Source organism: Bordetella petrii (assembly GCF_017356245.1).
In the GTDB taxonomy this organism is placed as follows: Bacteria; Pseudomonadota; Gammaproteobacteria; order Burkholderiales; family Burkholderiaceae_B; genus Bordetella_A; species Bordetella_A petrii_D.
Window position 1 is genome coordinate 1954092 of sequence record NZ_JAFMZZ010000001.1, and the last position, 449298, is coordinate 2403389.

The following is a 449298-nucleotide window of genomic DNA, read 5'->3' on the forward strand; positions in this document are numbered from 1 at the left end:
CGGTCCGTCGACTGCGCTCTAAGATTGATGACCCATTCGATGCGAAGTTGCTGCACACGATTCGTGGAATGGGCTATTTGATCGAGTACCGGCCCGATTGAATGCCCAGAAGGCATTTTCTGAACGGTTCCCCGTGCGCCCAGCCACGCACCGATCTTGCCAATTTCGACGGAAGCGCTTGCCTGGCTCGAAAGCCCAATCTGGCCTCCGAAGCTCATGATCGCGGCTAAGAACCATGGCGAGAAAATTGGCCGGAGGAAGCTCATAATTGCTTCGCCCCGGCCATTGAAGGGAGCGGCGTGCTGTACTCCTCACCGCTCCACTTGACCTTAGAATACGTGTCGCAAACCGATAATCGCTTCAGTTGCTTTAGCGTCGCTTTGGAACGCGAAATTCTTCGTATACGACCCGGCTGCGTATATGTTAGTCCGCTTTGACAACTTGTAGGAATAGCCCAATGCAAACGTATTGCTCGTCGAATCCCCGCCGGTCAGATCACTATTGTTCGGATCAACACGCTGCCACGAGCCGAACATGCTGCTGGCCCCGCCCAGCGGAACCGCAACACCGAGCAGGTACGAGTTCGTACTGAATCCATCAACGAAGGCATTCGATGGTGTTCCTTGGAAGCCATTGATGTTTGCGCCGGACGGGAGCCCCTTTCCGGCGAACCAACCGTCTGTTGCGCGTTCATAGGCAGCGATTAACTTCAAGACTTCAAAATCATATGCTGCGCCGACAGTAAATGAGCGTGGCGTGGCACTTGTCTGTGCATTGCTGAGTTTGTTGGAGGCATTCAGCTGTTCGTATGCAATAAATGCAAGAAGGGGGCCATTGTTGTAGCTCAAACCGCTGGTGATGGCTCGAGTATTGTCTGCCGTAGCAAAGCCAGATTGAGCCGCCGAAAGATCGTTGGCATTGAAGGAGTACCCTGCCGATAGGCGAAAACCGCCAAACGACGGGCTTTCATACAACGCCAGGTTGTCATAACGAACCCAATTCGATCCACTGAAACCAAGACCAGCTCCGGTATTCAATTGAGTGAATCCGCCGAATTGATTACCGAATAGGCTACCCATCATGCGGCTGGCGACGTTGTATTGGCGGCCGAGGCGCACTTCTCCCCAATCGGCGCTTCCCAGACCTACAGTGGCTTCACGACCGAACAGGCGACCGCCTTGGCTAGATTCGCCGTTGGTCGAATCGAAGCCAGACTCGAGTCGAAACGTAGCATAAAGCCCATCCCCCAGGTCCTCTTTGCCACGCAAGCCCCAACGCGAACCCGCAGTCTGGCCAGTTGTGGCACCGATCCTGCTTGCGTTCACATCAGCCTTGGCGCCCGTATTGGGATTCGTATAGGAACCGTCGACCTTGGCATATCCGATACCAGTGTCGATGAGGCCATAAAGGGTTACCGATGTCTCGGCGTGCACGGCGGCAGCCGAGAAGGTAGCTGCGGAAGCAGCCAAGAGAATAGTTTTTTTCACAATTGCTCCTTATGTGGAATCGAACTGCATGCCAGGCCGACAGAAGAAGCGATCAATAAGGGGCTTGTGCGTAGTTCACGACGAGGTTGCCCGATCTGCCGACGTTAGCTATCGCCAGTTTGGATAGCGGCAATCGACAAATAGCGAACTAAAAAATTACATGTTTGTTCTTATGTGGTTATGTCCGTGGAGTCGGCATTTGAAGCAACTACGTAAGTCTTTGTTTTGCATGAGCAACATCACACCATGTCAATTGACGTGTCGCCGAAACATCGGCCTCCACGCATTCTGGTTGAGATGTTCCTTTGTCGCAATTCCACCACGATGTGGTTATTCGGTTTTGGTCGGTGCACTGGAATAGCTAGTATCCGTCTAGATATGACTAGCGCTAGTCGTTCATTGCATGAAGCTCTGGTTAGCCATGAAGCATGCCCGACGTATATGACAAAAAAGTAATCCTATCGTTGGGCTTTTGGCGGTGGGCGATAGGTAGACTTTCCATCATGCACTGTCATTCGCATGCATTGGATGGCGGTGATGAGTAATGGAATGAACCTACCTAGAGGAATGCCGTATGAAAAACTCTTTGAATATTCTTTTTGTGATGTTGACGATTGCCGTTGGCCCACAGGCGATTGCGCAGGTGAATCCGTCGACCAACGCTCGAACACCAGTCAATGTATCCTCCGAGCATGATCTGACGCGCGCAGAAGTCAAAGCTGACTTGGCCGTCTGGAAGCGCGCCGGAATGGATCGCTTCTGGAACAAATCGGTCACTCCTGACATTTACAGTCGTGAGTACAAAATGGCACAAGCAGAGTACTTGCGAATGCGCAATGGCCCAGAGTATCAAGAAGAGCTGCAACGACTGCAACAGTAAGGCTGCCGGCACGCCAGCGATAGTTATAGTTAGTTCGCTCAATGTCAATGGAAGCATGCCGATTCCACGGCGTGCTCCCTTACTTTGGCCTCCTGGCATGGCTCTAAGTCCGAATCGTGGTGCTAACTCGCATGTAAGGATATTGCCAAGCTGAATAACGCGAATGCACAGTGTCCTCGCTCCAATAAGACGACGACCGTTTTTAGCTGCATTCGGCTACTAGGGTTGCCATAGTCGCGGCGAAGCCGGCAATGTGCATTAATGCATGCAACATCCGACATCGGGGCTCGACACCTTCTATCATGGAGGCGCGGCACCATCGTCGTGCTCGGTGGAATAGATGCGGGCCCTGCTGAGGAGATTTCAGACAATGAGAACGAAATACCTCAAATGCTTTCTGGTGCTGGCCGAGGAACAACACTATCACCGGGCGGCCGAACGATTGAACGTGGCCCAGCCGTTGCTGTCGCTGGCGATCAAACGCCTGGAGGCCGAACTGGGTTTGCAACTATTTATCCGCACGCAACGCAGCACGCAGATTACTGAAGCCGGACGCCGACTGGTGCCTGATGCGCGCCGGGTGTTGGATACGTACGCCGAGTTGCAACGCAACGCTTCCAGCGTCACGCAGGCCGTGCAGCGTCGTATCCGCTTGGGGCTGTCCGGCATGACGCTCGGCCTGGCGCATCCCCGGCTCGATGCCTTGCTGGCTCACATGCGCATGAGGCTTGCCGATATTGATCTCTACGTGACTGAGCATCAATATGGCCCGCTGATTCGGGGTTTGCGCGACGGCACGCTTGATGCGGGCATAGTAATGGGCAGCGTGCGTGTTGAGGATCTGGTAATCCAACACCTATGGTACGACCCGATGTGGGCGGTGGTACCGGCCACGCATCCCCTGGCTCAGACCGAGATCGTTACGCGCAAGGCGCTGAAGTCATGCAGCCTGATTGTCTGTCATCCCGAGAATGATGATGGGGCGAGTGACCAATTGCGCGCGGTCATTGCCCAAGCCATCGCGGAGCCGCATATCGCGCAATACGCATCGAGTATTCCGGGCATGCTGTCGATGGTGGCAGCGGGCTTTGGCATCAGCTTTATCGCACAATCCCAGATCGCACGTAATCCGCGCAAGGACGTGCGTTACCTGCCGATCGAACAGTGCGAGGCGACGTTTTGTACCTCGGCGCTGTATCACGCCGGTGGTTTGCGTCCGGAAGACCGGCGCTTCTTTGAAGCGGTGCGTGACTTTCTTGGTACAACTGCTGACGGCGACGCATTGGCCGATACGCACTGAAAACGCTTGATCGTATGGTGGGTTATCACTCATAGGCCCGATTGTTATTTGATCTATCACGAAACCGTCATCATGATGGTTCTCAACGTGCAGCGCTTTGCCGGACCTTTCTGTATTTTGCGGCGATGCGCGATACCGCGACGCGGCAGCAAATACATCAAGCATATGCCTTTGTGAGCCGTGCTGTGGCGCGCTCGCCCTTTATCCCATTGCCTGCGCTGGACTACGCCCATACGGGTGTGTGTTCCAGCGCCTCTATACCAAACTAGTCCCGTGTTGGTACGGCACGCGTTCGCGTGCCATGCGCGGCACCGGATCAGGGGAGGATTGGCATGGCGGACAAAGCAGCGGCAGCGCATACGGGCGTGTTATTCGGGCAGATCGTGGTGGTATGCACGGTAGCCGGTGCATGCGTCTGGGCCGGCACGCAATACACGGCCGCCGCGCTCGGCTATTCGCCGCGCCTGGGCCCGCCGGCTGGGTACATAGGCAGCCTGCCGGTCTACTACCCCTGGCAGCTCTTTATGTGGTGGTATGCCTACGAGGCTTATGCGCCGGACGTGTTCATACGCGGCGGCGTGATCGCGTCAATGGGCGGCGTACTGGGTGCTGGCACCGCTGTGATGATGTCGGTGCACCGCGCGCGTCAGGCCAAGCGCGTGACCACGTATGGTTCGGCGCGCTGGGCCGAGCGCGACGATATAGAGAAGGCCGGGCTGCTTAAACCTGCTGGCGTGTTTCTGGGCAGGCTCGGCGGCGATGCGCCGACCTATCTGCGCCACGATGGCCCGGAGCACATCATGGCGATCGCACCGACCCGTTCCGGTAAAGGGGTGGGCCTGGTCGTGCCCACCTTGCTGACGTGGCGCGGATCGTGCGTGGTGCACGACATCAAGGGCGAGAACTGGACGCTCACTGCGGGTTGGCGTGCACACTTCTCGCATTGTTTGTACTTCAACCCCACCAGTCCGAAATCGGCCGCGTACAACCCGTTGCTCGAAGTGCGCCAGGGCATCCATGAAGTGCGCGATGTGCAGAACATCGCCGATATTCTGGTTGATCCCGAGGGCATGCTGGAGCGCCGTAGCCATTGGGAAAAAACGTCTCATTCACTACTGGTCGGCACCATTCTGCACGTGCTGTACGCCGAGCGCGACAAGACGCTGCGCGGTGTGGCGGCATTCTTGTCGGACCCGGCGCGTCCCTTCGAGATAACCTTACGCGCCATGCTGAGCACGCGGCATCTGGACGATGGCCCGCATCCGGTGGTGGCATCGGCAGCACGCGAAGTGCTCAACAAATCGGAGAACGAACGGTCGGGCGTGTTGAGTACCGCTATGTCGTTCCTCGGACTGTATCGCGACCCCACGGTGGCGACCGTGACCGAGCGATGCGACTGGCGCATCGCCGATCTCATCAGCGCTCAACATCCGGTATCGCTTTATTTGGTCGTGCCGCCGTCGGACATTTCGCGCACCAAACCGCTGGTCAGGCTCTTGCTCAATCAGATTGGCCGCCGTCTGACCGAGTCGCTGGATGGCTCCGATGGCATTGCGCGCCTGCGCGACCTGCTGCTGATGCTGGACGAGTTCGCCGCGCTGGGCCGGTTGGACTTTTTCGAGTCGGCGCTGGCCTATATGGCGGGCTATCGGCTGCGCGCGTACCTGATTGCGCAAAGCCTGAACCAGATCGAAAAAGCGTATGGCCCCAACAACTCGATTCTGGATAACTGCCACGTGCGCGTCGTGTTTTCATCGAACGATGAGCGCACCGCCAAGCGCGTGTCCGATTCGTTGGGCACGGCGACTGAGCTGCGCGCTCAGCGCAACTATGCGGGCCACCGGCTCGCGCCGTGGCTGGGACATTTGATGGTGTCGCGGCAGGAAACGGCCCGACCGCTGCGCACACCCGGCGAGATCATGCAGTTGCCGGACACGGACCAGATTGTGATGCTGTCCGGCCAGCCGCCCATCCAGGCCAAGAAGCTGCGCTACTACGAAGACGGCAATTTCACACGACGGGTATTGCGTTCCCCCGTGTTACGCGAGAACGGTTATGCCGACAAGCCCGCCGCCCGTCCCGACGATTGGAGTGGGCGCGCACTGCCGCCCGTGCTACCCGTATCGTCTGACACCGATACCTCGGGCCTGAACGAGGACGGTGGTTTGCAGATCCGCCCGGAACTGGACATGCTGCCGACTGCCGCGCCGCTGGAGCTCGAACCTGATCTGGCGTCGATGGAAGAAGATGACGGTCCGCCGTTGCCCGTAGAACCCGATCGGCGGCTGCAACGCTCGGCACGACTGGCGGCGCTGGACCCAGACGACGGGATACCGCTATGACCACGCGCACGCGACTGAACCTCTTCATCGAACCCAGCCACGCCCGGCGGCTGGACGATCTGGCCGCGCATCGCGGCGTCTCCAAGTCCTCGCTGGTAGCAGCCGCCTTGGCCTCGTTCCTGTCGCCGGATGGCGCTGATCAGCGCGAAGCGGCGCTGGCGCGGCGTTTGGACAAACTCTCGCGCCAGTTCGACAAGCTCGACCGCGACCAGAACATCCTGATCGAGACCGTGGCGATCTATGTGCGTGTCTTTCTGACCATCTCGACGCCCGTGCCAGCCACCCATCAGGACGCCGCCCGCGCCCAGGGCAAGCTGCGCTACGGACAGTTCATCGACCAGCTTGCCCGCCACTTGCAACGCGGCCGCAGTCTGGTGCACGAGGTTCATGAAGAAATCTATCCCGATCTGGATGGCCTGGCACCGGGCCCGGACGACAGCCTGGCCGCACAGGCCGATTCGCCGGTCGGTCCGCTTGCCGAGGGAGCTGATGATGCGTGACACCGACGCCAGCAAAGCCGCCGCGCGCGAGCGTAGTGTGCAGATGCTGCGCACGGCGTTCGGCCCGGCCATCATCGAAGCCCTGGATGATCCAGACATCGGCGAAGTCATGCTCAATCCGGATGGCCGTATTTGGGTGGATAGGCTGCGTAGCGGCCGCGAGCCGACGGGTGTGTCGCTCTCGCCGGCCGATGCCGAACGCATCATCCGATTAGTTGCCGCATGCGTACAGGCCGAGGTCCACCGTGAACGGCCGCTCCTGTCGGCGCGCTTGCCGCTACACGGCGAACGGTTCGAGGGGGTGTTGCCGCCGGTGGTCTACGCGCCGTCCTTCAGCATCCGCAAGCATGCGGTGGGGGTGTTCACGTTGGACGACTACGTGCGTGACGATATTTTGCAGACCGGACACGCGGTCTTCTTGCGCGGGGCCGTGCGCGATCGCTTGAACATCGTCATCGCCGGTGGCACCAGCTCGGGCAAGACTACATTTGCCAACGCGTTGCTCGACGAAATCGCCGATGGCGGCGACCGCATCCTGATTCTCGAAGATACCGTGGAATTGCAATGCCGCAACGAGGACCGCGTGCAGCTTTGTACGTTGCCGGGCGCGGCATCAATGGCCGATCTGGTGCGCTCGACGCTACGCCAGCGGCCCGATCGCATCATCGTGGGCGAAGTGCGCGGTGCTGAAGCGCTGGATCTGCTCAAAGCCTGGGGCACCGGCCATCCGGGCGGCATCGCCACGCTGCACGCCAATTCCGCCTACGGCGCGCTGCTGCGCCTGGAACAGCTCACGCTCGAAGCCTCCAGCCAGCCGCCGCGCGCGCTGATTGCCGAGGCCGTCAACGTCATCGTTTTCCTGGATGGCCGGGGCGCCGCCCGGCGCGTGCGCGAGATCGCGCGCGTAACGGGTCTGGAGGGCGAGCGCTACGTACTCGATCCCATCCCGCTTACTTTCGGAGAATCCCCATGAAGTCGGTCTCGTCACCAACTTATGTACCCGCATTCCGCGACCAGGCTTTGGCTTTTGCGCATCGCTTTGGCGGGCTGTTGTTGCTCTTTGCCGTGGGCGCGCTGCACGCGGCCGGTTCCAGCATGCCGTGGGAAGCCCCGCTGCAATCCATTCTGGAATCGGTGCAGGGGCCGGTGGCGCGCATCGTCGCGGTCATCATCATTATCGTGACCGGGCTCACGCTGGCGTTTGGCGATACGAACGGCGGATTTCGTCGGCTGATTCAGATCGTGTTCGGCCTGTCCATTGCCTTTGCGGCCTCGTCGTTCTTTCTGTCGTTCTTCTCCTTCTCGGGCGGCGCGCTGATATGACTGCAATGGCCAATCTACCCGAAGGCTTCGAAGCGCCGTTGCACCGGGCGTTGACCGAGCCGATTTTGCTGGGCGGTGCGCCGCGTACGGTGGCGATCGCCAACGGTACGCTGGCCGCCGCTATCGGTCTGGGCCTGCAACTGTGGTTGCCCGGCCTGGCCTGCTGGTTCGTCGGCCATATGCTGGCGGTGTGGGGCGCGCGCGCGGACGTGCAATTCATGCAGGTCTTCACACGCCATGTGAAGCATCCGACGCTCTTGGACGTATAGGAGACGGCGATGCTCAATCTGACCGAGTACCGCAAGCGTCCCGCGCAACTGGCGGACTGGCTGCCGTGGGCCGCGCTGATCGCCGATGGGGTGGTGCTCAATAAAGATGGCGCGTTTCAGCGCACCATGAGGTTTCGCGGACCGGACTTGGATAGCGCCACCGAATCCGAGCTGGTCGCGGTGACGGCACGCCTGAACAACGCGCTCAAGCGCTTCGGCTCGGGCTGGGCCTTGTTCGTCGAGGCCGACCGGCGCGAAGCGGGCAACTATCCCATTGCCACCTTTCCCGACAAACTGTCGTGGCTGATCGATGAGGAGCGGCGCGCCGCGTTCGAGGAAGCGGGTTCGCACTTCGAGAGCGCTTATCACGCTACCGTGTTGTGGCAGCCCCCCGAGGACGCACGTGCGCGGGCCGGACGGATGCTGTACGAGAATCCGGCGCGCCAGGGCGTTGACTGGCGCGAGCGCCTGACCGGTTTTATGGCCGAAACCCAGCGTTTTGCTGGGTTGCTCGATGGCGTCATGCCCGAGGTACGCTGGCTCGACAGCGCGCAAACGCTGTCGTATTTGCACGGCACCGTTTCCACTCGGCCGCATCCGGTGGGCGTGCCCGAAGTGCCCTGCTATCTGGATGCGTTGCTGGCCGATAGCGCCCTGGTGGGCGGTGTGGCGCCCATGCTGGGTGACGAACACGTGCGAGTATTGTCCGTGCGCGGGTTTCCGACACGCACCTGGCCTGGCTTGCTGGATGATCTGAACCGTCTCGGATTCGCCTATCGCTGGGTCACGCGTTTTATTTGTCTGGACAAGCACGAAGCCGAGGCCGAGCTGACACGACTGCGCCGGCACTGGTTCGCCAAACGCAAGAGCGTGCTGGTGCTGCTGCGCGAGACGCTTTCTCAACAGGAAAGCCCGTTGGTCGATAGCGATGCCGACAACAAATCGGCCGATGCCGATGCCGCCTTGCAAGAGCTGGGGTCGGACGATGTGGCATACGGATACGTGACCGCCACCGTGGTCGTGCGTGACAAGAATGCGGCCGTGGCCGACGAGAAGCTACGCCTGGCCGCGCGCGCCATCGAATCGCGGGGCTTTGTCGTCGTGCCCGAGACGCTGAACGCGGTCGAGGCGTGGCTGTCGTCGCTGCCGGGTCACGTCTACGCCAACGTGCGCCAGTGGCTGGTATCGACACTGAATCTGGCTCACCTCATGCCGGCATCGGCGGTCTGGGCAGGCCAGGAACGCAATGCTCACCTGGATGGTCCGCCACTTGTCGTCACACGCACCGATGGCGCCACGCCGTTTCGGCTCGTGACGCATATCGGCGACGTGGGCCACACGGTGGTGGTCGGCCCGACTGGCGCTGGCAAATCGGTGCTCTTGGCCATGCTGGTCGCGCAGTTTCGTCGCTATGCCGGTTCGCGTGTTTTTGTGTTCGAGATGGGACGCTCGTTACGCGCAACGCTTCTGGGGCTGGGCGGCGAGTATCACGATCTGGGTCTGGAAGGCGAAGCCGCTTTCCAACCGCTGGCACGTGTAGACGACCCTGCGTACCGCAGCCAGGCGGCCGAATGGGTGGAGGGCCGCCTGGCGATGGAAGGTGTCGTGGTCGGCCCCGAAGAAAAAGCCGCCGTGTGGTCGGCGCTGGGCAGTCTGGCCAGCGCACCCGTCGCGCAGCGCACCATGACCGGGCTCTCGGCACTCCTGCAGTCGAACCGGTTGCGCCAAGCGCTCGCCCCCTATGTGCTGGGTGGCGCGCACGGACGACTGCTCGATGCGGATCACGACCGGCTGGGGACGGCCGATGTGCAAGGTTTTGAGATGGAAGACCTGATGCCGGCCAAGGCCGCCGCCAATGCCGTCATCCGTCATCTTTTTGCTCGGCTGGAGGAACGCTTCGACGGCGCGCCCACGTTGCTCGTGCTGGATGAGGCCTGGTTGTTTCTGGACGACCCGGTGTTTGCTGCGCGATTGCGCGAATGGCTTAAGACCTTGCGCAAGAAAAACGTGTCGGTGATCTTCGCCACACAATCGCTGGCCGACATCCGCGATTCGAGCATTGCGCCGGCCATCATCGAAAGCTGTGCCAGCCGAATTTTTCTCGCGAATCCGCAAGCGGTCGAACCGCAGATTCGCACGATCTACGAAGGTTTCGGCCTGAACGCCCGCCAGATTCAGCTCGTCGCTCACGCACAGCCCAAGCAGGACTACTACTACCAGTCCCGTTTGGGCCACCGTATGTTCGACCTGGGCTTGGGGCCGGTATCGCTGGCCTTTGCTGGGGCGGCCTCGCCTGAAGATCAGCGAGACATCGACGCCGTGCTGGCCGGGAACGGGCGCGACGGCTTTGCTGCGGCATGGCTGCGCCATCGTAGCCTGGACTGGGCGGCCGAACTGATCGATCCCATGTCCGCACCGGCCGCTGCCGCCCCCATTTCTCCCGTTGTCGACTTATCGGAGGTTTCATCATGAAAACGTCCATCCTTGTCGTACTCGCCACCGCGCTGGCAGCGGCCACGCCTGCCGCATATGCCTGGCGCACCGTCTTCGATCCGTCCAACTACACACAGAATGTCATGACGGCCGCTCGCGCGCTTGAGCAAATCAACAACCAGATCCAGCAGTTGCAGAATGAAGGACAGATGCTGGTCAACCAGGGACGCAATCTCGCCACGCTCAACTTCGACAGCATCAATCGGCTACGCTCGACGCTGGCTGCGACGACTCGCCTGGTCGATGAGGCGCGGGGCCTGACCTTCGATGTGTCGCGCATGGATGCGGATTTTTCTCGGCTCTATCCCGAGCAGTACGGCACCGCCGTCACCCGAGATCAGATGGTGCAGGACGCACGCGAACGCTGGACGCAATCGCTCGAATCGCTGCGCACCACCATGCGCGTGCAAGCGCAGGCCGTACAGAGCCTGCGCGACGACGAAGGCGTGCTCACCGACATCGTCGCGCAGAGCCAATCGGCCGTGGGCGCGTTGCAGGCGCAGCAGGCGACCAATCAATTGCTGGCCTTGCAGGCCAAGCAGGCCATCCAGCAGCAGCAATTGCAAATTGCCCAGGATCGCGCCATCGCACTTGATGAAGCGCAAACCGCCGCCGACGAGGCCCAGGCGCGCGAGATCCGGCGTCGCTTCAGGGGCAATGGCCAAGGCCAGTACACCCCGCAATCCGTGACGTTCTACCCCTGACAGGAGCTTTGCCATGATCAAGACGACGATGGCCGTAGTGGCCGTGACCGCACTTGCTGCCGCGTGCGGCGACAAGCAGGATGCGCCGACGCACCCAGACGCGCCAGCCGTCGCGCCCAGCGCCGACGATGCCCGGGTCCAGCGCGCAGCCGAAGAAACCCGCAAGCGCTTTATGGGCGACGGCAAGAGCCAGTACACGCCGCAGCGCGTCGACGGGTTTTAGGGGCGGGAGCCATCCTCATGAACGATCTGGCCATTATCGACCGCTTCACCAACATTTTCTCCCGCTACATTGATTCGGGCTTTGGCCTGGTCAATGGCGAGGTGGCGTTCCTGTCGGCCACGCTGGTGGTCATCGACATGACGCTGGCGGGCTTGTGGTGGGCGATGGATCATGGTCAGAACGACGTGCTGGCACGACTCATCAAAAAAGTGCTGTACGTCGGCGTGTTCGCCTTCATTCTGGGTAACTTCAACTGGTTGTCGGGCATTGTGTTCCGTTCGCTGTCCGGTTTAGGACTCATGGCCTCCGGTTCATCACTGACGATCGCCGAGTTCTTGCAACCGGGCCGGCTTGCGCAGGTGGGCGTCGATACCGCCGCGCCGCTCCTGGAGCGCGTGGGTGACCTGTCGGGCTTTACCTCGGTCTTTGCCAATTTAGACACCATCGTGGTGCTGTTGCTGGCCTGGCTTGTCGTGATCCTGAGTTTTTTTGTGCTGGCGATTCAGCTTTTCGTGACGTTGATCGAATTCAAGTTGACCACTTTGGCCGGCTTCGTACTGGTGCCGTTTGCGTTGTGGGGCAAGACCGCCTTTTTGGCCGAGAAGGTGTTGGGCAATGTCATTTCCGCGGGCATCAAGGTATTGGTGCTCGCGGTCATTGTCGGCATCAGTACGCTCGTCTTTAACGATTTTCGTACCGCGATGGGCCCTGAGCCGACATTGGATGATGCCGCTGCCGTGATGCTGGCCTCGCTGGCCATGCTGGGTCTGGGGATTTTCGGGCCAAGCATCGCGACGGGTCTGGTTTCCGGTGCGCCGCAACTGGGCGCGGGTGCGGTGGCCGGCACCGCGCTGGGCACAGCCGGTGTGGCGACAGCCGGTGCCGTTGCGGGTGCCACGGTGGCGGGCGGTGCGGCTCGGATGGCTGGCGGCGGTGTACGGGCGGCCACGTCGATGGCCAGCGGCGCGCGCAAGGCCTATGTGGAAGGGGCGAGCTTTTCGGGCAAGACCGGCTGGCGAGCCACTGCGGCGGGACTGAAAGATGTCGCCCGCGCCGGCGCCTCGGCGGCGGGCCGTGGCGTGAAGTCCCGTGTCATGGGGGCCGGACGCGCCAGTCCTGCGGGTGGATCCACCGTCGCACCATCCGCACCGCCCGCCTGGGCCAAACGCGCGCAGGCCCGCCAGCGCGCTACCCAAGGCGCGACGATGGCCGCGCACGCCGTGCGCTCGGGCGATGCCGGCGGCAATGGCCTGATTCCCAGCCTACGTGACGATTCCTGAAGGAGATGACGATGCGTTTTCGACGCCCCTCGGTCAAGTATGCGGCCACGCCCGAGCCCGCGACGCCTTTTCAGAAGGCAGGCCAAGCCTGGGACGACCGCGTGGGCGGTGCCCGTGTGCAGGCCAGGAACTGGCGCTTGATGGCGTTCGGCTGCCTACTGCTGGCGGCCGTGTCCACGGGCGACCGCATCATGCGCCACGCCGAAGGCAATGCCGCCGTTCCATACCTTGTCGAACTCTCCTGTGGCGAGGTCCAATCCGTGAGCCAGGCCATGCCGCTCGGCGATCCCGGAGACCAGGACATCGCCAATCAACTGGCGCGCTTTATCGAGAGCGTACGTTCGCTGTCCACTGATCCCGTGGTGGTTCGTAAGAATTGGCTCAGCATCTACGACTACACCACCGACCGGGGTGCGGCGTTCCTGAACGAGTACGCGCGTGAACATGAACCCCTGAAAGACGTTGGTAAGCGCTCGGTCATGGTCGATATCGTCAGCGTGGTTCGCGCCAGCGAACATTCGTTCCAAATCCAGTGGGATGAGAAAACCTACGTCAATGGTGCCGCCGGTGGCACCGAGCGGTGGACCGCCATTCTGACTATCGTGCAGCAACGCTCGCGTATCGCAGAAAAGTTGCGCGCCAATCCCTGGGGCATCTACGTCGATGGCATCAGTTGGAGCCGCCAGTTCTCCGCAAACCCTACGCCTGGAGGCACATCGTGATGACGCATACTTTGTCTGGCTGCAGAGATTCATCCATAAGAAGGACGTTGGCCCCAGCGGCTGGCCAAAGCGCTCGCATGCCGTGGCGACGCCGTATGGTGCAGGACGGCCGATGGCGACACGGCCGGTCCGCGCGTAGGCCGATGCCGGGCGGTCGCCACGCCGCCTGGGTCGGCGCATATCGGCCATGTCCGTGCGGTCTGGCCTTGACAGTGCTCGTCGCGGCGCTGGCCGGTTGCGCCACACGCGGCACGCCGCCGCCCGAGATCGCGCTGGACGATCCTGTCGTGGCGGTCAGTTCGCCGGTCCAAGTGCCTGAACCTCCTACGCCAGTGGAAATCGTGCCGATGCCACAGCCTTTGCCGCTGCCGGGGCAGTTGAAGGCACTCAAAGACAAACCCGCACCCGAGCAGACCAGCCCGACGGCACAGGTCAATCGCGCCAACAGCGAGGCACGCATGGCGCCTACGCGCGATGGGTTCATTAACGCGATACAGGTCTGGCCCTACAGCGAAGGCGCGCTGTACCAGGTCTACGCCAGTCCCGGGCGCGTAACGCTGGTGCAACTGCAAGTAGGTGAACGGCTGATCGACGTGTCCGCAGGCGATACGGTGCGCTGGATTGTCGGAGACTCATCAAGCGGCACGGGCGCTACGGCTCGGCCCAATCTGCAGATCAAGCCGATACGCGCCGGTTTGAAAACGAATCTGGTGGTCACGACCGATCGACGCATTTACTTGTTGGAACTGGCTTCCACCCAGTCGGCCTGGATGGCTTCGGTGTCGTGGGACTATCCGCAGGACAGGCTGGCCGCATTAAAGCGGCGCAACGAAGCGGCAGCGCAAGCCATGCCGCTGGGCGCAGGCGTATCGGTAGACCAGTTGCGATTCCGTTATGCCATCACGGGCGACACACCGCCGTGGCGGCCGCTACGCGCCTTTGATGACGGCCAGAAGGTCTACATCCAGTTACCGCCCGGCATCATACAAGGGGAACTGCCGCCTTTGTTCCTCGTTGGATCGGACGGCGATCTGCAATTGTTGAACTACCAGTACCGTGCGCCGTACTACGTGGTGGATCGGCTCTTTGGTGCGGTGGAGTTGCGCTTGGGCGCAGACGACGCCCAGATCGTGCGCATCGAGCGCAACGACGGCAAAACGGTGCGAGGTGGCACATGAACGAAGCCGCTGATACGGACGATTCTGCGGTGCCGCCCAAGCTGCCGCCGGAAACCGTTGAACTGCGCGCCGCACCTCAACGCGTAACGCGCTTGAACCGGCGCACGCTGACTGTCGGCATCGGCGCGGTATCGCTGGCCGTCCTGGGAGTCACGCTCTGGTCATTGCAGCCACGCTCGCGTGGCAATCAAGAAAATCAGGAGCTGTACAACGTCGATCGCATCACCCGCGCCGAAGGCTTGGAGTCGCTGCCCAAGGATTACAGCCAGGTGCCGCAGCCCGCACCGCCGCCGGTGCTGGGCGATCCGTTGCCGGGGGATCTGGGCCGGCCGGTGCTACGTGCCGAACGCGAAGCCGGCTTGCAACCTCACGGCGGACCCGACGCGGCAGAAGCTGAACGGTTGGCGCGGCTCAAAGAAGCCGAGGAAGCAGCCCGGTCTGCGCTTTTCTACAAATCCAGCAGCCGAAGCGGTACATCGGATGCGAATGCAGCGCCCGCGCCCGGCGGCATGCCAGCGGAGACGCTCGCCGATGCGCCTACCGACGCGGGCGGCACGGTAGACCCGATGCAAACGCAAAACATGCAGGACAACAAGACGGCATTCGCCAGCCAGGGGCGCACGGCCACGCAAAGCGCGCATCGTCTGCAGGCGCCGCGTGGTCCCGACACGGTGATGGCCGGCACCGTCATCGCCGCCGCACTCGTCACTGGCATCAAGTCGGATATGCCAGGCGACATCATCGCCACCGTGACCGAGCCCGTCTACGACAGCGCTACGCATCGCAACGTGCTCATTCCGCAGGGCGCGCGCCTGATGGGTCGCTACAACAGCCAGGTCGCCTACGGACAAAGCCGTTTACAGGCCGTATGGGAGCGCATCATTATGCCAGACACGTCTTCTATCGTGCTCGATAACCTAGCGGCTGCCGACCCGGCTGGCTACGCGGGTCTGGAAGACGCGGTGGACTGGCATTGGGATCGGATACTGAAGGGTGCTGTGCTGACCACGCTATTGGGTGTAGGCGCGGAATTAGCCGCACCACAGAACCAAGGCGGCCGCGATGGCCCGGTGGTGATCGCGACGCGCGACGGTGTGCAGGACACCGTGAACCAAGTCGGACAGGAAATCACCCGGCGCAATCTCAACATTCAACCCACGCTCACGATCCGGCCAGGCATGCCGGTGCGGATCGTGGTGAATCGAGACATCACGCTTCGGCCATACCGGCCGCTTTTTATCAACAGGTAATGCAATGGCAACGAAACTACGCTTAGGCCCGCTTCCAAAACAAGAGTCCGTCAAGCTGACGGTCAGCCTGCCAACGACGCTAAAAGCCGACTTGGATCGGTACGCCGCCATGCACAGTCAAGCCTATGGCGAACAGGTGGATGCGGCTACGCTCGTGCCGCATATGCTGGCGTGGTTTCTCAAGAATGACCGAGGGTTTCGTCATCTTAATAATTAAGAAGAATCATTGACGACGTTCGACAGCAACACGTCTACTACAATGGACAGACCTGAAGGTCGCGCGCAAAGAGCCAATTATCAGCGGTGGCCACAGATAATCTGTTGCACGCCTGGACATCGTCGAGCGTCAGCGTACCATCTTGATATCCGCCGAGAAACGCAGCGGTCGGCGAAATGGGCATATACAAATGTCCCCCATGATTGTCAGCACAAAGAAGCTCTCCAGCGCGGCAATGTACTAACCCCCAACGAGTGCCACGTAATCTCTCCATCTCACGATCGTGGAATAGATAAAAGCGTGCTCCATATATGAATCTAGTGCTCATCGTCGCATCCTCATTCATGTAGATGATACCCCTCGACTCTAGCAATTCACGAGAATTTATATCGAGCTCACGCTCTGGAACAACTCCATTTATCGTCAACGGCGTCCGATCAGCGGTCGCCGCAAGAAATCGGAAATGCCATAACAGGTAATATGCGCTGATCGCCTCGTGATTTCGGGATTCAAAAGTACTTGGATTGGTCAGAACGTTGAAATAGGCCCTTTCAAAGCCAGCCATGCGTGATTTTTCTGTCACATCGTCCCACGCCCGCTTCGTGCAAAATACCTTTGCTTCCGGTTTGGCTCTTGTTACTTTGTCAGTAGCCATTTCACGTACATCGACCAGCCCGTCTTTTCCACAAAACTGCTTGATGCAGTGCTTGGAATGGATGTGTTGATTAATGGTTATGTGATGCGGATTACCCTTCTGAGTTCGCTCGAATATGGGTTGATTCATGTCAAGACATTCTTAGTCGGCAACAGGTGAAAAGGTGATGGTTCCTGCTTCATAGGCCGCTTTTTCTGCGGTGACCTTTGCAACTTGCTCTCGCAGCGTTTTCTCCCTATCCCAATTCCCTAACACAGGCTGGTCGACTGGCAGATTCGCATGCTGTCGCAATCGACGTGCGAGCTTAGATATCTCTAGTCCAAGTTCAGCATACCCAAGCTGTCGTGCCCAGAACGTTCTATCGAAGTCAGGAGGGTCGTCGTATTCCGCTATGCTTGAAATGTAGCCTGCCAGTTGCTCTGCTCTATATGGCAGATTCAATATCTCGTACATCAAATCGGCTGGAAGTACTTTCCAATCTACCGTCAAGACGAGAGGATCAAACGACGGCACTGTGACGGTAGCTGCACAAACACCATCCTCGCCCGCTGGGCGGCCCTCGCTCATCCCGTTATCAAACGAGACTTGCACACATCCATCTATAAATCTGTCCAAATGAGCGACGACAAGGATCACGAGATAGTTGGATTCTCTCTTTATGCGATCAGCCTCCCGTCTTGCTTCACGTTTGAATGTGAGCTGTCCGCCTAACCACACGCCACACAGTCCAGACACAGCAGACACAAGGCTGGGCATTACTACATTCCAATCTAACGGCATCGTGTCTCCGTTTTCGTGAAGGAGGATCTTGGTACCCACGTTGGCAGACTCTCCGTCGACGCGGGCTAAGGCCTATAGCGATTTTAAGTCGATTTTCTCAAAAAAGAACATTATGTAACTATAATTCGCATGCTGAAGGCGGGCCATTGCCAAACGCCTACCCGACGCTGAACTTGATATTTCCTTTGGAGGATAAGGGTATGGCGACTGAAGCTGAAGCGCTGGCAAGTATTCTCGCGTGGTCTGCTGACAGCCCTAATTGGCAACGAGATGCACTACGTCGCCTTATCGTACAAATGCCTCCATTGGAGTCAGACGAAATCGACGAGTTGATTGCTATCTGCAAAGGAGAAAAACCGCCAGCGCCTCTGGAGGCAGTGCATCTTCTCGATCCCAACCACACCCATGGCGAAGTTTTCCTACGTCAAGTCCATAGCGTGCAATACGTCAATGCATTAGCGTCTGACCAACGGCTGACATTTCACCGCATTGGTTTAACCATCATCTATGGAGACAACGGATCGGGTAAATCCGGCTACGCGCGTATTCTGAAGAAAGCTTGTCGGGCACGCCTTCCCAACCGTGGCGACGAAATCATGCCTGACATATACGACGCGGAGCCAGGTATACCAAGCGCCACGATCGAATATGTAATCGGAGGACAGAACAGGACATGTACATGGCAGCATGGACAGGCAAGCGATAGTGCACTGTCTACTGTAAGTGTTTTCGATTCCCGCACGGCCAACATCCACGTCAATGAGACGAACGACGTGGCGTATACACCTTTCCCACTCAAACTGCTTGGCACTCTGGCTCAGTTATGTCAGTCAGTCAAAGGAAAATTGAATGATGAAATCAGTCAGATAGAGGCCCAGACGCCACAAGTAATCCATACACCGGCTTGGAGCCAGAACACCGCTGTTGGAAAATTGATGAATCAGCTTGGCGCTAAAAGCGACCCGGCTGCAGTCGAAACGCTTGCCACACTTACGCGAGCAGATCAAGATCGACTAACTCAGATCACAGCAGACCTCGCTGACGATCCTACTCGCGCGGCTCGGCAGTTATCTACCTTAAAAACGAAGGTTGAGGGATATGTCACTAGTCTCAATCTGTTATTTTCCGCTGTCAGCGACGATAACGTAGCCAATTTGCGTTCCCTCGCAGCTGGCGCCGAAGCTGCACGTCGAGCCGCAGAAACCGCCTCCAGCGCACTTTTCCGCAATGAACCCCTTCCTCAAATCGGATCGGAGGTATGGCAGGCGCTATGGGAAAGCGCACGCGCCTTTTCCGATGAAGAGGCCTACGTTGGCCAGCAGTTTCCGGTCACGGCTGCAAGCAGTGTCTGTGTTCTTTGTCAGCAGGAGCTAACACCTATTGCCGCTGACCGCCTCAACCGATTTGAGAACTTTGTCCGAGACGATAGCCAGCAGCGTGCCGACGCAACGCGTCAAGCTTACGATGCAGCACTGGCAACGTTCAAAAATCAGACACTGTCGTTGGGTCACTTGAAGAACATCGTAGAAACCGTCCGTGATGAGCTCCGGCAAGATGCACTGGCTGCGCAGATCAGAGATGCGACTCTCCGGACCCTGTGGCGCCACCGTCAAATCAAGCGGCTGCACGCGAATCTTGAAGCCACAATTAGCTCACCCGTCGGCATCTATCCCGGACAGGCTCTGGTCGAACAGATTGCAAGTATCGAAGCGCGGGCAACAGCTCTTGCTGCTGAAGCAGGTTCCCCCGCCAGAGCCGCACTCCTGGCCGAAAAAGCGGAGCTCGCTGATCGTCAACGGTTGACTGGAATTAAGGCCGATGTGGTGGCCGAGATTGAACGGCGAAAGCGTATCGCTCAACTTGAAGTGGCTCAACGAGACACATCTACCAAACGCATCACCACGAAGAGTACAGAAATAGCTCAAGCATTGGTCACTGACGCACTCCGAACACAGTTCGCGCAAGAGATCGCCAATTTTGACATTGCAGGCCTCGCAGTGGAGTTGAAACAGCAAACTAGTGCGCAAGGGGTCCCCCGTTTCAAGGTTGCACTCACTAGGAAACCCGACGCTCCGGTGGGACAAGTTCTGAGCGAAGGAGAGCATCGTTGTGTTGCCTTGGCGGCATTCATGGCGGAACTTGCAACGCTTGGGAACAAATCTGGCATCGTTTTCGATGATCCAATGTCATCCCTTGACCACATGCATCGAGAAGCCGTAGCCCAGCGCCTTGTTGCAGAGGCAGCGCACCGCCAGGTCATCGTTTTCACTCATGATCTTGCCTTTTTATTCGAACTGGAACGGGCTGCGGCCGAACTTCAACCCAAGCCCCACGTAGCGATTAGCTCGATCAACCGAGGTGCGGATAAAGCCGGCTTTTGCCGTAACGAGGCGCCCTTCAAAGCCCGCCGTGTCAATGACATCGCGGCAAGTCTTACCAGACAGTTGGAGAATGAACGCTTTCATTTCGAGCAGGGTGATCCTGACGAATGGCGTAAAACAGTCAAATCTATTGGTAGTTCCTTACGCGACACCTGGGAAATTGCGGTGGAGGAAGCGGTGGCGCATGTGATCCGTCGTCTTTCCAACAAGGTGGAAACGCCGGGCCTAGTGAAGCTAACTGCCATTACCGTTGCCGATTGCGAAGCAATGAGAGATAGCTACGGTCGCTGTTCGGAGCTGCTACACAGCGCAGCGCGAGACTTGAATCGCCCATTGCCACGACCGGAGACGCTATCAACTGAAATTGCTGCATTGGCTGCGTGGGCCCAAGATCTTCGTGACCGACAAAATGCAGCGAAACTGCAATAATTAACGACGGCTGTTAGTCGACCTTTTGTGGCATTTAAACAACGACATAGTCGAGGGTCCCCTAAAGGGTCCCCTGGAGCTTAATGAATCGCTGAGAGCCAGAAAAGACGCGGCTTTCCGATGATTGTTTGATTCAGCCCCAGCCACCAAGGATTCGATGCCCAGCCCTGAAAGCTGGGCATTTTCATTTGTGCATCAGGGACTTAGGCGAGAAATCGCACCCATAATGTCCCAAGTCGTGCCGTTACATCCCACGTTTGCCCGTACCCCGAGCCGTACCCTAGAGTGATCTCGTGATAAACGCCCCTTGGGGGTACGGGTAGATCATCATGGGACAGCTAACCGAGACGCAAATCAGGGCCGCCAAGCCTGGCCCGAAAGAGTATTTCCTCAACGACGGCGACAACCTGTTCCTGCGGGTACGCGATACGGGAAAAACCTGGGTCTATCGGTACGAGCGCAACGGCAAGCCCGCGAAGCTCGGCATGGGGCCCTATCCGGAAGTCACGCTCGCGCAAGCACGCGCCAAGGCATACGAAGCGAACAGCCTGCGCGCCAACGGCCAAGATCCGAAGGAAGCCCGCGAGCGCCAGGAAGAACAGGCGCGCATCGCACAGCTCAACACCTTCGAGCGGCTGGCCCGCGCCTGGCACGCCAGCGCCAAGAAAGACCGGGAGTGGTCGGAGAGCTATGCGGAAAAGGTCATCCGCCACCTGGAAATCCACGTTTTCCCCTGGGTGGGCCACAAGCCGATCGAAACCATCCTGCCCACTGAGATCGTCGGCTGACCGAACAGCAAGGCCGCCAGTTCTCCAACAGCAGACGATGGGAAACGGGTCATGACGCCACGACGTACAATTTCGGCATGAGACGCGAAGGCGTGACCTACACGCTCCACCATATCGGCATCCCTACCGATATCCCGCAGGCTGGCGAACGCTACGCGGCCAAGATCGGCATGTACACCGCCGACGACCTGACAGGCCCGGTGCCCATTCAGTGGCATCGGTTCGAGCCTGCGTCGCCCTTGCATCCGCTCCTGCGCACGCAGCCGCATGTCGCTTACAAGGTCGACAACCTGGCGGCAGCGGTCGTGGGCCATACGGTGATTCTTGGTCCGTATGAGCCCATCGACGACTACCGCGTGGCCGTGATCGAAAATGCAGGCGTGCCGGTGGAGTTGATCGAAACCACCCTATCCGACGACGAGCTTTTTGGGCCGGGTAAGAACGGGCCGAAAAGCCGCGTTATACCGTTGAGAACATCGTGGGCAAGCGCAGCGCGCAGGCGTCAGCGATGCGCAAGGCGGGCGGCGCCCGTCCCGCCGGGGATGAGCGTCTAGCGAATCTGGAAAACCGCGGCCCGGTTAGACAGGGAGATGCGATGAAAATCTAGTACGACTATTCCTAAAACAAATCTTCTAGAGCGTCGTCGCGAACACCATAGACATGCTTTTCCAACACCCAACCAGCAATGCTTGCCGGCGCATTCAGCATGGCATTTTCAGACAGATTCCCGAGGTGATGGGCGAGTGCGTTGGCGACGAAATCCGCCAACAACACTAGCGGTTGTGCCTTGCCAAGCACACTAATTGATCCAATACGCTCAATTGACAAGGGTAGGTTACTGTGCGGAGCGTTAGCGGAAATTTCTATCTTTCCCTTGACATGCTCGCGGGTAGCCTTGTTGAAGCCCTTCACGACATCGGATGAATGCGCCAGTTCTTCCAGACCCTTCTTGACCTCGTTGACGGTGCGTTCCAGTTTCTGGTCCATTTCATCGAAAGCAAGATCCACACGCTCGCGGTGGTGGTCTATTGCCCAACAATCCAATTTCAGAAGCAGCCCTTCAGAAAGGTGGCCCTCCATCGTCTCGTCACTAAGACGCCTAAGCTCGGGAATGTCCACGTCGCTGCGACGGGCAGCAGCCAAAGGCTTGAGAAAGGACTGCTGCAATTCATGACGACTGCGCGACAGCGCAGCACGCCGAGCGTCATACACCACGCACAGATTGAATTGAGCGACGATGCGCCACGCCTCCTCACGTGCCGATTTTGCGGCTTCGCCCCAGGCTTCATAGCCAGGCTTGAAAGCGTCCGTGATGTGCCATTTCTCGCCTTCCGGTGCCCCGGCAACAAAACGCTCGAAAGCTGGCCGGAAGGCGCTCTCCACCTGATCTTTCAATTCAGTGGGCACTACCACAGCGCACAGAACGCCAAACTGCTCGTCCCGATCCTCGGTCAAATTACGGACATAGCCAGCTTTGCTCGGGCCAGATTCATCGACATAGGCAATGGCCGTCCGGCTCTGCCACGCAGCGCGGGCGGCGTCCTCCCCCTCAGCGGTGACGTTCAACAGATTTTCCGCAACGACACCCAGCCGCAGATCAGCGACGCGCTGACCTGTCTCGTCGAAAATACGAGCCGTGGGGGGAGTTCCATCTTTGCTGGCGATGCCGCCCACTCTGTACCGTTGACCAGCTTGCAGTAAGAGGGTACGCGCCGCGTCTTTATTGCGGATAGTGGTCAAGGCAAGCAGTACGTCGTCAGAGCAGACCTTGTAAGGATCCAGCATGTGATGTTTCCCAAATCAGTAGGCGGACCATCATGTCGTCTGGGGTGCATCCGCTGCGACTAAGGCACCAGCGTCTCCACCACCCCAGACACAAACCAAGCAGTAATAATTTTATTATTTCCGGCGCCGCATCACCGGACGCCGAGGGAAAAAAAAAGCGCCGCCTGCAGCCAGCGGGCGGCGCCCGGTCGCGTCAGTCCGACGCCGGCGCGACCATCGCTTGTAGGTGATCGAGCACGCCCGGCTCGACAAAGACGCAAGGTTGCTTGTCCGCGATGGGCACGTTGAACACCTTGCCGGACACCTCGCGCCGCAGATGGGCCAGCTTGCCCGTGCGATACGCCTGCTCGGGTTTCAGGTTGCCCGAGGGTGAACCGCTGCGCTACGGATCGCATTCGACCAGGGCGACGAAGCCCTCATCGAACAGCCGCTGATGGTCGGGGCACAAGCCCCAGCCCGTGGTCGTGTAGTGCTCCATGCTCGGTCGCAGGCGCTTGTCGAGCAGGATTGCGCCGGTATCGAAGGCGCTGCCGCACACCAGGCAGACGTGCCGTTCGAGCGAGACGTGGGATTTGTCGTGCATGATCTTCTCCGGTCATTGGGCGGAATTGCCCGGAACCGGAGGGCCGCGGCACAGCGCAAGCCGTCACAGGGTCGTAGACGGCCGTCAGGCCGCAAGCGCCAGCGGCGCGCAGCCCTTTTGACGGCGAGCACGTCGTGGCACGATGGGGGATCAGCAAGGCCGCCAGCTTTCCAGCAGCAGATGGTTCAATGGTTACTGTGCTGTGGTGGAAGTGATTCGCCACGGCTAACCGCACCCGCTCGTTGATGGATTGGTGCGGCATTCCGTTGCGAAGAAATAGCGTCCGGTTACCATCATCGAAAGAACGATCACGTTAGATCAGACTGAGAAACTCATGCCCATCATTGACCACCTCGCTCTGTTCCCACTCCAGGGAGTTGCTTTACCGGCGCGTCTTCACGCTCTACTTAGTCCGGTAGGACTCGATCCTCTCGAACGGGTTGAAGTTACCAGTAATCTTGAGTTTGACGATGATGGTCCTAACGCTGAATACGTGCATATGCTCATGGCGGTGGTCCCCGAAACCGTCGAAAGCCCCGTGCCTATCTTTGACGAAACTGGGGATGGTGTTGTCTCGTTTTCAGTACCAGTGTTAGGCGACAAAGGTTCATCCGAACCGTTTTCGCCCAGCGTGTCGGGCTACGACTACATTGTTGCCTCGTGGGGGAATGGTTCCTACTACACATACAACCTTGCTGAGAAAGTGTGGATGGCTCTTGGACTCTCGCCCAGATGCTTAGGCAACGAACAGCAACGCATTGTCTACGATGACTTGGGGATTCCAGAGTTCGCTATCGCCGAAGGTGAGGTCGCAAGCGAATACTATTTCAACTCTTCCCGAAATGTCACTTGGCGAATGTCTAACGCCCACTTGCGAAAATATCTTTGGCTGCGAGGCGCGAGGGGCGTGCGAACTTTCTTTTATCAGGCAAGACTCCCGGACGCCCCTGAGCTTCGACAACTCATGAACGGGGATGAGCACATCGAAATCGAATCAGATTTGAACTGGTACAAGCTCGACCTCCGTGAGGACGATGGATTTCTTCTCCTACAGGTATGGGCATCCGTTGACGCGGTTTCATGTGAGCTGTGTCCAGAGCGGTCAGCCGATAACATCACTTGGCCAGGCGTCGAAGGACCTGTTACCCACGCCAGCGCCAATGCAGATATAAGAGGCCACCACGTCATACATTTGGACGACCGATTCCTGGATCGATATGAAAAAAGTGGCTTCTACGACACAACCCCAGTGTTTTCCCACGGCCAATGGCTTTGCAGCCCATCATATCGGGGGCAATGGAGCTTTACTGACTGCAAACGCATCGGACGAAACTTGGTTCGCGTTTCGCTAAGGGAGCTGTATAAGCCCAAGCCGGAACAAGAAATACTCCATGCACATGCGTTTGCACTAGATCCTGCCGTGGCAACTCAGTTTGACCAAAACGAGGAGCACATCGCGTCTAAGACTCAACGGCTTCTGAATGAGCTTCTGGCGTTAGGCGACAAACTTTCCCGACTTGGAAATGTTATTGGACAGGAAAGATCTGCTGAAGAACTTATCGGATTTTCAGCCGATGATGTCAGAAATAACGGCTGGCTTCACTACCCACAGTTGAGCCGTCTAGCTCAGGTTGCTCCTCTATCAATGTCGGAGCAGGACTTCCTCGCTCGGTGCAAGAGTCTTCACGAAGTTTGGCAAAAAATCCCGGATGGATTCTTGAAGCGTATCCTCGAAGCCGCTGGCTGTCCAAAGGCAGAGATCGGTAAGTTAAGAAGCATGAAATTGCTCCAGGCCCTTCTCAATATTGTGGAACGACTGGATGCTCACGATGAAAATGTAAGTGCATTCTCCAGTGCAGATGAACCAGAGGGGTGGCGCGAGCCTAATGACAGGCTGGCTGCCTTGTTTGTGGCCCATGATTTGCGTATTGCCGACGCTCACGAAGCTTTCGCAAATGCATTGCCACGTCTTCAAGACCTCGGCTTTGACACTGCAAGCCTTCAGCAAGGGCATGGACGTGCAATTGACTTCGTAATGGACGGAGTTATTGAGGCTTTCGCAAACATCAATCAGCCACTAAGTCGCATTCTTGCCCGTAATTTGTAAGGATAAAGTGCGGAGAGACGGTACTGCCGTCTGGATCTGACTACCCTGATTCATTTCCTGCTTGCAGTCATCAAACAGCGAGCGCCGTTGAGCCGCAACTTAGCGTGCACCTCGATCAAGGGAATCACCATTCGGCCCCACGTCGCCATCTGAAATAGCTTCCTCAAGGCGCCAGTCAAAGTCCCAGACTACTACGTTGGTATCGTCACTATGGAGCAACTGCGACTTTTCAAGGAGCGATGGCTGGTGTGCCGCGCCCACAAGCAAGACTCCCTTCTTAAAGGACGTATGATTCGCAAATGCCTCGACTCGACTGATCATTTCCAGTTCGCGCAAATCATTTGTGCGCGTCCAAAGTGCGTGTAGCTCAGTAAGCTTGGAGTCTCCAACGGCCTCGACCGAAGCTCGCATCTCTCTTTGTATTTCGGACTCTAGTTGGGCGTTGAGTGGGCTGTTTAGGTACGCGAATCCCCCCTCTGCGGTGTATTGGCAGTTCGTCGAATCCAACTGACAGTACCGCAGGCTCTCCACCTCGATTCTATCGAGCATCTCGTCGACCCCCAGCTTAAGAAGCTTAGCGTCCGGAAGGTGCAAATCTACCGGAACCAATATCACTTCATTATGCCTGCGATAATGCATGACGACCGCTGATTCGAGCGTGCCATAAGAACCATCCAGAAATGCAGGAAAATCAGCCTGGGAGCACTCAAGAAAAAGTACGTTCGGTCGGAGACGGTTAAGAAGCCAGTACAACTCTCTGGCAGTGGCTTTGCCGATTTCTTGGTGGACGCTACGGACGACCAACACACGCTTCATGCCTTCCATATCGGCATAGCCTTATAGCGAATTTAGGATGTCCTTGGCTATTTTCGTAGCCAGGCCATACGCCTTGGGGCTTTTATTGGATGCCGCGAAGTAAAGTGCGAATAGCGGCGAACCGCTGGGAGTTTTGGAATCGCCATCTTGGTAAAGCACCTTGGGGTCCGTCACTGCAGGAAACAATCCCTTCAAGCGCGTAGATACGTATTCCAGCATTTGCGGGTGCTCGACATGCCGTTCGTCTCCCTCACTACCGTCGCCAAACAAATCGGATTGTCGTTTGGGTTCGTAAAAAGATTTACGCCACTCGTCTGTTCCCAAGATTCGATTCAATGCGGCCACCTTGGAATCATCCAGGGCATCAGAGTTTTTTGCAGCTTGTCGATACAGACCGGCGTATGGGAATAGGTACCAAACATCAATCGCTTCGGTCTTAGCGATGACCTCCAGAGTGGCCCATTCAACATCCATGCCGTAGGGGTCTAAGAACAAGACTGCTCGCGAATCTTTCCACTGGTAGGCTGTGCACAAGGACTTCAATGCCACATTCGCGTCGCCCTGGATAATTTCGATGGATTTTTCAGGGTGTTTATTTTTTAGAGCATTGAGGGCAGCGATTTTTACGGCACCACGTTCAATGAAGACAAATTTGTTAAAGGAGGGTGACGTACTTAGTGCCCTAAGAGCCGAGCCTTCGATGCTGTGTCGTTCACCATCTACTTTCACATCACAACGGCCTGTGCCCGCAAAAGCATCAATGTAGGTGCGAGTGAAAGTTTGTTTCGACAGAGCCCTATTGAATGCACCGAGATATTTTCCCAATGCTTCCAGCTTGATGATGGTCCAAGCTCCGCCAAAGTTGTGCTCGTTGTCTGCCTTGTCAAGTTCATTATTGAGCTGCATGTCTTTTTCCGATGTTGAGCCCTGCCACCCTTAAAGCGTCACCGTTGGGATATGGATCGTCATCCTGAACAAGTACAAACGCTATGTCTATGAGCGAGCAGAAAAGACTATTTGGAACTGGGGATTGCGTTCAATAACATCGGTATCTCGCATATAGCGCGCGTGTCGGCGCCGCTTTCCATCGGCAGATACAACGATGATGCCCTTCTCGCCGACTAGATGCTCAAGAGCCTTGTTATACATATGCGCCGTCGCGGGCGTGGTGTTGCAGGTAGTCGCGAACAACTCACCGATTTGCAGGGGCTGCCCGTGGCGATAGATAACCTGACCAAGTTGGTCAATCAGCGCGGTATCGGACTGATGGCGCGCCACATCATCAAACCGAAATCCGCCAGTGAATGCTTGGTTGAAGCCCATCGTTTGGGGCGCAAGCATGTCCAATCCGGCACCGCCGTAGTGGACAAAGTGGTTTTGGTGCACCCAATGGACCTGCTTCATAACATCTTGCGCCCGCGGATGCTGAGACAGATGAACCAGCCAGTATTCACCGTGACCACTTCCCACGCCACGGATAAAGAAAGGCGTGAAGAACTGAGCAGAACAGTCCGTCACCAGACCTTTATATAACGCGGCCTGGATAAACCGGCGCCAATCCGCCTCGTTGTTCTTTATTTCCTCGATAGACCTATTGCCCAATGCGGAACGCAGGTCGATGTCGAGCGTATCGGAGATCTTCTCCACCAAAACATCGTTCGCATACGTCCCAAACGCAGAGACATGAAACGTCAGGACGATTTCGCTCTTGTCCAGTTCCTTGAGGATATTTCGGATCAGACTCCCTGGGACATCGGTATAGCCATACTGGTCCAGAAAGAACAAGGCTCGTGGCGTCCTCGGCATGTGTCCACGAATAAGCTGCATCACGGAAGGGGCTGCTTTGACAAAATCGGAACACATGATGTGGATCGATTTGTCGATTTCCCCGCCGTAGCCGCGCTCGTCAAGTACCTTGCGCAAATGCGCAATGGCTTGACTGTCCTCATCAACGAAGATGTATTGGACCTCCAGTTCGAGGGGCTTGAGCCGATCCTGGTTGATTGCTTCCTGTGCCTCACGCACACAGTCCAGCATTCGCAATGGCGAACCGAGTGCTTCCTGCCCTGTAGATCGGACGGTGTACAACCCACCACCACAAAATCCATCAACCAGTGTCAAACGCAGGCGTTCTTGCCCTCGACCGTTGAGTGTGCGTCGCTCAAAATAGCGGCGCAAATACCCCACCAGTACCTCGTGCTTGGTCAGGCTATGTTCTTCGATTTCTGCTGGTCCGACTGACCAATCGTAATGGGATTTCGCCACGCACGAGCCCTTACAAACCAGGCCCGTGATTGTGAGGGCCTATATCGGAAACTGATCCCAAAGCTTGCCGGCGAGAGATCGGCCAGCTTTACCCTTACCTACCGCGGCTAATTTTACTTCTGTTCCATCCCGTTTTACGACATGGATGGGAGTGCTTTTATTGATTGCGTCGGCGGCCTGGTCAAGCGGCGCCCAATGCCCCCATTGCTTAAAATGAAAGGCAACCTTGGCCGTGCTGCATTGTTTACGCAAGTCGTCTGGCCACGCAGGGTCCATGGGACGGGCGCCAGGCCCGGACTCGCCTCCGGCGATCACCCAATCCACGCGCATTCCGTTCTCACCTCGACGGAGGTACTTACGCAGATCAACGGGGCCGAGCAACGGTTCACACGACAAGAAGCGCACGGAGGGCGTCGTGAACTCTAAAAGATACTTCAACCGCTTTTCGACGGCATCCTGATTTTCCACCGTCGCGCCAAGCCACACATTGGCAGGGAATTCGTACCCTTTGGGGAGTTGTTTGCGAACCAGATGGATACGCTTGGTCAGCAAGAGCCAATCCAATTGGGGCGTCGCAGCAATCAGTTCCAGCAATCGGACACGGTGTGGGATGAGATCTTTCCTGTTCTCAAAAACATCCGCCATCGAAGCGCAAAACACACGCCGGCGAACGCCTTGCGCCTCCGCCTCACGGTTCCATTTCAGCGGCTCCTTCCAATGAGCGTCGCTAAAGAACCGGCGATCGGTTTTTGGTCCCCAGACGTTTTCGCCCAACCGCTTGGCCCAGGTTTCCGCATAACAATGATCACACGCATCTGACACACGCACGCAACCCCACCACGGGTTAAACGTGTGGTGTGTCCATTCGATGCGTGTATCTTTTCCCATGATTGCCTTAGCCGCAGCCACATGATTACTGTATATTTATACAGTAAAATAGGCTTGGAGAGCACCAAACCCCGCCGCTTTAGTGGGTCATTTCCCAAGAAACAACGATGTTGTTTCACAAGAGCTAAATGTCGTATTGTCGCCGATTCACCGCCTATGGTCATCTGACCTCGGCGAATACGAGCGCAGCGTGTTCGCCGCCTGCTGCAACGCCCCGACGTGGCAACCTGGCAGACTACCAGCGCGTTAGCGCACGACCGCGTGCGACATGCTCGGCTGTTCTTCGGTAGTATGGCCCTCAGCCTCGGCACGGCAGCACACAGCACCTTCACCTTGACACCACCACAGCCTATGCGCGAGGCGCTCGCGGGTGACTTCATAACAACGAGCGGGATGATCTTTGGATCAGCTTCAGTGCGACGGAGCACTCTCTAATCTGCTGTCAGCCCCGGTAATGGGATCGAACCACAGCCCGCTTCCGTAGCTTTTTTGCACTCGTACCCTAGCCCGTACCCCGACTTTTTTGTAACGGCGGACATTGGCTTAAATACTAGCTCTCCGGCCAGTTTTCGATTCCGCCCCAGGCCACCACGAATTCGATGCCCAGCTTCCGAGCTGGGCATTTTCTTTTTTGCATCAGGGAATTAGGCGAGAAAGAGTATTTCCTCAACGATGGCGACAACCTGTTCCTGCGCATACACAGCACAGGTAAAGCTTGGGTGTACCGCTACGAGATGGCAAGCCCATTAAGCTCGGCATGGGGCCATAATCCGGGTAGCAAGTGCCTGCAAGGCGCGCACATGGCTCTCACTGCCCACGCTAACCAGAGCAAGGGGCGACACCATTCGCTTAGGACTGAAACGGCAGTCCCGGGCCAGGCATGGTCATTCCGCCGAGACCGCCGCGGGCTCGCGCAGCGGCGCCGTCGTGTCAGCCTTTCGGATGGACCAGATGCTATCGGCGAGGCCGTTCCTGATCCGGCGGGTGGTGGCGACCGCCATCCATGCGAAGCAGAGCGCGCCAAAGAAGGCGACGGCATCGACGCCGATGGTCGCGCCGCTGTCGTGCGCCCACATGCCCAGCGCCGGGAACAGCAGCGCGGCCAATGTGGTCAACGGGATCGCCATCGTCGCGGCGGCGCACAACCACAGCAGATGCACGGCCGAGCGCGCCGCGCCCCGGGCGAACGCCCAGGCGACCGAGGAGAGGAACGCAACGTAATAGATGTATTCATGCCAATGATTGAGATCCGCGACACGGCCATGCAGCCACTTGGCGGCAACGATGGTAAGCGAAAGGCCAGCCACGCAGCCGAGGCAAACGCCTACCGTCGCACTACCCAACAGGCGCGTCGAGCGCGACTGCCCGGCTTCGCCGCCCTTGCGAGCCTTCTTGCGGCGTGTCTCGATCCAAAGCAGATTGCCGCTATAAAACAGCCATGCGCCGGAGAGGCCCAGGAAGAAGTATGCCCACGTAATCGTCGCCCCTTCATACTGCCCGGCGTGCAGGCCATAGAGCGTCTCTGACGCTCGACGATCCGGATCCTGGCGCGATGGACGTGTGCGGTCTTTGAGCAATTCGCCGGTTACGGCGCTGAGCATGACGCCCCCAAGATGGTAATCGCCGACATAGCCACGCTCGGCTCCAGGGACTCTCACCGACGCGGCCTTGTCTCCAAAATTCTTGAAGATCATGACGCGGGGCTCGAAATCGGGCGCCTGCACTTTGAGTTGCTGAATCAATTGTGCGGGAGTCATCATTGCGCCGGCCTCGCCGATCGGCATTGGCGGCCTGAATGGCTCATTATCGAGTTCGTTCAGGATTTCTTGCTTGCCGCCGAAGATTACGCTCTCTTGCGCAGACCAGAGCGAGCCGCTCAAGCTCAACGCGGTCGCAGTTATCGCCATTGCAATATGAAATGGCAGTGCGGTAATTCCGACGACATTGTGGGCATCCAGCCACATGCGCTTGAGGTTCTTGCCGATACGCAGCGCGAAAAAATCCTTGACGAGCGACGGCAGCAGCACGATCACGCCGGCGATCAGCGCCACACCGTAGAGCAGCGAGACCACCCCCATCAAATAGGATCCCCACGGTTCGGGAATCCCGACGCGCATGTGGATGTGGTTGATAAACTCCGCCAATTCGGACGGTTCCTCCTCCCTGGCCAGCAGCGTGCCGTCAGGCCTGAGGGTCGCCCACCAATGAACGTGCCCATGCGGCTGGCCTTCTTGATGCGGCGCATCTTGTTCCCACGTCACCCGCGCAGGCTCGTTCTCGTTTCCCCGCAGATGCAGCATGATGCCGTGCTCGCGCGCTTCGGGATGCGCGGCGGCAACCAATTCGAGAAGGCGGGGCGCATCGTCCAAAGGAACCGCTGCCACACCTACGGCAGGCGGCGACGCCCAGCGTGCTATGGGCTCCTGAAACATGGTGAGCGCGCCCGCATAGAAGGCGATGAACAGCGCGAAACCACAGGTGATACCAGTCCAGGTGTGGGCGGTCTTGTAGACTTTGATGATGTCGGCGCGGATCATGCTGCTCTCATGCAAAGAAATAGAAGCGGCAGCCAAACAGCGCCGCGAAGGCAATCAGGTTCGCCGCGCCCAGCCACGCCCAGGCCGCGCGGCCGCTGCGGAACAGAAAACAGAAGCCGAACACCACGATCCAGACCAACGCTTCCAGATAGCGCATCAGCGAGTAGCGCCCACCCGGCGCATCTATGCCCCCCGGCCCCAGATAGGCGTAAAGGCCGACCAGCGAGAGCGCCAGGCCCAGGCCGAGGATGGCCCCGGCGCTGGCCTTTCCCCACCAGTCAGTGCGAATCTTGCCCGCCATGTCAGCTCCTCCGCCGTGTTGCGCGAAGCGCAGCGATGTAGGGAAAGGCGAACAGGCATACCATCGCGACATGCAGGGTAACGAAGAAGCCGGACAAGGGCCGCAATGCCGCGATCCATGCGGCAAGGCCGCCTGCCAGCAGCAGGCTACTGGCGCCCCAAAGCGGCGTTCGCGGGAAAGGCCGCGAACGCCATTTTTGATTCGGGCTGGCGAGGTAAAGGCACGCACAACCGAGAATGGTCAGCGTCAGCGCAAGAACTTTGATCATGGCTCAGAAAGCAAATGTCGCTGAAAGGCGATAGGTTCTCGGCTGACCTCGGTACACGAAGCCCGATGCATAAGTACCAGCCCAGTAGTCTTTGTCGAAGACATTATCGACATTGAAACGGACAGTAATAGGCTTGCTGTTCCACGGAGAACGGAAGGCATAGCGTGCGCCAAGGTCCACTGTGGTCCACGAAGGAATAGTGACGCCGGATGAGGTCGAGACAACCGCATTGCCAGTATGGGTCAGCCGACCCGTGAGCGTCAGCCCTTGCACGAAGGGCGTGTCCCATTCCGCTCCAATCACTGCGCGGACTTTCGGAGCGGTATCGTTCCTCTTGCCGTCCAGAGTGCCGCCTTCGGTCTTGGTCAGGCGAGGGTCGAGCAGGGTAACCCCGCCCATCAACCGAACGCCGCGCATGAGTTCGCCATAGGCGTTCAGCTCAATACCGCGAGTGCGCTCTTCGCCGTTCTGCGTCAATGTCGGGTCCCCGCCCGCGGGATCGTCTACCGCAATTGAACTGGGCTTGGCGATCTGGAATACCGCCAACGTCGTCATCACCTGTCCCCAGTCAGCCTTGACACCGGCCTCGTACTGCTTGGTGGTATAAGGCGGGAATACCTCTCCGGCATTCGCGTATGTCGTGCCAACAATGGTTCCTGGTCTCAGATCCTCGATATAGTTGGCATAGAGCGAGACGTTTTCCCAGGGCTTAACAACCAGCCCGAACGCGGGAGTCCAGGCATCGGAGTCATACTTCGAGGATAGCCGTCCCGTCTTAGCATCGAAGTTCTTGATACCCACGTCCTGATAGCGAACGCCGGCCATGAATTGGATACGCTCATCCAATATGGACAAGGTATCTGCAACGCCAATGCTGGACGCCGTCGTCTCGGAACTCTTCTCGGGATCGCCGGGATCAGCAGCGTAGGACGCGGGCGGAAATACAGGGTCGTACATGGAATCTATTATTGAAGCGGTTCCTTCAGACTCCGCGCGCTTGAACGTAAGTTCTGACCGAGACAGGTTCAGGCTCAAAGCGTGGTTAACTGGGCCGGTATTCGCTGTAGCCCGAATGCCGCCCTGCATAGACAGGATGTCCCGCGAATAGTGTTGGATTTCTCGCGCAATACTGTATCGGCCGGTGCTATCGAGCAGCTTGGCCTTTTCGTAGCCATCCAAGTCGACGTCGGAACGCTGCTTTCCTATGGCGGCATAGGCTGTGACGTTGTCAAATATGTCGACTTCGCCTCGTATCAAGCCCAGGGTGGATTTGGTTTTATATTCCGAGCCGCGAGGAACGAGGCTTACTGTCGAGCTTGGTGCGCGGGGAAAGGATGAAAGCGAGTCGGCGACAGATCGAGCCTGGATGTATACCCCATTCGGATCCAGCTTCTGGGATTGATGCGCAAAGTCCGCTGACAGGCGGACACGGTCGCCGGCGTAGTCCAGGTTGAGCGCCGCGCTACCGAGTCTCGAGTGTTGCGTGTCGATTGGCGTATGACCGCCGTCGATAGATCCGTTGAATCGAATGCCGAACTCGTTGCTTGCCCCGAAACGACGGCCGACGTCAAGGTGTGTACCAATTTGGGATTTGGACACATAGCGCGCGGTCACCGCCGTGATCGGCTCATCCGTTGCACGCTTCGTCACTAGATTGACCGAGCCGCCAAGAGCGCCGGTGACCGCTGCGGACGCAAGCGTCATACCGTTCAGAAGCGCGCTTGGGCCTTTGAGAATCTCCACGCGTTCAATGTAGTCGGCCGATGGGAAATACAGAGGTGCCATACCGGCCACGCCGTTCAAGGTGCGGGTGCCGTCAATCCCGTAACCCCCAAATCCCCGGATCACTTGGTAATCATGGGGGGTGCCACTCGAACTGCTCGCGACAACAGAGGGATCGTTGTTCAATACTTCCTCAACTGTCCGCGCCTGTTGGTTCTGGATGGTCTTGTTGGTGTAGCTGACCAGACTAAACGGCGTATCCATTACATCCTTGTTGCCAAGCATCCCGACCTGACCGCCGCGTGCGACCTGGCCGCCTGCATAAGCCGGCATTGGCGTCATCGTCGAATTCGGATTGATTGCCGTACCTGTCACGGTCACGGGCGCCAGATTGATGGCGCCGCTGTCGTCCGCCGTCATCTGGCGCAGTGAATAACGGCGGGCGCCCATGTCCACCAACTCGTAGCCACTGCCTGCGAGCAGGCGCGCGAAGCCTTCGCGTACGCCGTAACGGCCCTGCAAACCACTGCTGCGCAGGCCGGTCAGGATTTTCGGATCGAATATCAGCTGCACGCCCGATGCCGCGGCGAACTCCGCCAGCACGTCGCTCAGCCGCCCAGCGGAGAGGGCGTATTCCCGGCTGGCCGAGCCGGTAGCGGACTCGGCGGCCAGCGCAGGGCTGGGCGCGAGCGCGGCTGCACCAGCCAAGGCGCAGCCGATGGCAAATACAAACTCCTTGGCCTTGAACGCCGGTAGAGCGTCGTCGCGTAAACGGATAGTGGAAAATGCAGCGAGACCCACCCCGCTGGCCAGTCGCCGCGAACGAGGACGCCTGAAGACCATGTCAGTACCTTTCGTCGATGTTTTGGTGTTCGTTCTGGCGCGCCAAAAGACGCGCTTTCACCAGACACACCGGACGAGGCGGAAAAAGTGATCACCTCTCGACATGTTTTTTTGCCAGGCTGTCGCACGTCAACACGCAGGCGGCGCCGACGATCAGCGGATCAGAGACGGGGCATGACCGTGACCCAGTAACGCGTGCGGTGCTCGATGCGCAACGGCAGCGTGCTGGACAACAGGGCCAGAGCAGCATCGGTGTCGGTCAGCGAGAGAGCGCCGGATGTGAGCATATCGGCCACTGCCGGGTCACAGCGCAGCACGCCGGGACGGTAGCGGGCCAGTTCGGCGATCACGTCGCCAAGGCGCATATCCTTGGCTAGGAGCATGCCGCGTTTCCACAGGATGGCGTTATCGTCGGCCGGCTGCACGGCTTGCAGCGCGCCGGCCGTGAACGCCATCTGTTCGCCAGCATGCACAATGGTTGCCTGGGTTGAGGCGGCCGGGCGCACTTCGACCGCGCCCTCGAACACGGTGACGCGGGTACTGCCGTCGAGACGGCGCACGTTGAAGCGGGTGCCAAGTGGCCGCAGGCTGCCCTGGACGGTGCGCACGATGAAAGGGCGCGGCGTGGGCGACGGGTCTTGCTCGGTGGTAATGAAGATTTCGCCGGCGACCAGGGCGAGGCGCCGTTCGGTGGCGGTGAAAGCCACATCCACGGCCGTCGCGGTGTTGAGCACCAGCCGCGTGCCATCGGCCAGGGTGACGCTCTTCTGCTCGCCGGTGGCGGCGCGCAGGTCGGCTGTCCATTCCTGCCAAGGTGTGTGGCGCCAAGCCAGCCAGCCGGCCGGCGCAGCCAGCAGCACCAAGCCAAGCATGCGTAGGGCCCGCCGCCGGCCGTGGCAGTGCTCCAACCTCTTGAGCGCATCCTTGCCGATGTTGGCGGGCATCTGCTCGAATGTACGAAAAACGGCTTGCGCGCGAGTCCAGGCGGCCTCGTGCGCTGGACTCAGCCGGCGCCAACGGTCGAACGCCTGGCGCTCGGCGTCGGTTGGCGTGTCGTAGTGGAGGGTCACGGCCCAGTCGGCGGCCTCCCTGAGCAAGTCGGTGTCGATAGCGGATGGCATCGCGGAATGCCCCGACCGTGTCAGGCGACGGCCATGCAGGCCATCAGCGCCTTGTGGATATGCCGACGCACGGTGATCACCGGAATGCGCGTGCGCTCGGCGATCTGGTGTAGCGTCAGTCCGTCGAGCTGAGCCAGCAGGAACACTTCGCGCGTGCGCGCTGGCAGACTGGTCAACATGGCGTCGATGCGCATCAACGCCTCAATGATGAGCAGGCGCGTCTCCGGGGACGGCACTTCCGGTTCCGGCAAATAGGCCACCGCTTCGAGGTAGGCGCGTTCCACATCCTGCCGGCGCCAGTGGTCAATGACCAGGCCCTTGGCGATGTGAGTGAGCAACGCCCGGGGCTCTTCGCCCAGTTGCGCCGGCAGCCGGCGGGAAACCATGACCCGCACGAAAGTGTCGTGCGCCAGGTCCGCCGCGTCGCAGGCGTTGCCGAGCTTGCGGCGCAGCCAGCCGTACAGCCAACCATGATGATTGGTGTACAGGGTGTGAACCTGCTGCGTTGCACGATCGGCCGCCGACACGACGCCCTCCTTAATGCTGGTCTAGCACGTATGCGGACCGATAACTAATGATAAGCATTCTCATTTTATAACGTAACAGGCGAATGCAGCAAGAAAGATATGGAAAAGCCAACTAAACGGCCATCAGGCGCCGACGGTAGACCCGAGCTGCTTGCCGCACTGCCGATTTGGTCTTGCGATGGTGTGGAATTCCGCGCATGGCGTGAATACGAGCTTTCCGACGATTTTGGGGAACAGCTCCAGCCACCAGAATCCTGAAGTCCCCGCCACGGCGGGGATTTTTCATGCCTGGCTCAGGCGCAATACTATTCTCGCACCACGCTCCTGAATGCTGCCGCCAGAGCATCCAGCGCATCGCGTGACCGGCCCGCGCGGGTTCGGGTATGCAGCAGTACCGGCAAACGTGGCAGCTCGGGAAGCCTGAGCCTGCGGCCTACATCTTCTGCGCCGAACGGCAGCATGCGCGGCGCCAGCGCGGCCACGCCCAGGCCTGCCATGACCGCGGCAGCGACAGCCGCTACACCGCCGCCGACGAATACCTCTGTCCACGGCACGCCTGCCGAGTCCAGCGCCTGTTCAGCCATCGCACGCACGCCGCAAGGCTCGGCCATCGTGGCCAATGGCAGCGGCTCGTCCGTGCGGTGCTGCCAGCCCGGTGCGGCGAACCAGCAGAAAGGTTCGTCTGTCAGTAATTCTCCATCGTTCCGGCCCGTATCCAGGCGCACGATGGCGGCATCCAGCTCGCGCCGATCAAAGCGCTGCAACAGATCCCCCGACGAGGCAATGCGGATTTCGATCAGCAATTGAGGATCTTGCGCGTTCATGCGAGCGATCAACGCAGGCAGTTCCGGCCCCGCCACGTGATCACTGATGCCCAGCGCCAGACGCTGCCTTTCCCCGCCGCACAAGCTCAGTGCGCGATCGTGCACTTCCAGTAAGCCTCGTGCCTGTTCCAGGAAGACCACGCCATGTGCAGAAAGCTGGACGTGCCGGGGGGTGCGCTCGATGAGCCGCGCGCCTAGCCGCTTTTCCAGCCGCTTGAGCTTCAGGCTGACAGCGGACTGCGTGGTGCGCATGCTATCGGCCGCGTGCGTGAAGCTGCCGAATTCAGCGATGCGCACAAAGGCCCGGACGGCATCGATGTCGAGAGGGCGATCATCCATTTCAAACGGTTATCCCTGTTATCTTCATTGATATCTTGTTGAAATGAATGATAGACCATAAGGTTCTATCGACATTCACACGACAGGAATCGTTATGCCATTTGTCCATATTTCCCTGCGCGCCGGAAAGCCTCCCGCCTATCGGCAGGCAATTTGCGACGGCGTTTATGAAGCGATGCGCGAAACGTTCAACGTACCGGAGGACGACCAGTTCATGACCGTCTCTGGACACGAGGCTGCCGACTTTCGCTACGGCGCGTCATACCTGAACGTGGCGCGCAGTGACGACCTGGTGTTCATTCAAATCACCGCAAACGCCACTCGCAGCGTGGAACAGAAGAAAGCGTTGTACCAGTGCATCGCACAGCGGCTCGGCGAAAGCCCCGGCGTGCGCGCCGAAGACGTGTTCGTGAACATTGTCGAGGTTGCTCCGGAAAATTGGTCTATAGGCCATGGGTTGGCCCAGTACGCGTAAAGCAAGATATGATCGGCCATGGCCGGCACAGCCCGGCCGGCCATGCTTTCTGGCCGAAGAACGCTTAACGGAGCATGAAATCAGATGACGACGAATTTCGTTGACACCTTCATCACCGCCTCTCCTGACAGCACGGCCACCACGGGCCAGGCACCGAAGAAGGCCGGCTCCATCGCACAGATCCAGCACCAGCTCTTGTCCGAACGGCCTTACCACTTCACCAGCGACGATCTGCTGTTCGAGGTTTACGCCATTCGCAACGGGATTGCCCCGGAAGATCGCGCTCAGGCGCGCGACATATTCTTCGCCAAACCCCAGGCTTGCCTGCGCACCTCGCCACTGGTCAAGCAATACGGCTGGGGCATCCACCACGACGCCGGCGCGAAAGTCGCCGCCTACGGCGTCGACACCGATGCGTACCGTGAGTTCAGTACCCGCAAGAGCCTGAAAATCGTGGCCGGTGTGCGCAGCCATCGGGCCAAATAAAGAGAAAGTCCCGGCGCCGCGCATGCAACAAGGGTACGCCGAAGGGGCGATCCGGCACCGCCGACGAAGTCGCGCAGGCGGTGCTATGGCTGGCTTCCCCCGACGCCTCTTATGTGCAAGTTGCCAAAACGACCCAATTCAATCAATAATTGATATTGGTTCTCATTACAATCCCGGCGCCGCGGCGGCTGCCGGAAGTCCGATCCATGTCCGAGCAGGCAGCGTCTGCCAATATCGAAAGCCTCTATTGCGACCACCACGGCTGGTTGCAGGCATGGCTGCGCCGCCGCCTGGGCAACTCGTCCGATGCGGCTGACCTGGCGCACGATACTTTCTTGCGCATATTGGGCCGTGGCCTGCGCGAACAGATATGGGAGCCGCGCGCGTATCTGGCCACCATTGCCAATGGCCTAGTGATCAGCCACTGGCGCCGCCGCGAGCTGGAACGCGCCTGGCTCGAAACCCTGGCCGCCCAGCCGGACGCGGCCAGCCCATCACCGGAAGAGCGGGCGTTGATCCTGGAAACGCTCGAACAGATCGCCTGCATGCTGGAAGGCCTGCCCGCGCGCAGCCGCGAGATTTTCCTGCTGTCGCAGATTGAAGGGCTGACGTATCCGCAGATATCCGCACAACTGAAAGTCAGCGTGAACGTGGTGCAAAAGGCCATGACGCGTGCCGTCGGGCATTGCTTCCGGATACTCGCGGCAAACAGCTAGCGGAGAAAGCCATGGTATATCCGCTACCGCCTCGGGTAGAGGCAGACGGCGTCGGAAATTCGGACTCGCCGGTTGCCGGGCGCCTCGGGCCGATACCGGACCAAGTCGCGCAACAGGCCATCGCCTGGTATGTGCGGCTGGCATCGGGCATGCAGACTGCCCGGGAACAGGAGACCTTCAGCCGCTGGCTTGCGTCGCATGACGAGCATGCCCGCGCCTGGCAGCAACTTCAGGTCATGGAAGGCCGGCTGCGCGACGGCGCCACGCGCCTGCCACCGGCCGTTGCGCGCACCGCCCTGGAACGCGCGGCGATGGCAGGCGGCCGCCGCCGTGCGCTCAAGACCTTCATGTGGCTGGGCGTGGGAAGCGCCACCCTGTATCTGGCCCAGGACCAGCTTCCTTGGCGCGCTTCGCTGACGGGCGCATTGGCCGATGTGCGCACCGCCACGGGCGAACAGCGCAGGGTGGTGCTTGAAGACGGCACGCAGATAATGTTGAACACCGCGAGCGCCATCGACGTGCGCTTCACTGCGCGGGAACGCCGTATCGTCCTGCGCGCTGGCGAGATCATGCTGGCCAGCGGCCGCGACCGCGCGGGCCGGCCTATGATGGTAACCACGGCGGAAGGCACGCTGACACCGGTGGGCACGCGGTTCTCTGTGCGGCACGAGGCAACTGGCGAAAGCGGATCCTGGACCCGCGTGGCGGTGACCGAAGGCGCCGTCGAAGCGCGGCTGCTGGACGAGGCCGCCGCGCCTGTCCTGGTGCGGGCCGGAGAACAGCTGCGCTTTACCCGGCAGGCCATCACTGCCCCCACGTCGCTAGACGAAGGCAGCCAGGCCTGGACAGAAGGCGTCTTCACCTCGGCGGGCATGCGGCTGGATGACTTCCTGACAGAATTGGGCCGCTATCGCCCCGGTGTGCTGGGCTGGGGGCCGGAGGTGGCCAGCCTGCGCATCACCGGCGCCTGGCCTTTACGCGGCGCAGACGCCACGGACCGCATTCTCGACTCGCTGGCGCGGCGGCTGCCCGTGAAGGTAAGCCGCTTTACCCGCTACTGGGCGCGAGTCGGCGCGCGCTGAGCCTGGCGCGCCGCAGCGCTGTAGATTTGCGGATTCCAGTTTTTTTTACAAATTCCCCGGCAGTTTTTCCGATTTCGTGCGGCCTACAGGGAAAGCACGAAGAACGATCCACGCGGATCCAGGGTGCTTCGATTCAACCATGACAAGCATCGGCATAGGAAACTGCATATGGCTGCTCTTCCCACTCCCCCCCGCCCGCCCCGGCCTTCCGTGCACAAGCGCCGCGCACCAGCGCCGTGCCGCGGACCGGCAACGCTGGCGCGCGCGCTGCTTTGGGCGGCGACGGGCTTGGCGCTGACGGTGCCCGTGTCGTTTGTGCGGGCCCAGGAGACCGCCGCGTCCGAGACGCGCCATCGCTTCAGTATTCCGCAAGGCCCGCTGGACCAGGCCTTGGGCAGCTTCGGACGCCAGTCGGGCGCGATTATCTCAGTCAACGCGGCCATGACGGCGGGACTGCGCAGCCCAGGGCTGGCAGGCAGCTATACCGCGCAGCAGGCGCTGGAACGCCTGCTGGCAGGCACCGGCCTGGAAGCCATCAAGGAAAGCAACGGCGAATTCACACTGCGCAAGCAGGCGCCGCAGGCAGGCGTGGCTGCCCTGCCCGCCATCACCGTGGTCGGCAGCGGCAACCTGTCGAACGCGTTGCCAGTAGCCTACGCCGGTGGCCAGACCGCGCGCGGCGGCCGCGCCGGCATGCTGGGCAACCAGGACATCATGGAACTGCCGTTCAGCCTGACCAGCTACACCGAGAGTTTTCTACGCCACCAGAACGCCATCACGATAGCGGATGCGCTGGCGTATGACCCGTCGGTGGCGGTCAGCCAGACTGGCGGCATGGTCGATTCTTACTCCATACGCGGCTTTCCCATCGCAGAAGGCAACGTCGGCGAAGTCGCTTTCAATGGCGTGTATGGCGTCGCGCCCAACTACCGGGCGTTCACGCCCTACATTGAACGCGTCGAAGTCCTGAAGGGCGCGACCGGCCTGTTGTATGGCATGTCGCCCGACGGCGGCGTGGGCGGGGTCATCAACGTGGTGCCCAAGCGCGCGCAAGACCAGCCGATTACCCGCCTGACCGCCAATTACGGGCAGCGCTCGGTGGGCGGGGCGCAGGTGGATATCGGCCGCCGCTTCGGCGAACAGCAGCAATGGGGCGTGCGAATCAACGGCAGCCATGAGCAGGGCGATACGGAAGTGGACCATCAGCACCGCAAGATTTCCGTCGGCGCGCTGGGACTCGACTATCGCGGCGAAAAACTTTCCGCCAGCCTGGACTTGGTGCTGCAGGACGAAGACTGGAATGCGCCGTCGCGCGTCTATTCCGTGGCCAGCGGCGTGAGCGTGCCAGACGCGCCGGATGGCAGCACCAACCCGGCCCAGACCTGGGGATGGTCCAAGCTGGAAGACCGGTCGGCCTTGCTGGATGTGCAGTATCAGGTCAATGACCGGCTGACGCTGTTCGGCAACGCGGGACGCGGCTATTCCAGGGTAGACCGTCTGTTTGACCAGCAGATGGTCTTTGTGGACGATGCGGGGGATTTCACCAGCACGCCGCGCTACGGCATTTTCAAGGTGAAGCGCGACACGGCATCGGCCGGCGCCCGGCTGGGCTTTGATACCGGGCCATTGCGGCATGACGCCACCCTGCAGGCCACGGTGCTGGAAGTCACCAACTACCAGAACAGCACCGATGGCACTCCGCTGGCGTCGAACCTGTACGACCCCGTGCGCTATCCGGCCCAGGATGTGCCCAAGCCCGACAGCCTGCCGCGCGTGGCGCGCTCGCGGCTGAATAGCCTGGCGCTGTCGGACACGCTATCGATACTGGAAGAGCGCGTACAAGTAATTGCCGGCGCGCGGTATCAGCAGATCGACTCGGACAACTGGGACCGCGTCAGCGGCGCGCTTACCAGCCAGTACCGCGACCATGCCTGGACGCCGGCGGTGGGGGTGATTTTCCGGCCAACCGCTTCCACCATGGTGTACGGCAGCTATATAGAAGGGCTGTCACGGGGCGATGTCGCGCCCCAGACGGCCAGCAATGCCGGCGAGATGATGGCGCCCTACAAGTCCAGGCAGTATGAACTGGGGTTCAAGGCGGATTTCGATACCGTACTGGCCACGCTCAGCCTGTTCCAGATCACCAAGCCCAGCGGCTATCTCGACAACGGCGTGTTCGGCGTCAATGGCAAACAACGCAACCGCGGCGTGGAACTGAGCCTGCAGGGCGAGCCCGCGAGGGGCGTGCGCCTGCTGGGGGGCATCACCTGGCTGGACGCCGAACTCACCCAGACGGCCGATCCCGCTCTGCGGGGCAACCAGCCCATCGGCGTGCCGCGCTGGCATGCCACGCTGGGGGCCGAGTGGGATCTGCCCTGGGTGCCTGGCCTGACGCTCACTTCCGGCGTGCTTCACTCCGCCAAGCAGTACGTAAACCAGCAAAACAGCGCGTATCTGCCCGCCTGGACGCGCGTCGACGTCGGGGCCCGGTATGCTACGGCCATCCAGGGCAAGGAAGTGACTTTCCAGCTCAACCTGCGCAACGCCTTCAACCAGGAATACTGGTCCGGCGTATCGCAGTGGGGCGCCTTCGCGCTGGGTTCGCCGCGCACGGTTACCCTGTCGGCAAGCGTGGCGTTCTGATTGCCAGCCTGCTCCAGCTTCGCTCGCGCCGCGTTATGCCTCTTCATCCGGCCGCCGGCGGCATTGCCATCTTGTCGGTGAATACCCGGCGGACTCGGCCACGGCTTCGGTTGCCTGCCGGGCCCGGGCCCGGGCCTGCCATTTGCTGACTTCACTGGCTGCGCAAACCGTCTGTACAACGACTTCTATCTTCAGGCTGCCATGTAAGCACCCTGCCCCACGCGGTCGCCCGCGACCGACTCCCCGTTCCGCGAAGAACCGTTTAAAGTGGACAGGGAAGACGCCTGGCCGATGCGCCAGCACCCATTTGTGCGGCTGCGCATTCATACTTGTTGATGAGCTCTCGTAAAGGATCACTGCCATGCATAGCAACGGCCCATACAGGAGTACGCCCCAGATTATCGGCTGGGTGATTTTGCTGCTCGTTGCCCTCTATTCCCTGATAGGCGGCATCTGGCTGGCGGCGCTGGGGGGCTCTTGGTATTACGTGGTGCTGGGCGTCGTGCTGCTGGCCAGCCTGGGGTTTCTGTGGCGGCGCAGCGAGACGGGGCTGTGGCTGTACGCGCTGGTGCTGGCCGCCACGCTGGTGTGGGGGATATGGGAAGCCGGCGCCGATTTCTGGGCGCTGGCGCCGCGCTATGGCCTGCTTTTCCTGCTTGGCCTGTGGCTATTGCTGCCGCCGGCCACACGCGGCTTTGCCGCGCCGCGCCCCACCAAGATCGCCATCGGCGCCGCCATGCTGGCCATGCTGGCGGTGCTGGGCTACGGCATATTCAACGATCCGCAGGAAATCAACGGCACGCTCGCCCGCGCACAGCCTGCCCAGGCGCAACCCGTGCCGGGCGTGGCCGCCGAAGACTGGCCGTCTTACGGGCGCACCGAGGGCGGGGTGCGCTATTCGCCGCTGGCGCAGATCAACGACCAGAACGTGAACACTCTGCAGGTGGCCTGGACCTATCGCACGGGAGATTTTCGTACCGACAACGATTCCGGCGAGACCACCAACGAGGTCACGCCCATCAAGATCGGCGACAAGCTGTTCCTGTGCACGCCGCACCAGTTTCTTGACGCGCTGGACGCCGCCACCGGCAAACGCCTGTGGCGCTACGACCCGAAGCTGAAGGCGGACAAGACCTTCCAGCACCTGACCTGCCGCGGGGTGTCTTACCACGACGCCGGCAATACCGAGCGGTTTCCGGCCAGCCTGGCCAAGGCCGGCAGCAACGCGCCGCCTGAGTGCCCGCGCAAGTTGCTGCTGCCCGCCAACGATGGCCGCCTGATCGCGGTGAACGCCGACAACGGCCAGAAATGCACCGATTTCGGCGACGACGGCGAAATCGACCTGCAGAAAAGCATGCCGCATGCCTACCCCGGTGGCTACAACCCGACCTCGCCGCCGGTGGTCACCGCGACCACCATCGTCATCGGCGGCTCGGTGACGGACAACTTCTCCAACAAAGAACCTTCTGGCGTGATTCGCGGCTACGACGTGTACACCGGAGCGCTGAAATGGGTGTTCGACACCGGCGCACAAAACCCGAACGCCATGCCGGGCGAATCCACGCCGTTTGTGCACAATTCACCCAATGCCTGGGCGCCGCTTGCCTACGACGCGCAGACCGATGTCGTCTACGTCCCCACCGGCGTGGGCACGCCCGACATCTGGGGGGGCGACCGCGGCCCGCTGAAAGAGCGTTACGCCAATGCCATCCTGGCGCTGGACGCCAGCACCGGCCGCCTGATCTGGCATTTCCAGACCACGCACCACGACCTGTGGGACATGGACGTGCCGGCGCAGCCCTCGCTGATGGACGTCAAGCTGGCGGACGGCCAGACCGTGCCGGCGATCTATGTGCTGACCAAGACCGGCAATGTATTCGTGCTTGACCGCCGCAACGGCCAGCCCATCGTGCCTGTAGAAGAACGGGCGGTGCCGCAAAGCGTGGCGCGCGGGCCGCAGACCCAGGGCGAGCATTATTCGCCCACGCAGCCGTTCTCGGCGCTGAATCTGGCGCCGCAGGAAAAGCTGACCGACAAGGATATGTGGGGCGCCACGATGCTGGACCAGCTGATGTGCCGCATCATATTCAAGCGCCTGAATTACGACGGCATCTACACCCCGCCTTCCGAGAACGGTACGCTGGTGTTCCCCGGCAACCTGGGCGTGTTCGAATGGGGCGGCATGTCGGTAAACCAGGACCGCCAGGTGGCGCTGATGAACCCGATCGGCCTGCCCTTTGTTTCCAAGCTTATCCCCGAAGACGCGAACCGCCCGGTTCGCGAAAAAGGCGCGGGCACGGAAAGCGGCGTGCAGCCGATGTACGGCGTGCCTTATGGCGTGGAGCTGAATCCTTTTCTTTCGCCGCTGGGCCTGCCGTGCAAGGCGCCCGCGTGGGGGTATGTCGCCGGCGTGGACCTGCAGACCCACCAGGTGGTGTGGAAGAAGCGTATTGGCACCATTCGCGACAGCCTGCCGCAGCTATTCCAGCTGCCGCCGCTGAAGATCGGCGTGCCGGGCCTGGGCGGCCCCATCTCGACGGCCGGCAATCTGATGTTCGTGGCGGCCACGCAGGACAACTACTTGCGCGCGTTCGACGTCGACAACGGCGAGCTGCTGTGGGAAGGCCGCCTGCCCGCCGGGGGCCAGGCCACGCCGATGACCTATGCGGTCAATGGCAAGCAGTATGTGGTCATCATGGCCGGCGGACATGGCTCGTTCGGCACGCAGATGGGGGATTATCTGGTGGCCTATGCCTTGCCGGATTGAAGCGCGGATGGCGCCCCGTTTTTTGTGCGCCCCGGGGCCGGGGCCGGCCTAGAACGCGTACGACGCGGTCAGCCCGGCGCTCCAGTTTCGGCCGGCGGCGGGCTCGAAGTAGCGGTCGTTGCCTTCGTTGACGATGACGGACCCGACGTACTCGCGATTGAACAGGTTGTCGACGCGGGCATAGGCGTCCCAGGTCCAGGCTTGGCGCCGCCACCGGTATCCGGCCGACACCGCGGCCACAAAATAGCTGGCGGCGGCATCGCTGTTGGCGTCGTTCACATATACCTTGTCCAGATAGCGCCCTTCCAGGCCGGCCCGCCACCCTTGTTCGGGCGCCCATGCCAGGGCGCCGTACAGCATCTGGCGCGCGACGCCGGGAATGCGGTTGCCGGCGCGGATATCCGAGCCGGCGATGTCGTCGCGATAGCGGGCGTTTATCCACGTATAGGCCAGGTCCGCCCGCCAGTTCGACGCCAGGCGGCCGCTCCAGCCCGCCTCGATGCCGTCGCGGCGGGTGCGGCCGGCATTGCGATAAGAGGTGCGGCCGTTGGCGCTGCCCGCCGCCACGATTTCGTTGCGGGTGTCGGTGTGGAACACGGCCACGGAAAACAGGCCGTCGCCCCATTCGGACTTGAATCCCAGTTCGTAATTGTTGCTGACGGCAGGCTGCAGGCCCAGGTTCAGCCCGGCCCTGCCGTCGGGCCGATACGAGACCTCGTTGGTGGTGGGTGTTTCGAAGCCCTGGCCATACGACGCATAGATGGCGCTCGACGGGCTGGGCGCGTAGCTTAGCGAGGCGACGGGCAAGGCCCTGCGATAGCGCGCGGATCCGCTGTCGTCGTCGTTGCCGGCCGCGATGTAGTGGTCGTCGGAATCGAAGTCGACGGTGCTGTAGCGCAGCCCGGCATCCAGCGTCCAGCGGGGCGCGAAACGCCACGATGCCTGTACGTAAGGGTCGATGTTATAGACCCGGTTGGTTTCGTCGCGGCGCAGTTGCCCCTTGACGCCGAGTTCGGTGGGGGCGTAGACCGGGCCGGCGTAGTTCTCGTAGCCCTTGCGGTCTTCGCGCAGGCTGTCGTAAGCCAGCCCGCCCACCAGCGTAAGGGGCCGGCCGGCCAATTTCATGCGGGAAGTCCAGCGCAGGTCGACGCCGCCGTACTCGCGTTTCAGGCCGATGACGCCGCCGGCCTGCCCGGGGTTCAGCTGGACCACGGGCGGGATCGACAGATACTGCGTCATGTCGCGCTGCCCGTAGTACACCATGGCCCGCAGTTCATTGTCGGCGTCGATCTGCCGTTCGTACAGCAGGCCGCCCTGGGTCTGGCGCACCGTCTTGCGGGTGTTGTACTGGCTGGCCTGCGGCGTGGCCTGGCGCGGGTCCTGCTCGTACTGCTGGCGCGTCAGGCCCAGCGGATCCTGGGCGTTCAGATCCACGCTGTTGACCACCACGGTAAGGCGGCTGTCGTCGTCGAGCTGCAGCCCCAGCTTGGCATTGCCCAGGTTCTTGCGCGCGGCGCTGTGGTCGCGGTAGCCGCGGGTGGTGAAGCGGTTGGCGCTCAGCACGTAGTCCATGGCATCGCCAGCGCCGCTGGCCTTGATGCCATAGTGATAGGTGTCGTAGCTGCCCGCCGAGAACCCCGCCTGCAGGCGGGGCGGGCTTGCGCCGTCTTCGGTGAATACCTGCACGACACCGCCCGACGAATTGCCATACAGCGCCGAAAAAGGGCCGCGCAAAACCTCTATGCGGTCCGCCGAGGCCAGGTCGATGTTCGAGGTCTGCCCCTGGCCGTCGGGCATGGTGGCGGGAATGCCGTCTACATACAGGCGCACGCCGCGCACGCCGAATGTCGAGCGCGCGCCGAAGCCGCGCACCGATACCTGCAGATCCTGCGCATAGTTCTGGCGATTCTGGATTTGCAGGCCGGGCACGCCGCCCAGGCTTTCGGACAAATTTATGCCGGGCGTATCGAAGCGCAGGCGATCGCCATCGACCACATTGACGGACGCCGGCGTATCCAGCACCGAGGCGCTGTAGTGGATGCTGGTGGTGACGACCACCGGCTCCAGCGTGGGGGTATCGGGGGATGGCTGGGCGCGGACGGCGTTGCCCGCCAGGGGCGCAAGCGCGCCGCAAAAGACGAGCACGGCCCGGGACGAACGCGGCGGGAAGGAACCATTCATCAAGAAACCAGCGGCCCGGCTGTGAACGGACTATTCGTTCTGCGCAGGCCGGGAGGATTCGGCGGGCCGCGCTGGCGCGGCCGGTTGAGACGATTGTGCGGGCTGCTTCGGTATTATGCGCCAGATCGTGTTTGAAAGATCGTCAGCCACGATGAGCGCGCCGCGCGGGTCTACCGTTACCCCCACCGGGCGGCCGCGGGTCGTGCCGTCACTATCGCGGAACCCGGCAACGAAGTCCACGGGCGGCCCCGCCGGCCGGCCGTCGCTGAATGGCACGAACACCACCTTGTAGCCGGCGGGGTCGCTGCGGTTCCAGCTGCCGTGTTCGCCGACGAAAACGCCGTTGGCGTAGCGGCCCCCCATGGCATCGGCAGAAAAATCGACGCCCAGCGCCGCGACGTGCGACCCCAGGGCGTAGTCGGGCTTGATCGCCGCGGCGACCTTTTGCGGATCTTGCGGCCGGACGCGGTCGTCCACATTTTGCCCCCAATAGCTGTACGGCCAGCCATAGAAGGCGCCCTGGCGGACGGCAGTCAGGTAGTCGGGAACCAGGTTCGAACCGAGCTCATCGCGTTCGTTCACGACCGCCCACAATTGGCCGGTATCGGGCTGGATGGTCAGCGCGGTGGGATTGCGCAGCCCGGTGGCGTATGCCTTGTGTTCGCCGGTGGCGGCATTGACCCGCCAGATGCGGGCACGGTCGGCCTCGGCCGTCATGCCGCGTTCGGTGATGTTGCTGTTGGAACCGATGCCCACGTACAGATATTGTCCGTCCGCGCTGGCGGCCAGGGCCTTGGTCCAGTGGTGGTTGATTTCCGACGGCAACGGCGTGACGGTTTCGGGCGGGCCGCTGGCCTTGGTCTGCCCGGGCTGGTAGTCGAACCGCACCAGGGCATCCTGGTTGGCGACATAAAGATCGTTGCCTACCAGTGCCAGGCCGTACGGCGCGTTGAGGCCTTCGGCGAAAGTCGTGCTTTCGTAGGTACCGTCGCCTTCGGCGTCGCGCAGCAGGGTCAGGCGGTTGCCGCCCTTTACCGGGCTGGTGCCCCTGGCCTTGATCATGCCGGCGATCACGTCTTTCGGCTTGAGTTTGGCGGCGCTGCCGCCCCGCCCCTCGGCCACCAGGATGTCGCCATTGGGCAATACCAGCGTCTGGCGCGGGATTTTAAGGCCGGTGGCGATGGCGGTAATCGTATAGCCGTCGGGCACCGTCGGCATTCTGTCGCCCCATGGAGCGGGTTTCGCGATCACCATGTCGGGCAGCAGCCCGCGTTCGGGCTTGGGCAGTTCGGGCGCGGGCCCGGTCTGTGCCGGGCCGGCCTGGCCGCTGCATACGCCCATTACCGCGGACAGCGGGACGGCGGCAAGCAAGCTGCGGTATTTCATACGGCGCCTCTGATGTGCGGGGGGCGAAAACCCAGCCATGCGGCCACGCAGGCCAGCACTACCGTGATGACCGACAGGATCAGGCCGGTCGGCATGCTGGCCCACGCGTCGCGGGCATGTATCAGCGCATTCAAAAAGCCCACGATCCAGGCCGCCAGTAATATCACGGCATAGGGAACGATGCCCCGCGCGCGCTGGCGAGGCCGGAACAGGCCGATGACGGCGAACACCAGCGCAATGGCGCCAAACAACAGGCCGCCGACCAGCAGCCAGGAGGCGAAATTATTCCACTGGATGTCAAAAGACTTCGCATAAGCGGCGTCGGCAAGCGCAACGCAGAGAAACAGGGCAAGGGCTCCGCCCAGAAACACGGCATGCAGGGGGTGCACGGTCAAGGTGTACCGGGGTTGGACAATCTGGGTCACGGGATCGCCTCCTTGATCGACGGCTGGGCCACGATATTCGGGCAGCGATGCAGCAAATCACGTGCCCGCCCCTTAATACATATTCCGCTTGTAGTCCTGCTGCAGGCCCTTGCGCATCAACCCCGGAATCGACACCATGCCGCGCGCGATGGCCGCGCCCAGGCCGCGGGTCTTGTTCAGCCTGACGTGCGCGGCGAAGATGGCGGCCGGGTCGATATCGGCCGGCGGCGGGACCGCTGCCCAGGGGCGGGCCCGCGCCAGCGCGGCGCTGTCGCGCAGGTCGATGGCCGGCGAGACCAGGCTGGTGACCAGTTTGGGCGTCTTGTCCTGCACCGTGAATGACTGGCGCAGTCCAGGGTCGGCGCTGATCTGCGCGGCGCCCTGCAGCTCCGCCACGCGGGCGCAGCCGGGCACGATCAGCAAGGCCGCCGCCTGCGGCCGCTGCAGCAGGTTGCGCAGGCTGTCGGTGCGGCGGTTGCCGGGCCGGTCGGCATAGCGGATGCCGCCGTCGTAACACTGCGCCAGTCGGCCCGCGGGGTCGCCCTTGGGGCTCAGGTCGGTGTGCAGCGCGGCATCGGCGGTGGCCAGGGCCATGAAGCGGCTGGCCGCCACGAAGGCGGCGGCGTCGTCCGGCGGCGCGGCGTCGTCGGGCCGCCAGAAATCCGAGCGCAACAAGGCCTTGGCGCAGTGCGCATAGCATTCCTGCACGTCGATCACGATGTCGGGGCCTGCCGCGTTCGCCACCACGCCATTGATGCGCAGGGTCTCGCCCAGGCCGGGAATCAGGAACAGCAGGCCGGCGCCCCGCCCGGCCTGCGCCTGCCGCGGGTCGTCCAGCGCCGCGCGCGGCACGCGCAGCTGGCCGGGCCTGGCGGCTGCCGCGAAACCTGGCGCGCCGCCGGCCACGGTTACCTCGACCCGTACGGCATCGCTGAAGCCGGCAAACGCCAGCGGCGACGCGGCCAGCCAGCGCTGGGCGTGCGGGTCCAGGTGGTCGATGACCTTCAGGTTGACCGCGTCGGGGCGCGTGCCTATGCGGGCTTCCAGGGCCTGGACCGTATCGATCATGCTGTCCATCCACGCCTCCAGGGTCGGTGAACAGCCATTTTATAAATGAGAATTATTTCTGTCCATGTATATTCTGATGCCGTCCTGCCGGATCGCGCAATGACCGGGCGGGCGGCGCGTCGGCGAACAGGGTGCCGACGCGCACCACGTCGTCCTGGCTGAGCACGCCCGCCTGCCAACGCAGGGTCAGCCAGGCCAGCAGGTAGTCATAGCGCGCACGGGCCAGGTCGCGCAGCGATTCATACTGCTGGCGTTGCGCATCCAGCACGTCCAGGCTGGTGCGCTCGCCGCCTTCGACGCTGCGCCGCGTGGCATGGACGCGCTCGGCCGCGGCCTCGGCCGCCTGGCGATAGGCGGCGATGCGCCGCCGGCTGCTGGATACCGTGTAGTACTGGCGCTCGAGGTCGTCCAGCATGGCCCAGGTCGAGGCCTGCAATTCATGCGCGGCCTCTTCCTGCTGGGCCAGGGCCTGGGCGCTGGCCGCCGAGGTGTGTCCGCCCGAATAAAGCGGGATGCTCAATTCAATGCCCACCGTGCTGGTGTCGTAGCGCTGCCCGATCTGGTTCTCGGCATTCGAGTCGGTAAGCTGCTGCCGGGCGTACAGGCGTACTGTGGGGTAGTGGCCGGCGCGCGCGGCGCGATAGCGCTGGCGGCTGGCCTCTACCAGTTGGCGCTGCGCCGCCAGCTCGGGATTCCTGGTCAGCGCCAGGGCGCGCCAGGCCGCCAGATCGCGCGCATCATCTCGCAGCACGTCCAGGCCGGCCGCATGCAGCGGCGCCAGCGGCGCGCCGCCCATGGCCGGGCCGGCGATGGCGCGCAACGCATTGCGGGCATCGCGCGCCAGGTCCTGCGCTTCGATGGTTTGCGCCTGCACGATGCGCGCGCGGGCTTCGACTTCAACTTGATCGGTGCGCGTGCCCTCGCCGCCGGCCACAAAACGCGCGGCGCGGCGCGCATCTTCGTGCAGCGCCCGTTCCTGCGCGCGCGCCAGGGCCAGCGCATCGTCGGCATACAGCACATCGGTATAAGCCTGCAGCACGCGCACGGCCAGCGCCTGGTGCGCACGCTCCAGTGTCAGCCCGGCCGCATCGGCGCGCGCCTGGCCTTCCCGGTACTGGGCGAAGGCGGCCGCGTCGAACAACGGCTGGCTGAGGGTGAAGCCGGATGCGTAGCTGGAATAGCGGTAGTCCTGCGTGCTGGTGCCCAGCACCGTCTGCTGGCGCGCCTGGGACCAGTTGCGTGCGCGCGTGTAGCGATAACTGAGGTTGGGCAGCAGGCCGCTGCGGCCCAGGCTCCGCTCTTCGCTGTCGGCGCGTTCGCGCGCCTGCGCGGCCAGCCAGGTGGGGTCGGCGGCGGCGGCCATGTCGTACACCTGGCGGAAACCCAGCGCTTGCGCCCGCGCGCCGTCGGGCCAGGCGCAGGCCCCGGCCAATGCCAGCACCCGCATCGCCCGCCACCACGCGCTTGCAGCGGCGCGCCCCCTCATGCGTCGCCCCACGCCGAATGGGTGCGGTCCAGCAAAGGCTTGAACAGATAATTCAGCAGCGAGCGCTCGCCGGTGCGCACGAATACTTCCACTGGCATGCCGGCCCGCAATGATGCAGCGCCGCCGATGCGCAGCAACTGGCCGGGCGGCACTTCAACCCTCAGGCGGTAGTACGGCTGGCCACTGCGTTCGTCTTCATAACGGTCGGCCGACAGCAGCGCGACCGTGCCTGCCAGGCGCGGCGTGCGGCTGGTGTCGAACGCCGTGAACATCAGTTCCACCGGCAGGCCCACCTGCACCTTGTCGACCGAGTCCACCGGCAGGCGGCCCTCGACGATCAGCGGCGCATCGGCAGGCACGATTTCCATCAGGCGCGCGCCCGGCTGCACCACCCCGCCCACCGTATGCGCGGCCAGGCCCACCACGGTGCCGCTGGCCGGCGCGCGGATCTCGGTGTGGGCCAGGTCGAACTCGGCGGCCGTCAGCTGCTGGGCCAGCTGTTCGCGCCGGACGCGCGTTTCGGCCAGATCGGCGCGCACCTCCTGCTGGAATGCGTCGCGGCGCTGGCCTGCGCGCAAAGTCAGCTCGGCGACCTGCTGGCGGGCCTGGCCCAGCGATCCCAGATCGGCGGCGATCTCGCTGCCCAGCTGGGCCCGCATGCGTTCCAGTTCCAGCAACCGGTTGCGCGGCACATAGCCTTCGCGCGCCAGGCCGCGCAGGTTGCCCAGCTGTTCTTGCAGCATGCCGCGCTGGGCGCGCTGGTAGGCCAGCGACGATTCCAGGCCGGCGGCCAGCGCACGGTTGCCTTGCAGGGTGGCCTGGATGCCGGCCAGCTCGCCCTCCAGCGCGGCGCGGCGGCTGGCGAACAACTGGCGTTCCAGCGCCAGCGCGCCCGCGGCTTCGGCATGGACGGCGGCATCTGCCGGCAAGGTCACCACGGACAGCCCGTCGCGTTCGGCCAGCAGCCGGGCCTCGCGCGCCCGCGCGGCAGCCAGCTGGGCGCGCAGGCTTTGTGCTTCGCTGTGGGCGCGTGTGCTGTCCAGCCGCACCACGATCTGGCCGGCCCGCACGGTTTCCCCTTCGCCGACCAGCAACGCGCCCACCACGCCGCCGCCCAGGCTGTCCACGGCTTGCCGCTCGCCAGTCACCACTACGGTGCCCGGCATGGACACGCCATTGTCCAGCGGCGCCAGCGCCGCCCAGGCCAGGAATCCGCCGAACCCCAGTGCCAGCACCCACCAGCCGAAACGCGCGGCGCGCGCGGAAGCCGCGGAGTCATCGGTATCGGGCCGCCCGTGTTCGAGCCCGGGATCGGCGAGGCCGGGCTGCGCGTCCGTGGCGGCGGGCCGCAGGGGCACGACACGGCCGGTACGATGCGGGACGCTCATGCGCAGGCTCCCGGCAACGGCGCGGCTCCGGCGGTGCCTGTGCCGGCGGCGGCCGGCGGCGCCGGACGCACCAGTACGTTGCGCGTGGCTTCGAAGCGCTGCGCCCGGCCGTCGCGCAGCAGCAGCATGTGAGTCGTGGCGGCCAGCACCTTGGGGCGATGCGTGATCACCACCACTGTGGCGCCGCGCTCGCGCAGCCGGCCCAGCGCCTCCAGCAGCGCCTGTTCGCCGGCATCGTCCAGGCTGGCGTTGGGTTCGTCCAGCACCACCAGCGTGGGCGGACCGAATAGCGCGCGCGCCAGGCCCACGCGCTGGCGCTGTCCGCCGGACAACCCCTGCCCGCCGATGCCCAGCGGTGTGTCGTAGCCCCTGGGCAGCGCCAGGATCATCTCGTGCGCACCGGCCAGCCGCGCCGCGTCGATCACGCGCGCGGCCAGCGCCTCGCGGTCGTCGCCCGGGTCGGCAAAGCGCGCGATGTTCTCGGCAACCGTGCCGGTGAACAGTTCCACATCCTGCGACAGGTAGCCCAGCGATTCTCCCAGGCGGCTGCGATCCCATAGCCGCAGATCCGCGCCATCCAGGCGCACCACGCCCGCGCGCGCCGGCCAGATGCCGGCCAGCAGGCGCGCCAGGCTGGACTTGCCCGAGCCCGACGGCCCGACCACGCCCAGCACCTGCCCCGGCTCCAGCGCCAGCGACACGTTCACCAGCGACGGCGCGGCCGCGCCCGGCGGCACCACACTGGCGCCTTCGACACGCAGGGAACCGGCAGGCCGCGGCAAGGGCAGCGGCGGCTGCCGCGCGGGATAGGCATCGAGCAGCGCCTGCAGGCGCTTCCAGGCCAGCCGCGTGCCGCTCCACTGGCGCCACGCGGAGATGACCTGGTCGATGGGGCTGAGCACGCGCCCCATCAGGATCGACCCCGCGATCATCACGCCGGGGCTGACGTGGTTCTGCAGCACCAGCCAGGCGCCCAGCCCCAGCACCAGCGACTGCAGCGCGATGCGCACGCTTTTGGACACCGCCGCGATGCGGGCGGAGCGCCGGCTGGCCAGCCCCTGCTGTCCCACATAGCCGCGATGCAGGCGCTGCCAGCGCCGGCGCAGAGCGGCCAGCATGCCCATGGCCTGTATGGTCTCGGCGTTGCGCAACTGTCCTTCCGCCTCGAGACCGGCGCGCACCGACAGTCCGCCGGCCTGGGCCAGCGGCCCGCGCGACAGGCGCTCGTTCAGCCAGGCCAGGCCGATCAGCAGCAGCGCGCCGGCCAGCGCCAATGCGCCGATCCATGGGTGGAACAGGAACATCACCAGCAGGAACAAGGGAAACCATGGCGCGTCGAAGAACGCGAATACCGAGCTGCCCGTCAGGAACTGGCGCAACGCATTCAAGTCGCCCAGCGCCTGGCCCGCGTTGGCGGGCGCGCCGGCCAGCCCGCGCTGGAACGCGGCCTCGTGGACACGCGGCCCCAGCGCCGCGTCCAGGCGCGCGCCGACCTGGATGATGATCGCGCTGCGCGCGTAGTCCAGCGCCCCCATCAGCGCCAGCAGGCCGACAATCATCAGGCTGAGCATCAGCAGCGTGAACGCGTTGCCCGACGCCAGTACGCGGTCGTAGACCTGCAGCATGTACAGAGACGGCGCCAGCATCAGCAGATTGATGGCCGCGCTGAACGCGGCCACACTGCCCCACGCCGCGCGGCACTGCGCCAGGGCGGCCCTGAGCTCGGACACGGGCTGCCCGTGCGCGGCAGCGCCCACGCGCGCCGGATCTTGCTGCATTGCAGTTCCTTGGAATGATTCGTCAATCGGCACGCATGGCGGCGCGCGCCGGCCCGCGGGCCGGGCGGCCGCCACGGCACCCGCCGCCAGGCGGATGCATCAGGCCGCCATTACGCGGCCAGCGCCAGCTCGGTTTCGGTAGCGGCCGAGCTGCCGACCAGGTCGGCGAAGGCCTGGTCCACGTCCAGGCCGTTGTCTTCCAGCGCGGCGATCAGGCCGCCCTGGCTGATCGTGCCCGCGCTATCGGACGCGCCGGTCACCGAACCGTTCATCAGGCCCCAGATGATGTCGTGCACGACGTTGGTGCGCCCGTCGGCGATGTCGCCGTACAAGGGATCATCGAAGGTGAACGTGACGAACGGGTCGACCACGGCGCCGCTGGAGGTGATGCCCGAGCCCAGGGTGATGGACTCCAGCGTGCCCCACAGCGTGTGCGCGGTGGGGCCGTCGCCCACGCTGCCGTTGAACGGCGGGAAGTAGTAATGCAGGTCGCCCGTGGCCAGGAACGCGTAGCCGTCGACCGTGGTGCTGGTAAAGCCGTAGCTGGTTCCGTTGAAGGCGTTGCCGCCGAAGAAACCGCCTTCGTTCGGGCCGCCGGTGTGTTCGCCGGCCACGCCGCTGTTCTGGAACTCGAGCAGCACGTCGCGCACCGAATCGTCAGCCGAATACCCGAACGGGAAGTTGTCTTCGTCGTAGGCGCTGATGGTTGCACTCATATCAGTACTCCTGGATTGCCTGTCATCATCGATGCCGGGACCATGCCCGGCGCGGACGGCGCCGTCCATGGACAGGCGCCGTACATGCGAAAGGGCTTCGCATGTTTCTTGCGGCGGGCCGCGCGGCCCGCCGAGTTCGTCGCTAATATCGGATTTCCATGCCCACCAGCACGGTGCGGCCCGGCGCATAGGTGCGCGCCAGCGCATCGGAATAGCCGTCGCGGTACATGCGGTCGGTCAGGTTCTCGATCGACGCCATCAGCTTGACGTTGTCGGTGGCCTGGTAGCTGGCGTACCAGTCCAGCGTGAAGTATTTGTTCCAGACCTGCGAGCCGCCGGTGTCGCGGTTGTACCAGCCGTCGCCGCTGTAGGTCAGGCGCACGCCGGTGTCCAGCTTGCGCTCCAGCAGCCGTACGCCCACCAGCGCCATGCCCTTGTCCACCGGCTTGGCGATGGCGCTGTTGTAGACAAAGTTGCTGCACACGACCTGGTCATCGGCCCAGGCCTGCCACGACTTGTAGCCCTGCGCCACGGCCATCTGGTGCTCGGGCGTGTAGCTGCCGTCTTCGTTGCGCTGATCGTAGACGCTGCTGCCGGATCCGGCGAAGTACAGGTCCTGGCAGAATTCGTTGGGCCCGCCGATGTAGTGCGTGTAGCTCAGCCCGCCATAGATCCAGCCCGCGTCGTAGCGGCCTTCGAATTCCAGGCCCCGAAAGCGCGTGGTGGCGCGGTTGTTGACGAACGCGACCTTGCCGAAACCCATCAGCTGGTTCATGTTCAGGCCGGGCGTGTTGTTGTTCAGCGACGAGAACAAGTAGTTCTGCGCCTTGGTATCGAAGTAGCCCAGCTTCAACGCCAGCCGGTCGCTGTCGGCCAGCACGTTCTGGAAGATGGTGTTGGCGCCCACTTCCCAGGTGCGCGAGGTCTCGGGCTCGGCATCCGGGTTGGGATACATGAAGGCGAAGCTGTCGCCCGGGTGCGCGCCCACCATCAGCGACTCGTTGATGGCCGGCGGGCGCCACGCCTTGCCCCAGCTGGCATAAAGCTCCAGCCAGCTGGCCGGGCGGATGGCGGCCGACAGCGAGGGCAGCAGCTTGCCCTCCGAGCGATCCACCTCGCGTTCGTACAGGCCGTTGACCTGTTCCCAGCTGGGTGTGAAGTTCTTGCCGCTGCGATAGTACCCGCGGGGGTCGTGGTCGTTCGCCCATGGAATCAGCGCGCTTTCACCGCCGGCCCGGGCCACGCCGCAGCCTTCTTTCCTTATCGCGCTGCTACCCGTGCAGAGGTAGCTCTTCCACATGTCGAACCGGGTCCGGTATTCGTTGTGGGTGCCCGGCACCTGGGTGTCGCCCTTGAGCCAGTAACGCTCGTAGCGCAGCCCGGCCGACACGGTGTAGAAGTCGTCTTCCAGCGTCAGGTTGGTGAAGATGCTGCCCATGCTGCGGCGGCCGTGCGGGTTCAGCGGATCGCCCTTGCCATAAGGGTTGTACTGATCCACGGCGCGGCCGTTGTGGTCGAGCTGCACGTTCGACGTGGCCCGGTCGGAGAAATACTCGATGCCGTAGTTGGCGCTGAGCACGGTCTGCTCGCCCAGCGTGAAGCGCGAGGTGTTGTCCAGCTGCGCGCCGTAGGTCTTGGTGCGAATGCGGTTGTCGACGCCCAGGCCATAGCTGCAGCGCGCCTTGTAGTCGTCGACGATCGTGGCGCCCTCGCAATTGCCGCGGTTCCAGGCGCCATCGACCCATTCCCGGATCAGGCCCGGGTCGGTCAGATTGTCCAGGCTGCGCGGATAGCTGGGATCGGTGTAATTGCGATTGCTCGTGTCGACGCCATACAGCTTCAGGTTCAAATCCAGCCAGTTATTGCCGGCCGGCCGCAGCTTGTAGTCGAGCGCATAGCTGTCGGACTCCACGCCCGAGGTGCCCAGGCTGCGCCAGGGCGTGCCGTCGCTCAGCGACTGGCCGGCGTCGGTGACGTTGGAATAGCTGACGCGCGTGCCGATGTAGGTGAACTGCAGCGACTGGGCCGGGTCCAGCTGCCAGCGCGCCTTGAACAGGTTCGAGTTCTGCCGCTGGCTGGCGAACTTCACGTCGTTGAATTGTTCCAGGCCGCCATCGACCCAGCCGATATTGTCGTCATCGCCATGCGTGCCGATTTTGTAGTCGCCGATGGAACGCCGCGAATAGGCGGCAAGCAGCTCCAGGTTCTCGCCCACGCGCGCCGCGCCCGCGGCGCTGCCCAGGAAGTTGACCCCGTTGCCTTCGCCGCCCAGGCCGGTGTTGCCGCGCAGCCGCACGCCCACGTCGTGGCCGTCGCGCAGAATGTCGGCGAAATCCAGGCTGCGAAAGTCCACCGACCCGGCCAGCGCCCCCGTACTGTGCACATCGGCGCGCACGCCGCGCTCGATCACCACTTCCGACAGCAGTTCCGAATCGATGTACATCTCACCGTTGCGCTGCATGTGGCCGTTCTGCACGAAATTCTGCCGCATGCCGTCGATCATCATGTTGACGCGGCCGAAGTCCTGCATGCCGCGGATGTTCACCGACAGGCCCGGATTCTGGCGGCTGACGGCGCTGGTTACGCCCGGCGTGTCCTGCAGCAGGTCGGCGGCATGCAGCGCCGGCGTACGATCCATGTCCTGCCGGGTGATCACGCTGACCGCCCGCGGCGTTTCATAGACCCATTGCTCGGGCGCATCGCCCACCACCACCACGGCGCCCAGCGCGTGCACCGCCCCGCTGCCGCCGGCGGCCGGACGGTTGTACAGCTGCACGTTCAGGCGATTGCCGCCTTCTTCCAGCCGGTAGCGATAGCCAATGGGCGCGTCGCCCAGCAGCTGGGTCAACCCGGCCGTGATGCTGTAGCTGCCCTGCAGGGCAACGCTGGTGCGGGCCGCGAGGCTGGCCTGGCCGATATACAGGTCGATGCCGGCCTGCCGCGCGAAGTCCAGCACGGCCTGCGCCAGGGGTTGCGCGGGAATATTGAAGCGGCGCACCTGGCGGCCGGCTTCTCCGGCGGGTACGGCGGGCGCCTGTGCACCCGGCGCCGCCCTGGACGGCGCCGGCTGCGGCCAGGCCGCCGGGGCAGCCGACAGCGCCAGGGCGCCTGCCATCAGTATTCTCCCCGGCAGCTTTGGATTTATCGGTCTTGTGATCACTGTTCCATCTCGGTCTTAATGCGAACGCGCATCATTACCGTTGACGGATGGGAATCGAAAGACAGTAAAAAAAAAATCGGCCAGCGCGGTGCTCAAGCGTCAATACAGCACGGTCATGCCCGGCAGCTGCAGGGCCTTGAGCTGCAATTGCGCACAGAGCGTGGCGATGGCGCCGTCGAGGTTGTCCAGGTGAAACAAGGCGTGCACCGGCTGGCGGGCGGCCTGGCGGTCCAGCAGCATCAGCAGCCCGGGCCGGAAGTCGGCCAGCCGCCGCAGCACCTGGTCCAGCGGCTGGCCGCGGAACACCAGATAGCCCTCGGCCCAATCAGCGGCCTGCCGGGGATCGGCATCGGTGGCCACAATGCCCTGCCCGGCGCTGTATTCGGCACCCCTGCCGGCCGGCAGCGTCAACCGTGCCGCGCCGCGCCGCGGCGGCTGGTCCAGCGCCACCGCCACGCTGTGTTCCAGCACCCCCACCCAGGCGCGGTCGGCGGCTTCGCGCTGCACCACAAAGCGGGTGCCCAGCGCCGTGGCGCGCCCGCCAGCGGCTTCGACCACGAATGCGCGAGGCTCGCCGGCCCCGCGCGGCGCCGGCGCAAAGACGGCCTCGCCGCGCACCAGGCGCACGCGCCGTTCGTCGCGTCCGTAGTACAGGTCCAGCGCACTGTCGCTGCCCAGCAGCACCTGGCTGCCATCGGGCAGGGCCAGCGGCCGGATCTCGCCGGCGGCCGTGCGGTAGTCGGCCAGCCAGGGCGCCGCGGCTTCGCCGCCGCCGCCGAACCACATCACGGCCAGCACCAGGCAGGCCGCCAGGCCTGCCAGCCGCCATCGCGCGCCCGGCCCTGCGCCGGCCTCGCGCAGCCGGTCGCGCCATGTGCGGCGCCGCGGCACCGGCTGCGCAAACAACGGCAGCCCGCGGCATTCGCCGGCCAGCGCCCAAACCATCTCGGCGTCGGCCAGGGCCGCCGCATGGCGCGGATCAGCCGCCAGCCAGCGTTCGAGCTGGCGCTGCCCGCGCGTATCGAGCGCCTGCATGCCCAGGCGCATGGCCCAGGCGCTGGCCTGTTCCCGCACCCGGCGCTCGCTCGTACAGTTCATTGCGCACATGATCGACTCTTCATTACCGGTTAGGACGGATGACACCGCGAAGACAGTAAAAAAAGCCTGCCCGCCAGGCGGCCCGCCTCATGGTCTGTCTCCCAGCCGCTCGCGCAGGAACTCCAGCGCCATGGCCAGGTGCTTCTGCACCGAACTGGTGGAAATGCCCAGGTGCCGCGCCGCGTCCTGGTAGCTCATGCCCTCGAAGCGGCACAGCTGGAATATCTGGCGCGTGCGCAGCGGCAGCTCGGCCAGCCCTTCCTGCAGGCGCGCCAGCTGCCGGCGCGCCTCGGCCTGCATGTCGGGGCCGCCGGCGGGGTCATGCAGGCTGGCCATTTCGCTGTCGGGCATCGCATCGGTGCGCGCCTGATGGTGATTGCGCCGATGGTCGATCAGCAGGTGGGTCGCCATCGCATATAGATACGACTGGACATTCTCGGGCGACGGCTGGTCGCTGCGCGCCAACAGTCGGGCGAAGCATTCTTGCGCCAGGTCGGCGCTGAGATCCGGCTCGCCGGTTTTCAGGAACAGGTAGCGGCGCAGCCGAGCGGAATATTCCGCATACAGTTGCGCGACGTCAGGTTTGGACGACACGTGACCCTAGCCGTGATAGCCTTTTAATGATTATGATAATCATTTACAAATTGAGCATATCACGGAATGCGCGGGCGCCGCGTGGCGCCCGGGGGCAGCATCAGGCCGCGGCCGCCGCGCCGGCAAATGCAATCACACGGGCAAATGCCTGCCGCGCGCCCTCGAGCGCCTGCGCTTCGTCTTGCGCCGCCACCGGCGCGGCATCAAGCTGGGCCACGAACTGGTGCCAGTGCGGCGCCCGGCCATCAGCATGCGGCGCCAGGTGGCGCGCGCCGAATTCGGCGCTCAACCCCAGCAGCAACGCGCGCTTGTACAAGAATGCGGCGCCCAGGTTGGAGCCTTCGATGACGTACAACCATCCCACCGCCGCGGCGCGGTCGGTTGCGCTGCGCGGCGCGGGCAGCGCCGTTACGCGCAGTGCGGCCGTGTCCACGCCCAGGTCGCGGCAGTCCTGCTCTACCGCGCCCAGGCGGTTGCGCCCGGCCAGGCCCGGAAACCATTGGTTGAGGGTCTCGTCCTGGAAGAAGGCCGGCGTCAACTGATGAAAGCGGTATTGCGTGGCCAGGAAGCGCGCATAACGCCCGCGGTCGTCCAGGGGCTGGCCTGCCATTACGGCCGCGTCCACTTGCGCATGCAGTGCGGCGGTGGCCTGGCGCAATGCGGCGGCTCGGCCAGGCGACTGTGCGGTATTGTCTTGGGCAACGGCGGCGTTGCTGGCGGTCATGCGGGCTCCTTGTCATCATCCTTGCGGCACTCGCGGGCTTGTTGCGCGCGCCTGTCAGGGATAAAGACGGATGACAGGGGAAATGCAGTAATTCCGGCGTGGCCTCTGGTTGCACACGCGTCGGTATTGAGTACCATGAACGCACCCTGACAGCATCTCACGGAGCCCGCCGCCATGCCCTCATCCTCCACCGACGCCTGCGCGGCCTTCCACGCCCTGCATGAACAGGGCTGCTTCATCCTGCCCAATCCCTGGGACGTGGGCAGCGCCCGCTTCCTGCAAAGCCTGGGGTTCAAGGCGCTGGCCACCACCAGTTCGGGCATGGCGTGGTCGCAGGGCTGGCGCGACGGCGCCGCCACGCTGGAATCGGTGCTGGCGCACTTGCGCACCATGGTGGCCGCCACCAGCCTGCCGTTGAACGCCGATTTCGAAAACGGCTATGCCGCCGACGCCGAAGGCGTGGCGCGCAATGTGCGCCTGGCGGTGGATACCGGCGTGGCCGGGCTGTCGATCGAAGACGCCACCGGCAACCCGCAGGATCCGCTGTTTCCCATCGACGTTGCGGCAGACCGGCTGCGCGCCGCGCGGCGCGCCATCGACGCGGCCGGCACCGGCACGCTGCTGGTAGGCCGCGCCGAGAATTTCTTCGTCGGCCGGCCCGACCTGGACGACGCCATTGCCCGCCTGCGAGCTTATGCCGACGCCGGCGCCGACTGCCTGTACGCGCCGGGCATCCGCACCCGCGAGCAGATCGCGGCGGTGGTGGCGGCCGTGGCGCCCAAGCCGGTGAACCTGCTGGTGGGGTCGACCAGCGAGCTCAGCCTGCAGGACATCGCCGCTTTAGGCGTGCGCCGAATCAGCGTGGGCGGCGCGCTGGCCCGCACGGCCTGGGGCGGGTTCATGCAGGCCGCCCAGGCCCTGGCGCAGGGGCGCTTCGATACCGCCTTTGCCCATGCGGCCGCCGGCGATACGCTCAACGCGCTGTTCACGCCGCGCCCATGAACGAAAGGCGGCGGAAAATCGACGGCAAGAATGCGAGTGCCGGCGGCCGGCGCGCGCCCTAGACTGGAACCCTGCAAAAGCGGCATGGCGCCGCGCGCAAAGGAACCTGACATGACCTACGCATACAAGACCATGGCCTCGCCTGTGGGCCAGTTGAAACTGGTGGCCAGGCAGTCCGGCCTGGTCGCCATTCTCTGGGAAAACGACAAGCCCAACCGCGTCCGCCTGGGCCCCATGCAAGAAGACCCGCAACATCCCGTGTTGCGGGAAGCCGAGCGGCAGCTGGACGAATATTTCGCCGGCAAGCGCGATCGCTTCGACCTGCCCCTGGACTTCAACGGCACCGAATTCCAGAAGCAGGTATGGGCCGCCTTGCTGACGATTCCGTACGGCCAGACGCGCAGCTATCGCGACATCGCCATGCAGATCGGCCGCGACAAGGCCGTGCGCGCGGTGGGCGCCGCCAACGGGCGCAACCCGATCTCCATCGTGGCGCCCTGCCACCGCGTGGTGGGCGCTTCGGGCGACCTGACCGGCTTCGCCGGCGGGCTGCGCGCCAAGGCCCTGCTGCTGGCCCTGGAAAGCGGCCAGAGCCAGCTGGCATGAACGACGTCATCATCGGCGCGGACGGTCTTGCGCGGCCCCCCTGGGCCGCGCAAGATCCGCTGCTGCGCCAGTACTACGATACCGAATGGGGCATGCCGGTGCGCGACGAGCATGGCCTGTTCGAACGGTTGAGCCTCGAATGCTTCCAGTCGGGGCTGTCGTGGGCCACCATCCTGCGCAAGCGCGAAGCCTTCCGGGCGGCGTTCCGCCGCTTCGACCCCGATGTCGTGGCGGCTTTCACGTCCGCCGACACCGAACGCCTGCTGGCCGACAGCGGCATCGTGCGCAACCGCGCCAAGATCCTGGCCACCATCAACAATGCGGCCGCCACGATCGCCCTGCGGCGTGACGGCGGGCTGGCGGATTTCATCTGGTCGTTCCAGCCGGCGGCCACGCCCGCGCCGCGCACGCTGGCGGAAATCCCCACGGTGTCCGAGGCATCCACCGCCCTGAGCAAGGCCCTGCGCCAGCGCGGCTTCTCGTTCGTGGGGCCGACCACCATGCATGCCCTGATGGAAGCCACCGGCATCATCGACACGCACCTGGTCGACAGCCATCGCCGCGGCAGCTCGGGCGTGTGGCCGCGGCCCTGATGCAAAAATGTAAATATCGACAAGCTTCGCAAAGCGCCCCGCCGCGCCGGCCCGCGCGGCGGCTATTCGCGCCATAATCAAGTGTTTCGGCCCTTGGGGCATTCACGCAAAGGCGCGATCATGAAACACTCGATATCCCGATTCTTCCTGGCCGGCGCCCTGGGGCTGCTGGCTGCCTGCGCCATGAACAACGACCGCACGCCCGCAGCCGCCACGCCGGCCACCGCCACCCTGTCGGCCTACCACTGGGACCTGACCCAGGCGCGCAACGCCAACGGCGCCGCGCAAACGCGCTGGGTGCCGCCCACCACGCGCAACGGCGCGCCGCTGCGCCTCAGCTTCGCCGACAATCGCCTGTCAGTGTCGGGGCTGTGCAACCGCCTGGGCGCCGGCTACGAAGTACATGGCAACCAATTGAAAATCTCGCAGGTGGCCGGCACCATGATGGCCTGCGGCGAGCCCGGCCTGATGCAATACGAACAGGCGTTCAGCCGGCAGCTGCCGCGGGCCGCCACCTGGCGCATCGACCAGGCGCCGGGCAACCCCACGTTGACGCTGGGCTTCAGCGACGGCACGCAATGGACCCTGGCGGGCACGCCCACCGATGAAACCCGCTACGGCTCGGCCGGGCAGCTCATGTTCCTGGAAGTGGCGGCGCAGCGCGTGCCCTGCTCGCACCCGCTCATTCCCAACAAGCAATGCTTGCAGGTGCGCGAAATCCAATACGATGCCAACGGCCTGAAAACCGGCCATGGCGAATGGCAGGCCTTCTACAGCGACATCGAAGGCTATACGCACCAGCCCGGCGTACGCAACGTGCTGCGCCTCAAGCGCTATGAACGCCAGCAAGTGCCGGCCGACGCCTCGCGCTACGCCTACGTGCTGGATATGGTGGTGGAAAGCGCCCAGGAAGGCAGCTAGCATCGTGTCCGGCTGCCGCGGGCCGGGCGGCGCGGGGGTTGATTCCCGTCATTGGCCTGGCCGGCCGGCAGGGTGAACATCGGCCTTCCCTCTCAACCCGGTAGTCCGCGCCATGGCTTATCCCATCCTGCTGATCCTGCACCTGTTCGCCGCGCTGGCTTTTGCCGGCACGGTGTTCTTCGAGGTCGTCATGCTCGAAGGGGTCCGCAAACACGTGCCGCGCGAGGCCATGCGCTTGCTCGAATCGGCTATCGGCACGCGGGCGCGCCGCGTGGTGCCCTGGATACTGCTGGTGCTGTATGGCGCGGGGCTGGGGCTGGCCTGGCAGCACCGCGCCGCGCTGGCGCAGCCCCTGGCCAGCAGCTTCGGGCTGCTGCTGGGCCTGAAAATCATCCTGGCCCTCAGCGTGTTCGGCCACTTTGTCACGGCCATGGCGCTGCAGCGCCGCGGCCGGCTGAACACGCGCAATTCGCGCCGCATTCATATCAGCGTGTTCTGCCACGTGGTGCTGATCGTGCTGCTGGCCAAGGCCATGTTCTACCTGCACTGGTAGCGGCTCCGCAGGGGCCGCGCCGGCTACCGCGGGTTGGCGTTCGGAAAGAACAGCTGCTGGCCGTTCACCTTGTAGCTGGCAATGGTGTCCTGGCCCGCCTTCGATATCACCCAATCGACGAACTGCTGCGCCGGCCTGGCCTTCACGTGCGGGAACTTGGCCGGGTTCACCACCATCACGCCGTACTGGTTGAACAGGCGCTTGTCGCCTTCCACCAGCACTTTCAGGTCGCCGGGGTTCTTGAAGCTGAGCCAGGTGCCCCGGTCGGACAGCACATAGGCGTTCATCGACGAGGCCATGTTCAGCGCCGGCCCCATGCCGCAGCCGCAGGCCTTGTAGCCCTTGCCGTGGTCGTCCAGGCCGGCGGCCTTCCAGAAGCGCAGTTCGGCCGCGTGCGTGCCGCTCTTGTCGCCGCGCGATACGAACGGCGCGTCGGCCTTGGCCAGCTTGCCCAGGGCCTGCACGATGTCATGGCCTTTGACGCCGGCGGGGTCGGCGGCCGGGCCGATCAGCACGAAGTCGTTGTACATGACCGGGTAGCGCTTGGTGGCATAGCCCTCGGCCACGAATTTCTCTTCGGCTACCTGGTCGTGCACGAACAGCACGTCGGCGTCGCCGCGGCGGGCCATGTCCAGCGCCTGCCCGGTGCCCTGCGCCACAACCTTGATGTCGATACCGGTAGCTTTCTTGAAGGCGGGCAGCAGGTGCGAAAACAGGCCCGACTGCTCGGTCGACGTGGTGGAAGCCATGACGATGGTCTCGGCGCCCGCCGCCGGGGCGGCCAGGGCCGCGGCCGCCAGCAGGGCCGGTGCGGCGCTGCGCCGCAATAGCACGGACAGTTTCATGGTATGCGTTCTCCTTTGACGAACAGGCTGGCTGCTTCGGGCAGCGGACCGTAGAAAAAATCGTCAACCGGCAGGTCGGCCACGATGCTGCCGCGCTCTAGGTAGACCACGCGCCGCGCCAGCCGCTTTACCTGGCCCAGGTTGTGGCTGCTGAATATCATGGCGGGCGCGCCGGCGCCGGGCTGGGTGAAGTCGGACATCATCTGCTCGACCTCGCGCTTGGCGTGCGGGTCCAGGCTGGCGGTGGGCTCGTCCAGCAGCAGCACCTCGGGCGCCAGCGCCCAGGCGCGCACCATGGCCAGCCGCTGCTGCTGGCCCCCGGACAGGGTCTTGGCATTGCGCCCCGCCAGGTCCGCCATGCCGGCCTGCCGCAGCGCCAGGCCGGCCTGCGCGCGGGCCGCGCGCCAGCGCATGCCGCGCAGCCACAGGCCCAGCGACACGTTGTTCAGCGCCGAGGTGCGCAGCATGTACGGCTGCTGGAACAGCATCGCCTGGCGCCGGCGCGCCGCGCAATGCGCCTGGCCGCGCGTGGGCTGGACCAGGCAGTGCAGCAGCCGCAGCAGCGTGCTTTTGCCGCTGCCGTTGGCGCCCACCAGGGCCACGCATTCGCCGGCATGGATGGTCAGCGATACGCCGCGCAGGGCCCGCACGGCGCCGTAGTCGACATCGACATCGCGCAGGTCGAACAATGGCGCGGCCGCATCGCGGGCCACACCGCGGCTGGCGGCGCCGGCGCCCGGCCCGGTTTCGCTGTCCGGGCGTTTCATGGCAGCGCCCCGGCATGGCCGAACAGGCCCGACAATCCGGCGTCGCGCCGCTCGCGCCAGCGCCGCACCAGCGCAGCCAGCACGTTCAGCAGCAGCACCACGAACAGCAGCAACAGGCCCAGCGCCAGGGCCAGCGGCAGGTCGCCCTTGCTGGTTTCCAGGGCGATGGCCGTGGTCATGACGCGTGTGTAGCCTTCGATATTGCCGCCCACCACCATCACGGCCCCCACTTCGGAAATGGCCCGGCCGAACCCGGTGATGACGATGGTCAGCAAGGTGAAGCGCTCGTCCCAGACCAGCAGCAGGCTGCGCACCAGCGTGCGCGCGCGCAGCGAGCGCAACTGCTCGCCATGATGGCGCTCGGCGTCTTCGACGGTCTGGCGCACCAGCGCCGTAACTACCGGACAGACCAGCAGCGCCTGCGCCAGCACCATGGCCTGGAACGAGAACAGCCAGCCCAGGAAGCCCAGCGGGCCGGAATGCGACAACAGCAGGTAGACCACCAGGCCCACCACCACGGAAGGCAGGGCCAGCGAGGTGTTGAGCAGGGTCAGCACGATGCCGCGGCCGCGAAAGCGCGCCACCGCCAGCCAGGAACCGGCCACCATGCCGACGCTGCAGGCCAGCAGGCAGGCGCAGGCGCTTACCGCCAGCGAACGGGCCACGATGGACAGCAGCACCGGATCGGCCCCGACGATCAACTGCAATGCAGTCAGTACGCTTTCGGACAGAGTATTCATTGTTGGCACACGCGAGACCTGCACAGAGGGTAGCCCAGCGGTATCATGCGGACCATATGAACAAGATTTCATAGGCTGGCGCATCCGCCCCGCCACCGGCATTTGGTGCATACTCGCGAACGTGCATCGTATCGACCTTTCCTACCAGCTGGGCGGCGCCGACGCCGCCCCGGCCACCATCGGCAATGCGCTGATGGACCTGCTGTTCGCCGTGCGGCAGCAGGGCTCGATCTCGGCCGCCGCCAAGTCGCTGGGCCTGTCGTACCGCCATGTGTGGGGCGAGCTCAAGCGCTGGGAACAGACCCTGGGGCGCACCCTCATCGTGTGGGACAAGGGCCAGCCGGCGCGCCTGAACGAGTTCGGCGAAAAGCTGCTGTGGGCCGAGCGCCAGGCCCAGGCGCGGCTGGGGCCGCAAATCAATGCCCTGCGCGCCGATCTCGAACGCGCCTTTGCCATGGCGTTCGACGATGCCGCACATGTGGTGCCGCTGTATGCCAGCCACGACGACGCGCTGGGCGCGCTGCGCGAGCACGCGGTGGCCAGCGCCAAGCTGTACCTGGACATCCGCTACACCGGCAGCGTGGACGCGATCCGCGGCCTGAACGAAGGGCGCTGCGTGATCGCCGGCTTCCATACCCGGCACGACCCGGTGCCCGGCTCGCTGACCGAACGCATCTACAAGCCGCTGCTCAAGCCCGGGCTGCACAAGATCATCGGTTTCGCGCAGCGCAGCCAGGGCCTGATCGTGGCGCGCGGCAATCCGTTGCGCCTGGGCGCGCTGCCCGACCTGCGCCGGCCCGGCGTGCGCTATGTGAACCGGGCGCTGGGCACCGGCACGCGCGTGCTGTTCGACGAACTGCTCGAACAGGCCGGCCTGCCCGCCGCGGCCATTGCCGGCTATGCGCGCACCGAACCCTCGCACGCCGCCGTGGCCCATGCCATTGCCGCCGGCAGCGCCGACGCCGGGCTGGGTATTGAACCGGCGGCGCATCACCACGGCCTGGATTTCGTGCCGCTGGTGCAGGAAAACTATTTTCTGGTGTGCCTGAAGTCGACGCTGGACCACCCGTCCACCCAGGCCCTGCTGGCGATCCTGCGCAGCGCGCCGTGGCAGGCGGCCCTGTCGCGCATGCCGGGCTACGCGCCGGCGCAAAGCGGCCAGGTACTGTCGATGCGGCGGGTGCTGCCGTGGTGGAGCTTTCCTACCCGGAAACCGCCGCGCCGGGCCCGCTAGGGCGCGGTGGCGCGCGCGGCCGCCAGCTCGGGCTGGGGCACCAGCCGCTCGGGCGCGGTGTAGCACACGAAATGCCGGTTCACCGCGCGGCCGATGGCGCACAGCCCCAGGCCCCGGGCGATTTCGTAGCCCATCTGGGTCATGCCGCTGCGCGACACCACGATGGGCACGCCCATCTGGGCCGACTTCATGATCATTTCGCTGGTCAGGCGGCCGGTGGTGTAGAAGATCTTGTCCGCGCCGCCCTGCTCGGCCGGCGGCTGCATCCACATCCAGCCCGCCAGCGTGTCGATGGCGTTGTGGCGGCCGACGTCTTCCACGAACATCAGCATGGTCTCGCCGCGGAACAGCGCACAGCCATGCACCGAACCCGCCGACTTGTAGGTGGTTTCCTGCAGCCGGATGGCGTTGAGCAGGCCGTACAACTGCGCCTGGGTCACGCGGGCCTGCGGGGCCAGGCGGATGTAGTCCAGTTCTTCCATCAGCCCGCCGAACACGCTGCCCTGCCCGCATCCGGTGGTGACCACGCGCTGGGCCGTGCGGGATTCGATATCGGCGATGCCTTCGCGCGTAACCACCGAGGCGGCGTTGACTTCCCAGTCGACCATGATCGACAGCACATCGCTCACATCATGGATCAGGCGCTGATTGCGCAGGTAGCCCAGCACCAGCAGTTCGGGCATGGCGCCCAGCGTCATCAGCGTGACCAGTTCGCGCCGGTCGACGTAGATGGTCAGGGGCCGTTCGGCGGGAATGGAAACGGTTTCGGACCCGCCGTGTTCATTGACCACGGAGACTTCCCGCGTCAGCGGGGCGCGCGCCTGGGTCAGCCGCGGCAGGGACAGGCTGGAAGCGGTCACTTGGCGGTCTTGCCGTCGGCCTCGGGCTGCGGCGAACTGGGCGGCTGGCTGGCGGTTTCGGCGGGCGAATGCGCGCCCGAGCCCTCGCGCGGCTGCACCGGCGCCGGCGCGTATACGAACGGACCGGGGTCTTTGCATTCGGGCGTGGGCACGGCCGGTGCGGGGTTCTTGCCCGCCGCCCGGGCGCTTGCAAAAAACCGCTCGGCCACGGCATCCTGCACCCGGCACAGCTTGTAGGCGGCGACGTTGGCGCTCCAGGCCGCCTTGGCCTTGGTTTCGGCAGCCTTGGCCTGGGCCTCGGGGCTGGGTGCAGGCAGGGTTGCGTGGGCGGCGGCGGCAGCCAGGGCCAGCGGCAGCGCGGCAAGCAGTTTCATGGCGTGCTCCTTTGCAGGTCAGGCGCCGGCCGGACGGGCGCGGCGCCGCTTGGCGGCCTTGTCGGCCGTGCGCTGGGCCGGGACCTTGCCCGACTGGATGTCGTCGTACCAGACGTCGTGGTGTTCGCGCGCCCAGGCCTCGTCGACATAACCGGTTTTCATGGCCTTGTAGGCGCCCTTCATGCCGATGGTGCCCAGGTAGATATGGCCCATCAGCATGCACATCATCAGGATGACCGACACGGCGTGGACCATGTGGGCGATCTGCATGTTGCCGCGCGTGTACACCATGGCGCCCGGCACCACCCGGTCGAGGAACAGCCCCGATCCGACGGCAAGCACGCCCAGCAACAGCATGCCGATCCAGAACATGACTTTTTCGCCGGCATTGAAGCGGCCCGACGGCACATGGGTGACGCGCAGCAGCCCGCCGCCCTTGCGCAGCCAGGTCAGGTCGTAACGCTTGAAGAGATTGTCTTTGGCGAAAGTGGCCAGAACCACCAGCAGCGACACCGCGAAGACCGGGCCCACGAAATTGTGGGTGGTCTTGAGCACCCAGGTCAGCCAGCCGAAGACGGCGCTGCCCACCAGGGGCAACAGGAAGAACTTGCCGAAGGCCATCACGATGCCCGACAGGGCCAGGATGACGAAGGCCGTGGCGTTGACCCAGTGGGCCGCGCGCTCGAAATAGGTAAAGCGCTCGATCTTGCGGCCGGTTTCGACGCCATGCACCTTGATGGGCCCTTTGGCCAGGTAGAACAGCAGGATGGCCACCAGCACGATCAGCAGCAGTCCGCCCCCGTACGGAACCAGCCAGTGGTTGCGCACCTGGCGCCAGGCTTCGCCGGCGGTGGTGTACGCGGACCCGGGGTACTGCACGAAGCGCTGGATCAGTACGCCGGCCTCGGGCGCCTGGCTGGCCGGCAGGCTGGTAAAGCCCGGCTGGCCGGAATTGACCTGGCGCCACATCGGCGCGTTGTTGCCGGGCTGGACCTTGGCGCGCTGCGCATTGGTCTGTTCCGCGTAGCCGGGCAGTTCATTGGCATCCGGCCTGACTTCGAAGATGTTGGCGTTCTTGATGCCGCCCAGGCCGCCGTCGTCCGGCGCGGTATTCTGCGCCGCCGCCGGCGCCGCCAGCAAGGCGCCCATCAAGAGTGCCGCGAAGAATGACCGTACCATGGCTGCCTCCGGTCTACATTCTGGTGTAGTCGTTCTGGCCGTGCTGGGTGCGCACGGTAAGCTGGCGCACCCAGCTGGCCCGGTCGCCCGGCGTCCAGCCGGGCGCGACAAAATTGCTGCCCGTGCCCATATAGGCGGGCGTGCCGGTGTTGCGGCCCGAATGCAGCTCTTGCGAAGGCTCGGAACACGCCGCCAGGGCCAGCACCAGTGCCGCCGCGAAACCGATGCGCGCGATCATGATTTTTCCTTTGTGCCGGCCGGCTTCTGCGGTGGCTGCCCGGCCTGCTGCGACCCGTAGGCCGTGCCCCAGCCCCAGACTTCGGCACCCTTGCCGCGGTGCACCACCCGCGTACGGAAGATGTCGGCCACCACGTCGCCGTCGCCGGCCAGCAGCGCCTTGGTCGAGCACATTTCGGCACAGGCGGGCAGCTTGCCCTCGGCCAGGCGGTTGCGGCCGTACTTTTCGAATTCGGCCTCGCTGCCGTGCTCTTCGGGGCCGCCGGCACAGAAGGTGCATTTGTCCATCTTGCCGCGCACGCCGAAGGTGCCCTGCGAGGGGAATTGCGGCGCGCCGAACGGACAGGCGTACGAGCAATACCCGCAGCCGATACAGGTATCTTTGTTGTGCAGCACCACGCCTTCATCGGTGCGGTAGAAGCAGTTCACCGGGCACACGGCCATGCAGGGCGCGTCGCTGCAATGCATGCAGGCCACCGAAATGGATTTTTCGCCCGGCACGCCGTCGTTCAGCGTGACCACGCGGCGGCGGTTCACGCCCCAGGGAATCTCGTGCTCGTTCTTGCAGGCGGTGACGCAGCTGTTGCACTCGATACAACGCTCTGCATCACAGACGAATTTCATTCTTGCCATGGCGGTCTCCTAGGCTTTCGCGATGTTGCAGATCGTGGTTTTGGTTTCCTGCATCATCGTGACGGAGTCGTAGCCGTACGTCGTGCCGGTATTGACTGCCTCGCCGCGCACGATGGGCGCCGCGCCTTCCGGGTAGCTGGACAGCAGGTCGGCCCCCTGCCAGCGCCCCGCGAAGTGAAACGGAATGAATGCCGTGTCGGGCCCCACCCGCTCGGTGACCAGCGCCTGCACATTCAGGCGCGCGCCGGTAGGCGTGGACACCCACACCCGGTCGCCGTTGCTGATGCCGCGATCGGCGGCCGCCTTGGGGTTGATCTCGACGAAGCATTCTTGCTGCAGTTCGGCCAGCCAGGGGTTCGAGCGGGTTTCGTCGCCCCCGCCCTCGTATTCGACCAGCCGCCCCGAGGTGAGAATGATGGGGAATTTCTCGTACAGCTTGTCGGCCACGTTCTTTTGCTGCAGCGACTTGTACAGCGTGGGCAGGCGCCAGAAGTTTTTCAGGTCGTCGTGCGAGGGGTACTTGGCGACCAGGTCGGGACGGGTGCCGTAGATGGGCTCGCGATGCTGGGGAATGGGATCCGGGAAGTTCCACACCAGCGCGCGCGCCTTGGCATTGCCGAACGGATAGCAGCCGTGGTTCTGCATGACCACCCGGATGATGCCGCCCGAGGAATCGGTTTTCCAGTTCTTGCCTTCGGCCGCGGCCTTTTCGGTGTCGGTCAGCTCGTTCCACCAGCCCAGCTTCTTGAGCAGTATGTGGTCGAACTCGGGATAGCCGGTGGTAAGGGCGGCCCCCTTGGAATGCGAGCCGTCTTCGGCCAGCAGGTTCACGCCATCGCGCTCGACGCCGAAATTGGCGCGGAAGTTCCCGCCGCCATCCATGACGTGCAGGCTGGTGTCGTACAAATTGGCCGTGCCCGGGTGCTTGAGTTCGGGCGTGCCCCAACAGGGCCACGGCAGGCCGAAGTAGTCGCCGGTGAGGTCGTAGCCGGTTTCGGCGTCTTTGCCGCCCTTGGCGCGCAAGGTCTTGATGTCGAACACATGCATGTTGCGCATGTGGGCCTTCAGGCGCTCGGGGCTTTGCCCGGTGTAACCGATGGTCCAGCAGCAGGCGTTGATTTCACGCAGCACGTCTTCGATGACGGGCTCATCCATGCCCTTGACCTTCTGCAGCTTGTAGTTCTTGACGAACTCTTTGCCGAAGCCCAGCTTGTCGGCCAGCTGGTACATGATCATGTGGTCGGTGCGGCTTTCCCACAGCGGGTCGATGACCTTGTCGCGCCACTGCAGCGAGCGGTTGGACGCCGTACAGGACCCGCTGGTCTCGAATTGCGTGGCCGCCGGCAGCAGGTAGACCGCCCGCTTGGGGTTGAGGTCTTCGGCCTTGCCCGGCATGGCGGCCATGGCCGCCGTGGCCGACGGATAGGGATCGACCACCACGAGCAGGTCGAGCTTGTCCATGGCGCGCTTCATTTCGAGCCCGCGCGTCTGCGAGTTGGGCGCATGGCCCCAATAGATGACGGCCCGCAGGTTGGTGGGCTGGTCGATGACGTCGGGGTCTTCGAGCACCCCGTCGATCCAGCGCGACACGGTGATGCCGGGCTTGCTCATGAGATCGGGCGAGGTGTAGCGGCCCTTGATCCATTCGTAGTCGACGCCCCACGCCTTGGCGAAGTGCTTCCACGAACCTTCGGTCAGGCCGTAATAGCCCGGCAGCGAATCGGGGTTGGGGCCGATGTCGGTGGCGCCCTGCACGTTGTCGTGGCCGCGGAAGATGTTGGCGCCGCCGCCGGAAACCCCGATGTTGCCCAGCGCCAGCTGCACGATACAGGAGGCGCGCACCATGGCGTTGCCGATGGAGTGCTGCGTCTGGCCCATGCACCACACCAGCGTGCCGGGGCGGTTTTCATGCAGGGTCTTGGCCACGCCGTACATGGTGGCCTCGTCGACGCCGCAGGCGTCGTGCACCTTGTCGGGCGTCCATTTGGCCAGCACGTCGGCCTTGACCTTGTCCATGCCGTAGACGCGCGCGTCGATGAAGGCCTGGTCTTCCCAGCCGTTCTTGAAGATGTGGTACAGCAGGCCGAACAGGAACGGGATGTCGGTGCCGGAACGGATGCGGACGTGCTGGTCGGCCTTGGCGGCGGTGCGGGTAAAGCGCGGATCGACCACGATCATCTTGCAGCCGGTTTCCTTGGCATGCAGCATGTGCAGCATCGAAACCGGATGGGCCTCGGCGGCGTTCGACCCGATGTACAACGCGACCTTGGAATTCTGCATGTCGTTGTACGAGTTGGTCATGGCGCCGTAGCCCCACGTGTTGGCCACGCCGGCCACCGTGGTGGAATGGCAGATGCGCGCCTGGTGGTCGCAGTTGTTGCTGCCCCAGTAGCTGACAAACTTGCGCATCAGGTAAGACTGTTCGTTGCTGTGCTTGGACGAGCCGATCCAGTAGACGGAATCGGGCCCGGTTTCCTTGCGCAGCTGCATCAGGTGGGCGCTGATCTCGTTCAGGGCGGTGTCCCAGCTGATGCGCTGGTACTTGCCGTCGACCAGCTTCATGGGGTAGCGCAGGCGATGTTCGCCGTGGCCGTGCTCGCGCACCGCGGCGCCCTTGGCGCAGTGCGACCCCAGGTTGATGGGCGAGTCGAACACCGGTTCCTGGCGCACCCAGACGCCGTTCTCGACCACGGCGTCGATGGCGCAGCCCACCGAACAGTGCGTACAGACCGTACGGTGGGTGGTGGTCTTGGTCTTGCCGATGAGCGCCTGGCGGTCGTCGGCGGCCTGGGCCTGCCTGACCAGCGCCAGCGGCGCGGCCGCCAGGCCGGCCCCCACGCCGATGCCGGAACGGCGCAGAAAGGCGCGGCGGTCCATGGTGGGCAGCGCCTGCGACATGCCGCGGCGCAGGCTTTGCACGAAGCTCGACTCGGCCGCGGCATCGCGCGCGGCATCGGTTTTTTTGGTTAGCAGCATGCCGGGCTCCGTCAGACGAGAGTGGTCTTGTAGTAACGCTTGACGTGTTCGCTGAGGCGATAGCCGCCGCCCCGCTCGGGCGCGGAAGGCGGCACGGCGGCGGAGGATTGCGGCTGCGCCGCGGCCCCGGGCAAGGCGGCCGCGCCGGCCGCCGCGGCGCCCGCGGTGGCCGCGCCTGCCAGGAATACCCGGCGTGAAAGTCGGGGATGGGTCTTGGACATGTCCGTCTCCTCCGGGGCAACCAGATATGAAATGCTTTGCATACTGTACCCCTACACTACGCCCGCGGCAATGTCCCCGCAGACAGCAGGGTGAATGGCGGCTAGGCCAGCATGTCGAAGCCCTGCGCCTCGACCTGGAAGAAATCGCGCGTGAAACCGGCCGCGCGGGCGTAGAACCGCGCAGCCGGCTGGGCCGCGACCGCATCGCACAGGTCGCCGGCCCAGGGCTGGATATGCGCGGCGAAGAACGTGCTTTGCCGCGCCAGGTTGGCCACCGCGGCGTCGGGGCCGGTGATCAGCAGCCGCATGACTTCGCACAGACAGGCGATGTGGTCTTCGGTTTCGGGCATGGCCGGATCGCGCGCCAGGCCCAGGGCGGACAGGTCGTCGCGCAGCCGCACCAGCGGCTTTTCGTTCAGGAAGCCCGCCAGGTAGTGCGAGCCGAACAGGTAGACCTCGGGCTTGCCGACGCCGCCGAACAGGGCGTCGTACTCGGCCGCCACCGCCGCGGTGGAAAGTTCGCGCGCGCCGGCGGCCAGGGCGTTCCAGGACGCTTCCAGCAGGCTGCCGGGCGCGGCGGCCGGCGCCTGGCGCAATTGCGCCAGCAATGGGTCGGGCGGCGGCGCGTAGAACAAGTGCGCCAGCAAGCCGTAGATCTCGGCGCGCGCGGCGTCTTCGTCGAGGCCGGCGGGGGCGATGGCGGCGGGCGGGACGGTAGCGTTCATAGGTCGGTAATGCGGGTTTCGTCAGGCGAGGAATACAGGTCGATGACACGGCAGTCGCCGCACATTTTCAGGCGTTCGAGCGCCGCCCCCTGGAACATGGCGTGGCCGCCCAGCCGCTGCAGCATGGCGTCGATGCCCTTCTGGGTGCCGAAGGCCTTGCCGCAGCGCACGCAATGGAAAGGCTGGGTTTCATTGAGCACCACGGCCTCTTTGCGGCGTTCGGACAGCAGCAGGCGCGGCACCAGCTGGATGGCATCTTCGGGGCAGGTTTTTTCGCACAGCCCGCATTGCACGCAATTCTTTTCGATGAAACGCAGCTGCGGAAGTTGCGGATTGTCTTGCAGCGCCTGGGCCGGGCAGGCGCTGACACAGCTCATGCACAGCGTACAGGCCTGGGTATCGACCGCCACCGCGCCAAACGGCGCGCCGGCCCCGGGCGCGCCCGCCGGCAGGGCGATGGCCGGCGGCAGCGGCCCGGGCGCCTGGGCCGTCAGGTGGTCCAGGGCCAGGGCCAGGGTGGCGCGCTTCTCGGGCGCCGCCGCGAAGCGCGCCGGCCGGGCCGGCACACGCGGAGACTGCGCCGCGATGTTCTGCAGGTGGGTGTCCAGGGCGTCGGCGGTATCGGCGCGCAGGATGTGCAGATGCGTGCCGGCATAGCCCAGTCCGTTCAGGATGGCCTGCGCGGTTTCCATCTGGGCGGCCAGCGCATCCAGGTACTGCGGCGCCTCTTCGCCGGTGACCAGCACGGCCACCTGCGCGGCGCCGAAGGCCACGCACGACAGCCACAGGTCGGCGCCCAGGCTGGCCACGTGCCACAGGGCCACCGGAATCACATTGGCCGGCACGCCGTGCGCCAGCTTGAGCTGCGCGGCGCGGCCCAGTGTTTCCACCAGGCGCTGGCCGCCCTGCTGGCTGTGCAGCAGCAGCACCGCGTCGCGCCCGCCGGCCTGGGCGTAGGTGGACAACAGCGTGCGCAGCTTATGGCCCTGGTCGGGGTTGCGCGGATACGTATAGGCCATGGCCCCGGACGGGCACACGGTGGTGCAGGCCCCGCACCCGGCGCACAAGTGCGGATCGACCACGATCTGCTGGCGATGCGCGTCGCTGCGGATGGCCTCGGCCGAACAGACATCGACACAGGCGTTGCAGCCGATGGTTTCGTTGCGGCTGTGCGCGCACAGCGACTGCTTGTAGTCGAAGAACCGGGGCTTTTCGAATTCGCCCACCATGTCGCGCAGCTTGAGCAGCGTGCCGGGGTCGCGGCCGTCCCAGGTGAAATAGCCCTGCGGCGGTTCGTGGCGGCGGATCTGCGGGGTGGCGCCCAGGTCGAGCACCAGGTCGTACTGTTCGGTTAGCTGGCGGGGCGGGCGCTGGAAATCGATGGCGCCCGCCACCGTACAGGACGCCACGCAGTCGCGATGCGAGGTACATCGTTCGCGGTCGACCTGGTAGTCGAAGCCGATGGCGCCTTCGGGACAGGCGGCCAGGCAGGCATTGCAGCGGGTGCACAGGTCGAGGTCGATGGGGTTGTCTTGCGACCAGGCCAGCTCGAACGCGCCGAGCCGCCCCCGCAGGCGTTCCAGCCGGCCGGCCAGCACCGGATGGCGGCGCGCCTGGGCGCCGCCATCGCGGCCTTCGCCCTGCACGAACAGCGTCACCTGCAGCACATCGTCGAGCAAGGCGGCGGCCTGCTCGGCGCGGTCGAGCGGGCCGATGATCAGCAGGCGGCCCGCGCTGCGGTACGTAACCGTGGCGACCGGGTCGGGGTCGGGCAGGTGCGCCGCCGCCAGCAGGGCGGCCAGCTTGGGCATGGCCTGGGCGGCGTCGCGGCTCCAGCCGCCGGTTTCACGGATATTGACGAAGCGCACCGGCGCCACGGCGCCTTCGGTGGCGCGGCCCAGTTCGCCGAACAGGCGCTGTTCTTGCGTACAGGCCACCACCACCGGCCCGGTGCCGCGAATGGCCTGCTGGAAATCGCCGGCCTGGCTGCGGCACAGCAGGGAATGCGGCGCCAGCGGCTCGCCCAGCGCGCGGCCCAGTTCGTCGGGGGCCAGCGGCATGGTGCGGTTGCAGTCGCAGATCAGCGTGGTCATGGGTGGGGTCGCATAAAAGGAAGCCTAGCCTTGCCGGCGCGCTGCGGCCTGGCCTGGCGCCGCGGCGGCGGAATCGGATTCGCGGCCGGGTTCGGCGTCGGCGGCGGGATCGGGAACAGGCGCGTCCGCCGACTGGGCCGTGGCCGTGGGCGGATCGGACGGAACTTGCGTTTGCGGCGGCACGGCGGCCCGGCCGTCCGGCGCATCGTCGGGGGATTCAAGCATCGCCAGCGCCTGCGCGCTGGCCAGGCGGCGCAGCATCGGCGCCGGCAGCGCTTCCATGCGCGAGTAGTCGTCGATGTAGGTGTCCAGCCCGTCCATCACGTTGTAGTGCGGATCGGCAAACAGCTTTTTCAGGGCGGCGTTCTTGACATCGGGCGCCACCTGCCGCGCCACGAAAGGCGCGAAATCGGATTCCGGGGTCAGCGCCCGCACGTCGTCGAGCGTAAGAGGCGGCGGTTCGTCGGGCGTCTGGCCAGGCGCCGCGGCGGCCCCGGCATCGGCGGGCGCGGCTGCCGGGGTATCGGGCGGCGCCGCATCGTCGGGCGCCTGCCCGGTGCGGGCCCGCACCTTGCGGCGCGACCAGCGGCGCAGGAAGCCGTCGTCGTGCTCGGGGGCTGTCATGACGACCCTTCGCCACCGAATTTCTTCAGGGTGGACACCGATGCCGGATTGCCGAAGCGGTCTTGCAGCGACTGGAAGCTGGCCGGGCGCTTGCGGCGCTTGGGCTCGGGCACGTAGTGCGCGGCAATGAACGCATTCAGCCAATCGATGATCACGGGCGGCGCCGGCACCTGCTCGACGGTTTCCTGGGCGTCGAGCCAGCGGCCGGCGTCGTGATAGCTGAGCGTGACGATGGCGGGCCGCGCGCGCGGCTCGCCGCCGTCTTCGGGTTCGTGCATGCGCCACAGCACGAACCAGCACGGCGCCGGCGTAGTGGCATTGAGCACGTAGCCTTCGGCGTCGTCTTTGAACAGCCGCACGGTGTAGCCCGGATGCAGCCAGCGTTCTTGCGACTCGTCTTTATAAAGCAGGCGCTCGGCCGTGCCGAACGCGGCCTCGTTGGTGACGACGTCGTCGAGCACCCAGCGCCATTCCTGCCAGCGCCGCATCGGCCCGGTGATGCGCTCTTTGCGCATCACCACGGCAACGTCCAGGCTGATGGGCAGGGATTCGCTCATGGCATGCTGCCCGGCTAGGTGGTCCGGCTGATGGAAATGGCGGACAGCTTGGCGGAATGGTCGCGGGCCATGGCCGCCACCGACACCGCCACCTGGCGGGCCACGGCCTTGTACAGGCCGGCCACCTCGCCGTCGGGGTCGGCCACCACCGAGGGCTGGCCGCTGTCGGCCTGCAGGCGGATGTTGATGTCGAGCGGCAGCGCGCCCAGATAGGCCAGGTTGTAGTCCGCCGCCATTTTCTTGCCTCCGCCCGCGCCGAATATGTGTTCGGCGTGACCGCACTGGCTACAGACATGCACCGCCATGTTTTCGACCACGCCCAGGATCGGTACCCCGACCTTTTCGAACATTTTGACCCCCTTTCGCGCATCCAGCAAGGCGATGTCCTGGGGCGTGGTGACGATGACCGCGCCGGTGACGGGCACCTTCTGGCTGAGCGACAGGTGGATGTCGCCCGTGCCGGGCGGCATGTCGACCACCAGGTAGTCGAGGTCTTTCCAGTTGGTCTGGCGCAGCAGCTGTTCGAGCGCCTGCACCGCCATGGGACCGCGCCAGATCATGGCTTCGTCGGAATCGACCAGGAACCCGATGGACATGACCTGCACGCCGTAGTTTTCGAGCGGTTCCATGGTGTTGCCGTCTTCGCTTTGCGGGCGCGCGTCGATACCCATCATGAGCGACTGGCTGGGGCCGTAGATGTCGGCATCGAGCAGGCCCACCCGCGCGCCTTCGGCGGCCAGCGCCAGCGCCAGGTTGACGGCGGTGGTGCTCTTGCCCACCCCGCCCTTGCCCGAGGCCACGGCGATCACGTTCTTGATATTGGGCAGCAGGGCCACGCCGCGCTGCGCCGAGTGCGGCACGATGACCGAGCGCAGGTTGACCGAGACATTGCCCACGCCGGGCACGCCGCGGGCGGCGGCGATCAGGGCGGTGCGCAGGGCCGGAATCTGGCTTTTGGCGGGATAGCCGAGTTCGACGTCGAAGGCGACGTCGCCGCCGTCGATCTGGAGATTCTTGACCGCCTTGGGGCCGGCCAGGGGCTTGCCCGTGTTGGGATCGATGACGGCCTGCAAGGCCTGCAGCAAGAGTTCGGAAGCGACCATGGGGTCTTGTGCGTGGAAGTCGGAAAAAGGAAAAATGGCCGCCGCGGCGGCCGTCCGATCCATCTTAGCAGAGCGCTTTGCGCTGCCGCAGAAGGCCCGCCGTGCGCCCGCGGAACTGCCGCCGGGCTGGTCTATACTGGCCGCCATACCACGCTGTTTAACGCGGCTTTCCCATCGCATCCCATGATCGACAAAACCGACATCACGGGCCTGATTCTCGCGGGCGGGCGCGGCAGCCGCATGGGCGGCGTCGACAAGGGCCTGCAGAACTACCAGGGCATTCCCATGGCCATGCATGCCTTGCTGCGGCTGTCGCCGCAGGTGGGCCAGGCTATGATCAACGCCAACCGCAACCTGGGCGCCTACGAAGCCATGGGCGTGCCGGTATGGCCCGACACCCTGCCCGATTTCGCCGGCCCCCTGGCCGGGCTGGCGGCGGGCCTGGAACGCTGCGAAACCCGCTATCTGGCCACCGTGCCCTGCGACAGCCCGCGCTTTCCGCTCGACCTGGTCGAGCGCCTGGCCGGCGAACTGGCCGGGCACGACGCCGACATCGCCATGGCCGCCACGCTGCAGAACGGCCAGCTGCGCACCCAGCCGGTGTTCTGCCTGATGAAGACCTCGCTGCTGCCCAGCCTGCTGGCCTTCCTGCAAAGCGGGCAGCGCAAGATCGACGCCTGGACGGCCATGCACCGCTGCGTCGAGGTGCGCTTCGACGATGCGCCGGCCTTCGCCGGCGCCAACACGCTGGCCGAACTGCAACAGCTATGACCCGCCCCCTGCCTCCCAGCCTCGCTTCCATCGCCTCGTGCATCAGCGGCTACGACCCGGCCGCCCTGCCGGTGGCCCAGGCCCGCGCCTTCATCGACCAGCTCGTGCCGCGCGTGCGCGCCGCCGAAATGCTGCCGCTGCGCTCGGCCCTGGGCCGCGTGCTGGCCAGCGACGTGGTCTCGCACCTGAATGTGCCCGCGCACGACAATTCCGCCATGGACGGCTACGCCTTCGCCGGGCGCGACCTGGCCGGCGATGCCGACACGGTGCTGCAGGTGGCCGGCAGCGGGCTGGCCGGCACGCCGTTCAGCGGCCAGGCGGGCGCGGGCCAATGCGTGCGCATCATGACCGGCGCGGTCATGCCCGCCGGGCTGGACACCGTCATCCCGCAAGAATTCGTGCGCCAGGACGGCGACCGCATCGTCATTCCCGCCGGCGCCGTGCGCGCCGGCGACAACCGCCGCCTGGCCGGCGAAGACCTGGCCATGGGCGATGCCGCCCTGGCCGCCGGCCGGATACTGCGGCCCGCCGACATCGGCATGCTGGCCTCGCTGGGGCGCGCCGAAGTCCCGGTGCTGCGGCGCCTGCGCGTGGCGTTCTTTTCCACCGGCAACGAACTGCGCTCCATCGGCGAGCCGCTCGACGAAGGCAGCGTGTACGACAGCAATCGCTACACCCTGCATTGCATGCTGCAGCGCCTGGGCGTGGACATCATCGACCTGGGCGTGGTGCGCGACGACCCGCAGGCGCTGGCCGAGGCCTTCGCCACGGCCGCCGCCAATGCCGACGCGGTCATTACTTCGGGCGGGGTCAGCGTAGGCGAGGCCGACCACACCAAGACCGTCATGGCGCAGCTGGGCGACGTGCTGTTCTGGCGCATCGCCATGCGGCCGGGCCGGCCCATGGCCATTGGCCGCATCCACGCCGAACACGGCGACGCCATCCTGTTCGGCCTGCCAGGCAACCCGGTGGCCGTGATGGTCACGTTCTACGCACTGGTGCGCGACGCCCTTCTGGCCATGGCCGGCGCCACGCCGCAGCCGCTGCCGCTGTTGCGCTGCGCCGCCGCGCGCCCCATCCGCAAGAAGCCCGGCCGCACCGAGTACCAGCGCGCCATCGTCACGCCGGCGCCCGACGGCGGCTGGCAGGCCAGCACCACCGGGTCGCAGGGTTCGGGTATCTTGCGCAGCATGAGCCAGGCCAACGGCCTGATGGTGCTGCACCACGAACAGGGCGATGTCGCGGCGGGGCAGCTGGTCGATGTCCTGCCCTTCGAAGGCCTGATCTGAACGCCTGTTACGAGCCCCGAATGACAAGAATCATAGGCTTTGCCGGATGGAGCGGCGCGGGCAAGACCTCGCTGCTGACCAAGCTGATCCCCTGCCTGAAAGCGCGCGGCTACAGCGTGTCGACCCTGAAACACGCCCACCATGCGTTCGACATCGACACGCCGGGCAAAGACTCCCACCGGCACCGGGAATCGGGCGCCACCGAAGTGCTGGTGGCCTCGTCGGCGCGCTGGGCGCTGATGCACGAGCTGCGCGGCGCCACCGAGCCCGAACTGGGCGAACTGCTGGGCGCCATGAGCCCGGTGGATTTCATCCTGGTCGAAGGCTTCAAGCGCAACGCCCACATCAAGATCGAAGTCCACCGGCAGGCCAATGATAAGCCCTGGCTGTACCCCGATGACCCCAGCATCGGCGCCATCGCCAGCGACGTCGCGCCCGACGGCGCGCCGCTGCCGCGCGTGCTGCTCGATGACACCGAAGCGGTAGCCGACCTGGTCGAGGTGCTGGCCTGGCCGCTGGATGTGGCGGTGGCGCGGCTGGCCGAACCCGCCGGCAAGTAATATCTGACTTCCCTGTCCAAAAGTGGCAGTAAAGTACCTGCTGCGACAATCGCCTTCAGCAAATATCCCCGCGCGAGGAAGCCCCTTGAACTTCATTTTCCGTGGCAACGAACTGCTGGTGCACGAGGCCGGACTGGATCTGCCTGACGCCGCCACCTGCGCCGTCCTGGGACTTCAGCCCGAGACCCTGCAGCAGGTATGGCTGGACAATCCGCAGATCCGCACGGTGCACGTGTCCGCCACGGCCGAAGCCCCGCCAGGCTATGCGTTCCGCAAGCTGCGCGCCCTGCTGGCCGACCTGGGCGAGCGCGCCGCGCTGGCCGGACGGGCCTTCCAGATTGCCGAATGGGCCCGCACCCACCGCTATTGCGGGGTGTGCGCCACGCCCATGCAGCCGGTGGGCCACGAATTCTGCATGCGCTGCCCGTCCTGCGGCATGTCGGCCTACCCGCGCATTTCGCCGGCCATGATGGTGCTGGTGCGCAAGGGCGACAGCATCCTGCTGGCGCGCCACGCCACCTATGCCACGGCCCGCCATACCGCCCTGGCGGGCTTCGTGGAAGCCGGCGAAAGCATCGAAGACGCCATCCACCGCGAAGTCATGGAAGAAGTCGGCCTGCGGGTCGACAGGCTGCAGTACTTCGGCAGCCAGTCGTGGCCGTTCCCGCATTCGCTGATGATCGCCTTCACCGCCGAATATGCCGGCGGCGAGATCCGCCTGCAGGCCGATGAAATCGCCGAAGCGCGCTGGTACGGGCCGGGCGACACCCTGCCCGAGATCCCCATGCGCGAATCCATCGCGGGCAGCCTGGTGCGCGCCAACCTGCCGGCCGGCATCCGTTCCTGACCCAGCTGCGCCGCCCCGGCGCCTGGCGCCGGAGGCGGGGCCGAAGACTATGCGACATTCGACCCTACTGTTCATTATCGCGGCCTATGTGCTGCTGACCGCCAGCCGCCTGGCGCTGGCCGCCTGGCAATGGCGCCGCGTGCAGAATGCGGGCGGCCTGAAGCCCATTCTGCTGGGTGGCCTGCGCATCGACACCAACCAGATCGCCGTGCTGGTGGCCTGGCCCGCCGTGCTGTCGCCCTGGCTGGGGCACCTGCCGGGCGCCGCCACGGTCACCGGCATCTGGCTGCAAGTGTGCTGGGTGCTGCTGGGCTTCCTGGAAGTGGCCACCCCGGCCTTCATCACGGAATACGACACCCGGCCCAACCGGCTGTTCGTCGAATACCTGAAGCATCCGCGCGAAGTCTCGGGCATGCTGTGGCGCGGCTACAAACTGGAACTGGCCGGCGCGCTGGTGTCTCTGGTAGTGCTGGTGGCCATTGGCCATGCGCTGTTCGGCAACGCCGAGGCGGGCGCGCGCTGGGACTGGTGGCAAATGGCCCTGGGCAGCCTGGCCATCCTGGCCGCGGTGATCCTGGCCATACGGGGCACCCTGGGGCACCGCCCCATCAATCCGTCTACTGTGGCCTACAGCAACGACGGCATGCTGAACACCCTGGCGCTGAACTCGCTGTACAACGTGCTGTACGCGATCTACAGCATGAAGTACGAAAAATCGGCTGCCGCCGTCTACGGCCGCATGCCGGAAGAACGCATGCACGAAGTGGTGCTGTCGTGCGCCGGCCTGCCCCGCCCGCCGGCCGTGGCCACACACCCCAGCGTGCACCGCCAGGCGCCCACGCGCACCCGCGAGCGCCCGGCCAAGATCGTGATCATCCTGCAGGAAAGCCTGGGCGCGCAGTACAGCGCCGCGCTGGGCGGCGCCAACCTGACGCCGCAGCTGGATGCGCTGGCGCGCGAGGGCTGGGCCTTCACGCGCGCCTACGCCACCGGCACGCGCTCGGTGCGCGGGCTGGAAGCCGTGACGGCCGGCTTTCTGCCCACCCCCGCCCAGGCGGTGCTGAAGCTGCCCGCCGCGCAGCGCGGCTTTTTCACGCTGGCCGACGTGCTGGGCCGCCACGGCTACCACTCGCGCTTCATCTATGGCGGCGAATCGCACTTCGACAACATGAAGGCGTTCTTCCTGGGCAACGGCTTCGACGAAATCGTCGACCGCCCGGATTTCACCGACCCGGCCTTCGTGGGCACCTGGGGCGCGTCGGACGAAGACATGTTCACGCAGCTGGACGCCCGCCTGCGCGCCGACGGCGACCAGCCCTCATTCACCCTGGCCTTCACCGTATCGAACCATTCGCCCTGGGAATATCCGGCCGGGCGCATCGTGGTGGACGGCAACCCCGCCACGGTCGAGAACACGGTGCGCTATGCCGACTGGGCGCTGGGCCAGTTTTTCGAGCGCGCACGGCAGGCGCCCTACTGGGACGACACCGTGTTCCTGGTGGTGGCCGACCACGATTCGCGCGTGTTCGGCGACACCCTGGTGCCGGTGCGCCACTTCCACATTCCGGCGGTCATCCTGGGCGGCGGCATCGAGCCGCGGCGCGACGACAGCATCATCAGCCAGATCGACCTGCCGCCCACCCTGCTGTCGCTGGCCGGCGTGGCGTGCACGCACCCCATGGTGGGCCGTGACCTGACCCGCGCCGCCCCCAACCGCGCCATCATGCAATACGAGAACCACTACGGCTACCTGAAGGGCGAAGACCTGCTGGTGCTGCTGCCGGGCAAGGCGCCGGTGCAGTTCCGCTATGCCATGCCCGAAACCTTCGAACCCGCCGCCACCGACCCGGCGCTGGCCGAAGAGGCCCTGGCGCACGCGCTGTGGCCCAGCTGGGCGTACCGGGAAGAGCGGTATTGCGTGCCGGGTGATGTTCACGCCTGACGGCTCGCCGCCCTGCGCGGCCCAGATAGCCATTCATGCCGGGTGTCAGGCTCCGCAGGTGCCTGACACCGCTGTGTGCCATCGCTGCCTCAGTCGTACGGTGTCTGGCACCCTGCGGGAGCCAGACACCTAACAGCCCGTGGCGATGACGCGGCCTTCCTATACTGCGGTTTTCATATGGGCCGCTTCCCCGGTTCAAGTGCGATACGACGGATCGCGCCGGTTCAGCAAGCGCAGCATCGCCGGCCATTCCAGGATGCCGTGCGGCCGCCTGACCTCGGGCTTGTACAGGTGCTCGGTCTTGGCCACCACCGCGGCGTCCGGAATGTTCAGCTCGGTGTTGCAGGCCATGGCGTCCACCTGCGCGCGGCAGGCCATTTCCAGCCAGTAGATCGTATTGAAGGCCTGCGGGATATCGGCGCCGGTGACCAGCAGGCCGTGGTTGCGCAGCACCATCGCATCGCCCTTGCCCAGGTCGCGCAGCAGGCGCTCGCGCTCTTGCAGATCGATGGCCGGCCCCTCGAAGTCGTGATAGGCAATGCTGGCGAAGCGCATGGCCGTCTGGGTCAGCGGCAGCAGCCCGCACTTCAGCGCCGACACCGCCATGCCGGCGCGGCTGTGGGTATGGATGACACACTGCGCATCGTGGCGCGCGCCGTGCACGGCGCTGTGGATGACGTAGCCCGCGGGGTTCACGCCGTAGTCCTGGTGCGGGTTGAGCAGCACATTGCCGGCCACGTCGATGGTGATCAGGCTGGACGCCGTGATCTCTTCATACAGGTAGCCGTACGGATTGATCAGCAGCCGGTCGGCTTCACCCGGAATGCGCGCCGTGATGTGGTTGTAGATCAGGTCGCTCATGCCGTACATCGGCATCAACCGGTAGCAGGCGGCCAGTTCGACGCGGGTTTCCCATTCTTGCGCCGACACGGCCGACTTCACGTCCATGGTCAGGTCTTCGTTCATGCAACGCCTCCTTTGCGGCAACAGGCCAGAACTCGCGCGGCGCGAAATGCGCACGGCGCCTGACCATCGATGCTAGGGAGGCCCGCGGGCGCCCACAAGACCAGCCCCGGCGCGCGCGCCCGCTTTTTTTCATGAGACGAAATTACCGGTGCCCGGCGGCACGCCAGGCGCCCCGCACGCTCAGGTTCCGGCAATATGCGTGGGCGCGCGGAAGCACTGCAGCGCATCCGATTCGATGTCCGCCGCCGCCTCGACCATCTGCGCGTGGTACGTGTCGATGATGCCGGCGTGCAGCGTGGCATTGCTGCCGGTCAGTGTCAGCCCTGCAAACGGCCGCCCGGCCGCATCTCGGATCGCCACCCCCATGGCGGAAATGCCCGGCGCCAGGTCGCTGGTAGTGAACCCGAAGCCCGCCTGCGCGCTGCTGTCGCGCATGTGCTCCAGGGCCGGCAGCCGGTGGGTACCGCGCGTGCGGATCTCGCGCTGCGTGTTCTCTTCAATGATGCGGGCCCGCTCGGCGGCCGGCAGCAACTGCAATATGGCCAGGCCGGCCACGGCGGCGAACAGCGGGCGGCGCGACCCCACGCGGATCAGCATGCCGGGCAGGTCGGCGCTGCCGCGATTCTGGAAGACGCACACGATGTCGTTGCCGCTGCGCAGGCTCAGGCTGGCGATGCAGCCGGTGCCGGCGCCGACCTGCTCCAGGCGCGGCGCGGTCAGGTCCTGGAAATGGGCATAGCCCGGCAGGGCCAGGCCCATCTCGAACAGCAGCTGGCCGGGGTAATACTTGACGTCATGCGGATAGCGCTGGGCATACCCTTCCTTGACCAGGCAGGCCAGCATGCGATGACAAGTGGCGCGATCCAGCCCGGCCTGCTCGGCCAGGTCGGACAGGCGCCAACCGAACTCGCCCCGCGTGCTCAGCGCCTTCAGCAGCCACAGGGTGCGTTCGACGCAGCGCGCGCCCACTGGCGCCTTGGTGCCCGGCGTGCCGGAATCGCCCCGCGGCAACAGCGGCGCGGCATCCATCGACAGGCCCAGGGGAATGTCCCGTCCACCCATGTCTCTCTCCTTTCCGGTCACAAGCGCCGCGCAGGAGTATTTTTTAGTGTCCGGCGGCATCACCCATTCTAGAAGCGCGGTTTCGCGCGGCGCGGCCCGGGGAATGGAAGTTTCACCATATGAACTTTCCGGCCGGCTGGCAGCGGCGGCCCGGCACGGGCTGCGCCATAGTGGCGGCTCTACAGGCAACCGACCCGGCCATGGCCATGACCACACCAGACCCGTCCACATCGCCATTCGACCTGGCCGGCAAGACCGCCCTGGTCACGGGCTCGAACAGCGGCATCGGCCTGGAAATCGCCCGGGGCCTGCTGCGGCTGGGCGCGCGCGTGGCCATTCATGGCCGCGACGCCGCCCGCGCCCGCCAGCTTGCCGCACAACTGGGGCCCCAGGCGTGCTGGTGCGCCTTCGACCTGGCCGACGCGGCACAGCGCGAGCAGGGCTTGGCCGCGGCGCGGCAGTCGCTGGGCGAAATCGACATCCTGGTCAACAATGCCGGCGCGCGGCATCGACGGCCGCTGGCCGACCTGTCGCTGGACGATATCCGGCAGGTGTTCGAAGTGAACCTGTTCGGCGCGATCGAGCTGTGCCGCGCCGTGCTGCCGGCCATGTGCCGCTCCGGCTTCGGACGGATCGTGAACGTGTCGTCGGTCAGCGGACACCTGTCGCGCGAAGGCGACTTCGCCTACCCCATCAGCAAGCAGGCCCTCGAAGCCATGACGCGCGGCCTGGCGGTGGAATACGGCCGCCACGGCGTCACCTGCAACGCCGTCGCGCCGGCCACCATCGCCACCGAGTTCAACCGCGAACTGCTTTCCCAGGAAGCCAACCAGGCGCGCATCCGCGCCCGCAGCCCCCTGATGCGCTGTGGCGAGCCGTCCGAAGTGGTGGGCGCCGTGCTGTTCTTCGCTTCGCCCGCGGCCTCGTACGTGAACGGGCAGACGCTGCGGGTGGATGGGGGATATAGCGTCAAGTTCTAGGGGCGGATTTGGAATCGGTGGCCTGGCATCTTGCAACACTCGACCAGCCTGGGACAGATTCGTCCACTTGTTTCCCCGCCTATGTCAGCGTACGATGGTATATCCCAATTGTATATGGCAAGGAGAGCGATGTGAATCAGGGAGCCGTTTTCAAAATCAACCGCAGTCAGGCGGTACGCCTGCCCAAGGCGGTCGCGTTGCCCGCCGATGTCACTCGGGTCGATGTTCTGGTAGTTGGCCGAGCCCGGATCCTGGTGCCCGCAGGCGAGTCGTGGGATACCTGGTTCGCTGGCGACTCCGTGACCGGCGATTTCGCCGAGCGAGAGCAGCCGGACGACCAAACCCGCGAGGGATTCTGATGCTGAAGTTCATGCTCGATACGAACATCTGCATCTTCACGATCAGGAACAAACCGGAGGCCGTGCGCCTGGCGCTCAATCATCACCAAGGCCAGTTGTGTGTCAGCATGGTGACCGCGATGGAGCTCGTCTATGGCGCGGAAAAATCTGCAGTGCCGGCGCGCAATCAACCCGTGATCGAAGGATTTCTCGCACGGCTTGAAGTACTGGATTATGACCGGGCGGCCGCCGCCAATACCGGTCAATTGCGAGCAGAACTGGCACGCGTCGGCACTCCCATCGGCCCGTACGACGCAATGATTGCGGGACATGCCCGATCACAAGGCCTGGTGCTGGTCACCAACAACACGCGCGAGTTTTCCCGTGTGCCTGGATTGCGAATCGAGGACTGGTCCCAGGCCGCGGCATGATCGCCGCTGGCGCCGTGGTCAACGCCAACGTCATCTCGCCCGCAGCATCCAGAAAGAACGCACCACACGCAAAAAAGCCGGCACCGCTTGCGCGATACCGGCCTATGCAGTGGCGTGGGAAGCGCCACCAGGAATTCGACCAAATCAATGGTCGGGGCGAGAGGATTCGAACCTCCGACTCCTGCGTCCCGAACGCAGTACTCTACCAGGCTGAGCTACGCCCCGGCGTACCCCGCGGTTTTCGCCACGGGTTTTCAACAACCGCTTTCAACGATCACGATTGACCGCGAAAGCGCAGAATTCTAGCAGGGATTTCTGATAAACGGAAATGGGAAAGCCGGCCAGCGCCTGACGCGCGGCTTCGGCTTCGGCTTCGGCCGCCTGGCGGGCGTGTTCCAGCGCGTCGGTGGCCTGGATGGCCCGGGCCACGGCGGCGAAGTCGGCGTCGCCCGTCTTGATGGCGTTGCGGATCAGTTCGCGCTGCGCCGGCGTGCCGGTTTCCATGACGCGGATCAGCGGCAGCGTGGGCTTGCCCTCGCGCAGATCGTCGCCCACGTTCTTGCCCAGGGCCTGGGCATCGCCGCTGTAGTCGAGCACGTCGTCAACTAGCTGGAAGGCCGTGCCGATGTGCCGGCCATAGGCGGCGGCGGCCTCTTCCTGTTCGGGCGACGCGCCGGCCAGCACCGCGCCCACCTGGGCGGCGGCCTCGAACAGCTTGGCGGTCTTGTAGCGCACCACCTGCAGGTAGCGGCTCTGGGACACGTCGGGGTCGTGCACGTTCAGCAGCTGCAGCACCTCGCCCTCGGCGATGATGGTGGTGGCTTCGGACAGGATCTGCATGATGCGCATCGAGCCGGCCTCGACCATCATTTCGAACGAGCGCGAATACAGGTAGTCGCCCACCAGCACGCTGGCGGCGTTGCCGAACATGGCATTGGCGGTTTCGCGGCCGCGGCGCAGGTCGGATTCGTCGACCACGTCGTCGTGCAGCAGAGTGGCGGTGTGGATGAACTCGACCACGGCGGCCAGCAGGCGATGGTGCTCGCCTTGGTAGCCCAGCGCGCGCGCCACCATCAGCACCATGGCCGGCCGCATGCGCTTGCCGCCGGCGCCGATGATGTAGTCGGCGATCGTCCGGATGAGTACGACTTCCGAATCCAGGCGTGCGCGGATAACCGCGTCGACGGCCTTCATGTCATCGGCAATGGGGGCGATCAGCTCAGGGAGATTCAAGACGTATCCGGCACATTACAAGTCGAGCCGACCCGTGGCTCGGTGGTCCGCCGGCGCGGGCCTGCCGCGCCGGAACCCGGGGTCTGGCGAATTATACGGGGTATGCGTCCCCGTTCGCGGCGCCGGCGGCCGCGCCCGCCGCGCTACAGCCCGCGGCGGCGCAGATTGGCGTAAAGCGCGCGCACGCCGAAAGTCCAGGGCGCGATGCCATTGCACAGGCCCACGCGGTTGACCAGCGCGCCCAGGCGCGGCGTGGCGATGCGCACGACGTCGCCGGGCCGGTGTGTAAAGCCGCTGCCCTGCCCGCCGCGGTCTTGGGTGGGCGAGAACATGGTGCCCAGAAACAGCATGAAGCCATCGGGATACTGATGGTATTCGCAGGCCTGGCGCACCAGGTCGAGAGGGTCGCGGCTGATTTCGCGCATGTGGCTGACCCCGTCGAGCACGAAGCCGTCTTCGCCCTCGATGCGCAGCGACACGTCGTCCTGGCGCAGGTCGTCGAGCGTGTAGTGCTCGTCGAACAGGCGCACGAACGGGCCGATGGCGCACGATCCATTATTGTCCTTGGCCTTGGTCAGCAGCAAGGCGCTGCGCCCTTCCACGTCGCGCAGGTTGACGTCGTTGCCCAGCGCGGCGCCGACGGCCTGGCCGCCGCTGTCGACCGCCAGCACCACTTCGGGCTCGGGGTTGTTCCATTCGGACTGCGGCAGCAGCCCCACCCAGGCCCCGGTGCCCACCGACGCCATCGGCGGCGCCTTGGAGAACACCTCGGCATCGGGGCCGATGCCCACTTCCAGATACTGCGACCACTGCCCGCGCGCCTGCAGCTCGGCCTTCAGGGCCATGGCCTGCGGCGAGCCGGGCCGCAGCTGCGACAAGTCGGAGCCGATCAGCGCGTGGATGCGCGCGCGTACGGCTTCGGCCTGGCCGGCGTCGCCGCCGGCCTGCTCTTCGATCAGGCGTTCCAGCAAGCTGACCGCGAAGGTGACGCCGGCGGCCTTGACCGGCTGCAGGTCGCACGGCGCCAGCAGCACCGGCCCGGCGGCGGCATCGCCCGCCAGGCTGCGCGCCAGCAAATCGGCCACCGGCCCCAGGTCTTCGCCCCGGCCGTCGCGCGCGATGGCCAGCCGGTCGGGGTGGTCGAGCAGGTCGGCCAGGGTGGGCGCCAGGGCGGTCAGGTCTACCACCCGCCCCTGGCGCACCGCCACCACGCTGGGGCCGTCGATGGGGGCGGGACGCCAGGCGCGGCCCACCAGCAGGGCGCGGTCGAGGTCTACGGGCAAATCGTTCAAGGCGGTCATGCGGGCTCCGGTGGCGGGGCGCGGGCCGCCCCATCTCGTGCCGCCAGTCTAGGAAAGCGGCTTGCGGATGTCCAATATAATGACTTTGAATCCAATATATTGGACAACTATGCCCGCCCCCGATTACGACGTGCCGGCCATCCGCCGCGCCCACGACATCCTGCGCGCGCTGGCCGGCCAGCGCGGGCCGCTGCGCGCGGCCGATCTGGCGCGCGCCTGCGCCATGCCGCGCAGCTCGCTGTACCTGCTGCTGGATTCGCTGGTGCGGCGGCGCTGGATCGACCGGGCCGGCGACGGCTATGTCATCGGCCTGGAGCTGATGGCGCTGGGCGCGGCCTACCTGCGGCACGACGGCCTGCAGGCGGCGTTTCGCGCGGCCGCCAGCGAGTTCGTCGAACGCCACAACGAAGTCATGCAGCTGGCGGCGCTGGACGGCGCCGAGGTGGTGTACCTGGCCCGCGAAGACGCGCGCCGCCCGGTGCGGCTGGTGTCCGAGCTGGGCTCGCGCCTGCCTGCGCACGCCTGCGCGCTGGGCAAGGCGCTGCTGGCGGGCCTGCCCGAGGCGGCCCTGGCCGGGATACTGCCGCCGGTGCTGGCGCAGGTCAGCGAGCGCACCCAGACCGACCGTACCGCCCTGCTGCGTGAGCTGGCCCGGGCGCGGGCCGACGGCCTGGCGCAGGAACACGAAGAAGTGGCCGCCGGCCTGCACTGCTACGCCGCGTATGTGGGCGAAACCGCCCTGGGCAAGCGGGTGGCGGTCAGCACGTCGATTCCGGGCGACCGCCTGGAAGCCGCCCATGTGCGGGCCGTGGCGCAGGGCGTGCAGCGGGCCGCGCGGGCCATCGCCGCGCGCGTGGCGCTGGCGCCGGATGCCCGCTAAGCGCCCGGCCTGTAAGGGGTTTTTGACTTTTCCACAGGGGCACGCTAGAATCTACGGTTCGGTCAATACCGAAATTCATTCGTAGTACTCCCATTAAGGAACACCCCATGTACGCGGTCGTAAAAACCGGTGGCAAGCAGTATCGCGTTGCCGCTGGCGAAAAACTCAAGGTAGAACAGATACCTGCTGACATTGGGCAAGAAATCACCCTGGACCAGGTCCTGTCGGTGGGCGAAGGCGACCAACTGAAAGTTGGTACTCCTCTCGTCGCTGGCGCCGTGGTCAAGGCAACGGTTCTTGCGCATGGCCGGCACGACAAGGTCAAGATCTTCAAGATGCGCCGTCGCAAGCACTACCAGAAGCATCAGGGCCACCGTCAGAACTACACCGAAATCCGCATCGAAGCCATCACGGCTTGATGACCCGATCCGGTATTGATTAGCAGGAGCTATCAACATGGCACAGAAGAAGGGCGGCGGCTCTACGCGTAACGGTCGCGACTCAGAATCGAAGCGACTGGGCGTCAAGGTTTTTGGCGGCCAACAAATTCCGGCTGGCTCGATCATCGTGCGCCAGCGCGGCACCCGTTTCCACCCCGGCACCAACGTCGGCATCGGCAAGGACCACACCTTGTTCGCGCTGATCGACGGCAAGGTTCAATTCGGCTTCAAGGGCGCATTGAACAAGCAGGTCGTGTCGGTCGTGGCGGCCGAGTAACGGCAACCCGTTACCCGAACGGCAAAAGCCCTGTCGCATGCGGCAGGGCTTTTTTGCTTAACGGGCCGGCTAAATCAGGCAGAATACTTTCATGAAATTCGTAGACGAAGCCACCATTGAAGTCGTCGCCGGCAAAGGCGGCAATGGCGTGGCGAGCTTTCGCCGCGAAAAATTCATTCCCAAGGGCGGCCCCGACGGCGGCGATGGCGGACGCGGCGGCAGCATCTTTGCCGTGGCCGACCGCAATATCAACACGCTGATCGACTTCCGCTACGCCCGCCTGCACCGGGCCAAGAACGGCGAGAACGGCCGCGGCTCCGACCAATACGGCGCCGCCGCGCCCGACATCACCCTGCGCGTGCCGGTAGGCACCGTGGTGCACGATGCCGACACCGGCGACCTGCTGTTCGACCTGAATCGCCACGGCGAAAAGGTCACGCTGGCCGCCGGCGGCCAGGGCGGCCTGGGCAACCTGCACTTCAAGTCCAGCACCAACCGCGCGCCGCGCCAATGGACGCCCGGCAAAGAAGGCGAGCAGCGCCGCCTGCGGCTCGAACTGAAAGTACTGGCCGACGTGGGCCTGCTGGGCCTGCCCAATGCCGGCAAGTCCACCCTGATCAGCCGTATTTCCAATGCGCGCCCCAAGGTGGCCGACTACCCGTTCACCACCCTGCACCCCAACCTGGGCGTGGTGCGCACCTCGGCTTCGCGCAGCTTCGTGGTGGCCGACATCCCGGGCCTGATCGAAGGCGCCTCTGAAGGCGCCGGCCTGGGGCACCTGTTCCTGCGCCACCTGGCGCGCACCCGCGTGCTGCTGCACCTGGTCGACATCTCGTCGGCCGATCCCGACACCGACCCCATCGAGCAGGCCGTGGCCGATGCGCGCGCCATTGTCGAAGAACTGCGCCGCTACGACCCCGAACTGGCGGCCAAGCCGCGCTGGCTGGTGCTGAACAAGCAGGACATGGTGCCCGACCCCGAGGCCGCGCGTCAGCGCTTCATCGAACTGTTCGATTGGCAGGGCCCGGCGTTCGGCATTTCGGGCCTGAGCGGCGACGGCACCCAGGAACTGATCTGGGCGCTGCAAGACTACCTTGACGCCGAACAGCGCAAAGACCACGTGGCGCAAGACCAGGCACAGGGCACCTACGTGGCCGAAGACCCGCGCTTCGACGCCACCCGCGGCGACGCGGCCCCGCCCGGGGCGCCGCGTGGCGGTGACGAATAAGCCATAATCGCATTCTCGTCTACCGCCGGCCGCCCCCGCGGCCTTTCATCACCGCAACACCCCGGTCATCGCCATGACTGCCGACACTACCGCTGTTTCCGTTATTGCCTCTGCCACCCGGCTGGTGGCCAAGGTCGGATCTTCCCTGGTCACCAATGAAGGGCGTGGCCTGGACCGCGCCGCCGTGGCGCACTGGGCCGCCCAGATCGCCGCCCTGCGCCAGCAAGGCAAGCAGGTGGTGCTGGTGTCCAGCGGCGCCATCGCCGAAGGCATGGCGCGCCTGGGCTGGCGCAAGCGGCCGTCGGTCATGCACGAACTGCAGGCCGCCGCCGCCGTGGGCCAGATGGGCCTGTGCCAGGCCTACGAAGCCGCGTTCGCCGAACACGGGCTGCGCACGGCGCAGATCCTGCTTACCCACGAAGACCTGGCCGACCGGCACCGCTACCTGAATGCGCGCAGCACCCTGTTCGCCCTGCTGCGCCTGGGCGTGGTGCCCATCGTCAATGAAAACGACACGGTGGTCACCGATGAAATCCGCCTGGGCGACAACGACACCCTGGGCGCCCTGGTCACCAACCTGATCGAAGCCGATGCGCTGATCATCCTGACCGACCAGCGCGGCCTGTACGACTCGGACCCGCGCAAGAACCCGGCGGCGGTATTCGTGTCGCACGCCCAGGCGGGCGACCCGGCGCTGGAAGCCATGGCCGGCGGCGCCGGCTCGGGCATCGGCACCGGGGGCATGCTGACCAAGATACTGGCGGCCAAGCGGGCGGCGCACAGCGGCGCGCACACGGTCATCGCGTCGGGCCGCGAACGCCACGTATTGACCCGCCTGGCGCAGGGCGAGTGCATCGGCTCGGAATTGCGGGCCGTGCTGCCGGTGTGGTCGGCGCGCAAGCAGTGGCTGGCCGACCACCTGCGCCTGCGCGGCCGGGTGGTGCTGGACGCCGGCGCGGTGCGCGCCCTGCTGCACGAAGGCAAGAGCCTGCTGCCGATCGGGGTGACCGACGTGCAGGGCGAATTCGAACGCGGCGACGTGGTGGCCTGCGTCGACCCGCAGGGCGCCGAGTGCGCCCGCGGCCTGATCAACTATTCATCGGCCGACACGCGGCGCATTCTGCGCCAGCCGTCGTCGCAGATTGCGCGCATCCTGGGCAGCATGACCGACCCCGAGCTGATGCACCGCGACAACCTGGTGGTGATCTAGGGCGACCTAGGCGCCCGGCTGGCCGGGCGCGTGGGCGATGGCCGACGCATCGACATTGCCGGTGGGATTGTCGGCCAGGAAAATGTACCCCCACTGCCGCACCGCCAGCAGCGGCAATTCGACCCCCAGCCGCTGCGCCTTGGCGCGCAGGCGCGACACCATGACATCGACACTGCGCGCCGAACGTGCCTGATTCGGGCCCGACGGCGACGCCAGCAGCTGCGCGCGCGGCAGGCGATAGCCTGGCGCGGCGAGCAGGCGCCGGAAAAATGCGCTTTCGGTGAAAGTCAGCGGCAGGCGCTGGCCGCGCGGGCCGGCCAGTACCCGACCGCCGCTGGCCAGGCACCATCGGGATGCCTCGGACGGCGATTCGCCGCTGCGCAGCAGGGCCTGGGCGCGGCCCAGGGCGGCCAGCTCGCGCACTTCGACGTGCAATGAGCAGGTGGCGTCGGCGCCGGCGGCCAGTGCCACGATGCGCGATTCGACCTCGGCATCGTCGGCCAGCACGATCACGGCGGCCCGTGGCACGGTAAAGCGCGCGATGCCGGTCAGGGTGCACAAGGCATGGGCGGGCCCTTCCAGCACCAGCACCTGCGGCGCGCGGGCTTCGGCCAGCTCGCCCAGGCGGCCAATGGCGGCGCAGTCGCGCACGGACCAGCCCGTGGCGGCCAGGGCATCGGACAAATGTGGACGGCGCGGCACGCCGCCCCGGATGACAATGGCTTCAATGACCGCTTGCATGGATTCTCCGGCGAATATGACAAAAGTAATAATAGTGATCGCCAAAGTAATCTGATGGCACGGTTCAATCGGCCGGTGAAGACATTTTCGGACCGACTGAAGCACGCCAGATTGCTGCGCCACCACACGCAGAAATCGCTGGCGCGCGCCTGCGGGTTGTCACAAAGCACAATGTCGGGCTATGAAAGCGGCTTGCGCCGCTCCAGCCGTTCGCTGCGCAAGATCGCCCAGGTGCTGCGGGTCGAGCTGGATTGGCTGGATACCGGCAAGGGCCCGATGGAAAAGCGCGACGCCTACAGCCTGCCGGATACCGCGGACACACACACGCTGATGGAACCCGGCAGCGCGGGCGGCAAGGCGCCGCCGGCGCCCTGGCCGTTTCCCAGCGTGCCGCCGGCACAGATCAACGCCCTGACGGCCAGCGACAGGCGCGAAGTCGACAAATTGCTGCGCATGCTCGTGGACGGCTATCTGCGCTCGTACAGCGAGGGCAAGGGGCGCAAGCGGCGCGGCTGAGCCCCCATCATGCGGCAAGGCGCCCGCGGGCGCCTTGCGATGGGTTGCTTGCCGGGGCCTGGCCGGCCCCGGGTACGCACAAGGCCTTACTGCGCCTTGGGAGCCTGCGATGCCGGCGCAGCGGGATCGGCCGGCGACGGCGGCGTGGCGCTGCCGCCATTGGCGGCGGGCTGGTCGCCACGGATCTTGGCGGCGATTTCAGAGGCCGCCTGGGCCGACGACACGCTGAAGGCCAGCACGCCGCGGTTGAGCGGCTCGGCGATGCGCGGGGCGGCGACCAGTTCGCGGTCGATGACCAGGGCCAGCATGTTGCCGATGTTCTGGCTGCTGACGTCGTTGAGCTTGCGGGCGCCTTCTTCGGTAAAGCGCAGGCCCACGAAATTCTGCCCCTTGCGGTCGACCAGGGCGGCGGCTTCGGTAAGGTCGCCGCGGGTCAGCACGGGCTGGCGCTGCATGAACAGCGAACCGTCGGGGATTTTCACTTCCATCAGGCCGGGCCCGGTCTGGGACTGGGCCACATAGAACTCGACCACGGCGGCCGTGGCGGGCTGGGTGGCCTGGGGCTTGGCAGCCGCCTCGGCGGCGTCTTTCTGGGGCGCGGTCTTGCAGCCCGCGAGCACGAGCGTCAGGACTGCGAGAGCCGGGGCCAGTTTACGTAGGGAGGGTTGCATATCGGGTTCCTTCTTCAATGACTGGGGGCTGGCATGCCAGGCTACGTGCATCCCGGCGTTACAAAAAAGTGTACAGGTCTGGCGCGCAGACCGATAGCCCCAAGCGTATACAGATGTAAAGCGGTAATACGGCCTATACTGCGGGTTCACGCAGGGGTACTCGCTGGCCGCAAGCGGCTGGCGTGTTGAGAGAGTCCCTTCGTACCAGTACGGATAATGCCGATGCTGGGAGCGTATTCCGCGCCGCCCGCCAGGGTCCCACGCCCGCCCGGCCCGGAATCCATCCCGATTCGGCTCCAAACTCACCATTGGAGCTTTCCATGAACGCCAACCCGAAGTTCCTTGCCGCCACGGCCGAAGTCGATGCCGCCGCCGTCGCGCCGCTGCCCAAGTCCCGCAAAGTGTATGAAACCGGCTCGCGCCCGGACATCCGCGTGCCGTTCCGCGAAATCTCGCAAGACGACACGCCCACCATGTTCGGCGGCGAAAGCAACCCGCCCCTGACGGTATACGACACCAGCGGCCCCTACACCGACCCCGACGTGCGCATCGACATCCGCCGCGGGCTGCCGGCGCTGCGCAAGGCCTGGATCGAAGAACGCGGCGATACCGAGCTGCTGGCCGGCCCCACCAGCGAATACGGCCAGGCGCGCCTGACCGACCCCAAGCTGACGGCCATGCGCTTCGACCTGCAGCGGCCGCCGCGCCGCGCCAAGGCGGGCGCCAACGTGTCGCAGATGCACTATGCGCGCCGCGGCATCGTCACCCCGGAAATGGAATTCGTGGCCATCCGCGAAAACCTGCGCCGCGAACAGTACCTGGAAACCCTGCGCGCCAGCGGCCCGGACGGCGAAAAGCTGGCCCGCCGCCTGCAGCGCCAGCATCCGGGCCAATCGTTCGGCGCCGCCATTCCCGCCGTGATCACCCCCGAATTCGTGCGCGACGAAGTAGCGCGCGGCCGCGCCATCATTCCGGCCAACATCAACCACCCCGAAGTCGAACCGATGGCCATCGGCCGCAACTTCCTGGTGAAGATCAATGCCAATATCGGCAATTCCGCGGTCAGCTCGGGCATCGGCGAAGAAGTCGAGAAAATGACCTGGGCGATCCGCTGGGGCGGCGACACGGTCATGGACCTGTCCACCGGCAAGCACATCCACGAAACCCGCGAATGGATCGTGCGCAACTCGCCGGTGCCCATCGGCACGGTGCCGATCTACCAGGCGCTGGAAAAAGTGGACGGCAAGGCCGAAGACCTGACCTGGGAAATCTTCCGCGACACGCTGATCGAACAGGCCGAACAGGGCGTGGACTATTTCACGATTCACGCGGGCGTGCGCCTGCCGTTCATTCCCATGACGGCCGACCGCATGACCGGCATCGTGTCGCGCGGCGGCTCGATCATGGCCAAGTGGTGCCTGGCGCACCACAAAGAAAGCTTCCTGTACGAGCGGTTCGAGGAAATCTGCGAAATCATGAAGGCCTACGACGTCAGCTTCTCGCTGGGCGACGGCCTGCGCCCGGGCTCGGCCTACGACGCGAACGACGAGGCGCAGTTCGCCGAACTGAAGACCCTGGGCGAGCTGACGCAGGTGGCCTGGAAGCACGACGTGCAGGTCATGATCGAAGGCCCGGGCCACGTGCCCATGCAGATGATCAAGGAAAACATGGACCTGCAGCTGGAACACTGCCACGAGGCGCCGTTCTACACGCTGGGCCCCCTGACCACCGACATCGCGCCGGGCTACGACCACATCACCTCGGGCATCGGCGCCGCGCTGATCGGCTGGTACGGCACGGCCATGCTCTGTTATGTAACGCCCAAAGAGCACCTGGGCCTGCCCAACAAGAAAGACGTGAAGGACGGCATCATCACGTACAAGATCGCCGCCCACGCGGCCGACCTGGCCAAGGGCCACCCCGGCGCGGCGATTCGCGACAACGCGCTGTCGAAAGCGCGCTTCGAGTTCCGCTGGGACGACCAGTTCAACCTGGGCCTGGACCCCGACACGGCCAAGGAATTCCACGACGAGACCCTGCCCAAGGACTCGATGAAAGTGGCGCACTTCTGCTCGATGTGCGGGCCGCATTTCTGCAGCATGAAAATCACGCAGGACGTGCGTGACTATGCCGCGTCGCAGGGCGTGGCCGAAAAAGACGCCCTGCAAAAAGGCATGCAGGAGAAGGCAGTGGAGTTTGTGAAGAAGGGGGCGGAGATTTATCACCAGGCTTGAAGGTGGTGGTGGCTTTCTGTTGGCGTCGAGGCCGTGCCTGGGGGCGGGGGCGGGCTTCACGGGGCCGGTCGGCCGCCTTCGCGGCCGACATCGCGTTGTCAACCTCGTCAGCCTGCGGCTTCCTTCGGTTTCCCTCGCTCGGCCCCGAGGCGCCCGCCCCCGCCCCCAGGCACGCCCTCGACTCGCAACGGATGATCATCGCCGCATTGCTGGGGAGAATCGCGTTCTTTTGCTTCGTGGGGGGCCACCGGCCAGGAAAAGAAAATCGTGCGGGGCCGCCATGGCACGCCGCCCTGCGCGGCGCGCCATGGCATTCGGATGGCGGCCGGCTTGAGGGCTGATGCTGATTGGATTGCCAGGTGTCAGGCTCCCGAAGGGTGCCTGACACCGTGCTGTTGAGATAGCTGCTGCACACATCGGTGTCAGGCACCCTTCGGGAGCCTGACACCTGGCAACGACGTCAATAGAACGCCAACCTGACGCGCCCCGGGGCAAACGGCTTAGGCCGCGGTGTAAGCCGTCTTGACGCTGGTGTAGAACTCTGCCGCGTAGCGCCCCTGCTCGCGCGGGCCGTAGCTGGAGCCCTTGCGGCCGCCGAACGGCACATGGTAGTCGACGCCCGCCGTGGGGCAGTTGACCATCACCATGCCGGCCTGGGAATCGCGCTTGAACTGCGTGGCGTACTTCAGCGACGTGGTGCAGATGCCGGACGACAGGCCGAATTCAGTGTCGTTGGCCAGTTCCAGCGCATGCTCGAACGAATCGGCCGGGATCACCGCGGCCACGGGGCCGAAGATTTCTTCGCGGCTGATGCGCAGGTCGTTGCTGCAATCGACGAACAGCGCCGGCGTCATGTAGAAGCCGTCGGTGGCGCGCTTGACGCGTTCGCCGCCATAGGCCAGCTTGGCGCCCTCTTCGCGGCCGATGCCGACGTATTGTTCGTTTTGCGCCAGCTGGCTTTCATCGACCACCGGGCCGATGTCGGTGCCGGCCAGCAAGGCGTCGTCGATTTTCAGGCCCTGCAGGCGCTCTTGCATGGCGGCGACAAAACGCGGGTAGATGCCCTTTTGCACGATCAGGCGGCTGGATGCCGTGCAACGCTGGCCGGTGGAAAAGAACGCGCCATTGACGCAGCTTTCCACCGCCACTTTCAGATCGGCGTCGTCCAGCACCACCATGGGGTTCTTGCCGCCCATTTCCAGCTGCACCTTGGCCAGGCGCGTCATCGCGGCCTGCGCCACGCGGCGGCCAGTGGCCACCGAGCCGGTGAAGCTGATGGCGTCGACGCGCTTGTCGTCCAGGATGGCCTGGCCGACGATGCCGCCGCGGCCCATGACCAGGTTGAACACGCCCGGCGGCAGGCCGGCGCGGCTGAGGATCTCGGCCAGCGCCCAGGCGCTGCCCGGCACCAGGTCGGCCGGCTTGAACACCACCGTATTGCCGTAGGCCAGGGCGGGCGCGATCTTCCAGGCCGGGATCGCAATGGGGAAATTCCAGGGCGCGATGATGCCGACCACGCCCACCGGCTCGCGGGTGACGTCGGCTTCGACGCCGGGGCGCGTCATGGGCAGTTTCTCGCCCTGAATGCGCAGCGCCTCGCCGGCGAAGAACTTGAAGATGTAGCCGGCGCGGCTGGCTTCGCCGATGCCCTCGGGCAAGGTCTTGCCTTCTTCGCGCGACAGCAGGCGGCCCAGCTCTTCTTTGCGCGCCAGGATCTCGGTGCCCACGGCGTCCAGGATGTCGGCGCGGCGCTGGCCGGTGGTGCGGGCCCAGTCATACGCGGCGGCGCGCGCGGCCGCAATGGCCTGGGCGGTCTGGGCGGCGTCGGCCTGGGCATATTCGCCCACGATGTCGGCCAGGTTCGAGGGATTGATGTTGTTGCGCGTGTCGACGCCGTCGACCCAGGCCCCGTTTATGTAATTCGCATGCATGTGTCTCTTCCCGTAGGGTGGATGAATGAAATGCCTCCGCGCCGCAGCGTTGGCAAGCCCGTCCGGAAGCGGCGGGCCCGCCGCTGCGCGGCTGGCGGCGCAGAAAACTACAGCAGCTTGCCAGGATTCAGAATGCCGGCCGGATCGAGCAGCCGCTTGATGTCGCGCATCAGCCGAAGTTCCAGCGGATCTTTGCTGTGCAGGAAATGGTCGCGCTTGAGCTGGCCGATGCCGTGCTCGGCGCTGATGCTGCCGCCATAGCGGTTGACCTCGTCGAGCACGATGTCGGTAATGGCCGCGCCATGCTGCGCCGCCCAGTCGCGCGGCGCGCCGGCCGGGCGCGACAGGTTGTAGTGCAGGTTGCCGTCGCCGAAATGGCCGAAGATGAACGGCCGGATATCGGCATGGGCGCCGCGCAGCCGCTGTTCGGCCGACTGCATGAAATCGGGGATGCGCTCGATGGGCAGGGAAATATCGTGCTTCAGGTGCGGGCCGTCGGCGCGCTGGGCCTCGGAGATTTCTTCGCGCAGCTTCCACAACGCCTGCAGCTGCGCCAGCGACGCGGACACCGCGGCATCCAGGCACAGCTCGCGCTCGAGCGCGGCGCCGATCACGTTTTCCAGCAGCGTGTTCAGGGCGGCTTCGTCGGCCGTGTCGGCCAGTTCCATCAGCACGTAGCCGGGATAGCGCTGCGCGAAAGGCTCTTGCACGCCCTGCGCATGGGCCAGCACCAGGTCGACGCACTGGCCGGTGAAGAATTCATAGGCCTGCAGGCGCGAACCGCATTGTTCGTAGACCAGCTCGAACAATTGCAGCGCCTGGGCGGGCGACTGTACCGCCGCCAGCACCACCGAGCGCACGCTGGTGCGCGGGAACAGGCGCAGCGCCACCGCGGTGATCACGCCCAGCGTGCCTTCGGCGCCGATCAGCAGCTGCTTCAGGTCATAGCCGGTGTTGTCTTTGCGCAGGGTGCGCAGGCCATGGAAGATTTCGCCGGTGGGCAGCACCGCCTCGATGCCCAGCACCAGTTCGCGCGTCATGCCGTAACGCACCACATTCACGCCGCCGGCGTTGGTGGACACGTTGCCGCCGATCTGGCACGAGTCTTCGGCCGCCAGGCTGAGCGGCAGCAGGCGCCCGGCCTCGTCGGCCGCGCGGCGCAGGTTGCCCAGAATGCAACCCGCTTCGGCCACCATGGTGTTGGCGATGGTGTCGATGGAGCGCACGGCGTTCATGCGGTCGAGCGCCAGCACCACATTGGCCGGCTGCGCGTCGGGCGTGGCGCCGCCGCACATGCCGGTATTGCCGCCGCGCGGCACCACCGGCACGCCGGCCTGCTGGCACAGCGCCAGGCACTGGGCCACGTCTTCCGTGCGGCGCGGCCGCACCACCGCCTGGGCCTGGCCGTTGTACAGGCCGCGCCAATCGGACAGCCAGGGGGCGATGTCGTCGGGCGCGGTCAGGACGGTATCGGGGCCCAGCGCCTGCACCAGGCGCTGTGAGAAATCTGACGGGTTCATGGCGTAGGCTTGGAATCGAACGAAGAGAAATCGAGCCGCAGGCGGGCGGCGGCGCGCTGCAGGTGCAGCACGGCGGCGGCGCGGGCGCGCTGCGGGTCGCGCGCGGCAATGGCCTGGTACAGGGCGACGTGTTCCTGGTGCACGTCGACCACCAAATCGGCCTGATGCTGCTGGGTATTTTCCCGCGCAATGCGCACGGCCGCACGCACTTGCAGATTCAGATACTGCAGCAACTGCTGGTAGTAAGTGTTGTGGGTGGCCACGGCGATGGCGCCATGGAAGCCGATGTCCTGCTCGACGCCCTGGTCGTCGGCGTGGCTGAGGGGGTTTTCCAGCGCCGCCAGGCAGGCGGCCATGCAGGCCAGGTCGGCCTCGCTGCGCCGGGCGGCGGCCAGGGCCGCGGCCCCGCCTTCGAGTTCCATGCGCAGTTCGTACACGCTGGCCAGTTGGGCCCGGTCGAGCGTGGCGCGGCCGGGCACCTGGAAACCCGGGCTGGCGGTGCGCGACACCACCGTGCAGCCGGCGCCCTGGCGGCTTTCTACCAGCCCCTGGGCCCGCAGGCGCTCGGTGGCCTCGCGGATGACCGCCGCGCTGACGCCGTACAGCTGCGCCAGGGCCTTGCCGGTGGGCAGCTTGCCGCCCACCGGATACACGCCGGCGGTAATGTCGGAAGCCAGCTTGCCGGCGACCTGCTCGGTCAGGGTGAGCGACTTGGTTAGCATCCGGGTATTGTACGGTGGTTTTCAGGTTATATGAAAACTTTCACGGCGAGCCTGTCCCCAGGTGCCCTCCGGTGGCCCTAGGCCAGCAGCGACAGGGCCTCGGCCAGCGACAGCACCGTCGTGCGCGACTCGAATGCGGTCGAGAACAGATGCTCGTGCACCACCGGGTCCGGGTCGTAGCAGCAATCCTTGACGGTCAACAGGCGGAAATCCGCGTCGCTGGCATACGCCACCGACGACAGCACCACCCCGGTCGAGGCAATGCCCGCCATGATCAGCGTATCGATTCCCCGCGCGGCAAGCTGCGGCATCAGGTCGGTGCCGAAGAACACACTGGCCCGGTGCGCCATGACAATCGGCTCGTCGGGCCGCCGGCCCAGCTGCGGCGACACCTGGTCATTAACGAAAAGCCCCAGCTGCTTCATGCCCTGGCCGTTCTTGTTGCGCGGGCTGACTTCCGGGTAGCCGGGGCTGAAGTGAATCTTGGCGAAATAGACCCCGACGCCCTTGCCGCGCGCCGCGTCGCACAGCTGGCGGGTATTGGCGAGCAACGCGGGGGCGACCGACGGGAAGAGATTCAGGATGTCGGTTTGATAATGCATGACCAGCAAGGCGGTCTGGCAAGGGGTGATGGCCAGGGGAGTGTGGGTCACGGATGTACCTTTTCGTGTCGTTCCAGCATTTGCACGAACTGTGAAATTCGCTTGGCGCGCGTTTCGGCCTTCTTGGCAGTTTGTATTCTGAACAGAACGGCGTATCGATTCCGACCGTCGAGCGTTCCGAAGAAGTCCTTCGCTCGCGCATTGCCGTCTAGCGCCGACTGAAAATCACCGGGTACCGTTGCCTTGCTGGCCGAATCATATGCAGCATCCCAGCGCCCGTCGGCCTTTGCGCGCTCAATTTCTCTGAGCCCGGCTGGTTTCATGGCGCCTGCTTTGACCAGGGCTAGCGCTTTTTCCTTATTGATTTTGGACCAAATGCTTTTGTCTGAGCGTCGAGTAAATTTCTGGAGCCAGAATTGCTCGCTGTGAGCTTGCTTTTGTCCATCTATCCATCCAAAGCAAAGGGCAATCTCAACGGCTTCGTTGTATGAAACCGACTGGACATCGGCGCTTTTTTTTGCAAATTTCAGCCACACGCCAGACGATGTGTCGTGATTTTCTATCAGCCAGGCAGCCCAGTCTTGTTGCTGCTCAAAGTGACAAACCGGCAGGGCGGTAGACGACTTAGGTGGAGATTTCATCCTGGACTCATCTTCGGGCACGACGCGTGCCATAGGTGTACACGAATAACAAACCCGATGAAAGCGCCAATCCTCCGATTCAGGCAAGTGGCATGTACCTGGACACCCGCCCCCAACCCTATTGATAATCACAACATCGCCCTCTCACCCCCAATCTCCATGTTCTCCCACATCTTCGTCGGCATTACCGACTTCGACCGCGCCCTGCGCTTCTACGAACGCCTGTTCGAAGTCCTGGGCCTGGAACAGCGCTTCTTCGACGCCGACATCCCCTGGGCAGGCTGGCAGTCCAAGGGAGCCGACCGCCCGTTGTTCGCGATCGCCAGGCCCTTTGACGGCAACCCCCACGAGCCGGGCAACGGCCAGATGACAGCCTTTCTGGCCGTGACACGCGAGCAAGTACGCCAAGCGCATGCCGCAGCGCTGCAGGCGGGCGGAACTTGCGAAGGACAACCGGGCCTGCGGCCGCAATACCATCCGCATTACTACGGGGCCTACTTCCGCGACCCGGACGGCAATAAGTTGTGCGTGGTCTGCCATCATCCGGAACAGGCCGACACCGCCACCTGACCCTTCCCCAATGAACCAGCCCTTCGTTCCCCCCGGCTACGACAACGCTCCCGACGCCACCTGGGCCACCGATCACGCCGTCCTCGTCCGCATAGCGTACTGGCCCGCCGGCACACAGAGCTGCGCGCCGGCTGAGGCCGCGAATTTCAGCCGGTGTGGCGTGCCTGCAGTTCGGCGAACGACACCAGTTCGCCAGCCAGCGCGCTGGCCACGACGGTAGGCGGGCTGGCCAGCCAGACCTTTCCGGGGCCCGACCGGCCGGGGAAATTGCGATTGATCGCGCTGACAGTAACTTGCCCGGCATCGGTGGACGAGCCCGGCCCGCAGTTGGCGCAGGCGCCGCACGACGGCTGCAGGATGCGCGCGCCCACTGCCGCGAAGGTGCGGTCATAGCCGCGGGCAATGCAGTAATCGCGCACGGCGGTGGTGCCGTATTGCAGGTACAGGGAAACGCCCGGCGCGATGCGCAAGCCACGCTCCACCGCCCAGGCCAGCACGGCATGGTAGTGGTCGAAGTCTTCCCGCTTGCCGGCGGTGCACGAGCCGCCGTAGGCGATGTCGACGCGGGGCCGCTCGCGCAGGGCGGCCAGCGCGGTGCCATTGCCCGGGTCGCCGGGCGCCGCGACCCAGGGCGATAGCGATGCGCAATCCACGCGCAGTTCGGCGGCGTACGCGGCGCCGGGGTCGCTGCGCATCCAGGGCTCGAGTTCGAATGCGATGCCTCGCCGCGCCTGCAGGAAACACAGGGTTTGCGCATCGGGCGCGACGATGCCGGTCAGCCCGCCCAGTTCGGCGGTCATGTTGGTCAGGGTGGCGCGTTCATCGATCGACAGCCGGGCCACGGCCGGGCCGGTGAATTCGAAGACTTTGCCCACGCCGGCGCCGGCGCGGATCTGCGGCAGGGCCAGCAGATGCAGCACGATGTCCTTGGCGGTGACACCGTCCGGCAGAGCGCCGTCCAGCTGCACTTTCAGGCATTGCGGCAGGGTCATCCGCACGGCGCCCGTGACGAAGGCGTTAGCCATGTCGGTGGTGCCGACGCCGAAGGCGACGCAGCCCAGCGCGCCGCTGTGCGGAGTGTGCGAATCGGTGCCCACCACGACCTGGCCGGGCAAGGCGTAGTGCTCGGCCATCATGGCGTGGGAAATACCGGCCACGTTGCCCCCCGCATCGCGCGCCGCCTCGGCCTCGGTCAGCGTGCGATGCTGGTGCAGGCCATAGGCTTGCACAAAGTCGCGCTGGGCCTGGCACATGGCGCGCACGTTGGGCACGATGCCGGCGCGCACGTGGTTGGGGCTGTCGTCCACGTACGAGGTGTGGTCTTCGAACACGACGATGCTGCCGGGTTCCACCAGGCGCAGCGGCCGGCCGAACTGGGCATGCAGCATGTTCGCGGCCATGCCCGTGTAGTACTCGTGGATGAAGCGCCAGTCGGCGCGCACGAACATGCCTTCGCCCGGCATCGGGCAGGCGGGCGTGGCGGGCGTGGCCAGCAGATGGCGCCGCACGATTTTCTCGAACAGGGTCTGGGGCGCGCCAGCCCCGCCTTGCCGGCCGGCCGGCGCGGGCCGGCTTTGGGCCAGGTGCGCCTGCCCGAACGCCAGCAGGCCGCCCGCCTTCAGAATGGCGGCGGCCAGGGCGTCGCGGCCGGCGACGAGTTCGTCCACGGTGATGGCTTCGCCGCGCTGCAGGCGTTCGACCAGGCCCAGGTCGGTGCTGGTGTACAGGCCGATGTTGTCGGCGTTCTGCCGGTAGATGCGCTCGAAACTTTCCGCGATGACCAGGCGGATGCCGGCCAGTTTTTCCGCCATGGGGCTGTGCTCGCGCGACGAGCCCTTGCCGTAGCGTTTGCCGGCCACCACCACGTTGAATGCCGACTGCTGGACCGCGCCGGCCGCGATGGGCCGCTGTTCGCCTGCGGTCAGGCCGGTGTACGGATAGCGGCCCAGCTTCTGGTCGAAGTGGGTCAGGATGGGAACGGGCGTGATCTCGTCGGTAGACACGTCGTCGCGCAGCGGCAGCGCGTCGGCCAGGGACACCGCCGCCCCATCGAGCTGGGCGGCGATGCAGGCCGGCTTGCTGGACAGGAACAGCAGCCGCGCGGGGGCATCGGACAAGAAAGCGTCGGGCATGTGGCGGGCGGCGTTACTCGGGGGACAGCCCGGCCGCGGATACCAGCATGCGGGTGCGCGAGATCTCGTCGGTCAGGGTGCGGGCAGCCTGTTCGCTGGTGCCGCCGTCAGAGACGAAGCCTTGCGGCGACAGCGCATTCAGCACTTGCTTGTCGCGCATGGCCTGCTGGGTGGCCTGCTGCAGTTTGGCGACGATGGCGGGCGGCAGGCCGGCCGGGCCGATCAGGGCGATCCAGGCATCGTAGGCGTAGCCTTTGACGCCGGCTTCGTCCAGGGTGGGCACGTCGGGCAGCACGGCCAGCCGCTTGGGCGTGCTGACGGCCAGGGCGCGCAGCTTGCCCGCCTGGATCTGTGCCAGCACCGAGGGCACGGCCAGGAAGGCGGTTTGCACCTGGCCGGACATGACGTCGGTGATCAGCGCGTTGCCGCCGCGGTAGGGGATGTGCATCATGTCGATGCCGGCCCTGGATTTCAGCAGCTCGCCCGCCAGGTGCAGCACGCTGCCGGTGCCGGACGACCCGTAGTTGATCTTGCCGGGCTGGGCTTTGGCGGCCTTGAGCAGTGCGCCGATAGAGGTGTAGGGCGACGAGTCGGAGACGACGACGACCAGCGGCGTGGTGCCGATGATAGAAATGGGCGTGATGTCGCGCACGGAATCGTACGGAATGGTCTTGTACAGGCTGGGGTTGATGGCGTGGTTGGACGATATGATCGCCAGGGTGTAGCCGTCGGGCTTGGCGGCCACCAGTTGCCGGGTGCCGGGAATGCCGGCGGCGCCCGCCAGGTTTTCGACGATGAGCGACTGCGCCAGGGTCTGGCCGAGTTTGTCGGCAACGACGCGCGCCACGACGTCGGCGGTCGAGCCGGGCGACGTGGGAACGATCAGGCGTATGGGGCGGTCGGGGTAGCCGTCGGCCAGGGCGGAGGCGGCCTGGCACAGCATGGCCAGGCCCAGCGCACAGGCGGCCAGCGGTTTGGCGATGTTCATGTTTGTCTCCTTTGTCGAGAGGACGGAGTCTGCGCCCCGCCTCGATGCGAAATGCGCCTTGACTATAAGGAGATGCGGCGGCGTGGCGAAGCGACATCTCGGCATGCCCGCCATCGCAAAACGAGATGCCTCAGGGCTGCTGCGCCAGGAACCTGACCAGCGCCGCCGCTGTCGCGGAAAGCTGGCCTTCGCCGGGAAATACGATGCAGATCTCCCGCTGCGCCCAGGGGTCGGACAAGGGCCGGACCACCACGTCGAGCGCCTGCAGGTACAGCTCGGCCACCTGTTGCGGCAGGATGGCGATGCCCAGCCCGGCATGGGCCATGCGGCACAGCGCGTCCAGGCTGGCGACGCGTATTTTCACGGCCGGCGCGGCGCCCAGCGCCTGGGCCTGGGCCGCCAGCAGCTGGGTCAGCGCGCTGTTCTCGCGCAGGCCCACGAAAGTTTCGTCGGCCAGGTCCCGGAAATGAAAGTGGCGCGCCGCCGCCTTGGGATGTCCGGCCGGCAGCATCACGGCCAACCGGTCGCGGCGGTAAGGCTTGACCTCCAGGCCCTGCACGCCGGCGATGCGGTTGCAGATGCCGAAGTCGGCCGCGCGCTCGCGCACCAGGCGCAAGACATCGGGGCTGTGCTGCTCTTCCAGGTCGATGTCCACGTCGGGAAACAGCCGCTGGAAGGCGGCCACGTCTTCGGGCAGGAACTGCACGATGGCCGACAGGTTCGCCACCACGCGGACGTGGCCTTTCACGCCGCTATACATGCGCGACAGTTCCGCGCCCATGGCCTCGACGTCGCCGATGATCTGGCGCGCATGGCGCAGGATGGTCTGCCCCGCGGGCGTGACCGTGATGCCGCGGGCGTGGCGCCGCATCAGCGGCAGGCCGACCAGCGATTCCATTTCGGCGATGCGCCGGCTGACGGCCGAGGGCGCGATGAATTCGCGCTCGGCCGCCCGGGCGATGCTGTTTTCCTGGCATACGGCCACGAACAGCCGCAGCGTGGTGAAGTCCAGCTTGCGGAGTAGGTTTTCCATGGTGCGCCCCCGCCCTTTCAAGAGGGTGGGCGATGATGGTACTACAGCCGCTGCCCGCCTATGCCGCCTTGCCGACGGGCAGCGCGGCGCGATACTGCCGCAGCAGCGTGTCGCGCTGGCGCAGGGCCTGTTGTACGCTGCGCGCCTTGACGTGCCCATAGCCGCGGATGGCGTCGGGCAGTTCGGCCAGCGCCAGCGCCGCCTCGCGGTTGTCCGGGTCCAGGGTGCGCGCGAATTCGGCGGCCAGGTCCAGATAGTCCTGCGCCAGCCCGCGCTCCATGCGGCGTTCGGCGGTCTTGCCGAATACGTCCCAGGCGGTGCCGCGCAGGCGTTTCATGGGCGCCAGCGCGCGGAACACCCATTCAACCCACGGCCCGAAAGCCCGCTTGCGGGGGCGGCCCTGCGCATCGCGCAGCGCCAGGACCGGCGGCGCCAGGTGATAGCGCAGGCGGTAGTCCTTGCCGGGCTCGCCCGCGAACTGCGCGCGCAGGCGGTTCTTGAAATCGGGATGCGTATGCAGGCGCGCCACTTCGTATTCGTCTTTGTAGCTCATCAGCCTGGCCAGGTTGCGCGCCACGGCGCGGGTCAGTTCCAGCCGCTGGCCTTGCGGCAAAGCGGCTTCGCGCGCGCGCAGCGCCTCGACGGCGGCGAGGTAGCGCCGGGCGTAGCCGTCGCTCTGGTAGTCGCGCAGATGGTCCGCCAGGCGGCGGACCATGGCATCCAGCGATTCGGGCAGGTGCGCCACCCGCTGCGCCGGGGCGGGGCGCAGCGCCTGCACGCCGTGATGGGCGGCCTGGCGGCCCAGTTCGAACGCGGCCAGGTTCTTGTCCACCGCCACGCCATTGCGCGTGATCGCGTCGCGCAGGCTCTGCCGGGCGAGCGGCAGCCGGCCCTGCTGCCAGGCATAGCCCAGCAGCAGCGGATTGGCATAGATGGCGTCGCCCAGCAGCGCTTCTGAAAGCGCCCCGGCATCCAGCACATCGCACTGGCCGGACGTCGCCTGCTGCAGTGCCTGTTCGGCCCGCCCGGCCGGAAAACGCCAGCCGGGGTTGGACAGGAACGCGGCCGTGGGCGCCGCGGCGCTGTTGACCACGGCGCGGCCCCGCTGCGGCTTGAGCCGCGACAGCACATCGGGCGACGCCGCCACCAGCGCGTCGCAGCCGATGACCAGGTCGGCCTCGCCCAGCGCCACCCGGGTCGATTGCAGGCCGTCCGGGCTCGCGGCCAGCTGCACGTGGCTGAGCACCGCGCCGCCCTTCTGGGCCAGGCCGGCCATGTCCAGCACCGTAACGCCCTTGCCTTCGATATGCGCGGCGGCGCCCAGCAGCGCGCCGACCGTCACCACACCGGTGCCGCCCACGCCCGCGACCACGATGCGATAGGCCTGGCCGGCGGGAATGGCCGCCGGCGCAGCGGGCGGCGGCTCGGCCAGCACGGCGCGCGCGGCCGGTTCGGGCTTGCGCGGCACGGCGCCTTCGGCGGTGACGAAGCTGGGGCAGAAGCCCTCGACACAGGAGAAATCCTTGTTGCAGGACGACTGGTTGATGCGCCGCTTGGTGCCCATGGGCGTGTCCAGCGGCTCGACCGACAGGCAGTTGGATTGCACCGAGCAATCGCCGCAGCCTTCGCACACAGCTTCGTTGATGAACGCGCGCCGCGCCGGATCGGGATACGCGCCGCGCTTGCGGCGGCGGCGTTTTTCGGTGGCGCAGGTCTGGTCGTAGATCAGCACGGTGGCGCCGGGCACTTCGCGCAGTTCGCGCTGCACCGCATCCAGTTCCCGGCGGTGGTGCACGGCCACGCCGGACGGCAGCGTGCCGGCCGGGTATTTGTGCGGCTCGTCGGTCACGACCACGGCGCGCGCCACGCCTTCGGCCAGCACCTGCGCCGCGATCCGCGGCACGGTAAGCACGCCGTCCACCGGCTGGCCGCCGGTCATGGCCACGGCATCGTTGAACAGGATCTTGTACGTGATGCCGGCCTTGGCCGCGACAGCGGCGCGAATGGCCAGCAGGCCGGAATGAAAGTACGTGCCGTCGCCCAGGTTGGCGAAGATATGCCGCTCGCTGGTGAAATCCTTCTGTCCCAGCCAGGCCACGCCTTCGCCGCCCATCTGGCTGAAGGTGTCGGTATTGCGGTCCATCCACATCGCCATGTAGTGGCAGCCGATGCCGGCCACGGCGCGCGAGCCTTCGGGCACGCGCGTGGACGTGTTGTGCGGGCAGCCCGAACAGAACCACGGCTTGCGCTCTTCGACCAGGATGGGGCGCGACGCCTCGCGTTCCTTGGCGTCGATCACGGCCAGCCGCGCGGCAATGCGCGCGCGCAGGCCGTCGGGCAATTGCGCCTTTTCCAGGCGGGCGGCGATGGCACGCGCGATCAGCGCGGGCGACAATTCATAGCGGGCCGGCAACAGCCAGCCGCCGCGCGGCACCGACCATTCGCCGCCGCCATTGCTGCGCTCGTCGAATTTGCCGTAGATGCGCGGGCGCACGTCGTCGCGCCAGTTGTACAGCTCTTCCTTCAATGCATATTCGAGGATCTGCCGCTTTTCCTCGACCACCAGGATTTCATGCAGGCCGGTTGCGAATGCCCGCGCGTCCTGCGCGTCCAGCGGCCAGATGCATCCGACTTTCATCAGGCGTATGCCCACGGCGCGGCAGGCCTCGTCGTCCAGCCCCAGGTCGCACAGCGCCTGCCGCACATCCAGATAGGCCTTGCCTGCGGCCATGATGCCGAAGCGGGCCTGCGGGCCATCGATCACCACGCGGTTCAGCCGATTGGCGCGCACGTATTCCAGCGCCGCGTACCATTTGTGGTCCAGCAGGCGGGCTTCCTGCGCCAGCGGCGTATCGGGCCAGCGGATATTCAGGCCGCCTTCGGGCAACGGACCGGCCGGCAGCACCACCCGCAGCCGCGCGGGGTCGACCTGCACCGAGGCGCTGGACTCCACCACGTCGGTCACGCACTTCATCGCCACCCACAGGCCGGTATAGCGGCTCATGGCCCAGCCGTGCAGGCCATAGTCCAGGTATTCCTGCACATTGGCGGGGTACAGCACCGGAATGCCGCTGGCGATCAGCACGTGCTCGGACTGGTGCGCCACCGACGAGGATTTGGCCGCGTGGTCGTCGCCGGCCAGCAGCAGCACGCCGCCGTGCGCGGCCGTGCCCGCCGAGTTGGCATGCTTGAGCACGTCGATGGAACGATCCACTCCCGGCCCCTTGCCGTACCACATACCGAATACACCGTCGCGCGCCGCGCCGGGAAACAGGTTCAGCTGCTGGGATCCCCACACCGCCGTGGCGGCCAGGTCTTCGTTCAGGCCCGGCTGGAAGACCACGTCGTGCGCCTGCAGCTGCGCCCTGGATTTCCACAGCGCCAGATCCAGGCCGCCCAGCGGCGACCCCCGGTAGCCCGACACGTAGCCGGCGGTGTTCAGCCCGGCCTGCCGGTCGCGGATTTTCTGCAGCAGGGGCAATTGCGCCAGCGCCTGGGTGCCGCTCAGGTAGGCGCGGCCGGTGTCGAACCCAGGCGGCGCGTCGAGGGCCGGCGCGGCGGCCGAAAGCGGGGTATCCATGGCAGTTGTCTCCTGTGTGCCGGCATATTTCCGCGCAGTGTAGGAACAGACATGGTTATCGTATATTCATATATTCTGGTATCAGGTATCTGAAAAACACATGCCTAAAGACATCACCCTGCGCCAGCTGCGCTATTTTTCCGCGGCGGCCCGCAGCGGCCGGCTTTCCATGGCGGCCACCGACGAACACGTATCGCAGTCCGCCATTACCAACGCCGTGCTGGCGCTGGAAGCGCAATTGGGCGTGCGCCTGTTCGACCGCCATCCGCACGGGGTTACGCTGACGCCCGAAGGGCACCGTTTTCACCTGCGCGCGCGCGAAGTGCTGGACACCCTGGAGGACGCGCTGCGCGAGCCCGGCTTCCAGCGCTATGCGCTGCGCGGGTCGGTGCGCATCGCGGCGTCGTACACGGTGCTGGGGTATTTTCTGCCCGACCTGCTGGCGCGCTTCCGCAAACGCTACCCGGACGTGGTGCTGGAACTGGTCGACATGGACCGGCCCGCCATCGAAGCCGCCGTCGCCAGCGGCGAAATGGAACTGGGCGTGGCGCTGCTTTCCAACATGGAAAAGCGCCAACGCTTCGGCCACCATGTGCTGGTCAAATCGCGCCGCCAGCTGTGGACGGCAGCGGGACACCCCCTGCTGGAACGCCCCGCGCCCACGCTGGCCGATATTGCCGGGCACCCGTACATCCTGCTGGAAATGGACGAAGGCGAGCAGTCGACGCTGGGCTACTGGCAGGCCCACGGCCTGCGGCCCGACATCGCCTTCCGGACGCGCTCGATGGAGGCCCTGCGCGGACTGGTGGCGCACGGCTTCGGGGTCACCATGCTGTCGGACATGGTGTACCGGCCATGGTCGCTGGAGGGCCGCAAGATAGAGGCAGTACCCATTGCCGACGCCGTGCCGGCCATGGAAGCGGGGCTGCTGTGGCACCCCCGCGCAGCCCTGGCCAGGCCGGCCGAGGCGTTCCGGCAGTTCATGATCTATGCCTGCGGCACCTGATCGTCCGCCCCGGCGCCCAGGCTGCGCAGATAAGCGCAGAACATGTCGGACATGGCCTGGGCGTAGGCCTCGATTTCCTGCTCGGTGCGGGGGCTTTCCGAGAACTGCTTGCCCGCGGCGCTGAGCGTCGTGGTGATCAGGTTGGCCGCCGATAAGCAGGCCGCGTCCGAAGCGCCGGGCAGGGCCTGCCGCATGAAAGCCTGCACGGTGCGATGCCCCTCTGCCTTGGCCTCTTTGGCCTGCGGCGCGGCGCGATAAAGCGGCGCGGCATCGCTGAGCGCCACGCGCATGGCGGCCTCGTCGCATTCCGAGCGGATGAAGGCGTGCACCAGCGCGCGCACCCGGTCCAGCGGCGGCCGGCGCGCATCTTCGAGAATATTGCGCAGCAGCGCCGAGGTCTGCCGCCATTCATCGCTTTGCAGCCGGAAAAGAATCGCGGCCTTGTTGGGAAAGTACTGGTACAGCGACCCGATGCTGACCCCGGCCTGCTCGGCCACCCGCGCGGTGGTGAAGCGCCGCGCGCCCTCTTTGGCCAAAACCTGAGCCGCGGCCTGCAGAACCGCGGCGACCAGGCTTGCCGAACGCGCCTGCCTGGGCTGTTTGCGCGAGGAAATCTGCGGGTCTGCGTGGCGAGTCATGGCGGCTGGCGGGAATGCGAATAGAAAACCTGAATGTTTCGTCGCATTATAGATGCGCCTACTCCACACACAGGATCTCGTCCATGACTACCCTTGCCCACCCCACCGTCGCGTCGCTGCTGGACCGCCTGTTCGCCGAAGCGGATGCCCTGGCGCCCGCCGCCGGCGCCGTCTTCGCCGGCCTTTCCGAGACCGAGCAGGACCGCCTGATGCGCAGCAGGACCGATTACCGCGACCTTTATGGCCGCCTGAAAGACGCGCCGCTGCCCGTATCGCGCGAGACAGGCACGCTGCTTTACATGCTGGCGCGCGGCGGCAAGGCGCGAAGCATCGTCGAATTCGGCACCTCGTTCGGTATTTCGACGCTGCACCTGGCCGCCGCCCTGCGCGACAACGGCGGAGGCCGCCTGATCACCAGCGAGTTCGAGCCGTCGAAAGTGGCACGGGCCCAGGCCAATCTGGCGGCTGGCGGCCTGGCCGACCTGGTGGAGTTCCGCGCGGGCGACGCGCTGCAGACCTTGCGCGACGACCTGCCGCCGGCCATCGACCTGGTGCTGCTGGACGGCGCCAAGGCGCTCTACCCCGACATCCTGGCGCTACTGGAAAGCCGCCTGCGGCCCGGCGCGTACATCGTCGCGGACAATGCCGACTACAGCCCCGACTATCTGGCATACGTACGGTCGCCGGCGCACGGCTATCTGTCCACGCCGTTCGGCGGCGACGTCGAGCTTTCCATCCGCCTGGGCTGAAGGCATGCCGGCCGCGGCGGCCGGCGGGGTCATCGCCTGTGGGCCGGGCCGCACACCGCGCATTCCGGGTCGCGCTGCACATTGACGCTGCGCCACTGCATGGTGCGCACGTCCAGCCACAGCAGCCGGCCCGACAGGCTTTCGCCGATGCCGGCCAGCAGCTTCAGGGCTTCGGCCGCCTGCATGGCGCCGATAATGCCCACCAGCGGCGCGAACACGCCCATGGTGGCGCAATTGGCCTCTTCGACCTCGTCGGCTTCGGGAAACAGGCAGTGATAGCAGGGGGCGTCGTCGCGGCGCAGGTCGTACACGCTGACCTGGCCGTCGAAGCGGATGGCCGCCCCGGACACCAGCGGCTTGCGGTGATGCACGCAGGCGCGGTTGATGGCGTGCCGCGTGGTGAAGTTGTCGGTGCAGTCCAGCACCAGGTCGGCCGCCGCCACGGCGTCGTCCAGGCGCTGACCGTCCAGGCGCTCGACGCGCGGCGTGACGCGGGTTTCGGGGTTGTAGGCAGCCAGCGTGTCGCGCCCCGATTCGGCCTTGGGCCGGCCGACGCTGGCGTCGACGTGCAATATCTGGCGCTGCAGGTTGCTGAGCTCGACGATGTCGTCATCGGCCAGGGTGATGTCGCCCACCCCCGCGGTGGCCAGGTACAGCGCCGCGGGCGACCCCAGGCCGCCCGCACCAACGATCAGGACCTTGCCGGCCAGGAATTTTTCCTGGCCTTCGATGCCCAGCTCGTCGAGCAGGATGTGCCGGGCATAGCGCAGCAACTGCTGGTCGTTCATTTTTCCTTGGCGGGCTGGACTCCGGACGGCGTGATGGTCAGGCGCTCGGGCGTGCCGACGCCCGGCTTGGCCGAGGCCTTGGCCTGCGCGCGCGCGCTGCCCTTCTGCACCGGCTTGCCGGCCAGCAGGTTCAGGGCCTGCTGCAGTTGGAAATCGTCTTTGCCGCCGAACTCGAACATCTTGACCGGCGCGGGCGTGTCGGGGGCGTCGGGCGAAGACTTGACCTCGTCGCTCTGGTTGTTGGCCAGGTGGCGCTGCAGGTCGGCTTCGCGCGGCAGGCGGAACAGGTCGCCTTCGGCGGTGTCGGCCACCACGTAGTCGGGCTCGATGCCGGTGGCCTGGATGGAACGGCCGCTGGGCGTGAAATAGCGCGACGTGGTGAGCTTGACGCCGGTGTCCTGGGAAAGCGGCAGGATGATCTGCACCGAGCCCTTGCCGAACGTGCGGTTGCCCAGCACCTTGGCGCGCTTGTGGTCTTGCAGGGCGCCCGCCACGATTTCAGAGGCCGAGGCCGAGCCCACGTTGACCAGCACCACCATGGGCACCTTCTTGACCCATGCGGGCAGGCCCGACAGGTAGTTGCCTTCGCCGCGCGCATACTCGGCCGGCGTGGCCAGGTACTTGTGGCGCGAATCGGGCGTGCGGCCGTCGGTGGACACCACCAGCACGTCGGGCGGCAGGAACGCCGCGGCCACGCCGATGGCGCTGGTAAGCAGGCCGCCCGGGTCGTTGCGCAGGTCGAGCACCAGGCTCTTGGGTTCGGCCTTGGCGCCCAGTTCTTTCAGCTGGCGGGCCAGGTCGGCGCCGGTTTTTTCCTGGAACTGCGCGATGCGCACGTAGGCCACGCCGTTGTCGAGCATCTTGCTGCGCACGCTGCGCACCTTGATGATGTCGCGCACGATGTGCACCACCACCGGCTGCGGGTTGTCGGCGCGCATGATGGTCAGCGTGATGGGCGTCTTGGGGGCGCCGCGCATGAGCTTGACCGCTTCGCTCAGCGACATGCCCTTGGTGGGCGTGTCGTCGATCTTGATGATGAGGTCGCCGGCCAGCACGCCGGCGCGCGCGGCCGGCGTGTCTTCGATGGGCGAGATGACCTTGACGAAGCCGTCTTCGGCGCCGACCTCGATGCCCAGGCCGCCGAATTCGCCCTGCGTGGTGGTCTGCATTTCGCGGAACGCGTCGGCATCCAGGTAGGCGGAATGGGGGTCCAGGTTGGACACCATGCCCGAAATGGCATTGTCGATCAGGGTCTTGTCGTCGACCGCCTCGACGTAGTTGTTCTTGATGGCGGCGAACACGTTGCTGAGCTGCCTGAGTTCATCGAGCGGCAGCGGGCTGCCGCGCTGCGCCAGTGCCGTGACACCTACGCTGAGCAAGATGCCCGCCACCACGCCGATGGCAACCAAACCGAAACCGCGAAACTTGCGAGTGCCCATGCACACTTCCTGATTTTGATACCGGGTTATAGGGCCAGCCATTGGGCCGGATCCACCGGAGCGCCACGATAGCGAATCTCAAAGTATAGGCCCGATTCCACCTGCCCGCCGGTGGCGCCCACCGTGGCGATGGCGTCACCCGCGGCGACCGGGTCTCCGACCTGCTTGAGCAGGCTCTGGTTGTAAGCGTACACGGTCAGGTACTGCTTGCCGTGGTCGACGATGATCAGGTTGCCGAAGCCCCGCAGCCAATTGGCATAAACCACCGTGCCCGGCGCCACGGCCTTGACCGGCGTGCCGGCGGCCGCGCGCAGCACGATGCCGCGCCAGACGCCGCCGTCGGGCCGGTCGACCCCGAAACGCCCCTGTACCGTACCACGCACCGGCACCGGCAGGCCGTGGTGCAGGCCGTTGCCGCCCCCGGGCGGCGGAGCGGCCGCCCGGCGGGGGGCCGGGCGGCGGGCGGCTTCGTCGTCGGGCGTGTCGCCGGCGGCATCGTCGGGCCGGGCGGCGGGGCGCGCATCCGATGGCGGCGCGACCCGCCCCGAGCCGGAGCCGGCCGGCTTCAGCCCGGCGGCGTCGGGATCGGCCAGCGCCACGGGGCCGCGCTCGCGCTCGCGCGCGGCGGCGGCCTCGACCTGCTCGCGCGCCCGCGCCGCGTCGCGCGCCTCTTCGCTGCGGCGCGCCTGGCGCGCGGCTTCGGCGCGGCGCTCGGCTTCGGCCTTGCGGCGGGCCTCTTCGGCCAGGCGGGCTTCCTGGGCGCGCCGCACGGCCTCGGCGCGGCGGCGGGCCTCTTCGGCGCGGCGCGCGGCTTCCGCCTGCTCGGCGATGGCGGTTTCCAGATCGCCGATCAGGCGCGACAGGCGGTTGTCGTCGCGGCCCAGCTGGCGGGCCTCGGCGCGCTGCGCGGCAATCTGCCCTTCCAGGCGCGCCAGCAGCGTGGCGCGTTCTTTCTGCTGGGCCACCAGTTCGGTTTTCTGTTCGGCGGCCTCGGCCGCCATGGCCTGGATGTCGGCCCGGCGCGCATCGGCCTGGCCCTGCAGCTGCGCCAGGCGGTCGATGTCCTGCCGCAGCGCGTGCACCGCCTGGGCGCGGGCCCGCGACACATAGCCCAGGTAGCCCAGGTTGCGCCCCAGCTGCTGGGGGTCGTCGCCCGACAGCAGCGCGGTCCAGGGCGACAGGCCGCTGGTGTACTGCGTGCGCAGTTGTTCGGCCAGCTGGGCGCGGCGCTGTTGCAGGGCTTGCTGCTGCTCGCCGATCTGGCGGTTCAGGCCGGCCAGCTCGGCCTCGGCGCGGCGATTGTCGTCGGCCAGCTCGCGCAGGCGGCGATTGATGCGCGAAATGGCCGACTCGGATTCTTTCAGGGCATCGGCCGCCTCTTTGCGGGCGGCCTCGCGGCCGTCGATTTCTTTTTGCAGCGAACCGATGCGGTCGCGCAGCGCGGCTTGCTGCTTTTCGGCCTCGGACTGGCGGTCGGCCAGCTCAGAAGACGCCGCCATGGCCGGCCACGGCGCCGCCGCCACCGCCGCCATCAACAGCAAACCCGCCGCAAACCGCATGAATCAGTCCTTTTTTGCCTTGCCCTGGGCCGCGACCGCCGCCATGGCGGCTTCGATTTCAGCGGCATCGCCCAGATAATAATGGCGGATCGGGCGCAGCGCGTCGTCAAGTTCATATACCAGCGGCTGGCCGGTGGGAATATTCAGGCCCACGATGTCGTCGTCCGAGATATTGTCCAGGTGCTTGATCAGGGCGCGCAGGCTGTTGCCGTGCGCGGCCACCAGCACCCGGCGGCCGGCGCGGATGGCCGGGGCGATCGAATCGTTCCAGAACGGCAGCACCCGCGCCACCGTGTCTTGCAGGCATTCGGTGGCCGGCAGCTGGTCGGCCGGGATCTTGGCGTAGCGGCCATCGAAGCGCGGATGGCGCTCGTCGTCCAGCGGCAGCGGCTCGGGCGCGATGGCGTAGGCGCGGCGCCAGATCAGCACTTGCTCGTCGCCGTACTTGGCGGCCGTCTCGGCCTTGTTCAGGCCCTGCAAATTGCCATAATGGCGCTCGTTCAGGCGCCAGCTGATGCCCACCGGGGTGTACATGGCGTCCATGGCGTCCAGCGCGATCCAGAGGGTGCGGATGGCGCGCTTCAGTACCGAGGTATAGGCCAGGTCGAATTCGTAGCCTTCTTTCTTGAGCAGCTCGCCGGCCTTGCGGGCCTGTTCGCGGCCGGTATCGGTCAGGTCCACGTCAGTCCAGCCCGTGAAGCGGTTTTCCAGGTTCCACTGGCTTTCGCCGTGACGCATCAGAACGAGTTTGTGCATGGTTTTCAGCCGCGCGCGGGCGGGTTTGAAGTTAAAGAATGGGCTCATTTTATAATTGAGCGATTTTGCCCCTGGTTTTCACCCCGGCAGGCGGTTGGCGCCGCCCGCCGGCCCAGGCCGGGCCGCCGTTTCCAGGCGGGCTGCGCACCCCTTGCAGGCCCGCCGCACTTTCAGTTCAGGAACCTCCGTGGATCTTCTGCAATTTTTGGTAGACAAAAACAACATCTTCATCGTCGCCGTGGCCGTGGTTTCGGGCGTCATGCTGGCCGTGCCGGCCCTGCGCAAGGGCCGCAGCGGCTCGGGCATCAGCACCTCGGAAGCCATCCAGATGATCAACCAGCGCCAGGCCGTATGGGTCGACGTGCGCCCGGCCGAGCAGTTCCGCGCCGGCCACATCGCCCAGGCACGCAATATGCCGGCAGCCGAAGTCGAGCAGAAGGCCGGTTCGCTGCCCAAGAACAAGCCCCTGGTGCTGGTGTGCGAAACCGGCCGCGATGCCGGCCGCGTGGCCAGCCGCCTGCGCTCGCAGGGGTTTGCCGAGGTGGCCGTCATGGAAGGCGGCATGCGCGCCTGGTCGTCGGCCAACCTGCCTGTCACCCAGAAATCCTGATCCGGAGCCCGACATGGACAAAGTTGTCATGTATTCGAAGGATTATTGTCCCTTCTGCGCGCGCGCCCAGGCCCTGCTGAAGCAGCGCGGCGTCACCGACCTGGAAATCATCCGCATCGACCAGGACCCGGCCCAGCGCGACATCATGATCGAACGCACCGGCCGGCGCACCGTGCCGCAGATTTTCATCGGCGACAGGCACATCGGCGGCTGCGACGACCTGATGGCGCTGGACCGTGCCGGCGGCCTGGCCCCGCTGCTCAACGGCTGAGCGCCGCGCAACCTTATTTCTTTTGCCCACCCCAACCCGGAAATTGTCATGGCTGAACAGGATCAAAACACCCAGCAAGCAGGCGGCGACGCGCCGTCGTTCAATCTGCAGCGCGTCTACCTGAAAGACCTGTCGCTGGAAATGCCCAATGCGCCGCACGTGTTCCTGGAACAAGAGCAGCCGCAAGTCGAGGTCAGCATCAACGTGGGCGGCCAGCGCCTGGCCGAGACGGTGTTCGAATCCACGGTTACCGCCACCGTCACGACCCGCATCAACGACAAGGTGCTGTACCTGGTCGAAGGCACGCAGGCCGGTATTTTCGAACTGGCCAACATCCCGCCCGAGCAAATGGACGCGCTGCTGGGCATCGTGTGCCCCACCATGCTGTACCCCTACCTGCGCGCCAACGTGGCCGACGCCATCACCCGCACCTCGCTGCCGGCGCTGCACCTGGCCGAAGTAAACTTCCAGGCCCTGTACGAGCAGCGCCTGGCCGAAATGGCCCAGCAGCAAGGCGGCAACAACGGCTCCGATTCGGGCATCATCCTGCCGCCCGGCACCACCCGCCAATAAGCCCGCCAGCCGCCATGAACCAAGCGCCCGCCCCCTTGAGCGTCGCCGTTCTGGGCGCGGGCAGCTGGGGCACCGCGCTGGCCGCCGTGGCCAGCCGCCGCCATCGCACCGTCTTGTGGGCGCGCGACGCCGCCCAGGCGGACGCCATGGCCGACACCCGCGAAAACGCCCGCTACCTGCCGGGCACCCGCCTGCCCGACGCCCTGGCCGTCACCAGCGACCTGTCGGCGGCCCTGGCGCCGCTGGCGGCCGCGCCCGAGCGCGCCCTGTTCATCCTGGGCGTGCCGGTGGCCGGCCTGCATGCCACCTGCCTGGAGCTGGCCGCGCGCCTGCCGGGCCTGGGGCTGGCGCAGGCGCCCATCGTCTGGACCTGCAAGGGCTTCGAGGCCGACAGCGCCCGCCTGCCGCACGAAATCGTGGCCGATGCCCTGTCCGGCATTCCCGACGCCCGCGGCGGCGTGCTGTCGGGTCCGTCGTTCGCCCGCGAAGTGGCTCAGGGCCTGCCGGTGGCGCTGACCATCGCCAGCGGCCATGACTCGGTGCGCGAGGCCGCCACCCGCGCCCTGCACGGCGGCGCGGTGCGCGTCTACGCCAGCACCGACGTCGCCGGCGTGGAAGTCGGCGGGGCGCTGAAGAATGTCATCGCCGTGGCCTGCGGCATTGCCGACGGGCTGGCCCTGGGCACCAATGCCCGGGCGGCGCTGATCACCCGCGGCCTGGCCGAAATGCGCCGCTTCGGCGTCGCGCTGGGCGCGCAGGCCGAAACCTTCGCGGGCCTGACCGGCCTGGGCGACCTGGTTCTGACGGCCACTGGCGAACTGTCGCGCAATCGCCGCGTGGGCCTGGAAATCGGCGCCGGCCGCAAGCTCGGCGACATCCTGGCCAGCGGCATCACCGCCGAAGGCGTGCGCTGCGCCCGCGCGGCCCTGCAGCGCGCCCGCGCCCTGAACGTCGAGCTGCCCATCACCGAGGCCGTCTGCGCGGTGCTGTTCGACGGCGTGGCTCCCATGACCGCGGTATCGGCGCTGCTGGCGCGCGAGGCCCGCCTTGAAATCTGATTCCCGACGATAAGCCACCTATAACGGCCCGTTCATTCTCAAAACAACCAAAGGAGCTTCCGCCATGTTTCCCGTCCGCCCCCTGCGGGCCGGCGCGCTGCTGCGCCGCCTTGCCCTGGCGCTGGCCGCCGCCGCCGTGCTGCCGGCCGCCGCTCATGCCGAATGGCCTGAACGTCCCATTCACATGGTGGTGCCGTTCCCGCCCGGCTCGTCGCCCGACTTGCTGGCGCGCACGATCGCCGAGCCGCTGGCCCAGGCCCTGGGCCAGCCGGTGGTGATCGACAACAAGCCGGGGGCCGGCGGCAACATCGGCACGCGCATCGTGGCCAAGAGCGCGCCCGACGGCTACACCCTGGTCTACACCATCAACGGCCCGCTGGTAACCGCGCCGACGCTGTACAAGAAGACCCTGGGCTACGACCCGCTGAAAGACCTGGCGCCCATCACCCTGGTGGCCACCAGCCCCAACGTGCTGACGGTGCCCGCCGGCCTGCCGGTGGCCAGCGTCGCCGATTTCGTCAAGCTGGCGCGCGAGCGCAAGGGCGCCCTGAACTACGGTTCGGTGGGCCCGGGCAGCTCGGCCCACCTGGCCATGGAAATGTTCAAGAACGAAGCCGGCATCGACCTGGCGCACATTCCGTATTCCGGCTTCCCGCAGGTGATCAGCGCCATCATCGCCGGCGACGTGCAGGCCGGGTTCATGGTGCCGGCCATCGCCATGCCGCAGGTGCGCAACGGCAAGGCCAAGGCGCTGGCCATCACCAGCCTGGAACCCAGCGAATCGCTGGCGGGCATTCCCACCATGGACAAGCAGGGCTACCCGGGCTTCGAGGCGATTTCCTGGAACGCCATCCTGGCCCCGGCCGGCACGCCCGCCCCCATCATCGACCGCCTGAACCGCGAGTTGGCCGGCATCATCAACAGCGAAGCCGTGCGCAAGCAGCTGGCGCAGCAATACTTCACGGCCGCGCCGTCCACCCCGCAGGGCCTGACCGACCGCGTCAAGAAAGACAAGGCCCGCTGGGACGAAGTCATCAAGCGGCTGGGGCTGTCGCTGGATTGAGCGGCCGGCTGTCAAGCCAGGTGTCTGATCAACCGCATCTGGTACTGTCACAGACACGCCGTTCGCCGTGGAGCCTGTGCATGAAAGTCCTGATTGCCCGCCTGAACCACGAAACCAATACGTTTTCGCCCGTGCCCACACCTTTATCGGCCTTCGGCGAGAACGGGCCGCAGTATGACGGCGATGCGTACCACGCCAACCGCGGCCAGCGCACCGCCATGGCCGCCTTCATCGACCTGGCCGAGGCGCGCGGCGCCGAACTGGTGACGCCGGTATCGGGCTGGGCCTATCCCAGCGGGCCCGTGGCGGCCGATGCGTACGACGAGATGTGCGCGCGTATCGTCGCCGCCGCCCCCGGCTGCGGCGCCATCCTGCTGGATCTGCACGGCGCCATGGTGGCCGAGCACCGCGACGACGGCGAGGGCGACCTGCTGCGGCGCGTGCGCGCCGCGGCGCCCGGCGTGCCCATCGGCGTGGCGCTGGACCTGCACGGCAATGTCACACAAGCCATGATCGACCACGCCGACGTGATCGTCGGCTTCAAGACGTACCCGCACATCGACATGTACGAAACCGGCGAGCACGCCGGCCGGCTGCTGTTCGGCATGCTGGACGGCCGCTGCCGGCCCGCCCTGGCCTGGCGCCAGTTGCCGCTGATGACCCACACCCTGCGCTCGGCCACCGACCAGGGCGCCATGCGGGCGGCGGTCGAGGCGGCGCGGCAGCTGGAAGCGCAGGGCCTGCTGGCCGTGTCGGTGCTGGCCGGCTTCAGCCTGGCCGACATCGAGCGGCCCTGCATCAGCGTGGTGGCCGTTGCCGATGGCGACGCGGCGGCCGCCGACCGGGCCGCCGCCCAGGTGGCGGCGCAGATCTGGCGCGAACGCGACGGCTTCGTGTACCGCAGCGAGCCGCTGAACGACTCGCTGGCGCGCGCGCGCGACATGGCGCGCGGCCAGAGCCGCCCCGTACTGCTGCTGGATCACGGCGACAACTGCAATTCCGGCGGCACCTGCGACACGACCGCCGTGCTGGAAGCCGCGCTGGCCCAAGGCATGGACGGCATCCTGGCCGGCCCCCTGTGCGACCCCGAAGCCGTGGCCCAATTGATCGCGGCCGGCCAGGGCGCACGCGTGTCGGTGGCGGTGGGCAACAAGCGCCCGCTGGCGCACCTGGGCATCGCCGCCCGGCCGTTCGTGCTGGACGGCGTGGTGCGCGCCGTCACCGACGGCCAGTACCGCATCAGCGGCCCCACCTACACCGGCATGCTGTGCCACATGGGGCGCACGGCCGTGCTCGATGCCGGCGCGGTATGCCTCGTGCTGTGCGAACGCCCCCACGAGCCCTGGGACCTGGGCGTGTTCGAAAGCGTGGGGCAAGACCCGCGCCGCGCCCGCTATCTGCTGCTGAAGTCGCGCATGTACTGCCGCCCGGTGTTCGTGCCGATCTCGGCCAGCCTGGTGGAATGCGACAGCCCGGGCGCCACGACGTCGGACTATGGCGTCTTTCCGTACCGCAAGCGCGCCCGGCCGCTGTACCCGCTGGAGCCCACCCAATACGACGACGGCCGCTGACGCGGCCCGCTACACCCCGCCGGCATAGCCCTGCTGGCGCCACGCCTCGAACACCGTGACGGCCACCGCATTCGACAGGTTCAGGCTGCGCTGGCCCGCGCGCATGGGCAGGCGCAGGCACTGCTGGGGCGCGAACAGCGCCATGTGCTGGTCGGACAGGCCCGCGGTCTCGCGGCCGAACACGAACACGTCGCCCGGGCTGAACGCCACGTCGGCCACGTTGCGCTGCGCGCGGGTGGTCAGGGCATAAATATGCGCGGCCGGGGCTGCGGTGGCCGCCAGCGCCTGCGCCAGGGTGTCGTGCACCTGCACCGGCTGCCATTCGTGATAGTCGAGCCCGGCGCGGCGCAGGCGCGCGTCGTCGAGTTCGAAGCCCAGCGGGCGCACCAGGTGCAGCTGCGCGCCGGTATTGGCGCACAGGCGGATGGCATTGCCGGTGTTGGGCGGAATTTCGGGGCAGACGAGTACGACGTGGAACATGGTTTCATCCTGGCGCGCCGCGGGGCCGCGGCGCGCGACGACCGCTATTGTGCCAGGGCGGCGGGCGGGCTTATGCAGCCGCAAACCCGTCCTTTCAGAAAAGCGAAGCGCAATCGGGCAGGCAATCGTACGCGCGGCCGGGGCATTGCGCCACAATAGGCAGCTTCAGTGCAGGCCCCGCACCTGGACGGCAAAACCATAACGGAGGCAATCTTGAAGCGTTACCAGCTCTACATCGACGGCAAATATGTCGACCCCGCTTCGGGCGAGTGGTTCGAATCCGACAATCCCTGCGACGGCAAGCCCTGGGCCAGCATCCCCAAGGGCAATGCCGAAGACGTCGACCGCGCCGTGCAGGCGGCCTACCGCGCCGGCCGCGAAGGCCCGTGGGCCACGTACACGCCCAGCCAGCGCGGGCAATTGCTGCACCGCCTGGGCGACCTGATCGCCCGCGACGCCGAGGCGCTGGCCCGCACCGAAGTGCGCGACAACGGCAAGCTGTACGCAGAAATGGCCGGCCAGCTGAAATATGTACCGCAATGGTTTTATTACTACGGCGGCCTGGCCGACAAGATCGAAGGCACTGTCCCGCCCATCGACAAACCCGGCCACTTCGGCTACACCCGCCGCGAACCGCTGGGCGTGGTGGCCGCCATCACGCCCTGGAATTCGCCGCTGCTGCTCACCGCCTGGAAAATCGCGCCGGCGCTGGCCGCGGGCTGCACGCTGGTGCTCAAGCCGTCGGAATTCACCTCGGCCTCCACCCTGGAATTCGTCAAGCTGTTCGAAGAAGCCGGCTTCCCGCCCGGCGTGGTCAATGCCGTTACCGGCTTTGGCGCCGAAGTGGGCACGCCGCTGGTCACGCACCCGCAAGTGCGCAAAATCACCTTCACCGGCTCTGACGCCACCGGCCGGCTCATCAACGAGCAGGCCTCGCGCGACTTCAAGCACGTCAGCCTCGAGCTGGGCGGCAAATCGCCCAACATCGTGTTCGACGACGCCAACCTCGACGACGCCGTCAACGGCGCGGTGTCCGGCATTTTCGCCGCCACCGGCCAGACCTGCATCGCCGGCTCGCGCCTGCTGCTGCAAGACAGCATCTACGACACCTTCGTCGAAAAGCTGCTGGCGCTGGCGCGCACCGCCAGGATGGGCGATCCGATGCAGGCCGACACCCAAGTGGGCCCCATCACCACGCCGCCGCAGTACCGCAAGGTGCTCGAATACATCGACATCGCCCGCAACGAAGGCGCGCGGCTGCTGCTGGGCGGCGACCCGGTGCGCGAAGGCCCCTGGAAAGACGGCCGCTTCATCCAGCCCACCATCTTCGGCGACGTCGACAACGCCATGCGCATCGCGCAAGAAGAAGTCTTCGGGCCGGTGCTGTCCATCATCCGCTTCAAGGATGAAGACGAGGCCGTCAGGCTGGGCAACGACGTGCGCTTCGGCCTGGGTGCGGGCGTCTGGACGCGCGACATCGGCCGCGCGCTGCGCATGGCCGAACGGATCCAGTCGGGCACGGTGTGGGTCAATACGTATCGCCTGGTCAGCTACCTGATGCCGTTCGGCGGCTACAAGGATTCGGGCCTGGGCCGGGAAAGCGGCATCGACGCCATGCGCGAATACCAGCAGGTGAAAAGCGTGGTCATCAACGCCGGCGCGCCGGTGGGCAATCCGTTCGTGATGCGCTAGCGTACGGGTTGCGCGACCCGCCGCGCAGCCCGTACTTTCAGGTCGCGACCTGAATGTCTCGCCCGCCATAAGTCGTACTCGGCCTGCATCTGCAACCACATGATGGCCGTGGGGGCGGGCACCCATTGGGCAAGGCGTATCGCCAACTCTGGCGACACGCCGGCATGCCCATGCACAAAACGCGACAGCTGCACACGCGACACGCCCAACTGCGCAGCCGCGTCGGTAAGGCTGAGGCCCAACTCGGGCAGGATGTCGTCCCGCAGGATGCTGCCGGGATGAGGCGGATCATGCATAAGCATGGCGAGTTCCTAATGGTAATCCTGGTAATCAACCTGCAGCGCGTCGTGCCCCTCGAAGGCAAATGTCAGGCGCCAATTACCGCTGACCCACACTGACCAATGTCCGTCCAAGTCATATCCCAACGGATGCAGGCGCCATCCGGGTATTGCCATATCTTTCGGCACAGCAGCGTGATGAAGAGCCAGCAATTGACGTTTGAGCCTGGCGGCATGGGCGGCCTGTATTTTCGCGGTCGAGCCCGTGCGAAAAAACAATTCAAGCACTTTATGTCGAAAGTGTTTGATCATTTGATTGTATCTTGTATCTATACACGATACAAACCTAAGCTGTCCTGCCGGCCGTCTTCCCTATCCCGAATCGGCGTGCGGGCGGCCACCAGTACGGTGACATCGGCGGCGCCTGCCCGCAGCAGGGCACGGGCGGCGGCGTCGACGGTGCTGCCGGTGGTCATCACGTCATCGACCAGCCCCACCGGACGCCCGTGCCATGGCTGGCCGCAGTGGAACAGGCCGTGCGCGCCCTGGCGCCGGGCGCGGCGATTGCCGGCCGCCTGCCGGGGCCCTTCGCGCAGGCGGCGCAGGGCGCCGCGCCGCAGCGGCAGGCGCAGCTGCCCGGCCAGGCTGGCGGCCAGTTCGGCGGCGGGATTGAAGCCGCGCCGCCGCAACGACGCCTGGCTGGACGGAATGGGCACCAGCACCGTGTCCCGGTGCAGGGGCACGGCCTGGCGCGCCACTGCGTCGGCCAGCAATTGCGCCAGCGCCGTGGCCAGCCCGTAGCGCCGCTCGCCTTTGTAGCGGCCGATCAGGCTGTCGTAGGGCGGCTCGTAATCGAAGGCCGCGATGGCGCGCGCGAACGCCGGCGCGGCCCGCGCGCAGTCGGGGCAGTGATGGCGGGCCTGCGCATCCAAGCGCAGAGCGCAGCGCGCGCAACGCGGGCTGCCGCCGCGCATGCTGTGCGCGATATCGCCGGCGCAGCCCGGGCACAGCCGCCCGCCCGCGGCGGTTTCGCCGCACAGCGGGCAGTCCGAGGGCAAGCCGGCCAGCAGGCGCCGGGCGGCATGCAGCGGGAACGAAAGCAGCGAATGGGCAATAATGGGTGGCATGGCGGCAGGTACGGAACCGGGCCGCCCATCACATCACGCTTTTGCAGCGCCGCGCTCCGGCGGCGCGCCCTTCATGTCACAGTCTTCGCCCGAATCCCCGCCCACCCTGCCCCTGGTGCCCGCCCACGTCATCCGGCAATTCGCGCGCCGCGGCGACTTGTCCGATGCGCAATTCCTGTATGGCGAGATCGCCCGCCGCATGCTGGGCCGGCTGCAATACATCCGCCTGCAACCGGCCGCCCTGCTGGATGCCGGCTGCGGCGCCGGCGACAATCTGCCGCTGCTGCGCGAACGCTATCCCGACGCCGCCTACCTGGGCCTGGACGCCAGCGAGGCGCTGCTGGCGCACGCCCGCCAGCGCCATGCCGGCGGCGGGGTAGCCCACTGGCTGGGCAAGCTGGTGGGCCGGCAGGGCCACGGCCCGCGCTTCGTGCGCGCCGACCTGGCCGACACCGGCCTGGCCGCCGAATCCCTGGACCTGGTGTGGTCCAACCTGGCGCTGCACTGGCATCCCGCGCCGCACGCGGTGCTGGCTGAATGGCGGCGCGTACTCAAGGTGGGCGGGCTGGCGATGTTTTCCTGTCTGGGGCCGGGCACGCTGCGCGAATTGCGCCAGGCGCTGGACGACGCCGGCCTGCGCACCGCCACGCCCTCGTTCGTGGACATGCACGACTTCGGCGACCTGCTGGTGGAAAGCGGCTTCACCGACCCCGTAATGGACCAGGAAACCCTGACGCTGACCTACCGCAGCCCGCAACGCCTGCTGGAAGACGTACGCGCGCTGGGCGGCAACCCGGCCCGCGACCGCCGCCGCGGCCTGGCCGGACGCGGCTGGCGCGACCGCCTGTGCGCCGCGCTGGAAGCGCAGCGCAATGCCGAAGGGGTCATTCCGCTGACCATCGAGGCGGCCTACGGCCACGCATGGCGCGCCGCGGCGCGCCACAGCGCGCCGGGCGAAACCCGGTTGTCGGTCAGTGCAATAGGCGGACGCCGCGCGGGCGGCTGAGCGCGGCAAGGCATTCGGATATCTGACTTCCGCAGGGTGTCGGATATCGTTCTATTGGGACGATCTCGCCACACTTCGGTGTCTGACACCCTGCGGGAGTCAGACACCTTGTATCTTGGCGCCTCAGTGCAGGCGGTCGGGGCGCCAGCCGGGCGTGACGCCCGCTTCGGGCGTGGCCAGGGCCTGCACCCCGTGCACCGGCTCGGACGTGGCGCGGATCCGGCGCCGCGGCACGTCGGCCGCCGGGCCGGTTTCGCGTTCGCCGCGCCAGGTGCGCGTCATCGATTCGACCACCAGCGGCAGGTCGCGCAGCCGGTGGAACTGGCTGCGCAGCCAGCGGGCATCGTTGCCGTTGCGGATGGACTCATCGCGCAGCGCCGCCAGCATATCGCCGGTGCCCAGCTCGTCGGCAATCGGCATCAGGCGCTGGAACAGGCCGCGCAGATGATCGATCAGGCGCAGGCGCTGGCCGTCGGGCGTAACGTAGCTGCCCTGCAGGCCGAAGCGGCACGCCTGGAAATGATTGCTGCGGTACGCCAGCCAGGCGGCCGGCGCGGGTTCGGGCTCGCGCGAGACCAGCACCGCCAGCGCCTGCGCGAAGGCGGCCAGCTGGCAGGCCCGTTCGACCGTCAGGGGCGTATCGCACACGCGGATCTCGACCGTGCCGAACTCGGGCTTGGGCCGGATGTCCCAGTACAGGTCTTTGATGCTTTCGGCCAGGCCGCTGGTGCGCAGCTGCGCCATGTGGGCCTCGAACCGGTACCAGTCGGTAACGTCGGCCGGCAGGTGGCCGGCCAGCGGAAAGCTGCTGACCGCATTCAGGCGGCAGCACGAAAACAGGGTGTCCACGCCCTCGTAGTAGGGCGACGAGGCCGACAGGGCGATGAAATGCGGCACATAGGGCGACAGCCCGCGCACCATGCGCACCGCCGCGTCGCCCGAGGGCACGCCCAGGTGGATGTGCTGGCCGAACACCGTGAACTGGCGGGCCAGGTAGCCGTACATCTCGGCCAGGTACTGGAACCGGGGCGAATCGGAAATGGCGCGTTCCTGCCAGCGCATGAAGGGGTGCGCGCCGCCACCGGCCACGGATACGCCGACGGCATCGGCCGCGTCGCACAGGGCATCGCGCATTTCGCGCATTTCGGCCAGCAGGCCCATGGGGTGCTCGTGCACCGAGGAATTCAGTTCGATCATGGACCGGGTGATTTCGGGCTTGACCCGGTCTGCAATGGGGTGGTTGGCCATCTGGGCCAGCAGTTCGTCGGCAGCGGCGGCCAGGTCGAAGCTGCGCTGATTGATGAGTTGCAACTCGAGCTCGATGCCGAGTGTGTTGGGGGCGGACGAAATGAACGGGATCTGTTCCATCTCCGACTCCTTCAGATATGTTGGTGGGGGCGCATCGTTCGGCCTTGAAGCCCGGCAGCTTCCCGGGGGGCTCTTGACGACGTCTTATGTCTGCATGATAGCCGCAACTTTATGTCGGGAAGATTCGAAATCGTGACAATTGTGCGCAACTTGGAGATGCATTGCGTTTTTGTCTGTGACGACAATGTGAGTAAACGCTTACAGCCCAATATTGGCGCGGCTGCCAGCCCGATACCCGGCGCAATCGCGCCAAAAATGTGGGTATTTGGGTGTGGGCGGGATAACCCTATATCGGGTAATCCCCTATATTTTGCGGCCGGCAGCTGACCAGATCGTGACAGGATCCCGCCCGCCGCCCAGCCGCTATTTGAAAGCCGCCGCGGGGTCGCCCGAACCGCCGCCGTAGACGCTGCTGCCGTAGGTGGTTTCGATCTCGATCTTGACGGTGCTGGGGTCGACGGTGGACATGCCGGCCTTGTAGTGCATGACGATGCCGGGGAAGACCATAACGGCGATCACCATGGCCAGCTGGATCACGATGAACGGCACCGAGCCCCAGTAGATCTGGCCGGTGGTCACCGGCTCGNCGTCCGGGCGGGTGGGGGCGGCGCACGTGCGTCGGGCTCGGGCGCATGCAGGCGCCCTCGGCCTGCTGCGCAGGCTGCCCCGCCGCCCAACGCGCCACCCCCACCCGCCCGGACGCCGCGGGACTGCGACAGCCTCAGATGTCAGGCTCCGCCAGGTGCCTGACACCGAAGTACGCCGCAGCCGTCTCAGTCGTACGGTGTCCGACACCCTGCGGGAGTCAGCCTTCTGGCAACGAAGCGAGGCCGATCGGGGACGTCGCGCAGCCGGCTTTGCCGGTGCGTCAGCGTCGCCCCCTTGAGGGGGAAGCGCGTCAGCGCTTCGGGGGTGGGTCTTTACCTCAGGCACGATAATTGCAGTGTGTCCGCGTCGGCCGGCCTGGAGCAGGGCGGCCCGTATATCGGCAGAGGTGACTCATGGCGACTCGAACAATCTGGAAAGGGGCGATCTCGTTCGGCCTGGTTCATATTCCGGTCGGCCTGCATACGGCCACCACGGACTCGGGCGTGGATTTCGACTGGCTGGACAAGCGGACCATGGATCCGGTGGGCTACAAGCGCATCAACAAGCGCACCGGCAAGGAAATCGACCGCGACAACATCGTCAAGGGCGTGGAGTACGCGGATGGCGAGTACGTGATTATTTCCCCGGACGAAATTGCCGATGCCTATCCCCGCACGACCCAGACCATCGAGATCCAGCGCTTCGTGGAGGCCGCCGAGGTGTCGTTCGTATATCTGGAACGGCCGTACTACATCGAGCCCATCAACCGGGGCCACAGGGTGTATGCGCTGCTGCGCGACACGCTGGCCAAGGCCGGCAAGATAGGCATCGCCAAGGTCGTCATCCAGACCAAGCAGCACCTGGCGGCGCTGATTCCCTCGGGCGATGCGCTGGTGCTGAACCTGATGCGCTGGGGCGAAGAGGTCAAGTCGATGAAGGGCCTGGACCTGCCTTCATCGAAGGCCAGGAACATGGCGCCCAGCGCCACCGAACTGAAAATGGCGAAGATGCTGGTGGAAGACATGTCGGGTCCGTGGGACCCCGATGATTTCCAGGATGAGTTCCGGCAAACCATCATGGACCTGGTGGAAAAGAAGGCGCGCGCCGGCAAGACCAAGACGGTGATCGAGCCGCAGGAAGAGGCCCCCGCCTATGGCGACAATGTCATCGACCTGACCGAGCTGCTGCAGCGCAGCCTGAAGGGCGGCAAGAAGGGCGGCCAGGGCGCCCGCAAGGCGGGCGCCAAATCTGCCGGGCGCGCCGCGCCGCGCAAGCGGGCCGCCCGGAAAACCGCGGGCAAGGCGGCCAAGGCGAGCGGTAATGCACGCAAGGCGGCATGACCATGGCCGATACCCTGAAGCGGTACCGCGAGAAACGCGATTTCAAGCGCACCCCCGAGCCCGCCGCCGGCGGCAGGCGCAACGAGCAGGCGCGGGCTTTTGTCGTACAGAAGCACTGGGCCAGCCGGCTGCACTACGACTTCCGGCTGGAACTGGACGGCGCCATGAAGAGCTGGGCGGTGCCCAAGGGGCCCAGCTACGATCCGTCGGTCAAGCGCATGGCGGTGCAGGTGGAAGACCACCCCATTGCCTACAACCAGTTCGAGGGCCGGATTCCCAAGGGCCAGTATGGCGCGGGCAAGGTGATCATCTGGGACGAAGGCGTCTGGACGCCGGTGGGCGATCCGCGCCAGGGCTACCGCGACGGGCATCTGAAGTTCGACTTGCGAGGCGCCAAGCTGCGGGGGCGCTGGGCCCTGATACGCATGAAAGGCAAAGAAAACGAAAAGCAGCCGCCCTGGCTGCTTATCAAGGACCGCGACGACCAGGCTCGCGACGAAGGCGAGTTTTCCGTGGTGGACGAAATGCCCGACAGCGTCGTGCCTTTGCGCAAGCAGGGCGGGCGGGGGCCCGGCCGGGGCGCCCCGCAAAAGCAGGCAGCGGTCTCGTCCGCCCCGCCGGATACCGGCGAAAAAGTGCCCGGCAAGCCGGCCGAGCTGCCCACGGAGCTCAAGCCGCAGCTCGCTACTCTGGTCGACGGTCCGCCGCGCGGCGGCGACTGGCTGTACGAGGTAAAGTACGACGGCTACCGCATTCTGGCGCGCCTGGAAGACGGGCAGGCGCGGTTGTGCACCCGCAATGGCCACGACTGGAGCGCGCGCCTGCCGCACCTGGCGCGGGCCATCGGCAAGCTGCAGGTGCCGTCGGCCTGGATCGACGGCGAGATCGTGGTGCTGGCCGACAATGGCGCGCCCAGCTTCCAGGCCTTGCAGAACGCCTTCGACCGCGACCGTCCGGGCGCCATCGTGTATTACGTGTTCGACATGCCGTATGTGGCCGGGCGGGACGTGCGGGCCGAGCCGCTGCATGCGCGGCGCGCCTGGCTGCGGCAGCTGGTCGACGCCAATTCGGACGCTCTGCAAGACATGGTGCGCTTCAGCGAAACCCTGGATGCCACGCCCGCGCAGCTGGTGGCGTCGGCCTGCAAGATGGGGTTGGAAGGCATTATCGGCAAGCGGCGCGATGCCTCGTACGTATCGCGCCGCAGCGATACCTGGGTCAAGCTGAAATGCGCCCAGCGCCAGGAATTCGTGATCGTGGGGTACACCTCGCCGCAAGGATCGCGCACGGGTTTCGGCGCGCTGCTGCTGGCGGTGCATGGCTCCGACGGCAAGCTGCGCTATGCGGGCAAGGTGGGCACCGGCTTCGATACGCAGGGGCTGCAGTCGTTGGCAGAGCAATTGCAGGGGCTGGCCACGGCCGACAGCCCGCTGGCCAGCACGGCCAAGGTGCCGCGCGGCGCGCATTGGGTCAAGCCGCGGCTGATCGCCGAAGTGTCGTTCGCCGAATGGACGGCGTCGGGGCATGTGCGCCAGGCGTCGTTCCGCGGGCTGCGCAGCGACAAGCCGCCGCGGGCCATCGGCCGCGAGACTCCGGTGCCGGCGCGCGAGGTCGAGGCGGGCAAGCCTGATGCGCGGCCGCGCCGGCAGCGCGCCGCCGCGGCCGAATCCGGCAAGGCGCGGGCCGCCGGCAAGACGGCCCAGGCCCGGGGAACGGTGCGCGCGTCGCGGCTGACCCATCCCGAGCGCGTCATCGATGCCAGCACCGGCCTGACCAAGCTGGACCTGGCGCGCTACTACGGCCTGGTGGCGCCTTTGCTGCTGCAGCACCTGCGCGGCCGGCCGGTTTCGTTCCTGCGGGCGCCGGCCGGCATCGAAGGCGAACTGTTTTTCCAGAAGCACCCCGATACCGGCAGCATGCCGGGCGTGCGGCTGCTGCCGCGCAGCCTGGACCCCGGCCATCCCGCGCTGGCCGAAGTGGCTACCCTGCAGGGCATCATGTCGGCCGCGCAGATGAATGTGGTGGAGTTCCACACCTGGAACGCCGTCAAGACCGCGATCGGCAAGCCCGACCGCATGCTGTTCGACCTGGACCCGGGCCAGGGGGTGAAGTGGCCCGCCGTGCGGCAGGCCGCGGAATTGGTGCACGTGCTGCTGCGCGAGCTCGGCCTGCGCGCCTGGCTGAAAACCAGCGGCGGCAAGGGCCTGCATGTGGTGGTGCCACTGCGCAGGCAATACGGCTGGGACGTGGTGAAGGATTTTTCGCAGGCCATCGTGCAGCACCTGGCCAGGACGGTGCCGCAGCTGTTCGTGGCCAAGAGCGGGCCGCGCAACCGCGTCGGCAAGATCTTTGCCGATTACCTGCGCAACGGCTTCGGCGCCACCACGGTGGCCGCCTGGTCGGCGCGCGCGCGGCCCGGCATGGGCATTTCGGTGCCGCTGGCCTGGAGCGAACTGGACCAGCTCGACCGCAGCGACCAGTGGACGGTGGCCAATATCCACACGCGGCTGGACGTGGGCAATGCGCCCTGGGACGACTACAAGCCGCAGGCGCTGGGCGCGGCCATGAAGGCGCTGGGCTATCGGCCGCAATAGGCGCGGCGCAGCCCGGCCGCCCGACCGCGGCCGCTGCCGTTCAACGCGACACGACCGCCAGCGAGAAGCCGTCCCAGCCCTTGCTGCCCACGGTCTGGATCGCGGTGGCGGTCAGGCGCAGGTCGCGGCCCATGGCTTGCAGGAAATCCCGCGCGCCGCGCACGTCGGGCTGGCCGGCCGCGGCCGGATCGGCAATGCGCCCGCCGCGAATGATGTTGTCGCCCACGATCGCGGTGCCGTCGCGCGCCAGCGCCAGCGCCGCGGCCAGGTATTGCGGATTGTCGGCCTTGTCGGCGTCCAGGAAGATCAGGTCAAAGGGCGGTGCGCCTTCGGCCGCCAGTTGCCGCAGCGTATGGTGCGCATCGCCTTCGATGACCTCGGCGCAGGCGTCCAGGCCGGCCGCCGCCAGGTTCCGGCGGGCCACCCGGGCGCAGGCCGGGTCGCGTTCCAGCGACAGCAGGCGCCCGCCGGGCGGCAGGGCCCGCGCCAGCCAGATGGTGCTGTAGCCGCCCAGCGTGCCGATTTCCAGAATGCGCTGGGCCCGCGCCATTTGTGCAAAAATTTGCAGCAGCCGGCCCTGGTTGGGGGCCACTTCGTGGGGCGGCAGGCCGGCTTCGCGCGCGCGCGCCAGGGCGTGTTGCAGGGCCGGATCGTTCAGGTGCAGGGCCTCTTCAAAGTAGTTGTCTACGGCGGTCCATCGGGCTGTTTCCCTGTGCATGCCAGTGTCCAGAACAAAGTTGCGATGGCATGCATGCTACGCAATGCCGGCCGGACGCGATATCGAGTTATTCTGGCTACTGTGTCAAGTTTTCTAACGAATCTGCTCTATGCGATCCCTGCCGCCGCTGTCCGCCCTGAAGACCTTCGAAGCAATTGCGCGCACGGGTTCCGTGACGGCGGCGGCCCAGGAGCTGCATCGCACGCACGGCGCCGTCAGCCGGCAGCTGCGCCTGCTGCAGGAGCACGCCGGCACGCCGCTGTTCGACAAGCAGGGCACCGGCCTGCGCCTGAACGAACACGGCGCCGCGCTGCACGCCCTGACGCGGCCGCTGTTCGACCAGCTCGAGGCCGGCTATGCCGGCATAGTGCAGCGGGCCCGCCATCCCGGCCTGCATGTGGCGTGCAGCGCAAGCTTTGCGATGCGCTGCCTGGTGCCGCGCCTGGGCGACTTCTATCGCCAGCGGCCCGACATCCGCATCCGCCTGTCCATGACTTCGGCGCGCGAGCTGCGCGGCGAAGGCGCCGACCTGCTCATCGCCTGGGACCTGGCCACTTACCCGCAGGCCGACCGGGCCGCCGCGATACCGCTGGCGCCGGTGGCGTTCGGCCCCGTGCACGCGCCGCGCTACCGCGCCAGGGGCGCGGCCCGCGTGCGGATCGCGCATGATTTCACCACCAGCGCATGGACCCAGTGGCAGGCCTTGTCGGGCATCGACCTGAAGCTGGGCCGCGAACTGGCCTTTCCGCACACCCATCTGTGTGTCGAGGCCGCGGTGTCGGGCCTGGGCGTGGCGCTGGCCGAGCAGCGGCTGGTGCGCAAAGAGCTGGACGACGGCACACTGGTCGCGCCGCACGGATTCACCCGCTTTCCGGGCGGGCTGATGGCGCTGCCCGGTGCAAGAGGGGCCGATGGCCCGCAGGCGCAGGCGTTCATTGCCTGGCTGCGGCAGGCGCTGGGCGGCGGGTAGGGGCCGGGGCAATTTGCCGGCCTGGCCAATAAGATGTTATAGTCTTTGTCTTTACAGCGCCCGTAGCTCAGTTGGATAGAGTACTTGGCTACGAACCAAGGGGTCGTGGGTTCGAATCCTGCCGGGCGCGCCAAATTTAAAAGGGTCTCGCACTGCGAGGCCCTTTTTCTTTGCGCCGCTGGCGGCGCGTGCCTTGGGGCCTAGAACCCTTCCACCACGATCTTGCCTCTGGCCGCGCCGGTTTCCACGCGCCGGTGCGCCTCGCGCATGTTGGCGGCGTTGATCGGCGCCAGCACTTCGGCCAGCGTGGTGCGGATGCGGCCCGCGTCGATTTCATCGGCCACGAACGACAGCAGGCGGTGCTGCTCGATCATGTCGGGAGTCTGGTGCATGGCGCGGGCGAACATGAATTCCCAGTGGAAGCTGGCCGACTTGGTCTTCATGCCGGCCATGGGCATGGGCAGGTCGGTGTTGTCGATCGATACGATGGCCCCTTGGGGGCGCACCAGTTCCACCGCGGCGTTCCAGTGGCGCATGTCGTTGAAAATGGCCACATAATCCACGTGCGCGAAACCCGCCGCGCGCACTTGCGGCGCCAGGTCCTGGCGGTGGTTCACGACGTGGTCGGCCCCCAGTTCCTTGACCCATGCGATGGTTTCGGGACGGGATGCGGTGGCGATGACTGTCAGTCCGGCGCGCTTGGCGAGCTGGATGCCGATGGACCCGACGCCGCCCGCGCCGCCCACGATCAGGATGGATCGGCCCGGGTCGGCGCCGTCGCGGTCGATGCGCAGCCGGTCGAAGAAGGCTTCGTAGGCGGTAATGGTGGTGAGCGGCAGCGCGGCGGCCTCCGTGTGCGACAGCGTGCGGGGTTTGCGGCCGACGATGCGTTCGTCGACCAGGTGGAATTCCTGGTTGGTGCCGGCGCGGGTGATGTCGCCGGCGTAATAGACCTCATCGCCCGTCTTGAACAGCGTCGCCTGCGGCCCCACTGCCTCGACAACGCCGCTGGCGTCGTAGCCGATGACGCGCGGGGCGGCTTCCACCTTGTCTTTGGGGGCGCGCACCTTCACATCCACCGGGTTGACGGCCACGGCCTTCACGGCCACCAGGATGTCGCGGCCCTGCGGCGCCGGCTTGGGCAGGTCGACGTCCAGGAAGGCGTCGGGGTCGGACACCGGCAGGTAGCGGGTCAGGGCAACGGCTTTCATGATTTAGTCCTTTAAAAAAGAGAGCGGGCGGCCTGGCGGCAGGCCGGCTGTATATGCCTGCCAATGTAGTGTTTGCGGTTCTTCTTGATAATTACCTAGAATTAAAAATCTTATTTCGGAATAACCGAATAATGGTCCTGGAAAACCTGGCGCTGTTCCTGCGCATTGCCGAAAAGGGCGGCATGGCGGCGGCCGGCCGCGAACTGGGCCTGTCGCCCGCTTCGGTTTCCGAGCGCCTGGCCGCCCTGGAAAAATACTACGGCGCCACCTTGCTGGCACGCACCACGCGCGCCATCAGCCTGACCGAGGCCGGGCGGCAACTGGCCGAGGGCGCGCGCCGCCTGCTGGCCGAGGCCGACGAACTGGAAGCCCGCGTCAAACTGGGCGCGCAGACGATTTCCGGCCCAATCCGCTTCAGCGCGCCCGAAGACCTGGGCCGGCGCCGCATTGTGCCCGTCGTCGATGCTTTCCTGGACGAACATGCGGGGGTCAGCATCGATTTGAACCTGACCGACGGCAATGTCGACTTGGTGGCACAGGGGTTGGACTTCGCTATACGCCACGGCACGCTGGCCGACAGTTCGCTGCGAGCCCGGCCACTGGGCAGCAACCGGCGCGTGGTGTGCGCCTCGCCCGCCTATCTGGCCAGGCATGGCGCGCCGCGGCATCCCGACGAGCTGGCGGACCACGATTGCATCGTCATGCGCTTTGGCCAGGACCTGGACCGCGAATGGCTGTTTCAGGTGGATGGCCGGCCGCACAAGGTGCTGGTGCGCGGCCGGCGCGTGGCCAACGATGGCGGTCTGGTGCGGCAATGGGCCTGCCAGGGGCGCGGCATTGCGCTGAAATCGATCCGCGACATCGACGCCGACCTGGCCTCGGGCGCGCTGGCCGAGGTGCTGCGCGACTATTCCATCGGCGCCACGGCGCTGCAGATCGTCTATCCACCCAGCACGGTACAGCCGCGGCGCGTGCGCATGCTGATGGACCGCATCGCGGCGGCACTGGCTTAGAGGCTATTCATTCTGCGGCGCGCAGGCCTCGCCGCGCTCCAGCATGGCCTGGATGCGGGCGTCGTCGTAGCCGAGTTCGCGCAGAATGCCGCGCGTCTGTTCGCCGATGCGCGGGGCATGATGGCGCAGCGCGGGGGCGTAGCCTGTCATCGACACTGGCACATTGATGTGCCTGACCGTGCCTTGCGTCGGGTGCCGCACTTGCTGCACCAGGCCTACCGCGCCCACGTGCGGGTCGTCGAGCAGGCTGTCGATGGTGTGGCAGGGCATGGCGGGGATGTCGTGGCGGGCCAGCACGGCCTGCCAGTGGGCGGTGTCGCGCCGGGCGATTTCATCGGCGCGGATCTGGAAGAACTCGGCGATATGGTCGATGCGGCTGACCGCCGTATTGAAGCGGCTGTCGGCCTTCAGTTCGGGCCGGCCCAGGGCGTCGAACAGGGCCATGACCTGGGCGTCGGTATTGGTGGTGATGCAGATATAGCCGTCGAGCGTCTTTACCGGCCGCGCGTTGGGGTCGAGCAGGCGCCGGTCGCCGCTGCCGCCGATGGGCGGCTCGAAGGTCGCGCCGTACATATGTTCGCTGAGCAGCAGCGCCGCGTAGCTTTCGAACATGGGCACTTCGATCTGGCGCGCCTGGCGCCGGCGGCCCTGCGCGAGCAGGGCCACCAGGATGGCGTTGGCCACCATCAGGGCGGCGCTGCGGTCCACCACGACATACGGCACATAGCGCGGGGCGCCTTCGGTGGCGGCGAACAGGCTGGCCAGGCCGGTGCCGCCCTGCAGGATCGAGTCGTAGGCAGGCCGGTCGGCATAGGGGCCGGCCGAGCCGAAGCCGACGATATTGCAGTAGACGATGTGCGGGTTCACGGCGCGCAGGTCGTCGAAGCCGAGCCCCAGTTTGCGGATGGCCGCCGAACGCATGTTGTGCACGAACACATCGCAGCGCCGCGCCAGTTCCAGCGCGGCTTCGCGGGCCGCGGCCGTCTTCAGGTCGAGCGCGATGCTGCGTTTGTTGCGGTTCATGTGCATGAACTTGCCCGACATGCCGGGCGTGGGCGAACGGCCCGAGATCCAGCGGATGATGTCGCCGGACGGCTGTTCCAGCTTGGTGACGTCGGCGCCATAGTCGGCCAGCACCTGGGTCGCGTACGGGCCGACCACGGCCGAGCTCAGGTCCAGGATGCGCCAGCCGGCCAGGGGCAGGGTAGCGGCGGGGTCAGTGGAGCGGGTCATGGGGCAGGCGGCGGAATCAGTCCAGGCGGACGCCGGTGGCATCGATCAGCGCCTTGTACTGCCGGGTTTCCCGCGCGACCAGCGCGGCCAGGTCAGCCGGCGAGCCGCCCAGCGCGATGTTGCCGCTCTGGCGGAAGCTGTCGAGCAGCTCGGGGTCTTGCAGGGCCTGCGCCATGGCGGTGTTCAGCCGGCGCACGATGGCCGGGTCGAGCTGGCGCGGGCCGAACACGGCGAACCAGTTGCTGGCCTCGAAACCCGGCATGCCGGCCTCGGCGAAGGTGGGCACCTGGGGCAGCATGGCTTCGCGGCGCGCGCCGGTGGTGCCGAAGCTGGCCGCCTTGCGGGTCTTGACCTGCTGCATCACGGTGGGCACCGAATCGAACAGCAAATCAATGGTGCCGCCCAGCAGGTCGTTCAGCGCGCCGGCGGTACCCTTATAGGGCACGTGACGCAGCTCGATGCCGCTGCGCGACAGGAACGACAGGGCCACCAGGTGCGTGTTCGAGCCGACGCCGGCCGATCCGATGGTCAGCTGGCCGGGGTGCGATTTGGCGTAGGAGACAAGGTCCTGCAGGGTGGCCACGGGCAGGCCGGGGCGCCCCAGCAGCACATAATCGAAGCGCGAGACCGCGCCGATGGGCGTGAAATCGTTGACCGGGTCGTAGCCCACGTCGCGGCGCAGGTACGGGTTGATGACAAAGGCCGCCGCGCTGCCCAGCAGCAGCGTATAGCCGTCGGCCGGCTCGGCCGCCACGGCGCGGGTGGCGATCATGCCGCCCGCGCCCGGGCGGTTCTCGACCACCACCGTCTGCCCCAGCTGCTTGCCCAGCGCGCGCGCCAGGATGCGCGCCACCAGGTCGCTGCCGCCGCCGGGCGAGAAGCCCACCATCAGCCGCACCGGGCGGTCGGGGTAGGCCTGGGCGTGGGCATATGGCAGCACGGCGGCTTGAATGCAGAGCGCGACGAGCGCGCGGCGCAGCAGTTTCATGGCGGCTTGGGGCAGGGGTGGGCAATTGATTGATATCATCAACTAAAAAGTTGATTTATGCAACTTTGTGACGTCGAATCGTCATGCGGGAATATAGTAGATTTAATCAACTAATTACCGTATAGTGATGTTCAGCAATTCCGCCATTGCAGGAGCCTGAATGAGCGCGGTATACGAAACCCTTGCCCTGGACATCGACTCGCATGTCGCCACCCTGACGCTGAACCGGCCCGACAGCCGCAATGCGCTGAGCCTGCGCATGTGCCACGAGCTGGTGTCCGTGCTGTCGGCGCTGGCCGCCGACGAACGCGCGCACGTAGTCGTGGTGCGCGGCGCCGGCCCGGTGTTCTGCGCCGGTGCCGACCTGAAAGAACGAAAGACCATGTCCGACCAGGACATGACGGCGCGCCGCGTGGCGGGCTTCGCCGCTTATGCCGCCATCGAGCGGCTGCCGCAGCCCGCGATTGCCGTGGTGCATGGCGCGGCCTTCGGCTCGGGCTGCGAGATCGCCGGCGCCTGCGATTTCATCCTGGCCGCCGAAGGCACGCAGTTCTGCTACCCCGAAGTGGGCTGGGGCACCATCGGCGCCACCCAGCGGTTGCCCCGCGCGGTGGGTCCGCGCATGGCCAAGGAACTGCTGTTCACCGGACGCAAGTTCGATGCGCGCGAGGCGCGCGAAATCGGCCTGGTGAATCATGTGTATGCGGCCGCGGAGCTCGATGCCCAGGCCGCCGCGATGGCGGCGCGCATCGCACAGGCCACGCCGCTGACGGTGCGGCTGACCAAGCGCAGCGTCGACCAGGGCCTGGCCACCACGCGCGAAGGCGCCATGGCGGTGGAGCTGCTGGCTATCGACGAAAACCTGCGCGGCACCGACTGGAAGGGCGCGCTGTCCGGCTTCGGCGGCGCACGCGCGGAGGCCCGGGATGCTGGCTGAGCCCACCACCCTGCCGCGCCGGCTGGCGCGCACCGTGGCCGAACGCGGGCCGCGGGAAGCCTTCGTGGGGCCCGACGGCCGCTATAGCTGGCAAGACCTGGCCGGCCAGGCGCGTGCCATCGCCGCCGCCCTGCATGCGCAAGGGGTGCGGCGCGGCGACCATGTCGGCGTCATGCTGGGCAACAGCGCGCTGTGGATCCAGGTGTTCTATGCGTGCGCCAGCCTGGGCGCGGTCACGGTACCCGTCAATACGCGCTTCAAAAGCGAAGAACTGCGCTTCTGCCTGAAGCAGGCCGACATCAGCCTGCTGATCATGGCCGACGAATTCCTGGGCATCGATTTCATCGGCCTGCTGCGGCAGGTCGAGCCGGCCATCGACGCGGGGCTGCCGGGCGCCGAACTGCCTAAGCTGCGGCAGGTTGTGGTGGCCGGGCGCCAGGTGCCCGGCGGGGCCCTGGGCTACGACAGCTTCATCAGCCAGGGCGCGTCGGTGCGCGGCGCCGAACTGGATGGCCTGGCCGCCCAAGTGGCGCCCGACGACGTGCTGCTGATTCAGTACACCTCGGGCACGACCTCGTTTCCCAAGGGCGTGATGCTGACCCACGCCAATATGCTGACCAATGCCTGGGCCGCGGCGCAGCGCATCGGCGTGACGCCCGCCGACCGCTATTTCAGCATCCGGCCGTATTTCCATGTGGCCGGCACCACGCTGTCCATTCTGGTCAGTCTGGTCACCGGCTGCTGCCTGTTGACGCTGCCGCGCTTCGACGTGGCCGAAGCCCTGCGCATCCTGGACACTGAACGCTGCACGCTGACCTCGGGCAACGACACCATCTTCCTGATGCTGATGGGCCATCCCGATTTCGACCCGGCGCGGCTGCATCTGCGCGGCGGCTGGGCGGCGGCGGGGCCCGAAGTCATGCAGAAAATCCGCGACGTGATGGGCGTGCCGTCCATCTGCAATGCCTATGGCCAGTCCGAGGCCTCGCCCAATGTGATCATGTCGGCCCATGACGATGATTTCGCCTTGCGCGCCATGGGCTGGGCCCTGCCGCATCCCGGCATGCAGGTGCGCATCATCGACCCGGCCACCGGCGCGCCGCTGCCGCCGGGCCGGCGCGGCGAAATCCAGGCCAAGGGCTGGAGCATCATGAAGGGCTACTACAACATGCCCGACGCCACCGCGCGCGCGCTCAGCGCCGACGGCTGGCTCAGCACCGGCGACCTGGGCGAAATGGACGGCGACGGCCGCCTGCGCATGGTGGGGCGCCTGAAAGACATGTTTCGGGTCGGCGGCGAGAACGTCGCGCCGCTGGAAATCGAAGAAGTGCTGCACGCCCATCCCGCCGTGCAGCTGGCCCAGGTGGTGGGCGTGCCCGACGCGCGGCTGGGCGAGGTGCCGGCCGCCTTCGTGCTGCTGAAAGAAGGGCATGCCGCCGGGCCCGACGAGCTGCTTGCGTGGTGCAAGGCGCGCTGCGCCAATTTCAAGGTGCCGCGCTACCTCGACGTGGTCGATACGTTCGAGCACATCGGCATGACCGGCAGTTCCAAGGTGCAGAAGAACAAGCTGCGCGACTATGCCCTGCGGCGGTTCGCCCTGGAGCAGCAACCATGATGCGCGACGTGATTCTGTGCGAATGCTTCGCGCGCGACGGCCTGCAGCACGAAGCGCGGTTCATCGCCACGCCGGCCAAGGCCGGCCTGATACAGCGCTTCGCCGAACTGGGATTCGAGCGGATCGAGGCGACGTCGTATTCGAATCCCAGCGTGGTGCCGCAGTTCGCCGACGCCAGCGAGCTGCTGGCCGGCCTGCCGCGGCGCGAAGGCGTCTGGTACAAGGCCACCTGCGCCAACGTGCGCGCGGTAGAGCGGGCGCTGCACGACCTGGAGGCCGGTTTCGGGGCCAACGAGATCAGCCTGCTGGTCTCGGCCAGCGAGGCGCATTCACAGCGCAACCTGAAGCGTTCCCGGCGCGACCAGTGGGACAACATCGCCGCCATGGCGCGGCGGGCCGCCGGCCGGTTCCGCATGGTGGGCACGATTTCGGTGGCGTTCGGCTGCCCCTTCGAAGGGGCGGTGGACGCCGCCGGCGTGCTGGACGATGCCCGCCGCTTTGCCGAGCTGGGCGTCGAGATCGTGACGCTGGGCGACACCACCGGCATGGCGGCGCCGCCGGCGGTGCGCGACCTGTACCGCGCGCTGCAGCGGGAATTCCCGCAACTGGCGCTGGTGGCGCACTTTCACGATACGCGCGGCACCGGGCTGGTCAATTACGTGGCCGCACTGGAAGCGGGCGTGCGCTATTTCGACAGCGCCTTCGGCGGCGTGGGCGGGCATCCCGACAAGGTCAAGTACGGCGGCGGGCACACCGGCAATGTCGCCACCGAAGACCTGGTCAGCCTGTTCGAGTCGATGGGGGTGCGCACCGGGCTGGACCTGGCCGCGCTGCCGGCGGTGTCGCGGCTGTGCCAGGACACCCTGGGCCGCGAGCTGCACAGCCGCGTGGCGGCCGCCGGCCTGAATCCGCTGGCCGGCGGGGGCGGGGCGCCATGAGCCGGCCCGTGCCGGTTGTATATCATGTGCGCGTTGGCGCGCGGCTGGTCCGCCGCGCGCGCTTTCAGTCCGGAAACTAGACACTATGGCCACTCGACCCGCACGCAAGACTGCCACCGCCGCCGCCACGCGCGCCGCGCCGGGCGAACTGAAAGACCTGTTTTCGTACCGGCTCAACCGGCTGGCGCACGTGTCCAGCCGCATTGCCGCCGGCCTGAACGAAAGCCGCTATGGCGTGGGCCCGCGCGAATGGCGCATTGTGGCCTTGCTGGGCGCGGCGGCGCCGATGTCGCTGAACGCCCTGGCGCGCGAATCCAACATCGACAAAAGCCAGGCCAGCCGCACCGTGTCGGAACTGATCGACAAGAAACTGATCCGCCGCAGCGCCGACGCGGAAGACGGGCGCGGCATCAGCCTGGACCTGACCGCGGCCGGCCGGCGCCTGTACCAGGAGATGTTCCCGGCGGCGGTGGCCCGCAACGAATCGCTGCTGCAAGTGCTGACCGCGGCCGAGCGCGACACGCTGGAGCGTGCGCTGGACAAGCTGACCGTGCGCGCGCTCGATATGTTCCACGACCTGAAGAGCGAAATACCGACCCGGCGCGGCCGCAACGCGGGCCCGCGCTAGGGGCGGCGCGCCCTGGCGGCACGGGCGCGCCCATATAGTTGATTTAGACAATTACTTGGCGTCCGCGCGCGGGCGCCGCAACAAGGAAGCGCCATGACCGAACTGCAGATCGAAGACCTGGATACTGTGCGCGTGTTGCGCATGAACCGCCCCGACAAGCACAATGCGCTGAACACCACATTGACGCAGGCCCTGCTGGACGCCCTGCACGACGCCGACCGCGACAGCGCGGTACGCGCCATGGTGCTGGCAGGCAACGGCAAGTCGTTCTGCGCCGGCGCGGACACCAGGGAATTCGCCGGCCTTACGGCGCAACATGCCGACGCGGTGCTGCAGCGCGCGGAACTGACCACGGCGCTGCACCTGGCGTTCTCGCGCATCGGCAAGCCGGTGGTGTCGGCCGTGCAGGGCAATGCGCTGGGCGGCGGCGCAGGCCTGGCGCTGGCCTGCGACATGGCCGTCATGGCCGAAGACGTGCGCTTCGGCTACCCCGAGCTGCGCCACGGCATCGTGGCGGCGGTGGTGATGGCCAACCTGGTGCGCCAAGTGGGACGCAAGCAGGCTTTCGAGCTGGTGGCCATGGCCGAGCCCATCGACGGCGCGCGCGCCCTGGCGCTGGGGCTGGCCAATCGCGTGGCGCCGGCCGGCCAGGTGCTGGACACAGCACTGGAGCTGGCCCGGCGCATGGCCGGCTGGGAGCCGGCCGCCATGAAGCTGACCAAGCGTTCGTTCCACCGGTCGGCCGACCTGGCGCTGGCCGAGGCGCTGGCGGTGGGCCGCGACGCCAACGCCATCATGCGCAGCTTTGGCGGCGGAGGCGGGCAATGAGACCCCTGGACGGCGTCACCATCCTGGACCTGTCGCGTGTGCTGGCCTGCCCGTTCGCCTCGATGATCCTGGCCGAGCTGGGCGCCACTGTGATCAAGGTCGAGCAGCCCGGCGGCGGCGACGAGACGCGCGGCTTCGAGCCGCGCGTGCAGGGGCCGCACGGCACCGAATCGGCCTACTACCTGGCTTTCAACCGCAGCAAGCAATCCATCACGGCCAACTTCCGGCATCCCGAAGGGCAGGCCCTGATCCGCCGCCTGGCCGAGCAGGCCGACGTGGTGGTCGAGAATTTTCCGGTGGGCACGCTGCAAAAGTACGGGCTCGACCGCGAGCACATCGCGCCGGGCAACCCCGACCTGGTGTATTGCTCGTGCACCGGCTTCGGGCTGACCGGGCCTTATTCGGGGCGCAAGGGCTACGACACGGTGTTCCAGGCCATGGGCGGCATCATGAGCCTGACCGGCGAGCGCGGCGGCGGCCCGGTCAAGCCCGGCCTGCCGGTGGCCGACCTGACATCGGGGTTGTGGGTGGCCATCGGCATCCTGGCCGCGTTGATGGGGCGCGAACGCAGCGGCCGCGGATGCCATCTGGATTTCTCGATGCTCGACGGCCAGGTGGGGTTGCTGTCGCTGGCCGCCGCGCGCTATTTCGCCCTGGGCGAGGTGCCGCCGCGCCTGGGCACCGAACATCCCGGGCGGGTGCCGTCGGCGGCGTTCGAGTGCCGCGACGGCAAATGGGTGCAGATCACCGGCAGCGACCAGCACTGGAAACCCTTGTGCGAACTGCTGCAACTGCCCGCCTGGCGCGACGATCCGGCGCTGGCGCGCAATGCCGAGCGCGTGGCGCGCCGCGACGAAATCATGCGGGGGCTGCAGGCGGCCATCCGCCGGTTCGACCGCGATGACCTGTGCGCGCGCTGCGACGCGGCCGGCGTGCCGGCCGGGCCGATATTGTCGGTGGACGAGATCCTGGCCGATGCCCACGTGCGCGCGCGGGGCATGGTCGGCGAATACGAGCATCCCCAGCTGGGGCGGTTCGGGGCCGTGCCGGTGCCGTTCAAGTTCGACGGCTACGACGACCCCAGCCTGGGCCGGCCGCCGCTGCTGGGAGAGCACACGCGGCAAGTGCTGGTTGAACGCCTGGGGCTGGATGACCAGGCGATAGCCGCCCTGCGCGAACAAGGCGCGATATGACCGTACGCCCCGGGGCCGCCGGCCCCGGGGCGGCGCATTTCAGCAAAACACACCAGGAGACAAGACATGCAAGCGATCCGGAAGTTCATGGTGGGCGCCGCGGCGGCCACGCTGTGCGCCACCGCCCTGGCGGCGCAGCCGTATCCGTCCCGGCCGATTACGCTGGTCAACCCCTATGCCGCGGGCGGTCCGGCCGATACGCTGGGCCGCGCCCTGGCGCGCGAACTGGAAAAGCAGCTGGGCCAGCCCGTGGTGGTGGAAAACAAGGCCGGCGGCGGCGCATCCATCGGCACGCAGATCGTGGCGCGCGCCCAGCCCGACGGCTACACGCTGCTGCTGGGCACCGCGGCCGCCCATATCGTCACGCCCCTGATGCAGCACACGCAGTATGACGGCGTCAAGGATTTCCGCTTTATCGGCATCGTGGGCAACCAGCCCAACATGCTGGTGGTGAATCCCAAGCTGGGCGTGAAATCGGTGGGCGAGCTGATCGCGCTGGCGCGCAAAGAGCCCGGCAAGCTGAACTATGGATCGGCGGGGCCGGGCAGTTCGCCGCACCTGGGCGCCGAGCTGTTCCGCCAGCGCGCCGGTATCGAGCTGGTGCACATTCCGTACAAGGGCGCCGCGCCGGCCATCAACGACCTGGTGGGCGGGCAGGTGGATATGGCCGTGCTGAACCTGGCGGCCAGCCTGCAGTTCATCAAGGACGGCCGCCTGGTGGCGTTGGCCTATGCCGCCAAAGACCGCTCGCCGCTGCTGCCCGACGTGCCCACGCTGGCGCAGGCCGGCATCAAGGGGGCCGAGTCGGCCTCGTGGTACAGCCTGGCGGCGCCGGCCGGCACGCCGGACGCGCTTGTCGACCGCTTGAACAAGGCCGTCAATGCGGTGAACCAGGATCCGGCCTACCGCAAGCAGATGGCCTCTCAGGGGGTGGAGCTGTGGAGCATGACGCCGCAGCAGGCGGCTGATTTCGTGCGCAAAGACCAGCAGGTGCTGACCGGGCTGGTGAAGGGCGCGGGGCTGGTCAAGCAGTAATGCGAGCGGGCCGGCGCGCGGCCGGCCCCGGGGCCATCAGGCCGCCAGCAGGTCCGAGCCGCGCGCCAGGGCCTGGCGCGCGTCGCGCACCAGCTCGGCCACCACGTCGCCGGCCGGCTGCAGGGCATCGATCAGGCCGGCGCTCTGGCCGGCTTCGACCTTGCCCTGTTCAACGTCGCCATCTTTGGCGGATTGCTTGAGCGACCGTGCGGCGAACAGGGCGTCGAGTTCGGCGTCGGCCGCGCCGGCGCGTTCGGCGGCGGCGTATTCGCGGGCGTAGGCATTGCGCAGCATGCGTACCGGCGAGCGGCCCCGCCCGACCAGGGTGGTGTCGGCCACGCCGGCCGCCAGCACGGCTTGCTTGTAGGCGGCGTGCAGGCCGGATTCGGGGGTAAGCAGGAAGCGCGTGCCCAGCTGTGCGCCGTCGGCCCCCAGGCACAATGCCGCGGCCACACCCGCGCCGTCGGCAATGCCGCCGGCCACGGCGAACGGAATCTCGATGGCGCGGGCCACCGCGCGGGCCAGCACCAGCGTGCCGATTTCGTCGGGCCCGGGATGTCCGCCGGCCTCCAGGCCGACGGCGATGACCGCGTCCACGCCGGTCGCCTGCGCCTTGCGGGCGTGCATCGGGCTGGCCACCACCTGCAGCCACTTGATGCCCGCGTCGCGCGCGCGGCCCAGGTGTTTTTGCGGGCCGCCCTGCGAAGCGATGATGACGGGCACGCGCTCGGCCACGGCGATGTCCATGTGTTCTTGCGCCCGCTTGTTGTACAGCGGGATGTTGACTGCGAACGGCGCGTCGGTGCCGGCCCGCACGGCCTGGATGGCCGCCAGCAGGTCTTGCGGGTACATGGGGCCGGATGCGATGGTGCCCAGCCCGCCGGCGCGCGATACCGCCAGGGCCAGCGCGGCATTCGACGAGGCCCAGCTCATGCCGCCCTGGATGATGGGGTAGCGCAGGCCGAGCAGGCGGGTCAGGCGGGTCTGGAGCATGGCGGGACGTGTATCCGATGAACGATCGAGGCTGCCATTCTTGCCGATATCGTTGATTTTAGCAACTATATTGGCGAGCGGCCGCGCGCCGTGTCCGCCTTGTCAGATGTCTGACTCCGCAGGTGTCAGATATCGAAATGTGCCACGATGGAGCCGGCTTTGGGGGGCTGAGGTTTGCGTTCCTGGCCCGTCCCGCGTCGTCCGGTCGGGCGGTGTCGGCGCACGTGCGTCGGGCTCGGGCGCATGCAGGCGCCCTCGGCCTGCTGCGCAGGCTGCCCCGCCGCCCAACGCGCCGACACCGCCCGACCGGACGCCGCGGGACTCGATCAGTGAATTCGAACCGCCGCATAGCGCCCATCCCGCAGGAGGGGGGAGGGCCAGCAGCCAGGTGTCTGACTCCGCAGGTGTCAGACACCGAAGCGGGCAGCGATTGTCTCAATAGCACGGTGTCTGGCACCCGAGGAGCCAGACACCTGGGCATGCCAATAGCACGGTGTCCGGCACCTGCGGAGCCGGATACCTGGGCTTCACTTCAGGATCAGGCCAGCGCCGGATAGTCGATATAACCCTGCGCGCCGCCGCCGTAGAACGTGGCCTTGTCGGGTTCGTTCAGCGGCGCCTGTTCGCGCAGGCGGCGCACCAGGTCGGGGTTGGCGATGAACGGCTTGCCGAAGGCGATCAGGTCGGCCTGGCCGGTTTCGACGGCGCGTTCGGCCAGGCTGGCGTCGTAGTCGTTATTGGCCATCCAGGCGCCTTTGCCGCCGGCCTGGTGGTAGGCGTCGCGCAGGGCGGCGTAGTCGAACGGCTGCTCGCCCTGCTGGAAGTCGCGCGGGCCGCCGGTGGCGCCTTCGATGACGTGCACGTAGGCCAGGCCGTAGCCGGCCAGCTTGCGCACCGCGTAGTCGAACAGCGGCTGGGGCTGCGGATCGCTGGCGTCGTTGGCGGGCGTGACGGGCGAGATGCGGATGCCGGTGCGGCCTGCGCCGATTTCGCCGGTGACCGCGTCCATGACCTGCACCAGCAGGCGGGCGCGGTTTTCGATGCTGCCGCCGTAGGCGTCGGTGCGCTGGTTGCTGCCCGAGCGCAGGAACTGGTCGATCAGGTAGCCGTTGGCGGCATGGACTTCCACGCCGTCGAAGCCGACTTCGATGGCGGCGCGCGCGGCGCGGCGATAGTCTTCGACGATGCCGGGCAGTTCGTCCAGCCGCAGCGCGCGCGGTTCGGACGTGGGCACGAATTCGCCGGTGCCGTCGGCATGTACCAGATAGGTCTTGGAATTGGCGCGCAGCGCCGAGGGCGCCACCGGCGCGCCGTTATCGGGCTGCAGCGTCGTATGCGAAATGCGGCCCACATGCCACAGCTGCACCACGATCTTGCCGCCGGCCGCGTGCACGGCGTCGACGACGCGCTTCCAGCCCGCCAGTTGCTCGGCCGAATACAGGCCGGGCACCTGGGCATAGCCCTGGCCCTGGTGGGTGATGGCGGTGGCCTCGGTGATGATCAGGCCGGCGCTGGCGCGCTGCGTGTAGTACGTGGCCATCATTTCAGTGGGCACGGCGCCGGGCGCGCGGTTGCGGGTAAGCGGCGCCATGACGACGCGATTGGACAGTTGCAGGTCGCCGGCGGCGATGGGGTCGAATATCGTGGGCATGATGAAGGCGGAGGTGGGGAAGGAAAAGGACAAGGCGCCCGGCTAGAGATCCTGGCCGAGCGTGCGCAGGAATGCCGCGATGGTGTCTTCGTTGCGCTTGTAGAAGATCCATTGGCCGATGCGGCGCGTGGTGACGAGCCCGGCGCGCTGCAGCACGGCCAGGTGCGTGGACATGGTCGATTGCGACAGGCCGCAGCGTTCGAACTGGCCGGCGCATACGCCGACTTCCAGCGGGTGTTCCTGGGTAGAGAAGTGCTTCTCGGGCTCTTTGAGCCATTGCAGGATGTCGCGGCGCACCGGGTTGGCCAGTGCCTTGATGATGAGATCGATGTCCATGCGGGCAGGTTCTTGAATCGGGTTTTCTCGAATTATATATCTATTAATCTAGATATATCAATATTCGGTTTTGCCAGCCTGCCATGCAGGGCAAGGCGGGGCGCGTCGCGCCTGCCTAGCTGTCGTGCAGATACGCCTGCGGCGGCGAGCCCAGCGCGCGGCGGAACATCGCGCTGAACGCGCTGGGGCTGCGGTAGCCCAGTTCCGCCGCCACCCGCGCCACCGGCTGCCCCAGCGACAGGCGGTGCAGCGCATCGGCCAGCCGCACCTGCTGTACCCATTGCCGGTAGTTCAGGCCCAGTTCGGCCTGGAACAGGCGGATCAGGGTGCGGCCGCTGGCGCCCACCTCGTCGCCCCAGTCGTCCACGGTGCGCGCCAGGCCGGGCTGGGCCAGAATGGCCCGGCAGACCGTCTGCAGGCGGCGGTCGTGCGGCCACGGAATCTGTATGGGAACGACCGGCGCCGCCCGCAGCTCGGTAAGCAGCAGCGCGGCGATCTGCCCGCCGCGGCCGTCCAGCGCGTACTCGATGGGTTCGGCCGCCAGCGCCAGGATCAGTTCGCGCAGCAGGCCCGACACCTCGACCACCTGGCAGCGGTCCCACAGCGTATCCGCCGCGTTGGCGTGCACATACAGGGTGCGCATCGACACCTTGCCCACCATCTGGATGCCGTGGATGGTGCCGGGCGGCACCCACAGCGCGCGCAGCGAGGGCAGGGTCCAGAAGCCGTCGGGCGTGCTGACGCGCATCACGCCTTCTATGGCGTACACCAGCTGGCCGCGCGGGTGGCTGTGCGGGCCGGTGGTGTCGCTGGGCACGAAATCCTTGGCCATGGCCGTGACCAGGCGCGGCACGTGCTGGTAGTCGTCGGCAAGGCGGCTGCGGGCGGGGTCGGCGGGCGGGATCGGTCGGCGGGGCATGGCGGCGGTTATGTCATTTTGGCGACGAAAGTTGGCACTTCCGCGCATCCAGGACTTTATACACTGATTGCTTCGCGCGCCGCGGCCCGCGCCTGGTTCGGGTGCCGCCTTTGATATCCGCTGCTACGCCATGACTTCCACGCCTTCCGCCGGCGCCGTGCCGGCTTCCGGATCCGCCACCGCTTTCAAAGTACTGGGCGCCATCAGCGTGGCCCACATGATGAACGACATGATCCAGTCGATCCTGTTGGCCATCTATCCCATGCTGAAGGATTCGTTCAATCTCAGCTTCGCCCAGATCGGCCTAATCACGCTGACCTACCAGATTGCCGCGTCGCTGCTGCAACCCTGCATCGGCCTGTATACCGACAAGCGGCCCACCACGTATTCGCTGCCCATAGGCATGGGCTTTACCCTGGTGGGCCTGCTGCTGCTGGCTTTCGCCCCTTCGCTGCCGTACTTGCTGGTGGCCGCGGCGCTGGTGGGCACCGGGTCGTCGGTGTTCCACCCGGAATCGTCGCGCGTGGCCCGCATGGCCTCGGGCGGGCGCCACGGCCTGGCGCAGTCGCTGTTCCAGGTGGGCGGCAATGTCGGGTCGGCGCTGGGGCCGCTGCTGGCGGCGCTGTTCATCATTCCGCACGGGCAGGCCAGCGTGGCCTGGTTCTCGCTGGCCGCCCTGTTTGGCATCGTGGTCCTGGTGGGCATCGGCCGCTGGTACGGCGCCAACCGGGCGCTGCTCAAGCCCAAGGCCCGCGTGGCGGGCGACGCCGATGCGCCGGGCCGCGCCAAGGTGATGTGGGCGCTGGGCATCCTGGGCGTGCTGATTTTCTCCAAGTATTTCTACCTGGCCAGCCTGAACAGTTATTTCACCTTCTACCTGATGGACAAGTTCGACCTGTCGGTGCGTTCGGCGCAACTGTATCTGTTCCTGTTCCTGGCGGCGGTGGCGTTCGGCACCGTGGCGGGCGGGCCGGTCGGCGACCGTGTCGGGCGCAAGATCGTGATCTGGGTGTCCATCCTGGGCGTGGCGCCGTTCACGCTGCTGCTGCCGCATGCCAACCTGTTCTGGACCGGCGTGCTGGTGGTGGTGATCGGGGTGGTGCTGGCGTCGGCGTTTTCGGCCATCGTGGTGTATGCCCAGGAACTGGTGCCTGGCAAGGTGGGCATGATCGCCGGCCTGTTCTTCGGCTTTGCCTTCGGCATGGGCGGCCTGGGCGCGGCGGCGCTGGGCAAGCTGGCCGACATGACCAGCATCGCCTATGTGTACCAGGTGTGCGCCTACCTGCCGCTGCTGGGCATCGTGGCGTTCCTGCTGCCCGACATCGAACGCAAGAAACCCCAGGCCGCCGGGCTGGTGCTGAGCCCGCAGATGGGCGGCACCGAAACCAGGCTGGACAAATAGGAATTTTCCGCTATAATTTCGCCTCTTTACCAGCGCCCGTAGCTCAGTTGGATAGAGTACTTGGCTACGAACCAAGGGGTCGTGGGTTCGAATCCTGCCGGGCGCGCCAAATTCAAAAAGGGTCTCCATTGCGAGGCCCTTTTTCTTTTTGCGGCGCGCATGGGGCATAGGGGTCGGGCTCCCGCAGGGTGCCTGACCCCGAAGTGTGCGGCGATTGTCTCAATCTAGGTGGGCGGCGACTGTCTCAATCGTATGGTGTCAGGCACCCTGCGGGAGCCTGACACCTGGGCGCCCCGTGCGGGCGGACCGCCGGCGCCGGATCGCATCGCCCTCCGTTTTCGTATAATCGTATACAATTATACGAACGATATCTGGAGCCGACTTGATGGACTGGCTGTTCAACCCCGTGGCCGATGGCGAATTCGAAGAAATCAAGAACACTTCGCTGGGCAAGCTGGTGCGCGACCAGTTGCTGGGCCAGATCCTGTCGGGCGCGGTCGCGCCCGGGCAGGCGTTGCGCGAATCCGAACTGGTCGAACGCCTGAAGGTCTCGCGCGTGCCGGTGCGCGAGGCGCTGCGCGAGCTGGAAAGCTCGGGGCTGGTGGTGTCGCGCAAGCATTCGGGCGTGTACGTGCGCCAGCTCAGCGACGACGAAGTGCGCGACCTGTACCAGTTCCGCGCCTTGCTCGACAGCCATGCCGGGCGCGTCGCCTCGCGCCTGCCCGCCGAACGGCGGCAGGCCTTGGTGCGGGAGCTGGAAGGCTGCACCGAAGCCATGGACGGCGCCATCCATGCCAGCAACCCGCAGGCCTATTACCGCGAGAACCTGCGGTTTCACTGGTTGTTCATCGATTACGCCGGCAACAAGGAAATCGCAAAGTCGTACCGCGAGGTCATCCAGAAGCTGCACCTGGCGCGCTTGAAGAACCTGTCCACCGATTCCCACCGCCAGCAGTCCAACGCCGAACACAAGCAGATCGTGAAGGCGCTGCGCGACTCGACCACCATGGCGCATTCCGACTACTGCGCCGAACTGCTCGACCATCACGTCACCCACGCCCACGAGCGGCTGTCGGGCCTGGCGGAATAAGCCGGCAAGTTTTTTACCGCGGCTGCCGGCCGCGGCTTTCATCACATCCGTTCATCGGAGGAGACAATCATGCATCGCCGTTCATTCCTGCTGGGGGCGGGCGCAGCCGCCGTCGCCCTGCCTTGCGTGTCCCTGGCCCGTTCGGGCTATCCGCAGCGCCCCGTCACGTACATCGTGCCCGTGGCGCCGGGCGGCGGCAGCGACTACGTGGGCCGCACCGTCACCAATGCCTGGGCCGATGTGCTGGGCACGACTTTCATTGTCGAGAACCAGGGCGGCGGCGGGGGCGTGATTGCCTGCCAGCGCGCCATGCGCGCCGACGCCGACGGCTATACCCTGATGCAGGGCTATGTGGCCACGCTGGCCACCAGCCCGGCCACGCGCAAGGTGCCCTACGATCCGGTGCGCGACTTCACGCAGGTGGGCATGATCGGCGGCACGCCCAACGCGCTGGTGGTGAACGCCAAGCTGCCGGTGAAGACCTTCAAGGAATTCGTCGCCTATGCCAAGCAGCGCGGCGACGCGATGAACTATGGCTCGGCCGGCGCCGGGTCGCTGACCCACCTGCTGATGGAACTGATGCAGCAGCACGTGGGCACGAAGATGGTGCACATTGCCTACAAGGGCATTTCGCCCGCGTTCACCGACCTGATCGCCCAGCAGACGCAGGCCATGTTCCCGGGCCTGGCCGCCGCCGTGCCGCACTTGCGCTCGGGCACCGTGCGGGCCCTGGCGCTGACCGGCGAACACCGCAATCCGCGCTTCCCGGATGTGCCCACCTTCAAGGAGCTGGGCATCGACGGCTTCGACGACGTGCTGCAGTGGTATGGCGTGTCGGGCCCGGCCGGCATCGACGCCGGCGTGGTGCAGGCCCTGAACGACAGCCTGAACAAGACGCTGGCGCGCCCTGAACTGGGCAAGCAGCTCGACATCGAGGCCATCGATCCCATGCCCATGAGCCCGGCCCAGTTTGCCGACTACGCCAAGCGCGACTTTGAACGTTGGGCCCGCCTGGCCAAAGAGCAGAACATCCGCCTGGATGCCTGATTCCTTTTCTTTCTTTTCGGATACGCAGAAACTCCCATGGCTCTGAACACCCAGGTCGATGCCGACCGCAATGCACCGCCCGTTACCCGCATCCTGGCCGAACACGCCATCAACCATCCGTCGCGCGGCTGGAGCGACGAGGTCGAGCACGAGGCCCATCGCACCTTCATGAACTGGCTGGGCTGCGCCGTGGGCGCGGCGCGACACGAAGCGGCCGAGGCCGCGCTGCAGGCCGTGCAGGTGCTGCAGCCGGCCGCCCAGGCCACGGTGCTGGGCCGCGCCGAGCGCGTGGACATCGGCAGCGCGGCGCTGGTCAACGGCATTACGTCGCACACGTTCGACTTCGACGACACCCACCTGAAAACCATCATCCATCCGGCCGGCCCGGTATGTTCGGCCGTGCTGGCGCTGGCCGAGCACACCGGCGCCAGCGGCCGCCAGATCATCGACGCCATCGTGCTGGGCGTCGATGTTTCTTGCCGCGTGGGCAACATGGTCTACCCGCATCACTACGACCGCGGCTGGCACATTACCGGCACCACCGGCGGGCTGGGCGCGGCGGCCGCCTGCGCGCGGCTGCTGGGCCTGGACGTGGAGCAGGCCACCATGGCGCTGGGCATCGCGGCATCGCAGCCCGTCGGCCTGCGCGAGCAGTTCGGCACCATGACCAAGCCGTTCCACCCCGGCGCGGCGGCCCAGGCCGGCCTGATGGCGGCCCTGATGGCGCAGGCCGGCTTTACCGCCAGCCCGCGCGCCATCGAGGCGCCGCGCGGCTTTGCGCAAGTGGTCTCGACCAAATTCGACTGGAACGAAATTACCGACGAACTGGGCAAGCGTTTCGAGATCTCGTTCAACGCCTACAAGCCGTTCGCCTGCGGCATCGTCATCCATCCCAGCATTGACGCGTGCGTGCAACTGCGCCAGCAGGGCGTCACGCCGCAGAACCTTCAGCGCATCGACCTGAAGGTGCACTCGCTGGTGCTGGAGCTGACCGGCAAGAAGGAACCGGCCGACGGCCTGCAGGGCAAGTTCAGCGTCTACCACGGTTGCGCCGCCGGGCTGATCTTCGGGCGCGCTTCCGAAGACGAATACGCCGACGAAATCGTCAACCGGCCGGACGTGGTCGAGGTGCGCCGCAAAGTGCAGGCCATTGTCGACGACAGCATCGGCGAAGCCAGCGTGATCGCCGAAGCCACGCTGACCGATGGCCGAACTGTGCGCGTGCACGTCGAGCACGCCATCGGCTCGCTGCAGCGTCCCATGACCGACGCCGATCTGGAAGCCAAGTTCCGCGGCATGGCCGACGCCATCCTGGGGGCCGGGCAGGCCAGCGAGCTGATCGCGGCCTGCTGGAAGCTGGCCCAGGCCGCCGACGCCGGGCAGCTTGTCCGCCTGGCGCGCGCCGGAGCCGCGGCATGAGCGGCAAGCCGCGCATCGTGGTGCTGGACGATTGGGAAAACGGCCTGCGCTCGCTGGTGGACTGGACCGCCATCGGCCGGCAGGCCGACGTCGACATCCATGCCGGGCCGCTGGCCGGGGCCGGCCTGCTGGCGGCGCTGCGCAACGTCGCCTGCGTGGTGCTGATGCGCGACCGCACGCCCATGACGGGTGAGTTGATGCGGCAGTTGCCCGGGCTGCGCCATATCGTGTTCACCGGCACCCGCAACAGGACGCTCGACCTGCAGGCGGCCGCCGACCTGGGCATCCAGGTCAGCCATACCGATTGGGGCCCGTCCAAGGCCAGCACCTGCGAGATGACCTGGGCCTTGATCCTGGCGGCGGTGCGCCGCCTGCCGTCGATTGCGCTGACGCCGGCGCGCGCGGTGTGGCGCGATGCCGGCGGCGCGCCGCTGTTGCCGGCCGTGCTGCACGGCGAACGGCTGGGCCTGGTCGGCCTGGGCCAGATCGGCGCGCGGGTGGCCGCGGCGGGCCGGGCGCTGGGCATGGACGTCGTGGCCTGGAGCCCGCACATGACGCCCGAGCGCGCCGCCGGGCATGGCGCGCAGGCAGTGGACCTGGATACGCTGTTGTCGACCTCGCGCGTGGTCAGCCTGCACCTGGTGCCGGCCGACGGCACGCGTGGCCTGCTTAACCGAGAGCGCCTGGCATTGATGCGGACCGACAGCCTGCTGGTAAACACCTCGCGGGCCGAACTCGTCGACACGGAGGCCCTGGTGCAGGCGTTGCGGGCGGGGCGCCCCGGCTTCGGCGCTTTCGATGTGTACGATACCGAGCCGCTGCCGGCGGCGCACCCCTTGCTGGCGCTGCCGAACGTGCTGCTTACGCCGCACTACGGCTTTGTCAGCGAGCCGGTGTACCGCGAGTTCGCCGCCGGCGTGCAGCGCAATTTGCTGGCCTGGCTGGCCGGCCAGGCCGTGCCGAACACTCTGGCGGCCTGAGCGCGCCCGGGGCGCGACGCCCTCGGCGGCGCTCAGCGCTCGATGACGGTGTCGATCACGGTGCGCACCGAGTTGGCGATGAAGCACTGCTGGTGCGCTGCGTGGTGCAGCGCCTGCTCGGCGGCCTCGTCCGGCGCCGCGCCGCGGTAAGCCACGCGCGGATGCAGCGTGACACGGCTGATGAACAGCTGCCCCTGCGGGTTCTTTTCCATGACGCCCGCCGCGCGGTCCTGGTAGCTGTCTACTACGTAGCCGCGCTTGGCCGCAATGGCCAGGTACACCAGCATGTGGCAGCTCGACAGCGACGCGACGTAGGCTTCTTCCGGATCGACATGGGCGGCCGCTGAATAAGGCAGCGGCACGATGTGGGGCGACGACGAGGCCGCCACTTCCGCGCCGCCGTCGAAGCGCCAGGTGTGCGCGCGGCTGTAGCGCTGGTCGGAAAAAGCCTCGTGCGGCTGGCGCGACCAGGAAACGGTGGCCTCGATATCGATCATGGGGTCCTCATGGTTTGCTGCGGGTGTAGATCTCGGAATAGCCCAGCTTGATGACTTCGGTGATCTGGTCCTGGCGGCGGGCGATGTGCGATTCCAGCAATGCCACCAGCGCGGTTTCGTCGCGCGATTTCAGGGCCTCGATAATGCCGACGTGCTCGGCCTGGGTGTAGGGCCGTCTGCCGTTGCGCATGTCGATCCAGCGCACGTACTGGATACGCGCGTTGACATTGGCCAGCGCGCGCACGAATTCTTCGTTGCGGGTCAGGCGGGCCAGCCCCATGTGGAAGTCTTCGTCCAGGGCCAGCAGTTCGGCGGAATCCGAATCGTCGGGAATCGAGTTGTCGCGCATGGTGGCCGCGGCCAGCTCGTCGATCCCGGCGTCGGTGGCGCGCTTGCAGGCCAGGCGCGCGATGGCGGTTTCGATGCCCAGCCGGTATTCGTACAGGTCGAAGACCTGCTTGGCGTCCAGCGGCCGGCTGGTGAAGCCTTTGTTGGCGGTGCGTTCCAGGAAGCCTTCGACCATGAGCTGGTTCAGGACTTCACGCAGCGGCGTGCGGCTGACCTCCAGGCGCTTGGACAGCTCGATCTCGTTGATGCGCTCGCCCGGCTTGAATTCATACGTGGCGGCCATGTTCTTGATGCGTTCGTAGATCGCCGAGGAACTGAGCGAGGTGCGTTTGCGCGGCGCCGGTGCGCCGTCATCGAGCGGGCCGCGGGTACCTGCCTGGGTCATGGTGAGTCCGATAATGTGTATACCGAACTGTATTATATCCAGGCCCTGCCGGGCCCCGCGGCCAGGGCCGCGCCGCGGGGGCCGGCAGCCGATCATCTGTCGAGTTTCCAGCCGCGGGTTTCGGGCAGCAGGAAGGCCGCGACCAGAATGGAAATGACGGCCACGACGATGGGGTAGTACAGGCCGGCGTAGATGTTGCCGGTGGTGGTGGAGATCAGCGTCGCGAAATACAGGGCGAAGCCGCCGAAATAGCCGGTGCCGATATGATAGGCCATCGACATGCTGGAATAGCGCACCCGCGTGGGAAACAGTTCGACCAGGTAGGCGCCGTTGGGCCCGTACACCACGCATCCGATCACTACCAGCAGCCAGATCAGCGCCACCACCATGGGGCGGTTGATCTCGGCGTCGTCCGCCTTGACCGGGTAGCCCGCCTCGCGCAGGGCGCGCGCGATGGCGGCCGGGTCGGCGCCGTCGACGCTGGCGCCGGCCACCTGGACAGTGGCGCCCGGCGCCGGCGCCGCAACCAGCGTATAAGGCACGCCTGCCGTGTTCAGCTGTTCGCGAGCCCGCTCGCAGGCATTGCCGGGCGCCGAGAACATGCGCAGACGGCATTCGGACGAAGCAAGGGTGACGGGGGCGGCGGCGATGGCGCGGTCCAGCGCGGGGTTGGCGAAATGCGTCAGGCCCTTGAAGATGGGGATCACGGTCAGCACGCCCACGATGAAGCCGCAGATGATCACGCGCTTGCGGCCCCAGCGATCGGACAGCCAGCCGGCCACCACGAAGAACGGCGCGCCCAGCACCAGGGCCAGCGACACCAGCGTATAGGCCGTGGTGGGCTCGACCTTCAGCCATTTCATCAGGAAGATGAGCGCGAAGAACTGCCCCGTGTACCACAGCACCGTGACGCCCGCGACGGTGCCGAACAGGGCCAGCAACACGTATTTCAGGTTGGTCCAGTTGCCGAAGGCATCGCGGATCGGCTGCCGCGAGGTCTTGCCTTCGGCCTTCATCTGCAGGAACACCGGAGATTCGTTCAACCGGGCGCGGATGTAGATCGAGATACCCAGCAGAAACACCGAGAACAAGAAGGGGATGCGCCAGCCCCAGGCGTTGAACTGTTCGGGCGTGGTGGCGTAGCGGGTTGCCGTCACCACCAGCAAAGACAACAGGAAGCCCGCGGTCGCGGTGAGCTGGATCCAGCTGGTGTACGTGCCGCGCTTGCTGTCTTCGGCATGTTCGGCCACGTAGGTGGCCGCGCCGCCGTATTCGCCGCCCAGCGCCAGGCCCTGTACGCAGCGCAGCACCACCAGCAGGGCCGGGGCCCAGGCGCCGACGCTGGCATAGGTGGGCAGCAGGCCCACGCCGATGGTAGAGATGCCCATCATCACGATGGTGATCAGGAAGGTGTACTTGCGGCCCACCAGGTCGCCCAGCCGGCCGAACACCAGCGAACCGAACGGCCGCAGCACCAGCCCGACCCCGAAGGTGGCCAGGCTGGCCAGGAAGGCCGCCGTCTGGCCCATGCCGGGCGGGAAGAACAGCGGCGCCAGCACCGCCGCCAGCGCGCCATAGACGAAGAAGTCGTACCACTCGAAGGCGGTGCCCAGCGATGCGCCCCAAATGACTTTGCGCATCTCTCTGGCGCGGGTGCCCACAGCGGGCCGGTTTTCCAGACTGCCTGCCAGCGTTTCCATGTTTTCCCCTAATTATGGTCGTGACGCGCCGTCAGGCCGACAGCAGGCCGCGCGCGTAGTCGGCCAGGCTGTTGTCGTCGATTTCCTGCAGCACGTAGGGCGCCGGGTTCATGATGTAGGCGTTTTTGTGCTGCCGGGTGGCTTTGCCGGTGGGGCGGTTGCCGTCGCGGCTATAGGCGAAGTAAAGATTGCGCCGCCCCTGCTGCGAGTGGTTTTCTTTCGAGCTGTGCACCAGGTTGCCGCAGAACAGCACCACGGTTCCCGCCGGGAACGTGCATTCGTACACGGGCGTCTGCGCGAAGTGCTCGGCCATGTATTCATCCGGCACGATGTGCAGCGGGTAGCTGGTGGTGGTGGTGTCGTAGAAGGCCCGGATCAGCCCGTGCTTGTGCGAGCCGGGCACGAAGCGCAGCGGCCCGTTGTCGGGCGTGGAATCGTCCAGGGTGATCAGCACCGTCAGCATGTCGCGGTGCCCGCCATGGGGCAGCCCGTCGTGGATCCAGCTGGCGTAATCCTGGTGCCATTGGAAAATGTCGCCCTTGCCGGCCGCCTTGTAGTTCAGGCGCGACTGGTGCAAGTAGGACGGGCCCAGCAGTTGCTGGATGGCGCCCAGCAGGCGGGGCAGCCGGTAGGCGCGCGCGCAGGCCTCGGAATCGAGCTCGACGGCCCAGGCCGCGCGCACCGTGGTGCCGTCTTTCTCCAGCACGTTGGCATCGGGGTGGCCGCGCTGGTCGCTGCGCAGGACCAGCGCGTCTTCCTGCAGGGCCCGCAATTCGTTGGGCGTGAACAGGTCGCGCAGCACCAGAAAGCCGTTCTCGTCGTAGAAGTGGATTTGCTCAGCGGTCAACATGACAAGCGTCCTTGAAAAGTAAGTGAAAAAGCGCCTTGGCCGCGCCGGGATCCGGCGGGCTACAGGGCTCCGATGGTGATCTGCTTGGTTTCCAGGAATTCATCGATGCCGTGGTGCGCGCCCTCGCGCCCGATGCCCGACTGTTTTACGCCGCCGATGGGCACGGCTTCGGAGGAGATGACGGCCTCGTTGATGCCCACCGCGCCGAGCTCCAGGCGTTCGGCCATGCGCAGCGCGCGCGCCAGGTCGCGCGTATAAAAATATCCGGCCAGCCCATAGCTGGAATCATTGGCCAGCGCCAGGGCCTCTTCTTCGGTGTCGAAAGCCAGCAGCGGCGCCACCGGGCCGAAGGTTTCTTCGTGGCAGATGCGCATCTGCGGCGTGACGTGCAACAGTACGGTGGGCTGAAAGAACAGGCCGCCGCGCGCGTCGGGGGCGCCGCCGATGGCCGCGCGCGCGCCCTTGTCGAGGGCGTCGGCCACGTGCAGCAGCACTTTGTCGATGGCCTTGCTGTTGATCAGCGGGCCTTGCGTCACGCCGGCCTGCAGGCCCGGCCCGACTTGCAGGCCGCGTACCCGCTCGACCAGCCTGGCCGCGAACGCCTCATAGACGCCGCGCTGCACCAGGATGCGATTGGCGCAGGTGCAGGTCTGGCCCATGTTGCGGAACTTGCTGGCCAGGGCGCCGTCGGCGGCCCGGTCCAGGTCGGCATCGTCGAACACGATCAATGGCGCATTGCCGCCCAGTTCCAGGCTGACCTTGAGCACGTTGTCGGCGGCCAGCCGCATCAGGTGCTTGCCGGTGGCGGTAGAGCCGGTGAACGACAGCTTGCGCACGCGGCTGTCGGCCAGCAGGGCGCGTCCTGTCTCGGCCACATTGTCGCGGGTGCACAGCACCAGGTTGATGACTCCGTCCGGGATGCCGGCCCGCTGGGCGAGCACGCACAGGGCAATCGCCGAGAGGGGGGTTTCTTCGGAGGGCTTGAGCACGATGGTGCAACCGGCCGCCAGCGCCGGGGCGCACTTGCGCGTGATCATGGCGCTGGGAAAGTTCCACGGCGTGATGGCGACCACCACCCCCACCGGCTGGCGCAGCGTCAGCACGCGCCGGTCGGCGCTGTAGGTCTGCAGGACTTCGCCGTGGATGCGCTTGGCTTCTTCCGCGTACCAGGCCACGAAGCTGGCGCCGAACAGCACTTCGCCGCGCGCTTCGGCCAGCGGTTTGCCCTGCTCGCGGGTCATCAGCAGGGCTAGATCATCCACATGGGCCAGGATCTGGGCATGCCAGGCCATCAGGCGCGCTGCCCGCTCTTTGGCGGGCAGCGCGGCCCAGGCCGGCTGCGCCTGGTGGGCCGCCTGCAGCGCCTGCCGCGCACCCGCCACGCCGGTGGCGGCCACGCTGGCCAGCTGTTCGCCGGTAGCGGGGTCGAGCACGTGCAGGGCCGGGCCCGCGCCGGCGGACTGCCATAGTCCGCCGACGCAGCCGCCGGCGCGCAGCAATTGCGGGTCTTGCAACTGCTGGCTCAGCGGCGATCGCGCCAGGTCGGGAAGAGGGGTGTGCAGGGTGCTCATTGAATCCAGGCTCCGTTCAAAAGTGCATCATGTATTGAATAATATTCTGTGTACAGTTTGGCTCAATCCAGGAAAACCCTATATCGGGCGGCGCGCGAGCGCGCGCGCCGGCCTGCGCCGCAGGGGGCGTGCAGGCTTGCGGGATAAGGGATGGAAAGTAGGGCGGGCCGGCGTGGCGCCGGCCGGTGGTCAGTCGGCGGCCGGCCCGGCCAGCTCGGTCATGACGTTGCGCCCGGTGCGCTCGAGGTGGCGGGTAAGAATCTGCGCGGCGCGCTCGGCGTCGCGCGCCATGGCGGCTTCAAAGATGGCCTGGTGCTCGGCCGGTACGTTGGCATCGGGCGCATGGCGCGCCAGGAACAGGCGGCGGTAGCGGTCGCTGAGGTCGTGCAGGCTGCCGCAGAAGCGCAGCAGCAGCGGCATGCCGCAGGCCGCGAACAAGGTCAGGTGAAAGGCCCGGTGGGCTTTTTCCCAGCCCTCGGCGCGCTGCCCGTCGCTTTCCAGGCGATGCAGCCGGTGGTAGGCCGCCGCCAGGGCGTCTTCCCAGGCATCGTCGCCGCGCCGCAGCGATTCTTTCAGCGCGGTGGTCTCGAGCTGGGTGCGCAGCACCGTGACTTCGCGCAGGTTCTCGGCCGACACCGGCGTGACCTGATAGCCGCGCTGGTCGGTGATCTGCACCAGGTCTTCGGCGGCCAGGCGCGTCAGCGCCTCGCGCAGCGGGCTCAGGCTGACGTCGTATTCGCGGCGCAACTCGTCCAGCCGCAGGCGCGCGCCGGGCGGGTAGGCGCCGTCCAGGATGGCGGCCCGGATCTGGATGGCGACCGAGGCGGTCAGCGACGGGCTGGCCGCGGGCTTGGGCGCGGCGGAAGAGGCCGGGGCGGTTTTCATGCCGCGTATTGTAGCGCCCTGGATGAATAATCGATTTGAATTAATAAAATCGATTTTTTATTGACATCGCCGCCCGCTTCGTCAACCATATGCCTGCCGTGCGGCATTTCGCCGGCGCGGCGCGACTCGAAGAAGGAATCCCGCATGTCCGCATCCCGCATCGATGCCGGCGTTACCGCCCAGGCCATGGGCGCGCCGCGCGACGCCGCCGCCCTGCAGCGCCAGGCCGACAGTTACCGCCAGCTGCTGGGCTACCTGCCGCCGCGGGTCGAGGCCCGCCTGCTGGTCACCGGCGCGCTCGACCCCGCGCTGGTGGAAATGCAGGAACAGGTGCGCGCCCATGCCATGAACCCGGCGTGCTTCGATGCCAAGACGGCGCAACTGATGATCTTCGGCATGCTCATGGTCGAACTCAGCGATGCCGCCGTCATCCACGGCATTGCCGCGCGCCGCGCCGGCGCCAGCTGGGAAGAGATGCAGGCGGTGGTCAGCATGGCATACCTGTTCCGCGGTGTGTCGGCGGCGAACCGCGGCGCCGACGTGCTGGCCCGCATCGCCGAACGCGAAGCCCAGGCGAGCTAGGCCATGCACGCCTGCCCCGGCCCCGACCGCCATACCAGGCAGCCAGCTTTTCGCATGCCTGCCGGCGCCCGCGACTGCCATGCGCATATCTTCGGCCCGCAAGCGCGGTTTCCTTATTCGCCCCAGCGCAGCTACACGCCTGAAGACTGCACGGTGGACGACTACGTGCGGCTGCTTGCCGCGCTGGGCATCGACCGCGCCGTCATCGTGCATGGCGGCGCCCATGGCACCGACAATGCCGCCACGCTGGATGCGCTGCAACGCATGGGCGCGCGGGCGCGCGGCGTGGCGGTGATGCCGCCGGGGCATACGCTGGCCGAGCGCCGGCGCATGCACGCCCTGGGCATGCGCGGCTATCGCCTGTCTACCGTGGTGGGCGGCGGCGTGGGCTTCGACCAGCTCGAGGCGCTGGCCGCCGAGGCGCAAGAGCTGGGCTGGCACCTGGTGCTGCATTTCAAGCACGCCAACGAACTGGTAGCGCTGCTGCCGCGCCTGCTGGCGCTGCGCGTGGATATCGTGCTGGACCACATGGCGCGCATCCGCGGCGACGAAGGCGTGGACAGCCCGGCGTTCGCGGCGCTGGCCCGGCTGATGGACACGGGCCGCGCCTGGACCAAGCTGGCCAGCCTGTACCGGCTGTCGTCGCAGCCCTATCCGCATGCCGACATGCTGCCCATGATCCACCGTGTGGCCGCCGGCTGGCCCGACCGCATCATCTGGGGCAGCAACTGGCCGCACCCGATTTGCGATGTGCCCATGCCCAATGACGGCGACCTGGTCGACCTGATCCCCTTGTGGGTGCCCGAGCCGGCGGCGCAGCACAAGCTGCTGGTCGACAACCCGGCATTGCTGTACGGATTCTAAGGCGGCCCGCCCCGGCAGGCCGCGCCATAACAAGACCACAACCAAGAACCACGGAGACAACCATGTTCAAGAAAACCCTGCGCGCGCTGGCCGGCGCCGCGCTGGCGGGCCTGCTGCCCGCCGCGGCGGCGCAGGCCGCCGCCTATCCCGAGCGCGCCGTGACCATCGTGGTGCCATTTCCGGCGGGCGGCACGACCGATGTGGTGGCCCGCGTGCTGGCGGACAAGCTGTCGGGCATATTCAAGCAGTCGGTCATCGTCGAGAACCGGCAGGGGGCGGGGGGCAACATCGGCGCGGCCTATGTGGCGCGCGCCAAGCCCGATGGCTATACCCTGCTGGTGTCCAGCGCCGGCCCGCTCAGCATCAACCAGCAGTTGTACGCCAACCCCGGCTACGACCCGGCCCGGGATTTCGCGCCCGTGTCGCTGCTGGCGTCGGTGCCCATCATGCTGGCGGCCAATCCCAAGGCGCCCTATACGTCGGTGGCCGAACTGATCGCGTATGCCAAACAGCATCCGGGCGGCATCGCGTACGGCTCGCAGGGCAGCGGTACCACCAGCCACCTGACCATGGAACTGCTCAAGCTGGAAGCCGGCATCGATCTGCAGCACATTCCCTATCGCGGCAGCGCGCCGGCCGCCACCGACCTGATCGGCGGCCAGATCCAGGTGATGTTCGACAACTCGCCCACCACGTATCCGCAAGTACAGGCGGGCACCATGCGCGCCCTGGGCGTGGCGTCGGCCCAGCGCGTGGCCAGCATGAAACAGATTCCCGCCATCGCCGAGACCGTGCCCGGCTTCGAGTCGGAAGCGTGGTTCGGCCTGGTGGCGCCGGCCGGCACGCCCGATGGGGTGGTGCGCGACTTGAACGCCGCGGTGCGGCAGGTGCTGGCCGACCCCGCGGTGATCAAGCGTTTCGATGAAGTGGGCGTGCGCCTGGTGGGCGACACGCCGCAGGCCTTCGGCCAGTTCATCCAGGCCGAAATGGCGAAGTGGGGCAAGATCATCAAGGCCACGGGCCTGCGGCTGGGTTAGCGCCGCGGCCCGCGGCCGCGCCTGGTCAGAACCGGTACGCCGCGCTCAGCGTCACGGTGCGGCGCTGCCCGTAGAAGCAGTCGCCGCGCCGCAGGCACGTAACCTCGTAGGTCTTGTCGGCGATGTTGTTGACGTTCAGCGCGTAGCGCCAGGTGCCGCTGTCGTAGGCCAGCATGGCGTCGAACAGCGTGACCGAGGGCGTCTCGGGGGCGCCGCCGTCGGTGAAGGCGCCCAGGTAGCGCACCCCGGCGCCGGCCGAGAAGCCCGACATCCCGGCCAGGGCGAAGCGGTACTTGGTCCACAGCGACGCCATGTGCTTGGGCACGCCTTCCAGCGCGGGGTCGATGTCGGTGTAGATGTAGTTGGCGATCACGTCCATCTGCTTGGTCACGCGGCCGCGCAGCTCCAGTTCCACGCCCTTGGTCTTGGTCTTGCCGGCCTGGACCTGGTTGTTGGGGTTGGACGGGTCGGGCACCTGGCGGTTTTTCTCGCGCAGGTCATAAACGGCGGCCGTGGCTTCCAGGTCGCTGTCGGGCGGCATGTACTTCAGGCCCAGTTCCCACTGCTTGCCGCGCATGGGCTTCCAGCGGTTGCTGTACACATCGGTGCCCGCGATGGGGGTGAACGACTCGCTGTAGCTGATGTAGGGCGACAGGCCGTTGTCGGCGGCGTACAGCAGGCCGAAGCGCTTGGTGGTGGCATTGTCGGTTTCGCGGTCGCTGCCTTCCACGTCCGTCTGGGCGCGGTCGTGGCGAATGCCGGCCAGGAAGATCCAGTTGCGGTAGCGGATCTGGTCCTGGGCGTAAAAACCCAATTGCTGCTGCGTGGTCTTTGGGGTGTCGGCGGTTTCGTAGTCGGGAATATTGCCGTACACCGGATGGTAGACGTTCAGCGGGCTGCCCATGCCGGAGCCTTCCTCGCCGGTTTCGCGGTAGCGGCTGTAATCGGCGCCGAACAGCACCGTGTGCTCGGTGGCGCCCCAGTTCAGCCTGCCTTCCAGGTTCTGGTCGGCCAGCAGCGTGCGCATGCGCGGCTTGTGAACGTACCAGTAGCGGTTGAGCGTGGTCTGTTCGGGATCGATATACGGGTCTTCGGTATTCGAGTACGCGTCCGGGTACATCGACTTGTAGTCGACCTTGCTGATGGTGTTGCGGAAGTTCTGGCGCACCGTCCAGCGGTCGTTGAACTTGTGCTCGAACAGCCAGCCCACGCTGAACTGCTCGGTGTCGTAGGCATCGAAGCCCGGCTCGCTGACGAAGCGGCGCGTGGGAACCTGGCCGTTGGGGTTGTAGCTGACCGAACCGTTCCACGGCAGGAACGACTGGGTGGTGCCGGCCTTGTCTTTCTGGAAATAGCCCTGCAGGGTCAGCGACGTGGCGGCGCTGGGCTGCCAGGTCAGCGAAGGCGCCAGCAGCAGGCGGTCGTCGGGCGCGTACTGCACCTGCGTGCCGCTGTCGCGCGCCACGGCCACCACGCGGTACAGCCACTGGCCGTCTTCGGTCAACGGCCCGGTCAGGTCGGCCTGCACTTCCTGGCGGTCGTGGTTGCCCACGATGACGCCGATTTCATGCTGCGCTTCGGGCTGCGGACGCTTGCTGACCAGGTTCAGCACGCCGCCGGTGCTGCCCTGGCCATACAGCATGGAAGAGGGGCCGCGCAGCACTTCGACGCGTTCCAGCGCGTAGATCTCGGTGCGCGGGTTGTTGTAGCTGAAGAACTGGCGCAGGCCGTCCAGGTATTGCACCGGCTCCACGCCGCGCACGCGCACGTAGTCGGCACGGTTGTCCACGCCGTAGGCGTTGGGGCGTACCCCCGCCGCATAGTTCAGGGCGTCTTGCACGTTCTGCGCGCCCTGGTCGACGATCTGTTCGCGCGGGATCACCGTGATGGCCTGCGGCGTTTCGCGCAGCGGCGTGTCGGTCTTGGTGCCGATGGCGCTGCGCCGCGCCACGTAGCCCGTAACCGGGCCGGTGGCGGTTTCTTCGCTGCCGGTAACGCGCACGGCGGGCAGAGTGGCGGCGGTGTCGGCAGAGGTTTCCTGCGCCTGGACGCTGGAAGCGGCCAGGCCGGCGGCCAGCATGGCCAGGGTCAAGGCCGGCGCCTTGCGGGCGGGCGGTGTGCGCAAACGAGCTTTCAAGTGGATCCCCGGAAGATAAAAGAAGTAGATAAATTTTTGATATCAAGAATAATAATGATTCTTGATAAGATTGTGGATTATAAGAGATGGGCCGGCGCCGCGACATACTGTTGCGTAATTGCCTTGCCGCCTGCTCAGCCTGCGCCCGGGGGGCGGGCTCCGAAGGTGCCTGACACCGCTGTGTGCCGCGGGTGGCTCAACAGCACGGTGTCTGACACCCTGCGGGAGTCAGACACCTGGCTTGGCCGGCGGGCGGCGCGTGCCGCCCTGGCGGCGGCTGGCCTTGTCGGCCACGACATTCTCGGTGGCCATGCGCGCGCCGCGCTGCGCCACCACCTGCAGCAGGCGCAGCAGCTGGCGCGCTTCATCCGGGCTCAGGTCGGCCATCAGCAGGTCGTTCAGGCGGGCGACCTCGGGCAGCATGGCCTGGTACAGCGCCTGCCCGGATTCGGTCGCCATGACGTTGGTGATGCGCCTGTCGTGCGTATCCCGCACCCGGGCGGCCCAGCCTTTTTCGCACAGCGTGCCCAGGGCGCGCGACGTGCGCACCAGGTCCAGCCGGGCCGTGGCCGCCAGTTCGGCCGAGGTCAGCGGGCCGTATTCCACCGCCGCGGCCAGCAGGCGCCATTCGCGCCGGGTAATGCCGAACCGGCCTTCGCACAGCCGCACGAACACCGGGCTGGCCTGCGACCAGGCCTGGTACAGGCAGTACATGGGCATTTCCGCCAGATGGACGGGAAGCTGCGCGGGCGCGGAAGGCATTGAAGAGTCTCCTACCTGGGTTTTGTACGTTTATTTATGCCGATATTGGATTAGATCAAGAAACCCCTGCGTTGCTACAGTCTTTTACCTTACCGACAACTCATCAAAAGACGGCAGGACAGGAGAGCAGACATGATCAAACGGATGATATGGGCCGCCCTGGCGGCATGCGCGCTGGCCACCGGCCCGGCCTGGGCGGCCGCGCCATTGAGCGGCCCCCTGACCATTGTGGTGGGCTATCCGCCCGGCGGCAGTTCGGACCGCATCGCCCGGCTGGTGGCCGAGCGGCTGAAAGACCGGGTGGGCGTTTCTGTCATCGTCGAGAACAAGACCGGCGCGGGCGGCCGCATTTCGGCGCAACTGGTGCGCAATGCCGACGCGAACCAGAACGTGCTGCTGCTGGGCAACCCTGCCGTGATGGTAGTGGCCCCGCTGGTCTATGCCGACCCCGGCTACGATGCGCAGCGCGATTTCAAGCCGGTGTCACTGGTCAGCAGCTACAAATTCGCGCTGGCGGTGTCGGCCGATTCGCCCATGAAAGACATGAAGGCGCTGCGGGCGTGGCTGAAAGAACATCCCGACCGCTTCACTGTGGGCGTGCCCGCCACCGGCAGCCTGCCGCACTTTTTCGCGCTGATGCTGGGCGGCGAGATCGGCCAGCAGGCCGAAGTGGTGGGGTATCGCGGCTCGGCGCCGCTGATCAGCGAACTGGTGGGCGGCATCCTGCCGCAGGCGATCGACACGCTGGACACCCTGCTGCCGCAGCACCAGGGCGGGCGCGTGCGCATCCTGGCCACCTCGGGCACCGAGCGCGAAGCAGGCCTGGCGGATGTGCCGACCTTCCGCGAGGCCGGTATCGACCTGGCGGCCGACGGCTGGAACGCTTTCTTCGCCCCGGCCGCCATGCCGCAGGACAAGGTCGAGCGCCTGGCGCGCGACATCGCCGCGGTCATGCGCGATCCGGCCATGCAGAAGGCCGTGCACGCCGTCAACCTGGAGCCCGTGTCGGCCGACGCGGCGCAGACCGCGCAGGCGCTGGCGGCCTATCGCAAGCAATGGGAGCCGGTGGTGCGCGAATCCGGTTTCAAGGCAACCCAGTAGCAAGGGCGGGCATTTCATGAGCAAGATCCAGAACGTGCTGTTCATCATGGCCGACCAGCTGCGCGCCGACCATCTGGGCAGCTACGGGCATCCGTACCTGCGCACGCCCAATCTGGATGCGCTGGCGGCGCGCGGCGTGCGCTTCGAGCAGGCGTTCGTGAATTCGGGGGTCTGCGGGCCGTCGCGCATGAGCTATTACACCGGGCGCTATCCGTCCAGCCACGGCACGATGTGGAACCGCGTGCCGCTGTCGGTGGGCGAGGTCACGCTAGGCGAATACCTGGCCGGCCGCGAGCGCGACCTGGTGCTGATCGGCAAAAGCCACGTCATCCCCGACCAGGCCGGCATGCAGCGGCTGGCCATCGACGGCGGCTCGGAACTGGGCGCCTTGCTGGCGCGCGGCAGTTTCCGCGAGGCCGACCGCTACGACGGCCACCACGAGCCGGGCGATGAAAGCGGCTACCCGGCATTCCTGCGCCGCCATGGCTACGATTCGCCCGACCCGTGGTCGGACTACGTGATTTCCGCCGTGGACGCGGGCGGGCAGGTGGTCAGCGGCTGGCACATGCGCAATACGCATCTGCCGGCGCGGGTCAGCGAGCCGCATTCCGAAACCGCCTACACCACCGACTGCGCCCTGGACTTCATGCGCAAGCGCGGCTCGCAGCCCTGGACCCTGCACCTGAGCTATGTGAAGCCGCACTGGCCCTACATGGCGCCCGATCCCTACCATCGCATGTACCGCAGCGACCAGTGCCTGCCGGTGGTGCGCAACCAGCAGGAACTGGCCGGCGCGCATCCGGTGCTGCAGGCCTACCGCCAGCATGAAGAAAGCCAGAGCTTCGCGCGCGAAGAATGCGTGCGTACCGTGCGGCCGGCCTACCAGGGGCTGATCACGCAGCTGGATACCCACCTGGGCCGGCTGTTCGACTACATGGAAGGCGCGGGGCTGATGCGCAACACGCTGGTGGTGTTCACCTCCGACCATGGCGATTTTCTGGGCGACCACTGGCTGGGCGAAAAAGAACTGTTCTACGACACCGTGCAGCGGGTGCCGCTGATCATCATGGACCCGACTGCCGCGGCCGACGGCACGCGCGGCCAGGCAAGCCGGCAGCTGGTGGAAAGCGTGGACATCGCGCCGACCATCCTGCAGGCGCTGGACGTGCCGCAGGCCAGCCACCGGCTCGAAGGGCGGGCCCTGCAGCCGCTGCTGCACGGCGGGCCGCAAGACACGCCGTGGCGCGATGCGGCCGTGTCCGAGCTGGACTACAGCTTCCGCCAGGCGCGCTTGACGCTGGGCAAGACGCCGCAGCAGTGCCGCGCCTGGTCGGTGCGCACCGACCGGTGGCGCTACGTGTACTGGCGCGACGAACCCGAGCAGTTGTTCGACCTGCAGCGCGACCCCAGCGAGTTCGAAGACCTGGGCGCCAGCCAGTCCCACGCCGCGGTGCGTGCGGAGCTGAGGCAGCACCTGCTGGACTGGTCGCTGCGCGGCAAGCGGCGTACCACCATGTCCGACGAAGCGGTGGAACGGTCTACCAATGCCCACAAGCGGGCGGGCGTGTATTTCGGGCAGTGGTGAGGGTGCGCCCAGGAGTCTGACTCCCCGCAGGGGTGTCAGGCACCTGGCGGAGCCTGACACCTGGTATGACCTGGCATACGCGCGCTAGCGCGCGATCACCACGCCGTCGGTGGCTTTCACGCCTTGTCCCGCCGGCAGCACGAACAGCGGATTGATCTCGGCTTCGGCCAGGCTGGCGTCCAGCGTGGCGGCCATGGCCGCGAAGGCCAGGATGGCGTCGACCAGCGCGGCTACGTCGGCATGCGGCCGTCCGCGATAGCCGTCGAGCAGCGGCCAGGTCTTCAGGCTGCGCACCATGTCTTCGGCGTCGCGGCGCGTCAACGGCAGCAGGCGCAGCACCGTGTCATTGAACAGTTCCGCGGCCACGCCGCCCATGCCCAGCAGCACCGACGGCCCCAGCTGCGGGTCGCGGTGAAAGCCCAGGATCATTTCTGTGCCGCCGGCCACCATTTCCTGCACCAGCAGGCCTTCGAGCGGCGCATCAGTGGCGGCCTGCACGGTCTGCAGCATGGCCTGGCCCCGCGCGGCCACGTCGGCGGCCGGCACGCCGACCGCCACGCCGCCGATATCGCTTTTGTGCGCCAGGTGCCGCGACAGCACCTTCAGCACGACCTTGCCGCCCAGCGTTGCCGCGGCCGCGCCGGCGGCCTGGGGCGTGGCCGCCACGGCCTCGCGCACCGACGGGATGCCGAACGACGCGAACAGCGCCTTGCTGTCGGCCTCGTTCAGGGGGCCGGGCGGCAAAGCCCGCGCCGCGCCGGGCGCGGAGGCCGCCGCGCCTGCCTGCGGCTGGCCCGCATCTGTTTGCGCCAGCATGGCCGAGAACGCCGCCGCGCAGCTCTCGGGCGCGGCGAAGGCGGGAATGCCCTGGCGGTTCAGGTCGGCCAGGATGTGCGGCGCGTGCGGACTGACGTACACCAGCACCGGCTTGTCGCTTTTCTTCAGGCAGTCGCTGACCGCGGCCGATACCAGCGTGGGGTGCTGCAGCGACGATGAGCCGGCGATGACTACGGCGCCGTCGTACGACGGGCTGGCCAGCAGCGTGTCGATGGCGCCGCGCAGCAGGTCGGGCTTCAGGCCCGCCAGGGTCAGGTCGATGGGGTTGCGGCTGAGCACGGCTTCGTCGCCGCTTTGCAAGGCATCCAGGCGCGCGGCCGTGCCGGCGTCCGGCGCGGGCGTGTCCAGCCCGGCCAGGCCGCAGCTGTCGGCCACCAGGGTGCCCGCGCCGCCGGTCGAGGTCAGGATGGCGATGCGCTTGCCTGCCAGCCGCCGGCCCGTGCACAGCGCGGCCGGAATGTCGAGCAGGTCGGCGAAAGTCTGCGCGCGGATGACGCCGCACTGGGCAAACAGCGCGTCGTACAGCCGGTCGGCGCCCGCCAGCGCGCCGGTGTGCGATACCGCCGAACGGGCGCCCGATTCGGACCGGCCTACCTTGAAAGCCACCAGCGGCTTGCCCAGCCGGGCAGCGCGCTGCGCCGCGGCGCGGAAGGCAGCCGGTTTGCGCAGGCCTTCGATGTACAGCGCAATGACAGAAGTGGCCGGATCGTCGAGCAGGGTCTCGATGAAGTCCGCCACGTCCAGGTCGGCTTCATTGCCGGTGGACACCAGCTTCGAGAAGCCGATGCCGCGGCTGGCGGCGCGCGAGAGCATGGCGCCCAGCACGCCGCCGCTTTGCGAGACCACCGCGATCGAGCCGGTGTGCAGGTCGTTCATTTCCAGCGCGCCCGTGGCCGACAGGGTGATGCCGTCGGTCAGATTGACCAGGCCGATGGTATTGGGCCCCAGCAGCGGCATGCCGCCGGCGGCCTCGCGCAGGGCCTGCTGGCGGCCGGCGCCCTCGGCGCCGGTTTCCTGGAAACCGCTGGCCAGCACGATGGCCGCGCCGGCGCCGCGCCGCGCCAGCTCATCCACCGCCTGCACGGCGCGGCTGGCGCCCAGCAGCACCAGGCCCACGTCGGGCGCGTCGGGCAGCGATGCAATGTCGGGATAGCAGGGCAGCCCGGCAATGGTGTCGTTGCGCGGGTTGACCGGATAAATGCGGCCGCCGTAGCCGTGCTTCTGCAGGTAGGCGATGGGGCGGCCGGCCGTCTTGGCGGCATCCGAAGAGGCGCCGATGACGGCGACGCTGCGCGGTCGCAGCAGGCGATCGAGCTGGGCCATGGCCTTATCCTTTGGACGCGGTCTTGGCCAGGAACGCCGCTACCGAGGCCCGGTGCTCGGCCGTGGTGTAGCACACGGCCTGCGCCTGGCTGCTCATGGCGAACGACTGTTCGGCGCCGAGTTCGAAGGCCTGGTTCAATTGCGTCTTGGACAGGGCCAGCGCCGTGGCCGAGCCATGCGACAGCTCCGCGGCCCAGCCGCATGCCTGCGCCAGCAGCGCATCGGGCTCGGCGATGCGGTCGATCATGCCGATGGCCAGCGCTTCGGCGGCCGCGACGCGGCGCCCGGAAAAAATCAGTTCCTTGGCGCGCGCCAGGCCGACGCGGCGCGGCAGGAAATACATGCCGCCGCCATCCGGAATCAGTCCGCGGTGGATATAGGTCATGCACAGCTGCGCGGTGTCGGCGGCGATCACGAAATCGCACGACAGCGCCATGTCGCAGCCCAGGCCCGCCGCCGCGCCGTTGACCGCGGCGATGGTGGGCTTGGGCAGTCTGAACAGCGCGCTCACCGCGTGGTGCGTGCGCTGCTGGCGCGTCCAGCCGTTGAACGCCACCTCGCCGGCCGGCGCGTCCAGCCGCGCCTTCATGCCCTTGATATCGCCGCCGGCGCAAAAGGCCGTGCCCGCGCCGGTGACCACCAGGGCGCGGATGGCTGGATCGCGCGCCGCGCGGTCCAGCGCGTCGAGCAGCTGGGTGCGCATGGCGTCGTCGATGGCGTTGCGTACCGCCGGGCGGTTCAGGGTCAGCACGCCGATGCCGTCCTGCACATCGAGCAGGATGGCGGCGGGCGCGGGGGAAGTATCAGTCGAGGTCATGGTCGATGGCGGGTGCGGGTCGCAATGGAATAAAAAGGGGTTCAGTTCTGCTGCAGGTGGGCGTCGCGCACGACCTGGCTCCAGCGTTTTTCTTCGGCTTCGACGTATTTCGCCAGCTGGTCGGGCGCGCCCACGTTGACCATCAGGCCTTCGTCGGTGACGCGCTGCTGGAACGCCGGCGATTGCACGGCCTTGGCCACCGAGGCGTTCAGGCGCTTGATCACCGCGTCGGGCGTGTTGGCCGGCGCGTACAGGCCGTACCAGCTTTCGGCCTGGTAGCCGGGCACGCCGGCTTCGGCCAGGGTGGGCAGGTCGGGAAACGCGGGCGAGCGCTCGGCCGACGTGACCGCCAGCGCGCGCAGGGTGCCGCTCTTGATGTGCGACGCCACGCTGGCCACCGTGGTGAACATCAGGTCGATCTGGCCGCCGATCAGGTCGTTCAGCGCGGGCGCGCTGCCCTTGTAGGGCACGTGCACCAGGTCGACCTTGGCCAGGCTCTTGAACAGTTCGCCGGCCAGGTGCGCAGACGTGCCGTTGCCGAACGAACCGTAGTTCAGCTTGCCCGGATGGGCGCGGGCGTAGTCGAGCAATTGCTGCACACTCTTGAAGGGCTCTTTGGGATTGACGACCAGCACGTTGGGCGAATGCGCCACCAGGGCCACGGGCGCAAAGGCGTGCCGGGTGTCGTACGGCAGGGTCTTGTACAGCGACGGGTTGACCGCGTGCGCGAAGGTGGCCATGACCAGCGTATAGCCGTCGGCCTCGCTGCGCGCCACGAATTGCGTGCCGATCACGGTGCCGGCGCCCGGCTTGTTCTCGACAATGACGGTCTGGCCCAGGTCTTTGCCCATGCCTTCGGCCAGGGTGCGGGCGATGGTGTCGGTGCCGCCGCCGGGCGCGAACGGCACCACCAGCGTGACCGGATGATCAGGAAAGGCGGCCAGGGCGGGGGCCGTGCCCAGGGCCAGGGTGGCGGCCAGCGCCAGCGCCAGCCGGCTGCATGCGGCCCGGGTGGGCGCCAGAATAGATAAAGCGGACATGACGGCTGTCTCCTTGTTCGTCGGGTTCCATCGAAAGAGTGGAACTGCAGCGAAATTGTGGGACAGCGCGGGCGGGGCGGACAATCAACAATTTGTCCACCCTAGGCCAACTTATTGTTGGGCTTCGGCGGGCGGGCGGAACAGCGCGTCGAGCAGCCAGGCGCGAAAGATGCGCAGTGCCGGCGACTCGCTGCGCCCTTTGGGGCGCACCAGGTAATAGCCGCCAGGCAGGGTGTGGGTCAGCGAGAACGGCGCCACCAGGGCGCCCGACGCCAAGTAGCGTTCCACCAGCGCGCGGATGCCGATCGCGCAGCCCACGCCCTGGATGGCGGCTTCGTAGGCCATGGCGGAATTCTCGAATTTCAGCACCCGCAGGCCGGCGGCGTTGCCGTACCCGGCGGCGCGCAGCCAGGCGGCCCAATCGTCGGGCCGCGCCAGCGAATGCAGCAGGGTTACCTGGCGCAGATCGCCGGCGTCGCGCAGGCCGCCCACGGCTTTCAGCAGGCGCGGGCTGGCCACCGGCAGCAGTTCGATGGGAGCCAGGAAATCGCTTTCGTAGTCGGGCCACTGGCCGGTGCCCGAGCGGATGGCCGCGTCCAGGTCCTGGTGGGCGAAATCGACGGCCTGGGTCGAGGCCGACAGGCGCACTTCGATGCCGGGATATTTTTCGTGGAAGTGCGACAGCAGCGGAATCAGGCCGTGCTGCGCGAAGGTGGTGTAGGCCTGGATGGCCAGCACGTCGGGGCGGTTGCGCCGGCTGACCAGCGCGGCGGCGTGCGAGATTTCGTCGAACGCGCGGCCCACCGACGGATACAGGCGGGCGCCCGCGTCGGTCAGCTGGATCGAGCGCGGCCCGCGCGTGAACAGTTCGACGCCCAGGTAGTTTTCCAGCACGCGCACCTGGCGGCTGATGGCAACCTGGGTAACGCTGAGTTCCTCGGCCGCCAGCGTGAAGCTGAGCAGCCGGGCCGAGGCCTCGAAGGCGCGCAGCGGGTTCAGGGGGACGGGGACGCGTTTCATGGTGTCCCACATAGTAATGGTAATGGTGGCCTGGCCCGCCAGGTGTGGGCAACCAGGTGTCTGGTACCTCAGGGCGCCGTCGGCGTCCTGAGTTCGCGCCGCAGGATCTTGCCGACCGGGCTGCGGGGCAGGTCGTCGCGGAATTCCACCTGGCGGGGCACTTTGTAGCCGGTCAGGTGCTGGCGGCAGTGGGCGATCAGGGTGGCGGCGTCCAGGGCCTGGTCGCGCCGGATGACGAACAGCTTCACGGCCTCGCCCGAGCGCTCGTCGGGCACGCCGATGGCCGCCACTTCGCGCACGCCCGGATGCAGGGCGGCGGCGTCTTCGACTTCGTTGGGGTAGACATTGAAGCCGGACACCAGGATCAGATCTTTCTTGCGGTCCACCAGGAACACATAGCCGTGTTCGTCGACATAGCCCATGTCGCCGGTGCGCAGGAAGCCGTCGGGATGGAAGACCAGGGCCGTTTCGTCGGGCCGCTTCCAGTAGCCCGACATGACCTGCGGGCCGCGCACGCAGAGTTCGCCGGTTTCGCCCAGCGGCAGTTCGCGGCCGTCGTCGTCTCGCACGGACAGGTCGGTAGAGGGCACGGGCAGGCCGATCGAGCCGGTGAAGGTTTCGACGTCCAGCGGGTTGATGGTGACCGCCGGCGAGGTTTCGGTCAGGCCATAAGCTTGCGCCAGCGCCACGCCGGTGACTTCGCGCCAGCGCTGGGCGATGGCGCGCTGCACCGCCATGCCGCCGCCCAGCGTCAGGCGCAGCCGGGAAAAATCCAGGCCGGCGAAATCCGGGTGATTGAGCAGGCCGCAGAACAGTGTATTGACGCCCGTAATGGCGCTGAAAGGCGTCTTGCGCAAGGTCCGGATGAATGTCGCCAGGTCGCGCGGATCGACGATCAGCAGGTTGCGCGCGCCCAGTTTCAGGAAGGTCAGGCAGTTGGCGGTCAGGGCGAACACGTGATAAAGCGGCAGCGCCGTCACCACGCATTCTTCGCCCTCGCGCACCAGGCCGCGCACCCAGGCGTGCGCCTGGCACAGGTTGGCCAGCATGTTGCCGTGCGTCAGCACGGCGGCCTTGGCCACGCCGGTGGTGCCGCCGGTGTATTGCAGGAACGCGGGGTCGGCCCGCGTCAGCGATGGCGCCTGCAGCGGCAGGCCGTGGCCCGCGCGCAGCGCCCGGCGCAGCGGCGTGGCGCCGGGCAGCGACCAGGCCGGCACCTTGCGCTTGACATGGCGCACCGCGAAATCGATGGCGCGGCCTTTCAGCGGGCCCAGCAATTCGCCCACCGAGGTCACCACTACGCGGCGCAGCGCCGTGCGCGGCAGGGCCTGCTGCAGCGTGTGGGCGAAGTTCTCGGCGATGACAATGGCCTGCGCGCCGGAATCGGCCAGCTGGTGGGCCAGTTCGTGCGCGGTATACAGCGGATTGCAGCTGACCACGGCGCAGCCCGCGCGCAGGGCGCCGAACAGGCACACCGGATACTGCAGCAGGTTGGGCAGCATCAGCGCCACCCGGTCGCCCTGGCGCAGCCCGCGCGATTGCAGCCACGCTGCGAAATCGCGCGACAGGCGGTCGAGCTGCGCATAGGTGATGGTGACGCCCATGCTGGTGTATGCCGGCCGGCCGGCAAAGCGCCGGCAGCTGTCGTCCAGGATGTCCAGCAGCGACTGGTAAGGCGAAATGTCGATCTCGGCGGGGACGCCGGGGGGATAGCTGTCGAGCCAGATGCGTTCCATAGCGTCGTCCGGGGGCCGCTCAGGCGCCGGGCGCTGCGCCGCCGCCGCGGGCATCGTCCGGCGCGCCGGCGCGGGCCTTGGTTTTGTAGAACTGCTTGTCGGCGATATACACGGTGCGTTCGACCACGGCATACACCACGCCGTGCTCGTCTTTGAGTTCCACCACGTATACGCGGGTGGTCTCGTGCCGGCTGGCCAGTTCGGCACGGATGGCGGCGATATCGGCGCGGTCGATGCGGAAATCGGCGTACAGCGTCTGGTAGGCCGGCTTGCGGTAGCGAATGGTGGCCGCCTTGTCCCAGACGATGGCGTCGGACCCCAGCGCGGACATCAGCAGCGTGGGGTGGGCGCCATCGGTGATGGCGAACAGCGATCCGCCGTACATCGACCCGACGATGTTGCGCGTGCGCCGGACCAGCGGCAGCCGCACGCGCAGGTGCAGGAAGTCGGGGGAAATGTGCGTGACCCGCCCGCCGGTGGCCCGGAAGGCGGGGTGCAGGTTGAACCCCGCCCGCATCAGCCGGGCCCGCCATGCCGGCGGCAACTGCTTGAACCAGTACGGCTTCACGGGCGCGGGCGCTACAGCGCCTCGAAGATGCCGGCCGCGCCCATGCCGGTGCCCACGCACATGGTCACCATGCCGTACTTGCCGCCGGTGCGGCGCAGGCCGTGCACCAGCGTGGCCGTGCGGATGGCGCCGGTGGCGCCCAGCGGATGGCCCAGCGCAATGGCGCCGCCCAGCGGATTGACCTTGGAGGCATCCAGGTCCAGGTCGCGGATTACGGCCAGCGACTGGGCCGCGAAGGCTTCGTTCAGCTCGATCCAGTCGAGGTCTTGCTGGGCGATGCCGGTGCCGGCCAGAGCTTTGGGAATGGCCATCTTGGGGCCGATGCCCATGATTTCCGGCGGCACGCCGGCCACCGAAAAGCCCACGAAGCGGGCCAGCGGGGCCAGGTTCAGTTCGCGCAGCACGCGCTCGGACACCAGGATGACGGCGGCCGCGCCGTCGGACATCTGCGAGCTGTTGCCGGCGGTGACCGAGCCGCGCGCCGCGAACACCGGCCGCAGCCGCGCCAGCGCTTCGGCGCTGGTGTCCGGGCGCGGGCCCTCGTCGTGTTCGGCCAGGCGTTCGGCGGTGCGCACCGCGCCGGCTTCGCCCGGCAGGTGGCTGACCACCTGATACGGCGTGATCTCGGCATCGAAGTGCCCGGCCGCGATGGCGGCGCAGGCCTTCTGGTGCGAGGCCAGCGCGAAGGCGTCCTGGTCTTCGCGCGATACCTTCCACTGCGCGGCGACTTTCTCGCCGGTCAGGCCCATGCCGTATGCCATGCCCAGGTTTTCTTCGTGCGCGAAGATCTCGGGGTTGATGGCCACCTTGTTGCCCATGATCTGGGGCATGGCGCTCATGGACTCGGTGCCGGCGGCGATCATGATGTCGGCCGCGCCCAGGCGGATGCGCATGGCCGCGTCGGCCACCGCCTGCAGGCCCGAAGCGCAGAAGCGGTTTACGGTAACGCCCGGCACGCCGTCGGGCAGGCCGGCCAGCAGCAGGCTCATGCGCGCCACGTTCATGCCCTGTTCGGCCTCGGGCATGGCGCAGCCGGCGATCACGTCTTCCACGCGGGCCGGGTCCAGCGCCGGCACTTGCGCCAGCGCGGCGCGCAGGGCGGCGGCCAGCATGTCGTCGGGCCGCGTGGTGGCGTAGATGCCGTTGCGCTTGCCCACCGGCAGGCGGGTGGCGGCCACGATGTAGGCGTCCTGTATCTGTTTGCTCATCATGCTTCCTTCGTGTCTAGTTGCGCAGCGGCTTGCCGGTTTCAAGCGTGTGGCGGATGCGCGCCTGGGTTTCCGGCGTGCGCAGCAGGGCCACGAATTCGCGGCGCTCTACCGCCAGCAGCCATTCTTCGTCGACCCGGGTGCCGGCTTCGACTTCGCCGCCGCACAGCGCCACGGCGGCGCTGCGCGCCACTTTGTAGTCGTGCGCGCTGATCATGCCGCCTTCGCGCATATTGACCAGCACCATTTCGAAATTGGCGATGCCGGTGCGGCCGGCCACCGGGATGCCCTGCGGCCGGGCCGGCGGAACATGGCCGATGTCGGCGGCCGCGCGGGCCTGCCGCAGCGCCACCCACAGCAGTTCGTCGGGATGGAACACCACCGTGTCGCCGGCCTGGGCGTAGCCCATGTCGATGGCATGCAGCGCGCTCTTGGCGACCTGCGCGGTGGCGATGTTCTGGAACACCGGCTGCAGGTACGGGAAGACTTCGGCGGGCGTGGCGGTGGCGGCCGCCAGGGCGGCGGCGCGCACCGCCAGCGTCTTGCTGCCGCCGCCGGCCGGCACCAGGCCGACGCCCGCCTCGACCAGGCCGATATAGCTTTCCAGGGCCAGCACGCGGTGGCTGCAATGCATCAGGAATTCGCAGCCACCGCCCAGCGCCATGCCCTGCACCGCGGCCACGGTGGGCACGCGCGCGTAGTGCAGCGCCAGCGAGGCGCGCTGGAATTTTTCCACGGTGGCTTCCAGCAGGTCGAACTGGCCCGCGGCGCAGGCCTGCGCCACCTGCGCCAGGTTGGCGCCCACGGCAAAGGGCGGTTCGTGCCACAGCACCAGCGCGTCGAGCGCCTGTTCGCTGTGTTGCACCGCCTGCAAGACGCCGTCGAGCACTTCGCTGCCGATGGCGTGCATTTTCGAGGTGAACGACAGAATGCCGATGCCGGCATCGATCTCGGGCAGGTGCCACAGCCGCACGCCTTCGTTTTCCCACAAGGTGGCGCCGCGCGCGGCCGGCGGCTCGCCCGCCAGGCGCTCGGGGAACAGCTGGCGCGCGTAGACGGGCAGTGCCGAGCGCGGCTGCTGGCCCTGGCTGCGCGCGGAATACGAGCCCTGCGCGTCGTGCACGCCGGCGCGGCCGCTATCGAGCGCCCAGGCGGGCAGCGGCGCGCGGCTCATGGCGTGGCCGGCGGCGATGTCTTCGGCTACGGCGGCGGCGATGGCCTGCCAGCCCGCGGCCTGCCAGGTTTCGAACGGGCCTTGCGCCCAGCCGAACCCCCAGCGCATGGCCAGGTCGGCGTCGCGGGCATTGTCGGCAATGTGCTCGAGCTGGAACGCGCTGTAGTGGAAGATGTCGCGGAACAGGCTCCACAGGAACTGCGCCTGCGGATGCTGGCTGGCGCGCAGCGCGGCAAAGCGCTGCGCCGGGTCGCGCTGCTTCAGGATGGCGTCGACCTCGTCGGCCACCTGGCCGGCCGACGGGCGGTAATCGCCGGCGGCCGGATCCAGCACCAGGATGTCTTTACCCACTTTGCGGTACACGCCCGCGCCGCTTTTCTGGCCCAGCGCGCCCTTGTCGATCAGGGCGGCCAGCCAGGCGGGCAGCTGGAAATGCGGGTGCCACGGATCGTCGGGCAGCTTGTCGCGCATGGTGCCGACCACGTGGGCCAGCGTATCCAGGCCCACCACGTCGGCGGTGCGATAGGTGGCGCTTTTGGGCCGGCCGATTTTCGGGCCGGTCAGGGCGTCGACCTCGTCGAATCCCAGGCCCAGCCGCTGCGTGTGGTGCAGGGCCGCCAGGATGGAAAACACGCCGATGCGGTTGGCGATGAAGTTGGGCGTGTCCAGCGCGCGGATGACGCCCTTGCCCAGCCGCGTGGTCAGCCAGGCTTCAAGGTGGTCGAGCACTTCGGGCTGGGTGTGGCGCGTGGCGATCAGTTCCACCAGCCGCATGTAGCGCGGCGGGTTGAAGAAGTGCACGCCGCAGAAGCGCGCGCGCAGCGCCTGGGGCAGCGCGTCGGCCAGCTCGCCGATCGACAGCCCCGAGGTGTTCGAGGCCAGGATGGCGCCGGGCGCCACGTGCGGCGCGATGCGTTCGTACAGCGCGGTTTTCCAGTCCATGCGCTCGGCGATGGCTTCGATGACCAGGTCGCAGCCGGCCAGGCGATCGAGGTGGTCGTCGTAGTTGGCCGGGGTGATCAGCGCCAGGCGCGACGGGCTGGCCAGCGGGGCCGGTTCGAGTTTTTTCAGGCCGGCCAGCGCCTTGTTGGCGATGCCGTTGCGATCGCCTTCCTTGGCGGTCAGGTCGAACAGGATCACCGGCACGCCGGCATTGGCCAGGTGCGCCGCGATCTGCGCGCCCATGACGCCGGCGCCCAGGACGGCGGCGTGTTTGACGATGAACTTGCTGCTCAAAGCGATCTCCTGTGTGGGCGGCGCGGCCCGCCGCCCGGGGTGGGGCGGCGGGCGGGCGCTGCGGGTATGGCGCTGCGGCCGTCAGAAGCGGGTGGACACCTGGATGCCCAGGATGTTGCCCTTGCTGCTGTAGTCGCCGGCCACGCGTCCGCGGGTCAAGGCATTGCCCGAATCGTTGTCGATGTCGGCATCGCGCAGGTACAGATACGTATAGCCGACGTCGATGCGGGTGTCTTTGGTTGCCTGATACTGTACTCCGGTAGAGAACCACCAGCGGTCGGTATCGGGCAGCGAGGTGGGGCGGTCGGCCGGGTTGTGCACGGGGGACTGGTCCCAGGCGACGCCGAAGCGCCATTTCCATTTGGGCGCGAATTGGTAGTTGGCGCCCAGCGCCACGCGCCATGAATCGCGGAAATCCAGCGGCAGGGTGTCGGTGGGCCCGCCGTCGTTGTGGATTTTCAGTTCCGGCAGGCTGCTCCAGCCCGTCCAGGACACATCGGCCAGCAGTTCCCAGCGTTCGTTCAGGCGGTGCATGGCGCTCAGGATGAGCGTGTCGGGCAGGGTGACCGAAGCCTTGGCGTCGTACGACAGCGACTGGCCGGGCGCATAGCCGTCGATCTTGGTGTCGCCGCGGGCAGTGTGCTTGATCTTCGAGCGGTACGACAGGCCGATGCGGGTGTCTTCGGTGGGCTGCAGCATGAAGCCCGCGTTCCAGCCCCAGGCGTCGCCGTCCAGGTTCAGGTCGGCGTCGCCCGGCAGGAACGGCCCCGTCGGCATGACCGGCACCACCACCTTCTTGGTGTACTGTGCGTCGATGTACTGCCAGTTCACGCCGAAGCCCATCGAGAACTGGTCGTTGACCTTGTAGGCGATGGACGGGTTGAGGTTGACGGTCTTGATGTCGAACTTGGTGGAATGGTATTGGCCGACCCAGTTGTCGTCGTATTCGGTCATCAGGCCGAACGGAGCCCCCACGCCCAGGCCGACGAACCACTTTTCGTCGAGTTGCCACGAAAAGTAGGCATTGGGCACCACGCCAAGGTTGCCCGCGTCGCCGCCATTGCCGCCGGTGGGGGCGCCGCCGCCCAGGGCGACGGGATTGCGGCTGTTGCCGTTGTCGTGGAACTTGAACGACGGCAGGATCGCATTGACGCCGGCCGATACGTTGAAGCCCGGCAGGTAGGTCATGCCGGCGGGGTTGTAGTAGATGGTGCTGGCGTTTTCCGCTACCGCGGCCGAACCCGCATAGGCGTTGCCCAGGCCGCTGGCGTTCTGCTCCAGCAGTTGGAATCCCGCCGCGTGTACCGTGCCCGCGACGCCGGCCGCCAGGGCGGCCGATAGCGTGGTCAATGCCAACGATGCTTGTTTCATGTGTGTCTCCTCCAGAGGCGGGATAAAACCGATTCGCTGCGATGTGTGGCGTTGTTATGGGGTATGCGGGGCCGGAGCAGCGTGGGCGGCTGCGGTCGGCGGGCTGGCGGTGGCCTGGTAGTGCAGCGGTCCGCCGGTGAACGGCGCGAAGCCGGTACCGAAGATCACGCCGGCGTCGGCCAGGTCGGCGTCGGCCACGACGCCGTCGTCTGCCTGCTTGCGGGCGCGGTCTATCAGCGGCTGCGCCAGGCGCCGCGCCAGGCCCGCCGGCGGCGCGCCGGCGCTGTTCTTGCGCGCCTTGCCGTCCTGCCAGGCATAAAAGCCGCGGCCGGTCTTGCGGCCCAGGTCGCCGCGCGCGATGCGGTCGGCCAGGCAGCGCGGCGGTTCATCCTGTGCGGCCAGCTGGCGGCCCGCCGCCATGGCGATGTCCAGGCCGACTGTGTCGGCCAGTTCGAGCGGGCCCATGGGCATGCCGAAATCGGTCATGGCGCGGTCGATGGTTTCCGGCGCCAGGCCGGCATCGACGCAGCGCATGGCCTCGAGCAGGTAGGGCGCCAGCACTGCGTTCACCAGGAACCCCGGCGCGTCGCGCACCGGCAGGGGCAGCTTGCCCAGCTGGCCCACGAACGCGCAGGCGCGCGCCTGCGCGCCGTGTTCGTCGGGGCCGGCCTGCACCACTTCGACCAGCGGCATTTTGGCCACCGGATTGAAGAAGTGGATGCCGATCAACTGCCCGGGCCGCGCCAGCCCGTCGCGCAGGGCCGCCAGCGACAGGCTGGACGTGTTGGTGGCCAGCAGCGCATCGGGTTTCATGCGCGGCTGCAGCGCCCGGTACAGCGCCTGCTTGGCCTCGGCCTGCTCGGTGATGGCTTCGATGACCACGTCGGCGCGCGCCGCGCCGGCGCCGTCCGGATCGGGAATAAGGCGGTCGGACGCGGCCCGCGCGGCGCGCGGGTCTTTCAGTTTGCGCGCGTACAGACCGGCGGCGCGGCCGATGGCCGGCGCAATGCGGGCGGCATCCTGGTCTTGCAGGGTGACCGTGATGCCTTTCAGGGCGCACCACGCGGCGATGTCGCCGCCCATGGTGCCGGCGCCCACCACGTGCACGTGGCCGATCGGCCGCGCGCCGTCGGCCGGCTTGCCGTAGGCCTTCAGGCGCTCTTGCAGGCGGAACACGCGCAGCAGGTTGCGCGCGGTGTCGGAAGTGAGAATGCGCTGCACCACGTCGGGCGCGCGCAGCGCATTGCCGCCGTGCCGCGACCACAGCGTGACGATGGCCGGCGCCGCCGGATAATGCCCTTGCGGATCCTTGGCGGCGATCTGCCGGTGCGCGCGCCGCGCCACCAGCAGCTTGAGCGGCCAGCGGCCCAGCCAGCCCGCCACGCCGCGGGCCCGGCGCGGCGGCTTGCCGCTGCGCACGTGCTGGCCGGCCGCGGCCTGGGCCAGGCGCGCCGGCACGCGCGCGTCGACCAGGCCCAGCGCGGCGGCGCGGCGGGCGTCGGCCGGGCGGCCGGTGAGCATCATGTCGAGGGCCGCGGGTGCGCCGATCACGGCAGGCAGCCGGCGCATGCCGCCCCAGCCGGGAAAAATGCCCAGCATGACTTCGGGCAGCGCCAGCGAGGTGCCGGGCTGGTCGATGGCCAGCCGGTAGCGGCAGGCCAGCGCCAGTTCCAGGCCGCCGCCCAGGCAGTGGCCGTGAATGAGCGCCAGGGTGGGATAAGGTACGGCGGCCAGCCGGTTGAACAGGTGCCAGCCGCGCTCGACCAGCGCCTGCGCCTGCTGCGGCGTGTCCAGTCCGGCGAATTCGTCGACGTCGGCGCCGGCGATGAAGCCGGCGGCCTTGCCCGAGCGGATGACCAGGCCCGCGGGCGGATCGGCCTGCAGGGCGTCGAGCACGGCGGCCAGTTCGGCCATGACCTCGGCCGACAGGGCGTTGACGGCGGCCCCGGCCCGGTCGAGGGTCAGCCAGGCCAGCCCGTCGGTGCGGCGTTCAAGCTGCCAATGGCGCCAGCCGTGCGGCATTGCGGTATTCATGGGTTGGCCTCCGTTTCGACCAGCATCGCGCCGCCCTGGCCACCGCCGATGCAGATGGCCGCCATGCCGCGCCGCAGGCCGCGCGCCCGCAATGCCTGCAGCAAATGCAGCACGATGCGCGCGCCGGACGCGCCCACCGGATGCCCCAGCGCGATGGCGCCGCCGTCGACGTTGAGCCGGTCCGGGTTGAGCGGGCCCAGCGCACCGGTGCCCAGGTGCTCGCGGCAATAAGATTCATCTTCCCATGCGGCCAGGCAGCCCAGCACCTGCGCGGCAAAGGCCTCGTTGATTTCCCATAAATCCAGGTCGTTCAGCGCCAGGCCGTGCCGCTGCAGGATGGGCGTGGCGGCGTGCACCGGGCCCAGGCCCATCTGGGCCGGATCCAGGCCGGCCCATTGCGAATCGATGATGCGCCCCAGCGGCCGCAGGTTCCAGCGCCGCACCGCGTCTTCGGACGCGAGCACCAGCAGGGCGGCGCCGTCGGTAACCTGCGAACTGTTGCCGGCCGTGATGTTGCCCCAGGGCTTGTCGAACACGGGCCGCAGCCTGGCCAGGCGCTCGGGGGTGGAGTCGTCGCGCACGCCGTCGTCGACGGGGTACAGCGTGCCGCGCGCGTCGATCAGCGGCGCGATCTCGCTGAATGCGCCCGCCGCGCGGCCCGCCAGCGCGCGCGCGTGGCTGCGCGCGGCATAGGCGTCCATGGCGGCGCGGTCGATGCCGAAGCGGGTGGCCAGGTTCTCGGCCGTTTGTCCCATGGACAGGCCCGCTACCGGATCGGTCAGCCCCTTCACCAGCCCGATGACGGGCGCCAGGCCGCGCCAGGGAAAGGCGCGCAGCGCCGCCAGGCGGGCGCCCGCGCCGCGCGCCGCGGCCCAGCGCGCCAGCCAGCGGGTCATGTCGTCGGATACCAGCAGCGGCGCGCGCGACAGGGCATCCACCCCGCCGGCTAGCACCAGCGACGAGCGGCCGGTGTGGATGTTGGCGATGGCGGAATCCAGCGCCTGCATGCCGGACGCGCAGTTGCGCATGACGGTCCAGCCCGGCACGCGGTTGCCGCAGCCCAGCCGCAGGGCGATCACCCGGCCGATGTTGACTTCGTCGGGCGAGGGCGCGGCGCAGCCGATGATGACTTCGTCCAGGTCGCCGGGCGCGAAGGGCTGGCGCAGCAGCAGCGCGCGTCCGGCCTGTACCGCCAGGTCGGCCGCCGCGAACGGGCCGGGCGCGTTGCGCGCCTTCAGGAAGGGGCTGCGCGCACCGTCCACGACATAGATGGGGGCATGTGCCATGGCGATTCCTTTACCGGCCCCGGGCCCTAGGCGGCTTCGCGCTGCGCGCCACGCTGGGCGGCGCCGGCGATGCCGAAATCGAACGGAAAGTCGTCGACCCGGATGACTTGGTCGCGCAGCGCATCGCGGCGCTTGATCTGTTCGTAATCTTGGGGATCCAGCCCGCCCGCGGCGTAGGCGGCATCGGGCAGGTCGCGCACATTGGCGTGCGGGTCGGCGGCCAGGGCGCCGGTTTTTTCGTAAGCGCGCAGACGGGCGTCGGCGGCTTCGGCTGCCAGGGTGGCGGCCAGGGCGGCTTCCAGCGCGCCGACGGGTTCGTCGACCGTGGCGGGCAGATGGCAACTGGCGGTAAGCCGGTCGCGCGCGGTGCCAGGCTCGGTGAGCAGCCGGGCGACTTGCTGGCCAAGCAGATCTGCTGGTGCATGTTGCAGCGAGCCCCAAGGGAAAAGCAGACGGCGTAGCGCCCAGCCTACAGAACGTGAGGGCAGGTTGTCCAGCACGCCGTTGAAGGCTTCCTGCAGGCGCTGCAGCGCGTCTTGCAGCGCCCAGTGCGCCAGCGGCGCATCGGCGGCCTGCCGGCCTTCGTCTTCGAACCGCTTGAGCACGGCCGAGGCCAGGTACATCTGCGACAGGATATCGCCCAGCCGCGCCGAGATGCGCTCGCGGCGCTTCAGGCTGCCGCCCAGCAGCGCCATCGAGGCATCGGCCAGCAGCGCGAAGCCGCACGCGTAGCGCGTCAGCTGCCGGTAGTAACGATGCATTTCAGGAGCCGCGCCGGCCGGGGCCCGCGCCAGCCGCGCGCCGGTCAGCGCATGGCCCAGCGCACGGGCGCCGTTGCCCGTGACAAACGCCACGTGGCGCCAGAACGCGCGGTCGAAGGCTTGCAGGCCGCGCTGCGCGTCAGGGTCGGCGGCGGCCTGCATTTCGGCCAGCACGTAGGGATGGCAGCGGATCGCGCCCTGGCCGAAGATGATCAGGCTGCGCGTCAGGATATTGGCGCCTTCCACGGTGATGCCCACCGGCACCTGCTGGTAGGCGCGCCCCAGGAAATTGGACGGGCCCAGGCAGATGCCCTTGCCGCCGATCACGTCCATGCCGTCGTTGACCACCTGGCGCGCGCGTTCGGTAACGTGATATTTCACGATGGCCGACACCACCGAAGGTTTTTCGCCCAGGTCGATGGCGCCCGCGGTCATGACGCGCGCCGCATCCATCAGGTAGGTGTGGCCGCCGATGCGCGCCAATGCTTCTTCCACGCCCTCGAAGCGGCCCACCGGCGTACGGAACTGGCTGCGCACGCGCGCATACGCGCCCACCGCGCGCGCCGTCAGCTGCGACATGCCGGTGTTGGACGCCGGCAGCGAGATCGAACGGCCCGCGGCCAGGCATTCCATCAGCATGCGCCAGCCCTGGCCGGCCATGGCGGGGCCGCCGATGATGAAGTCCAGCGGCATGAAGACGTCGGCGCCGCGCGTGGGGCCGTTCATGAACATGGCGTTCAGCGGGAAATGGCGCCGCCCCGTTTCCACGCCGGGGTGGTCGTGCGGCACCAGGGCGCAGGTGATGCCCACGTCGGCCGCGCCGCCCAGCAGGCCGTCCGGGTCATACAGGCGGAATGCCAGGCCCAGCAGCGTGCACACCGGCGCCAGCGTGATGTAGCGCTTGTCCCAGGTGACCCGCATGCCCAGCACTTCGCGGCCGCGCCACATGCCTTTGCAGACGATGCCGCGGTCGGGAATGGCGGCCGCGTCGGAGCCGGCCCACGGGCTGGTCAGGGCGAAGGCGGGCACGTCTTCGCCGCGCGCCAGGCGCGGCAGATAATGGTTTTTCTGCTCATCCGTGCCGTAGTGCAAAAGCAGTTCGGCCGGGCCCAGCGAGTTGGGCACCATGACCGACACAGCCAGCGCCGACGAGCGCGTCGACAGGCGGGTGACGACCTGCGAATGGGCATAGGCCGAGAACCCCAGCCCGCCGTATTCGCGCGGAATGATCATGCCCAGAAAGCCGTTGCGTTTCAGGTAGTTCCAGGTTTCGGCGGACAGGTCGTAGCGCTTGTGGGTGACATCCCAGTCGTCGACCAGGCTGCAGGCCTGCCGGACCTGGTTATCCAGGAAGTGCTGCTCGTCGTCGGTCAGGCGCGGGCGGGGCAGGGCCAGCAGCCTGGCCCAGTCGGGGCGGCCGCGGAACAGTTCGCCTTCCCACCACACCGTGCCGGCCTCGAGCGCGTCGCGCTCGGTATCGGACATTTGCGGCAGCACCTTGCGGTAGGCATTGAACAGCGGCCGCGACAGCAGCGCCCGCCGCACCGGACGCACGCCGAGCAGGACGGCGATCAGGGCCGCCGCGATGGCCGCGGTAAGCAACAAGCCGCTCATGATGTTGGGTCTCCGTGGTGGGGAAGGGGTCAGGATGCCGGGTGCTGGGGCAGGGGGGCCCGCAGGCCGCCGAGCAGGAAGCTCATCAGGCGCGGCAGCAGCCGTTCGGGGTCGTGCGCCTGGTCGGGGTCGTCCAGGCTCCAGCCTATGCACAGCCGCAGCACTTCGGTGCCGACGATGGCGTACGAGGTGGCGCCCAGCATGAACTGAAAACGCCAGATGACTTCGGCGCGCGGCACGTCGGGCAGGGCCTTGAACAGCGCGGCCTGGTAGCGTTCCATGACGTCGGCGTATTCCTCGGCCACCACGGCGCGGATGAAGCCGGTGGGGTCGGTCATGGTGCGTTCGAGCAGCGGCAGGAAATTCTTGCCGGCGTGGTCGGGGCTGGCCGCCAGCCGCAGCAGCGTGCCGAAGAAGGCATCGACGATCTGCGAGGGCTTGAGCGGCTGGCCGTCCGCTTGGGCTTCGAGCTGGTCGAGCAGCCGCAGGCGTTCCTGGTTCAGGATGGCCAGCCGGCGCTTGAGCACGGCCTGCACCAGGGCTTCTTTCGAGCCGAAGTGGTAGTTCACCGCCGCCAGGTTGACGCCCGCTTCGCTGGTGATCTGCCGCATCGAGGTGCCGTCGTGGCCCTGGCGGGCGAACAGGGCCTCGGCCGTGTCCAGAATGATTTCGCGCGTGGAAGGTGAGCTGAGTTCGTTCATGGCTAAATTCATTCAAACGTTCGTTTGAACAAAATTATAGGCAGCTGCCCGGAAAGCGCGAGTCAGCATTAACCCCAATAGGTCAACCTGCATCAAGCCGCGTTCAAAACCCCAATGCAAGGCGGGTCGCGCGCGGCAAACGGCGCGCAAGCGGTTACAGTTCAGGGATATTGCGCTGCGGCGAAACGCGGCGCAGGCTTTGCAAAGGTCTTGCCCATGTCTGTATACATTGCCGCGCCCGCGGCCCCGGGGTTGCTGCCATGAACGATTCTTCCCATCTGCCGTCGGCGCACTGGAACCTGGATAACATCGTGTCGGGGCTGCGGTCGGCCCGCGTCGACTGGCGCGGCCCGCGCGGCCGCCTGCGCGACGACGCCGGCGACCGTGAATTCCCCTCGCAGGAAAGCCTGCGCGTGATCGTGCGGCAGCTGTGCGGGGCGCTGTTTCCCATGCGCCTGGGGCCCATCGACCTGCGCGAAGAAGTCGAAGACTTCTACGTGGGGCACACCATCGGCGCGGCGCTCGACGCCCTGCTGCACCAGGTCTGCCTGGAACTGCACCACATGGGCCGCAATGCGCCCGAACCCGAGCCCGAGGCCAGCCTGCGCGCGCGCGGCGTGCAGATCGTGCGGCAGTTCGGCGCGGCTTTGCCGCAGGTGCGGCGCGCGCTCGACCTGGACGTGACCGCCGCCTACCAGGGCGACCCGGCCGCGCACAGCGTCGACGAAGTGCTGCTGTGCTATCCCGGCGTCAGCGCCATGATCCACCACCGCCTGGCCAGCGTGATGTACAAGCTGGGCGTGCCCATGCTGGCGCGCATCGTGGCCGAGATCGCCCACGCCGACACGGGCATCGACATCCACCCGGGCGCCACCATCGGCAAGAGTTTTTTCATCGACCACGGCACCGGCGTGGTCATCGGCGAAACCGCCATCATCGGCGACCGCGTGCGGCTCTACCAGATGGTGACGCTGGGCGCCAAGCGCTTCCCGCCCGGCGAGAACGGCGAACTGAAGAAGGGCCTGCCGCGCCACCCCATCATCGAAGACGATGTGGTGATCTACGCCGGCGCCACCATTCTGGGGCGCGTCACCATCGGCCATGGCTCCACCATCGGCGGCAATGTCTGGCTGACGCGCAGCGTGCCGCCGGGCAGCAACGTCACGCAGGCCAGCCTGGTCAGCGACATGCCCGATTGCGGCCTCGGCGGCGCGTAGCGCGGCGCTCGCCGGCATGGACGCATCGGCCAGCGCATCCGCCGCGCCCGCGGCCCCGGCGCCAGGCGCCGCGGACTTGCAGGCGCTGGGCGAATTCATCGGCCGCCACGCGCGCCTGTTCATCCTGACGGGCGCGGGCTGCAGCACGGGCTCGGGCATTCCCGATTACCGCGATGCCGATGGCCAGTGGAAGCGCAGCCCGCCCATCGATTTCCAGGCTTTCATGGGGCATGCCCATATGCGCGCGCGCTATTGGGCGCGCAGCGCCGTGGGCTGGCGCCGCTTCGGCAACGTGCGCCCCAATGCCGCCCATCTGGCGCTGGCCCGGCTTGAAGCGCAGGGCCGCGTCGCCTTGCTGGTCACGCAGAATGTGGACGGCCTGCACCAGGCCGCCGGCAGCCGCAATGTGCTGGACCTGCACGGCCGGCTGGATGAAGTGCGCTGCATGCGCTGCGACTGGCGCGGGCCGCGCGCGGCCTGGCAGGCCGAGCTGGATGGCCGCAATCCCGCATGGGCCGCGCTCGATGCCGCCGACGCGCCGGACGGCGATGCCGACCTGGAAGGCGTGGATTTTTCCAGCTTCGTGGTGCCGGCCTGTCCGCGCTGTGGCGGCATCGTCAAGCCCGACGTGGTGTTCTTCGGCGAAAGCATCCCGCCCGAACGCGGCGTGCGCGCGCGCGCCGCGCTGGCCAGGGCCGATGCGGTGCTGGTGGTGGGGTCGTCGCTGATGGTGCATTCGGGCTACCGCTATGTGCGCGCCGCGGCCGAGGACGGCCTGCCCATCGCGGCCTTGAACCTGGGGCGCACCCGCGCCGATGGGCTGTTTGCCTTGAAGGTATCCCGGCCTTGCGCCGAGGCGCTGGATGCGCTGTATGGTCCTTTTGTCGCGCTACCGTGAGCGCAATAGGCAAGTGCTTGGCGCGATTGGCTTTTTTACAGATGGCCCCAAGCTTTCCATAGGGTTGTCCACAGAAACTGGGGATAAGCCGGCCGGTTTCAGTGCTTCACCGCGCCAAGCACGACCCGCGCGCAGCGCTTCGGGGGTGGGCTTCAAACAGGGAAGTCGTCGCCCATCAGGGCCCGGCGGGTGGCATGCCAGCTGCCCACGTCGGGCGCATACAGCAGGCCGCCCGTGCGGTGGGTGGGCTTGTAGGGGCTGGCGTCGAAGTGGGCCGCGAAGCCGCCGGCTTCGCGGTGCAGCAGCCAGCCGGCCGCGTGGTCCCAGGGGTCGAGCTTGTTGTACAGCATGACGTGGCAATGGCCGCTGGCCGCCATGCGGTATTCGTGCGCCGCGCAGCGCAGCGAGGCGCTGGAGCCCAGCGTGGCCAGATTGCCGTTGACCGTGCTGCGCAGCGGCTCGGGCAGAAAGCCGGTGGCGATAAGGCCGTCCATTTCGTGGGGCGGCGCGGGCCGCGCCACTTTCAGCGGCGTTTGCGTGCCGTCGCCGGATTCGGACCATGCCCCTTCGCCGCGCACCGCCATGGCCCAGTCGTGCGCGACGGGGTCGTAGATGACGCCGGCCAGCACATCGCCGCGGTGGCATACCGCGACCATCATGCCGAACAGCGGCAGCCCCGCCACGAAATTGCGGGTGCCGTCGATGGGGTCGATCAGGAAGGCCAGGTCGGCGTCGACCAGCATATTGAGCAGCGCCGGGTTGCGCGTGGAGGCTTCTTCGCCCACCATGATCGCGCCCGGATGCAGCTTGGCCAGGCGCGCCGCGATAAAGCGCTCGGCGGCTTCGTCGGCGTCGGTGACGAGATCGCGCGGCGAACTCTTGGCATGCACGGCGTCGGCCGGCAGCCGGCGAAAGCGCGGCATGACTTCGGCCTGGGCGGCCTCGGCAAGAATTGCGGCGATGCGGCGCGTGTCTTCGCGGGTATAGGTCTTGGTCATGCCGGACTCGTCAGGAAGAGTCGCAAATCTAGCATGATTGTGTGTCAGGCACCCTTGATGGGAGCCTGACACTTGCCGGATGGCTGGCTTACGCCCCCAGATCCACGCACAGGTACTTCAGTTCCAGGTATTCCTCGATACCGTATTTCGAGCCTTCGCGGCCCAGGCCGGATTGCTTTACGCCGCCGAACGGGCCGACTTCATTCGAGATGATGCCGGTGTTGATGCCCACGATGCCGTATTCCAGCGCTTCGGACACACGCCACACGCGCGCGTAGTCGCGCGTGTAGAAATACGCGGCGAGCCCGAAGATGGTGTTGTTGGCCTGCTTGAGCACTTCTTCTTCGGTGTCGAACTTGAACAGCGGCGCCACCGGGCCGAAGGTTTCTTCGATGGCGAAGCGCATCGACGGGGTCACGTCGCGCACGATGGTGGGCTGGAAGAACGTGCCGCCCAGGGCGTGCGGCTTGCCGCCGGTGACGATCTTGGCGCCGTGCTCGGTGGCGTCGGCAATGTGCTCTTGCACCTTGGCCACCGCATTGCTGTCGATCAGCGGGCCCTGCGTCACGCCGTCGGCGAAGCCGTCGCCCACTTTCATGGCCTCGACCTTGGCGGTCAGGCGCTTGACCAGGTCTTCGTACACGCCCGACTGGATGTAGATGCGGTTGGCGCACACGCAGGTCTGGCCGGCGTTGCGGTACTTCGAGGCCAGGATGCCGTCGACCGCGCGGTCGAGGTCGGCGTCGTCGAACACGATGAAGGGCGCGTTGCCGCCCAGTTCCAGCGACAGTTTCTTGATGGTGGGGGCGCATTGCTCCATCAGCGTGCGGCCCACTTCGGTCGATCCGGTGAAGCTCAGCTTGCGCACCGCATCGCTTTCGCACAGCGCGGCGCCGATTTCGCGCGAGCTGCCGGTAATGACGTGGAACACGCCGGGCGGCACGCCGGCTTCTTCGGCCAGCACGGCCAGGGCCAGCGCGGTAAGCGGAGTCTGTTGGGCCGGCTTGACCACCATGGTGCAGCCGGCGGCCAGCGCCGGGCCGACCTTGCGCGTGATCATCGCGGCCGGGAAGTTCCAGGGCGTGATGGCGGCGGTGACGCCGATGGGCTGCTTCAGAACCATCAGGCGCTGGCCGGCCTTGGGGCTTTGCAGCACGTCGCCGTCGATGCGCTTGGCTTCTTCCGAGAACCATTCCAGGAACGAGGCGGCATAGGCGATTTCGCCGGCGGCTTCGGTAACCGGCTTGCCCTGCTCCGAGGTCATGATGATGGCCAGGTCTTGCTGGTTGGCCATCATCAGCTGGGCCCATTTCAGCAGGATGGCGGCGCGTTCCTTGCCGGTCTTGGCGGCCCAGGCGGGCAGGGCGACCTCGGCGCTGGCGATGGCCTGCTCGGTTTCTTTGCGGCCCAGCTTGGGTACCGACACGATGGTTTTGCCGGTGGACGGGTTGTCGACGGGAATGCTGGCGCCGCCGCCGGCGCCCACCCATTTGCCATCGATGTAGCAGGCGTCGCGCAGCAGTTCGGCGCGCTTGAGCGGTTGGGGCAATTGCGACATGGAGACTCCTTGATGTATGAAAGCGCGAAATGGCCAACCGGCCGCCCGCGCCCGGCAATGGGCGCGCGCGGCCGGATATCTTGCCGGAACGGCCGGGTCAGGCGGTCAGGACATCGGCAAGGATGTCCAGCGCCTGGGCGAACTGGGCGTCCGGGATGGTCAAGGGATACAGGAAGCGCAATACGTTTCCGTATACACCGCAGCTTAGCAAAATCAGGCCGCGTTGAATTGCCTCATCCTGCACGCGCTTGACGGCCGCCGCGTCGGGCTGGCCGGTGGCCGGGTCGCGCAATTCCAGCGCCACCATCGAGCCCAGGCCGCGCACGTCGGCAATGGCCGGGCAGCGCGGGCGCAGGCTGTTCAAGTGGTCTTGCAGGCGCCGGCCCAGTGCGTCGGCGCGCGCGCACAGCTGTTCTTCTTCGATGACGTCCAGCACCGCATGCGCGGCGGCCACCGCCAGCGGGTTGCCGGCATAGGTGCCGCCCAGGCCGCCGGGGGCCGGGCCGTCCATGACATCGGCGCGGCCCACCACGCCCGAAATCGGGAAGCCGCCGCCCAGGCTCTTGGCCATGGTGATCAGATCGGCCTGCACGTTGTGGTGCTGCATGGCGAACAGCTTGCCGGTGCGCGCGAAGCCGGTCTGCACTTCGTCGGCGATCAGCATGATGCCGTGCTCGTCGCACACCTTGCGCAGGGCTGTCATCAATTCGGGCGGCGTGATGTTGAAGCCGCCTTCGCCCTGCACCGGCTCGATGATGATGGCCGCCACGCGCTTGGGGTCGATGTCGGACTTGAACAGCAGGTCCAGCGCCTTGAGCGAGTCGGCCACGCTGATGTCCTGCGTGCCGTTGGGGAAGGGCACGTGGTAAATGTCGCCGGGCATGGGGCCGAAAGCCAGCTTGTAGGGCGCGACCTTGCCGGTCAGGGCCATGCCCAGCATGGTGCGGCCGTGGAACGAGCCCGTGAACGCCACTACGCCCGAACGGCCGGTGTAGGCGCGCGCGATTTTCACGGCGTTCTCGACCGCTTCGACGCCGGTGGTGAAGAAAGCCGTCTTTTTCAGGCCGTCGATCGGCGCCAGGGCGTTGATGCGCTCGGCCAGCGCCACGTAGCTTTCGTACGGCACGATCTGGTAGGCCGTGTGCGTGAATGCCTCGAGCTGCTCGGCCACGGCCGCCTTCACCTTGGGGTGGCGGTGGCCGGTGTTCAGCACGGCGATGCCGCCGGCGAAATCGATGTATTCCTTGCCGGTGCTGTCCCACAGCGTGGCGTTTTCCGCGCGCACGGCATACAGGTCGCACATTACGCCCACGCCGCGCGGCGTGGCCAGCGAGCGGCGGGTATTCAAGTCTCGGTTCTGCATTTCAGCCTCGATGGCAAACAAGGGGCGCCGCGGAAGCGGCGGGGGAAGCGCCGGCGCCGCCGGCGGCGGCGCCTGTCCAGGGTTTATTTAATGCTAAGATGGCCCTATTGATAAGAACCACTCTGGCAAAACTGGTAGAACCAATTGCGTACCCTAGCCGGCGACCTGCTGCAATTGCGGCTGGGCGACCCCGCCGACGGGCCGATGAACAAGCGCCTGTACCGCGGCATCCGCGAAGCCATCCTGGACGGCGCCATTGCCGCCGGCACGCGGTTGCCGGCCTCGCGCGACCTGGCGGCCGAGCTGGGCATCGCGCGCAATACGGTCGTGCACGTGTACGGCCAGCTGCTGGCCGAAGGCTATACCTATAGCCGCCAGGGCAACGGCACCTTCGTCACCGATTCGGTGCCCGACACCTACCTGGCCAGCGGGCGCGGCCGGCGCCATGCGCCCGCGGCGCAGGCGGGCGCGGCCCTGTCGGCGCGCGGCGCGCGGATCGTCGACGAGGCCTCGGCCTCGCCGTACCAATGGGGCGCTTTCATGCCCGGCGTGCCCGACGTCACCGAATTTCCGCACCAGAAATTCGCCCGCATCGTCGGCGCGCTGTGGCGCAACCCCACCCCCGCCATGCTGAGCTATTCCTATGGCGGCGGGCTGCCGGCCCTGCGCGAAGCGCTGGCCCAGCACCTGGCGGTCACGCGCTCGATCGACTGCGAACCCGAGCAGATCATCATCGTGGAAGGGTCGCACCAGGCCATCGACCTGGCCACCCGCATCCTGGGCGACACGGGCGACGTGGCCTGGGTCGAGAACCCCGGCTACTGGGGCGCGCGCACGGTGCTGGCGGCCAATGGCATCCGCATCGTGCACCAGCCGGTGGATGAAGAAGGCATGCAGCTGCCGGCGCAGCCCGACGGCGCGCCGCCGCGCTTTGTCTTCGTCACGCCGTCGCACCAGTATCCGCTGGGCCCGGTGATGTCGCTGGCGCGCCGCCGGCAGCTGCTGGCCATGGCGCGCGGCTGGGGCAGCTGGATCATCGAAGACGACTACGACAGCGAGTTCCGCTTTTCGGGCCGGCCGATCGCCTCGCTGCAGGGGCTGGAGCCCGACGCGCCGGTGATTTACCTGGGCACGTTCAGCAAGACGCTGTACCCCGGCCTGCGGGTGGGATACCTGGTGCTGCCCAAGCCCCTGACCGATGCCTTCCAGGCCGCGCACGCCGAGTTGTACCGCGAGGGCCACCTGATGACGCACGCGGCGCTGGCCACCTTCATTGCCGACGGCCACTACGCGGCGCACATCCGGCGCATGCGCATGCTGTACGCGCGGCGCCGAGCCATTCTGGTCAACCTGATCGAGCGTCGGCTGGGGGCGGGGTGGCTGCACCGCGATTCCAGCGACGCAGGGCTGCACCTGGTGCTGAACCTGCCCGCCGGCATGGACGACGTGCGCGTGGTGGAAGAAGCGCACGCGCGCGGCGTGCTGACCCGGCCGCTGTCGCGCTACTACGCCAACGGCACGCCCAGCCGGCCGGGGCTGCTGCTGGGCTACGCCTGCGTGCCCGAAAGCGACATCGCGCGCAAGTTCGAAGTGCTGCTCGACAGCCTGGCCGCCGTGGCGCGGCGGCGGGCATAGCGCTAGGCGTTTGCCGCCAGCGCCGCCGCCAGCCCGGCCGCGTTGCGCATGCCCTGGTCTTGATAATTGGTGTTCAGCACGGCGTGCGCGCTGCGCACGCGTTCGGCCAGGCGCTTCAGGCGGTCGGCCAGTTCGGCCAGCTCGGCCGGCGTGTATTCGTATTGAAAGCGCCCCGACGATGCCCCGCTCAGGTTGTTCCAGGCGGCCGCGTTGCGGCCGTGCAGGCGCAGGACGGCCAGGTCGGGATGGGTGGCGTCCCAGATGGCGGGCACGGTGTTGTCCGACCCCTGCGGCGCGTCGACGATGGTGTGCACCACGCCCAGGCTGCGCTCGAACGCCAGCGTGGCGGCGCTGCGGGCGGGGCTGTCGAACCAGCTGCGGTGGCGGAACTCCACCGCCATCAGGTGTTCTTCCATATGGCGGGCGCATTCGCCGACCAGGCCGCGGCCGCGCGCATTGCACTGCACCCAGGGGGCGAACTGGAACTGCACCGCGCCCAGCTTGCCGGCCATGCGCAAGGGTTCCAGCGCGACCAGGAAGCGGCGCCACAGTTCGTCCTGCAAGTCGGCGGGCAGCTGGTTGTAGAACAGGGCGGGTTCGGCCCGGGCGAGCCGGCGGGCGGCCGCCGGGCCGGCTGGCGGGGCGCCGTGGCCGGCTTCGTCGTCGGCGCCGCCCAGTTCGCGCCGGATGTCGGCCGGCAGCGCGCGCAGCGGCGCCGGATGCCCGGTGAATAGGCGGAACGCCTTGATATCGAAGACAAAATCGTCGGGAGTGCGGGTGGACCACAGGTGCGCCATCTGCCCGCTGGGCAGCCCGTAGTAGGTGGCATCGACTTCGGCCAGCGGAAACAGGCTGGCGTAATGGCGCAGGCGCGACGCGGGGGTGCGCACGTGCGGCGGGTAGAAGCGGCCGCAGGCCAGCAGGGTGGGGTCGGTCCAGGAAGCGGTGCCGGTCAGGATGGGCATGGCGGGCGGGCGCCGCCGGGCGACAGCGGCGGGCCAGTTCCGTTATAGTCTGTATAAATATACAGTATTGCTGCCCGCCCCATGTCCGTTGCCTCCGATTCCGGCCCCGCCGATTACCTGTCCGACCTGAACCCCGCGCAGCGGGCCGCCGCCGAATTCGGCGTGGGCCAGCCGGACGCGCCCGCCTTGCTGGTCATCGCGGGCGCGGGGTCGGGCAAGACCAGCACGCTGGCCCACCGGGTGGCCCACCTGATCCTGAACGGCGCCGACCCGCAGCGCATGCTGCTGCTCACGTTTTCGCGCCGCGCCGCCCAGGAAATGGAGCGCCGCGTGGGCATGGTGCTGCGCCGCGTAATGAAGCTGCACGCCACCCAGCAGGCGCCCGCGCTGCCGTGGGCCGGCACGTTCCACAGCATCGGCGCGCGGCTGCTGCGCGACTGCGCCGGCCGCATCGGCCTGTCCGACAGCTTTACCATCCACGACCGCGGCGATGCCGAAGACCTGATGGGCATGGTGCGGCACGAACGGGGCCTGTCGGCCACCGCCGAGCGCTTTCCGCTCAAGGGCACCTGCCTGGCGATTTATTCGCGGGTTGTCAACAGCCAGGCCCCGCTGGCCGATGTATTGAAGCAGGCGTTCCCGTGGTGCGCCCAATGGGAAGAGGCCCTGAAGGACCTGTTCAACGCCTACGTGCAGGCCAAGCAGGACCAGCAGGTGCTCGACTACGACGACCTGCTGCTGTATTGGTCTGAAATGATGCAGGACGAAGTTCTGGCCCACGACATCGGGGCGCGTTTCGACCATGTGCTGGTCGACGAATACCAGGACACCAACCGCCTGCAGTCGGCCATCTTGCTGGCCATGAAGCCCGACGGCCGCGGCCTGACCGTGGTGGGCGACGACGCGCAGTCCATCTATTCGTTCCGCGCCGCCACGGTGCGCAATATTCTCGACTTTCCGGGGCAGTTCGCGCGGCCCGCGCAGGTCATCACGCTGGAACGCAACTACCGCTCGACCCAGCCCATCCTGGATGCCTCCAACGCGGTCATCGAGCTGGCCGCCGAGCGCTACACCAAGAACCTCTGGACCGATCGCGCCTCGTCGAGCCGGCCCGCGCTGGTCACCGTCAGCGACGAGGCCGGCCAGGCGCGCTGGGTGGCCGACCAGGTGCTGGCGCAGCGCGAAGAAGGGGCCACCCTGAAGTCGCAGGCGGCGCTGTTCCGCGCGTCGAACCACAGCGCGGCGCTGGAACTCGAGCTCACCCGCCGCAATATCCCGTTCGTGAAATTCGGCGGGCTGCGCTTCCTGGAAGCCGCCCACATCAAAGACGTGCTGTCATTGCTGCGCTGGGCCGAAAATCCGCGCGGGCGGCTGGCCGGATTCCGCGTGGCGCAGCTGCTGCCCGGCATCGGGCCGGCCATCGCCGGGCGCCTGATGGATACGCTGGCCGAAGCCGCCGAGCCGCTGGCGGCGCTGCGCGATTTCAAGCCCGGCGCGGCGGCCAGGGCCGACTGGGACGCTTTTGCGCAAACCTATGCCGCTCTGCGCGCGCCGGGCCTGCAGTGGCCGGCCGACCTGGACCTGGCGCTGCGCTGGTATGCGCCGCAGCTCGAACGCCTGTACGAAGATGCGCGCGTGCGCAAGGCCGACCTCGACCAGCTGGCCCGCATCGCCGCCGGGTACGCCAGCCGCGAGCGCTTCCTGACCGAACTGACGCTGGACCCGCCCGATGCCACCAGCGCCGAATCGGGCCCGCCGCTGCGCGACGAAGACTACATGATCCTGTCCACCATCCATTCGGCCAAGGGCCAGGAATGGAAGGCGGTGTACGTGCTTAACGCGGTCGACGGCTGCATTCCTTCCGACATGAGCACCGGCACGGCCGAGGAAATCGAAGAAGAGCGGCGCCTGCTGTACGTGGCCATGACGCGCGCCAAAGAATGCCTGCAGCTGGTGGTGCCGCAGCGGTTCTACGTGCACCAGCAAACCGGCCTGGGCGACCGCCATGTATACGGGTCGCGCACGCGCTTCATTCCGGATGCCTTGCTGCCGCTGTTCGAAATGCTGCCCCGGCCGCCCGAACTGCCCCATGGCCGTGGCCAGCCGCCGGCCGCGGCGGCGCCGCGCATCGATGTGGCGCAGCGGGTCCGCAAGCTGTTTTCTTAGCCGGGCAGGCCCTTATGTGTCGTCGCGCTCGCGCCGCACGACGCGCACCGCGATGACCGCGCCCACGATCACCATCGCGGCCAGCGCGAACCAGGTGATGGCATAAGACAGATGGCTGTTCCGAAAGTTGACCACCGTCAGGCCCGGCACCGGGGCCACGGCGGGGTCGGGCGCCTGGCCGGGCCCTTTTTCCACGTCGATGAAGTAGGGGGCGACCTCGCCCAGGCCGCGCGCCGCCGCGATGGCGCCGGTATCGCGCGAATACCAGATGTTGCGGGCCGGGTCGTTGTGGCGCAGGAAGCGCAGGTCGGGTTCAGACATGCGCAGCAGGCCGGCCACGCTGATTTCGCCGGCCGGATGGTCGGGGCCGGCCCGCTTGCGCCAGGCCGGCAGCACGAAGCCGCGGTTGACCAGCACTGTGCCGCCGCCGCGCAGCTGCAGCGGCGTCATGACCCAATAGCCGCTGCCGTAGTCGGTGGTGGCCTGCACCAGGGTTTCCTGGTCGTAGCGCGGCGTGCCGGTGGCCTGCACATGGCGGTATTCGTCGCCGCCGCGGCTCAGGGCCGGCCATTGGGCCGGCCCCGGGGCCGGGGTGGCGGGCCGGTGCACGCGCTGGTCGACCTGCGAAATCAGTTCCAGTTTCCAGGCGCGGCGCTGCACCTGCCATACGCCCAGCGAGCAGAATACGGCAAACAGGACGAGCGCCAGCACGGCCAGGAAAACGATCCTGGCGGTGCGGCGCGGCGGCGGGGAAGAATGCGTGGACGGCGGGGAATTCAAGGAATGTTTCGCATGTCGTGCAGCGACATGGGCATCATGTTGTGATCCAGATGGTACATGATCCAGATCGACCCGCTGAGCGCGATGACCACCAGCACCAGCGTGAACACAATGGAAAGCAGGTTCCAGCCGCCTTCGGACTGGAAGTCGACGTGCAGGAAATAGATGACGTGGACCACGATCTGGACAATGGCGATAGCCAGGATCACCAGCCCGGTTACCCGTGAGCTGGAAAAGACATTGGCCATCACAATGAAGAAGGGCACGGCGGTCAGGATGGCCGCCAGGGCGAAGCCCAGCAGATAGCCATGCAGCGAGGCGTGGGCCAGGGGGTCTTCTTCGTGGTCGTGGCCGTTGTTGGCGGTTGCCGGGGTGCTCATGGCAGGACTCCCATCAGGTAGACCACAGTGAATACGCCGATCCAGACCACATCCAGGAAGTGCCAGAACATGGACAGGCACATCAGGCGGCGCTTGTTCGGGATGATCAGGCCGTGCATGCCGATCTGCACCATCAGCACCACCAGCCAGACGATGCCGAACGTGACGTGCAGCCCGTGGGTGCCGACCAGCGTGAAGAACGCCGACAGAAAGGCGCTGCGCTGCGGGCCGGCCCCTTCGGAGATCAGGTGGGTGAACTCATAGATTTCCAGGCCCAGGAAGCCGGCGCCCAGCAGGCCCGTGACCGCCAGCCAGCCCAGCAGCGAGCCGACCCGGCCCTTGCGGCCCTGCAGCAGCGCAAAGCCGTAGGTAATGGAAGAGAGCAGCAGCAGCGAAGTGTTCAGCGCCACCAGCGGCAGGTCGAAGAGATCGGCGCCGGTCGGGCCGCCATTGTAGTTGCGGCCCAGCACGCCGTAGGTGGCGAACAGGCAGGCGAAGATCAGGCAGTCGCTCATCACGTACACCCAGAAGCCCAGCAGGGTGCCGTTCTTTGCGTGATGCTCTTCGGTCAGGTAGAACTGGCGACCGGCGTCGCCCGGCAGGGTAGCGGTGTGTTCAGGCATGGCTGGCCAGCAGTCGGGTGCGATCGGCCTCGCAGCGGGCGACGTCGTCGGCCGGCACGTAGTAATCGCGGTTGTAGTTGAACGTGTGGAAGATCGCGACGCCGATCACGGCGACGAAGCTCAGGATCGCCAGCGGCCACATATGCCAGATCAGCGCGAAGCCCATCACCAGCGAAATGCCCGCCAGCACGATGCCCGCCCAGGTGTTGGCCGGCATGTGGATGGGAATGAAGCCGTCCTGCGGCCGCGTGTGGCCCAGCTGCTTCATCTGCCACCAGGCGTCGCGGTCGTGCACCAGGGGAGTGAAGGCATAGTTGTAGGCCGGCGGAGGCGACGAGGTGGACCATTCCAGCGTGCGGGCGTCCCAGGGGTCGCCGGTGTGGTCGCGCAGTTCCTCGCGCCGCTTGAAGCTGACATACAGCTGGATCAGGAAGCACGCGATGCCGCCGGCGATCAGCAGCGCGCCCAGGGCGGCGAGCTGGAACCAGATCTGCAGCGACGGATCGTCGAAGTGGTTCATGCGCCGCGTAACCCCCAGCAGCCCCAGCACGTACAGCGGCATGAACGCCAGGTAGAAGCCCACCAGCCACAGCCAGAACGACCATTTGCCCCAGTACGAGTCCAGGCGGTAGCCGAAGGCCTTGGGAAACCAGTAAGTAATGCCGGCGAACAGGCCGAACACCACGCCGCCGATGATCACGTTGTGGAAATGCGCGATCAGGAACAGGCTGTTGTGCAGGGCGAAGTCGGCGGGCGGCACCGCCAGCAGCACGCCGGTCATGCCGCCGATCACGAAGGTCACCATGAAGCCCACCGTCCAGAGCATCGGCACCTCGAAGCGGATGCGCCCGCGGAACATCGTGAACAGCCAGTTGAACACCTTGGCCCCGGTGGGGATCGAGATGATCATGGTGGTGATGCCGAAGAACGAATTGACGCTGGCGCCGGACCCCATCGTGAAAAAGTGGTGCAGCCACACCAGGTAGGACAGCACGGTGATCACCACCGTGGCGTACACCATGGACGCGTAGCCGAACAGCCGCTTGCGGCAGAAGGTGGGCACGACTTCAGAAAATATGCCGAAAGCCGGCAGCACCAGGATATAGACCTCGGGGTGGCCCCAGATCCAGATCAGGTTCACGTACATCATGGCGTTGCCGCCGCCGTCGGCCGTGAAGAAGTTCATGCCCAGGTAACGGTCGAGCGCCAGCAGCGCCAGCGCCACCGTCAGCACCGGGAACGACACGACGATCAGGACGTTGGTGCACAGCGCGGTCCAGGTGAAGATCGGCATGCGCATCATGTTCATGCCCGGGGCGCGCATCTTGACGATGGTGACCAGCAGGTTCACGCCCGACAGCAGCGTGCCCACCCCCGCTATCTGCAATGCCCATATGTAATAGTCCACCCCCACGTCCGGACTGTTCAGAATGCCCGACAGCGGTGGATACGCCAGCCAGCCGGTGCGCGCGAACTCGCCCACGAACAGCGACAGCATCACCAGCACGGCGCCGACCACGGTCATCCAGAAGCTGAAGTTGTTCAGGAACGGAAACGCCACGTCGCGCGCGCCGATCTGCAACGGCACCACGTAGTTCATCAGGCCGGTGACCAGCGGCATGGCCATGAAGAAAATCATGATCACGCCGTGGGCGGTGAAAATCTGGTCGTAGTGGTGCGGCGGCAGGTAGCCCGCGCTTTCGCCGAAGGCGATGGCCTGCTGGCTGCGCATCATCAGGGCGTCGGCGAAGCCGCGCAGCAGCATGATCAGGCCCAGCACCACGTACATGATGCCGATTTTCTTGTGGTCGATGCTGGTGAACCATTCGCGCCACAGGTAGCCCCACAGGCGGAAGTAGGTAATGGCGCCCAGCACGGCGGCTGCGCCCAGCGCCACGCCGATGAACGTGACCACCAGGATGGGCTCGTGGTAGGGAATCGCGTCCCAGCTCAGGCGTCCGAACAACAGGCTATCGGTGACGGGATGGTCTGGCATTTTCTGTGTTCCTGCAAGATTCGTTCGTCGAGCTGGGCTGGGGTGGGGCGGCGGCCTGGCCGGCTACATGGCCGGCGGCGCGGCCAGGGGCGGCGGCAGTTCCAGGGACGCCTGCCGGGGCGCCCGGCAGATCGCGCCGGCCATGTCGCGCATGCATTGGGCGCCGGGCTGCACGCAGCGGTTCAGGATGGCGTCGTACAGGCTGGATTCCACCGTGCCGAAGCGCTGCACCGGCGCGGCCACGCTGGGCTGTTCGAGCTGCAGGTAGGCGGCGCGGTCCAGCGCCTTGCCGGACGCCTTGCCGGTTTGCACCCATTTGTCGAAGTCGGCTTGCGACAGGCCGTGGAACTTGAAGCGCATCTGGGAAAAGCCCGCGCCGCTGTAGTTGGCCGAAAAGCCGTCGTACACGCCGGGGTGGTTGATGACGGCATGCAGGCGGGTCTGCATGCCCGGCATGGCGTAGATCTGGCCGGCCAGCGCGGGAATGTAGAACGAGTTCATCACGCTGGACGCGGTGATCTTGAATTCGATGGGGCGGTCGACCGGCGCGGCCATTTCGTTGACGGTGGCGATGCCCTGCTCGGGGTACAGGAACAGCCATTTCCAGTCCAGCGCCACCACCTGCACTTCGAGCGGCTTGACGCCGGCGGGCACGGGCCGGTCGGCGCCGATGCGGGAAAGCGGCCGGTAGGGGTCCAGCTGGTGGGTGCTGACCCAGGTCAGCGCGCTGAGCGCGATGATGATCAGCAGCGGCGCCGCCCAGATCAGCAGCTCGAGAATGGTGGAGTGGTCCCAGTCGGGGGTGTAGGTGGCTTCGGCGTTGCTTTCGCGGTAGCGCCAGGCGAACCACAGCGTGGCGGCGATGACCGGCACGATGATCAGCAGCATCAGTCCGGTGGAAACGAGGATGATGTCGCGCAACTGCCAGGCGACATCGCCAGAGGGCGACAGCAGCACCGCTTTGCTGCAGCCGCCCAGCGCGCCGAGTACGGGAAGGATCAGTGCGGCTTTTAGTTTTCTGAAAAACGGCACGGACATGCAATCCCCCTAAGGATATGGCCCACCCTCAAAGAATATTTGCAACCCTACTCTGGAAGCTTTGAAAAATCTAGAGTAAAAAGGAAGTCAGTTCGATTCGTGGAGCGGCCGGCAGCCCCGTAGTCGCCTGATCGGGGCAGTCTGTTTCCCACCACAGACGGAGCGAGTCATCGTATGTCCAGTACCGCGATGCAGTATCCTCAATCCGCCCAAGAGTCGGACCACGCCAACGTTGCGCCGGGAGAAATCGCGGTAGGCGTGGTCATCGGCCGGGCATCCGAATACTTCGACTTCTTCGTCTTCGGCATTGCTTGTGTTGCCGTTTTCCCACACGTTTTCTTTCCGTTCGAGCCGCTGCTGTACGGCACGCTGTGGTCGTTCGCGATCTTTTCTTTCGCCTTCATCTGCCGGCCGTTCGGCACCGCCATTTTCATGGCGGTGCAGCGCCGCTGGGGCCGGGGCACCAAACTGACGCTGGCTCTGTTCCTGCTGGGCACTTCTACTGTGGGCATGGCGTTCCTGCCCAGCTACGAAGCGATCGGCCCCATGGCCATTGCGCTGCTGTCGGTGTTCCGCTGCCTGCAGGGCATTGCCCTGGGCGGCTCGTGGGATGGCCTGCCGTCGCTGCTGGCGCTGAACGCGCCGCCGGGCCGGCGCGGCTGGTACGCCATGCTGGGCCAGCTGGGCGCGCCGGTGGGCTTCATGCTGGCCAGCGCGATCTTCCTGTACCTGCTCAGCACGCTCAGCACCCAGGACCTGCTCGAATGGGGCTGGCGCTATCCGTTCTTCGTGGCATTCGCGATCAACGTAGTGGCGCTGTTCGCGCGGCTGCGGCTGGTGCTTACCGAGGAATACACCCGGCTGCTCGAAGAACGCGAACTCTCGCCCATCCGCGTTTCCCAGGTGATCGACGAGCAGGCCTATAACGTCTTCATCGGCGCTTTCGCGGCCCTGGCAAGCTATGCGCTGTTCCACCTGGTCAGCATTTTCCCGCTGTCGTGGATCAGCCTGCACGGCGAACGCTCGCTGGTCAGCATATTAAGCGTGCAGATCGTGGGCGCGGCCGTCAGCTTCGTGGCCACGATCGCTTCCGGCTGGATCGCCGACCATTTCGGGCGCCGCAGAACGCTGGGCACGCTGGCCGCGCTGATCGGCCTGTTCGCGCTGTCCGCGCCGTGGCTGCTGGCCGGCGGCGCGCTGGGCGAAAACACCTTCATTCTGTGCGGGTTCGTGCTGCTGGGCCTGTCGTACGGCCAGGCGTCGGGCACCGTGACGTCGAATTTTTCCATGCACTTCCGCTACACCGGGGCCGCGCTCACCACCGACATGGCCTGGCTGTTCGGCGCGGCGTTCGCGCCCCTGGTCGCGCTGGGGCTGTCCATGAAATTCGGCCTGATCGCCACCAGCGCCTACCTGATTTCGGGCGCCGTCTGCACGCTGGTTGCGCTGCGCATCAACCGGCTGATCGAAGCCAACTGAGCTATCATGCCCCGATCGTCCGGCGCCCGGCGCCGGGCGCGATTCAAGCGGAGGCATGCATGCCGCAAGACCAACCCGTTGCGCCGCCTGAAAGCGAAGTGGTGGCGTCGGTGGCGTATGTGCAGGGCCGGCGTTCGCACGACGTGCCCCTGGAAGACATCAAGTCGTACACCTGCCAGGATGAAAACCTGCTGTGGATCGGGCTGCGCAACCCCTGCACCGAAGTGCTGCGGCAAGTGGCCGACGACCTGGGCATCCGGCCCAAGACCCGCGACGAAATGCTCGAACCGCACCGCCGGCCCAAGATCATCGACTTCGGCCATTGTGTGCTGGTGGTGGCCATTACCGTTGAAATCGACCAGGGCCGGCCGGTCTTCGGCGAAACCCAGATCCTGATCGGCCGCGGGTTCCTGCTGACGGTGCGGCGCGGCGCCACCACCAACTACAGTGCGCTGCGCGAGCGCCTGGAATCCGCGCCCGACCTGCTGCGGCGCGGCAGCGACTACGTGGCCTCGGAATTGCTCGACCTGCTGATCGACCATTACGTGGCGGCCGCGGGCGAACTGGAAAGCGTGGTCGAATCAGCCGAGCAAAAGCTGTTGATCCGCGGCGCCAAGGATTCCGATATCCGCAAGCTGTATCGGCGCCGCCGCGACCTGCTGCGCATCCATACCGTGATCGCGCCGCTGGCCGAGATCTGCCGCCGGCTGGCCACCATGGACATGTCGGCGGTCGACGCCAATGCCCGCCCGTATTTTTCGGTGGTGGCCGACCGCGTGCTGCGCGTGGACGAACTGATCAACGGGCTGCGCGAGGCCCTGGCGTTCGCGTTCGAGGCCAGCATGATGATCTCGCAGACTCAGCAGAACGACATCACCCGCCGGCTGGCCGCCTGGGCCGCCATCCTGGCCGTGCCCACCGCGGTTGCCGGCATTTACGGCATGAACTTCGAATTCATGCCCGAACTGAAAACCCATTGGGGCTACCCGCTTACGCTGACCGGCATCGCGACGGCGTGCGGCGTGCTGTACTGGCGGTTCCGCAAATCCGGCTGGCTGTGACGGAGCCAGGCGATGAGGTGTCAGGCACCTTGCGGAGCCTGACGCCTGCCCAGGTGTAACCGGGGGCGGGCGCGATGTGGCACACTGCACGCCATCGATTCTTTTCGGGGCCTTTCCATCTTGCGCAGGCAGTTTTCCTTCGGCCGTCTGGGCCGCCGGCTGGGCGGCGTGCTGGGCGTGGCGCTGGCCGCCGCGCTGGTGCACTGGTTCCAGGGCAGCCGCAACGAGCCGCCGGCCCAGGCCCCGGCTTCGGCCCCGGCCCGGCAGCCATCCCAGCCGGCGGCCACGGCCGATTCCCCCCGCGCCGGCCAGGCCGTGCCGCCGGGCCGCTATACCCTGACGGGCACGGTTACCAAAGTGGCCGATGGCGACACGGTCACCCTGCGGGTGGGCGGCAGGCAGCACCGCGTCCGCCTGGACAGCATCGATGCGCCGGAAGCGGGGCACAGCGCGCAGGAGCCCGGCCAGCCCTATGCCGACGCATCGCGGCGGCACCTGGAACAACTGGTCGGCGGCAAGACACTGACCGCGCAATGCTATGAGCAAGATCAATTCGAACGCGATGTGTGCGCGCTGATGCTGCCCGACGGCAATTCGGCCAACCGGGCCCAGGTGGCCGCGGGCTATGCCTGGGCCTATACCGCGCGGCGCGGCGACTACCTGAACGACGCGGCCATGCGCGGCCTGCAGCAGCAGGCCCGCCAGGCCCGCAGCGGCCTGTGGGGGCAGGGCGGCGCCACCGAGCCCTGGAAATGGCGTTACGAGTGCTGGCGGAACCAGCGCTGCTAGCCCCCGGTCCAAGATGAAAACCCCGGCCCGGTTCAGGGCGGCCCGGCTGGGGTGCGCGGGCAGCCTTTGCTATGCTGTGCGCCGGGCTCGATGCGGGATAACTATACGGAAACGGCTTTATGGGTGCATGGCTGCGGATCTCGATGGCGGCGCTGGTGTCGGCGCTGGCGCTGGCCGGTTGCAGCCGCGACCCCATCAATAGTCCCTACGAAACCGGGGCCCTGGCCGAAAACACGCTTTACACGGCTTTCGTCAAGCGTTCGCCCAAGTACCTGGACCCGGCCCGCTCGTATTCCACCGACGAAACCCCGTACACCTACAACATCTACGAACCGCTGTACGGGTACCAGTACCTGAAGCGGCCGTACGAACTGATTCCGCGCGCCGCCGCGGCCATCGCGCCGCCGCGCTATTACGACGCGCAGGGCAATGCGCTGCCGCCCGATGCGCCCGGCCAGCAGGTGGCCGAAAGCGTTTACGACATTCCCATCCGGCCCGGCATTCTGTTCCAGCCGCATCCGGCCTTCGCGCGCGAGGCCGATGGCCGCTACAGCTATTTTCCGCTGCAGCCCGGCGAGCTCGACGACAAGTTCTATGTGCCCGATTTTCCCAAGACCGGCACGCGCGAGCTCACCGCCGACGACTACGTCTACGCCTTTCGCCGCCTGGCCAGCCCGCGCGTGGCTTCGCCCATTTATTCGGTCATGGCCGACTACGTGCTGGGCATGCAAGACTACGGCAAGCGCCTGCGGGCGCGCGACGCCGAACTGCGGCGCGGCCTGCCGCCCGGCCAGCGCGACCTGCCCTGGCTCGACCTGCGCGAAGGCGACGGCTTCGACGGCGTGCAGGCGCTCGACCCGCACACCCTGCGCATCCGCATCAAGGGCAAGTATCCGCAGTTCAAGTATTGGCTGGCCATGACCTTCACCGCGCCCATTCCCTGGGAAGCGGACCGCTTCTACAGCCAGCCGGGCATGGCCGAGCACGATTTGTCGCTGAATACCTGGCCGGTGGGCACCGGCCCCTATCTGCTGGCCGAATCGGTGCAGAACCGCCGGCACGTGCTGGCCCGCAACCCGAACTTCCGCGGCGAGCCCTATCCCTGCGAAGGCGAGCCGGCCGACCGCGCCGCCGGCCTGCTTGAAGATTGCGGCAAGCCCACGCCGTTCGTCGACCGCGTGGTGTTCAGCGTCGAGAAAGAAGCCGTGCCCCTGACCGGCAAGTTCATGCAGGGCTACTACGACATGCCCCAGGTCGAGCGCGGCGAGTACGGCGTGGCCATGCTGGTGGCGGCCAGCGATTCGCCCGACAAGGCCCGGCGCTATCGCGACCACGGCATCCAGCTGCCCACCGCCATCGAAACCTCGAGCTGGTACATGGGTTTCAACTGGCTCGATCCGGTGGTCGGGCGCGGCGACACGCCCGAGCAGCAAGAAAAAAACCGCAAGCTGCGCCAGGCCATCAGCATTGCTTTCAACTGGGAAGAATACGTGGCCGTATTCGAGAACAGCCAGGCCATGGTGGCGTACGGCCCGGTGCCGCCTGGCGTGCTGGGCTACCGCGAACCGCCCGAGGGCATCAACCCGGTGGTGTACGACCTGGTCGACGGCAAGCCCCGCCGCAAGCCGCTGGACGCGGCGCGCCAGTTGCTGGCCGAAGCCGGTTACCCCGACGGGCGCAACGCCGAAACCGGCGCGCCCCTGGTGCTGTACTACGACGCCATGACCGGCGGCGGCTCGAACCCGCAGTTCGACTGGATGCGCCGCCAGCTGGCCAAGATCGGCATCCAGATGGACGTGCGCTCCACCGACTACAGCCGCTTCCAGGACAAGATGCAGCGCGGCACCGCGCAGATTTTCTTCTGGGGCTGGGTGGCCGACTACCCCGATGCCGAGAACTTCCTGTTCTTGCTGTACGGGCCCAACGGCAAGGCCAGGCATGGCGGCGAAAACGCCGCCAACTATGCCAACCCCGAATACGACCGGCTGTTCGAGCAAATGAAATACCTGGACGACGGCCCCGAGAAAGAGGCGGTCATCGCCCGCATGGTGGCCATCGTGCAGCGCGACGCGCCCTGGATGTTCGGCTTCTTTCCCATGTCGGGCGGGGCCTACCAGCAGTGGGTGGGCAATGCCAAGCCCACGCAGATGGTGCGCAACACCCTGCAGTACGTGAAAATCGACCCCGCGCTGCGGGTGCGCAAGGTGCACGAATGGAACACGCCGCGCTGGTGGCCGCTGGCGCTGCTGGCCATCGTGCTGGCGCTGGCGATCTGGCCGTCGTATGTGACGCTGAAGCGGCGTGAACGGCAAACCGCCTTCGGCGCCAGCGCCCGGCCCGCCCCTTCCAAGGAGCACCAGCCATGATCGGCTACGTCATCCGCCGCCTGCTGTACGGGGTGCTGATCCTGATCGGCGTGAACCTGTTCACGTTCATCCTGTTCTTTGCCGTGAACACGCCCGACGACATGGCGCGCCTGGCCATCGGCGGGCAGCGCGTCAGCCAGGAAGCCATCGAACGCTGGAAAACCGAACACGGCTACGACAAGCCCCTGTTCGTGAACACCCAGGCGCAGGGCACGCAGCGGCTGACCGACACGGTGTTCTACCAGCGCTCGGTGCCGCTGCTGGCGCTGGAATTCGGCGCCTCGGACGCGGGGCGCGACATCGGCCGCGAGATCCGCATGCGCATGGGCCCCAGCCTGGCGCTGGCCATCCCCACCTTCTTCCTGGGCTTGTTCGCCAGCGTGGTGTTCTCGCTGCTGCTGGTGTACTTCCGGGCCACCCGGCTGGATTTCTGGGGCGTGGTGCTGTGCGTGGTATTGCTGTCGATATCCAGCCTGTTCTACATCATTGCCGGCCAGTGGCTGTTTTCGAAAGTGCTGCGGCTAGTGCCGTATTCGGGGTTTGCCGGCGGGCTGGACGCCATCAAGTTCCTGGCCCTGCCGGTGCTGGTGGCGATCGTGTCGCGCCTGGGCCCCGAGGCGCGCTTTTACCGGGCGCTGTTCCTGGAAGAAGTCGGCAAAGACTACGTGCGCACCGCGCGCGCCAAAGGCCTGGCCGAACGCGTGGTGCTGCTGCGCCACGTGCTGCGCAACGCCATGCTGCCCATCCTGACCGGCACGGTGTCGGCCTTGCCGCTGCTGTTCATGGGCAGCCTGATCGCCGAATCGTTCTTCGGCATTCCGGGGCTGGGCAGCTACACCATCGACGCCATCAACGCGCAGGATTTCTCCATCGTGCGGGCCATGGTGTTCCTGGGCTCGGCCCTGTATATCGTGGGCCTGATCCTGGCCGATATTTCATACACGCTGGCTGACCCCCGCGTGCGCTTCGAGTGACCGCCATGCCCAAGTTCGTGTTCCTGTGGACGGATGTCGCGCTGTTCCTGATGGTGGCCGGCGCGCTGGGATACCTGTGGCGCGTGCGCCGCAGCCGCACGCTGCGCGCCACCTGGACGCAGGTGGGCCGCGATGCGCCGGCCATGTGCTCGGCGGTGGTGCTGGCCGCGTTCGTGGTGGTGGGGCTGCTGGACTCGGTCCATTACCGGCCGCAGCTGCCGCCCGTGCCCGGCACGCCGGCCGGCGCGCCGCCCATCTACGCCCCGGCGGTGCAGTCGGCGCTGGACGGGCTGCTGGCGGGCACCGTGCTGGCCCGCCCCGAAAAAACCTATTCCGCGCCGCTGGCCGCGCGCCAGTTCACCAAAGAAACCGAACTCATCGACGGCCATCCGGTGCGCGATTTTCCGCGCCTGCGCAGCGGCGGCGCGCACCTGGACGACCCCGAAACCCAGCTGGCGGGCGACGTGCTGCGGCGCCTGGCCTGGGGCCTGGCCGGCGGCGTGGCGGCCGCGCTGGCAGGCGGCGCGCTGCTGTGCGCCGCGCTGGCGCGCGCCCGCGGCGGATGGCGGCGAGCCGCGTCGGATATCGCGCGGGCGCGTACCGACGCGCCCTGGCGCGCCGTGTGGATCACCTACGCGCTGCTGTGCGTGGTGGTGGGGGCGGTGGCCGGCCTGGCCAGCGGCTACCATGTGTTCGGCACCGACCGCACCGGCAACGACGTGCTCTGGCAGGCCCTGAAAAGCGTGCGCACGGCCCTGGTCATCGGCAGCCTGACTTCGCTGGCCATGCTGCCACCGGCCATCGGCTTCGGCATCGCGGCCGGCTATTTCAAGGGCAAGATCGACGATGCCATCCAGTACCTGTACACCACGCTGACCTCCATTCCGGGCGTGCTGCTGGTGGCGGCTTGCGCGCTGATGATGCAGGTGTACATCGACAGCCACCCCGACCTGTTCGACACTTCCGCGGCGCGCGCCGACTTGCGGCTGTTCCTGCTGTGCATGATTCTGGGCCTGACCGGCTGGTCGGGCCTGTGCCGGCTGCTGCGCGCCGAAACGCTCAAGCTGCGCGAGCAAGAGTACGTGCAGGCCGCGCGCGCCTTCGGCGTGTCGCACTGGCGCATCATGCGCCGCCACTTGCTGCCCAACGTGATGCATATCGTGCTGATCACCGCCGTGCTGGAATTTTCCGGGCTGGTGCTCTACGAGGCCGTGCTGTCCTACCTGGGCATCGGGGTCGATCCCAGCATGAATTCGTTCGGCTCCATGATCGACCGCGCGCGCGTCGAGATGTCGCGCGATCCGATGGTGTGGTGGAACCTGCTGACCGCGTTCGTGTTCATGCTGGCGCTGGTGCTGGCGGCCAATCTGTTCGCCGACGCGGTGCGCGAGGCCTTCGACCCGCGCGCGCGCCGCTACCGGCCCGGCCGGCCGGGCGGCAACACGGCGCCTGCCGCCGCCGAAACCGGAGCGCCGCGATGAGCCATTCCAGTCATGCCCTGCTGGCGGTAGACGGCCTGGACGTGGACATCGCGGGCGACGCCGGCCTGACGCATGCGGTCAAGCGCCTGCAGCTGGCCATCGAGCGCGGCGAAACCTTTGCGCTGGTGGGCGAATCGGGCTGCGGCAAAAGCATCACGGCCCTGGCGCTGCTGCGCCTGCTGCCCGATGCCGGCCGCATCGTAAAAGGGCAGATCGCGCTGGACGGCCAGGACCTGAACCAGCTGCCCGAAAGCGCCATGCGCGGCGTGCGCGGCGGGCGCATCGGCATCATCTTCCAGGAACCTTCCACCAGCCTCAACCCGGTGATGAGGGTGGGCGACCAGATCCTGGAAACCCTGGTGGCGCATACGCCGCTGCGCGGCGCCGCCGCCCGCGCCCGCGCCGTCGAATGGCTGCGCCGCGTGGGCATTCCCGAGCCCGAGCGCCGCATCGACGACTACCCGTTCCAGTTTTCGGGCGGGCAGAAGCAGCGGGTGATGATCGCCATCGCATTGGCGGCCGAGCCCGCGCTGCTGATCGCCGACGAGCCCACCACCGCGCTGGATGTCACGGTGCAGGCGCAGGTGCTGGACCTGCTGGCCGATATCCAGCGCGAAATGGGCATGGCCATCCTGCTGATCACCCATGACCTGGCGGTGGTGCGCAATGTGGCCAGGCACGTGGCCCTGATGCGCGGCGGCGAAATCGTCGAAAGCGCGCCTGCCCAGGTTTTTTTCGAGGCGCCGCGCCACCCTTACGCGCGCCAGTTGTTCGACGCGATTCCCACCTACCAGAAACGCGGCCGGCCCCTGGCCGGCGGCGCTTCCGGCGCGCCCACGGTTGCGCCGGCGCCGGCCGGCGATATCGTGCTGGACGTGCAAGACCTGCTGGTGCACTACCCGGTGCGCAAGGGGCTGCTGCGGCGCATCGATTCGTGGGTGCGCGCCGTCAATGGCGTCACCTTCTCATTGCGCGCCGGCGAAACCCTGGCCCTGCTGGGCGAATCGGGCTGCGGCAAGACCACCACCGGCAAGGCCCTGCTGCGGCTGGTGGAAGGCGCCAGGGTGCGGGGCCGCGCGCTGCTGCGCGGGCGCGACCTGCTGCGCGCCGGCCGCCGCGAATTGCGCAGCCTGCGACAGGACATCCAGATCGTGTTCCAGGACCCGTATGCGTCGCTGAATCCGCGCATGCGCGTGGGCGACATCCTGGACGAGGGCATTGCCTCGCTGCGGCCCGAGCTTGACGAAGCCGCCCGCGGCGAGCGCACCCGCTACCTGCTGCAGCGCGTGGGGCTGCCGGCCGATACCGCCAGCCGCTATCCGCACGAATTTTCCGGCGGCCAGCGCCAGCGCATCGCGATCGCGCGGGCCCTGGCGGTAGAGCCGAAAGTGCTGATCTGCGACGAGCCCACGTCGGCGCTGGACGTATCGGTGCAGGCGCAGATACTGGATCTGCTGCGCGAATTGCAGGCCGAGCTGGGTATCGCCTATTTGTTCATCACGCACAATTTCGGCGTGGTGGAATACCTGGCCGATCGCATCGCCATCATGCACGAAGGGCGCATCGTCGAAGAAGGCAGCGCCGATGCGGTACTGCATGCGCCGCGGCACGAGATGACCCGCCGCCTGCTGGCGGCGGTCCCTCGGTTGGCGTTCGGGCCGGCGCGCTAAGCCGCGTCGGCGGCCGGCTCCGAACCAGGGGCCGTTCAGTCGTCCAGCCCGTGCACGTGGCGGGTTTCCAGCCATACCCGCGTGTCGTGCCGCAAGGCTTTCAGGCACTGGGCCAGGAAGCTGTGCACCGTTTCCAATTGCGCCGTATCGAAGTTGCGCGACAGCAGCGCGACTTCGCGGGCGATGGCATGGCGTTCGGCCAGCAGTGCGCGGCACTGCTCGTCGACCGGCCGGATCACGATGATCCGCCGGTCCAGCGGATGGCGGCCGCGCTCGACATAGCCGGCTGCTTCCAGCCGGTTGATGAGCGCGGTGGCGCCGCCCGGGCTGATGCCCATCAATTGCGCCAGCTGGCCGGTGGGCAGGGACTCGAATTCGAGCACCAGGTCCAGCGCTTTCAGGTCGGCCAGCGCAATTCCCATCTTTTCGGACAAGGCGGCCTGGCAGGCTGCCGTGTAGGCGGCGAACTGCCGCCCGAGCATCAATGAGATGTCATCTATCATGCCAGGCCGTGTCTCGTCGCTTTCGGAAACCGATGCGGAAGGGCGGCTAAGGTGTATCGCAGAATCCAGGTGCAACATGGGTTCACGCTCCGTTGTCCGCCGATCCGGTTTACTTGGCGCCACCGCCCAGGCCGCCCAGGACGCCGCCCAGGAGACCGCCGAGCAGGCCGCCATTGGCGCCGCCGCTGCCGCCGCTACCCGAACCGCCGCCCGTGTCGCCACCCAGGCCGCCGGTCAGGCCGCTGACCAGACCGGTAACCGGAGCCAGCAGGCCGCCCGCGGCATCGCCGCCGGCGCCGCCGCCCAGGCCGCCCGTCAGGCCGCCCACCAGGCTGGTCACCGGAGCCAGCAGGCCGCCGCCGGCGCCGCCGCTGCCGCCCGTGCCGCCGCCCAGGCCGCCGGTCAGGCCACCCACCAGGCCGGTAATCGGCGAAAGCAGTCCGCCCGCGTCACCGCCGGCGCCGCCACCCAGGCCGCCGGTCAGGCCGCCCACCAGATTGGTCACCGGCGCCAGCAGGCCGCCGGTGGCGCCGTCGCCGCCGCCCAGGCCACCCAGCAAGCCGGTCACGGGGGCCAGCAGGCCGCCGTCGCCGCCGCCCAGGCCGCCGCCCAGTCCGCCCGTCAGCGACGCCACCGCGGCGGTCGCGCTGCCCAGCGTGGCGCCCAGCGGATTCGGATTACCCGGCGTGGCATGCAGCACGCCGCCCGCGCTGGCGACCGCGTTGCCCAGGTTGCTGAGCACGCCATCGAGCGGCGTACCGTCGGGCAGGGTGCCGTCCGCGCCGGCCAGCGTGCTGCCGATCTGGGTCAGCAGGCCGGCCACGGGAGCGCCCACGGTGGCGTCGCCCAGTTGCTGGGTCACGTCGACGAGCTGGCCGGCAATCGGGCTGACCACGCCGTCCAGGCTCTTGCCCACGCCGCCCAGCGCCGGGTTCAGGCCCAGCGGCAGCACGTTGTCGACGGTAGAGCCGACATTGCCCAGGGCCGGTTCGAGAATGGGCTGCGCATCGCCGCCGCCCAGGCCGCCAGTCAGGCCGCCCACCAGGCCGGTTACCGGATTGAGCAGGCCGCCGTCGCCGGCCAGGCTGCCGGTCAGCGCGCCGACCGCGTTGGTGGCATTGCCCAGCACGGTAGTCAGGGGTTGGGGGTTGTCCGGGTTGGCGTTGAGCAGGTCGCCCGCGCTGGCGACCGTGTCGCCCAGGCCGCTGACCAGGCCGCCTACGCCGGTGTCCAGCCCGCCGGGCAGGCCGGTGCCGGCAACGGTGTCGCCCAGGTTGCTGACCGTGCCGCCGACTTGCGTCAGCACGCCGTCAACCGGCGCGCCCAGGCCGGTGGCCGCGCCCACTTGCTGCGTCAGGCCGGTAACGGTGTCGACCACCGGCGCGAGGGTGGGGTCGAGCGATTTGCCGATGCCGCCCAGCGCGTCGCTCAGCTGCAGCGGCGCCACGTTGTCGACCGCATCGCCGGTATTGCCCAGCGTGGTCTCGAGCAGGCCCGCCGGCACGGTAGAGGGGTTGTCGCCGCCGCCGCCGGGCAGGCCGGAAGAAGCGTGCTTGTCGCCGTCGCCGCCGCCCCCGCCGCAAGCGGCAAGCGCGGCTGCCAGCGCAGCCGTGATGGCCGTTCTGGCCAGGACGCGTTGAACGCGACGTACGTCGGAAGATTTCGCAGACATGATTGCACTCCTGTGGGGGACGAGTCGGCGTCACATATGCGCCGGTTACGTCCCTTGAAGCACAATCCGTGCCAACTTTTTGAAGCGGCTGGAAACAGCCCGAAATTCAAAGCGGCGTTGGAATTAAATTGTTTATAAATCAATGCCCAGCAATCGAATCGAAGATTTTCCCTGAAAAGTGAACATCCCAAATTTGGGACGTTGCGCATCCTGCGAATGTTACGGTTTCAGGGGTACATGACGTTACGTTCCGGGCGATGTTACGTAACGTTGCGGGCGGCGCGGCCGCCGCGGGCGGCCGCGCCGCGCGTTCAGAACGCGTCGTAGAACAGCGAGTAGTTGGCGTTGAAACGCAGGTCGCGGTCGCCGTCGTCGACGGTGCGCGAACCCACCGGCTTGGCCACGTTCACGTCGAACAGGTAGTACTTGTCGTCGGTGAAGCGCATGCCCAGGCCCACCGAAGACAGATGGCCGGGGTTGTTGTTCTGCACGGTGCGGTTGTTGTACCAGGTGCGCGCGTAGTCGACCATGGCGTACGGCTGCACGCTGGTCAGGTACTTCCAGCCGATGCCGAAGCGGCGGTTGATCTCGGCCGACACGCCCACCCCCTTGTCGCCGCTTTTCTCACCCTGCGGGTAGCCCATGCCGTAGCGCCAGCTGCCGTACGACACCTGTTCCGAACTGGGCAGAATGTCGTCGGTGTACTGGCCCGCGGCGTTCAGCACCAGCCCGAACTGGGCGGGCAGGGTGAAGGTCTGCTTCACGTCGAGGTTGTAGCGGGTGAAGTTCAGGCTGACATCGGGCACGCCGGTGTAGCCGTAGTTGGTGTCGACCGTCTTGTCGGCGCCGGCCGCGTTGAAGCCCTGCGACACGCCCAGGCCGACTTCGGTCGAGCGGCTGGGCAGCACATCGCGGTAGCGCAGTTCGGCCGTGGCCGCGCGCACGTCCACGTCCTGCTGCAGCCAGCGGTCGCTGTTGCGCGCTTCGTAGCGGTCTTTGGCATTGACCGCGTACACGCCGGCGGTGGCGACCAGCGAGCGCCGGTTGTTCAGCAGCAGCGGATAGCTCAGGCCGACGCCGACCCGGTTGTTGGTGACTTCGCGGTCATAGCCCAGGCGCTCGACCGCGTCGTCCTGCGGCCACGACTGGTAGTGGTGGGCGTCGACGTGCAGGGCCAGGCCGTCGGCGCCCAGCGGGACGGTAATCCGGGCCGCGACATAGCGGACATCGTCGCTGTTGAGCGGAATGCTGCTGGTCAGCTTCACCTGCTCGCCCAGCGGCGTGAGGCTGTTGCCGGCCACGTTCACCAGCGGCTGCATGCCTGTGCCGAGGTCGGCGATGCCGCCATCGGCCGTTACCGGACGCCGGGTGGCGGCCAGCACCAGTTCGGTGGCGCCGTCGGCGCGGCGCGGCAAGTCCAGCTTGGGCTGGAACCGCACGCCCGGCACGGTGCGCATCAGGTTCAGCACCCGTTCCAGCGTGGGCTGCGTCAGCGGTTTTTCTTCCAGCAGGGGGGCGGCCAGGCTTTCGAGGCGGTCGCGCGCGTTGCCGATGTCGCCATCGATCTGCACGTTCGAGATGTACCCCTCGACCACCGTCACCGCCACCAGGCCATTGGCGAACGACTGGTTCTGCAGCAGCGCGAACGACAGCGGATAGCCGCGGTCGCGGTACAGCGCGGTGATCTTGTTCACCTCGGCCACCAGCGCGCCCACCGTGGTTTCCTTGCCGGCCAGCGGGGTCAGAATGGCCGACACCTCGTCGAACGGCAGGGTTCTGACTCCCGACACATCGAAGTTGCGCGGCACGATGCGCTGCGCCAGGCGCGCCTGCACCGCCTGCTGTTCCGGCGTGGGCGCCTGCAGGGCCGGCTGCGGCCGCGGCGCGCCGGTGTTGGCCGGGGTCTGCACGCGCGGCAGGGCATCCACCGGGTTGCCGCGCAGCGGACCGTCGGCGCGGCTGGCCGCGCTGGCCAGCAAGGCCAGCAGCGCAGAAGAAACAAGAACGCCGGTACGCAGGGAAGCTGTCATGGGCCGCAATCAACAAAATGTGGCGGCCTCGCCACGATGCGGGCTGGCACGCGAAGTGAAACAGAATAGTTATTAAGTCTTCTGCATGTTGCCATACTGCAAAAGTTTTGCCAGCAACTAAGTAATAAAAATATACAAAAATCACTTCTCTATATAGTTTCTCTGAGCAAATTTTGCCTATATGTAACGTATATGCTGCATTTTATTAACGTTTTTCATCATTATCTGGACTTATTGTCCGGATAAGCTAGGATAGTCGGAAATATAAACATAAATTACGTAATAACCCTAATGCTATTTGTCTGTTAATAGTTGAGACTATCTTCGACCTTATGCAATTTGTTTTGTCGCAGCTAGTTTCTGGAGTCTCCAAATGAAACTTGCTGACGTGTTTCATCAAAAAACAGGCAAGCAGGGACAGGCGTAGCTCGCAACGGACGGATTTATGACCCCCGGTGAAATTGTTCCGCTGTCATTTGCCTCTGGACTGGTGATCCTTTCGTTTCTGATCGCCGGCTATGGCGCTTATGTGGCGCTGACCGCCGCGGCCCATATCCGGGCGGTGGCCGCAGACGGCCAGCCCTGGCTGCCATTCGTGGGGATCGCGGCGGTGGCGATGGGCGGCATCGGCATCTGGAGCATGCATTTCATCGGCATACAGGCGCAGGCCATGCCCTTCGACGCGGGCTACGAGGTGTGGCTGACGGCCCTGAGCTTCCTGCTGGCGGTGCTGTGTTCGGGCATTGCGCTGTGGTATGTGGCGCGCGCGCGGTTTTCGGCGCTGCGCTGCGTGGCGGGCGGCTTGATCGCCGGCCTGGGCATTGCCGCCATGCACTACGTGGGCATCGCCGCGATGCGCATCCCCGCGTTGTTTCTGTGGAGCCTGCCGTTGATCGTGGCCTCGGTGCTGATCGCCGTGGTGGTGGCCACCGCGGCGCTGTGGCTGGCGTTCCATGTGCAAACCACGTGGCAGCGCGCGCTGGCCGCCACCATCATGGCCATGGCCGTGTGCGGCATGCATTACACCGCCGCGGCGGCGGGCGCCATGGTATGCACCACGCCGCGTGAATTCGCGGGCCTGCTGATCGGCGGCGCTTCGCTGCCGTATGTGGTTTTCGTCTTGTCGATTGCCGTGCTGGCGCTGCTGCGCTGGCAATTGCACCGCTCGTCCCTGCGTTTCCGCCAGAAGCTGGCGCAGCGCGTGGACCAGCTGATCGGATCTGGCGCCGCAGGGACCGCGGCGGGCAATGGGCCCGTGGGTTCACTGGGGCGCGGATAGCAAACCCCGGCCGTGCCGGGGCGGGTGGCTGCTTGCCGGGTTGTTCCACGACGACAGCCGGGGTGTATCAACATGCGCACGCATGGGAGAGAGAAATGAAAGAGCAACTTCTGATGTTCTGGAATGACGAAGAAGGCGTGACCACGCTGGAATACGCGATTCTGGCCGCGTTGCTGGTGGCGGGGTTGGCGACGGTGATCAGCGCGTTGACCGGAGGGTTGGAGACGTTCTTCAAGACCATCGCCACCAAACTGGATGGCCTGACAGGCACTTCGGGAACGGGAACAGGAACGACCTCGGGCTGATACGAGTACCGCGCAAGCGTAGCGAACGCAAAGGTGGCGTGTTGTCCCTAGGGGAATCGTTGTGGTGGGTGTTGTTCATCCTGTGGAGTCTGGCGCTGGTGCACGCCGATTGGCGGCACCGGCGGATTCCCAATGTGCTGATCGCCGGCGCGCTCTGCCTGCAGCTGCTGTGGGCGATCGCGGCCGCGTCGGGCCTGGGATGGCAGTACGCGCCGCCGTGGCCGGGGTGGGGCATGGCCCTGGCGGGCTTCCTGCTGGCGCTGCCGTTCGTGCCGCTGTGGCGGCATCGCGTGATGGGAGCGGGCGACATCAAGGTCATCGCCACCTATGGTTTCGCTTTCGGGCCCCTGAACCTGATGCTGGTATTGGCGGCGGGCAGCCTGCTGGCGGGCGCGCATGCGGCGCTGTACCTGCTCGCGGCGCGCTGGTGGGTGCCGCCCCATCGCCTGCGCCAGGTGCCGTATGCCGGCTATCTGGCCATAGGCGCGCTCAGCGTGGCGTATATGCTCTTGAGTTCGCGATGGTCTTCATAGCGTTCTTCCTGGTGCTGTACGGCATCATGATGTACGGCATGATCTTCACCGCCCAGCAGTCGCTGATTCTGGCGGCGCAGGATGGCGCGCGCAGGGCGCTGCAGTGGCAGCCCGGCGCCGGCCATATGCAGTTGCGCGCCGAGGCCGCGCGCAGCACCGCGCTGCAGCAGGCCGACTGGCTCACCACGGTTTCCGGCGCGCCGCTGGCCGTGGCGGTGTGCGGCGTCGGCGGCGCCTTGAGCGCCACCGGCGGCGCCACATGCAGCGGCACGGCCCTGGCCGATGACCAGATCGAAGTCATTGTCAGCTTCCCTTACCGAGAACATCCGCTGATCCCGAATCTGCCCCTGCTGCGGCAGGCCATGGTGCCCGCGCAACTGCAGGCGCGGGCCTCCGTGCGCCTGAGCAATCTGGCCACCAGCGCAGGAAGCTGACATGGCGGCGCGACGCTTTCCCAGCCTCGATCGTCTTGCCGGCCGCCAGCGGGGCGTGGCGGCCATCGAGTTCGCCATGGTGCTGACAGTATTGCTGCTGATCCTGCTGGCCATTGTCGGCTATGGCGCCATTTTCTGGGCGCAGCAGCAGTTGTCGGCGGCCGCGGGCGAGGGCGCGCGCGCGGGCTTGCAGGCCCGCTACGAGGGCCTGCCCGACGCCCAGGCAGTTGCCTGCGATGCCGCGGTCAGCGTGTTCGGCGCCGGCACCCAGGTGCAATGCAACCGCGGCGCGGCGCCGTTTCCCTGCGCCTGGACAGCGGTGGGGGGCACGGCAGTGGGCTGCATGAGCGTGGTGCTGCAGTACGACGTCGCCCAATGGCCTTTGCTCAAATCGTTCCAGGGCCTGCTGGGGCTCGTTATCCGCAGTGAGGGCGACACCTTGATTCCCAAGACGCTGTCCGCCCACGCCACCATTCAAATCACACAGGAGCCGCTATGACCGGCGTAAGTAAGATTCTCGCCGCTGTCTTGCTGGCGGCAGGCATTGTTCTGGCGGCACTGGCTTATTACCTGGCCAGCCGCCCGGCGCCGGCGCCCGCGGCCGCGCCAGTGGCCGCGGCGCCCGCGCCGGCCCGGCCGGCGGCGCCGCAGGCCAGCCACCCGGTGGTGCTGGCGGCCAAGGCGCTGCAGGCGGGCACGCGCCTGGATGCAAGCATGCTGGAAGTACAGCAATGGCCGGTGGCGTTGAGCCAGGGCTATGCCCAGCCGGAAGCGCTGGTGGGCGAAGTGGTGCGGCTGGACATCGCGGCGGGTGAACCCGTTACCAGCCAGATGCTGGCGCAAGGCCTGGCCAGACAGCTGCATGAAGGCGAACGCGCCGTGGCCGTGCCGGTGGATGAAATCGTGGGCGCGGGCAATCGCGTCATGCCGGGCGACCTGGTGGATGTGTTCTTCTCGCTGCAGAAGGGGCAGGAAGTGCAGGGCAGCCAGGTGCGTCTGCTGCAGTCGCGCGTGCGGGTGCTGGCGTACGGGGCGCAATCCATCGATGGCCCGCCGGTCGAGGCCGACAAGCCGGCGGTGCAGCGCCCGGTGGCCGCGCCGCCGGCCCGTTCGGCGCTGCTGGCGGTGCCCGTGGAACGCGTGAACGAACTGCTGCTAGCCAGCCGTTCCGGCCACCTGCAACTGGCCCTGCGCGCCCCGGACGACGAAACCTTGCCCGACCGCGAGCTGTTCGCGCCGCGCCAGCCGGTCATCTCGGCCCGCAAAGACCTTACCGCCGAACAGCGCGCCGCGCTGGCCGACGGCGTCAACCGCGCTTACGCGGGCGACAGCCTGGCGCAGCTGGACGGGCCGGCGCCGCAGCCGGTCAAGCGTTCCGCCGGCGCCTCGTCGGGCGGCGGGGGGCGCTCGATCGAGATCTTGCGCGGCGACAGTGCGCAGCGCGTGCGCTATTGAATATCCAGCCAGATCACACCGGCCCACTATCCACCATGTCGACTCTGATGAAACCCCGTATGCGCGCCTCTCTGATCTGCACCGCGCTGGCCATGGCCGGCGCCTTCTACGGCGCGCCCGCTGCAAGCCAGGCCCAGCCGGCGAAGCCGGCCGCGGCGCCCGCCGCCGCCCAGGAAATCTCGCTGCCCGTCAAAGGGCAGGAGCTGCTGCCCCTGCAGGGCACGCCCACCCGCATCGCGGTAGCCGACCCGGATGTGGCCGACGTCAAGATATTGCCCGCGGCGGCCGGCCGGCCGGCCGCGGTCATGCTGATCGGCAAGCAGGCCGGCACCACCCAGGTACAGGTCTGGGCCCGCAACAGCCGTATGCCCATGGCCTGGACGGTGCGCGTGGTGGGCGCGGTGCAGGCGGAACTGGCGCGCCGCGGCGAGTCCGGCGGCGCCAATGTGGATGTGGCGGGCACCCATGCGCTGGTGTCGGGCCATGCGTCTTCGGCGCTGTCGCACCAGAGCTCGGTGGCGGCGGCCGCCGCCGCGGTGGGCGACAAGAACGTCGTCGACGTGGCCACCGCCGGCAGCGGCGGGGTGGTGCAGGTCGAAGTCAAGGTCGTGGAAATATCGCGCTCGGTCATGAAACAGGTGGGCCTGTCGATGACGGGCAGCGCGGGCGGCTGGGGGTTCGGCGTGCGCACCTCGCCGGATGGCTTTGCCGTTCCCGGCGCATTGGGCACCCGCGGCATCCTCAGCGACGGCTTCAGCCTGCTGTTCGACTCGAACCATTTCGGCGCCACGCTGCGCCTGCTGCAAAGCAACGGCATGGCGCGCGTGCTGGCCGAACCCACGCTGGTCGCGCTCAGCGGCCAGAGCGCCAGCTTCCTGGCGGGCGGCGAAATCCCCATCCCCGAATCGGGCGGCCTGGGCACGCAGAACGTAGTGTTCAAGCCGTTCGGCATCGGGCTGACGGTGACGCCCACCGTGCTGTCGCGCGACCGCATCGCGCTGAAAGTGGCGCCCGAGGCCAGCGAACTGGACTACGTCAACGGCATTCCCATCCTGAACGGCGAGACCGCCACCCTGATCCCGGCGCTGCGCACGCGCCGGGCCGACACCATGATCGAACTGGGCGACGGCGAAAGCTTCGTCATCAGCGGGCTGGTGTCGCGCCAGACCAAGGCGTCGGTGAACAAAGTGCCGTTCCTGGGCGAGCTGCCCATCATCGGCGCGTTCTTCCGCGGCATCGAGTATTCGCAGGAGGAGCGTGAGCTGGTCATTGTGGTGACGCCGCGGCTGGTGCGGCCGATTGCGCGCGGCGTGGCCCTGCCACTGCCCGGCGAACGGCAGGAGCGGCCCGAGTCCATGACCAATGCCTGGGGCTATTACCTGATGGGGCCTGCCGGCGGCCAACAAGTGCCGGGTTTTTCGCGGTGAAGGATATGAAGGCTTATTCCACAGAGTTGCCCGGGCTGCAGAGCGGCATCCGGTTTCTTTTCTGCTCGCAGGGCGACGGCGTGGCCGCGCAGCTGGTCGAGGCATTGGGCCCCATGGGCGTGCTGACCCAGGAGTCGCCGTCGGTCGAGCAGCTGGGGCGGCGGCTGGCCGATATCGATCCGCAGATCATCTTCCTGGACTTCACGCTGGCCGGCAATGACCCGGGCAAGCTGCTGCGCTCGGCCGACCTGGCGCGCACGCTGGCGCGCGTGGCGCCCGCCATCCCGCGGGTGGCGGTGGGCCTGCTGGGCCAGCCCGAGGGCGCCATTGCCGCCCTGCGCGCCGGGGTGACCGACTTCGTCGACCCTTCGGTGGCCCCGCAGGAAGTGCGCGAGATCGTGCAGCGCCTGCTGGACATGCCCAGCCTGGGCGGAGCCGAAGGCGGCTCGCGCCGCGACGTGCTGCTGATCGGCGCGCGCGGCGGCGTGGGCACCAGCACGCTGGCGGCCCACCTGGCGGGCATCGCGCAAGACCGCTACGTACAGGCGCAGTCCGAATCGAATGGCGCGGCCCGCAAGCCGGCCGATGCGGACGCCACGCTGCCGCTGGCGGCGCGCGTGGCTCTGCTGGACCTGGGCTGGCCCATCGGCGACGCGCAGTTGTATGTGAACGTGGCCGGCGATTTCGACTTTGCCGAAGCCGCGCGCAACCTGCAGCGGCTCGACGCCACGCTGCTGGGCTCGGCCATGGCGCATACGCGCGACGGCCTGAGCGTGATGGCCCTGCCGCGCGATCCGGCCCAGATGAACCATATGTCGCAGTCGGACTCGCTGCTGGTGTTCGAGCGCCTGCGCCAGCACTTCGGGCTGATGATCACCGACACGGGCGGGTTTTCCAATATGGATTTCGTGGCCGCGCTGGCGCGCACCTCGCACACGACCTGGCTCGTCACCGACCAGAGCGTCAGTTCGCTGGTGGCCCTGTCCGCCACGCTGCAGGACCTGGAGCGCCGCCATGTCGAGCGCAGTTCGCTGGGGCTGGTGGTCAACCGCTATGACGAGCGCTACGGCATGACCGCCCAGCAGATCGCCGACCGGTTCCAGCTGGACCTGGTGGGCACGCTGCCCGACCGGGCGCTGGCCTTGATGGTATGCACCAACCAGGGCCGGCTGCTGCACCAGGATGCCGAGCGCGATGTATACGTGCGCGGCGTGCAGGCCCTGGCCGAAAAGCTGTGCAATGAAACGCACCAGGCTGCCGGGCGCGGCAGCTGGCTGGCCACCTGGCTGCCCGGGGTGCACCGGCGCATGCTGGTGGCCGAATAGTGGGCCCACGGCATACCCACTGAACAGGACCCGACATGATCATGACAGCCACGATCCAATTCGGCCCCGACAGCGACAAGAGTTTTGTCGGATCAGCCCGCTACCAGGAAGTCAAGAGCGCCGCCTACGAGCACCTGCTCTCGCGCATCGAAGAACTGGGCGCCGAATTCGGCCGCTGGGCACGCGACGCGATCCAGGACTTCGTCGATATCGAAGTGGCCAGTTTCGCGCGCACCAAGCGCGTGGCCATCAACGAAGGCGAAATGCGCCACATCGCCGCGGCGCTGACCAAAGAGCTGGCCGGCCTGGGCCCGCTGGAAGACCTGCTGGCCGATCCCGCGGTGGAAGACATCCTGATCAACGGCTACGACAATGTGTTCGTGTCGCGCGGCGGCGTGCTGACGCGCGAATCGCTGGGGTTTTCCGACAACCAGCATGTGCTGCGCATCGTGCGGCGCATTCTGGCGCCGATCGGGCGCCGGCTGGATGAATCCAGCCCCATGGTGGATGCGCGCCTGCCCGACGGCGGCCGGCTGAATGTGGTGATCGAGCCGCTGGCCGTGGACGGGCCGATGGTGTCGATCCGCAAGTTCCGCAAAGACCCGCTCAAGCCGGCCGACCTGCTGACGCTGGGCAGTTTCAACGAAGACATCCACCGGCTGCTGAACATGGCGGTGGCCAACCGCTGCAATATCCTCGTGTCGGGCGGCACCAGCTCGGGCAAGACTTCGCTGCTGAACGCGCTGGCGTTTTTCATTCCCACCAACGAGCGCGTGGTTACCGTGGAAGACACGGCCGAGCTGTCGCTGAACCACCCGCACGTGGTGCGGCTGGAGTCGCGCCAGGGCGGCTTCGACGGCGACGGCCTGGTCACCATCCGCGACCTGATCCGCAACAGCCTGCGCATGCGGCCCGACCGCGTGGTGGTGGGCGAAGTGCGCGGCGCCGAAGTCATGGACATGCTGCAGGCCATGAACACCGGCCATGAAGGCTCGATGGCCACCATTCACGCCAACTCGCCGCGCGAATGCTTGTACCGGATCGAGATGCTGGCCGGCTTTGCCGGTTTCCAGGGCAGCGAAGACAGCCTGCGCCGGCAGATCGCCAGCGCGCTGGATTTCATCGTGCAGATCGGCCGCCTGCCCAACGGCAAGCGGCGCGTGCTGTCGATTACCGAAGTCACCGGCATGGGCGATACCGTCATCGCCACCCAGGAACTGTATCGCCACGAGTTGTTCGTAACGCCGGACGGCGAGGAAAAAGACACCTGGAACTGGCTGGGCGTGCATCCGCATACACCCAAGCTGGCCAAGCTGCGCGATGAAATGCGCGCCAGCGTCGCCGCGCAGGAAGATTCGTCCGGCGGCGGCTTCTGGGGCCGGAGGCGCTGATGGCCGCCGCATGGGTACTGGCGGCCGCGGCGCTGGCCCTGGTTCTGGGGGCCGCGCTGCTATGGCATCGCGCCGGGCAGGGGCAGCGCCGCCAGGCCACGTCGGTGTTCCTGGAGCGCCAGCTCAGCCAGGGCCAGCCGGGCGTGCAGGCCGACGACGGCGCCGAGGCGCCCAGCACGGCGCTGCGCAGCGGCATCGAGCACTGGGATATCCTGCTGCGCTGCGCCGGCCTGCGGCAGACCGCCGGGCTGTACACCGCCATTGCCGCCGTCCTGTGCGCGGGCGTCCTGCTGGCGGCCGTGTTCGGCGGGCTGGTGTCGGCCATCGTGGCGGCGGTCATGCTGCTGGTGGCCGTGTATTTCTACATCTGGCTGCGCGCCGACCGGCGCCGGGGGCGCATGTTCGACCAGTTGCCCGAAATGCTGGACACCATGGTGCGCCTGATCACCATCGGCAACAGCATGGCGGCGGCTTTCCAGGCCGCGGCGGCCAATACGAACGAGCCCCTGCGCGAAGTGGTCGAGAAAGCCGCGCACCTGAGCCGTTCGACCCAAGAGCTGGATGCCGCCCTGGCCAACGTGGCGCGCCAGTACGGATTCGAAGAACTGCGCCTGCTGGCCGCCGTGGTGCGCGTGGCCCAGAAGTATGGCGGGCGCAGCGATGTGGTGCTGGAGCGCATTGCCGCCTTCATGCGCGACGTGGCGCAGGCGCGCGGCGAACTGGTGGCCGCGTCGGCCGAGATCCGCCTGTCGGCCTGGGTGCTGGCGCTGATGCCGCTGGGCATCGCCTGCTACATCATGCTGACCAACAACGCGATGTTCATGGACATGTGGGACGACGCGCTGGGTTTCAAGATGCTGATGGCCGCCCTGGGGTTGCAGGTCGCGGGTTCGTACTGGCTGTATCGCATGACCAAATCCATATGACGGCGGCGCCATGGACATTCTGACCGCTCCCACTTCTTCAGGCCTGCTGGCCGCGGCGGTATTGCTGGTGGGCCTGGCGCTGCTGGTGGCCGGCCTGGGCATGGCCTGGCGCCTGCGCGGACAGGCGCGCAGCATGCGCGTGGTCGAGCAGGCGCTGGCCGGGCGCGACCCGGCGCGCGCCGCGAGGCCGGCTGGCGAGCCGGAGCCGGCCGGCCGCCTGGCGGCGCTGGCGCAGGGTACCGACGCCCTGGGCAGGCGCCTGAGCGAAGGCCGCCTGGCGGAATCGCTGCTGCCCGACGAAGACAACAAGCTGATCGAGCTGGCCGGCTATGCCAACGTAGCGGGCGCACGCGCCCGCTACGTGGCGCTGCGCTTCGGGCTGGCGCTGGCGCTGCCCGTGGGGGCCGTGCTGCTGCGCCGCGCGTGGTCCGGGCCGGGTTCGCTGATGGTCATGGTGTTTACCTTGTTCATCGGCTTTGCCGTGGGCTACATGCTGCCCAAATGGCTGCTGGCCCGGCGCGTCAAGGCGCGCAAGAAGCAAGCCGAGAAAGAATTGCCCCTGCTGGTGGACTTGCTGCGCCTGCTGCAGGGCGTGGGCCTGTCGGTGGACCAGAGCCTGAGCGTGATCGTCAACGATTTCAAGGCGGTGCTGCCGGTATTGGGCCATGAGCTGGGCGCCGCCACCGCGGTGTATGCCCGCGGCCGCACGCGCGAGCAGTCGCTGGCGCGGCTGTCGCAGGGCTTCGACAACGATGACCTGGCCGCGATCTGCCGGCTGCTGGTGCAGGTGGACCGCCATGGCGGCGCCGTGCAGGAACCCCTGAACCGGTTCGCGCAGCGCATCCGCGACAAGCGCCGCTTCGAGCTCAAGGAAAAAATCGGCCGCCTGACGGTCAAGATGACCGGGGTGATGATCGTGACCCTGCTGCCCGCGCTGCTGATCGTGACGGGCGGCATGGGCATCTTGTCGGTGCTGCGCGGGCTGTCGCGCATTGCGGGAGGAATGTGATGAAGCGCGTGTCGCGACCCCATGGACGGCTGGGCGCGGTGCTGTGCACCGTGCTGCTGGCCGGTTGCCAGAGCAACAAGATGGAATCGGCCTGGGAGCTGATCCAGCAACAGCAGCAGGAGCAGGCCTTGATGCGGCAGTCCGAAGACGATCCGGATGCCGGCAAGCAGCCTACCGAGCCGCAGCTGATGTTGGCCCTGATCCGTGAAAACCAGGCCCAGGGGCGGTATTTCGCGTCGCTGGCCTATATCGACGCCTATCGCCAGCGCTTTGGCAACAGCGACCAATTAGAGGCGCTGCAGGCCGACGCGCTGCGGCGCACGGGCCAGCAAGAGCAGAGCGAGGCGGCCTACCGGAAGCTGCTGGGCGGCGCCCAGGCCGCGCAAGGCTGGCACGGCCTGGGCCTGCTGGCCGGGGCGCGCGGCGATTACGCCCAGGCCGCGCAAGACCTGGAGCACGCCGTCAAGCTGGCCCCCACCGATGCGCAGATGCTGGGCGACCTGGGCTACGCGCGCCTGCGCGCCGGCGACAGCGCCGGCGCGCGCGTGCCGCTGGGCAAGGCGGCCGAACTCGATCCGTCCAACACCAAGGTGCTGGCCAATATGGCCCTGCTGCTGGTGGTCGAGGGCAACGCCGTGCAGGCGCAGCAGCTGATGGACCGCGCCCGCCTGGGGCAGGACGCGCGCAGCCAGATCTACCAGCTGGCCAGCCAGATGCAGGCGCAGGGCCGCGCGGGCAGTACGCCGCGCGCCCAGGGCGTGGTGCGCGACGTGACGCGGGTGTCCGGCGCGCACGGCGCCACCCAGGTGTCCAGTGGGCGCGACGTGGTCATGCCCATGCTGCAGCCGGTGATGGACCGCATGATCAACCCGCCCATGGTGCAGTAGGGCATTGCCCGGCGCCCGGCCATCGTATTCACGAACCTGAAAGAGACTGACCATGTCCCGATACTTTCTTCGCCTTCCGCTGGTCCTGGCCGCCGCGCTGCCCTGGGCGGCGGCGGCGCAGATGAATGCGCCGCTGACGGGCGGCGGCGCCCAGCCTGCCGCGGTGGCGGCGCCGGCGGCCGCGCCCGCCGCGCAGGCCATGCCCGCCCGCCCGGTGGTCCGGCAGGTGCAGACGCCGATGCCGGCCGCGGCCGCGCCCGCGGCGCCGGCCAGGGCATCGGCCGCCAGCGCGCCGGCTGCCACGGCGCCCGCCGAGCGCCATGAAGGCTTCGGCGATGTCACGCGCGGCCTGCTGGCCGCCCAGGCCGACGGCCGCCGCGCCGGCGGGGCGCTACCCATGCTGGGGCCGGTGTCCACGGCGGCATGGAACCGCTACCTGGAGAGCTTCCGCCAGCCCATTCCGCAATGGTTCACCGAGAAGGTGAAGACGGACAGCAAGTAATCCGCCGCAACGGGCAGCCGCCGATATGAAACCGTCTTTGCGCCTTTCGCCATCGCGCACCCGCCAGCGCGGCTCTATCGCCGTGTCGACGGCGTTCGCCGTGCTGATCGGCCTGGTGGTGCTGCTGTCGGCACAGATCGGCTACCTGTTCTACATGAAGCGCGAACTGCAGAAGGCGGCTGACCTGGCGGCCCTGTCGGCCGTGCAGGTGCTGGCGCCCACCGGGGCCGCGTCCGATTGCGCGGCGGCCTCGCCCGTCGCCGCCGCGGCCCAGGCCAGCGCGGTGGCCAACGTGCCGGATTTTGTCGATCCCATCACGGCCGCAGACGTAACCGTCGACTGCAAATTCTGGGATCCCACTCGCGCCGATCCGGCCGGCATGCACCTGTTCGATCCCGACGCCGCCGCCGGCGGGCGCGTCAACGCGGTGCGGGTGCGCATCGACAAGACGCTCAGCGCCCTGATTCCCAGCGTGGTCGGCGGCTGGATGGGGGGCACGGAAGTCAGCGTCGTGGCGGTGGCTTCGAATACCGCGCCCACGGCGACGTTCAGTGTGGAGTCGCGCCTGTTGCGCCTGGCTTCGGACGGGCTGCTCGGCAAGGTGCTGGCATCGCTGGGCGCCACGCCCGCGCAGTTGAGCGTGCTGGATTCGGCCGGCCTGCTCGACCTGAACGTGACGCCCTCGGGCCTGTTGCAGCAATTGGGCTTGCCTTTGTCGGTATTGTCCGGCATCGGCACGCCCGAGGAATTGGCGGCGCTGAAGGCGGTATCGCTGGGCGATCTGCTCAATGCCACGCTGGCGGTGGCTCAGCGCACCAGCGGCACGGCACAGGCGCAGATTGGTTTGCTGTCCGACATTGTCGGCGTGCTGCTCGATCTGGCGCCCCTGGATGTGCCCATCAAACTGTTCGGTGAAGGCGGCGTACTGGATGCGTCGCTGGTGACGGATGCGCAGTCGGCGTTGCTGGCCGACGTCAAGGTTACTGACCTGCTGCAAACCAGCCTGATGATCGCCAATGGCGACAACCTGATCAACTTGGGCCTGGATGTGCCCATCCTGGGGGTGCAGAGCCGTGTGCGCGTAATCGAGCCCCCTTCGATTGCCGTCGGCGGGGTGGGCACGCGCGCCAGCACCGCCGGGGTGCGCGTGTACTTTCGCTTGAAGACCGACGACATCCCTGTAGTGGGGCCGCTGCTGAGCACGCTGGGAACACGGGTAGACCTGCCGCTCATCATCGAAGCGGGCCAGTCCGACGCCACCTTGACGGCCCTGTGCGAAGCGCCCTTGACGCCGCATCAGGCCAGCTTCGACGTGCGCTCATCGGTGGCCAACGTATGCCTGGGGAAATTCCCGGACATGGACCCGTCCGACGACAATTCCTTTTTTTCCCGCGCCAATGCGTGCGTCGAAAGCGATTTCATCTCTGTGCAACGATACCCGGTGCTCAATGTGCTGGGCATCCTGCCCATCAACAGCCGGGTGACCCTGCCGCTTTTCCGCCCGGGCACTCCGGTGCCCGTCACGCTGACCGAGCCGCCTTCGCCGGACGCCACCCGCACCGTTCAGGCCACCGACCTCGACCTGGCCCAGATGAGCCAGGACACGGCCGACGCCGTCATCGGCGGCATCCTGGGCGACCTGCTCGGCGCCAATGGCTCCAGCCCGGTTTCGATGACCGATGCCGAACGCAAGTCGCTGGCCGCGCAACTGGTGGGGCCGTCCACCAACGGCCGCTCGATCACGACAGTGGTCAATGAATTGCAGTGGTCCGGCCAGGCGATGGATGCCCTGGCCAGCCGCATGACCACAGGCGGCCTGACCGGCGCGCTGGGCGGCACCCTGCAGCTCGTGGGCAATGTGCTGGGCTCGCTGCTGTCGCCGGTACTGGATATCGGCTGCGGCGTGGGCAGCCTGTTCGGCAGCCTGAAGGAATGCCGCATCAATACCGTGGCGGATGTGGTGCTCAAGGCGAACGGCAACGGCCTCAGCGGCCTGGCCGGCATCGTCGTGGCCCTGCTGCAGCCGCTGCTGGACCCGCTGTCGGCCCTGCTGCAGCAGTTGCTGAATCTGCTCGGCCTGAATCTCGGCGAAACCGACCTGTCCCTGCTGTCCGTGGACTGCGGCAAGCCGCGGCTGGTTTACTGACAAGAACAAGGAACCCCAGAAGGAATGACCAAGCCTGCCATCCGCGACGACTTCGACCTCTATGTCTGGGAGGGTCTGTCCGATATTGCGGCGCGCGCCGAACGGTGCCTGGCCGGCATGGACGTCACCGTGGTGCGCGCCGATGCCGGCACCGCCTTTCCGCCGCCGCGCGACATCACCCGCGCGGCGGTGGCGCTGGTGTCGGTGTCGGTCATGGGCGACAAGCGCTTCAGCGGCTACGACTGGCTGGCCTCGCAGGGCATGCCGGTCATCTGGGTGGCGTCCGAAGTGCGCGGCAATGATCCGCGCTTCTATCCGCCCGAGTATTCGCACACCTTGCCGCTGATGTTCACCACGGCGGAACTGCGCAAGCAGCTGTTCGACCTGCTGGGCTCGCTGGACCGCGCCGACCGCCAGGTGGCGCGCCGCGAGCAGCCCTTCGTGGCGGTGTCCGAGCCCATGCAGGCCCTGCTGGCAGAGGCGCAGATGTTCGCCGACTGCCGCAGCAACGTGCTGATCCATGGCCAGACCGGCGTGGGCAAAGAACGCGTGGCGCGCCTGCTGCACGATCGCGCCGCCTGGGCCGAAGGGCCGTTCGTGGCGGTGAACTGCGGGGCCATTCCCGAAGGCCTGTTCGAGGCGCATTTCTTCGGCCATGCCAAGGGGGCTTTCACGGGGGCGGTGGGGGCGCACAAGGGCTATTTCGAGCAGGCCGACGGCGGCACGCTGTTCCTGGATGAAATCGGCGATTTGCCGCTGTACCAGCAAGTGAAGCTGCTGCGCGTGCTGGAGCAGAATGCCGTGACCCGGCTGGGCTCGACGGTGCAGGTGCCGGTGGACTTCCGGCTGGTGGCGGCCACCAACAAAGACCTGCGCGAGCTGTGCGCGCAGGACGAATTCCGTTCCGACCTGTACTACCGCCTGGCGGTCATCGAGCTGTACATCCCCAGCCTGGAAGAACGGGGGCCTGAAGAAAAGATCGCCATTTTCCGCGCGCTGCTGGAACGCCATGATGCCGGGCAGGACGAACCGCCGCCGGGCTGGCTGCTGGAACGCGTGGCCGGCACCGCCTTTGCCGGCAATGTGCGCGAACTGTCGAACGTGGTCGAACGGGTGGCTATTGTGCGGCGCCAGTTCCGGCAATGGGACCGGCCGCGCATCGAGCAGATATTCGACCGGCTGGCGGCCGCGCCGGCCAAGGCCGCCCTGGTGCTGGCGGCCGGGGCCGGCGACAGCCTGAGCGATGCCGAGCGGGCCGAGCGCGCCCGCATCCTGGCGGCGCTGGAGTCGCACGGCTGGCGGCGCCAGGATACCGCCCATTACCTGGGCATCAGCCGCAAGGTGCTGTGGGAAAAGATGCGCAAGCTGCGCCTGGGCAACAACCAGGGCGAGCTGGCCGAAGGGCTGGCCGAACCGTCGTAGGCGCCGCCGGGGACTGGGGAAAATCAGGCCCCTAAGAGTTGAAATTAATTGGTATAGTTCTGCAACGTTTTCTTGGGGAAGGCATGCGAGTCCATCAACTTCATACCGCCGCGCGGCTGGTTGTGCTGGGCGCGGTACTGTCCGGCCTGGCGGCCTGCGCCAGCGCCCAGTCCGAAGCCAGCCGCCCGCCGGTGCAGCAAGTGGAAAGCAAGCAGGCGGGCGACACGCCCGTCACGCCGCCCGCGCCCGCGCCCAAGGCCAATTCCACGGTTTCCGAGCTGCAATCGCTGATCCAGAGCCGCCAGGTTTCCGAACTGCGCACCACGTATAACGGCACCTACGGCGCCAGCCTGCTGTTCAAGCCCGACGACCTTACCTATTACGTCGCGCTGTTCCAGCAAAAGGATTTCTGGCGCGTGGTGCAAACACAGTCGGACAAGCAGGCCGAATCCACGTATCGCGCCTTCGCGCAGCAGTCGGCCGACCTGGCCGAAGTGGACATCAAGCGCATCAAGCTGCAGGCCGAATATGCGCGGTCCGAGCGGCTGCTGGCCGAACGCAGCAGCGAACTGGCCACACTGCAGGCCGACCAGTCGCTGCGCCGCCAGCAGGAACAGCAGGTGGCGGCCCGCCAGGAACAGGCGCGCCAGCAGGCGGCGGCGCTGTCGCAGCAACAGCAGCAGCTGCGCAAAGAGCTCAGCGCCATGCAGCGCCAGATCGACGCCCTGCAGGCCCAGCAAGACGAACTGCAGCGCGAAAAGACCGCGGCCGTGCGCAAGAAAAGCCGCAAATAAATACGCGGCGGCATGTGCCAAAACCAACGGGCCCGTTCAGGGCCCGTTGTTTTTGGAGGCCGGCGGCGCGCCGGACTATTGCAGCCGGTCGTCGTCCAGGAAGTCGGGCAGCGCCATGACGTCGATGCCGTCTTCGCTCAGGGCCAGGCGTTCTTCGGCCGTGGCCGTGCCGCGGATGGGGCGTTCGTCGGCATCGCCCTCGTGGATGCGCCGCGCCTCTTCGGCGAAACGCGGGCCGACGTTCTCGGTTTTGCGGACCATGTCGCGTATTTGCCGCAGCACGGCGGCCTGCATGCGGGCCATGGCGGCCGGGCCCGCCTCGGCTGGCCGGGCGGCGCCCGAAGCCGGGGCCGGCGGCGCATGCAGGTGCGCCACGTTCAGGCGCGGCGCCGACAGGCGCTTGGTGATGTGGGCGGATGCGCACACCGGGCACGTGACCAGTCCGCGCGCCTGCTGCGCGTCGTAATCGTCGTGCGAGCCGAACCAGCCTTCGAAAAGGTGGCCCTGGCCGCATTGCAGGTCGAAAACTTTGAGTGCCATGATGGAAATATGGGGGCGCGTGGCGGCGAATACAAGCATTTTCGGCCATCGGCCGGCCCGGGTGTGGCGCCGCAGCAATAACGGCGCCTGCCGGCGCCGTTATTTGCAGGTGCGGGGCGGGCCGCCGGCCCGCCGGGCGATCAGTTCACGCGGCTGCGGTATTCGTTGGTGCGCGTGTCGATTTCGATCTTGTCGCCAATGGCGCAGAACAGCGGCACGTTCAGCTCGAAGCCGGTGTTGATCTTGGCGGGCTTGAGTACCTTGCCCGAGGTGTCGCCGCGCACGGCGGGCTCGGTGTAGGTGATTTCGCGCACCAGGATGGTGGGCAGTTCGACCGAAATGGCGCGGCCGTCGTAGAACACCACTTCGACGGGCATGGCTTCTTCAAGGTAGTTCAGCGCGTCGCCCATGCTTTCGGCTTCGATCTCGTACTGGTTGTACTCTTCGTCCATGAAGACATACATGGGGTCGCCAAAGTACGAGTAGGTGCATTCTTTGCGGTCGAGCACGACGACGTCGAATTTTTCGTCGGCCTTGTAGACCGATTCGCTGCCCGAACCGGTGAGCAGGTTCTTGAACTTGAGCTTGACGACGGCGGCGTTGCGGCCGGACTTGTTGTATTCAGCTTTCTGGACGACGAGGGGATCCTTGCCGACCATGATCACGTTGCCGACTCGCAATTCCTGAGCGGTTTTCATCGATGTAAAACTCCGGGTGATATAGCGCGCTCGCCGTGCTTGCGCGCAGGTGCCGGCATGATGGCGGCCCACGTGCCCCGGGAGGCTGTCAGTTCGAGACCTGGCTCGGCGCGACATGCGCGGGGCAAAGGAACTCGGAAAACTCTCTATTCTAGCGTTTCCTGGCCAGTTCTGCGCAAAAATCAGCCAAAGCGTCCCCTAAATCGGGGCGTGCCGCCTGGCTGGCGTCCCAGGCGCGGGCCGCGGCCTGCCAGTCGGACCACGGCTGGGCGGCCAGGGCGGCCGGCAGGGCCGCGGCCACGGCCTGGGCGGCGCCGTCCGGGGCGTTCCAGGCGCGGATCAGCGCCTGGGCCTGGGGCGGGCAGGGGTAGCGGCCCAGCCAGGCCTCGAGCTTGTCCAGGTGCGCGTCGTCGGCCTGGGGGTAAATCTGCCAGACCAGCGGGCGGGCCGCCCATGCCGCCCGCACGAAAGAATCTTCGCCGCGCACGAAGTTCAGGTCGGCGCACCACAACAGGCGGTCGAAATCGGGCTGCGGCATGAAGGGCACCCGGGCGATCCGCAAGGCGCCGCCGCCGGCATCTTCCAGGCCGGGCGCGGTGCCTTCGGGCGCCAGCAGCAGGGTGGGCCGGGTGTCGCGGGCCAGGGCCCGCGCCAGCGCGGCCAGCGGCGCGTGCGGATAGCAGAACAGATTGGCCAGGCGGGCGCCGGCCCGCCAGTGCGCCAGGGCGGCATCGTCCAGGCCCAGGCCGCGCAGGAAGGCTTCCTGGCGCGGGCGTTCGGCCTGGAAGGCGTCGCGCTCGGCGCTCAGGCCCGGTTCACGCAGCAGGCCGCCGGTGGCGGCCGTGAAGCCGGGAAAGAAAAAGTGCTTGACCAGCCCGTCGGCGCGCCGCGACGGCAGGCCGTGGCAGCTTTCCACCCAGGGCTCGGCGCTGAGGTATTCAAGATTGATCCATACCGGCGGCCGGGCGCGCATGGCCTGCACGAAGGCGGCCGGCGGGTCGCAGGCAAAGGCCTCGATGGCCACGTCGCCCGGTTCCAGCGGCGGCGGCGATGAGGTCCAGTGCACGATGTCGATGCCGGTATGCCGCTGCAGCCCGGCATCGGCCGCGATGCCGGGCTGGATGCGGGCGAAGGCGCGCAGATCGTCGACCCACAGGCGCACCTGCCAGCCGCGCCCCTGGGCCAGGCGCCGCGCCAGGCGCCAGCACACGCCGATATCGCCGTAATTGTCGATGACGCGGCAGAAAATATCGGCCCGCATTACGCCTCCCCAGCATGAAACGGGAACAAGGCATGCCAGGTGTCTGGCTCCGCAGGCGCCAGACACCGAAGTGTGCCGCGATTGTCTCGACAGCACGGTGTCAGGCACCTGCGGAGCCTGACACCTGGCAAAACCCGGGCGTTGCGGCGCAGAGGTTTCACTTCAGTGGAACTGGGCCGGCGCGGTGTCGGCGTCTTCGGGCAGCTCGGCGTGCACCAGCTCGCCCAGCGGGTTCGGAAACTGCGGCGCTCCGCAATCTTCGCAGTACTCGGGCGGCAGCACGCCGGGGATGCGGCGCACGTCGTGCACGCCGTATTCCTTGAGCAGCGCGGCGATCTCGTCGACCGTGTCGGGCAAGTCTTCGTCGGCCGGCTGGTCTTCTTCGCGGCCGTACAGCGGCCATACGCAGCCGTAGTAGACGTCGTTGCTGTTGCGGGCGGTAAAGCCGATGCGGTATTCGTCGATGCGCACGTCGCCGCAGCCGGCCACCACCGCGCGCAGTTCGGAGGGTTCGAGGTTGACGGCGCCTTCCAGCCAGTTGACGGCGGCGCGCAGCGACAGCGGCCGCACGCGGCGGTCGGCTTCGCGGTTGCTGACGTAATAGGCGTCGGGCAGCAGGCATTCGATGCCGCAGCCGGGCAGCAGCGCCGCCAGGGTGGGCTGGGCCTGTTCCACCCAGTTCGCCAGGCAGCTGTCGCGGCTGTGGGCGGCGTCGCCGGGCTGTTCTTGCCAGCGGAATACCGGCGCGCCCGCGGGCACGGCCACGGCCGCCACCACGTAGCGGGTGTCGGCCAGCATGTTGGCGGTTTCGGCGTCGTCGTTCAGGGCCGGCTTGGCGGTCTCGGCGCCCAGCGCCTGGCTGCCCAGACGCTGCAGCCACTGCCAGGTTTCGGAGAACGTGCGCGGCATCTGGTCGATGCTGACCAGCCAGGGCATCAGGGCCGCGCGCGCGCCGTCGGCCAGCACGTGGCCGTGCAGTTGCGCCAGCAGGGCCTGCTGCGCCGGCGCCGCGATGGGGCCGGTGGGAATCGTGTAGCGGGTCCAGGCCACCACGGGCGCCACCACCAGCAGCACGTCGTAGCGCTGTCCGTTCTTGTCGACGTGCATGGATTCGGACAGGGTTTCGGCCTGTTCGATCAGCACTTCGTAGGCGCCCGGATCGCGTTGGGCGAGGTGGTCCAGGGCCGATTCGAGCGGGGCGTCCTGGCCGGCGCGCAACAGCTTGGGAATGGCCTCGGCGAGCAGGCTTTCCCAGTACAGGTCTTCGACCCGGCTGCCGGAGCGGTTCAGCGACTGCGCAAGCGCCGCCAGCCGCGATGCATCGCGGCCTAGGCGGGAAGAAGAGGGGCTACGGGCTCGGGCCATGCTGGGTCAGGATCCATTTCAGAATGCGAACTGGATAGTGTAACCCTGCGGACCTGTGCAGGCTCGGGCCTTGGGTCAGGGGTCAGGCTCCGCAGGTGCCTGACCCCGAAGCGGGCAGCCAGTGTCTCAATCGAACGGTGTCAGGCACCTTGCGGAGCCTGACACCTGATGGCTGAAACACCTGGCTTCGGCCGTCAAGCAGCCAGCAGTTGGCGCAGCACGAACGGCAGGATGCCGCCATGCTGGTAGTACTCGACCTCGATGGGCGTGTCGATGCGCAGCAGCACCGTCACGTCCTGCTTCGAACCGTCGGGGCGGTGGATGGTGAGGGTGACATCCTGCATGGGCTTGATGCCGTTTTCCAGGCCCGAGACGTCGTACGTTTCCTGGCCCGTGATGCCCAGCGAATCGACGCTGTCGCTGCCCTTGAACTGCAGCGGCAGCACGCCCATGCCTACCAGGTTGCTGCGGTGGATGCGTTCGAAGCTGCGCGCCACCACGGCCTTCACGCCGAGCAGCTGGGTGCCCTTGGCGGCCCAGTCGCGCGACGAGCCGGTGCCGTATTCTTCGCCGCCGAACACCACCGTGGGCGTGCCCTGGCCCACGTACTTCATGGCCGCGTCGTAGATGGACATCTGTTCGCCGCCTGGCTGGAACAGGGTGTCGCCGCCCTCGAAGCGGCTGCCGTCGGCCAGCGCCGGGATCATCAGATTCTTGATGCGCACGTTGGCGAAGGTGCCGCGCATCATGATCTCGTGGTTGCCGCGGCGCGACCCGTAGCTGTTGAAATCGGCCTTCATGACGCCGTTTTCCTTCAGCCACTTGCCGGCGGGCGAGGTTTCCTTGATGGAGCCGGCCGGCGAGATGTGGTCGGTGGTGACCGAGTCGCCAAAGATGCCCAGCGCGCGCGCGCCGCGGATCACCGGCATGGCGCCGGGCGCCATGCCGAAGCCCTCGAAGAAGGGCGGCTCGGCAATGTAGGTGGAATCGGGCCAGTTGTAGGTTTCGCCCTTCACGCCCTTGATGTTTTCCCACAGCTTGCCGGGCTTGCTCTTGACCTGGCCGTAGTTGGCCTGGAACGCGTCGGGGTCGAGCGCGAACTTGAGCAGCGCCTGCACTTCTTCGGTGGTGGGCCAGATGTCGCCCAGCCACACGTCGCCTTTCTTGCCGCGGCCCACGGGCTCGGTCATGAGGTCGCGCGTGATGGTGCCGGCCAGCGCGTAGGCCACCACCAGCGGCGGCGAGGCCAGGAAGTTGGCCTTGATGTTCGGGTGGATGCGCGCCTCGAAGTTGCGGTTGCCCGACAGCACGGCCGCGCAGACCAGGTCGTTGCCGGTGATGGCTTCGTTCAGGTCGGCCGCCAGGTCGCCCGCGTTGCCGATGCAGGTGGTGCAGCCGTAGGCGGCCACGTCGAAGCCGAGCTTTTCCAGGTAGGGCAGCAGGCCGGTCTTGGTCAGGTATTCGGTGACCACGCGCGATCCGGGGGCCAGCGAGGTCTTGATGTGCTTGGGCACGGTCAGGCCGGCTTCGACGGCCTTCTTGGCCAGCAGGCCGGCCGCCAGCAGCACGCTGGGGTTGGACGTGTTGGTGCACGAGGTGATGGCGGCGATCAGGATGTCGCCGTTCTTGATCTTGGTGCCCGCGCTGGTGGTGAAGGTCTGCTGCAGTTTCTCGGCCGGCTGGTTGAAGCCGTTTTCGGCGACCGGCTTGGAATACAGGTCGATGAAGGTGTTCTTGACGTTGCCGATCTCGATGCGGTCTTGCGGGCGCTTGGGGCCGGCCAGCGAGGGGGCCACCGTGGACAGGTCGAGCGTAAGCAGCTTGGTGTAGTCGATGTCTTGGGCCTTGGGCACGCCGAACATCTTCTGGGCCTTGAAGTAGGCCTCGAAGGCGGCGATTTCTTCGGGCGTGCGGCCGGTGCCCTCGAAGTAATCGATGGTGCGTTCGTCGACCGGGAAGAAGCCCATGGTGGCGCCGTACTCGGGCGCCATGTTGCCGATGGTGGCGCGCTCGGCCACCGACAGGCTGGCGGTGCCTTCGCCGCAGAATTCGACGAACTTGCCCACCACTTTTTCACGGCGCAGCATTTCGGTAATGGTAAGCACCAGGTCGGTGGCGGTGACGCCGCCGCGCAGCTTGCCCTTGAGCTCGACGCCCACCACGTCGGGGGTCAGGAAGTACACCGGCTGGCCCAGCATGCCGGCTTCGGCCTCGATGCCGCCCACGCCCCAGCCCACCACGCCGATGCCGTTGATCATGGTGGTGTGGCTGTCGGTGCCCACCAGCGAGTCGGGGTAGTAGACGTTGTTTTTCTGGTGCACGCCGCGCGCCAGGTATTCCAGGTTGACCTGGTGCACGATGCCGAAGCCCGGGGGCACCACGCCGAAGGTATCGAAGGCCTGCATGCCCCACTTCATGAACTGGTAGCGCTCTTGGTTGCGCTTGAATTCCAGCTTCATGTTCAGGTCGAGCGCGTTCTTGGTGCCGAAGTAGTCGATCATGACGGAGTGGTCGACCACCAGGTCGACCGGCACCAGCGGTTCGATGCGCTTGGGGTCTTTGCCCATGCGGTCGGCTACCGAGCGCATGGCCGCGATGTCGGCCAGCAGAGGCACGCCGGTGAAGTCCTGCAGCACGACGCGCGCCACCACGAAGGGGATTTCATCTTCGCGCTTGGCGTTGGCCTGCCAGGCCGCGAGCTGTCTGATGTGTTCTTCGGTGACCTTCTGGCCATCGCAATTGCGCAGCACCGATTCGAGCACGATGCGAATCGACACCGGCAGGCGCTGCACGTCCACCCCCAGGGCCTTGCCCAGGGCCGGCAGGGAATAAAACTGACAGGATTTATTGCCGATCTTGAAATTCTGGAGGGTATTGAACGTGTTGTGCGGCATGATGGGACTCCGTGGGTTTGGGACCGCGTAAAGCTGCCATTTTCTGGCGTTTTGGCGCGCTTGTCATTGTATGTGAGACAAGGTTACCCGGCCTTGAATGTCTTTGGTCTTATATCTTATATAAGACTTGATTTTACTGCGGGAGTTCCCGTGCCGTTTCCAGGGGCATTGGGGGGGGCGGCCTGCCGGCGCGCCCGGTCAGGCCGGCGCGGGGCCGGCCGCCAGGCGCTCGCGCAGGAAGTCCGCGAATACCCGCAATTTGGGCGCCATCTGCGTCCGGTGCGGGTAGTACAGGTAGAAGCCGGGAAAATTCGCGGCCCAGGATGTCAGCACGGGCGCCAGCGCGCCGCTGGCCAGGTGCCGGGCGATCGGATCTTCGAGCACGTGGATCAGCCCCAGGCCGTCCAGCGCCGCCTGCACCATCAGCGCGAAATCATTGGTCACGATGCGGTGCGGCACGTCGACTTCGAGCAGCTGGCCGTCGGGCTGGCGGTATTCCCAGCGGTACAGGGTGCCGCGTGTTTCGAAGCGGGTGCCGATGCAGGTGTGCGCCGCCAGGTCGGCCGGCTGCCGCGGCGCGGCGCCGCACTGCCTGAAATAGGCCGGCGAACCGGCGGTCACCATGCGCTGGTTGCGGCTGATGCGCACTGCCACCATGTCGCGCGCCAGGTTTTCGCCCAGCCGGATGCCGGCGTCGAAGCCACCGGCCACCAGGTCGGTCAGGCCGTCGTCCAGAATCAGTTCGAGCACGATGCCGGGGTAGCGCGCGGTGAATTCGGCCAGATGCGGCGTGACCAGCAGGGCGCAGGCCACCCGCGAGGTGTTGATGCGCAGCGTGCCGGCCGGACGGCCGCGGGTGTCGTCCATGTCTTCGAGCGCGTCGCCGATGGCGCCCAGGGCGGGCCGCACGCGCTGCAGAAAGCGCTGCCCTTCTTCGGTCAGGGCCACCCGGCGGGTGGTGCGGTTCAGCAGGCGCACGCCCAGCCGGGCTTCCAGGCCGCGCACCGTTTGCGACAGCGCCGAGGCCGATACGCCCAGGTCGGCCGCCGCGCGGGTGAAGCTGCCGTAGCGGGCCACGCGGGTGAAGGCGTGCACGGCGGGCAGCAATTGGGCAGGGTAGTCCATGCGGCAGATTATGAAGCCAGGCTTCATTAATTATCAACCGATAGGCCATTTTTCTTATCAGTGGTGTTGCCTAGAGTACCCACATGGCCGCCGCATCCCGCGCCGCCGCTTTCCAGGAAGGCACCACCATGACCATGAAGCAATATCTCACGCTGGGCCGTTCGGGCCTGCGCGTCAGCCCGCTGTCGCTGGGCACCATGACTTTCGGCAACGAATGGGGCTGGGGCGCCGACCAGGACGCCGCGCGGGCGCTGTTCAACCTGTACCGCGAGGCGGGCGGCAACTTCATCGACACCGCCGACATGTACACCGAAGGCACCAGCGAGCGCTGGCTGGGGCAGTTCGTACAGGAAACGGGCAGCCGCGACGAACTGGTGATCGCCACCAAGTATTCATATAACGCGCAGCCGGGCAACCCCAACGCGGGCGGCAACCAGCGCAAGAATTTCCAGCGCGCGCTGGAAGGTTCGCTCAAGCGCCTGCGCACCGACTACATCGACCTTTACTACCTGCACACCTGGGACCGCCTGACGCCGGTGGACGAAGTGATGCGCGCCATGGACGATGCTGTGCGGGCGGGCAAGATCCGCTACGTGGGCCTGTCGGACGTGCCGGCCTGGTATGCCTCGCGCGCGCAGGCGCTGGCGCAGTGGCGCGGCTTCGAGCCGGTGGCCGCGCTGCAGCTGGAATACTCGCTGGTCGAGCGCAATGCCGAGCGCGAGTTCGCCGACCTGGCGGTCGAGCAGGGTATGGGCATCGTGCCCTGGAGCCCGCTGGCCATGGGGCTGCTGTCGGGCAAATACCGGCCCAGCCAGGACGGCCAGTTCGGGCAGGGGCGCCTGCAGGCGGTGTCGCAGAATCCGGGGCCCGGCTTCGACCGCTTCACCCCGCGCAATTTCGCCATTGTGGCGGAACTGGAAAGCGTGGCGCGCGATGTCGGCAAGCCCATGGCGCAGGTGGCGCTGAACTGGCTGGCCGGCAAGCAGGGCGTGTCCAGCATCATTGTGGGCGCCACCCGGCCGGCGCAATTGCGGGAATCGCTGGCGTCGCTGGAATTCACGCTGCCGCCCGATGCCGTGCGGCGGCTCGACGCCGCCAGCGCCATGCCGGCGCCATTTCCGTATTACATGTTCGCCGACGTGCAGCAGCAGCGCATCCACGGCGGTGTGCAGGTGGCGTCGCGGCCCGGCGGCTATGCGCCCGCCACGGTGATCGGCGCCGCCGCGCCGCAGCCGCAGCAAGCCTAGGGCAGGGCGTCCAGCCGGCGGTTCAGCGCGGGCGTGTCAGGCAGCGCCAGGCCGAAGGCATCGTGCAGCACGGCGCGAATCTCGGCCGTGCCGACCAGCTGGCGCCGGGTGGCGGAGCCATCCAGCCCGTACTCGGTGTAGTCGCGGTTGATCAGGGCCAGGCGGCCCCGCGGCGTGGGCCGGGCCGCGACCAGCCGCGTCACGAAATGCGAATCGGGGTGCGTGGACAAGTAGTAGTTGCTGACTTCATAGTCCACCCGGTAGGCGGGCTGCAGGTCGAAGCGGTACAGCGAACGCCACTCGCCCTGCATGCTGCTTTGCAGGCGCCAGGTGTCGGCGTCCCGCAGCAGCCGGAAGAGGCCGTGGGGCGTGTTCTGCGCCACGCCGGCCTGCAGGCGCAGCACGCCGGTGGGCGTGCTGCCGCCGAAGCCCACGTCGACGATGCAGGGCTCATCGTCCAGCCGCACCGCCAGCAGCATGTGCGAGCGCGGCGTGATGGCGTCGTCGGGCCGGTTCCACAGCACGCGCGCCGACAGGTCGTCGACCGGCAAGCCCAGGCTGCGCAGCACGGCGCCGAACAGCAGGTTGTGTTCGTAGCAATAGCCGCCGCGCTGGCCGCGCACCAGCTTGCGCTGCACGTCGGCCAGTTCCAGGCTGACGGGCAGCCCCGCGAACGGGTTCAGGTTCTCGAACGGAATGGCCTGTGTGTGGTGCAGCACCAGGGCCTGCAGCGCGTCGCGCGCGGGGGCGGCGGGCGCGCCGGGCAGGCCGATGCGGGCGAAGTAGGCGGGCAGGTCGAGGAAGTCGGACATGTGCGGGGGCAAGGTGGCCGAAGTGGCGTTCAGTGTATTCGCGCTGCCGGGGCGATTTCGAACTATTCCAGGTGTCAGGCTCCGCAGGTGCCTGACACCGCGGTGTGCAACGACTGTCTCAACGTTGCGGTGTCAGGCGCCTGCGGAGCCTGACACCTGGCGGGGGGCTTCCGGCAGAACTGCATCCAGCCGGACTGACGCGGCGGCCTTCAGGCGGCCTGCCGCGCCGCCATCATCTGCCGGTTCACCAGGTGCGCATAGGCGCCGCCGCGGCGCAGCAGGTCGTCGTGCGTGCCTGATTCCACGATGCGGCCGCCGTCTACCACGGCGATCGTGTCGGCCTGGCGGATGGTGGACAGCCGGTGCGCGATGATCAGCGTGGTGCGGTGGCGCATCAGCTCGGCCAGCGCCTGGTGCACCTGGGCCTCGCTGATGGCGTCCAGGTGCGACGTGGCCTCGTCCAGGATCAGGATCGGCGCGTCGCGCAGGAAGGCGCGGGCGATGGCGATGCGCTGCCGCTGGCCGCCCGACAGCGCCACGCCGCGCTCACCCACGCGGGTGCGCAGGCCGTCCGGCAGGCCGGCCACCAGCTCGGCCAGCGCGGCGCGTTCCACCGCCTGCCGCACGGCATCGGCGCTGGCGTCGGGGCGGGCCAGCCGGATGTTGTCTTCCAGGGTGCCGTTGAGCAGCCAGGTATCCTGCGCCACCAGGGCAATGCGGCGATACAGCGCGTCGAGCGTCAGCTCGGGCAGGCCGATGCCGCCGATGCGCACGGCGCCCTGCTGCGGATCCCAGAAGCGCAGCAGCAGGCTGGCCAGCGTGCTCTTGCCCGCGCCCGACGGGCCGACCAGCGCCAGGGTGGCGCCGGCCGGCAGGTCCAGTGCGACCTGGTTCAGGGCGGGATGCCGGCGGCCCGGATAAGTGAAGGTCACCTGGTCGAAAGCCAGCGGCAGGCCGGCGCTGTCCAGCGGCGGCGCCAGCGGGCCATCGGCGATCGGCACCGGCTCGTCGTGGATGGCGCGCAGGCGCCGCGTCGAGGCCAGCGTGTCGGCCAGCTGGCGGCTGACCTGGGCGATTTCCGACACCGGCAAAAAGGCAGCCACCGACAGCAACACCAGCAGCGGCAGCAGGCCGGCCGCCAGCTGGCCCTGTGCCACCCACCAGGCGCCCACCGCCGCCACCGCCAGCCCGCCCAGGCCGGTGGCGATTTCAAGCAGGGCGCCCTGGCGCGACAGGTCGGCCAGCAAGGCCAGCCGCACACGCTGGTAGTCGTGGGCAATCGCCAGGAAGGCGGCGCGCCGCCGGCCGGCCGCCGAGAACGCCACCAGGTCGGACAGCCCCTGGATGGTTTCGGAAAGGTGGGCGCCGAGCAGGCCCAGCGACTGGCGCGCCAGGCTGCCCTGCGCGTCCACGCGCGCGCGGCTCAGCCAGGGCGAGGCGCCGGCCCACAGCAGGAACGGCAGCAGCGCCAGCACCAGCGGCCACGCCGTGACGCCCAGGATGGCCAGCACCACGGCCGGCACCAGCACTGCGACAAATGCCGGTGCCACCGTGTGGGCGAAGAAGTACTCGATGGTTTCCACGTCCTGCGTGGCCAGGCCGACCAGGTCGCCCGAGCGCCTGCGCAGCAAGTAGGCGGGCGCCAGCGCTTCCAGCTTCTGGTACAGCGCGATGCGCATTTCGGCCAGCAGCTGATAGGCGATGGCATGCGCCAGCCAGGATTCGAGCCAGTGCAGCGCCGCGGCGGCCACTGCCGCTGCGAACAGGCCGGCCAGCAGGCCATCGAAGGGCTCGCCGTTCTTCAGGCGCGCAATGACCAGCGCGCCCAGCACCGAAACGCCGATGAACGCCGCCACGCGCCCGACGCCGCTGGCGACCGTGATGGCGAACTGCCGCTTCCAGGGGCGGATGATCTGCATCAGCGTCTGCATCACCTGCCGCGTGCCGATGTGGCGCGCGTCGGCTTCCAGCGGCGCGGGGGCGGGGCGGCCGTCGCCGCTGCCGGCTTCGGCCTGCAAGGCATCGGCCTGCAAGGCATCGGCCGCGGCCGGCAGCACTGCTGCCTGCGGCGCGCCCTGCTGGCCGCCCATCAGGCGCCGGTACAGGGTGTCGCCGGCCATCAGGGCGTCGTGCGTGCCCGATTCCACGATGCGGCCGCCGTCCAGCACCAGGATGCGGTCGGCATTGACGACACTGGACAGGCGATGCGCCAGCACCAGGGTGGTGCGGCCGCGGCTGAGCCGGTCGAGCGCCTGCTGGATCCCGGCTTCGTTTTCGGCGTCCACCGACGACAGCGCCTCATCCAGGATCAGGATCGGCGTGTCGCGCAGCAGCGCCCGCGCAATCGCCAGGCGCTGCCGCTGGCCGCCCGATAATTGCAGCCCGCGCTCGCCCAGCACGGTCTGGTAGCCCTGCGGCAGCGCCATGATGAACGCATGCGCGTTGGCCGCCGCCGCGGCCGCCTGCAATTGGTCCGGCGTGGCGTCGGGCCGCGCCAGCAGCAGGTTTTCTTCCACCGTGCCGTGAAACAGCGTGCTGTCCTGGGCCACCAGCGAAATGCGCGCGCGCACGGCTTCGGGGTCGAGCGCGCGCAGGTCGTGGCCGCCGATTTCGATATTGCCGGCCTGCGGGTCATGCAGGCGCAGCAGCAGGCGCACCAGGGTGGATTTGCCCGAGCCGCTGGGCCCCACGATGCCGACGCGCTCGCCGGGCTGTATGTCGAAGCTCATGCCCTGGTGCGTGATGCGGCGTCCGCCGGGATACGAGAATTCCACATTCTTGAAGGCGATGGCCAGGCCGCCCGCGGCGGCCGGCGCGGTGCCGCCCGCGCCTCGCGGCGCCGGGCTGGCGGCGTCGAGCAGCGCGCGCACGCTGGCCGCGGCCGACTGGCCCATCAAGCCCTGGTGCAGCACCGAGCGCATGTCGCGCAGGGGGCGGAAGATTTCGGTGCCGGCCATCAGCACGACCAGCAGCGCGGCCAGCGTCATCTCGCCCTGCGACACGCGCCAGGCGCCCAGCGCCAGCGCGGCGGCGGCCCCCACGGTAATGCCGATGTCGGTGGCGAAGCGCGCCGAGACTTCGCGGCCCAGCACCTTGAAGGTATTGTCCGACAGGGCGCGCGCGCGGTCGGCCAGCCGTTCGCCCCAGGCGCGGCTTTGGCCGAACGCCTTCAGCGTGGGCAGGCCCTGCATTGCATCGAGGAATTCTTCGCCGAAGGCCTTGAAGGCCTGGGCCCGGCGCCGCGAGGCATCGCGATGGCTGCCGTGCGCCGCCAGCGGCAGGATCAGCGTGACCAGCGCGGCGGCCATCAGCACCAGCGCCACCGGCCAGTCCCACCAGGCAATGAAGGCGAAGATCACGACCGGCGCGCAGGCCGCGATGAACAGCTGCGGCAGGTAGCGGCCGAAGAAGCTCTGCAGCTGCTCGACACCGTCGATCACGGCCAGCATCACGCCGCCGGTGCGCTGGCCGCCGAACCAGGCCGGGCCCAGCTCGACGATCTTGTCGTACAGCTGCGCGCGCAGGTTGTTCTGGATGAGCGCGGCATTGCGGTTGGCCAGCAGGTTCAGCGCATGCTCGAACATGCCGCGCAGCAGGATCGCGCCGGCCGCGCCGGCCAGGGGCCACCACAGTGCGCCGCCCTCGGCGCCGGCGAACAGCCGCGCCAGGAACTGCCCCAGCAGCACGAAGCGCGCGATGCCCGCCGCCAGCCCCAGCAGGCCCAGCAGGGCGCAGGCCAGCATGCGCAGGCGCACGCCGCGCGTCATCGCCCAGAGTGTCGAATCGAAATACATGGTGCCCCTTTCGTGTAGCCGACAGGATAGCGCAGCGCGCGAACCTCAGAACACGCCGAACAGGCCGCCCCGGTTCAGTTCTTTTTCGCACGAGCGGTATTGCGCGCCGAATCGTTCTGCGCGGGCCTGCACCTGCCGGGCCACGCGCATGAGCCAGGCCTTGCGCTCGTAGCTGCGGTTGCGGTAGCCCGTCCAGCCTTCGTGATAGTTCAGGTACTGCCCGTAGGCGTCCCATTTCGACACGCCGTTGATGCGCTGGGTCTTGCTGATGTACCAGCCCATGAAGTCCAGCGCGTCGGCCAGGTTGTCGCGGCTGGCGGTCCAGCCGCCGGCCTCGCGCTTGTAGTCGGCCCAGGTCTCGTCCTTGGCCTGGGCATAGCCATAGGCCGAACTGACGCGGCCCCAGGGGATGAAGCCCAGGAAGTAGTAGCGCGGCGGCAGGGCATCGTGCCGGAAGCTGGATTCCTGGTACATCATGGCGAACGGCACCTGCACCGGCACGCCCCATTTTTCGCGCATGTCCAGCGCGGCGTCGTGCCAGTCGGGCTTTTCGCGGAAGATGGCGCAGAGATTGTCGGGGTTCGACGGCGGCGTGGCGGCGCAGCCTGTCAATACCATCAGCAGGGCCAGCAGCGGCGGCCCCAGTGCGCTGCCCCATAGTCGCATTGCCGGATTCCTTGTTGGGAGGATGGCGGCATTCTAAGCGCTGCGGCCCGTCATCGTCGCGCCGCCCCCGGCGTCCGGCCGGCCGCGTTCAGGGCAGCACGTCGCGGGTCAGGATGAATTCGCTGGCGCTGGTCAGGTCCGCCACCAGCGCGGCGCGGGCGGCTTCGCCGTCTTGCCGCGCAATCGCCGCGACCATGTTGGCGTGGTGCATGTACGCTTCGCCTTCGGCCAGCCGGCGCGGGCTGCTGGCCAGGTCGTAGTTGAGCACCGGGCCGACCTGCAGCCACAGGCCTTCGATGATCTGCAGCAGCGCCGGCATGCGGGCCGCCCGGTAGATGGCGAAGTGCAGGCCCTTGTTGGCGCGCACGGCCTGGCGCCCATCGGGCACCGCTTGTTCGCGCGCCAGCCGGAATTCCTGCTCGTAGGCCTGGATTCCGGCCAGCTCGGCCGCGCTGCGATGCTGCGCGGCCTGCACGATGGCCAGGCCTTCGAGCTGGATGCGGATGGTGCGCAGTTCCAGAAAGCGGTTGCGCGTCATGATGGGCACGCGGATGGCGCGGTTGGGCATCACTTCCAGCGCCTGCTCGGCGGCCAGCCGGCCGACGGCCTCGCGCACCGGCATGGCGCTGGTGCCCACGGTGGCGGCCAGGCCGCGCAGCGTGAAGCGCTGCCCCGGCTCCATTTCGCCCGATTGCAGCAGTTCCTTCAAATCGGCATAGACCCGGTCCGACAAGGTATGCCGGACGATTTTCTCCATTTTCCCTTCTAGTTCAGTGGCTGGCGGCAGGCGGTCGGCCACATCGGCGGCGGGCGGGGCGGGTGGTTGCATGGCTGGATTTCTCATCGTATTATGCATTTTATGATCTGTGATCACAGATATACCTGATTCAACAATAAGCTTAACCCGACCCGGAGCACAAGAATTCCGGCGCGGCAAAAAATCCACAAACCATCCTCAATGGATACGGATACGGAGACAGGCATGAATCGGTGCAAGACAATATTGGCCGCCGCCGCCCTGGCCGCCGCGGGCCTCGCCCCGGCGCTGTATGGCGCGCCGGCGCAGGCGCAGCAGAAAGCCAAAGTGTTCCTCAGCATGAGCTACGTCGGCAACGACTGGCAGGCCGAGGCATCCAACATGGTCAAGGCCATGGCGGCCCATCCGTCGATGGCCGGCAAGGTCGACCTGCAGGTGCAGGTGGCCGGACCGAACGCGCAAAAGCAGATCCAGCAGATCAATGCCATGGTGCAGGCCGGCGCCAAGGCCATCGTCGTTTATCCGATCTCGCCCACGGCCTTGAACCATGTCATCAAGAACGCCTGCGCCAAGAACGTGCTGGTGTTCGCCTACGACGCCGAGGTCACCGAGCCCTGCGCCCACAACGTCACGATCGACCAGGAAGAGGCAGGCCGCGTCACCGCGCAGTGGCTGGCCGACAAGCTGGGCGGCAAGGGCAATGTGGTGCTGGTCACGGGCGTGCCGGGCACCTCGGTCGATACGCAGCGCACCGCGGCGGCCAAGAAAGTCTTCGCCAAATACCCCGATATCAAGATCGTGGGCGAGGCGGTGGGCATGTGGAGCCAGGCGGTGGCGCGCACCGAACTGTCCAAGCTGCTGGCCACGCGCAACTGGGACAGCATCGATGGCTTGTGGATGCAGGTGGGCTGCTACACCGCGAATTCCATGCAGATCGAGGCGGGCCGCAAGCCGCAGGACCTGCTGCCCTGCGCGGGCGAGGGCTCCAACGGCGGGCGGGTGCAGATGCTGCCGCCCGGCACCCAGGCCGACGGCGCCGCCGGCACGTATGCGCCGATGGGCGCGCCGCGCGTGTCGTACGCGTCGCCGCCGTATTCGGGGGCGCTGGCCCTGAAGCTGGCCGTGCAGGCGCTGGAAGGCAAGCAAGTGCCCAAGCACGTCACGCTGCCGCTGCCGCTGGTCACCAACGAAACCATCAAGCTGTGCGACACCGGAAGCTGGGCCGAAATGAAGGCCGGCTGCAATGTGTTCAAGCCGTCGGCCGTCAAGAACCCCGGCTGGTTCGCCTCGATTTTCTCGAACGAAACACCGGAAGTGGGCCTGAACGCGGCGCTGGCGTCGCAGCCCGAACCCTGACGCCCGCCCGCACCGCAAGGAAACTGCCATGAATATCGCCGATCCTGCTGTCGCGGCGGTGCGGGCTGTCGGCCTGCGCAAGGCCTTCGGCCCCACCGTGGCGGTGGACGACGTGTCGTTCGAGATCCAGCCGGGCACCGTGCATGCCCTGCTGGGTGAAAACGGCGCGGGCAAGTCCACGGTCGTCAAGCTGTTGTCGGGCCTGATCGAACCCAGCGGCGGCCGGCTCGAAGTGCACGGCCGGCCCGTGCGGCTGCGTTCGCCGCGCGCCGCCCATGCGCTGGGCATCCAGACGGCCTTCCAGGAAATGACCCTGGTGGCCGACCTGTCGGTGCTCGACAATATGCTGATGCCCTACGCGCCGCGCGGCCCGCTGGGCATGGTGCGGCGCCGGGCGGCGGCCGAGCGCGTGTCGCAGCATTTGCGCGACCTGGATTTCGACGTGGACTTGCACGCCGAGGCCGGCACGCTGGACCTGGCGCTGCGCCAGAAGATCGAAATCGCCCGCGCGGTGCTGCGCGCGCCGCGCATCCTGCTGCTGGACGAGCCCACGTCCACGCTGGCCGGCCGCGATGTCGACTGGCTGGGCGGCCTGATCGCGCGCCTGAAAGCGCAGGGCACCACTGTAGTGTTCATCTCGCACCGCATGCGTGAAGTGCGGGCCTTCTGCGACCGCCTGACCATTCTGCGCAACGGCAGGCATATTTCCACCGGCCCGGCCGGCGAACTGGACGACGATGCCGTCATCGAGCGCATCGTGGGCCGCAGCGTATCGCGCGTGTTCCCCCCACGCCCGGCCGACGCGCCGGCGTTCGGCCCGGAAGTACTCGGCGCGCGCGGGCTGGATGCCGGCAAGGCGCGCGGCATCGATTTCAGCCTGCGGCGCGGCGAGATACTGGGCGTGGCGGGGCTGCAGGGCATGGGCCAGCTGGATCTGTTCCATGCCTGCTTCGGCATGCTGGCGCCCAGGCAGGGGCAGATCCTGGTCGACGGGCGCGCCGTCATGCTGGGCTCGCCGGCCGATGCCATCCGGCCCAACATCGGCATCGGCATGGTGCCGGAAGACCGCAAGACCGAAGGCCTGTTCCTGAAACTGGACGGACGCGCCAATGCGACCCTGCCGGTGGTGCGGCGCTATACGCGCGGCGGCGTGATCCGCACCGCGGCCGAGAACGCCGCGGTCGAGCGCGCCTTCGAGCGCGTGCAGGTCGACCGCCGCGCCGTGTGGACGCCGGCCGGCGCTTTCTCGGGCGGCAACCAGCAGAAGATCGCGATCGCCAAATGGTTGCTGGCGCAAAGCCGCATTCTGCTGCTGTTCGACCCCACGCGCGGCATCGACGTGGGCACCAAGCACGAGCTGTATGTATTGATGCGGCAGTATGTGGCCGAAGGCGGCGCTATCTTGTTCCATTCCACCGAGATCCCTGAAATCGTCAACCTGTGCGATCGCGCGCTGGTGCTGTATGGCGGCAGCGTGCAGGGCGAACTGGCCGGGGCGGCCCTGACCGAGCAGGGCATCATGCGCATTGCGCTGGGCGGCCAAACGCAGCAGAGGGCGGCATGATCACCCAGCCCCGCCTCGAACATCCGCTGGACACCGCGCCGGCGCGCCGCGCCGGACCGTCGCCGCTGGCGGCCCATCGCGGCCTGCTGACGGCCATGGCGGTGTTCGCCGTGATGCTGTGCACGGTCGTCATGCTGGGCAGCGGCACGCTGACTTATTTCGACGTCGCGTTCCTGAGCAGCGGCGGCGCCACGCTGGCCATCGCGGCCATCGGCGCCACCGTGGTCATCCTGACCGGCGGCTTCGACCTGTCGGTGGGCGCGGTGATATCGCTGGTGAACGTGGCGCTGGCCGCCGGCCTGGTGCTGGGCGGCCCGCAGGCCTCGGTATGGCAGGCCACCGCCACCGGCGTGGCGATCGGCATGGCGGCCGGCGCCTTCAACGGTTTCTTCGTCGCGGCCCTGCGCCTGCAGCCCATCGTGGTCACGCTGTCGACCATGTTCATCCTGCAAGGGGTGACGCTGCTGGTCATGGACAAGCCGGGCGGCGCGGTGCCGCCGGCGCTGGGCGACTTCTACATGGGCGACGCCTGGCCCGAGCTGCTGCCCATGCCGCTGGCGCTGCTGGCCGTGCTGGCCCTGCTGTGGCTGTGGCTCAAGCGCACGCCCGTCGGCACGGCCCTGTATGCGGTAGGCAGCGATGCCGATTCCGCGCGCGCCGCGGGCGTGCGCGTCGACGCGGTGCGCTTCCTGGCCTACGTGCTGGCGGGCGGGCTGTATGGCCTGGCGGGCGTGTTCCTTAGCGCGCAGACCGGCGCCGGCGATCCGCTGGTGGGCAATCCGCTGCTGCTGTCGATTTTCGCCGCCGTGGTGGTGGGCGGCACGCGGCTGGGCGGCGGCCGGGGCGGGCCGATGGGGTCGGTGTTCGGCGCCTACATATTGATGATCGTGGTGAACATCCTGCTGGTGCTCAACGTGTCGGCCTACTACTCCACGGTGGTCGAGGGCGTCATCCTGATCATTGCCGCCCTGGCCGCCGCCGCCAATAGCGACTCGGTTCCGGTGCGTCAGCTGCGCGCGGCAGCCGCGCGTTGGCGCGCCTGGCGCGCCGGCACCTTGCCGCGCCAGCTGGGCGGCGCCGACCGGCGCCTGCCCGCGTCCACGGCACTGCCGCCCGCCGCGCCGGCTGCCGCGCCGCCGTTCACGGTGCGCCACGCCCAGACCCTGCGCTATTCGCTGCCCGCCGTGGCCTGCCTGGTGCTGGTGCTGGCGGCCACCGAACTGACCCTGGGCCGTTCGCTGGCGCATTGGGGCTACTGGAATTCGCTGATCGTGCTGGCCAGCTTCCTGGCCATTCTGGCGCTGGGACAGGGCGCCGTCATCCTGACCGGCGGGCTGGACCTGTCGCTGCCCTGGACGATCGGCCTGTCGGGCATCCTGTTCGCGGGTATCGCGCAGGGCGCCGATGCCGCGCTGCCCCACGCCATGCTGATCGTGCTGCTGCTGGGCTGCCTGGTCGGCCTGGTCAACGGCCTGGCCGTGGTGGCGCTGGGGCTGTCGCCCATCGTGGCCACGCTTGCCGTCAACGGCATTCTGCAGGGGCTGGCGCTGCTGTACTCGGGCGGCACGCCGGCGGGTTTCGCGCCGCCGCTCTTGCGCAGTTTCATGACCGGCCATCTGGCCGGCGTGACCCCCGTGGTGCTGTTCGTGGCCGTATTCGCGGCGGCGGCGGTGCTGCTGCTGTCGCACACGGCGTTCGGCCGGCGCGTCTATGCGGTGGGCAACAGCCAGCTGGCGGCCCGCCTGGCCGGCGTGCCGGTCGGCCGCACCCTGATCGGCGTGTATGTGCTGTCCGGATTGTGCGCGGCGCTGGTGGGCATTCTGCTGACCGGTTTTTCGGGCCAGGCCAGCCTGGGCATGGGCGACGACTACCTGTTGCCGTCGATCGCCGTGGTGGTGGTGGGCGGCGGCCTGATCACCGGGGGGCGCGGCCATTACCTGGGCATGCTGGCGGGGGTGCTGCTGCTGACAGCCCTGCAGACCCTGCTGGCGGGCAGCAACCTGCCTTACGCCACCCGCGCCATTTTGTATGGCGCGGTCGTGCTGGGCGCGGTGATCGCCCTGCGCGAGAAATGAACACACTATGCGGCGCCGCGCCGGCCAGGTAAGGTCAGCGCACACACATTTGCCAAGGAGCAGACATGTCGAATATCGCCATCATCGGTGCCGGGCTCATCGGCCGGGCCTGGGGCATCGTCTTTGCGCGCGGCGGCCACCGGGTCGCCCTGTGGGACAGCCAGCCGGGCCAGGCCGCGCGGGCGCGCGAGTTCGCCGCCACCGTGCTGCCCGACCTGGCCGGCCAGGGCCTGCTGCGCGGCCAGCCGCCGGCCCAGGTGCTGGAGCGCCTGCGGGTCGAGTCCGACATCGGGGCGGCGCTGGCGGACGCCGACTACGTGCAGGAAAGCACGCCCGAAGTGCTGGACAGCAAGCGCGCCGTCTATGCCGAGCTCGACCGCCTGGCGCCGCGCGAAGCCATTCTGGCCAGCTCCACATCCGCCTTGCTGCCGTCCCGCTTCACCGACCACCTGCCGGGCCGCGAACGCTGCCTGGTGGCGCATCCGATCAATCCGCCCTACCTGGTGCCGGCCGTTGAAGTGGTGCCGGCCCCCTGGACCGCGCCGCAGGCCATGGAGCAGGCGCGCAAAATACTGTCCGACGCCGGCCAGGTGCCCATCATGATGCGGCGCGAAATCGACGGCTTCGTCATGAACCGCCTGCAGGGCGCGCTGCTGCAGGAAGCCTTCCGGCTGGTGGCCGATGGCTACGCGGGCGTCGAAGACGTGGACATCGGCCTGCGCGAGGGCCTGGCGCTGCGCTGGTCGTTCATGGGGCCGTTCGAGACCATCGACCTGAATGCGCCGGGCGGCGTGCGCGACTATGCCGAGCGCTATGAAGGCATGTATGCCGGCCTGTTCGAACAGATGCAGCGGCGCGTGCCGTGGGGCGGCGACCTGATGGACCGCATCGAGGCCGAACGCCGCGAGCACCTGCCCGCCGATGCGCTGGCCGCGCGCCAGCTGTGGCGCGACCGCCGCCTGATGGCGCTGGCCGCCCACAAGCAGGCCGGCAGCGACGACCCTACCTCTTGAGCGCCTGTCCGGCGCGCCTTCTTTCCGGAGTTCGACATGTCCCAAGACAAAGTCATCATTACCTGCGCGATCACCGGCGCGATCCATACGCCGTCAATGTCGCCGCACCTGCCCGTCACCCCCGAACACATCGCGCGCGAAGCGCTGGCCGCGGCCGAGGCCGGCGCCGCCATCCTGCACCTGCACGCGCGCAATCCCGACAACGGCAAGCCCGACCAGACCCCCGAGGCCTTCGCGCGCTTCCTGCCCGACGTCAAGCGCGCCACCAACGCGGTGATCAACATCACCACCGGCGGCAGCCCCTATATGCGGGTCGAAGAGCGCGTCAGGCCGGCCGCCCAGTTCAAGCCCGAAGTCGCATCCCTGAACATGGGTTCGATCAACTTCGGCCTGTACCACCTGCTGAACAAGTACACCGAATTCAAGTTCGACTGGGAACGCGAACACCTCGAAGCCACGCGCGACCTGGTGTTCCGCAACAGCTTCAAAGACATCGAATACATCCTGTCGACCTGCTACGACAACGGCACGCGCTTCGAATTCGAGTGCTATGACATCGCCCACCTGTACAACCTGGCCCACTTCGCCGACCGCGGCCTGGTCAAGGCGCCGTTCTTCGTGCAATCGGTGTTCGGCCTGCTGGGCGGCATCGGCACCCATCCGGAAGACGTCATCCACATGCGCCGCACCGCCGACCGCCTGTTCGGCAGCGACTACCGGTGGTCGGTGCTGGGCGCCGGCGCCAGCCAGTTCCGCATTGCGGCGCAATCGGCGGCCATGGGCGGCAATGTGCGCGTCGGCCTGGAAGACAGCCTGTGGGCCGGCAAGGGCCGGCTGGCCCAGTCCAACGCCGAGCAGGTGCGTTCGGTGCGCCAGGTGATCGAAGGCCTGGGCATGCAGATTGCCACGCCCGACGATGCCCGCCGCATCTTGCAACTGAAAGGAGGCGACCAGGTCGCGTTCTGAACCACACCAAGGAGATATCCATGCGCATCGACATTCTGGTCGACGTGAAGACCACCCTGGGCGAAGGCCCGTTGTGGGACGTGGACGAGCAACGGCTGTACTGGATCGACAGCGCCGACGGCCGCATCTTCCGCTGCACTGCCGACGGCCGCGAAGTCCGCGCCTGGGACGTGCCGCAGAAAATCGGCTCGATGGCGCTGCGCAAGAAGGGCGGGGCCGTCCTGTCGCTGGCGCGCGGTTTTCACTTCCTGGACTTCGACACCGGCGAGGTGGAACTGATCGTCGACCCCGAGCCCGACAAGCCGGCCAACCGCCTGAACGACGGCAAGGTCGACCGCCACGGGCGCTTCCTGGCCGGCAGCATGGACACCAATGAAGACGGCCCCAACGGCGCCCTGTACCGGCTCGACCCGGACCTGTCGCTGCACACCCTGGAGCGCGGCATCGTGGTGTCCAACGGCCCGTGCTGGAGCCCCGACGGCAATACCTTCTACTTCAACGACACCTGGTCGGGCGAGGTCTGGGCCTACGACTACGACCAGCAGACCGGCAAGGTCTCCAACCGGCGCACCCACGCCCGCGTGGACATGAGCGGCGGCGGCGGCGCCGACGGATCCACCGTCGATGCCGAAGGCTATCTGTGGAACGCCCTGGTGTACGACGGCAAGCTGGTGCGCTATGCCCCCGACGGCTCGGTCGACCGCGTGATCGAGATGCCGGTGAAGAAGGTGACCAGCGTCATGTTCGGCGGGCCCGACCTGGACGTGCTGTACGTCACGTCGATGGCGCGGCCGCCGCTGCCGCGCTTTCCGCACGACGGCGTGGCGCGCGGCAGCCTGTTCGCCGTGCATGGACTGGGGGTGCGGGGCCTGCCGGAGCAGCGCTTCGGGGGGTGAAGGCGGCCCTGTTCAGGCAGCCGGGAACGTGTCCGGCCCGGCTGCCTGCAGCGTCAGAAGTCGACCGACATCGACAGCTTGTACACGCGGCCCATGCCCTGGGTGATCTGACCGAAGTCATTGCCTACCGTGGACCAGTATTCCTTGTCGGTCACATTGTCCACGCCGGCGCGCCACACGACGTTGCGGCCGTCGATCTTGGTGGCATAGCGCGCGCCCAGGTCAATGCGGGTCCAGGCCGGGATCTTGCCGGTATTGTCGATGTTCACATATTGTGAACCACGTCGCTGTACGTAGGCCTGCAGCGTCAGGCCGGTAAGGGCCGGCACATCCCACTCCGCGCCCAGCACCGCCTGATAGCGCGGCACGCCGATGGCATCGTTGCCGTCTTGCTTGCCGCCCTGGGTGCCACGCAGTTCCGGGTCCATGAAGGTGATGCCGCCCAGCAGGCGCACGCCGCGCATCGGTTCGCCATAGATGTTCATCTCCAGGCCGCGGTTGCGTTGTGATCCCGCCAATTCGAAAACATTGTCCGAATTGGTATAGGCCTCGGGTTTTTCTATCTGGAATACCCCGATATTCCCGCCGATGTCGCCGAAGTCCAGCTTCACACCCGCCTCGGTCTGCTTGGTGCGGTACGGAGCAAGGGTCTCGCCGAAATTGCTGGCGCCCAACGGAGCCGAATCTCCTTTGCTCAAGCCTTCTATGTGGTTGACATAGAACGACACTTGCTCCCAGGGGCGTACTACAAGGCCGTAGGCCGGCGTCCAGATTGATTTGTCGTACGTGGTGTCAGGTACGCCATCATTGGTGTAGAGCTTGTCTTTGAGGGTCTGATAGCGTGTTCCGATCGTCAGGAAAACGCGGTCGTCCAGAAAAGACAACTGGTCGGATAGCGCGAAGCTCGTCAGGTGCGTGCGGCTGCTGACATGCGGATCATCGATGTCGCCACCTGAAAATGTCGTATCGGGGCGAGGGAAGTATTCAGGGTCGTAAATGTCAATGGGGCTGGTGGCGCTCATTTCCCATGCTTGCCGTACGCGAGTCTGGAGTCGTGATACGCCTGCATTGACCAGATGGCCGACCGCGCCAGTCTGGAACTTTCCGCGCATGCCGATCTCGCCACTGACCGAATCACGCGTATAGGGAACGGTAAGCCTGGCCACTGTTCCCATGCCGTCGGCATTTACTCTGGGCTGGCCATAGTCGCCGCTTTCCCGGTCGTGGCTGGTGCCGATTGCCGCGTATCCCATCCAGTTGCTGGAAAAATCATATTCCGCCCGCAACACGCCAAACGTGCTTTCCAGTTCGCTGTAAGTCCAGGGCTGTCCGTAATTGGTGTGGTTCGACGGCGGCGAAGGCGCGTCGGAATCGGTGGGCACAATCGTCGGTCGCGGCTGCGAATAATGGTATTTCTGATACCCCGCATCCAGCGACACCCTCAGTTGCTCGCCCAGATAGTCCAGTCCCACCGTACCGACGGTCATGCGCTGGCCGGCGTCGTCGACGACGGTATCGCCATCGCGATGGGCCGCATTGACCCGGATGCCGAACTGTTGACTGTCGCCCCAGCGCCTGCCGATGTCGACACTGCCGCCGACCTGGGAATCGCTGGTGTAATCGATGGTGGCGCGCGTCAAAGGATCGGCCCCCGCACGCTTGGGCTGAATATTGATCGACCCGCCCAGGCCCGAACCGCCCGGCGCCGCGCCATTCAGGAAGGCGTTGGCGCCTTTCAGAATTTCGACCCGCTCGATCATCTGCGTAGGCAGTACCTGGCGGGGCAGGATGCCGTACAGGCCGTTGAACGACAGGTCGTCGTTGTTCAGCGCGAAGCCGCGGATGGAAAAGGTCTCGGCCGAATTGCCGAAGCCATTGCCCACCTGAACCGACGCATCGTTCTTCACCACGTCGCCCAGGGTGCGCGCCTGCTGGTCTTCAATCAACTTGGACGTATAGCTGGTTACCACGAAGGGCGCGTCCATATTGTCGATATTGCCCAGAACGCCCAACTGGCCGCCCCGCGCCACCTGGCCGCCGGCATATTCGACAGGGGTCGGATTCGAGACGCTGGCTTCGCCCGTTACGGTGGTAGTTTCCAGAGTTGTGACCGCGCCTTGCACGGTTTGCGAAAATGCCGGCGCGCAGGCCAGCATCCCGGCTGACATGGCGGCATGCAGGGCCATCGATAGCGGGGTCAGGCGTGCGCGCGAGGTGGGGCGGCGCAAGGGAGAGGCGTGGTCTGGCATCGTGTCGGTTTAAAGAGATTGGAAATAAGAATTTGTCGTATTATCCTGATACGAAGGCGGGTATGCAATCCTTTCCCGCGTTCTGTCCGGCGGATAATGGCGGCTTCTCGCCGCCGTTCGCCATCCCGCCATGAAAGGATCCCGCAATTCCGTCACTTCGCTGCGCATTTTCCTGGCGGCCGCCCGCAGCCTCAACTTCAGCCGCAGCGCCGAAGAACTCAGCCTGACCCAGAGCGCGGTCAGCAAGCACATCAGCGCGCTCGAAGGGCGCCTGGGCGTGGCCCTGTTCCAGCGCCTGCCCACCGGTTTGCGCCTGACGTACGCGGGCGCGCTGTACTTCGAACGCATCGGCGCGGCGCTGCGGCTCATCGACGAGGCCGACGCGCTGGTGGCGCAGCCGGGGTCGCGGGTGGCGCTGAATGTCGCGGTGTCGCCGTCATTCGCGCAGTTCTGCCTGCTGCCGGGCCTGGCCGGGTTTTTCGAGCGGCATCCGGGCATCCGGGTCAACGTCAGGCCGCGCCTGTTGTACGGCCGCGGCGAAGCCGAGCGCTTCGATGCCGAAATCCAGCTGCACGCGGGCTATGTGTCCGGCATGTCGGCACAATATTTGTGCGGCCGCGAAATGACGCTGGTAGCCACGCCCGGCCTGCTGCAGCGGCATCCCGTGCGCTGCGTAGACGACCTGGACGGCCTGCCGCTGCTCAAGCGCGCGCAGCGCGGCTATGGCTGGGACGAATGGCGCGCCGACGTGGCGCCGCTGTGGCCGGGGCCGTCGGTGACCGCGCCGGAATACGAAGGGTTTTCCGTGTTGCTGCCCGCCGTCATGCACGGCCTGGGCGCGGCCATCGTGCCCCTGTGCATGGTGCTGCAGCCGCTGCGCGACGGCACCCTGCGCCGCCCGCTGGGCGAGGTGGTCGAAGGGCGTTTCGGCTACTACCTGATGCAGCCCCGGCCCAATGTGGGCGGCCCGTATACCGACGCCTTCTGCGCCTGGATGCAAGAGCGCGCCCTGGTTCTCAACCAGGCCGTGCAAGCCTATCTGCGCGGCTAGCCGGCCCGCCATTCCAAATCGGAATGGCGCATGCGCATACATCTCTTGTTACCGCCGGCGCCCACGGCCAGAATCGAAGCCGGTTCAATTAAAAACGGGCTCAATAAACATGAACAAGTGGAAAACCTGCTGGCGCGGCATCGTGGCTGTCGCCTGCGTCGCCTTGCCGGCCCTGGCCGCGGCCTATCCCGACAAGCCGGTCAAGATCGTGGTGCCTTACTCGGCCGGCGGCAGTTCCGACCTGATCGCGCGCGCCATCGGCGAACAGCTCGGCGCCCAGCTGGGCCAGCCCGTGGTGGTCGAGAACCGCGCCGGCGCGGGCTCGATGATCGGCACCGCCTACGTGGCAGGCGAGGCGCCCGACGGCTATACCCTGCTGCTGGCCGACGTGCCGTTCACCATCGTGCCGGCGCTCTATGGCGGGCGGGTCAAGTACGACGCCCGCAAGGATTTCGCGCCGATCGCGCTGGTGGGCCTGTCTCCCATGTACTTGTTCGCCAGCCCCGGCTACGCGGGCAAAAGCGTGGCCGACCTGGTGGCCGATGCCAAGGCCCGCCCCGCCACCGTTTCCATCGGCTCGGGCGGCAATGGCTCGCTGACCCATTTGCTGGCCGAACTGTTCATGCTCAACACCCAGACCCGGCTGGTGCACGTGCCCTACAAGGGCGCCGCGGCCTCGGTCAGCGACCTGGCAGGCGGCCAGATCGATGTCAGCTTCAGCAGCATGCCCAGCGCGGCGGCGCTGTTCCAGGCCGGCAAGATCCGGCCCCTGGCGGTCTCGTCGCCGCAGCGCCAGGCCGGCACGCCCGGCGTGCCCACCTTCCAGGAAAGCGGCCTGCCCAACCTTACCGTGCAGAGCTGGTGGGGCCTGCTGGCGCCGGCCGGCACGCCGCAGGCGGTGCTCGACAAGCTGGGTGCCGCGATGGGCAAGGTCATGCAGTCGCCCGCCATCGGCCAGCGCTATGCGGGCATCGGCGCGAACGTGCCTGACCAGACCAGCGCGCAGGCGCTGCAGGCATTGCTCTCGGCCGACTTCGAGCGCTGGCAGGACGTTGTCGGCCGCGCCGGGATCAAGCTGGAATAACTCTACGCGCCCATGCGGGCGCTATCGCTTTCAAGGATGTTCATGACTCAGTGGCTGCAGGCGGCGGCGCAAGATGCGCAGCTGATGGATGACTTTCACGCGTTGTGCGGGTTTGGCGGGCGCCTGTCGGGCAGCGGGCAGGACGCCGCGGCCATGGATTGGGCCTTGCGGCGCATGCAGGCGGTGGGGGGCAATGCGCAGAAGCTGCAGGTGCCCTACGACGGCTGGCGCTGCCTGCAGGCCAGCCTGGAGCTGCTGGACGACCAGGGCCGGGCCGTGGCGTTGCCGTGCAAGCCCCTGTTGCGCTCGGCATCGACCGATGCCGAAGGGCTGGTGGCGCCGGTGCTGGACCTGGGCCAGGGCCGCGCCGATGATTTCGCGCGCGCGGGCGATCGGGTGCGCGGCAAGCTGGTGCTGGTGCGCCACGAATATCCGTTTACGCCGCATCATGTGCATCGGCGCCGCAAGTACGATATGGCCGTGCAGGCCGGCGCGGCGGGTTTCCTGATCGCCAATCCCTGGGCCGGCGGCGGCCTGCTGTCGGGTTCGTCGGGCCGGCCCCGCAACGGCGCCGGCATTCCGGCGGCCTACATCGACGAAGCCGGCGCGCGCCTGCTGGCCGGCGCCGGCGCACAGGCGCGGCTGCGCATCCAGGGCGCAGAAGTGCCGGACGCGCGCGCGAGCGTGGGCATATTGGACATTCCGGGCGGCCGCGAGGCGCGCATCGTCATCAGCGCCCATCTCGATGGCCATGACCTGGGCTGCAGCGCGCTGGACAACGCCACGGGCGTGGCCGTGGCGCTGGCGGCCGCGCGGGCGCTGGCGCCGCATGTATCGGCCCGGACGGCCGGCTTGCGCGTGTGCCTGTTCTGCGCCGAAGAATGGGCATTGGCCGGCTCGGCCCGCTATCTGGCGGACCTGCCCGAGGCCGAGCGCGCGCAACTGAAACTGAACATCAACCTGGACACGGTGGCGGGCGACGATACCCTGGCCGCGCTGATCAGCGACTTTCCCGCCTTGGCCGGCTATGTGGCCAAGGCCGCCCGGGCCGCGGGCGTGGCGGTGGCCAGCTGGCTGCCGCTGATGCCGAATTCCGACCACGCCAATTTCGCCCGCCATGGCATTCCGGCCTTGCGCCTGGTGGCCGGCTTCGACCGGCCGGATTCGCGCGTCAATCGCATCTTGTCGGCGGCCGATACGCCCGACATCATCCGCGAACCGGAACTGCGCCGCGCCCTTGCGGTGACCTGCGCCATGGGCAGCCTGGCCCTGGGCCTGGACGACGCCCAGCTCGATGCGCTGGCCGTGCGCGACTGACGCGGGCTCACGCCTAAAGCGCGCGCGGCGCGGCGGCCGGCGGCCGATATCCGCCAACCGCCGCGCTGCTTGCATTACCGCTCTGCCCAGGGCGTCTCTTTCCAGAAGTTCTGGAACAGGGCCTCGTTGGCGCGCAGTTCCGCCTCGTACTCCTTGGGCGCCAGGTAGCGCAGCGGCGCATACATGGCTTCGGCTTTTGCGCGGAACGCCGGGTCCTGCACGGCTTTCTGCACGGCCTGCACCAGCTTGGCCTTGACCTCGGGCGGCAGGCCCTTGGGGGCGCCGATGCCGCGCAGCGACGACATGGTGATGTCGTGGCCCTGTTCCTTGAAGGTGGCCAGATCGGGCGCGATGGGCGAGCGTTCCTGGCTCATGACGCCCAGGTCTCGCATGGGCGAGCCGGCCTTGATGTAGGCCATGGCTTCGCCGATGTTCATGGCGGCCATGAAGATCTCGCCGCTGGAAATCGCGCTGCGCACTTCGCCCGCGCCCTTGTACGGTACGTGCGTCATCTTCGTGCCGGTGGATTTTTCGAACAGCAGCATCGCCAGGTGATCGTCCGAGCCGATGCCGGTGGTGCCCACCGTCACCTTGCCCGGATTGGCCTTGGCATAGGCGGCCAGGTCGGCCAGGTTCTTGATGTTGCTGCTGGTATTGACGGCGAAGCTGTCCGGGTCGTCGATCAGGTTGCCGATCAGGTCGAAGTCGGTCCAGCGGTACTGGGCCTTGCGCTCGATGGGAATGGTGATCAGGTTGGGCGTGTTCAGGAAGCCGATGGTATAGCCATCGGGCTTGGCGCGCGCCACTTCGGCAAAGCCGATGGCGCCGCCCGCGCCGGGCCGGTTCAGCACCACGATCTGCGCGCCCTTGCCCAGGTATTTTTCAATGAACGGCGCCAGCGCGCGCGCGATCAGGTCGGTGCCGCCGCCCGGCCCGTACGACACCACCATGTTGATGGGGTGTTCAGGATATTCGGCCTGGGCGGCCGGGCTGGCCAGGGCCGCCGACAGGGTCAGCGCGGTGGCGGCCAGGGTGGCCAGCTGGCGCCTGAGTCCGGTCTTGATCTGCATGAAAATGTCTCCTTGGTGTAGTGGTTGTTGGGGGCGGCGGAATCAGCCGCCCAGGCGCCGCTGGAATGCCGGCAAGACCTCGGGGTTGACGATGCGGCCGGGCAGGGCGCCGGCGCACAGCGCCACAATCTGCTCGGCCGCCATGGTCGCCACCTTGCGGCGGCCTTCGTGGGTGACGCCGGCCGTGTGATAGGTGGACACCACATTGGGCAGCGTCAACAGGGGGTGTTCCGGCGGCGGGGGTTCTACGTTCCATACATCCAGGCCGGCGCCGCCCAGGTGGCCGGCCGCCAGGGCGTCGTACAGGGCCGCCTCGTCGTGAATGCCGCCGCGCGCCGTGGAAATGAACAGGGCGCCGCGCTTCATGCTGCGGAATTCCGCGGCGCCGAACAAGTTGCGGGTTTCCGCCGTGCGCGGGCAGTGCAGCGAGACCACGTCGCTGCTGGCCAGCAGCTCGTCCAGCGGTACCGGCGTGGCGCCGCGCGCCCGGATCTCGGCCGCGTCCAGATAGGGGTCGGCCGCCAGCACCTGCATGCCGAAGGCCTGCCCCAGCCGCGCGGTATAGCGGCCGATGTGGCCGATGCCCACCAGGCCCAGCGTCTGGCCGTTCAGTTCGCGGCCCATCAGGTCTTCCCGCGTAAAGCCGCTGGCGGTTTTCAGCAGGTGGTCGGATTCGACGATGCGCCGCGCCACGGCCAGCATCAGGCCGAAGGCATGCTCGGCCACCGAGGCCGCATTGCCGCCCGCCTGGTTGACCACCAGGATGCCGTGTTCGGTGCATGCATCGACGTCGACCGTGTCATACCCGGCGCCCGAGGTCGAGGCGCAGACCAGGCTCGGGCAGTGCCGGATCAGCTCGCGCGTCACCTGCCATTGCGGGGGCACTTCGTCCTTGGCGGCGGACACGTGGTAGATGTCGGCCTGGCCCAGCTGCGCCCGGATCGTCTCCGGCGGGCTGGCCAGGTCCACGACGGTCAGCGCCGTGTCCGGGCTGGCGCCGATGATCCGGTCGAAAGCCGGGTCGGTCCAGAGATTGAGCCGCACCACTTGCTTGGCCATTCTGCTTATCCTTGCTGCCAGTCTGTAAACGTTGAAAGTCTACGAGACGGGGGGCCGGCGGATTCGCAAATTTTTTGCGTTCTCAACGCAAAGGATTTACCGCCGCGCAGTCTGCGCGCGGGTCAGAGCGCCTGGCTGGCGTGCTCGATCAGGGCCTGCACCACGCTCAGGCGGGGGCTGTGGCGGCCCCAGATCATGCCGATGCGGCGGATCGGCGTGCGTTCCGGCAGCGGTATCTTCACCAGCCCGTCGGCCTTGTACCAGATCGAGAACGAATCCGGCACCAGCGATACGCCCACCCCGCGCTCGACCAGCGAGACAATGGTCAGCAGGCTGTCGACCTCGACGCGCTGGCGGGGCACCAGGGCGTTGTCTTTCAGGTAGCGGTCGACCAGCTGGCCGCTGTGGGCCAGGCGGTCGTAGCGGATGAACGGCTCGTGCAGGAGCAGGTCGTGCGCGTCGCGCCCCGCCATGTGCGCGGGGGCGATCACGATCAGCGGTTCTTCCTGCAGCGTGTGCAGGTCGCAATTCTTGTGAATGGCGAAGGTGGGTTCGATCACCACGGCGGCGTCGAGCTGGCCCATGTGCACGCGGCGGCACAGTTCGGCCGAGGCGTCGTAGGCAATATAGATCGACAGGTCCGGATGCCTGGCGCAGAAGCCTTCCAGCAGCACCGGCACATGCGTGGTCAGCGCGGACGGAAACGCGCCCAGCTGCAGTTCGCCTTCGGGGGCGCCCGAGCTGGCGATGGCCTGCAGGTCGCGCGCCGACTGGATCAGTTCCTTGGCGCGGTCGTAGATGCGCATGCCCGCCTCGGTGGGCGTGATGGTCTGGCCGGAACGCTGCACCAGCGTGGTGGCCAGTTCGCTTTCCAGGATGCGGATGCGCGCGGCCACCGCGCCCGAGGTCAGGTGCAGGCGGCGGGCCGCCTCGGCCAGCGATCGGCATTCGACCACTTTGGCGAAGCTTTCCAGGTATTCGGTATTCATGTGCAGGCCCCAATGCCCGGCGGCCGGCGCCGGGCGGCGATGGCTGCATCGTAGAGCAAAAAAAATCCCCGGGTCGCAGGCGCGCCCGGGGATCCGGCAGGCGGACGGCCGGCGTGCCGGCCGTTGCGTATTGCCCGGCTTACACTTCGATGACGTCGGCCACGTCTTTGTAGTCGGCGATCTTGTCGAAGTTCAGGTACTGGTAGATCTGGTCGCCGCTCTTGTTGATGACGCCCATGTCGGCCATGTACTCGTCCTTGGTCGGGATGCGGCCCAGGCGCGAGCAGATGGCGGCCAGTTCGGCCGAACCCAGGTACACGTTGGTGTTCTTGCCCAGGCGGTTGGGGAAGTTGCGCGTGCTGGTCGACATCACGGTGGCGCCTTCGCGCACTTGCGCCTGGTTGCCCATGCACAGCGAGCAGCCCGGCATTTCGGTGCGCGCGCCGGCAGTGCCGAACACCCCGTAGTGGCCTTCTTCGGTGAGCTGCTGGGCGTCCATCTTGGTGGGCGGGGCCACCCACAGCTTGACCGGGATGTCGCGCTTGCCTTCCAGCAGCTTGGACGCCGCGCGGAAGTGGCCGATGTTGGTCATGCAGCTGCCGATGAACACTTCGTCGATCTTGGCGCCGGCCACGTCGGACAGGGTCTTGACGTCGTCGGGGTCGTTCGGGCAGGCCACGATGGGTTCGTGGATGTCGGCCAGGTCGATCTCGATGACGGCGGCGTATTCGGCGTCGGCGTCCGGTTCCAGCAGCTTGGGGTCGGCCAGCCAGGCTTCCATGGCCTTGATGCGGCGGCCCAGCGAGCGCTCGTCTTCGTAGCCGTTGGCGATCATCCACTTCAGCATGACGATGTTGCTGTTGATGTATTCGATGATCGGCTCTTTGTTCAGGCGCACCGTGCAGCCGGCGGCCGAGCGTTCGGCCGAGGCGTCGGACAGTTCGAAGGCCTGTTCCACCTTCAGGTCGGGCAGCCCTTCGATTTCCAGGATGCGGCCCGAGAAGATGTTCTTCTTGCCTTGCTTGGCCACCGTCAGCAGGCCTTGCTTGATGGCGTACAGCGGAATGGCGCTGACCAGGTCGCGCAGCGTGACGCCGGGCTGCATCTTGCCCTTGAAGCGCACCAGCACCGATTCAGGCATGTCGAGCGGCATGACGCCGGTGGCGGCCGCGAAGGCCACCAGGCCAGAGCCGGCCGGGAACGAAATGCCGATGGGGAAGCGGGTGTGCGAATCGCCGCCGGTGCCCACGGTATCGGGCAGCAGCATGCGGTTGAGCCACGAGTGGATCACGCCGTCGCCCGGACGCAGCGAAATGCCGCCGCGGGTGCTGATGAACTGCGGCAGCGAATGGTGCGTCTTGACGTCGACGGGCTTGGGGTAGGCCGCGGTGTGGCAGAACGACTGCATGACCAGGTCGGCCGAGAAGCCCAGGCAGGCCAGGTCTTTCAGTTCGTCGCGGGTCATGGGGCCGGTGGTGTCCTGGCTGCCCACCGAGGTCATGCGCGGTTCGCAGTAGGTGCCGGCGCGCACGCCCTGGCCTTCGGGCAGGCCGCAGGCACGGCCCACCATTTTCTGGGCCAGCGTGTAGCCGCGGCCCGAGTCGGCCGGATTCTTGGGCAGGCGGAACAGCGTCGAGGGCGCCAGGCCCAGCGCTTCGCGGGCCTTGGCGGTAAGACCGCGGCCGATGATCAGCGGAATGCGGCCGCCGGCGCGCACTTCGTCGAACAGCACGTCGGACTTCACCTGGAATTCAGCGATGACTTCGCCGTTTTTCAGCGCACGGCCTTCGTAGGGGCGCAGTTCGATCACGTCGCCCATTTCCATTTTGGACGTGTCCAGTTCGATGGGCAGCGCGCCCGCGTCTTCCATGGTGTTGTAGAAGATGGGAGCGATCTTGCCGCCCAGGCACACGCCGCCGTAGCGCTTGTTCGGCACGAACGGGATGTCTTCGCCGGTGAACCACAGCACCGAGTTGGTGGCCGACTTGCGCGACGAGCCGGTGCCCACCACGTCGCCCACGTAGGCGACCAGGTGGCCTTTTTCTTTCAGCGATTCGATGAACTTGACCGGGCCGCGCTTGCCGTCTTCTTCGGGCTGGAACGCGGCGCCGTCGCGCTTGTTCTTCAGCATGGCCAGCGCGTGCATGGGGATGTCGGGGCGCGTGGTGGCGTCGGGGGCGGGCGACAGGTCGTCGGTATTGGTTTCGCCCGGCACCTTGAATACGGTGATGGTCAGGCTTTCGGGCAGTTCGGGGCGGCTGGTGAACCATTCGGCGTCGGCCCAGCTTTGCAGCACCGATTTCGCGTTGGCGTTGCCCTGGTCGGCCTTTTCCTTCACGTCGTGGAAGGCGTCGAACATCAGCAGGGTTTTCTTCAGGCCGCCGGCGGCGATGGCGCCCACTTCGGCGTCGCCCAGCAGTTCGATCAGCGGGCCGATGTTGTAGCCGCCCAGCATGGTGCCCAGCAGCTCGGTCGCCTTGGCCCGGCTGATCAGCGCACACGACTCCTTGCCCAGCGCCACGGCGGCCAGGTACGAGGCCTTGACCTTGGCGGCGTCGTCCACGCCGGCCGGCACGCGGTGGGTCAGCAGATCCAGCAGGTATTCCGCTTCGCCGGCGGGCGGATTCTTCAGCAGTTCGATCAAGTCGGCGGTTTGTTGGGCCGAAAGGGGCAGCGGGGGGATGCCCAGCGCCGCGCGTTCGGCGACGTGTTGGCGGTACGTTTCCAGCATGGGAAGGCCTGCGTAAAAGTCGGGTTGCTAGGAGGGTTGTCGCAGGGATTGTAGAGGCTGGAGGGGGGCTGGGGCAAGTGTCTTATATCTTATATAAGACTTATGCCGCCCCGCGCGGCCGGCGCGCAACAGCCGGCTGCGGCGCGCATACAATGCGGGCAGAGCCCTGCCTGCCATGCATTATTTCCGCCGCCGCTACTCCACCCCCAATCCATACCTGGATCACGACCCCTTCGCGCCACCCCGGCCCGCGCAGGCGGCGCCGTCGCGGGCGGCCCGGCACCGGTCGGCCCTGCAGGCGCTGGGCGGCGCGTTCGCCGTGGCCGACCTGGAAACCACCGGGCTGTCCACCGCCAGTTGCGAGATCCTGGAATTCGCCGCGGTGCAGGTGGCCGCCGACGGCACGATCGAGCGCGAGTTCTCGCAGGTGGTGCGCACCCGCGGCGCGGTGCCGCCTTTCATTACGCGCCTGACCGGCATCACCCAGGCCGAGGTCGACGGCCGCGGCATACCGGTGGCCGAGGCTTTTCCGGCCTTTCTGGACTTCCTGGCCGATGCGCCGGTGTTTTTCCACAACGCCTCATTCGATTGCCGCTTCCTGCAGGCGGCCGCCCAGCACACCGGGCTGCCCTTCGGCAACGCCACGCATTGCACGCTGCAGCTGGCCCGCCAGGCCTGGCCCGAACTGCCTTCTCACAAGCTGCAGGTGCTGGCGCGCCACGTGGGCGCGGCCGATCCCACCCACCGCGCGCTGGCCGACGTGCGCAGCACGGTGGCGGTGGCCCTGGCCGCGCGCCGCAAGCTGGCCGGCCTGTAAGCCCCGCGCGCGGCGCGCGGTGGTAAGGTGGATGCTGAGCGCCGGCGCCGGCGCCATGCGCCGGCCGGCATCCCTCATTGCACCAAGGAGCATCCCATGACCTACGACCTGTGGTACTGGGACGGCATCCCGGGCCGCGGCGAATTCGTGCGCCTGGCCCTCGAGGCCGCGGGCATCCCGTATCGCGAATGCGCCCGCCAGCCCGGCGCCAGCGGCCAGACGTTGGTCGATGACATGCAGTCGCCGCGCAAGCAGCCGCCGTTCGCCCCGCCTTACCTGGTGGCCGGCCGGCTGACACTGGGCCAGACGGCCAACATCCTGCTTTACCTGGGCGACACGCATGGCCTGGCGCCGGCCAGCGCGGCCGGCCGCTACTGGACCAACCAGCTGCAATTGACGATTGCGGACATGGTGGCCGAAGCGCACGACACCCACCATCCGGTGGCTGCCAGCGACTACTACGAAGACCAGCGCGACGAGGCCCTGCGCCGCGCCGCCAATTTCCGCGCCGAGCGTATTCCCAAGTTCCTGGGGTATTTCGAACGCGTGCTGGAAGAGCGCGGCGACTGGCTGGCCGGCGGGCGGCGCTGGTCGTACGCCGACCTGTCGCTGTTTCATCTGGTGGACGGGCTGCTGTATGCGTTTCCGCGGCGCATGGGCACGGTGGCGGGCCGCTACCCGAAGGTGATGGCGCTGCATGCCCGGGTGGCGCAACTGCCGGCGCTGCAGGCCTATTTTTCCAGCGGCCGGCGCCTGCCGTTCGGCGACGGCATTTTCCGCTATTACCCCGAGCTGGACGGCGACTAGGGCGGCTACAGGCCCTGCTTGCTGTCCGCCATCAGCGCCCGGTAGGCGTCGCGCCAGGCCAGCCCGGCGCGCGTGTCGGCGCGCGGCAGGTATTCGCAGCCGATCCAGCCGGCGTAGCCGCTGCCGGCCAGGGTGCGCAGGGCCCGGGCCACGGCCGGGTCGGCGGGGTCGGGTTCATGGCGCCCTTGCGGATGGGCGAACTGCACGTGGTGCACCAGGGGCAGCGCGCCGCGCAGTTCGCGGTCCAGGTCCAGGCCTTCGCGCTGGCAGTGGTAGAAGTCGAATTGCAGGCGCACCGACGGGTGCCCGACCTGGTCGATGATCTGCGCGGCCTGGGCGGGCAGGTAATAGAAATAGCCGGGCATATCGTGCCGGTTCAGCGCTTCCAGGGTCAGCGTGATGCCGTCCTGCGCGGCCAGCGGCGCGGCGCGCCGCAAGTTGGCCACCAGCGTGGCCTGACAGTCGGCATGCGCGGCGCCGGCGGGCGGGCGCCCCGCCATTACATGCACTGCGCGGCAGCCCGTGGCCCGGCATACCGCCAGGGCCTGCGCCAGCGCGGCATCGAAATCCGCTTCGCGGCCGGGCAGGCAGGCCAGGCCTTTTTCTCCGGCGCCGGTGGGCGTATTCACCAGCACCAGCGCCAGGCCCTGGGCCCGCAGCAGCGCGGCCAGCTCGGCCGGGGGCAGGTCATACGGAAAGAGGATCTCGGCGGCCGCGAAGCCGTCGCGGGCCGCTTCGGCCATGCGCTGCGCCAGGGGCAGGCCGGGGTAGAGCAGGGAAAGATTTGCCGCCAGTTTCATGCGTGTCTCGACATTCGCGATGTTGGGCCGGGCGGGCGCCATGGAGCCGCCGCCGGGACGAAGTCCCAGGCCGACATCATGCCATGTTCGCCGCCCCGGCCGGTATCGCCGCCTGCAACGCTTTACTGCAGCTTGATATTGCGTTCTTCGACCAGCTTCCGGCCCTGCACGGTTTCCCTGGCCAGGTAGGTCTTCAGTTCTTCGGCGCTGCTGCCGATGGGCTCGGCGCCGATCGAATCCAGGGTGGCCTTGACCTTGGGGTCGCTCAGCGCCTGGCGCATCGATGCGTTGAGCGTGGCCACGACCTCGGGCGGCGTGCCGGCCGGCGCAAAGGCGGCGAACCAGGGCGTAAGCTCGTAGCCCGGCAGGCCGGCCTCGGCCACGGTGGGCACGTTCGGCAGGGCGGCGGAACGCTTGGCGGTGGTGACCGCCAGCGCGGTCAGCTTGCCCGACACGATGTGCGGCTTGGCCGACGTGATGCTGTCGAACATGTAGTCCACCTGCCCGCCCAGCAGGTCCGCGACTGCCGGGCCGCTGCCCTTGTAGGGCACGTGCAGCATGTCGATGCCCGCCATCGAGACGAACAGTTCGCCCGCCAGATGGATAGAAGTGCCCACGCCCGCCGAGGCGAAGGTGTAGGCGCCGGGCTTGGCCTTGGCCTTGGCGATCACGTCGGCGACGCTGGTGGCGCCGGTGCGCTGCGGATTGGTGACCAGCACGTTGGGCACGACCGCCAGCAGCGAGATCGGCGCGAAATCGGCTTGCGGGTCGTAGTTCAGCTTGGAGTACAGCGCCGGGTTTACCGCCATGCCATTGGCCACGATCAGGATGGTGTAGCCGTCGGGCTTGGCGCGCGCCACCATCGCCGCGCCGATATTGCCGCCCGCGCCGGCGCGGTTCTCGATCACGAACGAGGTGTTCAGCTGCCGGCCCATGGCTTCGCCCAGCGTGCGGGCGATGTTGTCCATGGCGCCGCCGGGCGGGAAGGGCACCACCCAGGTCACGGGGCGGTCGGGGTACTGGGCCTGGGCCGCCGGCGCGGCGCCCAGCAGCGCCGCCGCCGCGCACAGGGCGGCCAGGGGCTTCAAGAAAGCGGTGTGCATTGTTATGTCTCCTGTGTGGATCTATGAAAAATGAAAGGCCGGGGCGCCGCGCCGGCGCCCGCAGTGGGTTCAAGTGCTTCGCGCGGGGCCGCGGTCACGCCGGTAAAACGCCAGCTTGTCTTCATCCAGCGCAAGCCCCAGCCCGGGGCCGGCCGGCAGTTCCAGCGCAAAATCGCGGTAGGCAAGAGGCGTCGCGACAATATCGTCTTTCAGCAGCAGCGGCCCGAACAGTTCGGTGCCCCAGGCCAGGCGCGGCAGCGCCGCGAAGCCGTGCGCGGACGCCACCGAGCCGATCGAGCCTTCGAGCATGGTGCCGCCATACAGCGCCATGCCGGCGGCATCGCCCACGGCCGCGGTGCGGCCCATTTCCAGGATGCCGCCCGATTTGGCGATCTTCAGCGCCAGCACGTCGGCGGCGCCCTGGCGCGCGATGTCCAGCGCGTCTTCGGGCGTGCAGACGGCTTCGTCCGCCATGATGGGCACCACGAAGCGGGCCGCCAGCCGCGCCATGCCGGCCAGGTTGGCGCGCGGGATGGGCTGTTCGACCAGGTCGACGCCGGCGGCCTCCAGCCGCGCGATGGCGCCGGCCGCTTCGGCTTCGTTCCAGGCCTGGTTTACGTCCACGGTCACGCGGGCGCGGTCGCCCAGGGCCTGCTTGATGCGCGACACGTGCGCCACGTCGGCGGCCACCTCGCGGCGGCCGATCTTCAGCTTGAAAGTATTGTGCCGGCGCGACTGCAGCAGCGCCTCGGCCTCGTCGATATCGCGCGCCGTGTCGCCGCTGGCCAAAGTCCACAGCACCGGCAGGCCGGGCCGCATCGCGCCGCCCAGCAGGGTGGCCAGCGGCACGCCCAGGCGCTTGCCCTGCGCATCCAGCAGGGCGGTTTCCAGCGCCGATTTGGCAAAGCGGTTGCCGCGCGCCACCTTGTCCAGCCGCGCCAGCGCGGCGCGCACATTGGTGGCGTCCTGGCCGGCCAGGGCCGGCGCCAGATAGGTGTCGATGGCCAGCTTGATGCCTTCCGGGCTTTCCTCGCCATAGCTCAGCCCGCCGATGGTCGTGGCCTCGCCCAGCCCTTCGACGCCGTCGCTGCAGCGCAGGCGCACGATCACCAGCGTTTGCTGTTGCATGACCGCCATCGCCAGCTGGTGGGCGCGGATGGTGGGCAGATCGACCAGAATGGCCTCGATCGCCTCGATGCGGATATCTTCCATACCTGAAATAAGCAGTTGCGGAACGCATTGCAGTATGCCGCTCGATTTTTCAGGGGTCCAAGACTATATTGGTTGCTTTCAATACCTGTAAGGTATGGAAGCTCGATGGAACTCCGGCATTTGCGTTATTTCCAGGCGGTTGCCCGGGAAGGCAGCTTTACCCGCGCGGCGGCGCGCCTGCACATCGCCCAGCCGCCGCTCAGCCGGCAGATCCGCCAGCTCGAAGACGAACTGGGCGTCACCCTGCTCGAACGCGGCTCGCGCGCCCTGAAACTGACCGAGGCGGGCCGCTTCCTGCTGGAACAGTCGCTGCAGCTGACGGCGCGCCTGGACGAGATCGTGCAGGGCACCCGGCGCCTGGGCCGCACCGAACGCGGCTGGTTCGGCATCGGCTTCGTGCCCTCCAGCCTGTATGGCTTCGTGCCGGAACTGATCCGCCGCCTGCGCGAAGCCGATCCGCACGTCGAGGTCGGCCTGGCCGAAATGACCACCTTGCCGCAGATCGAGGCGCTGAAGGCCGGGCGCATCGACGTGGGTATCGGCCGCATCCTGTTCGACGACCCGGCCATCGAGCGCCGCGTGCTGATGGCCGAGCCGCTGGTGGCGGCGCTGCCGCTGGGGCATCCGCTGGCGCGCCGCCGCCGCATCGGCATCGCGCAGCTGGCCGCGCAGCCCTTCGTGCTGTATCCCGCCCGGCCGCGGCCCAACTATGCCGACCATGTGCTGGGCCTGTTCCGCGCCGCCGGCTACGCGCCGCGGGTGGTCCAGGAAGCCAACGAACTGCAGACGGCCATCGGGCTGGTGGCCGCCGGCCTGGGAGTGACGGTGGTGCCGGCGTCGGTGCAGCGCCTGCATCGCGCGGATGTGGCGCACGTACCCGTGGACGCCGATTCTTTCGTGTCGCCGGTCATCATCAGCTATCGCCGCGACGACCGTTCGCCGTTCCTGGCCGATGCCATCCGGCTGGCCGTGCAACTGGCCGGCGCGCACGATGCGGCTGCCGCGCCGGGCGGGGCGCTGGCACAATAGGTCCATGGATCCCTTGCACACCGTACTGCTTACCGTGGGGCTGTTCGCCTTCACGTTCCTCAGCCCCGGCCCGAACCTGCTGGTGGTGGTGCAGGCCAGCCTGGCCTCGGGCCGGGCGGCCGGCGCCATGACCGGGCTGGGCGTGGCCACGGGCGATGCCATTTATTCCGGGCTGGGCCTGTTCGGCATGGCCACCCTGATCACGGCTGGCGGCGCGCTGTTCACCGCCATCCAGATGCTGGGCGGCGCTTATCTGGTCTGGTATGGCTGGCGGCTGCTGCGCGGCAGCCGCGCGCAGGGCCGGCCCACCGCACCCGCGCCGCAGCGCGCGGCGGGCTGGCGCCATTTCCGGCGCGGCCTGTTCACCGACCTGGCCAATCCGCAAACCGTGCTGTTCTTCGCCAGCATTTTTTCCGTCACGCTGCGGCCCGACACGCCCTTGTGGGCCAAGGCCGCGGCCTGGCTGGGCCTGGTGGCCGCGTCGCTGCTGTGGCGGGTGCTGCTGTGCCAGGTGTTTTCGCGGGCCGCCATGCGAAGTGTGTACCTGCGCTGCCAGCGCGCGCTGGAATGCCTGGCGGGCGCCGGCCTGGCGCTGTTCGGGCTGCGCCTGGTTTACGAAGGCTGGACGCGGCGCTAGGCCAAGGCCGGGCGTGCCCTACAGCACCTTGGCCTCGTGGTGCACCTGGGGCGGCTGGGCGAAATGCGAGCCCACCAGCTTGCGCCATTCCTGGAAGTCGGCCGATTCGCGGAAATCCACCATGTGGTTCTCGACCGTTTCCCAGTCGACCACCAATGTGTACTGCTGCGGGTTCTCGATCGAGCGGTGCAGCGCCACGCCGTGGCATCCGCGGGCGCGCATGAACAGCGGCCTGGCCTGGGCCACGCCGGCTTCGAAATCGGCCTCATGGCCGGCGGTGACGAGAATGCTGGCAATTTCCTGGATCATCGGGATTCCTTGGGTAGATGGGCATGATGGCGGCAAGTATGATCAAGCCGTATCGACAATTTAGCGCAGGAGCCGCCATGCATTATCTGATGTTCTACGACCTGGTTCCCGATTACCTCGAACGCCGCGGCGAGTTCCGCGATGCCCACCTGGCGCTGGCGCGCCAGGCCGTGGCGCGCGGCGAACTGGTGCTGGGCGGCGCGCTGGCCGATCCGGCCGACCAGGCGGTGCTGCTGTTCAAGGGCGAATCGCCGGCGGTGGCCGAGGCCTTTGCCCAGGCCGACCCCTACGTGCAGGCCGGCCTGGTCAAGCAGTGGCGCGTGCGCCGCTGGACCACCGTGGTGGGCGAGCAGGCCGCGCATCCCGTGCCTGCCTGAGTCCGCCCGCGCCATATCCGGCTTCGGCCGCGGCCGAAGCCGGCCGGCGCGCAAGGGGTATGATGCGGCCTTGGCCCCGATCTCCCCTGCCTGATTCATGCCGCTGTCCCACCTGTTGCTGGCGCTGACCGTAGTCTTCATCTGGGGCACGAACTTCGTGATCATCAAGTGGGGCCTGGCCGAATTCCCCGCTTTCCTGTTCGCCACACTGCGCTTCCTGCTGTCGGCCCTGCCGTGGGTGTTCGTGTTCCGCCGGCCGGCAGTGCCCTGGAGCGCCATGGCGCGCGCCGGCCTGCTGCTGGGCGTGGGGCAGTTCGGGCTGCTGTACTGGGCCATGCGCCAGGACATCTCCCCCGGCCTGGCGTCGCTGGTGGTCCAGTCGCAGGTCTTTTTCACCATTCTCATGTCCATGGCTTTCGGCGGCGAGCGCGTGCGGCCGCTGCAGGTCTGCGCGCTGGTGCTGGCCACGGCGGGCTATGCCGTGGTGGCCTGGCACAGCGCCACCGACCCCGCCGCGGCCGTCACGCTGGTGGGGCTGGGCATCGTGCTGGCCGCCGGCTTCGCATGGGCCTGCACGAACATGGTGATGCGCGGCGTGGGCCGGGTGAACATGGTGGCGTTCACGGCCTGGAGCAGCCTGTTCGCCATCATTCCGCTCGCGCTGATCAGCCTGGTCGTGGACGGGCCGGCGCGCATGGCGCATGCCCTGGCGCACGCCAGCGGGTGGGCGTGGCTGGCCGCGTTCTGGCAGGCGGCGGGCAATACCGTGTTCGCCTTCGGCGCCTGGGGCTGGCTGCTGGCGCGCCACCCGGCCGCCACCGTGACGCCCATGGCGCTGCTGGTGCCGGTGTTCGGCATCCTGGCGTCGGCGGCCCTGCTGGACGAGCCGCTGCCGCCCTGGAAAATCATCGCCGCGGGCCTGGTGCTGGGCGGCCTGTCCTTGAACATGTATGCAAGTCGGGGAGGCAGGCGGTAGCAGTGCGCGGCGCGCAACAGCGCGCCTGTGGCAGTTGTCGTAGTCGTAGCATGACGTGGCTGGATCATATGCTGTTCCTGGGGTGCGTGGCGCTGGCCACCTACGCCCAGACCATGACCGGGTTCGCTTTCGGCCTGGTGCTGCTGGGGCTTACCGGGCTGTTCTCGCTGGCGCCCCTGCCGGAAGTCTCGAACGTGGTCAGCATGCTCACGCTGGCCAATGCCGTGGTGGCGCTGGGGCGCGCGCGCTCGCACCTGAGCTGGCCGTTGATCCGCCCGCCCTTGCTCGGCAGCCTGGCGGGCGTGGCGCTGGGCGTATTCGCCCTGGAATGGATCAGCGGCAACACGGCCTTGCTGCTGCGCTGGCTGCTGGGGCTCACCATCCTGGCCTGCGCGATTCTGCTGGTGGCGCGCACGCGGCCGCTGCCGCGTGTATCGTCGCGCCTGTCCTTCATTTTGTTCGGCGCGCTGTCGGGCGTGCTGGGCGGCCTGTTTTCCAGCGCGGGCCCGCCCATGGTGTACCACTTGTACCGGCAGCCGCTGCCCCTGCCGCTGGTGCGCAACAGCCTGCTGGTGCTGTTCTCGTCGAACGCGGTGCTGCGCCTGTCGCTGGTGGCCGGGCACGGCAGCCTGGGCGCCGGGCCGCTGTGGCTCAGCCTGGAAGCCCTGCCCGTGGTGGTGGGCCTGACCTGGCTGGTGCGCCGCTATGCCTCGGCCGGATCAGTGCGCACGGTCAAGCGGCTGGTGTTCGTGCTGCTGCTGTTGGCCGGCCTGGGCCTGCTGATTCCGGCCACGCGGGCCTTGATGGCGTAGCTGGCAGGGGGGCGGCCAGCGGCGGTGTCCGACGGTGTCGCACCGCCCGGTCCGGCGTCATACCTTGCCGCGCAGCCGCGCCAATTCGGCTTCGGCAACGTCCACGCGCACCGCGCCCTGCGCCACCAGCGCCTTGGCCACCTGCTCGATTTCATCGCCGGCGGCGCCGGCCATCATGGCGATGTTCTGCGCGTGCAGCGACATGTGCCCCTTCTGGATGCCGGTGGTGGCCAGCGCCTTCAGCGCCGAGAAATTCTGCGCCAGGCCCACGGCGGCGATCAGCCGGGCCAGGCGTTCGGCGGTTGAAGCGCCCAGTATCTTCAGGCAGGCGCGCGCGGTCGGGTGCAGCTTGGTTGCGCCGCCCACCAGGCCCACGGCCATGGGCATTTCCAGCGTGCCGGCCAGGTGCCCGTCGGCGGTAACTTCCCAATCGGTCAGGCTGGAATACCAGCCCTTGCGGGCCGCATAGGCGTGCGCGCCGGCTTCCACGGCGCGGGTGTCGTTGCCGGTGGCCAGCACCACCGCCGACACGCCGTTCATGATGCCTTTGTTGTGGGTCGCGGCGCGGTACGGGTCGGCGGCGGCGAACCGGTACGCGCTGATGATGCCGTCGCGCACGCCGGCGCCGCCGATCGCCTCGCAGGTCCACACCGCCCGGGCGCGCGCCAGCCGGCGGTCGGCCAGGTTGGACAGAATGCGCAGGTACACGCGCCCGCCGGTCCACGATTCGATATGCGGCGCCAGCTTCTCGGCCATGCTGTTGACGGCGTTGGCGCCCATGGCGTCGCGCGTGTCCACGATCAGGTGCGTGACCACCATGGGGCCGCCGGCCGCATCCACGATGCGCACTTCCACATCCTGCAGGCCGCCGCCCAGCTTCACCAGCAGCGGGTCGCAGTCGTCGCACAGAGCCTTGACCTCGGCCTTGCGCTCCAGGATGCGCATGCGGGCATGGGCCGCGTCGGGCACGTCCACCAGCTGCACCTGCGCGATCATCAGCGAGCCCGACATCGAGGTCGTGAAGCCGCCCTGGTCGTAGCACTGGCGCGCCGCGTTGCATACCGCCGCCACCACCGACGACTCTTCGGTCGCCATGGGCACCAGCACGTCCTCGCCATCGACCTTCATATTGGTGGCGATGCCGATCGGCACGTTCAGCGTGGCCACCACGTTTTCGATCAGGTGGTCGGCCAGGTGCGGATCCAGGTTGCCCATGTCCGCAAGATGGCGAACCGTCTCTTCGTCCAGCCCGGCGAACGCCGCCACGCGGGCCAGCCGGGTGGCGATGTCGTCTTTGTGGAAACCGGAAATGCGGGAATTCTTGGCGTCTGTGCTCACGGTAGTGTCCAGGTGTCGATCGGGAAAGAAAAGCGTCAATGGGCCATCAGGCGCGGCAGCCAGGTGACCAGGCCCGGGAAAGCCGCGCATATCAGCAGGGCCAGCATCTGCAGCAGCATGAAGGGCGTCACGCCGCGATAGACAGTGCCCATGCCCAGGTGCGGCGGCAGCGGCCCCTTGATGTAGAACAGCGTGTAGCCGAATGGCGGGCTGATATAGCCGGTCTGGATCGTGATGGCGTACAGCACGCCGAACCAGATTTCGTCAAAGCCCAGCAGTTTCACAATGGGCAGGAACACCGGCACAGTCAGCAGGATGATGCCGATCTCGTCGAGCGCCGTGCCCAGGAAAATCAGGATCAGCATCATCGCGGCCAGCACCGCGTACGGCGGCATGTCCAGGTGGCGGATGAACTCCATCAAGGTATTGGCGCCGCCCAGGCCGGTGAAGATCGCCACATAGGCCTTGGCGCCGATGGTGATCCACAGGATCATCGCCGTGGCCTTCAGGGTCTCGATGGCCGCCTCGCTGACCCCGCGCATGGTCAGCCGGCGGCGCGCCGCGCTGGCCAGCACCGCGCCCAGCACGCCCACCGCGGCCGCCTCGGTGGGCGTCGCGATACCGAAGAAAATCGAGCCCAGGATCAGCACGATCAGCAGCATCGGCAGAATCACCGCGCGCAGGCTGCGCAACTTGGCGCCGAACGGCACCCGCTCGCCCGACGGCGGCGGCACCTGGCCGGGCCGGAAGTACGCCACATACAGGATGTACAGGATGTACAGCACCGCCAAAATCAAGCCCGGCACCACGCCGGCGATCAGCATCTTGCCGATCGACACCTGGGCGGTCACCGCGTACACGATGGTCAGCACCGATGGCGGGATCAGGATGCCCAGGGTGCCCGATGCGCAGATGGTGCCGGTAACCAGCCTGGGGTCGTAGCCGCGCCGCAGCATTTCGGGCATGGCCAGCAGGGCCATGGCGGTGACGGCGGCGCCCACCACGCCTGTCATGGCCGCCATGATCACGCAGATGACCACTGTGCCGATCGCCAGGCCGCCGCGCAGCCGGCCGAACCACAGCTCCATCGCGCGGTACAGGTCTTCGATCACGCCCGAGCGCTGCAGAATGCCGGCCATCAGGATGTACAGCGGAATGCCCAGCAGCGCTTCCGAACGCATGGTGTCGAATATCTGCAGCACCATCAGCACGACGGCGTCGGCATTCCACAGCGTGACCGTCAGCAGCAGCGACAGTCCGCCCAGCACAAAGGCGATGGGCAGCCCGGTCAGCATCAGCAGCGTCAGGCCGCCGAACATGATGGCCAGAATGGTATTGGGGCTCATGGCGCGGCCTCCAGCGCGCCCGGGTCGCGCGCCAGCAGGCGCAGGAACTCGGCCAGGCTCTGCGCGCCCAGCAGCATCACGGCCAGCGGCACGGTGAACTTCACCGGCCAGACCGGCGGGTTCCAGGCCGAGAACGAGGTCTCGTGAAAGGCCAGCGACTGCAGCGCCAGCGGCAGCGAATACGTCAGCAAAATGGCGCAGAACGCCATGATCACCAAGTGGTTGAACAAGTCCAGCTGGCGTATCCGGTGCGGCGCCAGGCGGCGGCGCACCAGGTCCAGGTTGACGTGGCCGCGCAGGTGCAGCAGATAGGGGCCGCCCAGCAGGAAGTAGGGGCCGAACAGCATGGTCGCCAGTTCCATGCCCCACACCGTGGGCGCGCCGAACAGGTAGCGCGAGGTCACCTCGTACAGCATGACGGGAACGATGATCAGCATCAGGCCGGCTACCGCCAGGAACAGCGCGCGGTTGATCCCGGTCACCAGCGTGACATACCAGCGTATGGCTCGAGGCATGGAGGTCTCGGTTGAAAAGGGCAGGTGTGCGTCCGCGCAGCAGCGGGCCGCGCACGGCCCGCCGCGCGCAGCGGTTCAGCTGAGCAGGCCCAGGCGCTTCAGGAAGGCCATCTGGCTTTCCAGGATCTTCACGGCGTTGCCGTTGCTGCCGGCGGCCTTTTGCCAGGTCTGCGCCACCTGCGCGCGCGCCTGCGCCAGCTCGGCGGGATCGAATGCCGTTACGGTGACGCCCTGCGCCTTGAAGGCCTCCAGCGCCTTGCCGTCGGCCACCAGGATGTGCTGCCGCAAGGCGGCCGAGGTTTCTCGCGCCGCCGCCGCCAGCGCGGCCTTGTAAGGCGCCGGCAGGCCCTCGTAGGCGGCCCGGTTGGCCACATAGCTGGTGGCCGTGGTGGGCTGGTGCGGGCCGGGCATGACGATGTACTTGGCCACTTCGCCCAGGCCGGCTTCCAGGTTGGCGGTCAGGTCGCCGCGGTCGGCCAGGTCGATCACGCCCTTGTCCAGCGCCGAATACACTTCGCTGGTCGGCAGCGGCGTCACCGCCACGCCCAGCGAACCCATCACGGTCGAGGCCAGCCCCACGAAACGGCCTTTCTTGCCGTGCAGATCGGCGATGGTCTTGATCGGCACCTTCGAATGAATCGGCTCGGGGCCGTAGACGGTGGGCGCAATGTAGAACAGGCCCGCCGGCGCATAGGCCTCGCGCGCCAGTTCCAGGCCGCCCAGTTCGTAGAACCAGGCCTCGTACTGGTCCGGCTCCGGAAAGCCGAACGGCACCGTGCTGGTGAAGGCCAGCCCCGGGATCTTGCCCGCTTCGTAGCCGTCGAAGGTCTTCATCATCTGGAAGGCCCCGCCGCGCACGGCGTCGAAGGCCTGGTTGGCGGGCACCAGCTGGCCCGCCGAGAACAGTTCGATCTTGAACTTTCCGTCGGTGAGTTCGCCCACGCGCTTGACGAAGCGTTCTTCGAATTTCTGCGGGGTGGTGCCGCCGTCCCACAGCGCCTGCATGCGCCAGTTCACGCTTTCCTGCGCGCGCGCGGGCCGCGCGGCCGATACGCCGGCCATGCCCAGCGCGCCCAGGCCCAGGGTCTTGATAGCCGAGCGGCGATCGATGGTCTTCATGTCTCCTCCTGATGTGTTCTGTTCTGGCGCCGCCATGCCGGTCGGCTTGCCCGTGGTCGGGCAGATGGGATAATCAACGCTAAACCGGGACAAAACAAGGTACAGTTGCCGGGTAGCCTGGAAAACTGTCCCAGATACGAAATAGGCACAATCAATGCCGCAGGAGCCTCCATGAGTCGCGTGGGCACTATCGTGGAACAGATCGCCGGTCTGATCGCCGGCGGCGAGCTCAAGCCGGGGCAGCGCCTGCCGTCAGTACGGGCCGGCGCCGTCGAGCACGGCGTGTCCAAGAACACCATGGCCGACGCCTACGACCGCCTGGTCGCCATGGGACACCTGCAGGCCAGGCCGGGCTCGGGCTACTACGTGGCGGCCACCCGCGCCCTGTCTTCGGCGCAGCGCTCGCGCCACGTCGCGCAGGCCATCGACACGGTGTCGCTGCTGCGCGAACAATTGGTTCAGCATTACGAAGTGCGGGTCGGCGACGGCCGCCCGCCGCCATCATGGATGGAGCGCTTCGACCTGGGACGCCCCGCCGGCAATGCCAAGGCGCTGCGCGATACCGATATCGGCCACGGCTATGGCAACCCGTGGGGCTACAAGCCGCTGCGCGAACGCATTGCCGTGGCGCTGGCCGAACGCGGCATCCAGGCCGGCGCCGGCCAGGTGCTGCTGACCCACGGCGCCAACCACGCCCTGGACCTGGTCGCGCGGCAGCTGCTCGAGCCCGGCGACGTCGCGCTGGTCGACAGCCCGGGCTATTACCCTTTGTTCGGCAAGCTGCGGTTTTCCAACGTGAAGCTGGTGGGCGTGCGGCGCCGCGCCGACGGCCCCGACCTGGACGACCTGGCGCAGAAGGCCGCGGCATTCAAGCCCAAGGTGTTCTTCACCCAGTCGCTGGCCCACAATCCCACCGGCGGTTCGCTGACGCTGCCGGTGGGCCACCGCGTACTGCAGGCGGCGGCGCAATACGGTTTCTATATCGTCGAAGACGATCCCTTCGCCGATATCCTGCCCGCCGCCAGCCCGCGGCTGGCCACGCTGGATCAGCTGGAACGGGTCATCTACGTGGGCACGTTTTCCAAGACCCTGTCGGCCAGCCTGCGGGTCGGCTACCTGGCGGCTAACGGCGCGCTGGCCAATGCCTTGTGCGACCTGAAGATGCTGACGCTGGTCAGCACCTCGGACTATGTCGAGCGCCTGGTCTTCAACCTGATCGCCAGCGGCCAGTATCTGAAGCACCAGCGCCGCCTCAAGGCGCACGTGGAACGCGCCACGCGCGAGGCGCTGGCCGCCCTGAAAAGCGTGGGTTTTGCCTTGCCGTATGCGCCGGGCGGCGGGTTTTATCTGTGGGCCCGCCTGAAGCCGGGGCAAGACGAGCTGGCATTGGCCAGCGAGGCTTCCGGCGCCAGCATATTCCTGGCGCCGGGCGCGATCTTCATGCCCGACCGTGGGCAACTGACCTCGGCGCTGCGCGTCAATATTGCCTATGCCACGGATCCGCGCTTCCTGGCATTCATGAAGCGTCGCCTGGCGCGCTAGGGTCTGGTGCGCCGGGCGGCTGGATGGCCGGGGCGCCGCGCGACGGCGGGCGCGCCAGCACCAGCGTCGACGGCGACGCCAGCGGCAGGTCGGCCGCCGCCATGCGCTGCAGAATGTCGTACAGCAGCGTGCTGCGCACGCCGTACGCGTTGCGCGGCGAACTGACATAGCCCCGCGCATTGAACATCAGGTGGCCGTTCTCGATGCCTTCCAGGAACACATCGGGGGCGGGGTTTTCCAGAATGCCGTCGTGCGCCGTGAAGGCTTCCAGCATCAATTCGCGCACGCGCTGCGCGTCCGCGTCCAGGGGCATGGGCAGTTTCACCTGCACCAGGCCCAGCGGATTGGCGTGCGTGACATTGCGCACGGTCTTGGTGACGAATTCCGAGTTGGGCACGATCACCGTCGAGCGGTCCGCCATCTGGATTTCGGTGGCGCGCACATTGATGCGCAAAATGTCGCCCTCGACGCCGCCCAGCGACACCCAGTCGCCTACCTTGACGGGGCGCTCGGCCAGCAGGATCAGGCCCGACACGAAATTCTGCACCACCGCCTGCAGGCCGAAGCCGATCCCCACCGACAGCGCGCTGGCGATCCAGGCGACGCGCTCCAGCCCGATGCCCAGCGCCGACAGCGCCAGCGCCACGGCCACCACGACGCCGGTGTAGCCGAACAGCGTGGCCGCCGACAGCTGCATGCCGGGGTCCAGTTCAGTGGTGGGCAGATAGCGGTTGGCCAGCCAGCGCTTGAGCAGCCGCACGCCCACCAGGCACAGGGCCAGTACCAGCAATGCCTGCATCAGCGCGCCGGGGCGCAGGTGCACTTCGCCGATCTGCAGGCCGCTGTGCAGCTGGTTCACCCGATGCAGCAGGTCGCTCGGGCCTTCGCCGAAGGGCGCCAGCAGCAGGGTGGCCGCGAACAGCACGACGGCCACCCGGGCGGTGCCGGACAACAGCACCGCCGCCTGCCCGCGCAGCCGGTTGCGCACATCGTCTTCATCGCGCGATGAGGGGGCCAGCAGGGTGCTGAAACCATCTTCGATCAGCACCGACAACAGGTAAGCGGAGCACAGGATCGCCAGCGTCCACAGCACCTGCTTGACGATAAAGCTGCCGAACGCCACATACCCCGACAGCAGGCTGACGACGCTGGTGATCAGCACTGCCCACGTCGCGGCCACCAGCACCGATACCCAGAACGGACGCGGCGGCACCCGGCCGTCTTCGTCGGCCTGGCGCGCCTGCTGGTGCCGGCTGGTGCAGCGGCGCAGCCCCCAGGCCAGCGTGGCGGCCAATGCCAGCGCGGCCAGCGCGGCCACGCAAATCGTGGTGGTCAGGCTGGCATTGAGCAGCACCGGCAATTGGTCGGCCAGCCAGATCACGACCACCAGCACGCCCAGCACGATGGGCAGGTGGCGCAGGCCCTGCGCGACCGCGTCGTGAATGACCGGCAGGCGCCAGGTGGAGCGGTCGGGCGACAGCAGAGCATGGCCCAGCCCGGCCACATAGCCGCCGAAGCACACCACCGCCACCAGGCTGCCCAGCAAGTCGCTGGTGTCGTCCGACAGGGTGGCATCCCAGGTCAGGCCGATGTGCAGCAATTTGGCGATCAGGCCCGGCGTGGCCACGGCCAGCACGACCACGCTGACGGCCAGGAACGAGCGCCGCAGGCGGCCAGGCGGCACACGCGTGGCGGTCAGCCTGACCAGCAGGCGGCTGCACGCGGCCCGCAGCAGCAGCACCGCGCCGATAGCCAGGGCCAGCACCGCCCAGATGGCGCCCGGCGTCGAGCCCGCCGCCTGCCGCAGTTCGCCGGCCAGGTCGCCCAGGCGCCGCAGGTCGCGCGGCAGGTCGCCCCGCAATTCCGACCAGAATGGCGTTCCCAGCAGCGAATCGCGCCGTTCGCCCAGCCGGGCCTGGAACTGGTTGCGCCGCAAGGTGGATATCTGTTCGGCGGTCTGCGCCGCCTCGACCGACAGCAGCCGCGCCAGCTTGGTCTGCGAATCCAGCGCCCGGTTGCTTTTCTGCAGCTGCGCGCGCTGGGCGGCCACGTCGGGGGCTTCGCGCGTGCCGGCCGGCGGCTCGCCCAGTTCGGTCAGGCGCGCCGTGACGCTGGACAACTGCGGCGCCAGCGCCTCGGCCAGCGCCTCGGCGCGCGACTGGATATCCAGCACGTCGGCGCGCCACTTCACCAGCTGGGCATCTTCGCCGCCATCTTCCAGGTGCTTGCGGATTTCATCGATCTGCTTGCGGGCATCGGCCAGCGCCGATTCGGCCTCGGCGGCGTCGGGAGGCCGTTCGGGCTGGGCGGCCGCCAGGGCGGCCGTGCTTGCCAGCAGGCAAAGCAGCAGGGCGGCCAGCAGGCGGGGCCAGGAAATGCGTCGCGCGCATTGGAGCAGCATCATGATAGGAGAACCTCGCGCTCCTCTTTCCGAGCGCGCAGCATAGCAAGCCTGCCGCGGCGGGATGCAACAAAACCTGTGCGCATACCGGTCTGGGAAATACGCAATTACCGGCTCAACGTTTGGATTCAGTTTCGCCGGGCGCCGCCCGGCCGGGGCCGCGCGAGGTCAGGCTGTCGCGCGAGCGTTCCAGTTCGTCGCGGATCCACTGGCGCAGCGCCAACAGCGGCGGCCAGTCGCGCAGAACGGGGGGATACACCAGATGATACGTATCGGCGGGTTCGAAATCCACGCTGATGGGCGATACCTTTACCAGCCGGCCGGCGCACAACGCGTCGGCTGCCAGCAATTCCCGGCTCAGCGCCAGGCCCAGGCCCTGTTCCACGGCCTGCAGCATCAGGCCGGCGTCGTTGAAGGTGGCCACCGGCGTCACGTCCACCGTCAGGCCGGCCGCGGCGAACCATTGGCGCCACAGTTCCTTGTCGCCCAGCAGCGGCTGGCCCGCCAGGGTTTCCGGCTGGCTGTCGGCCAGCTGCCGGGCGGTGGCCGGCGAGGCCAGCACGATCAAGGGCATGTACATGTCCTCGAACAAGGGGTCGGACACCACGCCGGGCCAGGGGCCCTTGCCCGAGCGCAGCGCCGCGTGCAGCCCTTCGCGCTGCAGGTCGGCCACCTGCTGTGAAGTCTCGATTTCCAGGGTCAGGCCGGGATGCCGCTCGCGCCAGCGCGCCATGCGCGGCAGCAGCCAGCGCTGCGCGAAAGACGGCAGCACCGATACCCGCAAACGCTGGCCGGCCCCGCGCGCCACCGACGCCGCGGCCTGCACGCCGTCATCGAGCTGCGCCAGGGCGCATTGCACGCTGCGCAGCAGCGCTTCGCCCGCGCAGTTCAGCACCACGCGCCGGCCGCGCCGATCGAACAGTTCGAAGCCCAATTGATCTTCCAGCCCGCGGATCTGCTGGCTGATGGCGCTGTGCGTCAGGTGCAGGCGTTCGGCGGCGGCGCGCAGGTTCTGCAGTTCGGCCACGGCGCGGAAGGCGGGCAGGGTATTCAAGGGCAGGCGGCTCATGCTGGTAAGCATAACCGACCAATATGGGCAGAACAACGCGCTACACAGGCGGCGTCTGGGCTTATAGGCTTACCAGTGTGGACTACATCTTTGGGAGAGCCGCATGGAATCGCAATACATACTCAATGCCGCGCCTGCCTGCCCGCCCGCCGGCGGGCTCGCCGCCCGCGCAAGGGCCTGGCGCGAAGCCTGCGCAGCCTGGTGGCTGGGAATCCAGACGCGCCGCGCCTGCCACCGTACCGCCACCCAGCTCAGTGATCTCGATGACCACATCCTGCGCGACATCGGCGCGCCCGCCTGGGCCCTGCGCGAAAGCGAAGCGCTGCGGCAGATAGAGCACAACCGGCGCAATCAGTGGCTGCGCACATAGCTCCACGGCTGGCGAATGGCGGAGCAGGCAGGGGCAGGGAATTTCGTGTATAGTCTCGCTCCTTCGCTGCCGGGATGGCGGGTTTATCCAGGTAGGGGGCCGTGGTGTTGGTGCGCGGCGGCGGGTGCGGGGCCTTCGGGCGTTGTTGCACAAGCTGCAAAAATCGTGCTAATATTTCGGGCTTCGCAGTTGGCAATACAGTTCGGGTTAACCCTTACAAATTGCGGGCTGGCGAGGCAAGGTAGGAAGGAAGCGAGGATGTCGAAGCGGCGCAGCCGATTTGACAGGGTTCAAAAAAGGCCCCATAATCTCGTTTCTGTGCTGAACGAACTGCGAAGCGGGGTTCGGCACGAAGCGGTACCTGTTCTTTAACAACGAAACAACCGATAAGTGTGGGCGCTTGAGTGATGCGGCCCGCGGCGCGCTTGGCAACAAGGGTGCTGCAAGCCAAAGAGAAATCAGGCGCTCGCATGAAAGTGAAGTACCAAGAATGTCAAACAGAGATGTTGGCTCATTCAAGGAACCTCATTTTCTTTGAGCGAAGTGCCATTGCTGAGGCAGTGGTGCGCGAACTACAGAGATTGAACTGAAGAGTTTGATCCTGGCTCAGATTGAACGCTAGCGGGATGCTTTACACATGCAAGTCGAACGGCAGCGCGGACTTCGGTCTGGCGGCGAGTGGCGAACGGGTGAGTAATGTATCGGAACGTGCCCAGTAGCGGGGGATAACTACGCGAAAGCGTAGCTAATACCGCATACGCCCTTATGGGGAAAGCGGGGGACCTTCGGGCCTCGCACTATTGGAGCGGCCGATATCGGATTAGCTAGTTGGTGGGGTAAAGGCTCACCAAGGCGACGATCCGTAGCTGGTTTGAGAGGACGACCAGCCACACTGGGACTGAGACACGGCCCAGACTCCTACGGGAGGCAGCAGTGGGGAATTTTGGACAATGGGGGCAACCCTGATCCAGCCATCCCGCGTGTGCGATGAAGGCCTTCGGGTTGTAAAGCACTTTTGGCAGGAAAGAAACGGCTCTGGTTAATACCTGGGGCAACTGACGGTACCTGCAGAATAAGCACCGGCTAACTACGTGCCAGCAGCCGCGGTAATACGTAGGGTGCAAGCGTTAATCGGAATTACTGGGCGTAAAGCGTGCGCAGGCGGTTCGGAAAGAAAGATGTGAAATCCCAGGGCTTAACCTTGGAACTGCATTTTTAACTACCGGGCTAGAGTGTGTCAGAGGGAGGTGGAATTCCGCGTGTAGCAGTGAAATGCGTAGAGATGCGGAGGAACACCGATGGCGAAGGCAGCCTCCTGGGATAACACTGACGCTCATGCACGAAAGCGTGGGGAGCAAACAGGATTAGATACCCTGGTAGTCCACGCCCTAAACGATGTCAACTAGCTGTTGGGGCCTTCGGGCCTTGGTAGCGCAGCTAACGCGTGAAGTTGACCGCCTGGGGAGTACGGTCGCAAGATTAAAACTCAAAGGAATTGACGGGGACCCGCACAAGCGGTGGATGATGTGGATTAATTCGATGCAACGCGAAAAACCTTACCTACCCTTGACATGTCTGGAATGCCGAAGAGATTTGGCAGTGCTCGCAAGAGAACCGGAACACAGGTGCTGCATGGCTGTCGTCAGCTCGTGTCGTGAGATGTTGGGTTAAGTCCCGCAACGAGCGCAACCCTTGTCATTAGTTGCTACGAAAGGGCACTCTAATGAGACTGCCGGTGACAAACCGGAGGAAGGTGGGGATGACGTCAAGTCCTCATGGCCCTTATGGGTAGGGCTTCACACGTCATACAATGGTCGGGACAGAGGGCTGCCAACCCGCAAGGGGGAGCCAATCCCAGAAACCCGATCGTAGTCCGGATCGCAGTCTGCAACTCGACTGCGTGAAGTCGGAATCGCTAGTAATCGCGGATCAGCATGTCGCGGTGAATACGTTCCCGGGTCTTGTACACACCGCCCGTCACACCATGGGAGTGGGTTTTACCAGAAGTAGTTAGCCTAACCGCAAGGGGGGCGATTACCACGGTAGGATTCATGACTGGGGTGAAGTCGTAACAAGGTAGCCGTATCGGAAGGTGCGGCTGGATCACCTCCTTTAAGAGCTGGCTGTTATTGCTTGAAGCGTCCACGCTTATCGGTTGTTTGTATGTGTAGCTGGGATCGGTTGTGAGCGTGGGTGAGAGGGGAATGCCTCCCTGAGCCGCAATCCTGACTGCTGATCCGAAGAGGGTTTTTTGGGTCTGTAGCTCAGTCGGTTAGAGCACCGTCTTGATAAGGCGGGGGTCGTTGGTTCGAATCCAACCAGACCCACCAGGTATCGCGATGCGGAGGATCCGTGTTGGGGTATGGGGGTGTAGCTCAGCTGGGAGAGCGCCTGCTTTGCAAGCAGGATGTCATCGGTTCGATCCCGTTCACCTCCACCATTGAGCCCAGAGGCCAACGCGTAGGGTTGCGAGTCAGTCTTACGCGTTGGGTTTTGCCCAATGAAGCTATACGAGTTCTTTAACAATTTGGAAGAAGCACAACGAAAGTGTGTTCATGAAGTAGCCGGGTGCGCCTGGTGAATATGAGCACGGGTTGTGATTGCATAGATTTAGTTCCAAGTTCTCAAGGTCTGATCGAAGGATGATCAGAGCTGCTTTGAAACTTATGAACGGCACAAACGCGAAACATATCAGCGTCCTATAAGACGGTAGTGTTATAGGATCAAGCGACTAAGTGCATATGGTGGATGCCTTGGCGATCACAGGCGATGAAGGACGTGGTAGCCTGCGAAAAGCTGCGGGGAGCTGGCAAACAAGCTTTGATCCGCAGATGTCCGAATGGGGAAACCCACCGCGTAAGCGGTATCCCACACTGAATCCATAGGTGTGCGGAGGCGAACCGGGTGAACTGAAACATCTCAGTAACTCGAGGAACAGACATCAACCGAGATTCCGAAAGTAGTGGCGAGCGAAATCGGAAGAGCCTTTACGATTTAGCAGATCAGGTAGTCGAACGGAATGGAAAGTCCGGCCGTAGCAGGTGATAGCCCTGTAGACGAAATCTGGTTTGTGGAACTAGGCGTAAGAGAAGTAGGGCGGGACACGTGAAATCCTGTCTGAAGATGGGGGGACCATCCTCCAAGGCTAAATACTCGTGATCGACCGATAGTGAACCAGTACCGTGAGGGAAAGGCGAAAAGAACCCCGGAAGGGGAGTGAAATAGATCCTGAAACCGTATGCATACAAACAGTCGGAGCCTCTTAATGGGGTGACGGCGTACCTTTTGTATAATGGGTCAGCGACTTACATTCAGTGGCGAGCTTAACCGAATAGGGAAGGCGTAGCGAAAGCGAGTCCGAATAGGGCGAATCAGTCGCTGGGTGTAGACCCGAAACCAGATGATCTACCCATGGCCAGGTTGAAGGCACGGTAACACGTGCTGGAGGACCGAACCCACTAGTGTTGAAAAACTAGGGGATGAGCTGTGGATAGGGGTGAAAGGCTAAACAAATCTGGAAATAGCTGGTTCTCTCCGAAAACTATTTAGGTAGTGCCTCAAGTATGACTGCGGGGGGTAGAGCACTGTTATGGCTAGGGGGTCATGGCGACTTACCAAACCATGGCAAACTCCGAATACCCGCAAGTCCAGCTTGGGAGACAGAGCACCGGGTGCTAACGTCCGGACTCAAGAGGGAAACAACCCAGACCGCCAGCTAAGGTCCCGAATTATCGCTAAGTGGGAAACGAAGTGGGAAGGCATAGACAGTCAGGAGGTTGGCTTAGAAGCAGCCATCCTTTAAAGAAAGCGTAATAGCTCACTGATCGAGTCGTCCTGCGCGGAAGATGTAACGGGGCTCAAGCGATAAACCGAAGCTGCGGGTGTGTACTTTTAGTACACGCGGTAGGAGAGCGTTCTGTAAGCCTGCGAAGGTGGCTTGTAAAGGCTGCTGGAGGTATCAGAAGTGCGAATGCTGACATGAGTAGCGATAAAGGGGGTGAAAAGCCCCCTCGCCGTAAGTCCAAGGTTTCCTGCGCAACGTTCATCGGCGCAGGGTGAGTCGGCCCCTAAGGCGAGGCAGAGATGCGTAGCTGATGGGAAGCTGGTTAATATTCCAGCACCGTCGTACAGTGCGATGGGGGGACGGATCGCGGAAGGTCATCAGGGTGTTGGATGTCCCTGTTGCTGCATTGGAGAAGGCGCTTTAGGCAAATCCGGGCGCGTAATTCAAGGGTGTGGCACGAGATCCCATGTGGATCGAAGTGATTGGAAGTGGTTCCAAGAAAAGCCTCTAAGCTTCAGCTGTACGAGACCGTACCGCAAACCGACACAGGTGGACGGGATGAATATTCCAAGGCGCTTGAGAGAACTCAGGAGAAGGAACTCGGCAAATTGATACCGTAACTTCGGGAGAAGGTATGCCCCGGTAGGGTGATGCGCCTGCGCGCAGAGCTTGAAGGGGCCGCAGAGAATCGGTGGCTGCGACTGTTTATTAAAAACACAGCACTCTGCCAAGACGAAAGTCGACGTATAGGGTGTGACGCCTGCCCGGTGCCGGAAGGTTAAGTGATGGGGTGCAAGCTCTTGATCGAAGCCCCGGTAAACGGCGGCCGTAACTATAACGGTCCTAAGGTAGCGAAATTCCTTGTCGGGTAAGTTCCGACCTGCACGAATGGCGTAACGATGGCCACACTGTCTCCTCCTGAGACTCAGCGAAGTTGAAGTGTTTGTGATGATGCAATCTACCCGCGGCTAGACGGAAAGACCCCATGAACCTTTACTGTAGCTTTGCATTGGACTGTGAACCGGCCTGTGTAGGATAGGTGGGAGGCGCGGAAACCGAGTCGCCAGATTCGGTGGAGCCGACCTTGAAATACCACCCTGGTTTGTTTGCGGTTCTAACCTTGGTCCGTTATCCGGATCGGGGACAGTGCATGGTAGGCAGTTTGACTGGGGCGGTCTCCTCCCAAAGCGTAACGGAGGAGTTCGAAGGTACGCTAGGTACGGTCGGAAATCGTGCTGATAGTGCAATGGCATAAGCGTGCTTGACTGTGAGACTGACAAGTCGAACAGGTGCGAAAGCAGGACATAGTGATCCGGTGGTTCTGAATGGAAGGGCCATCGCTCAACGGATAAAAGGTACTCTGGGGATAACAGGCTGATACCGCCCAAGAGTTCATATCGACGGCGGTGTTTGGCACCTCGATGTCGGCTCATCTCATCCTGGGGCTGTAGCCGGTCCCAAGGGTATGGCTGTTCGCCATTTAAAGAGGTACGTGAGCTGGGTTTAAAACGTCGTGAGACAGTTTGGTCCCTATCTGCCGTGGGCGTTGGATACTTGACGGAGCCTGCTCCTAGTACGAGAGGACCGGAGTGGACGTACCTCTGGTGTACCGGTTGTCATGCCAATGGCATTGCCGGGTAGCTAAGTACGGAAGAGATAACCGCTGAAGGCATCTAAGCGGGAAACTCGTCTGAAGATTAGGTATCCCGGGGGCTAGACCCCCCTGAAGGGTCGTTCGAGACCAGAACGTTGATAGGTCGGGTGTGGAAGCGCAGTAATGCGTTGAGCTAACCGATACTAATTGCCCGTGCGGCTTGATCCTATAACTCTGCGGGTTTTATACAAGACCTGGTATGAGATAGCGTTCGAGTGCCGTTCAATAGATAAATACCTTCACAATCGCTGCCAGGCCAACGCGCCTGGCCAGCTCGATGTGCTTCTTCCAATTCCGGGCGCGCTGCCCTTCGCAGCCCGCCCAGCCAGCTACGCTTGACGACCATAGCAAGGTGGACCCACTCCTTCCCATCCCGAACAGGACAGTGAAACGCCTTCGCGCCGATGATAGTGGACTTCCCGTCTGTGAAAGTAGGTCATCGTCAGGCTCTTATCCCACAAAACCCCAGCACGCATCCGTGCTGGGGTTTTGTCTTTGCGGGCTCGCCTTCATTGACCCGCCGTACTGCCTGCCCTGGCGCGGATAAAGGGTTATTTTGAATATGCCGGGCCTGGCGCAAGTGCTAGTCTGCGCCCATGAGCCTGGAACCCTTGAATTCCGCATCGGCCATGATCCAGGTGCATGCCTGGACAGCCATGATCGCCCTCGCCCTGGGGGTAATCGTATTGCTTCGCCAAAAGGGCAATACCGTGCATCGCTGGATGGGCCGCGGGTGGCTTGTCGTGATGCTGGTGGCGGTGCTGTCCTCGTTTTTCATCCATGAGCTGCGTACCTGGGGCGCATGGAGCCCGATTCATATCCTGTCGGTGGTGACGCTGGTATTACTGGTTCGTGCGTACCGGGCAATCCGGCGCCGCAAGGTGGCGTTGCACGCCGGCCTGATGAAGGCCGCTTTTTATAATGCCTTGCTGCTGGCCATGTTCTTTACCTTCATGCCCGGACGCATCATGCATGCGGTAGTTTTCGGCGCGGCCTCTCAGCCTGCCCCCGAGCCGGCAGTTCCGTTGTGGGTATGGATCGTGGGCGCCGTGCTTCTGGTGGGCGGCAGGCGGCACGTGGCCAAGTGGCTGAGACGCTCCGGGAAAACGCCAGGCGCATCCCGTCCCGGGGTATAGCGCCCTGCGGCGTGTTAACGGTGCTGGCCGTCCAGATAGAACCAGCGGCCGTCGTGGCGCACGAAGCGGCTGATCTCGTGCAGGCGCGTGGCGCGGCCGCCCTGGCGGCAGCGCGCCACGAATTCGACGCTGGCATGGTCGGTGTCTTGTTGTATGTGCTGCCTGACTTGCAGGCCCAGCCATTTCAGGTCGGCCGGGTTCGGGTCAAGCTGGCTGGGGCGGGTGTCGGGGTGCCAGGTATCCAGCAGGTACTGCAGGGCGTCGAGCACGAAGGCGCTGTAGCGCGACCGCATCAGGGCTTCGGCCGTGGGCGCGCACAGGTGCTGCGGGCCCCGGTGCCAGCGTTCGCAACAGGCGGAGTAGGCCAGGCCGCTGCCGCACGGGCAGGCGCATGGCGCCGCCGGCGCGGGCTTGCCCATCAGGCGGCCAGATCCTGATATTCGGGATGGCGCTTGATGTAGGCCGCTGCGTAAGAGCAGACCGGCCGCACGCGCCAGCCGCGCTGCCGGGCCGTGTCCAGCGCCGCGCGCGTCAGCTGGGCGGCGATGCCGCGGCCTTCTACGGCCGGCGGAACGCCGGTGTGCTGGATGATCATCATGCCGTCGCGCAATTGGTAATCGAGAACGCAGAGCTGGCCGTCGACCTGGGTGTCGAAACGGCCTTGCTGTTCGTGATGCTGAATGTCTGGCATGGGCGGGCACCTGGATGAGATGGAAAATTGGCCGGTATGCCGGCATTTTAAGACGCCGGGCTTTCCTGGCCAGTGCCATGCCGCAAGTAGCGTGCCGCGATCACGACGTTGGCTGCATAGGCCGCCGCGATGAGCGCCATGGCGACCGGCAGGCTGGCATGCCAGTCGGGCAGGGCATGCAGCACGCTGCCGATGGCCGCCACGCCTACCAGGGCGCCTGCCTGGCGATTGGCGTTCAAGGCCGCCGCCGCGCTGTTGGCGTGTGCGGCGCCGCCGATCTGCAGGGCCAGCGCCGTCATGGCCGGAATGGCGGCGCCGGTGGCTAGGTTGCCGATGGCCAGCAGGACGACCAGCAGCAGGTATGGCGAGTCGGGCGTGTACAGCATGGCGGTGGCGATACCGGCCAGCGCCCCGACGGCGGCGCCTGCCAGCATGGTGGCGCGCGCGCCCCAGCGTGCGGCCAGCCTGCCGGCAGCCAGGTTGCCGATCGAGAACACGCCGAACACGGGCAGCAATTGCAGGCCGGCCTGCAAGGCGTCGGCTCCCAGGGCCTGCTGCACATACAGGCTGAGCAGGAAGATCAGGCCGTATACCGAGAAGCTGATCAGGAAGCCGTATGTATTGGTGGCAAGGTAGCCCGGCGTGCGCGACAGGGCGCGCGGCACGATGGGATGGGCATGGCGCCTTTCGCGCGCCAGCAGCGCCGCGCCGCAGGCCACGGCACACAGGCCGGCCGCCACGATGCGCGGCGCTGTCCAGCCATGGACGTTGCCCTGGATCAGCGCGTAGCTGGCCAGGCCCAGCATGCCGATGCCCAGCACGTGGCTGGCCAGGTTCAGCGGCCGCGGCCGCGCCGCGGGCGAGGCCAGGTGGGCGTGCGCCAGCCACAGCCCCGCCAGCCCCAGCGGCAGGTTGATCAGGAAAATGCTGCGCCAGCCGAATTCGTTGATCAGCATGCCGCCCGCCAGCGGCCCCGCGGTGGCTGCCACGGTGATGATGGCGGACCAGGCTGCCAGCATCCGGCCGCGCACCTCTGGCGCCTGGTAGGCATGCATCAGCAGGCTGAGCGAACTGGGCATGAACAAGGCGGCGCCCAGGCCCTGCAGCAGGCGGGCGGCGACCAGCAGGCCGCTGTCGGGCGCGGCGCCGCACAGCAGCGAGGCCAGCGTGAACAGCGCCAGGCCCGCTAGGTATACGGGCTTGGCCCCATAGCGGTCGGACAGCGCGCCGGCCGCCAGCAGCAGGGCGGCGAAGGCCAGCGTATAGCCGTCGACGATCCACACCAGGCCGCTGAGCGGCGTGCTGAGCTGGGCGCCGATGCTGGGCAGGGCCACGTTGACCACGGTGACATCCAGCATGGCCATGACACAGCCGATGGCCAGCGCCAGCAAGGGAAAAAAGGCGGCGCCGGCGGCGGGCGCGGCCACGGCCAGGGAAGAAGGGCAGGTACTGCGCATGGCGGGTATTCCAGAGGATTGAAGACTGGCATGGTACGGACTTCGAGTGATGCAAAAAACCAGTAGAATCGCTGGAATGAAATGCAAATTTGCATCATGCGCGTGTGCGCTGGCGTGGGCCGACGGCGCGGCGCGGATCGGCCTGGTGTCCGGGAACCTTCATGAACTGGGATGACGCGCGCGTTTTCCTGGCCATCTACCGGGTCGGCACCCTGCGCGGGGCGGCCGCGGTGCTGCAGGTCGACCAGGCCACGGCGGGCCGACGCCTGGCGGCCATCGAGGCATCGCTGCAGGCACGGCTGTTCCTGCGCACGCCGGGCGGATACGTGCCCACGGCGGCGGGCGAACTGGCTTTCACGGCCGCCGAGCGCATGGAGCAGGCGGCCGATCAGCTGCAGCGCCAGATGCAGGGCCTGGACACGCGCCTGTCGGGAGTGGTGCGGGTAGCCACGTCGGACACCCTGGGACGCCACTATCTGCTGGAAGCCTTCAAGCGGGTGCAGGCCGAGCACCCGGCCATCCGGGTGGTGCTGTCGACCTCTACGCAGATCACCAACCTGACCCGCCGCGAGGCCGACATCGCCGTGCGCAATGTGCGGCCCGACAACCCCGACCTGATCTACCGCCACCTGGCGCGCCGCGAGATGGGGCTGTATGCGTCGGCGGCTTATGTGCAGGCTCATGGCGAACCCCGGCCGGGCACGGCCTTCGCCGGGCACCGGCTGGTGGCTTACCAGCGCACCGCGATCCCCAGCCGGTTCGATGCGTTCTGCGGCGAACCCACGCGCAACGGCCAGGTGGTGCTGGAGGTGAATTCGGGCCTGATGATGCTGGAAGCCGTGGCCCGGGGGCTGGGCATCGGCGAACTGCCCGTGATGATGGCCGGCACGTATCCGGCCCTGGTGCGCCTATGGCCGCAACGCGCCGAATCGTATGACCTGTGGCTGGTGCTGCATGGCGACCTCAGCCGCAGCGCGCGCGTGCGCGCCATCGCCGACGCTATTGTGCAGGTGTTCGAAGAAGACGATGAGCGGGGGCTCAGCGGTACATCATCAGGATGACCCAGACGGCGATCATGGCCGCCAGGCCCACCCAGCATGAGGCCCAGAACCCCACGATGGGCGCCTTGATGCTGAACGGCACCTGCTTGGGGTCGACGTGGGCAAGCTGCCGGTTGGCATGGGCGAACAGCCCGAAATTGAAGCCGGGAAAGGCCAGCCGGAAGAAGTAGTCCTGGAAGATGGTGGTTTTGACCACCAGGGGAAAGCGGCGGAACGGCCCGTGCTTGAGCAGCGGATGCTGCATTGCCTTGTTAATGTGGTCGGTGCGTACAAAGAACAGCAGGATGCCGCACAGGCAGCAGACCAGGAAGCAGAGCGTGACGAGGCTGAAGGCGTAGGCCAGGACTTGCGTGGGCATGGAAATCCGGAATCAGGTAGTGCGTGTAAGGATGTGGGTGGGTCAGCCGCGGGTCTGGCCGTCTCCGTTGAGCACCCATTTCAGGGTGGTGAGGCCTTCGAGGCCGACCGGACCGCGCGCATGCAGCCGATTGGTGGAAATGCCGATTTCGGCGCCCAGGCCGTACTCGAAGCCGTCGGCGAAGCAGGTGGGCAGGTTGACGTAGACCGAGGCGGAATCGACCTCGCGCTGGAACCGCTGCGCGGCCGAGAGGTCTTCGGTGACGATGGCGTCGGTATGGCCCGAGCCCCAGCGCGCGATGTGTTCGATGGCCTGGTCGAGCGAATCGACGATGCGCACCGCCAGGATGGGCGCCAGGTATTCGGTGCCCCAGTCTTCGTCGCTGGCGGGCGTGGCGGACGGCACGATGTCGAGCGTGCGCGGGCAGCCGCGCAGCTCGACGCCATGCGCGCTGAAGGCCGCCGCCAGGCGCGGCAGGATGGACACGGCCACGCCGGCGTCGATCAGCAGGGTTTCCATGGCGCCGCAGATGCCGTAGCGGTAGGTCTTGGCGTTGAAGGCGATGGAATGCGCTTTTTGGGGGTCGGCCGCCGCGTCGATGTAGACGTGGCAGTTGCCGTCCAGGTGCTTGATGAGCGGCACGCGCGCTTCGCTGGCCAGGCGGGCGATCAGGCCCTTGCCGCCGCGCGGCACGATGACGTCGATGTGTTCGGTCATGGTGATCAGCTTGCCGACCGCGGCGCGGTCGGTGGTGCCGACGACCTGCACGGCTTCGGCCGGCAGCGCGGCCGCCTGCAGGCCGGCCTGCACGATGCGGCCCAGCGCCACATTGGAATGCAGCGCTTCGCTGCCGCCGCGCAGGATGGTGGCGTTGCCGGATTTCAGGCACAGCGCCGCCGCGTCGATGGTGACGTTGGGGCGCGATTCGTAGATGATGCCGATGACGCCGAGCGGGACGCGCATTTGCGCCACGCGCATGCCGTTGGGGCGCAGGGCGCTGGCGGTGGTGCTGCCGATGGGGTCGGGCAGCGCGGCCACCTGGAGCAGGCCTTCGGCCATGCGGTCGATGGCCTTGTCGGACAGCGTCAGGCGGTCGAGCAGGGCCGCTTCGAGGCCGTTGGCGCGCGCGGCGTCGACATCCTGCGCATTGGCGGCCTGGAGTTCGGCGCGCTTGTCGCGCAGCGCTTCGGCCATGGCGTGCAGGGCCTGGTTCTTGGCGGCGCCGGTGGCGCGCATCATGGCGCGCGAAGCGCGGCGGGCATTTTCGCCCAGGGCCAGCATGGCGGTGTCGATGTCGGTAGCGGGCATCACGGAATCTTGCATGATTGCGGCGGCGGCGCGGTATGCGCCGGCAGAGAGTTCAAGTGTAGCGTGCCGCGGCGGCGCTCATGAGCGGCCGGCGGCCGCCACGCGCAGGGCCAGGCGGGCCATTTCTTCCCAGGGGTCGGCCAGGCGGCCGGGCACCGACAGCCCCTTGATGAGGCGGTCGACCTCGTGGGCATGTTGCACGGCCGCTGGCCAGGCGCGCGCGGGCACGCGCCCCAGGGCCTGCAGCGCCAGGCGTTCGTGGGCGCCGAAAATGCGCAGCCGGCGCATGGTGGCCCCGGCATCCTGGCCGCTGGCGCGGGCCTCGGCCACGCGCGCCAGCAGGCGGATTTCGTCGCCGACGGCCCACAGCACCAGCGGCAGCGCCTCGCCTTCGGCGCGCAGGCCGGCCAGCATGCGCACCGTGCGCGGCGCGTCGCCGGCCAGCATGGCGTCGCGCAGGCCGAAGACATCGTAGCGGGCCACGTTGAGCACGGCGCGTTCGACGTCTTCGGCCGCCAGCTGGCCTTCTGGATAGAGCAGGCCCAGCTTCAGGATTTCCTGGTGGGCGGCCAGCAGGTTGCCTTCGACCTTGTCGGCCATCCATTGCAGGGTGGCGTTGTCGGCGCGCTGGTTTTGCCGCGCCAGGCGGGAGCCGATCCAGGCCGGCAGGCGGCCGCGTTCGATGGTGGGCAGGTCGACCATGATGCCGCCCTGCGCCAGGGCCTGCGCCCATTTGGCGTCGCGGGTGGTTTTGTCGAGGCGGGGCAGGGCCACCAAGACCAGCGTGTCGGGGTCGGGCTGCCGCGCGGCCTGCTCGGCCAGCCGCATCAGGGTGTCGCCGCCGGTTTTGCCGGGCTTGCCGGTGGGCAGCTTGATTTCCAGCACCCGGCGGTCGCCGAACAGCGACACGCTTTGCGTGGCGGCGGCGACGGCGCTCCAGTCGCTGCGGGCGTCCATGACCATGCTGGTGCGGTCGGTGTAGCCGGCCTCGCGCGCCGCGGCGCGCAAGGCGTCGACGGCCTCGGTGACGAGCAGGGGTTCATCGCCCGACACCGTGTACAGCGGCGCCAGGCGCTGGCCCGCGCGCTGCAGGTGGTCGGCCAGCCGGTCGGCATCGAGCGCCTGTGCCATGCTTTACCAGGCGCCGGTGCCGGGCGAGCCGGGCGTTTGCCAGGTTTCGGGCCCGGCATCGGATGGCGGCGCGTTGGGGTCGAAGACGGGCGCGTCGGGATCGCTTTCGCCGCGCGCAGCGGCTTCGGCGGCGTTGCGCACGTCGGCCGCGGTGAGGCGGCGCAGCAGGCGGCTGACCAGCGATTGCTGCATCGACAGGTACAGGCTTTCGATCTGGCCCTGCTTGGCCTGCACGACCTGATCGTCGTAGGGCATTTCGCGGTAGACCGACAGAGTGGTGTCGGGCAGGATGGCCACGCCCTTGTTGGTGATCAGGCGGAAGGTGAAGTTGATGCCCAGTTCGTATTCTTCGACCCGGCCCTGCGCATTCAGCGAGACCTCGCGCAGCGTGCGCTGGTTGCGTACCTGCTGCAGGATGGCCTGCGCCTGGTCGGGCTGGTCGACCAGGCGCGTGTTGGGCGAGGCGGCGCGCAGCGCCCGCCGGACGTCGGCGCCGAACCGGCTGTTGTCGGCAATGCCGACGTACAGGGTGTCGAAGGGCAGCGGGGTGACGCCGCGCATTGCGAAACCGCACGCCGCCAGCAGCATGACGGCCGCCAGGCTGGCGGCGCGCAGCAGCCAGCGGGCAGGGAAGCGTTGCGGACGTTGCGGGGCAATCTGCATGCAGAACCTCTTAGCCTACGACGTTGACCAGCTTGCCCGGCACGACGATGACGCGCTTGGGCGGACGGCCTTCAAGGAAACGGGCGACTTCTTCCTGGGCCGCGGCGATCTGCTCGATGTCGGCCTTGGACGCTTTGGCGGCCACGCGGATCGCGCCGCGCAGCTTGCCGTTGACCTGCAGCATGAGCTCGATTTCGTCGGCCACCAGCGCGGCCTCGTCGACGTGCGGCCACGGGGCGTCGAGCAGGTCGCCCAGCGCGTGGGTGTAGCCCAGGTCGCGCCACAGCAGCCAGGTGACGTGCGGCACCACGGGGTACAGCACGCGCAGCAGCACGCCCAGTGTTTCGGCGCGCGCGGCGTCGGCGTGGGCGCCTTCGGGCAGCTTGGCGTCGTCGAGGGCGTTGAGCATTTTCATGCAGCCCGACACCACCGTGTTGTACTGGATGCGCTGGTAGTCGTAGTCGGCCTGCTTGAGCAGGCCATAGACTTCGCGGCGCAGGTCTTTGACCGGCGCGGGGGCCTGGGCCCAGTCGGCGCCGGCCGCCAGGCCGCGCGCCACCGCTTCGTGCTGCGCATGGCAGTGCGACCACAGGCGGCGCAGGAACCGGTTGGCGCCTTCGACGCCGGAGTCGGACCATTCGAGCGTTTGCTCGGGCGGGCTGGCGAACATGACGAACAGGCGCGCGGTGTCGGCGCCCAGCGTATCGATGAGCGCCTGCGGATCGACCCCGTTGTTCTTGGACTTGGACATGGTGCCCACGCCGCCGTAGTTGACGTCGGAGCCGTCGCTTTTCAGGCGGGCGCCGGTGATGGCGCCCTTGGCGTCGTAGAGGTTCTCGACTTCTTCGGGCCAGAAGTATTCGATGCCGCCCTGCGCGTTCTTGCGCGAATAGATATGGTTGAGCACCATGCCCTGGCACAGCAGCTTGGTGAAGGGCTCGCTGAAATTCAGCAGGCCCAGGTCGCGCATGACGCGCGTCCAGAAGCGCGCGTACAGCAGGTGCAGCACGGCATGCTCGATGCCGCCGATGTACTGGTCCATGGGCATCCAGTAATCGTTGCGGGCATCGACCATGGCCTGGTCGTTGCCGGGCGAGGTGTAACGCATGAAGTACCACGACGAATCGACGAAGGTGTCCATCGTGTCGGTTTCGCGCCGCGCGGGCTTGCCGCAGCTGGGGCAGCGGCAGGACAGGAAGGCTTCGTTCTTGGCCAGCGGGTTGCCGCTGCCGTCGGGGATCAGGTCGTCGGGCAGCACGACCGGCAGGTCTTGCTCGGGCACGGGCACGGGGCCGCACTCGGGGCAGTGGATGATGGGGATGGGCGTGCCCCAGTAGCGCTGGCGCGAGATGCCCCAGTCGCGCAGGCGCCAGGTGGTCTGCTTTTCGCCCAGGCCCTGCGCGGCCAGGTCGGCCGCAATGGCGTCGACGGCCTCGGCGTACGACAGGCCGTCGTATTTGCCGGAATTGACGGTGCGGCCGCTTTGCTTGTCGCCGTACCATTCCTGCCAGGCGTCAGTGGAATAGGTTTTGCCTTCCAGGGCCACCACCTGCCGGATGGGCAACTGGTATTTCCGGGCGAAGGCGAAGTCGCGCTCGTCGTGCGCGGGCACGCCCATGACGGCGCCGTCGCCGTAGCTCATGAGCACGTAGTTGCCGACCCAGACTTCGACCTGGGCGCCGGTAAGCGGATGCGTGACCGTCAGGCCGGTGCGCATGCCGGCCTTTTCGCGGGTGGCGATCTCGGCTTCGGTGGTGCCGCCCAGCTTGCACTGTTCGATGAAGTCGGCCAGCGCGGGGTTGGAGGCGGCGGCGTGCGCGGCCAGCGGGTGTTCGGGCGCCACGGCGCAGAAGGTGACCCCCATGATGGTGTCGGCGCGCGTGGTGAAGACGTACAGCCTGCCGTCCTGGATGAGCTGGCCGTCGGCGCCGGCGATGGTATGCGGGAACGCGAAGCGCAGGCCCTCGGACTTGCCGATCCAGTTTTCCTGCATGATGCGCACGCGCTCGGGCCAGCCGGGCAGGCCCGAGCGGACCTGATCGAGGAGTTCGTCGGCGTAGTCGGTGATGCGCAGGTAGTAGCCGGGGATTTCGCGCTTTTCGACCGGGGCGCCCGAGCGCCAGCCGCGCCCGTCGATGACCTGTTCGTTGGCCAGCACGGTCTGGTCGACCGGATCCCAGTTGACAGTCTGGGTTTTGCGGTAGGCGATGCCCTTTTCAAGCATCTTCAGGAACAGCCATTGGTTCCATTTGTAATATTTGGGATCGCAGGCGCACATTTCGCGCGACCAGTCGATGGCCAGCCCCATCGCCTGCATCTGCTTCTTCATGTAGGCGATGTTGTCGTAGGTCCATTTGGCCGGGGGCACCTTGGACTTGATGGCGGCGTTCTCGGCCGGCATGCCGAAGGCGTCCCAGCCCATGGGCATGAGCACGTTGTAGCCGCGCATGCGCAGCTGCCGGGCCATCATGTCGTTGATGGTGTAGTTGCGCACGTGGCCCATGTGCAGCTTGCCGCTGGGATAGGGCAGCATCGAGCAGGCATAGAACTTGGGCTTTTCGGTGCCGTCGGCGTTCTTGGCGTGTTCGGTGACGCGATAGGCGTCGCGGGCCTGCCAGTCTTGTTGGGCGGCGGCTTCGACGGCGGTGGGACTGTAGCGTTCCTGCATGGACTCGTGCGCGTTTCGGTAAATGGGAAAGGGCCGGCGCGGCGCAAAGGCGGCGACGGTCAAACCACTACTGATTATAGAAGTACCTACGCCCGGGCAGGCGTGGGCGGGATTTCGGGGATGCGCGCCGCCGGCGCCCAGACGGCGTAGGCCAGCGCCGCCGCGCTGACCGCGGCCCCGCCGGCCGCCACGCCCAGCCAGCCGGCGTGCGTGTACAGGGCCGCCGACGCCAGCGAACCCGCCGCCCCGCCGATGAAGTACGAAGTCATGTAACCGGCGGTGAGGCGGCTGCGCGCATCGGGCCGCAGCCGGTAGATGGTGCTCTGGTTGGTGACATGCACGCCCTGGATCGCCATGTCGAGCACCAGGATGCCGGCGAGCAGGGCGGTCAGCGAATGCTCGCCCAGCGCCAGCAGACCCCACGAGCCGAGCAGCAGGGCCAGGCCGGCGCGGGTGGCCAGGTTGCCCAGGCCGCGGTCGCTGAGCCGGCCATAGCGGTTGGCGGCAATGGCGCCGGCGGCGCCGGCCAGGCCGAACAGGCCGATGGCGCCGTCGCTATAAGAATAGGGCGGGTTGGCCAGCAGGAAGGTCAGCGGCGTCCACAGCATGCTGAACGAGGCGAAGATCAGCGCGCCCAGCACCGAACGCCCGCGGAACAGCGGTTCGCGCGTGTACAAATGGAAAATCGAGGCCAGCAGCCCGGCGTAGTGCAGGTCGACGGTGGTCTTGTAGCGCGGCAGCACGCGCCACAGGGCGCCCGCCATGGCCAGCACGAGCACGGCCGCCACCCAGTAGACCGTGCGCCAGCTGCCCAGGCCGGCCAGCATGCCGGCGAAGGTGCGCGCCAGCAGGATGCCCAGCAGCAGGCCGCTCATGACCGTGCCGACGGCCTTGCCGCGCTGCTGGGGCGAGGCCAGCGTGGCCGCGAACGGCACCAGCACCTGCGCCACGACGGACAGGAAGCCGGTAATGGCCGTGCCGGCCAGCAGCATCGCCAGGCTGTTGGAAAACGCCGACAGCAGCAGCCCCACCGCGCCCAGCGCCGTCATGGCCGTAATCAGGGCGCGCCGCTCGATCATGTCGCCCAGCGGCACCAGCAGCAGCAGGCCGGCGGCGTACGACAGCTGCGCGGTGGTGACGATGCCGCCGGCGGCCGTTTCGGACAGGCCGAACTGTTCGCCGATGGTGTGCAGCAGCGGCTGCATGTAGTAATTGCTGGCGACGATCAGGCCGGTGGCCGCCGACATCAGCAGGATGATGGGAGTGGTGAGGGCGGGAGCGGCTGAGTCGTGGCGCGGAGAATCGTGGGACATCGGGAAACGGATCGGCGGAAGGAAGGGGAAGGCGGGGCGCGGGCCGGCCTCAGGCTTTGCCCGCGCCTATGGCGCCCGGCGAGTGGTGGTCGTGGGCGGCCAGCAGGCGGCGCAACAGCGTGGCCAGCTGCCTGCGGTCGGCGGCCGGCAGCGGCGCCAGCAACTGGCCGAGTTCGTCCAGGTAGTCGCCCAGCGCGGCCTTGATGGTGCGCAGCCCCTGCGGGGTCAGCGAGGCCATGACGCCGCGCCGGTCGTCGGGGTTGGGTTCGCGCGCCAGCAGGCCGGCCTGCTCGAGGCGGTCGAGGCGGTTGGTCATGGCGCCCGACGACAGCAGCAGGGCGTTGACCAGCGCCTGCGGGCTGAGGGCGTGCGGGGGGCCGGAGCGATACAGCGTGGCCAGCACGTCGAATTCGCCCTGGTGCAGGCCGTGCTTGCGGAAGCCGGCATCGACCTCGCGGGCGGCAAGGGTATGCAGGCGGAACAGGCGGCTGAACACGGCCATGCCCGAGACATCCAGGCCGGGGCATTGTTCGTGCCACTGCGAGAGTACGAAATCGACGTGGTCGCGCATGGTTATCTTTATATCAAATATCTTGACGTAAAGATAATTGGGCGAACCCCGCCCCGTCAAATGCCGCGTCCGGAAACGGCAAGGCCCGCCTCTTGCGAGACGGGCCTTGCCGATGAGACTGCAGGACGAACGCTTATTGGGCGGCGTCTTTCAGTTTCTTGAGCGGGCGGACCTTGACCTTGACCGAAGCGGGCTTGGCCGGGAACCAGCGCTCTTCGCCGGTGAACGGGTCTTTGCCGAAGCGCTTGGCCTTGGCGGGAACCTTTTGCACGGTGACCTTGAACAGGCCCGGCAGCGAGAATTCGCCGGCGCCCTTCTTGTCGACCGAACCGAGCACGGCGCCTTCCAGGCCGGCCAGCACGGCCTTGACCGATTTGGCTTCCACGCCGGTCTGTTCAACCAGGTGGGCGATCAGTTGCGACTTGTTCAGCGCTTGCTTGATAGCGCGGGGAGCAGCGGCAGCCGTTTTCTTCACGGCGGGCTTGGCGGCGGTTGCCTTCTTGGCCGGAGCCTTGGCGGCGGTCTTGCTGACTTTCTTGGCAGGAGCTTTTGCTTTGGTAGCCATGGTCGAAATCCGTATGTTTGAGGACACGAGATAGCGCGGCACCGAAGATCGGCACTTGGCACCTCGCGCCCGATGATAGCGGAACTTCGCATTCGCGCGAGTATTTCAGCGGGTTGTCGCCGCAAAACATGTTGTTTTCCCGACAATGCGAGGCGTTTTCGCGGATGCGGCCGCGTCGGCCGTGCGCAACGCCGCGGCGATGGATCGAGCGCCGGCCGGAGCGCCGTGGCGCGTCAGCGGAATGTAATTTATATCGTGATACGATACTTTTCCCCCAGGACCGGCGTGCCGCCGGTCCTGTTTCTTTTCGTCCGCTCCTTCCCGTATGGCTCCCCCTGCACCATTGTCTTCCGCTCGACCGCCCAGCTCGGCCCGCTTGGGCGATTTCACAACAGACCGCCGCGTCCTGCTGCTGATGTTCATGGCCGTGCTGGTCGGCCTGGCCGGCGTGGGCGCCGCCTGGGTGCTGCTGCGCCTGATCGCGCTGTGCACCAACCTGGCCTACTACGGCCGCTTTTCGTTCGAGAACCTGCCCATCGCGGGCAACACCCTGGGCTGGGCGGCGGTGGCGGTGCCGGTGGTGGGCTGCATCATCATCGGCTTCATGGCGCGCTATGGTTCGGAGAAGATCCGCGGCCACGGCATTCCCGAGGCCATGGAAGCCATCCTGATCGGCAAGAGCCGCATCCAGCCCAAGGTGGCGGTGCTCAAGCCGCTGTCGTCGGCCGTGTCGATCGGCACCGGCGGCCCGTTCGGCGCGGAAGGGCCGATCATCATGACCGGGGGCGCCATCGGCTCGCTGCTGGCGCAGATGGTGCACATGAGCTCCAGCGAGCGCAAGACGCTGCTGGTGGCCGGCGCCGCGGCCGGCATGACCGCCGTGTTTGGCACGCCGGTAGCGGCCATTCTGCTGGCGGTGGAACTGCTGTTGTTCGAATGGAAGCCGCGCAGCTTCCTGCCGGTGGCGGTGGCCGCGGTGGTGGCGGCCGCGGCGCGCCCGCTGCTGTTCGACGCCGCGCCCATTTTCCCCTACTCGGGCGTGGGCGAACCGTCGCTGCATCACGTGGTGGCCTGGGCCCTGGTGGGGGTAATGGCCGGGCTGGGCTCGGGCGTGCTGACCGCGCTGGTGTACGCGGCCGAAGACCTGTTCGAGAAGCTGCCCATCCACTGGATGTGGTGGCCCGCCATCGGCGGCCTGGTGATCGGCCTGGGCGGCCTGATCGAGCCCGCCGCGCTGGGCGTGGGCTATGACAACATCACCGACCTGCTGTCGGGCAAGCTGGCGCTGCAGGCCGTGCTGCTGCTGCTGGTCGTGAAGGTGGTGATCTGGTCGGTGGCGCTGGGCTCGGGCACGTCCGGCGGCGTGCTGGCGCCGCTGCTGATTTTCGGCGGGGCGCTGGGCGCGCTGGCCACGCCGCTGCTGCCGCAGGCCGATCCCGGCTTCTGGGCGCTGCTGGGCATGGCGGCCATGATGGGCGGCACCATGCGCGCGCCGCTGACCGCGACCCTGTTCGCGGTGGAGCTGACCGGCAATTTCAGCGTGCTGCTGCCGGTGCTGACGGCCTGCGCGTTTGCCTATGGCCTGACCGTGCTGCTGCTCAAGCGCTCGATCCTGACCGAGAAGATCGCCCGCCGCGGCCATCACATCACGCGCGAATATCATGTCGATCCGTTCGACCTGGTGCGGGTGTCGGCGGTGATGACCACCGCCGTCGAAACGCTGCCGGCATCGATGAGCGTGGCCGACGCCGTGGCGCACTTCACCACGGCCGAGCGGCGCCATACCTCGTATCCGGTGGTGGACCAGCAGGGCACGGTGGTGGGCGAAATCACGCGCGCCGACAGCCTGGCCTGGACGCTGGAAGACGAAGACAACGCCCGGCCGCTGGGCGAGATGGTGGCCGGCCGTGAACTTTTCGTGGGCTATCCGGACGAACTTGCCAGCCAGGCGGCCGACCGCATGGCCTTGACGGGGGTGGGGCGCCTGCCCATCGTCGAGCGCACCACCGGCCGCCTGCTGGGACTGGTGGGCCGCAAAGACCTGCTGCGCGTGCGGGCCGGCCGGCTGCGCGACGAGCGCGAGCGCACCGCATACTTCCGCTGGCGCAGTGCGCGCCGGCGTCCGGCCGATACTCTGTAGGAGCTCCCTTGATCAAGAAATTTTGCGCGGGCCTGCTGCTTGCCGCGGCCAGCCTGGCGGGCGCGCAGGCGCAAGTGGTGCCGCCGCCGGTCACGGCCAAGGCGTGGATGCTGCTGGATGCCACCAGCGGCCAGGAAATCGCTTCGTTCAATCCCGACACGCGGGTCGAGCCGGCGTCGCTGACCAAGGTGATGACGGCCTACCTGGTATTTCAGGCCCTGCGCGACGGGCGCCTGTCGGCCCAGCAGCAGGTCACCGTGTCGACGCGGGCCTGGAAAGTGGCGCCCGGCAGTTCCAAGATGTTCCTGGAGCCCGGCAAGCGCGTGTCGGTGAACGACCTGCTGTACGGGCTGCTGGTGCAGTCGGGCAACGACGCGGCCATCGTGCTGGCCGAAGCGGTGTCGGGGTCGGTCGAGGCGTTCGTGCAGCGCATGAACCAGCAGGCCGGCAAGATGGGCCTGCGCGACACGCACTTCGCCAGCCCGCACGGCCTGCCCGATCCGGGCACGTACTCCACCGCGCGCGACCTGGCGCTGCTGGCCCAGCACCTGGTGCGCGACTACCCGGACCTGTACAAGACCTACGATTCGGTGCGCACCTTCACGTACAACAATATCGCGCAACCCAACCGCAACCGGCTGCTGTGGCTCGATCCCAGCGTCGACGGCCTGAAAACCGGGCATACCGAAGCGGCCGGCTATTGCCTGATCGCCTCGGCCGAGCGCCCCGACGGCCAGGCCCGCCGCCGCCTGATCTCGGTGGTGATGGGCACGGCGTCGGACAAGCTGCGCACCGAAGAAAGCCGGGTCTTGCTGAACTGGGGGTTCCAGAGCTTCAAGACGATCAAGCTGTATGCTAAGGGCCAGGCCATGGAGTCGCCGCCGGTCTGGAAGGGCGAGCGCGAATCGGTGCGCATCGGCGTGGCAAGCGACGCCTATATCACCGTGCCGGTGTCGGCGCAGGTCAAACCGGTGCTGACCAGCCGCCAGCCCCTGATCGCGCCGATCGCGGCGCAAGACCAGGTAGGCTCGCTGCAGGTGCTGGTGGATGGCAAGCCGGCGATGCAATGGCCGGTGGTCGCGCTGGACCCCGTGCCGCAAGCCGGCCTGGCTGGCCGCGCCTGGGACAGCGTGCGGCTGTGGTGGCGCGAACACATGGGATAGCGGTGCGCAGTACCTGACGAGGGCAAGATCATGGCAGTGGGTATTCCCGGGTTTTCATCGCTGGCAGCCGGGCCGGAAGCGCCGCTGGAGCTGCTGTCGGCCTGCCATGAGCGCATGGGGCGTCAGTGCGCCACGCTGCGGCGCCTGGCGGCCCACGTCGCCGCGCATGGCGCCGATGCCGCCGCCCAGACAGCCGCGGCCAGCGTGCTGCGGTACTTCGATACCGCGGCCGTGCATCATCACCGCGACGAAGAAGAAGACCTGTTCCCCGCGCTGATCGAATCCATGGCGGGTTCCGACGCGTTCTGCCTGCATGCGCTGGTCGATGGCCTGACCCAGGAGCACCGCCAGCTCGAAGCCGCGTGGCGCCGGCTGCACGGTCCGCTGCAGGCCGTGGGCGAAGGCCGGCCCGCCGACCTGGGCGTCGAACAGGTCGAGGCATTCTGCAAGCTGTACGCCGCGCACATCCAGCGCGAAGAAGACGAACTGCTGCCGATGGCCGCGCGGCTGCTCGACGACCACGCGCTGGCCGACATGAGCCGCGCCATGCGCGCCCGGCGCGGCGGCGAAGCCGGCTGACCCGTCCGCCTTGCGGGCGGGCGCGTTGCGTGCATCAGGCGAAGGGTTTACGCTAGACCCCCGCCGGGCGGACCCCGGCATCAAACATATTCACAACAACGGGGCAACGCGGCGCGTGGGCAAGCTGGCAAGCAGGTTATTCGGCACGTGGGTCCACGATATCGGGCCCGCCACGCTGCGTGCTGATGCGCTGGCAGGCCTGCTGGGGGCCCTGCTGGTGCTGCCGCAGGGCGTGGCCTTCGCCACGCTGGCCGGGCTGCCGCCCGAATACGGCCTGTACTCGGCCATCGTGCCCTGTGTGGTGGCCGCGCTGTTCGGTTCCAGCCGCCATGTCATGTCGGGCCCCACCAATGCCAATTCGCTGGCCCTGTATGCGGTGCTGGCGCCGCTGGCCGCGGCGGGCAGCCCGGCCTACATACAGCTGGCGCTGGCGGTCACCATTCTGGTGGGCATCCTGCAGTGGCTGGTGGGCGCGCTGCGGCTCGGCTCGCTGGCCAATTTCATTTCGCCTTCGGCGCTGTTCGGCTTTACCAGCGGCGCGGCCCTGCTGATCGCGGTGCATGCCCTGAAAGACGCGCTGGGGCTGGACGGCATCCATGCGCACGGGGCCGGCGCGGTGCTGCTGGGCGTGGCGCGCGGGCTGGGCTCGCTGCACTGGGGGGCGCTGCTGGTGGCGCTGGCCACCATCGCGGCCTCGGCGCTGGCGCGCCGCTGGGACCGCCGCAAGCCCTATATGCTGATCGGGCTGGCCGCCGGCACGGCGCTGGCGGCGGGGCTGAACGCCTGGGTATTCGAGGCGGCCGGCCAGCCGATCTCGGTGCTGGGCGCGCTGGCGCAGCCCTGGCCGCCGTTCCACGTGCCGGATATCGACTGGAGCCAGCTGCCCGATCTGCTGGGCCTGGCATTCGCGTTGTCCATCGTGGCCCTGGCGCAATCCATTTCGATCGCCAAGGCTGTGGCGACCCGTTCGGGCCAGGCCATCGACGCGAACCGCGAATTCATCGGGCAGGGCCTGTCGAACATCGTCGGCGGGTTCTTCTCTTCGTATTTGTCCTGCGGTTCGCTGAACCGTTCCATACCGAACTTCGAGTCCGGCGCGCGCACTCCGATGGCGGCGGTGTTCGCGGCGGTGCTGCTGATCGTGCTGGTGATGGCCAGCGCGCCGCTGCTGGCGTTGATTCCGCATGCGGCGATTGCCGGCCTGCTGCTGCTGGTGGCCTGGAACCTGCTGGAGCTGCCGCGCTGGCGGCATGTGGCGCGCGTGCAGCGCAGCGAATGCATGATTGCGCTGGCCACGCTGGTGGCCACGGTGACCATCCGCATGGAAATCGCCATTTTGCTGGGCACGCTGCTGTCGCTGCTGGCCTACCTGCACCGCACCTCGCGCCCCGCCATGCGCACCATGGGCTTCGACGCCGGCGACCCGGACCGCCATTTCGCCGTGCTGCAAGGCCTGCCCGGCGCCTTGCCCGAATGCCCTCAGCTGAAGCTGCTGCGCATGGAAGGCTCGGTTTACTTCGGGGCGGTGGCGCACGTGGCCGACCGGCTGCAGGCGCTGCGGGCGGCGCCGGATGCCCCGCGCCACCTGCTGGTAATGGCCAAGAGCATGAACTTCATCGACCACGCGGGCGCGCTGGTCTGGGAAGACGAACTGCGCAAGCGGCGCGAGGCCGGCGGCGACCTGTATTTCCACCGGCCGCGGCCCGAGGTCATGCAGATGTGGCGGCGGCTGGGCTTCATCGACCGCCTGGGCGAAGACCACGTGTTTCCGGACAAGCACACGGCCATTGCCGACATCTACGCGCGGCTGGATCCGGACATCTGCACCGGCTGCACGGCGCGTATCTTCCGCGAATGCGGGCCGCTGGGCCACGCGGGGCAAAAGCCGGACAAGCCAGGCGCCTGACCGCCTGCCGGCGCGCGAATCAGGCGTTCGCGCCGACCGGCTCGCTGCCCAGGTAGGCCGCCTTGACGCGGGCGTCGGCGGCAATGGCGGCCGGCGCGCCGTCGGCCAGCACCTGGCCGCGCACCAGCACCACAATGCGATCGGCGTGTTTAAACACGACGTCCAGGCTGTGCTCGGTGAACAGCACGGCGATGCGGCGCGTGTCGGCCAGCTCGCGGGTCAGGCGCATCAGGGCATGGCGTTCGGCGGCGGCCATGCCGGCGGTGGGCTCGTCCATCAGAAGCAGGCGCGGCGCATGCGCCAGGGCCATGGCCAGTTCGACCCGCTTGACGTCGCCGTAGGCCAGTTCGCCGCACGCGCGCCGCGCCTGGCCGGCCATGCCGACTTGTTCCAGCAGCGCCAGGGCTTCGTCGGCGCCGTGGCGGTCGGCGCGGCGCCAGCAGTCGAACAACCGGCGGTCGCGGGCCAGCAGGGCGGTCTGCACGTTTTCCTGGGCCGTCATGGAACGGAAGGTGGCCGCGGTCTGGAAGGTGCGGCCCACGCCCTGCCGCCATATCTGTTCGGGACGCAGGCCCACCAGTTCGCGCCCGTCCAGCAGCACCGAGCCGGCGTCGGGCCGCATCTGGCCGCTAAGGGCATTGAAGCAGGTGGATTTGCCGGCGCCGTTGGGGCCGATCAGCGCCAGCATGTGGCCGGCCGGCAGCACGAAAGAGACGTCGTCCAGGGCCTGGATGCCGCCGAACGATTTGCGCAGCCCGCGCACCTGCAGCAGCACCGCGCTGGCGGGGGCGCTTGCGTGCGTGGAGGGATTCGGCGCGTTCATGGCGCGGCCTTGGCGTTGTGCCGCGCGATGCCGGCCAGGCCGTCGGGGCGCGCCATGACCAGGGCCAGCACGGCCAGGCCCAGTACGGCGTGCCAGTATTCGGTGAGGCGCGCGGCGGTGTCCTGCAGCCAGGTATAGGCGGCAGCGCCGGCCAGCGGGCCGGCCAGGGCCTGCACGCCGCCCAGCAGCACCATGACCAGCCCGTCGACCGAACGGCCCACGCCCAGTACGTCGGGCGCGATGCTGCCTTTGGAAAACGCATACAGCGAGCCCGCCAGGCCGGCGGCCAGGGCGGCAGCGGTGAAGCCGGCCCATTGCACGCGCTGCACATCGATGCCGATGGCCTGCGCGCGCAGCGCCGAGTCGCGCGCGCCGCGCAGCGCATAGCCCAGCGGCGAGAACACCAGGCGCCGCAGCCAGGCGATGCCGGCCGCGCACAGCAGCAGGCTGGCGTAGTAGTAGGCGGGGCCGCTGCTCAGCCAGTCGGACGGCCACAGGCCGATCAGCCCGTTGCTGCCGCCGGTGACGCCGTCCCATTGATACACCAGGGCCCACAGGATCTGCGCGACGGCCAGCGTCAGCATGGCCAGGTAGACGCCGGACAGCCGCACGCAGAACCAGCCGAACAGCAGCGCGCCCAGCGCGGCCGCGAGCGGGCCGGCCAGCAGGGCGGCTTCCATGGGCAGCGCCGCCAGCTTCAGCAGCAGGGCGGCGCCGTACGCGCCCAGCCCGAACCAGGCGGCGTGCCCGAAAGAGGTCATGCCGGCCGGGCCGATCAGGAAGTGCAGGCTGGCCGCGAACAGCGCGGCGATCAGGATTTCAGTGAACAGCACGGTCAGGTAGGGCCAGGCCGTCGTGGCCAGCGGCAGGGCCACCAATGCAAGCAGCAGCGCCCCGTAGGCCAGGCGCACGCGGCGCGAAGCGGGCGCCAGCGGCGGCGCGACGGCGGCGGCCGCGCCGGCGGGCTCGGGCGGCTTGCCCAGCAGGCCCCAGGGCCGCAGCACCAGCACCACCGCCATCACCGCGAATTCGGCCACCAGCGTGAGCCTGGACAGGTTGAACGTCCAGGGGCCGATCTGCGTCTGGCCGACATACACGAATACGGCCTTGGCCAGGCAGATCAGCAGGGCGGCCAGGAAGGCGCCCGGCACGGAGCCCAGGCCGCCCACCACCACCACCACGAAGGCGCTGGCGATGATTTCGAGGTCGAGCCCGAGCGTGGCGGGCGTGCGCGGCGCCGCCATGGCGCCGCCCAGCCCGGCCAGGAATGCGCCCAGCGCGAACGCCGACGTGAACAGCCAGGCCTGGTTGACGCCCAGGGCCGCCAGCATGCTGCGGTTTTCCGCCGCCGCCCGCAGCAGCCGGCCCCAGCGGGTGCGCATCAGCAGCAGCCACAACAGGCCCAGCACCAGCGGGCCCAGCGCGATCAGCAGCAGGTCGTACTGGGGAAAGCGCCGGCCCAGGATGTCGACCGCGCCGCCCAGCCCGGGGGCGCGCGCGGCGAACAGGTCGGCGGGGCCCCACAGGGCCAGGGCCGCGTCGCCGATGATCAGCACCAGCGCGAAGGTGGCCAGCAACTGGAAGAGCTCGGGGGCGCGGTAGATGCGCCGCAGGACCAGCATTTCGACGGCCGCGCCCAGCACCCCCACGGCCAGGGCAGCCAGCGGCAGCGCGGCCCAGTAGCCCAGCGCCGAGCCGCCCAGCCATGAGGTGAGCGTCCAGGCCAGGTACACGCCCAGCATGTAGAACGACCCGTGCGCGAAGTTGACGATGCGGGTGACGCCGAAGATCAGCGACAGCCCGGCGGCCACCAGGAACAGCGCGCTGGCTTCGGCCAGGCCGTTGAGCAACTGCAGCAGCAGGCCGGTGAGATTCATCAGGGCGCGGGGCGCAGTTGCCGCACGTACTGGTCGGGCGGCTGCAGGCGGCTGCCGTCCAGGTAGGAGAAGTCTTTCATGATGCCCTGGCCGTCTTGCTGCGCGGTCACGCCCACGAATACGCCCATGGTGGATTGATGGTCGATGGCGCGGTAGGTGACCGGGCCGAAGGGCGTTTCGACCTGCAGGCCGGCGAAGGCGTCGACCAGCTTTTCGGTATCGGTGGCGCCGGCCCGCTTGAGGCCCGCCGCGATCGACATCAGCGACGCATAGCCGACCACCGAGCCGACCTTGGGCGTTTCGTTGTAGCGCTTGCGGTAGGCCTCGGCGAACGCCTTGTGCTCGGGCGTGTCGATGGCGTACCAGGGATAGCCGGTGACGATCCAGCCGGTGGGGCTGTCGGCGCCCAGCGGTTCGAGGTATTCGGGTTCGCCGGTCAGCAGCGACACCACGGCGCGGTTCTTGAACAGGCCGCGGGTATTGCCCTCGCGCACGAAGCGGGTCAGGTCGGCGGCGAACAGCACATTGAAGATGGCGTCGGGCTTGGCGTCGGCCAGCGCCTGCACGACCGCGCCGGCATCGATTTTGCCCAGCGGCACCGCCTGTTCAGCCACGAATTCGATATTGGGCTGGAACGAGGTCATCATGGCCTTGAAGGTGGCCACGGCGGACTGGCCGTATTCGTAGTTGGGGTACACCAGCGCCCAGCGCTGCTTGCGCAGCGCCAGGGCCTTGGGCGCCAGCGCGGCCACGTGCATCCAGGTGGACGGGCGCAGCCGGTAGGTGTAGCGATTGCCGTCGTGCCAGGTGATCTTGTCGGTAAGGGGCTCGGCCGCCAGGAAGAAGACTCTGCGCTGTTTGGCGAAATCGGCCAGCGCCAGGCCGGTGTGCGACAGGAAGCCGCCGAACAGCAGGTCGACCTTCTCGCGCGTGATCAGTTCTTGCGCGGCGCGCACCGAATCGCCGGGATTGCCGTTGTCATCGCGCCAGATCACCTGCAGGGGGCGGCCCAGCACGCCGCCCTGGGCGTTGATCTGTTCCAGCGCCAGCTGCCAGCCCTTTTTGTAGGGGGCCAGGAAGGCGGGAATGGCCTTGTAGCTGTTGATTTCGCCGATGCGGATGGGCGGCGCGCCGTTCTTGGCGTGGGCCGCGGGCAGCATGGCCAGGGCGGCCGCGAACGCGGCACAGCGCAGCAGGGTCAGGGTTCGGAACATGGTGGTGGGGCAGTGCGCTCAGGGAACGGGGAAACCGGCGAAAAAAAACGGCCCCGCGATAGGCAGGGCCGTATAACTATACTCAAAACCCGCTGGATTACTTCAGCTTGGTTTCTTTGTAGTCGACATGCTTGCGAGCGACCGGATCAAATTTCTTGATCAGCATCTTCTCGGGCATGTTGCGCTTGTTTTTGGTGGTGGTGTAGAAGTGGCCCGTGCCGGCGGTGGACTCGAGCTTGATTTTTTCGCGGATACCTTTGGCCATGTCGTGCTCCTAGATGTCGATGAGGGCGGGCCGGATCAGGCCAGTTCGCCGCGGGCGCGCAGGTCGGCCAGGACGGCGTCGATGCCGTTCTTGTCGATGATGCGGATGGCCTTGGCGGAAACACGCAGGCGAACCCAGCGGTTTTCGCTTTCAACCCAGAACCGGCGCGATTGCAGGTTGGGCAGGAAGCGGCGCTTGGTTTTGTTGTTGGCGTGCGAGACGTTGTTGCCCGTCATCGGGCCTTTGCCAGTAACTTGGCATACGCGTGCCATGGTTTTACCTTTTAATCTGGCCGCGCATGGGGAAAGGAAAGACAGGTAGATGGGCCGGGGCCCGTGCTTATACCCGCTGCCTGCCGCCCCCCTATACACGGGTTGGGTGGTGGTCGAAAGTGGCAGCCACAAAGCATAGCGGCTGCACACGGGAAAACTTCATGTGAAGCTCGCCATTCTAATACAAAAAAGCCAAAGAAATCAAGCCGTGGGGCGCTTCAGGCCGCGGGCGGCGTGGCCGGCCAGCCACGACAGGCAGGCGCAGCAGGCCAGCACGGTGGCCAGGGGCAGGGGGCCGGCAGCCTGCCAGGCGCTGACCACGAAGCCCGCCACGGCCCCGCACGACAGCTGCAGCGTGCCCAGCAGCGCCGAGCCGGCGCCCAGCCGCGAGCCCTGCTCGGACAGGGCCAGCGCGGCCGAATTGGGGTTGACGAAGCCCTGGCTGAACATATAGCCGATCAGGCAGGCCATCAGCAGAGGCAGGGTCATCAGCCCGGTCAGGGCCAGCGCCAGGGCCGCCAGGCTGGCAGCGGCCAGCGCGGTCAGGGCGCCGCGCTGCAGCTGCAGCGGCGTGTGAGTGCGCAGCAGGCGGGCGCTGATCTGCGAGCCGATGATCAGCCCCGCGGCGTTGGCGCCGAACAACAGGCCATAGTGCTGCGGATCGACGCCGTACAGCTCGATGAACAAGTGCGGCGAACTGATGATGTAGGCGAACATGCCGGCCTGGCCGAAGCCGCCGGCCAGGCTGTGCGCCATGAAGCCGCGGTGGCGCAGCAGCGCCGCGTAATTGCGGGCGATAGAGGCGGCGCTGAGCGGCTGGACGCGTTCGGGCGTCAGCGATTCCTGCATGATGAGGGCGGTGGCGGCCATCATGGCCAGCGCCCCGGCGGCCATCAGCCAGAACAGGCTGCGCCAGCCCACCACGGCCAGCAGTTGCCCGCCGGCCAGCGGCGCGAGAATCGGCGCCAGCCCCATGATGAGCATCAGCAGCGACATGGCGCGCGCGGCGTCGTGGGTTTCGTAGTGGTCGCGGATGACCGCGCGCGGGATCACCACGCCGGCAGCCCCGCCCAGCGCCTGCAGCACGCGCCAGAAGGTCAGCACCTGCACGCTGCCGGCCAGCGCGCAGCCCAGCGAAGCGGCGGCGTACAGGGCCAGGCCGGCCAGCATCGGCTTTTTGCGTCCGTAGCGGTCGGCCAGCGGGCCGTACACCACCTGGGCCAGGGCCAGGCCGATCAGGTAGGCCGCCAGCGTGCGCTCGACATCGCCGCGCGGCACCTGCAGGCTGCTGGCGATGGCCGGAAAGGCCGGCAGGTACATGTCGATGGAGAACGGCCCGATGGCGGTCAGGGCGCCCATCAGGACGAGCCAGCCAGGCAGGCTGCGGGACAAAGATTGCGGTAGCATGAGGCGGGGGATGGATCTATGCCGCCTGATGCAACGACAAACGGCGGCAAGCCGACGACTGTATCACGGGTTGCAGGCTCTTACGGCGTGCAATCGTTTCCGATAAAGTTGCCGGGTTCTTTCATGTCTGTCGGGGAGAAGCTGTGAATCCTTTGCTGTCTGTTGTAGAACGCAAATTGCAGTCTTTGCCGGTTTCCGTGCAAATGGAACTGCCCGATGGCACCGTGGTCGGCCAGGCCGACCCCCAGGTTCGTTTCGTGGCCCGCGACAAGGCCGCGCTGGCGCACCTGGCCGAAGGCGCCGTCGGAGTACTTGGGCAAGACTACGTCGAAGGCCGCATCGATATACAGGGCAATATGCGCCACGTCATGCAGGCCGCTTCGGCGCTGCTGCCCGGCTCGCCCGTCGATGCCGCACGCGGCGGCTGGCTGACCGAGCTGGTGCGCAAGGTGATTTCGGTCTGGCGCCATTCGGTCGAACGCGACGCCAAGCAGATCGAATTCCATTACGACTTGTCTGACGATTTTTACGCCCTGTGGCTCGACCCGCGCCGGGTCTATTCCTGCGCCTATTACCGCACGCCCGATATGAACCTGGCGCAGGCCCAGGAAGCCAAGCTCGACCACATCTGCCGCAAGCTGCGCCTGCAGGCGGGCGAGCGCTTCCTGGATGTGGGCGCCGGCTGGGGCGGGCTGCTGCTGTGGGCCGCCGAGAACTACGGCGTGGACGCCACCGGCATCACCCTGTCGCGCAACCAGCATGCCTACGTCAACAAGCTCATCCAGGAAAAAGGCCTGGCGGGCCGGGTGCGCATGGAACTGCTCGACTACCGCAAGCTGGACGAGTCCCAGCCATTCGACAAGCTGGCGTCGGTGGGCATGTTCGAACACGTGGGCAGGGCGCAGCTGCCGGCCTACTTTGCCAAGCTGCGCCGCCTGGTCAAGCCCGGCGGCCTGATCATGAACCACGGCATCACCGCCGCCGGCCTGTACAACGCCGAGCTCGGCAGCGGCATGGGCGAGTTCATCGAAAAATACATTTTCCCGGGCGGCGAGCTGACCCACGTCAGCAGCGTCATGGAGGCTGTCACCAATGGCGGCCTGGAAGCGGTCGACGTGGAAAACCTGCGGCCGCATTACGCCCGCACCCTGTGGGCCTGGAGCGACGCCCTGGAAGCCCGCCTGGCCGATGCTTCGCAGGTGCTGCAGGGCGAGCAGGGCGCCCGCTCGCTGCGCGCCTACCGGCTATACCTGGCCGGCTGCGCCATGGCGTTCGAGCACGGCTGGATCGCGCTGCACCAGATCCTGGCCGCGGGTCCCCCGGCCACCGGCCGGGCCGACGAACTCGATAACCCGGCGGACCTGGCGTATCCGTGGCGGCGCGGCTATATGTACGCCGAGGGCTGAAGCGGATCAAGCCCCAGCCAATCCGGGCGGGAATCGCCCGGATTGTGCTTTTTCCGGGCCGGAAAGCCGGTTTAATTTATCTGTTAGAAACTAAAAGAAACTAAATATTCCAACATCATGTTGCGCTGCAATACCGCGTGAACCGGGGCTGTAAAGCCGGTTCATCAGTGGTTTCCCTAGGCAATTCTTGGCTATTTGTATCTGATTTTTTCGAGTGCCAGCTTGGTGCTCGAAGCAAAATCGGCTAAGATGCCGGCTTCTTCATTTAGTTTCATTCAATTTACTGTCAGTCCATCGCAGGCCATTCTGGCTATGCGTCGGGCCTGCTGTCTGAACAAGACCGTCGCCGCCACCGGCCTCGCGTCTTGCTGCTAGTGTCGGTTTGTATTGGCGGTTCTGCCCGTCTTCCGCACAACCCCCTTAGCTCCACGGCATAACACAGCGCTGTCTGTTGCTGTTGTGTCCCTGAACCTATGGAGGCAAAAGCCAATGCGTTTCACCCCTGTCAACACCCTGGCCGCCGCGGCGGTGCTTCTTGCGTTTGCCGGTACTGCCCAGGCGGCCGACGCTCCCCAGTGCGAACTGGACCGTTCCGTGAAGTTCGGCGGCATGAACTGGGAATCCAACCTGGTGCTGGTCGATATCGAACGCTTCATCATGGAAAAGGGCTACGGCTGCAAGACCGAAACCCTGCCCACCGAAACCCTGCCCGCCCTGGCCGCCCTCGAGCGCGGCGACCTGGACATCAACACCGAGGTCTGGCTGAACAGCGTGTCGGCCCCGTGGGACAAGGCCGAGAAGACCGGCAAGGTCAAGCGCATCGGCGACGTCTACATGGGCGGCGAAGCGTGGTTCATTCCGCGCTACACCGCCGAACGCCTGCCGGAACTGAAAGCCGCGGCCGACCTGCCCAAGTTCAAAGATGAGTTCAAGGATCCGGAAGAGCCCTCGAAGGGCCGCTTCTACGGCTGCCCGGCCGGCTGGGGCTGCGAAGTCGTCAGCACCAACCTGTTCCATGCGCTGAAGCTGGACGATACCTACACCCTGTACTCGCCCGGCACCGGCGCGGCCCAGAAGGCGGCCCTGATGTCGGCCTACAAGCGCAAGCAGAACGTGGTGTTCTACTACTGGTACCCCACGCCGCTGGTGGGCGCCCTGGACCTGGTCAAGCTGGAACTGCCGCCCTACGACGCAGAAAAGCACAAGTGCCTGACCGCGCCCAAGTGCGCCAATCCTCAGCCCAGCGCCTACCCCGACAATCCGGTGTTCACCGCCGTCAATACCGAATTCTCCAAGAAAGCCCCCAAGCTGACCGAGTTCCTGTCCAAGGTCAGCATCCCGCTGCCCCAGGTCGACCAGACCCTGGCGCACATGGAAGAGTCCGGCGACGATTCGTCCGCCGTTGCCCAATGGTTCCTGAAGAACAAGTCCGATGTCTGGACCAAATGGGTACCCGCCGAGGTCGCGACGCGCGTCCAGGCCGCGCTGTAAGCTGTAAGCAGGCCGCCGCGCCGCGCCATGCCGGCGCGCGCCGCCGGCCTGCCCGGCGTTTTCCCCGGGCGCGGCTGTAGCCGCGCCCCAAGGGGCCCGCGCGCCGGGGGCCATGCGGCTGGCCGGCAGACGCCCGGCCGCATCGCCCGCGGCACGCCCGTAAGGAGTTGCCTATGTTTCCTGAAATCATTCCGGCGCGCGCCGTGCGCGGCGCCATCGATACATTTGTCGATCACCTGGTCACGCGCTATGCCGACACGCTCGAGGCAATGTCGCGGCCGTTCCTGGACGTGCTGGTGTGGCTGGAGCACCTGCTGCGCAGCACGCCCTGGTGGATCGTGGTGGCGGTCACCATCGCCATCGCCTGGGGCGTCAGCCGCCGCGTCGGCCTGAGCGTGGCGATGGGCGCGCTGCTGTGCGTCATCGGCCTGCTGGGCCTGTGGGATGCCGGCATGCAGACGCTGGCGCTGATGATCATGGCCGCCGGCCTGTCGGTCATTATCGGCATCCCGGTGGGCGTGCTGATGGCGCGCGCCAACTGGCTGCGTTCCATCATGCTGCCGCTGCTCGACGTCATGCAGACCATGCCCAGCTTCGTGTACCTGATCCCGGTGGTGATGCTGTTCGGCCTGGGCAAGATCCCGGCCATTATCGCCACCGTGATCTACGCCGTGCCGCCGCTGATCCGCCTGACCGACCTGGGCATCCGCCTGGTCGACCGCGAAGTGCTCGAGGCGTCGCGCGCCTTCGGCGCCACGCCGCGCCAGCAATTGTTCGGCGTGCAGCTGCCGCTGGCCCTGCCGAACATCATGGCGGGCATCAACCAGACCACCATGATGGCCCTGTCGATGGTGGTGATCGCCTCGATGATCGGCGCGCGCGGCCTGGGCTACGAGGTGCTGCTGGGCATCAACCGCCTGGAAGTCGGCCGCGGCCTGCTGGCCGGCCTGGGCATTGTGGTGCTGGCCGTGCTGTTCGACCGCATCACGCAGTCCTATGGACACCGTGTACGCAAAGGAGGCCACCGATGAGCAAGATCGAGGTCAAGAACATCTACAAAGTCTTCGGCCCGCATCCCGCCAAGTGGCTGGCGGCGGCGCAGGAAGGCATGAGCAAGGAAGAGCTGCTGGCCAAGAGCGGCCACACGCTGGGCCTGCGCGACATCAGCCTGTCGATCGAAGAGGGCAGCATCTACGTGATCATGGGCCTGTCGGGCTCGGGCAAGTCGACGCTGATCCGCCATTTCAACCGGCTGATCGAGCCCAGCGCGGGCCATATCCTGGTCGATGGCGTCGACGTCGTCAGCCTGGGCACGCGCGAGCTCGAAAACTTCCGCCAGAAGAAAATGAGCATGGTGTTCCAGCGCTTCGGGCTGTTTCCGCACCGCTCGGTGCTGGAAAATGCCGCCTACGGCCTGACCGTGCAGGGCGTGCCCAAGGCAGAGCGCGAGCAGCGCGCGCGCCACTGGCTGGACCAGGTCGGCCTGAACGGCTTCGAGGCGCAGTATCCGCACCAGCTGTCGGGCGGCATGCAGCAGCGCGTGGGCCTGGCCCGCGCGCTGGCCACCGATGCCGAGATCCTGCTGATGGACGAAGCCTTCTCGGCGCTGGATCCGCTGATCCGCCGCGAAATGCAGGACCACCTGCTGCAATTGCAGGCCAAGCTCAACAAGACCATCGTGTTCATTACGCACGACCTGGACGAGGCCCTGCGCCTGGGCAACCGCATCGCCATCCTGAAAGACGGCGAACTGGTGCAGGAAGGCACGCCCGAAGACATTCTGCTGAACCCGGCCAATGACTACGTGCAGGCGTTCCTGCAGGACGTCAACCGCACCAAGGTGCTGAATGCGGCGCATGCGGTCAACCCGCCGCGCCTGACGCTGACCATGCGTTCGCGCCCGGCCCATGCGCTGGACCGCATGCGTGCGCTCAGCTTCGAATATGCCCCGGTGCTCGACGGCAAGCGGCTGGCCGGCGTGCTGACGGCCGAGGTGGCGCAGCGCGCCGTCGACGCCGGCGCGCGCGATGTGTCGGCGTTCGTGGAAGACCTGGCCTCGGTGCCGGCCACCGCCGGCCTGGACGAAGTGCTGGCCCGCCTGGTGCACAGCGACCAGCCGGTGGCCGTGACCGGCGAGGACGACGAGTTCATCGGCATGCTGTCGCGCAGGAAGGTGGTGGACCTGGTCACGCCCGCGCTGGTCGAACAGACGCCCGAGGCCGAGCCTGCCCAGGCCGAGCCGGACCCGGGCCGGTCCGCGGCCTAGCGGGCTCAGTCGAGCCGCACGTTGGCGGCCTGCACCACGTCGTGCCAGCGGGCGATTTCGGCGCGGATGTAGTCGCCGTATTCCCCAGGCGTAGCCCCCAGGGGCTGCGCGCCCTGGGCCGCCAGCTGCTTGAGCACGGCTGGCGACTGCAGGGCCTTGCGGATCTGCGCATTGAGCGCGTCGATGACTTCCTGCGGCGTGCCGGCGGGCACCACCATGCCCTGCCACGCGCCCATCTCGAAATCGGGCGCCACGGTTTCGGCCAGGGTGGGCGTGTCGGGCAGCTGCGGGCTGCGCGTCTTGCTGCTGACCGCCAGCGCCTTCAGCTTGCCTTCGCGCACGAAGCCCAGTGAGTCGTTCAGGGTGTTGGTCATGAACTGCACCTGGCCGCCGACCAGGTCGGTCATGGCCGGCGCGCTGCCGCGATAGGGCACGTGCACGGCTTCTACACCGACCGAGCGCAGGAACAGCAGGGCGCCCAGGTGGGTGACGTTGCCGGCGCCCGCCGAGCCGTACGACAGCTTGCCGGGGTGCGCGCGGGCATAGTCCACGAACTCGCGCACATTGCCGGCCGGCACCGAGGGATGGGTCAGCAGCACCAGCGGGATCACCGCGGTGGACGACACGGCTGCGAAGTCTTTCACCGGGTCGAACGACAGGTCGCGATACAGATTGGGGCTGAGCGCGATGGACGAGGTGTTGTACAGCACGGTGTAGCCGTCGGGCTTGGCCGACGCGGCATATTGCATGCCGATGTTGCCGTTGGCGCCGCCCTTGTTCTCGACCACGAAGGCCTGGCCGGTCTGATCGGCCAGCTGCTTGGCCAGCACGCGCGCGACCAGGTCGGTGGGGCCGCCGGGCGGGAAGGGCACTACCACCGTGACCGGGCGTTCGGGCCAGGCGGCGTGCGCGGGCAGGGCCATGGCCGTGCAGCCGGCGGCCGCCAGCGTGGCCAGTATTTTCAGGCTGGTTTTCATGTTGTCTCCTTTTGTTGTTAATTCGGGGCTTGCCTGTGCCGTGCGTTCAGCCGGGCCGGCCCGCCAGCATGCGCGTGGCGGTGTACGACATGACGGCCTTGCCGTGCTGGTTGCGCACCTCGATCGACGAATCGACGACGGCGCGGTTGTGTTTCGAGGTGGGGCGGATGCCGGTGACTTCGACCTCGGCCCAGACGGTGTCGCCCGCCACCACCGGCGCCAGCATCTTCTTGTGCACTTCCAGCAGCGCCAGGCCGGTGCCCTGCACCATGCCCTGCATCAGCAGGCCCTCGATCAGCCCGTAAGTCAGCGCGCCCGGCGCGGGGCGTCCGCGGATGGCGCCGTGCTCGTAGGTGGCGTCGATGAAGATGGTCTCCAGCATGCCGGTGACGCTGATGAAGTTGACGATGTCGGTCTCGGTGACGGTGCGCCGGAAGGTGCGAAAGCGCTGGCCGACCCGCAGGTCTTGCCAGTAATAGCCCTGGCCCAGCAGCGGGGCGTGGTCTTGCTCGGTCATGGTGTGTCCTTGGAAGAAGAAGGCGGGTTGGCGTGGTCGAGGGCGGCGCCGCTGGCCAGCAGGCGCTCGATGTGGGCGGGGTCCAGCCCGGCCTGGCGCAGCACCTGGCGCGTGTGCTCGCCCAGCCGCGGCGGCATGGCCGGCGCGACGTGCGAACGCTGCAGCCGCACCGGGTTGCGCGTGAAGCAATAGCGGTGGCCGGCCGCGCTTTGCAGCGGCACGAAGAAATCCACGCTGCTCAGGTGCGGGTCCTGCTCCAGGTCTTCCAGGCGGTTGACCGGCGCGGCGGGAATTTCCAGGCGCTGGCACAGCGCCAGCCAGTGCGCGGTGCCGTGGCCCGCCACGATGCCGCCGACCTGTTCGTACAGGGCATCGATGTGGCGCGTGCGCGCCCCGATGTCGGCAAAGCGCGCGTCGGCGGCCAGGCCGGCATGGCCGGTCTCGGTGAAGAAGCGCCGCCAGTGGGCGTCGGTGTACGGCATCATGCACAGCAGGCCGTCGGCCGTCTGGTAGGGACGGCGCCATGGCGCCAGCACGCGCGGGTAGCCCGCCGGCCCCGGCGCGTCCTGCAAATGGCGTCCATAGAAGTGTTCCACCAGCAGGTACGAGGCCATCGATTCGAACATGGGCACTTCCAGCTGCTGCCCCAGGCCGGTGCGTTCACGCTGGAACAGCGCGGCCAGGATGGCGTGCGCCGCCACCAGGCCGCAGGTCTTGTCGGCGGCGATGGTGGGCAGGTAGCGCGCCGTGCCGCCCTGGCGCCGCGTCATGTCGGCCACGCCGCTCAGCCCCTGCACGATGTCGTCGTAGGCGGGCTGGCCGGCGTAGGCGCCGCCTTCGCCGAAGCCGTACAGGCCGGCATAGACCAGGCGCGGATTGCGCGCGCACAGGGTCCGGGGGTCGAGGCCCAGCCGCGCCATTTTGGCGGGGCGCATGCTGTGCATCAGCACGTCGGCGCCGTCCACCAGCGTAAGCAGGGCGTCGCGCGCGGCGTCCTGTTTCAGGTCGAGCACCAGGCTGCGCTTGTTGCGGTTGATGCCCAGGAAAATGGCCGCCAGGCCGGGTTCCTGCTGGGGGCCAGTGCGGCGCGTGGAATCGCCTTCGGGCGGTTCGATCTTGATGACATCGGCGCCGTAGTCGGCCAGGATCTGCGACGCATAGGGGCCGAACACGATCGAGGTCAGGTCCAGGACACGCACGCCGGCCAGCGCGCTGCCTTCGAGGGTGGTGGATGGGGTCATGGGCAGATGCTAATCATCCGGTGCATAAGCGTCTAATATGGCGTTCATATAGCGTGATATGGAATTCGTTATGGCTATCGATCTGCGCCAGCTGCGCCAATTCGTCACCATCGCCGAGCTGGGCAGCTACCGGCGCGCCGCCGAGGCCCTGCACATCGCCCAGCCCGCGCTGTCGGTGTCCATACAGAAGCTGGAGCACGCCGTGGGGGTCTTGCTGCTGGAGCGCGGCGCCAAGGGCGTGTCGCTGACGCCGGCCGGCGCGGCGCTGATGGAAGACGCCCGGCGGGCGCTGTTCCATGCCGACCAGGCGCGCCAGTCGGCCCGCCGCGTCGCGCTGGGCGAACTGGGCCGGCTGCGGCTGGGGTTCGTGGGCTCGGCCACCTACATGCTGCTGCCGCGCTGCCTGCCGGCTTTCCGGCATCGCTATCCCGACGTGGAACTGGAATTGCGCGAGGACAGCACCGTGCGTCTGGCCGAAATGCTGCGGGCCAATGAGCTGGATGCGGGGCTGGTGCGCGGCCCGCTGGCCGAAGACCCTTCGCTGTCGGCCTGGGTGGTCGAGCGCGACAGCCTGATCCTGGCGCTGCCGGCGGCCCATCCGCTGGCCGGCGGGCCGGTGTCGCTGCAGGCGGTGCGGTCCGAGCCGTTCGTGATGTATGCGCCCGACAAGGTGCCGGGGCTGCATGGCGTGGCCCAGGCGCTGTGCCGCAAGGCCGGCTTTTCGCCGCGCATCAGCCAGGAAGCCATCCAGGTGCAGACCCTGGTCAGCCTGGTGGCCAGCGGCCTGGGCGTGGCGCTGGTGCCGGGCGTGACGCGGGCGTATTCCACGCCCCATGTCGCCTTCGTGGACCTGGCCGATGCCGATGCGCGCGGCGCGCTGGCCCTGTCGCTGGTGGCGCATCGCGACACTTCCTGCGCGCCGGCCCTGAAGCTGCGGGACGTGATGCTGTCGGGGGGCGACCCGATAGCGAATCAATATGGCGAGCTAATCAATCAGTATTAGACGGGCCGCCGCGGCCTGCCTACCCTGGCGCGGTGCGCACGGCGGTGCGCGCCAACGATTCCAGGAGACATCCATGCACCGATTGCTCCGGCTGGGCGCGCTGCTGTGCGCGGCCCTGCTGCTGCCGGCCGCGCAGGCCGCCTATCCCGACAAGCCCATCCGCCTGATCGTGTCGTTTCCGCCGGGCAGCGGCACCGACAGCAACGCGCGCTATGTCGCGCAGCAGATGGAGGCCCGGCTGGGCGTGCCGGTGTCGGTGGAAAACCGGCCGGGCGGCAACAGCTTCATCGCGGCGCAGGCCGCGGCGGCGGCCGAGCCCGATGGCTATACGCTGCTGCTGGCCAGCAACTCGCCCGTGGCCACCAACGCCGCCATGTTCAAGCAATTGCCTTATGACCCGGTGCGGGATTTCGCGCCGGTTGCCCGGCTGGGGTTCGGCGCCATGGCTCTGGCCGTGCGGGCCGATTCGCCCTACCGGACCGTGTCCGATCTGGTGGCGGCGGCGCGCCGCGAACCCGGCAAGCTGAACTATGGCAGCGGCAGCGCGTCGTACCAGATCGCCACCGAGCTGTTCCTGTCGATGGCCGGCATCAAGGCCACGCATGTGCCGTACAAGGGGGCGGCGCCCGCGCTGGCCGATCTGGCCGGCGGGCAGGTGGATCTGGTGTTCGCCGATTACGGCGCCGCGATTCCGTTCGTGCAGGCAGGCAAGATGCGGCTGCTGGCCGTGACCGGGCATGAGCGCCTGCGCAGCGCGCCCGACGTGCCCACGCTGCAGGAGTCGGGTTTCGACGGCTATTACATGGTGAACTGGACCGCGGCCTTTGCGCCGGCCCATACGCCGGCGGCCGTGATCGACAAGCTGTCGCGCACGCTGGTGGGCATTTACCAGACCGCCGACGCCGAGGCCTTCCTGGCCCGCACCAGCTGGGAAGCGTTTCCGGCCGGGCCCGGTGAGCTGGGCGAGTTCCAGCGCGCCGAGATCCGCAAGTGGGCGGCGGCGGCCGAGCGCGCCGGCATCCCCCGGCAATAGCGGGCGCAGGCCTGCCGGATACTAGAACAGGCCCGGGTACGCGCCGCCGTCGATCAGGATGTTCTGCCCGGTGATGTAGCCGGCATGGGCGCTGCACAAGAACGCGCAGGCCGCGCCGAACTCATCCGGGTCGCCGTAGCGGCCGGCCGGAATGGCCCGGGTCTGGAGCGCGATTTCTTCCTGCAGCGGCAGGCCCGAACGCCGGGCGCGCGCGGCGTTGTTGCTGCGCAGCCGGCCGGTGTCGAACTTGCCGGGCAGCAGGTTGTTCAGCGTGACGTTGTGGCGCGCGATCTGGCGCGCCGCGCCGCCCGCGAAACCGGACAGGCCGGCGCGCGCGCCGTTGGACAGGCACAGGATGTCGACCGGCGCCTTGGCGGCCGACGACGTGATGTTGACGATGCGCCCGAAGCCGCGCTCGATCATGGGCCCCACTGCGTGGCGGATCATTTCTATCGGGGTCAGCATGTTGGCCTCGAGAGCGGCCAGCCAGTCCGCGCGCGCCAGGCCGCGGAAGTCGCCCGGCGGCGGCCCGCCCGCGTTGGTGACCAGGATGTCGATTTGCGGCGCCGCGCCGAGCGCCCGCGCGCGCCCTGATTCGGTGGTGACGTCGGCCGGCACCGCGATGACCTGCACGCCGGTTTGTGCGCGGATGTGCGCTGCGCTTGCGTCGAGGTCGGCGCGCGTGCGGGCGGCCATCACCAGGTGGACGCCTTCGCGCGCCAGCGCCAGCGCGCAGGCGTGGCCCAGCCCCTTGCTGGCGCCGCAAACGACGGCCCAGCGTCCTGCAATGCCGAGGTCCATGCGGGTCTTCCGCTATTGCGCAGCGGCGGCCGGCGCTGCCTGGCGCCGCAGCTGGTCCAGCGTGGCGGCCGGCGTGATGGCCTGCGGATCGACCTGGATCTCGATCAGCGTGGCGCGCCGTTCGCGCAGCGCGGCGTCGAAGGCCGGCGCGAACTGCGCCGTGTCGGTCACGGTGACGCCGTGCAAGCCGAATGCGCGCGCATAGCCGGCGAAATCCGGATTGGTGAGCTCGGTGCCGATGACGCGCGCCGGATAGGTTTTTTCCTGGTGCATGCGGATGGTGCCGTACATGCCGTTGTTGACCACGATGAAGACGATGGGCAGCGCGTAACGCGCCACGGTGGCCAGCTCTTGCCCGCTCATCAAAAAGCAGCCGTCGCCGGCGAAGCAGACCACCTGGCGCTCGGGGTGCACCAGCTGCGCGGCGATGGCCGCCGGCACGCCGTAGCCCATGGCGCCGCAGGTGGGCGCCAGCTGCGTGCCGCGGCGGCGGTAGGAATAATAGCGATGCACCCAGATGGCATAGTTGCCGGCGCCGTTGGTGATGATGGCGTCATCGGCCACGCACTCGCGCACATGGCGCACGATGTGGCCCATATTGACCTTGCCGGGCACCTCGGTCACGGTTTGCCATTGCTGGTAGTCGGCGTGCGCCTGCCGCACCCAGCCGGCCCGGGCGGGGGCGGGCGGGGCGGGCAGCCGCAGGGCGGCCGCCGCGAACGCGGCCGGCCCGGCATTGATGGCCAGCGCCGGCCGGTACACGCGGCCGAGTTCTTCGGCGCCCGCCAGCACGTGCACCATGGGCTTGCCCGGGTCGGGGTTGGCGATCAGCGCGTAGCCCTGGGTGGACGCCTCGCCCAGCCGCGTGCCGACCACCAGCAGGAAGTCGCTGTCGCGCACGCGCTGCGCCAGGGCCGGGCTGGGCGCCAGGCTCAGGTCGCCCGCATAGCAGGGATGGCTGTTGTCGACGATGTCCTGGCGCCGGAACGCGCAGGCTACCGGCATGCCATGGGCCTGCGCGAAGCCGGCGATGTCCTGGGCGGCCTGCTCGGTCCAGCCGCTGCCGCCCACGATCATCAGCGGCCGCTCGGCGCGCTCGAGCAGGGCGGCCAGCCGCTGCATCTGGCCGGCATCGGGGGCCGCCTGCACCGGCTGCCAGGGCGGCGAATCGGCCGCCTGCGCCACATCGGCCAGCATGTCTTCCGGCAGTGCCACTACGACCGGGCCAGGCCGGCCCGCCACGGCCAGCTGGAAGGCATAGCCCACCAGTTCGGGCACGCGCCGCGCGTCTTCGATCTGGATCACGCCCTTGGCCAGGCCGCCGAACATCTGCCGATAGTCCACTTCCTGGAAGGTTTCGCGCTGCGCGGCGTCGCGGCCCACCTGGCCGACGAACATGATCATCGGCGTGGAGTCCTGGCGGGCGGTGTGCACTCCGGTGCTGCCATGCGTGGCGCCGGGGCCGCGCGTGACGAAGCAGATGCCGGGGCGCCCGGTCAGCTTGCCGTACGCCTCGGCCATATTGGCGGCGGCGGCCTCGTGCCGGCAGGTGATCACGCGCACGCGGCCGCGATGTTCGTACAGGCCGTCGAGCACGGCCAGGTAGCTTTCGCCGGGCACGCAGAAGACAGTGTCGGCGCCATTGACCGCCAGGGCGCCGGCAAGCAATTGCCCGCCGGCGCGCGGCGCGGGAGTGAGGGTCATGCGGGTCTCCGATGTTTTTCTGGGGGCGGCGCGCAGCGCCGCCGACAAGGCAGAATATTGCGCGTGGACCAACTATTCCAATATTATTTTTCGAAAAATCGATACTCTGCCGGTATCACCGGCCCGAGGAGACCATGGACTTCAAGCATTTCCAGCAGTTCCTGACGCTGGCCGAAACGCTGAACTTTCGACGCGCCGCCGAGAAACTGCACATGGCGCAGCCGCCGCTGTCGGTGTCGATACGCAAGCTCGAGGCCGAAGTGGGCGTGACGCTGTTCACGCGCGGCAAAGACGGCGTGAAATTGACCGAAAGCGGCGAAGCGGCGCTGGCCGAAGCGCGGCGCGCGCTATTCCATGCCGCGCAGTTCCGCCAGGCCGCGCGCGCGGCCTCGACCGGCGACCTGGGCACCTTGCGCATCGGCTTCGTGGGGTCGGCCACGCACGAAGTGCTGCCGCGCATCCTGCCGCGCTTTCATGCGCTGTACCCCGGCGTGGAACTGGAACTGCGCGAGGCGATCTCGATCCGCATCATGCAGGGCATCGAAGAAGAGGCCTTCGATATCGGCGTGGTGCGCGTGCCGGTGGCCATCGGCTCGAACACGCGCCTGGCGACGCTGTTCACCGAGACCTTCGTGCTGGCGGTGCCCAAGAGCAATCCGCTGGCGCAGCGCGCCACGATCCGGCTGAAAGACCTGTCGGATGAAGGCTTCATCCTGTATTCGGGCGTGGACGCGCCGGGGCTGCGCACCGCGGCCATCCACGCCTGCCAGCTGCGCGGCTTCATGCCCAGGGTGACGCAGGAAGCGATCCAGGTGCAGACCGTGCTGAGCCTGGTCGAGGCCGGTTTCGGCGTGGCGCTGGTGCCGTCGGTGTCGCGCCGCTTCAACAGCCGGCACGTCATCTACAAGAAGCTGACGGATTTTCCGGCCAGCGCATCCATCGGCATATCGCTGGCGTGGAAGCCGTCGGCCGAGAGCGCGGCCGTGCGCAATTTCCTGGACGTGTCGACCCAGGCGTTCAAGCCTTGATCTTTTCCACGTGTCAATGCTTCAGCTCGCCCAGGATAAAACGGGTGCCGCTGAATCGGGGACGCCGCGGAGCCGGCTTTGCCGGTCCGCCAGCGTCGCCCCCTTGAGGGGGGAGCGCGCAGCGCTTCGGGGGTGGGTCTATCGTCCCGCGGCCTGCGCGGTGACGCCGCCCGCCACGCCCATGTCGGTCTTGGGCACATCGCTGATGATGACCCGCACGTCTTGTCCCGAGATCCCGATGCTTTCCTGCACGGCCTGGTTCAGGGCGGCGATCAGCGCGGCTTTTTTCTCGTCGCTGCGGCCCACGATCAGGCGCGCCAGCACCAGGGCCATGGGCTTGCCGATTTCGCCGGCCACGATCACATGCTCGGGCGCGGCTTCGTCCAGCACGATGCGCACCGAATGCAGGGGCGCGGCGATGCTGTCGACGACGGCCTGCGAACAATTCTTGAGCAGGCTGGTTTTCTGGGCGGCGCTGTGGCCTTGCATGATCTGGATATTCAGTATGGGCATGGCGGTTCCTGGTGGGGGCGGGCCGGCGGCCCGCCCGGTGGGGCGGATGCGGGCATCATAGCAACCCGCGCCGGGCTTCAGATGCGATAGCGCGCGATGATGCCGGGGTCGGGGTCGCAGCCCAGCCCCGGGCCTTGCGGAATGGCGACCTCGCCGTCCGGGCCGGGCAGGCCGGCGGCGCCGAACAGGCCCGACTCGAGCTGTACGCCGAAGATCTCGATGCCGCCGATGTGGGAATACACGCCCGCCATCTGCAAGGTGGCCAGCAGGCCGGGGCCGAAATAGGGCGAATGCGGCGCCACCGCGCGGCCGTGGCGCCGCGCCAGTTCGGCCACGGCGCGGAATTCGGTGATGCCGCCGACCTTGGTGATGCTGGGCTGGAAGTAATCCAGCGCGCCCGAATCGGCCAGCGGCTGGAACGCCCATGCGTTGCCGACGTTCTCGCCGGCGGCCAGGGGCACGCGCGCTTCGCGGTGCAGGCGCGCCAGGCCGGCCACGTCTTCGGGCGGCCAGACCGGCTCTTCCAGCCATTTCAGCCCGTACGGCTCCAACTGGCGCGCCATGCGCAGCGCCTCGTCGGCGGGCCAGGCGCAGTTCACGTCCAGCATCAGGTCGACATCGCCGCCCAGCGCCTGGCGGGCCGCCGCCACCGCGGGCACGGTGACTTCGTGCAGCTTCAGCCGGCGAAAGCCGCGCTCCAGCGCGCGCTCGCAGGCGGTGGCCACGGTGGCGGGCTCGTGCAGCCGCATCAGGCTGGTGTACGCCGTGACCGAGCGGCGCGAACCCGCGCCGAGCAGCTGGCACACCGGCATGCCGGCGCGCTTGCCGGCCAGGTCCCACAGGGCGATGTCGAGCCCGGACAGCGCGTACATTACCGGGCCGTTGCGGCCGAAAATATGCAGCGGCCGCTTCAGGTCTTCCATCAGCTGGGCGATGTCGCCCGCGTCGCGGCCGATGGCCAGCGGGCTGACGATCTGCTCCAGCGCGGCCAGGGTGGCGGGAATCGCGTTGTAGCCGAACGCCTCGCCCCAGCCGACCAGGCCGTCGTCGGTGCTGACCTTGACCAGCAGGTAATTCAGCTTCGACCATACGGTGCCGCCGAATCCGGTGGGCGGCCCGTCGTGGCGGTACGGGATCGAGACCACGATCGGCTCGATGGCGGTGATTTTCATGATGCGGCTCCGGAATGGGCGGGCGGCGTCTGCCCGCCGCCCAGGTAGATGCGCTGGATCAGCTCGCCGGCTTGCACCTCGGCGGGCGTGCCTTCGCCGCCGATGTGGCCGGTTTCGACCAGGTAGCAGTAGTCGGCGAAGCGCAGGGCTTCCTTGACCAGCTGTTCGACCAGCAGCACGGCCATGCCGCCGCGGGTCAGGTCCTTGGCCACCGTGAGGATGCGGTCCACCACCATGGGGGCCAGCCCGCCGGACGGCTCGTCCAGGATCAGCAGCGCGGGGTCGGCGATCACGCCCTGGGCCACGGCCAGGATCTGCTGCTGCCCGCCGCTCAGCCGCGAGGCCGGCTGCAGGCGCTTTTCCGCCAGCTCGGGGAACAGGTCGTAAATGCGCGGCAGCCGCGCGCGGTCGCCGTGGCGATGCGTGGCGTAAGTGCCCAGCAGCAGGTTGTCTTCGACTGTCAGGCCGGTGAAGACGCGATGCCCTTCGAGCACGACGTTGATGCCGGCCCGCACTGTGGCGCGCGCGTCGGCCGCCGTGATGTCGCGGCCCTTGAAAGACACCTGGCCGCCGCGCTTGGGGATGAGGCCGGCCAGCGCGTGCAGCATCGAAGTCTTGCCGGCGCCGTTGCGGCCCAGCATGACCACGAACTCGCCCTGGTGCACGCGCAGGTCGACGCCGTGCACCACCTGGGCCTTGCCGTAGGCCACCTGCAGGCCCGACACTTGCAGCAGCACCGGGGCCGAGCCATGAGTACGTTGAGGGTTCTGCATGGTCAGGCTCCCAGGTAGACGCGAATCACTTCGGCGTTGTCGCGGACTTCGCGCGGCGTGCCGTGCGCGATCATGCGGCCCAGGTTCAGGGTGGTGACGCGATCGCACAAGCGGAACACGAAGTCGGTGTGGTGCTCCACGATCAGCACGCCCAGCCCGGCCTCGCGCAGCGTGGCCACGATGCTGGCCAACTGCTCGATCTCGTGCTCGGTCAGCCCGCCGGCCGGTTCGTCCAGCAGGATGAAGCGCGGCCGCATGGCCAGCGCGCGGGCGATTTCCAGGAAGCGCTGCTCGGCATGGTCCAGCATGCTGGCCGGCCGTTCCGCCACGCGTTCCAGGCCCACGCCGCACAGCATTTCATAGGCCAGGTCGCGCGCCTGGCGCTCGCGCCGGCGCATGCCGGGCAACGCCAACGCGGTGGGCATGAAGCCGGCGTTGCTGTGCTTCCAGCTGCCCAGCATGACGTTCTGCCAGGCGCTCAGGCTGCCCAGCAGGCGCGGCTTCTGGAACGTGCGCGCAATGCCCTGCAGGGCGCGCTTCTGTACCGACGCCTGGGTGATGGGGGTGTCGCCCAGCGTCAGGGTGCCGCCATCGATGGGGTAGTAGCCGGACAGCAGGTTCAGCAGTGTGGTCTTGCCGCTGCCGTTGGGGCCGATGAGGCCGTGGATTTCCGCTTCGCCAAGTGTCAGGGTTACGTCGTCGACCGCGGTGATGCCGCCGAAGCGCTTGGTGACGCCGTTTGCGCAGAGCTGGGTCATGACTGGCGCCCTCCGCGTATGGCTGCCGCCAGCCGGGGCAGGTCGGGCGCGACCACGTGCTTTTCGGGCTGGCGCGGCGCGAACTTGTCGCGCAGCACGCGCACGATGCTGCCGATGCCTTCGGGCACCAGCAGCACCACCAGCAACAGCAGCACCCCGTAGAACAGCTGGCCCCAGCGCGCCAGCGGCGCGACCAGTTCGGGCAGCGCGGCCAGCACGATGGTGCCCACGAACGGGCCCATGATGACGCCGCGTCCGCCGATCACGATGCACACGAAGAAGAACAGGCTGAGTTCGAAGACGAAGGTCTCGGGCGTGATGTAGCTTTGCAGCGAGGCGAACAGCGCGCCCGCGATGCCGGCCGTCACGCCGCTGAACGTGAAGACCGCCAGCTTCACGCGGAACACCGGGACCCCGGTGGCCGCGGCGGTGACCGTGCTGTCGCGCAGGGCGATCATGGCGCGGCCCCACGAGTAGCGAGCCAGGTTCCACACCAGCCAGCTGACGATGCCGGCCACCGCCGCCACCAGCCAGTACAGGCCGGCGGGGCTGTCGAACGGCGCGTTGAAGGGCGCCACGCTCAGGCCGGTGCCGCCGCCTGTGAGCCCGTCGCTGGCCAGCGAGAACTCGGTCACCATCAGCGCGAAGGCCATGGTGGCCATGGCGAAGTAAAAGCCCGGCAGCCGCAGCGAAGGCAGGCCCAGCAGGAAGCCGCAGGCGCCGCAAAGCACCGCCGCGGCCGCCATGGCCACCCACGGGCTGGTTTCGTAGTTGCCGGTAAGAATGGCGAAGGTATAGGCGCCGATGGCCAGCAGGCCGACGTGCCCGATGGACAGCAGCCCGGTGTAGCCGACCACCAGGTTGAGGCTGGCGATCAGGATCCAGTACGTGCCTATCAGGGTGGCCACGTGCAGCTGGTAAGGGTTGCCGGCCCAGAAGGGCAGGGTGGCCAGCACCACCACGCCGATGGCCAGGGGCCAGTGGATTTTGCGTTCGGTTTTCATACTTGGCGCACCTGCTTGTTGCCGAACAAGCCCTCGGGCTTGATCAGGAGAAAGGCCATCAGCAAGCCGACCGCGATGGTCTGCTGGTATTCGCCGCCGAAGAAATAGGTGGCGAAGGTGCTGAGCAGCCCCAGGGTCAGCCCGCCCACGATGGCGCCGGCATTGCTGCCCAGCCCGCCCGCGGCCAGCGCGATGAAGCCGTACAGCGTCAGCGTCAGGCCCAGGGCGAAGAAGGCAAAGGTGAGCTGGCCGGCGGCGAAGCCCACCAGCCCGCCCAGCAGGCCCGCCAGGCCGTACGAGAACGCGCGCACGCGCTCGGTGGAAATGCCGCGCGCGCGGGCGGCGTAGGCGTCTTCGGCCACGGCCAGGAATACCTTGCCGAACAGCGTGCGCCGGTAGAACAGGTCCAGCCCCAGGGCCAGCAGCGCCACGCAGCCGATCGGCAGCCAGTATTTCTGGTCCCAGACACCGGCGGTGAAGTCCTGCGGGATCAGGCGCGGGAAGGCGCGCGGCTCGGTGCCCCACCACAGCCCCACCGCCTGCTGCACGATGGTGGCCAGGGCCAGGGTGCTGAGCAGCCACAGGTGCTCGTCCGAGCGCGCCAGGATGCGGCGGATCGCCACGGCCTCGGTGACCAGGCCGAACACCACGGCGGCCGCCACCGCGCCGGCCAGCCCGACGATGATGGGCAGGCCCAGATCGCCGATCAGCCAGGCGCCGACGATGCTGCTCAGCATGAACAGGTGGCCCGTGGTGATGCTGAGCACCTTCGAGGTGGAATACATCACGTTGTAGGCCAGCGCGGCGGCCGCGTACAGCGCGCCGATCGCCAGGCCGGTCACGAGGACGGTCAGCATGGAGAAGACTCCTGTGGTGTGTGCCGTGTCATTGGGGGGCGAGCTGGAAGCTGCCGTCCTTGAACGTATTGGCGCGGTTCAGCACCATGGCCGAATCCGGAAAGCCGTTGTGGTCGTCCGGCGTCCAGGTGTAGTCGGCATACACGCCGGGCATGTTCTTGGTGCTTTCCAGCGTCTTGCGGAAGGCCTGCGCATCGGTGCCGCCGGTCTGCTTGACGGCGTGCTCGATGATCTTGACCGTGTCGTAGCCTAGCGCCACCCACCAGAACGTGAAGTCGATCTTGCCGCCCAGCTTGGGCCGGATCGCGTCCATCAGCGCCTGGGTGCGTTCGGGCAGCTTGCCGCTGGCGTCGTAGGTGGTGCTGGCATAGCCCGCGGCATAGGTGTTGTTCCAGTAGTCAGGCTTGTTCAGCAGGTCGCGGATCGGCAGCCCCATGAGCGCGGGGTGGCCCACCACGGGCACGTCCCACTGCAGGTTGCCGCGCGCATTCAGGATGCGGGCCAGCAGGCCGGTGGCGGCCGACCATGGCATGATCACATCCGCACCGGCGTCGCGCGCTTTCTGGATCTCGTCGGTGACGCTGGTCTTGTTGGGGTCGATCAGCACGGAATACACCGGCTTGATGCCGGCTTCTTCCAGCAGGGCGGCGGCGCGCTTGGCCGACGAGGCGCCATAGCCGGTGGTGTCGCCGATCACGGCGACCTTCTTGCGCTTGAGGGTCTCCAGCGCGTATTTGTTGGCCGAGCTGATCCATTGCTCGTTGGTGTTGATCACCCGGAAGGCCAGCGGGTATTTCTTCGGGTTGGTCAGCGTGTCGACCGTGCCGATGATCAGGTTGGGAATGCCGGCCCGGGCCAGGATGGGCACCGTGGCCAGCGACTCGCCCGAGTTCACCGGCCCGATCACGTAGGCCACCTTGTCTTCATAGGCAAGCTGCTTGGCGTAGTTGACCGCCTTGGTGGGGTCGCCTGCCGTGTCGCGCGTCAGCAACTCGAGCTTGCGCCCGTTGATGCCTCCGGCCTTGTTGATTTCTTCCACGGCGAACTGCACGCCCTGGTTCTCGGCGATGGCCGCCGATGACAGCGGGCCGGTCAGCGAGGACAGCCAGCCGATGCGGATCGGCTCGCCCTGCGCGTCGGCCGCGTGGGCCGGCAGGACGCCCGCCGCCAGGGCGGACAGGCAGAAAAGCGGTGCTGCGAGTTTCTTGATCATGCTCGTCTCCGTATGTTCTACCCACTTCGATGAGTGGCGTTTTGCGGCAATGTGCGCGCCCACGGCGGGCGCGCCTGTCCACGCTCAGTTGCCGCCGGCAGTGCGTGGCGAAATCAGGTAGGGGTCGATGCATTGCCAGTCGAACGTGAAGCCGGTGCCGGGGCGGCCGGGCGCCGCGATGCAGCCATCGGCCTCGACTTCCATGCGTTCGTGGAACAGCGGCTCGAACCAGGGCATGTGCTCGGCCCAGGTGGCGTTGCCGGCCGCCGCCACGATGTGCAGGCTGTGTTCGGTGAAAATGTGGGGCGCCACCGGCAGGTCGTGCGCGGCCAGGTAGCGCACCGCCTTGAGCATTTCGGTATAGCCGCCCATGCGCTGCAGGTCGGGCATGAAGACGCCGGCCGCGCGCTCGCGCGCCATGCGGCGGATGCCGTAGCGGGTGTATTCGGTTTCGCCGCTGGCGATGGGCATGGGCAGCTGGCGCACGATCTCGGCGGCGCTGTCGTCGTCCCAGGTGGGCACCGGCTCTTCGAACCAGGCCAGGTCGAAGCGGGCCAGCTCGCGGCCCAGCCGCAGGGCGCGGGTCAGGTCCAGGCCCTGGTTGGCGTCGGCCATCAGGGTGACCTGGTCGCCGATGGCATCGCGCACCGCCTCCACCCGCGCGATGTCTTCCTTCCAGTCGGGCGAGCCCAGCCGCATTTTCATGGCCTTGAAGCCCTGGGCCAGGAACTGGCGCGCTTCGTCGCGCAGTTCGTCGCGGCTGGACGACAGCCACAGGCCGGCGCTGGCGTACACCGGCACGCGGTCGCGGTGCGCGCCGAACAGCTTGTACAGCGGCCGTCCGGCCAGCTTGCCGACGATGTCCCAGCAGGCGATGTCGATGGGGTTGTAGGCCAGGATCGATACCCCGCTCTGGCCATAGAAATTGCAGCCGCGCAGGAAATCGGCCCACAGCGCCTCGACGTCGTGCGGGTCGCGGCCGACCACCAGGGGCGCGAGCGATTGCGTGAACTGCGCGATGGCCCCGAGCCGTTCCGCGTTGAAGCAGAAGCCATAACCTTCGCCGGTGACGCCGGCATCGGTTTCCAGCGAGACCAGCAGGCAGCAGACATCGGCGATTTCGTGGATCGAAGTCTTCAGCGGGCGCGGCAGCGGAATTCTGGCCAGCCGGGTGTGCAGGGCGGTGATGCGTACGGCGTTCGACATGGAGTGCTCCGGATCCGGGGTTAGCTGGGAATGAGGACGGCGGCGGCGATGCTGCGCTTTTCCAGCGCCGCGTGGGCGCGCGCCGCCTGCGCCAGCGGGTAGTGGCGCGGGATGTGCGCATGCAGGGCCTTGGCGCGCATGTGCCTGAACAGCTCGGATGCCGCCGCCAGCAGGCGCGCCGGCGTATTCATGTAGGCCGCCAGGCTGGTGCTGGTCAGGTACAGCGATTGCTTTTGCAGCGCCGCCAGCGCCATGCCGGTAACCGGCCCGGAAGCGTCGCCGAAGCTGACCAGCAGCCCGCGCGGACGCAGGCTGTTCAATGAGTCTGTCCAGGTGTCGCGGCCCACGCCGTCGTAGACGGCCGCCACGCCGGCGCCGCCGGTCAGCGCCATGACCCGCGCCGCCACGTCTTCGTGGCGGGTGTCGATGGTGCGCCAGGCGCCATGCTCGCGCGCCAGGGCGCCGCGCGCGCTGTCGCTGACCGTGCCGATCAGCTGCACGCCGAGCAGGCGCGCCCACTGGCAGGCGATCAGCCCCACGCCGCTGGCCGCCGCGTGGAACAGCACGGTTTCGCCGGCCTGCAGGCGGTACGCCTGGCGAAACAGGTATTGCACGGTCAGGCCTTTGTACAGGATGGCCATGGCCGCGTCGAAACCGATGTCGGGCGGCAGCTTGATGATGTGGCTGGCGGGCAGGTTGCGAGCCTGCGCATAGGCGCCCAGCGGTCCGGTGGCGTAGGCGACGCGGTCGCCCGGGCGCAGCCCGGCCACGCCGCTGCCCACGGCTTCGATGACGCCCGCGCCTTCAAAGCCCAGGCCGTGGGGCAGGGCGTGCGGGTACCGGCCGCTGCGATAGTACAGATCGATGAAATTGATGCCCACGGCGCGATGCGCCACCGTCACCTCGCCCGCCGCCGGCGCGGGCAGGCGGCTGTCGCCCATCCGCAGGACTTCCGGCCCGCCGTGCGCATCGAGGATGACGGCCTGGTTCATGGCGCGCCTCAGGCCACGGCGCCGGCATCGCGCCAGCCCTGGATGTCGGCGGCGCTGGCGCCCAGCACCTGCGCCAGCACTTCGTCGGTATGTTCGCCCAGGCGCGGCGGCGCGGCCGGTTCGCGCGGCGGCGTGCCGCGCAGGTGCAGGGGCGAGCGCATCAGGCGCAGCGTGCCGTGCACGGCATCGGCCGTGTCGGCCAGCAGGCCGCGCGCGGCGATCTCGGGCGCGTCCAGCGCCTGCGGCACGGTGCGCACCGGGCCGGCCGGGATGCCGGCGGCGCGGATGCACGCCAGCCAGTGCTCGCTGGACTGCGTCAGCAGAATGCGCTGCAGTTCGGGCACCAGGGTGGCGCGGTTCAGCGAGCGCGCCCGGTTGGTGCGGTAGCGCTCGTCTTGCGCCCATTGCGGCTGGCCCAGCGCGGTGCACAGCGCGGCGAACTGCGTGTCGTTGCCCACGCCCAGCGCAAAGGCGCCGTCGGCGGTGGCGAAGATCTGGTAGGGCACCACCGTGGGGTGCCCGTTGCCGAAGCGCTGCGGCACATGCCCGGCCGCCAGGTAGCCGGCGCCCACGTTGGCCAGTACATTCACCGCGCTGTCGAGCAGCGCCAGGTCGATCAGCTGCCCCTTGCCGCTTTGCTGGCGCGCCAGCAGGGCCGCCAGGATGGCCTGTGTGGCGTTCATGCCGGTGACCAGGTCGGTGATGGCCACGCCCAGCTTCATGGGCGCGCCGCCGGGTTCGCCGGTAATCGACATCAGCCCGCTTTCGGCCTGGATCACGAAATCGTAGCCGGGCTCGGCCGCCCGCGGACCGGTGCGGCCGTAGCCGGAGATCGAGCAGTAGATCAGCCCGGGATGCGCCTGCGACAGGGTGTCGTAGTCGAGCCCGAACCTGGCCAGCGCGCCCAGCCGGTAGTTTTCCACCAGCACGTCGGCCTGCGCCGCCAGGCGCCGCACCAGGGTGCGGCCTTCGGGATGGCGCAGGTCGACCGCCAGCGAACGCTTGCTGCGGTTGGTGCACATGAAGTAGGTCGACTCGCCGCCTACGTCGGGAGGCGTCCAGCTGCGCGTGTCATCGCCGCGCCCGGGCGCCTCGATCTTCCAGACATCGGCGCCCAGGTCGGCCAGGGTCTGGGTGCACCAGGGTCCGGCCAGCACGCGGCTCAGGTCGAGCACGCGCACGCCGGCCAGCGGCAGCGGACGGGAATGGCCGGGCGCGCTCGCTGGACGACCCTCCTGTCGCTGCGCGACTGCCTCCCCGGGGGAGGATGCGCCCTTCGGGCGGCCGTGCGGGCTCATTCGGCCACCGCGTAGAGGCAGGTGCGCACGTAATCGAGCGCCGACAGCTCGCGCGCCGCCAGCGCGTGGCGGCCGATGCGGGCGTTCCAGTATTGTTCGCCGCCGGCCGCGTGGCGCCATTCGCGCAGCCGGCGCGTATAGCATTGCAGCTCATATTCGGCGGTGATCCCGATGGCGCCGTGCACCGCATGGGCGATGTCGGCGGAGCGGGCCACGGCGGCGCTGGCGCGGGCCTTCCCTTGCGCCGCCAGCAGCGGCCGCGGCATCCAGTCCTGGCTCTGGAAGGCCAGCTGGGCCGCCGCCCGCACGGCCCACACCTGTTCGGCCAGCACGCTGATCTGTTGCTGCACGGCCTGGAAGCGGCCGATGGGCTTGCCGAATTGCGTGCGCTGGCTGGCGTATTCCACGGTCAGCTGCAGGATGCGTTCCAGTGCGCCCGCGATGAGCCCGGCGCAGGCGGTGGCGGCCAGGTCCTGCAGCGCGGTATCGGGCACGTTCAGCGGCGCGGCGGCGGCCACCACGGCCGATGGCCAGCACAGGTCGGCGTCCAGGCTGCCGTGCCCGCCCGACGGCACGGCCTGCGCGTCGGCCACGGCCAACAGGCGGGCGCCGTCGGCATCCGGCCCGGCGGCCAGTACCCATTGCGCCGCGCGGGCGGCGCCGACGGCGCGGGCTTGCAGGCCATCGGCGCCGGGCGCCGTCCAGGGCGCCAGCGCGATCGGGCCGGGCCGCGGCGCATGGCCGGCGGCATGCAGCCAGGCGCGCGCCAGCATGGTCTGGATGACGGGCGCGCCCACGCCGTGCCAGCCGGCGGCCTGGGCCAGCGGCGCGACGTCGGCCAGGCGCAGGCCGGCCCCGCCGGCCGCTTCGGGCAAAAGCGCGTCCAGAAAGCCGGATGCTTCCACCGCCTGCCAGGCCGTGTCGGGCGCCTGTCCGCGCTCGGCGGCGCGCAGCACGTCGGTGGGGTAGGCCTGCGCGAACAGGCGGTGGGCGGAATCGCCGAACAGGGAGTCCATCGTGTTCCTTCTCATCTGAGGCCCAGGCCGCGGGCGATGATGCCGCGCAGGATCTCGCGCGTGCCGCCGCGCAGCGAGAAGGTGGGGCTGACCTGTTCCACATAAGCCAGCGTGCGCAGCAGCTCCGGCGGGGCGGCGCTGCCGGGGTGGCGGCCCAGCGTTTGCGCGATCAGGTCGGGAATGCGTTGTTCGAGCTCGGTGCCCAGGTCCTTGACCAGCGCCGCTTCCGTGGCGGGGCTGAGCCCGCGGGCCAATTGGCCGGCCACGGCCAGCGACATGGCGCGCAGCGCGGCCAGCTGGGTCAGGATGTCGCCCAGCGCGTCGGCGGTGGCCGTGTCGTCGATGCCGGCGGCGCGGCAGTGCGCCAGCCAGCATTCCACCAGCGCCATGCTGGAATAAATGCGTTCCGGCCCGCTGCGCTCGAATGCCAGTTCGGCGTTGACCTGCTGCCAGCCGTCGCCTTCGGTGCCCACCAGGGCCTGCGCGTCGAGCGCGACGTTGTCGAAAAACACCTCGGAAAAATGCGCGTCGCCGGCCAGGTCTTCGATGGGGCGCACCGTGACGCCAGGCAGCGACAGGTCGATGATCATCTGCGACAGCCCCTGGTGCCGGTCGGCGGCGGTGCCCGAGGTGCGCACCAGCGCGATCATGTACTGCGAGCGATGGGCGTTGGTGGTCCAGATCTTGCTGCCGTTCAGCAGCCAGCCGCCGTCGCGGGGCTCGGCGCGGGTGCGGATGCTGGCCAGGTCAGAGCCCGAGTTCGGCTCGCTCATGCCGATGCAGAAAAAAGCTTCGGCGCGGCAGATGCGCGGCAGGTAGAACTGGCGCTGCGCGTCGGTGCCGTACTTGAGGATCAGCGGGGCGCTTTGCCGGTCGGCGATCCAGTGCGCGGACACCGGGGCCCCCGCGCACAGCAATTCTTCGGACAGCACAAAGCGCGCGAAGTGGCCGCGCGCGGCGCCGCCGTACTCTCGCGGCAGCGTCATGCCCAGCCAGCCGCGCGCGGCCAGCGCGCGGCTGAAGTCGGCATCGAAGCCCATCCATGAGCGCGCCCGCCGGTCGGCCGGCACGCCGGCCATGGAGCCGGCCAGGAACTCGCGGATTTCGGCGCGCAGCGCCTCGTCTTCGGCGGGAATGGCGGTCAGCTCAAGGGTATCGATCATGTCTCCGTGTACCTTCTCTTTTGCGATGGACTATCCTCCTGGGCGCTGAGACTTGTCTAATATTTTTTTTTGGCCAGTCCATACGATTTTCGTATCAGCCCGGTGCCGCTGCCCGGCGCGGGCGGGCAGTGATATCGCCGCGGTATCGCCATGCCGCCAAACAGTATTGGACTTGCGGCGGGCCGCGCGCATACGCTGGGGCAGGCCGGGCTTTCGGGCGCCACGCGCGCCGCGCCCGGGCACCTGATCACTTCTTCCCTGTAGCGAGGCACCGCGGGCATGAGCGACTTACTGCACTACGAACAGGACGACGACGGCGTCGTCGTATTGACGCTGGACCACCCCGAAACCCGCAACGCCCTGACCGGCAGCGGCATGGTCGATGCCTTGCTGCAGGCCTGCGCGCGCATCGAGGCCGATGCCACGGTGCGCGTTGTCATCGTCACGGCCAGCGGACGCGTGTTTTCGTCGGGCGGCAATATCAACGACATGCAGCGCCAGATCGGGCCCGAGGTCGGCGGCACCGCGCTGCGGCAGGAATACCGGCACGGCATCCAGCGCCTGCCCATGGCCTTCCATGCCCTGGAGGTGCCGACCATTGCCGCGGTCAACGGGCCGGCAATCGGAGCGGGCTGCGACCTGGCCTGTATGTGCGATCTGCGCATCGCGGCCGAGCAGGCCAGCTTTGCCGAAAGCTTTGTCAAGCTGGGCATCGTGCCCGGCGATGGCGGCGCCTGGTTCCTGCCGCGCCTGATCGGCATGGCGCGCGCGGCCGAAATGTCGTTCACGGGCGACGCCATCGACGCGGCCACGGCCCTGGAATGGGGGCTGGTGTCGCGCGTGGTGCCGGCCGGCGAACTGCTGCCGCAGGCGCGCGCGCTGGCGCAGCGCATAGCCGCGAACTCGCCCGATGCGGTCCGGCTGACCAAGCGCCTGCTGCGCGAAGGCCAGCACACCCGCCTGGACACCCTGCTGGAACTGTCGGCGGCCTATCAATCGCTGGCGCACAAGACGCCGGAGCACGCCCGCGCCGTGGCCGATTTCGCCGCGCGCCGCGCCGCCCGCAAGAGCTGACCCGGCCGCCGGGCGGCGGGCCGTCAGGGCGTTATGATGGTTGATATTCTTGCCGGTATGGTGCCGGCATGCCGGACTGGAGAAACACCATGAATGAAGTCGTCGTCACCGCCGCCGCCCGCACCGCCATCGGTGATTTCGGCGGCGCCCTGAAAGACGTGCCGCCCATCGACCTGGGGGCCGCGGTCATCAAAGAAGCGCTGGCTCGCGCCGGCGTGGCCGGCGCCGAAGTGGGCCATGTCGCCGTGGGCCATGTCATCAACACCGAGCCGCGCGATATGTATCTGTCGCGCGTGGCCGCCATGAACGCGGGCATCGCCAAGGAAACGCCGGCGTTCAACGTCAACCGCCTGTGCGGTTCCGGATTGCAGGCCATTGTGTCGGCCGCGCAGACCATCATGCTGGGCGACACCGAGATTGCCGTGGGCGCCGGCGCCGAAAGCATGAGCCGCGCGCCGTATATCGCCCCGGCGCAGCGCTGGGGCGCCCGCATGGGCGACGCCGCGATGCTCGACATGATGACGGGCGCGCTGTCGGACCCGTTCGGCCGCATGCACATGGGCGTTACCGCCGAGAACGTGGCCGCCAAGTTCGGCATCAGCCGCGCCGACCAGGACGCGCTGGCCGCCGAATCGCACCGCCGCGCCGCGGCCGCCATCGAGGCCGGGCATTTCCGCGAGCAGATCGTGCCCATCGTCATGAAGACGCGCAAGGGCGAAGTCACGTTCGACACCGATGAACATGTGCGTCGCGATGTCACGGCCGACAGCCTGGCGGGGCTGAAGCCGGTGTTCAAGAAAGAAAACGGCACTGTCACCGCCGGCAACGCCTCGGGCCTGAACGACGGCGCCGGCGCCGTGGTGCTGATGAGCGCCGCGGCGGCCGAGCGGCGCGGCGTCAAGCCGCTGGCCCGCCTGGTGGCGTACGCGCACGCCGGCGTCGACCCCGAAATCATGGGCATCGGGCCGGTGCCGGCCACCCAGGCCGCGCTCAAGCGCGCCGGCCTGACGGTAGACCAGCTGGACGTGATCGAGGCCAACGAGGCCTTTGCCGCCCAGGCCTGCGCGGTATCGCGCGAGCTGGGCTTCGACCCGGCCAAGGTCAACCCCAACGGCAGCGGCATCAGCCTGGGCCACCCCATCGGCGCCACCGGCGCCATCATCACCGTCAAGGCGCTGTACGAGCTGCAGCGCGTGCAGGGGCGCTATGCGCTGGTGACCATGTGCATCGGCGGCGGGCAGGGCATCGCGGCCGTGTTCGAACGCGTGTAGCGCCGCGCGTGGCCAGGTGTCTGGCTCCGCAGATACCGTCTTGGCGGTCAAGGGCTTAAGGCGTAATCAGAGCGATATGGAGTGCGGCTCTTGAGTACGCCGAAGCATAAGTGAGCGAGCTTTCGCATGGCCGCGCCCAGCGCGGCCATTTTGCTTTTACCCGCGTTGAGCAAGCGAGNAAGAACATCACAAACCCGACATCCTATAACGACACCCCGGCAGCGCTTTTCAGGTAGCCCGGCACGACCCCCTCCATGCTGGTGGGGACGACGCCGAGTTCGGGGGCCATGGGGCCCGAGCAGACGTTGTCGACGGTAAGCGAGGCCAGGTTGTCGCGCGAGATGATCGGGTCGCCGGGCAGGCATTCGAAGAACAGGGCCTGCAGGCGCCCGATGCCCATGGGCATGGGCAGCACGGAGCGCGGGTGGCCGCTCCAGGCGGCGCACAGGCGCACGATGTCGCCCAGGGTGTACACCTGCGGTCCGCCAAGTTCGTAGGTGTGGCCGGCCGTGTGCGGGTTGCGCAGCGCTGCTTCGACCGCGATGGCGATGTCGCCCACGCTGATGGGCTGCATGCGCGCCTGGGCGCCGGCCAGCGGGATGACAGGCAGCCAGCGCGCCAGGCGGGCAAACAGGGTGGTAAGGTGGTCGTCGGGCCCGAACACGACCGAAGGCCGGAAGATGGTGCAGGCGCCTTCGGGCCACGCGGCATAGGCCTTGTGCAGGGCGGCTTCGCCGTCGCCCTTGGAACGCAGGTACATGCTGGGCCCGGCGGCATCGGCCCCCAGGGCGCTGACGTGCAGCAGGCGCCGCACGCCGTGGCGGCGGCAGGCCTGGGCGATGCGCTGCGGCAGCTGGACATGGACGCGCGCAAAACCGGCGCCATAGGGCTGGCCGCGCCCGCCGTGCAGGATGCCCGCCAGGTTGATGACGGCATCGCATTCGGGCAACAGGCGGTCGAGCACGGTGTCGTCGTGGACGTCGGCTTCGACCAGGGTAAGGGTGGGCAGCAATTGCAGGTCGCGTCCGCGGCTGTAAAGGCGCGTGGGCACGATAAGGACATGGCCGCGGCCCGCCAGGCGCGCCGCCACATGCCGGCCGAGAAAGCCGGTACCGCCGATCAGCAGGATACGCATTGCCGCTGCCCCCGTACTGAAGCGAAGCCCGCCGAAGCGCTGCGCGCTTTCCGGAAGGCATCAGTAAGGCCATTCTGCCTTGCGGCGGGGCCGGCCGCAAGGGCGCGGATCAAGCCGCCAGCAGATGCGCGTAATGGGCCAGATCGACGTTGCCGCCGCTGATGATGACGCCCACCCGCTTGCCCGGCACCGCGACTGCCTGGTGCAGCACGGCGGCGGTCGACAGGCAGCCGGTGGGCTCGACCACGATCTTCATGCGTTCGGCGAAAAATTTCATGGTGTCGACCAGCTGCGCGTCGGTGACCGTAACAATGTCTTTGACGCGCTGCTGGATCACGGGAAACGTCAGCTGCCCCAGGTGCGTGGTGACCGCGCCATCGGCCAGCGACTTGGGGGTGGGGATCCGCACGATTTCGCCTTTGCGCAGCGACTGCTGCCCGTCGTTGCCGGCCTCGGGCTCGACGCCGTAGACCTCGCAGCCGGGGCTGAGGGCGTGGGCCGACAGGGCCGAGCCGGCCAGCAGTCCGCCGCCGCCCAGGCACACGAACAAGGCGTCGAGCGGGCCGACCTCTTCGAACAGTTCTTTGGCGGCGGTGCCCTGCCCCGCGATCACGTCGCCGTGGTCATACGGCGGGATCAGCGTGGCGCCGGTCTCGGCCTGGATGCGCCGCGCGACGGCTTCGCGGTCGTCGGTGTAGCGGTCGTAGGTGACGACCTGGCCGCCGTAGCCTTCGGTGGCGGCGCGCTTGGCCGCCGGCGCGTCGTGCGGCATGATGATGGTGGCGCGCACGCCCAGCAGGCGCGAGGCCAGCGCAATGGCCTGCGCATGGTTGCCCGACGAAAACGTCACCACCCCGGCTTCGCGCTGCGACGGGGCCAGCCGGGCAATAGCGTTGTAGCCGCCCCGGAACTTGAAGGCGCCCATGCGCTGGAAGTTCTCGCACTTGAAGAACACCTGGGCGCCGGTGCGCGCATCGGCGGTGGACGAGGTCAGCACCGGCGTCCGGTGGGCAACCCCGGCCAGTGTTTCGCTAGCGCGGACGACATCGTCATAAGTGGGCAGTGCGGGGGACATAAAAGTCATCCTTCCAGGAATAATGGCGAACCGGTGCATGATATCGCCAGTTGCCGCGGGGTGCTTGTGGCCGGACACGGCGGCGCCGTTTCCAGCACCCGCCCCGTGGTGTACGATGCTTGCGCTGGCCTCTGCCTTTTCTTTGCCCCGCCGCCAGCCCCATTCCCGACCATGGCCATTCAGTCCGACTCGCTTTCCTCTCTGCCCGACGCTCCTCGCCTGGTGACACCGCAGCCGGTGTCGCCCAACGAAGAATCCATCGAACGCGCCCTGCGCCCCAAGGCGCTGCAGGAATATGTCGGCCAGCAGCGGGCCCGTGAACAGCTCGAAATCTTCATCGCCGCCGCGCGCAAGCGCGGCGAGGCGCTGGACCACGTGCTGCTGTTCGGCCCGCCGGGGCTGGGCAAGACTACGCTGGCCCACATCATCGCCCACGAAATGGGCGTGCAGCTGCGCCAGACCTCCGGCCCGGTGCTCGAGCGCCCCGGCGACCTGGCCGCGCTCTTGACCAACCTGGAAAAGAACGACGTCCTGTTCATCGACGAAATCCATCGCCTGTCGCCGGTGGTCGAAGAAATCCTGTACCCGGCGCTGGAAGACTTCCAGATCGACATCCTGATCGGCGAAGGCCCGGCCGCGCGCAGCGTCAAGCTGGACCTGCAGCCCTTTACCCTGGTCGGCGCCACCACGCGCGCCGGCATGCTGACCAATCCGCTGCGCGACCGCTTCGGCATCGTGTCGCGCCTGGAGTTCTACAACGCCGACGACCTGGCGCGCATCGTCACGCGCAGCGCCGGCCTGCTCAATGCCGAGATCACGCCCGACGGCGCCGCCGAGGTGGCGCGCCGTTCGCGCGGCACGCCGCGCATCGCCAACCGCCTGCTGCGGCGCGTGCGCGACTATGCGCAGGTGAAATCGCACGGCGTCATCGACACCGAATCGGCCGGCCGCGCCCTGGCCATGCTGGAAGTCGACCCGCAGGGCCTGGACCTGATGGACCGCAAGCTGCTGGAAGCCATCATCCACAAGTTCGACGGCGGCCCGGTGGGCGTGGACAGCCTGGCGGCGGCCATCGGCGAAGAGCGCGACACCATCGAAGACGTCATCGAACCCTACCTGATCCAGCACGGCTACCTGCAGCGCACCCCGCGCGGCCGCATGGCCACGCAGACCACCTGGCGGCACCTGGGCCTGGCGCCGCCCTCGGGCAGCGGCGAACTGTTCAACAAATAGGGCTCAAGCCACCAGCCGCAGGATATCGTCGCCGTAGGCTTCCAGCTTGCGCGTGCCCACGCCGTTGATGTGCCCGAGCTCGTCCATCGAGGCCGGCCGCGCCAGCGCGATCTCGCGCAGCGTGGCGTCGTGGAAAATCACATAGGCCGGCACGCCATGGCTTTTGGCGACTTCGCCGCGCCAATTGCGCAGGGCGTCGAACAGCGGCTGGGCATCGGGCGGCAGCTCGATGGCGGCCGCGCGCGCCCGGCCGCCCGATTTGCCGGCGCGGGCTTTTTTCTCGGATTCGCGCCGCAGCATCAGCTGGCGTTCGCCCTTCAGCACGGCCCGGCTGCCTTCGGTAAGGGCCAGGGTGCCGTAGCCTTCGTGGTCCACAGTCAGCAGCCCCTGCGCCAGCAGCTGCCGCAGCACGCCGCGCCAGGCATTTTCGGAAAGATCGGCGCCCACGCCGAATACGCTGAGGGTTTCGTGCCCGTGCTGGCGGGTGCGGTCGGTGTCTTTGCCGCGCAGGATGTCGATGATGTGGCCGGCGCCGTAGCGCTGGCCGCGTTCTTTCCACAGGCGGTACACCGCCGACAGCACTTTCTGCGCCGCCACCGTGCCGTCCCAGGACTGCGGCGGCTCGAGGCAGACGTCGCAATTGCCGCAAGCCGTGATGGTCTGCCCGAAATAGGCCAGCAGGCGCACCCGCCGGCACTCTACGGTTTCGCACAGGCCCAGCATGGCATCGAGCTGCTGGCCCAGACGGCGCCGGTAGATTTCGTCGCCCGGTGATTCGTCGATCATGCGGCGCTGCTGCACGACGTCTTGCAGGCCATAGGCCAGCCAGGCCGTGGCCGGCAAGCCGTCGCGGCCCGCCCGTCCGGTTTCCTGGTAGTAGCCCTCGACCGACTTGGGCAGGTCGATGTGCGCCACGAAACGTACGTCGGGCTTGTCGATGCCCATGCCGAAAGCGATGGTGGCCACCATGACGATGCCGTCTTCACGCAGGAAGCGCGACTGGTTGCGGGCCCGCACGGCCGCGCTCAGCCCGGCGTGGTACGGCAAGGCGTTGATGCCGTTCTGGCACAGGAACTCGGCGGTTTCTTCGACGCGGGCGCGCGACAGGCAGTACACCACGCCCGACTCGCCCTCGTGCTCGCTGCGGATCAGGTCCAGCAGCTGGCGCCGCACCTCGTTTTTCTCGACGATGCGGTAGCGGATGTTGGGCCGGTCGAAGCTGGCCACGAAATGGCGGGCCTGGTCCAGCGCCAGGCGCTGCGCGATCTCGACGCGCGTCTCGGCGGTGGCGGTAGCCGTGAGCGCGATGCGCGGCACGTCGGGCCAGCGCTCGTGCAGCATCGACAGGCCCAGGTATTCGGGCCGGAAGTCGTGGCCCCACTGCGATACGCAATGCGCCTCGTCGATGGCGAACAGCGCGATGCGGCCGCGTTCCAGCAACTGCAGGCAGCGGTCGGTCAGCAGCCGCTCGGGGGCCACGTACAGCAGGTCGAGCTGGCCGTCCAGGAAGGCCTGCTCGACGTCGCGCGCCTCGCGCCAGTCTTGCGTGGAATTCAGGTATGCCGCCCGCACGCCCAGCTCGGTCAGGGCGTCGACCTGGTCTTGCATCAGGGCGATAAGGGGGGACACCACCACGCCGGTGCCCTCGCGCACCAGCGCCGGCACCTGGTAGCACAGCGACTTGCCGCCGCCGGTAGGCATCAGCACCAGGGCGTCGCCGCCGCCGATGACATGCTCGACGATGGCCTGCTGGTCGCCGCGGAAGGATTCGTAGCCAAAAACGCGCTGCAGGACGCCCTGGGCGCGCGGGTCAGACATTGGTAGTAGCGGAAAGCGTCATGGCGGCGATTTTAAGCCTCATTGAAGCGGCCGGGGCGGCGGCGCGCGCAAACGGCTCTACCACGGCAGCCAGCGGCCGCGCACGAAGGCGTCCACCGGCATGGTGACGCCGGCGCGCATTTCGTAATCGCCGGTCACCACGTCGCGGTCGGCGCCCACCGCCAGGCGCACGCTGGGGGCCACCAGCATGCTGTGCTCCAGCCCGAAGCGCTGCTCGATGGCTTCGCCGGATTCGCGCAGCCCGGTATAGGTGCCGGTCAGGGTGCCCCACCCCAGGATGGGCACGCCGGCGGCCAGCGTATTGCGCATCTGCGGCGCCGCCGCCGCGCCATTCCGGTACTGCGACAGGTCGCCGAACCCGGCGCCGATCTGTTCATTGGTGACCGCCAGGCTGACCGATTCGAACAGGCTGACGTTGTAGCCGAAGCGGTAGCGCCAGGCGTTGATGTGGTCGAAGCTGCTCTGCGTGGCGCCCGCCTGGAAGGTGCCCAGTTCGCCGGCCGAATAGGTGCTGCCCAGGCCGCGCGTGGACAGGTCCGGGGCGCTCTGCATCTGGCTTTCCAGGGTCAGGGCCGGCGTCAGCCCGTAGCGCAGCGCGCCGCTGCCGGCCGTCACGCCATAATCGATGGCGCCGGACTGGGCCGCCGTGTCGGTGTAGTTCAGCACGCCCACCGTCGACGAATAGGCCAGCCGCCCTTGCGGCACCTGCTGCGCCCCGCCGGCCCAGTCGGCCACCTGCAGGCCGCCGATGGGCACGGCGCTGCCCCATATCGGCGCGTTGGCCGTCAGGTTGCCCAGCGCCACGGTCGGGCCGGCCGTGTCGCGGTAAGTCCAGCGCCCGCCGCCATAGGAAAAGCCCTGCTGCGAGCCCACCGACGAAAACCACGGGTTGGCAGGCTGCGCCACGCCGGTCACCACCATGACCGAGCCGTACGGCACGGGGTCCCGGGTTTCCAGGCCGAAGGCGTAATCCTGCGGCGGCACCGGCGCCACGTCGGGAAACAGGTTGGCGCACTGAATGGGCAGGGCGGCGGCGGCCGTGCCGGCATCGATGGGGGCGTCGATCGTGCCGGTGGCATCCGGCCCCGGCGGCCGCTGCGCGGCGTCGGCCAGGCCCGCGGGCGGCTGCAAAGAAGCGTCGGTCAAGCCCTCGGCCGGCGTCAGCCTGCAGGGCATGGGATCGAGGTCGAGCTCGCGCGACTCGGACAGGGCGGCGGGCGCGACGGGCAGCGGCTGCGCCGGCGCCAGCACCGATATGCCCTGGCGCGCCGCCCGCTCGATCTCGTTCCAGTCGTAGCGGGCCGGGGGCCGCGCGGGCGCGGGGGCCGCCGCCGCCGGCGCTGCCGGCGCGGGCGCGGCGTGGTCGGCGGCCGGGGGCTCGAGCGTGGCGCAGGCGCCCAGGGCCATATTGCAGGCCAGCAAGGCGGCCGAAAGCGGGCGGGACATCCGCTTGCGAGGCAAATTGCGCAGGGTCATGACACCGGACAGTGTAAAGACCGAAAAGCGGGGCATCTGTAAACGTCGTTGAACGGGCGCAAGGGGTTCCGACGATATTTTAGTGAAAGCGCATCGCGTCACGGTATATTTCAATCCATTTCTCGCCTCTTGCCGGCCGCCTGATCCGCAGCCACTATGGCACCCATGGACACCCCACACACCAAGCTGCTGGTCGTCGACGACGATCCCGCCTTGCGGCAGTTGCTGGCCGACTATCTCAACCGGCACGGCTACGACACCCTGCTGGCGCCCGACGCCAACGACCTGGCCGCCCGCATCGCGCGCTATGCGCCCGACCTGCTGGTGCTCGACCGCATGCTGCCGGGCGGCGACGGCGCCGACGCCTGCCGCCGCCTGCGCGAACAGGGCGAAGACATCCCCGTCATTCTGCTGACCGCGCGCGACGAGGCGGTCGACCGCATCATCGGCCTGGAAGCCGGGGCCGACGACTACCTGGGCAAGCCCTTCGACCCGCGCGAGCTGCTGGCGCGCATCGAAGCCGTGCTGCGCCGCAAGCGCGGGCCGTCGGCCCTGACCAAAGACGCGCCGGTCAACTTCGGCCCGTTCGTGTTCGACCCCGCCATGCGGCAGCTGCTGCGCGACGGCGAACCGGTCAAGCTGACGGGCGGCGAGATCAATCTGCTGGAAGCGCTGGTGCGCAATGCCGGCAAGCCCCTGTCGCGCGAGCGCCTGCTGGCGCTGGCGCGCGACGACGACGGCGGCGAACGCAACGACCGCGCCATCGACATCGCCATCCTGCGCCTGCGGCGCGCCATCGAAGACGACCCGAAACAGCCGCGCTGGATCCAGACGGTCTGGGGCATCGGCTACCGCTTTTCGCCCTGACCCGCCGCGCCGCATGAACCGCCTGACCCGCTTCCTGCTGCCGCGCTCGCTGCGGGCGCGCCTGATCCTGCTCGTGCTGGGCGCCGTGCTGCTGGCCCAGGCCGCCACGCTGGCCACCGTGTCGTACTACCGCCAGAAATTCCTGGAAGACGTCGCCATCGGCTACATCGCCACCACCATCCGCACGCTGCGGGCGGCGGTGTCGCAGATCCCGGCCGAAGAGCGGGCCGATTTCGTGCGCAACGCCTCGCAGAACCAATGGCGGCTATGGTCGCGCACGCTGCCGGCCGAGGCCCGGCTGCAGCGCCTGAACCGCCCGCCGCCGCCAAGGCACGATGGCGCCGGCCGCCCCGCCGACGGCTCGCCGCCCGACCGCGCCGCCGACGACGAGCGCGAGCGCGAAGCGCGGCGCCAGCGGTTCCGCGCCATGCACGACAACCAGCCCGACGACATTCGCCGCGACCTGCGCGGGCCCATCCGCGAACTGAACGACCGGCTCAACGACGGTACCCGGGTGGCGCTGTCGCACGGGCCGGACCCCGAAATCTTCATTTCGCTGGCCCGCAATCCGGATACCGAAGACGCGCCGCGCCTGCGCGAATGGCTGGTCATCCCGCTGGACCGGCTCGACCCGCCGGTGGCCACGCCGCTGGTGGCCGTCTGGCTGGGCGGCCTGGGCCTGGTGCTGCTGCTGGCGGCGGGGTTTTCCTGGCACATCACCCGGCCGCTGACCGGCCTGGCCGAGGCGGCCGACCGCCTGGCGGCCGGACAGCCGCAGCGCGTGCAGCCGTCGGGGCCCAGCGAAACCCGCGCCCTGGGCGAACGCTTCAACGCCATGCTGGATGCGCTGGCCGAGTCCGACTCGGTGCGCCGCACCTTGCTGTCGGGCCTGCCGCACGATCTGAAAGGGCCGCTGTCGCGCATGTGGCTGCGCATCGAGATGGCCGACGACCCCGCCCTGAAAGAAGGCCTGCGCAAAGACCTGCAGGACATGCAGCACATGGTCGACCAGTTCATCGGCTTTGTGCGCGGCACCGATCCGGCCGCCTACCGCTACGCCCCGCTGGACCTGCCCGCGTGGCTGGCCGAGCGGGTGGGCGGCTGGCAAAGCACCGGCACATCGGTCAGCCTGGACATGGCCGACGACAACATCACCGTGCAGGGCGACGCGGTGGCGCTGGGCCGGCTGCTGGACAACCTGATCGGCAATGCCCTGCATCATGGCGAACCGCCGGTGGACATCAGCCTGCGCCGCGAAGGCGGCATGGCCGTACTTGACGTGGCCGACCACGGCCGCGGCATCGCCCCCGAGCGCCGCAGCGAGGCATTGCGCCCCTTCGCGCGGCTGGACGACGCCCGCACCCGCACCGGCAATGTGGGCCTGGGGCTGGCCCTGGCCGAAGCCATCGCGCGGGCCCACGGCGGCACGCTGGCGCTGCTGCGCGCCGACAGCGGCGGCCTGCTGGTGCGTATCGCCCTGCCGCTGGCGGCCGCCTGACCGGGGCCTGGCGGCCCTAGGCCGTGCGGCGCTCTTTGCCGAACACCGAGCGGTAGGCCAGCAGGTTGAAAATCAGCACCACCGGCACGCCAATTACCGCGCCGGCCAGCACCAGCCGCATCGAGCCGATCGAGGCCGTGCCGTCCCACAGGGTCATGTCGTCCAGGATCAGGTACGGGAACAGGCTGTAGGCCAGGCTCATCAGCATGAGCAGGTACAGCACCACGCACAGCACGAACGGCAGCCGGCTGTTGGCCTCGCCCCGGCCGGGCACGCGGGCCAGCAGCATTTCGGCGCTGGAAAAACACAGCAGCATCAGCGCCCAGACGACCACCGCCACGGCCAGGCCGCCGGGGTTGCTCCATTTGTAGAAAATGCCGGCATTGGCCAGGCCCAGCATCACCGACGTGCCCACCATGCCGACGGCCGTCCAGCGGATGGCGTGGCGCCCCCAGCGCGCGGCGCGGCGCTGCAGGTCGCCCTCGACGCGCATCACCAGCCAGGCGGCGCCCAGCAGCACATAGGCGGCCACCGCGCACAGCCCCATCAGCACGGCGAACCAGCCGTAGCCGGCGGCCGTCTGGTAGCCGGTGGCGATGCGCCCGAGGATCATGCCCTGCCCGAACGCCGTGGCCACCGAGCCCAGCCAGAAGCCCAGGATCCAGCGCGGCTTGAGTTCGGCGCGGGCGCGGATGCGGAATTCGAACGACACGCTGCGCAGCACCAGGCCCAGCGCCATCAGGGCCAGCGGGCCGTAGAGCTTGCCGAAGATCACGCCCCAGGCCAGCGGAAACGCCGAGGCGAACAGGCCGATGCCCAGCAGCGGCCAGAACTCATTGGCGTCGCGCCAGGGGCTGAGCAGGGTCATCATGCGGCCGCGCTCGTCGGCGGGCGCCAGCGGCAGCAGCATGCCCACGCCGAGGTCGAAGCCGTCGAGCACGATGCCGCCGGCGATCAGCAGGAACAGCAGGCCCATGAACACCAGCGGCATCCAGAAGGTGGGGTCGTTGGCATTGACGCCCAGCGAGGCGGCCAGCATGTCGATCATTGGGGCGATCCTCCGGGTTTGCGCACCGGCACCACCCCGTAGCGGGCCGCGTGGAACAGCATGCCGTTGAAGGCGGCCAGCAGCAGCCCGTACAGCACCAGGTAGCCGGCCAGGCTGGCCGCCAGGGTGGCGGTGCCGGCCGTGCCCAGCACCTCGGTCTGGGTGATGGTGGCATTGACGGCATAGGGCTGCATGCCCACCAGCGAGAACACGCCGCCGGCCAGCACGGCCAGCCCGCCGGCGTATAGCGTGCCCACGATCACGCGCAGCCACCAGCGCGGCAGCAGGGACGGGTCCATGCCGCGCCGCGCCGCCAGCGCCAGTGTCGTGCACGACACCAGCAGCATCGCCGCGCCCAGCAGCAGCGCCACGCGCAGCGCCCAGAAGGTCAGCGCCACGGGCGGCTGCATGCCCGAGAATTTGTCCAGCCCCTGGTACACGCCCTGCGCATCGCGCCCCAGCCAGTCGCCGCCCACGCCCGGCAGCGCCAGGGCGGCGCGGTTGGCCTGGACGCGGGCGTCGGGCCAGCCGAACAGCGTCCAGCCGGGTTCGGCGCCGCTGTGCCAGTAGCCCGCGGCGGCGGCCGCCTTGGCGGGCTGATGTTCGGCCATGACCCGGCCGGCGCCGTCGAGCACCGGCGCCTGCAGCAGCGAGGCGGCCACCGCCGCCACCAGCGCGGTCTTGAACGCGCAGCGCTCGCCGTCGTCGAGCGGGCGCCGCATGGCCTGCAGCGCGGTCACGCCCAGGATCAGGAAGGCGGCGGCCAGCGCCGACCAAAGGGCCATCAGCCCGAGGTTCCAGCCCAGCGAGGGGTTGAAGATGGCGGCGTTCCAGTCGTACACCTGGTAGCGGGCGTCGATCAGGGTGGCGCCGGCCGGCGTCTGCACCCATGACTGCAGCGCCAGCACCCAGAACAGCGCCACCGCCTGCCCCGCGGCCACCATGAACACGGCCAGGGTATGGATGCGCTCGGACACCCGGCGCTGCCCGAACAGCATCACGCCCAGGAAGCAGGATTTCAGGATGAATACCGACAGCACGCCGAAGCCGATGAGCGGGCCGGCCACATTGCCGATCTTGTCCATCAGGCCGGGCCACAGGCTGCCCACCTGGATCAGCACGGGCAGCGCCGCCGCCAGGGTCAGCACGAATGACAGGGCGAAAATGCGCACCCAGAAACGGTACGCGGCGGTCCAGCCCGGCAGGCCGGTGCGGTGCGCGCGCAGCTTGAAGAACAGCAGCAGCCAGGACAGGGCCAGCGCCAGGGCCATGAACAAGGCCAGGAAACTGAGGCTGGCGGTGAACTGGATGCGGGCCAGTAGCAGGGGGACGATATCCATGATGGCCGGTAGTGTAGAGCCTGTTTCTGGAACGTGGGGGACGGGTTTGGACGGCATTGGGGTGCGGACGTGGCAAAATTGACGCTTTGCTGCCGCCTTTTCCTATTCCTCCAAGCATGACCACCGCCCCGACGCCGCCTGCCGCCACCAATTTCCTGCGCAATATCATCGAAGATGACCTGCAGGCCGACCGCTTCCAGGGCAAGCGCTGGGCGGGCGCTCCCGGGCCCGCGTCGGCGCAGGCGCAGGGCGCCCCCGACCCGGCGCGCATCCGCACCCGCTTCCCGCCCGAGCCCAACGGCTACCTGCACATCGGCCATGCCAAGAGCATCTGCGTCAATTTCGGCCTGGCGCGCGACTTCGGCGGCGTGTGCCACCTGCGCTTCGACGACACCAACCCCGAGAAAGAAGACCAGGAATACGTCGACGCCATCATCGAGGCCGTGCACTGGCTGGGTTTCGACTGGAAGGCCGACGGCAACGACAACCTGTACTTCGCCAGCGATTACTTCGGCTTCATGTACGAATTCGCCCAGGCGCTGGTGCAGGCGGGCCACGCGTATGTCGACGAACAATCGCCCGAGCAGATCCGCCTGAACCGCGGCACCCTGACCGAGCCCGGCGTGGCCTCGCCCTGGCGCGACCGCCCGGCCGCCGAATCGCTGGCGCTGCTGGCCGAGATGCGCGACGGCAAGCACCCCGACGGCAGCCTGGTGCTGCGCGCCAAGATCGACATGGCCTCGCCCAACATCAACCTGCGCGATCCGGTCATGTACCGGGTGCGCCACGCCACGCACCACCGCACCGGCAACCAGTGGTGCATCTACCCCATGTACAGCTGGGCGCACCCGGTCGAAGACGCGCTGGAAGGCATCACGCACAGCATCTGCACCCTGGAATTCGAAGACCAGCGCCCGTTCTACGACTGGATCCTGGCCCGCCTGGCCGAGCTGGGCAAACTGGCCCGGCCGCTGCCGCACCAATACGAATTCGCGCGCCTGAACCTGACCTACGTCGTCACCAGCAAGCGCAAGCTGCTGCAGCTGGTGCGCGAAGGCTACGTCGACGGCTGGGACGACCCCCGCATGCCCACGCTGTTCGGCATGCGCCGGCGCGGCTACCCGCCGTCGGCCATCCGGCTGTTCTGCGACCGCACGGCCGTGTCCAAGTCCGACTCGCGCATCGACTACAGCCTGCTCGAACAGGCCGTGCGCGACGAGCTCGACCCCGGCACGCCGCGCTCGGTGGCGGTGCTGGACCCGCTCAAGCTGGTCATCACCAACTACCCGGCCGGCCAGGAAGAAGCCTGCTCGGCGCCGCGCAACCCCCACGACCCGGCGGCCGGCTCGCGCCAGTTCCCGTTCACGCGCGAACTGTGGATCGAACGCGACGATTTCCGCGAAGAACCGCCCAAGAAATACTTCCGCCTGTTCCCGGGCAACCTGGTGCGCCTGAAGTACGGCTACGTGGTGCGCTGCACCGGCTTCACCAAAGACGAATCCGGCCGCGTCACCGAAGTGCAGGCCGAGTACCTGCCCGACACCAGAAGCGGCACGCCCGGCGCCGACAGCGTCAAGGTCAAGGGCAACATCACCTGGGTCAGCACCGCGCACGCCGTGCCGGCGCGCGTGCACCTGTACGACCGCCTGTTCTCCGACCCGCACCCCGACGCCGGCGACAAAGACTTCCTGGCCTGCCTGAACCCCCATTCACGCGAAACCGTCGACGCCTGGCTCGAGCCCGGCACGGCGGCCGAGCCGGGCGCCACCTGGCAATTCGAGCGGCTGGGCTATTTCACGGTCGACAGCAAAGATTCCACGCCGCAGGCGCCGGTTCTCAACCGCATCGTCACGCTGCGCGATTCCTGGGCCACGGCCTGATTCCGTCCGACCATGACTACTGATTCCCTTGCCCTGGATTTCAAGAGCGCCACGCTGTATGCCATACGCGTGGTGCTGCACGACGCCGACCTCGACCGCCTGACCGCCGCGCTGGACCAGCGCATGGCCGACGCCGGCAGCTTCTTCGAGAACGAGCCGGTGGTGATCGACGCCAGCCGCGTCGACGCCCCCATCGACTGGCCCGCCCTGCTGGCGGCCCTGCGCGGCCACAATCTGCCGCCCATCGGCGTGGTGGCCGAAGGCGCCAACCTGGCGGCGGCCCAGGCCGCCGGCCTGGCGGCCGTGGAACTGTCCACGCCCCCGGCGCGCCCGGCGCCCGCGGTGGAAACCGCCCCGCCCAACGACGCGGCCACCCCGGTGCCCGCCGTGCCGGCCGCCGCGCTGGAAACCGGCGCCCCGCCGGCCGCCGACAGCGCCCAGGCCGAACCGGCCCCGGCCGAGCCCGCCCAGGCGGCGCCCGCGCCCGAACCGCCGGCCGCGGCCGCCGCGCCGGCTTCGGCCCTGGTCATTACCAAGCCGCTGCGCTCGGGCCAGCGCGTCTATGCGCGCCACACCGACCTGGTCGTCATCGGCATGGTCAGCCAGGGCGCCGAAGTCATCGCCGACGGCAACGTGCATGTCTACGGCCCGCTGCGGGGCAAGGCCATGGCGGGCGCGCGCGGCGACACCTCGGCGCGCATCTTCACCACCCAGCTCGATGCCGAGCTGCTGGCCGTGGCCGGCGTGTACCGGGTCGTGGAAGACAAGCTCGACAGCTCGCTGCACAACCAGCCCGCGCTGGTGCACCTGGACGGCGAGACGCTGCGGGTAGAAGCCCTGAAGAAGTAAAGGCTGGCGCGTTGCGCGCCGCCACCATGTCTACATCTTGTAAGAAGCCTTACAGCGGCTTTTTGCTTTACGATAACGCGATTTATTCGAACATAAGGGTTAACTGGTCATGACACGTATTGTTGTGGTGACATCCGGCAAGGGCGGGGTGGGCAAGACCACCACCAGCGCCAGCTTTTCGTCCGGACTGGCCATGCGCGGCCACAAGACCGCCGTCATCGACTTCGACGTCGGCCTGCGCAACCTGGATCTCATCATGGGCTGCGAACGCCGCGTCGTGTATGACTTCGTCAACGTCATCCAGGGCGAAGCCTCGCTGAAGCAGGCGCTGATCAAGGACAAGCAGCTCGAGAACCTGTTCATTCTGCCGGCCTCGCAAACCCGCGACAAAGACGCGCTGACGCAGGAAGGCGTGGCCAAGGTCATCGAAGACCTGAAGGAAATGGGTTTCGACTACATCGTGTGCGATTCGCCCGCCGGCATTGAAACGGGCGCCCTGATGGCCGCCTACTTCGCCGACGACGCCCTGGTGGTCACCAACCCCGAGGTCTCGTCGGTGCGCGATTCCGACCGCATCCTGGGCATCCTGGCCGCCAAGTCGCGCCGCGCCATCGAAGGCGACGAGCCCGTCAAGGAATACCTGCTGCTCACGCGCTACAACCCCAAGCGCGTCAACGACGGCGAAATGCTGTCGCTGACCGACATCGAAGACATCCTGCGCATCAAGCTGATCGGCGTCATCCCCGAATCCGAAGCGGTGCTGCAAGCGTCGAACCAGGGCCTGCCGGCCATTCACCTGCGCGACACCGACGTGGCCGAGGCCTACAAAGACGTGGTGGCCCGCTACCTGGGCGAAGAAAAGCCCCTGCGCTTCACCGACTACGAGAAGCCCGGCCTGCTCAAGCGCCTGTTCGGAGGGAAGTAAGCAATGTCCTTCCTGTCGTTTCTGCTCGGCCAGAAGAAGACCTCGGCGGTTGTCGCCAAGGAACGCCTGCAAATCATCCTGGCGCACGAGCGTTCGGGCCGCGGCGCGTCGCCCGACTACCTGCCCCAGCTGCAGCAGGAGCTGGTGGCCGTCATTTCCAAGTACGTGAACATCAACCCCGACGACATCAAGGTGCACCTGGAACGCCAGGACACGCTGGAAGTCCTTGAAGTCAAGATCGAGATGCCGCAAAAAGAAGCCTGAACGCGGCGGACGGCAAAACAAACAGCCCCGGCAAGCAAGGCTTGCCGGGGCTGCTTTTTTGCCGCCGGGGCGGGCGCGGCTTACTTGCCGACCTGGTCGCCGATGATGCCGCCCAGCGCGGCGCCGCCCACCGTGCCCAGGATGCCGCCGCCGCTGATCACCGCGCCGGCCACGCCGCCGACGGCGGCCCCGCCCACGGTGCTTTTCTGGCGGCGGCTCATGCTATCCCACGAAGAGCATCCCGCGACAGATGCTGCGAGCACGATGGCCGTGCTGATTTTTGCGAAGGTTCCAATTTTCATCATGATGAGGCTCCTGTTGTTGTGCCTGGGACAGCGCGCTGGAAGTTAGGCCAGACTAGCAGGCACTACGGCGTCCCCCTGCAAACTTTCTGAACCTTCAGAATCGCAAAAAGCGACGCGTTGAGCTGTTAGGGATGCCCATAAATTGTATCCATGGGTAGGCCGGGCGCCCCATGGCGGGGGCAGATGTTGCCTGGCACGCGGCTTATTTCACCAAACGTAACACGTCGCGGAAGCGGGGATGGTCGCAGCTTTCCATCCACTCGAATAAAGCCATTTCGGCGGTGACCACGGTAGCGCCCGCCGCGCGCATGCGGCGCATGCCCGCGTGCTGGTCGGCTGGCCGCCGCGAGCCGACCGCATCGGACACCAGCACGGCGCGGTAATTCAGTTCGAGCAGGCCCACCACGGTTTGCAGCACGCAAACGTGGGCTTCCCAGCCAACCACCAGCACCGTGCGCCGCGCGGCCGGCAGCCAGGCATCGAAGCCGGGTTCGCGCGCCGCCGAAAAATGCCGCTTCTGGAACACCGCCTGCACCGGGCCGCGCAGCGGCTCGATGGTGTGGCCCAGGGCGCCGCTGCTGTGCTCGGTGGCGACCACCGGCACGTCGAGCAGGCGCGCGCCCTGCGCCAGCTTGGCGACGGTGTCCGCCTGCTCGGCGCCATGCGCGATGGCCGGCATCAGGCGTTCTTGCATGTCGACGATCAGCAGCGTCGAGTCGGCGGCTTGCAGCAGCATGGCAGCCTCGCTTATTTCAGGGCTTTATAGCGCAGGCGATGGGGCTTGGCGCCCTCTTCGCCCAGGCGGCGCTTCTTGTCGGCCTCGTATTCCTGGTAGTTGCCGTCGAAGAACACGACTTGCGAATCGCCTTCGAAAGCCAGGATGTGCGTGGCGATGCGGTCCAGGAACCAGCGGTCGTGGCTGATCACCATGACGCAGCCGGGGAATTCCAGCAGCGCGTCTTCCAGCGCGCGCAGGGTTTCCACGTCGAGGTCGTTGGACGGTTCGTCGAGCAGCAGCACATTGCCGCCGGCGACCAGCGTCTTGGCCAGGTGCAGCCGGCCGCGTTCGCCGCCCGACAGCTGGCCGACGATCTTGTTCTGGTCGGCGCCCTTGAAATTGAAGCGGCCCAGGTAGGCGCGCGAGGACATTTCGAACTTGCCCACGGTGAGCAGGTCGGCGCCGTCGGACACGGCGTCGAATACGCTCTTGCCGTCTTGCAGCGAATCGCGCGACTGGTCGACGAAGGCCAGCTGCACGGTCTGGCCGATGGCGATGCTGCCCGAATCGGGCTGCTCGCGGCCGGCGATCATGCGGAACAGCGTCGACTTGCCGGCGCCGTTGGCGCCGATGATGCCCACGATGGCGCCGGGCGGCACCTTGAAGCTGAGGTTGTCGATCAGCAGGCGGTCGCCGTAGGCCTTGCTGACGTTGTTGAATTCGATGACCTCATTGCCCAGGCGCTCGCCCACCGGAATGAAGATTTCCTGGGTTTCGTTGCGCTTCTGGTATTCGTACGAAGACAGCTCTTCGAAGCGCGACAGGCGCGCCTTGGCCTTGGCCTGGCGGCCCTTGGGGTTCTGGCGCACCCATTCGAGTTCTTTCTTGATGGTTTTCTGGCGCGCCGATTCGGCGGCTTCTTCCTGCTTGAGGCGGGCTTCTTTCTGTTCGAGCCACGAGCTGTAGTTGCCCTTCCAGGGAATGCCGTGGCCGCGGTCGAGTTCCAGGATCCATTCGGCCGCGTTGTCGAGGAAGTAGCGGTCGTGGGTAACGCCCACCACCGTGCCCGGGAACTTGTGCAGGAACTGTTCCAGCCATTCGACGCTTTCGGCGTCGAGGTGGTTGGTGGGTTCGTCGAGCAGCAGCATGTCGGGCTTGGACAGCAGCAGGCGACACAGCGCCACGCGGCGCTTTTCGCCGCCCGACAGGTTGCCCACCGTGGCGTCCCAGGGCGGCAGGCGCAGCGCGTCGGCGGCGATTTCCATCTGGTGCTCGATGTCGTCGGCGCCGCTGGAGGCGGCCGCCGCGATGACGGCTTCGAGTTCGGCCTGCTCGGCGGCCAGGGCGTCGAAATCGGCGTCGGGCTCGGCATACGCCGCGTAGACCTCATCCAGGCGCTTCTTGGCCTGCACCACCGCGCCCAGCCCTTCTTCGACCGACTGGCGCACGGTGTGGGCCGGGTCGAGCTGGGGTTCCTGCGGCAGGTAGCCGATATTCAGGCCCGGCATGGGCACGGCTTCGCCTTCGATTTCTTTGTCGACGCCGGCCATGATCTTGAGCAGCGTCGACTTGCCCGAGCCGTTCAGGCCCAGCACGCCGATTTTGGCGCCGGGGAAAAACGAAAGGGAAATGTCGCGCAGGATCTGCCGCTTGGGCGGCACGATCTTGCCGACGCGATTCATGGTGTAGACGTATTGGGCCATGGGCTCGTATGCAGAAAAGACAAATCAAGGGAAGCAATGATTGTAGGCCGGAACGGCCCGGGGCCTAAGCGGGCCGCGCCGCCCGGCGCGGGCGCCACTGGGCCAGGCTGACGCCGGCCAGCGCCACCAGGCCGCCCGCCACATGGTAGGCATGCGGCACTTCGCCCAGCAGGAAGGCGGCGATGGCCACCGTGGCCACCGGCATCAGGTTCAGGAAAATGCTGGTGCGGTTGGGGCCCAGGTGGCGCACGCCCTGCATCCACAGATACGGCGCGAACAGCGACGGGAAGATGCCGGCGTACAGCACCAGCGGAATATTGTCGGCGTTCAGCGGCGAGGCGGGCGCCAGCAGGAACGTGGGCAGCTGCAGTGCAATGCCGAACAGCACCTGCACGTACAAAGACTGCCAGACGCCTATCGGCATGGGCCAGCGGCGCAGCAGCACGCCGTACATGGCATAGGCCAGCGCCGCCAGCCCCATCAGCGCGTCGCCCGCGTTGCCGCCGACCTCGAGCAGGCGCAGCGGGTCGCCCTCGCCCAGCAGCACGCCCAGGCCGGCCAGCGACAGGGCTCCGCCCAGCACCGCCGTAGCCGCGGGGCGTTCGCGCAGCACCAGGCTGCCCAGGATGATGGTGAGCAGCGGCACCATGGCGGTGATGATGCCCATATTGGTAGCGGTAGTGGTGGCGGCCGCCACGTAGGTCAGGCCCTGGTACAGGGCGGTTCCCAGCGCACCCAGCACCGCCAGCTTGCCCAGGTGCGGCGCGATGGCGTGCCGGTTGCGCAGCACGCGCGGCAGGACGAACGGCGTGAGCAGCAGCGCCGCCAGCAGCCAGCGGTAGAAGCCGATGGCGGCCGGCTCGATGACGCTGGCCGCCATTTTGGTCACCACCATGTTCAGGGACCAGATCAGCGCCGCCGTCAGCGGAAACAACATATGGCGCGAAGATGGCGCGGGTGAAGCATCGGGCATGGACGGACAGGATGTAAAGCAAAGCCGCGATATTAGCGCCCTGCCCCGCGGCGGACGGAAAACATGGGCGAAAACGCGCGACAATGGCGGCATTGACCGCATTTTGCGCGGCCCCCCGCGCCTTACCAGGAATTGCCATGTCCGCTTCCGCCACCCCGCCGGCCCCGTTGGCACGCTTCAGCTCGCAAGAGCTCGACATGCTGGCCAAAACCGCCGACGCCCTGAGCGCCTACCTGGGCAAGCCCGTGCTGGCCGAAGTCGTGCTGGGCGAAGAAGGCACCGAATGGGTCAGCTTCGGCGTGCCGCTGGCCCAGGGCGCCGCCAGCGACGACCGGCCCCACGTGCAGATGGGCGGCCCGCAGGCCCGCCTGCTGGGCAATCGCGGCGGCCTGGACCCGGCCGACAACGACACTTACGACTGCCTGTACCTGTGGGCCGTGCAGATCACCCTGGCCGAAGGCGAACGCTTCGTGAAGCTGGACCAGGCCGGCGAAGAAACCGCCTGGTCGGACGACCTGGCCGACCTGCTGCCGTTCGCGCTCGCCGACGAACCGCTGCCCGATGACGACGACGATGAAGACGAAGACGACGAGGATGACGACGCGCCCCCGCAGGGCGGGCCCGGCCCGCGCTGAAACCTAGGCCAGGCCGCGCCGCCGGTCGCGCCAGTACAGCGCGTAGCCCAGCGGCCACATCAGGGCCACCAGGGCCCGCGCGGCGGGCACGGTCAGGCGGTAGGCCTGCACCGCGGTGGGCAGGCCCGAATGCTCCAGGTCCAGGCGGAACCGCGTGTAGCGGGCGGCCGCCATCAGGAATTCTTTGGGCCGGTAGCGGAACCAGTCCATGTGGTGTTCCAGGATGTCCCAGGCCAGCAGGTACAGGCCCTGCGCGTTGTTGCGCACCGACACCGTGGCGCGGCTCAGGCCGTCGGCGCTGGGATGGTAGATGCGCACCACCTGGTTGATGCAGCGGCTCAGGTAGCCGGCGCGCGCCATGGCCCACCAGATCAGGCTCTCGGGCACGAAGCCCGCCACGTCTTCGGGAAACGGGAAGCGGCGCAGCACATCGGTGCGCATGCTGCCGAATTTCTCGCCCTTGATGCGGTGGCGGAAATACATCTCGACCGCGGAAGTATCGAAGACGTCTTGCGGAAAGCGGTCGCCCACGATGGCGCCGTCGGGCCCGGCGCACAGGCCGGTAACGCCCACGTAGCCCTCGCGCCGGTCGGGCGGGATGGCTTCCCAGCCTTCCCGCAGGATCTGCAGCGCCTGCGGCGGGATCTCGTCGTCGCTGTCCAGCGTTACCACGAAATCGCCGCGCGCTTCGCGCACGCCGCGGTTGAACGCGGTTTTCTTGTGGCGGTTTTTCTGCCACACATAACGAATGGGGAATTCGGCCTGCGCCTGCCAGGCCAGCACGGCTTCGTGAGTGCGGTCGGTGGAACCGTCATCGACGATCAGCCATTCGAAATCGCGACAGGTCTGTCGACGTAGGGATTCATACACACGGTGCAGCGTGGCGGCCCGGTTATAGGTGGGCGTCAGTACCGTGAACATGTAATGCGGGTCACTCATGCGCTGGGGCCGGTTCGCGACAGGAGAAACGGCGACGTCTAATTGATTATGGGTAAAAACAAGGGCTCCAGTGTATGGGATATGCGCGAAACCAACGCATTCGGGCCCGCCCATTTTGCAAACAAATCTGTCATGTTTTTCCATATTTATACTGAGCCCCGCGCGCGGTCCCGCCCCCGAAAGGGCCGGAATGGGCGCGGCCGGCGGTAAACTCGGGCGGCTCATACGGAACATCCATGGAACCCAGTCCCATCCAGCTGAACGATATTGCGCTGTTCGTCGAAGTGGCCCGCCGCAAGAGCTTCAGCATGGCCGCCCGCGCGCTGTCCATGCCGACCTCGACCCTGTCGCGCCGCATCGGCCAGCTGGAACAGGCCATCGGCCTGCGGCTCATCAACCGCAACACGCGGCGCCTGGAGCTCACCAATGCGGGCACGGCATACCTGCGCCGCTGCCAGGGGCTGGTCGACGAGGCGCGCCTGGCGCACGAACAGCTGCTGGCCCTGTCGGCCCGGCCGCAGGGCCGCCTGAGCATCTCCATTCCGTACAGCATGGCCATCTGGCTGCTGCCCGAGGCCCTGAAGGCGTTTACCGAACGCTACCCCGACCTGGAATGCGAATTCGACCTCAGCCTGAAGCCGGCCGAGAATTCACAGGGCGGCCCCTTCGACATCGCGCTGCGGTTCGGCCGCGACCAGGTTGCCGCCGAGCTCGCCACGGAAGACCCTTCGGTGCAGGAAATCACCACGCTGGACAGCTATCTGTACGCGTCGGCCGATTATCTGCGCGACCACGGCGAGCCGCGGCAGCCGGCCGACCTGTCGGCTCATGAATGCCTGCGCACCGCCATCGACCGCGAACATTCGTCATGGACGCTGCGCAACGGCGAGCGCACCGAGCGCGTGGCGGTGCGGGGCGCCATTGCCGGCAACAACATCAGCGTCATCGGCACCCTGTCGGGGCTGGGGCTGGGCATTACGCGGCTGCCGAACTGCCGGGCGCTGGCGCCCATCATCGGCCGCAACGGGCTGCAGCAGATACTGCACGGCTGGAGCACCGAGCCGCTGCCGGTGTTCGCGATTTTTCCGTCGCCGGTGCTGCCGGCCAAGACGCGGGTATTCATGGAATTCCTGCGGCCCTGGCTGGATCCGGCCGACTGAAGCGCGCCGCGCCCGGCGCGCAGATCAGCGCCGCGCCGCCCGCCCGGCGTCTTTCAACAAGGTATACAGCACCCGGGCCGCCGGCGATAGCGGCCGGCCGTGCCGCACGATCAGGCCCAGCGTGCGGCTGACGCGCGGCTTGGACAGCGGCACGCCCACCAGGGTGGGATGAGTGGTCAGGGGCAGCGCCAGCTGCGGCACGGCGGCCACGCCCAGGCCGGCTTCCACCATGCCCAGCAGCGTCAGGATGTGGCTGACTTCGAATGCGCTCATGGCGCGCTTGCCGGATTTGGCCAGGGCCACGTCGATGAGCAGCCGGTTGCCGCTTTCTTTCGAAACGGTCATGAAGCGCTGGCCGGCCAGTTCGTCCCACATGACGCTTTTGCGCCGCGCCAGGGGATGGTCGTTGCGCACGGCCAGCACGAAGCTTTCTTTGAAGATGGCGCGGAAGTCGACCTCGGCATCCTGGGTGCCGACGAAATTGATGCCGAAGTCGGCCCGCCCGGACGTGACCGCATTGAGCACGGCGTTGGCGCCCTCATCGATGACGCGCACCCGGATGCGCGGATGGCGCGCGGCAAACTCGCTGAGCACCGAGGGCAGGAAGTAGTAGGCCGCCGACGGCACGCAGGCCACGGTGACCAGGCCGCTGAGCTGCCCCGCCAGGTCTTCGGCGCCCAGGATGGCGTTTTCGAGTTCATCGAGCGCGGCGCGCGAACGTTCCAGGAACACGCGGCCCACGTGCGTGAGCGCCACCCGGCGGGTGGTGCGCTCGAGCAGGCGCGCGCCCAGCAGGTTTTCCAGTTTCTCGATGCGCCGGCTGAGCGCCGGCTGCGACAAGTGCAGGTCTTCGGCCGCGGCGCGGAAGCTGGAGCGTTCGGCCACCGCCACGAACGCCTGCAGTTCCTGCAGATCGAAATTGATGCGTGCCATGCATTTATCAATATAAAACTTGCAATTCACGGATTATGGCATCTGTTCCATGATTCCAGCCATGCTGAAAACCATTCCTTGCGTACTGATGCGCGGCGGCACGTCGCGCGGCCCCTTCTTCCGCGCCGACTGGCTGCCGCCCGACCCCGCCCGGCGCGATCGCGTGCTGCTGTGCGCCATGGGCTCGCCGCACGAACTGCAGATCGACGGCCTGGGCGGCGGCCACACGCTGACCAGCAAAGTCGCCATCGTGTCGCCCTCGCGCCGGCCCGGCTGCGACGTGGACTACCTGTTCGCGCAGGTCAGCGTCGACCGCGCGGCGGTGGATACGCGGCCCAACTGCGGCAACATGCTGTCCGGCGTGGCCCCGTTCGCCATCGACCAGGGCCTGGTGCGCGGCCAGCCCGGCGAAACGCGAGTGCGCATTTTCAATGTCAACACGCAATCCACCATCGACGCCACGGTGCAGACGCCGGACGGCCATCCCGAATATGAAGGCGACGCGCGCATCGACGGCGTCAGCGGCACCGGCGCGCCGATCCGGCTGAATTTTGTGGATGCCTGGGGCAAGACTTCGGGCCGGCTGTTTCCCACCGGCCAGCCGCGCGACCAGGTCGACGGCATCTGGGTCACCTGCATCGACGCGGCCATGCCGCTGGTGATGGTGGCGGCCGGCGCGCTGGGGCTGCGCGGCGACGAAACCCCCGCGGCCCTGGATGCCGACGCCGGGCTGCTGGCCCGGCTGGAATCGCTGCGCCGGCAGGCCGCGCTGCGCATGGGCATGGGCGACGTGGCGCACAGCGTCGTGCCCAAGCCGGTGCTGGTCAGCCCGGGCGCCACGCCCGACGAAGTGGTGTCGCGCTATTTCACGCCGGCGAGTTGCCATCGTTCGCATGCCGTGACGGGCGCCATCGGCGTGGCCACCGCGTTCGTCACCCCCGGCACCGTGGCCTGCGCCGCCGCCGCGCCGCGCCCGCCGGGCAGGCACCGCATCGCCGTGGCGCATCCGGCGGGCCGCATCGAAATAGACATCGACATCGATGCCGCGCCGGCCGCCGGCAGCGTACGCACCGCCAGCCTGATCCGCACGGCCCGCAAGATCATGGACGGCCGGCTGTACGTGCCCGCCGAACTATTCTGACCCGACGCGCCGGCGCCCGGCACGGCGCTATCGCACACCGTAGAACTCATACTGGAGACACACATGCCATTGCTTTCCCGCACCTTGTCCTTCGCGGCGCGCGCCGGCGCCGCACTGGCCTGCGCCTGCGCCGCCGCCACTGCGCAGGCAGCCTGGCCGGACCGGCCCATTACCCTGGTGGTGCCCACCGCGCCGGGCGGCGGCAACGATACGCTGGCGCGCGTGGTGGGCGAAAAAATGGGCGCGGCCCTGGGGCAGCCCATCATCGTGGTGAACAAGGCCGGCGCGCAGGGAGCGATCGCCTGCGAATACGTGGCGCAGGCCGCGCACGACGGCTACACCATCATGCTGGGCTACATCGCCACGCACGGCATCAACCCGGCGCTGCAGCACCTGCGCTATGACCCGGTGGCCGATTTCCAGCCGATCGGCATGATGGCGTCGTCCCCCACCCTGCTGGTGGTGTCCAGCAGCGCCCACATCAATTCGGTGCAGGAACTGATCGCCCAGGCCCGCAAAGACCCCGAAAGCCTCAGCTATGCCTCGGCCGGCCTGGGCACGGCGCCGCACGTGGCGGCCGAGCTGTTCAAGCTGCGCACCGGCATCGAGATGCTGCATGTGCCCTACAAGGGCTCGGCGCCCGCCATGACCGACACGCTGGCCGGCGTGACGCAGGTGATGTTTCCCAGCCTGTTCAGTGCTTATCCGCACCTGGCTTCGGGCAAGGTCAAGGCCCTGGCGCTGGCCGGCGAGCACCGCGCCGAAGCGCTGAAAGACGTGCCCACCCTGGACGAGCTGGGCGTGCCGGGCGTGCACGTGCCGCAGTGGTACGCGCTGTTCGCGCCGGCCGGCACCGACGCGGCCGTCGTGGCGCGGCTGAACGCGGCGCTGAACACGGCCCTGCGCGATCCGGGCGTGATCGACAAGTTCCACGAGCAGGGGGCCGAAGTGCAGTCCGGCACGCCGCAGGCGCTGGGCAGCTTCGTGCAGTCGGAAGTGGCGCGCTGGAAGACGGTGGTGGGCAAGGCGCACCTGGCGGCCGCGCAATAAGGGCGGGATGCCCGCGCCACCTGCCCTGCGGCAGGCGAAAAAAAACCGCCGGAAGACCGGCGGTTTTTTGCATCAAGGCGCGGGGATTACACGCGCTTGATTTTTTCCAGCATCTTGAACACGCCTTTGGGCGAGTTGACGAACAAGCGCTTGAAAGCCTTGCCCAGGCAACGGCGTTCCAGGGTGTTGCGACGCACGCGTTTGCGCTCAGCCATGATGGTTCTCCGGTAAGGTTCGATGGTGCCCAAACCCGCCCGACGTGCCCGGTGCTGCACCGGGGGCCACAGGCTGGCGGCAAAAACTGGGATAACTCGGCATTCTAGCCCGAAACGGCCCGGCCGCCAAACCGCCCTAGCCGGTGGCCCCGCCGCCCGCCAGCAGAGCCCGCACGGCATCCGGGCGCGGCAGCGGTTCGACCGCGCCATAGCCGGTGGTGGACAGCGCCGCCGCCGCGTTGGCGTGGCGCACGGCGGCCAGCCAGTCGTCGCCGGCGCAGCGCCGCGCCAGCAGATTGCCGGCGAAGCAGTCGCCGGCGCCGGTGGCATCCACGGCCTGGACGGCCAGCCCGGGCACCGGCGTGCGCGTGCGGCCGTCATCGACCAGCGCGCCGTCTTTGCCCAGCTTCAGCACCACCACGCCCGGCGCGCCGGCGGCGCGGATCCAGTCCAGAGTGCGCTGCGGGTCGTCGTGGCCGGTCAGGTGGCGCAGGTCGTCAAGGCTGGGCAGGAACAGGTCGGCCATGGCCAGCGCCTCGCGCAGGACGGCGCGCGCGCGCGCCACCGGCCACAGGCGCAGGCGCAGATTGGAATCCAGGCTGACCTGCCCGCCGGCCCGGCGCGTGCGCGCGATGGCCTCGAACACGGTATCGCAGGCGCTGGCGCTGATCGCCAGGCTGATGCCCGATACGTGCAGGAAGCGGCAGCGCGCCAGCGGCCCGCCGTCGAGGTCGGACGGCTGCATGCGGCTGGCGGCCGAATCGCGGCGCAGGTAGCTGAACACATGCCCGTCGGCGCCGTGCTGCACGAAATACACGCCGGTATGGGCGTCGGGATCGACCCGCACGCCCGTGGTATCGACCTGTTCGCCGCGCAGCAGCTGCAGCAGCTGTTCGCCGAACGCGTCGCCGCCCACTCGCGTCAGGTAGGCGCAGCGCGCGCCCTGGCGGGCCGCGGCGATTACCGCGTTGGAGGTATCGCCGCCGAAACCCTGCAGATAGTGAGGGTCGCCGGCGCGGGTCTGGTTGAATTCGATCAGCGGCTCGCCCAGCCCGACGATATCGAAATCAGCCATGGGCCGCCTCGCGGGTGTGGACGATCTGGCGCACCAGCGCGGCGGTGTCGCGCGCGGCGAAGGCGGCCTTGTCGTACAGATTGCTGCCGATGCCGACCAGCGCCGCGCCGGCGGCGAAGTATTCGCCCATGTTCTGTTGCGTGACGCCGCCGGTGGGGCAGAACACAGTATCGGGAAACACCGATTTCAGCGCCGCCAGGTGGCGCGGGCCGCCGGTGTCGGCCGGGAAGATTTTCACCATGTCGGCCCCGGCATGGCGCGCCGCCAGCACCTCGCTGGGGGTGAAGGCCCCCAGCAGGCACAGGGCGCCGGCCGCGTGCGCCATGTCGGCAATGCCGGGCACCAGGCCGGGCGCCACCAGGAAGTCGGCTCCCGCCACCAGGGCGTCGCGCGCCTGGACTTCGTCGAGCACGGTGCCCACCCCCAGCGTCAGCGCGTCGCCGTGCTTGTCGCGCAGGGCGCGCACCAGGTCGGTGACGCCGGGAATCGTCCAGGTCAGTTCGAGGGTCTGGCAGCCGGCCTGCACGGCGATTTCGGCGGCATAGCCGGCGGTGGCGGCGTCGGCGTAGCGCAGCACCGGCACGACGCGGTCGGCCAGCAGGCGCGCCATCGGAACAGAAGCAGAAGCAGAACTCATGGGCATCTCGCGGCAGGGTTACAGGAGGTGGCCGGCCAACGGCGCGGGCATGCCGGCCAGGTGGACGGCCGCCGCGGCGCGCAGCCGCAGCAGGGGGTCGATGTAGGCGGAGGGCGGCCGGGCCGGCTGGCGGAACGCCAGGGTGCTGACGCTGACGCCGGCCACCGCGCGGCCGCCGGCATCGCACAGCGCCACGCCGTAGCAGACGATGCCGGGCTCGTTTTCTTCATTATCCACCGCGTAGCCCTGGCGGCGCACTTGCGCCAGCTCGGCGCGCAGGGCGGCCGCGGTGGCCAGCGTGGCCGGCGTCAGGCGCGGCAGCGGCAGGCTGGCCAGGCGGGCGTCCAGTGCGGCGGGATCGAGCACGGCCAGGCAGGCCTTGCCCACCGCGCTGCAATGCAGCGGTAACTGCCCTCCGATGCGCGAGGCCATGCGTACGGCGCCGGGGCCATCGAGTTTTTCGATGTACACCATGGCATCGCCGGCCGGCACCGCCAGGTGGACGGTCTGGCCGGTGTTGTCCCGCAGGGCGTGCAGCTCGGGCAGCAGGGCCACGCGCAGATCGAAGCGCGACCAGCTGCGGCTGGCCAGGCTGAGCAGGCGCGGGCCCAGCACGTAGGCGCCATCGGGCTGCGCGGCGATCAGGCCGTGTTCGAGCAGGCCCGCCACGATGCGATACACCGTGGGGCGCGGATAGCCGCTGCGCGCGGCCAGTTCGGCCATGCCGGGCGGCTGCGCCGCGTCGGCCACGTGCTGCAGCACGCACATGAACTTGCCGAACGCGGCCGTGCCGGCGACAGCGCCGCCCGGCGCGGCGTTTGCTGAAAGCGTAGAATAGGTTTCGTCCATATTGTGGACAACAATTCATAATGTAGACATTATCCCTGCCCATGGGCCCGCTGTCGATGGCGCGCTACCCGGATTTTCGGGAATCTGAGATACTGTTTATATATACAGATATTTTGGGCGATATCCTGTCGCCTTCGGGTTCCCTCTTCACCGCCCCACGCCTCCCCCACCGTCATGAGCTCCCACATCCGCATCGTCGGCGCACGCCAGAACAATCTGAAGAACCTGGACCTGACTCTCGCCACGGGCGAGCTGGTGGTCATTACCGGTGTTTCGGGGTCGGGCAAAAGCTCGCTGGCGTTCGACACGCTGTATGCCGAAGGCCAGCGCCGCTACGTCGAGACCTTCTCGCCCTACGCGCGCCAGTTTCTCGACCGCATGGACAAGCCGCAGGTCGACCGCATCGAAGGCATTCTGCCGGCCATCGCCATCGACCAGACCAATCCGGTGCGCAGCTCGCGCAGCACGGTCGGCACCATGACCGAGCTCAACGACCACCTGAAGCTGCTGTTCGCGCGCGGCGCCAGGCTGTACTGCCGGGGCTGCGCCAAAGAGGTGCGGCGCGACACGCCCGATTCCATCGCGGCCTCGCTGGCGCTGCGCGCGCCGGCGGCCGGCGACCCGCGCCTGGTGATCACTTTCCCCATCGCGGTGCCCGCCAACTTCACCGAAGAAGAAGTGCGCGGCTTTCTGGAACAGCAGGGCTACACGCGGGTGCACCGTGAAGAAACCGGCCGCGCGCACACGCCGCGGGCCGCCGGCAAGGGCAAGGCCAAGGCCAAGACCAAAGCGGCAGCGGGCGACGAGCCGCGCCGCATTCTGCATGTGGTGCAAGACCGCTTCCGCCATTCCGGCGCCGAACGCGAGCGCCTGATGGAAGCGCTGGACACCGCGCTGCGCATGGGCGGCGGGCACATGGCGGTGCACGCGCTTGACGATGACGGCGCGGATGCGCAGGTCTGGAAATACAGCGATCGCCTGCACTGCGCCGATTGCGACATCGAATACACCGACCCGCTGCCCAGCAGCTTTTCGTTCAATTCGCCGCTGGGCGCGTGCGAAGCGTGCCGCGGCTTCGGGCGTGTGATCGGCATCGACTACGGCCTGGTCATCCCCGACGAAAACAAGACGCTGCGCGAAGGCGCCATCAAGCCCTGGCAGACGCCGTCGTTCAAGGAATGCCAGGACGACATGGCCAAGTACGCGCCGCGCGCCGGGGTGCCCATGTCGGTGCCCTGGAAGGCCATGACCGACGCCCAGCGCCACTGGGTGCTGCACGGCGACCCCGACTGGAAGGGCGGCAACAACGCCTGGAAAACCCAGTGGTACGGCGTGCACCGCTTCTTTGCGTGGCTGGAAAGCCGCGCCTACAAGATGCACGTGCGCGTGCTGCTGTCCAAGTACCGCAGCTACACGCCCTGCCCGACCTGCAACGGCGCGCGGCTCAAGCCCGACGCGCTGCTGTGGCGCCTAGGCAGCAAGGCAGAAGCCGACCAGGTACTGCCCCCCGGCGACGAACGCTACCAGCGCTTCATGCCGGCCGGCGCCGCCTGGACGCGCGAACAGCTAGAGTCGCTGGACGGCCTGTCGATCCACGACGTGATGCTGCTGCCCATCGAGCGCGTGCGCACGTTCTTCGACACGCTGTCGTTCAGCGGCGCGCTCGATGCCGCCACCGACCTGCTGCTGACCGAGGTGCGCGCACGGCTGAAATTCCTGTGCGACGTGGGCCTGGGCTACCTGACGCTCGACCGCCAGAGCCGCACGCTGTCGGGCGGCGAAGTGCAGCGCATCAACCTGACCACGGCGCTGGGCACCTCGCTGGTGAACACGCTGTTCGTGCTGGACGAGCCTTCCATCGGCCTGCACCCGCGCGACATGCACCGGGTGGTAGAGGTGATGCACCGGCTGCGCAATGCCGGCAACACGCTGGTGGTGGTGGAACACGACCCGCAAGTCATGGTGGCGGCCGACCGCATCATCGACATCGGCCCGGGCCCCGGCGAACGCGGCGGCCGCATTGTGTTCGACGGCACGCCGGCGCAGCTGCGCGCCTCACCCACGCTGACCGGCGACTACCTGGGCGGACGCCAGCGCGTCGAGGCGCCCCGCCCCATGCCGGTGGCGGCCAATACGCCGCGCCTGCTGCTGGAAGGCGCCACGGCGCACAACTTGCGCAACGTCTCGGTGGAACTTCCGCTGGGCCGCCTGGTGTGCGTGACCGGCGTATCGGGGTCGGGCAAGTCGACCCTGGTGCAGGATGTGCTGTACCCCGCCCTGCTCAAGCACCAGGGCAAGCCGTCCGAGGCGCCGGGCGCCTTCGAGCGCCTGCTGGGCGCCGAACAGATCGCCGACGTGGTCATGGTGGACCAGACCCCCATCGGCAAGACCGCGCGTTCGAACCCGGCCAGCTACGTGGGCGCCTTCGACGCCATCCGCAAGCTGTTCGCGCAGGCGCCGGTGGCCAAAGAGCGCGGCTATACCGCCGGCACCTTCAGCTTCAACAGCGGCGACGGACGCTGCCCCACCTGCGGCGGCACCGGCTTCGAGCATGTCGAGATGCAGTTCCTGTCCGACGTGTACCTGCGCTGCCCCGACTGCGACGGACGGCGCTTCCGGCCCGAAGTGCTGGAAGTGCGCGTCGAGCACCTGGGCAACAGCGCCTCGATCGACCAGGTGCTGGAAATGACCGTCAGCGAGGCGCTGGAATTCTTCAAGGGACTGCGCGACGTGCAGACCGGCCTGGCGCCGCTGGCCGACGTGGGCCTGGAATACGTGCGGCTGGGCCAGCCGGTGCCCACCCTGTCGGGCGGCGAGGCGCAGCGCCTGAAGCTGGCCGGCCACCTGGCCGAGGCCGCGCGCAGCGGCATATCGACCGCCAAGGTGGCCAAGAAAGGCAGCCTGTTCCTGTTCGACGAGCCCACCACCGGCCTGCACTTCGATGACGTGGCGCGCCTGATGCGGGCCTTCCGCAAACTGCTGGCGGCCGGCCACACGCTGCTGGTCATCGAGCACAACCTGGACGTGATCCGCGCGGCCGACTGGCTGATCGACCTGGGCCCCGAAGGCGGCGACGCCGGCGGCCTGGTAGTGGGCGTGGGCACGCCGCAAGACCTGATGGACAATCCGCGTTCGCACACCGGCGCCGCGCTGCGCGAATATGCGGTCAGCGTGCTGCCGGGCGACGTGGCGGTCAGCACCGACGCCGATGCGCAGATCGCCGAGCAGGCCGGCCTGGCGCCGGTCATCGCCGAACCGGTGCCGGCCTACGGCGCCGACACGGGCACGCCGCTGCAATCGGTGATGCGCCGCCGGCGCGAGTCGCGCGCCATCGAGATCCGCAACGCGCGCGAACACAACCTGAAGAACGTCAACGTCGAGATCCCCCACGACAAGTTCACGGTGATCACCGGCGTGTCGGGCTCGGGCAAATCCACACTGGCGTTCGACATCCTGTTCAACGAAGGGCAGCGGCGCTATCTGGAATCGCTCAACGCCTACGCCCGCGCCATCGTGCAGCCGGCCGGCAAGCCCGACGTGGACGCCATCTTCGGCATACCGCCCACGGTGGCCATCGAGCAGCGCACCAGCCGCGGCGGCCGCAAGTCGACCGTGGCCACCATGACCGAGATCCACCACTTCCTGCGGCTGCTGTATGTGAAGCTGGGCACGCAGTACTGCCCCGACTGCCAGGTGGCGGTCGAGCCGCAGAATGCCGACCAGATCGTGGCGCGCCTGCTGCGCGAGCACAAAGGCCAGCATATCGGCCTGCTGGCGCCGCTGGTCACGGCGCGCAAAGGCTATTACACCGACCTGGCCAAATGGGCCGGCGCCAAGGGCTACACGCACCTGCGGGTCGACGGCGCCTTCATTCCGGTCAGCCCCTGGCCGCGCCTGGACCGCTACAAAGAACACACCATCGAGCTGCCGGTGGCCGACCTGGTGGTCGAGCCCGAAAACGAAGCGGCGCTGCGCCAGGCCGTGAAAAGCGCGCTGGAACACGGCCAGGGCGTGCTGAGCATGGTGTGGCCCGTGAACAAGCTGCACGAGGCGCTGGACAGCGAACTGCAGCAGCAGCATTTCTCGGTGAAGCGCGCCTGCCCGTCGTGCGGCACCAGCTTCCCCGAGCCCGATCCGCGTCTGTTCTCGTACAACTCGAAGCACGGCTGGTGCCCGGACTGCTTTGGCACCGGCGTGCAGCTGCAGGACTTCGACGCCGAGCAGACCGGCGAAGAAAGCGCCTGGAACGCCGGCTACGAAGGCGAAGCCGGCGCCTGCGCCACGTGCGACGGCCAGCGCCTGAACCGCGTGGCGCGCGCCGTGCGCTGGCGCGAGCGCTCGATCGCCGAGCTGGCGGCCATGCCGGTGTCCGAGGCCCATACCTTCTTCACCGGGCTGGTGGCGCGCGGCCGCGAAGGCGAGATCGCGCGCGACATCCTGGCGGAAATCCGCGGCCGCCTGAACTTCATGAAAGAAGTGGGGCTGGACTACCTGGCGCTGGACCGCGCCGCGCCGACCCTGTCGGGCGGCGAGGCGCAGCGCATCCGCCTGGCCGCACAGCTGGGCTCGAACCTGCAGGGCGTGTGCTATGTGCTGGACGAGCCCACCATCGGCCTGCACCCGCGCGACAACCGCATCCTGCTGGACGCGCTGGCGCGCCTGGAAGGCAACGGCAACACGCTGGTGGTGGTGGAACACGACGACGACACCATCCGGCGCGCTTCGCACATCATCGATATCGGCCCGGGCGCGGGGGTGCGGGGCGGCCGCGTGGTGGCGCAGGGCAGCGCGCAGGACCTGATCGACGCGCCCGAATCCGTCACCGGCCGCTACCTGGCCAAGCCGCTGGCGCACCCCCTGCAGGGGCGCCGCCCGGTGCAGAACGACACGCCGATGATCAAGATCCACGGCGCGCGCCTGCACAACCTGCGCCACGTCGACGCCCGCATCCCGGTGGGCCGCCTGAGCGTGGTGACGGGCGTGTCCGGCTCGGGCAAGTCGACCCTGGCGCGCGAGGTGCTGCTCGACAACCTGCTGCAGGCCGTGTCGCAAGGCAAGGCGCCGCGCTGGAACGGCTGCGAGCAGATCACCGGCTGGCAGGCCATCGACCGCGTGCTGGAAGTGGACCAGACGCCCATCGGCAAGACGCCGCGCTCGTGCCCGGCCACCTACATCGGATTCTGGGACGACGTGCGGCGGCAATTCGCCGACACGCGCGAGGCGCGCATGCGCGGCTGGGGCGCGGCACGCTTCTCGTTCAACACCGGCGACGGCCGCTGCCCCATCTGCGAAGGCCAGGGCATGCGCACCATCGAGATGAGCTTCCTGCCCGACGTGAAAGTGCCGTGCGATGCCTGCAACGGCGCGCGCTTCAACAGCGACACGCTGTCGGTGCAGATGCGCGGCAAGAATGCCGGCGAGCTGCTCAACATGGAAGTCGACGACGCGCTGGAATACTTCACGGCGCATCCCAAGATCCACCGCCCGCTGCAACTGATGCAGGACGTCGGCCTGGGCTACCTGACCCTGGGCCAGCCCTCGCCCACGCTGTCGGGCGGCGAGGCCCAGCGCATCAAGCTGGTAACCGAGCTGTCCAAGGCGCGCCTGACCGAAGGCGTCATCACCACCGGCCGCGCCTCGCGCATTCCGCACACGCTGTACGTGCTGGACGAGCCCACCGTCGGCCTGTCGATGGCCGACGTGGAAAAGCTCATCCACGTGCTGCACCGGCTGGTGGCGGCCGGCAACACGGTGGTGGTGATCGAGCACAACCTGGACGTCATCGCCGAAGCCGACTGGCTGCTCGACCTGGGCCCCGAAGGCGGCACCGGCGGCGGCAAGCTGGTGGCCGAAGGCTCGCCCGAGCACGTCATGGACCTGCGCGGCACATCGCACACCGGGCGCGTGCTGGCGGAGTTCCTGGCGCAGCAGGAAGAAGGCGCCAAGGTCTGAGCCAGGCAGCGCCCACCATGCATTGCCGATTTGAAGACCGGCTGGCCGGGCGGGCCCTGTGCCTGCGCGACCCGCTGCAGCGCATCGAGGCGCGCCGGCCCGGCGAGCTGCCCGCGGCGCTGGACGCCATCGAAGCGGCGCGCGGCGCCGGCCATTGGATTGCCCTGCTGCTCGACTACGAACTGGGCGAATGGCTGGCGCCCGAGACCACCCTGCCGCCGCCGAGCGGCCCGGCGGCGGCGCCGCACCCCGACGCACACGCGCCGCGCCTGGCCGCACTGGTGTTCGGCCGCATGGCCGCCGAAGCCCCGTGGCCCGCGCCGCCGGACGATGCCGATGCCGCGCGCATCCTGTCGGTTCAGCCGCGCATGGCGCGCGCCGACTACCTGCGCCAGGTGGGCCACATCCGCGCGCTGATCGAGGCCGGCGAGCTGTACCAGGTGAACTACACCCAGCCGCTCGACGTGCGCGTGCAGGGCGACCCGCAATTGCTGTACCGGCGCATTGCCGCGCGCCATCCCGTGGCCCATGGCGCCTATATCGAAGACGGCGCGCGCACCGTGCTGTCGTTCTCGCCCGAGCTGTTCGTGCGGCGCGACGGCGGGCGCCTGACCGTGCGGCCCATGAAGGGCACCGCGCCGCGCCACCCCGATCCGGCCGAAGACGAGCGGCTGGGCCGCGAGCTGCACGCCAGCCCCAAGAACCGCGCCGAAAACCTGATGATCGTGGACCTGCTGCGCAATGACCTGGGCCGCCTGGCCGAGCCCGGATCGGTGCAGGTGCCGGCGCTGTTCTCGCTGGAACGCTATCCCACCGTCTGGACCATGACCTCGACTGTCACGGCCTACGCGCCCGCGGCCGGCCTGGCCCAGGTGCTGCAGGCGCTGTTCCCGTGCGGATCGGTCACGGGCGCGCCCAAGGTGGCGGCCATGCGCCGCATCCGGCAGCTGGAAATCGCCCCGCGCGGCCTGTATTGCGGCGCCATCGGCTGGCTGGCGCCCGGCGGCGATTTTTCGCTGAACGTGGCGATACGCACCCTGGTGCTGGATAAAGACAGCCGCGGCGTCTACAGTGTGGGCGGCGGCATCGTGCACGACTCCGACCCCGGGCAGGAATGGCAGGAATGCCTGTGGAAAGCCCGCATCCTGCACGACGCCATGCGGCCGCCGCAATAAGCCTGGCCCCTTCAACCGGAACCCGTCCATGTCTCCCGAGCTGATCGAGACCCTGCTGGCCGACGCCGAAGGCGAAATCCCGCTGCTGGCGCGCCACCTGGCGCGGCTGCAGGCGGCCGGCGCCGCGCTCGGCTACCCCTGCGACACAGCCGCCATCGAACGCGACCTGCGCATGGCCGCCGCCGCGCTGGTCACGCCCGGCCCGCACCGGCTGCGCCTGCTGCTGGACCGCGCCGGCCGCCGCCACATCCAGACCGCCGCGCTGCCGGCGCTGGCGCCTAGCCAGCAGGTGATGCTGTCCGACCAGATACTGGACGCGCGCGAGCCGCTGCTGCGCTACAAGACCACGCACCGCCCCTGGTACGCCGATGCCGCCGCCTGGCTGGCCGCGCATCCCGGCGTATTCGACCTGCTGTTCCTGAACCAGCGCGGCGAACTTTGCGAAGGCAGCCGCAGCAATGTCTACCTGCAGGTGCGCGGCGTCTGGTACACCCCGCCCGTCGATTGCGGCTGCCTGCCCGGCGTGCAGCGCGCCGAACTGCTGGACAGCGGACGCGCGCAAGAGCGCGTGCTGACCCTGGACGACCTGCACGCGGCGCAGGGCATCCGCCTGTCGAACGCGCTGCGCGGCTGGTTCGACGCCGCCCTGCACACCGCCTGAAGATATAGCCAGCAAGATACCAGGTGTCTGACTCCCGCAGGGTGTCAGACACCGTATGGTTGAAACAGCCCCTGCACACGTCGGTGTCAGGCACCTTGCGGAGCCTGACACCTGCCCCGCTCAGGCCGCGCCCACCGACAGGCCGCCGCACACATACAGCGTTTGCCCGGTAATGAAGCCGGCGCGCGGGTCGAGCAGCATGGCCACGGCGTGCGCCACTTCTTCGGGCTGGCCGATGCGCCCCACCGGAATCGACGCAGCCAGTTCGCGCGTGCGCGGGTGGCCGGGCGGGTTGGACTGGTTGAACAGTTCGGTGGCCACCGGGCCGGGCGCCACCGCGTTGACGGTGATGCCCGAGGCAGCGAGCTCCAGCGCCCAGGTGCGGGTCATGCCGGCCAGGCCGGCCTTGCTGGCGCCGTAGGCGGTACGGCCCGGCTTGCCCAGCGCGGCGCGGCTGCCGATATTGACCACCCGGCCATGGCCCTGCTGACGCATGGCCGGCAGCAGGCCCTGCAGCAACAGCAGCGGCGCCACCAGGTTCACCGCCAGCGTGTCCTGCAGGGCCTGTCCGGACACCTGCTCGATATTGGCCACCTGGATCATGCCGGCGTTGTTCACCAGGTGCAGCACCTGGCGCTGCGCCGCCAGCTCGGCCACGGCCTGGCGCGTGCGCGCGGCATCGGACAGGTCCACCGAGACAAAGGTTTCGCCGGGCAGCAGCGCGGCCGGCGCGCCGCGGCTGAAGTTGACCACGTCGTAGCCGTCTTCCAGCAGGCGCGCGGCAATGGCGCGGCCGATGCCGCGGCTGGCGCCGGTGATCAATGCGGTGGGCCGGTTCATTTGGTGGCGATGCCCCGTTGCTTGATCAGCCCGCCCCATTTGTCGCGCTCGCGCTGCTCGAAGGCTGCCAGGTCGGCGCCGAACAAGGTGCCGGGCCGCGCGCCCATGCCTTCGAACTGGCGCGCCAGTTCGGGCGCCTGCAGGCCGCTGCGCGCGGCCTCGATCAGGGCGCGCACCACGGGCTCGGGCGTGCCGCGCGGCGCGTACAGCGCAAACCAGGCCGTCACGTCGAAGCCCGGCAGGCCCGATTCGTTGAAGGTCGGCAGGTCGGGCACCGACGGATCGCGCTGCAGCGAGGTAATGGCGATGCCGCGCACCCGCGAACCGTCGCGGAGCTGCGCCAGCGAGCCCGGCAGGTTGTCGAACAGCAAATCGACCTGCCCCCCGGCCACGGCCGGCAGCGACGCCGAGGTGCCCTTGAACGGCACGTGCAGCAGCTCGATGCCGGCCACCGCCTCGAAATAAGCGCCCGTCAGGTGCACCGACGAACCCACCCCCGGCGAGGCGTATGTCAGCTTCTGTTCTTTGCGGGCCTTGGCCGCCTTGATGACGTCGGCCAGGGTCTTGAACGGCGACTGGGCGCGCACCGCCAGGATGTTGGGCGTGGTCGAGACCAGCGCGATGGGCACCAGGTCTTTGGCCGGATCGAACGGCATGCTGGCGTACAGGAACTGGTTGATGCTTTGCGTGCCGATGGTGCCCAGGCCCAGCGTGTAGCCGTCGGCCGCGCTGCGCGCCACGTGGGCCATGCCCACATTGCCGCCGGCGCCGGGCCGGTTCTCGACCAGCACCGTCTGCTTCAGGCCGGGCTCCATGGCGTGCGCAATGGCGCGGCCGAAGATGTCGGCGGCGCCGCCCGGCGGATAAGGCACCACGACGGTGACAGGATGGTCGGGGTAAGGCGCGGCTTGCGCGGCCGGCCCCAGGGCCAGCGCCAGCCCGGCGGCGGCCAGGCATTTCACGGCTAACAGCGGCAATGCGGAACGCATGGGGTGGTCTCCTTTGTTGTTGTAGCGGCCTGGCGGCGGGCCCGGCCCGGCCGCCTGGCTTGCTTGTTTCCCTGGCGGGTTTTCAATAAAGTACTTAAATACGTACTTTATGAATATAACCACAACAATGTCCGTCCCCACAACATCCGCCGAAACCGGCGCGCCCACCTTCGCCGCCCGCCTGGATGCGCTGGCCCGCCGGCAGCCCGATGCCACGGCCCTGGTCGACCGCGGCCAGCCCTGGTCGGCGGCCGCGCTGCGCGATGCCGCCGGCCGCCTGGCCGCCGCGCTGGCGCAGGCCGGCGTGGGCCCAGGCAGCCGGGTGGCCTTGTGGCTGCCCAATTGCGCCGAATGGATCGTGGCCTTCCTGGCCTGCGCCCGCCTGGGCGCCGTGGCGCTGGCCGTGAACACGCGCTTTCGCGCGACCGAGGTAGCCGACATCCTGGGCCGCGGGCGCGCGCAATGGCTGGTGTACTGGCCCGGCTTCAAGGGCATCGACTTCGCCGCGATTCTGGACGACGTGCCCGACGACGCGCTGCAGGCGCTGCGCGGCGCCGTCGCGCTGGATGACGCAGCGGGCGGCGCGCCGGCCCGGCTGCGGGGCCGCCCGGTGCTGCCGTGGCGGCAGTTGCTGGCCAGTGCCGCCCCCGCTGTCGCCGCCGCGCCGGCCGATGCCGGCGTGCTGTGCTTCACCACATCGGGCACCACATCGCTGCCCAAGTTCGTTCTGCACGACCAGGGCACGCTGCTGCGCCACGGCGATGCCATCGCGCAGGCCTACGGCTACGGCGACGGCGCCTGCGTGCTGGCCGCGGCGCCCTTCTGCGGGGCGTTCGGCTTTGCCATGCTGGTGGGCGCCCTGGCGGCCGGCGTACCGCTGGTGTGCGAGCCGGTCTACGACACCGCGCGCACGGCGCAGGCCATCCGCCGGCATCGCATCACGCATGCGTTTGCCAACAACGAAGCGCTGGCGCAGCTGTTCCAGGCCGGCCAGCCGGGCGACTTCGCCTCGCTGCGCCTGTGCGGCTTCGCCAGCTTCGCCCCCGCGCTCGACAACCTGCTGCAGCTGGCCGACGCGCACGGCGTGCCGCTGACGGGGCTGTACGGTTCCAGCGAACTGGTCGCCCTGGTGGCGGCCCAGCCGCTCGATGCCGCGCAGGGCGACGTCTCGGTGCGCTACCTGGCCGGCGGCCTGCTGATCTACCCCCAGGCGCGCGTGCGCGCCTGCGACCCGCAAACCGGCGCCGTGCTGGCGCACGGGCAATCGGGCGAACTGCAGATCCAGTCGCCCAGCCTGATGCGCGGCTACCTGGACAACCCCGCGGCCACGCAGGCCGCGCTGACGCCCGACGGCTATTTCAAGACCGGCGATCTGGGCTACACGCTGGGGCCGCGCCAGTTCGTGTTCCAGGCGCGCCTGGGCGATTCGCTGCGCCTGGCGGGCTTTCTGGTGAACCCGGCCGAAATCGAGCGCCTGGTGGAATCGCTGCCTGGCGTGCGCGCCTGCCAGGTGGTGGGCGCGGTGCGCCAGGGCAAGACCGTGCCCTATGCCTTCGTGCTGCTGCACGACGGCGCCCGGCCCGACCCGGCCGGCTGGCAAGCCGCCTGCCGGCGCGCGCTGGCGGGTTTCAAGGTGCCGGCGGGCTTCCAGGTGCTGCAGGCGTTTCCGGCAGTGGAAAGCGCCAACTCGGTCAAGATCCAGAAGCACAGGCTGCGCGACATGGCCACCGCCCTGCTGGCGGAACCGGACGGCCGCTGACCATGCCCGCCGCCAAGCTCTATGCGCGCAGCCCCCAGCCGCTTTACCTGCAGATCGCCGCGGTGTTCCGCAGCAACATCCACAGCCGCCACTGGCGGCCCGGCCAGCAGATCCCGCCCCTGGAAGCGCTGGTCGAACAATACGGCGTGGCGCGCTCCACCGTGCGCCAGGCGTTCGGGCTGCTGGAAAACGAAGGCCTGATCCGCCGCGCGCGCGGCTCGGGCACTTTTGTGAACGAAGCCCTGCCGCACACCCCCACCCTGCTGATCCCCAAGAACTGGGAAGAAACCGTGGCCCTGAGCAACCAGCTGGGCACGGTATCGCTGATGGAATCGAGCGCCGACACGGCGCTGCCCGACAACCTGGGCATGCCCTGCGACCAGGCGCGCGACGGCCGCTTCCAGTATCTGCGCCGCGTGCACACCACAGACGCGGGGCCGTTCTGCTACAGCGAGGTCTACCTGGACAGCGGCCTGTTCCGCAGGCACCGCTCGCGCATCCGCAGCAGCACCGTGGCGCCCGTGCTCGACCAGTTCTACGGCAGCCGCATCACGCAGGCGCGCCAGGTGCTGCACGTGATCGAGGCCGGACGCGAATCGGCCGAAGCGCTGCACATTCCCGTGTCGGCGCCGGTGGCCGAACTGCGCCGCTATGCCTGCATCGGCGGCCGCGTCGTTTATTTTGCGCGGCTGGAATTCCCGTTCCAGAAGATCCGCATGGAATTCGATCTGCTGCCCGCCCGCTGATCAGGCGCCCGGCCGAAGCGCCAGGCGCACCGCCTCGTTGGCCACCGCCAGCCCCATGGCGGCCGTTACCATCACCACCGAGCCATAGCCGGCGCACGACAGCCCCTGCGGGGCGGCGGCCTGCACCGCCGCGCCCAGGTCGTCGCCGGCCTCGGCGGCGCGCGCCCAGGCGGCCGGCAGGATGGCCGGCTGGTCGAACCACAGCGCCCGCACCCCCATGCGCGGCACCCGCTTGAGCGGCTTGCCGCGCGCGTCGCTAGCCTTGGGAAAGCCGTGCTGCCGGCGCAGGATATTGCGCAGCTTGGCCAGCAAGGCATCGTTCTGCGCCTGCGACAGGTCGCCGGCCCGCAGGGCCAGCGGGTCGGTCTTGCCGCCGGCGCCGCCGCACAGCAGCAGCGGAATGCCGCGCTGGCGCGCGTGCAGCACCATGGCGATCTTGGCCGCGGCCTGGTCGGTGCAATCGGCCAGCGCGGTGTAATAGCCCGGCAGCACCTGCTGGATGTTGCCGGGCTCGACAAAATCGTCCACCCGGGTCAGCGCGCACTCGGGGTTGATGGCCAGGATGCGCTGCGCCATGGCGTCCACCTTGGACTGGCCCAGGGTGGGCGTCAGGGCGTGCACCTGGCGGTTGATATTGGACTCGGCGATGTTGTCCAGGTCGATCAGGGTCAGGGCCCCCACGCCGCAGCGCGCCAGCGCTTCGGCCGCCCACGAGCCCACTCCGCCCAGCCCGGCCACCGCCACGTGGGCCTCGCGCAGGCGCGCCGGCGCATCGGGGCCGTACAGGCGCGCCAGGCCGCCAAAGCGGCGTTCGGCGTCGATCTCGCACAGCGCGCCGGCCTCGGCGGGGGATTGGGGGACGGGTGGAATGGACATGGCGCGTATTTTCCCACGATGCCGGAACCGGCGCCGCGCCGGCTGTGCCGTTGCAAGAACGACACAGGTGAATCATTGATCCAACATTTATTTTTTCGCCCAGCCACGCCGGCATCTGCGGCGATCTGCCATGTAACTGACCGCAGTCGCCTGCCAACGGGGCGGGTACGCCATGGACAGGCTGGCCGGTCCGCCCATGCCGCCGGGCGGCACATTCGCTCGACACTGCTGAAAGTTAGGGCCAGAATGGCTGAAGTTAACGCCGTGTCCGCCCCACCTTCTTCCCCCTCGCCCCCTGCTCCCGCGGCGGAATTTTCCGGCGCGGGGCTGCTGTGCGTGGTCGCCATGCTGAACCACGTGGCCCTGACCGGCGGGCGCATCACCGTTTCCCTGACCGCCCTGCAACTGGGCCTGTCCACCTTCGTGGTGGGCGGCCTGGTGGCGGTTTTCGCCGTCATTCCCATGCTGATGTCGGTGCGGGCCGGCCAATGGATCGACCGCGTCGGCGTGCGGCGTCCCGTCACGCTGGGCAACGCGCTGGTGGTCACGGGCACCGTACTGCCGTTTGCCTTCCAGACGCAGTGGGCCCTGCTGGTGGCGGCCTGCTGCATCGGGGTCGGCTTCATGCTGCACCAGGTGTGCACCCAGGACGTGCTGGGCCACGCCGAACCCCAGCGCCGGCTGCGCAATTTCTCGTGGCTGTCGCTGGCCATGGCCGGGTCGGGCTTCAGCGGCCCGCTGATCGCCGGACTGGCCATCGACCACCTGGGCTCGCGCCTGGCTTTCGGCATCCTGGCGCTGGGGCCGCTGGTGGCGCTGGCCGGGCTGCGGCGGCTGCAGCCGGCCCTGCGCGCCGTGGACAACAGCGTCGAGCCCGGGGCGCGCCAGGCGCAGCGCCGCCCGGTGGCCGAATTGCTCAAGCTGCCGCCGCTGCGGCGCATCCTGATGGTCAACACCATCCTGTCGGGCGCGTGGGACACCCATTTGTTCGTGGTGCCCCTGTTCGGGGTGGCCATCGGCCTGTCCGCCACCACTATCGGCAGCATACTGGCCGCCTTCGCGCTGGGAACTTTCCTTATCCGCCTGGCATTGCCCTTTATTCAGACGCGGGTGCGTTCCTGGACGCTGGTGCGCACGGCCATGGGGATCACCGCGGTGGATTTCCTGGTTTATCCGCTGTTCGCCGAAGTTGCCACCCTGATCGGGCTGTCTTTCATACTGGGGCTGGCGCTGGGCTGCTGCCAGCCCAGCATTCTTTCGCTGCTGCACCAGCACACCCCGCATGGGCGCGCCGCCGAGGCGGTCGGCCTGCGCATGGCCTTCATCAACGCCTCGCAGGTCTCGCTGCCGTTGACCTTCGGCGCGCTGGGTGCGGTAATTGGCATCGCCCCCCTGTTCTGGGCCTACGCCCTGGCGCTCAGCGCCGGCGGCTGGGCCAATCGCCACCCCCCGCAAGACATCGAGACCCCCGCGCCGTGAATCCGCAGCCATCCGCCATTCCCGCCATGCCCTTCCGCCTGTGGACGCCCGAAGAACGGCGCGCCTCGCTGGACGACGCCCTGAAACACTGGCGCCAGGGCGACGATGTCTGGGTCTACGGCTATGGCTCGCTGATCTGGCGGCCCGATTTTGAATACCGGGAACGCCGCCTGGCCACGCTGCGCGGCCACCACCGCGCCCTGTGCCTGTGGTCGCGGGTCAACCGCGGCACGCCGGAATGCCCGGGGCTGGTGTTCGGGCTGGACCGCGGCGGCTCGTGCCGGGGCGTGGTGTACCGGCTGGCCGGCCAGGCCGTGCCCGACCATTTCCCGGCGCTGTGGGAACGCGAAATGTCCACTGGCGCCTACCTGCCGCGCTGGATCAACTGCGCCACCGACGACGGGCCGGTGCGCGCCCTGGTATTCGTGATGAACCGCGACAACCCGGCGTACATCCGCGCCCTGCCCGAGGCCGAGCTGCTGGCCATCGTGCGCCGCGCCTCGGGCCGCTACGGGCGCTGCACCGAATACGTCATGCAGACCGCGCACGCGCTGCGCGCCGCCGGCATCCACGACGCCCGGCTCGACCGCATCGCCCGGCGCCTGGAAGAGCAGGCCGACCCGCTGCCCGACAATTAGGGTTATCCGCGATGGCGGTAAACTCGTAGCTCACCCGCCTTCCACCCAGCCCCGGCATTCCACGCATTCATGTCTGTATCCGATCTGCGCCAAAGCTACGAAAAAAGCACCCTGCTCGAAGAATCGGCGGCCATCTCGCCATTCGACCAGTTCAGCCAATGGTTCGACCAGGCGCTGGCGGCCCGGGTGCCCGAACCCAATGCCATGACGCTGGCCACGGTAGACGCCAGCGGCCAGCCGGCGGCCCGCATCGTGCTCATCAAGGGCTACGACGCGCGCGGCTTCGTGTTCTACACCAACTACGAATCGCGCAAGGGGCACGACCTGCTGGCCAATCCGCGCGCCGCGCTGCTGTTCTTCTGGCAGCCGCTCGAACGCCAGGTGCGCATCGAAGGCCGCGTCGAACACGTCTCGGCCGAAGAGTCCGACGCCTACTATCACAGCCGCCCGCTGGGCTCGCGCATCGGCGCCTGGGCCTCGCGGCAAAGCCAGCCGGTCACCCGCGCCGAACTCGAGGCGCGCGAACAGGAAACCCGCGCCCGCTACGGCGAGCAGCCGCCGCGCCCGCCGCACTGGGGCGGCTACCGGGTGGTGCCGACGCTGTTCGAGTTCTGGCAGGGCCGCCCGTCGCGCCTGCACGACCGCCTGCGCTACCTGCCCGACGGCCAGGGCGGCTGGGCCATCGACCGGCTCTCGCCTTAAGGCCCCGTCCGTCTGGTCCTGCATGTCCAATACCGCTCCCGATTTCGACGCACGCTTTTTCCGCACGGCACTGGGCCGCTTCGCCACCGGCGTCACCGTGGTCACCACGGCCGCGCCCGACGGCGCGCCCATCGGCCTGACGGTCAGCTCGTTCAATTCCGTGTCGCTCGACCCGCCGCTGGTGCTGTGGAGCCTGTCACGCGGCTCGGCCTCGCTCGACATCTTCGAACACTGCGAGCGCTATGTGGTCAACGTGCTGTCGGCCGGCCAGGCCGCGCTGGCGCGCCGCTTTGCGCTGGGCCACACGCGCGAGCGCTTCAACGGCCTGCCGCGCGCGCAGGCGCCGGGCGGCACCCCCATGCTCGACGCGCACTGCGCGGCATGGTTCGAGTGCCGCAACCGCAGCCGCTATGCCGAAGGCGACCACATCATCATGGTGGGCGAGGTGGAACGCTGCGGCCACAGCGCCGAAGCGCCCCTGGTCTTCCACGCCGGCGGGTTCGACCTGACGCCCGCCCACAAGCATTCCGAATGATTCCATCCCCATGAGCACTGATATCGACTGCATCGTCGTCGGCGCCGGCGTGGTCGGCCTGGCCGTGGCGCGCGCGCTGGCGCTGGCCGGCCGCGAAGTGCTGGTGGCCGAAGCCGCCGAAGCCATCGGCACCGGCACCAGCTCGCGCAATTCCGAAGTCATCCACGCCGGCATCTATTACCCCGCCGGCAGCCTGAAGGCGCGCCTGTGCGTGCGCGGCAAGCAGCTGCTGTACGGCTACTGCGCCGAACGCGGCATTGCCCACCAGCGGCTGGGCAAGCTGATCGTCGCCACCACCGACGCCGAAGCCGCCCAGCTCGACGGCATCGCCGCGCGCGCCCGCGCCAACGGCGTGGACGACATGCGCCGCCTGGACGCCGGCCAGGCCCGCGCGCTGGAGCCCGCGCTGCAATGCACGGCCGCGCTGCTGTCGCCGTCCACCGGCATCGTCGACAGCCATGGCCTGATGCTGGCCTACCAGGGCGACGCCGAGAACGCCGGCGCGCAATGCGTGTTCCATACGCCCATGCTGGCCGCGCAGGTGCGGCCCCAAGGCGGTTTCGACGTGCAGTTCGGCGGCGACGAAGCCATGAACCTGTCGTGCAATGTGCTGGTCAACGCCTCGGGCATCCACGCGCCCACCCTGGCGCGCCGCATCCAGGGCCTGCCGGCGGCCAGCATCCCGGCCGAATACCTGTGCAAGGGCAGCTATTTCACGCTGGCGGGCCGGGCGCCTTTCTCGCACCTGATCTACCCGGTGCCGCAGCATGCCGGCCTGGGCGTGCACCTGACGCTGGACCTGGGCGGACAGGCCAAGTTCGGCCCCGATACCGAATGGATCCCCGCCGAAGACTACGCGCTGGACCCGGCCCGGGCCGAGGTGTTCTATGATGCGGTGCGTACCTACTGGCCCGGCCTGCCCGACGGCGCGCTGGCGCCGGGCTACACCGGCATCCGCCCCAAGATTTCCGGCCCGCGCGAACCGGCGGCCGATTTCGCCATCGCCGGCCCGGCGGCGCATGGGGTGGCCGGCCTGGTCAACCTGTTCGGCATCGAATCCCCCGGCCTGACCGCCAGCCTGGCCATTGCCGAAGAAGCCCTGGCGCGCCTGGCGCCCTAGCGCCGTACCGATTTTTCTTGCACATCATGCAGCACAACGACTACATCCTGACCCTGTCCTGCCCCGACCGCACCGGCATCGTCTACCGCGTCAGCGGCCTGCTGTTCGAGCTGGGCTGCAACATTCTCGATTCGCAGCAGTTCGGCGACGACGAAACCGGCCGCTTTTTCCTGCGCGTGCACTTCAACCTGCCCGCGGCGGTGGCCGAGGCCGCCCTGCGCGAACAGTTCGGCACGCTGGCCGGCGCCTACGGCATGGACTGGCAGATTCACGACGCGCACCGCAAGGCGCGCCTGCTGATCATGGTCAGCAAGCAGGGGCACTGCCTGAACGACCTGCTGTTCCGCGTGCAAAGCGGCCAGCTGCGCGCCGAGATCGCCGCCATCGTCTCGAACCACAACGACTACGCCGGCCTGGCGGCCTCGTACGGCATCCCGTTCCACCACCTGCCGGTCAGCGCCGACACCAAGGCCGAACAGGAAAAGCAGGTGCTGGCGCTGGTGGAAAGCCAGCAGATCGACCTGGTGGTGCTGGCGCGCTACATGCAGATCCTGTCGCCCGAAATGTGCGTGGCGCTGACGGGCCGCGCCATCAACATCCACCACAGCTTCCTGCCCAGCTTCAAGGGCGCCCGCCCCTATCACCAGGCCCATACGCGCGGCGTGAAAATCATCGGCGCCACGGCGCACTACGTGACATCCGACCTGGATGAAGGCCCGATCATCGAGCAGGACATCGAGCGTGTCGACCACACCATGACCGCCCAAGACCTGACCCAGGTCGGCAGCGACGTCGAATCGCTGGTGCTGGCGCGCGCGGTGCGCAGCCACGTCGAGCACCGCATCCTGCTCAACCGCAACAAGACCGTGGTGTTCCGGTAAGCCACTGACATGACCCTGCACACCTGGCTGCTCTATCTGGTTGCCGTCACCGGCCTGTCGCTGACGCCCGGCCCCAACACCCTGCTGGCCCTGACGCACGGCGCGCTGCATGGCCACCGCAAGGCGCTGTGCACCATCGCCGGCGGCACGCTGGGCTTCAGCCTGGTGATCGGCCTGTCGATGCTGGGCATCAGCGCGCTGTTGGCGGCCTGGTCGCCGGCGCTGATCCTGCTGAAATGGGTGGGCGGGGCCTACCTGGTGTACCTGGGCATCCAGCTGTGGCGCGCGCCCGCGGTGCAGCTGCAGGCCAGCCCCGCCATGCCGGCCGCGCGGCCCGCGCGCCTGTTCGGCCAGGGCCTGCTGTCGGCGGTTTCCAACCCCAAGGCCCTGCTGTTCTTCGGCGCCTTCCTGCCGCAGTTCATCGACCCGGCGCGCAGCCTGGCCGTCCAGTTCGCCGTCATGGCGGCCACCTTCGCGGCCATGGAATTCATCGTCGAATACGGCCTGGCGCGCGGCGCGCACCGGGTGCGGCCATTTCTGGAACGCGCCGGCAAGCGCTTCAACAAGACCTGCGGCGGGCTGTTCGCGGCCATGGGGCTGGCGCTGCCCACCACCTGAAGCCGCCGCGGCGATCAAGCCGCGGGTTTGGTGCCGACCAGCACCGGCTGATAGAAAACGCCATCGAGCCGTTTCACGTCCGTGAAACCGGCCTTCCGCATCAGCTCACACAGCCGGGCGGCCGAGATGGCGTAATAGCGCGAGCGCATTACCTGGGTGGCGGCCCGGCCTGTCGCCAGATCTTCTTCAACAAGGAAGAAAGACAGGTCGTAGTGTTCGCCATCGAAATCCCAGACCTGGAACGGCACATAACGCTTGCCGCCTTCGACCCGCGGCGCGTAGTGCCTGAGCAGGTTTTTCCCGCGTTCTTCCTGCTCATAGTCTCGGACGGTGATCAGGCATCCCCCGCCGGGGCGCAGGCATGCCGCGAACTGCCGGAACGCCAGCAGCAGGTCATCGTCGGTGGTCAGGTGGGGCACCGAGTTGTCGCACGAAATCACGAGATCGTGCCCGCCGCCGTGCGCGTCATGCGCCGCCCGCATGTCGCACACCTGGAAGCGTATGGCCAGTCCGCGCTGGTCCGCCTCGCGGCGGGCGCGCTCGATCTCTTTTGCCGAGAGATCCGACCCGGCAACCGAATAACCGCGCGCCGCCAGCGCCAGGGCCTGGGTTCCGATGCCGCAGGAGACGTCCAGCACCGTGCGGCGCCCGGGCCACTGTTGCTGGATCACCTGGTCGAGCTGTTCGCCTTGCCTCTGGATGGAATGGTCCCAATCGGGAAAGACCAGGTGATACCGCGAAGCAAGGCTGTCGTAGAAATCCATGCCGGTCTCTTCATCTACGTGGACGCAGACACCATCAGCATCATGGGGCGCTCCAGTTCTTCTTTCAATTGCGGCATCTGCCGGACCTGCTCGGCGCTGGGAGCGAACTCCTCGACCCTGCGGATGTGGAAACCCGCGTCGATCAGCGTGTTCAGAGTCGTGCCCAGGGTTCTGTGGAATTTCAGGACACCCTTGGTGTACCAGTCCGTGCGGCGCTCGCCTTCAATGGCATATTGATTGACCGGCCAGGTCTGGCGGCCCTGTCCGTCACTGATCCAGCGCGGCTGCGCCGCCGCCATGAAGACCGGATGCTCGATGGTGAAGACGAGCCGGCCGCCGCGAGCCAGCGCCTGGTGAATTACACGAGCCAGGCGCCCGAAATCCCGGACATAGTGGAAGGCCAGCGAGCTATAGGCCAAGTCGAATGCCTCCGCGGGCAGCTGCAGCGTGTCGAGATCGGCGATGCGGTACTCGATCGCCGCATCCGCGGTGTCGGCCCGGGCCCGCGCGATCATGTTCCGCGACAAGTCCAGGCCCAGCACCGAGGCGGCGCCCTGCTCGCGAAACCAGCGCGAGGCCCAGCCGAAGCCGCAACCCAGATCGACGATGCGCCGGCCGCCCGGATCGGGCAGCAGCGCGCGAATCGCCGGCCATTCAGGCGCGCCATCCAGCCCGCGCACCTGCCGGGGCAACTGGCTGTAGCCGGCAAAGAAATCAGGGTGATCGTAGATATTCTGCGCCATGGCGGCCGGTACTATCGAGGCAGACAAATGAAAAGTCTACTCGATGGCCGGCCGGCGCCATGCAGGCTGCCCTGCGGCCCGGGTGCCTTGAACGCGGCCATGCCGCGCAGCTGCCGCCATAGCCGCGGCGGGGACAGACGGACTATGCGGGCGGCTCGCGGGCCGCGGACGCCTGGGCCTGGAAACGGCGCCGCTGGATGATCAGCAGCAGGCCGAACAGCAGCGCCGGGATGGAAATCAGGACGAAGGCAATGCGGTAGCTGTCGAGCAGCGAGGCCATGGCGCCGAAGGCCGGCGGGCCCAGCACCACGCCCAGGAACGTGCAGGTCAGCGCGCCGCCGGTGGCCAGGCCGGTCTTGCCGGCCGGCGCCTGACGCGCCACTTCGGCCAGGTACACGCCGTTCCAGCCCACGCCGGCCGCGCCCAGCACGATCAGCGCCAGGGCCACGACAGGCACCGGCGTGCCTGCCGGCAGCAGCGCCAGCGTGACCGAGCCCAGGGCCATCAGCAGCGCCAGCAGGGCCAGCGTTGCGACCGCCCCCAGGTAGCGGTCGGCGCACCAGCCCCATATCAGGCGCCCCACCACGCCGGCCACCTGGCCCACCGACAGCATCACGCCCGCCATCACCAGCGTGTAGGCCAGGCTGTCGTGCAGATAGGTGACCACATACGCGCTGAACGACCACTGCACCGCCGAGAAACACAGCGACGCGCCCGCCAGCATCGCCAGCGAGCGGCGCGAGAAGATCAAGGCCAGCGGCGTGCGCAAGTCGCCCAGGCCGGCGCGCCGCTCCGGCTTGCGGTCGGCATCCAGCTGGGCGCGCACCAGCTGCGCCAGCGCCGCGCAGGCCAGGCAGGCCAGCGCGGTGGCCAGCAGCGTGCCGCGCCAGCCGATGGCGATTTCCATCTTGGGCGCCAGCAGCCCCGCCAGCACGCCGCCCAGCGGCACGCCGGTCTGCTTGACCGAGAAAACGAAAGACATGCGGTGGGCCGGCGTGGTCCGGATCAGCAAGTGCGAACTGGCCGGCGTGATGGGCCCGTAGCCCAGCCCCAGCAGCACCGCGCCCACGGCCAGCAGCGGCACCTGCCCGGACAGGCTGCACAACAGGCCCAGCGCGCACAGCGCCAGCCCCCACTGGCTGGCCCGGATGGCCCCCAGCCGCGCCACCCAGCCGCCGGCCATCAGGCTGCCGGCCATGGCCCCCACATACATCAGCGCGACGTATACGCCGATCAGTTCCGCGCCGACGCCGGCCGAGGCGCTGAGCACCGGCGCCAGCACCGGCACCACCAGGGCCGCGGCCGCGACCAGCGATTGCACTGCCAGGGTGATGGCGAGCGTTCCTGCCCCGGACACTTTCACGCCGGCACCCGCCGGCCGCCAGACGCTTCGATCGTCAGGGTCATACAGCAATTTTCCTCAAGTTGGTCCAGCGCCTGCGCCCCATCATAAACCGGCGCCGCCGCCGGGATCGGCCGTGACGCCGGCCACGAACGCGGGCACAACAAATTCCGGCCCCTGCCGGCCTGCCGATGCGTTAACGTCAAGGGTGCAAGCACCGTTCGCGCGACTGCGCTGGCAGCGCGCTGGCCTTTAAAGGAGACCCTCATGGTCAGCAAGAACACGATCTGCCTCTGGTACGACAACGACGCCCTGGATGCCGCCCAGTTCTACGCCCGGACCTTCCCCGACAGCGCCGTGGGCAGGGTTCTGCGCGCGCCCGGCGACTATCCCTCGGGCAAGCAGGGCAACGTACTGACGGTGCAATTCACCGTGGCCGGCATTCCCTGCCTGGGCCTGAACGGCGGCCCGGCCTTCAAGCACAACGAGGCCTTCTCGTTCCAGATCGCCACCGACGACCAGGCCGAAACCGACCGCCTGTGGCATGCCATCGTCGACAACGGCGGCCAGGAAAGCGCCTGCGGCTGGTGCAAAGACAAATGGGGCCTGTCGTGGCAGATCACGCCGCGGGCCCTGACCGACGCCATTGCCGACCCCGACCCCGCCGCCGCCAAGCGCGCCTTCGATGCGATGATGGAAATGACCAAGATCGACATCGCCGCCATCGAGGCGGCGCGCCGTGGGTGACCCGGCCGTGCCGCAACGCCCGGCCGCGTGCGAAGGGCCGGCATGACCAAAGCAGACCGTACCCTCGTCATTCCGCGCGGGACGCCCGAATCGGCCGCCATGCTGGCCAGGGTCAAGCGGGCGATGGCGATCACCGCCAGGCTCAACCGCCTGACATTCAACGAGGCCGACGAAGTGCGGGCCCTGTTCAGCGAACTGACGGGCCGGCCGGTGGACGACAGCGTCTTGCTGATTCCGCCGTTCTACACCGCCAACGGCGTGGATATCCGCGTCGGCCGGAATGTTTTCATCAACCAGAACTGCACGTTTTATGACCTGGGCGGGCTCGACATCGCCGACGAAGTGATGATCGGGCCGAACGTCAGCCTGCTGACCACGGGCCACCCCATCGAACCCGCGCAACGGCGCGACGGCGTGGTCGCCAGGCCCATCGCCATCGAAAAAAACGTCTGGATCGGCGCCGGCGCAATCATTATCGGCGGCGTCGCGGTGGGTGAAAACTCGGTGGTCGGCGCGGGCGCCGTCGTCACCAGAGACGTGCCGCGCAATACGTTTGTCGGCGGCAATCCGGCCAGGGTGATACGCCCGATCGGCGAATAGATAATCAGCGCGGCGTGGCGGGCGTGGCCGGCGCTGCAGGCGTGGCGGCCGGCGCCGCCGGCTGGCGCGCCGGGGCTTGCGGCGCCGCCGGCGGCGCGCCCGGCGCGCCCGACCCCGGCTTGGCCGCGGCGCCGTTCGCCTTGCGCGGATTCTGCCCCGGCGTGGTGCCCGAATTGATAGCGGCCCGGGCCGACGCCAGGTTGCGCTCGACCTGTTCGAAGAACCCTTCATAAAACGCGCCGCGCGATATGGTTTCGCTGGACGTCTTGACCAGCGAATCGTCGCTGGCCCCCACCGGCATGGACACCGCGCCCAGCACGCTCAGGCCCACGCTGGCCGAATTGCTGGACTTCTTCATGGTGTACAGCTCGCGCAGCGCGCTGACATACACAACGGCGTTGCCGTCGCCGCTGGGCGCGCAATCCACGTTGAACAGGATCTGCGCGTGCTGGTCGTCGTTTTCGTGGTCCTGGTAGTTCTTGTGCCCGCTGACCCGGTTGGGTTCGGCCTTGTCGATGATGTACCCCTGGCCCAGCAGCGACCGCCGCCCGGCCTCGCAGGCCACCTCGCTGGAACCGGCGAAACTGCGGGTATACGTGTTCCCCTGTGTGAAGGAATCGCGTTCATCGATGGTCGGCGCGGCCTTGCAGGCGGCCAGCAGCAAGGCCACCGCCAACAGGCCGGCGCGCTTGGCGGGCCGTGAATACGGAACAGGCATGAGTCGGATAAGCGTAAGCGCAGGGAACGTACCCCTGGGCAATCGTCTGGCAATGGCAACAACCCATTATTTCGAAACGCCGCCCCCCGGCCTGAATCCAGGCGTGTAAAGGTCGCTATGTTTGTTACCGCGCCGGCCCCGCGCAGGCCGCGCCACGCGCCGCGCCCAGGGGCGAACCGCCGGCCGCGCGGCGGCGGCCGGCCATGCGGCCCTGAAATAACCATGCAAACAACGGAACACCCTGGAACCGTGCCGCGCCGCGCTGTTATGGCGTGAAACCAACAATTCTGTGCCTGTCGCGCCCTGCCCCATGCGCCTATAGTGCCTGCTTCATCCAGCATGGGACACGCCCAGATGCGCTACCGCTACGTTACCGCCGATGTCTTCACCAGCCAGGCCTATTGCGGCAACCCGCTGGCCGTCGTGCTCGACGCCCAGGGCCTGGACAGCGCGCAGATGCAGCGCATCGCCCGCGAGTTCAACTATTCCGAAACCAGCTTCGTGCTGCCGCCCCACGACCCGGCGCATACCGCCCAGGTCAGGATCTTCACCCCCGACCGCGAAGTGCCGTTCGCGGGGCATCCGAACATCGGCACCGCCGTCGTGCTGGCGCGCGAGCTGGCGCTGGCGGGCGCGCCGGCGCCGGACAGGTTCGTGTTCGAAGAAGCGGCGGGCCTGGTGCGCATTGCGCTGGCCGCGGGCGCCCGGGGCATCGAGGGCGCCGAGCTGCTGGCGCCCGAGCCGCTGTCGCGCGGCGAACAGGCGCCGGCGCAGGCCGTGGCGCGGGCGCTGAAGCTGGACGAGGCCGACATCCAGCTGTCCGAGCACGCCCCCCAGGTGGTGTCGGTGGGGCTCGCCTTCCTGGTCGTCCAATTGGCCAGCCGCGATGCGCTGCGCCGCGCGGCGCCGGATGCCGGCGGCTACGCCGCCCTGATGCCGCGGCTGGGCGCGAAATCCATCTACGCCTACACCACCGACACCGGCACGGACCAGATCGACAGCCCCACCGACCTGCAGGCCCGCATGTTCACCGGCCGCATGACCGAAGACCCCGCCACCGGCAGCGCCACCGCCGCGGCCACCGCGCTGCGGGCCGCGCTGCGCGGCAACGGCATGCTGCACCTGCGCGTAGGCCAGGGCGTGGACATGGGCCGCCCCAGCCTGTTGCTGGCGCACGCCGAGCCGCGCGCCGACGGCGTCCGGGCGGGCGTGGCGGGCCAGGCCGTGGTGGTCATGGAAGGCTCGCTGGCGGCGCCGCCGATGCCATAGCGCGCATCCGGCCGCCGCCCTGCTCCCGCCCCGCGTACTGCGCTCGCACCAGTTCCACCGCCGTGCGCAGCAGCGGCGAATCCGTGTCGCGCGGCCAGATCGCCTGGCTGACCGAGCGCGCCTGGTGGTCGAAGGCGATGAAGCGGGTGCCCGCCAGGCCGCTGCGCGCCAGGCAGGCCGGCACGATGGACACGCCCAGCCCCTGCGACACCAGCGCCGCCACGCTCAGCCAGTGCCGCACTTCATGGCGAATGGCCGGATGGAAACCCGCCGTCACGCACAATGACAGCACCGTCTCGTGATAGCTGGGCGACGCCGCGCGCGCGAACAGAATGAAGTCCTCGTCCGCCAGCGCCTGCAGCGATACCCGCCGGCGCCGCGCCAGGCGGTGCGTGTCGGGCACGCACAGCACGAACGGCTCTGCCACCAGGTCCAGCGTCTGCACCTCTTCAGGGGCCGGGTTGGCGTGAATGAAGCCCAGGTCCTGCTCGCCGCGGCGCACCGCCTCGATCTGGTCGTGGGAATTCAGCTCGGTCAGCACATGTTCGACATCGGGCAGCGCCGTGCGCATCGCGGCCAGCAGGTCCGGCAGCCCGCGATACAGCATCGAGCCCACGAAACCGATGCGCAGCCGGCCGCGCAGCCCGGCGTCGACACGCTGCACCAGGGTGCCGATGGCTTCCGACTGGCGCAGCAGCGCCTGGGCTTCGCGGTACAGCACGCGGCCCGCCTCGGTCAGCGCCACGTGCCGGCTGGTGCGTTCCAGCAGGCGCACGCCCAGCGTGGCTTCCAGCTGGCGGATGGCATAGCTGAGCGGCGGCTGCGACAGGTGCAGCCGGGCCGCGGCGCGGCTGAAATGGCGTTCTTCAGCCACCGCGATGAAATACCGCAACAGGCGGGGTTCCAGGTCCATGGCGTGCCTCGGGTGCATTGCAATCTATATTTTCTATGTATTGTTCTACACAAAAACAGTATTTGTATAGATAAATGGCCTGCGCGACCATGCACTTTCCTGCTATCCGAGCGCCCGCCATGTCCACCCCCCATTCCGCCGCCCCCGCCACCGACGTCCCGGATTCGCGCGGCCTGAACCTGTTCAGCGCCGACCCGTACGCCGCCGGGCTGTGCGCCCTGTACCTGCCGCCCGCCCTGCACGCCCATCTGCTGCCGCACCTGGATCGCCTGGGCGCGCTGGCCGGCGGCCACATCGACGCGCTGGCCGCGGTCGCCGACCAGAACCCGCCCACCCTGTCGGTGCGCAACCGCAGCGGGCAGGACGAATCGCGCGTGCACAAGCACCCCGCCTATGTCGAGCTCGAGCGGCTGGCCTATAGCGAATTCGGCCTGGCCGCGCTGTCGCACCGCGGCGGCGTGCTGGGCTGGCCCGAGCCCATGCCGCCGGCGGCCAAATACGCGCTCAGCCACCTGTTCGTGCAGGGCGAGTTCGGCCTGTGCTGCCCGGTCAGCATGACCGACTCGCTGGCCCGCACGCTGCGCAAGTTCGGCGATCCGGCCCTGGTCGAACGCGTGCTGCCGCAGGTCACTTCGCAAGATTTCGACGAACTGCGCCAGGGCGCCATGTTCATGACCGAACAGGGCGCCGGCTCGGACGTCAGCGCCACCGCCACCCGCGCCGAGCCGCATGCCGACGGCAGCTGGCGGCTGCACGGCGACAAATGGTTCTGCTCCAATCCCGACGCCGGCTTCGCCATGGTGCTGGCGCGCAGCGAACCGGCCGACGGCCTGAAGGGCGTGTCGCTGTTCCTGCTGCCGCGCGACCTGCCCGACGGCACGCACAACGCCTACCGCATCCTGCGCCTGAAGAACAAACTGGGCACGCGCTCGATGGCCAGCGGCGAAATCCGCCTGGAAGGCGCGCTGGCCTGGCTGGTGGGCGAACGCGGCCAGGGCTTCAAGCAGATGGCCGACATGATCAACAACTCGCGGCTGTCCAACGGCATGCGCGCCGCCGGCCTGATGCGCCGCGCCGTCACCGAGGCCACCTATTTCGCGCAGCATCGCCGCGCCTTCGGCAAGCGCCTGATCGACATGCCGCTGATGCGCCGCCAGCTGGCCAAGATGACCGTGTGGGCCGAGCAGGCGCGCAGCGTCATGTTCCAGACGGCGGTGGCGCTGGCCAACGCCGAACAAAATGCCGACGCCGCCGCGCTGGCCCGCATCCTGACGCCGCTGATCAAGTTCCGCGCCTGCCGCGACGCGCGCAAGGTCACCGGCGACGGCATGGAAGTGCGCGGCGGCTGCGGCTACATCGAAGAGTTCGTCGAAGCCCGGCTGGTGCGCGACGCGCACCTGGGGTCGATCTGGGAAGGCACCAGCAATATCGTGGCGCTGGACGTCCTGCGCGCCATCCAGAAAACCGACGCCCTGCCCGCGCTGCGCCGGCACATCGACACCCTGCTGCAAGAAGGCGCGCCCTGCGCACCCGCGCTGGCCGACAACCAGGCGCGGGCGCTCGACGGCGCCTTTGCGCTGGCCGGCCACGCCGCCCTGCACGACCGCCCCGACCTGGCCCGCCAGGCCGCATCGGCGCTGTACCACGCGCTGTCGCTGGCGGCGCTGCGCATGGAAGCGCGCGCGCCCGGCCTGGCCGCCCGCGGCGTACTGGCCGACCAGGTGCTGCTGCACCGCCTGGCGCCGCGCGACCCCTGCGCCATTCCCGCCGACGAAGACGCCGCCTGCCGCGCCATGCTGGCCCACGCCCTGTAACCCGCCGGCCGGCCGCGGCCGGCCGTTTCTACAACAGCGCCATCCGACCCGCCCAGCGGGCGAGAGCGCGCCCATCGACCTCTGGAGAGACAACCATGCAACGCCGCATTTTCTGCCTGGCCCTGGCAGGCGCCGCCATTCTGGCGTCCGCCCCCGCATCCGCCGCCGACACCTACCCCGACCGGCCCGTGACCCTGGTGGTGCCCTTCCCGCCCGGCGGCCCCACCGACGCCATGGCGCGGCGCCTGGCCGACGGCCTGAAAGACCAGCTGGGACAGACCGTGGTGGTGGAAAACCGCAGCGGCGCGGGCGGCAACATCGGCGCCGAATACGTCGCCAACGCCAAGCCCGACGGCTACACCATCCTGTTCGGCACCTCGGGGCCGCTGGCCATCAATGTCAGCCTGTACAAGAACCAGCAGTACGATCCGCAGAAGAGCTTCGCGCCCGTCATCCGCATCGGGCACCTGCCCAACATCCTGACCGTGCATCCGTCGGTGCCCGTGCACAACGTGCAGGAACTGATCGCCTACGCCAAGAAGAACCCCGACAAGCTCAGCTATGCCTCGTCGGGCAACGGCGCCTCGTCGCACCTGGCCGGCATCCTGTTCAACAAGATGGCGGGCACGCAGATTCTGCACGTGCCGTACAAAGGCACCGGTCCGGCGCTGAACGACTTGCTGGGCGGCCAGGTATCGATGTCGTTCACCGACATCCTGACGGCGCTGCCCCATGTGCAGGCCGGCACCCTGCGCGCCATCGGCCTGGCCAGCGCCGAACGTTCCGACGCGCTGCCCGACCTGCCCACCATCGCCGAGCAGGGCCTGCCCGGCTACGACGTCAGCGTCTTCTTCGGCATCGTGGCGCCGCGCGGCACTCCCGCCGACGTGGTGGCCCGCCTGAACCAGGCCTTCATCGCCACCCTGGCCGAGCCTGGCGTGAAACAGGCGCTGCACAAACAGGGCATCGTCGAAGCCGACGATAAAACCCCGCAAGGCCTGGCGTCGTTCATCGACGCGCAGGTACCCAAGTGGCGCGACATCATCCGGGAAGCCCACGTGGCCATGGACTGAGGACATCCAATGCCTATCCCTACGCTGCAAGCCGGCGCCCTGGCGGGCTGCCGGGTCATCGACCTGTCGCGCGTGCTGGGCGGCCCCTACTGCACGCAGCTGCTGGCCGACCACGGCGCCGACGTCATCAAGATCGAGCCGCCCGCCGGCGACGAAACACGCGGCTGGGGGCCGCCGTTCCTGGGCGACACGGCGTCGTACTTCATCGGCGTCAACCGCAACAAGCGCGGCATGTCGCTCGACCTGTCGCAGCCGGCCGGCCAGGAACTGCTGCGCCGGCTGTTGGCCGACGCCGACGTGCTGGTCGAGAACTTCAAGCCTGGCACGCTGGAAAAATGGGGCCTGGGGTACGACGCGCTGAGCGCGGCGTTTCCGCGCCTGATCCACTGCCGCGTCAGCGGCTTCGGCGCCGACGGGCCGCTGGGCGGCCTGCCCGGCTACGATGCCTGCGCGCAGGCCATGTGCGGCCTGATGAGCGTCAACGGCGACGCCGACGGCGAGGCCACGCGCGTGGGCCTGCCCGTGGTCGACATGGTCACCGGCCTGAACGCGGCGGTGGCGGTGCTGCTGGCGCTGAACGAGCGGGCGCGCAGCGGGCTGGGCCAGTTCCTGGACATCACCCTGTACGACTGCGCGGTGTCGCTGCTGCATCCGCATGCGGCCAATTATTTCTACAGCGGCAAGGTGCCGGGCCGCACCGGCAACGCCCATCCCAACATCGCCCCCTACGAAACCCTGCCCACGCGCAGCGGGCCAATCTTCCTGGCGGTGGGCAACAACCGGCAGTTCGCGGCGCTGGCGCGGGCGCTCGAAGCCCCGCAGCTGGCGGACGACGCGCGCTTTGCCAGCAACGCCAGCCGCCTGCAGCATCGCGAGGCCCTGCGCGGCGAACTGGCCGCGCTGCTGGCGCGGCACGACGCCGCGGCGCTGGCCGAACAGCTGCTGCGCCAAGGCGTGCCGGCCGCGGCCGTGCAGAACGTCGAAGATGTGCTGCGCCATCCGCACACGCATCACCGCGGCATGGTGCTGGAACAGGGCGACTACCGCGGCGTGGGCTCACCCATCAAGCTGTCGCGCACGCCCGCCACCCTGCGCCGCCCGCCCCCCGCCCTGGGCGAGCACGACGCCGAAATCCGCGCCGAAGCAGGTGACTGACCGGCCCCAGCCAGAGGTCAGGTGACGCAGGTGGCTGAAGCCGTAGAATCGAGATAGTCGCTGTACCGCTGAATCGGGGACGCGGCGGATCCGGCTCCGCCGGTCCGCCTGCGTCGCCCCCTTGAGGGGGAAGCGCGCAGCGCTTCGGGGGTGGGACCTTATTCTCCCAGCACCAGCCCTTCGCGGCGCGGGTCGGCGCCGCCCACCAGGCGGCCGCCGTCGATGACAATGCCCTGGATGCCGCTCGGGAAGTCCACGGCCTTCACCTCGTGCCCCATGCCGCGCAGGGCGGGCATCATGTTTTCCAGCGCCGTGCCCCGCTCTACCTCGGTGGCCTGGTTGCGGCTGCCCATATTGGGCAGCGAGATCGCCTGCTGGATATCCAGCTGCCAGTCCAGCACCCCCACCAGCGTCTTGGCCACGTAATTGATGATGGCGCTGCCGCCGGGCGAGCCCACTGCCATGTAGGGCTTGCCGTCGCGGAACACGATCATGGGCGCCATCGAACTGCGGGGCCGCTTGCCCGGCTGCACGCGGTTGGCCACCAGCCGGCCTTCGGGGTCTTTGAACGACAGCGAGAAATCCGTCAGCTCGTTGTTCAGCAGGAACCCGCGCACGAATATCTTGCTGCCGAAAGCCGATTCGATGGAATTGGTCATCGACAATACGTTGCCCTGCGCATCGACCACCGCCAGGTGCGAGGTCGACGGCACTTCCAGCGCGTCGTCGCGCGCGCGGCGGGCCAGCAGCCCGGCCGGATCGCCCGGCAGGGCCGTGCCCATGGCGCGGTCGGGGCGGATCAGCGCGGCCCGGCGGGCCAGGTACTGCGGGTCGAGCATCGCGCGCACCGGCACCTTGGCGAAGGCCGGGTCCGCCACGTAAAAGCCGCGATCGGCAAATGCCAGGCGGCCGGCCTCGGCGAAATAATGCACCGCCTCGACGCTGTCAGACCCCAGCCGGGCCATGGGGAAATGCTGCAGGATGCCCAGCATCTGCAGCACGGCCAGCGGGCCGCTGCTGGGCGGCGGCGGCCCGCACAGGCGATAGGCACGGTACTCGCCGCAAACCGCCTCGCGCACGCGCGGGCGGTAGGCCGCCAGGTCGGCCACGCTCAGGTCGCCCGGCGTGGCATGCGCGCGCACGGCCGCCACGATGTCGTGCGCGATCTCGCCGTGGTAGAACGCATCGGCGCCTTTGTCGGCCACCCGGCGCAGCACCTCGGCGTATTGCGGGTTCTTCAGCACATGGCCCACCGGCCAGGGCTGGCCGTCGGGGCCATAGAAATAGCGCGCGGCCGCCGGCTGGGCGGCCAGCTCGGCGCGCGCATCGGCCAGCAGGGCATGCAGCCGCGGCGACACTTCGAAACCCTGTGTGGCCAGCGCGATGGCCGGCTCGAACAGGCTGCGCCAGGGCAGCCTGCCCTGCTGCCGGTGGGCCAGCTCAAGGCCGCGCAGCAAGCCGGGCGTGCCGACCGACATCCCGTTGTTGACCGCCTGCCTGAACGGCAGCGGCTTGCCGTCGCGCATGAAGCGGTCGGGCCGGGCCGCCGCCGGGGCGGTCTCGCGCGCGTCGTAGACACGCAGTTCATGGCTTTGCGCGGCGTAGTGCACCATGAACCCGCCGCCGCCGATGCCCGACGATTGCGGCTCGGTCAGGCCCAGCACCAACTGCGCGGCAATGGCGGCGTCCACCGCGCTGCCGCCCGCCTGCAGGATGCGATAGCCGGCCTGCGTGGCCAGCGGATTGGCCGTCGCCACCATGAAGCGCTGCGCCGTCACGGCCTGCCTGGCCGTATAGCCCGAGGCGGCTTCCGGATTGATGCTTTCGTGCGCCGCCGGGGCGGCCGGCTGCGCGGCGGCGGCGCCGCACAGCAGCGCGGCGCACCAGGCGCCCGCCCATCGATGAACACGCATCGGAGTCTCCCGCAAAGTTGCACGGCGCCAGACGCGGCGCCGACGCGGGCATTATCGCAATAGAATGCCTAGGGCAAACAAGCCCCCTCTTTTACCGCCACATTCCGACATGCGCCTGCGCCACATAGAAATTTTCGAGGCCATCCGCCGCACCGGCTCGCTGACCGAAGCGGCGGCCGCGCTGCATATTTCCCAGCCCGCGGCCAGCAAGCTGCTGGCGCATGCCGAGGCGCAGCTGGGCTTCAAGCTGTTCGAGCGCGTCAAGGGCCGCCTGGTGGCCACCCGCGAAGCCGAAATCCTGACCCCCGAAGTCTCGCGCCTGAACCAGGACCTGAACAGCGTGCGCAGGCTGGCCGCCAGCCTGCGCGAACGCCCGCACGGCCACTTGCGGCTGGGCTGCGCGCCGGCGCTGGGGCTGGGCCTGCTGCCCCAGGTGGTGCGGGCCAGCCGCGACGCGCGGCCCGGCATCACGTTCGACATCCACACCTATCACAGCGCCGAACTGGTGCAGGGCCTGCTGGCGCGCGAGCTGGACCTGGCCGTCACGTTCGACATGCACGATTATCCCGGCCTGACCCGAGCGACACTGGGCCATACCGAACTGGTGCACCTGGGACGCAAGCCCGGCGGCGGCGCCACCCGGCTGGCCGACCTGGTCGACGACACACTGATCGTGCTGGACTCGCGCGATGCGTCGGGCTCGCTGCTGCAAATGGCGCTGGACGCGCAGGGCCTGGATCCCGACGTGGCCATCCAGGTGCAAACCCATTACGTGGCCTGCGCCCTGGCCGACGCGGGATGCGGCGAGGCCATTGTCGACGCCATCACCGTGCGGGCCATGCTGCGGCCGGGCATGGTGGTGCGCCGCCTCGACCCGCCGCTGAAAGTGCCGCTCAGCATCCTGACGCGCACGCAAGACCCGCTGTCGGCGCTGCATCGCGAATTCATCGAGCGGCTGCGCCACGCCTGCGCCGAGCTGGCCCGCCAGCTGCCCGGCGAGTCTTGAAAAAAACGGGCGCCCGCGGGCGCCCGTGTGCTGTGCGGCGGCGGCAGGCCTTGCCGGCCCGCCGCCGCGCGCGCGGCTTAGTTCAGCGAGATGTTGCTCTTCTTGACGATGTCCTTCGCCCAGTTGTATTGCTCCTGGATTTCCTTGGCGAATTCTTCCGGCGTGTTGCCCGACGGCGCCGAACCCTGCTTGTCGAGGGCTTCGATGACCTTCGGGTCTTTCAGGGCCACCACCGCCGCGTCGCGCAGCTTGTTGACGATGTCCATCGGCGTGCCCTTGGGCGCCAGCAGGCCGTACCACACCGGCTGGTTCAGCTGCGGGTAGCCGACTTCCTTGAAGGTGGGCACGTCTTTGATGGCGTCGATGCGCTCGGGCCAGGCAATGGCCATGGCGCGCAGCTTGCCGGCCTGGATTTGCGGCATGGACGACGGCAGGTTGTCGAACAGGATTTCGATCTGGCCGCCGACGGCGTCGGCCACGGCCGGGCCCGAACCCTTGTAGGGCACGTGCACGATGTCGGTGCCGGTGGCGATCTTGAACGACTCGCCCATCAGGTGCAGCACGCCGCAGGTGCCCGAGCTGCCGTACGAATACTTGCCGGGGTTCTTCTTCAGTTCTTCGAGGAAGCCCTTGAAGTCTTTGGCGGGGAACTTGGGGTTCACCGACACCACGTTGGCGGTGTTGGCGAAGTTGGTGACCGGCTGGAAGTCCTTGATGGGATCGTAGGGCAGGTCGTTGGGGCGGCATGCCGAGTTGACGGCCATGGTGGAGACCGTGGCGATCGACAGGGTGTAGCCGTCGGCGTCGGCGCGGGCCGCTTCGGCCGCGCCGATGGCGCCGCCGGCGCCGCCCTTGTTCTCGACGACCATCGGCTGGCCGAGTTCCTGGCTCATGCGCTGGGTAACCAGGCGCGCGATGATGTCGGTGGAACCGCCCGGCGCGAACGGCACGATCACGCGGATCGGCTTGCTGGGATAAGCGTCCGCGGCCACGGCGGCGGACGTGGCCGCCAGGCCGGTGGCCAGCGCGATAGCCGATGCCAGGGTACGTGCTTTGATCATCATTGTTGTATTTCCTCCAGGTGCAGGCCCCCTGTATGGGGGCCGATTGTGCAGGCTACAGCGAACCGCCGATAAGCAGTCCGCTGCGAAGACGGGCGAGCGAAGTATATGAAATCCAGCGTGCATGGGGCACACGCGCTCTGCCGAATTCGGGGAGAATAGCAGCAAAACGGCCTGTTCGCGCGGCCGAAACACGCGGTATTTTCCCCAACTTTTCAGAATTTTGATGTCGGTCGCCCTACTTGTTCTGCCGGATTTCCTGCTGGTCGCCCTGGGGTGGCTGATGCGCCACAAACTGGGTTTCAACCGCGAATTTTTCGCCGGAACAGAGCGCATGGTGTATTTCGTGCTGTTCCCGGCCATGCTGTTCCAGGCGATCCTGCGCACCCCCATCAGCGCCGGCAGCGCCCTGGCGCTGCTGCAGGCCACGGCCGCCGTGGTGGTGGCCGGGGTGGCGCTGGCCTGGCTGGGCGGCCGCGCCCTGCGCGCGCAACCGCTGGCGCTGGCCTCGGCGGCGCAGTGCGGCTACCGCTTCAATACCTACATCGGGCTGGCACTGTCGGCCAGCCTGGGCGGCGCGCACGGCCAGACCACCATGGCGCTGATCGTCGGCTTCGCCGTGCCCATCGCCAACGTCGCGGCGGTGTACGGCCTGGCGCGCCACGGCGGCAGCAGCCTGCTGCGCGAGCTGCTGCGCAATCCCCTGCTCATGGCCACCCTGCTCGGCCTGGCCGGCAACCTGGCGGGCCTGCAGCTGCCCGGCCCCATCGACGCCGTGCTGGCGCGCCTGGGTGCGGCCTCGCTGGCGCTGGGCATCCTGTGCGTGGGCGCCAGCCTGTCCTGGCAGGGCGGCCAGGGCCAGGGCCGGCTGATCGCCTGGATCCTGACGGTAAAACTGCTGCTGCTGCCCCTGGCCGCCCTGGCCGCGGCCAGCCTGTTCGGCCTGCCCCCCGCCGAATCGCGCATGCTGCTGCTGTTCGCCGCCCTGCCCACCGCGTCAGCCGCCTACGTGCTGGCCATGCGGATGGGCGGCGACGGGCGCATGGTGGCGCTGCTGATCTCGCTGGGCACGCTGCTGTCGGTAGCAACGATCCCCGCCTGGGTAGCCGTGACCGGCGGAGCCGGTAGCTGAGAAGGATTCCTGGCTATTGATTGCCAGGCACCGTGCTCTTGAGACAGCCTTTGCACACTTCGGTGTCTGACACCCTGCGGGAGTCAGACACCTGTTTCATACTCAGCAACCATGGCAAGCCACCACCCGAATGTCCCTGAACGCCGCGCAGGGCGGCGTTCAGGGACGGCCCCGCAAGATTTTCTTCTTCCAGACCAACGCCCCCACGAAGCAGAAGAACCCCGCCCGCCCCAGCCATGCAGCGGGACGGCACCATTGCGAGCCGGCGCGTGGTGTGCGGGGTGGCCGAGGCGCCTCGGGGCCGGGCCCGGGCGCGCGGGGCGCCCGGACGGCACCGTGAAGCCGAGGCCACCCCGCACACCACGCGCCGGCGGCACAAGAACCACCCCCGCCGCCAAGCAAGAAAGAAAGGCGAACCAGCTACCTCCCCGCGTTAGTCATCTCCGCAGGCACCACCCATTGGGCGAACTGGTCTTCCGTCACATACCCCAGGGCCAGGGCCGCGTCTTTCAGCGACAGGTTTTCTTTGTGGGCTTTCTTGGCGATCTGGGCGGCCTTGTCGTAGCCGATGTGGGGGTTCAGCGCGGTTACCAGCATCAGCGAGCGGTCGACCAGTTCGGCGATGCGTTCGCGGTTGGGCTCGATGCCGGCCGCGCAGTGCTGGTCGAAGCTGGCCATGCCGTCGGCCAGCAGGCGCACCGACTGCAGGAAATTGTGGATCACCAGCGGCTTGAACACGTTCAGTTCAAAATTGCCGCTGGCGCCGCCGATGTTGATGGCCACGTCGTTGCCCATGACCTGGGCCGCCAGCATGGTGACGGCCTCGCACTGCGTGGGGTTGACCTTGCCCGGCATGATCGAGCTGCCCGGCTCGTTCTCGGGAATGCGGATCTCGCCCAGGCCCGAACGCGGCCCGCTGGCCAGCCAGCGCACGTCGTTGGCGATCTTCATCAGCCCGGCCGCCAGCGCCTTCAGGGCGCCGTGCGCGAACAGCAGGGCTTCGTGCGACGCCAGGGCCTGGAATTTGTTGGGGGCCGACGCAAAGGCCGAGCCCGTGTCGTGCGCCAGCTCGGCGCAGACCTTGGCGCTGAAGGCGGGATGGGCGTTCAGCCCGGTGCCCACCGCGGTGCCGCCGATGGCCAGCTGGTGCAGGCCCGGCAGCGTGGCGCGGATCTGCTGCTCGGCCAGGTCCAGCTGCGCCACGTGGCCGGACAGTTCCTGGCCCAGCGTCAGCGGCGTGGCGTCCTGCAAATGCGTGCGGCCGATTTTCACGATGTCGTAGAACTCGGCGCTCTTGGCCGCCAAGGTAGCGCGCAGCGCCTTCAGGGCCGGAAGCAGGTGATGTTCGACCTGCAGCGCGGCGGCCACGTGCATGGCGGTGGGAAACGTATCGTTCGACGACTGGCCGCGGTTGACGTGGTCGTTCGGGTGGACCTTGCGCTCTTCGCCGCGCACGCCGCCCAGCAGTTCCGAGGCGCGGTTGGCCAGCACCTCGTTCATGTTCATGTTGCTTTGCGTGCCCGACCCCGTCTGCCAGACCGACAGCGGGAATTCGTCGGGCCATTTGCCGGCGATGACCTCGTCGGCCGCGCGCACGACGGCATCGGCGATCTTGCCGTCCAGCTCGCCCAGCTCGGCGTTGACCTTCGCGGCCGCGCGCTTCAGGCGTGCCATGGCCGCCACCAGGGGCACCGGCATGCGCTCGGTCGAAATGGCGAAGAACTGCAGCGAACGCTGCGTCTGCGCGCCCCATAAATGATCGGCAGGTACCTCGATGGGGCCGAAAGTATCTTTTTCGGTGCGGGTTTTCATGGCGGGGAATGTCCTGGACAGAGCCCGGGCCGGCGCGGCCGCAGGCATGGCTTAAACGAGAATAAAAATCAGTACGATGATAGCAGACGGGCTGCTTCCTATAATCCGGGCACGTTCATCCTGTTTTACCACTCGATTCCCCGCCATGTCCGTCCCGCTGCGCAGCCTGACCCTGTCCCTGCCCGACGAAGCCGCCACCGAGGCGCTGGCCCGCCGGTTCGCCCCGCTGGTCAGCGGCGCCGATGGGCGCCCGGCGGGCGGCCGCATCCACCTGCAGGGCGAGCTGGGGGCCGGAAAAACGGCTTTTACGCGGGCGTTGTTGCGCGAATGCGGCATAACGGGCCGAATCAAAAGCCCCAGCTATGCGCTGCTTGAATCTTATAAAGTTTCTAACTTATACTTCTATCACTTTGATTTTTATAGATTTAGTGATTCGCGTGAATGGCTGGACGCGGGATTCCGAGATTTACTGCGTGATGACGCAGTCGTCCTGATCGAATGGCCCGAGCGTGCCGAGGGGGTTTTGCCCCCTCCGGATATGCAGATTTCCCTGGCCTATGCCGGCCCGGGCCGCGAGGTCACCCTGACTGCCTATACCGCACGAGGACAAACATGGTTGAACGCGATTGTCCCTCCGCCCCAGGTGCCCTCTCCGCCAGCGGCACCCAGCGCCGACGCCTGATCAGCGTCGCCACCACCCTGCTCGTCCTGCCGGTTCTTCCCCGGCTGGCGCACGCCGCCACCATCCTGGCCGTGCGTACCTGGCCGGCCGATGAATACACACGCGTCACGCTCGAACTCGACAGCGAGCTCAAGGCCGAGCATTTCACGCTCGACAACCCGCACCGCCTGGTGGTCGACATCGAAGGCCTGCAGGTCAGCACCGCGCTGAACCAGCTGGTGTCCAAGGTGCGCCCCGACGACCCGTACATCCAGGCGCTGCGGGTGGCGCAGAACCGCCCCAATGTCGTGCGCCTGGTGTTCGACCTGAAGCAGGCCGTGGCGCCCCAGGTGTTCACGCTGAAGCCGGTGGCCGACTACCAGTACCGCCTGGTGCTGGACCTGTATCCCAAGGTGGCGCAAGACCCGCTCATGGCCATGCTGAACAAGCAGGCCGGGCCCGACGTCGACGACCCGCTGGCGCGCATCCTGGAAGACATCGCCCGCAATCCCGTCACGCCCACCGCCCCCGCGCCGCAGGCCCAGGGGCAAGAGCCGCCGCCGGCCATCGCCATGCCCAAGCCGGCCCCCGAGCCGTCGCGGCCCTCGCGGCGCAAGCGCATGGTCACCATCGCGCTCGACCCGGGCCACGGCGGCGAAGACCCGGGCGCCATCGGCGGCAGCGGGCTGCGCGAAAAAGATGTGGTGCTGCGCATTGCCCGGCGCCTGAAGGCGCTGATCGACGACCAGCCCAACATGCGCGCCTACCTGACGCGCGACGACGACTACTTCGTGCCGCTGCACGTGCGCGTGCAGAAGGCGCGCCGGGTGCGCGCCGACCTGTTCATTTCCATTCACGCCGATGCCTGGATCAAGCCCAGCGCCAGCGGCTCGTCGGTGTTCGCGCTGTCGCAGCGCGGCGCCTCCAGCGCCCAGGCGCGCTGGCTGGCCAAAAAAGAAAACGCGGCCGACCTGATCGGCGGCGTCAACATCGGCAGCCATGACAAGCAAGTGGCCAAGGTGCTGCTCGACCTGTCCACCACCGCGCAGATCAACGATTCCCTGCGGCTGGGCGCGGCCTTCCTGGACGAGATCAAGAAAATCAACCGCCTGCACAAGCGCGATGTCGAGCAGGCCGGCTTCGCGGTGCTGAAAGCGCCCGACATCCCGTCGATCCTGGTGGAAACGGCGTTCATCAGCAATCCGCGCGAAGAAAAGCTGCTGCGCTCGAGCAGCCACCAGCAGAAACTGGCCCTGGCCATGATGACCGGCATCCAGCAGTACTTTGTCGCGAATCCTCCGCTGGCGCACATTGCCGACGCCAGCTGAGCCGGCGCGGCAGGGGTAACAATTATTCAAAGTCCGGCGCCAGCCGGCTTTGCTGCTTCTATGATGGGGGCTCCAACCGCCAGGAAGGAGCATCCCCATGAACACCAACACCGCCGGCGAGCCGCCGCGCCTGTTTCCCACCCTGCGCTGCCACGACGCCGAAGCGATGATCCGCTGGCTGATCGACACCTACGGCTTTACCGAGCGCGTCGTCTATCGGCATGCGGGCGAAGTGCAGCACGCCGAGCTGGCGATGGGATCGTCGATTCTGATGCTGGGCCAGCACCGCGATGACGCCTACGGCAAGATGGTGGGCAGCCTGGATGGCCGCCGCACCGACTCGCTGTACGTGGCCGTGGACGACCCCGACGCGCTGTACGAGCGGGTCAAGGCGGCCGGCGCCCAGATCGAATCGGAACCCGCCGACACCAGCTACGGCAGCCGCGAATTCTCGTGCCGCGATCCGGAACTGAATTTATGGGTCTTCGGCACGTACTGGCCGAAGGCCGGCACCCCGCCCGACCAGGGCTGACCGGCGCGGCCGGCCGAGCTCAGGGCCGCGGGCCCTTGCCGCCGCGCAGGCGCCCGCGCGCCAGCTTCACCAGGCCGGCCGCCACCAGCGGCACGATGGCGGCCGCCAGGCCGATCAGCACGATGGTGTTCAGGTGTTCTTTCACCAGCGGAATGTTGCCGAAGAAATAGCCGGCCGTGATCAGGCCCGCCACCCACAGCACCGCGCCGCTCAGGTTGAACAGCTGGAAGCGCAGCAGGTTCATCTCGGCCACGCCGGCCACGAACGGCGCGAAGGTGCGGAAAATGGGCAGGAAGCGCGACATCACGATGGTCTTGCCGCCGTGCTTTTCGTAGAACAGGTGCGTACGCAGCAGCGCCGCGCGGTCCAGGAAGCGCACGTTCATGGTGAACACGCGCGGCCCGATGGCGCGGCCGATGGCGTAGTTGACGGTATTGCCCGTAACGGCCGCCACGATCAGCAGCACGCCCAGCAGTACCGGATCCAGGCTGCCGGTGGCGCCGAACGCGCCCGCGATGAACAGCAGCGAATCGCCGGGCAGGAAAGGCAGCACCACCAGCCCGGTTTCGGCGAAGATGATCAAGAACAGGACCAGATAGACCCACGACCCATATTGTTCGACCCAGACGCCCAGCGTCTGGTCGATATGCAACACCATCTGGAAAAATTCGAGCATGCAATAACCATGTGAAATAAGCGGCGGCGCGGCGCCAGGCTGCGCATCCAGGTGCCTGGCTCCGCAGGTGCCGGACACCGAAGCGGCCAGAGGCTGCCTCAATGGCACGGTGCCAGGCGCCCCGGCGGGAGCCTGACACCTGGCAATACCTGGCAAATACCGAACCGGCTTCGACTATAGCGCACCGGGCTTGCCGCCCGCAGCGCCGCGGGCTGCTTCCGGTGCGGGCTGGCCGGGGGGCTAAAATCGCCACATGCCTGATTCCATCCAGCCGCCTGCCATGTCCGACCGCCGCGCCATCGCCGCCCTGCCCGACCTGCTGATCAGCCAGATCGCCGCGGGCGAGGTCATCGAGCGGCCCGCATCCGTGCTGAAAGAAGTGCTCGAGAACGCCATCGATGCCGGCGCGCGCGCCATCGAAGTGCGCCTGGAAGGCGGCGGCATCCGGCGCATCGCCGTATCCGACGACGGCGTGGGCATTCCGCCCGAAGAATTGCCGCTGGCCCTGGCGCGCCACGCCACCAGCAAGATCCGCTCGCTGGGCGAACTGGAATCGGTGGCTTCCATGGGATTCCGCGGCGAGGCCCTGGCGTCCATCGCTTCGGTGGCGCGGGTCACCCTGATCTCGCGCACCCGCGAGGCCGACCACGCCTGGCAGATCGACGGCGGCAGCCTGCAGGTGGCGCCGGCATCCGGCCCGCCGGGTACCACGGTCGACGTGCGCCAGTTGTTCGACTCGGTGCCCGCGCGCCGCAAGTTCCTGCGCGCCGAGGCCACCGAATTCGGCCATTGCGTCGACGCCCTGGAGCGCATCGCGCTGGCGCATCCCGATATCGCATTCCGCCTGTTCCATCACGACCGCGCGCAGCGCCAGTGGCTGCCGGCCGACCCGGGGCAGCGCATCCGCGACGTGCTGGGCGCCGAATTCACCGAACACGGCCTGCCGGTCGACGCCTCGGCCGGCGCCATCGGCCTGTCGGGCATGATCACGCGGCCCACCGCCGCCCGCGCGCGGGCCGACCGCCAATACCTGTACGTCAATGGCCGCTATGTGCGCGACCGCACGGTCAGCCATGCGCTGCGCGCCGCCTATGCCGATGTGCTGCACGGCGACCGCCAGCCGGCCTATGTGCTGTACCTGGACATCGATCCCGGCGCGGTGGACGTCAACGTGCATCCAGCCAAGCACGAGGTGCGCTTCCGCGACAGCGGCGCCGTGCACCGGTTCGTGTCGCAGGTGGTCGGCCAGGCGCTGGCGCAGACCGGCGGCGCATCCGCCGTGCCGGCGTCGGCCGGCCTGGCGCCAGCCGCGGCTCCCGCCGCGAACCCGGCCGCGCTGGCGGACACAGCCGCGCCGGCCACCGGCGGCGGCGGTCCCGCCGTGTCCTGGCCCGCCACCGCGCCCGAGCGCGCCGCGCGGCCGCACGCGCAAATGCCGTTCCGCCTGCACGCCGAGCCGGCGGGCATTCCCGCCGCCGACTGGCGCTCGCTGTACCGCCCGCTGGACAACACCGCGCCCGCGCCGGCCGCCATGCTGCGCGAACCCGCGCCCGCGCCTGCCCCCGTCCTGCCCGCCGATGAAGAACACCCGCTGGGCATGGCCCTGGCGCAATTGCACGGCATCTACATCCTGGCCCAGAACCGGCGCGGGCTGGTGCTGGTCGACATGCACGCCGCGCACGAACGGGTGGTGTACGAGCAGCTGAAGCACGCCCTGGACGCGCGCGACCTGCCGCGCCAGGACCTGCTGGTGCCGGTGGTGTTCCACGCCCAGGAAAAAGACGTGGCCCTGGCCGAAGAGCACCAGGAACAACTGGCCGGCCTGGGCTTCGACCTGCGTCCGGCCGGCCCCGCGTCGATCGCGGTACGCTCGGTGCCCGCCCTGCTGGCGCGCGGCGACATCGAAACCATGGCGCGCGCCGTGCTGCGCGACCTGGGCGCGGTGGGCGTATCGCGCCTGCTGACCGAGCAGCGCAACGAACTGCTGTCCACCATGGCCTGCCATGGCTCGGTGCGCGCCAACCGGCGCCTGAGCATCGAAGAAATGAACGCGCTGCTGCGCCAGATGGAAGTCACCGAACGCGCCGACCAATGCAACCACGGCCGCCCCACCTGGGTACAGTGGTCGGTGTCCGACCTGGACAAGCTCTTCCTGCGCGGGCAATAGCCATCATGCGCGTATCGTCTTGCGGGCGCGCCGCGCCCCGTCCGGCATGAGCCCCGCACTTCCCGTCATCTGCCTGGCCGGCCCCACCGCGGCCGGCAAGAGCGCCGCCACGCTGGCGCTGGCGCAGCGCTGGCCGCTGGAAGTGGTGAACGTCGATTCCGCCACCATCTACCGGGGCATGGACATCGGCACGGCCAAGCCGTCGCCCGCCGAACAGGCCCGCGTGCCGCAGCACCTGCTGGACATCCGCGATCCGGCGCAGGCCTATTCGGCCGCCGAATTCCGCGCCGACGCGCTGCGCCTCATCGACGAGATCCGCGCGCGCGGCCGCATGCCGCTGCTGGCCGGCGGCACCATGCTGTACTACAAGGCCTTGCGCGACGGCCTGGACGACCTGCCGCGGGCCGACCCGGCGCTGCGCGCCGAGCTGGAAGCGCGCGCCGCGCGCCTGGGCTGGCCGGCCCTGCATGCCGAACTGGCGGCGCTGGATCCCGCCACCGCGGCGCGGCTGGCGCCCAACGACAGCCAGCGCATCCAGCGCGCCCTGGAAATCTGCACCCTCAGCGGCCGGCCCATGTCGGCGCTGCTGCTGGGCCGCCAGCGCGCGGCCGGCGACGCAAGCCACCGCTATGTCACCCTGAGCCTGGAGCCTTCCGCTCGCGCCGCCCTGCATGCCCGCATCGAACAACGCTTCGATGCCATGCTGGCCCACGGCCTGCTGGACGAAGTGCGCGCCCTGCATGCGCGCGGCGACCTGCACCCGGGCCTGCCGTCGGTGCGCTGCGTGGGCTACCGGCAGATGTGGGCGCACCTGGACGGCGCCCTCGACCTGCCCACCGCGCGCGAACAGGCCATCGCGGCAACGCGGCAGCTGGCCAAGCGGCAGCTGACCTGGCTGCGGGCGCAGCCGGAACGCCTGGTGGTGGATTGCCTGGCGGGGAATGCCAGCGGGCGGGTTGTTGACCGAGTGGCCGAGATACTGGCGGACTGACCATTGCCATGCGTCTTTGCCTGCGGCGCCTGGCAAGGGCCGATTGAGCCAGGTGTCTGGCTCCGAAGGTGCCAGACACCGAAGTGGGCAGCGGCTGTCTCAACAGCACGGTGTCAGGCACCTGGCGGAGCCTGACACCTATACGCAGGCAGGCCGCCGACTAGACGACGACCGTCTGTGCCTCGCCGTCCTTCCGGGCAGTGATCTCGCCGATGCGGCTGACGGTCTCGCCCTGGGCCGCCAGGGTGGCCGCCACCGCATCCGCCTGCGCGGCATCGACCACGATCACCATGCCGATGCCGCAGTTGAAGACGCGGTGCATTTCGTTGTCGGCCACGCCGCCCTGCTGCTGCAGCCACTGGAACAGCTGCGGCATCTGCCAGGCGTCGCGGTGCAGGCGGGCCGACAGGCCGGACTGCAGGATGCGCGGCACGTTGTCGAGCAGGCCGCCGCCGGTAATGTGCGCCAGGCCCTTGATGGCGCCCGTGTGCGCCGCCAGCGCGGCCAGCACCTGCTTCACGTAGATGCGCGTGGGCGCCATCACCACGTCGACCAGCGGCTGGCCGTGGAAGTCCTGGTCGGGACGCGCGCCGGCGCGTTCCAGGATCTTGCGCACCAGCGAATAGCCGTTGGAATGCGCGCCGCTGGAAGCCAGGCCCAGCACCACGTCGCCCGGCTGGATCGACTTGCCGTCGAGAATGGCGGATTTTTCCACCGCGCCCACCGCGAAACCGGCCAGGTCGTATTCGCCGTCGGGGTACATGCCGGGCATTTCGGCGGTTTCGCCGCCGATCAGGGCGCAGCCGGCCAGCTCGCAGCCGTGCGCGATGCCGCCCACCACCGCGGCCGCCGTATCCACCGACAGCTTGCCGCAGGCGAAGTAATCCAGGAAGAACAGCGGTTCGGCGCCCTGCACCAGGATGTCGTTGACGCTCATGGCGACCAGGTCGACGCCCACCGTATCGTGGCGGTTCCATTCGAACGCCAGGCGCAGTTTGGTGCCCACGCCGTCGGTGCCCGACACCAGCACGGGCTCGCGATACTTCCCGGGCACCTGGAACAGGGCGCCGAACCCGCCGATGCCGGCCAGCACGCCGGGACGCATGGTGCGCGCAGCCAAAGGCTTGATGCGGTCGACCAGGGCGTCGCCCGCGTCGATGTCGACGCCGGCGTCGCGGTACGTCAGGGGGGCGGAAGGTTGAGTAGTCATGAGAAAAACCGTGGGGTATGTAACAATTGCAGGGTTTACGGGGTGCCGCGCCAGCATTTTACGATGCCCGGGCGCCTGCTATCGTTCAGCCCGGCCCGCAAGGGCCGCGCCACCCCGCCCTGTACAGATCGTCACCCATGAATCGCCAGCTGCTGCTCGACGTACTTCCCGCGCCCGCCCCCACGCTGCAGAACTACATCGCCGGATCCAACGGCGAAGCGCTGGCCGCCGCGCGCGCGCTGGCGCCAGGCCGGGCCCTGTACCTGTGGGGCGCCGCCGGCTGCGGCCGCAGCCACCTGCTGCGCGGGCTGGCCGCCGGCCCGGGCGCCGTGTATATCGACGCGGCGCAAGGCGCCCAGGCCCTGCGCCGGCTGGCCGACGCCGACTCCGACGCGCCCATGCCGCCGGTGGTGGCCGTGGACGACGTGCACCGCATGGACGACGCCCGGCAGGCCGGCCTGTTCGCCTTGTACAATCGGTGGCGCGAATGCGCGGCCACCAGCCGCGCATTCGCCTTGGCAGTGGCCGGCGACCGCGCGCCCCTGTCCATGCCGTTGCGCGAAGACCTGCGCACCCGCCTGGGCTGGGACCTGGTCTTCCGGCTGGAGCCGCTGTCCGACGCCGACAAGCGCGCCGCGCTGGCGGCGCAGGCCGCCGAACGCGGCCTGCAGCTGGCGCCCGAAGTCATTCAGTGGATGCTGACCCATCGCGAACGCGACATCCGCAAGCTTGCCGCCCTGCTCGATGCACTAGACCGCTATTCCCTGGCCACCGGCCGGCCCATTACGATTCCGCTGCTGCGCGCCATGCTGGCAGACCCCGATACACAAACGCCATGACGCCCCGACGACTCGCGCTGTTCGACCTGGACCACACGCTGCTGCCTCTGGACAGCGACTACCAGTGGGCCGATTTCCTGGCGCGAACCGGGCGCGCCGGCGACCCCGACGAAGCGCGCCGCCGCAACGACGACCTGATGGTGCGCTACAACCAGGGCCAGCTTACGGCGGACCAGGCGGCCGAGTTCATGCTGGGCCTGCTGGCCGCGCACACGCCGTTCGACCTGGCCGCCTGGCACGAAGAATTCATGGCGCAGGTCGTGCGCCCCGACATCACCCCGCAAGCCCTGCGGCTGGTCGAACAGCACCTGGCGGCCGGCGACCTGTGCGCGCTGGTCACGGCCACCAACAGCTTCGTCACCGCGCCCATCGCACGCGCCTTCGGCGTGCCGCACCTGATCGCCACCAACCCCGAATACCGCAACGGCCGCTACACCGGCCGCATCGACGGCACGCCCAGCTTCAAAGAAGGCAAGGTCGTGCGCGTCAACCAGTGGCTGGCCGGCATGGGGCTGGCCCTTGCGGATTTCTCCGAATCGTTCTTTTATAGCGATTCGGTCAACGACGTACCGCTGCTCGAGGCCGTCAGCCGGCCGGTGGCGGCCAATCCCAGCCCGTCGCTGCGCGAAATCGCGCGCGCGCGCGGCTGGCAGGTGCTCGACCTGTTCGAGCACATGGAAGACGCAAAATCCTAAATGATCACCGACACCATAAAAAAATTCGTCGGCCGGCTGTTCATGCCGGCTGCCCGGGGACCCCAGCGCATTCCGCGCGACAAGCACGGCATCGACCGCCGCAACGTTTCGCGCCATGCCATCAAGGTCTGTGAAGTGCTGCGCCAGCACGGCTATTCGGCCTACATCGTGGGCGGCGCCGTGCGCGACCTGATCGTGGGCCTGGAGCCCAAGGATTTCGACGTGGCCACCAATGCCACGCCCGAGCAGATCCGCCCGCTGTTCCGGCGCGCCCGCATCATCGGCCGGCGCTTCCAGCTGGTGCACGTGGTGTTCGGCCAGGAAATCATCGAAACCTCCACCTTCCGGGCCCCCGCCTCGCAAGACCAGGAAACCGACGAGCACGGCCGCATCCTGCGCGACAACGTGTTCGGCAGCCACGAAGAAGATGCCGCGCGGCGCGATTTCACCATGAACGCGCTGTACTACGATCCGCACACCGAAGAAGTCATCGACTACCACCAGGGCGTGCAAGACCTGAAAAAACGCCAGGTGCGCATCATCGGCGACCCGGTCCAGCGCTACCGCGAAGACCCGGTGCGCATGCTGCGCGCCGTGCGTTTCGCGGCCAAGCTCAACGGCAGCATCGACCCGGCCACGCGCAAGCCCATCGGCACCATGGCATCGCTGATCGAGAACGTGCCGGCCTCGCGCCTGTTCGACGAAATGCTCAAGCTGCTGACCTGCGGCCACGCCATGGACTGCCTGCGCCAGCTGCGCGCCGACGGCCTGCACCACGGCCTGCTGCCGCTGCTGGACGTGGTGCTGGAACAGCCCGGCGGCGAGCACTTCGTGGAACTGGCGCTGGAACGCACCGACTCGCGCGTGCGCGCCGGCAAGAGCATCAGCCCCAGCTTCCTGTTCGCGTCGCTGCTGTGGCAGCAAGTGGAATCGCGCTGGAAGCAGCTGCGCGCACAGGGCGAGCATTCCGTCCCCGCCCTGGTGCACGCCGCCGATTCGGTGCTGGACGAACAAACCGAGAAACTGGCCATCCAGCGCCGGTTTTCATCGGACATGCGTGAAATCTGGTTCATGCAGCCGCGCTTCGAGCGCCGCATGGGCAAGACTATCTACCGCATGATCGAACAGCCGCGTTTCCGCGCGGCCTGCGACTTCCTGCAGTTGCGCGCCGCCGCGGGCGAGTTCGACAGCGTGCTGGCCCAGTGGTGGATGGACCTGGCCAACGGCGACGACGCCACCCGCGCCGACATGATCGAAGAACTGGCCCGCCTGCCGCGCGATCCGGCCGAAGCCAGCGCCCCGCGCAAGCGCCGCCGCCGTCCGCGCCGCCCCGCCGCGCCGCACGCAGCCGAATGATGCCGGCGGTGCGCGCCTACGTCGGCCTGGGCGCCAATCTGGGCGACGCGCCGGCCACGCTGCGCACCGTACTGCAAGAACTGGCCGCCACGCCGGGCATCCTGGCCTGCCGGCCTTCCGGTTTTTACCGCAGCGCGCCGGTCGATGCCGCCGGCCCGGATTTCATCAATGCGGTGGCAGCCGTCGACACCACTCTGGCGCCGCTGGCCCTGCTGGACGCACTGCAGGAACTGGAAAACCGCCACGGCCGCCTGCGCCCCTACAAGAACGCCCCGCGCACGCTCGACCTGGACCTGCTGCTGTACGGCGACACAGTCATGGATACGCCGCGGCTGATCCTGCCCCATCCGCGCATGCACCAGCGCGCTTTCGTGCTGGCGCCGCTGGGCGAACTGGCGCCCGGCCTGGCGCTGCCGCAAGGACCGCTGCGCACGCTGCTGGCGCAGCTGGCAGACCAGACGATCGAACGGCTGCCCGATTGAAATTGCCGACAAGGTGTCTGACTCCCGCAGGGTGTCAGACACCTGAAACTGGCGGCCTAGGATTGTTCGCCGGCGCGCTGCAGCAGCTGGCGGGCCCGTGCGATGACGGGCGCGTCGACCATCTTGCCTTCCAGCATGAAGGTGCCGGCGCCGCTGTCGCGGTGCACGGCCACCACCCGGCGCGCCCATTCGAGGTCGGCCGCCGGCGGCGCGAAGGCGCCGTGGATGATGCCCACCTGGGTGGGATGGATGCACAGCATGCCGCCAAACCCCATGTCGCGCGCGCGCAGGGCGGCCGCCCGCATGCCGGCGGTGTCTTGCACGCCCGGGAACACGCCGTCGAGCGCCGGCGCCAGGCCGGCGGCGCGGCTGCGCAGCAGCACCTGCACGCGGGCGTGGTCCAGCACCACCCCGGCGCCTTCGGAATCGGTGGTCAGGCCGAGGTCGAGCCCGTAGTCGAGACTGCCGAACGCCAGGCGCTGCACGCCCGGCGTGGCGGCGATTTCGGCCGTATTGAGGATGCCTTCGGCGGTTTCCAGGATGGGCACGATGTCGATGCCGGTTTGCGCGGCATGCCGCACGTGCGCCTGGGTTTCGGCCTTGGGCAGCACGATGGCCGCCACGCCCGGGTGGTTGCGGCAGGCCTTGAGGTCGTCGTCGTGCCAGGCGGTGGAGGCATCGTTGATGCGCACCCACAGGCGCGCGTCGGGGTGGGTGCCCAGGAAATCGCACAGGGCTTCGCGGGCGCTGTCTTTGGCCAGGTGCTCGACCGCGTCTTCGAGGTCGACGATGACGGTATCGGCGCCGCTGGCCAGCGCCTTGGGAATGCGCTCGGGCCGGCTGGCCGGCACGAACAGGGCAGTACGGACGGTACGGGCTATGGCTTGCATTACACGACCTCGGCGGCACGCAGGCGCGCCACGTCTTCGGGCGCGTACCCCAACGATGCTAGCACCGCATCGGTGTTTTCGCCCACTGCCGGCACCGGACCCATGCGCGGCGCGAAGGCGTTGCTGGAAGCCGGCGGCAGCAGCGCGGGCAGCGTGCCGGCCGGGCTGTCGATTTCGCGCCAGCGCTGGCGCGCCTGCAGCTGCGGGTGGGCCCAGACGTCTTTCATTTCGTTGACGCGGGCATTGGCGATTTGCGCGGTTTCGAGGCGGTCGGTGACCTGGTCGATGGTCAGCCCGGCGAAGGCCTGCACGATCAGGGCGCGCAGCGCGTCGCGGTTGGCGGCGCGGCGCGAATTGGACGAGAAGCGTTCGTCGTCGGCCAGTTCGGGCTGGCCCAGCACGCGGTCGCAGAACACGCGCCATTCGCGTTCGTTCTGCAGGCCCAGCATGATGGTGGCGCCGTCGCCCACCGGGAACGGGCCGTACGGATAGATGCTGGCATGCGCCGCGCCCGCGCGCATGGGCGGGGAGGCGCCGTCGAAGGCGTAGTACAGCGGATAGCCCATCCATTCGACCATGCTTTCGAGCATGGAGACGTCGAGCCGGCTGCCCAGGCCGGTGCGCTGGCGCAGCAGCAGCGCGTTCAGGATGGACGAATAGGCGTACATGCCGGCGGCGATGTCGGAAATGGAGCAGCCGGCCTTGGCGGGCTCTTGCCCCGAGCCGGTAACGGACACGAAGCCGCTTTCGCTCTGGATGAGCAGGTCGTAGGCCTTTTTGCGCTCGTACGGGCCGCCCAGGCCGTAGCCGGAGATGTCGCACACGATCAGGCGCGGATGCCTGGCATGCAGGGTGTCGAACGACAGGCCCAGGCGGTCGGCGGCGCCGGGGGCCAGGTTCTGCACCAGGACGTCGGCCGATTCGAGCAGGCGCTGCATGACTTCGGCGGCCTGGGGGTGCTTCAGGTCGAGGGTAAGGCTTTCTTTCGAGCGGTTGGTCCAGACGAAATGCGAGGACAGGCCCCGCACGCGCTCGTCGTAGCCGCGGGCGAAGTCGCCCGCGCCGGGGCGTTCGATCTTGATGACGCGCGCGCCCATGTCGGCAAGCTGGCGCGTGCAGAACGGGGCGGCGATGGCATGTTCGAGGCTGACGACGGTGATGCCGTCGAGCGGGCGGACAGACGTGGGCGCGCTCATGCGGAAAACCTCAGCTGCGCCTGGTGCGCCAGGGTGCCGTCTTGTTCGGCCCACAACTGGGCCAGGCCGGCTTCGTCGATGCGGCCGGCCACGTCGAAGGGCTTGGGCGCGATCAGGGGCCGCAGGCCGCGGTACGACAGGTGTTCGAGCCGCGCCGACGGATGGGCGCCGCGGAACGCGGCGACCATCAGGGTGGCGATCATGGGGCCGTGCACCACCAGGCCCGGATAGCCTTCGGTGCCCGTGACGTAGGGGTGGTCGTAGTGGATGCGGTGGCCGTTGAAGGTAACGGCCGAATAGCGGAACAGCAGGACCGGCGACGGGTCGACCGGCTGGCGCCACTGCGAGGCGGGCGGCGCGTCGGTGCCCGCCAGCTTGGGCGGCGACGGCTGGCGGTAGACGATGTCTTGTTCTTCCTGGATGGCCAGCACGCCGTCCTGGTGGTATTCGTGGCGCACGGTGACGAACAGCAGCGCGCCGGTGCGGCCGGTTTTCTCGCGCACGTCGGCCACCGTGGAACGGCGTTCGGCCGGCACGCCCACGCGCAGCGGCGCATGGAAGGCCACGCGGCCGCCCGCCCACATGCGGTTGCGGTCGTCGGCGGGCGGCAGGAAGCCGCCGCGCGCCGGGTGGCCGTCGGCGCCCACGCCTTCCATGCCCACCGGGGTGATGAAGAAGGCCCAGTGCCACAGCGGCGGCAGGGGCGCCCCGGCGGCCGGCGCGGGCTCGCCCAGGGTGGCGGCGATGCGCGCGGCGTGGCCGGCGTCGAGGTTGTCGGCCACGGACTCGCCGCGGCCGATCCAGGCCGCGGGGTTGGAAGACGTCATGTTGGGTTCCTTGGCAGTGTCGTTGCAGCCGCAAGAATGCCTCGCCCCTCCGGATTTGTGAATTCGTATTTCTACAAGACCGGGTTCAAGAGGCCGGAATCCACCCCGCCCGGCCGCCCTATTTGCCCTGGAACGCCGGCGGCCGCTTCTCGGCGAAGGCGCGCATGCCTTCCAGGTAGTCGTCGGTATAGCCCAGCTGCTGCTGCAGGTCGCATTCCAGGTCGAACTGCTGCGCCAGGGTATTGCCGCTGGAGGCCTGCAGGGCCTGCTTGGTGGCGGCATAGGCCCGCGTGGGCCCGCCGGCCAGCGTGGCCACCACCTGGGCCCGGGTGGCGTCGAACTCGGCATCGGGTATGCAGCGCCAGATCAGGCCCCACTGCTCGGCCTGGCGCGCCGATACCGTATCGCCGAACAGGGCCGCCCCCATGGCGCGCGCCGAACCCACCAGGCGCGGCAGGAACCAGGTTCCGCCGGCATCGGGCAGCAGGCCGATCTTGCTGAAGGCCTGGATGAAGCGCGCCGATTCCACCGCATAGACCACGTCGCAGGCGAATACCAGGCTGGCGCCCGCCCCCGCCGCCACGCCATTGACCAGGCAGACCACCGGCACCGGCAGCGCCCGCAGGCGCAGGATCAGCGGGCGGTAGAAATTGCGCAGCCCTTCGCTGAGATCGCGGCGCTGGCCGGCCGGCAGCGGCTTGCGCTCGCCCAGGTCCTGGCCGGCGCAGAAACCGCGCCCGGCCCCGGTCAGCACCAGGCCGCGCAGCCCGTCGCAGGCTTCGAGCGTATCCAGGGCGCGCGCCAGCTCGGCGTGCATGGCGGCCGTGAAGCTGTTGAGCCGGTCGGGGCGGTTCAGGGTGATGATGCCCACGCCGTCTTCCAGCGTGAAGCGGATCTGTTCGTATGCCTGGGTCATGCCAGTTCCTCGAGCGTGGCCAGTTGTTCGGCGCTGTCGCCCAGCAGCGGGGCGATCATGGTCAGCCGCTTGAAATAGTCGCCCACTTCCAGTTCGTCGGTCATGCCCATGCCTCCATGCAGCTGCACCGCGCTCTGGGCCACGAAGCGCCCGGCGCGCGCGGCCTCGAGCTTGGCGGCGGCCAGCATGCGGCGGCGCTGCGCGGCGTCGGGCTCGCTGAGCGCGGCGGCCGCCACATAGGCCATGGACAGAGCCATTTCCTTGGCCACCAGCATGTCGGCCATGCGATGCTGCAGCACCTGGAAGGCGGCCAGCGGCTGGCCGAACTGGCGCCGCGTCTTGAGGTAGTCGATGGTGATTTCCAGCAGGCGTTCCATGGCGCCGGCGGCATGCGCGCACAGGGCGGCGGAGCCCCATTCAATGGCCGTAGCCAGGGCGTCGCGCGCTGCCTGGCCCTGTGCCAGGATGGCCTCGGCGCCCAGCGGCGTGCGGTCGAAATCGATGCGGGCGCAGCGCGCGCGGTCGAGCGTGGGCGTGTCCAGCACCGCGGCGCCCTGCGCGTCGGCCGGCACCCGCAGCAGCACGGGCTCGTCATCGATATCGCGGGCCGACACGATCCAGGCGTGCGCGGCCGCGCCATGCCACACCAGGTGCTTGGCGCCCGACAATTCCAGAATGCGGTCGGCCGCGGGCCGCACCCGGCACAGCTCGGGCTCGGTGTCGTAGCGCCGGCCCGGCTCTTGCCAGGCCAGCGCCGCGATGGCCTGGCCCGAGGCCAGCGCCGGCAGCCATTCGCGCTGCGTGGCGGCATCGGCGCAGGCCGCGATCAGGGCCGCGCCCATCACGGCGCTGGGGATCACCGGCTCGGACACCAGGCCGCGGCCCAGTTCCAGGTGCACCGGCAGCAGGCTGGCGGGCGCTTCGCCGAAGCCGCCGTGCTCGGCGGCGATGTTCAGGCCCAGCACGCCCAGCTCGGCCAGCCGGCCCCAGGCGCGCGCGTCCAGCCCCGGCTGCGCGGCGCGCGCGCGGCGCGCCGCGAATCCCCATTCGTCTTGCACCAGGCGCCGCAGGCTGTCGGCCAGCATGCGCTGTTCTTCGGTATACGCGAAATCCATAGTCGTGTTCCGTTGCGATGGCGGGCCTTACAGGCCCAGCATCATGCGGGCGATGATGCCCTTCTGCACCTCGGTGGTGCCGCCATAGATGGTGGTCTTGCGCATGTCGGCATAGCCGGCGCCGGCCGCGGCCGTCATGTCGGGCCCCGGCCCGTGGAAAGCCGCGTCGGCCTGCATCCAGTCGGGATCGTAGGGCCAGGCGTCGGGGCCGGCGATTTCCATCTGCAGCATGGCCAGATCTTGCTGGATTTCCGAGCCGCGGATCTTCAGCACCGAGGCTTCCGGCCCCGGCGCGTCGCCGCGCGCCGCCGCCACGCGCAGCAGCAGCATTTCAAGCGCCATGATGTCGACTTCGACGCGCGAAATGCGGTCGCGCATGCGGCTGTCTTCCAGGATGGGGCGGCCGCCCCGCTGAGTGCGCGCGGCCAGGTCTTTCAAGATGCCCAGTTCGCGGTGGCAATGGCCCAGGCCGGCGATGCCGGTGCGTTCGTGGCCCAGCAAGTACTTGGCGTAGGTCCAGCCCTGGCCGGCTTCGCCCACGCGGTTGGCCACGGGCACGCGCACGTTTTCCAGCCACACCTCGTTGACATCGTGCCCGCCGTCCAGCGTGCGAATGGGGCGCACGGTGACGCCGGGCGTGCGCATGTCGATCAGCAGCATCGAGATGCCGCGCTGCGCCTTGGCGTCGGGGTCGGTGCGCACCAGGCAGAACATCCAGTCGGCGTACTGCGCCAGCGTGGTCCAGGTTTTCTGGCCATTGACCACGTAATGGTCGCCCTCGACCTCGGCGCGCGTCTTCAGCGAGGCCAGGTCGGATCCCGAGCCCGGCTCGGAATAGCCCTGGCACCACCAGTCGTCGACGCGGATGATGCGCGGCAGCAGGCGCTGCTGCTGCTCGGCGCTGCCGTATTTCATGAGCACCGGACCGATCATGCTCAGGCCGAAAGGCAGCAGGCGCGGCGCGCCCGCCTTGAAACATTCGACCTCGAAAATCAGGCGCTGGATGGCGTTCCAGCCGGTGCCGCCGAACTCTTTGGGCCAGGTGGGCGCGCCCCAGCCCCGGCCGTCGAGGATGCGGTGCCAGCGGATGTAGTCGTCGCGTTCCAGGCGCTGATGGCGCAGCACCTTGTCGCGTATGTCGCTCGGCAGTTTTTCTTGCGCGAACGCGCGTACGGTTTCGCGGAAGCTGCGTTCTTCCGGTGTCCAGCTCAGGTCCATGTGCGGTCTCCTTCTGCCCGTAATCTAGCCGCGGCCCGGCCGCCAGGGCAATCTGCCTCTGTGGAAGCGGGGGTTTTGTGCAAACGAAGCGCCGCCGTGCGCGGCCCGCGCGCCGCGCACGCCCCAGCGTACCGCCCGGCAAAACCCCTGCTTCGGCAATGAAGAATGGTCAAGCGCGCCGCCGCGCCGGACACTGCCTGCAGCATCGTCCGTCGATGTATCCGGACGGCGCCGGCCGCCGCGGGAGCGACCGGAATCAGACAGGCACACCCGCGAAAAAGCACACACACATAAAACAACGGAGACAATCCATGCAGATCAAATCTTTGTTGCGCACCAGCGCCCTGGCCCTGGCCCTGTGCGCCACCGGTGCCGCCCAGGCCGACGGCAGCTACCCCAACCGGCCGCTGCGCCTGCTGGTGGGCTACGCGCCCGGCGGGCCGGTCGACACCACCGCGCGCGTGTTCGCCAAATACCTGGGCGACAAGCTGGGCCAGACCGTGGTGGTGGAAAACCGCGCCGGCGCCAGCGGCATGATTGCGTCCGACGCCACCGCCAAGGCGGCGCCCGACGGCTACCTGCTGGGCTTCGCGGCCAGCCCCTCGCTGACCATCTCGCCGCTGGTGCAGAACAGCAAGCTGTTCGACCCGCACAAAGACTTCACTCCCATCGGCATGGTGGTCGACTACACCAATGTGCTGCTGATCGGCCCGCAGATCCCGGCCAAGAGCGTGGGCGAACTGATCTCGTACGCCAAGGCGCACCCCGAGGCGGTCAGTTTCGGCTCGGCGGGCGTGGGCGCCTCGAACCACCTGTCGGCCGAACTGCTCAAGCTGCAGGCGCAGGCCCCGATGCTGCACGTGCCGTACCGCGGCAACTCGCCGGCCATGATGGACGTGGTCAGCGGCAAGATCACTTTCATGTTCGACATCACCAGCACGGCCATCCCGTTCATCAAGAGCGGCAAGGCGCGCGCGCTGGCGGTAACCTCGCGCGAGCGCAACCCCGAACTGCCGGACGTGCCCACCATGATCGAGGCCGGCCTGAAAGACTACGAAGTGGTCGGCTGGTACGCGCTGATGGCCCCGCCCAGGCTGCCCGAGACGGTCAAGACCAAACTGGCCAAGGCGCTGTCGGCCGTGTCGCAGGATCCGGCGTTCCGCAAGGCCATGGTCGACGGCGGCTATACCGTCGACGCGGGCGACGGCAAGGCGGTGCAGGCGCGCATCGACCGCGAATACGCCATGTGGGCCAACGTCATCAAGTCGGCCCGCATCCAGACCAACTGACCCCGGAGCACACTGCCGATGCCCGCTTTGCAATTCCTGCGTTCGACCACCCGCCTGCCGGTGATCGGCGCACCCATGTTCCTGGTGTCGGGCCCTGACCTGGTGATCGCCCAATGCGCCGCGGGCATCGTCGGCACGTTCCCGTCGCTGAATGCGCGCCCCCAGGAAGCCCTGGACGACTGGCTGACGCGCATCGAAGCCGGCCTGGCCGCCTACCGCCAGGCCCATCCCGGCGCCGTGGTGGCGCCCTATGGCGTCAACCTGATCGTGCATCCCACCAATGCGCGCTGGCAGGGCGACCTGGACATCTGCGTGGCGCACCGGGTGCCGCTGGTGGTGACCTCGCTGCACGCGCCCGATGCCGTGGTCGCGGCGGTGCGGCCGTACGGCGGCCTGGTGTTCCACGACGTGACCACGGTACGCCATGCGCGGCGCGCGCTGGATGCCGGCGTGGACGGACTGATCCTGGTGGCCGCCGGCGCGGGCGGGCACGCGGGCGCCATCAACCCGATCGCCCTGGTCAATGAAATCCGCGCTTTCTACGACGGCCCGCTGGCGCTGTCGGGCTGTATCAGCCACGGCAAGGATGTGCTGGCGGCCCAGGCGCTGGGCTGCGATTTCGCCTACATGGGCACGCGCTTCATCGCCACGCACGAATCGCTGGCGCCCGACCGCTACCGCGAGATGGTGCTGCAGGCCGGCGTGGACGATGTGCTGTACACGCCGTTTTTCTCGGGCGTGCCGGCCAATTACCTGATCCCCAGCATCGCCGCCGCTGGCCTGGACCCGGCCCTGCTGGACAGCATGGAAGCCAACCCCGTCGACCTGGACAAACGGAACCGCCCCAAGGCCTGGAAAGATGTCTGGAGCGCCGGCCAGGGGGTGGGGGCTACGCAGGAACTGCTGTCGACCCAGGCGTTGGTGGAGCAGCTGGCGCGCGAGTACGAGGAGGCTCGGCGGGCGCTGTTGCAGTGAAGGGTGCTTCAGACTGGGCGTACGAGGATCAGACAGTGATTCTTCTGGCGTCGCGGCGGGTGGGGGTGAGCGCCTTGGCTTCACGGTGCCGTCCGGGCGCCCCGCGCGCCCGGGCCCGGCCCCGAGGCGCCGCGGCACTCACCCCCACCCACCGCGACTCGCGTCAAATGACGTTTGCCATGGTGCCGGGACGAGCGGGGTTCTTGCGTTCCTGGGCCGCATCCGGGGAAAGAAAAAGATCTTGCAGGGCCGCTGTTCGGCGCCGCCCTGCGCGGCGCCGAGCAGCATTCGCTCAAGGGCTGGCGGGCGCATCATTTCAGTGTTTCAGGTGTCAGGCTCCTGACAGGGTGCCTGACACCGCATGACTGAGATAGCTGTGGCTCACAACGGTGTCGGGCACCTGCGGAGCCCGACACCTGGGTACATCACCTGACCATTCCAGACAAAAAAAACGCCCTTCGCATGCCGCCACCCGAACGGCTATTCCAGCCGCGCAGGGCGGCTGGAATAGCCGGCCCCGAACGATTTTTTTCTTTTCCCCGGATGCGGCCCAAGCACGCAAGAACCCCGCGCGCCCCGGCAACGCCGGTATCCTGATTTACTGCGAGTCGCGGGGTGGTGGCGCGAGCGCCGCGGCGCCTCGGGGCCGGGCCCGGGCGCGCGGGGCGCCCGGACGGCACCGTGAAGCCAAGGCGCTCGCGCCACCGCCCCGCGGCGCCAGAAGAACCCGTAACCCCGCCGCCAGCACACCCCCCGACGCATCATTCCACTTTGATCCCCGCCGCCTTGATCACCTTGTTCCACTTGGCGATCTCGGCCTGCAGGAACGCGCCGAATTCTTCGGGCGTGCCGGGCTTGGGCTCGGCGCCGGCGTCCAGCAGGCCCTTGGCCGTGGCCGGGTCTTTCAGCGCGCGCACCATGTCGGCATTGACCTGCTTGACGATGGCGGCCGGCGTGCCTGCCGGCGCCAGCAGGCCGCTCCATGAATAGGCCTCGTAGCCCGGCACGCCCGACGCGGCAATGGTGGGAATGCCCGGGAACAGCGCCGAGGGTTCGGGGTTGCCCACGCCCAGCGGACGGATCTTGCCGCCTTCCAGGTGGGGCCGGGCCGACGGGCCGTCGGCGAACATCACCTGCACCTGGCCGCCCAGCAAATCCTGCATGGCCGGGGCGCTGCCGCGGTACGGCACGTGCTGGATATGGGTGCCGGTCATGCTGTTGAACAGTTCGCCCGCCAGGTGCGTGCCGCCGCCCGTGCCCGACGAGCCGAACGACAGCTTGCCGGGATGCTGCTTCGCGTAGGCGATCAGTTCCTTTACCGTCTTTACCGGCAGCGATTCGTGCACCACCAGCACAATCGGAAACACCGCCGCCATGCCGACCGGCACGAAATCGGTGGTGACGTCGTAGCTGAGGTTGGCGCGCAGGCTGGGCAGCACCGCATGATGGATAGACGCAAAAAAATAGTGGTAGCCGTCGGCCTCGGCCTTGGCCGCCGCCTGCGCGCCCACGATGCCGCCGGCGCCGGCTTTGTTGTCGACCACCACGGGCACCTTCCAGGCCTCGCCCATCGGCTGGGTGGTAAAGCGCGCGGTGGTATCCACCGGCCCGCCGGGCGGGAACGGCACAATGAAATTGACGGGGCGCTCGGGCCACTTGGCCGCGCGGGCCTGCAAAGGCAAAGCAGCGGCCGCCCAGGCGGCGCCCAGCCCCGCCATCAGGCGGCGGCGTTGCGGATCGTGCATAGGTGTGTCTCCGGTTTTCTTGTTGCCGCGCGCGAACGCGGTGCCCGGCGCGGTGTGCGTATTATTTGCGCGCCCGCGGCCGCTTGCCGATTCTTTTTTGCCGAACCCCCTGTTCAGCACGAACAGAACAGGGGCGAAGCGCCGCGGCTACGCCGCCCGCGCGGCCGTGCGCACGTGCTCGATGAAGTCTTCGACGAAGCGCGGCAGGTCGCGCCCGCGCTGGCGGCACAGCAAGCGGTCGCGCTGCGCCCAGCTGTCTTGCAGGCGCAGCACATGCAGCGCCTGCGGACGGCTGTAGCGCGCCGCGCAGGCGCGCGGCACCACGGCGATGCCCGCGCCGGCCTCGACCATGCGGCACACCGCTTCGAAGCTGCCCACGTGCACCCGCTGGCACAGGCGCTTGCCCAGGCCCGAGGCGATGTCTTCCAGGAAGGTCTGGATGGCGCTGTTGGGATGGATGCCCACGAATTGGTAGGCGTCGATGACGTCGACGAAGCGCGCCGACTCCAGTTGCGCCAGCGGATGGCTCAGCGAGGTCACGATGGCCAGCTCGTCGCGGAACAGCGGCATGACGTCCAGCCCCTCGACGTCGATATTGCCTGCCACAATGCCCAGGTCGGCCGCGCCGGCGCGGATGGCCAGCACGATGTCGCCCGAGATCTTCTCTTCGAGCTCGATGTCCACGTCGGGATTTTCGGCCAGGAAGGTGGACATGGCGTCGGCCAGGAACGAATTGGTGGCGGTAGTATTGGCCAGCAGGCGCAGGCGGCCCTTGATGCCGCTGGAATACGGCTGCAGGTCGGCGTTCAGGCATTCCAGCTGGCGGAACACGGCGTGGGCATGCTTGAGCAGCACCTCGCCGGCCGGCGTCAGGGCCACGCCGGTGGCCTGGCGCACCAGCAGGCGGGCCTTGAAGGCCTCTTCCATGTTCTTGATGCGGGCGCTGGCCGCGGGCAGCGACAGGAAGGTACGTTCGGCCGCGCGCGTCAGGTTCAGGGTTTCGCCTACGTTCACGAACAAACGCAGGTCGGTCAGATCGTGTCTCATGTTCCGCCACGCAAAAGGGGGGTGTCTTTAATTTTGAATTCCGCTGCCCTGCCCTGAAATCTACCATGCAGAGAGTCGGGGCCGGTGCGGCCCCCAAGGAGGAATCATCATGAGCGGTATCGTTGCAGGAAAGGTCGTGGTTGTAACAGGCGCCGGCGGCGGCATCGGGCGCGGTGTCGCGCTGGCGATGGCCGCGGCGGGGGCCAAGGTGGTGGTCAACGACATCGGCGTGTCGCTGCAGGGCGAAGGCGGCGGCGACGGCCCGGCGCAGGCGGTGGTGCAGGAAATCCTGGCCGCCGGCGGCCAGGCCTGCGCCAATACCGACAGCGTGGCCAGCTACGAGGGCGCCCACAGCATCATCAAGACCGCGGTCGATGCCTTCGGGCGCATCGATGCCGTGGTCAACAACGCCGGCAACCTGCGCGACCGGGTCTTCCACAAAATGAGCGAAGAAGAATGGCGCCAGGTGCTCGACGTGCACCTGAACGGCACCTTCTTCATGAGCCGCGCCGCCGCGCCGTATTTCCGCGAACAGGAATCCGGCGCCTTCGTGCACATGACGTCCACTTCGGGCCTGATCGGCAACTTCGGCCAGGCCAACTACTCGGCCGCCAAACTGGGCATCGTGGCCCTGTCCAAGTCCATCGCGCTCGACATGGCGCGTTACCACGTGCGCTCGAACTGCATCGCGCCCTTCGCCTGGAGCCGCATGACCAGCTCGATCCCGGCCGAGACCGAGGCCGAGAAGGCGCGCGTCGAGAAACTGAAGAAAATGGAAGCCGGCAAGGTCGCGCCCCTGGCGGTGTTCCTGGCCAGCGACGCCGCCAGCGAAGTCAACGCCCAGATCTTCGCCGTGCGCGCCAACGAAATCATGCTGATGAGCCAGCCGCGGCCCGTGCGCAGCGTGCACTACAGCGAAGGCTGGACGCCCGAGCTGATCGGCGAGATCGCCATTCCCGCCATGCGCAAGCAGTTCTACGCGCTGGAACGATCGCCCGACGTCATCGACTGGGACCCGATCTGAGGCCGCCATGGACTACGACACCATCAAGAACTGGCGCTTCGACGACGTACACCACCGCTACGACGAGAAAGACACCATGCTGTACGCCCTGGGCATCGGCCTGGGGCACGACCCGCTCGACGCCGGCCAGCTGCGCTACGTGTACGAACAGGGCCTGCAGGCCTTTCCCACCCAGGCCACGGTGCTGGGCTATCCCGGCTTCTGGATGAGCGACCCGCGCGCCGGCATCGACTGGGTGCGGCTGGTGCACGGCGAACAGCGCCTGGCCCTGCACGCTCCGCTGCCCGCCAGCGGCACCGTCGTCGGAAAAAGCCGCATCACGCACGTGATCGACAAAGGCGCCGACAAGGGCGCGCTGGTGATCACCGAGCGCACGCTGCACGATGACGCCGGGGCCTGTCTGGCCACCCTGCAGCACACCACGTTCTGCCGTGGCGACGGCGGCTTCGGACGCGGCGACGACGCGCCGCCGCCCTTGCCCGCGGCGCCCACGCGCGCGCCCGATCAAACCTGCACCCTGACGGTGGCGCCCAATGCCGCGCTGCTGTACAGGCTGAACGCCGACCGCAACCCCCTGCACGCCGATCCCGCGATCGCGCGCCAGGCCGGCTATCCGCAACCCATCCTGCACGGCCTGTGCACCTACGGCATGGCGGCGCACGCCATCGTCAAGACCTGCTGCGGCTATGACGCGACGCGGCTGGCCAGCCTGAACGCGCGCTTCTCGTCGCCGGTGTACCCGGGCGAAACGCTGCAATTCGACATATGGCGCGGCCCAGACAATGCGCTGCAGTTCGTGGTGCGCGCGGTGGCGCGCGGTATCGTCGTCATGAGCCACGGCACGGCCACGGTCAACTCCTAGCAAAGAGCAGCCATCTTCATGGATTCACGACTCCCGCCCCTCGAGGGCATCCGCGTACTCGACCTGAGCCGCATCCTGGCCGGCCCCTGGTGCACCCAGAACCTGGCCGACCTGGGCGCCGACGTCATCAAGGTCGAGCGGCCCGGCACCGGCGACGACACGCGGCACTGGGGCCCGCCCTACCTGAAAGACGGCCAGGGCCGCGACACGGCCGAGGCCGCCTACTACCTGAGCGCCAACCGCAACAAGCGCTCGCTGGAAGCCGACATGGCCACGCCCGAAGGCGCGGCGCTGATCCGCGAGCTGGCCGCGCACTGCGACATCCTGGTCGAGAACTTCAAGGTGGGCGGCCTGCGCAAGTACGGGCTGGACTACGACAGCCTGCGCGAACTCAACCCGCGCCTGATCTACTGCTCGGTCACCGGCTTCGGCCAGGACGGCCCCTGCGCCCAGCTGCCCGGCTACGATTTCATGATCCAGGGCCTGGGCGGCCTGATGAGCATTACCGGCGAACGCGACGACCTGCCGGGCGGCGGCCCGCAGAAGGCGGGCGTGGCCGTCACCGACATCATCACCGGCATGTACGCCAGCGTGGCCATTCTGGCGGCGCTGCAGGAACGCCACCGCAGCGGGCTGGGCCAGCACCTGGACATCGCCCTGCTGGACTGCCACGTGGCGCTGCTGGCCAACCAGAATTCCAATTACTTCGCCTCGGGCGTGGCGCCCACGCGCGCGGGCAACGCCCACCAGAATGTGGTGCCGTACCAGGTGTTCGCCGCCAGCGACGGCCACCTGATCGTGGCCACCGGCAACGAATCGCAGTACCGGGCCTATTGCAAGGCCATCGGCGCGCCCGAGCTGGGCGACGACCCGCGCTTTGCCACCAACCGGCAGCGGGTCACCAACCGCGAGGTACTGATCGCGCTGCTGTCCGACATCATGAAACAAGGACGGCGCGACGACTGGATCGCCAGGCTGGAAGCGGTGGGCGTGCCCTGCGGGCCCATCAACAACATCGCGCAGGCCTTCGCCCATCCGCAGGTGCAGGCGCGCCAGCTGCGGCGCGAGCTGCCCCACCCCCAGGGCGGCACGGCCGCCGTCACGGCCAGCCCACTGCGGTTCTCGGCATCGCCCGTCGTGTACCGCCGGGCGCCGCCGCTGCTGGGCCAGCACACGGCAGAGATCCTGCGCGAAGTGCTGGGCAAGAGCGATGCGGAAATAGCTGCCGCCACGCGCCGCTGACGCGCGGCCGGCGGCGGGCATGGCCTGTGCCCGGGGGCCGCCGCGCCGCCCGGATCAGCCGCGCCGCCATTCGCGCAGCCACCCGCCCAGCCATGCGCGGCCGAGCCTGTACGCGGCGCGGCAGCCGCCCAGCAGGTACTTGTCCAGGGCATAGGCCAGCAGCCCCGTCAGCACGGGCAGCGCCGCGACAGCTACAACGGCCAACAAGAGTCCCAGTACAAGCCGCATGTCCTCTTCCTTGTTCGGCCTTCGTGGTGCCGGCCGCCACGGTTATTTGACCAACAAAATCATGTAGCCGTCCTGAAGGCCGCCAGGCCGGCCTGCTGCGCGGGAAAACCCGCAGTTAAGTAAATCCGAATAGGTCGCATCATGCAGACTGGCTAGCATTTTCGTAGCCGCCAGCCGGCCGTCCTGACGCTGCGGCGCACAATAACCTCGACACCGTGCGGAGACATTCGATGAAGAAGCTGCTTGCCGGCCTGGCGCTGTGCCAAGGCCTGACCCTGACATCGCTGGCCACAGCGGCTGACCTTACCATTGGCGGCCTGCTTCCCATGAGCGGCAGCAACGCCGAATACGGCCAGATCTTCAGCTCGGGCGCCAACCTGGCGGTCGAGCACATCAATGCATCCAAGATGCTGTCGGGCAAGCTGTCTATCGTGTACGAAGACAGCCAGGCCCTGCCCATGCAGGGCGTCATCGGCATGAACAAGCTGGTCAACGTGGCCAAGGTGCCCTTCGTGCTCAGTGCGTTCACCGGGGTATCCAAGGCCATCGCCCCCATCGGCACGCGCAGCAAGACGGTCATGGTCAACGGCGGCGGCGTGGGCCCCGATCTGGCCGAACTGGGCGAATATTTCTGGAACACGATTCCCCTGGTCGACTTCGAGGTGCGCGCCATGGTGCCGTACCTGGTCAAGCAGCGCGGCCTGAAGCGCATCGCCCTGGTGTACGTCGACGATCCGCTGGGCCAGTCGGTGGTCAAGGAACTGAAAACCGAGCTGGGCAAGGCCGGCGGCGAACTGGCCGGCAGCTTCTCGGTGCCGGCCACGGCACAGCAGTTCTCGGGCATTGCCGCGCGCGTGCGCGACGTGAAGCCGGATGCCGTCTATATCGCCTCGTACGGCAGCCAGCAGGGCCAGATCGTCAAGCAGCTGCGCGACAACGGCGTATCGCAGCAGATCGCCAGCTATTCGGCGTTTGCCATTCCGTCCACCCTGTCGCTGCCCGAATCCCGGGGCGCGATCTTCACCAGCCAGAAGGTCGATTGGGACAAGGCCGACGACATCACCCGCCGCATGCTGGACGACTACAAGAAAAAGTACGGCAAAGCACCCAGCATGTACGTGCTGAATTACTACAACGCCGTGCGCGCCTTCGGCGTGCTGGCCGCCGCGCTGGAAAAAGCCGGCAAGCCCGTCACCGGCGAAAACCTGTTGGCGCAGCGCAAGGCCACCAAGACCTTCGACTTCGTCGGCGCCACCGTATCGTTCGCGGAAAACGGCACCATCCAGGCCCCGATCCAGATCAACGAAATCGGCGACAAGGGCGCCAAGCCCATCGCCGACGCCGCCCGCTGACAGACCGGACTACGCCCCGGCCATGCTGTTCGCCCAGCTTTTCGTCAACGGGATACAGACCGGTGCCCTGTATGCCCTGATCGCAGCGGGGTTCTCGCTGATCTTCGGCACCACCCGGGTGTTCCACGTTGCGCACGGGGCCACCTTCACCCTGGCCGGCTTCGTGTTCTACGAGCTGTACACGGTGCTGGCCTGGGCCTGGCCGCTGGCGGCGCTGGGCGCGGGCGTGGCGGCGGCCGTGTTCGGCATGCTGGTCGACCGCTATGTGTATTCGGTCATCCAGCGCCACGAGGCCGCCTTCTTCACGGTGTTCGTGGCCTCGTTCGGGCTGGCCATCGTGGTGCAGAACCTGATCACCATCGGCTTCGGGCGCGGGCTGGTCACGGTGCCCACCCCGCTGAGCAAAAGCCTGGAACTGCTGCCCGGCCTGTACGTGGCGCCCATGGCGGCCGTGGCGGTGCTGTGCGCCATCGTGGCCTTCGGCCTGCTGCACTGGCTGCTGACGCATACCAACCTGGGCCTGGCGCTGCGCGCCCTGGGCGAAAACCCGGACCTGGTGCGCGTGTACGGCCTGACGCCGCGCCGGCTGTCGCAATACGTGTTCCTGATCGGCTCGCTGCTGGCGGTGCCGGCGGCGATTTTGACGGCGGCGACTTCGGGGCTGAACCCGTCCATGGGCCATCACATCATGCTGATCAGCATCGCCGCCACTATCGTGGGCGGCGTGGGCAGCCTGCGCGGCGCGGCCGTGGCGGGCCTGCTGCTGGGCATGGCCGAGAACCTGTCGCTGGCGTGGATCGACCCGCAATGGAGCGAGGCCGTCACCTTCGTGGTGCTGTTCCTGTTCATCCTGTTCCGCCCCGGCGGCGTATTCGGCCGCGCCGTGGCGTCTTAGCAAATCAGGCCCTGGTGTCCGACGAGGCAACACATGCTGGCTTATCTGCAAAACATTGCCGTGCTCTTCTGCGTGAACGCCATGCTGGCGGTCACGCTGAACTTCATCATGGGCTACGCCGGCATCTTCTCGCTGGCGCACGCCATATTCTTCGGCGTGGGCGCCTACGTGGCCGCCAACATCGCCATGCACTTCAGCGATTCGCTGCTGCTGTGCGTGGCCGGCGCGGTGCTGGTGTCGGGCGCGCTGTCGATGGTGCTGGCCCTGCCGGCGCTGCGCGTGCGCGGCGAATACTTCGTGGCGGCCTCGCTGGGCCTGCAGGTCATCGGCGTTACGGTGTTTTCCGAATGGAAAGGCGTAACCGGCGGCCTGGGCGGGCTGGTGGGAATCCCGCCGCCCACCGTGTTCGGCCATGCGCTGGCCACGCCCGGCGAATTCCTGGGCCTGGCGGTGGCCGGGCTGGCCGCCGTGCTGCTGATCACCACCGCCCTGCTGCGCGGCAGCTTCGGCCGCAGCCTGATGGCCATCCGCGACAGTGAATCGGCCGCGCAGGCCGCGGGCAAGTGGGTAGCCGCCATCAAGACGCTGTCGGTGGCCGTGTCGGCCGGCCTGGCCGGCGTGGCCGGCGCCATCTACGCGTTCTACATGAGCTTCGTCAACGTCGAAGGCTTCATGCTGGAAACCTCCATCCTGCTGATGGCCATGGTGATCATCGGCGGCACCGGCACCGTATTCGGACCCATTATCGGCGCGGCCCTGCTGATGCTGCTGCCGGCCGCCCTGACCTACCTGCCGTTCCTGCCGCCCTCGGAACTGGGCACCGTACAGCAGATCGTGTACGGCGCCATCATGGTGCTGCTGATGATGTACCGCCCCGGCGGCCTGGTGGGCGGGCGCCGCAAAGGAGGCCGGACATGAGCGCACCGGGCCGCATCAAGGACGCATACCGCAATGGCGGCTACGAAGGCGCGCCCGACAGCGCCGCCGCCGAACCGCCGGTGCTGCTGCGCATGCAGGGGCTATCCAAGCGCTTCGGCGGCCTGCAGGCCATCAGCGACGTCTCGCTGGACCTGCCGGCCGGCATGATCACCACCCTGGTCGGCCCCAACGGCGCCGGCAAGACCACGCTGTTCAACATGATCACCGGCCACCTGGCGCCCACCGCCGGCACCGTGCACCTGCACGGCCGGCCGCTGGCCCGCCTGGCGCCCTGGCAGATCGCCCGCCTGGGCGTGGGCCGCACCTTCCAGGACCTGCGGCTGTTCACGCACATGAGCGTGCAGGAAAACGTCACCACCGTCACCGAGCGCGGCAGCTGGCTGTGGCAGCGGCGCGGCGACCCGGCCCGCATCGAGGCCGTGCTGCGCGAAGCCGGCCTGTGGGACAAGCGGCACGAACGCGCGGCCGACCTGGCCTATGCCGAACGCAAGTTCCTGAGCCTGGCGCGCATCATGGCCAGCGACGCCTCGCTGTGGCTGCTGGACGAACCCGCGTCGGGCCTGGACCCGCGTTCGTTCGAGCGTTTCGTGGCGCTGCTGCGCAGCTACGCCGCGCGCGGCATCACCATCTGCATCATCGAACACAACCTCGATCTGGTCACGCAGCTGTCCGACCGCCTGGCCTTCCTGGACCAGGGCAGGCTGCTGGCCTGCGGCGATCCGGCCGGCATTCTGAAAGACCCGCAGCTGGCCGCCATTTACTTCGGAGAACGCGCATGACCGCTGCCCCGCCCCCGGTGCTGGAAGCGCGCGGCCTGCGCGCGGGCTACGGCGAACGGCCGGTGCTCGACGGGCTGGACGTGCGCCTGGACGCCAACGAAGTGCTGTGCCTGATCGGCCACAACGGCGCCGGCAAGTCCACCCTGCTGAAAGCCCTGTTCGGCCTGATCGCCCCCGAAGGCGGCAGCGTGCTGCTGGACGGCCGGGCCGTGGCCCGCCCCGACCCGCGCCGCCTGGCCGCCGCCGGCATCTCGATGGTGCCCGAAGGGCGCGGCATTTTCCCTGGCCTGACGGTGGCCGAGACCATGCGCCTGGGCCTGTGGTCGGCCGGCGTGCCCAAGGCCGAGCACGCCGCGCGCCTGGACTGGGTCATGCAGGTGCTGCCGGCCCTGCGCAAGTTCTACGGCCAGCGCGCCGGCACCCTGTCGGGCGGCCAGCAGCAGATGGTGTCGCTGGGCCGGGCCCTGCTCAGCCAGCCGCGCTGCCTGCTGCTGGACGAGCCCTCGATCGGCCTGGCGCCCAAGCTGTTCCAGGACCTGATGGGCCCCGTCCGCGCCCTGCAGCAGCAGCGCGGCATGTCGATACTGATCGTGGAACAGAACGTGCGCGAAGCCCTGAAAATCGCCGACCGCGTGATCGTGATGAAGTCCGGCGCGCTGATCCGTTCCGGCGTGCCGGCCGACTTTGCCGACAACGCCGAGCTGATGGAGCTGTACTGATGCCGGCCGATGCCGCGCCGGGGCCCGCGGCCCTGGCGGATTTGTATGCCGCGCACCTGCGCGCGCGCCCCGACGATACCGCCCTGGTCGACGAAACCGGGCCGCTGAGCTACCGCGATTTCGACGCCCTGTGCGCCGGCACGGCCCGCTGGCTGGCGGCGCAGGGCATCGCCGCCGGCGACCGGGTGGCGGTGTGGCTGCCCAACCGCCGCGAATGGCTGGCCTTGCTGTTCGGCCTGGCGCGCCTGGGCGCCACGCTGGTCGCCATCAACACCCGCTACCGCAGCGCCGAACTGGAATACATTCTGGCGCGTTCGCGGGCGCGCATGCTGGTCATGCAGCCCTCGTTCCGCAAGATCGACTTCCCGGCGGTGCTGGCCGGCGTGGCGCAAGACGCCCTGCCCGACCTGCAGGCCATCGCCCTGGTCGATGCCGGCCGCGGCGAGCCCGGCGCGGTGTTCGGCCGCCGCACCGTCGCCTGCCGGCCCGCGGCCGAAGCCGGCGCGGCGCCGGCCGCCTTGGGGCCGGCCGACGCCGCGCAGCCGGTCATCCTGTTCACGACCTCGGGCACTACCTCGGGCCCCAAGCTGGTCATGCACAGCGCGGCCACCCTGCTGGCCCACAACCGGCAGGTGGCCGGGGCATACGGCCTGTGCGAACCCGGCGCGCGCCTGCTGGCCGCCCTGCCCCTGTGCGGCGTATTCGGGCTGAACGGTGCGCTGGCCGCCCTGCACGGCGGCGCGCCCGTGGTCATGATGGACTTGTTCGATGCGCCGCGCGCCGCGCGGCTGCTGCGCGACGAGCGCATCACCCACACCTTCGGCAGCGACGAAATGATGCGCCGCATCGCCGACCAGGCCCGCGGCGACCGCCCCTTTCCGCACGCCCGCGTGTTCGGCTTCGCCAGCTTCAGCCCGGGCGCGGCCGAGCTGGTGGACAGCCTGCGCCGGCGCGGCTTTCCGCTGCGCGGCCTGTATGGGTCGAGTGAAGTGCAGGCCCTGTTTTCGCTGCAGGACGCCGCCCTGCCGGTGGCCGAGCGCGCCCTGGGCGGCGGCACTCCGGCCGCGCCCCAGGCCAGCGTGCGCGCGCGCGATCCGGCCAGCCTGGAACTGTGCGCGCCCGGCGTGCCGGGCGAGATCGAGATCCGCGCGCCGGGCAATTTCATCGGCTACCTGGACAACCCCGACGCCACCGCGCGGGCCCTGACCCCCGATGGCTACTTCCGCACCGGCGATCTGGGCTACCTGCGCCCCGACGGCAGCTTCGTCTACCTGGCGCGCATGGGCGACACCCTGCGCCTGGGCGGCTTCCTGGTCGACCCGGCCGAAATCGAACATGCGCTGGCCGCCCAGCCGGGCGTGCACAACGCACAGGTGGTGGGCATCACCCTCGACGGCCAGCCGCGCGCCGCGGCCTTCGTCATCGCCGGCGCGGGCGTCGATGCCGACAGCCTGCTGGCGCCGCTGCGCGCCTCGCTGGCGCCTTTCAAGGTGCCGGCGCGCCTGTGGCTGGTAGACGAATTTCCCACCGCGGCCAGCGCCAACGGTTTCAAGATCCAGCGGGCCAGGCTGCGCCAGATGGCCGAAGAACGCCTGCGGCAGGAACAAGAATGAAGCGAAAGCCCCGCGGCATCCCCGATCGGGCTGCACCTGTTTTCATCCCGGGCGGATCCCATCCTTACACCAAATGTCCATGACAGACCATTCCTTGTACTTCGAAGACTTCCAGCCCGGCCAGACATTCGAAAGCGGCGGACGCACCATTACCGAAGCCGACCTGACGATGTTCTCGATGCTGTCGGGCGACTGGAATCCCATCCATGCCGACGCGGTCTATGCGGCGGGCACGAAATTCGGCCAGCGGCTGGTGCACGGCACCCTGGGCATCGCGATTGCCACGGGAATGATGCATGAGCTGGGTATCTTCCACCGCTCGGTGGTGGCCATGCTGTCGATACGGGACTGGAAATTCGCCAAGCCCATCCTGGTGGGCGACACGCTGCATCTGGTGCTGGACATTCTGCAGGTCAAGCCAGGCGCCAGCGCGCGCGTGGGCGCGGTGGACCGCCGGCTGCGGCTGCTGAACCAGCACGGCGAAACCGTGCAGGACGGCAGCAGCGAAGTGCTGGTGCTGAAGAAGGCGGGCCTGGCGGCGCCCTGACCGGCACGGCCGGCGCCTTCCGGCAACGGCGGCGGCAAGCTCACCAGGGAGGCAGCGACAGCACGACGAAGACCGCTACCAACAGGGCAAGGACCACTAGAATGTGCTTGGTGCGCATGGCGGGTTCCGGTGCGTTGGACACTGGCCCGCATGCCGCAATTACCATGCCGGCCCCGGCATCTGCGCGGCGCCCGCCCTTTTTCCCCGGTATCGATGGAAGACCGTTTCCCGTCCAGCCCGTCTTTTCTGCTGGCTCAGGCCCTGCGCACGGTGCCGCGCCCCTATTGCCTGTCACCGGCCCTGCACGCCCCGCTCGACTGGCGCGAAACCGGCACGGCCACGGCGCTGGCGGCGTGCATCGAACAGGCGCGCCTGGCCCTCGCCCGCGATGAAGCGCCCGGCCCGGCGCTCAAGCGCCATTTCACCGCCGCGCTGGGGCAGTTGGTCCGCGAAGCCATGCGGCCCGGCCAAGGCGACCCGGCATTCCAGGCGATGGTGCTGCGGCACGGCGCGGCGCACGTGCGCGAATATGCCTCATTGGCCGCCCATGCCGGCCGCGACCGCCGAGCCATACGCACGGCGGTCGATGCGATGGCGCACCCGGCCCGCCAGCAGCGCGTTGCGCAGCCGGCCCTGCGCCAGGCGCTGGCCCGGCTGCATGGCGCGGCATCCTGGCCGGCGCTGGCCGATGCCGCGCGGCAATTGCACGGCATGCCGGAAGCGGCGGCCCAGCCCGCATTGCGGCCCGGCCTCGACCGGCTGCTGCAAGACCCGGCGCTGGCGCGCCTGCAGCGCCTCGATGCTCTGCAGAACGATGCGCTGGTGCGGCAGTATCAAGCCCTGTGGGACCGGCAGGGCCCGCGCCAGGGCAGCCCCGGCGCCATCGCGGCAGGCTCGGCCGCGAAACAGCGCGGCGACGCCGTGGAAGCACTGGCCGCGCAGGCGCTGCAGGCGCTGGCGCGGCGGCTCAACCAGGCCGGCGGCGCCGGCCAGGCATACCGCGTTGCCACCTCGCTGCGGGTGCCGGCGGCCCTGTCGGCCGGCGCCGGGCGGGCCAAGAGCGAATGGGACGCGGCGCTGCTTCGGCAGGGCCGCGCAGACGGCCCCGAGCCCGGCTGGGATGTCTGTCTGCTGGTGGAAGCCAAGGCGTCCGCGGATGCCGCCATCACCGATCTGCCGCGGCTGCTGCGCGGCCTGCGCCTGCTGGTCCAGGCCGACCCCGGCCGGCTTTATGCGTTCCAGACAGAACACGACACCGTGTCGCTGCGCGGCGCGTCACTGCATGCGCTGGACACCGGCGAAGACAGCCTGGCAGGCACCGTGCTGTATTGCTGCGATGCGCCCGTCGAAGCAGCCCCGCGCCTGCTCGGCGCGGCCAGCCGCATGCAGTTGCTGTCCGCGCCGCCCAGCCTGGACTACGCCGGCATCCTGGCCCAGGGGCGCGACGCCGACGATGCCTGCCTGGAGCCGGTCTGGGAAACGCTGCTGGCCGCGCCCGGCTGGCGGGCCGTGCTGCACCAGTACCCCACACTGCGCCAGGTGCGCGCACTGATGGTGCGTCCCGCCGATCTGCTGGCCGCGGCCGGCGCGCGTCAGCCCTGACCCATCGCCGGATCGGATACCGAGTCCCGGCCGCTTTCGACGCGCCCGGCTTAAGATTCGCTTCATCTTCTGGCGTATAGTCTGCGCATGCGCATCCTGTTGGCCGAAGATGATGTCTCGCTGGGCGAATCGATCGAAGCGTGGCTGACGCTCGACGGCTATGTTGTCGACCGGGTGGAACGCGGCGATCTCGCGCAAACCGCGCTGGCCACGCACGATTACCAATGCCTGTTGCTGGACCGCGGCCTGCCGGGGCTGACCGGCGATGCGCTGCTGCGCTCGCTGCGCACCCGGCGCGATACCCTGCCCGTCATCATGATCACGGCGCGCGACGCCGTGCGCGACCGCATCGAGGGCCTGGACCTGGGCGCTGACGATTACCTGGTCAAGCCCTTCGACCTGGAAGAACTGTCGGCGCGAATCCGGGCGGCCGTGCGCCGCCACGACGGACGCCCTGACACCGCGCTCAGGCATGGCGCGCTGACGCTGGACCAGGCGGCCAAGCAGGTCGCCTTTCACGGCCGGGCCGTCGAGTTGACGGCGCACGAATTCGCCGTGCTGCACGCGCTGATGCGGCGCCCCGGCCACGTCGTCTCGCGCGACCAGCTGGAAGAAGCGCTG

The 449298-nt window shown here is 67.6% G+C and carries 399 protein-coding genes, 5 tRNA genes, 3 rRNA genes and 4 pseudogenes (2 of these 411 running past the window's edge); 201 read left to right on the forward strand and 210 right to left on the reverse strand.

The window, feature by feature from the left end; all coding sequences use genetic code 11:
- Positions 1-101, forward strand: partial view of a heavy metal response regulator transcription factor gene (locus J2P76_RS09550; RefSeq protein ID WP_041863222.1) — the end only. Its footprint begins 586 nt before the window's first position; only the last 101 of its 687 coding nucleotides appear in the window; its start codon lies off the left edge, out of view; its stop codon occupies positions 99-101.
- 228 nt (positions 102-329) lie between these two features.
- On the opposite strand, the gene J2P76_RS09555 is transcribed toward J2P76_RS09550, so the two are convergent.
- Positions 330-1487: a porin gene (locus J2P76_RS09555; RefSeq protein WP_207406608.1), complete on the reverse strand. Its 1158-nt coding sequence runs from the start codon at positions 1485-1487 to the stop codon at positions 330-332.
- A 574-nt stretch (positions 1488-2061) separates the two neighbouring features.
- Here J2P76_RS09555 and J2P76_RS09560 point away from each other — a divergent pair.
- The 15 genes from J2P76_RS09560 to J2P76_RS09630 all read left to right on the forward strand — a co-directional run bounded on the left by J2P76_RS09560 (position 2062) and on the right by J2P76_RS09630 (position 16168).
- Positions 2062-2367, forward strand: a complete 306-nt coding sequence (locus tag J2P76_RS09560) for a DUF4148 domain-containing protein (protein WP_012251438.1) — start codon at positions 2062-2064, stop codon at positions 2365-2367.
- Between the two features lie 370 nt (positions 2368-2737).
- Complete coding sequence (locus tag J2P76_RS09565) at positions 2738-3667, forward strand: LysR family transcriptional regulator (protein WP_012251439.1); 930 nt, start codon at positions 2738-2740, stop codon at positions 3665-3667.
- Between the two features lie 332 nt (positions 3668-3999).
- Positions 4000-6009 (forward strand): conjugal transfer protein TraG, encoded by a 2010-nt coding sequence (locus J2P76_RS09570; RefSeq protein ID WP_012251440.1) that lies wholly within the window; start codon positions 4000-4002, stop codon positions 6007-6009.
- The gene (locus J2P76_RS09575) at positions 6006-6509 is read left to right on the forward strand and encodes a hypothetical protein (RefSeq protein ID WP_012251441.1); all 504 of its coding nucleotides are present in this window, start codon (positions 6006-6008) and stop codon (positions 6507-6509) included. Before J2P76_RS09570 ends, J2P76_RS09575 begins: the two co-directional genes overlap by 4 nt.
- Positions 6499-7482 carry a P-type conjugative transfer ATPase TrbB gene (gene trbB / locus J2P76_RS09580; protein ID WP_041863223.1) on the forward strand — a complete coding sequence of 328 codons (984 nt, stop codon included), beginning with the start codon at positions 6499-6501 and terminating at the stop codon, positions 7480-7482. The genes J2P76_RS09575 and trbB overlap by 11 nt, the downstream gene beginning before the upstream one ends.
- A complete protein-coding gene (locus J2P76_RS09585; protein ID WP_012251443.1) occupies positions 7479-7832 on the forward strand; it encodes a TrbC/VirB2 family protein in 354 nt (117 codons plus the stop codon). The genes trbB and J2P76_RS09585 overlap by 4 nt, the downstream gene beginning before the upstream one ends.
- Complete coding sequence (locus J2P76_RS09590) at positions 7829-8101, forward strand: VirB3 family type IV secretion system protein (protein ID WP_012251444.1); 273 nt, start codon at positions 7829-7831, stop codon at positions 8099-8101. The genes J2P76_RS09585 and J2P76_RS09590 overlap by 4 nt, the downstream gene beginning before the upstream one ends.
- Positions 8102-8110: 9 nt before the next feature.
- Entirely contained in the window at positions 8111-10573 is a 2463-nt protein-coding gene (gene trbE, locus J2P76_RS09595) for a conjugal transfer protein TrbE (protein ID WP_012251445.1), read from the forward strand.
- On the forward strand, positions 10570-11298 hold the full coding sequence (gene trbJ / locus J2P76_RS09600) for a P-type conjugative transfer protein TrbJ (RefSeq protein WP_012251446.1): 729 nt from the start codon (positions 10570-10572) through the stop codon (positions 11296-11298). Before trbE ends, trbJ begins: the two co-directional genes overlap by 4 nt.
- Before the next feature lie 13 nt (positions 11299-11311).
- Positions 11312-11521 carry a hypothetical protein gene (locus J2P76_RS09605; protein WP_041863224.1) on the forward strand — a complete coding sequence of 70 codons (210 nt, stop codon included), beginning with the start codon at positions 11312-11314 and terminating at the stop codon, positions 11519-11521.
- A gap of 17 nt (positions 11522-11538) precedes the next feature.
- Positions 11539-12801 carry a P-type conjugative transfer protein TrbL gene (gene trbL / locus J2P76_RS09610; RefSeq protein WP_012251448.1) on the forward strand — a complete coding sequence of 421 codons (1263 nt, stop codon included), beginning with the start codon at positions 11539-11541 and terminating at the stop codon, positions 12799-12801.
- A gap of 11 nt (positions 12802-12812) precedes the next feature.
- Entirely contained in the window at positions 12813-13523 is a 711-nt protein-coding gene (gene trbF, locus J2P76_RS09615; protein ID WP_012251449.1) for a conjugal transfer protein TrbF, read from the forward strand.
- A gap of 143 nt (positions 13524-13666) precedes the next feature.
- A complete protein-coding gene (trbG, locus tag J2P76_RS09620; protein ID WP_050978289.1) occupies positions 13667-14701 on the forward strand; it encodes a P-type conjugative transfer protein TrbG in 1035 nt (344 codons plus the stop codon).
- On the forward strand, positions 14698-15951 hold the full coding sequence (locus J2P76_RS09625) for a TrbI/VirB10 family protein (RefSeq protein ID WP_012251451.1): 1254 nt from the start codon (positions 14698-14700) through the stop codon (positions 15949-15951). Before trbG ends, J2P76_RS09625 begins: the two co-directional genes overlap by 4 nt.
- Before the next feature lie 4 nt (positions 15952-15955).
- A complete protein-coding gene (locus J2P76_RS09630; protein ID WP_012251452.1) occupies positions 15956-16168 on the forward strand; it encodes a DUF2274 domain-containing protein in 213 nt (70 codons plus the stop codon).
- 37 nt (positions 16169-16205) lie between these two features.
- On the opposite strand, the gene J2P76_RS09635 is transcribed toward J2P76_RS09630, so the two are convergent.
- Positions 16206-16952, reverse strand: a complete 747-nt coding sequence (locus tag J2P76_RS09635) for a hypothetical protein (protein WP_012251453.1) — start codon at positions 16950-16952, stop codon at positions 16206-16208.
- A 12-nt stretch (positions 16953-16964) separates the two neighbouring features.
- A complete protein-coding gene (locus J2P76_RS09640) occupies positions 16965-17642 on the reverse strand; it encodes a hypothetical protein (RefSeq protein WP_151208994.1) in 678 nt (225 codons plus the stop codon).
- Positions 17643-17749: 107 nt separating this feature from the next.
- On the opposite strand from J2P76_RS09640, the gene J2P76_RS09645 reads away from it, so the two are divergent.
- From J2P76_RS09645 to J2P76_RS09655, 3 genes are all read left to right on the forward strand, one after another.
- Positions 17750-20413 carry an AAA family ATPase gene (locus J2P76_RS09645; RefSeq protein ID WP_231852637.1) on the forward strand — a complete coding sequence of 888 codons (2664 nt, stop codon included), beginning with the start codon at positions 17750-17752 and terminating at the stop codon, positions 20411-20413.
- A gap of 329 nt (positions 20414-20742) precedes the next feature.
- A complete protein-coding gene (locus J2P76_RS09650) occupies positions 20743-21201 on the forward strand; it encodes a tyrosine-type recombinase/integrase (protein WP_207406617.1) in 459 nt (152 codons plus the stop codon).
- A gap of 92 nt (positions 21202-21293) precedes the next feature.
- A complete protein-coding gene (locus J2P76_RS09655; RefSeq protein ID WP_207406619.1) occupies positions 21294-21755 on the forward strand; it encodes a VOC family protein in 462 nt (153 codons plus the stop codon).
- 64 nt (positions 21756-21819) lie between these two features.
- On the opposite strand, the gene J2P76_RS09660 is transcribed toward J2P76_RS09655, so the two are convergent.
- The gene (locus J2P76_RS09660) at positions 21820-22986 is read right to left on the reverse strand and encodes a hypothetical protein (protein WP_207406621.1); all 1167 of its coding nucleotides are present in this window, start codon (positions 22984-22986) and stop codon (positions 21820-21822) included.
- A gap of 193 nt (positions 22987-23179) precedes the next feature.
- Positions 23180-23569, reverse strand: a pseudogene (locus J2P76_RS09665) (ATPase).
- 334 nt (positions 23570-23903) lie between these two features.
- Between J2P76_RS09665 and J2P76_RS09670 the strand changes: the two are divergent.
- Positions 23904-25676 carry a hypothetical protein gene (locus tag J2P76_RS09670; RefSeq protein WP_207406623.1) on the forward strand — a complete coding sequence of 591 codons (1773 nt, stop codon included), beginning with the start codon at positions 23904-23906 and terminating at the stop codon, positions 25674-25676.
- 99 nt (positions 25677-25775) lie between these two features.
- On the opposite strand, the gene J2P76_RS09675 is transcribed toward J2P76_RS09670, so the two are convergent.
- The 11 genes from J2P76_RS09675 to J2P76_RS09725 form a co-directional block, all read right to left on the reverse strand.
- A complete protein-coding gene (locus J2P76_RS09675; RefSeq protein ID WP_207406625.1) occupies positions 25776-26501 on the reverse strand; it encodes a hypothetical protein in 726 nt (241 codons plus the stop codon).
- Positions 26502-26513: 12 nt separating this feature from the next.
- Entirely contained in the window at positions 26514-27398 is an 885-nt protein-coding gene (gene tcmP, locus J2P76_RS09680) for a three-Cys-motif partner protein TcmP (RefSeq protein ID WP_207406634.1), read from the reverse strand.
- A gap of 87 nt (positions 27399-27485) precedes the next feature.
- Positions 27486-28757 (reverse strand): three-Cys-motif partner protein TcmP, encoded by a 1272-nt coding sequence (locus tag J2P76_RS09685; RefSeq protein WP_207406643.1) that lies wholly within the window; start codon positions 28755-28757, stop codon positions 27486-27488.
- A gap of 39 nt (positions 28758-28796) precedes the next feature.
- Positions 28797-29645, reverse strand: coding sequence for a DUF5131 family protein (locus J2P76_RS09690; protein ID WP_207406645.1), 849 nt, complete (start codon positions 29643-29645; stop codon positions 28797-28799).
- Between the two features lie 884 nt (positions 29646-30529).
- The gene (locus J2P76_RS09695; RefSeq protein WP_242697333.1) at positions 30530-32182 is read right to left on the reverse strand and encodes a PepSY-associated TM helix domain-containing protein; all 1653 of its coding nucleotides are present in this window, start codon (positions 32180-32182) and stop codon (positions 30530-30532) included.
- Positions 32183-32189: 7 nt separating this feature from the next.
- Positions 32190-32483 (reverse strand): hypothetical protein, encoded by a 294-nt coding sequence (locus tag J2P76_RS09700; RefSeq protein WP_207406647.1) that lies wholly within the window; start codon positions 32481-32483, stop codon positions 32190-32192.
- Position 32484: 1 nt separating this feature from the next.
- A complete protein-coding gene (locus J2P76_RS09705; protein ID WP_207406650.1) occupies positions 32485-32751 on the reverse strand; it encodes a hypothetical protein in 267 nt (88 codons plus the stop codon).
- Between the two features lie 3 nt (positions 32752-32754).
- The gene (locus J2P76_RS09710; RefSeq protein ID WP_207406652.1) at positions 32755-35316 is read right to left on the reverse strand and encodes a TonB-dependent receptor; all 2562 of its coding nucleotides are present in this window, start codon (positions 35314-35316) and stop codon (positions 32755-32757) included.
- 161 nt (positions 35317-35477) lie between these two features.
- Positions 35478-36437: a FecR domain-containing protein gene (locus tag J2P76_RS09715; protein WP_207406659.1), complete on the reverse strand. Its 960-nt coding sequence runs from the start codon at positions 36435-36437 to the stop codon at positions 35478-35480.
- A gap of 20 nt (positions 36438-36457) precedes the next feature.
- On the reverse strand, positions 36458-36964 hold the full coding sequence (locus tag J2P76_RS09720; RefSeq protein WP_207406661.1) for a sigma-70 family RNA polymerase sigma factor: 507 nt from the start codon (positions 36962-36964) through the stop codon (positions 36458-36460).
- A 305-nt stretch (positions 36965-37269) separates the two neighbouring features.
- The gene (locus J2P76_RS09725) at positions 37270-38127 is read right to left on the reverse strand and encodes a LysR family transcriptional regulator (protein ID WP_207406663.1); all 858 of its coding nucleotides are present in this window, start codon (positions 38125-38127) and stop codon (positions 37270-37272) included.
- A 94-nt stretch (positions 38128-38221) separates the two neighbouring features.
- Between J2P76_RS09725 and J2P76_RS09730 the strand changes: the two genes are divergently transcribed.
- The 6 genes from J2P76_RS09730 (at position 38222) to J2P76_RS09755 (ending at position 46296) form a co-directional block, all read left to right on the forward strand.
- Positions 38222-38602: a tautomerase family protein gene (locus J2P76_RS09730; RefSeq protein ID WP_207406665.1), complete on the forward strand. Its 381-nt coding sequence runs from the start codon at positions 38222-38224 to the stop codon at positions 38600-38602.
- An 84-nt stretch (positions 38603-38686) separates the two neighbouring features.
- Positions 38687-39088, forward strand: coding sequence for a DUF6157 family protein (locus J2P76_RS09735; protein ID WP_207406668.1), 402 nt, complete (start codon positions 38687-38689; stop codon positions 39086-39088).
- A gap of 206 nt (positions 39089-39294) precedes the next feature.
- Positions 39295-39804, forward strand: coding sequence for a sigma-70 family RNA polymerase sigma factor (locus J2P76_RS09740; protein ID WP_207406670.1), 510 nt, complete (start codon positions 39295-39297; stop codon positions 39802-39804).
- An 11-nt stretch (positions 39805-39815) separates the two neighbouring features.
- Positions 39816-40886, forward strand: a complete 1071-nt coding sequence (locus J2P76_RS09745) for a FecR domain-containing protein (protein WP_278253104.1) — start codon at positions 39816-39818, stop codon at positions 40884-40886.
- 288 nt (positions 40887-41174) lie between these two features.
- Positions 41175-43529 carry a TonB-dependent receptor gene (locus J2P76_RS09750; RefSeq protein WP_207406672.1) on the forward strand — a complete coding sequence of 785 codons (2355 nt, stop codon included), beginning with the start codon at positions 41175-41177 and terminating at the stop codon, positions 43527-43529.
- 361 nt (positions 43530-43890) lie between these two features.
- Positions 43891-46296, forward strand: coding sequence for a glucose/quinate/shikimate family membrane-bound PQQ-dependent dehydrogenase (locus tag J2P76_RS09755; protein ID WP_207406674.1), 2406 nt, complete (start codon positions 43891-43893; stop codon positions 46294-46296).
- A 48-nt stretch (positions 46297-46344) separates the two neighbouring features.
- On the opposite strand, the gene J2P76_RS09760 is transcribed toward J2P76_RS09755, so the two are convergent.
- The 12 genes from J2P76_RS09760 to J2P76_RS09815 form a co-directional block, all read right to left on the reverse strand.
- Complete coding sequence (locus J2P76_RS09760) at positions 46345-48477, reverse strand: TonB-dependent receptor (RefSeq protein WP_207406676.1); 2133 nt, start codon at positions 48475-48477, stop codon at positions 46345-46347.
- Between the two features lie 30 nt (positions 48478-48507).
- A complete protein-coding gene (locus J2P76_RS09765) occupies positions 48508-49863 on the reverse strand; it encodes a PQQ-dependent sugar dehydrogenase (RefSeq protein WP_207406678.1) in 1356 nt (451 codons plus the stop codon).
- Positions 49860-50288, reverse strand: coding sequence for a DUF2231 domain-containing protein (locus J2P76_RS09770; RefSeq protein ID WP_207406680.1), 429 nt, complete (start codon positions 50286-50288; stop codon positions 49860-49862). The genes J2P76_RS09765 and J2P76_RS09770 overlap by 4 nt, the downstream gene beginning before the upstream one ends.
- A gap of 72 nt (positions 50289-50360) precedes the next feature.
- Entirely contained in the window at positions 50361-51356 is a 996-nt protein-coding gene (locus J2P76_RS09775) for a pyridoxamine 5'-phosphate oxidase family protein (RefSeq protein ID WP_242697334.1), read from the reverse strand.
- Positions 51357-51408: 52 nt separating this feature from the next.
- Complete coding sequence (locus tag J2P76_RS09780) at positions 51409-52842, reverse strand: TolC family outer membrane protein (protein ID WP_242697335.1); 1434 nt, start codon at positions 52840-52842, stop codon at positions 51409-51411.
- Positions 52839-54230 carry an HlyD family type I secretion periplasmic adaptor subunit gene (locus J2P76_RS09785; protein ID WP_242697336.1) on the reverse strand — a complete coding sequence of 464 codons (1392 nt, stop codon included), beginning with the start codon at positions 54228-54230 and terminating at the stop codon, positions 52839-52841. Before J2P76_RS09785 ends, J2P76_RS09780 begins: the two co-directional genes overlap by 4 nt.
- Positions 54227-56008, reverse strand: coding sequence for a type I secretion system permease/ATPase (locus tag J2P76_RS09790; protein WP_207406691.1), 1782 nt, complete (start codon positions 56006-56008; stop codon positions 54227-54229). Before J2P76_RS09790 ends, J2P76_RS09785 begins: the two co-directional genes overlap by 4 nt.
- Positions 56009-56118: 110 nt before the next feature.
- Positions 56119-56724, reverse strand: a complete 606-nt coding sequence (locus tag J2P76_RS09795; RefSeq protein ID WP_207406694.1) for a heme acquisition protein HasA — start codon at positions 56722-56724, stop codon at positions 56119-56121.
- A 142-nt stretch (positions 56725-56866) separates the two neighbouring features.
- The gene (locus J2P76_RS09800; protein WP_207406703.1) at positions 56867-59839 is read right to left on the reverse strand and encodes a TonB-dependent hemoglobin/transferrin/lactoferrin family receptor; all 2973 of its coding nucleotides are present in this window, start codon (positions 59837-59839) and stop codon (positions 56867-56869) included.
- 144 nt (positions 59840-59983) lie between these two features.
- A complete protein-coding gene (locus J2P76_RS09805) occupies positions 59984-60982 on the reverse strand; it encodes a FecR family protein (RefSeq protein WP_207406705.1) in 999 nt (332 codons plus the stop codon).
- 87 nt (positions 60983-61069) lie between these two features.
- A complete protein-coding gene (locus tag J2P76_RS09810) occupies positions 61070-61576 on the reverse strand; it encodes a sigma-70 family RNA polymerase sigma factor (protein ID WP_207406707.1) in 507 nt (168 codons plus the stop codon).
- A 100-nt stretch (positions 61577-61676) separates the two neighbouring features.
- Positions 61677-62300, reverse strand: coding sequence for a biliverdin-producing heme oxygenase (locus J2P76_RS09815; protein WP_207406709.1), 624 nt, complete (start codon positions 62298-62300; stop codon positions 61677-61679).
- Between the two features lie 174 nt (positions 62301-62474).
- Between J2P76_RS09815 and J2P76_RS09820 the strand changes: the two genes are divergently transcribed.
- From J2P76_RS09820 to J2P76_RS09840, 5 genes and pseudogenes are all read left to right on the forward strand, one after another.
- Complete coding sequence (locus tag J2P76_RS09820) at positions 62475-63302, forward strand: isocitrate lyase/PEP mutase family protein (protein ID WP_207406711.1); 828 nt, start codon at positions 62475-62477, stop codon at positions 63300-63302.
- Between the two features lie 111 nt (positions 63303-63413).
- Positions 63414-63902 (forward strand): annotated as a pseudogene (locus tag J2P76_RS09825) (methylated-DNA--[protein]-cysteine S-methyltransferase); the annotation flags it as partial.
- A 2-nt stretch (positions 63903-63904) separates the two neighbouring features.
- Positions 63905-64501 carry a DNA-3-methyladenine glycosylase I gene (locus J2P76_RS09830; protein WP_207406716.1) on the forward strand — a complete coding sequence of 199 codons (597 nt, stop codon included), beginning with the start codon at positions 63905-63907 and terminating at the stop codon, positions 64499-64501.
- A gap of 120 nt (positions 64502-64621) precedes the next feature.
- The gene (locus tag J2P76_RS09835; RefSeq protein ID WP_242697337.1) at positions 64622-65422 is read left to right on the forward strand and encodes an META and DUF4377 domain-containing protein; all 801 of its coding nucleotides are present in this window, start codon (positions 64622-64624) and stop codon (positions 65420-65422) included.
- 112 nt (positions 65423-65534) lie between these two features.
- Positions 65535-65975 carry a CopD family copper resistance protein gene (locus J2P76_RS09840; RefSeq protein ID WP_207406721.1) on the forward strand — a complete coding sequence of 147 codons (441 nt, stop codon included), beginning with the start codon at positions 65535-65537 and terminating at the stop codon, positions 65973-65975.
- A gap of 23 nt (positions 65976-65998) precedes the next feature.
- On the opposite strand, the gene J2P76_RS09845 is transcribed toward J2P76_RS09840, so the two are convergent.
- The 3 genes from J2P76_RS09845 to J2P76_RS09855 are packed head-to-tail and all read right to left on the reverse strand — an operon-like array spanning position 65999 to position 68327.
- The gene (locus J2P76_RS09845) at positions 65999-66820 is read right to left on the reverse strand and encodes a substrate-binding domain-containing protein (RefSeq protein ID WP_207406730.1); all 822 of its coding nucleotides are present in this window, start codon (positions 66818-66820) and stop codon (positions 65999-66001) included.
- Complete coding sequence (locus tag J2P76_RS09850) at positions 66817-67587, reverse strand: ABC transporter ATP-binding protein (protein ID WP_207406732.1); 771 nt, start codon at positions 67585-67587, stop codon at positions 66817-66819. Before J2P76_RS09850 ends, J2P76_RS09845 begins: the two co-directional genes overlap by 4 nt.
- Positions 67584-68327, reverse strand: coding sequence for an ABC transporter permease (locus tag J2P76_RS09855; protein ID WP_207406734.1), 744 nt, complete (start codon positions 68325-68327; stop codon positions 67584-67586). The genes J2P76_RS09850 and J2P76_RS09855 overlap by 4 nt, the downstream gene beginning before the upstream one ends.
- A gap of 121 nt (positions 68328-68448) precedes the next feature.
- Between J2P76_RS09855 and J2P76_RS09860 the strand changes: the two genes are divergently transcribed.
- Positions 68449-69561 (forward strand): substrate-binding domain-containing protein, encoded by a 1113-nt coding sequence (locus J2P76_RS09860; RefSeq protein WP_207406736.1) that lies wholly within the window; start codon positions 68449-68451, stop codon positions 69559-69561.
- Here the strand turns inward: J2P76_RS09860 and J2P76_RS09865 are convergent.
- From J2P76_RS09865 to apbC, 12 genes are all read right to left on the reverse strand, one after another.
- Positions 69558-70421 carry a formate dehydrogenase accessory sulfurtransferase FdhD gene (locus J2P76_RS09865; protein ID WP_207406738.1) on the reverse strand — a complete coding sequence of 288 codons (864 nt, stop codon included), beginning with the start codon at positions 70419-70421 and terminating at the stop codon, positions 69558-69560. The two genes, J2P76_RS09860 and J2P76_RS09865, sit on opposite strands and share 4 nt — an antisense overlap.
- Positions 70418-70795 carry a hypothetical protein gene (locus J2P76_RS09870; RefSeq protein ID WP_207406740.1) on the reverse strand — a complete coding sequence of 126 codons (378 nt, stop codon included), beginning with the start codon at positions 70793-70795 and terminating at the stop codon, positions 70418-70420. Before J2P76_RS09870 ends, J2P76_RS09865 begins: the two co-directional genes overlap by 4 nt.
- Before the next feature lie 18 nt (positions 70796-70813).
- On the reverse strand, positions 70814-71974 hold the full coding sequence (locus J2P76_RS09875) for a formate dehydrogenase subunit gamma (protein ID WP_207406742.1): 1161 nt from the start codon (positions 71972-71974) through the stop codon (positions 70814-70816).
- Positions 71975-71987: 13 nt separating this feature from the next.
- Positions 71988-72212 carry a hypothetical protein gene (locus tag J2P76_RS09880; RefSeq protein ID WP_207406744.1) on the reverse strand — a complete coding sequence of 75 codons (225 nt, stop codon included), beginning with the start codon at positions 72210-72212 and terminating at the stop codon, positions 71988-71990.
- Complete coding sequence (gene fdh3B / locus J2P76_RS09885; protein WP_207406745.1) at positions 72209-72844, reverse strand: formate dehydrogenase FDH3 subunit beta; 636 nt, start codon at positions 72842-72844, stop codon at positions 72209-72211. Before fdh3B ends, J2P76_RS09880 begins: the two co-directional genes overlap by 4 nt.
- Positions 72845-72853: 9 nt before the next feature.
- The gene (locus J2P76_RS09890) at positions 72854-75820 is read right to left on the reverse strand and encodes a formate dehydrogenase subunit alpha (protein WP_207406747.1); all 2967 of its coding nucleotides are present in this window, start codon (positions 75818-75820) and stop codon (positions 72854-72856) included.
- A gap of 11 nt (positions 75821-75831) precedes the next feature.
- A complete protein-coding gene (locus tag J2P76_RS09895) occupies positions 75832-76041 on the reverse strand; it encodes a formate dehydrogenase (RefSeq protein WP_207406749.1) in 210 nt (69 codons plus the stop codon).
- A gap of 101 nt (positions 76042-76142) precedes the next feature.
- A complete protein-coding gene (locus tag J2P76_RS09900) occupies positions 76143-76766 on the reverse strand; it encodes a TorD/DmsD family molecular chaperone (protein WP_207406756.1) in 624 nt (207 codons plus the stop codon).
- Positions 76763-78859 (reverse strand): 4Fe-4S dicluster domain-containing protein, encoded by a 2097-nt coding sequence (locus J2P76_RS09905; RefSeq protein ID WP_207406758.1) that lies wholly within the window; start codon positions 78857-78859, stop codon positions 76763-76765. The genes J2P76_RS09900 and J2P76_RS09905 overlap by 4 nt, the downstream gene beginning before the upstream one ends.
- A 24-nt stretch (positions 78860-78883) precedes the next feature.
- Positions 78884-79483, reverse strand: coding sequence for a DUF3306 domain-containing protein (locus J2P76_RS09910; protein WP_207406765.1), 600 nt, complete (start codon positions 79481-79483; stop codon positions 78884-78886).
- On the reverse strand, positions 79480-80040 hold the full coding sequence (locus J2P76_RS09915; RefSeq protein ID WP_207406766.1) for a DUF3305 domain-containing protein: 561 nt from the start codon (positions 80038-80040) through the stop codon (positions 79480-79482). The genes J2P76_RS09910 and J2P76_RS09915 overlap by 4 nt, the downstream gene beginning before the upstream one ends.
- Positions 80041-80054: 14 nt before the next feature.
- A complete protein-coding gene (apbC, locus tag J2P76_RS09920) occupies positions 80055-81143 on the reverse strand; it encodes an iron-sulfur cluster carrier protein ApbC (protein ID WP_207406767.1) in 1089 nt (362 codons plus the stop codon).
- 183 nt (positions 81144-81326) lie between these two features.
- On the opposite strand from apbC, the gene mobA reads away from it, so the two are divergent.
- The 5 genes from mobA (at position 81327) to J2P76_RS09945 (ending at position 86552) form a co-directional block, all read left to right on the forward strand.
- Positions 81327-81914 carry a molybdenum cofactor guanylyltransferase MobA gene (mobA, locus tag J2P76_RS09925; protein WP_207406768.1) on the forward strand — a complete coding sequence of 196 codons (588 nt, stop codon included), beginning with the start codon at positions 81327-81329 and terminating at the stop codon, positions 81912-81914.
- Positions 81911-83203 carry a molybdopterin molybdotransferase MoeA gene (moeA, locus tag J2P76_RS09930; RefSeq protein WP_207406769.1) on the forward strand — a complete coding sequence of 431 codons (1293 nt, stop codon included), beginning with the start codon at positions 81911-81913 and terminating at the stop codon, positions 83201-83203. Before mobA ends, moeA begins: the two co-directional genes overlap by 4 nt.
- A gap of 20 nt (positions 83204-83223) precedes the next feature.
- Complete coding sequence (gene mobB, locus J2P76_RS09935) at positions 83224-83763, forward strand: molybdopterin-guanine dinucleotide biosynthesis protein B (protein WP_207406771.1); 540 nt, start codon at positions 83224-83226, stop codon at positions 83761-83763.
- 85 nt (positions 83764-83848) lie between these two features.
- The gene (gene nudC / locus J2P76_RS09940; protein ID WP_207406779.1) at positions 83849-84610 is read left to right on the forward strand and encodes an NAD(+) diphosphatase; all 762 of its coding nucleotides are present in this window, start codon (positions 83849-83851) and stop codon (positions 84608-84610) included.
- A 49-nt stretch (positions 84611-84659) separates the two neighbouring features.
- Entirely contained in the window at positions 84660-86552 is a 1893-nt protein-coding gene (locus J2P76_RS09945; protein WP_207406781.1) for an LTA synthase family protein, read from the forward strand.
- 195 nt (positions 86553-86747) lie between these two features.
- Here the strand turns inward: J2P76_RS09945 and J2P76_RS09950 are convergent, their stop codons facing one another.
- Entirely contained in the window at positions 86748-87518 is a 771-nt protein-coding gene (locus J2P76_RS09950) for a class II aldolase/adducin family protein (RefSeq protein ID WP_207406783.1), read from the reverse strand.
- 180 nt (positions 87519-87698) lie between these two features.
- On the reverse strand, positions 87699-88580 hold the full coding sequence (locus J2P76_RS09955; RefSeq protein ID WP_207406784.1) for an IclR family transcriptional regulator: 882 nt from the start codon (positions 88578-88580) through the stop codon (positions 87699-87701).
- A gap of 206 nt (positions 88581-88786) precedes the next feature.
- On the opposite strand from J2P76_RS09955, the gene J2P76_RS09960 reads away from it, so the two are divergent.
- The 3 genes from J2P76_RS09960 to vapC all read left to right on the forward strand — a co-directional run bounded on the left by J2P76_RS09960 (position 88787) and on the right by vapC (position 90329).
- A complete protein-coding gene (locus tag J2P76_RS09960; RefSeq protein ID WP_207406786.1) occupies positions 88787-89560 on the forward strand; it encodes an SDR family NAD(P)-dependent oxidoreductase in 774 nt (257 codons plus the stop codon).
- A 131-nt stretch (positions 89561-89691) separates the two neighbouring features.
- The gene (gene vapB / locus J2P76_RS23815; RefSeq protein WP_207406788.1) at positions 89692-89919 is read left to right on the forward strand and encodes a type II toxin-antitoxin system VapB family antitoxin; all 228 of its coding nucleotides are present in this window, start codon (positions 89692-89694) and stop codon (positions 89917-89919) included.
- Positions 89919-90329: a type II toxin-antitoxin system tRNA(fMet)-specific endonuclease VapC gene (vapC, locus tag J2P76_RS09970; RefSeq protein ID WP_207406790.1), complete on the forward strand. Its 411-nt coding sequence runs from the start codon at positions 89919-89921 to the stop codon at positions 90327-90329. The genes vapB and vapC overlap by 1 nt, the downstream gene beginning before the upstream one ends.
- 148 nt (positions 90330-90477) lie before the next feature.
- Here the strand turns inward: vapC and J2P76_RS09975 are convergent.
- The 3 genes from J2P76_RS09975 to J2P76_RS09985 all read right to left on the reverse strand — a co-directional run bounded on the left by J2P76_RS09975 (position 90478) and on the right by J2P76_RS09985 (position 92863).
- Positions 90478-90554, reverse strand: a tRNA-Pro gene (locus tag J2P76_RS09975).
- A gap of 42 nt (positions 90555-90596) precedes the next feature.
- The gene (gene ispB, locus J2P76_RS09980) at positions 90597-91562 is read right to left on the reverse strand and encodes an octaprenyl diphosphate synthase (RefSeq protein ID WP_207406792.1); all 966 of its coding nucleotides are present in this window, start codon (positions 91560-91562) and stop codon (positions 90597-90599) included.
- A gap of 143 nt (positions 91563-91705) precedes the next feature.
- On the reverse strand, positions 91706-92863 hold the full coding sequence (locus tag J2P76_RS09985; RefSeq protein WP_207406795.1) for a fumarylacetoacetate hydrolase family protein: 1158 nt from the start codon (positions 92861-92863) through the stop codon (positions 91706-91708).
- A gap of 109 nt (positions 92864-92972) precedes the next feature.
- Between J2P76_RS09985 and J2P76_RS09990 the strand changes: the two genes are divergently transcribed.
- The 5 genes from J2P76_RS09990 to proB all read left to right on the forward strand — a co-directional run bounded on the left by J2P76_RS09990 (position 92973) and on the right by proB (position 96898).
- Positions 92973-93743, forward strand: a complete 771-nt coding sequence (locus J2P76_RS09990) for an IclR family transcriptional regulator (RefSeq protein ID WP_242697338.1) — start codon at positions 92973-92975, stop codon at positions 93741-93743.
- Positions 93744-93850: 107 nt separating this feature from the next.
- Positions 93851-94162, forward strand: coding sequence for a 50S ribosomal protein L21 (gene rplU / locus J2P76_RS09995; RefSeq protein WP_012251502.1), 312 nt, complete (start codon positions 93851-93853; stop codon positions 94160-94162).
- A gap of 37 nt (positions 94163-94199) precedes the next feature.
- On the forward strand, positions 94200-94460 hold the full coding sequence (gene rpmA, locus J2P76_RS10000) for a 50S ribosomal protein L27 (protein ID WP_012251503.1): 261 nt from the start codon (positions 94200-94202) through the stop codon (positions 94458-94460).
- A gap of 91 nt (positions 94461-94551) precedes the next feature.
- Positions 94552-95688 (forward strand): GTPase ObgE, encoded by a 1137-nt coding sequence (gene obgE / locus J2P76_RS10005; protein WP_207406798.1) that lies wholly within the window; start codon positions 94552-94554, stop codon positions 95686-95688.
- A 73-nt stretch (positions 95689-95761) separates the two neighbouring features.
- Positions 95762-96898, forward strand: a complete 1137-nt coding sequence (proB, locus tag J2P76_RS10010; protein ID WP_207406799.1) for a glutamate 5-kinase — start codon at positions 95762-95764, stop codon at positions 96896-96898.
- 6 nt (positions 96899-96904) lie between these two features.
- On the opposite strand, the gene J2P76_RS10015 is transcribed toward proB, so the two are convergent.
- The gene (locus tag J2P76_RS10015) at positions 96905-97639 is read right to left on the reverse strand and encodes a response regulator transcription factor (protein ID WP_207406800.1); all 735 of its coding nucleotides are present in this window, start codon (positions 97637-97639) and stop codon (positions 96905-96907) included.
- A gap of 54 nt (positions 97640-97693) precedes the next feature.
- Between J2P76_RS10015 and J2P76_RS10020 the strand changes: the two genes are divergently transcribed.
- Positions 97694-98155 (forward strand): helix-turn-helix domain-containing protein, encoded by a 462-nt coding sequence (locus J2P76_RS10020; protein ID WP_242697339.1) that lies wholly within the window; start codon positions 97694-97696, stop codon positions 98153-98155.
- Positions 98156-98241: 86 nt separating this feature from the next.
- Here J2P76_RS10020 and J2P76_RS10025 read toward each other — a convergent pair whose 3' ends face one another.
- Positions 98242-98826, reverse strand: a complete 585-nt coding sequence (locus J2P76_RS10025; protein WP_207406806.1) for a SecDF P1 head subdomain-containing protein — start codon at positions 98824-98826, stop codon at positions 98242-98244.
- Positions 98827-99146: 320 nt separating this feature from the next.
- On the opposite strand from J2P76_RS10025, the gene thiC reads away from it, so the two are divergent.
- Positions 99147-101060, forward strand: a complete 1914-nt coding sequence (thiC, locus tag J2P76_RS10030) for a phosphomethylpyrimidine synthase ThiC (protein ID WP_207406810.1) — start codon at positions 99147-99149, stop codon at positions 101058-101060.
- Positions 101061-101560: 500 nt separating this feature from the next.
- On the opposite strand, the gene J2P76_RS10035 is transcribed toward thiC, so the two are convergent.
- The 5 genes from J2P76_RS10035 to J2P76_RS10055 form a co-directional block, all read right to left on the reverse strand.
- Complete coding sequence (locus J2P76_RS10035; RefSeq protein ID WP_207406811.1) at positions 101561-102991, reverse strand: aldehyde dehydrogenase family protein; 1431 nt, start codon at positions 102989-102991, stop codon at positions 101561-101563.
- Between the two features lie 107 nt (positions 102992-103098).
- The gene (locus J2P76_RS10040) at positions 103099-104511 is read right to left on the reverse strand and encodes an FAD-binding oxidoreductase (RefSeq protein WP_207406813.1); all 1413 of its coding nucleotides are present in this window, start codon (positions 104509-104511) and stop codon (positions 103099-103101) included.
- A complete protein-coding gene (locus J2P76_RS10045; RefSeq protein WP_207406814.1) occupies positions 104508-105233 on the reverse strand; it encodes a FadR/GntR family transcriptional regulator in 726 nt (241 codons plus the stop codon). The genes J2P76_RS10040 and J2P76_RS10045 overlap by 4 nt, the downstream gene beginning before the upstream one ends.
- A gap of 77 nt (positions 105234-105310) precedes the next feature.
- The gene (locus tag J2P76_RS10050; RefSeq protein ID WP_347565301.1) at positions 105311-105886 is read right to left on the reverse strand and encodes an isochorismatase family cysteine hydrolase; all 576 of its coding nucleotides are present in this window, start codon (positions 105884-105886) and stop codon (positions 105311-105313) included.
- Positions 105883-106476 carry a YdeI/OmpD-associated family protein gene (locus tag J2P76_RS10055; protein WP_207406815.1) on the reverse strand — a complete coding sequence of 198 codons (594 nt, stop codon included), beginning with the start codon at positions 106474-106476 and terminating at the stop codon, positions 105883-105885. The genes J2P76_RS10050 and J2P76_RS10055 overlap by 4 nt, the downstream gene beginning before the upstream one ends.
- 159 nt (positions 106477-106635) lie before the next feature.
- On the opposite strand from J2P76_RS10055, the gene J2P76_RS10060 reads away from it, so the two are divergent.
- Positions 106636-107046: a VOC family protein gene (locus J2P76_RS10060; RefSeq protein ID WP_207406816.1), complete on the forward strand. Its 411-nt coding sequence runs from the start codon at positions 106636-106638 to the stop codon at positions 107044-107046.
- Positions 107047-107192: 146 nt separating this feature from the next.
- On the opposite strand, the gene J2P76_RS10065 is transcribed toward J2P76_RS10060, so the two are convergent.
- The 4 genes from J2P76_RS10065 to J2P76_RS10080 form a co-directional block, all read right to left on the reverse strand.
- Positions 107193-109178, reverse strand: coding sequence for an aconitase family protein (locus tag J2P76_RS10065; protein ID WP_207406817.1), 1986 nt, complete (start codon positions 109176-109178; stop codon positions 107193-107195).
- 13 nt (positions 109179-109191) lie between these two features.
- A complete protein-coding gene (locus J2P76_RS10070) occupies positions 109192-110166 on the reverse strand; it encodes a Bug family tripartite tricarboxylate transporter substrate binding protein (protein WP_207406818.1) in 975 nt (324 codons plus the stop codon).
- A 130-nt stretch (positions 110167-110296) separates the two neighbouring features.
- Positions 110297-111199: a LysR substrate-binding domain-containing protein gene (locus J2P76_RS10075; RefSeq protein ID WP_207406820.1), complete on the reverse strand. Its 903-nt coding sequence runs from the start codon at positions 111197-111199 to the stop codon at positions 110297-110299.
- 58 nt (positions 111200-111257) lie between these two features.
- A complete protein-coding gene (locus J2P76_RS10080) occupies positions 111258-114779 on the reverse strand; it encodes an indolepyruvate ferredoxin oxidoreductase family protein (protein ID WP_207406821.1) in 3522 nt (1173 codons plus the stop codon).
- A gap of 100 nt (positions 114780-114879) precedes the next feature.
- Here J2P76_RS10080 and J2P76_RS10085 point away from each other — a divergent pair, with 100 nt between their 5' ends.
- Positions 114880-115785, forward strand: a complete 906-nt coding sequence (locus J2P76_RS10085; protein WP_207406823.1) for a LysR substrate-binding domain-containing protein — start codon at positions 114880-114882, stop codon at positions 115783-115785.
- Here the strand turns inward: J2P76_RS10085 and J2P76_RS10090 are convergent.
- Positions 115767-116423, reverse strand: a complete 657-nt coding sequence (locus tag J2P76_RS10090) for a TetR family transcriptional regulator (RefSeq protein ID WP_207406825.1) — start codon at positions 116421-116423, stop codon at positions 115767-115769. The genes J2P76_RS10085 and J2P76_RS10090 overlap by 19 nt on opposite strands.
- 83 nt (positions 116424-116506) lie before the next feature.
- Between J2P76_RS10090 and J2P76_RS10095 the strand changes: the two genes are divergently transcribed.
- Positions 116507-117172, forward strand: a complete 666-nt coding sequence (locus J2P76_RS10095) for an O-methyltransferase (protein ID WP_207406827.1) — start codon at positions 116507-116509, stop codon at positions 117170-117172.
- Positions 117173-117201: 29 nt separating this feature from the next.
- Here the strand turns inward: J2P76_RS10095 and J2P76_RS10100 are convergent, their stop codons facing one another.
- From J2P76_RS10100 to gpmA, 4 genes are read right to left on the reverse strand one after another with little or no spacing between them, the layout of a single operon-like run.
- The gene (locus J2P76_RS10100) at positions 117202-117960 is read right to left on the reverse strand and encodes a HesA/MoeB/ThiF family protein (protein WP_207406828.1); all 759 of its coding nucleotides are present in this window, start codon (positions 117958-117960) and stop codon (positions 117202-117204) included.
- Positions 117957-119399 carry a S41 family peptidase gene (locus J2P76_RS10105; RefSeq protein WP_207406830.1) on the reverse strand — a complete coding sequence of 481 codons (1443 nt, stop codon included), beginning with the start codon at positions 119397-119399 and terminating at the stop codon, positions 117957-117959. Before J2P76_RS10105 ends, J2P76_RS10100 begins: the two co-directional genes overlap by 4 nt.
- 26 nt (positions 119400-119425) lie before the next feature.
- A complete protein-coding gene (locus tag J2P76_RS10110; RefSeq protein ID WP_207406832.1) occupies positions 119426-120958 on the reverse strand; it encodes a murein hydrolase activator EnvC family protein in 1533 nt (510 codons plus the stop codon).
- Between the two features lie 3 nt (positions 120959-120961).
- Positions 120962-121714: a 2,3-diphosphoglycerate-dependent phosphoglycerate mutase gene (gpmA, locus tag J2P76_RS10115; RefSeq protein WP_207406834.1), complete on the reverse strand. Its 753-nt coding sequence runs from the start codon at positions 121712-121714 to the stop codon at positions 120962-120964.
- Between the two features lie 187 nt (positions 121715-121901).
- On the opposite strand from gpmA, the gene J2P76_RS10120 reads away from it, so the two are divergent.
- The 6 genes from J2P76_RS10120 (at position 121902) to J2P76_RS10145 (ending at position 126860) form a co-directional block, all read left to right on the forward strand.
- A complete protein-coding gene (locus J2P76_RS10120; RefSeq protein WP_207406835.1) occupies positions 121902-122324 on the forward strand; it encodes a rhodanese-like domain-containing protein in 423 nt (140 codons plus the stop codon).
- Between the two features lie 13 nt (positions 122325-122337).
- Positions 122338-122595 carry a glutaredoxin 3 gene (gene grxC, locus J2P76_RS10125; RefSeq protein WP_207406844.1) on the forward strand — a complete coding sequence of 86 codons (258 nt, stop codon included), beginning with the start codon at positions 122338-122340 and terminating at the stop codon, positions 122593-122595.
- Positions 122596-122643: 48 nt separating this feature from the next.
- Entirely contained in the window at positions 122644-123168 is a 525-nt protein-coding gene (gene secB / locus J2P76_RS10130; protein WP_207406846.1) for a protein-export chaperone SecB, read from the forward strand.
- Between the two features lie 14 nt (positions 123169-123182).
- Positions 123183-124226: an NAD(P)H-dependent glycerol-3-phosphate dehydrogenase gene (locus J2P76_RS10135; RefSeq protein WP_207406848.1), complete on the forward strand. Its 1044-nt coding sequence runs from the start codon at positions 123183-123185 to the stop codon at positions 124224-124226.
- 64 nt (positions 124227-124290) lie between these two features.
- Positions 124291-125289 carry a Bug family tripartite tricarboxylate transporter substrate binding protein gene (locus tag J2P76_RS10140; RefSeq protein WP_207406850.1) on the forward strand — a complete coding sequence of 333 codons (999 nt, stop codon included), beginning with the start codon at positions 124291-124293 and terminating at the stop codon, positions 125287-125289.
- A gap of 80 nt (positions 125290-125369) precedes the next feature.
- Entirely contained in the window at positions 125370-126860 is a 1491-nt protein-coding gene (locus J2P76_RS10145; RefSeq protein ID WP_207406852.1) for a M81 family metallopeptidase, read from the forward strand.
- 9 nt (positions 126861-126869) lie between these two features.
- Here J2P76_RS10145 and J2P76_RS10150 read toward each other — a convergent pair whose 3' ends face one another.
- Positions 126870-127340 carry a tRNA (cytidine(34)-2'-O)-methyltransferase gene (locus tag J2P76_RS10150; RefSeq protein ID WP_207406854.1) on the reverse strand — a complete coding sequence of 157 codons (471 nt, stop codon included), beginning with the start codon at positions 127338-127340 and terminating at the stop codon, positions 126870-126872.
- A gap of 213 nt (positions 127341-127553) precedes the next feature.
- Here J2P76_RS10150 and J2P76_RS10155 point away from each other — a divergent pair, with 213 nt between their 5' ends.
- Positions 127554-129032 (forward strand): aldehyde dehydrogenase, encoded by a 1479-nt coding sequence (locus J2P76_RS10155; RefSeq protein ID WP_207406856.1) that lies wholly within the window; start codon positions 127554-127556, stop codon positions 129030-129032.
- Here J2P76_RS10155 and J2P76_RS10160 read toward each other — a convergent pair.
- From J2P76_RS10160 to J2P76_RS10170, 3 genes are read right to left on the reverse strand one after another with little or no spacing between them, the layout of a single operon-like run.
- Positions 129029-129334 (reverse strand): HigA family addiction module antitoxin, encoded by a 306-nt coding sequence (locus J2P76_RS10160; RefSeq protein WP_207406865.1) that lies wholly within the window; start codon positions 129332-129334, stop codon positions 129029-129031. The two genes, J2P76_RS10155 and J2P76_RS10160, sit on opposite strands and share 4 nt — an antisense overlap.
- A 9-nt stretch (positions 129335-129343) precedes the next feature.
- Positions 129344-129622 carry a type II toxin-antitoxin system RelE/ParE family toxin gene (locus J2P76_RS10165; RefSeq protein ID WP_207406874.1) on the reverse strand — a complete coding sequence of 93 codons (279 nt, stop codon included), beginning with the start codon at positions 129620-129622 and terminating at the stop codon, positions 129344-129346.
- 17 nt (positions 129623-129639) lie between these two features.
- Complete coding sequence (locus tag J2P76_RS10170; protein ID WP_207406875.1) at positions 129640-130437, reverse strand: double zinc ribbon domain-containing protein; 798 nt, start codon at positions 130435-130437, stop codon at positions 129640-129642.
- Positions 130438-130510: 73 nt separating this feature from the next.
- Here J2P76_RS10170 and J2P76_RS10175 point away from each other — a divergent pair, with 73 nt between their 5' ends.
- Positions 130511-131443 (forward strand): methyltransferase domain-containing protein, encoded by a 933-nt coding sequence (locus J2P76_RS10175; RefSeq protein WP_207406877.1) that lies wholly within the window; start codon positions 130511-130513, stop codon positions 131441-131443.
- Positions 131444-131566: 123 nt separating this feature from the next.
- On the opposite strand, the gene J2P76_RS10180 is transcribed toward J2P76_RS10175, so the two are convergent.
- Positions 131567-132811, reverse strand: coding sequence for a YbdK family carboxylate-amine ligase (locus tag J2P76_RS10180; protein WP_207406879.1), 1245 nt, complete (start codon positions 132809-132811; stop codon positions 131567-131569).
- A 363-nt stretch (positions 132812-133174) separates the two neighbouring features.
- Positions 133175-133396 (reverse strand): annotated as a pseudogene (locus J2P76_RS10185) (C4-dicarboxylate ABC transporter); the annotation flags it as partial.
- Between the two features lie 416 nt (positions 133397-133812).
- Here J2P76_RS10185 and J2P76_RS10190 point away from each other — a divergent pair.
- Together J2P76_RS10190 and ligD are read left to right on the forward strand one after the other, a co-directional pair.
- Positions 133813-134739: a Ku protein gene (locus J2P76_RS10190; protein ID WP_207406887.1), complete on the forward strand. Its 927-nt coding sequence runs from the start codon at positions 133813-133815 to the stop codon at positions 134737-134739.
- Between the two features lie 2 nt (positions 134740-134741).
- The gene (gene ligD / locus J2P76_RS10195) at positions 134742-137333 is read left to right on the forward strand and encodes a DNA ligase D (RefSeq protein ID WP_207406894.1); all 2592 of its coding nucleotides are present in this window, start codon (positions 134742-134744) and stop codon (positions 137331-137333) included.
- Positions 137334-137373: 40 nt separating this feature from the next.
- Here ligD and J2P76_RS10200 read toward each other — a convergent pair whose 3' ends face one another.
- A complete protein-coding gene (locus tag J2P76_RS10200; protein ID WP_207406896.1) occupies positions 137374-138051 on the reverse strand; it encodes an O-methyltransferase in 678 nt (225 codons plus the stop codon).
- A 109-nt stretch (positions 138052-138160) separates the two neighbouring features.
- Here J2P76_RS10200 and J2P76_RS10205 point away from each other — a divergent pair, with 109 nt between their 5' ends.
- Together J2P76_RS10205 and J2P76_RS10210 are read left to right on the forward strand one after the other, a co-directional pair.
- Positions 138161-139021 (forward strand): LysR substrate-binding domain-containing protein, encoded by an 861-nt coding sequence (locus J2P76_RS10205; RefSeq protein ID WP_207406897.1) that lies wholly within the window; start codon positions 138161-138163, stop codon positions 139019-139021.
- Between the two features lie 56 nt (positions 139022-139077).
- Positions 139078-139154: transfer RNA gene (locus tag J2P76_RS10210), tRNA-Arg, on the forward strand.
- 67 nt (positions 139155-139221) lie between these two features.
- Here J2P76_RS10210 and J2P76_RS10215 read toward each other — a convergent pair.
- The gene (locus J2P76_RS10215) at positions 139222-140232 is read right to left on the reverse strand and encodes a zinc-binding alcohol dehydrogenase family protein (RefSeq protein WP_207406899.1); all 1011 of its coding nucleotides are present in this window, start codon (positions 140230-140232) and stop codon (positions 139222-139224) included.
- 131 nt (positions 140233-140363) lie between these two features.
- Here J2P76_RS10215 and J2P76_RS10220 point away from each other — a divergent pair, with 131 nt between their 5' ends.
- The gene (locus J2P76_RS10220) at positions 140364-141245 is read left to right on the forward strand and encodes a LysR family transcriptional regulator (protein WP_207406901.1); all 882 of its coding nucleotides are present in this window, start codon (positions 140364-140366) and stop codon (positions 141243-141245) included.
- A gap of 3 nt (positions 141246-141248) precedes the next feature.
- On the opposite strand, the gene J2P76_RS10225 is transcribed toward J2P76_RS10220, so the two are convergent.
- Entirely contained in the window at positions 141249-142478 is a 1230-nt protein-coding gene (locus tag J2P76_RS10225) for a CaiB/BaiF CoA transferase family protein (RefSeq protein ID WP_207406903.1), read from the reverse strand.
- A 16-nt stretch (positions 142479-142494) separates the two neighbouring features.
- Positions 142495-143466 carry a Bug family tripartite tricarboxylate transporter substrate binding protein gene (locus tag J2P76_RS10230; protein WP_207406905.1) on the reverse strand — a complete coding sequence of 324 codons (972 nt, stop codon included), beginning with the start codon at positions 143464-143466 and terminating at the stop codon, positions 142495-142497.
- A 160-nt stretch (positions 143467-143626) separates the two neighbouring features.
- Between J2P76_RS10230 and J2P76_RS10235 the strand changes: the two genes are divergently transcribed.
- The 7 genes from J2P76_RS10235 (at position 143627) to J2P76_RS10265 (ending at position 150640) form a co-directional block, all read left to right on the forward strand.
- The gene (locus J2P76_RS10235) at positions 143627-144403 is read left to right on the forward strand and encodes an enoyl-CoA hydratase/isomerase family protein (protein WP_207406907.1); all 777 of its coding nucleotides are present in this window, start codon (positions 143627-143629) and stop codon (positions 144401-144403) included.
- Entirely contained in the window at positions 144393-146018 is a 1626-nt protein-coding gene (locus J2P76_RS10240) for an AMP-binding protein (protein ID WP_207406909.1), read from the forward strand. The genes J2P76_RS10235 and J2P76_RS10240 overlap by 11 nt, the downstream gene beginning before the upstream one ends.
- Positions 146015-146956 carry a hydroxymethylglutaryl-CoA lyase gene (locus J2P76_RS10245; protein ID WP_207406911.1) on the forward strand — a complete coding sequence of 314 codons (942 nt, stop codon included), beginning with the start codon at positions 146015-146017 and terminating at the stop codon, positions 146954-146956. Before J2P76_RS10240 ends, J2P76_RS10245 begins: the two co-directional genes overlap by 4 nt.
- A gap of 85 nt (positions 146957-147041) precedes the next feature.
- Positions 147042-147584, forward strand: a complete 543-nt coding sequence (locus J2P76_RS10250) for a MarR family winged helix-turn-helix transcriptional regulator (protein ID WP_207406913.1) — start codon at positions 147042-147044, stop codon at positions 147582-147584.
- A gap of 93 nt (positions 147585-147677) precedes the next feature.
- Positions 147678-148412, forward strand: coding sequence for an enoyl-CoA hydratase/isomerase family protein (locus J2P76_RS10255; RefSeq protein ID WP_207406915.1), 735 nt, complete (start codon positions 147678-147680; stop codon positions 148410-148412).
- Positions 148409-149605, forward strand: coding sequence for a CaiB/BaiF CoA transferase family protein (locus J2P76_RS10260; RefSeq protein ID WP_207406917.1), 1197 nt, complete (start codon positions 148409-148411; stop codon positions 149603-149605). Before J2P76_RS10255 ends, J2P76_RS10260 begins: the two co-directional genes overlap by 4 nt.
- A gap of 66 nt (positions 149606-149671) precedes the next feature.
- Positions 149672-150640 (forward strand): tripartite tricarboxylate transporter substrate binding protein, encoded by a 969-nt coding sequence (locus J2P76_RS10265; protein WP_207406919.1) that lies wholly within the window; start codon positions 149672-149674, stop codon positions 150638-150640.
- Positions 150641-150676: 36 nt separating this feature from the next.
- Here the strand turns inward: J2P76_RS10265 and J2P76_RS10270 are convergent, their stop codons facing one another.
- The 4 genes from J2P76_RS10270 to J2P76_RS10285 all read right to left on the reverse strand — a co-directional run bounded on the left by J2P76_RS10270 (position 150677) and on the right by J2P76_RS10285 (position 154539).
- Positions 150677-151633, reverse strand: a complete 957-nt coding sequence (locus J2P76_RS10270) for an NAD(P)H-dependent flavin oxidoreductase (RefSeq protein WP_207406927.1) — start codon at positions 151631-151633, stop codon at positions 150677-150679.
- A gap of 538 nt (positions 151634-152171) precedes the next feature.
- Positions 152172-153284, reverse strand: coding sequence for an alkene reductase (locus J2P76_RS10275; RefSeq protein WP_207409167.1), 1113 nt, complete (start codon positions 153282-153284; stop codon positions 152172-152174).
- 42 nt (positions 153285-153326) lie between these two features.
- On the reverse strand, positions 153327-153620 hold the full coding sequence (locus tag J2P76_RS10280) for an ArsR/SmtB family transcription factor (RefSeq protein ID WP_207406929.1): 294 nt from the start codon (positions 153618-153620) through the stop codon (positions 153327-153329).
- A gap of 115 nt (positions 153621-153735) precedes the next feature.
- Entirely contained in the window at positions 153736-154539 is an 804-nt protein-coding gene (locus tag J2P76_RS10285) for an AraC family transcriptional regulator (protein ID WP_207406931.1), read from the reverse strand.
- A gap of 130 nt (positions 154540-154669) precedes the next feature.
- Here J2P76_RS10285 and J2P76_RS10290 point away from each other — a divergent pair, with 130 nt between their 5' ends.
- The 6 genes from J2P76_RS10290 (at position 154670) to J2P76_RS10315 (ending at position 160477) form a co-directional block, all read left to right on the forward strand.
- Complete coding sequence (locus tag J2P76_RS10290) at positions 154670-155941, forward strand: MFS transporter (RefSeq protein WP_207406933.1); 1272 nt, start codon at positions 154670-154672, stop codon at positions 155939-155941.
- A gap of 32 nt (positions 155942-155973) precedes the next feature.
- Positions 155974-156050: transfer RNA gene (locus J2P76_RS10295), tRNA-Arg, on the forward strand.
- Between the two features lie 276 nt (positions 156051-156326).
- Entirely contained in the window at positions 156327-157031 is a 705-nt protein-coding gene (locus J2P76_RS10300) for a GntR family transcriptional regulator (protein ID WP_207406935.1), read from the forward strand.
- A 69-nt stretch (positions 157032-157100) separates the two neighbouring features.
- Positions 157101-158078 carry a Bug family tripartite tricarboxylate transporter substrate binding protein gene (locus J2P76_RS10305; RefSeq protein ID WP_207406937.1) on the forward strand — a complete coding sequence of 326 codons (978 nt, stop codon included), beginning with the start codon at positions 157101-157103 and terminating at the stop codon, positions 158076-158078.
- A 36-nt stretch (positions 158079-158114) separates the two neighbouring features.
- Positions 158115-159497 (forward strand): MmgE/PrpD family protein, encoded by a 1383-nt coding sequence (locus tag J2P76_RS10310; RefSeq protein ID WP_207406939.1) that lies wholly within the window; start codon positions 158115-158117, stop codon positions 159495-159497.
- Complete coding sequence (locus J2P76_RS10315; protein ID WP_207406941.1) at positions 159494-160477, forward strand: D-2-hydroxyacid dehydrogenase family protein; 984 nt, start codon at positions 159494-159496, stop codon at positions 160475-160477. The genes J2P76_RS10310 and J2P76_RS10315 overlap by 4 nt, the downstream gene beginning before the upstream one ends.
- A gap of 32 nt (positions 160478-160509) precedes the next feature.
- Here J2P76_RS10315 and J2P76_RS10320 read toward each other — a convergent pair whose 3' ends face one another.
- From J2P76_RS10320 to J2P76_RS10350, 7 genes are all read right to left on the reverse strand, one after another.
- Positions 160510-160974, reverse strand: coding sequence for an OsmC family protein (locus J2P76_RS10320; protein ID WP_207406943.1), 465 nt, complete (start codon positions 160972-160974; stop codon positions 160510-160512).
- A gap of 7 nt (positions 160975-160981) precedes the next feature.
- Complete coding sequence (locus J2P76_RS10325; protein WP_207406945.1) at positions 160982-161707, reverse strand: GntR family transcriptional regulator; 726 nt, start codon at positions 161705-161707, stop codon at positions 160982-160984.
- Positions 161708-161799: 92 nt separating this feature from the next.
- The gene (locus J2P76_RS10330; protein WP_207406947.1) at positions 161800-163407 is read right to left on the reverse strand and encodes an MFS transporter; all 1608 of its coding nucleotides are present in this window, start codon (positions 163405-163407) and stop codon (positions 161800-161802) included.
- Between the two features lie 31 nt (positions 163408-163438).
- A complete protein-coding gene (locus tag J2P76_RS10335) occupies positions 163439-164257 on the reverse strand; it encodes a phytanoyl-CoA dioxygenase family protein (protein WP_207406955.1) in 819 nt (272 codons plus the stop codon).
- A 59-nt stretch (positions 164258-164316) separates the two neighbouring features.
- On the reverse strand, positions 164317-165828 hold the full coding sequence (locus J2P76_RS10340) for an NAD-dependent succinate-semialdehyde dehydrogenase (protein WP_207406957.1): 1512 nt from the start codon (positions 165826-165828) through the stop codon (positions 164317-164319).
- A 189-nt stretch (positions 165829-166017) separates the two neighbouring features.
- A complete protein-coding gene (locus J2P76_RS10345) occupies positions 166018-166713 on the reverse strand; it encodes a GntR family transcriptional regulator (protein WP_207406958.1) in 696 nt (231 codons plus the stop codon).
- A complete protein-coding gene (locus tag J2P76_RS10350) occupies positions 166710-166859 on the reverse strand; it encodes a hypothetical protein (RefSeq protein ID WP_207406960.1) in 150 nt (49 codons plus the stop codon). The genes J2P76_RS10345 and J2P76_RS10350 overlap by 4 nt, the downstream gene beginning before the upstream one ends.
- Between J2P76_RS10350 and J2P76_RS10355 the strand changes: the two genes are divergently transcribed.
- The 3 genes from J2P76_RS10355 to J2P76_RS10365 all read left to right on the forward strand — a co-directional run bounded on the left by J2P76_RS10355 (position 166858) and on the right by J2P76_RS10365 (position 169196).
- Complete coding sequence (locus J2P76_RS10355) at positions 166858-167295, forward strand: carboxymuconolactone decarboxylase family protein (RefSeq protein WP_207406962.1); 438 nt, start codon at positions 166858-166860, stop codon at positions 167293-167295. The genes J2P76_RS10350 and J2P76_RS10355 overlap by 2 nt on opposite strands.
- Before the next feature lie 54 nt (positions 167296-167349).
- Positions 167350-168159, forward strand: a complete 810-nt coding sequence (locus tag J2P76_RS10360; protein ID WP_207406964.1) for an amidohydrolase family protein — start codon at positions 167350-167352, stop codon at positions 168157-168159.
- A gap of 62 nt (positions 168160-168221) precedes the next feature.
- Positions 168222-169196, forward strand: coding sequence for a Bug family tripartite tricarboxylate transporter substrate binding protein (locus J2P76_RS10365; protein WP_207406966.1), 975 nt, complete (start codon positions 168222-168224; stop codon positions 169194-169196).
- Positions 169197-169221: 25 nt separating this feature from the next.
- On the opposite strand, the gene J2P76_RS10370 is transcribed toward J2P76_RS10365, so the two are convergent.
- Both J2P76_RS10370 and J2P76_RS10375 read right to left on the reverse strand, forming a co-directional pair.
- Positions 169222-171276, reverse strand: a complete 2055-nt coding sequence (locus J2P76_RS10370) for a TonB-dependent siderophore receptor (RefSeq protein ID WP_207409168.1) — start codon at positions 171274-171276, stop codon at positions 169222-169224.
- A 285-nt stretch (positions 171277-171561) separates the two neighbouring features.
- Entirely contained in the window at positions 171562-172095 is a 534-nt protein-coding gene (locus J2P76_RS10375; RefSeq protein WP_207406968.1) for a MarR family winged helix-turn-helix transcriptional regulator, read from the reverse strand.
- Positions 172096-172227: 132 nt separating this feature from the next.
- Between J2P76_RS10375 and J2P76_RS10380 the strand changes: the two genes are divergently transcribed.
- Complete coding sequence (locus tag J2P76_RS10380) at positions 172228-173196, forward strand: Bug family tripartite tricarboxylate transporter substrate binding protein (protein ID WP_207406970.1); 969 nt, start codon at positions 172228-172230, stop codon at positions 173194-173196.
- A gap of 16 nt (positions 173197-173212) precedes the next feature.
- Positions 173213-174781, forward strand: a complete 1569-nt coding sequence (locus J2P76_RS10385) for a sulfatase-like hydrolase/transferase (protein WP_207406972.1) — start codon at positions 173213-173215, stop codon at positions 174779-174781.
- 84 nt (positions 174782-174865) lie between these two features.
- Here the strand turns inward: J2P76_RS10385 and J2P76_RS10390 are convergent, their stop codons facing one another.
- The 13 genes from J2P76_RS10390 to J2P76_RS10450 form a co-directional block, all read right to left on the reverse strand.
- Entirely contained in the window at positions 174866-176941 is a 2076-nt protein-coding gene (locus tag J2P76_RS10390; RefSeq protein ID WP_207406974.1) for an acetate--CoA ligase family protein, read from the reverse strand.
- Between the two features lie 4 nt (positions 176942-176945).
- Positions 176946-177758 carry an enoyl-CoA hydratase/isomerase family protein gene (locus J2P76_RS10395; protein ID WP_207406976.1) on the reverse strand — a complete coding sequence of 271 codons (813 nt, stop codon included), beginning with the start codon at positions 177756-177758 and terminating at the stop codon, positions 176946-176948.
- Between the two features lie 41 nt (positions 177759-177799).
- Complete coding sequence (locus tag J2P76_RS10400) at positions 177800-178798, reverse strand: tripartite tricarboxylate transporter substrate binding protein (protein WP_207406978.1); 999 nt, start codon at positions 178796-178798, stop codon at positions 177800-177802.
- A gap of 111 nt (positions 178799-178909) precedes the next feature.
- Positions 178910-179818, reverse strand: a complete 909-nt coding sequence (locus tag J2P76_RS10405; protein ID WP_207406980.1) for a LysR substrate-binding domain-containing protein — start codon at positions 179816-179818, stop codon at positions 178910-178912.
- 68 nt (positions 179819-179886) lie between these two features.
- On the reverse strand, positions 179887-181554 hold the full coding sequence (locus J2P76_RS10410; RefSeq protein ID WP_207406982.1) for an AMP-binding protein: 1668 nt from the start codon (positions 181552-181554) through the stop codon (positions 179887-179889).
- 19 nt (positions 181555-181573) lie between these two features.
- Entirely contained in the window at positions 181574-182122 is a 549-nt protein-coding gene (locus J2P76_RS10415; RefSeq protein ID WP_207406984.1) for a DUF4442 domain-containing protein, read from the reverse strand.
- 11 nt (positions 182123-182133) lie between these two features.
- Positions 182134-183330, reverse strand: a complete 1197-nt coding sequence (locus J2P76_RS10420) for an acetyl-CoA C-acyltransferase (protein ID WP_207409169.1) — start codon at positions 183328-183330, stop codon at positions 182134-182136.
- Positions 183331-183346: 16 nt separating this feature from the next.
- Positions 183347-185740, reverse strand: coding sequence for a 3-hydroxyacyl-CoA dehydrogenase/enoyl-CoA hydratase family protein (locus tag J2P76_RS10425; RefSeq protein WP_207406986.1), 2394 nt, complete (start codon positions 185738-185740; stop codon positions 183347-183349).
- Positions 185741-185821: 81 nt separating this feature from the next.
- Entirely contained in the window at positions 185822-187111 is a 1290-nt protein-coding gene (locus J2P76_RS10430) for an OmpP1/FadL family transporter (RefSeq protein WP_207406995.1), read from the reverse strand.
- A gap of 54 nt (positions 187112-187165) precedes the next feature.
- Positions 187166-189145, reverse strand: coding sequence for a 3-hydroxyacyl-CoA dehydrogenase NAD-binding domain-containing protein (locus J2P76_RS10435; protein ID WP_207406998.1), 1980 nt, complete (start codon positions 189143-189145; stop codon positions 187166-187168).
- Complete coding sequence (locus tag J2P76_RS10440; RefSeq protein WP_207407000.1) at positions 189142-190431, reverse strand: acetyl-CoA C-acetyltransferase; 1290 nt, start codon at positions 190429-190431, stop codon at positions 189142-189144. The genes J2P76_RS10435 and J2P76_RS10440 overlap by 4 nt, the downstream gene beginning before the upstream one ends.
- A 26-nt stretch (positions 190432-190457) precedes the next feature.
- A complete protein-coding gene (locus J2P76_RS10445) occupies positions 190458-192806 on the reverse strand; it encodes an acyl-CoA dehydrogenase (protein ID WP_207407002.1) in 2349 nt (782 codons plus the stop codon).
- 29 nt (positions 192807-192835) lie between these two features.
- Positions 192836-193507, reverse strand: a complete 672-nt coding sequence (locus J2P76_RS10450; RefSeq protein ID WP_207407004.1) for a TetR/AcrR family transcriptional regulator — start codon at positions 193505-193507, stop codon at positions 192836-192838.
- A 260-nt stretch (positions 193508-193767) separates the two neighbouring features.
- Here J2P76_RS10450 and epsC point away from each other — a divergent pair, with 260 nt between their 5' ends.
- Positions 193768-194724 (forward strand): serine O-acetyltransferase EpsC, encoded by a 957-nt coding sequence (epsC, locus tag J2P76_RS10455; protein ID WP_207407006.1) that lies wholly within the window; start codon positions 193768-193770, stop codon positions 194722-194724.
- A gap of 16 nt (positions 194725-194740) precedes the next feature.
- Entirely contained in the window at positions 194741-195622 is an 882-nt protein-coding gene (locus J2P76_RS10460) for an NAD-dependent protein deacetylase (RefSeq protein WP_207407008.1), read from the forward strand.
- 152 nt (positions 195623-195774) lie between these two features.
- Here the strand turns inward: J2P76_RS10460 and J2P76_RS10465 are convergent, their stop codons facing one another.
- The 3 genes from J2P76_RS10465 to J2P76_RS10475 all read right to left on the reverse strand — a co-directional run bounded on the left by J2P76_RS10465 (position 195775) and on the right by J2P76_RS10475 (position 199541).
- A complete protein-coding gene (locus tag J2P76_RS10465; protein WP_207407010.1) occupies positions 195775-196620 on the reverse strand; it encodes an inositol monophosphatase family protein in 846 nt (281 codons plus the stop codon).
- A gap of 88 nt (positions 196621-196708) precedes the next feature.
- Positions 196709-198178: an NAD-dependent succinate-semialdehyde dehydrogenase gene (locus J2P76_RS10470; RefSeq protein WP_207407012.1), complete on the reverse strand. Its 1470-nt coding sequence runs from the start codon at positions 198176-198178 to the stop codon at positions 196709-196711.
- A 97-nt stretch (positions 198179-198275) separates the two neighbouring features.
- Positions 198276-199541 carry a 4-aminobutyrate--2-oxoglutarate transaminase gene (locus J2P76_RS10475; RefSeq protein WP_207407014.1) on the reverse strand — a complete coding sequence of 422 codons (1266 nt, stop codon included), beginning with the start codon at positions 199539-199541 and terminating at the stop codon, positions 198276-198278.
- 144 nt (positions 199542-199685) lie between these two features.
- Between J2P76_RS10475 and J2P76_RS10480 the strand changes: the two genes are divergently transcribed.
- Positions 199686-201176 carry a PLP-dependent aminotransferase family protein gene (locus J2P76_RS10480; protein ID WP_431603389.1) on the forward strand — a complete coding sequence of 497 codons (1491 nt, stop codon included), beginning with the start codon at positions 199686-199688 and terminating at the stop codon, positions 201174-201176.
- 2 nt (positions 201177-201178) lie between these two features.
- Here J2P76_RS10480 and J2P76_RS10485 read toward each other — a convergent pair whose 3' ends face one another.
- Positions 201179-202141: a DUF72 domain-containing protein gene (locus J2P76_RS10485; RefSeq protein ID WP_207407016.1), complete on the reverse strand. Its 963-nt coding sequence runs from the start codon at positions 202139-202141 to the stop codon at positions 201179-201181.
- Positions 202142-202222: 81 nt separating this feature from the next.
- On the opposite strand from J2P76_RS10485, the gene J2P76_RS10490 reads away from it, so the two are divergent.
- Entirely contained in the window at positions 202223-204307 is a 2085-nt protein-coding gene (locus tag J2P76_RS10490) for an ATP-dependent helicase (protein ID WP_207407018.1), read from the forward strand.
- A 12-nt stretch (positions 204308-204319) separates the two neighbouring features.
- Here J2P76_RS10490 and J2P76_RS10495 read toward each other — a convergent pair whose 3' ends face one another.
- From J2P76_RS10495 to cyoA, 5 genes are all read right to left on the reverse strand, one after another.
- A complete protein-coding gene (locus J2P76_RS10495; RefSeq protein ID WP_207407019.1) occupies positions 204320-205087 on the reverse strand; it encodes an SURF1 family protein in 768 nt (255 codons plus the stop codon).
- Positions 205084-205467: a cytochrome o ubiquinol oxidase subunit IV gene (cyoD, locus tag J2P76_RS10500; RefSeq protein WP_207407021.1), complete on the reverse strand. Its 384-nt coding sequence runs from the start codon at positions 205465-205467 to the stop codon at positions 205084-205086. The genes J2P76_RS10495 and cyoD overlap by 4 nt, the downstream gene beginning before the upstream one ends.
- The gene (gene cyoC, locus J2P76_RS10505) at positions 205464-206090 is read right to left on the reverse strand and encodes a cytochrome o ubiquinol oxidase subunit III (protein WP_207407023.1); all 627 of its coding nucleotides are present in this window, start codon (positions 206088-206090) and stop codon (positions 205464-205466) included. The genes cyoD and cyoC overlap by 4 nt, the downstream gene beginning before the upstream one ends.
- Complete coding sequence (gene cyoB, locus J2P76_RS10510; protein ID WP_207407025.1) at positions 206083-208086, reverse strand: cytochrome o ubiquinol oxidase subunit I; 2004 nt, start codon at positions 208084-208086, stop codon at positions 206083-206085. The genes cyoC and cyoB overlap by 8 nt, the downstream gene beginning before the upstream one ends.
- A 63-nt stretch (positions 208087-208149) precedes the next feature.
- Positions 208150-209124: a ubiquinol oxidase subunit II gene (cyoA, locus tag J2P76_RS10515; RefSeq protein ID WP_207407026.1), complete on the reverse strand. Its 975-nt coding sequence runs from the start codon at positions 209122-209124 to the stop codon at positions 208150-208152.
- Positions 209125-209298: 174 nt separating this feature from the next.
- Here cyoA and J2P76_RS10520 point away from each other — a divergent pair, with 174 nt between their 5' ends.
- The 7 genes from J2P76_RS10520 (at position 209299) to J2P76_RS10550 (ending at position 218944) form a co-directional block, all read left to right on the forward strand.
- Complete coding sequence (locus J2P76_RS10520; protein WP_207407028.1) at positions 209299-210603, forward strand: MFS transporter; 1305 nt, start codon at positions 209299-209301, stop codon at positions 210601-210603.
- Between the two features lie 59 nt (positions 210604-210662).
- Entirely contained in the window at positions 210663-211664 is a 1002-nt protein-coding gene (locus tag J2P76_RS10525; protein ID WP_207407030.1) for a magnesium and cobalt transport protein CorA, read from the forward strand.
- A gap of 120 nt (positions 211665-211784) precedes the next feature.
- A complete protein-coding gene (locus tag J2P76_RS10530; RefSeq protein ID WP_242697340.1) occupies positions 211785-212453 on the forward strand; it encodes a thermonuclease family protein in 669 nt (222 codons plus the stop codon).
- 119 nt (positions 212454-212572) lie between these two features.
- On the forward strand, positions 212573-214819 hold the full coding sequence (locus J2P76_RS10535) for an ABC transporter substrate-binding protein (protein WP_207407031.1): 2247 nt from the start codon (positions 212573-212575) through the stop codon (positions 214817-214819).
- Positions 214816-215793 carry an ABC transporter permease gene (locus J2P76_RS10540; RefSeq protein ID WP_207407033.1) on the forward strand — a complete coding sequence of 326 codons (978 nt, stop codon included), beginning with the start codon at positions 214816-214818 and terminating at the stop codon, positions 215791-215793. Before J2P76_RS10535 ends, J2P76_RS10540 begins: the two co-directional genes overlap by 4 nt.
- 5 nt (positions 215794-215798) lie before the next feature.
- Positions 215799-217274, forward strand: coding sequence for an ABC transporter permease (locus J2P76_RS10545; RefSeq protein WP_207407034.1), 1476 nt, complete (start codon positions 215799-215801; stop codon positions 217272-217274).
- Positions 217271-218944 carry an ABC transporter ATP-binding protein gene (locus J2P76_RS10550; protein ID WP_207407036.1) on the forward strand — a complete coding sequence of 558 codons (1674 nt, stop codon included), beginning with the start codon at positions 217271-217273 and terminating at the stop codon, positions 218942-218944. Before J2P76_RS10545 ends, J2P76_RS10550 begins: the two co-directional genes overlap by 4 nt.
- Positions 218945-218979: 35 nt before the next feature.
- Here J2P76_RS10550 and J2P76_RS10555 read toward each other — a convergent pair whose 3' ends face one another.
- From J2P76_RS10555 to J2P76_RS10565, 3 genes are all read right to left on the reverse strand, one after another.
- Positions 218980-219525: a MarR family winged helix-turn-helix transcriptional regulator gene (locus J2P76_RS10555; protein ID WP_207407043.1), complete on the reverse strand. Its 546-nt coding sequence runs from the start codon at positions 219523-219525 to the stop codon at positions 218980-218982.
- Positions 219526-219556: 31 nt separating this feature from the next.
- A complete protein-coding gene (locus tag J2P76_RS10560; RefSeq protein WP_207407050.1) occupies positions 219557-221119 on the reverse strand; it encodes a collagen-like triple helix repeat-containing protein in 1563 nt (520 codons plus the stop codon).
- A 311-nt stretch (positions 221120-221430) separates the two neighbouring features.
- Positions 221431-223149: a ShlB/FhaC/HecB family hemolysin secretion/activation protein gene (locus J2P76_RS10565; protein WP_207407052.1), complete on the reverse strand. Its 1719-nt coding sequence runs from the start codon at positions 223147-223149 to the stop codon at positions 221431-221433.
- A gap of 445 nt (positions 223150-223594) precedes the next feature.
- On the opposite strand from J2P76_RS10565, the gene J2P76_RS10570 reads away from it, so the two are divergent.
- The 16 genes from J2P76_RS10570 (at position 223595) to J2P76_RS10640 (ending at position 238984) form a co-directional block, all read left to right on the forward strand.
- Positions 223595-224428, forward strand: coding sequence for an MHYT domain-containing protein (locus J2P76_RS10570; protein ID WP_207407053.1), 834 nt, complete (start codon positions 223595-223597; stop codon positions 224426-224428).
- 95 nt (positions 224429-224523) lie between these two features.
- Positions 224524-224733, forward strand: coding sequence for a Flp family type IVb pilin (locus tag J2P76_RS10575; protein ID WP_207407055.1), 210 nt, complete (start codon positions 224524-224526; stop codon positions 224731-224733).
- A gap of 38 nt (positions 224734-224771) precedes the next feature.
- Positions 224772-225266 carry an A24 family peptidase gene (locus J2P76_RS23635; RefSeq protein WP_347565302.1) on the forward strand — a complete coding sequence of 165 codons (495 nt, stop codon included), beginning with the start codon at positions 224772-224774 and terminating at the stop codon, positions 225264-225266.
- A complete protein-coding gene (locus J2P76_RS23640; protein WP_242697341.1) occupies positions 225254-225700 on the forward strand; it encodes a TadE family protein in 447 nt (148 codons plus the stop codon). The genes J2P76_RS23635 and J2P76_RS23640 overlap by 13 nt, the downstream gene beginning before the upstream one ends.
- A 1-nt stretch (position 225701) precedes the next feature.
- Complete coding sequence (locus tag J2P76_RS10585) at positions 225702-226199, forward strand: TadE/TadG family type IV pilus assembly protein (RefSeq protein ID WP_207407059.1); 498 nt, start codon at positions 225702-225704, stop codon at positions 226197-226199.
- Entirely contained in the window at positions 226196-227155 is a 960-nt protein-coding gene (cpaB, locus tag J2P76_RS10590; RefSeq protein ID WP_207407061.1) for a Flp pilus assembly protein CpaB, read from the forward strand. Before J2P76_RS10585 ends, cpaB begins: the two co-directional genes overlap by 4 nt.
- 59 nt (positions 227156-227214) lie before the next feature.
- Positions 227215-228582 (forward strand): type II and III secretion system protein family protein, encoded by a 1368-nt coding sequence (locus tag J2P76_RS10595; RefSeq protein ID WP_242697342.1) that lies wholly within the window; start codon positions 227215-227217, stop codon positions 228580-228582.
- Positions 228579-229907 (forward strand): pilus assembly protein CpaE, encoded by a 1329-nt coding sequence (locus J2P76_RS10600; protein ID WP_431603390.1) that lies wholly within the window; start codon positions 228579-228581, stop codon positions 229905-229907. Before J2P76_RS10595 ends, J2P76_RS10600 begins: the two co-directional genes overlap by 4 nt.
- Positions 229908-229942: 35 nt before the next feature.
- Entirely contained in the window at positions 229943-231298 is a 1356-nt protein-coding gene (locus tag J2P76_RS10605; protein WP_207407066.1) for a CpaF family protein, read from the forward strand.
- Entirely contained in the window at positions 231298-232224 is a 927-nt protein-coding gene (locus tag J2P76_RS10610) for a type II secretion system F family protein (RefSeq protein WP_207407073.1), read from the forward strand. Before J2P76_RS10605 ends, J2P76_RS10610 begins: the two co-directional genes overlap by 1 nt.
- Positions 232225-232234: 10 nt before the next feature.
- Positions 232235-233233 carry a type II secretion system F family protein gene (locus J2P76_RS10615; RefSeq protein WP_207407075.1) on the forward strand — a complete coding sequence of 333 codons (999 nt, stop codon included), beginning with the start codon at positions 232235-232237 and terminating at the stop codon, positions 233231-233233.
- Positions 233233-234120: a tetratricopeptide repeat protein gene (locus J2P76_RS10620; protein ID WP_207407079.1), complete on the forward strand. Its 888-nt coding sequence runs from the start codon at positions 233233-233235 to the stop codon at positions 234118-234120. Before J2P76_RS10615 ends, J2P76_RS10620 begins: the two co-directional genes overlap by 1 nt.
- 52 nt (positions 234121-234172) lie before the next feature.
- Positions 234173-234622, forward strand: a complete 450-nt coding sequence (locus J2P76_RS10625) for a DUF3613 domain-containing protein (protein WP_207407080.1) — start codon at positions 234173-234175, stop codon at positions 234620-234622.
- Between the two features lie 25 nt (positions 234623-234647).
- The gene (locus J2P76_RS10630) at positions 234648-236768 is read left to right on the forward strand and encodes a pilus assembly protein TadG-related protein (RefSeq protein ID WP_207407081.1); all 2121 of its coding nucleotides are present in this window, start codon (positions 234648-234650) and stop codon (positions 236766-236768) included.
- 24 nt (positions 236769-236792) lie between these two features.
- Positions 236793-238190 carry a sigma 54-interacting transcriptional regulator gene (locus J2P76_RS10635; protein WP_207407082.1) on the forward strand — a complete coding sequence of 466 codons (1398 nt, stop codon included), beginning with the start codon at positions 236793-236795 and terminating at the stop codon, positions 238188-238190.
- An 83-nt stretch (positions 238191-238273) separates the two neighbouring features.
- On the forward strand, positions 238274-238984 hold the full coding sequence (locus J2P76_RS10640; RefSeq protein WP_207407084.1) for a DUF2968 domain-containing protein: 711 nt from the start codon (positions 238274-238276) through the stop codon (positions 238982-238984).
- A 75-nt stretch (positions 238985-239059) separates the two neighbouring features.
- On the opposite strand, the gene J2P76_RS10645 is transcribed toward J2P76_RS10640, so the two are convergent.
- From J2P76_RS10645 to J2P76_RS10670, 6 genes are all read right to left on the reverse strand, one after another.
- On the reverse strand, positions 239060-239524 hold the full coding sequence (locus tag J2P76_RS10645) for a DUF1178 family protein (RefSeq protein ID WP_207407086.1): 465 nt from the start codon (positions 239522-239524) through the stop codon (positions 239060-239062).
- Between the two features lie 140 nt (positions 239525-239664).
- On the reverse strand, positions 239665-240222 hold the full coding sequence (gene efp, locus J2P76_RS10650) for an elongation factor P (RefSeq protein ID WP_207407088.1): 558 nt from the start codon (positions 240220-240222) through the stop codon (positions 239665-239667).
- Positions 240223-240373: 151 nt separating this feature from the next.
- Positions 240374-241483 (reverse strand): elongation factor P maturation arginine rhamnosyltransferase EarP, encoded by a 1110-nt coding sequence (gene earP / locus J2P76_RS10655; RefSeq protein WP_207407091.1) that lies wholly within the window; start codon positions 241481-241483, stop codon positions 240374-240376.
- Positions 241484-241645: 162 nt separating this feature from the next.
- A complete protein-coding gene (locus tag J2P76_RS10660) occupies positions 241646-242848 on the reverse strand; it encodes a DUF2863 family protein (protein WP_207407093.1) in 1203 nt (400 codons plus the stop codon).
- A gap of 194 nt (positions 242849-243042) precedes the next feature.
- Positions 243043-245742, reverse strand: coding sequence for an aconitate hydratase AcnA (acnA, locus tag J2P76_RS10665; RefSeq protein WP_207407095.1), 2700 nt, complete (start codon positions 245740-245742; stop codon positions 243043-243045).
- A 198-nt stretch (positions 245743-245940) separates the two neighbouring features.
- On the reverse strand, positions 245941-246867 hold the full coding sequence (locus J2P76_RS10670) for a LysR family transcriptional regulator (RefSeq protein WP_242697343.1): 927 nt from the start codon (positions 246865-246867) through the stop codon (positions 245941-245943).
- An 83-nt stretch (positions 246868-246950) separates the two neighbouring features.
- On the opposite strand from J2P76_RS10670, the gene J2P76_RS10675 reads away from it, so the two are divergent.
- Positions 246951-248114 carry an aldo/keto reductase gene (locus J2P76_RS10675; protein ID WP_242697344.1) on the forward strand — a complete coding sequence of 388 codons (1164 nt, stop codon included), beginning with the start codon at positions 246951-246953 and terminating at the stop codon, positions 248112-248114.
- Here J2P76_RS10675 and J2P76_RS10680 read toward each other — a convergent pair.
- The 4 genes from J2P76_RS10680 to J2P76_RS10695 form a co-directional block, all read right to left on the reverse strand.
- Entirely contained in the window at positions 248111-248926 is an 816-nt protein-coding gene (locus J2P76_RS10680; protein ID WP_207407098.1) for an arylamine N-acetyltransferase family protein, read from the reverse strand. The two genes, J2P76_RS10675 and J2P76_RS10680, sit on opposite strands and share 4 nt — an antisense overlap.
- 209 nt (positions 248927-249135) lie before the next feature.
- Positions 249136-252720, reverse strand: a complete 3585-nt coding sequence (locus J2P76_RS10685; RefSeq protein ID WP_207407100.1) for an ATP-binding cassette domain-containing protein — start codon at positions 252718-252720, stop codon at positions 249136-249138.
- Between the two features lie 45 nt (positions 252721-252765).
- Positions 252766-253386, reverse strand: a complete 621-nt coding sequence (locus J2P76_RS10690; protein WP_207407102.1) for a hypothetical protein — start codon at positions 253384-253386, stop codon at positions 252766-252768.
- A gap of 88 nt (positions 253387-253474) precedes the next feature.
- Positions 253475-254215: a GntR family transcriptional regulator gene (locus tag J2P76_RS10695; RefSeq protein WP_242697345.1), complete on the reverse strand. Its 741-nt coding sequence runs from the start codon at positions 254213-254215 to the stop codon at positions 253475-253477.
- A gap of 153 nt (positions 254216-254368) precedes the next feature.
- Between J2P76_RS10695 and J2P76_RS10700 the strand changes: the two genes are divergently transcribed.
- The 6 genes from J2P76_RS10700 (at position 254369) to J2P76_RS10725 (ending at position 262013) form a co-directional block, all read left to right on the forward strand.
- The gene (locus tag J2P76_RS10700) at positions 254369-255499 is read left to right on the forward strand and encodes a sugar ABC transporter substrate-binding protein (protein WP_207407104.1); all 1131 of its coding nucleotides are present in this window, start codon (positions 254369-254371) and stop codon (positions 255497-255499) included.
- A 28-nt stretch (positions 255500-255527) separates the two neighbouring features.
- The gene (locus tag J2P76_RS10705) at positions 255528-257063 is read left to right on the forward strand and encodes a sugar ABC transporter ATP-binding protein (RefSeq protein WP_207407105.1); all 1536 of its coding nucleotides are present in this window, start codon (positions 255528-255530) and stop codon (positions 257061-257063) included.
- Positions 257060-259138, forward strand: a complete 2079-nt coding sequence (locus J2P76_RS10710) for an ABC transporter permease (RefSeq protein ID WP_207407107.1) — start codon at positions 257060-257062, stop codon at positions 259136-259138. Before J2P76_RS10705 ends, J2P76_RS10710 begins: the two co-directional genes overlap by 4 nt.
- 65 nt (positions 259139-259203) lie before the next feature.
- Entirely contained in the window at positions 259204-260151 is a 948-nt protein-coding gene (locus J2P76_RS10715; protein ID WP_207407109.1) for a 3-hydroxyacyl-CoA dehydrogenase, read from the forward strand.
- A gap of 36 nt (positions 260152-260187) precedes the next feature.
- The gene (locus tag J2P76_RS10720; protein ID WP_207407111.1) at positions 260188-261117 is read left to right on the forward strand and encodes a 3-keto-5-aminohexanoate cleavage protein; all 930 of its coding nucleotides are present in this window, start codon (positions 260188-260190) and stop codon (positions 261115-261117) included.
- 20 nt (positions 261118-261137) lie between these two features.
- Positions 261138-262013: an SMP-30/gluconolactonase/LRE family protein gene (locus J2P76_RS10725; protein ID WP_207407113.1), complete on the forward strand. Its 876-nt coding sequence runs from the start codon at positions 261138-261140 to the stop codon at positions 262011-262013.
- A 53-nt stretch (positions 262014-262066) separates the two neighbouring features.
- On the opposite strand, the gene J2P76_RS10730 is transcribed toward J2P76_RS10725, so the two are convergent.
- Positions 262067-264199, reverse strand: coding sequence for a TonB-dependent receptor (locus J2P76_RS10730; RefSeq protein WP_207407115.1), 2133 nt, complete (start codon positions 264197-264199; stop codon positions 262067-262069).
- A gap of 193 nt (positions 264200-264392) precedes the next feature.
- On the opposite strand from J2P76_RS10730, the gene J2P76_RS10735 reads away from it, so the two are divergent.
- The 3 genes from J2P76_RS10735 (at position 264393) to J2P76_RS10745 (ending at position 267714) form a co-directional block, all read left to right on the forward strand.
- Positions 264393-265313 (forward strand): LysR substrate-binding domain-containing protein, encoded by a 921-nt coding sequence (locus J2P76_RS10735; RefSeq protein ID WP_207407117.1) that lies wholly within the window; start codon positions 264393-264395, stop codon positions 265311-265313.
- Between the two features lie 109 nt (positions 265314-265422).
- The gene (locus J2P76_RS10740; protein ID WP_207407119.1) at positions 265423-266397 is read left to right on the forward strand and encodes a Bug family tripartite tricarboxylate transporter substrate binding protein; all 975 of its coding nucleotides are present in this window, start codon (positions 265423-265425) and stop codon (positions 266395-266397) included.
- A gap of 42 nt (positions 266398-266439) precedes the next feature.
- Positions 266440-267714, forward strand: coding sequence for a M28 family peptidase (locus tag J2P76_RS10745; protein ID WP_207407121.1), 1275 nt, complete (start codon positions 266440-266442; stop codon positions 267712-267714).
- Between the two features lie 74 nt (positions 267715-267788).
- On the opposite strand, the gene J2P76_RS10750 is transcribed toward J2P76_RS10745, so the two are convergent.
- From J2P76_RS10750 to acnB, 4 genes are all read right to left on the reverse strand, one after another.
- Complete coding sequence (locus J2P76_RS10750; RefSeq protein WP_207407128.1) at positions 267789-268784, reverse strand: tripartite tricarboxylate transporter substrate binding protein; 996 nt, start codon at positions 268782-268784, stop codon at positions 267789-267791.
- 42 nt (positions 268785-268826) lie between these two features.
- Positions 268827-269843, reverse strand: coding sequence for a hydroxyacid dehydrogenase (locus tag J2P76_RS10755; protein WP_207407129.1), 1017 nt, complete (start codon positions 269841-269843; stop codon positions 268827-268829).
- 122 nt (positions 269844-269965) lie between these two features.
- Entirely contained in the window at positions 269966-270832 is an 867-nt protein-coding gene (locus tag J2P76_RS10760) for a LysR family transcriptional regulator (RefSeq protein ID WP_207407130.1), read from the reverse strand.
- Between the two features lie 139 nt (positions 270833-270971).
- Positions 270972-273563 (reverse strand): bifunctional aconitate hydratase 2/2-methylisocitrate dehydratase, encoded by a 2592-nt coding sequence (acnB, locus tag J2P76_RS10765; RefSeq protein WP_207407131.1) that lies wholly within the window; start codon positions 273561-273563, stop codon positions 270972-270974.
- Positions 273564-273738: 175 nt separating this feature from the next.
- Between acnB and J2P76_RS10770 the strand changes: the two genes are divergently transcribed.
- Positions 273739-274380 carry a 3'-5' exonuclease gene (locus J2P76_RS10770; protein ID WP_242697346.1) on the forward strand — a complete coding sequence of 214 codons (642 nt, stop codon included), beginning with the start codon at positions 273739-273741 and terminating at the stop codon, positions 274378-274380.
- Positions 274381-274476: 96 nt separating this feature from the next.
- Positions 274477-275187 carry a glutathione S-transferase gene (locus J2P76_RS10775; protein WP_207407132.1) on the forward strand — a complete coding sequence of 237 codons (711 nt, stop codon included), beginning with the start codon at positions 274477-274479 and terminating at the stop codon, positions 275185-275187.
- 5 nt (positions 275188-275192) lie between these two features.
- On the opposite strand, the gene J2P76_RS10780 is transcribed toward J2P76_RS10775, so the two are convergent.
- The 3 genes from J2P76_RS10780 to J2P76_RS10790 all read right to left on the reverse strand — a co-directional run bounded on the left by J2P76_RS10780 (position 275193) and on the right by J2P76_RS10790 (position 278302).
- A complete protein-coding gene (locus J2P76_RS10780) occupies positions 275193-275987 on the reverse strand; it encodes a hydroxypyruvate isomerase family protein (RefSeq protein WP_207407133.1) in 795 nt (264 codons plus the stop codon).
- Between the two features lie 122 nt (positions 275988-276109).
- Positions 276110-277090, reverse strand: coding sequence for a tripartite tricarboxylate transporter substrate binding protein (locus J2P76_RS10785; protein ID WP_207407134.1), 981 nt, complete (start codon positions 277088-277090; stop codon positions 276110-276112).
- A gap of 69 nt (positions 277091-277159) precedes the next feature.
- Positions 277160-278302 (reverse strand): muconate/chloromuconate family cycloisomerase, encoded by a 1143-nt coding sequence (locus J2P76_RS10790; protein ID WP_207407141.1) that lies wholly within the window; start codon positions 278300-278302, stop codon positions 277160-277162.
- A 105-nt stretch (positions 278303-278407) separates the two neighbouring features.
- On the opposite strand from J2P76_RS10790, the gene J2P76_RS10795 reads away from it, so the two are divergent.
- Positions 278408-279331, forward strand: a complete 924-nt coding sequence (locus tag J2P76_RS10795; RefSeq protein ID WP_207407143.1) for a LysR family transcriptional regulator — start codon at positions 278408-278410, stop codon at positions 279329-279331.
- A gap of 4 nt (positions 279332-279335) precedes the next feature.
- Complete coding sequence (locus J2P76_RS10800; RefSeq protein ID WP_242697347.1) at positions 279336-279968, forward strand: homoserine/threonine efflux transporter; 633 nt, start codon at positions 279336-279338, stop codon at positions 279966-279968.
- Between the two features lie 18 nt (positions 279969-279986).
- On the opposite strand, the gene J2P76_RS10805 is transcribed toward J2P76_RS10800, so the two are convergent.
- The gene (locus J2P76_RS10805) at positions 279987-280277 is read right to left on the reverse strand and encodes an antibiotic biosynthesis monooxygenase family protein (RefSeq protein WP_207407147.1); all 291 of its coding nucleotides are present in this window, start codon (positions 280275-280277) and stop codon (positions 279987-279989) included.
- 77 nt (positions 280278-280354) lie between these two features.
- Between J2P76_RS10805 and J2P76_RS10810 the strand changes: the two genes are divergently transcribed.
- From J2P76_RS10810 to J2P76_RS10820, 3 genes are all read left to right on the forward strand, one after another.
- On the forward strand, positions 280355-280654 hold the full coding sequence (locus tag J2P76_RS10810) for a YciI-like protein (RefSeq protein WP_207407148.1): 300 nt from the start codon (positions 280355-280357) through the stop codon (positions 280652-280654).
- Positions 280655-280751: 97 nt separating this feature from the next.
- The gene (locus tag J2P76_RS10815; protein ID WP_207407149.1) at positions 280752-281630 is read left to right on the forward strand and encodes an EamA family transporter; all 879 of its coding nucleotides are present in this window, start codon (positions 280752-280754) and stop codon (positions 281628-281630) included.
- Positions 281631-281680: 50 nt separating this feature from the next.
- Positions 281681-282442 carry a TSUP family transporter gene (locus J2P76_RS10820; RefSeq protein WP_207407156.1) on the forward strand — a complete coding sequence of 254 codons (762 nt, stop codon included), beginning with the start codon at positions 281681-281683 and terminating at the stop codon, positions 282440-282442.
- Positions 282443-282499: 57 nt separating this feature from the next.
- On the opposite strand, the gene J2P76_RS10825 is transcribed toward J2P76_RS10820, so the two are convergent.
- From J2P76_RS10825 to dctP, 4 genes are all read right to left on the reverse strand, one after another.
- Entirely contained in the window at positions 282500-283792 is a 1293-nt protein-coding gene (locus tag J2P76_RS10825) for a hydroxymethylglutaryl-CoA reductase, degradative (RefSeq protein ID WP_207409176.1), read from the reverse strand.
- A 23-nt stretch (positions 283793-283815) separates the two neighbouring features.
- A complete protein-coding gene (locus J2P76_RS10830) occupies positions 283816-285126 on the reverse strand; it encodes a TRAP transporter large permease (RefSeq protein WP_207407159.1) in 1311 nt (436 codons plus the stop codon).
- Complete coding sequence (locus tag J2P76_RS10835; protein WP_207407168.1) at positions 285123-285641, reverse strand: TRAP transporter small permease subunit; 519 nt, start codon at positions 285639-285641, stop codon at positions 285123-285125. The genes J2P76_RS10830 and J2P76_RS10835 overlap by 4 nt, the downstream gene beginning before the upstream one ends.
- A 75-nt stretch (positions 285642-285716) precedes the next feature.
- Positions 285717-286760 carry a TRAP transporter substrate-binding protein DctP gene (gene dctP / locus J2P76_RS10840; protein WP_207407175.1) on the reverse strand — a complete coding sequence of 348 codons (1044 nt, stop codon included), beginning with the start codon at positions 286758-286760 and terminating at the stop codon, positions 285717-285719.
- A gap of 171 nt (positions 286761-286931) precedes the next feature.
- Here dctP and J2P76_RS10845 point away from each other — a divergent pair, with 171 nt between their 5' ends.
- Positions 286932-288302 carry a PLP-dependent aminotransferase family protein gene (locus tag J2P76_RS10845; protein ID WP_207407183.1) on the forward strand — a complete coding sequence of 457 codons (1371 nt, stop codon included), beginning with the start codon at positions 286932-286934 and terminating at the stop codon, positions 288300-288302.
- On the opposite strand, the gene J2P76_RS10850 is transcribed toward J2P76_RS10845, so the two are convergent.
- Positions 288277-290706 carry a DUF3772 domain-containing protein gene (locus J2P76_RS10850; protein ID WP_207407184.1) on the reverse strand — a complete coding sequence of 810 codons (2430 nt, stop codon included), beginning with the start codon at positions 290704-290706 and terminating at the stop codon, positions 288277-288279. The two genes, J2P76_RS10845 and J2P76_RS10850, sit on opposite strands and share 26 nt — an antisense overlap.
- A gap of 112 nt (positions 290707-290818) precedes the next feature.
- Entirely contained in the window at positions 290819-291784 is a 966-nt protein-coding gene (locus J2P76_RS10855) for a LysR substrate-binding domain-containing protein (RefSeq protein WP_207407186.1), read from the reverse strand.
- 91 nt (positions 291785-291875) lie between these two features.
- Here J2P76_RS10855 and J2P76_RS10860 point away from each other — a divergent pair, with 91 nt between their 5' ends.
- The 7 genes from J2P76_RS10860 (at position 291876) to J2P76_RS10890 (ending at position 298716) form a co-directional block, all read left to right on the forward strand.
- Complete coding sequence (locus tag J2P76_RS10860) at positions 291876-292142, forward strand: hypothetical protein (protein ID WP_207407188.1); 267 nt, start codon at positions 291876-291878, stop codon at positions 292140-292142.
- Positions 292143-292725: 583 nt separating this feature from the next.
- Positions 292726-294256: ribosomal RNA gene (locus J2P76_RS10865) — 16S ribosomal RNA — on the forward strand.
- A 139-nt stretch (positions 294257-294395) separates the two neighbouring features.
- Positions 294396-294472: transfer RNA gene (locus J2P76_RS10870), tRNA-Ile, on the forward strand.
- A gap of 34 nt (positions 294473-294506) precedes the next feature.
- Positions 294507-294582 (forward strand) — tRNA-Ala (locus tag J2P76_RS10875).
- Positions 294583-294863: 281 nt separating this feature from the next.
- Positions 294864-297748 (forward strand): 23S ribosomal RNA (locus tag J2P76_RS10880).
- Between the two features lie 166 nt (positions 297749-297914).
- Positions 297915-298028: ribosomal RNA gene (gene rrf / locus J2P76_RS10885) — 5S ribosomal RNA — on the forward strand.
- The 16S, 23S and 5S rRNA genes sit together here with 2 tRNA genes alongside, the layout of an rRNA operon.
- 148 nt (positions 298029-298176) lie before the next feature.
- Positions 298177-298716: a DUF2306 domain-containing protein gene (locus J2P76_RS10890; protein WP_207407190.1), complete on the forward strand. Its 540-nt coding sequence runs from the start codon at positions 298177-298179 to the stop codon at positions 298714-298716.
- 14 nt (positions 298717-298730) lie between these two features.
- Here the strand turns inward: J2P76_RS10890 and J2P76_RS10895 are convergent, their stop codons facing one another.
- From J2P76_RS10895 to J2P76_RS10905, 3 genes are read right to left on the reverse strand one after another with little or no spacing between them, the layout of a single operon-like run.
- Positions 298731-299135, reverse strand: a complete 405-nt coding sequence (locus tag J2P76_RS10895) for a YchJ family protein (protein WP_207407192.1) — start codon at positions 299133-299135, stop codon at positions 298731-298733.
- Positions 299135-299407 carry a GNAT family N-acetyltransferase gene (locus tag J2P76_RS10900; RefSeq protein WP_207407194.1) on the reverse strand — a complete coding sequence of 91 codons (273 nt, stop codon included), beginning with the start codon at positions 299405-299407 and terminating at the stop codon, positions 299135-299137. The genes J2P76_RS10895 and J2P76_RS10900 overlap by 1 nt, the downstream gene beginning before the upstream one ends.
- Positions 299408-299454: 47 nt before the next feature.
- The gene (locus J2P76_RS10905; protein ID WP_207407196.1) at positions 299455-300864 is read right to left on the reverse strand and encodes an MFS transporter; all 1410 of its coding nucleotides are present in this window, start codon (positions 300862-300864) and stop codon (positions 299455-299457) included.
- A 161-nt stretch (positions 300865-301025) separates the two neighbouring features.
- Between J2P76_RS10905 and J2P76_RS10910 the strand changes: the two genes are divergently transcribed.
- Positions 301026-301925: a LysR family transcriptional regulator gene (locus tag J2P76_RS10910; protein ID WP_207407198.1), complete on the forward strand. Its 900-nt coding sequence runs from the start codon at positions 301026-301028 to the stop codon at positions 301923-301925.
- Here the strand turns inward: J2P76_RS10910 and J2P76_RS10915 are convergent.
- The 8 genes from J2P76_RS10915 to J2P76_RS10950 form a co-directional block, all read right to left on the reverse strand.
- The gene (locus tag J2P76_RS10915; protein WP_207407199.1) at positions 301903-302283 is read right to left on the reverse strand and encodes a hypothetical protein; all 381 of its coding nucleotides are present in this window, start codon (positions 302281-302283) and stop codon (positions 301903-301905) included. The two genes, J2P76_RS10910 and J2P76_RS10915, sit on opposite strands and share 23 nt — an antisense overlap.
- Positions 302284-302325: 42 nt before the next feature.
- Complete coding sequence (locus J2P76_RS10920; RefSeq protein ID WP_431603419.1) at positions 302326-303591, reverse strand: glutamate-5-semialdehyde dehydrogenase; 1266 nt, start codon at positions 303589-303591, stop codon at positions 302326-302328.
- A gap of 78 nt (positions 303592-303669) precedes the next feature.
- On the reverse strand, positions 303670-304722 hold the full coding sequence (gene holA, locus J2P76_RS10925) for a DNA polymerase III subunit delta (RefSeq protein ID WP_207407203.1): 1053 nt from the start codon (positions 304720-304722) through the stop codon (positions 303670-303672).
- 3 nt (positions 304723-304725) lie between these two features.
- Positions 304726-305385: an LPS assembly lipoprotein LptE gene (gene lptE / locus J2P76_RS10930; RefSeq protein ID WP_207407205.1), complete on the reverse strand. Its 660-nt coding sequence runs from the start codon at positions 305383-305385 to the stop codon at positions 304726-304728.
- 10 nt (positions 305386-305395) lie between these two features.
- The gene (leuS, locus tag J2P76_RS10935; protein ID WP_207407213.1) at positions 305396-308053 is read right to left on the reverse strand and encodes a leucine--tRNA ligase; all 2658 of its coding nucleotides are present in this window, start codon (positions 308051-308053) and stop codon (positions 305396-305398) included.
- Between the two features lie 86 nt (positions 308054-308139).
- Positions 308140-309366 carry an MFS transporter gene (locus J2P76_RS10940; protein WP_207407215.1) on the reverse strand — a complete coding sequence of 409 codons (1227 nt, stop codon included), beginning with the start codon at positions 309364-309366 and terminating at the stop codon, positions 308140-308142.
- 49 nt (positions 309367-309415) lie between these two features.
- Positions 309416-309937: a MarR family winged helix-turn-helix transcriptional regulator gene (locus tag J2P76_RS10945; protein ID WP_207407217.1), complete on the reverse strand. Its 522-nt coding sequence runs from the start codon at positions 309935-309937 to the stop codon at positions 309416-309418.
- A 133-nt stretch (positions 309938-310070) separates the two neighbouring features.
- A complete protein-coding gene (locus J2P76_RS10950; RefSeq protein ID WP_207407219.1) occupies positions 310071-310502 on the reverse strand; it encodes an HU family DNA-binding protein in 432 nt (143 codons plus the stop codon).
- 325 nt (positions 310503-310827) lie between these two features.
- Between J2P76_RS10950 and J2P76_RS10955 the strand changes: the two genes are divergently transcribed.
- From J2P76_RS10955 to J2P76_RS10970, 4 genes are all read left to right on the forward strand, one after another.
- Positions 310828-312642, forward strand: a complete 1815-nt coding sequence (locus J2P76_RS10955; protein WP_207407221.1) for a chloride channel protein — start codon at positions 310828-310830, stop codon at positions 312640-312642.
- Between the two features lie 11 nt (positions 312643-312653).
- Positions 312654-313805 carry a D-alanyl-D-alanine carboxypeptidase family protein gene (locus J2P76_RS10960; protein WP_207409177.1) on the forward strand — a complete coding sequence of 384 codons (1152 nt, stop codon included), beginning with the start codon at positions 312654-312656 and terminating at the stop codon, positions 313803-313805.
- A 30-nt stretch (positions 313806-313835) separates the two neighbouring features.
- A complete protein-coding gene (locus J2P76_RS10965; RefSeq protein ID WP_207407223.1) occupies positions 313836-314384 on the forward strand; it encodes a hemerythrin domain-containing protein in 549 nt (182 codons plus the stop codon).
- A gap of 115 nt (positions 314385-314499) precedes the next feature.
- Complete coding sequence (locus J2P76_RS10970; protein ID WP_207407225.1) at positions 314500-316290, forward strand: SulP family inorganic anion transporter; 1791 nt, start codon at positions 314500-314502, stop codon at positions 316288-316290.
- A gap of 19 nt (positions 316291-316309) precedes the next feature.
- On the opposite strand, the gene J2P76_RS10975 is transcribed toward J2P76_RS10970, so the two are convergent.
- The 6 genes from J2P76_RS10975 to J2P76_RS11000 all read right to left on the reverse strand — a co-directional run bounded on the left by J2P76_RS10975 (position 316310) and on the right by J2P76_RS11000 (position 322148).
- On the reverse strand, positions 316310-317113 hold the full coding sequence (locus J2P76_RS10975; RefSeq protein WP_207407226.1) for an ABC transporter ATP-binding protein: 804 nt from the start codon (positions 317111-317113) through the stop codon (positions 316310-316312).
- On the reverse strand, positions 317110-318990 hold the full coding sequence (locus J2P76_RS10980) for an ABC transporter permease (protein ID WP_207407227.1): 1881 nt from the start codon (positions 318988-318990) through the stop codon (positions 317110-317112). Before J2P76_RS10980 ends, J2P76_RS10975 begins: the two co-directional genes overlap by 4 nt.
- Positions 318990-320150, reverse strand: coding sequence for an ABC transporter substrate-binding protein (locus tag J2P76_RS10985; protein ID WP_431603420.1), 1161 nt, complete (start codon positions 320148-320150; stop codon positions 318990-318992). Before J2P76_RS10985 ends, J2P76_RS10980 begins: the two co-directional genes overlap by 1 nt.
- 151 nt (positions 320151-320301) lie before the next feature.
- Complete coding sequence (gene rpmG, locus J2P76_RS10990; RefSeq protein ID WP_003810296.1) at positions 320302-320469, reverse strand: 50S ribosomal protein L33; 168 nt, start codon at positions 320467-320469, stop codon at positions 320302-320304.
- Between the two features lie 35 nt (positions 320470-320504).
- Complete coding sequence (rpmB, locus tag J2P76_RS10995) at positions 320505-320741, reverse strand: 50S ribosomal protein L28 (RefSeq protein ID WP_012250213.1); 237 nt, start codon at positions 320739-320741, stop codon at positions 320505-320507.
- A gap of 201 nt (positions 320742-320942) precedes the next feature.
- Positions 320943-322148 carry a multidrug effflux MFS transporter gene (locus J2P76_RS11000; RefSeq protein ID WP_207407229.1) on the reverse strand — a complete coding sequence of 402 codons (1206 nt, stop codon included), beginning with the start codon at positions 322146-322148 and terminating at the stop codon, positions 320943-320945.
- 143 nt (positions 322149-322291) lie between these two features.
- On the opposite strand from J2P76_RS11000, the gene J2P76_RS11005 reads away from it, so the two are divergent.
- From J2P76_RS11005 to J2P76_RS11020, 4 genes are all read left to right on the forward strand, one after another.
- Complete coding sequence (locus J2P76_RS11005) at positions 322292-323554, forward strand: class I SAM-dependent methyltransferase (protein WP_207407236.1); 1263 nt, start codon at positions 322292-322294, stop codon at positions 323552-323554.
- Positions 323555-324043: 489 nt separating this feature from the next.
- Positions 324044-325045, forward strand: coding sequence for an ABC transporter substrate-binding protein (locus J2P76_RS11010; RefSeq protein ID WP_207407238.1), 1002 nt, complete (start codon positions 324044-324046; stop codon positions 325043-325045).
- Positions 325046-325218: 173 nt separating this feature from the next.
- A complete protein-coding gene (locus J2P76_RS11015) occupies positions 325219-326076 on the forward strand; it encodes an ABC transporter permease (protein ID WP_207407240.1) in 858 nt (285 codons plus the stop codon).
- Positions 326073-327311 carry a quaternary amine ABC transporter ATP-binding protein gene (locus J2P76_RS11020; RefSeq protein WP_207407242.1) on the forward strand — a complete coding sequence of 413 codons (1239 nt, stop codon included), beginning with the start codon at positions 326073-326075 and terminating at the stop codon, positions 327309-327311. The genes J2P76_RS11015 and J2P76_RS11020 overlap by 4 nt, the downstream gene beginning before the upstream one ends.
- A gap of 5 nt (positions 327312-327316) precedes the next feature.
- Here J2P76_RS11020 and J2P76_RS11025 read toward each other — a convergent pair whose 3' ends face one another.
- The 3 genes from J2P76_RS11025 to J2P76_RS11035 are packed head-to-tail and all read right to left on the reverse strand — an operon-like array spanning position 327317 to position 330046.
- Positions 327317-328288, reverse strand: coding sequence for a Bug family tripartite tricarboxylate transporter substrate binding protein (locus tag J2P76_RS11025; protein WP_207407244.1), 972 nt, complete (start codon positions 328286-328288; stop codon positions 327317-327319).
- Between the two features lie 46 nt (positions 328289-328334).
- Positions 328335-328805: a MaoC family dehydratase gene (locus tag J2P76_RS11030; protein WP_207407246.1), complete on the reverse strand. Its 471-nt coding sequence runs from the start codon at positions 328803-328805 to the stop codon at positions 328335-328337.
- A complete protein-coding gene (locus J2P76_RS11035) occupies positions 328802-330046 on the reverse strand; it encodes a CaiB/BaiF CoA transferase family protein (RefSeq protein ID WP_207407248.1) in 1245 nt (414 codons plus the stop codon). Before J2P76_RS11035 ends, J2P76_RS11030 begins: the two co-directional genes overlap by 4 nt.
- Before the next feature lie 70 nt (positions 330047-330116).
- Between J2P76_RS11035 and J2P76_RS11040 the strand changes: the two genes are divergently transcribed.
- Together J2P76_RS11040 and J2P76_RS11045 are read left to right on the forward strand one after the other, a co-directional pair.
- A complete protein-coding gene (locus tag J2P76_RS11040; protein ID WP_242697350.1) occupies positions 330117-331049 on the forward strand; it encodes a LysR family transcriptional regulator in 933 nt (310 codons plus the stop codon).
- Positions 331050-331122: 73 nt separating this feature from the next.
- On the forward strand, positions 331123-332082 hold the full coding sequence (locus tag J2P76_RS11045; protein WP_207407252.1) for a Bug family tripartite tricarboxylate transporter substrate binding protein: 960 nt from the start codon (positions 331123-331125) through the stop codon (positions 332080-332082).
- A gap of 21 nt (positions 332083-332103) precedes the next feature.
- On the opposite strand, the gene J2P76_RS11050 is transcribed toward J2P76_RS11045, so the two are convergent.
- Positions 332104-332883, reverse strand: coding sequence for an SDR family oxidoreductase (locus J2P76_RS11050; protein ID WP_207407254.1), 780 nt, complete (start codon positions 332881-332883; stop codon positions 332104-332106).
- Positions 332884-332895: 12 nt separating this feature from the next.
- On the reverse strand, positions 332896-334587 hold the full coding sequence (locus J2P76_RS11055; RefSeq protein WP_207407256.1) for a thiamine pyrophosphate-binding protein: 1692 nt from the start codon (positions 334585-334587) through the stop codon (positions 332896-332898).
- A gap of 134 nt (positions 334588-334721) precedes the next feature.
- On the opposite strand from J2P76_RS11055, the gene J2P76_RS11060 reads away from it, so the two are divergent.
- Positions 334722-335615 carry a LysR family transcriptional regulator gene (locus J2P76_RS11060; protein ID WP_207407258.1) on the forward strand — a complete coding sequence of 298 codons (894 nt, stop codon included), beginning with the start codon at positions 334722-334724 and terminating at the stop codon, positions 335613-335615.
- 138 nt (positions 335616-335753) lie between these two features.
- On the opposite strand, the gene J2P76_RS11065 is transcribed toward J2P76_RS11060, so the two are convergent.
- The 12 genes from J2P76_RS11065 to J2P76_RS11120 all read right to left on the reverse strand — a co-directional run bounded on the left by J2P76_RS11065 (position 335754) and on the right by J2P76_RS11120 (position 347580).
- A complete protein-coding gene (locus tag J2P76_RS11065) occupies positions 335754-336128 on the reverse strand; it encodes a tautomerase family protein (protein WP_207407260.1) in 375 nt (124 codons plus the stop codon).
- Between the two features lie 77 nt (positions 336129-336205).
- Positions 336206-337300 carry a mandelate racemase/muconate lactonizing enzyme family protein gene (locus J2P76_RS11070; RefSeq protein ID WP_207407262.1) on the reverse strand — a complete coding sequence of 365 codons (1095 nt, stop codon included), beginning with the start codon at positions 337298-337300 and terminating at the stop codon, positions 336206-336208.
- Positions 337297-338073 carry an ABC transporter ATP-binding protein gene (locus J2P76_RS11075; protein WP_207407264.1) on the reverse strand — a complete coding sequence of 259 codons (777 nt, stop codon included), beginning with the start codon at positions 338071-338073 and terminating at the stop codon, positions 337297-337299. Before J2P76_RS11075 ends, J2P76_RS11070 begins: the two co-directional genes overlap by 4 nt.
- A 2-nt stretch (positions 338074-338075) precedes the next feature.
- Positions 338076-338831: an ABC transporter ATP-binding protein gene (locus J2P76_RS11080; protein WP_207407266.1), complete on the reverse strand. Its 756-nt coding sequence runs from the start codon at positions 338829-338831 to the stop codon at positions 338076-338078.
- The gene (locus J2P76_RS11085; RefSeq protein ID WP_207407273.1) at positions 338828-339835 is read right to left on the reverse strand and encodes a branched-chain amino acid ABC transporter permease; all 1008 of its coding nucleotides are present in this window, start codon (positions 339833-339835) and stop codon (positions 338828-338830) included. The genes J2P76_RS11080 and J2P76_RS11085 overlap by 4 nt, the downstream gene beginning before the upstream one ends.
- On the reverse strand, positions 339832-340692 hold the full coding sequence (locus tag J2P76_RS11090) for a branched-chain amino acid ABC transporter permease (protein ID WP_207407275.1): 861 nt from the start codon (positions 340690-340692) through the stop codon (positions 339832-339834). Before J2P76_RS11090 ends, J2P76_RS11085 begins: the two co-directional genes overlap by 4 nt.
- 28 nt (positions 340693-340720) lie before the next feature.
- The gene (locus J2P76_RS11095; RefSeq protein ID WP_207407277.1) at positions 340721-341905 is read right to left on the reverse strand and encodes an ABC transporter substrate-binding protein; all 1185 of its coding nucleotides are present in this window, start codon (positions 341903-341905) and stop codon (positions 340721-340723) included.
- Between the two features lie 84 nt (positions 341906-341989).
- Positions 341990-343111: a mandelate racemase/muconate lactonizing enzyme family protein gene (locus J2P76_RS11100; protein WP_207407279.1), complete on the reverse strand. Its 1122-nt coding sequence runs from the start codon at positions 343109-343111 to the stop codon at positions 341990-341992.
- Positions 343112-343131: 20 nt separating this feature from the next.
- Entirely contained in the window at positions 343132-344103 is a 972-nt protein-coding gene (locus J2P76_RS11105; protein WP_207407281.1) for a quinone oxidoreductase family protein, read from the reverse strand.
- Between the two features lie 8 nt (positions 344104-344111).
- On the reverse strand, positions 344112-345401 hold the full coding sequence (locus tag J2P76_RS11110; protein ID WP_431603391.1) for a CaiB/BaiF CoA transferase family protein: 1290 nt from the start codon (positions 345399-345401) through the stop codon (positions 344112-344114).
- The gene (locus J2P76_RS11115) at positions 345398-346417 is read right to left on the reverse strand and encodes an acyl-CoA dehydrogenase family protein (RefSeq protein ID WP_207407282.1); all 1020 of its coding nucleotides are present in this window, start codon (positions 346415-346417) and stop codon (positions 345398-345400) included. The genes J2P76_RS11110 and J2P76_RS11115 overlap by 4 nt, the downstream gene beginning before the upstream one ends.
- An 11-nt stretch (positions 346418-346428) precedes the next feature.
- Positions 346429-347580 (reverse strand): acyl-CoA dehydrogenase family protein, encoded by a 1152-nt coding sequence (locus J2P76_RS11120; protein WP_207407284.1) that lies wholly within the window; start codon positions 347578-347580, stop codon positions 346429-346431.
- Between the two features lie 279 nt (positions 347581-347859).
- Between J2P76_RS11120 and J2P76_RS11125 the strand changes: the two genes are divergently transcribed.
- Both J2P76_RS11125 and bktB read left to right on the forward strand, forming a co-directional pair.
- On the forward strand, positions 347860-348654 hold the full coding sequence (locus J2P76_RS11125; RefSeq protein ID WP_207407286.1) for a crotonase/enoyl-CoA hydratase family protein: 795 nt from the start codon (positions 347860-347862) through the stop codon (positions 348652-348654).
- Positions 348655-348743: 89 nt separating this feature from the next.
- Positions 348744-349925, forward strand: coding sequence for a beta-ketothiolase BktB (gene bktB / locus J2P76_RS11130; protein ID WP_207407288.1), 1182 nt, complete (start codon positions 348744-348746; stop codon positions 349923-349925).
- 47 nt (positions 349926-349972) lie between these two features.
- Here the strand turns inward: bktB and J2P76_RS11135 are convergent.
- From J2P76_RS11135 to J2P76_RS11145, 3 genes and pseudogenes are all read right to left on the reverse strand, one after another.
- Positions 349973-350101, reverse strand: a pseudogene (locus J2P76_RS11135) (IS110 family transposase); the annotation flags it as partial.
- Positions 350102-350127: 26 nt separating this feature from the next.
- Entirely contained in the window at positions 350128-351060 is a 933-nt protein-coding gene (locus J2P76_RS11140) for a complex I NDUFA9 subunit family protein (RefSeq protein WP_207407290.1), read from the reverse strand.
- A 109-nt stretch (positions 351061-351169) separates the two neighbouring features.
- Entirely contained in the window at positions 351170-352135 is a 966-nt protein-coding gene (locus J2P76_RS11145; protein ID WP_207407292.1) for a threo-3-hydroxy-L-aspartate ammonia-lyase, read from the reverse strand.
- A gap of 171 nt (positions 352136-352306) precedes the next feature.
- On the opposite strand from J2P76_RS11145, the gene ruvB reads away from it, so the two are divergent.
- Complete coding sequence (gene ruvB / locus J2P76_RS11150) at positions 352307-353368, forward strand: Holliday junction branch migration DNA helicase RuvB (protein ID WP_207407294.1); 1062 nt, start codon at positions 352307-352309, stop codon at positions 353366-353368.
- A gap of 3 nt (positions 353369-353371) precedes the next feature.
- On the opposite strand, the gene recQ is transcribed toward ruvB, so the two are convergent.
- On the reverse strand, positions 353372-355186 hold the full coding sequence (gene recQ / locus J2P76_RS11155; RefSeq protein WP_207407296.1) for a DNA helicase RecQ: 1815 nt from the start codon (positions 355184-355186) through the stop codon (positions 353372-353374).
- A 78-nt stretch (positions 355187-355264) separates the two neighbouring features.
- Complete coding sequence (locus J2P76_RS11160) at positions 355265-356719, reverse strand: fimbrial protein (protein ID WP_207407298.1); 1455 nt, start codon at positions 356717-356719, stop codon at positions 355265-355267.
- Between the two features lie 129 nt (positions 356720-356848).
- Here J2P76_RS11160 and J2P76_RS11165 point away from each other — a divergent pair, with 129 nt between their 5' ends.
- Together J2P76_RS11165 and J2P76_RS11170 are read left to right on the forward strand one after the other, a co-directional pair.
- Complete coding sequence (locus J2P76_RS11165) at positions 356849-357550, forward strand: response regulator (RefSeq protein ID WP_207407300.1); 702 nt, start codon at positions 356849-356851, stop codon at positions 357548-357550.
- Positions 357551-357563: 13 nt separating this feature from the next.
- On the forward strand, positions 357564-359048 hold the full coding sequence (locus J2P76_RS11170; protein WP_207407302.1) for an ATP-binding protein: 1485 nt from the start codon (positions 357564-357566) through the stop codon (positions 359046-359048).
- 16 nt (positions 359049-359064) lie between these two features.
- Here the strand turns inward: J2P76_RS11170 and J2P76_RS11175 are convergent, their stop codons facing one another.
- Both J2P76_RS11175 and J2P76_RS11180 read right to left on the reverse strand, forming a co-directional pair.
- Entirely contained in the window at positions 359065-360096 is a 1032-nt protein-coding gene (locus J2P76_RS11175; protein WP_207407304.1) for a cytochrome d ubiquinol oxidase subunit II, read from the reverse strand.
- Positions 360093-361436, reverse strand: coding sequence for a cytochrome ubiquinol oxidase subunit I (locus tag J2P76_RS11180; RefSeq protein WP_207407306.1), 1344 nt, complete (start codon positions 361434-361436; stop codon positions 360093-360095). The genes J2P76_RS11175 and J2P76_RS11180 overlap by 4 nt, the downstream gene beginning before the upstream one ends.
- A 116-nt stretch (positions 361437-361552) precedes the next feature.
- On the opposite strand from J2P76_RS11180, the gene J2P76_RS11185 reads away from it, so the two are divergent.
- From J2P76_RS11185 to minE, 4 genes are all read left to right on the forward strand, one after another.
- Positions 361553-363316 carry a glutamine--tRNA ligase/YqeY domain fusion protein gene (locus J2P76_RS11185; RefSeq protein ID WP_207407308.1) on the forward strand — a complete coding sequence of 588 codons (1764 nt, stop codon included), beginning with the start codon at positions 361553-361555 and terminating at the stop codon, positions 363314-363316.
- Between the two features lie 12 nt (positions 363317-363328).
- Complete coding sequence (gene minC, locus J2P76_RS11190) at positions 363329-364165, forward strand: septum site-determining protein MinC (RefSeq protein ID WP_207407310.1); 837 nt, start codon at positions 363329-363331, stop codon at positions 364163-364165.
- 109 nt (positions 364166-364274) lie between these two features.
- Positions 364275-365090: a septum site-determining protein MinD gene (minD, locus tag J2P76_RS11195; protein WP_207407312.1), complete on the forward strand. Its 816-nt coding sequence runs from the start codon at positions 364275-364277 to the stop codon at positions 365088-365090.
- Positions 365091-365093: 3 nt separating this feature from the next.
- Complete coding sequence (gene minE, locus J2P76_RS11200) at positions 365094-365354, forward strand: cell division topological specificity factor MinE (protein ID WP_012247903.1); 261 nt, start codon at positions 365094-365096, stop codon at positions 365352-365354.
- A gap of 80 nt (positions 365355-365434) precedes the next feature.
- Here minE and J2P76_RS11205 read toward each other — a convergent pair whose 3' ends face one another.
- The 4 genes from J2P76_RS11205 to J2P76_RS11220 all read right to left on the reverse strand — a co-directional run bounded on the left by J2P76_RS11205 (position 365435) and on the right by J2P76_RS11220 (position 369017).
- Positions 365435-365656 carry a glycine zipper 2TM domain-containing protein gene (locus tag J2P76_RS11205; RefSeq protein WP_207409179.1) on the reverse strand — a complete coding sequence of 74 codons (222 nt, stop codon included), beginning with the start codon at positions 365654-365656 and terminating at the stop codon, positions 365435-365437.
- Positions 365657-365861: 205 nt separating this feature from the next.
- Complete coding sequence (locus tag J2P76_RS11210) at positions 365862-366395, reverse strand: isochorismatase family protein (RefSeq protein ID WP_207407313.1); 534 nt, start codon at positions 366393-366395, stop codon at positions 365862-365864.
- 11 nt (positions 366396-366406) lie between these two features.
- The gene (gene ettA, locus J2P76_RS11215) at positions 366407-368080 is read right to left on the reverse strand and encodes an energy-dependent translational throttle protein EttA (RefSeq protein WP_207407315.1); all 1674 of its coding nucleotides are present in this window, start codon (positions 368078-368080) and stop codon (positions 366407-366409) included.
- 64 nt (positions 368081-368144) lie between these two features.
- Complete coding sequence (locus tag J2P76_RS11220; protein WP_242697351.1) at positions 368145-369017, reverse strand: DMT family transporter; 873 nt, start codon at positions 369015-369017, stop codon at positions 368145-368147.
- A gap of 173 nt (positions 369018-369190) precedes the next feature.
- Between J2P76_RS11220 and J2P76_RS11225 the strand changes: the two genes are divergently transcribed.
- On the forward strand, positions 369191-369688 hold the full coding sequence (locus tag J2P76_RS11225; protein ID WP_207407319.1) for a hypothetical protein: 498 nt from the start codon (positions 369191-369193) through the stop codon (positions 369686-369688).
- A 3-nt stretch (positions 369689-369691) separates the two neighbouring features.
- On the opposite strand, the gene J2P76_RS11230 is transcribed toward J2P76_RS11225, so the two are convergent.
- A complete protein-coding gene (locus tag J2P76_RS11230) occupies positions 369692-370627 on the reverse strand; it encodes a glycosyltransferase family 2 protein (protein WP_207407321.1) in 936 nt (311 codons plus the stop codon).
- A 236-nt stretch (positions 370628-370863) separates the two neighbouring features.
- Between J2P76_RS11230 and J2P76_RS11235 the strand changes: the two genes are divergently transcribed.
- Positions 370864-371787: a LysR family transcriptional regulator gene (locus tag J2P76_RS11235; RefSeq protein ID WP_207407328.1), complete on the forward strand. Its 924-nt coding sequence runs from the start codon at positions 370864-370866 to the stop codon at positions 371785-371787.
- A 24-nt stretch (positions 371788-371811) separates the two neighbouring features.
- On the opposite strand, the gene J2P76_RS11240 is transcribed toward J2P76_RS11235, so the two are convergent.
- Positions 371812-372720 carry a LysR family transcriptional regulator gene (locus tag J2P76_RS11240; protein WP_207407330.1) on the reverse strand — a complete coding sequence of 303 codons (909 nt, stop codon included), beginning with the start codon at positions 372718-372720 and terminating at the stop codon, positions 371812-371814.
- A gap of 61 nt (positions 372721-372781) precedes the next feature.
- On the opposite strand from J2P76_RS11240, the gene J2P76_RS11245 reads away from it, so the two are divergent.
- Together J2P76_RS11245 and J2P76_RS11250 are read left to right on the forward strand one after the other, a co-directional pair.
- The gene (locus J2P76_RS11245) at positions 372782-373861 is read left to right on the forward strand and encodes a 4-oxalomesaconate tautomerase (RefSeq protein WP_207407332.1); all 1080 of its coding nucleotides are present in this window, start codon (positions 372782-372784) and stop codon (positions 373859-373861) included.
- A 63-nt stretch (positions 373862-373924) separates the two neighbouring features.
- A complete protein-coding gene (locus tag J2P76_RS11250; RefSeq protein ID WP_207407334.1) occupies positions 373925-374911 on the forward strand; it encodes a Bug family tripartite tricarboxylate transporter substrate binding protein in 987 nt (328 codons plus the stop codon).
- A gap of 86 nt (positions 374912-374997) precedes the next feature.
- Here J2P76_RS11250 and J2P76_RS23745 read toward each other — a convergent pair whose 3' ends face one another.
- The 4 genes from J2P76_RS23745 to J2P76_RS11265 form a co-directional block, all read right to left on the reverse strand.
- Positions 374998-375126 carry a hypothetical protein gene (locus tag J2P76_RS23745; protein ID WP_268903484.1) on the reverse strand — a complete coding sequence of 43 codons (129 nt, stop codon included), beginning with the start codon at positions 375124-375126 and terminating at the stop codon, positions 374998-375000.
- A 136-nt stretch (positions 375127-375262) separates the two neighbouring features.
- Positions 375263-376201: a sugar kinase gene (locus J2P76_RS11255; RefSeq protein WP_207407337.1), complete on the reverse strand. Its 939-nt coding sequence runs from the start codon at positions 376199-376201 to the stop codon at positions 375263-375265.
- Positions 376194-376838, reverse strand: coding sequence for a bifunctional 4-hydroxy-2-oxoglutarate aldolase/2-dehydro-3-deoxy-phosphogluconate aldolase (locus J2P76_RS11260; RefSeq protein ID WP_431603392.1), 645 nt, complete (start codon positions 376836-376838; stop codon positions 376194-376196). The genes J2P76_RS11255 and J2P76_RS11260 overlap by 8 nt, the downstream gene beginning before the upstream one ends.
- An 18-nt stretch (positions 376839-376856) precedes the next feature.
- Positions 376857-377687 carry an IclR family transcriptional regulator gene (locus tag J2P76_RS11265; RefSeq protein WP_207407340.1) on the reverse strand — a complete coding sequence of 277 codons (831 nt, stop codon included), beginning with the start codon at positions 377685-377687 and terminating at the stop codon, positions 376857-376859.
- Positions 377688-377861: 174 nt separating this feature from the next.
- Between J2P76_RS11265 and uvrA the strand changes: the two genes are divergently transcribed.
- Genes uvrA through J2P76_RS11280 form a run of 3 tightly spaced genes read left to right on the forward strand, consistent with a single transcriptional unit; the run spans position 377862 to position 385475 of the window.
- Positions 377862-383639, forward strand: a complete 5778-nt coding sequence (gene uvrA, locus J2P76_RS11270; RefSeq protein WP_207407342.1) for an excinuclease ABC subunit UvrA — start codon at positions 377862-377864, stop codon at positions 383637-383639.
- Positions 383640-383656: 17 nt separating this feature from the next.
- Positions 383657-384814, forward strand: a complete 1158-nt coding sequence (locus tag J2P76_RS11275; protein WP_207407344.1) for an aminodeoxychorismate synthase component I — start codon at positions 383657-383659, stop codon at positions 384812-384814.
- Between the two features lie 28 nt (positions 384815-384842).
- Entirely contained in the window at positions 384843-385475 is a 633-nt protein-coding gene (locus tag J2P76_RS11280) for an aminotransferase class IV family protein (protein WP_207407346.1), read from the forward strand.
- Positions 385476-385595: 120 nt separating this feature from the next.
- On the opposite strand, the gene J2P76_RS11285 is transcribed toward J2P76_RS11280, so the two are convergent.
- Entirely contained in the window at positions 385596-386315 is a 720-nt protein-coding gene (locus J2P76_RS11285) for an SDR family oxidoreductase (RefSeq protein ID WP_207407348.1), read from the reverse strand.
- Entirely contained in the window at positions 386312-387304 is a 993-nt protein-coding gene (locus J2P76_RS11290) for a Bug family tripartite tricarboxylate transporter substrate binding protein (protein ID WP_242697352.1), read from the reverse strand. Before J2P76_RS11290 ends, J2P76_RS11285 begins: the two co-directional genes overlap by 4 nt.
- 127 nt (positions 387305-387431) lie before the next feature.
- Here J2P76_RS11290 and J2P76_RS11295 point away from each other — a divergent pair, with 127 nt between their 5' ends.
- Both J2P76_RS11295 and J2P76_RS11300 read left to right on the forward strand, forming a co-directional pair.
- Positions 387432-389063 carry an AMP-binding protein gene (locus J2P76_RS11295; RefSeq protein WP_242697353.1) on the forward strand — a complete coding sequence of 544 codons (1632 nt, stop codon included), beginning with the start codon at positions 387432-387434 and terminating at the stop codon, positions 389061-389063.
- A gap of 2 nt (positions 389064-389065) precedes the next feature.
- Positions 389066-389809, forward strand: coding sequence for a GntR family transcriptional regulator (locus J2P76_RS11300; protein ID WP_207407351.1), 744 nt, complete (start codon positions 389066-389068; stop codon positions 389807-389809).
- On the opposite strand, the gene J2P76_RS11305 is transcribed toward J2P76_RS11300, so the two are convergent.
- Positions 389810-390685 carry a tRNA threonylcarbamoyladenosine dehydratase gene (locus J2P76_RS11305; protein ID WP_207407353.1) on the reverse strand — a complete coding sequence of 292 codons (876 nt, stop codon included), beginning with the start codon at positions 390683-390685 and terminating at the stop codon, positions 389810-389812. It lies immediately after the preceding gene.
- Positions 390686-391030: 345 nt separating this feature from the next.
- Here J2P76_RS11305 and J2P76_RS11310 point away from each other — a divergent pair, with 345 nt between their 5' ends.
- From J2P76_RS11310 to J2P76_RS11340, 7 genes are all read left to right on the forward strand, one after another.
- A complete protein-coding gene (locus J2P76_RS11310; protein WP_242697541.1) occupies positions 391031-392164 on the forward strand; it encodes an MFS transporter in 1134 nt (377 codons plus the stop codon).
- Between the two features lie 26 nt (positions 392165-392190).
- Entirely contained in the window at positions 392191-392802 is a 612-nt protein-coding gene (locus J2P76_RS11315; protein ID WP_207409181.1) for a gamma-glutamylcyclotransferase, read from the forward strand.
- A 69-nt stretch (positions 392803-392871) separates the two neighbouring features.
- A complete protein-coding gene (gene pdxH, locus J2P76_RS11320) occupies positions 392872-393504 on the forward strand; it encodes a pyridoxamine 5'-phosphate oxidase (protein WP_207407357.1) in 633 nt (210 codons plus the stop codon).
- Between the two features lie 22 nt (positions 393505-393526).
- Positions 393527-394039, forward strand: coding sequence for a flavin reductase family protein (locus J2P76_RS11325; RefSeq protein ID WP_207407359.1), 513 nt, complete (start codon positions 393527-393529; stop codon positions 394037-394039).
- Positions 394040-394049: 10 nt separating this feature from the next.
- Entirely contained in the window at positions 394050-395159 is a 1110-nt protein-coding gene (locus tag J2P76_RS11330) for an NAD(P)/FAD-dependent oxidoreductase (protein ID WP_207407360.1), read from the forward strand.
- 26 nt (positions 395160-395185) lie between these two features.
- Positions 395186-396040, forward strand: a complete 855-nt coding sequence (gene purU, locus J2P76_RS11335; protein WP_207409182.1) for a formyltetrahydrofolate deformylase — start codon at positions 395186-395188, stop codon at positions 396038-396040.
- A 9-nt stretch (positions 396041-396049) separates the two neighbouring features.
- Entirely contained in the window at positions 396050-396658 is a 609-nt protein-coding gene (locus J2P76_RS11340; RefSeq protein WP_207407370.1) for a LysE family translocator, read from the forward strand.
- Between the two features lie 14 nt (positions 396659-396672).
- On the opposite strand, the gene J2P76_RS11345 is transcribed toward J2P76_RS11340, so the two are convergent.
- The 3 genes from J2P76_RS11345 to J2P76_RS11355 all read right to left on the reverse strand — a co-directional run bounded on the left by J2P76_RS11345 (position 396673) and on the right by J2P76_RS11355 (position 399522).
- Positions 396673-397422 carry a class I SAM-dependent methyltransferase gene (locus J2P76_RS11345; RefSeq protein WP_207407372.1) on the reverse strand — a complete coding sequence of 250 codons (750 nt, stop codon included), beginning with the start codon at positions 397420-397422 and terminating at the stop codon, positions 396673-396675.
- 14 nt (positions 397423-397436) lie between these two features.
- Positions 397437-398165 carry a class I SAM-dependent methyltransferase gene (locus J2P76_RS11350; protein ID WP_207407374.1) on the reverse strand — a complete coding sequence of 243 codons (729 nt, stop codon included), beginning with the start codon at positions 398163-398165 and terminating at the stop codon, positions 397437-397439.
- A gap of 142 nt (positions 398166-398307) precedes the next feature.
- Complete coding sequence (locus J2P76_RS11355; protein WP_347565304.1) at positions 398308-399522, reverse strand: MFS transporter; 1215 nt, start codon at positions 399520-399522, stop codon at positions 398308-398310.
- A 252-nt stretch (positions 399523-399774) separates the two neighbouring features.
- Between J2P76_RS11355 and J2P76_RS11360 the strand changes: the two genes are divergently transcribed.
- Together J2P76_RS11360 and J2P76_RS11365 are read left to right on the forward strand one after the other, a co-directional pair.
- Positions 399775-400254 carry a VOC family protein gene (locus J2P76_RS11360; RefSeq protein WP_207407377.1) on the forward strand — a complete coding sequence of 160 codons (480 nt, stop codon included), beginning with the start codon at positions 399775-399777 and terminating at the stop codon, positions 400252-400254.
- Between the two features lie 42 nt (positions 400255-400296).
- The gene (locus J2P76_RS11365; protein ID WP_207407379.1) at positions 400297-400854 is read left to right on the forward strand and encodes a DapH/DapD/GlmU-related protein; all 558 of its coding nucleotides are present in this window, start codon (positions 400297-400299) and stop codon (positions 400852-400854) included.
- Positions 400855-400858: 4 nt separating this feature from the next.
- Here the strand turns inward: J2P76_RS11365 and J2P76_RS11370 are convergent, their stop codons facing one another.
- Positions 400859-401572, reverse strand: coding sequence for a DUF2242 domain-containing protein (locus J2P76_RS11370; protein WP_207407381.1), 714 nt, complete (start codon positions 401570-401572; stop codon positions 400859-400861).
- Between the two features lie 354 nt (positions 401573-401926).
- On the opposite strand from J2P76_RS11370, the gene J2P76_RS11375 reads away from it, so the two are divergent.
- Positions 401927-402841 carry a PhzF family phenazine biosynthesis protein gene (locus J2P76_RS11375; protein ID WP_207409183.1) on the forward strand — a complete coding sequence of 305 codons (915 nt, stop codon included), beginning with the start codon at positions 401927-401929 and terminating at the stop codon, positions 402839-402841.
- Here J2P76_RS11375 and J2P76_RS11380 read toward each other — a convergent pair.
- Positions 402804-403754 carry a LysR family transcriptional regulator gene (locus J2P76_RS11380; protein ID WP_207407383.1) on the reverse strand — a complete coding sequence of 317 codons (951 nt, stop codon included), beginning with the start codon at positions 403752-403754 and terminating at the stop codon, positions 402804-402806. The two genes, J2P76_RS11375 and J2P76_RS11380, sit on opposite strands and share 38 nt — an antisense overlap.
- A 119-nt stretch (positions 403755-403873) precedes the next feature.
- Here J2P76_RS11380 and J2P76_RS11385 point away from each other — a divergent pair, with 119 nt between their 5' ends.
- The 3 genes from J2P76_RS11385 (at position 403874) to J2P76_RS11395 (ending at position 407796) form a co-directional block, all read left to right on the forward strand.
- A complete protein-coding gene (locus J2P76_RS11385; RefSeq protein WP_207407392.1) occupies positions 403874-405568 on the forward strand; it encodes an acyl-CoA dehydrogenase family protein in 1695 nt (564 codons plus the stop codon).
- A 95-nt stretch (positions 405569-405663) separates the two neighbouring features.
- Complete coding sequence (locus J2P76_RS11390; protein ID WP_207407393.1) at positions 405664-406641, forward strand: Bug family tripartite tricarboxylate transporter substrate binding protein; 978 nt, start codon at positions 405664-405666, stop codon at positions 406639-406641.
- A 9-nt stretch (positions 406642-406650) separates the two neighbouring features.
- Positions 406651-407796: a CaiB/BaiF CoA transferase family protein gene (locus J2P76_RS11395; RefSeq protein WP_207407395.1), complete on the forward strand. Its 1146-nt coding sequence runs from the start codon at positions 406651-406653 to the stop codon at positions 407794-407796.
- A gap of 158 nt (positions 407797-407954) precedes the next feature.
- Here the strand turns inward: J2P76_RS11395 and ggt are convergent, their stop codons facing one another.
- Positions 407955-409709 carry a gamma-glutamyltransferase gene (gene ggt / locus J2P76_RS11400; RefSeq protein ID WP_207407397.1) on the reverse strand — a complete coding sequence of 585 codons (1755 nt, stop codon included), beginning with the start codon at positions 409707-409709 and terminating at the stop codon, positions 407955-407957.
- Positions 409710-409818: 109 nt separating this feature from the next.
- Here ggt and J2P76_RS11405 point away from each other — a divergent pair, with 109 nt between their 5' ends.
- Positions 409819-410715 (forward strand): LysR family transcriptional regulator, encoded by an 897-nt coding sequence (locus tag J2P76_RS11405; RefSeq protein WP_207407399.1) that lies wholly within the window; start codon positions 409819-409821, stop codon positions 410713-410715.
- A 77-nt stretch (positions 410716-410792) separates the two neighbouring features.
- Here the strand turns inward: J2P76_RS11405 and J2P76_RS11410 are convergent, their stop codons facing one another.
- On the reverse strand, positions 410793-411776 hold the full coding sequence (locus J2P76_RS11410) for a tripartite tricarboxylate transporter substrate binding protein BugE (protein WP_207409184.1): 984 nt from the start codon (positions 411774-411776) through the stop codon (positions 410793-410795).
- A gap of 226 nt (positions 411777-412002) precedes the next feature.
- On the opposite strand from J2P76_RS11410, the gene J2P76_RS11415 reads away from it, so the two are divergent.
- Positions 412003-412908 (forward strand): AEC family transporter, encoded by a 906-nt coding sequence (locus J2P76_RS11415; RefSeq protein ID WP_207407401.1) that lies wholly within the window; start codon positions 412003-412005, stop codon positions 412906-412908.
- A 420-nt stretch (positions 412909-413328) separates the two neighbouring features.
- Here J2P76_RS11415 and fumC read toward each other — a convergent pair whose 3' ends face one another.
- Positions 413329-414720: a class II fumarate hydratase gene (gene fumC, locus J2P76_RS11420; protein WP_207407403.1), complete on the reverse strand. Its 1392-nt coding sequence runs from the start codon at positions 414718-414720 to the stop codon at positions 413329-413331.
- 145 nt (positions 414721-414865) lie between these two features.
- Here fumC and tsaE point away from each other — a divergent pair, with 145 nt between their 5' ends.
- The 3 genes from tsaE (at position 414866) to J2P76_RS11435 (ending at position 417241) form a co-directional block, all read left to right on the forward strand.
- Positions 414866-415402 (forward strand): tRNA (adenosine(37)-N6)-threonylcarbamoyltransferase complex ATPase subunit type 1 TsaE, encoded by a 537-nt coding sequence (gene tsaE, locus J2P76_RS11425; protein WP_207407412.1) that lies wholly within the window; start codon positions 414866-414868, stop codon positions 415400-415402.
- Entirely contained in the window at positions 415333-416709 is a 1377-nt protein-coding gene (locus J2P76_RS11430; RefSeq protein WP_207407414.1) for an N-acetylmuramoyl-L-alanine amidase, read from the forward strand. The genes tsaE and J2P76_RS11430 overlap by 70 nt, the downstream gene beginning before the upstream one ends.
- A gap of 97 nt (positions 416710-416806) precedes the next feature.
- On the forward strand, positions 416807-417241 hold the full coding sequence (locus tag J2P76_RS11435) for a VOC family protein (RefSeq protein ID WP_207407422.1): 435 nt from the start codon (positions 416807-416809) through the stop codon (positions 417239-417241).
- Positions 417242-417260: 19 nt separating this feature from the next.
- Here J2P76_RS11435 and J2P76_RS11440 read toward each other — a convergent pair whose 3' ends face one another.
- Entirely contained in the window at positions 417261-417917 is a 657-nt protein-coding gene (locus J2P76_RS11440; RefSeq protein ID WP_207407424.1) for a VTT domain-containing protein, read from the reverse strand.
- A 280-nt stretch (positions 417918-418197) separates the two neighbouring features.
- On the opposite strand from J2P76_RS11440, the gene mutL reads away from it, so the two are divergent.
- Together mutL and miaA are read left to right on the forward strand one after the other, a co-directional pair.
- The gene (mutL, locus tag J2P76_RS11445) at positions 418198-420084 is read left to right on the forward strand and encodes a DNA mismatch repair endonuclease MutL (protein ID WP_207409185.1); all 1887 of its coding nucleotides are present in this window, start codon (positions 418198-418200) and stop codon (positions 420082-420084) included.
- A gap of 46 nt (positions 420085-420130) precedes the next feature.
- On the forward strand, positions 420131-421075 hold the full coding sequence (miaA, locus tag J2P76_RS11450) for a tRNA (adenosine(37)-N6)-dimethylallyltransferase MiaA (protein WP_207407432.1): 945 nt from the start codon (positions 420131-420133) through the stop codon (positions 421073-421075).
- Between the two features lie 160 nt (positions 421076-421235).
- On the opposite strand, the gene purM is transcribed toward miaA, so the two are convergent.
- A complete protein-coding gene (gene purM / locus J2P76_RS11455; RefSeq protein WP_207407434.1) occupies positions 421236-422285 on the reverse strand; it encodes a phosphoribosylformylglycinamidine cyclo-ligase in 1050 nt (349 codons plus the stop codon).
- Between the two features lie 137 nt (positions 422286-422422).
- On the opposite strand from purM, the gene hda reads away from it, so the two are divergent.
- Genes hda through J2P76_RS11475 form a run of 4 tightly spaced genes read left to right on the forward strand, consistent with a single transcriptional unit; the run spans position 422423 to position 425657 of the window.
- Positions 422423-423124: a DnaA regulatory inactivator Hda gene (gene hda, locus J2P76_RS11460; RefSeq protein WP_207407435.1), complete on the forward strand. Its 702-nt coding sequence runs from the start codon at positions 422423-422425 to the stop codon at positions 423122-423124.
- A complete protein-coding gene (locus J2P76_RS11465) occupies positions 423121-423819 on the forward strand; it encodes an HAD family hydrolase (RefSeq protein ID WP_207407437.1) in 699 nt (232 codons plus the stop codon). Before hda ends, J2P76_RS11465 begins: the two co-directional genes overlap by 4 nt.
- Positions 423820-425175, forward strand: a complete 1356-nt coding sequence (pcnB, locus tag J2P76_RS11470) for a polynucleotide adenylyltransferase PcnB (protein ID WP_207407443.1) — start codon at positions 423820-423822, stop codon at positions 425173-425175.
- The gene (locus J2P76_RS11475; protein ID WP_242697355.1) at positions 425172-425657 is read left to right on the forward strand and encodes a 2-amino-4-hydroxy-6-hydroxymethyldihydropteridine diphosphokinase; all 486 of its coding nucleotides are present in this window, start codon (positions 425172-425174) and stop codon (positions 425655-425657) included. The genes pcnB and J2P76_RS11475 overlap by 4 nt, the downstream gene beginning before the upstream one ends.
- Before the next feature lie 56 nt (positions 425658-425713).
- Here the strand turns inward: J2P76_RS11475 and J2P76_RS11480 are convergent, their stop codons facing one another.
- The 6 genes from J2P76_RS11480 to J2P76_RS11505 form a co-directional block, all read right to left on the reverse strand.
- Positions 425714-426547 (reverse strand): HpcH/HpaI aldolase/citrate lyase family protein, encoded by an 834-nt coding sequence (locus J2P76_RS11480; protein ID WP_207407445.1) that lies wholly within the window; start codon positions 426545-426547, stop codon positions 425714-425716.
- A complete protein-coding gene (locus tag J2P76_RS11485) occupies positions 426547-427743 on the reverse strand; it encodes a CaiB/BaiF CoA transferase family protein (RefSeq protein ID WP_207407447.1) in 1197 nt (398 codons plus the stop codon). Before J2P76_RS11485 ends, J2P76_RS11480 begins: the two co-directional genes overlap by 1 nt.
- A complete protein-coding gene (locus J2P76_RS11490) occupies positions 427740-428570 on the reverse strand; it encodes an FAS1-like dehydratase domain-containing protein (RefSeq protein ID WP_207407449.1) in 831 nt (276 codons plus the stop codon). The genes J2P76_RS11485 and J2P76_RS11490 overlap by 4 nt, the downstream gene beginning before the upstream one ends.
- Before the next feature lie 118 nt (positions 428571-428688).
- Positions 428689-429486, reverse strand: a complete 798-nt coding sequence (gene paaG / locus J2P76_RS11495) for a 2-(1,2-epoxy-1,2-dihydrophenyl)acetyl-CoA isomerase PaaG (protein WP_207407451.1) — start codon at positions 429484-429486, stop codon at positions 428689-428691.
- Positions 429483-430601, reverse strand: a complete 1119-nt coding sequence (locus J2P76_RS11500) for an acyl-CoA dehydrogenase family protein (protein WP_207407453.1) — start codon at positions 430599-430601, stop codon at positions 429483-429485. Before J2P76_RS11500 ends, paaG begins: the two co-directional genes overlap by 4 nt.
- Before the next feature lie 27 nt (positions 430602-430628).
- A complete protein-coding gene (locus J2P76_RS11505) occupies positions 430629-431819 on the reverse strand; it encodes an acyl-CoA dehydrogenase family protein (RefSeq protein ID WP_207407456.1) in 1191 nt (396 codons plus the stop codon).
- Between the two features lie 311 nt (positions 431820-432130).
- Between J2P76_RS11505 and J2P76_RS11510 the strand changes: the two genes are divergently transcribed.
- Positions 432131-433108 carry a Bug family tripartite tricarboxylate transporter substrate binding protein gene (locus tag J2P76_RS11510; protein WP_207407458.1) on the forward strand — a complete coding sequence of 326 codons (978 nt, stop codon included), beginning with the start codon at positions 432131-432133 and terminating at the stop codon, positions 433106-433108.
- Between the two features lie 18 nt (positions 433109-433126).
- Positions 433127-434083 (forward strand): NAD(P)H-dependent flavin oxidoreductase, encoded by a 957-nt coding sequence (locus tag J2P76_RS11515; RefSeq protein WP_207407460.1) that lies wholly within the window; start codon positions 433127-433129, stop codon positions 434081-434083.
- A gap of 761 nt (positions 434084-434844) precedes the next feature.
- Here the strand turns inward: J2P76_RS11515 and J2P76_RS11520 are convergent.
- Both J2P76_RS11520 and J2P76_RS11525 read right to left on the reverse strand, forming a co-directional pair.
- Positions 434845-435828, reverse strand: coding sequence for a Bug family tripartite tricarboxylate transporter substrate binding protein (locus J2P76_RS11520; RefSeq protein WP_207407462.1), 984 nt, complete (start codon positions 435826-435828; stop codon positions 434845-434847).
- 147 nt (positions 435829-435975) lie between these two features.
- Entirely contained in the window at positions 435976-436875 is a 900-nt protein-coding gene (locus J2P76_RS11525; RefSeq protein ID WP_207407464.1) for a LysR substrate-binding domain-containing protein, read from the reverse strand.
- Positions 436876-436984: 109 nt separating this feature from the next.
- On the opposite strand from J2P76_RS11525, the gene J2P76_RS11530 reads away from it, so the two are divergent.
- The 3 genes from J2P76_RS11530 to J2P76_RS11540 are packed head-to-tail and all read left to right on the forward strand — an operon-like array spanning position 436985 to position 440003.
- Entirely contained in the window at positions 436985-437899 is a 915-nt protein-coding gene (locus tag J2P76_RS11530) for an SDR family NAD(P)-dependent oxidoreductase (protein ID WP_207407473.1), read from the forward strand.
- A gap of 7 nt (positions 437900-437906) precedes the next feature.
- Positions 437907-438761, forward strand: coding sequence for a MaoC/PaaZ C-terminal domain-containing protein (locus J2P76_RS11535; RefSeq protein ID WP_207407474.1), 855 nt, complete (start codon positions 437907-437909; stop codon positions 438759-438761).
- 18 nt (positions 438762-438779) lie between these two features.
- On the forward strand, positions 438780-440003 hold the full coding sequence (locus J2P76_RS11540) for a CaiB/BaiF CoA transferase family protein (RefSeq protein ID WP_207407476.1): 1224 nt from the start codon (positions 438780-438782) through the stop codon (positions 440001-440003).
- Positions 440004-440057: 54 nt separating this feature from the next.
- Here J2P76_RS11540 and J2P76_RS11545 read toward each other — a convergent pair whose 3' ends face one another.
- Complete coding sequence (locus J2P76_RS11545; protein WP_207407478.1) at positions 440058-440231, reverse strand: hypothetical protein; 174 nt, start codon at positions 440229-440231, stop codon at positions 440058-440060.
- 230 nt (positions 440232-440461) lie between these two features.
- Here J2P76_RS11545 and J2P76_RS11550 point away from each other — a divergent pair, with 230 nt between their 5' ends.
- The 9 genes from J2P76_RS11550 to J2P76_RS11590 form a co-directional block, all read left to right on the forward strand.
- Complete coding sequence (locus J2P76_RS11550; RefSeq protein ID WP_207407480.1) at positions 440462-441583, forward strand: ABC transporter substrate-binding protein; 1122 nt, start codon at positions 440462-440464, stop codon at positions 441581-441583.
- 22 nt (positions 441584-441605) lie between these two features.
- Positions 441606-442478 (forward strand): branched-chain amino acid ABC transporter permease, encoded by an 873-nt coding sequence (locus J2P76_RS11555; RefSeq protein ID WP_207407482.1) that lies wholly within the window; start codon positions 441606-441608, stop codon positions 442476-442478.
- A 33-nt stretch (positions 442479-442511) separates the two neighbouring features.
- Positions 442512-443396, forward strand: a complete 885-nt coding sequence (locus J2P76_RS11560) for a branched-chain amino acid ABC transporter permease (protein WP_207407484.1) — start codon at positions 442512-442514, stop codon at positions 443394-443396.
- Entirely contained in the window at positions 443393-444196 is an 804-nt protein-coding gene (locus J2P76_RS11565) for an ABC transporter ATP-binding protein (RefSeq protein WP_207407487.1), read from the forward strand. The genes J2P76_RS11560 and J2P76_RS11565 overlap by 4 nt, the downstream gene beginning before the upstream one ends.
- Positions 444193-444915: an ABC transporter ATP-binding protein gene (locus tag J2P76_RS11570; protein WP_207407489.1), complete on the forward strand. Its 723-nt coding sequence runs from the start codon at positions 444193-444195 to the stop codon at positions 444913-444915. The genes J2P76_RS11565 and J2P76_RS11570 overlap by 4 nt, the downstream gene beginning before the upstream one ends.
- Positions 444915-446528, forward strand: a complete 1614-nt coding sequence (locus tag J2P76_RS11575; protein WP_207407491.1) for an AMP-binding protein — start codon at positions 444915-444917, stop codon at positions 446526-446528. The genes J2P76_RS11570 and J2P76_RS11575 overlap by 1 nt, the downstream gene beginning before the upstream one ends.
- A 79-nt stretch (positions 446529-446607) precedes the next feature.
- Positions 446608-447075, forward strand: coding sequence for a MaoC/PaaZ C-terminal domain-containing protein (locus J2P76_RS11580; RefSeq protein WP_207407493.1), 468 nt, complete (start codon positions 446608-446610; stop codon positions 447073-447075).
- 213 nt (positions 447076-447288) lie between these two features.
- Complete coding sequence (locus J2P76_RS11585) at positions 447289-448677, forward strand: 3-deoxy-D-arabino-heptulosonate 7-phosphate synthase (RefSeq protein ID WP_207407495.1); 1389 nt, start codon at positions 447289-447291, stop codon at positions 448675-448677.
- 87 nt (positions 448678-448764) lie between these two features.
- Positions 448765-449298, forward strand: partial view of a response regulator gene (locus J2P76_RS11590; protein ID WP_207407497.1) — the 5' portion only. It continues 123 nt past the right edge of the window; 534 of the gene's 657 nt are visible here — the first part of the coding sequence; its start codon is at positions 448765-448767; its stop codon lies beyond the right edge, outside the window.

Excerpts from the sequence above, each read along its gene's own strand:
- J2P76_RS09560 (WP_012251438.1), top strand. The coding sequence starts at position 2,062 with ATGAAAAACTCTTTGAATATTCTTTTTGTGATGTTGACGATTGCCGTT.
- J2P76_RS09565 (WP_012251439.1), top strand. The coding sequence starts at position 2,738 with ATGAGAACGAAATACCTCAAATGCTTTCTGGTGCTGGCCGAGGAACAA.
- J2P76_RS09570 (WP_012251440.1), top strand. The coding sequence starts at position 4,000 with ATGGCGGACAAAGCAGCGGCAGCGCATACGGGCGTGTTATTCGGGCAG.
- J2P76_RS09575 (WP_012251441.1), top strand. The coding sequence starts at position 6,006 with ATGACCACGCGCACGCGACTGAACCTCTTCATCGAACCCAGCCACGCC.
- trbB (WP_041863223.1), top strand. The coding sequence starts at position 6,499 with ATGATGCGTGACACCGACGCCAGCAAAGCCGCCGCGCGCGAGCGTAGT.
- J2P76_RS09585 (WP_012251443.1), top strand. The coding sequence starts at position 7,479 with ATGAAGTCGGTCTCGTCACCAACTTATGTACCCGCATTCCGCGACCAG.
- J2P76_RS09590 (WP_012251444.1), top strand. The coding sequence starts at position 7,829 with ATGACTGCAATGGCCAATCTACCCGAAGGCTTCGAAGCGCCGTTGCAC.
- trbE (WP_012251445.1), top strand. The coding sequence starts at position 8,111 with ATGCTCAATCTGACCGAGTACCGCAAGCGTCCCGCGCAACTGGCGGAC.
- trbJ (WP_012251446.1), top strand. The coding sequence starts at position 10,570 with ATGAAAACGTCCATCCTTGTCGTACTCGCCACCGCGCTGGCAGCGGCC.
- J2P76_RS09605 (WP_041863224.1), top strand. The coding sequence starts at position 11,312 with ATGATCAAGACGACGATGGCCGTAGTGGCCGTGACCGCACTTGCTGCC.
- trbL (WP_012251448.1), top strand. The coding sequence starts at position 11,539 with ATGAACGATCTGGCCATTATCGACCGCTTCACCAACATTTTCTCCCGC.
- trbF (WP_012251449.1), top strand. The coding sequence starts at position 12,813 with ATGCGTTTTCGACGCCCCTCGGTCAAGTATGCGGCCACGCCCGAGCCC.
- trbG (WP_050978289.1), top strand. The coding sequence starts at position 13,667 with ATGCCGGGCGGTCGCCACGCCGCCTGGGTCGGCGCATATCGGCCATGT.
- J2P76_RS09625 (WP_012251451.1), top strand. The coding sequence starts at position 14,698 with ATGAACGAAGCCGCTGATACGGACGATTCTGCGGTGCCGCCCAAGCTG.
- J2P76_RS09630 (WP_012251452.1), top strand. The coding sequence starts at position 15,956 with ATGGCAACGAAACTACGCTTAGGCCCGCTTCCAAAACAAGAGTCCGTC.
- J2P76_RS09635 (WP_012251453.1), bottom strand. The coding sequence starts at position 16,952 with ATGAATCAACCCATATTCGAGCGAACTCAGAAGGGTAATCCGCATCAC.
- J2P76_RS09650 (WP_207406617.1), top strand. The coding sequence starts at position 20,743 with ATGGGACAGCTAACCGAGACGCAAATCAGGGCCGCCAAGCCTGGCCCG.
- J2P76_RS09660 (WP_207406621.1), bottom strand. The coding sequence starts at position 22,986 with ATGCTGGATCCTTACAAGGTCTGCTCTGACGACGTACTGCTTGCCTTG.
- J2P76_RS09670 (WP_207406623.1), top strand. The coding sequence starts at position 23,904 with ATGCCCATCATTGACCACCTCGCTCTGTTCCCACTCCAGGGAGTTGCT.
- J2P76_RS09675 (WP_207406625.1), bottom strand. The coding sequence starts at position 26,501 with ATGGAAGGCATGAAGCGTGTGTTGGTCGTCCGTAGCGTCCACCAAGAA.
- tcmP (WP_207406634.1), bottom strand. The coding sequence starts at position 27,398 with ATGCAGCTCAATAATGAACTTGACAAGGCAGACAACGAGCACAACTTT.
- J2P76_RS09690 (WP_207406645.1), bottom strand. The coding sequence starts at position 29,645 with ATGGGAAAAGATACACGCATCGAATGGACACACCACACGTTTAACCCG.
- J2P76_RS09695 (WP_242697333.1), bottom strand. The coding sequence starts at position 32,182 with ATGATCCGCGCCGACATCATCAAAGTCTACAAGACCGCCCACACCTGG.
- J2P76_RS09700 (WP_207406647.1), bottom strand. The coding sequence starts at position 32,483 with ATGGCGGGCAAGATTCGCACTGACTGGTGGGGAAAGGCCAGCGCCGGG.
- J2P76_RS09705 (WP_207406650.1), bottom strand. The coding sequence starts at position 32,751 with ATGATCAAAGTTCTTGCGCTGACGCTGACCATTCTCGGTTGTGCGTGC.
- J2P76_RS09710 (WP_207406652.1), bottom strand. The coding sequence starts at position 35,316 with ATGGTCTTCAGGCGTCCTCGTTCGCGGCGACTGGCCAGCGGGGTGGGT.
- J2P76_RS09715 (WP_207406659.1), bottom strand. The coding sequence starts at position 36,437 with ATGCCATCCGCTATCGACACCGACTTGCTCAGGGAGGCCGCCGACTGG.
- J2P76_RS09725 (WP_207406663.1), bottom strand. The coding sequence starts at position 38,127 with ATGGATGATCGCCCTCTCGACATCGATGCCGTCCGGGCCTTTGTGCGC.
- J2P76_RS09730 (WP_207406665.1), top strand. The coding sequence starts at position 38,222 with ATGCCATTTGTCCATATTTCCCTGCGCGCCGGAAAGCCTCCCGCCTAT.
- J2P76_RS09735 (WP_207406668.1), top strand. The coding sequence starts at position 38,687 with ATGACGACGAATTTCGTTGACACCTTCATCACCGCCTCTCCTGACAGC.
- J2P76_RS09740 (WP_207406670.1), top strand. The coding sequence starts at position 39,295 with ATGTCCGAGCAGGCAGCGTCTGCCAATATCGAAAGCCTCTATTGCGAC.
- J2P76_RS09745 (WP_278253104.1), top strand. The coding sequence starts at position 39,816 with ATGGTATATCCGCTACCGCCTCGGGTAGAGGCAGACGGCGTCGGAAAT.
- J2P76_RS09755 (WP_207406674.1), top strand. The coding sequence starts at position 43,891 with ATGCATAGCAACGGCCCATACAGGAGTACGCCCCAGATTATCGGCTGG.
- J2P76_RS09760 (WP_207406676.1), bottom strand. The coding sequence starts at position 48,477 with ATGAATGGTTCCTTCCCGCCGCGTTCGTCCCGGGCCGTGCTCGTCTTT.
- J2P76_RS09765 (WP_207406678.1), bottom strand. The coding sequence starts at position 49,863 with ATGAAATACCGCAGCTTGCTTGCCGCCGTCCCGCTGTCCGCGGTAATG.
- J2P76_RS09775 (WP_242697334.1), bottom strand. The coding sequence starts at position 51,356 with ATGATCGATACGGTCCAGGCCCTGGAAGCCCGCATAGGCACGCGCCCC.
- J2P76_RS09780 (WP_242697335.1), bottom strand. The coding sequence starts at position 52,842 with ATGAGGGGGCGCGCCGCTGCAAGCGCGTGGTGGCGGGCGATGCGGGTG.
- J2P76_RS09785 (WP_242697336.1), bottom strand. The coding sequence starts at position 54,230 with ATGAGCGTCCCGCATCGTACCGGCCGTGTCGTGCCCCTGCGGCCCGCC.
- J2P76_RS09790 (WP_207406691.1), bottom strand. The coding sequence starts at position 56,008 with ATGCAGCAAGATCCGGCGCGCGTGGGCGCTGCCGCGCACGGGCAGCCC.
- J2P76_RS09795 (WP_207406694.1), bottom strand. The coding sequence starts at position 56,724 with ATGAGTGCAACCATCAGCGCCTACGACGAAGACAACTTCCCGTTCGGG.
- J2P76_RS09800 (WP_207406703.1), bottom strand. The coding sequence starts at position 59,839 with ATGGCAGGCGCCCTGGCGCTGTCGGCTGCCCCGGCGGCCTGGCCGCAG.
- J2P76_RS09805 (WP_207406705.1), bottom strand. The coding sequence starts at position 60,982 with ATGAACTGTACGAGCGAGCGCCGGGTGCGGGAACAGGCCAGCGCCTGG.
- J2P76_RS09815 (WP_207406709.1), bottom strand. The coding sequence starts at position 62,300 with ATGACCGCCAGCAACGCCGCCGTTGCCCAAGACAATACCGCACAGTCG.
- J2P76_RS09820 (WP_207406711.1), top strand. The coding sequence starts at position 62,475 with ATGCCCTCATCCTCCACCGACGCCTGCGCGGCCTTCCACGCCCTGCAT.
- J2P76_RS09830 (WP_207406716.1), top strand. The coding sequence starts at position 63,905 with ATGAACGACGTCATCATCGGCGCGGACGGTCTTGCGCGGCCCCCCTGG.
- J2P76_RS09835 (WP_242697337.1), top strand. The coding sequence starts at position 64,622 with ATGAAACACTCGATATCCCGATTCTTCCTGGCCGGCGCCCTGGGGCTG.
- J2P76_RS09840 (WP_207406721.1), top strand. The coding sequence starts at position 65,535 with ATGGCTTATCCCATCCTGCTGATCCTGCACCTGTTCGCCGCGCTGGCT.
- J2P76_RS09845 (WP_207406730.1), bottom strand. The coding sequence starts at position 66,820 with ATGAAACTGTCCGTGCTATTGCGGCGCAGCGCCGCACCGGCCCTGCTG.
- J2P76_RS09850 (WP_207406732.1), bottom strand. The coding sequence starts at position 67,587 with ATGAAACGCCCGGACAGCGAAACCGGGCCGGGCGCCGGCGCCGCCAGC.
- J2P76_RS09855 (WP_207406734.1), bottom strand. The coding sequence starts at position 68,327 with ATGAATACTCTGTCCGAAAGCGTACTGACTGCATTGCAGTTGATCGTC.
- J2P76_RS09870 (WP_207406740.1), bottom strand. The coding sequence starts at position 70,795 with ATGAAACTGCTTGCCGCGCTGCCGCTGGCCCTGGCTGCCGCCGCCGCC.
- J2P76_RS09875 (WP_207406742.1), bottom strand. The coding sequence starts at position 71,974 with ATGGTACGGTCATTCTTCGCGGCACTCTTGATGGGCGCCTTGCTGGCG.
- J2P76_RS09880 (WP_207406744.1), bottom strand. The coding sequence starts at position 72,212 with ATGATCGCGCGCATCGGTTTCGCGGCGGCACTGGTGCTGGCCCTGGCG.
- fdh3B (WP_207406745.1), bottom strand. The coding sequence starts at position 72,844 with ATGGCAAGAATGAAATTCGTCTGTGATGCAGAGCGTTGTATCGAGTGC.
- J2P76_RS09890 (WP_207406747.1), bottom strand. The coding sequence starts at position 75,820 with ATGCTGCTAACCAAAAAAACCGATGCCGCGCGCGATGCCGCGGCCGAG.
- J2P76_RS09895 (WP_207406749.1), bottom strand. The coding sequence starts at position 76,041 with ATGTCCAAGACCCATCCCCGACTTTCACGCCGGGTATTCCTGGCAGGC.
- J2P76_RS09900 (WP_207406756.1), bottom strand. The coding sequence starts at position 76,766 with ATGAACGCTACCGTCCCGCCCGCCGCCATCGCCCCCGCCGGCCTCGAC.
- J2P76_RS09905 (WP_207406758.1), bottom strand. The coding sequence starts at position 78,859 with ATGACCACGCTGATCTGCGACTGCAACCGCACCATGCCGCTGGCCCCC.
- J2P76_RS09910 (WP_207406765.1), bottom strand. The coding sequence starts at position 79,483 with ATGACAGCCCCCGAGCACGACGACGGCTTCCTGCGCCGCTGGTCGCGC.
- J2P76_RS09915 (WP_207406766.1), bottom strand. The coding sequence starts at position 80,040 with ATGAGCGAATCCCTGCCCATCAGCCTGGACGTTGCCGTGGTGATGCGC.
- apbC (WP_207406767.1), bottom strand. The coding sequence starts at position 81,143 with ATGGTCGCTTCCGAACTCTTGCTGCAGGCCTTGCAGGCCGTCATCGAT.
- mobA (WP_207406768.1), top strand. The coding sequence starts at position 81,327 with ATGATCGACAAAACCGACATCACGGGCCTGATTCTCGCGGGCGGGCGC.
- moeA (WP_207406769.1), top strand. The coding sequence starts at position 81,911 with ATGACCCGCCCCCTGCCTCCCAGCCTCGCTTCCATCGCCTCGTGCATC.
- mobB (WP_207406771.1), top strand. The coding sequence starts at position 83,224 with ATGACAAGAATCATAGGCTTTGCCGGATGGAGCGGCGCGGGCAAGACC.
- J2P76_RS09945 (WP_207406781.1), top strand. The coding sequence starts at position 84,660 with ATGCGACATTCGACCCTACTGTTCATTATCGCGGCCTATGTGCTGCTG.
- J2P76_RS09950 (WP_207406783.1), bottom strand. The coding sequence starts at position 87,518 with ATGAACGAAGACCTGACCATGGACGTGAAGTCGGCCGTGTCGGCGCAA.
- J2P76_RS09955 (WP_207406784.1), bottom strand. The coding sequence starts at position 88,580 with ATGGGTGGACGGGACATTCCCCTGGGCCTGTCGATGGATGCCGCGCCG.
- J2P76_RS09960 (WP_207406786.1), top strand. The coding sequence starts at position 88,787 with ATGACCACACCAGACCCGTCCACATCGCCATTCGACCTGGCCGGCAAG.
- vapC (WP_207406790.1), top strand. The coding sequence starts at position 89,919 with ATGCTGAAGTTCATGCTCGATACGAACATCTGCATCTTCACGATCAGG.
- J2P76_RS09985 (WP_207406795.1), bottom strand. The coding sequence starts at position 92,863 with ATGACCGCCTTGAACGATTTGCCCGTAGACCTCGACCGCGCCCTGCTG.
- J2P76_RS09990 (WP_242697338.1), top strand. The coding sequence starts at position 92,973 with ATGCCCGCCCCCGATTACGACGTGCCGGCCATCCGCCGCGCCCACGAC.
- rplU (WP_012251502.1), top strand. The coding sequence starts at position 93,851 with ATGTACGCGGTCGTAAAAACCGGTGGCAAGCAGTATCGCGTTGCCGCT.
- rpmA (WP_012251503.1), top strand. The coding sequence starts at position 94,200 with ATGGCACAGAAGAAGGGCGGCGGCTCTACGCGTAACGGTCGCGACTCA.
- obgE (WP_207406798.1), top strand. The coding sequence starts at position 94,552 with ATGAAATTCGTAGACGAAGCCACCATTGAAGTCGTCGCCGGCAAAGGC.
- proB (WP_207406799.1), top strand. The coding sequence starts at position 95,762 with ATGACTGCCGACACTACCGCTGTTTCCGTTATTGCCTCTGCCACCCGG.
- J2P76_RS10015 (WP_207406800.1), bottom strand. The coding sequence starts at position 97,639 with ATGCAAGCGGTCATTGAAGCCATTGTCATCCGGGGCGGCGTGCCGCGC.
- J2P76_RS10020 (WP_242697339.1), top strand. The coding sequence starts at position 97,694 with ATGGCACGGTTCAATCGGCCGGTGAAGACATTTTCGGACCGACTGAAG.
- J2P76_RS10025 (WP_207406806.1), bottom strand. The coding sequence starts at position 98,826 with ATGCAACCCTCCCTACGTAAACTGGCCCCGGCTCTCGCAGTCCTGACG.
- thiC (WP_207406810.1), top strand. The coding sequence starts at position 99,147 with ATGAACGCCAACCCGAAGTTCCTTGCCGCCACGGCCGAAGTCGATGCC.
- J2P76_RS10035 (WP_207406811.1), bottom strand. The coding sequence starts at position 102,991 with ATGCATGCGAATTACATAAACGGGGCCTGGGTCGACGGCGTCGACACG.
- J2P76_RS10040 (WP_207406813.1), bottom strand. The coding sequence starts at position 104,511 with ATGAACCCGTCAGATTTCTCACAGCGCCTGGTGCAGGCGCTGGGCCCC.
- J2P76_RS10045 (WP_207406814.1), bottom strand. The coding sequence starts at position 105,233 with ATGCTAACCAAGTCGCTCACCCTGACCGAGCAGGTCGCCGGCAAGCTG.
- J2P76_RS10055 (WP_207406815.1), bottom strand. The coding sequence starts at position 106,476 with ATGAAATCTCCACCTAAGTCGTCTACCGCCCTGCCGGTTTGTCACTTT.
- J2P76_RS10060 (WP_207406816.1), top strand. The coding sequence starts at position 106,636 with ATGTTCTCCCACATCTTCGTCGGCATTACCGACTTCGACCGCGCCCTG.
- J2P76_RS10065 (WP_207406817.1), bottom strand. The coding sequence starts at position 109,178 with ATGCCCGACGCTTTCTTGTCCGATGCCCCCGCGCGGCTGCTGTTCCTG.
- J2P76_RS10070 (WP_207406818.1), bottom strand. The coding sequence starts at position 110,166 with ATGAACATCGCCAAACCGCTGGCCGCCTGTGCGCTGGGCCTGGCCATG.
- J2P76_RS10075 (WP_207406820.1), bottom strand. The coding sequence starts at position 111,199 with ATGGAAAACCTACTCCGCAAGCTGGACTTCACCACGCTGCGGCTGTTC.
- J2P76_RS10080 (WP_207406821.1), bottom strand. The coding sequence starts at position 114,779 with ATGGATACCCCGCTTTCGGCCGCCGCGCCGGCCCTCGACGCGCCGCCT.
- J2P76_RS10085 (WP_207406823.1), top strand. The coding sequence starts at position 114,880 with ATGCCTAAAGACATCACCCTGCGCCAGCTGCGCTATTTTTCCGCGGCG.
- J2P76_RS10090 (WP_207406825.1), bottom strand. The coding sequence starts at position 116,423 with ATGACTCGCCACGCAGACCCGCAGATTTCCTCGCGCAAACAGCCCAGG.
- J2P76_RS10095 (WP_207406827.1), top strand. The coding sequence starts at position 116,507 with ATGACTACCCTTGCCCACCCCACCGTCGCGTCGCTGCTGGACCGCCTG.
- J2P76_RS10100 (WP_207406828.1), bottom strand. The coding sequence starts at position 117,960 with ATGAACGACCAGCAGTTGCTGCGCTATGCCCGGCACATCCTGCTCGAC.
- J2P76_RS10105 (WP_207406830.1), bottom strand. The coding sequence starts at position 119,399 with ATGGGCACTCGCAAGTTTCGCGGTTTCGGTTTGGTTGCCATCGGCGTG.
- J2P76_RS10110 (WP_207406832.1), bottom strand. The coding sequence starts at position 120,958 with ATGCGGTTTGCGGCGGGTTTGCTGTTGATGGCGGCGGTGGCGGCGGCG.
- gpmA (WP_207406834.1), bottom strand. The coding sequence starts at position 121,714 with ATGCACAAACTCGTTCTGATGCGTCACGGCGAAAGCCAGTGGAACCTG.
- grxC (WP_207406844.1), top strand. The coding sequence starts at position 122,338 with ATGGACAAAGTTGTCATGTATTCGAAGGATTATTGTCCCTTCTGCGCG.
- secB (WP_207406846.1), top strand. The coding sequence starts at position 122,644 with ATGGCTGAACAGGATCAAAACACCCAGCAAGCAGGCGGCGACGCGCCG.
- J2P76_RS10135 (WP_207406848.1), top strand. The coding sequence starts at position 123,183 with ATGAACCAAGCGCCCGCCCCCTTGAGCGTCGCCGTTCTGGGCGCGGGC.
- J2P76_RS10140 (WP_207406850.1), top strand. The coding sequence starts at position 124,291 with ATGTTTCCCGTCCGCCCCCTGCGGGCCGGCGCGCTGCTGCGCCGCCTT.
- J2P76_RS10145 (WP_207406852.1), top strand. The coding sequence starts at position 125,370 with ATGAAAGTCCTGATTGCCCGCCTGAACCACGAAACCAATACGTTTTCG.
- J2P76_RS10150 (WP_207406854.1), bottom strand. The coding sequence starts at position 127,340 with ATGTTCCACGTCGTACTCGTCTGCCCCGAAATTCCGCCCAACACCGGC.
- J2P76_RS10160 (WP_207406865.1), bottom strand. The coding sequence starts at position 129,334 with ATGCTTATGCATGATCCGCCTCATCCCGGCAGCATCCTGCGGGACGAC.
- J2P76_RS10165 (WP_207406874.1), bottom strand. The coding sequence starts at position 129,622 with ATGATCAAACACTTTCGACATAAAGTGCTTGAATTGTTTTTTCGCACG.
- J2P76_RS10170 (WP_207406875.1), bottom strand. The coding sequence starts at position 130,437 with ATGCCACCCATTATTGCCCATTCGCTGCTTTCGTTCCCGCTGCATGCC.
- J2P76_RS10175 (WP_207406877.1), top strand. The coding sequence starts at position 130,511 with ATGTCACAGTCTTCGCCCGAATCCCCGCCCACCCTGCCCCTGGTGCCC.
- J2P76_RS10180 (WP_207406879.1), bottom strand. The coding sequence starts at position 132,811 with ATGGAACAGATCCCGTTCATTTCGTCCGCCCCCAACACACTCGGCATC.
- J2P76_RS10190 (WP_207406887.1), top strand. The coding sequence starts at position 133,813 with ATGGCGACTCGAACAATCTGGAAAGGGGCGATCTCGTTCGGCCTGGTT.
- ligD (WP_207406894.1), top strand. The coding sequence starts at position 134,742 with ATGGCCGATACCCTGAAGCGGTACCGCGAGAAACGCGATTTCAAGCGC.
- J2P76_RS10200 (WP_207406896.1), bottom strand. The coding sequence starts at position 138,051 with ATGCACAGGGAAACAGCCCGATGGACCGCCGTAGACAACTACTTTGAA.
- J2P76_RS10205 (WP_207406897.1), top strand. The coding sequence starts at position 138,161 with ATGCGATCCCTGCCGCCGCTGTCCGCCCTGAAGACCTTCGAAGCAATT.
- J2P76_RS10215 (WP_207406899.1), bottom strand. The coding sequence starts at position 140,232 with ATGAAAGCCGTTGCCCTGACCCGCTACCTGCCGGTGTCCGACCCCGAC.
- J2P76_RS10220 (WP_207406901.1), top strand. The coding sequence starts at position 140,364 with ATGGTCCTGGAAAACCTGGCGCTGTTCCTGCGCATTGCCGAAAAGGGC.
- J2P76_RS10225 (WP_207406903.1), bottom strand. The coding sequence starts at position 142,478 with ATGACCCGCTCCACTGACCCCGCCGCTACCCTGCCCCTGGCCGGCTGG.
- J2P76_RS10230 (WP_207406905.1), bottom strand. The coding sequence starts at position 143,466 with ATGAAACTGCTGCGCCGCGCGCTCGTCGCGCTCTGCATTCAAGCCGCC.
- J2P76_RS10235 (WP_207406907.1), top strand. The coding sequence starts at position 143,627 with ATGAGCGCGGTATACGAAACCCTTGCCCTGGACATCGACTCGCATGTC.
- J2P76_RS10240 (WP_207406909.1), top strand. The coding sequence starts at position 144,393 with ATGCTGGCTGAGCCCACCACCCTGCCGCGCCGGCTGGCGCGCACCGTG.
- J2P76_RS10245 (WP_207406911.1), top strand. The coding sequence starts at position 146,015 with ATGATGCGCGACGTGATTCTGTGCGAATGCTTCGCGCGCGACGGCCTG.
- J2P76_RS10250 (WP_207406913.1), top strand. The coding sequence starts at position 147,042 with ATGGCCACTCGACCCGCACGCAAGACTGCCACCGCCGCCGCCACGCGC.
- J2P76_RS10255 (WP_207406915.1), top strand. The coding sequence starts at position 147,678 with ATGACCGAACTGCAGATCGAAGACCTGGATACTGTGCGCGTGTTGCGC.
- J2P76_RS10260 (WP_207406917.1), top strand. The coding sequence starts at position 148,409 with ATGAGACCCCTGGACGGCGTCACCATCCTGGACCTGTCGCGTGTGCTG.
- J2P76_RS10265 (WP_207406919.1), top strand. The coding sequence starts at position 149,672 with ATGCAAGCGATCCGGAAGTTCATGGTGGGCGCCGCGGCGGCCACGCTG.
- J2P76_RS10270 (WP_207406927.1), bottom strand. The coding sequence starts at position 151,633 with ATGCTCCAGACCCGCCTGACCCGCCTGCTCGGCCTGCGCTACCCCATC.
- J2P76_RS10275 (WP_207409167.1), bottom strand. The coding sequence starts at position 153,284 with ATGCCCACGATATTCGACCCCATCGCCGCCGGCGACCTGCAACTGTCC.
- J2P76_RS10280 (WP_207406929.1), bottom strand. The coding sequence starts at position 153,620 with ATGGACATCGATCTCATCATCAAGGCACTGGCCAACCCGGTGCGCCGC.
- J2P76_RS10285 (WP_207406931.1), bottom strand. The coding sequence starts at position 154,539 with ATGCCCCGCCGACCGATCCCGCCCGCCGACCCCGCCCGCAGCCGCCTT.
- J2P76_RS10290 (WP_207406933.1), top strand. The coding sequence starts at position 154,670 with ATGACTTCCACGCCTTCCGCCGGCGCCGTGCCGGCTTCCGGATCCGCC.
- J2P76_RS10300 (WP_207406935.1), top strand. The coding sequence starts at position 156,327 with ATGGACTGGCTGTTCAACCCCGTGGCCGATGGCGAATTCGAAGAAATC.
- J2P76_RS10305 (WP_207406937.1), top strand. The coding sequence starts at position 157,101 with ATGCATCGCCGTTCATTCCTGCTGGGGGCGGGCGCAGCCGCCGTCGCC.
- J2P76_RS10310 (WP_207406939.1), top strand. The coding sequence starts at position 158,115 with ATGGCTCTGAACACCCAGGTCGATGCCGACCGCAATGCACCGCCCGTT.
- J2P76_RS10315 (WP_207406941.1), top strand. The coding sequence starts at position 159,494 with ATGAGCGGCAAGCCGCGCATCGTGGTGCTGGACGATTGGGAAAACGGC.
- J2P76_RS10320 (WP_207406943.1), bottom strand. The coding sequence starts at position 160,974 with ATGATCGATATCGAGGCCACCGTTTCCTGGTCGCGCCAGCCGCACGAG.
- J2P76_RS10325 (WP_207406945.1), bottom strand. The coding sequence starts at position 161,707 with ATGACCCAGGCAGGTACCCGCGGCCCGCTCGATGACGGCGCACCGGCG.
- J2P76_RS10330 (WP_207406947.1), bottom strand. The coding sequence starts at position 163,407 with ATGGAAACGCTGGCAGGCAGTCTGGAAAACCGGCCCGCTGTGGGCACC.
- J2P76_RS10335 (WP_207406955.1), bottom strand. The coding sequence starts at position 164,257 with ATGTTGACCGCTGAGCAAATCCACTTCTACGACGAGAACGGCTTTCTG.
- J2P76_RS10340 (WP_207406957.1), bottom strand. The coding sequence starts at position 165,828 with ATGAGCACCCTGCACACCCCTCTTCCCGACCTGGCGCGATCGCCGCTG.
- J2P76_RS10345 (WP_207406958.1), bottom strand. The coding sequence starts at position 166,713 with ATGAAAACCGCCCCGGCCTCTTCCGCCGCGCCCAAGCCCGCGGCCAGC.
- J2P76_RS10355 (WP_207406962.1), top strand. The coding sequence starts at position 166,858 with ATGTCCGCATCCCGCATCGATGCCGGCGTTACCGCCCAGGCCATGGGC.
- J2P76_RS10350 (WP_207406960.1), bottom strand. The coding sequence starts at position 166,859 with ATGCGGGATTCCTTCTTCGAGTCGCGCCGCGCCGGCGAAATGCCGCAC.
- J2P76_RS10360 (WP_207406964.1), top strand. The coding sequence starts at position 167,350 with ATGCCTGCCGGCGCCCGCGACTGCCATGCGCATATCTTCGGCCCGCAA.
- J2P76_RS10365 (WP_207406966.1), top strand. The coding sequence starts at position 168,222 with ATGTTCAAGAAAACCCTGCGCGCGCTGGCCGGCGCCGCGCTGGCGGGC.
- J2P76_RS10370 (WP_207409168.1), bottom strand. The coding sequence starts at position 171,276 with ATGCTGGCCGCCGGCCTGGCCGCTTCCAGCGTCCAGGCGCAGGAAACC.
- J2P76_RS10375 (WP_207406968.1), bottom strand. The coding sequence starts at position 172,095 with ATGCCTTCCGCGCCCGCGCAGCTTCCCGTCCATCTGGCGGAAATGCCC.
- J2P76_RS10380 (WP_207406970.1), top strand. The coding sequence starts at position 172,228 with ATGATCAAACGGATGATATGGGCCGCCCTGGCGGCATGCGCGCTGGCC.
- J2P76_RS10385 (WP_207406972.1), top strand. The coding sequence starts at position 173,213 with ATGAGCAAGATCCAGAACGTGCTGTTCATCATGGCCGACCAGCTGCGC.
- J2P76_RS10390 (WP_207406974.1), bottom strand. The coding sequence starts at position 176,941 with ATGGCCCAGCTCGATCGCCTGCTGCGACCGCGCAGCGTCGCCGTCATC.
- J2P76_RS10395 (WP_207406976.1), bottom strand. The coding sequence starts at position 177,758 with ATGACCTCGACTGATACTTCCCCCGCGCCCGCCGCCATCCTGCTCGAT.
- J2P76_RS10400 (WP_207406978.1), bottom strand. The coding sequence starts at position 178,798 with ATGTCCGCTTTATCTATTCTGGCGCCCACCCGGGCCGCATGCAGCCGG.
- J2P76_RS10405 (WP_207406980.1), bottom strand. The coding sequence starts at position 179,818 with ATGAAACGCGTCCCCGTCCCCCTGAACCCGCTGCGCGCCTTCGAGGCC.
- J2P76_RS10410 (WP_207406982.1), bottom strand. The coding sequence starts at position 181,554 with ATGGAACGCATCTGGCTCGACAGCTATCCCCCCGGCGTCCCCGCCGAG.
- J2P76_RS10420 (WP_207409169.1), bottom strand. The coding sequence starts at position 183,330 with ATGAGCAAACAGATACAGGACGCCTACATCGTGGCCGCCACCCGCCTG.
- J2P76_RS10430 (WP_207406995.1), bottom strand. The coding sequence starts at position 187,111 with ATGAAACAAGCATCGTTGGCATTGACCACGCTATCGGCCGCCCTGGCG.
- J2P76_RS10435 (WP_207406998.1), bottom strand. The coding sequence starts at position 189,145 with ATGAATACCGCAATGCCGCACGGCTGGCGCCATTGGCAGCTTGAACGC.
- J2P76_RS10440 (WP_207407000.1), bottom strand. The coding sequence starts at position 190,431 with ATGGCACATGCCCCCATCTATGTCGTGGACGGTGCGCGCAGCCCCTTC.
- J2P76_RS10445 (WP_207407002.1), bottom strand. The coding sequence starts at position 192,806 with ATGAGCGGCTTGTTGCTTACCGCGGCCATCGCGGCGGCCCTGATCGCC.
- J2P76_RS10450 (WP_207407004.1), bottom strand. The coding sequence starts at position 193,507 with ATGAACGAACTCAGCTCACCTTCCACGCGCGAAATCATTCTGGACACG.
- epsC (WP_207407006.1), top strand. The coding sequence starts at position 193,768 with ATGAACGATTCTTCCCATCTGCCGTCGGCGCACTGGAACCTGGATAAC.
- J2P76_RS10460 (WP_207407008.1), top strand. The coding sequence starts at position 194,741 with ATGGACGCATCGGCCAGCGCATCCGCCGCGCCCGCGGCCCCGGCGCCA.
- J2P76_RS10465 (WP_207407010.1), bottom strand. The coding sequence starts at position 196,620 with ATGACCAAGACCTATACCCGCGAAGACACGCGCCGCATCGCCGCAATT.
- J2P76_RS10470 (WP_207407012.1), bottom strand. The coding sequence starts at position 198,178 with ATGTCGCAATTGCCCCAACCGCTCAAGCGCGCCGAACTGCTGCGCGAC.
- J2P76_RS10475 (WP_207407014.1), bottom strand. The coding sequence starts at position 199,541 with ATGCAGAACCGAGACTTGAATACCCGCCGCTCGCTGGCCACGCCGCGC.
- J2P76_RS10485 (WP_207407016.1), bottom strand. The coding sequence starts at position 202,141 with ATGCCCATCCTGACCGGCACCGCTTCCTGGACCGACCCCACCCTGCTG.
- J2P76_RS10490 (WP_207407018.1), top strand. The coding sequence starts at position 202,223 with ATGTCCGTTGCCTCCGATTCCGGCCCCGCCGATTACCTGTCCGACCTG.
- cyoD (WP_207407021.1), bottom strand. The coding sequence starts at position 205,467 with ATGAGCACCCCGGCAACCGCCAACAACGGCCACGACCACGAAGAAGAC.
- cyoC (WP_207407023.1), bottom strand. The coding sequence starts at position 206,090 with ATGCCTGAACACACCGCTACCCTGCCGGGCGACGCCGGTCGCCAGTTC.
- cyoB (WP_207407025.1), bottom strand. The coding sequence starts at position 208,086 with ATGCCAGACCATCCCGTCACCGATAGCCTGTTGTTCGGACGCCTGAGC.
- cyoA (WP_207407026.1), bottom strand. The coding sequence starts at position 209,124 with ATGTCCGTGCCGTTTTTCAGAAAACTAAAAGCCGCACTGATCCTTCCC.
- J2P76_RS10520 (WP_207407028.1), top strand. The coding sequence starts at position 209,299 with ATGTCCAGTACCGCGATGCAGTATCCTCAATCCGCCCAAGAGTCGGAC.
- J2P76_RS10525 (WP_207407030.1), top strand. The coding sequence starts at position 210,663 with ATGCCGCAAGACCAACCCGTTGCGCCGCCTGAAAGCGAAGTGGTGGCG.
- J2P76_RS10535 (WP_207407031.1), top strand. The coding sequence starts at position 212,573 with ATGGGTGCATGGCTGCGGATCTCGATGGCGGCGCTGGTGTCGGCGCTG.
- J2P76_RS10540 (WP_207407033.1), top strand. The coding sequence starts at position 214,816 with ATGATCGGCTACGTCATCCGCCGCCTGCTGTACGGGGTGCTGATCCTG.
- J2P76_RS10545 (WP_207407034.1), top strand. The coding sequence starts at position 215,799 with ATGCCCAAGTTCGTGTTCCTGTGGACGGATGTCGCGCTGTTCCTGATG.
- J2P76_RS10550 (WP_207407036.1), top strand. The coding sequence starts at position 217,271 with ATGAGCCATTCCAGTCATGCCCTGCTGGCGGTAGACGGCCTGGACGTG.
- J2P76_RS10555 (WP_207407043.1), bottom strand. The coding sequence starts at position 219,525 with ATGTTGCACCTGGATTCTGCGATACACCTTAGCCGCCCTTCCGCATCG.
- J2P76_RS10560 (WP_207407050.1), bottom strand. The coding sequence starts at position 221,119 with ATGTCTGCGAAATCTTCCGACGTACGTCGCGTTCAACGCGTCCTGGCC.
- J2P76_RS10565 (WP_207407052.1), bottom strand. The coding sequence starts at position 223,149 with ATGACAGCTTCCCTGCGTACCGGCGTTCTTGTTTCTTCTGCGCTGCTG.
- J2P76_RS10570 (WP_207407053.1), top strand. The coding sequence starts at position 223,595 with ATGACCCCCGGTGAAATTGTTCCGCTGTCATTTGCCTCTGGACTGGTG.
- J2P76_RS10575 (WP_207407055.1), top strand. The coding sequence starts at position 224,524 with ATGAAAGAGCAACTTCTGATGTTCTGGAATGACGAAGAAGGCGTGACC.
- J2P76_RS23640 (WP_242697341.1), top strand. The coding sequence starts at position 225,254 with ATGGTCTTCATAGCGTTCTTCCTGGTGCTGTACGGCATCATGATGTAC.
- J2P76_RS10585 (WP_207407059.1), top strand. The coding sequence starts at position 225,702 with ATGGCGGCGCGACGCTTTCCCAGCCTCGATCGTCTTGCCGGCCGCCAG.
- cpaB (WP_207407061.1), top strand. The coding sequence starts at position 226,196 with ATGACCGGCGTAAGTAAGATTCTCGCCGCTGTCTTGCTGGCGGCAGGC.
- J2P76_RS10595 (WP_242697342.1), top strand. The coding sequence starts at position 227,215 with ATGCGCGCCTCTCTGATCTGCACCGCGCTGGCCATGGCCGGCGCCTTC.
- J2P76_RS10605 (WP_207407066.1), top strand. The coding sequence starts at position 229,943 with ATGATCATGACAGCCACGATCCAATTCGGCCCCGACAGCGACAAGAGT.
- J2P76_RS10610 (WP_207407073.1), top strand. The coding sequence starts at position 231,298 with ATGGCCGCCGCATGGGTACTGGCGGCCGCGGCGCTGGCCCTGGTTCTG.
- J2P76_RS10615 (WP_207407075.1), top strand. The coding sequence starts at position 232,235 with ATGGACATTCTGACCGCTCCCACTTCTTCAGGCCTGCTGGCCGCGGCG.
- J2P76_RS10620 (WP_207407079.1), top strand. The coding sequence starts at position 233,233 with ATGAAGCGCGTGTCGCGACCCCATGGACGGCTGGGCGCGGTGCTGTGC.
- J2P76_RS10625 (WP_207407080.1), top strand. The coding sequence starts at position 234,173 with ATGTCCCGATACTTTCTTCGCCTTCCGCTGGTCCTGGCCGCCGCGCTG.
- J2P76_RS10630 (WP_207407081.1), top strand. The coding sequence starts at position 234,648 with ATGAAACCGTCTTTGCGCCTTTCGCCATCGCGCACCCGCCAGCGCGGC.
- J2P76_RS10635 (WP_207407082.1), top strand. The coding sequence starts at position 236,793 with ATGACCAAGCCTGCCATCCGCGACGACTTCGACCTCTATGTCTGGGAG.
- J2P76_RS10640 (WP_207407084.1), top strand. The coding sequence starts at position 238,274 with ATGCGAGTCCATCAACTTCATACCGCCGCGCGGCTGGTTGTGCTGGGC.
- J2P76_RS10645 (WP_207407086.1), bottom strand. The coding sequence starts at position 239,524 with ATGGCACTCAAAGTTTTCGACCTGCAATGCGGCCAGGGCCACCTTTTC.
- efp (WP_207407088.1), bottom strand. The coding sequence starts at position 240,222 with ATGAAAACCGCTCAGGAATTGCGAGTCGGCAACGTGATCATGGTCGGC.
- earP (WP_207407091.1), bottom strand. The coding sequence starts at position 241,483 with ATGCGGGCCGATATTTTCTGCCGCGTCATCGACAATTACGGCGATATC.
- J2P76_RS10660 (WP_207407093.1), bottom strand. The coding sequence starts at position 242,848 with ATGGCCCGAGCCCGTAGCCCCTCTTCTTCCCGCCTAGGCCGCGATGCA.
- acnA (WP_207407095.1), bottom strand. The coding sequence starts at position 245,742 with ATGCCGCACAACACGTTCAATACCCTCCAGAATTTCAAGATCGGCAAT.
- J2P76_RS10670 (WP_242697343.1), bottom strand. The coding sequence starts at position 246,867 with ATGGACTACCCTGCCCAATTGCTGCCCGCCGTGCACGCCTTCACCCGC.
- J2P76_RS10675 (WP_242697344.1), top strand. The coding sequence starts at position 246,951 with ATGGCCGCCGCATCCCGCGCCGCCGCTTTCCAGGAAGGCACCACCATG.
- J2P76_RS10680 (WP_207407098.1), bottom strand. The coding sequence starts at position 248,926 with ATGTCCGACTTCCTCGACCTGCCCGCCTACTTCGCCCGCATCGGCCTG.
- J2P76_RS10685 (WP_207407100.1), bottom strand. The coding sequence starts at position 252,720 with ATGTATTTCGATTCGACACTCTGGGCGATGACGCGCGGCGTGCGCCTG.
- J2P76_RS10690 (WP_207407102.1), bottom strand. The coding sequence starts at position 253,386 with ATGCGACTATGGGGCAGCGCACTGGGGCCGCCGCTGCTGGCCCTGCTG.
- J2P76_RS10695 (WP_242697345.1), bottom strand. The coding sequence starts at position 254,215 with ATGCAACCACCCGCCCCGCCCGCCGCCGATGTGGCCGACCGCCTGCCG.
- J2P76_RS10700 (WP_207407104.1), top strand. The coding sequence starts at position 254,369 with ATGAATCGGTGCAAGACAATATTGGCCGCCGCCGCCCTGGCCGCCGCG.
- J2P76_RS10705 (WP_207407105.1), top strand. The coding sequence starts at position 255,528 with ATGAATATCGCCGATCCTGCTGTCGCGGCGGTGCGGGCTGTCGGCCTG.
- J2P76_RS10710 (WP_207407107.1), top strand. The coding sequence starts at position 257,060 with ATGATCACCCAGCCCCGCCTCGAACATCCGCTGGACACCGCGCCGGCG.
- J2P76_RS10715 (WP_207407109.1), top strand. The coding sequence starts at position 259,204 with ATGTCGAATATCGCCATCATCGGTGCCGGGCTCATCGGCCGGGCCTGG.
- J2P76_RS10720 (WP_207407111.1), top strand. The coding sequence starts at position 260,188 with ATGTCCCAAGACAAAGTCATCATTACCTGCGCGATCACCGGCGCGATC.
- J2P76_RS10725 (WP_207407113.1), top strand. The coding sequence starts at position 261,138 with ATGCGCATCGACATTCTGGTCGACGTGAAGACCACCCTGGGCGAAGGC.
- J2P76_RS10730 (WP_207407115.1), bottom strand. The coding sequence starts at position 264,199 with ATGGCCCTGCATGCCGCCATGTCAGCCGGGATGCTGGCCTGCGCGCCG.
- J2P76_RS10735 (WP_207407117.1), top strand. The coding sequence starts at position 264,393 with ATGAAAGGATCCCGCAATTCCGTCACTTCGCTGCGCATTTTCCTGGCG.
- J2P76_RS10740 (WP_207407119.1), top strand. The coding sequence starts at position 265,423 with ATGAACAAGTGGAAAACCTGCTGGCGCGGCATCGTGGCTGTCGCCTGC.
- J2P76_RS10745 (WP_207407121.1), top strand. The coding sequence starts at position 266,440 with ATGACTCAGTGGCTGCAGGCGGCGGCGCAAGATGCGCAGCTGATGGAT.
- J2P76_RS10750 (WP_207407128.1), bottom strand. The coding sequence starts at position 268,784 with ATGCAGATCAAGACCGGACTCAGGCGCCAGCTGGCCACCCTGGCCGCC.
- J2P76_RS10755 (WP_207407129.1), bottom strand. The coding sequence starts at position 269,843 with ATGGCCAAGCAAGTGGTGCGGCTCAATCTCTGGACCGACCCGGCTTTC.
- J2P76_RS10760 (WP_207407130.1), bottom strand. The coding sequence starts at position 270,832 with ATGAATACCGAATACCTGGAAAGCTTCGCCAAAGTGGTCGAATGCCGA.
- acnB (WP_207407131.1), bottom strand. The coding sequence starts at position 273,563 with ATGCTGGAAACGTACCGCCAACACGTCGCCGAACGCGCGGCGCTGGGC.
- J2P76_RS10770 (WP_242697346.1), top strand. The coding sequence starts at position 273,739 with ATGCATTATTTCCGCCGCCGCTACTCCACCCCCAATCCATACCTGGAT.
- J2P76_RS10775 (WP_207407132.1), top strand. The coding sequence starts at position 274,477 with ATGACCTACGACCTGTGGTACTGGGACGGCATCCCGGGCCGCGGCGAA.
- J2P76_RS10780 (WP_207407133.1), bottom strand. The coding sequence starts at position 275,987 with ATGAAACTGGCGGCAAATCTTTCCCTGCTCTACCCCGGCCTGCCCCTG.
- J2P76_RS10785 (WP_207407134.1), bottom strand. The coding sequence starts at position 277,090 with ATGCACACCGCTTTCTTGAAGCCCCTGGCCGCCCTGTGCGCGGCGGCG.
- J2P76_RS10790 (WP_207407141.1), bottom strand. The coding sequence starts at position 278,302 with ATGGAAGATATCCGCATCGAGGCGATCGAGGCCATTCTGGTCGATCTG.
- J2P76_RS10795 (WP_207407143.1), top strand. The coding sequence starts at position 278,408 with ATGGAACTCCGGCATTTGCGTTATTTCCAGGCGGTTGCCCGGGAAGGC.
- J2P76_RS10800 (WP_242697347.1), top strand. The coding sequence starts at position 279,336 with ATGGATCCCTTGCACACCGTACTGCTTACCGTGGGGCTGTTCGCCTTC.
- J2P76_RS10805 (WP_207407147.1), bottom strand. The coding sequence starts at position 280,277 with ATGATCCAGGAAATTGCCAGCATTCTCGTCACCGCCGGCCATGAGGCC.
- J2P76_RS10810 (WP_207407148.1), top strand. The coding sequence starts at position 280,355 with ATGCATTATCTGATGTTCTACGACCTGGTTCCCGATTACCTCGAACGC.
- J2P76_RS10815 (WP_207407149.1), top strand. The coding sequence starts at position 280,752 with ATGCCGCTGTCCCACCTGTTGCTGGCGCTGACCGTAGTCTTCATCTGG.
- J2P76_RS10820 (WP_207407156.1), top strand. The coding sequence starts at position 281,681 with ATGACGTGGCTGGATCATATGCTGTTCCTGGGGTGCGTGGCGCTGGCC.
- J2P76_RS10830 (WP_207407159.1), bottom strand. The coding sequence starts at position 285,126 with ATGAGCCCCAATACCATTCTGGCCATCATGTTCGGCGGCCTGACGCTG.
- J2P76_RS10835 (WP_207407168.1), bottom strand. The coding sequence starts at position 285,641 with ATGCCTCGAGCCATACGCTGGTATGTCACGCTGGTGACCGGGATCAAC.
- dctP (WP_207407175.1), bottom strand. The coding sequence starts at position 286,760 with ATGAAGACCATCGATCGCCGCTCGGCTATCAAGACCCTGGGCCTGGGC.
- J2P76_RS10845 (WP_207407183.1), top strand. The coding sequence starts at position 286,932 with ATGAGTCGCGTGGGCACTATCGTGGAACAGATCGCCGGTCTGATCGCC.
- J2P76_RS10850 (WP_207407184.1), bottom strand. The coding sequence starts at position 290,706 with ATGATGCTGCTCCAATGCGCGCGACGCATTTCCTGGCCCCGCCTGCTG.
- J2P76_RS10855 (WP_207407186.1), bottom strand. The coding sequence starts at position 291,784 with ATGCTTACCAGCATGAGCCGCCTGCCCTTGAATACCCTGCCCGCCTTC.
- J2P76_RS10860 (WP_207407188.1), top strand. The coding sequence starts at position 291,876 with ATGGAATCGCAATACATACTCAATGCCGCGCCTGCCTGCCCGCCCGCC.
- J2P76_RS10890 (WP_207407190.1), top strand. The coding sequence starts at position 298,177 with ATGAGCCTGGAACCCTTGAATTCCGCATCGGCCATGATCCAGGTGCAT.
- J2P76_RS10895 (WP_207407192.1), bottom strand. The coding sequence starts at position 299,135 with ATGGGCAAGCCCGCGCCGGCGGCGCCATGCGCCTGCCCGTGCGGCAGC.
- J2P76_RS10900 (WP_207407194.1), bottom strand. The coding sequence starts at position 299,407 with ATGCCAGACATTCAGCATCACGAACAGCAAGGCCGTTTCGACACCCAG.
- J2P76_RS10905 (WP_207407196.1), bottom strand. The coding sequence starts at position 300,864 with ATGCGCAGTACCTGCCCTTCTTCCCTGGCCGTGGCCGCGCCCGCCGCC.
- J2P76_RS10910 (WP_207407198.1), top strand. The coding sequence starts at position 301,026 with ATGAACTGGGATGACGCGCGCGTTTTCCTGGCCATCTACCGGGTCGGC.
- J2P76_RS10915 (WP_207407199.1), bottom strand. The coding sequence starts at position 302,283 with ATGCCCACGCAAGTCCTGGCCTACGCCTTCAGCCTCGTCACGCTCTGC.
- J2P76_RS10920 (WP_431603419.1), bottom strand. The coding sequence starts at position 303,591 with ATGCCCGCTACCGACATCGACACCGCCATGCTGGCCCTGGGCGAAAAT.
- holA (WP_207407203.1), bottom strand. The coding sequence starts at position 304,722 with ATGGCACAGGCGCTCGATGCCGACCGGCTGGCCGACCACCTGCAGCGC.
- lptE (WP_207407205.1), bottom strand. The coding sequence starts at position 305,385 with ATGCAGATTGCCCCGCAACGTCCGCAACGCTTCCCTGCCCGCTGGCTG.
- leuS (WP_207407213.1), bottom strand. The coding sequence starts at position 308,053 with ATGCAGGAACGCTACAGTCCCACCGCCGTCGAAGCCGCCGCCCAACAA.
- J2P76_RS10940 (WP_207407215.1), bottom strand. The coding sequence starts at position 309,366 with ATGTCCCACGATTCTCCGCGCCACGACTCAGCCGCTCCCGCCCTCACC.
- J2P76_RS10945 (WP_207407217.1), bottom strand. The coding sequence starts at position 309,937 with ATGCGCGACCACGTCGATTTCGTACTCTCGCAGTGGCACGAACAATGC.
- J2P76_RS10950 (WP_207407219.1), bottom strand. The coding sequence starts at position 310,502 with ATGGCTACCAAAGCAAAAGCTCCTGCCAAGAAAGTCAGCAAGACCGCC.
- J2P76_RS10955 (WP_207407221.1), top strand. The coding sequence starts at position 310,828 with ATGGCTCCCCCTGCACCATTGTCTTCCGCTCGACCGCCCAGCTCGGCC.
- J2P76_RS10965 (WP_207407223.1), top strand. The coding sequence starts at position 313,836 with ATGGCAGTGGGTATTCCCGGGTTTTCATCGCTGGCAGCCGGGCCGGAA.
- J2P76_RS10975 (WP_207407226.1), bottom strand. The coding sequence starts at position 317,113 with ATGAACGCGCCGAATCCCTCCACGCACGCAAGCGCCCCCGCCAGCGCG.
- J2P76_RS10980 (WP_207407227.1), bottom strand. The coding sequence starts at position 318,990 with ATGAATCTCACCGGCCTGCTGCTGCAGTTGCTCAACGGCCTGGCCGAA.
- J2P76_RS10985 (WP_431603420.1), bottom strand. The coding sequence starts at position 320,150 with ATGCTGCCCGCGGCCCACGCCAAGAACGGCGCGCCGCCCATCCGCATC.
- rpmG (WP_003810296.1), bottom strand. The coding sequence starts at position 320,469 with ATGGCCAAAGGTATCCGCGAAAAAATCAAGCTCGAGTCCACCGCCGGC.
- rpmB (WP_012250213.1), bottom strand. The coding sequence starts at position 320,741 with ATGGCACGCGTATGCCAAGTTACTGGCAAAGGCCCGATGACGGGCAAC.
- J2P76_RS11000 (WP_207407229.1), bottom strand. The coding sequence starts at position 322,148 with ATGCTACCGCAATCTTTGTCCCGCAGCCTGCCTGGCTGGCTCGTCCTG.
- J2P76_RS11010 (WP_207407238.1), top strand. The coding sequence starts at position 324,044 with ATGCGTTTCACCCCTGTCAACACCCTGGCCGCCGCGGCGGTGCTTCTT.
- J2P76_RS11015 (WP_207407240.1), top strand. The coding sequence starts at position 325,219 with ATGTTTCCTGAAATCATTCCGGCGCGCGCCGTGCGCGGCGCCATCGAT.
- J2P76_RS11020 (WP_207407242.1), top strand. The coding sequence starts at position 326,073 with ATGAGCAAGATCGAGGTCAAGAACATCTACAAAGTCTTCGGCCCGCAT.
- J2P76_RS11025 (WP_207407244.1), bottom strand. The coding sequence starts at position 328,288 with ATGAAAACCAGCCTGAAAATACTGGCCACGCTGGCGGCCGCCGGCTGC.
- J2P76_RS11030 (WP_207407246.1), bottom strand. The coding sequence starts at position 328,805 with ATGACCGAGCAAGACCACGCCCCGCTGCTGGGCCAGGGCTATTACTGG.
- J2P76_RS11035 (WP_207407248.1), bottom strand. The coding sequence starts at position 330,046 with ATGACCCCATCCACCACCCTCGAAGGCAGCGCGCTGGCCGGCGTGCGT.
- J2P76_RS11040 (WP_242697350.1), top strand. The coding sequence starts at position 330,117 with ATGGCTATCGATCTGCGCCAGCTGCGCCAATTCGTCACCATCGCCGAG.
- J2P76_RS11045 (WP_207407252.1), top strand. The coding sequence starts at position 331,123 with ATGCACCGATTGCTCCGGCTGGGCGCGCTGCTGTGCGCGGCCCTGCTG.
- J2P76_RS11050 (WP_207407254.1), bottom strand. The coding sequence starts at position 332,883 with ATGGACCTCGGCATTGCAGGACGCTGGGCCGTCGTTTGCGGCGCCAGC.
- J2P76_RS11055 (WP_207407256.1), bottom strand. The coding sequence starts at position 334,587 with ATGACCCTCACTCCCGCGCCGCGCGCCGGCGGGCAATTGCTTGCCGGC.
- J2P76_RS11060 (WP_207407258.1), top strand. The coding sequence starts at position 334,722 with ATGGACTTCAAGCATTTCCAGCAGTTCCTGACGCTGGCCGAAACGCTG.
- J2P76_RS11065 (WP_207407260.1), bottom strand. The coding sequence starts at position 336,128 with ATGCCCATACTGAATATCCAGATCATGCAAGGCCACAGCGCCGCCCAG.
- J2P76_RS11070 (WP_207407262.1), bottom strand. The coding sequence starts at position 337,300 with ATGAAAATCACCGCCATCGAGCCGATCGTGGTCTCGATCCCGTACCGC.
- J2P76_RS11075 (WP_207407264.1), bottom strand. The coding sequence starts at position 338,073 with ATGCAGAACCCTCAACGTACTCATGGCTCGGCCCCGGTGCTGCTGCAA.
- J2P76_RS11080 (WP_207407266.1), bottom strand. The coding sequence starts at position 338,831 with ATGACCCAGCTCTGCGCAAACGGCGTCACCAAGCGCTTCGGCGGCATC.
- J2P76_RS11085 (WP_207407273.1), bottom strand. The coding sequence starts at position 339,835 with ATGAAAACCGAACGCAAAATCCACTGGCCCCTGGCCATCGGCGTGGTG.
- J2P76_RS11090 (WP_207407275.1), bottom strand. The coding sequence starts at position 340,692 with ATGCTGACCGTCCTCGTGACCGGCCTGGCGATCGGCGCGCTGTACGCG.
- J2P76_RS11095 (WP_207407277.1), bottom strand. The coding sequence starts at position 341,905 with ATGATCAAGAAACTCGCAGCACCGCTTTTCTGCCTGTCCGCCCTGGCG.
- J2P76_RS11100 (WP_207407279.1), bottom strand. The coding sequence starts at position 343,111 with ATGTCGAACGCCGTACGCATCACCGCCCTGCACACCCGGCTGGCCAGA.
- J2P76_RS11105 (WP_207407281.1), bottom strand. The coding sequence starts at position 344,103 with ATGAACCAGGCCGTCATCCTCGATGCGCACGGCGGGCCGGAAGTCCTG.
- J2P76_RS11110 (WP_431603391.1), bottom strand. The coding sequence starts at position 345,401 with ATGAGCCCGCACGGCCGCCCGAAGGGCGCATCCTCCCCCGGGGAGGCA.
- J2P76_RS11115 (WP_207407282.1), bottom strand. The coding sequence starts at position 346,417 with ATGGACTCCCTGTTCGGCGATTCCGCCCACCGCCTGTTCGCGCAGGCC.
- J2P76_RS11120 (WP_207407284.1), bottom strand. The coding sequence starts at position 347,580 with ATGATCGATACCCTTGAGCTGACCGCCATTCCCGCCGAAGACGAGGCG.
- J2P76_RS11125 (WP_207407286.1), top strand. The coding sequence starts at position 347,860 with ATGAGCGACTTACTGCACTACGAACAGGACGACGACGGCGTCGTCGTA.
- bktB (WP_207407288.1), top strand. The coding sequence starts at position 348,744 with ATGAATGAAGTCGTCGTCACCGCCGCCGCCCGCACCGCCATCGGTGAT.
- J2P76_RS11140 (WP_207407290.1), bottom strand. The coding sequence starts at position 351,060 with ATGCGTATCCTGCTGATCGGCGGTACCGGCTTTCTCGGCCGGCATGTG.
- J2P76_RS11145 (WP_207407292.1), bottom strand. The coding sequence starts at position 352,135 with ATGTCCCCCGCACTGCCCACTTATGACGATGTCGTCCGCGCTAGCGAA.
- ruvB (WP_207407294.1), top strand. The coding sequence starts at position 352,307 with ATGGCCATTCAGTCCGACTCGCTTTCCTCTCTGCCCGACGCTCCTCGC.
- recQ (WP_207407296.1), bottom strand. The coding sequence starts at position 355,186 with ATGTCTGACCCGCGCGCCCAGGGCGTCCTGCAGCGCGTTTTTGGCTAC.
- J2P76_RS11160 (WP_207407298.1), bottom strand. The coding sequence starts at position 356,719 with ATGCCCCGCTTTTCGGTCTTTACACTGTCCGGTGTCATGACCCTGCGC.
- J2P76_RS11165 (WP_207407300.1), top strand. The coding sequence starts at position 356,849 with ATGGACACCCCACACACCAAGCTGCTGGTCGTCGACGACGATCCCGCC.
- J2P76_RS11170 (WP_207407302.1), top strand. The coding sequence starts at position 357,564 with ATGAACCGCCTGACCCGCTTCCTGCTGCCGCGCTCGCTGCGGGCGCGC.
- J2P76_RS11175 (WP_207407304.1), bottom strand. The coding sequence starts at position 360,096 with ATGATCGACATGCTGGCCGCCTCGCTGGGCGTCAATGCCAACGACCCC.
- J2P76_RS11180 (WP_207407306.1), bottom strand. The coding sequence starts at position 361,436 with ATGGATATCGTCCCCCTGCTACTGGCCCGCATCCAGTTCACCGCCAGC.
- J2P76_RS11185 (WP_207407308.1), top strand. The coding sequence starts at position 361,553 with ATGACCACCGCCCCGACGCCGCCTGCCGCCACCAATTTCCTGCGCAAT.
- minC (WP_207407310.1), top strand. The coding sequence starts at position 363,329 with ATGACTACTGATTCCCTTGCCCTGGATTTCAAGAGCGCCACGCTGTAT.
- minD (WP_207407312.1), top strand. The coding sequence starts at position 364,275 with ATGACACGTATTGTTGTGGTGACATCCGGCAAGGGCGGGGTGGGCAAG.
- minE (WP_012247903.1), top strand. The coding sequence starts at position 365,094 with ATGTCCTTCCTGTCGTTTCTGCTCGGCCAGAAGAAGACCTCGGCGGTT.
- J2P76_RS11205 (WP_207409179.1), bottom strand. The coding sequence starts at position 365,656 with ATGAAAATTGGAACCTTCGCAAAAATCAGCACGGCCATCGTGCTCGCA.
- J2P76_RS11210 (WP_207407313.1), bottom strand. The coding sequence starts at position 366,395 with ATGCTGCTGCAAGCCGCCGACTCGACGCTGCTGATCGTCGACATGCAA.
- ettA (WP_207407315.1), bottom strand. The coding sequence starts at position 368,080 with ATGGCCCAATACGTCTACACCATGAATCGCGTCGGCAAGATCGTGCCG.
- J2P76_RS11220 (WP_242697351.1), bottom strand. The coding sequence starts at position 369,017 with ATGTTGTTTCCGCTGACGGCGGCGCTGATCTGGTCCCTGAACATGGTG.
- J2P76_RS11225 (WP_207407319.1), top strand. The coding sequence starts at position 369,191 with ATGTCCGCTTCCGCCACCCCGCCGGCCCCGTTGGCACGCTTCAGCTCG.
- J2P76_RS11230 (WP_207407321.1), bottom strand. The coding sequence starts at position 370,627 with ATGAGTGACCCGCATTACATGTTCACGGTACTGACGCCCACCTATAAC.
- J2P76_RS11235 (WP_207407328.1), top strand. The coding sequence starts at position 370,864 with ATGGAACCCAGTCCCATCCAGCTGAACGATATTGCGCTGTTCGTCGAA.
- J2P76_RS11240 (WP_207407330.1), bottom strand. The coding sequence starts at position 372,720 with ATGGCACGCATCAATTTCGATCTGCAGGAACTGCAGGCGTTCGTGGCG.
- J2P76_RS11245 (WP_207407332.1), top strand. The coding sequence starts at position 372,782 with ATGCTGAAAACCATTCCTTGCGTACTGATGCGCGGCGGCACGTCGCGC.
- J2P76_RS11250 (WP_207407334.1), top strand. The coding sequence starts at position 373,925 with ATGCCATTGCTTTCCCGCACCTTGTCCTTCGCGGCGCGCGCCGGCGCC.
- J2P76_RS23745 (WP_268903484.1), bottom strand. The coding sequence starts at position 375,126 with ATGGCTGAGCGCAAACGCGTGCGTCGCAACACCCTGGAACGCCGTTGC.
- J2P76_RS11255 (WP_207407337.1), bottom strand. The coding sequence starts at position 376,201 with ATGGCTGATTTCGATATCGTCGGGCTGGGCGAGCCGCTGATCGAATTC.
- J2P76_RS11260 (WP_431603392.1), bottom strand. The coding sequence starts at position 376,838 with ATGAGTTCTGCTTCTGCTTCTGTTCCGATGGCGCGCCTGCTGGCCGAC.
- J2P76_RS11265 (WP_207407340.1), bottom strand. The coding sequence starts at position 377,687 with ATGGACGAAACCTATTCTACGCTTTCAGCAAACGCCGCGCCGGGCGGC.
- uvrA (WP_207407342.1), top strand. The coding sequence starts at position 377,862 with ATGAGCTCCCACATCCGCATCGTCGGCGCACGCCAGAACAATCTGAAG.
- J2P76_RS11275 (WP_207407344.1), top strand. The coding sequence starts at position 383,657 with ATGCATTGCCGATTTGAAGACCGGCTGGCCGGGCGGGCCCTGTGCCTG.
- J2P76_RS11280 (WP_207407346.1), top strand. The coding sequence starts at position 384,843 with ATGTCTCCCGAGCTGATCGAGACCCTGCTGGCCGACGCCGAAGGCGAA.
- J2P76_RS11285 (WP_207407348.1), bottom strand. The coding sequence starts at position 386,315 with ATGAACCGGCCCACCGCATTGATCACCGGCGCCAGCCGCGGCATCGGC.
- J2P76_RS11290 (WP_242697352.1), bottom strand. The coding sequence starts at position 387,304 with ATGCGTTCCGCATTGCCGCTGTTAGCCGTGAAATGCCTGGCCGCCGCC.
- J2P76_RS11295 (WP_242697353.1), top strand. The coding sequence starts at position 387,432 with ATGTCCGTCCCCACAACATCCGCCGAAACCGGCGCGCCCACCTTCGCC.
- J2P76_RS11300 (WP_207407351.1), top strand. The coding sequence starts at position 389,066 with ATGCCCGCCGCCAAGCTCTATGCGCGCAGCCCCCAGCCGCTTTACCTG.
- J2P76_RS11305 (WP_207407353.1), bottom strand. The coding sequence starts at position 390,685 with ATGTCCATTCCACCCGTCCCCCAATCCCCCGCCGAGGCCGGCGCGCTG.
- J2P76_RS11310 (WP_242697541.1), top strand. The coding sequence starts at position 391,031 with ATGCTGAACCACGTGGCCCTGACCGGCGGGCGCATCACCGTTTCCCTG.
- J2P76_RS11315 (WP_207409181.1), top strand. The coding sequence starts at position 392,191 with ATGCCCTTCCGCCTGTGGACGCCCGAAGAACGGCGCGCCTCGCTGGAC.
- pdxH (WP_207407357.1), top strand. The coding sequence starts at position 392,872 with ATGTCTGTATCCGATCTGCGCCAAAGCTACGAAAAAAGCACCCTGCTC.
- J2P76_RS11325 (WP_207407359.1), top strand. The coding sequence starts at position 393,527 with ATGTCCAATACCGCTCCCGATTTCGACGCACGCTTTTTCCGCACGGCA.
- J2P76_RS11330 (WP_207407360.1), top strand. The coding sequence starts at position 394,050 with ATGAGCACTGATATCGACTGCATCGTCGTCGGCGCCGGCGTGGTCGGC.
- purU (WP_207409182.1), top strand. The coding sequence starts at position 395,186 with ATGCAGCACAACGACTACATCCTGACCCTGTCCTGCCCCGACCGCACC.
- J2P76_RS11340 (WP_207407370.1), top strand. The coding sequence starts at position 396,050 with ATGACCCTGCACACCTGGCTGCTCTATCTGGTTGCCGTCACCGGCCTG.
- J2P76_RS11345 (WP_207407372.1), bottom strand. The coding sequence starts at position 397,422 with ATGGATTTCTACGACAGCCTTGCTTCGCGGTATCACCTGGTCTTTCCC.
- J2P76_RS11350 (WP_207407374.1), bottom strand. The coding sequence starts at position 398,165 with ATGGCGCAGAATATCTACGATCACCCTGATTTCTTTGCCGGCTACAGC.
- J2P76_RS11360 (WP_207407377.1), top strand. The coding sequence starts at position 399,775 with ATGGTCAGCAAGAACACGATCTGCCTCTGGTACGACAACGACGCCCTG.
- J2P76_RS11365 (WP_207407379.1), top strand. The coding sequence starts at position 400,297 with ATGACCAAAGCAGACCGTACCCTCGTCATTCCGCGCGGGACGCCCGAA.
- J2P76_RS11370 (WP_207407381.1), bottom strand. The coding sequence starts at position 401,572 with ATGCCTGTTCCGTATTCACGGCCCGCCAAGCGCGCCGGCCTGTTGGCG.
- J2P76_RS11375 (WP_207409183.1), top strand. The coding sequence starts at position 401,927 with ATGCGCTACCGCTACGTTACCGCCGATGTCTTCACCAGCCAGGCCTAT.
- J2P76_RS11380 (WP_207407383.1), bottom strand. The coding sequence starts at position 403,754 with ATGGACCTGGAACCCCGCCTGTTGCGGTATTTCATCGCGGTGGCTGAA.
- J2P76_RS11385 (WP_207407392.1), top strand. The coding sequence starts at position 403,874 with ATGTCCACCCCCCATTCCGCCGCCCCCGCCACCGACGTCCCGGATTCG.
- J2P76_RS11390 (WP_207407393.1), top strand. The coding sequence starts at position 405,664 with ATGCAACGCCGCATTTTCTGCCTGGCCCTGGCAGGCGCCGCCATTCTG.
- J2P76_RS11395 (WP_207407395.1), top strand. The coding sequence starts at position 406,651 with ATGCCTATCCCTACGCTGCAAGCCGGCGCCCTGGCGGGCTGCCGGGTC.
- ggt (WP_207407397.1), bottom strand. The coding sequence starts at position 409,709 with ATGCGTGTTCATCGATGGGCGGGCGCCTGGTGCGCCGCGCTGCTGTGC.
- J2P76_RS11405 (WP_207407399.1), top strand. The coding sequence starts at position 409,819 with ATGCGCCTGCGCCACATAGAAATTTTCGAGGCCATCCGCCGCACCGGC.
- J2P76_RS11410 (WP_207409184.1), bottom strand. The coding sequence starts at position 411,776 with ATGATCAAAGCACGTACCCTGGCATCGGCTATCGCGCTGGCCACCGGC.
- J2P76_RS11415 (WP_207407401.1), top strand. The coding sequence starts at position 412,003 with ATGTCGGTCGCCCTACTTGTTCTGCCGGATTTCCTGCTGGTCGCCCTG.
- fumC (WP_207407403.1), bottom strand. The coding sequence starts at position 414,720 with ATGAAAACCCGCACCGAAAAAGATACTTTCGGCCCCATCGAGGTACCT.
- tsaE (WP_207407412.1), top strand. The coding sequence starts at position 414,866 with ATGTCCGTCCCGCTGCGCAGCCTGACCCTGTCCCTGCCCGACGAAGCC.
- J2P76_RS11430 (WP_207407414.1), top strand. The coding sequence starts at position 415,333 with ATGGTTGAACGCGATTGTCCCTCCGCCCCAGGTGCCCTCTCCGCCAGC.
- J2P76_RS11435 (WP_207407422.1), top strand. The coding sequence starts at position 416,807 with ATGAACACCAACACCGCCGGCGAGCCGCCGCGCCTGTTTCCCACCCTG.
- J2P76_RS11440 (WP_207407424.1), bottom strand. The coding sequence starts at position 417,917 with ATGCTCGAATTTTTCCAGATGGTGTTGCATATCGACCAGACGCTGGGC.
- mutL (WP_207409185.1), top strand. The coding sequence starts at position 418,198 with ATGTCCGACCGCCGCGCCATCGCCGCCCTGCCCGACCTGCTGATCAGC.
- miaA (WP_207407432.1), top strand. The coding sequence starts at position 420,131 with ATGAGCCCCGCACTTCCCGTCATCTGCCTGGCCGGCCCCACCGCGGCC.
- purM (WP_207407434.1), bottom strand. The coding sequence starts at position 422,285 with ATGACTACTCAACCTTCCGCCCCCCTGACGTACCGCGACGCCGGCGTC.
- hda (WP_207407435.1), top strand. The coding sequence starts at position 422,423 with ATGAATCGCCAGCTGCTGCTCGACGTACTTCCCGCGCCCGCCCCCACG.
- J2P76_RS11465 (WP_207407437.1), top strand. The coding sequence starts at position 423,121 with ATGACGCCCCGACGACTCGCGCTGTTCGACCTGGACCACACGCTGCTG.
- pcnB (WP_207407443.1), top strand. The coding sequence starts at position 423,820 with ATGATCACCGACACCATAAAAAAATTCGTCGGCCGGCTGTTCATGCCG.
- J2P76_RS11475 (WP_242697355.1), top strand. The coding sequence starts at position 425,172 with ATGATGCCGGCGGTGCGCGCCTACGTCGGCCTGGGCGCCAATCTGGGC.
- J2P76_RS11480 (WP_207407445.1), bottom strand. The coding sequence starts at position 426,547 with ATGCAAGCCATAGCCCGTACCGTCCGTACTGCCCTGTTCGTGCCGGCC.
- J2P76_RS11485 (WP_207407447.1), bottom strand. The coding sequence starts at position 427,743 with ATGAGCGCGCCCACGTCTGTCCGCCCGCTCGACGGCATCACCGTCGTC.
- J2P76_RS11490 (WP_207407449.1), bottom strand. The coding sequence starts at position 428,570 with ATGACGTCTTCCAACCCCGCGGCCTGGATCGGCCGCGGCGAGTCCGTG.
- paaG (WP_207407451.1), bottom strand. The coding sequence starts at position 429,486 with ATGACCCAGGCATACGAACAGATCCGCTTCACGCTGGAAGACGGCGTG.
- J2P76_RS11500 (WP_207407453.1), bottom strand. The coding sequence starts at position 430,601 with ATGGATTTCGCGTATACCGAAGAACAGCGCATGCTGGCCGACAGCCTG.
- J2P76_RS11505 (WP_207407456.1), bottom strand. The coding sequence starts at position 431,819 with ATGGACCTGAGCTGGACACCGGAAGAACGCAGCTTCCGCGAAACCGTA.
- J2P76_RS11510 (WP_207407458.1), top strand. The coding sequence starts at position 432,131 with ATGCAGATCAAATCTTTGTTGCGCACCAGCGCCCTGGCCCTGGCCCTG.
- J2P76_RS11515 (WP_207407460.1), top strand. The coding sequence starts at position 433,127 with ATGCCCGCTTTGCAATTCCTGCGTTCGACCACCCGCCTGCCGGTGATC.
- J2P76_RS11520 (WP_207407462.1), bottom strand. The coding sequence starts at position 435,828 with ATGCACGATCCGCAACGCCGCCGCCTGATGGCGGGGCTGGGCGCCGCC.
- J2P76_RS11525 (WP_207407464.1), bottom strand. The coding sequence starts at position 436,875 with ATGAGACACGATCTGACCGACCTGCGTTTGTTCGTGAACGTAGGCGAA.
- J2P76_RS11530 (WP_207407473.1), top strand. The coding sequence starts at position 436,985 with ATGAGCGGTATCGTTGCAGGAAAGGTCGTGGTTGTAACAGGCGCCGGC.
- J2P76_RS11535 (WP_207407474.1), top strand. The coding sequence starts at position 437,907 with ATGGACTACGACACCATCAAGAACTGGCGCTTCGACGACGTACACCAC.
- J2P76_RS11540 (WP_207407476.1), top strand. The coding sequence starts at position 438,780 with ATGGATTCACGACTCCCGCCCCTCGAGGGCATCCGCGTACTCGACCTG.
- J2P76_RS11545 (WP_207407478.1), bottom strand. The coding sequence starts at position 440,231 with ATGCGGCTTGTACTGGGACTCTTGTTGGCCGTTGTAGCTGTCGCGGCG.
- J2P76_RS11550 (WP_207407480.1), top strand. The coding sequence starts at position 440,462 with ATGAAGAAGCTGCTTGCCGGCCTGGCGCTGTGCCAAGGCCTGACCCTG.
- J2P76_RS11555 (WP_207407482.1), top strand. The coding sequence starts at position 441,606 with ATGCTGTTCGCCCAGCTTTTCGTCAACGGGATACAGACCGGTGCCCTG.
- J2P76_RS11560 (WP_207407484.1), top strand. The coding sequence starts at position 442,512 with ATGCTGGCTTATCTGCAAAACATTGCCGTGCTCTTCTGCGTGAACGCC.
- J2P76_RS11565 (WP_207407487.1), top strand. The coding sequence starts at position 443,393 with ATGAGCGCACCGGGCCGCATCAAGGACGCATACCGCAATGGCGGCTAC.
- J2P76_RS11570 (WP_207407489.1), top strand. The coding sequence starts at position 444,193 with ATGACCGCTGCCCCGCCCCCGGTGCTGGAAGCGCGCGGCCTGCGCGCG.
- J2P76_RS11575 (WP_207407491.1), top strand. The coding sequence starts at position 444,915 with ATGCCGGCCGATGCCGCGCCGGGGCCCGCGGCCCTGGCGGATTTGTAT.
- J2P76_RS11580 (WP_207407493.1), top strand. The coding sequence starts at position 446,608 with ATGACAGACCATTCCTTGTACTTCGAAGACTTCCAGCCCGGCCAGACA.
- J2P76_RS11585 (WP_207407495.1), top strand. The coding sequence starts at position 447,289 with ATGGAAGACCGTTTCCCGTCCAGCCCGTCTTTTCTGCTGGCTCAGGCC.